Source organism: Psychrobacillus sp. FSL K6-1464 (assembly GCF_038003145.1).
GTDB classification, from domain to species: Bacteria; Bacillota; Bacilli; order Bacillales_A; family Planococcaceae; genus Psychrobacillus; species Psychrobacillus psychrotolerans.
Window position 1 is genome coordinate 2533712 of sequence record NZ_JBBOOP010000001.1, and the last position, 461373, is coordinate 2995084.

The following is a 461373-nucleotide window of genomic DNA, read 5'->3' on the forward strand; positions in this document are numbered from 1 at the left end:
CCATTCGGTCCTAAAAATCCAGTAATTTGTCCTGGAAATAACTCTAGTGACAGATTATCAATAAGTGTTTTTCCTTTAATAATCTTCGTAACATTTTTTAATTCAACAATTGGTTTTGTCACTTCAATTCACCTTCTCTTTCGTTACATATTTCATCCAGCTCACTGCATCCTGATTGGTTTCAAAACGGATTGTTTCTAAATTATCCTGGGCAATTACTTTTCCTTGCTTTAAGACGATTAGTTGATCGAGTATAGGCTCGACTTCATGTAATTCGTGCGTTGATAAAATGATGGATTGCTCCTCCATATTTGTATAGCGAATGAGTCCCTTTATCAATGATTCACGTACAATTGGATCCAACCCAGAAAATGGTTCATCCATTACATAGTAGGCAGTATTTCTACCAAGTGTGGCTGCCATTTTTGCCCTACCACGATTTCCTTTGGACAGCTTTTTCAATTTCACATCTACATCTACTTCTAAAAAATTGGCTACTTCTAATGCCTTATGAATAGAAAAATCCGAAAACTGAGATGCATAGAATGTGAAAAGCTCCTTAGTTGTATAAAAGCTATAAAACAAATCCATATCAGGTAAATACGCTATGTCAGCTGCATGTCTCCTAGATAAGGACTCATTGTAAAGAGAAATAGTTCCTTTTCTTGGTCTTTGTATACCAGCAATTATTTTCAGCAGAGTAGATTTCCCACTGCCATTCTCCCCAGCTATACCTATTATCTGCCCGATTGGAAAAGAAAGTGATATATCCTTTAGTACTTCCTGTCTTTGGTAGTTATACGAGACATGTTGAAGTTGAATCATTTACTCTCTTCCTTTCTTTGCAAAATTTGAATGATTTCTTCTTTTGAAAAACCAAACGCTGCAATAGACTGAATAAATTGAGTGACCAATTCAACTTTCATATCCTCTCGCAAATGCTGAATTCGCCCTTCCTCTGTTGTAATGAAGGTACCTTGACCGCGCTTAGTATCTGTTAGCCCCATCATCTCAAGCTCCTTATATACACGTTGTACAGTGTTGACATTAACACCAACCTCCAATGAGTATTCTCGAACAGATAGCATTTTGTCACCAGGCTGTAAATTTCCTTTTAAAATATCCCCACAGATTATATCTACGAGTTGGCTATAAATAGGTTTGTCACGAGTGAAATGCTGTGTCATCTCGTTACCACCTTCTCCAACCATTTACAAATGAACCAAAATAACAGAATAAAGATAATCCACATAAAAATTTCTTCTACTATATAAATTGAACCTATATCCAGGGTAAAATCACTTGTAGCAGACTCTGGTAAGTAAGTACCTAAAAATTTTAAAGATACTTCACCTTGCATTAATAACTTATCAATAGAAAGAAAACTAAGTACTTTTGGTAAAAAAATAACAACTAACAAGAAAACCACTAAAGACAGAATTACAGAAAATTTACCAATCCAGTATTTACCTTCTACATACAATGTCCAAAATAATAGCCAAATAATAGTTAAAATAATACCCGCTATTAGCAATACAACTAGCAATAAAATTTGAAGATAAAGCATCTGAGCAAAGCTACCAATTATCATATCGGACAAGAAATAGATGCCAGCTGTCGTAATGAATATATTTCCAATAAAATATATTCCTAGGCTAAACAAAATTTTCGCACCAATCAACGTGTGCATTGAATTTGGATTATGTAACCACGTATCTTTTTTTCCATTGTCCGTATTTAGCGAGTTATTAAACTGGACTAGGAGATTTACAATACTAAAACCAAGCATTATAAACAGCAATCCCATTCTAATTTCCTGTATGCTTGGAACAGATGCTAGATATTTCTCCAATAATATCGGAAGAATGAAAACAACACCCAAACTCATTACAGCTGAACCAAGTAGCCACGACTTGTACAGAGCCCATTCCTTTAATAATAATCCCTTCAATTTTTCATCTCCTTTATTAACAGTATATTAGTGTATTAGTTATATAGTACACTAATACTATATAATGGAATATTCTTATTTTCAAGTGTTTTAATTAAATTGTCAGAAAGAGCACAAAAAAGTTAGTTGCTTATATACAATGAAACCCCGTCATTATAATTGACGGGGTTGTTTTTTCTTTTATTTATCTTCGTTTTCATTTTCAACTAAGAACTTTAATTTAGAAAGTTTGTTATGCCAGAATTGTTCATAGTAGTCCAACCACTGCTTCACTTCCGTCAATGGCTCCAGCTTTAAATGATACACTTTTTCTCTGCCTAACTTTTGACCTGTGACTAGACCGGCTTCCGTTAGAACTTTTAGATGTTTAACAATTGCTGTTCTGCTCATATCATAATTAGAAGTAATTTCAGCAATGGATCTCTCTTTACTTGCTAATAGTCGAAGGACGTCTCTCCTCGTTGGATCAGCAATAGCTTGAAAAACATCTACTTTTTTGAGCAATTCACTCATTAAGATTCAACTACTTGTTTAAATTTATTTTGTACAATTCCATTCCAACCTTGCGCCATTGTATCACGAACATCAGCATTCGACTTTTTAGCTTTCGGTACAATAGAGTCTGCTTCCTTCCATCCACCATGAATCAATGTGAATTCAGTTTGAGAACCAATTTCTTTCAAAAGAAAAGTTATAATCCAACCATCTGTATCCCATTGAAAAGAAAGTTTATGTGGTTCGTCTATTTCAAGTACCTTACAAGGGGATGGCCCAAATGGTGATTGGATAGTAAATTCAAATCCAACTCGAGCTTGAAAATCATTGGACATAAACCAAGCTGAAATTCCTTCCGCAGTGGAGACATAGTTCCATACTTTTTGAATTGGTGCTTCTACTAAAACTGTTTGCGTTATATCAGGTAAATTATTTTTCACTTTTAAATTTCTCCTTTACTACATAAATGTGAAACCCTTAGGTGTCATATTATATATAACCAAAAGGTGTTATGTCAATTCGCACAAAAACTCCCCTCTACAATTTAGTAGAAGAGAGTTTTAGTTTTAAACAATATAGCCTATATCCGTTAACACATTATTAATAAATGACTGAGAGTAAGTAAAGATTTCTTCTCGTTCTGGTTCGTGATAGAGGTCCTGAAAACAATTTTTCCATTCTTTATATTGATATTCAGAAAGTTCCTGCCTCTTCAACCATCTTGCCACAGCATTTGTCTCCGTAATCTTATCTCGTTCACCAGTCATAACGAGAATTGGTTTATTTGGAATAGAGATTTCCGATTGATTTACTGTTTTTAGGAGTATTTGAAGCTCCTTGTACCATTCTGTTGAAATAAAGGTACTATAAGTAGGATCAGATACAAATTGTTGAATTACCTCATAATTTCTCGTTAACTCATTTAATTGAATATCATGATTGATTTTCTGCGGTATGGACAACTTGGCTAGTGTATTGGTCCATTTGGATGGGAGTTTTTGAAGTTGGAGCCATGGAGATGTCAATATTACTCCCGCATATTCAATATCTAGTTTTCGTAAAACTTTAATAAGTAAGGTTGCTCCAAGGCCATGCCCCATTAAAAATATAGGTAGGTCGTATGTAACTGCCACTTGCATCGCTTGTTTAATGTAGTTCTTATATAGTTCGAAGGATTCGTCATGAATATTTTTTGATTTTTTTAATTCTCCATGACCGGGCAAGTCACCCATAACGATATGATAGTTGGAGCTTCTCAACTTTTCGATTAACCAAGCATATCTTCTATGATGTTCATATGCACTATGAACAATAACTATTACGGCTTTAGGCTTTCCTTCTGTTTCCCATTTCCACATATAAACAAACCTCTTTTCTTCCTAGCATTTCCACGGTATATATTTTCATTCAAACTGTATGTCTGTTACCATTAATTATAATCTATTTTCAAAAGGAGCGTATGTTAAATGATTTATCCATATAAAGGGAAAACACCAATTATAGACGACTCTGCTTTTATAGCTGATTATGTCACAATAACAGGTGATGTGACAATCGGTCCAGAGACTACAATTTGGTTTAATACGGTAATTAGAGGGGATGTTGCTCCTACTATTATTGGAGGTAAAGTTAGTATACAAGATTTAAGTTGTCTGCATCAAAGTCCAAATAATCCACTCATCATAGAAGACGAAGTAACTATTGGACATCAAGTCACTTTACATAGTTGCACAATACGTAAAGGTGCACTAATAGGGATGGGATCCATTATTTTAGATGGAGCTGAAATTGGAGAGGGTGCATTCATCGGAGCAGGTAGTCTAGTACCTCCTGGCAAGAAGATACCTCCCAATTCTTTGGCACTAGGAAGCCCTGCAAAAGTCGTTCGTGAGCTAAACGATGAAGATAAGGCCGATGTCCAAAGAATTATCCGAGAATATGTAGAAAAAGGACAATACTATAAATCCCTTCAAAAATAACATTTGTTATTGATTATTTGTCTTGATTATCGATTAATAACTTTCAACGATCGATTTTATGACTCAATCGATCGATTATCAGCATCCATTGATCGATTCTTATTATATTCCCCATGAAAAAAGGCTTTCCCTTATAGGAAAGCCTTTTTTGTTCATACTATTATAATCCAGCCATTTGTTTTAATTGTGCAGCTTTATCTGTTTTTTCCCATGGCACATCAATGTCTGTACGACCAAAGTGACCATAAGCAGCAGTTTGTTTGTATATTGGACGGCGTAGATCTAGCATTTTAATAATTCCTGCTGGACGAAGGTCGAATAGTTCACGAATATATGAAACTAATTTCACTTCTTCTACTTTTCCAGTACCAAAAGTTTCTACAGCAATGGAAACAGGTTTAGCTACACCAATTGCATAAGCAAGTTGTACTTCACAACGATCAGCAAGACCAGCGGCAACAATATTTTTAGCAACATAGCGTGCAGCGTATGCAGCAGAACGGTCTACTTTTGTTGGATCTTTACCAGAGAATGCTCCCCCACCATGACGAGCGTATCCACCGTAAGTATCTACGATAATTTTACGTCCTGTTAAACCAGCATCTCCTTGTGGTCCACCAATTACAAAGCGTCCAGTTGGATTGATAAAGTATTTTGTATTTTCATCTATTAAATTTGTAGGAACAATCGGATTGATCACTACTTCTTTAATATCTTTTTGAATTTGTTCTAACGTAATTTCCGGATGGTGTTGAGTAGATATAACTATTGTATCGATATGAACCGGATTATTGTTCTCATCATACTCTACAGTTACTTGTGTTTTCCCATCTGGACGAAGATAATCTAAAGTTTCATCTTTACGGACTTGTGCCAATCGATGAGCTAGTTTATGCGCTAAACTAATTGGTAACGGCATAAGCTCTGGAGTTTCATTACAAGCATAACCAAACATTAAGCCTTGGTCTCCTGCTCCAATTGCATCTATATCAGAATCGCTCATAGATCCTTCTCTTGCTTCTAACGCTTGATCTACACCCTGCGCAATGTCAGGTGATTGTTCATCAATAGAAGTTAGCACAGCAGAAGTTTCTGAGTCAAAACCATACTTCGCACGTGTATAACCAATTTCTTTAATAGTAGAACGAACTACTTTTGGAATATCTACATAAGTAGATGTAGTAATTTCTCCAGCAACTAATACTAACCCTGTTGTTACACTCGTTTCACAAGCTACACGAGCATTTGGGTCTTCTGCTAGAATTGCATCTAGAATTGCATCAGAGATTTGATCACAAATTTTATCTGGATGTCCCTCTGTCACTGATTCTGACGTAAATAATCGACGTTGTGTCATAGATTGTTCCTCCTATATCCCGCGAGATTTCTCTCAAGAATTGATACGGTACTCATTCCCATGTCAAGCCATTCAAAATGTTTCATGCATTTTCTTCACATAATAGTACATGTAAGTTAAATGCATTGAAGTTAACTTGAAGCCGTTTCGGACTTGGCACACAAGGATAAAGGGCGATGTTCAATAAAAAAACCTCTCACTCACGTAAATATACATGAGGAAAGGTATTAGTATCATAAGCACCTTTCACTCTTATCAATCAAGGAATTTCACCTTGTCTCAGGTTTGGCACCTTTGTAATAATGAAAATACTACAGGTTGCCGGGTTTCATAGGGCCTGACCCCTCCACCAGCTCGGGATAAGAGTATCCGTTCAATTTATCATCATACGTAAGTATGTATAAGATGTCAACTATTTTTGTTTGTATTTTATACACAAAAGAAAAAATTAAAAGTGAATAGTATAGACTAATGAACCTAATGTGTTATACTAATTCACATATCTAGAAAACTTCCTCTTTTGAAGAGGAAATATAAAAAAAGGATGGTATATTCAAAATGAATTCAATCGAAACAGTGAGTGAACTGAAAGCATTGTTAGCAGGAAATAACGTTAGCAGCCAATTGTCAGTGCCACAACTTGTGGAAAAAGCTACAACAAGAGGAGAAGCAGTACTAACTTCTACTGGTGCAGTTAAAGCTGAAACAGGAAAATATACTGGCCGTTCTCCCCAAGATAAGTATATAGTAGATGAAGCTATTTCTAAAGACAAAATCGATTGGGGCTCAGTAAACCAACCAATTTCTTCTGACATTTTCGATGCATTATATAAAAAAATGATTAACTTCTTAAACAAACAAGATGAAATATTCGAGTTTAAAGGATATGCAGGAGCAGACAAAGAATCACGTTTAGGTATTCAAATTATTAACGAATACGCTTGGCATAACCTTTTCGCTCATCAGCTATTCATACGACCAACACAAGAAGAACTTGCTACTCATACGACTGATTTCACTATTCTATCTGCTCCTAACTTTAAAGCAGATCCAGCGGTAGACGGTACTCACTCAGAGACTTTTATCATCGTATCTATGGAAAAACGCACAGTGCTAATCGGTGGAACTGAGTATGCTGGCGAGATGAAGAAATCTATTTTCTCTATTATGAACTACTTACTACCAGAACAGGACATTTTACCAATGCACTGCTCTGCAAACGTTGGGGATGATGGAGACGTTACATTATTCTTCGGATTATCAGGAACAGGGAAAACTACCCTTTCAGCAGATGCTGGTCGCAAATTAATCGGAGACGATGAGCACGGTTGGTCGGATAACGGTGTGTTCAATATCGAAGGTGGCTGTTACGCAAAATGTATCGACCTAACTCGTGAAAATGAACCACAAATTTGGGACGCGATCTCATTCGGCACGGTCCTAGAAAACGTAGTAGTAGATGCAGAAACTCGCGTAGCTAACTATGCAGATAACTCATTAACCGAAAATACACGTGCTGCATACCCAATTCAATATATCGATAATATTGTAGACCCTTCTGTAGCAGGTCACCCAAATACAATTATTTTCTTAACCGCGGACGCTTTTGGCGTATTGCCTCCGATTAGTAAACTAACGAAAGAACAAGCAATGTACCATTTCTTAAGTGGCTTTACTTCTAAACTTGCTGGAACTGAACGTGGAGTTACATCGCCACAACCGGTATTCTCGACTTGCTTCGGTTCTCCTTTCTTACCATTACATGCAACAGTGTATGCAGAAATGCTAGGCAAGAAGATTGACGAGCACGGTGCACAAGTGTTCTTAGTAAACACTGGTTGGACTGGCGGAGAATACGGTGTTGGTAACCGTATGAAGCTTTCATACACACGTACAATGGTTCGTGCTGCTATTGATGGCAAATTAAACAATACTGATACGGAAACAGATACAGTATTCGGATTAGCTATTCCTAAAGTAGTAGAAGGCGTACCTTCTGAAGTCCTTATCCCTCGTAATGCATGGGCAGACAAAGCAGCATATGACCAAAAAGCCGCTGATTTAGCTCAGTCTTTCCGTGATAACTTTAAAAAGTTTGGTACAGTTTCTGAAGATATTTCTGTTAAAGGTGGACCATTAGCTTAATAGAGTAAACATAAAAGAGCCAAATTCTTATGAATTTGGCTCTTTTTTTATATTTGTGCTTTTATTTACTAGAAAGAATAATAAGTATATTTTATTGCAAAGGATGGTTAAGTCAAATTAGCATTATTCTAGTCACCATTAGTCTCATGATATTCACTATCCGTTATTTTAGGAAATATTTCTACAAACTTTTCGGCTTCCTCTTCATTAACTTTATATAGAATAATTTCAGAACCATAATGACCTATTTCCATCTGTTCAACCCCATCTTCTTGAAAGAACATTGTATACCACTTTAAACCACCTTTTGGATCAACAGAATAATTTCTAAAATAGAGTCTATTTTCATCCGTTAGATTAATAGTAATCACTTTCATCAATCCTTCTGTCTGAACGGAAACAGCTCGAGAGTTTAACTCTTCTAACACTTCTAGTTCTTCCAACCAACAATGAATCACTACTTCTTGGAACTCGTTTGTATATTGATCCCACAAATCCTCCCAAAAACTCGTATCTATGGGAAACGAAGATTTCCCCTCTACACTCATTGCCTCAGTTGTTACTACAACATTACCCACTATAAAACCCCTCTCTGATTTTTCATCCAATGACATGCATCTTTTACTACACGTCTATTTATTTTGCTCGGAAAAAAATGTGTGAATTCTGGATAGTACCAGGTTTCAACTGGTATACTATTCCCTACTAATGCATGCTCTAAAACCTTTGCATGCTCAAAAGAGACATTTTTATCTTGTTCACCGTGAATTATAAGCGTGGATGTCTTCATTTCCTTTATAAGAGGTAATACATCTCGCTCTTCGTATCCCACTGGATATTTGCTTGGAGTACCACCAATGACTCGTTTCATCATCTTTCTCATATCTAATCTTTCTTCATATGTTAGATATATATCGGACACACCCGCCCACGTAACTAAAGAGGTAATATCATTACGTAGAATAGCAATCCATAATGCCATGATTCCACCACGAGAAAATGCAAATAGGTGAATCCGTTCTGCAAGGCAATATTGCTTAAGTATATCTACTCCGTAGATAGCATCCCAACGATCTTCTCCAGCGAATTCATCTTTTCCTTCACCACCACGATTGCCGCGATAATATGGCGCAAATACGATAAAACCTTCAGAAGCAATTTGTGCGATTCGGGCGGGTCGAACCATACCAATACTTTGCATACCACCACGACAATATAAAATACCTTCATAGTCTCCTACTTCTTTTGGTGACGCTAGCATCCCTTTGACACATAGTCCACAGGACCAATATGTAATTTCTCTTAATACAATATGAGGATTGGGCGATGGATAAACTCGAACTTTTTCAATCGTTCCATTTGCTTTCAATTTCTTTCACCTTCTTTAAAATGGCTTTCATTCCATCATCTTTCATATGGAAGCTCAAATAATTACTTTGTGTAAGTTCTTCTGAAGATAACCAAAAGGCTCCTTCTGTTTCAAAGTTTGTCTTCTCTTTATTAATATACCCAACTTCCGCTACATAAACAGTTTTACAAAAAGGGATATTATCTATTACCATATATTCTGCAAGCCATGCTAACTCCACTATATCCACATTTGTTTCTTCTTTTGTTTCTCTAATTGCTGCTTCAACTAAAGTCTCTCCCTGCTCTAACTTACCACCAGGAAACTCTAAACCCCTTTTAGGATGCTTCGTCACCAACCATTTGCCTTTATATTTTGCTACGACTAGTACATGTTCAGATGGGATTGCAAAGCTACCTTGCTCAAAAGATAACAATACATCATAACCATTTAAATCTTGGAAAGAAATCATATCCTGACTCCCTTTGTTTTCTTTCAATTTTAGCATATGTATATAAAAAACTTAGCCCATGGAGGGCTAAGTCTAAAAGTAACTATTATTTTGGGGGTCCCATTTTATAATCTTCATTTCCTTCTTCTCTATTTTGTGCAATATTCTGCTTGGATTTGTCTTGAGGGGATAGGTTGAGTAAGGAACTAACATTTCGATAAGTTACTGGATTTTCATTACCTTTTCTATTTAAATTTTTACTCATAATTGAATCTCCTTTCGTCTTTGAAAATAAGGTAGCTGTTCGATAAATTGTTTAGAGTCATCTGAAGTGAATTCATGAATCCATGCATACACTTTCTTAAGTCTTCTATCATATTGATCATTTTCCCCATCCACATGATATGGCTTTACTAATTGTGGTTCATGAGCCCGTAGAAAGTTTCTGCTTTGCACTGACTTCAGCTGATAGAAAAGCTTTTCAAATACTTTTATTTCATTTCTGGTAGCTGTTACTTCATATTCCCACTGAGATTCTTCAGGATAAGCATATACTTGCTGACTTTTAACGGAGATATACACTTTGTACAAGGTCATTTTCACACATCCTTTTATAGAAGTTTGTGCAAAAATCAAAAAAACATGCACCACTAGGGCACATGTTTTTTAAGCAAGAGGATATACTTTTTAATCATCATCTGTCTAGGCTACAGCGCCTAGCCCCTCGAGTCGTTTCAGATTGTCAGATAAAGGCAAAAAACGCCTTTACTGTCATTCCTCCAACGCTTTTCGAGGCTAACATAGGCGCTTTCGCTTTTCTTATTAAGCTTGAATATCTACAACGGTTCCTTTATGAGGATGTGTTGCAGCTGATTGAGACATGCCTTCCAACATTCCTATTGCTGCTACAGTTTCCATGTTCATAGCATTTCGCAAAACACTCATTTGCACGGTCTGTTGCAATTGTAGTAAGTTAGATGACATTATGGAGTTTATATCCAAAGAAATCCCTCCCTAACAAGCTTTATATCGGTAAATTCAAATTATTATTAAATAAATATTATTTTTTAGCAGTGTTAGCGTTAGTATCTCCTAAAAATGCATTTAACATCCACTGATGTTTTTCAGTTTTTTGGTAAATTGCATTTAATACATCTTCTGTCATATCATCTTCATCTTTGGCTGCTTCTTCCATCCCTTTTTTAAGAGATTTCATAATTTTATCAAAATCATCTACAACCGTTTGTACCATATCGTCAGCCGACTCTTTACTCGAAGCTTCTTTTACTTCTGAAAGCTCCAAATGTTCTTTTAAAGTTGCTGTAGGTTTACCACCAAGTGTTAATAAACGTTCAGCAATTTCATCCATATTAAGTGTAGCTTCGTTATATAATTCTTCAAATTTAGCATGTAAAGTAAAAAATGACGGACCCTTTACATACCAATGAAAATTATGTAATTTAGTGTACATAACTGACCATGTTGCTACTTGTTTGTTTAGTTCTTTGTTTAATGCTGCTGACATAAAATTGTCACTCTCCCTTTAATAATAGTTGCTTTCTCTTTTAATATACCTCTAACTCTCATACAATAAACATAACGATAAGTTTAATTGGAGTGAATAAAAATGGTATTTTGGATATTAGGTGCTGCAATATTATTAAGTATTTTTGGCTTTACCTTTTTGTACAAATTAGCTATGAATGAGAAACCTTCGAAAATTGATCCTCAACCAAAGGATGCTGATTAATACATGAAGCATATTATAATATCTATTTTTCGTTTTTATCAAAAGTTTATTTCCCCACTGTCTCCACCTAGTTGTCGCTTTTATCCAACCTGCTCTCATTATGGAGTTGAAGCACTTCAAAAACACGGAGCAATTAAAGGGAGTATTTTAACTGTAAAGAGAATATCGAAGTGCCATCCTTTTCATGAAGGTGGCATTGATCCCGTTCATGATGAATGGCCTTTGAAGAAAAAATAAACAAAGGCTATTTTTTCTTGCATTTTTTCCGAAAGTCCTGTAATCTAATGAAGTTATCATTTTTCAAAACGTAATCATTACTATTTAGGGAGTGAATTTATTGAAACGAATTTTAATATGGAGTAGTCTTTGTCTTGTATTATTCCTTGCAGCTTGTGGAAAAAGTGAAGAGAAAGCTCAAAATACGGATGAGAAAGTTCAAATATATACAACCGTATACCCATTACAATACTTTGCTGAACGTATCGGTGGAGAATCTGTACATGTCTCTTCTATCTACCCTGCTGGCGCAAATGAACATACTTTTGAGCCAACACAAAAAGATATGATGGCACTTGCAGATGCTGATTTGTTTTTTTACATAGGACTTGGCTTAGAGGGTTTTGTAGAAAATGCTAAAAAGACATTGGCAGATGAAGAAGTGAATATGATAGCCACTGTGGATGCAATTTCAGACGAGCAATTAGAGGAAGCCGCTCACGAAGAGGAAGAAGCGACTTCAACGGATTCTCACGATCATGAACACGAAAGTGAATCATCAGAAGATCACAGCCATGAGGGACATGATCACGGGGATATCGACCCGCATGTTTGGATGTCACCTAAAATCAGTCAAAGTCTTGCGCTTTCTATTAAAGACTCTTTAGTAGAGATCTCACCTGGCCAACAAGAGACTTTTGAAAAAAATTATGATGAATTAGTTAGTGATCTTCAACAACTAGATGCAGACTTTGAAGAAATGGCGCATAATGCACCTAACAAAACATTTTTTGTTTCTCACTCAGCATTTGGTTATATTGCTAACACATACGGGTTAGAACAACTGGCAGTAGCTGGACTAAATTCACAAGATGAACCTTCTCAAAAAGAACTGACTAAATTAATCGATTTGGCAGAAGAAAAAAATATTGAATATATTTTATTTGAGCAAAATGTATCTTCTAAATTGACTGAAGTGATTCAAAAAGAAATTGGTGCAGAAAGCTTGGTTTTGCATAATTTAGGTGTGCTATCGAAAGAAGATATCCAAAACAAAGAAACTTATTTTACATTGATGAACAAAAACCTCGAGACATTAAGAACGGTTTTGAAATAAAATTGTAAAGCTTCAAAATTCATAATAAAAATCGGGCAAAGACGGCTAACTCTTTACGTTCAAACCTGTCCCTATCGTTTTCAAAGGACTATGGACAGATATTACTAATAATGATTACCGAATTAACTTTTTAGGGATGCTGGTTGTTTGTGACGAACGTCACAAACAACCAGCATCCCTTTTTTGGGTAATCTTATGGCATTTGTCTGTCCGTCGCCTTCCTTCAACTCTCAGAAACAGGCTGGATAATTAGAGATAAGATAATTTCCTATTGATAGAGCAAAGATGATGACAGTCTAAGTACGCGACATCATGTCGCAACGACTGCCTGACCCGCATCGTGCGGGCCCGATGATAGAATTTCGTGAGCTATTTCACTTCTTTATAGGGCAAACACTTACTACTTGCTTTGTTTCCACAAGTATAAAAGAAATATACTTTCTTCTTTGTTCCAGACAGAATAGTTTTCCTAATTTAGCAGACGCTTTTATCTCAATAATAACTTTGACTACCTCTTAACATCTAAGCGTAAGCTATGCTTAATCTTAGAGTGGAGTACTACTCACTATATAGATTGTAGTGAAAGCTGGCACCTCCAGCGGGGAAAGCGTCCACCAGAAACGGAAATCAGTAGCATTATTTATTCATTCATTGATATCCCAACAAAATGATACAATCTATTCTTTATACTTTCTTATCTTTTAAAGCTATTCATATCAAATTTAATAACTCTCTTCTCACTAACTTATTTGCCCCGTTACGAGGTAATTCTTCTATAAAGTAATATTCTTTTGGCAATTTATAAGAGGCAATCTGTGTCTTCATGAAAGCCGCTAACTCTTCAATAGAAACTAATTCTTTTACTACAACAAAAGCTATTGGAATTTGTCCCCATTTATCATCTTGTCGACCTGTAACTCCTGCTTCAACAACTGCTGGGTGTTTAACTAATGCTTGCTCTAACTCTGCAGGATAAATATTCTCCCCGCCCGAAATGATTAGATCTGAGCGACGATCTACAACAAACAAATAACCTTCCTCATCTAAATAACCTATATCTCCAGTATGTAACCAACCATTCAATAATGGTTTCTTAGACTCGGCTGCTCCAATATATCCTTTCGTCACATGTGGCCCTTTAATACATATTTCTCCCATTTTTTCTTCCCCATCTATCCGAACATCTGCAAAGAAAAGAGGTTTCCCAGAAGATCCAAGCTTACGGATAGCATCCTCACTTGATAAGGTTGTGGTCTGAGAAGCTGTTTCTGTCATACCATACGTTTGTAATACTGGTATATTCCGTTCGATTGCCCTCTCTAAATAAGACAAAGGAACGGGACCGCCACCAACTAAAATCGATTGAAACGAATCAGGGAAATACTGATTTCGATTTTCTAAAACGGATACGATCCGTTGAAGCATCACCGCTACTAATGACATTCTTGTGGCAGCACCCTCTAATATTTCATCAACAACTTTTTCCGGATCAAATTTAGTATGAAGGCTAACAGTCATTCCATATAATACAGAACGCATTAGAATAGAAAATCCACTTATATGAAACAAGGGTACTACACATAGCCAGCAATCATCGGGATGAATACCTAGATGTAGTGCGGAACCAGTTGCGTTCATCACATGATTTTCTAATGATTGACGTACTCCTTTAGGGCTTCCCGTGGTTCCAGAAGTATACATAATAGAAATAGTACGACTTTTTGGCCAATCTCTTTCCATAGCATATACTTTTCTTTTGTTGTTATGAATATCATGAAAAGAAAATCTTTGGTTATAATTTATTTCTCTTTCATAGTTATCTACAAGTAAAATATTTGGCTTACTATCATGAAGCTGATAGTTTAGCTCTACTTCACTTAAACGTTCGTTTAACATAACTAATTCACAACCAAGTTGAAGACAACCATGTATGGCAATTACTAGCTCTGCATTGGAGCTTGATAAAATAGCAATCCTCATACCGGGCTGAATTCCTTTAGCGTGTAATTTCTCTGCAAATTCATTGGCTTCGTTATAAAGTTGTTGAAATGTCCATGCCTCTTCGCCAAACCGTAAAGCAGTGCGTTCCGGAGTCAAATAGGCACGTTTTAATAGTAAATTAGGAAACATGTTAAACTCCTTTCTTTAAACTATATACTTAATATACCTCGATATTCTATGTAAAAAAACCAGACAAAAAGAAGCCCGGTACTTTAAAAACAAAACTTAGATATGTGTTGATTTCCGCTCCGAGCGGACGCTTTCCGTGGGCACGGCTTCAGCCGCTTCCCTCGCTTTCACTCAGTCCAAGATCTTCAGCTCGTGCTATTCCCACTGGAGTCGCCGCTCTGCGCTTCAATCAAAGAAAATCCATTTTCATCTTTCCTAATAAAATAGTATCCCTTAGCAAGCGGACGATTTTATCCATCTCTTCACTTGGACAACTCTTATCATCTAAGCGAAAGACTATGGTCAATATTATCGTGGAGTACTACTCACTTAATTGATTTTAGTGAAATCTAGCCGGGATAAGCGAGAAAGTTGAGACCCCGCAGGGAAGAAGCGGAGAGCCTGACTGAGAAGGCTCGACCTCGCCCGCGGAAAGCGACCACATATAACGGAAATCAGTAGTATTACTCTTTCTTAATAGTTCTGTAAAACCATTGTTTATGCTGTATTTTTATATACTTGCTTATCTAGTAAAAAAGCTATCCCATAAAGGATAGCTTTTTTGTACTCGTCATTCACTAATCACGGAAAACGTGGGAATTGACCAAAATCTGGTTTACGTTTTTCTTTAAATGCATCTCGACCTTCTTTGGCTTCATCCGTTGTATAGTAAAGCAGTGTTGCGTCACCTGCTAATTGTTGAAGCCCTGCTAAACCATCCGTATCTGCATTCATCGCAGCTTTTAAGAAGCGAAGTGCTGTTGGACTCATTTCTAGCATTTCTGAACACCACTGAACAGTTTCATCCTCTAACTGTTCATATGGAACTACTGTATTGACTAAGCCCATATCAAGAGCTTGCTGTGCATCGTATTGACGACATAAATACCAAATTTCACGCGCTTTTTTATGTCCAATAATACGTGCCAAATAGCCAGAACCATAACCAGCATCAAATGATCCAACTTTAGGACCAGTTTGTCCAAATCTAGCATTGTCCGCTGCAATTGTTAAATCACAAACAACATGTAGAACATGTCCGCCACCAATTGCATAACCAGCTACCATTGCGACAACCGGTTTAGGTATTACACGGATTAGGCGTTGTAAGTCTAGTACGTTTAAGCGTGGAATCTCGTCTTCTCCAACGTATCCACCATGTCCACGTACTTTTTGGTCTCCGCCTGAACAGAATGCATGCTCACCTTCACCTGTTAAAATAATGACACCTACATTTTTATCGTCACGAGCACGAGAAAATGCGTCAATCATTTCCATTACTGTTTTAGGGCGAAATGCATTACGCACCTCAGGACGGTTAATAGTTACTTTAGCAATTCCGTTAAAAAACTCATACTTAATATCTTCATATGTATGTAATGTTGTCCATTCACGAGTCATCTTACATCCTCCTTTAAAATAATATCCTTTACTATTGTAGCAAACAATTCAGGATTTTCCACATGAATTGCATGGCCTACATTCCTAACTTCTGTATGGGCAGCGTTTGGAAAGTAGTTTTTCATCTTTTTCGCTAGATTACTAAATTTTTCATCTAACTCGCCTGTTATAAAAAATGTAGGTGTAACAACCTCATCAAGCTTTTCCCAATAAGAAGGTTGCACTCCAGTGCCAAATCCACGTAAACTATTTGCCAAACCAATTTCAGTCCCTGCTAGTCGCTCTTGTCGTATAAGCTGCTGTTTCTCCAAGGATAACTTTCTTTGGGATTGAAACAAAGGTATTCTTTCCCAAAAATCTACAAAAGATACAAGCCCTTCTTCCAATATTCGATTAGCAAGCTGCTCATCGGATTGTTTTCTATTGGTGCGTTCTTCTATTCCTATAAGTCCGGGAGAACTACTTTCTAAAATTAGTCTTTTTACAGAGTACTGACTTGCATAGGCTAGAGCTAACCTACCACCCATTGAATAACCAACAAGCGTAAAATTATTCCACTGAAGCTGTTGAAATAATGCATGCAAATCTTTTATCTGCTCCTCTGCTGAATAACGACCTGAATCCATAGGTTTAGAAGTCCCCCCATGTCCTATAAGATCAATTGCAAGGAGATCAAATGTACTGGGTAGATGTGAAATTACTTCATCCCAACTATGTGTAGACCCCGTAAATCCATGCAAAAAAACAATTTTTTCATTTGCACCCTTATTATATCTGTTGATATGAATATCAATTCCTCGGATATTGACTCTTATACTTTCCAAACCGAATCCAGCTCCTTCGAAATCGCAGCCCATAATTTTCGATGTGTCTCTGTATTTACTTGTCTATTCGTGAATACTTCGATAATACGAATATCCTTCGTCTTTTCTTCGGCTAAAGCTTCTTTAAAATCTTCCTTCGAGTGAACTGCATTGTACTGAGCATTATACATAGTGGCTATATTGGAAAACTCTAAACCTGTCGGAGTACCAAATAAATGCTCAAAATAATTGGTTTCTGTAGATTGAGGGAGATAAGAGAAAATTCCTCCGCCGTCATTATTCATAACAATAATCGTCATATCAGAATGGTGGAACCGACTAACTATCAAACCATTCAGATCATGTAAAAACGCTAAATCTCCAATCAATAAATAACCAGGACGATTTAGTGCTGCTTGAACTCCAAGTGCGGAAGAAACTACCCCGTCTATTCCATTCGTTCCTCTGTTTGCGTAGAGTTGAATATCCTTTTGGGTTTTATTGAAAAAGGTATCAAGGTCTCGTATTGGCATACTACTACTAGCAAATAAATATGACTTATCTGGTAGTGCTTCAAACAACAAACCTGCTAATGCACCTTCATCTGTTTCATGTTCCATATAGCTGTTCACATGAGCAGTCGCTATATTATTTGCTTGAGTCCAGCAATCCGTGTATGTAGAAGAAGACTTTGTATCTGTTTTTAGCCATAGTGATTCAGCATCCACTTGTACATGATGCGTAGCAATATGAAGTGAATCACGGAAAAGTGGACTTTCGTCGACAACCATAAATACCGTAGGCTTACACTCTTTTAAATAAAGCATAAGTGGTTTAGAAACTGGTTGTGCTCCAAAACGAATTACGACATTTGGAACAGCCATCTCTTGAAAGGACTTGTTTTTCAGAATGGCATCGTATTGATCAATACATAAATCCATGCAATCCGCAGGTATAGATGTGCGTAAATTCGATAACGGATCAACTAGAACTGGCCATTGTACCATTTTTGCAAATTCCCAAAAACCATCAGTAGTTTGAAGAGAATCTCCTACGATAAATATTCCTCTTACTTCATTTTGAAGCAAATCTTTATACCACACTAAAAATTCTTCACTTGGTGCTAACTTTCCAATCTCGGGTACATGTATGTTCATTGTTGGTAATGGCTGTTCCATATCAAGTAATAACGGCTCACGGAATGGTACGTTAATATGAACAGGTCCCATCGGAGCAGTTTTGGAAGTAGACACTGCACGCTGAATATGACGCTCTACAAACGCTAAATTTGCTTCTGATTCTGGTAGAGGAAAGTCTACTGCCCATTTAACATGCTTTCCATATAGATGAAGCTGGTCTATTGCTTGAGGTGCTCCCACTTCTCTAAGTTCATGTGGACGATCAGCTGTAACAACTAATAGCGGTACACGAGCATAATACGCTTCTACAATAGCCGGAAAAAAGTTTGCAGCAGCGGTTCCAGAAGTACATAAAAGCACAACTGGAGTTTTCTTAGCTTTCGCAATGCCAAGAGCAAAGTAACCGGCGGAACGTTCATCTATTTGTCTATAAAATTGAAAACCCTCACTTTTGGCAAATGCATATGCCAGAGGAGTTGACCTTGAACCAGGACACATCACTATGTCCTGAACACCTGCCTGTCTAATTGTTTCTACAAAGTGATTTACATAAGATGTTAAATACTCGATGTTAGTCATTCATATTTCCTCCAAGTGTTCGAAGCATTGGACGGAACTTCACTCGTGTTTCTTCAAATTCCTCTATGGAGGATGATTCGGCAACGATTCCGCCACCTGCATATAAATAGGCGTGTTCATTTTCTACTAAAGCAGAACGTATTCCAACAGCGAACTCCCCGTCTCCTTCAGCGTTTATCCAGCCAATTGGAGCAGCATAATACCCACGATTCATCTGTTCCGATTCGCGAATAATCTTAATCGCATCCTGGCGTGGCTCCCCACCTAGTGCTGGAGTAGGATGTAAAGCCTGTACTAGCTCAAAAAGCGATGAATTCTTTTTCAGACTTCCTTCAATCGGAGAATATAAATGTTGAATATCTCTAATTTTCATAAGCTTTGGTCTAGTGGGTACTTTGACGTCTTCACAATATTGCATGAATACTTTTTTAATCATTTCCACTACATATTTATGCTCACCTAAATTTTTGGGATCTGATAATAATGCCTCTCCAAGCTCCTTATCCTCAAGAGAATGCTTTCCTCTTCTCGTAGAACCGGCAAGTCCAGCAGATTGGGCTTTGTCATTTTCTACTTTAACAAGTCGCTCTGGTGTTGCACCAAAAAAGATTTTCTCTCCATTTTCTAATCCAAATAGATAACTTTCAGGTTGCTCCATGGAAGCATTATATATTGCTGTTGCTGGTGAGAAAGTATCAGCAAATGTCAGTTTAAGTGATCTAGCTATAACTACTTTTTGGACTTCATCTTTTCGAATTCTCTTCGTTACATCCTCTACAGCATGTAAATACTCGTTCTTCAAGCGGTCTTCTCGTTTGATCAAGGACGGTTTTTCATGTACCCTTAACTCTTTTACTTGAGCAGTGTGTATTAACGCATCTCTTTCTATACGTAACAGTTCAAACGTTTCCGTACTCTTTGCTTCGTCCGTAATATAGTGAATGTTCACGAATGCCTGATCATGTTGGATAACTAGCTGAAACGTAGACACGACAAAGAATGCAGAAGGAAATGTATCCCATTCCGAAGAAATCTTGTTTTTTGGATCGAAAGCAAAGCCGCCAAATAGGATAGGAGATACATCCGCTTTTTCCTTTAATGATGACTGGCAAAGTTCCTTCCATTTTGTATCAATATCCTTATATCTATTATCTTCTAAGTTATTTGTAATAGTATGAGCATGTCCCAATCCAACTAAGGTCAATGTCTTCTCTTTGTTTTGCCAAAAATAACGTTTCCCTTTATATAATTCATCCCCTGCTTCAAAAAAAGCTTGTGCAGATAATCTCGATACTTCTATTGTTTCCGTATAAAAACGGTATTTTGTATTAATGGTACCGGTGGTTTTCGGCATAAATATGACCTCCGTTTAGTAACTACTCTTTTATCTAGGTTAACTAATTTACTCTACCTTTAATCATACATCTTTCTACACATTTCAGCACACATTTAGCTATAAATTTATGTTAAAATTGATATTGGATTCTTTTAAAGGAGAGAAAAAATATGTCACACGAATTTCAAGCTGACAAGGGCTGGCGCGTATGGTGGAAACTGACAAGACCACATACCCTAACTGCCTCATTTGCACCAGTTTTTCTTGGTACAATGATTGCCCTATACGAGGCAAATATTGATTGGCTATTGTTTATTGCTATGTTATTAGCTTGTCTACTGATACAAGCTGCTACAAATATGTTTAATGAGTATTATGATTTTGTACGAGGTCTCGATAGCGAGGAATCGGTCGGTATTGGTGGGGCAATTGTTAGGAATGGTGTAAAACCCAAAACGGTAATGCAACTAGCTCTATTGCTATATGTAATAGCTGCTATATTAGGTATCTATATTTGTTATGAAAGCTCTTGGCTATTATTAATAGTCGGTGCAATTTCTATGGCAGTGGGATATTTCTATACTGGGGGACCTTACCCTATTTCTAGTACTCCCTTTGGTGAGCTTTTCAGTGGGTTATTTATGGGGATGCTTATTGTTTTAATTGCAGTTTATATTCAAGTTGGTTCAGTGCCTTTATTCGCTGTATTGTTATCTGTACCAAGTGCTCTGCTAGTAGCAGCAATCATGCTATCTAATAATATTCGCGATTTAGTAGAAGACACAATAGGCGGACGAAAAACGATGGCTATATTAGTTGGTCGGAAAACAGCAATTACAATTCTAGCTTCCTATTTTGTTTTGTCTTACCTATGGATTATAGGTTTAGTAGTTTTACAAATAATCACTCCATGGAGTTTATTAGTTTTATTGAGTTTGAAAAAACCTATACATGCCATAAAATTATTTAAACAAACAGAAAATCCAGTTCAGGTTGCGCCTGCTATGAAAGACACCGCACTTACGAATACGATTTTTGTATTCCTTTTAGGATTAGGTCTATTGATTGGCTATTATTTATAAGGATAAAATAAAAACAGATGAGCAGATTATTTAGCTGCTCATCTGTTTTTATTATCCCGTGCAAATTTTATATTCTTTCAGTGCTACAAAATCTAGATAATGTGAACATATTTCTGTATCGAAAGTTAGTCTCTATAAAGGCATGGTGTCTTTTGAAGAAAGTATTACCAGGAATACATCGTATAGCTTCCATAACTTTTATTGTTTTAAACAGTTCTTACGCTTTCCGTGTATAAACCACTCTCTATTTTCACAGAAGATCAATACTCTAACCAATCAAACATTTAAGCCTGCGCAGGATCTTTTTTAGTAATATCTTTTTCTAGTACAATAAAAAAAGGTAACCAATGATTGGTTACCTTTTTTTGAGTATGACCCCTACGGGATTCGAACCCGTGTTACCGCCGTGAAAGGGCGGTGTCTTAACCGCTTGACCAAGGGGCCTATATATGGCGGAGAAGGAGGGATTTGAACCCTCGCACCGGTTGCCCGATCTACACCCTTAGCAGGGGCGCCTCTTCAGCCACTTGAGTACTTCCCCATATATGGCTCCGAAGGTAGGACTCGAACCTACGACCGATCGATTAACAGTCGATTGCTCTACCACTGAGCTACTTCGGAATAATGGTGGGCCTAAATGGACTCGAACCATCGACCTCACGCTTATCAGGCGTGCGCTCTAACCAGCTGAGCTATAGGCCCATTATTTTGGAGCGGGTGAAGAGAATCGAACTCTCATCATCAGCTTGGAAGGCTGAGGTTTTACCACTAAACTACACCCGCATTAAATGGTGGCTCAGGACGGAATCGAACCGCCGACACAAGGATTTTCAGTCCTTTGCTCTACCGACTGAGCTACTGAGCCTCTTCAATCTTAAAATAAAAGCTAATTGTTTAGGCTATATTTACAATTGATATGTATTAATATTATTAAATAAATGGCGGTCCCGACCGGGATCGAACCGGCGATCTCCTGCGTGACAGGCAGGCATGTTAACCGCTACACCACGGGACCATTTGGTTGCGGGGACAGGATTTGAACCTGCGACCTTCGGGTTATGAGCCCGACGAGCTACCACTGCTCCACCCCGCGACAATAAAATACTTAAGGATTATTATTACTTCCACAAACAATAAGATAAAAATGGAGGAGGAAGAGGGATTCGAACCCCCGCGCGGTATGACCCGCCTGTCGGTTTTCAAGACCGATCCCTTCAGCCGAACTTGGGTATTCCTCCAAGACATTGTTGGTGGACCTTGCAGGACTCGAACCTGCGACCGGACGGTTATGAGCCGTCTGCTCTAACCAACTGAGCTAAAGGTCCTTAAGATGGCGGCAGAGGGAGTCGAACCCACGACCTTTCGGGTATGAACCGAGTGCTCTAGCCAACTGAGCTACACCGCCATGATTTTCAAACTAATTTATAAATGGTGGAGCCTAGCGGGATCGAACCGCTGACCTCCTGCGTGCAAGGCAGGCGCTCTCCCAGCTGAGCTAAGGCCCCATAAATAATAACTGGTCGGGAAGACAGGATTCGAACCTGCGACCCCTTGGTCCCAAACCAAGTGCTCTACCAAGCTGAGCTACTTCCCGTTATATGGTGCGCTCGGCAGGACTCGAACCTGCAACCTCTTGATTCGTAGTCAAGTGCTCTATCCAATTGAGCTACGAGCGCAATGTTTCAAAAAAGTGGTGCCGAGGACCGGAATCGAACCGGTACGGTAGTCACCTACCGCAGGATTTTAAGTCCTGTGCGTCTGCCAGTTCCGCCACCCCGGCACTTTAGTGAATCTTTGGAGCGGAAGACGAGGTTCGAACTCGCGACCCCCACCTTGGCAAGGTGGTGTTCTACCACTGAACTACTTCCGCTCGGTTATTAAATTAAATGGTGCGGGTGAAGGGAGTCGAACCCCCACGCCTTGCGGCGCTAGATCCTAAGTCTAGTGCGTCTGCCAGTTCCGCCACACCCGCATACATAATTCACTGAAAAAGTGATGAGCCATGTAGGATTCGAACCTACGACCCTCTGATTAAAAGTCAGATGCTCTACCAACTGAGCTAATGGCTCGGAAAATGGTGCCGGAGAAAGGACTTGAACCCTCAACCTACTGATTACAAGTCAGTTGCTCTACCAGTTGAGCTACTCCGGCAGGAGTAAATATATGGTGGAGGATGACGGGCTCGAACCGCCGACCCTCTGCTTGTAAGGCAGATGCTCTCCCAGCTGAGCTAATCCTCCTGGGTAAGTTATGTATTTATTGCAAGCCCAGCGACGTCCTACTCTCACAGGGGGAAACCCCCAACTACCATCGGCGCTGAAGAGCTTAACTTCCGTGTTCGGTATGGGAACGGGTGTGACCTCTTCGCCATCATCACTAGACTTGAATAATTATTGAAAGACAAGTTTTATTATACCAACTCTGTAGAATATTACAAGAGTTATTTTAAAAAAATTTTATTCTTTCAAAACTGGATAAACGACATTGTTACGTTAAACAAATTTGGTTAAGTCCTCGATCGATTAGTATTCGTCAGCTGCACGTGTCGCCACGCTTCCACCCCGAACCTATCTACCTCATCGTCTTTGAGGGATCTTACTTACTTGCGTAATGGGAAATCTCATCTTGAGGGGGGCTTCGTGCTTAGATGCTTTCAGCACTTATCCCGTCCACACATAGCTACCCAGCGATGCTCTTGGCAGAACAACTGGTACACCAGCGGTGTGTCCATCCCGGTCCTCTCGTACTAAGGACAGCTCCTCTCAAATTTCCTACGCCCACGACGGATAGGGACCGAACTGTCTCACGACGTTCTGAACCCAGCTCGCGTACCGCTTTAATGGGCGAACAGCCCAACCCTTGGGACCGACTACAGCCCCAGGATGCGATGAGCCGACATCGAGGTGCCAAACCTCCCCGTCGATGTGGACTCTTGGGGGAGATAAGCCTGTTATCCCCGGGGTAGCTTTTATCCGTTGAGCGATGGCCCTTCCATGCGGAACCACCGGATCACTAAGCCCGTCTTTCGACCCTGCTCGACTTGTAGGTCTCGCAGTCAAGCTCCCTTCTGCCTTTACACTCTTCGAATGATTTCCAACCATTCTGAGGGAACCTTTGGGCGCCTCCGTTACACTTTAGGAGGCGACCGCCCCAGTCAAACTACCCGCCTGACACTGTCTCCTACCCGGGTTACGGGTATGGGTTAGAATTTCAATACAACCAGGGCAGTATCCCACCGACGCCTCCTCCGAAGCTGGCGCTCCGGGCTCTAAGGCTCCTGCCTATCCTGTACAAGTTGCACCAAAATTCAATATCAAGCTATAGTAAAGCTCCACGGGGTCTTTCCGTCCTGTCGCGGGTAACCTGCATCTTCACAGGTACTATAATTTCACCGAGTCTCTCGTTGAGACAGTGCCCAGATCGTTACGCCTTTCGTGCGGGTCGGAACTTACCCGACAAGGAATTTCGCTACCTTAGGACCGTTATAGTTACGGCCGCCGTTTACTGGGGCTTCAATTCGCACCTTCGCTTGCGCTAAGCACTCCTCTTAACCTTCCAGCACCGGGCAGGCGTCAGCCCATATACTTCACCTTACGGTTTTGCATAGACCTGTGTTTTTGCTAAACAGTCGCCTGGGCCTATTCACTGCGGCTCTTCTAGGCTATGAACCCAAAAGAGCACCCCTTCTCCCGAAGTTACGGGGTCATTTTGCCGAGTTCCTTAACGAGAGTTCTCTCGCTCACCTTAGGATTCTCTCCTCGACTACCTGTGTCGGTTTGCGGTACGGGCACCTTTCACCTCGCTAGAGGCTTTTCTTGGCAGTGTGAAATCAGGAACTCTAGACATACGTCCTCGCCATCACAGCTCAATGTTAAAGAATGCGGATTTGCCTACATTCACACCTTACTGCTTGGACATGCATAACCAACAGCATGCTTACCCTATCCTTCTGCGTCCCCCCATTACTCAAACGGTGGTTTGGTGGTACAGGAATATCAACCTGTTATCCATCGCCTACGCCTATCGGCCTCGGCTTAGGTCCCGACTAACCCTGAGCGGACGAGCCTTCCTCAGGAAACCTTAGTCATACGGTGGACGGGATTCTCACCCGTCTTTCGCTACTCATACCGGCATTCTCACTTCTAAGCGCTCCACCAGTCCTTCCGGTCTGACTTCAACGCCCTTAGAACGCTCTCCTACCACTGATACCAAAGGTATCAATCCACAGCTTCGGTGATTTGTTTAGCCCCGATACATTTTCGGCGCAGCGTCACTCGACCAGTGAGCTATTACGCACTCTTTAAATGATGGCTGCTTCTAAGCCAACATCCTGGTTGTCTAAGCAACGCCACATCCTTTTCCACTTAACAAATACTTTGGGACCTTAGCTGGTGGTCTGGGCTGTTTCCCTCTTGACTACGGATCTTATCACTCGCAGTCTGACTCCCAAACATAAATCATTGGCATTCGGAGTTTGTCTGAATTCGGTAACCCGGGATGGGCCCCTAGTCCAAACAGTGCTCTACCTCCAAGATTCTAACGTTTGAGGCTAGCCCTAAAGCTATTTCGGAGAGAACCAGCTATCTCCAGGTTCGATTGGAATTTCTCCGCTACCCACACCTCATCCCCGCACTTTTCAACGTGCGTGGGTTCGGACCTCCAGTAAGTGTTACCTTACCTTCATCCTGGACATGGGTAGATCACCTGGTTTCGGGTCTACGACCACATACTCATTCGCCCTATTCAGACTCGCTTTCGCTGCGGCTCCGTCTTCTCGACTTAACCTTGCATGGGATCGTAACTCGCCGGTTCATTCTACAAAAGGCACGCTATCACCCATTAACGGGCTCTAACTACTTGTAGGCACACGGTTTCAGGATCTATTTCACTCCCCTTCCGGGGTGCTTTTCACCTTTCCCTCACGGTACTGGTTCACTATCGGTCACTAGGTAGTATTTAGCCTTGGGAGATGGTCCTCCCAGATTCCGACGGAATTTCACGTGTTCCGCCGTACTCAGGATACACTCAAGAGAGAATGAATTTTAGACTACGGGGCTTTTACCCTATCCTGCGGACCTTTCCAGATCGCTTCGTCTAACTCATTCCTTTGTAACTCTATGTAGAGTGTCCTACAACCCCAAAAGGCAAGCCTTTTGGTTTGGGCTATTCCCGTTTCGCTCGCCGCTACTCAGGGAATCGAATTTTCTTTCTCTTCCTCCAGGTACTTAGATGTTTCAGTTCCCTGGGTGTGTCTCAGATGCGCTATGTATTCACGCAAATGTACTGCTCCATTACGAACAGTGGGTTTCCCCATTCGGAAATCTCCGGATCAAAGCTCACTTACAGCTCCCCGAAGCATATCGGTGTTAGTGCCGTCCTTCGTCGACTCCTAGTGCCAAGGCATTCACCGTGCGCCCTTATTAACTTAACCTAAAAGTTAAAAAGTCTTACACGTTGTGATTACGTAAATAATCACAACAGAATTTCTTGTTGTTTATTGTTTCAATGTCGTTTTATCCAGTTTTCAAAGAACAAGCGTTGAATCTTCATATAAAATGAACATTCAAAACTGAACTGCAAAACGTTAAGATACGAATAAAGATTCGTATTCCGATATTATCCTTAGAAAGGAGGTGATCCAGCCGCACCTTCCGATACGGCTACCTTGTTACGACTTCACCCCAATCATCTGTCCCACCTTCGGCGGCTGGCTCCCGTAAGGGTTACCCCACCGACTTCGGGTGTTACAAACTCTCGTGGTGTGACGGGCGGTGTGTACAAGGCCCGGGAACGTATTCACCGTGGCATGCTGATCCACGATTACTAGCGATTCCGGCTTCATGTAGGCGAGTTGCAGCCTACAATCCGAACTGAGAACGGTTTTATGGGATTTGCTCACCCTCGCGGGGTTGCGACCCTCTGTACCGTCCATTGTAGCACGTGTGTAGCCCAGGTCATAAGGGGCATGATGATTTGACGTCATCCCCACCTTCCTCCGGTTTATCACCGGCAGTCACCTTAGAGTGCCCAACTGAATGCTGGCAACTAAGATCAAGGGTTGCGCTCGTTGCGGGACTTAACCCAACATCTCACGACACGAGCTGACGACAACCATGCACCACCTGTCACCGCTGTCCCCGAAGGGAAAAGCCTATCTCTAGGCCGGTCAGCGGGATGTCAAGACCTGGTAAGGTTCTTCGCGTTGCTTCGAATTAAACCACATGCTCCACCGCTTGTGCGGGCCCCCGTCAATTCCTTTGAGTTTCAGTCTTGCGACCGTACTCCCCAGGCGGAGTGCTTAATGCGTTAGCTGCAGCACTAAGGGGCGGAAACCCCCTAACACTTAGCACTCATCGTTTACGGCGTGGACTACCAGGGTATCTAATCCTGTTTGCTCCCCACGCTTTCGCGCCTCAGCGTCAGTTACAGACCAGAAAGCCGCCTTCGCCACTGGTGTTCCTCCAAATCTCTACGCATTTCACCGCTACACTTGGAATTCCGCTTTCCTCTTCTGTACTCAAGTCCCCCAGTTTCCAATGACCTTCCACGGTTGAGCCGTGGGATTTCACATCAGACTTAAAGGACCGCCTGCGCGCGCTTTACGCCCAATAATTCCGGACAACGCTTGCCACCTACGTATTACCGCGGCTGCTGGCACGTAGTTAGCCGTGGCTTTCTAATGAGGTACCGTCAAGGTACGAGCAGTTACTCTCGTACTTGTTCTTCCCTCACAACAGAGTTTTACGATCCGAAAACCTTCTTCACTCACGCGGCATTGCTCCATCAGACTTTCGTCCATTGTGGAAGATTCCCTACTGCTGCCTCCCGTAGGAGTCTGGGCCGTGTCTCAGTCCCAGTGTGGCCGATCACCCTCTCAGGTCGGCTACGCATCGTCGCCTTGGTGAGCCGTTACCTCACCAACTAGCTAATGCGCCGCGGGCCCATCCTGTAGTGACAGCCGAAACCGTCTTTTAACATCTCCCCATGTGAGGAAATGGATTATTCGGTATTAGCCCCGGTTTCCCGGAGTTATCCCAATCTACAGGGCAGGTTGCCCACGTGTTACTCACCCGTCCGCCGCTAAATCAGAAGAAGCAAGCTTCTTCGTCATTCGCTCGACTTGCATGTATTAGGCATGCCGCCAGCGTTCGTCCTGAGCCAGGATCAAACTCTCCATAATAGTTCACTTCCAGTATGCAGAGCACATTGAAAGCGAACAAATTAGAACTAGTTTAAAAGCTCATTTTGTTTTGCTGGCATCATCATTAAATGATGTCCAAAATTGTTTCGCTATCATCCTAACAAGTTAGTTGAAAGCTATGTTTCTTAACGTTTTGCATGTTCAGTTTTCAATGTTCATGTTGTTCGCGTCGTTTTGACGACTTTATTAGTATAACTTATTTCAGATTTGATGTCAAACACTTTTTTAAAACTTTTTTAAGTTGTTTGTATCTCGTTCCGAAGGACAAGTATTAATATACATCGTCTAGAAAGAAAAAGCAACCCTTTATGTGAAAAAAACTTTAATATCTATTAAACTCTTGAATTGTCGCGCTCTTACAATCACTTAATAAGTTCTTCCAGGATAACTCATGAGAAATCTAGCCTTCTTATTTCGTTCATAAAAGACTTCCAAACCTATATAGCAAATCCAATCAGCGTGATTTCAAATATTAGTTTGACTAATAGAGATCACTCTAAAGCAATAATGAAATAAGTTAGAAATTGATACATACGTCAGAACTTTATTTTAACATCTTCTATACTTATAATAGGAGATAACAAGAAATCTCCCAATCTACTACTATGCTTTTAGTTTCAAGTGCATCCACCTTAAGTACAAATTATAACTCTACAGATCTCCATATTTAATGTCCTTCTTAGATTAAATCGATTTGTAAAATATCTTCAAGCCCCATAAAGAATAAAGGAGGAGTTATTGATGGAATGGGTAAACTACTTGGATGATTATACTGAAATTACATTTAAATTAATCTTTGCTGCATTATTAAGTTTAATAATAGGTATAGAAAGGGAACTAAAAAAGAAACCTATTGGATTAAAGACAAGTATAGTGATTGCAACATTCAGTTGTCTCCTTACTTATATATCAATAGAAGCAGCTTACACCGCCATTCCGAATGATGCTATAAATATTACAATGGATCCTTTGCGTTTGGCAGCACAAATAGTAAGCGGTATAGGTTTTCTCGGTGCAGGAGTTATACTCCGTAAAGGAAATGATACTATAACTGGTTTAACAACCGCAGCTATGATTTGGGGAGCTGGCGGAATAGGTATAGCTGTAGGTGCTGGATTTTATATGGAATCCGCTCTCAGTGTAATTATTGTAATAATAGGAATTGAGTTAATCCCTCCCCTTCTCACAAAAGTAGGTCCAAAACGGCTGAGATCCAAGGAGCTATCTCTAACAGTTGTGGTAAGAAATCCAGAAAGCATTCCCAAAGTATATGACTATTTACAAGGAAGCGGTGTTTATATAGAAAGTATTCGCATTAAAGACGTCACTTTAGACAATAATACAATTAAACATGAAATGAATATGAGGTTATCAATAATCACTAAGAAAAATACTGCAGAATTTTACGCTACCATTAAAAAACAAAAATTTATCGAATCGGTAGATGTAGAATCTATTTAAAAAGGAGTAATCATATGGGAGAATTATTTAGGTTGTTAAAAGGTGGTAATAAGCCTTCATTATTAGCAGCAGTTGTAAATACAATTATTGCAATTTTAAAAGGTGGTGCGTTTTTCTTTACAGGAAATGTAGCTATGTTTGCAGAGATGATGCACTCCATTGGCGATGCAGCAAACCAATTCTTTGTTTATATCGGGTCATCCTTATCTAAGAAAGCCCCTACGCCAAGATTTCCAAATGGTTTTGGACGCTTAGTAAACCTCGTTTGCTTAGGCGCTGTAATTATTGTCGGAATTTTATCTTATGAAACAATTATAGAAGGTTGGCACCATATTCAACACCCTACTGAATCTACAGGTGTTGCCATTACCCTAAGCGTACTTGCTATTGCCATAATTTTGGAATTTGCCGTCTTATATAAAGCAGGAAAAGAGATTTTGCATGAAGTCGGGATTAAAGGAACCGCCTTTTCTCCATTAACAACAAGCTTTACTCACTTAAAGAGAGCTAAACCTGCAACAAAGCTTGTTTTTATGGAGGACTTAGTAGCAACAGCAGGAGGAATATTAGCGTTTGTGGCAGTTTTAATTTCCCACTTTACTGGTTTTTTACAAGCAGAAGGTATAGCTTCTATTATGATCGGTATTATGATGTTCTATGTAGTAGGGAAAGTATTCTTAGATAACGCTCGAGGCGCACTAGGGGAAACAGATGAACAAATGCTCACTCATATTGCTCATATTGTATCTGAGAACCCGCATGTAAAGGATATTCAAAAGCTTGAAGTTATAAAAGAAGGTGAATATCTCCATGTGGAAATAATTATTGAGATAGATCCTCAATATTCTTTCGCCGAGGTGGACGATATTCAGGATAAAATAAAAGAACTTATTTTAAATCAACAAGGAGTAACAGATATTACAATCTCCTTTGATGAAGATGACGGAATCAGAACGTGGACTGAACATCGAGATCAACGTACCGTGTTAAAAACACGTGATTAGTGTTATCGAAAACAATATTAATAAGAAAACCACATGACGAATTTGCCATGTGGTTTTCTTATTTCTTACTATTATAGACAAGCTGTTAAAATTGTTTTTGTATCTTCTGCATTTAACTTATGGAAATTACCATATTCTCCATAAACCATTGCTTTTTCTACCATCAAATCGATCTTGCTTTCATCTATATTGTAATCACCTAATGTAGAAGGTGCTTTCAATGACTTCCAAAACGCTTCTAAGCGATCAATTCCTTCATACGCTACTTCTTCTACTGATTTACCTTCAGAATTCACGTTAAAGACATTAATTGCAAGCTTAGCAAAACGCTGAGGATTTACTTTTACATTATGACGCATCCATCTAGGGAAAACGATAGCTAATCCTCCACCGTGTGGAATGTCATAAACTGCTGAAATGGCATGTTCTAAATTATGACTTGCCCAGTCCCCGTTGTACCCCATTTGTAGGAAGCCATTTAACCCTAATGTACCTGCAAATAGAATAGTTTCACGGTGCTGATAGTTTGTAAGGTCTTCTATGAGTTTTGGTCCTACTTCTATTACTGTACGAAGAGTACCTTCTATCATTTCATCTTGAACTGGTGTATTTGTCGCATTGTTATAATATTGTTCGAACATATGAGACATCATATCCACTATTCCATAAACCGTTTGATCAAGAGGAACAGTGAACGTGTTTACTGGATCCAAAATAGAGAATTTAGGATAAACTAAAGGACTTCCCCATCCATACTTCTCTAGAGTTTCTTCATTAGTAATAACAGATCCAGAATTCATCTCTGAACCGGTTGCTGCAAGAGTTAAAATAGTTCCAAAAGGTAAAGCTTCTTGTGGAACCGCTTTACGTGAAACAAAGTCCCAAGCATCACCGTCGTATTTAGCTGCAACTGCGATAAGTTTCGTACAATCAATTACGGAACCTCCACCAACTGCTAGCAAAACATCAATGCCTTCTTTTTTACAGATCTCTGCTCCCTTTCTAGCTGTGGATAGTCTAGGGTTTGGTTCCACCCCTGCAAGTTCAAAAACTTCCATTCCTGTTTCTTTTAATTCAGTCATAACGCTATCATATAAACCATTTTTCTTGATACTACCCCCGCCGTAAACAACAAGGACTTTCTTTCCGTATAATGATAATTCCCCTTTTAACTTTGATAGTTGATCTTTACCAAATATCAATTTTACAGGGTTATAAAATGAAAATGCATTCATTTGACATCCTCCTCTTTCCATACTTTCTTAATAATAAAAAAACCGCTTGTAAAAAACAAGCGGTTCACCTTACTAGTACTTCAATTAAATTATACCCACCCACGGAAACGTGACGCTTCCGCAGTTTTACGTACACCTACCATGTAAGCAGCTAAACGCATATCGATATTACGAGTGGATGCCACTTCATAGATATTTGCGAATGCATCTACCATTTTCTTCACTAGTTTCTCATCTACTTCTTCTTCAGTCCAGTAATAACCTTGGTTATTTTGAACCCATTCAAAGTAAGAAACTGTTACACCACCAGCACTTGCTAAAACATCAGGAACTAATAGAATTCCTCTATCATAAAGAATTTTTGTACCTTCTGTTGTAGTTGGTCCATTGGCAGCCTCTACTACGATCTTCGCTTTAATATTATGAGCGTTTTCAGCAGTAATTTGGTTCTCAATAGCAGCTGGAACTAAAATATCACAATCTAATTCTAATAACTCTTGGTTAGAAATCGTATTTTCAAATAGAGTTGTTACAGTACCAAAGCTATCACGACGATCCAATAGATAGTCAATATCTAAACCATTAGGATCATGTAAAGCTCCGTAAGCATCGGAAATAGCAATAACTTTTGCACCTTGATCACTCAAAAACTTAGCTAAGAAGCTTCCTGCATTACCAAAACCTTGAATAACAACGCGCGCTCCTTGCATATCAATATCACGTTTTTTTGCAGCTTCATTGATAATAATAGTAACACCTTGAGCAGTCGCACGGTCGCGTCCTTGTGAACCACCAAGTACAAGTGGTTTACCAGTGATAAAGCCTGGTGAATTGAATTGGTCCATACGACTATATTCATCCATCATCCATGCCATGATTTGAGCATTTGTAAATACGTCTGGAGCAGGAATATCTTTTGTCGGTCCAACGATTTGTCCTACCGCACGTACATATCCACGGCTTAGACGTTCAATTTCTCCCATTGACATTTCGCGCGGATCACAAATAACTCCACCTTTACCTCCACCATAAGGAAGGTCCACAATACCAGCTTTTAATGTCATCCACATAGATAAAGCTTTCATTTCATCAGGTGTTACACCTGGATGAAAACGTACTCCACCTTTTGTAGGTCCAACAGCATCATTATGCTGTGAACGGTATCCAGTGAATACCTTTACTGTATTGTCATCCATGCGTACTGGAATTCGAACTTCTAGCATCCTTAGTGGTTCTTTCAAAAGGTCATACATTGCTTCGTCATAACCAAGTTTGTTCAGAGCCTCTTTAATTACAGCCTGAGTTGATGTAAACAGGTTTAAATTTTCAGCCATTTTATATTTTCGCCTCTTTAATATTTAATAATTTCTTCGGAACCATTGTAACATAGAATTGTTGATATTTGTCTAAAAATTATTATTTATTGAATACTTTCTGGATTCTTTCAATTGCCCAATCTAACTCTTCTTTTGAAATGATTAGAGGTGGAGCAAAACGAATTACTGTATCATGTGTTTCCTTACATAATAAGCCTAATTCTTTAAGCTCTTCACAGAATGGGCGTGCGTCTTCTGTTAATTCCATTCCAATAAACAAACCACGACCGCGTACTTCTTTAATAGAAGAATGTTTAATTTCTTTCAATGCATCCATAAAGTAATTACCTAGTTCTAGGGAGCGATCCGCTAATTTTTCATCTATCAACACGTCTAACGCTGCGATTGAAACCGCACATGCCATTGGGTTACCACCAAATGTAGACCCATGAGATCCCGGATTAAATACACTTAGAATTTCTTTGTTTGCAACGATACATGAGATTGGGAAAACTCCACCACCTAATGCTTTTCCTAGTATATACATATCTGGATCTATATCTTCCCATTCAGATGCGAACATTTTACCAGTACGGCAAAGACCAGCTTGGATTTCATCCGCGATAAATAAAACATTATTCTCGCGACATAATTCAAGCGCTGCCTTCATGAATCCAGCAGGTGGAATGATAATTCCAGCTTCCCCTTGAATTGGTTCAATTATAAATGCTGCCGTGTTAGGAGTAATTACAGCTTTCAACGCTTCTAAATCACCATAAGGTATTAACTTAATACCTGGAAGCATTGGGCCAAATCCTCTTTTGTATTCAGGATCAGATGAAAGTGAAACCGCTCCCATAGTACGACCGTGGAAGTTTCCATTACAAGCAATTACCTCTGCTTGGTCAGCTGCTACACCTTTTACATCATATGCCCATCTACGAGCTGCTTTAAATGCTGTTTCAACTGCTTCTGCTCCAGTATTCATTGGTAAGACCATGTCTTTACCTGTTAACTCACTAACTTTTTCATACCATGGACCTAATTGGTCATTGTGGAAAGCACGAGAAGTTAGAGTTACACGATCCGCTTGATCTTTTAACGCTTGAATAATCTTCGGATGACGATGCCCTTGGTTTACTGCCGAATAAGCAGAAAGCATATCCATATATTTGTTACCTTCAGGATCTTTTACCCAAACACCCTCTGCTTCAGATACTACTATTGGAAGTGGGTTATAGTTGTTTGCACCAAATTTATTCGTTTGTTCAATCATTTGCGATGAAATAGTCATGCTTTCATTACCCCTTTTTTTAAAATGAAGGCAGACTTCAAACAAAGTCTGCCTTGGAAATTTTAAAGCATTTCAGATGTTGTTTTCGCTTGCATATGAAGTTGGACATAATCTGGTCCACCAGCTTTTGAATCTGTACCAGACATGTTAAATCCACCAAATGGTTGGTAACCAACAATAGCACCTGTACATCCACGGTTGAAGTATAGGTTCCCTACATGGAACTCTTCACGCGCTTTTTCTTGATTCAAACGATTATTTGTAATTACAGCACCTGTTAAACCGTACTCTGTATTGTTTGCAATTTCTAATGCCTCATCGAAATCTTTAGCTTTAGAAATACCAACAACTGGTCCAAAGATCTCTTCTTGCATAATACGTGCAGTTGGAGATAGGTCAGCAATGACAGTTGGTTGGATAAAGAATCCTTTAGAATCATCTCCTGTACCACCAGTAACCAAACGACCTTCTTCTTTACCAATTTCGATATAACTCATAATTTTTTTGAATGAAGCACCATCGATAACTGGACCAACAAAGTGCTCATCACCGTCAGGAATACCAACCGTTAAAGCGTTTGTTAATTCTTCTACTCTGTTCAACACTGTGTCGTAAACGTCTTCTACGATTACTGCACGTGAACATGCAGAACATTTTTGACCACTGAAACCGAATGCAGACTTCACAATAGACTGAGCTGCTAATTCTAAATCAGCCTCTTTATCCACTACGATTGTGTCTTTCCCACCCATTTCAAGAATAGAACGTTTAATCCAAATTTGCCCTGGAGCTAATTTAGAAGATTTTTCTACTATTCCTAATCCAACATCACGAGAACCTGTGAAGCTGATTAGACGAGTACGTGGATGTTCTACCATGAAATCACCAATTTCAGCACCAGAACCTGGGATGAAGTTTACTACTCCAGGAAGCATACCCGCTTCTTCTAATACTTCTACAAATTTATAAGAAACGACTGGAGTTGTGGAAGCTGGTTTTAATAGTACAGTATTACCTGCTACCATTGCCGCAACAGTAGTACCAGCCATGATTGCAAATGGGAAGTTCCAAGGTGAGATTACAACCGCAACACCTAGTGGAATATAGTTATATTGGTTATATTCACCTGGACGACTTTCAACTGGTGCACCATTTTTTAAACGTAACATTTCACGTCCGTAGTATTCTAAGAAGTCAATTCCTTCGGCAACTTCTACATCAGCTTCAACCCAAGTTTTACCCGCTTCTCTTGATAATAGAGCAGAGAACTCAAATTTACGACGACGAATGATAGCTGCTGCTTTGAAAAGAACGTCTGCACGTATTTCAGGCTTAACTTTTTTCCAAGTTTGGAATGTTTCATCAGCAATATCCATAGCCTTAGAAGCAATTTCTTGTGTAGCTTTAGAAACAGCACCAACTAATTCTTCTTTTTTTGCTGGATTATAAGATTTAATTTTTGCTTCTGTAGTAATACGTTCTCCACCAACGATTAATGGGAAATCATTTCCTAGGTATGCATCAACTACTTTGTATCCTTCTTGCATCGCTTTTTTATTTTCTTCCTTTGAAAAATCCGTGAATGGTTCGTGTTTGTAAGGTATCAATTTAATATCCTCCTTCGATTTGGGTGCAAAAAAAATTTGCAGTTCTAATTAGTTTACATATATAATAATGCAAAAGATTGTTGCGTAATTCAAGTAAAAAATTCTAAAATGTGAAATATTTTTTTGAGGTGAGCCTTTTGGACGAACAAATAAAAGATTTTCTACCGTTTTATAAATTTGCTACCGAACAGGTAGCAGTTGGTATTCATGCCATTGACTTAACAGGCAAAACCATTATTTACAATGAAAAAATGAAAGAGATTGAAGGGCTAAATTTAACTGATGTTGTAGACCGTTCCATCTTCGAACTTTTCCAATTTGAACAACAAGAAAGTACATTGTTAAAAGTTTTGCATAGTGGCGAACCAGTATTACGAGCTAAACAGACATACTGGAATCGTAATGGCCAAGAAATAACCACTATTAATGATACATACCCTATATGTCTTGAGGAAAAACTTATAGGAGCAGTGGAGTTTTCTCGCGATATCACTGCTCTAGAGAGACTAATTTATCAGCCTTTAAAAAGGTACAATGAATCGATTACCCTTTCTAGCATTACAGCAGTTTCATCAGAAATGCAAGATATATTAGAACGTTCTATAAAGGCGGCACATGTACGAATGCCTGTCCTTTTAGTTGGAGAAGCTGGAACGGGCAAGGAATTGATCGCTGAAGGAATTCACAACCAACTCTCCCCAGTAAACAAACAGTTTATCTCTCTATACTGTCATAGTTCAGATAGTTTTTTAATAAAAAAATTTCAAAAAGAGCTTTCTGATATGTCACACTGTACAATATTTTGTGAAAGAATTGATTTATTATCCCTCGAATTACAAAATGAACTTTTGCAAATTCTATCTGCAAATGAAGCAGGACAAAACCTTTATATAGCAAGTATTGGCGAGGACCCAGTAGATCTTATTTCTTCGAATAAGTTAAGCAAGGAACTATATTATTATTTTGCCCAGGTAACAATCAGTATTCCACCTTTGCGCAAACGTACAGAAGATATCCTTCCTTTTATGTATGATTATTTTAATCGCTATTTAAACCGTTATGGCTCCACTATAAAGGATATTGAAGAAGAAGTTGTTCAAGCTTTTTTAAAGTATGAATGGCCGGGTAATCTGAAGGAATTGGAACTGCTCCTAGATGAAATAAGTTCAATGGTAACTACTGAACAAGTGTTGAAATTTGATATGTTACCTTTACACTTTAAATTAAAGGTCCAGGATTTTAATGTGACTTCAGGAAAAGCAGAGGATTTTGTGATAACTTCGGATAAAGAATTAGTTCCTCTAGATGAATATTTACGATCCGCAGAAATGTATTACTTACAAAAGGCTTTAGATAAATTTGATGGTAATATAACTAAAGCTGCGGAAGCATTAGGCATGAGCCGTCAAAACTTACAATATCGAATACGGAAGATGAAGCGATAAGAGATTCTGCTTATAAAAAAAACAAGAATGAGTTCATATTGTTGAACAACATTCTTGCTTTTTTTATACACGAGGATAATCTCTGCGAGAGCTAACCCTTTTTATAGTGCTGATTTTTTGATCCAGTCCGCTAATTTTTCCTTTAACGAATTAAACCCTTCTTCATCATGTTCATCTATACGATCTTGAAGTGATTTGCGAGGTCTCTCGTCACGTTTTGGTAGCGTCGGTTTTTCCTGGAGTTCTCTCATGGACAAGCTTATTTTACCAGCCTCATCGTCAATCTCTAGAATTTTCACCTCTACGCCTTGCCCTACAGTTAAAAATTCTTCCACTTCTTTTACATACCCGTATGTTATTTCAGAAATATGCACTAGACCCTGTGTTTGCTCATCTAAGCTTACAAAGGCTCCGTATGGTTGAATCCCTGTAACTTTACCTGTGACAACATCTCCTACCTTATAATTTTGAGTCATGGTCCGTTCCTACTTTCTTATATACGTTATAGTCATGTTAAATTATAACATAGTAGGAAGTATGACGGCAAAAGTCACTGTGTAGGCATAAACGGTGGTCTCCAACCATTTTCAGTTTGGATTAGTTGAAAGCCAAGAACGTTCTCCTGTTCGTCGGGGTATTTCGTTAATGTAACAACTCCCTCCCCATTCAAATTTTTTTCAAATTCCATTTCTTTAAATTCCAGTCTAATATCTTCTATATGTTGATGTTCTGCGTTCATGTATTCATCTTTGGGTATCTGAAGGTGCCCTTCATCCTTAATATATAACTCATACTGTGTTTCGAAATCCTTTAGCTGAGCTGAATAATAGTACAAGCCTACAATTTCTACAGGGGTTGCCCCTTTTAAAACTGTTTGATCATATGTTCGTACAAAGGATTTATATAAATCATGAACGCGCTGAAGTAGTTTATCATCCACTGGTTCTACTTTACTTATTAAGTAATCTTCTTCCCCTTGAATTCTCCATATATCATCATTTTCCAGACGGAGAAGTATATCGTAGCTGACTTGACTTCCTTTTTCCTGTCCAATATAGGTTTTCAAATTATTATTGTCCGGGATTAAATATTCTTTGTTAAAGTATAGATTTTTTGCACTATCTCCAATGATATTTTGAAAAGTTGGATTCTCTAAAAATTCTTCTTTTTTATATTCATTTTTAAAATCACTAGTCATCAATTCCCACATCATTTCATGGTTATCTTGCCCATCCGCATAATGATACAAGAGCGTGATATCCATAGGTCCAGTTCCATGTAATACTAGTGGATTAAAGTTCTCATTGAACTTTTTATACAATTCATGAATTCCATACATTGTATAAGGAGTCTCTAAGCTATTCTCCACTCCGTCAGGCAGTATAGAAATCCAGTCTAATTTGTTCGTTTCTAGTTTGTTATCCAAGGCTAAGAGATAATAATCTCTTAGCTGCTCTATGTCCAACAGTTTATAGGTCTCATTGTATGTCCAATCACTTGATTTCATTGAAGCAACGATAGGCTTCATCATTGTAGCTAATGGTGACACACCCGGAATATTTACTAGTGACTCCCATGCCATCTGGGTTTCAATATTAATTTTATTGTCATCATTTAATATTTCACCAATGTCTGATGGAAAAATAATTTTTTCTGCTAACTCAAAGTAATAATTTTCCCAGCGAGAATGTATTGCCGAACCTTCACTTGAATTTAGTAATGTAAATTCTATGCTAGCTAAATAATATCCTAATTGAGATAGTTCTTGTTCCTCTAACAAAGTGGCTATCCCGTGACCTGGAATTAACTCATACATTCCTAAATAGCGCGCCTCATTTTCATCTAAAATGGAGAAAAGGTCTCTTGTGAATAAGGCCCAATCAGGTATAATTCGAAATTCCGTTCCTTCCAAATTTACACCTAGTTTCAGTCCTTCTTTAGGCAAGACTTCAATCATGCTTTGTATTTCTTTTGAGAGATTATATCGATTGGCAATGAGTACATGCTCACTTAGTCTTCCCTCATGTTTGGCAACTTTAAGAGCATCTTCATTATCTCGTAGAATTTGTTCATAGTAGAAAATTAAATTCTCCGTTTTAGTAACAAAATCATCTACAAAATAGGCACTTTCTTTACTATTTATTTTACCTCTTTTTTTAGCCACTTCTATCATTTCAGAAGGGAGATTTAATCCTTCAATAGCCAAATCATATGCCTCTTGAATAGAAATATCATCATTTTTCCCTTCTAAAGTCCCAGGGGCAATTTGTGAGGAAAAAATATTATCAGCGTACTGAACAAAACCTAATGTAGTAAATTCAGCTTCATTCATCTGAAGAATTTTTTGACGTTTTAATCGTTCGTCTTTATAACGGCTTTTAAATTTTTCTATATCTTCATCGCTGTAGTTTTCATCACTAGTTGTTGTATTATCTGAGTCGGTTAGATATGTTGATCCTAAAAGTCCAATCACTAACACACTTGCTACGCTCACCGCCCATACGGTAATTCGTTGCCGCTTTGATCCTCTGATTTTCTTTTCTATCGGAGGAACATTATTCTCATTTTCTATTTTTGTTAAAATTTCACCGGGATCAATAGATGAAGGCAATCGATCATAGGATGATTTTAAAAGATTTAAGCGTTCTTCTAATTGTTTATCGTCCATGCTTGACTCCTCCATTCACTTGTATAGCAGATTTTAATAATGCTTTTGCTCGCATTAACCGTATTTTTATCGTAGATAAGGGTACATTTAATACTTCTGCAATTTGTTCATATGATAATTCATGAAAGTAAAACATAATAATAGGATGACGATATTTTTCATCCAGTGCTTGGATAGCATTATGGAGATGCCGGTCTTCCTCAAACACTAAAACTCGTTCCTCCGCTGATTTCGTTGTATAATTTAATCCGACTTCTACGTGCAATTTCTGTTCCTTTTCCTTTTCTTTTGTTTCTTTTCTGTAGTAATCCCTTGCAGTATTTAAGGTGATTTTATATAACCACGTCGTAAACCGATCACGCTGAAATTGATGTAAGAACCTATATAGCTTCACAAATACCTCTTGAGTAACATCTGGAATGTCATGAACTTGAACACCACACTGAAATGCAAATTTTTCAACGGTTCTATGATGTATATGTATGAGTTCTGTATATGCGGTTTTGTCCCCTCTTTGCGCTCTTTCTATTAACTCGACCTCTAACATATTCCTCCCTCTCTCTCTAGTGCTCTAATGATGATACGAAAGATTATTGCAGTTTGTTTCGTAAAATAAATTAACATTTTCTCTAAATCCTCATGTACAATAAAACAGTCCTATTAAAGGAGGAATTTTCGTGACAAATCGGGATCATTTTGGATCTAAAATAGGATTTATATTAGCGGCAGCCGGAAGTGCAATTGGACTAGGTGCTATTTGGAAATTTCCTTATATGGCAGGGACAAACGGGGGTAGTGTGTTTGTTATCTTGTTTATCTTATGTACTTTACTAATAGGTCTTCCTATCTTGCTTGCTGAATTTGTAATTGGGAGAAAAGGTCAAGCAGATGCTGTCACAGGCTTCAAAAAACTTGCTCCGGGCAAACCTTGGTTTCTAATCGGGTGGGCAGGTTTTGCCTTTTCATTTATCATATTATCATTCTATAGTGTTGTTGGTGGGTGGATTTTATCTTATTTGTTCCGCGCCATTACATTTAGCTTAAATGGTAGTAGTGAATCATTCTTTAATGATTTGTTCGATACCGTGATTTCAAATCCATGGGAGGTATTAATTGCTCAGGCAACTTTTATCCTGTTAACAATTTGGATTGTATCTGGGGGTATTAAGGGAGGAATTGAGAAAGCTAGTAAATGGATGATGCCCATCTTGCTAATTTTCTTTGTAGTACTAGCTATTCGATCCCTCACACTAGACGGTGCTATCGAAGGGATTAGGTTTTTATTTGTACCGGATTGGTCCTACTTTACATGGGAGACTGCATTACTCGCATTAGGCCAAGCGTTCTTCTCTTTAAGTGTTGGTATTTCTGGAATGATTACTTATGCATCTTATTTACCGAAGGAGACTAATATTAGCTCATCTGCACTTAGCGTCTCTCTTTTGAACATCGGTATATCCATTATGGCAGGTCTTGTTATTTTCCCAGCAGTCTTTGCATTAGGCTTCTCACCGGACGCAGGACCAGGGTTAGCGTTCATCATTATTCCAGCAGTATTTGATCAAATCATTTTCGGTCAATTTTTCTTAATTTTATTCTTTGTTCTCCTATTGTTTGCAACACTTACTTCTTCCATCAGTATGTTAGAAATAGTTGTATCAATTGGCATTAAGTCAAAATATGATAGAAGGAAACGGGCTGCTTGGAGTTATGGCTTCCTCATTTTCTTATTAGGTATTCCAAGTGCCTTATCTTTTGGTATATTAGCAAATGTTCGCATCTTAGGTATGTCGATTTTCGACTTCGCCGACTTCTTAACGAGTAGTATCGGATTACCGCTGGGAGCATTGTTTATATCATTATTTGCTGGTTTCCATTTTTCTAAGTCCACACTAATCCAAGAACTTAGATTGAATGATTTTCTACTGAATTCTTGGCATATTATTGTGCGTTTTGCAGCTCCAATCGCTATACTTGTGGTATTCGTCCAAGGTGCTATGAAATTATTAATGTAAAAATTGTACTTTTTCTGACATTAATATCAAAAGTTTTAAGAGGAATTATGTTATAATATAATCATTAAGATAGGGGTGGGTTTAACATGAAAAAAGGTTTACATGAGCAATTACGTCAACTTAGAGAAGAGCGTAATATTACGCTAGAAACTCTTGCATTAAAAACAAGAATTGGTACTGGTAAGCTAGAAGCCTACGAATCAGGCGTTGAACAACCATCAGTTCAAACAATTCTAAGATTGTCCAATGCACTTGAAGTTCCAGCTTCTAACTTATTAGACGGTATTAAAGAAGCTTAATCAATAAAAAAAGCTTTCGGTTTAATAAAACCGAAAGCTTTTTGTTTTTAAATAATACATTTCATTTCATACTTTAAAGCGATTAGCTTATAAGATATCTCTACGCATTTTTCTAATGGAATCCATTCTTCAAAAGAATGTTCATAAATTTCTTGAATTCGTTTCGCTAAATCAGATGGATGGTCAATATTTTGTAAATAGGCGACAACATCTGCCGTTTCTGTTTCATATGCATTCTCTCCAATGTGGAAAGGATCCCATTTTTGTAATGTCCATACCGCTCTTCTATTCATTTCAATTGTGTCCATTTAGTTTCACCTTACTAGTTTTATTAGATAGGGTTATAATAACATAATAAATATAAATTGAAAGGGGAAATCACTTTGTCCATTTTTTCTACTGTTTTTAATCGTCGAAATACATATTCTGCAAAATGGGATATGTTAGAGCAAGTATATTCTATCAATAACGCTTCGGAAGTACTCCCTATGTGGGTTGCGGATATGGATTTCGCCATCCCTTCTGTTATCATTGAGGCATTACAAACACGTATGGAGCACCCAGTATTTGGTTACTCAATGGCACCTGAAGAAACAAAATCATCGCTTACTAAATGGGTTGCAGATAAGCATCAAGTAACTATACAAAATGAGTGGATTATGTTTCGCCAAGGAGTTATACCAGGAATAGCGGAAGTAATCGAAGCCTTCACAGAAGTTGGCGATAAGGTGCTTATTCATACTCCAGTCTATCCACCATTTACGACCATTCCTACAAATTTAGGGAGAGAAGTGGTTACAAGTCAGTTAATAGAAATGGATAATTCCTATGAGATGGACTGGCATTCATTTGAAAACTGTTTAAAGAATGATGTAAAAGCTTTTATATTATGTAATCCACATAATCCAGGTGGAAAAGTTTGGAGCAAAGGCGACTTAACGAAAATGGCTGCACTTTGTCAGCAATATAATGTATTAGTATTATCTGATGAAATTCATTCGGATCTCATTTTTGAACCAAATAAGCACACTCCATTACTTAATGTAGCGGAAGATCCAAATAATATTATTACTTTTTTTGCTCCAACTAAAACGTTTAATCTTGCAGGTATTCAAGCTGCTGCTATGGTGGTTCCTGATGAACAAAAACGTAAAGTATTAGAGAACCTTGCAATGAGTCGTGGATATATGGGCTTAAATATATTTTCACTTACTGCCCTTCAAACTGCATACGAACAAGGTGGTCCATGGTTGGAAGAACTATTAGAGGTATTAACTGTAAACATGGATTACGTGATAGAACATCTTTCCAAATTAGAGGGCATTAAAGTTTCTAAGCCTGAAGGCACCTATTTGGTTTGGATTGATTACCGTGGGACAGGCCTTTCTGAAAAAGAAATGATGGATCGTCTATTAACTGTTGGTAAGCTTGCTCTAGAACCAGGATCCAAGTATGGAAAAGCGGGAGAGGGATTCTTGCGAATGAATCTAGCTTGTCCCCTATCCACCGTTCAAGATGGCGTCGAACGTTTTAAAAAATCACTTGAATAGAAGTATTTTAAAGCACAATTTTTTCATAGTACTAAAAGACTTTTATGAATTAAAAACAAGGCACTTTCTGTCCATTTTGGTCAGCAAGTGCCTTATTTCATTTTCTATTTCCTACCCTTAGTCATCTAATATCTTCACTTTTCGCTTGAAATTCACAGTGCATAATTGTGGTACCCTGAAGTGAAGTTCTATGCGAAAATTGACTAAGCTTATTGTCTTTCGGCACGACGTTATCGTAAATCACATGTATGGACTTAGTTAAGAGTTTCTTTGTTTGAAATCATGGGACACACCATCTGAGTATACAGGAAGAGAAAAATTCTTTAGATAGAAGAAAAATTTCTTCCTAATAAGCAGATGATACTAGTTGATTTGCGTGGAAGGTAGCGACTTCAACTGGAATGCAAATCAACGACTCCCCAATTTAAAATAGCGAGCAAGAGAACATAAAATGTTCCCTTACTCGCTATAAAATACCTTTTAGGACTTTTTCAGAGCCCTCTGTAAATGGAGGGTCTCTTTGTATATGCACCTATAGTAATTGTCATACTATTTTAGAGACTATTTGTGAAGTTCATCTTTTTTTGCTTGCATAATTTTTTCTTCTAAAACTCTTGCTTTCTCAGCGTCTTTTCTAGATTTTTTCAATAACCATCTAAAAACAATTACACAAAGCGCTACTAAAACAACTAATTCGATTACAACAGGTATATATTCCGATTTATCTTCTGGGAAATACAAAAAAGCTAGATGTAAAAACGAAAACATATAGACACTCCTCTAATTATTTCTGCGTGATTTCGATTGAATCTATTGTGATATCGACTAGTGGCTTGTCCTGAGCGCCTTTCTTAACTGCTGCCATTTGGTCCACTATTTCCATACCTTCAATGACCTGACCAAATACAGTGTGTTTTTGGTCAAGATGCGGAGTTCCGCCCATTTCTTCGTAAGCTTCAGCTATTTCCTTTGGCCATCCACCATCGATCATTTGCTTAGCTGTTGCAGGTGGTTCAGAAGCTTGAACGATGAAAAATTGACTACCATTTGTATTTGGTCCTGCATTTGCCATCGAAAGAGCTCCCCTTAGGTTGAAGAGATTCATCGAAAACTCATCTTCAAATTCTGCTCCGTAAATACTTTCTCCCCCCATGCCAGTACCAGTTGGATCTCCACCTTGGATCATGAAATCTTGAATAACACGGTGGAATATTAAGCCATCATAATAACCGTTTTCTGCATGTGTTAAGAAATTCTCCACTGTTTTTGGAGCTAGTTCCGGGAATAATTTAATCTTAATCGATCCCATTGATGTATTCATAGTTACTAATGCTTCATTTGAAGCAACCTCTTTAGATAGTTGTGGATACATGATTATCTCTCCTTCTTGTTGGGTATCAGAATTAATAGTAGAATCTTCTTTTTTTAACTCTACTTTCGATGCTTTGGAATCATCTGTTCCACAAGCACTTAAAAAGCAAATAGTTGTTGCTATCCCTATAATTAATAATAGTTTTTTCATGAATCATTCACCCCAAATTAGTTTACCATAACAATACACCAAAATTCAGTGACAAAGTATCTAACTTTCTTCGACACACTAAATGTTCTATACTAGTAATAGTACAAGCTAAGAAAACAATAGAGGGAAGGGATTTCAGTGAGCGTACAAAAGCGCAATTTTACGATCATGTGGTTTTCAATCTTTCTAGTTTCTGCCACGATGACAATGATTATGCCGTTCTTATCCTTATATATAAATACAATGGGTGATTTCTCGGAAGCGTATGTACAAAAATGGTCGGGACTCGTATTCGGCGCTACATTTGTTTCTGCATTTTTAATGTCACCTATCTGGGGAAGAATAGCTGATAAATATGGCTATAAACCAATCTTAATCATTAATGGATTTGGGATTGCAATTAGTGTTTTGTTAATGGGGTTTGTTAATTCTGTAGAAGCCTTCTTTGTCCTACGTTTGTTTATGGGGATTGTCACTGGATTCATCCCTACCTCTTTAGCCTTTATAAGCTCTCAAACTCCAAAGAAAATTGCCGGAAAAACAATGGGTACTTTACAGATGGGTAGTGTTTCTGGTACATTATTCGGTCCCATTATTGGTGGGTTACTAGCAGATACATTCGGTTTTCAATATACATTTATGATTACTGCAACAGCTGTCTCTATTGCGGCTTTAATCGTTCTTTTTGGAATACATGAAATTCGCAAAGAGAAAAAAGAAGGAGATCATGAATATTCCAGAAAAACTGTTATCTCCAGTATATTTCACCACCGTCTCGTGTTAAATGTTCTAATGATAACTTCCTTAATACAAATTGGACTTTTTAGTATTCAACCACTTTTATCTTTATATGTTTCTCAATTAACGAACTCGAAAGAAGTTGCCCTTCTTGCAGGTATTACCTTTAGTGCTACCGGAGTAGGAAGTCTACTGTTTGCTAGAACTTGGGGAAAACTAGGAGATTCTATTGGATATGAAAAGATATTATCCTTTCTTCTAATTATAGCCTTTGTTTTTATCGTGCCTCAGGCATTCGTCACCGAATTATGGCAACTGATAATACTGCGTTTCTTGTTCGGTATTGCATCTGGTGGATTAATACCAATTACTACCGCTTTAATACGAAGAGAAGCCCCTATCGAGGTTCAAGGTGAACTAATGGGATATAATACAAGTTTCCGTTTTTTAGGTAATATAATTGGACCAATGTTTGGAGGATTTATCAGTGGTTACATCGGTATTTCATCAGTCTTTTTTGTTACTGGTGCGTTGTTCTTAATAGCATTCGTTATTATATACTACGCTAGAAAAAAACCTCGAATAGATTTTGAGGATGTGTTAATAGAGGAAGAAATGCATGCAAAATTAACTTAAAGATAGCACACTTTCCATATCGAAAGTGTGCTATTCTTTTTATTAGAAAAGAGAATATATGCTTTGACATATTATCTGTCCAGATCCAGCGCCTTACCCATCGAGTCGTTACAAAATGTTTTTATTTTACGACGCCCTTCTCGCAGAAGAACCACGATGTCGTAAATTTAAATTGACATACTCCATGGGAGACATGGGTGTTTGCGCTTTAGTTATTAGATTATTAGAATTGGAGTGCAAGTTTATGCGACAAGCATTTGGATATATTATTGTTCTTCTTTGCTTTCCTCTCATTTGGATTTTATACTCGTTTATCCATAGCGAAATTTTAACTGCATCAGAGTTTAAAGAAAGTTTAAAAGAGGCAATTCCACTGAATACACCCGTTATTACATCTCCTATAGTACTGTTGGATAAAGATAAGGAAATTTTCTCGGAAGATTATGTTGAGTGGCGAGATCCCCTGCCATTAGAATCTATTCCTCTCTTCGTACAAGAGGTGCTTATACAAAGTGAGGATGCAGAGTTTTATAATCATATTGGCTTTAATTTCAGTGCGATTTTCCGTGCAGTTTTTGCCAATGCCGCCGCAAATGCCAGCGACCAGGGGGCAAGTACGATTACTCAGCAATTAGTGAGGCTACGTTACTTATCTACAGAAAAAACGTATGAACGAAAAGTTACGGAACTCGTCTATGCCTATGAGATGGAAAAACAAACAGAAAAAGATGAGATACTAGAGAATTATTTAAACGAAATATACTTTAGTAACCAAGTGTATGGAATTGGGGCAGCTGCAACCTACTACTTTGGTAAACCGTTAAATGAATTAACGGAAGCACAACAAGTATTCATAACCGCTATACCTAACAACCCGTCTCTATATAATCCTTTAGAAAACTTCGAAGCTACAAAAAAACGACAAGAGTTGTTGATAGAGGTATTAGTGAAAAACAACAAAATTTCTGCAGAGCATGGAAATAGCTTAAAAAACGAGCCTATTGTTCTTCAGACTAAGACAAAAAAACAATTGTATCCAGTTTATAGCACCTATGTGTTAGACGAGCTAAAGTCCCTGATCAGTAGTAACGAGGGGTTTCAACAGAAAATTGATTCTGCCTCCAATGAGCAGCAGGCGGTGTTTCTTAAAAACGAATTACAAACTCGCGTAAACGAAGTAATCTCGCAAGGACTAATCGTGCATACCGCATTAGATCCTCATAAGCAAAAAGAAGATGTAACATATATCGATAAACTCTTAGACAGAACAAATGATTTACAAGCAGCTTCTATCGTTATTAATAATGAGACAAGAGAAATAGTCAGTATGTTCGGCGGCAAAGATTATAAAAAGTTTGATTTCAATCGGGCCAATCAAGCAGTACGACAACCCGGTTCAGCTTTAAAACCTTTACTCGTATATGGTCCTGTTTTTGAAACGACTTCATTAACTTCAAACAATGAGATTAGTGGGGGGAAACTATGTATTATGAGTTATTGTCCGCAAAATTATGGTGGGGCCATATACGGCAATGTATCGCTAAAACAAGCATTTCGATTTAGTCACAATACTCCCGCTGTGCGTCTATTACAAACTGTAGGGATTGAAGAGGCATTTGCGAAATTAGAGCAATTTCAATTTAATCACTTAGTTCCGGGAGATCATACCTACCCTGCTGCTCTAGGGGGGTTAACGAATGGGGTTACAGTCCTGGAGATGGCTGATGCTTACACAGGCTTTATCAATGGAATGTATAAACCGGCTCACGCTATTCAAAAAGTAACGAACAAGAATGGCGATTCTCTATATGAATGGCAAGAAGAAAAGATCGAAGTCTGGTCTCCTACAACTGTGCATACAATGAGAGATCTACTAGCAGACGTGGTCGCTAATGGGACCGGCAAGGGCATAAGTGTGCAGTCCTCTTATATTGGGGCTAAAACAGGAACAACCAATGATTTTTATGATTACTGGATTACAGGGCTTACAGATACTTATACAGCTGCAGTGTGGATTGGTTATGATATGCCGAAAAATATGAAACCGATAGAATCGAAAAAGATTCACCATAAAATTTTTAATCAAATAATGAATTGAGAAAGTCTGTTTCTATCGTTTTCGAACGGCTCTGAATAGTTACTATGCTAATTGATTATTACCGAGTCATATTTAAGGGATGCTAGTTTGTTGTGACGTCCTTCACAACCTACCAGCATCCCTTTTTCTCGTTTTATAATTGTGTCCGTCTTCTTTGTACCACTCGGAGACACGTTAGCATGGATTACTAGAGAAAGGATACCTTCCTATTTAGTAAGTAGCTCTCTCTCGAAGATGAAATTTCGTTCGCTATTTTGCTTCTTTATATAATAATTTTTTCTAATCTCTACATACCTCAAAAAGCAGTATCTACAATTTTTCGAATGACGGACTCTACATCCTCCTGCTTTTTAATAACAAATAAATGCTCGGCTTCATCTCCAGCAGGAGCTAGTATATCGCCTTCTTTTGTTTCTGCTTGTTGGCGAAGAAGTACTTCATCAAAAGTGGCAGCCACTCTTAAAATCGATGTACTACGCTCACTTTTTGTAATTCTCTCTTTTAAAACATGATCAGGTATTTCAAAGTTTACGAGGATACAAGTAAACCCTTTGTTTTGATAATAATTGATTAGTTTCAAACGACCATTCCGATTGCGATTTGAGTTACAAAGAATCATATGACAATTTGTCTCATGAACAGCTTGATGAACAATAGCTTGTGTAATTGCATATTTTATCGTATTACTACCCTGCTTGGGCAATAAGGATTGGTAATGCTCATGAAGAAACTCCGCATGATTATCTTGATCTATCACAACTGAGTTGAGAAGCTCTTTTTCTAAAGCTTTGGCAAATGTAGTTTTGCCACTATGCGTTTTTCCAACTGTCATAATTACTAACCTTTTCATTAGACAACTCCATCGTCATATTTTAGAAATAGAATTAGATAGAAGGAAGGTATACTCGCCATTCCTTCCATGCTTCAAGGTAGGCAACCAAATCTTGAGGATGCACTTTTTTACAAATACCAATACGTGTATACAACTGAAATAGAACCTCTTCCAAAAGTTCCACCTTAGTAATGCGCTGTTCTTGATGCAACAATGAAAACGAAGAATATAAGGTTTCTAGATTTAAATCGTCAGGAGAGGAACAAAATGCATATGTAAAATCATAAATCTTAGGACCAATTAATGGTGATGGGTCGATAATTCCATTTAATTTGTGGCTGTTAAATACGAAATTATGCACACCTGCATCTCCGTGAAGATAATATTTCTCTTGTTGGTATTCATAAGTATTTAGTTTATTTACTAAAAGCCTTACTCTCCTGTGTTCTTCGTTCGAAAATAAATCCCCGATATTAGCTTTAGCATATTCCAAGCTTTCCAGATTAAAGTCAGCCCATAAGCTTCTATTTATACCTGTTACTCTCCCACGGCTAAAATTCTCCTCTGCTTTTTCATAATGATTTATCAATTCTCCAACTATAATCTTCATCCATTCTGATTTAGATCCGCGATTTATATGAGTGTCTCCTGAAATATACGAGTAAACAATAAACTCATTAAATTCATCCGTGTAAAGTACATTTGGCAATAACTTAATGTTTTTATAAGTTTCAAGAAATCCATTAGTCGCGGCAACAACTTTAGGTTCATCTTTTTTTAACACATATAACGGCTTCTTTTCAGAAGATAATCTATATATTTTTCCATCAGTTGTGCCACTTTTTATCTCTGTCCATTCTATAACCTGTTCTTGAATGATGTGTTTGTTCTTTAGAGTGTTTATGATTTTGTCTATAGTTTCCATATCTCTACCCCACTAAGTCATAATTCATTTTAGCCTTATACTGCTTACTCCTTTAAATGTCCGTTCTATAGTATATCTAGTAAATCCTAAAGAAACGGTAGGCTGGCAATTATCCCATTGTATAGTTTGATAATTATATATATGACCAGAGCCATAAATAGACTCCAGATAATAATTTCAAACATAACTAAACCAAGTGTACCGATAAGACTCATTGAACCACTCAATTTATATACTACATACACAAAATATATAAAAGTAGTTAACAAGAATATAATAAGTAGTAACTGAATCGATTGAAATCCTACTAGAGAAATTATTGCCCCTATAAAAAAGATTACAAAGCCACCACGAGCCTGCGCCATTGTTTTTCCTTCATAATCCTTCGAGAAAAATAACATACCTATTTCATGAATGGTTTCAGCAATAAGTTTTAATGCCGAAAAAACCATAAAATAGATTAATGCCAAAATAATCAGTAGAAAAAGTTTTAGTTCTATATCAGAAAGAAATTCTCTCATCCCACTGTACACTCCGATTACCTTAAAAAGGTCTATAACTTTATTCATCGAGAATGTTGCAAAGGACAAACTGAATAATACTATTGTAATTAATGGTAAAAAGCCAAACACATAAGGGTTTTTCATAAGTACTCCTTTAATTGATAAATGCTATTTTTGCGTAGATTATTGAAACAAGTGAATACTTTATGACATTTCCAAAACGTAGTTCTACTTATTTAACTAATCCTAATTATCATATCGAATGAAATAGACTATACGCAATAGTCCATGCAAATAATAATTTTTTACGTTATAATTTGAGGTGCATATAAATACATACTTATCTGAAAGGAGGATTCCCCTTGTCCCTTATTTTTGCTATTTTCTTACCTATAATAGTGGCCTTCGTGATTCCTTTTCTGTTCAAGAAAGTTTCTAATATTCATACCGGCTGGTTTGTACTACTTGTTCCACTTGGATTGGTTGCCTTTTATGGCACCTATATCCCTGACATCATGGCCGGTAATACTTACATGGAGGAGTTTGCATGGATTCCATCCTTGGATATTTCCTTAGTTTCATATCTGGACGGGTTAAGTTTACTATTTTCTTTACTAATTACTGGAATCGGTATGTTAGTCGTTCTCTATTCTATTTTTTACTTGGATAAAGAAAAAGAGAAACTAGGAAACTTCTACGTTTATCTATTGCTATTCATGAGTGCAATGTTAGGCGTTGTCCAATCGGATCATCTCATTAGTTTATATTTCTTCTGGGAGTTAACCTCTATTTCGTCTTTCTTACTCATTGGATATTGGTATACAAAGGATCGCTCTCGCTTTGGCGCTTTAAAATCGATGATGATTACTGTATTCGGTGGGTTGATGATGCTTGGAGGCTTCGTAATACTAGGTATAATGGGAGACACGTTCTCTATTCGTGAACTAATCGACCAAGCTTCTACACTTGTCAATCATGATTTATTTGTTTGGGCACTTGTCCTAGTACTAATTGGAGCTTTTACAAAGTCAGCTCAGTTTCCTTTTTACATATGGTTACCGGATGCGATGGAAGCCCCAACTCCGGTAAGTGCCTACTTACATTCGGCTACAATGGTTAAAGCAGGCTTATATTTAGTTGCCAGGTTCACTCCAATATTCGCTTTATCTGAAGTTTGGGTTTGGCTTGTGACTGGAGTAGGATTGTTAACATTATTCTGGGGTTCTATCTTTGCTGTGAAACAAACAGATTTAAAGGCTATACTTGCTTTCTCTACAGTAAGCCAACTCGGCCTGATCATGTCCTTACTTGGAATTGGGTCAATCTCCTATCATGTTACAGGAGACTTAGTAACCACCTTTACATTCGCTTCTTTTGCAGCAATATTCCACTTAATGAATCATGCTACATTTAAAGGTAGCTTGTTCATGATTGCAGGTATTGTTGATCATGAGACAGGTACACGAGATATTCGTAAACTTGGCGGCCTAATGAGCTTGATGCCTATTAGTTTTACAATCGCTATGATCGGTAGTTTCTCCATGGCTGGTATTCCATTATTTAATGGTTTCTTAAGTAAAGAAATGTTTTTAGATGCTACGCTTTCCTTGCAGCAATTTAATGTACACTCTTTAGATTCCTGGTGGATTTTGTTTCCAGTAATTGCTTGGGTTGCTAGTGTTTTCACCTTTGTGTACAGTTTATATTTCGTATTCCATACATTCCGTGGAAAATATAAACCTGAACTATTGCCGAAAAAAGCACATGAAGCTCCTATAGGAATGCTAGTGTCTCCTGCAATTTTAGCAATACTTGTAATAGTAATATTCTTTGTTCCCAACTTTTTTGGTAATACGTTTATAAAACCTGCAGTAGCTGCCATTCAGCCGCTTGCATATCAAGTACCAGCAGATGTTGGATTTAAGATTAAAGCATGGCATGGTTTTGAATCTACAGCATTGTATATGACATTAGGCATCTTTTTAATAGGGTTCCTCTTATATAAAACAATTGCTAAATGGGTTCCACTATACGAAAATATGCCTGCTAAGATTTCACTGAATAGATTTTATGATGGCCTGATGAATCTCTCAGACAAAGGTGCAAACCGATTATCTTCTAGTTATATGACTGGATCTATTCGTTCCTATTTAATCTACATGTTTGCAGCATTGATAATTCTGTCAGCTTTTACAATGTGGATAAAAGATGCATTTGTTATGGACCTCACTAATCTAGCTCCAATTCAATTTTTTGAGGTATTAATTTCAGTTGTGTTAATCATCAGTACAATCACTATTTTAGTTACCAAATCTAGACTCACTGCTATCATTGCTCTTGGTGCTGTTGGATATACTGTAGCGTTATTTTATATCATTTTTAAAGCTCCAGATTTAGCATTAACACAGTTAGTCATTGAAACTGTATCGGTTGCACTTTTCTTAGGTGCCTTCTATCATCTTCCGAAATTGAACAAGTATGAAAAAGGGAAAGAAGATCGTCGTTTCCGATTGAATAACTTTCTAATTGCTTTAGGTGTTGGTGTCATGGTGACGTTGATTGCTATAGCTTCACACTCTCAAAAGCTTGTTGTCTCCATCTCTGAGTATTATAAGGAAACTGTTTACTCGGAAGCAGGTGGAGGTAATATCGTAAACGTTATTTTAGTCGATTATCGTGGCTTTGATACATTATTTGAAATTAGTGTACTTACTATTGCTTCACTTGGAATTATAGGAATGATTACTGTTCGCCTAGCAAAAAAGAAAGGAGATAGAAAAGTTGAAAACAAATGATTTAATAATCCAGACTACTACGAAATTAGTATTTTTCATCATCTTTCTATTTTCCATTCATATCTTTTTTGCAGGTCACTATACACCTGGGGGAGGATTTGTAGGTGGATTAGTCATGTCTAGTGGAATCGTTTTACTGATGTTAGCCTTTGATTTGAAAACTGTACAAGACATGCTACCGATTAATTACACCTTAATTACTGCTATAGGATTATTAATAGCCCTATTTACTGCAGCAGGATCCATTTTCTTTAATGTTCCTTTCTTCACTCATGTCTATGATTACTTTAACTTACCATTACTTGGTGAAACCTCTATTCATACAGCTATGTTTTTTGATACAGGCGTATACTTAGTAGTGGTAGGCGTTACGATGAACATCATTCAAATGATAGGAGGAGATGAATAATGGAGATCCTCATGTCCATTTTAATCGGCTTTCTATTTATGGCTGCCGTCTATTTAATACTTTCTAGAAGCTTGTTACGTATAATAATTGGCACAGGTTTACTAAGTCACGGAACTCATTTACTGTTGCTGACTATGGGTGGATTAGGTGGGAAATCTGCTCCAGTATTAGCAGATGGCATCACTGATTATGCCGATCCTTTGCCACAGGCGCTTATCTTAACCGCGATTGTGATTAGCTTTGGAGTGACTGCGTTTTCTCTCGTTTTAGCTTATCGTGCATATAAAGTTGTTGGTACCGACAATATGGATTTGATGAAAGGAAATGAAGACAATGATTAACTTATTATTATTTCCTATCCTAATTCCTTTCCTGTTTGCTGCTGTTCTATTACTATTCCCGAAAAAGGTGAAAGCGCAACGAATTGTAACGATGATTGGTTTGCTATTTGCTTTAGCTTCTTCCTTTGTCTTACTTTACAAAGTAAAAGTAGATGGTGTACAAGCACTTACTTTAGGCAGTTGGGCACCACCATTCGGAATTACAATGGTCTCGGATATGTTCTCTGCAATGTTGGTTACATCTTCTCTACTTATTGCGTTCTTTGTAGTGTGGTATAGCTTTAGCTCTATAGGAGAGGCACGAGAAAAGGCTTTCTACTACCCTGCCATACTATTCATGCTCACAGGTGTAAACGGTGCATTTACTACAGGCGATATTTTCAATATGTTTGTATTCTTTGAAGTGTTGTTAATGTCCTCATATGTTCTAATTGTATTAGGAGGAGAAAAGGTTCAATTAAAAGAATCTATCAAATACATAATCGTAAATATTGTATCTTCCTCATTGTTTGTTATTACTGTAGGTTATTTGTATTCCGTAGTCGGCACACTGAATATGGCAGACATCTCTGTGAAGCTTGCAGAAATAGGTCCATCAGGAATTGTGACAGTGATAGCTGTATTATTCCTCATCGTATTTGGGATTAAAGGTGGTATATTCCCATTATTTTTCTGGCTACCAGGATCATATGCAGCGCCACCTATCCCAGTGATTGCACTGTTCGGTGCATTGCTCACAAAAGTAGGAGTATACGCAATTATGCGAACTTATACTCTGTTTTTCACCACCGATGTTGGGTATACACATACTTTGTTAATGATACTGTCCATCCTTACTATTGTTGTAGGTTGCATTGGGGCATTAGCCTATTTCGATGTCAAACAGATTATTATATACAATATCGTGATAGCAGTAGGTGTTATATTGTTTGGAGCCTCCGTGATGAATGAAAGTGGAATGATGGGATCTGTGTTTTATTTAATCCATGATATTCTCATAAAAGGCGCTCTGTTCTTATTAATAGGAATTATTATTAAGATAACTGGAACGTCAGATTTACGGAAAATGGGAGGACTTATGAAGCGTTACCCGATGTTAGGCTGGGTTTACTTAGTTGTTGCATTTGGACTGGCTGGTATCCCCCCTCTCAGTGGTTTTATAGGGAAACTTTTAATCGTACAAGGTGGTTTTGAAGGAGATCTATTATGGCAAAGTATTTTCATACTAGCTTCCAGTCTTATAGTTCTACTTTCAGTTATTCGTATTTTCATTTACGCATTCTGGGGGGAAGAAAAAGGAGAACATCTTATTAGTGATAAAAAGTACCGTCATTTATTAGCTCCTGCTATAACATTAGCTACTATTACTGTTCTATATGGTGTTGGTGCAGAATACTTGGTACCATTTATGGGAGATGCCACAAATGTGCTCCTTGATCCTTCTCTATATATTGACGCTGTATTTGAAGGGGTGAAATAATATGGCTTTTCAAATTTTATTGAATGTATTAATAGCACTTACTTGGATGTTCCTATCCGTGTCATTTAAGCCTACGACATTTATAGTCGGTTATATATTAGGATTGCTAATGCTGTTCATGCTTCGTAAATCCTTTAGCTCTCGATTTTATATGGATCGTCTGTGGGCTGTTGTGAAGTTAAGCAGCCTTTTCCTAAAGGAACTTGTCATGTCCAATTTCTCTGTTTTAAAGTTAATCATCCAACCAACTATGCCTATTCGTCCGGCGATCTTTGCAATGCCGACAGTACTCGAACAGGATTGGGAGATTACCCTTTTGTCTAGTTTGATCACATTAACACCAGGCACCGTAGTTATCGACATTTCAGATGACAATAAAACACTATACATCCACTCGCTAGACTTTGAAGATATTGATGAAGCTATAGATTCAATTCGAAATACGTTTGAAAAAGCCATTTTGGAGGTGAGCAGATCATGATAACCTTTCTCTGGGTAATAGTAGTGTTAATCAGTTTGTCTATCCTAGCCTTTGTTTATCGTCTAGTAAAAGGTCCGTCTACACCTGACCGTGTTATTGCGTTAGATGCAATAGGAGTAGGACTTATAACGCTGATCGGGCTTATATCCATACTCTTTGATACTGTCTTTTTCTTAGAAGTTATATTATTACTAGCTGTTCTATCCTTTATAGGAACAGTGGCATTTTCTAAATTCACGGAGAAGGGAGAAATCATTCAACGTGACCGTAATAGCTAATATACTTATCATTGCTACAATTTCCTTTGGAACCATCTTCATCTTAGTAACTGCAATTGGTTTAATACGTCTACCCGATGCATTCTCCAGAGCTCATGCCGCGTCAAAAAGCGCCACTTTAGGGGTTATGAGTATTCTGCTAGGGGTCTTCCTTCATTTTTGGCTAATCGAAGGTCATTTCAATTCTAGAATATTATTAGGGATTGCCTTTCTCTTCATCACCGGACCAGTAGGAGGTCATATGATGGGTCGTGCAGCTTATCTATCAGGTGTAAAACTTTCCGATCAAACAGTCAGAGATGATCTAGCTGATGTGATTAAAAAGAAAAGAGAAAAGCTTCAATAAGAGCTGTTTAATATTGAATCTAACGAGCATGTTTTGAAAAAATTCAAAACATGCTTTTTTTTATGAATTAATAGTTTGAAATCGCGCTCTCTCGTGCTTTATTCGTAATATTTATCATAAAGAAATATAAATTTCCTAGAAATTATTATTTTAGCAAACTTTTTTACCTGATCACCCGTCTAAATAGTAGTATATTAATTTATAATGTGAAGTTGAAAAATAATAAAGGAGAATACCACCTATGAACAAATTCCCTAACAAAAAACGGCGCCTTTGGATTGAGGTTGCTTGTATTGGTTTAATTGCACTTCTGAGCATGTGCTTTATCCTACTCAGTTCCTCAACAAAGGGCAATGCAAACCAAACTAGCAGCAATGGAAAAAATACAAAAATAACAAAAGAAGATTCTACTAAAGAATCAGCTTTTCCTGGAATACTTATTAAAACGGAGGTGTCAAATGACGAGTATTCGCCTTATTCAATACAATACCCACATAGCAAAGTAGAAGCATTCAATGTACATATCAAAAAATACATAGATGAACAACTTGACACTTATTTAAGCACCATGCAAGAAAATAAACGGATCGGTAGTAAGATCCCTGGTGAATTGAACATCGCATTTGAAATATTTCCACATACCTCAGGCTCTTTTTCATTTGTTATGATTACCGGAATGTATACTGGAGGAGCAAATGGATATACAGAATTTAATACGGTTAATTTTCACCCCGAATCAGAAAAAATTATAGGGATAAATGATCTATTTGGAGATGATGAATCTAATCTGGTAAAGCTTTCATCACTTGTACGAGATAATATTAAGAAAGACCCCAGCCTGAAAGATCAGGTGCAAGAAGAGGAAATGTTGCTAGCTACCGAACCTAGGTGGGGTAACTTTGAACAGTTTGCAATAATAGACGATACACTTGTTATCTATTTTGATGAGTATGAGATTGCTAGTGGGGTGGCAGGTGCACCGATTATCGCTGTCCCCCTTTCCGAGTTAACCGAACAACTGCTTGCACCTTATAAGCTTGATAATTCAGTGGATAGATTGCCGAAACCTCCTGTAGAAGATAGTTCTGTGGATGTTCAAGTGGAAGAAAACAGTAAAGATGAGACTTCAACTCAAGTTGACCTACAAATTGATGATACTAAAACGAAGCGAGTTGCTTTAACTTTTGATGATGGACCAGATCCAAAAGTTACACCTAGTATTCTTACAACTTTAGAAAAGTATGATGCAAAAGCGACATTCTTTATGCTTGGGAGCAGAGTAGAATTTTACCCGGAGATTGCAAGCGATGTGTTGAAAGCCGGACATGAGCTTGGCAATCACACATGGACTCATGCAAAATTGACTAATATGACCACTGATGCAATCTTGGAAGAGGTTTCCAAAACAAATAACATCATCGAACAATCCACTGGACAGGAACCTACTGTTTTTCGTCCTCCCTACGGTGCTTTTAATGATGATCTGGTGAACATTTTGAACTTACCAGTTGTATTATGGGACGTAGATACACTTGATTGGAAACACCGTGATGCCTCTCAGTTATTAGTATCTGTGAAGAGCAGTGTTCATGATGGAAGCACCATTTTAATGCATGATATACATTTATCCACTGCTCAAGGACTAGAAGATGTACTTGTATATTTGATCAGCGAAGGATATACATTTGTAACTGTATCGGAACTTGAATGATTGATAGAATGAATTACTGGAAAATTAGTATTTGCTTTTTAAATAGGACTTGGTCATGAATAAATTCAAACGAACCTTTCCTCTCCTTTTTCGGTCCCCATTCGACATATCCCCCCTTCATTGGGAGAAATAATCGATTCTAGATCTCTTATTTTTACTAAAGCTCAATCTACACTATAAATAAAATAAAGCTTCTGTACCCAAGGATTAACCGAGGATACAGAAGCTTTTTTACCAGTATTAATTTTATTAGTAATAACCACCATAAAAAGGATATGGTGAATATGGATAGTAATTAGGATAAGGATAATATGGATATGGTTGCCTATATCCACCAACACCTCCGTATAATGCAGAACCTACAAAACTTCCGAGTAAGCCCCCTACAAACGGGCCCCCAAAGCCTCCGAAGCCTCCTATGCCTCCAAATCCTGGACCTCTGTAACCACCAAAGCCGGGTCCTCTATAACCTCCGCGCAATCTTACCATGTTACTCCTCCTTTCCCCTCAGTGTATGCCACTAGGGAAAGCGAGGCTGTGTGTTTGCCCTACGCCCTACTCTTCTTCTGCCATTCTTTCTACTAATGTTGCTAGTGTACGTACCATTACCCCCGTACCACCTTTTGGTCCAAAGTCATGAGCTGATTTTGTATCAGATGTACCCGCAATATCCAAATGAATCCACGGAGTTTCCTCCACAAATTCCCCAACAAATCCACCACCGAATATCATATGGCCATCTCCACCAGGTGAATTATTTAGATCTGCTACATCACTTTTACGAATACGTTTTTTATCGTTTTCAGTTAGAGGCAGTCTCCAAACGAATTCTCCTGTTTCTAATGAAGATTCCATGAATGTCTCGAAGAACTCTTCATTGTTCGTTAATGCACCGGTTTTATCGTATCCTAATGCTGTTATAACGCCACCAGTTAATGTCGCAACATCTACAATATAGTTCGCACCTTGTTGCTTAGCATATGTAACAGCATCTGCTAGAACTAAACGACCTTCTGCATCTGTATTTAAAATTTCAATCGTTTTACCACTCATGGATGTAATAACATCATCTGGTTTGAAGGCATTGCCTGAAATCATATTGTCTGTAGAAGCAATAATAGCAATAACATTTTTGTTTGGACGAAGCTCACCAATGATTTGCATTGCACCTAAAACAGCCGCAGCTCCTCCCATATCTCCTTTCATCCCAACGATGCCAGTTTTCGTTTTAATAGAGTATCCACCTGTATCAAAAGTGATACCTTTCCCTACTAATCCTACAACATCTGTCCAGTCGTCTGTCGCTTGATATTTTAATGCGATAAGTCTCGGTTCTTCAACTGATCCTTGGTTTACAGCAAGAAGTGCGCCCATTCCAAGCTCCTCAATTTCTTTCTTGCCCAGTATTTCAGTTTCGAATCCGTATGTTTCGCCCAATTCTCTTGCATATTCACCCAACTGAGTAGAAGTCAGCACATTACCAGGCGTGTTCACAAGAATTCTTGCTTCATTTACCGCATCTGCATAAATAGTTCCCACTTCAAAATACGAGACGATCTCTTCATCCTCTTCGTCCATCAAAAGTTCAATAGATGGCAGATAGTAGTCCGGAACATTAGAAGATGTTTTATACCCTTCATATGTAAATGAACCCATGCCAATACCTTCAGCTGCTAAATAAGCTACATCTGCTACAGTTATAGCATCCGTTGTAAATGAAGGAAGCCAGATTCCTAGTGATTCAGGTTTACTAACTAGTAATTCTTTCCCAACAAGGCCAAATGCTTCGCGAAGTCGTTCTTGTGTTAATTGTTTACGATCACCTATACCTACAAACAGTACTCTTTTTACGGATTCATGGTTAGAAACAGGAATTTTAACGATTTTCTTTAAATCGGTGGAGATATCCCCACTTTTTACCCAATCTCCAATATGCTCGCCAAAGCTCTTTAAGAAAGTATCCCATTTCGATGTGTTTTCTACATGCTTTGAAACTGCCACTACAAGAGTTTCAGATTGTACTTCTTCAAACAATACTTCATTTGTATGGATGATCATTATTTTTCCCCCTACTATTTTCGGATATAATCTTATTATATAGGAACCTTACTTATTTTTCGACTAGTAGGAGTGTGTTATACTATCAATAATATAAGTTCAAATTGAAAGGCGGTGTCTACTTTGGCAATCCTCCAAAACACTCCACTACTAGCTGCACTTTTTTCTATTTTCTTTGCACAATTCGTCAAAATTCCGATTCACTTTTTAATGACGAGAAAATTAGATTGGTCGTTATTCACTTCTACTGGTGGGATGCCTAGTTCTCACTCAGCTGCTGTTACATCTTTATGTACGGCAATAGCTTTTGAAACAGGACTCGATTCAACATTATTTGCAGTTGCTACGGTATTTGCAGTAATTGTTATGTTCGATGCAACGGGTGTCCGTTTTCAAGCAGGTCAACAAGCAATTATGATCAATCAAATGCGTCTTGACTTTCAACTATTCGTTGAACAAACCAAAGAATGGTCACATAAAAAAAATGATGAAAAGTTAGAAGAGCTTAAAACGTTACTTGGTCATAAACCAATTGAAGTTTTTATGGGTGCCATAACTGGAATACTAATTTCCGTAATCATTTATAACTTTCTACTATAGGAAAAACCAAACAAAGAAAAGGATGGCTCCATTATGGAGACATCCTTTTCTATTAAAACATCTGATATCCATTTTTTCTTAAAAACTTTATGACAAAGCCTGCTGCAATAGTACCAACGAGTCCGCCAGCTAATATTATAATATCAGCCGCGTGAAGAGAAACAATTTTTTCCCCTAGAGCAGAGAAAGCTGATCCTGGTTTTGTAAAGTAATCAAAAAATCTAACTTCATCGATGATTAATACCACAACAATTGGATAAAGAATGGCCATGAACCATGTCATACGAAGTAACATATTCAATAAGAAAGCGATCCCAAAAAACATGACAAAAAATATAACAACTGAAAGTATCATTTGAACTAACATAAACTCCATATTATATAACCTCCGTAACATCTGTAAATAGTTTACCTTAACGGAGGTTAGTATTCAATGAACATATTTGTTTTCACTTTTTTGTCATACTTTCTTCACTTTCTTCCAGATCCATTACAGCAATTACAAGTCTCAGATCCACCTAAGCGAAGTTGGAAATATCCCTCCCCTTTGCAATATGGGCAATGCGTATTCTTTGTCTCTTTTTTTATCAATGTAATCGACTCCTCTCTATATTTCTTAATATTCAGATAATATATCACATACAAAATAATTTGTAAAGGAGTAATATAATTAGGAACAAAATGCAGTTTTCTACTTAGTGAATTGCTCAAACAAGCTCCAACACTAGAGGAACCCTTAATAAAATACTTTTTTTCTATTTATGGATGATTAAAAAAGAAGCTCCCACTAAATTTAAGTGGGAGCTTCTATAGTTAACGGAAATTATAAGCTGAATTTACCTTTTTTCACTACTAGTGGAAGTCCACCGATCATGTAAAGGGCACGATTATCGATTACTTTTTTCATAATTGATGCTTTTGTACCTGTCAGTTTTCTTCCCATTACATCCCCAATTGCGTCATGCTCTCCAAGAGAACATACAGCTCCTTTTAGGTTGGGTACAAATTCTTCTGTTGCCGTACCATTAATAAGAGCTACAATATTCTTAGCAACAGTTACTGCTTGTTGCATCGCAATTTGAGCAGTTGGTGGATATGGGCGATTAATAGCTTCATTAATTAGTAAAGCACAGTCACCAACGATGAATACGTCTGGGAACCCAGGAGCTCTCATATCTTTTTCAACTTTAACGCGCGCACGCATATTTTCAATACCTGATGTTTCGATTAAGCGACTTCCACGAACTCCCGCAGCCCATACAACTGTACCAGCTTTGATAAATTCGAATTCTTCTTCGCCTTTTTTAATTTTTACGCCTTCTGGAGTTGCTTCAACTACTGGAGTTCCAATAGAGAATTCAATTCCTTTAGACTCTAATTGTCTTACTGCATATTCAACTAGCTCTGGATCAAATCCTGGTAAAACCATTGGAGCAGCTTCTACGCAAACTACACGTACTTTTTCTTTCGGTACATCATATTCTTTACAAAGTTTTGGAATACGATTTCCTAATTCACCTAAAAATTCAATACCTGAGAACCCTGCTCCACCTACTACGATAGTTAAGCGAGTATCATCATGTACTTCCTCAGTAGACCAAGTAGCAAATTGATATTCAATATGATCACGAATTTGACGAGCAGCATTTACGTTAGCAATTGAAAGTGCATATTTATCTAAGCCAGGAATACCAAATGTTTCTCCTTCAAAGCCTAAACCAATAACTAAGTAGTCATATGTATACTCACCAGCACTCGTTGTAACTTTCTTAGTATTAACGTCAATAGCATCAACTGTAGCTTTTACAAAGTTAACTTTACTAGATTGGATTACGCTTTTCACATCATAGCGAACTTGATCGGGACTTAATGTACCAGCAGAAGCTTCATGTAACCAAGTGGATTCATAATGATAATCATTTTTATTGATCAATGTAATATCTGCTTCATTTGCACCTACTAATTTTTGAAGGTTTACTACTGTAGATAGTCCACCGTATCCTGCACCTAATACTAGAATTGTTGGTCTTTTCACGAAGATCGCAACCACCTTTTTATATTTTTTAAGAAAAGTTATTACACAAAAATAACTTCTAAACGCTTCATCTTTGTCTATTTTCCGACAAAAACTCTTACTTCCTATATTAGACCTTTTCTCACATGATTTCAATACATTGTTATTTAATTGTAAAGGTCTGAAAATACTGAGATTGAGGCTCCTATCTTTCCAAAAAGCGCCTTAGGCTAAAGCTGAAAAATCTACTACAAAAAAAGAACATTTCCTTCTACAGAAAATGTTCTTTCCTCTATTAGCAGCTTTCCGGAGTTCCTTCTTTTTTAGCTGTTCTAAATGACGTTCCACAACCACAAGAAGCAATGGCATTAGGGTTTTCTATCGTAAAACCGCCCCCCATTAATGATTCTTTATAGTCAATGGTTGTTCCAGTTAGGATAGAAGCATCTTCTGTCGACACTACTATATCTATTCCATGCTGATGAAGTTCTATATCTTCTTGCTGTTTTTCTTTTTCAAATCCCATTCCGTAAGTAAGACCGCTGCATCCACCACCATTAACTGAAACACGAAGAGCAGAGCCTTCTTCTCCATTATGTGTCATCATTTCTTTTACACGGTAAGCTGCCGCTTCAGATAAAATAACTATTTGTGACATCTGAATCACCTTCCTTTTCTTATTTATATCATATCAATGTTATTACTATGTAGACAAGGAAAACCACTTGAATATTTACTTAGCTTTCATCACACACATTAGGTATAATGGAACTATATAACGTCACGTGAAAAGAGGACTAAAGATGGAACTTACACCCTATTATCAAAAAGACATTGAATGTTTACATTGTAAACAAAAATTCAAAACAACAAAGGTCCGCTCCAAATTTATCAAAGTTGAATCACACCATACAGATTTTCAACCAATATATGAAAATAAAGAAATAAATCCTTTGCTATATAACATATTCGTATGTGAACATTGTGGATTTTCATTTACAGATGACTTCACAAAGTATTTTGCACCAGGAGTGAAAGAAATAATCCAAGAACAAATTTCCAGTAAATGGGCACCTCGAACATACGGTAATGAAAGGTCGATTGAAGAGGGAATTATGACCTATAAACTCGGAATTCTATCCGGCACTCTTAAGAAAGAAAAATTTGTAAATATGGCCGGTTTAGCGTTACGTACTGCATGGTTATACCGTTTACAAGACAAACAACAAGAGGAAATCCGGTTCTTAGAAATGGCACGTAATCGGTATGCCGAGTCCTATTCAAACGATGACTACAATGGCACACAAATGTCTGAGTCCCGTATGCTCTACTTAATAGCGGAACTATCGAGAAAAATCGGTGATATTGAATATGCTACGCGATATTTTTCTAAAGTAATTGAAAAACAAAATAGTTCTCTAGAACCGACTATTGTTGAAATGGCAAAAGATCGTTGGCAGGAAATTCGTGTGCAAAAAGAAAAAGAAGCCATAGGTTAGGCTCCTTTTTCTACTTTAAAATAAAATCTATTTTGCAGGAACTCTTTCTACAAGAGATTCTCTGCAAAGACTCCAGTGCCATACCTGTCGAGGCAGACATAGGTGCTTGCTTATAATTATTATTAGAATACTTGTTCTACTTCTACTACTCCCGGAACTTCTTCTAGAAGTGCACGTTCAATACCAGCTTTAAGTGTAATCGTTGAACTTGGGCAGCTGCCACAAGCTCCTAGAAGACGTAGTTTTACAATACCATCTTCAATGTCTACAAGCTCACAGTCTCCTCCATCTCGAAGTAAAAATGGACGCAATTTATCTAAAACCTCTTGAACTTGTTCATTCATTGTATCAGTCATTTCTATCGACTCCTTTCGCTATAATCATTATAATGTGAAGGAAGGAAAAAATCCAATAAAGAATTCCAAGGAGGTCATTATTATGACGTTTCAATCTATACATATAGAAATTTATGGGGCTGATGTTGTTTGCGCAAGTTGTGTAAACGCACCATCTTCTAAGGATACATACGAATGGTTACAAGCTGCAATCGACCGCAAATTTCCAAATCACAAAGTTATTTTCAACTATATCGATATTGAAAAGCCAATTGAGAATGAAAAACAACAGAGTATCGCCGACCGAATTGCGGAAGATGAATTCTTTTATCCACTTGTCATGATTAATGATGAGATGATTGGAGAAGGGTATATCCAATTAAAACCAATCTATGCTGCCCTTGAAAAATATGGCTACACAGATTGATCAAAAAAAAGCTTCCAAGTGCTCTCTAAGGAGCCTTCGAAGCTTTTTCTATTACCCATTATGACGTTTATACATCCACAGCAGACCAGACTTCATCAAACGTGCAATACGTCCAGTGACTGAGATATCCGCTAAATAGGCAAATCCTTGTTTTTTCCCAAGAGAGCCCATGAATCCTTTAAGCTTAATTTCTGGCATCTTTTCAGGAAGTGGTGCATCTTTCCAACGCGCTTGAAGCACTTTAACAATTTGCTCAGCTTGCTCTTCTGCTAACTGGGCACTTGGTGCTAATGGCAGTGATGCTGCGTCACCAACAACATATACATTTGGATAGCTTGGTAAGTCATGATACTGTGTTAATATAACACGACCGGTTTTATCTTTTTCACCAGGTAATGCTCTTACCGGTGCTGCGGGTTGTATACCTGCAGTCCATACAACTACATCTACAGGAATTACTTCTTCGTGATTGTATAATTTGTTTGGCTCTACTTTTGTAATATTTGAATTACTAACTACATCTACATTGTTATTATCAAACCACTTTTGTACATAATTACTTAATCGTTCTGGAAAATCTCTCAAAACACGTGGACTGCGGTCAAATAATTTAATCGATAAATCTGGGCGACTTTCACGAAGTTCACTCGCAAGTTCTATTCCACTAAGTCCCGCTCCAACAATACCTACAACAGAACCAGATGGTAGACCACCAATTTTATTGTACGTATCTCTTGAACTACCAATCGTTTGAATGCTATAAGTAAATTCATCAGCACCAGGTACATTATGGTATTTATCCTCACAACCTAGTCCAATTACTAATTCATCATAAGAAACTGCTTGTCCATCAGCTAATAACACTTGCTTGCTATCTACATCTATTTCTAAAATTTCTCCGTATGTTACCTTTAATTTTTCGTTTTCTGGGAAAGCTACTCTAATGCCACTATCTGGAGATGTTCCAGCAGCTAGTGCATAAAATTCTGTTTTTAAACTATGAAACGGTGTTCTGTCTATTAAAGTAATTTCTACATCATCAGGAATATTATTTGGCAATAAGCGAAGTAATATTCGCATATTTCCATATCCCCCACCTAACAATACTAATTTTCGCATAATATTCTCCCTTAAATTTAATGTCATCTCAAATTATAATAGATTGTGATACATTTCACAATAGAACTTCTTAATTGACGTTTTCTTTAAAAAAGAGTAGCATGACCATGTAGTGAGGTGAACAGCTGTGAATCCTATGGTTGAATTTTGTATAAGCAACCTTGCAAACGGGTCCCAAGAAGCATTTGAAATATTAGAACAAGACTCCAATTTAGACGTTTTAGAGTATGGTTGCCTGAGTTATTGCTCCCTCTGTTCTGAAACTTTATTTGCTATTGTGAATGGTGAAGTTGTAGAAGCAAATACCCCAAGCGAACTTGTCGCAAACATATATCAATTTATAGAGGACAACCCTCTATTTTAAAAGACTGTACTTTGAGCACAGTCTTTTTATTTTGTCCATTCGCTTAAAGATTCTAGAAAATAGGTAGGTTGCTCTGCCTGAAGCTTAACTTCTGCAGTAGAATTTACCCCACTGTTCACATGTACTGTGTCAATCCCCATATGAATTCCGGTCAAGATGTCTGTTTGATAATTATCGCCAATCATGACCATCTCTTCTTTACTAAATCCATATTTTTTTTGTATAAACTCTAACATAAAAGGTTGAGGTTTCCCCATATAGAGTGGTTCTACTCCAGTAGAATGTTCCACTAACTTTGTAAAGGCTCCATTTCCAGGTAAAAATCCAATTTCAGAAGGAAAAGCATGATCACTATTAGTAGAAAGAAATGTAGCGCCCGCTCTTACGGAAAGACAGGCAGTTGCCAGCTTCTCATAATTAATGTGACGATCAATTCCAAGTACGACAACATCTGCCATACCAGTTGTAATCGAAATATCTCGTGATTTAAGTGCATCTTCCAAGCCAAGTTCACCAATCATAAATACTTCTTTACCTGGCATAAAAACATTAATATAATTTGCAGCTGCAATAGACGATGAAATAATATGTTCCGTATCTACTTGAATATCCATTATGGCCAGCTTTTCCTGTAGTTGTTGTTGAGTCATAGAAGAATTATTCGTCACAAAAAATGGTTGGTTACCATTGCTTTGTAAATAATGAATGAATTTCACAGCTTCAGGAATTGGTGTTTTACCTTTATAGACAGTGCCATCTAAATCGATAAAGTATGCTTTATAATTTAACATTAGAATCCTCAGGTAAAAAGGCAGAAACTGGCCCTAATTCATTTACTAAATAAGTTTCTACAGCTTTCGGGAATGCCTTTAAGAATGGTAAATTATTCGTCAGAACTTCCTCTAATTTTTTGTGGTCCACCGCATAAAATTGGCGAACAAGCACTTTTCTAAACTCAATTACTTCTTTTAATGGTCCATCCATCTCAGCAGAAATAACTTTCTCATCCGTTAAAATATCGATAATATCATCGTATCCACCAGGATCACGCATGATAAACCCATCGATCATTGAATTGCCTACGTCGATAATAGATTCAATAATATTATGACCAATTCGCTCAAACGCTAAGTTAGATAATTCATCTACTTGCCAATCTTGTTTTGTTTCAATAAGGTTCAACAATTGGTTCATATGAGCCAATGTTAAAGCAATTTTTTTTCTATCTACAAAATACATGGAAAGGCCTCCTAATTGTTGTTCAGTTGATATATACTCCTATTCTATAGTACCATAATTCTAAGGTAGGAAGGAGTGTCACATAGTGGAGCGATTTTATTTGTACGATGATGTAGAGGATACTAAAACGAGATTTGTTGGCTTTACAGGAGAATCCCAAAGATATGATTTAGCTATTTCTCAAAGCTCTCGCTTTTTTGGAAAAGTACTTGTAATGGATATACAATATGGACGAGCTGCCATTATCGGAGCTGATGATGTGGAAGAACCAGGCTATCTCGAACATGTATTTAATAGATCAGAAGAAGAAGCAGTAGAATTACGAGATTATCTTCGAGAATTATTGAGTTAATATAATATATAAATAGCTAGTTGTGGTTTCATATCACGACTAGCTTTTTTATTACAGTAGAGTTAGAAATAATATCAGTTTACACAAATAGTTAATCCTTAAACCAGACTAGTGTAGAGAATTTTTGAGGGATAGCCCATATCTGGTTGCAAAAGAAAAAACCTAGAGCAGATCATAGTTGATCTTGCTCTAGATTTTCATTTACTTCTATTATAGCTTCGTCAGGAACAATTTTTGGAGCAACCCCTATTTTTTTTACAACAAAGTAGGCGCATCCAAAATTACAATATTCATATAAATAATCTTTCATCGTTCCTATTTTCGTATCAAATGTAGCTTTATGACTACGATCCTCAAAAAAACCTTTAAGACGCAACTGACCGTAACCCCAGTCACCCATAATATAATCGTATTTAGTTAAAATTTCACTATAACGATCTAAAAACGCTTCTTCTTTAAACGCCTCGCGATAATCCTCTATAATTTCATATGTAAAGCCTTCTGCAATTATCATTCAATCACCATCCATTAACTATTTGGAGTAGCTAGAAGTTGTTCACCTTGCAGTTGTCTTTGCTTAGCCGCAGCGTTTACCTGTTCATCTGCATGGTAGCTACTTCTAACTAGTGGACCAGCTTCACAATGGGAGAATCCTTTGCTCATCGCAATTTTTCGTAATTCTCCAAATTCTGCTGGGGAGTAATATTTTAGTACCGGTAAATGTTTTTTCGAAGGTTGCAAGTATTGACCAATCGTCATGATATCTACATTGTTCGCACGAAGGTCGTCCATTACTTCCAGAATCTCTTCATGAGTTTCCCCTAAACCTAACATTAGTGATGATTTCGTTGGAATACTCGGTTGCATTTCTTTTGCACGACGCAATAATTCGAGTGAACGATCGTATTTAGCTCTCGCTCTAACTCTTGGAGTGAGTCGACGAACCGTTTCAATATTGTGATTTAGAATATCCGGTTTTGCATCCATAATATTACGGATATTTTGTTCAATACCGCCCATATCAGAAGGTAAAACTTCTATTGATGTAAAAGGATTTTTCCGTCGAATCGCACGAATGGTTTCAGCAAAAACTTCAGATCCACCATCTTTTAAATCATCTCGAGCAACTGCTGTTACGACAGCATGTTTTAAATTCATAACTACAACCGAATCTGCAACTCTTTCTGGTTCTGCCAAATCTAACTCATTAGGTAAGCCAGTTTTTACAGCACAAAAACGGCAAGCACGTGTGCAAATAGCTCCTAAAATCATAAATGTAGCTGTTCTACGTGAACCCCAGCACTCATGTATATTTGGACATTTTGCTTCCTCACATACTGTATTTAAATTATTTTCACGCATCAGCTTTTTAAGACCCTTGTATTCATCATTCGTATTTAACTTAATTTTTAGCCATTCTGGTTTTCTTTGGTACTCTGTTTTCGTTGGTTTACACGATGTCATTTCATCCCGACCCCATTCTAAATAAACTAACTACACTGTTGTCAATGTAACATATTATTTAATTGCAAACAACCATACAAATACCAAAGACAACCAATTTTAAAACAACTAAGCTACCCTCTTACTCTTAAAATTCCAAATCGTGAAAAATAGGATAAGGATGACCACTACTGTTATAAAGCCAAACATAACAGAACCTGTAAGACCTAATACTAAATAGCCAATTGCAGCAATGACTGCACTAATAATGGCATATGGTAACTGAGTCATTACGTGATCGATTACATTAACTCCTGCACCAGTCGCTGACATAATTGTAGTGTCTGAAATAGGCGAACAATGGTCTCCAAAAACAGCTCCCGCTAAAACGGCCGCTAAAACAGGGAGTAATAACTCTGGCTCTACTACCATGATGATACTTGCACCAATTGGTAATAGTATCCCAAATGATCCCCACGAAGATCCAGTTGCGAAAGCCATAAAAGCTGTTAAAACAAACAGTAAGACTGGAATAACCCCTGCCGGAATATTATTATCTGTAACGAGATGAGCTAAATACTCACCAGTTCCTAAAGCTGTTATTAAAAATGAAAGGGACCAAGCAAATATTAAAATGCAAATAGCAGGTAACATTGAATTTATACCAGAAATAATTCCTTTCCCCAGTAAGCCCAAATTAGCATCTTTGTTTTTCTTGAATTGACGCGTATACAATAGTACAGCTAAAATACTCGATACCATCCCACCTATAAATAGAGAGAGCGGAACATCTGTATTTTCAAAAATAACAAATATGTCCATTACTTTTCCTGAAGCCTGATAGCCTGTCCAAAACATTGCAAAAAGAGTTACTACTATTAATGATACAATCGGAAGGATTAGATCCTTTACTTTACCAAAATTATTTTCCGGGAAATTACCTTGTAAATCACCTGGATTTGATTTATTTGGATCAAAAAGGACACCAGTTTCTCTTGCAAGTGTTTCATGTTTTTTCATCTCACCTAAATCATTGTCTGTCCATGCTGTAAAAAATACCATTGCAAGCGCAGCAATGACATAGAAATTCATCGGTGCCATTAACATAAACGCTTGCAGTGGAGTGTAGTCTGTTACGGCATGAGTAGCAAAGATAACACCTAGCTGACTTATTAGAAATGCACCCCAGCTAGAAACGGGAGAAACTACACAAACAGGTGCAGATGTAGAATCGATAAAATAAGCTAGCTTTGCACGAGAAACACGATGAGTGTCAGTAATTGGACGAGCAATCTGTCCTACAGCAAGTGCATTAAAATAATCGTCTACGAAAATAATAATACCTAAAAAAGCTGTAAGGAGTTTAGATCCGCGATTTGTTTTAATACGTTTAACTGCCCATGCAGCAAATGCAGTACTTCCTCCTGACAGACTAACAATCGCAGTAACCACCCCAAGCAACAATATAAACAATAATATATAAATATTATACATATTCAATCCATTATCCCAAAATGACGTGATAAAGGAATCCCAAAGAATGATCAATGAATCAATCGGCGAAAAGCTTTCTACTAACAAAGCCGCTGAAACAATCCCGACTCCTAGTGATAGTAAAACTCTTTTCGTAACAAGTACCATTACAATCGCTAGTAATGGGGGTAAAATTGAAAAAATCGTATTTTCCATCATAATTTCCTCCTAATAATGAAATGCATAAGCGCCTATGTAAGCCCCGACTAGCGTTGGAAGCCTGACTGTAAAGGCGTACTTTGCCTTAACCGTCAGACTGAAACGACTCGAGGGGCTAGGCGCTGAAGCTAGACAGTATGAAATGCGTATGCGCCTACTCCAATGTAGGCAGTCTAAATTCGCGACATCCTATCGCAACGACTGCATGATCTACATCTTATATACCCCAAGACTCGATGAGTTATGAGCTGACGACACTAATGAAGATGAATGAACAAGTGCATTATGCCTTAGAATATAAAAAAGCCAACCTAATATAAATATAGGTTGGCTTTTAGATAAAATTTCAAGCGAAAATTTTATACTTTGTAGCTCTCCATTTATACATATGTATAAATGACAGTGTTATTTTTGTTCAAAATAACCCCAACTAGATTTGACTTGACGGTCAACATCTAATTTCGGCATAACTTCCTTTCGTTTACAATCACAGTTGTCATTCTCCTGTAAACTACTCTTTTGTTATGCGGCCTCTACCTATTCTTATTCATTTCCACTAGTATAGCAGTAAAAACAATATTCTTAAGGATTTTTATTTTTCAGGTAATGGCAATGGTACTTCAATTGATGGAGCAGCGTCCCCGTCTCCTCCTGTGTAAATGTAAGGAACCTGGCCTTGCACGATTCCCATTGCCACAGGTATACTCTGTTCCACCGTACTCATCTTACTTGCCAGAGGAACTATTATTTGTACATTTACCGTAATGTGGATATTAACCTCCACATAAGCATTGTTTATTCCAAACTTAGTAATAGAAGGAACTACATTCGATTGAACATTTCCGATAACGTGAAAGCGTATAGGAATTTTAGGGCCTAAGTTACCTATGATGGGGATATTCGTCGCTTGCCCAATCGGAACGAAGAATACAACTCCCCCCTGATCCTCCATCGTTTGTTTATCGTACTCGATGTCATCTAAATACGGTAGGCTAGAAAAGTTCCCCTGCTCAGCCTGCTCCAAATGAGACTGAACTAACTGATTTGTATCAGATAGTATACGATTTATAATTTCTGTATTAAATCGAGTTGTTACCATTGTAGTACTGTCTGATGGCACCTCTTCGATTATGTCATTTACATCGAGCGTATTTGAAATTCTTGAGTTAATTGCTTTATTTATTACCATGGATGCTATTTTTGTTGTTTGTACTTCTGCATATTCCAAATAGGTAGCTGTCAATTGTTTATTAATATAATAGATGAGGCCTCCCACTGACAACATAAAACAAACTAAAAAAATGGCTAATTTCCGCTGATTAGTAAAGAAAGTCAATCGTTTTTTCTTCTTTCTATAGAACAAAAACAATCCCCCTAATTACTACTTATGTAAGAAAGAGGATTTTCATGACTCATATTCACTTTTTTCAAGCTGTCCATACCATTTCACAATATCTCGAATCATTTCTGGCATAAAATACTGTTTGGGAGCAAATTTTAAAGACGGATAAAAGTAACCAAATGTAAACATATCTAAAGTTGCCAATGTATATACTTTTTCTAGTTCAATAGGAGATTCATTTACTAGAACTATACCACTTTCTAACTCTATTAGCTGTTCATATAATATGACCCCAAGGTATTTACCTCTGAACCCTAACCCTTTTACTTCAAGCGTTGGCCATTTTTCATTTTTCCCTGTTCGGATAACTTCTAGTAGTTCTGCACCGGTTAATGTAATAACACAAGGATTTATCGGATGAGGCAAACATTGATGTAGATCTCTTGCAGTAATCGGCCCCTGTTGAAGATCCTTTAAGAATATCCCCGCTGGAAACATGGCACAATCCGCTTTTGTAAAAGCTAGAAGTGCTTTTCCGAAAAAGCGGGATAGATCCGATTCCTTAAACCAATCCTTCTTCAATAAAAAAGAATTATAAAAAGCAATATTAGACATCTCCGCTATTCCTTCATTTTCCCAAGCAGTCTGTAAATCGTTTGAATATAGTGGAACTGGTAGTGCTTCCGTAGGAAATAAAACTGCCTTCTTCGATTGGATAACTTTTGCTACATGATCAAATTCCAACGTGACAAGTCCGACATTCATACCGAATTTACCGGTAGCAGCTTGCAACGTGTTCCCAATTACTTTACCTTTTTCAAACGTGTGATGTGTATGTGAACCCAATATCACATCAATTTGTGGTATTTCCAAAGATAGTATTTCATCAAGTGATTTCCCTAAATGTGACATACAAATAAGAACATCTACTTGCGGACGAAGTGTATTACATACCTCTTTCAGTCGGGTAATCGGCTCTTGAATTTGCCATCCCAATTTTTCATAGTAAATACCATAGTCAGCAGTTGCCGCAACAATGCCAATCCGTATACCAGTTGGTGTTACATGTATTTTGTGGGGTAATACCCAAGAAGGAATATTTCCTCCTAACTCCGTGAAATTGGAGACAATCACTTCAAAATTAGCATCTATGTACAACGTTTCTAATTCTTCATGACTTAGGGTAATGCCTTCGTTATTTCCTATCGTTACATAATCATACTTGGCATCATTTAGAAGATGCACATTTCCCTTTCCAAGTGTACCCTCTGTATATATATTCGAACGATCTAGATGATCTCCAATATCTAATGTTAAATAGGAAGCCTTGTCACCAAGGTTCTTCCGAGTATCTGAGAGAAATTGCTGAATAGCGGGCCAGTTTTCTAGATGACTATGCAAATCATTTGTGTGGAATATATAAATCGTCTCTCTCATTCTTTGCCCACCCTATCCATTACATATTTTACGTTAAAATAGTCCTTCTATAATCGATCGTATACCTAATAATAAAAGTACAATTCGTAAAGCCAAAACTAGTGTATCTGAGTTCAACTTTTTATTTAACTTTGCTCCTATCTTAGCTCCGATATAGGCAGCAGGTATAACCGGAATCGTATACAACCACGGTACATTTCCTAATGAAATATGTGTGACAGAGTTCACTAAAGACGACAGAAAAACCATGAACATAGACGTACCCACAGCCACATGAGGCGGAAACAGGAATAGTAATATCATCGCTGGTACGAGTATAGATCCTCCACCAATACCAAATAGACCCGATGCGAATCCAACACCAAAAGTTAATAATAATGCGAACCAAATTGGATATCCATATACAAATGTTTTATCGCCATCATTAAAGGTTTTCTTTTTCCCATTTTCTACAAACCATCGAACAGGACTTAAACGATCTCTTACCAACAATAAAGTAGATAAAATAACAAGTAAGATACCAAAGTATAAATTAAAAGAAGGTAAGTCCAGTCCTTTGTTTACAAATGCTCCGAGTATAGTACCAGGAATACTACCAATGAAAAAAATAAATCCACTTTTAAAGTCGACCGTTTTGGTTTTCATATAGGATAGCGTAGAAGAAAGTCCTGTGAATATCATCATAACCACAGAAAGACCAACAACACTTTGCGGAGTAATATTTGGTATTAAACTAAGAGAAGCTCCAAAAAACAAAATAGCCGGTACTAAAATAACGCCTCCACCGAGGCCAACCAATGCTCCTACAATTCCAGAGAAAAGTCCACTAATTGCTAGTATAATCCATTCCATTTAAAAATCTCCTTCAAAAAAATCTAATTGTTTTGGAGCAAGTCCTTCAAAATCTATTCCTAACATACTTTGAAATGTTTTGGCATTACTGGCTGCATGACCTCCAGAGTTATTATTAAACAACACAACAACCTCTTTTGCCTGCTTCTCTAAATACTCACAAATACCTTTAATAGAAGAAAGCTCTTCTTTATTATAATCGTATAGGTATCTTACTTCTCTCCACTTCACATTATTGCCCGGATTAACCCACCCATAAGTATTTCTACCATGTAACCTTACGAGTACCTTGTTCGTAGTTGCAATTGGAACTAAAGGAATACTACCATCCCCAGCCTGCGGTTCATCACAAACACTATGATGAAGTCCATTCTCTTTTAAAAAATGAAGCGTAGAATCTTTATATTCAGAAGAATACCAAGATTGGTGACGAAACTCAATAACCACTTCAAAGTCCTTTAGTTCTTCTCTCACTTTACGTATATATTGTACATTTTCTTTTGTGCATTGGAACCAAGGAGGAAATTGTGCAAGTATCATTGATAGCTTTCCCGAATTTTTAAATGGCATAACCGATTGTCGATATAATGCAAACATTTCTTCGATCGAATCAAAAGGGAAATCACCACGTAAATGACCCGTAATACCTTGATAAGCTTTTACAACAAATTGAAAATTATCTGGCGTTTCTTTAATCCACTTTAAGCTATTTTTTATTGGTTGAATTGCATAGAATGCTGCATCTAATTCCACCACTGGAAAATGTGCACTGTAATCTTGTAACCTTTCTCTTGCCGAGGATACATACAAGTCAGGGTGATCCCCCCATCCTGTTAGGCCAATTTGAATCATTTACAACACCTCACTATTATTACTATAATAGCATAATCACTCAGTTGGGTGTATTCAGCTGTATGCACTCCACGTATTAGCGTATTAACCCACAAAGGATGAAAAGATGGATAATAATTTTTTATTTAGCTAAAATATATAAGTGTCGTCGTTACATATAGCCCATTACGCTTTTTTGAAGCAAAGGGAGGAAATAACATGATGAAAGTAGATGTATGTATAGTCGGTGCAGGTCCTGGTGGTGCCCTTCTAGCGTATTTATTGGCAAAGAAAAATATATCTGTTGTATTAATAGAGCGAACAAATCAAATCGGAAAAACGTTTCGTGGAGAACATTTAAATGAAGAAGGCGAAGCGATTCTAAAAAAATATAACTTATTTGACGAAATAGAAAAGCTCGGGCTTTTACGAATGAAAAAACTTGAATATTGGCAGCATGGGGAAGTATTTAAAACTATTTTACCTCATCCCGAGATCGGACATCTTGGTATTCATGTTCCTCAAGCACATTTACTACAAGTATTGATAGACGCTGCAAAGAAATATACAAACTTCCATTTAATGCTGAATACAAAAGTTGATGAACTTTTACAAGATGAACATGGCTCCTACACTGGAGTAAAAGCATCCGAAAATGGAGAAGAAATTATTATTGAAAGTGAATTGGTTATTGGTGCAGATGGTCGTTATTCGACCGTACGTAAGAAAGCTGATCTGGATGTAACTATTCGAAAACACGGATATGATTTACTCTGGGCTAGAATACCAGCACCTGTAAATTGGGAACCGTCTATTCGAATGACTTTAATTGGAGGGAAGCAAATTTCCCTATTTACACAGGCAAAGGGTTATATACAAATTGGTTGGAATATCGAAGAGGGTTCTTTTGCAACACTTAGAAAACAGCCTTTTACTCCATTTATCGAGCAACTCATAATGGCTTTTCCAGAACTTGAACAAACCGTTCGAGAAAACATTCAATCTTGGAAGGATTTTGTTCTATTAGATGTGTATAGTAGCTCTAGTGAGACTTGGGGGAAAAAAGGGTTGGCTTTAATCGGAGATGCAGTTCACACGATGACTCCTACTGGAGCATTTGGGTTAAACAGTGCTCTAAAAGATGCGGATTACTTCTCTTCTTTAATCGACAAAAATACAATTCTTAATACTGCTGATTGTGCTTCAGTAAGGAAAAAAGAAGTTGCTAAAATTCAAGCTATCCAAATAGAGACAGAACAATCTTTTGCTTCTCAGTTTGTTGTGATGGTTTAAAAAGAGACAGAACCAGTCAAATTACTTTGACTGGTTTTTGCATACTATTATTTAAACGTAACTTTTCTATGCGCAACTGGAGTATCCTTAAATGCCTGCAATAGTCCATCTTTCTCAATCTGTTCTTTCCATACTTCTTTATACGTAAGCTTTACATTTAGTTCGCTCTTCAAGGGGGAGAAGGATAAAGTAACGACTTCATCGCTTTCCCAGCTAGCTATAATTGGCTCCTGCGTGACGAATAGGAATAATTGTGGAAATCCATTTTTAAAAAATGGATGCAATTTATCGTTGTCTCCTGGCTCGTGTAAACAAATAAACAAAGATAGAAAATCTGAAAACTTCAGCAGATCTAAATGGTACATTAACGTTTCTTTCTTTTTCTCATTGCCGACAATTCCTAATTCATCATAAAGTCGATCCTGTCTTTGCTTTTCTATATCCCAAAATCTTTGAACTGCAGTTTCATCAGCATCTTGGACAAAAGAGGAGTAATGTAAACTACACAATAAACAAGCATACTTACTCATTTCCTCTACTTCATCTAATCCTTTTCCATAAAAAGAAATCTTAAGATCTGTAGGATAATCTATAAACGAGAAAGGCTGTTCTAATTGATCATTCCATACTGGGGACTTATCCGGATCTATCCAACCACGGTCATGCTCTTGAATGGCGAGAACGACTTCCTGCACATCTTTAGAATCGTAATAAAAATCATCTTTACAATGTTCTGCTATTTGCTTGGAAACTTGTGCATGATCATCTTGAGTAACCATGACATAGCTTTTTTCTCTTTCAAATACAATCATTGTCGATACCTCTCTTTACAAAATACTTCTACTACTTTCTGAGTACCACTTAATAGTTATAACCAAACCTAACAGTTTTTAGCAATTTGCCTATTTAGAGTATAAAAAAATGCAGCAAGGTGAAGTACACCCTGCTGCATTTATATAATTGGATTAACCGATAGAGCCTTCCATCTCGAACTTGATAAGACGGTTCATTTCTACAGCATATTCCATTGGAAGTTCTTTTGTAAATGGTTCGATGAAGCCCATTACGATCATTTCAGTTGCTTCTTCTTCACTAAGTCCACGACTCATCAAGTAGAATAATTGTTCTTCAGATACTTTTGAAACTTTTGCTTCATGCTCTAAAGAAATATTATCATTCAAGATTTCGTTGTAAGGAATTGTATCAGAAGTAGACTGATTATCCATGATTAATGTATCACATTCGATATTCGCACGTGCACCAGTAGCTTTACGGCCAAAATGAACGATACCACGGTATGTTACTTTACCACCTTGTTTAGAAATTGATTTCGAAACAATAGTAGAAGAAGTATTTGGAGCTAAATGCATCATTTTCGCACCAGCATCTTGGTGTTGACCTTTACCAGCAATTGCGATAGAAAGAGTCATACCACGAGCGCCTTCACCTTTTAAGATAACGGCTGGATATTTCATCGTTAGTTTAGATCCAATATTTCCGTCAATCCATTCCATCGTTGCATTTGCATCACAAACTGCACGTTTTGTAACTAAGTTATAAACGTTGTTTGCCCAGTTTTGGATTGTTGTATAACGGCAATAAGCATCTTTTTTAATAATGATCTCAACAACTGCACTATGAAGTGAATTTGTTGTGTAAACAGGAGCTGTACATCCTTCTACATAATGTACAGAAGCACCTTCGTCTACAATAATTAGCGTACGTTCGAATTGACCCATGTTTTCAGAGTTAATACGGAAGTATGCTTGTAATGGTGTTTCCACTTTAATGCCTGGTGGTACATAGATAAATGATCCACCCGACCATACTGCAGAGTTAAGTGCAGAGAACTTATTATCGGAAGAAGGAATTACTGTACCCCAATGCTTTTTGAAAATATCTTCATTTTCACGAAGTGCAGAATCAGTATCCTTAAATATTATACCCAAGTCTTGAAGCTCTTGCTTCATGTTATGATATACAACTTCTGATTCGTATTGTGCAGAAACACCTGCAAGGTATTTTTGTTCTGCTTCAGGAATACCTAATTTATCAAAAGTAGCTTTGATTTCTTCTGGTACTTCATCCCATGAAGTTTCTGTTTGTTCAGAGGGCTTCACGTAATACGTAATTTCATCGAAGTTTAATGACCCTAAATCTCCACCCCATTGAGGCATTGGTTTTGAGTAAAAAATTTCTAACGCTTTTAAGCGATAATCTAACATCCATTGTGGTTCTGATTTCATACGTGATATTTCTTCTACGATTTCTTTCGTTAATCCACGTTTAGAACGGAAAATGGATACGTCTTTATCGTGGAAACCATATTTGTAATCACCAATTTCAGGCATTTTTTTAGCCATCGTATTTCCTCCGTTCGTCTGTTATTCTTTTTCTTCTGAAACGCCTTTTTCCATTGCCTTCCAAGCTAAAGTTGCACACTTGATACGTGCTGGAAACTGAGAAACACCACTTAATGATTCTATATCTTCAAGATCTAAAGAGTCATCATAATCTTTCCCAAGCATCATTTCAGAAAAAGTACTAGAAAGTTGTAAAGCTTCCTCTACAGACTTTCCTTTAACTGCTTGTGTCATCATAGAAGCAGATGCCATAGAAATCGAGCATCCTTCTCCATCAAATTTCGCATTTTGAATTTTACCATCTTCCACTTGAAGTGTTAAATGGATGCGATCTCCACAAGTAGGGTTATTCATATCAATTGTCAAAGCGCCATCCTCGATACTACCTTTGTTACGAGGATTTTTATAATGATCCATAATGACACGGCGATAAAGTTGATCTAAATTAGAAGACATCGTTAAAATACTCCTTTGCTGAAAGCAATCCAGTAACTAGACGATCTAAATCCTCTTCTGAATTGTATATATAGAAACTAGCACGAGCAGTTGCCACACATTGCAACCATTTCATCAATGGTTGTGCACAGTGATGTCCTGCACGAACTGCAATTCCACTCATATCTAAAACTGTTGCAACATCATGTGGATGTACATCATCTAAATTGAATGTAACAATTCCTGCACGTTTCGCAGGATCGACAGGTCCATAAATGGTTAACCCTTCAATTGTAGACATTCTTTCCATGGCGTAAGCAGCTAACTCATGTTCATGTTTTTCAATTTCATCTAAGCCAATTTCCTCTAAGAAATCAATTGCAGCTCCAAGACCAATGGCACCAGCAATTATTGGTGTTCCCCCTTCGAATTTCCAAGGAAGTTCTTTCCACGTAGAATCATACAAACCTACGAAGTCGATCATTTCCCCACCAAATTCGACTGGTTCCATTTTATCCAATAAAGCTTCTTTTCCGTATAGTACCCCTATTCCAGTAGGCCCACACATTTTGTGTCCAGAGAATGCAAGGAAGTCACAATCAAGTGCTTGAACATCTAATTTTAGATGTGGTGCAGCTTGAGCACCATCAACTACCATTACAGCTCCATGTTCATGTGCAATTTGTGTAATTTCTTTAATCGGATTCATGGTTCCTAAGACGTTCGATACATAAACGATTGACACAATTTTAGTTCGGTTAGTAATAGTTTCTCTAACCTTCTCTAAAGAAAGTGTACCATCAGCTTCTAAATCAATATATTTTAATACGGCACCTGTTCTCTTAGCTAGTTGCTGCCAAGGAATAATATTGGAATGGTGCTCCATATGCGTAATAACAATTTCATCGCCCTCTTTTAGGTTAGCTTGGCCGTAGCTCTGTGCCACCATATTGATAGCGGTTGTTGTACCACGAGTAAAAATAACTTCTTTAGTAGACTTAGCATTAATAAATTTTCGAACCTTTTCACGTGCTCCTTCGTAACTATCCGTCGCTCGGTTACCCAGCGTATGAACACCACGATGCACATTTGCGTTTTCAAATTCATAATACTTTTTGATCGCGTCTATTACTTGAATTGGTTTTTGAGAAGTAGCCCCATTGTCTAAATAGACTAATGGATGACCGTTAATCTCTTGGTTTAAAATCGGAAAATAGCTTCGAATCTCTTTAGTATTGAGCATTAGCGAACTTTCCTTTCAATAACCTCCGTCAGTTGCTTCTTCACGCCTTCTATCGGTAATTCGTTTACGACAGGAGCAAGGAATCCATGAATTACTAGACGCTCTGCTTCATGTTGAGAAATACCACGGCTCATTAAATAGTACAACTGAAGTGGATCTACTCGGCCAACTGATGCTGCGTGACCTGCTGTTACATCATCTTCATCGATTAAAAGAATAGGGTTTGCATCTCCACGTGCTTTTTCGCTAAGCATTAATACACGAGATTCTTGCTCTGCGTTAGATTTAGTAGCACCGTACTCAATTTTACCAATACCATTGAATATAGATGATGCTTCGTCTTTCATAACGCCGTGCTTAAGAATTTGACCTTCCGTATGTTTGCCCCAGTGGATTACTTTTGTTGTAAAGTTTTGCTTTTGTTTCCCGCGACCTACAACAACCATTTTCACATGACCTTCTGAATTATCTCCAACTAAATGTGTTGTATTTTCAGAAATAGTATCACCATTATTCATCATACCAAGTGCCCACTCAAGAACTGCATCACGACTTGTTACACCACGACGATTAACGTATGTTGTAAATCCTTCTGCTAGAACATCAACTGTTCCAAATGTAACTCTTGAATTGTCTTTGGCAATGACTTCCGTCACGATATTAGCTAATCCTTCTGCATGATCCACAGTAGATAAGTAGTTCTCTACATATGTTACAGAACTATTTTCATCAGCTACTAGTAAAGTGTGATTGAAAAGAGAAGCTGTTTTATCATCATGTAAGTAAATAACTTGAATTGGTTCTTCGATTACTACATTTTTAGGTACGTATAAGAATACACCACCGTTTAATAATGCAGCATGAAGTGCAGTTAGTTTATGTTCTGTTACTTTGACACCATCGGTCATGAAGTATTGTTGAACAAGTGCTGAATGCTCACGAATTGCAGTGTATATATCTGTTAAAATAACACCTTTTGCTTTTAGCTCTTCTGATAATGAAAGAAAAGCAGGTGTATTATTATGTTGAATGTAAATGTTTTGTTGCTCTGCATTTACGACAGCCTTCACTTCTTCAGGTAATTCTGCTAAAGATGTAAATTTGCTGCTCTCTACAGTATGAACTGGAAATTCAGTGAAATTCCAATTAGTAATTTTTGTTTTATCTGGTGTTGGCATCGGAAGTGTTTCAAGTTGACCAAATGCTTTTAGACGAAGTTCTGTCATCCAGCTTGGTTCTTGCTTACCTTCTGAAAAGGAGCGGATATCTTGCTCGGTTAATGCCAATTTTGTTTCAACCGTCATGCTTATTCGACTCCTTTCTTATGCTTCTTGTCCAACTGTTTCGTCTTCAATTCCTAATTCTTCTTTAATCCATTCATAGCCTTCTGCTTCTAGTCTTTGAGCAAGCTCAGGTCCACCAGATTTAACTACGCGACCTTGCATCATTACATGAACATGATCAGGTGTGATGTAGTTAAGAAGACGTTGATAGTGAGTGATTACTAAGCTTCCGAATCCTTCTCCGCGCATTTGGTTGATCCCTTTAGAAACAACTTTTAAAGCATCGATATCAAGACCAGAGTCAATTTCATCTAAAATAGCGAATTTTGGTTGTAACATCATTAATTGAAGAATTTCGTTACGTTTTTTCTCTCCGCCTGAGAATCCTTCATTTAAATAACGTTGTGCCATATCTAAATCCATTTCTAAAAATTCCATTTTGCTATCAAGCTCACGGATGAATTTCATTAGTGAGATTTCATCGCCTTCTTCGCGGCGTGAATTGATTGCTGAACCTAAGAAATCTGCATTTGTTACTCCAGTAATTTCACTTGGATATTGCATTGCTAGGAATAGACCTGCTTGCGCACGTTCGTCTACTTCCATTGCTAATACATCTTCGCCGTCCAATTCAATTGAACCAGATGTAACTTCATATTTTGGATGACCCATAATAGCAGAAGCTAAAGTAGATTTACCTGTACCATTGGGCCCCATTACTGCGTGAATTTCGTTCGTATTAATTGTTAAATTAACACCTTTTAAAATTTCTTTACCGTCTATTGCAACGTGTAAATCTTTAATAGCTAAAGTCGACATTTAATAACCTCCATTAAGTAAATACGAATGTATAATCATTCTAATTTATTATCATTCTAATCTTAACCCAAACGAAGGTACCTTGCAAATCTTTTGAAGCATATTCTATTTAATATTGTAGAATATACAGATTTACTGTTTTCTATTGACTTTTCACTAAACTATTAGGTAAATAGTAATCTTCCTTTATTTTCATTAAGAACTTTCTAATTGAGAATGGATTTCACTATGAAGCTAGTGTAAACAAAAAAGAATCCACGGAGAAATTCTCCATGGATTCTTGTATATTATCCCCTAAATGCTTGGGCATCAAGTTTAGCCGCTAATTGCATACATTTTTCATGATCCTGCTGTCGCTTGTTTTCGACCTGCAATCGTAATTCCTGACTTTGTCTCAATTCATCGTATCCAAAACCATGTACTCCTCTAAATGCGTGGTCCATCTGTTCTGTATAAGGTAAATCTTCCGAACTGATAATGAATCATCCTCTCTATTTTTGAGTTCATGATTTATATACCCAACTAATTCGGACTTAAACATTTATTTATAAAAAAACTTAATTTGTCTTAGAAAACTTATCTACGATAATCGCAAGTGCTCCGTCACCAGTTACATTTGTCGCTGTTCCAAAGCTATCCTGTGCAATATAAAGAGCAATCATTAAGCCTATCATAGCCCCGTTGAAGCCGAGCATTGTTTCCAGTAAACCTAATGCTGCCATAACGGCTCCACCTGGAACTCCAGGAGCTGCGATCATTGTTACACCAAGCATGAATATAAATGGTATAAACGTAGATAACAGAATATCTTGCCCATTTATTAGCAATACGCCAATGGAACATGAGACAAGCGTAATCGTACTCCCTGATAAGTGAATAGTTGCAAAAAGAGGAATCGTAAAGTTTGTTACTTTATCGGAAGCACCCGTTTTCTGCGCCTGTTTTAACGTCACCGGAATAGTTGCCGCTGAAGACTGTGTACCTAAAGCTGTAAAGTAGGCTGGTGACATTGTTTTTAACAGCTTCAAAGGATTTTTTCCAGTTACAGTACCGGCAGCAGTATATTGTAATAGAAGCATTACAATATGCAGTGCGATAATCATGACAAACACAACTCCGAAAACAGATAATACTTTTGCCACTTGACCACCGTAAGCCATATTCATAAAAATCCCAAAAATATGTATCGGCAACAACGGAATAATAACAAACGAAATTACCTTTTCAATAATCTCACTAAACTCTTCAAATGCATTTTGTAACGTGTTTCCTTTTAATTTAGAAATTCCAATTCCCATAATAAAGGAGAAAACCAATGCAGTCATAATATCCATCATTGGAGGGATGGGCATTTCAAATAACCCACCTATTAAAAACTCCTCTGGATTTTCTAACTTCACGCTCTCTTTCCCACCAATAAGCTTCGGCAGTAAATTGGAAGCGATAAAGAATGCAATAAAACCTGCTACTAGAGTAGATAAATAAGCAATACCCGTAGAAATCCCTAGTAATCTACCAGAACCTTTTCCGAGTTTAGCTATCCCCGGAACGATAAAACCAATAATGATGAAAGGAACAATAAATCCTAAAAATGAACTAAAAATACTATTAAAAGTAGCCATAATCTCCACTACTATTTTAGGGACAACTAATCCCAATAAAACACCAGCTACTATCGCTACCACTATTCGTGGCAATAACCCAAACCTTTTCATGAAGTGTCCTCCTCAAATGTACAAATGTGTTATTTACAACTTTCATACACTTTAGCACACTCATTTATTAAAGTGAATAGGATGAGTAATATACGTAATATTCTATTAATATAACCTTTGTTTATAGTACGTAGCAGAGCTTTTTCCACATTTCAATATGCCAGAGTTTGAAAGTATTCTTTTTGCCTCATTTCTATTGTTTAGCAAAAGAAAATCTCTGCATTCTTTATTAATGCTCGTTTCTTTGCAAAGTGAAAAATAATTAGAAATTGCTTTATAATGTGCATAGGAATTGGTCTTGCAACATTTAGGGCAATACCACGTACATATTATTTTTTGCATCCCAATAAAACTACAACTTTCACATTTTACTCCTAGTTTTAAATCTTCAAATGGAATAGAGAAATGATTGATAAGAGGAGTAGTAGAAGGGGATGGGCACTTTAGGAGAATTCCTTTTATTTGCTCCATGTCACCCTCACTTAGGGTTGAATTAATTGTGGAAAAATTTCGTAGATAAGACGGTATTTCATTCTTATAAATCACTGTAACGGCATTGGTAGATTTTCTAATCTAGCTCGGGCGCATGGCTTTGCGACTCGAGCCGATACAGCATCTTCTCGGGCGTTCGCCGGATTCTCGAGCGGATACCTCTCTAGTTCGGGCGCATGGCTCTAGTGCTCGGACCGATACGACTACTTCTCGGGCGTTTGCCAAATCCTCGTGTGCAAATGGCAACCACAAAAAAACAGACATCCCAGGATGCCTGTTTTCTCTACAATACTATTATTTTACCGGTACTACTGATCCGCCCCACTCGCTTAGGATGAAGTCTTGGATTTCTTTAGATTTTAATGCTTCTACTAAAGCTTTAATCTCTTTATTGTCTTCATCACCAGAGTTTACTGCGATGATATTTACGTATGGAGATTCATCTGATTCTTCAATAGCGATTGAGTCTTCTAATGGATTAAGGTCAGCGTCAATTGCATAGTTAGAGTTGATCAGTACTGCGTCGCCTTCTTCATTTTCATATAACTGAACCATTAAAGCAGATTCATAGTTAGCATCAAATTCAAGGTTTTTCTCATTTTCCACAATATCTTTTACTTCCGCTTTTGTTTTATCAATGCCGTCTGCTAATTTAATAAGGCCTTTCGCTTCTAACATTGCAAGGATACGTCCATGATCTGCAACAGAGTTACTCATTAAAATAGTTGCCCCCTCTGGAAGCTCTTCAATAGAACCGTATTTTTTAGAGTATAAACCGATTGGCTCGATGTGAATACCGCCTGCGTTGGCGAAGTCATATCCAAAATCAGCTTTTTGCGATTCAAAGTAAGGAATGTGTTGGAAAAAGTTTGCGTCCAAGTCTCCTGAATCTAAATCTTTGTTTGGTAATACATAATCTTGATATGATTCTACAACAAGTTCAATTCCTTGTTCTTCTAGAATTGGTTTAACTTCTTCTAATATAACTGCATGAGGTACGTTAGATGCACCTACTACTAGTTGACTACTTTTTTCATCTCCACATGCTGCAAGGGTTAATGCACTTACTGATAGTAATGCTCCAGCTAAAAATTTCTTCATTCAATATCTCTCCCTTTTTATCCTATTATTTCTATGTGATCGAGTACTCTCGTTAACACCTATTATCGTTTGTCTATCTTCGTAGTAATTACATCGCCTATCCACTGGATGATAAATACCATAATTAATATTAATACCGTGGCAACAAGTGTTACGTCTGTCCTACCTCTTTGGAAACCATCTAAAAAGGCTAATGTTCCTAGTCCACCAGCTCCGATAATACCAGCCATCGCTGTATATCCAACTAGTGAAATCGCTGTAACCGTTATGCCTGATACTAAAGCAGGCATAGATTCTGGCATTAATACTTTCCATATAATAGTAGAAGTTTTAGCACCCATCGATTTTGCAGCTTCTAGCACACCTTTATCAATTTCTCGAAGAGCTATTAACACCATACGGGCGTAGAATGGAGCAGCTCCGATTACTAAAGCCGGGAAGGCCGCATTTGGACCACGCATTGTTCCGACCAAAAACTTCGTTAAAGGTATTAGCAAAATGATCAAAATAATAAATGGAATGGAGCGGAATATATTGACGAAAGCTCCTGTTAACCAGTTTGCTAATTTGTTCGCCCACGCTTGATGAGGGCTAGTTAAGAAAAGTAGAAGACCAAGAACTAGTCCAATAATAGCTGTTAAAATTGTTGATACTGCAGTCATATATAATGTTTCAACTGTGGCTTCCCACATTTTTGGCCAATCAACATTAGGAAACAAATTATTAATCATTGTTGATCACCTCTGTATTTACTTTTTGTTCGTGTATATATCGAATTGCATCATCTATTAGTAGTGCTTCTCCTTCTAACTGAAGGATGAGCGTACCAAATGCACCAGTTTGTGTATGCGAAATATTTCCTTGAACAATATTTACTTCCAAATCAAACTGTTTGATAAGTCTAGACAGTATTGGTTGTACTGTCTGCTCCCCAACAAATACGAGCTTAATCAGCTTGCCATTTGGGTAAAGTTCTTTTAATTGCTGTATTGTTTGCAACGCCTTGTTGGAATCACTGACCTGCGAAACAAAACGCTTCGTAATCGTTTGTTGCGGATTTTGAAATACATCTAGCACATTTCCTTCTTCTACTACATGACCTTTTTCCATAACTGCAACGCGACCACATATCTTCTGAATAACCTGCATCTCATGGGTTATTAATACAATTGTCAGACCTAGTTTCGCATTGATACTAACTAATAAATCTAAAATAGAATCTGTAGTTTCTGGATCTAATGCAGAAGTTGCTTCATCACAAAGAAGTACTTCTGGACGGTTGGCTAATGCGCGTGCAATTCCAACACGTTGCTTTTGTCCACCTGATAGTTGAGAAGGATAATAATGCCCTCGCCCTTCCAGACCAACCAAATCAATAAGTTCTTTAACTCTTTGAGAACGTTGAGCTGGTGGTATACCGGCGATCTCCAATGGGAAAGCAATATTCTCTTCAACCGTTCTTGACCATAACAAATTAAAATGTTGAAAAATCATACTTACCTTTTGTCTTACTTGGCGAAGCTTCACTTCATTTATCTTTGTAATGTCTTCATTATTTACGATGATTTCACCTGAAGTTGGCTTTTCTAATCCATTTAATAAGCGAATGAGTGTACTTTTACCAGCACCACTATAACCAATAATGCCAAAGATCTCACCCTTTTTTATGTCAAGATTCACCTCTTCCACTGCAACAATCGTACCTTGTTTCGTACTAAATTTTTTGGAAATATTTTTTAAACTAATCATGGGAACCTTGCCCCCTTTCTTTAAACTATTCTATACCTATCTATTATTAACAGGTTGTTGAAATTTACTTTGTATTAAAACCTTATTCTTCCCATTTTCAACTAAAAAAACCCTCCTGCAAAAGAGCAGAAGGGTTTAAAGTTATCCAATTTAATAACATTTATCCATTCTCTCATTTCCCAAAGCATTTGCTTTGCGTGACTTGGCACCATTTCATTTACATGACGGTTGCCGGGCTTCAAAGGGCACTTCCCTCCACCTCTCTTAATAAGAGTAAAACTATTAATTTGTCGGTATATCGAATGTTATCATACGACAACTTGGTCGTCAATACTTTTTATCGCATCCAAGATAAATGGAACTGACTGAAAGGCATATATTTTTTTATATACCGTTCCACCTTTAGCGATTAGCAGACATGGCACACTTTCAATTTGATAATCCATAGCAAAATCTCCAAGATAGTTAATATTTGCTTGACCAATTAAAAAAGGCTTTATCTCTTTTATAACTTGCATCATTTTACTAGCAACTTGGCAGGTTCCACACATGGGTGTATAAATATAAAATATGGTAAGCTGCCCACTGTTCTTATGGCTGTTCCATTGTTCTAAGGTCCATTCATTCATATTACATCATCCTAAAGTAAATATTGTCTTTTCACTTTTATATTAACACTTTTTAATATAGAAGCCAAAACTTTGAATGGTGTGGTCGCTACTTCGCAGAACATCGGATTGGTATATAGATGAATCGCTTCAGGGTATTCTTTTCTCACGACAGAGCGAATTTGCTCACCAGACTTATCTGCATCCAGAAACGCATAAATAGGAATGCCTTCATAAGGACTTAAAATTTCTTCTAGCCTGACATTCGATATCGTTCCATTGGTGCAAATAATTTCTGTTGATTCATCCAGCAGTTTTAAAAGCTTTAATTTATCAGATCTACCCTCAACAAGAATTATCTTTTCACTAAAGACAATAGCCATTCAGCCTCTCTCCCAACTATGCCCTTTCCAATATTATATGAAAAAAACGCCGATATTAAGCGGCGTTTTCGAAATTATTCTGAAATTAATTCTTCGTATTTTTCTGGAGAAAGTAAACCATCCACTTCAGCTGCATCAGATGGTTCAATAACAATCATCCATGCATTTTCATAAGGGGACTCGTTAACATACTCAGGGCTATCTTCTAGTTCTGTATTTACCTCTACTACTTTACCGCTAATTGGTGCATACAGTTCAGAAACAGTTTTAACCGATTCAACACTTCCAAAAGGATCTCCTGCTTTAATCTCATCTCCAACTTGTGGAAGTTCAACAAAAACGATATCTCCAAGTTCAGATTGTGCAAATTCAGTAATACCGATACGGACATTGCCGCCTTCAGTTTTTACCCATTCATGCTCTGCTGAGTATTTTAAATCTTTAGGTGCGTTCATATATATACCCCTCTCCATTAATAATACATTCATCTACTATATTCACATATTTTAATAGTAAAAACAAGTGACTTTAAGAAGTCTTCCATACATCCTCAAACTGTTGCTCCTTGAAGCCTAGCGTTAATTTATTCCCGTCAAAAACAATTGGTCGTTTAATAAGCATTCCATCCGAAGCAAGTAAGGATAATTGTTCGTCTTCTGACATTGTTGGAAGCTTGTCTTTTAGTCCAAGCTCGCGATATTTCATACCGGAAGTATTAAAGAATTTTTTTAGTTCTAGTTCACTTACCTCAAACATTTTTTGAAGAGTTTCTTTCTTTGGGGGACTTTCAGCTATATGATTGTCTATGTATTCTATTCCGTTATCTTTTAACCATTTACTTGCTTTTCTGCACGTTGTACATTTTGGATAGCCATAATATTGAATAGACATGTTGTACCACCTTTTTCTCTTAATCATACATAAAAGTGGAAAGGATAGGCAATTATTTTGAATAAATAAATATATGATTCAGCCTCCAATCAAGAAAAACCGAGCAAAATGCGCCCGGCCCTTTAAAAATAAGAATATAGAAATGCCCATAATTTCCGCTTCAAGCGGACGCTTTCCGTGGGCCAGGCTTCAGCCGCTTCCCTCGCGCTGCTCAGTCCAGGGTCTTCAGCTCGTGCTGTGCCCACTGGAGTCACCGCTCTGCGCTCCAAACAACTAGATCCGCTTTAAATGTTCGGATAATTGATTATAAAACCTAAAACCACCTAAAAATAATAATTTCTTCTTAAAATAAGTAAGGCTGAAAGGGAATCGTATCAAAGAAAATCCACTTTCTACTTCCTTATTAAAATAATGTTCCTAACTAAGCAGAAGGTTTTATCCCTATATTAACTTTGACTACTCTTAGTATCTAAGCGAGAAGCTATGCAATATTTTAAAGTTTAGTACTACTAACTTAATTGATTGAAGTGAAAGGTGGCGACTTCTGCGGGATGAGCGAGACAGATGAGATATCACAGCGACGCGTGTGCTGTGGTGATAGCTCATCGCTCACCCCGCGAACCGCGTCCACCTGAAACACAAATCAGTATTAGTAATTATTCATTCTTTCACCCTTAAAACACAGTGTTCACGGTACAATTTTATATACTCCTAATCTTCAAAAAAGCCGATTCATAAGGAATCGGCTTTTTCATGAATTGATTAAAGAACGTATTTTTCTGCTTCGATCAGTTTAACCGATGCTTCACGTTTTTTCTCAATTACGTTGTATGGAGTGTAGCGAGTCAATTTGCGTAAAGCAGAAATCATCATACGTTGGTTATCTCCATCTACAGCTGCAATAAGAGTTTCTTTTGCCGCTTGTTCGATTTCGATAAACGCTTCTTGTGTAAAGATTTGTGTATAAAGAAGTTTTTGCGCTGCTTTTTCTTCTCCATCACGACCGATAGCTTTTTCTGTACGAAGGACTGCGGATTCCATAGCAAATAGGTTATTAGCGATATTTGCAATGTTCACTAGTACTTCTTGCTCTGCCTCTAGTTTTGTACCAAAACGTTGAGCAGCAAGCCCAGCTACTAAAATACCAATTTTCTTCGCATTAGCTACTAATACTTTTTCTTGTGCAAGTGCTTCTGTTCCAACCTCTTCAGGCATCATCATTAATAGCTCTTCTTGTAAGCCCGCAGCTTTTTGAAGAAGTGGCAATTCACCCTTCATTGCTTTTTTCAGGAATGTTCCTGGAACGATTAAGCGGTTGATTTCGTTAGTTCCTTCGAAGATGCGGTTAATACGAGAGTCACGGTAAAGGCGCTCTACTTCATACTCTTGCATGAAGCCATATCCACCATGTAATTGAACAGCTTCGTCAACAATGTAATCTAGAACCTCAGATCCTACTACTTTGTTAATAGAACATTCAATTGCATATTCAGCGATAGAAGCAGCAATTGCTTTTCCGTCTTTTTGCTCTTCTGGGCTTAACTGACTCATACGCTCTTCAAAGTATCCTACAGTACGGTAGATTAAGCTTTCTGTCGCATATAATTTTGAAGCCATTGTAGCTAGTTTGTTCTTCGTTAAATTAAAGGAAGAGATTGGTGTTTTAAATTGTTGACGTTGGTTTGTATAAGCGATTGCTAACTCTAATGCACGTTTAGATCCACCAATTGTACCTACCCCTAATTTATAACGACCAATATTTAATATGTTGAAAGCGATAACGTGACCACGTCCGATTTCACCTAAAAGATTATCAACAGGTACTTGAGCATCTTGTAAGATTAATGTACGAGTTGAAGATGATTTAATACCCATTTTCTTCTCTTCTGCTCCTACAGACACGCCTGGGAATGTTTTTTCTACGATAAATGCAGAGAATTTGTCTCCATCCACTTTAGCGTAAACAACGAATACATCTGCAAATCCAGCATTAGTAATCCATTGTTTTTCCCCATTTAATACATAATGTGTACCTTCAGCATTTAACTTCGCCGTAGTTTTTGCGCCTAGTGCATCAGATCCTGAACCTGGTTCTGTAAGTGCATAAGCAAATATCTTCTCACCTGATGCAGATGACGGAAGGTATTTTTGTTTTTGTTCTTCATTACCAAATAGAACGATTGGCAATGTACCAATCCCAACATGTGCTCCGTGAGTAATGGAATATCCACCGGCTACAGACATTTTTTCTGAAATTAGTGCAGAAGAAATTTTGTCTAAGCCAATTCCACCATATTCTTCTGGAATATCAGCTGCAAGTAAACCTAGGTCACCCGCTTCTTTTAATAAACGAACAGAGTGTTCAAATTCATGATGCTCCAAGTTTTCTACCACTGGAAGTACTGAGTTTTTAACATACTCCTCTGTCGTTTTCGCAATCATCTTTTGCTCGTCGTTAAAATCCTCTGGTGTAAAAATACGACTAGCGTCCAAATCTTCTACTAAAAACGCTCCGCCTTTGATTGCCTCTTTTAATTCGTTCATATATATTCCTCCTATTTGTTTAAAAGATTCTTATAGTAATTCGAAAACTCCAGCAGCTCCCATACCGCCACCAATACACATTGTAACAACTCCGAATTGCTTCCCTTGACGTCTTAACTCACTCATCATTTTCAATGTTAAGATTGTTCCCGTCGCTCCAAGTGGATGACCAAGTGCAATTGCTCCACCATTTACATTCACCTTATCCATATCTAAGCCTAAATGACGAACAACTTGAATTGATTGAGAAGCAAATGCTTCGTTGATTTCCCAAAGATCGATGTCCTCAATGGATAAACCAGCAAGTTTTAATGCTTTTGGTACTGCTACAATCGGTCCAATCCCCATTACTTCAGGAGGTACTCCACCAACTGCAAAAGAACGGAATTTTGCAAGCGGTTTTAATCCTTGTGCTTCAGCAACTTCACGGTCCATGATTAGAACAGCGCCTGCTCCATCAGAAGTTTGTGAAGCATTTCCTGCCGTTACGGATCCACGAACATTGAATGCAGGACGTAATTTTGCAAGTGTTTCCAGTGAAGTTCCAACACGTACGCCTTCGTCCATTTCGAACATGAATTTTTTCTTTTGTGCTTTATTGTTTTCGTCTACAAAATGCTTGATAACTTCAACAGGTACAATATCATCATTGAACTTTCCTGCAGCAATTGCAGCTGCTGCTAGTTCATGTGATCTTACTGCAAATGCATCTTGGTCCTCACGACTAATACCATATTTCGTGGCCACTTGTTCTGCTGTGTGACCCATTCCCATATAGTATTGCGGAGCTGTTTGTGCTAGATGTGCGTTCGGGCGGATGGTATTACCCATCATTGGAACCATACTCATAGACTCTACGCCACCAGCGATAATCGCCTCCGCGTGACCTAACATAATACGCTCTGCACCATATGCAATGGACTGTAAACCAGATGAACAGAAACGATTCACTGTAATTGCTGGAGTTGTATCCGGTAGTCCTGCTAATGCTCCGATATTACGAGCAACGTTCATCCCTTGCTCTGCTTCTGGCATTGCACAACCTAATATAAAATCATCTATCGGGCCATCGTATCCACCCGCTCTTAGTAATGTTTCTTTAACTACTAGCGCTCCAAAATCATCTGGACGAACCGTCGCTAAAGAACCTTTTTTCGCTTTACCTACTGGTGTTCTTGCCCCAGCTACTAATACTGCTTCACGCATGAGCTCTCCTCCTTTACCTTTATACAACTCTAGTTGCGTAGTGGTTTACCCTTCACTAGCATGTGTTGCATTCTTGCTTGAGATTTTGGATCTGCAACTAAACTTAAGAAAGCTTCTCGCTCTAAGTTAAGTAAATATTGCTCATCTACAAATGTACCGTATGGAACTTCTCCACCTGCAACAACATATGCAAGCTTTTTCGCAATCTTAAGATCATGCTCACTGATAAACCCTGATAGGAACATTCCTTCAGCACCTAAAACTAGTGCCGCAAATCCTGGAGATCCTGATACAGGAACTTTTTCACGAATCGGTGCTTTATATCCTGCTTCTGCAAGAGATAATACTGCTTGCTTCGCATCATAAATTAAGTGGTCTGGGTTAACACTAATTCCATCTGCAAAATTCAAGAAGTTGTTTTCACGAGCTTCTTCAGCTGATGTAGAAACTTTTGCCATTGCAATCGTTTCAAATACTTTGCTTGCCACCGATAGATAATCTATCTCGACACCGTTTGGAAGTCCTTTTAAGTGCTTAATATAAAGCTCTTTGTTACCTCCACCACCAGGGATAAGGCCAACTCCAGCTTCTACTAAGCCCATATAAGTCTCAGAAGATGCTTGGATATGAGCAGCCGGTAAGCATGTTTCTGCTCCCCCACCTAAAGTCATTCCAAATGGAGCTACTACAACTGGTTTAGCCGAGTATTTAATCTTCATCATTGCATTTTGGAATTGACGAACAACAAAATCTAATTCGAAGATATTATCGTCCTGTGCTTCCATTAAAATCATTCCAAGATTCGCTCCAACACTGAAGTTTTTCCCTTGGTTACCTATAACAAGGCCTTTGAAATTCTTCTCAACTTCCTCCACCGCAAAGCTAATCATTTGAAGGATATCTAGACCAATCGAGTTCGATTTAGAATGGAACTCAAGCAAAGCAACTCCATCTCCTAAATCTATTAAACTAGCACCCGAATTAGATTTAATCACACCATGTTTTTTCTTATATCTTTTTAGGTCAATTACTTTATCACTTACGGCAACTAGTGAATAATCAGTTCCGTTGAAATAGTATTGATCTCCATTTTCTTCCTTATAGAAGGATTCGAAACCTTTATCAAGTAAAGACTGAACGAATACCGGAATTTCAAGTCCTTCAGCAGACATTTTTTCAACGGATTCCTTTACTCCGATGGCATCCCATATTTCAAATGGACCTTGCTGCCAGCCGAAGCCCCACTTCATGCCTTGGTCAATTGCAACGATATCATCTGCTATTTCACCGTGTAATTTAGCCGAATAGATTAATGTAGGACTTAAAATGCTCCAAAGTAATTCACCAGTTCTATCTTTTGCATAAGTTAATGTTTTCACTTTTGCAGCAAGACCTTTTTGTTGCTTAGCCATTTCCATTGAAGGCGTTTTCAATTTCTTCATAGTTTCATATTCAAGCGTTTCAGGATTTAGTTCTTTAATTTCTTTTCCTTCTTTTAAGAAGAACCCTTGCCCCGTTTTAGCTCCAAGCCATTTGTTTTCCAACATCTTTTGCATAAATGTAGGTACTTCAAATACTTTTTGTTCCTCACCCGTTGTTTGGTCAAATACGTTTTTCGCAACATGTGCAAATGTATCTAAACCAACTACGTCTAATGTACGGAATGTCGCAGACTTAGGACGACCAATTAGTGGTCCTGTCACAGAATCTACCTCTCCAACTGAATATCCTCTAGTTTGCATTTCACGAAGTGTTACAAGCAAACCATAAGTACCAATACGGTTGGCAATGAAGTTCGGTGTATCCTTTGCAAGTACTACGCCTTTTCCTAATACGTCTTCGCCAAACTGCTTCATGAAATCTACAACTTCAGGAGCTGTTGTATTAGCTGGAATAACTTCTAAAAGTTTCAAATAACGAGGAGGATTAAAGAAATGTGTTCCTAAGAAATGCTTTCCAAAATCTTCTGAACGACCCTCCACCATAGCATTAATACTAATACCTGATGTATTTGAACTAATGATTGTGCCTGACTTACGAATTGCATCTATTCTTTCATATAAACTCTTTTTAATTTCTAAGTTTTCAACTACTACTTCAATAATCCAGTCGACGTCTTTTAGTTTTTCAAGATCGTCCTCTAAGTTGCCTGCCGTTATTAACTGTAAGTTTTTCTTAGCACTTAGTGGTGCAGGTTTTTGCTTCAACAACTTTTGAATAGCTGTTCCTGCGAATTTATTTCTTACTGCTGGATGCTCTATAGTTAGTCCCTTTGCTTCCTCATCTTTGCTTACCTCTTTTGGTACGATATCTAATAGTAATGTAGGAATACCGATATTCGCTAAGTGAGCAGCAATTCCTGACCCCATAACTCCTGAACCTAATACAGCGGCCTTTTTAATTTGATATGTCATATGCAAAGCCTCCCCTTCATCTTGAATGAACGCTCATTCATTTTATTCACAAAAAAAATAGAAGCAATCTCTATGTCTATTAGTTTAGACCAAAATTTAAATTTTCGCAATAATAAAATGAATAAATAATTCTTTTTTCTTTCTCCAACATAAGAAACAGTGTACACTGTAAACAAAGTCATAGGAGGTAAATAAACATGCAAAAAATTACAACTACTGAACAATTCAATGAGATCATTTCTGGTGATAAAGAGGTATTAGTAAAATTTGAAGCTGGCTGGTGTCCTGATTGCCGTCGTATGGAAATGTTCATCGATCCAATCGTTGAAAAATACAACCAATACAATTGGTACGAAGTAAATCGTGATGAACTTCCAGAAGTAGCTGAAAAATATGAAGTAATGGGAATTCCAAGCCTTCTTATTTACCAAAATGGCGAGAAAAAAGCACATCTTCATAGCGCAAATGCAAAATCCCCTGAGCAGGTTACAGAATTTTTAGATGCACAAAGTAAGTAAGATAGTATCTATAGTAAAATACATCTAACCTTTATACTCGACGAGCTTTCTGCAAGAGCACGGTAACAGAATCATAGCTACCAAGAAGTATATGGATAGAAAGGTTGTTTCTATTAGAAGCAGCCTTTTCTTTTAGACGAAAGAACAGAAAATAATAGAGGTGCTTACTTATATGTCTCACGAACAAGAAATAATGGAACTGAAAGAAAAAATCACTTACTACGAAAAAATTATTAAAACAATCTCTACACCTATTATTCCATCAATCGTTCCTAAGACGATTTTAATCCCTATCGCTGGCTATATGTTTAGAGAACGCTTTGAAAATATTCAAACTAAAACGCTTCAATATATTGGAGAACACAAGGAAATTGAACAAGCAGTATTTGATTTTACTGGTGTAAATGTAGAAGATGTGGAAGCCTTTGACTATAACGAACTTGCACTGGCTATTTCTAGTTTGAATAGTTCACTTCGTTTAATGGGTATTCGGCCTATTTATGTTGGATTTAATCCGCGTTTTATCCGTGAAATTGTGCATGCTAGTATCCAAGTAGATATTGAGACGTATAAAAGTTTCCGTGAAGCATTGAAAAAACTGTTAGGTGAATCCAATAATACGATTAACATAAAAAAATAAAATCAGGAGAATTGCTAATTGTATAGCAATTCTCCTTTTGTTTTACTTTAAAAAGCCGTAAAACAAATTGGCCCTTTTTTGGGTTTAAACCATTCATCTAGTTTTTTAGGGTCTATCTGATGTAACTTAGCTTCTCCAATATCATAAAGAGATTCTATCGTTACGCAACCCATCCACCACGAACTTAAATCATGAATTCCAATAGTAATGTTGGCGTCTATGTGATCTTCTGCTTTCTGAATTCCCCACTGACCACTACTATAAGATAATTCATATAAGCCATGTTGCTCAGGAATAAATGTATCCTCAATTGCCAATATAACTTTTGTCTTGTCTTGAGGTTCTCCTAATCCATGAAAATTAGTACCATTAACAAATGACTCTATACTTGTAATTCGATACATAATACCAGAACCAGTCGTAGCCACCTCATGATATACACTTGGAATTACATGATTGGAATCATTTGATGGATTAGAAAGACTATATACAAATGATTGATCATTCGTGCGGAAAATAACTCGATCTACTTGATCCTGTTGTGAACTTACCCATGAAGCTAGTTGCTTATAGGCATTTGGATTACTCCATATCCATTCATGAATAATCATATGTTGATGTAGAAAATGACTATCTTTTACTGGTTCCAACGTGAAACCTAGAGCCCCGACTAAACGGTTTTCCTCCTCTACACCAACATAATATGTTTTTCTCGCTTTAATATACTCTCTTTCCTTCCAAGTTCTTTTCAACATACCATGGTTGTTTTGTGCGTATTCATTGTAGAGAGTTACAATCGCCTCTTCATCCGAAGCTGTTAAAAATTTCACTCGGCCTTTATTGCCATCAGCTAACATTTCTCCCGGTTTAAATTTAAATTCATATCGTAGTGGGCCATAACCATAACCCATTTTCCGATAAAAACTTGGATTAAAAGGATAAAGTGATACAAGAGCGACCTTTTCCTGTCTTGCATAGTTATGAAAATAAGATAGAAGTTGATAAGCTACTTTTTCTTTTTTATGTAATAAATGCACTGCGACCATACCAATACCAAATATGCGTTGAAACTTTCCATTTATATTGCACTCAAAATCATTCACACGAAAAATCCCTAGAAGGTCATCTTGTTCATCAAAACAACCAAAGAATTGAATTCCATTAGCTTCCCTTTGTTCTGTTTCCAATCGCTCTATTAATTCTTTTTTCTTTTCATCCGTTTGAATTAGCATTCCAGGATAAGCTAATGAAGCTATATCGGCAGCCTTTTTTAAATCCTTGCTTTGCAGTAACCTAATCATTCTATTTCCTCCAGTATTATCGATTGTGTTAAATTGTATTATAGAATAGACGAACAATTTAGAGAATAATAATTTGCTTCAGATATAAAAAAAGAGTTTTCCCATGAAAAAGGAAAACTCTATTAGGAGGTCGAACATGAAGATACAATTACCGGTTCAAGGTTACTCCCAATATGATACTACAATTCAAGCTAACTACCGCGCTTCTGCGTGTGGTCCAGTCACTGCTTACGTGTTATTAAATTATTTGTTCCCAAATACTAGTTACCATCAGCCAAATGATTTGTATGAAAAATTGGGAGGTACACGTATTGGGCTATTTACCTATCGATTTATACGAAATATGCGTAAGTTGCTCGGACCGAATTGGATAGTAGACAAATGTACGTTACGAGATGCACTGGTCGAACTAAAAAGTGGCAGAGTAGTTGCCTTAAAATTTGATAAGTACTTTTCACTAAAGTGGAATAAAAAATTTACGTTTTCCTATCACTGGGTTCCACTTATTGGCTATGAAATAGTTGATAGTGAAGTAGTATTAATAATCCACGACAATGGAGGTAGAAATCGTCCAAGTCAAATTAGAAGAGTTCGCTATTCAGATAATGCACCGATTTTGACATTTGTCCAAATTGCTCCGATAGGAAAATAACTATTTTTGAAGCTGTCTTGCCAAAATAGTATAACCATGCTCATATAAGAAATCGTGTTTCGCTGAAGGGATTTCTTTTAATACTAAATGTTCTAACTCCGCTCCAATCGGGACATCTCTTCGAATGGTAGCTAACTCTTTAGAAAGCTTTAGCATTTCCAAATCCGTTTCAATTTTAGTTCGTTGACCAGCTTTCAAAAGCGGTAAAGCCTCTAAGACCTTATCAACTGTTCCATAGGTTTGAACAAGTTGTAAAGCTGTTTTCGGACCAATTCCCTTTACGCCCGCATAGCCATCACTAGAATCTCCCATAAATGCCTTCACATCAGGGAAAAGCAATGGAGAAATGCCGTATTCTTCATAGAAGCGAGATTCATTATACATATCATAAATAGAAAAACCTTTTTTCGTGAACGCAATTTCTGTAGATGGCTCCAGTAATTGAAGCAGATCCTTATCTCCACTCACTATCGTAAACCTTGCGTCATCCTTCCATTTATGTGTAATTGAAGCAATGGTATCATCCGCTTCCATTCCAGCTATTCCAAAGTTCATCCATCCTAAATGCTCAGACAACTCCTGAGCCATATCAAACTGTGGAATAAGCTCTTCAGCTGGCTTTGGACGGTTTGCTTTATAACCGTCGTATAACTCATTCCTAAATGTAAGCATCCCTTTGTCCCAACAAACAGCCATATGAGTAGGTTGCATCAAATTTTGTGCTGCTAATACATGCCGAGCAAAACCTTGCACCGCATTTGTCGGAATTCCTTTATCATTTTTGAAATAATTACCAGACATTGCTGTGGCAAAAAACGATCTAAATAATAATGCCATTCCATCTATTACTAATACATGTGGTTTTTCCTGAGTCATTTCAAACACCCTTTTTTTGAAGTTTACTTATTATAACATGGGGAGGTTCATTCTATTAAACAATGGGTATATACTAGGAAACTAATAGAATGGAGTATGAAAGATGAAAATACATAATGGATCTCTTTATTGGCCTACTACTACAACACCATTTACACCAAAAACTACTTATGAAAAACTAGACATATATGATGTAGTCATAGTTGGTTCTGGAATGTCAGGTGCACTTACAGCACTTGCTTTAGCTGAAAGTGGTCTCAAAATAGCGATACTAGATAAACGTGAAATGGCTACAGGCAGTTCTAGTGCAAATACTGGCCTGTTACAGTACTCCAATGATATTATGCTACACGAACTAATTGGACAAATCGGAGAAAAAGATGCTGTTCGTTTTTACCAACTTTGTTATGAGGCAATGGATGATCTTGAACGTGTTGCGAAAAAACTTCCAAACGAAGTAGACTTCATACGCAGACCAAGCATATGCTATGCGAGCGATGAAAACGATGTAGAAAAGATAAAAGCTGAATATGACACATTAACAAAATACGGGTTCCCTTGTGACTACTGGGGAAGAAATGAAATGGCCGAAAAAATGCCTTTTACCAAACATGGTGCCTTAGTTACTCATGGGGATGCAGAGATTAACCCACTTAAGTTTGTGCATGGAGTTCTTACAAGAATTGAGGAACTGGGTGGACATTTATTCCCTTATACGGAGGTAATGGACGTATTTGAGGACAATGATTATTTAGATATCCGAACATCTAATAACTCCTTTAAAGCTAAACAAATCATCTATACAACTGGCTATGAAACTCCCCCAGTTGGCAAGAGAATTGGAGCAGATATTAACCGCTCTTTTGCCTTCGTTAGTAACCCAATCTCGAAATTGAATGATTGGTATGAACAAGCGTTAATTTGGGAAACTCAGCGACCTTATTTATATATTCGCTCAACAGTTGATGGAAGATTAATAGTTGGGGGATTGGATGAGGATAAACCAGAGGCACCAGACTCCGAGGAAGTCATTCAACAACGAGCAGAAAATTTGTTACAACAAGCAAGAGAGCTCTTCCCTGACTATGATATTCAAATAGAATACGCATATGCAGCAAGCTTTGGAGAATCTATTGATAATATTCCATTTATAGGGGAACACCCAACGAAGTCCAATCACTATTATCTACTTGGATATGGTGGAAATGGTACTGTCTATAGCATGCTAGGCTCTTATATTTTAAGAGATTTAATATTAGGAAATAGAAACGAAGATGCCGATCTATTTCATCTTGAGCGGAGATATGGTGTGAGATAAATGCTTGAAAGATAATCTGGTAGTATATTATTTGACAGGGCTAAAGAAAGATTTCCACTAGACGTGTCGTTTCCCTAGAACTGGGATAGATGAATACGATAGAATTTTTTTAATATGTAGACCAGTAATAAAAAACAATTAGCAAACTTTGTAGAGGATCATTCCTTATGGATGATCCTCTATTCTTCTTGATTGTCTGTCCATTTAGGAATTTCATTATAAAATCACAATAAAAGGGAAATAGTAACTTTTCATTACTATTTTTGAGGTAATAATTTTTAAAACGTCCGTAACATCTCGCATGTGCATACTTTGAAAGTTATATTTGTTCTTTAGATAGTCAACATGTTTCAAGATTTCTTCTAAAAATTGAAGGTTTTCCTTTGTATCTCTACCAAAATTATGCGGATGCCACCATAAATGATAGAGTTCGTTTTTCTTTGCGGCCCTAGTTAATCCCTTTTTAATTCGACGGAGGCGAAGTTGTTCTAACATGGAAAATCTGCTATTATAAGGCCTTAAAAAGCGACTAGAAGGAATATTGACAATAGGATCTGTCTCTAAATTCTTTAAACAATATGTGTGATTGCCAGATATATCTACATACGCATCTATTAGACGACACAATCGTTTTAGCCATGAATTTTTTTTACTTGTATGAGCTTTATACATCCAATTTTTTTCGTTTCCTCGGTATGCTTTTACTCCAAGTTCTTCACATAAATGTAAATACTGTCGGTTTACTTGGTTCCTTGGAAAAACCAAAGATGCTATTTTCCCCAAGGAAGAAACAGCCTTCAAATCCTTTTCGAAATGCTCCTCATTTTGTCCATTTTCTAAGCAATAAAAATGAGAAAAGGTATGTGTTCCAATCTCTTGATTGGATGTTTCTCGTATCATTTCGATTAGCGAAAGTCCGAAATGATAAGGGTCGACCATTTCATTCGCCCCTACCTTCGATAGATTTATTAGTGGGCTTAATGCAGTATTTTCATAAGGTATATCCATCGTGTTAAAATATGATAAAAGTTCCTGCTTATCCTTGCAATATAACATTCCAACAATAGCCCAGGTCGCATGAATATCATATTTTAAAAACAATTGAAGTATTTGAGGAATAGCTACACGAGCTCCAAGAATATTGTTGCCGTATTCTTCTATTGTATAAACATCGTGTACTCCCCAATTAAGCTCAAAGTCCAATGATATAATAAGAGCACCCAACTACTCATCCTTTCCTCAGTTTAATCGTTCTCCCCCAAAGAACTAATTTCCCTAAAAGTGAAGTTGTTTCGTAGCCTGAATAAACTTCAGAAATTTCCCCGCCAAACTCCATTTTAAAGTTACGTATGTTTTCATTTGTCGTAAGTCCTCCCATGTCATAAATCAAATTCTTTCTACCCTTAAAATACAAAATGTTTTGCCAAGTTAAATAGCGGCTAGCTATACTTAACATTCTTTTATCAATTGAGTCATTCTTTAATCTAAAGTGAGATGCAGAGTACAAAGAAAGTGCAGTCTCCTTATCTGTAATATAAACTTGATAGCCAAGGATTTCATTACTAAACCCATTTACTATTCTGGTAATTAGCAAGTTGTTAGATTCGGTTAATAATTCCATTGTTTTTACGTGAAATGCACCACATTTATACGTATTCGTATTTACCGCAAATTCATTGTAAAAGCTTTGAAATTCTCTTATATTAGCTATAGTTGGTTGGTCTATTATTTCTATTTGAAAATCAAACTTTGTTGCCTGTCGAATTTGTTTTCTATTTGTACGATGAAGTTCTTTTAATAATTGTTCTTCGCTTTTAGTTAAATCAATAAGTAGCGTAGTTTGTTTTATCAACTGGTTAACTGGTCGATAAGCATGAGAAAATCCAATAAGGTGCGCAGATGGTAGTGGTGCTTCTCCAGTTTTTAAAAAGTAGCAATTTACTAATGTCAAATTTAATATTTTTCGCTTTACTAGAATTATCGTGGCACCTACTTTTCTGTTAAAATTCTTCTCTACTAGTTTTTGACTTTCCAAGAATTCTAGTAAAAGTTACTTTATCGGTCCAATGAAACCCAAGTTGGGTTAGTAAGTTAACACTTTTTTTATCCTTTGTATTAACACTTACAAATATATCTTTCCCTTTATAACGATTATTCACAAACCCCAAAACTTGTTGAATATTTTCATTTTTCCAATCTCGTATAAAAATGCTTCTTTTTTTCAGATTAAGGACTACATCAACATCATCTAATCGAATAACATTTTCATTTACCCAAAATGCTTTTAATATATCCTCTGAATAGAAACCAGCATATCCATTATAAATTTTCTGTAAAATATCTTTACGTTCATGTTCGGAGGCGAGCGCTAAATTTGAAGAGAGTTCTGTAAAGCAAGTCTCTTCATCCCCTATCACTTCAACATTTGAATTTTTCCCAATTACATAAGATTTCTTGTCATAGATAAAGGGAAATAACCTTTCCTTAATAACTCTTAACCTATAAACGAAACTTCCTTTTTGACGTAGAAAGTATCTAATTTTCCCTATCGTATTTCTTCGAAACAACACAACAGCTCTGTATCTTTTCACTTTAGAAATAAGTATATTCTTGATCCATAGTATATTTCTGATAGTCTTTGCCCGAACAGTATTTGTTGAAAATATAGATTTTCTTGTATAATCTACATCCGTATTCCATTCCATCTTATAAGGTTCATACCCAATGCTCATATCCAATTTTTTAAAACCGTCGGATATTAATTGACTAACTTTATCTTTTATCAATAATCTACCTGGCCCATAACAATCGAAATCGGAATCATGCCCTAATACATATCCTAAATAACGAGTGCGACATGTAAATCCATACGTAAAGGCAACCTTTTCATCCTGTACTTGAAGTGTCGTTAAACGGACTGAAAAATTCCCTTTGGGTAACTCAACTAAAGCCTTGAAGAACTCTCGCTTACTTTCTGAAGAAAAACCGCTTGTGTCATTTTTCTTCTCCCACCTTCGCTTATGCAACCGAACTATCTCATCCATATCATTAGACTCCAATAGTTGTAAGGAAACTTCACCTAAGCTCCTTAACCTTTTCCCTCGTCGATCCATCCCATGCAGCTTTTTCCGTGGTCTGATATATTCATCATAATCCATTTTCTCAAGATTTATAAATGGCGTTACGATAGAAAAATGGCGTTCCTTTATACTCCGAGCATTTAAATATTGTGATAATAAATAGGGAGTATTTGTGCTCTCTAATAATCCATGGAGATAAAATACGATGTTTTTTTTTCTACTTATCAACTCATCCAATGCAAACATAATGGCTCGGTTTGCATCAGTTTTCCTAACTATAATATCCATGTAGTTCGCTACACCAAGGGCTAAAAAGTGACACATATAGCCAAACCATTTTCTTTTAAATTGAAAAGGAAAAAAGGCAATAATTCGGTCATGTTCCTGTACAGCTAAGATTTCTACTTCTTCTTTTAACCCTAAAATTTTCCACCAATTATAAACAAATTCATATTCTATAAAAGGGTTAGTATTTTCATTATCTTCAGTTATCTTATTCCAGTCCTGTTCGTAAACTTCCAAATGTGTATAAGATTTTATACTTATAAGCTTCAAATAATCCTCCCTTCGTTTACAATCTATTGACCATATTATAAGACTGAATAATTTCTTCTAATCCCTCCTCCAATGAGTAAAATGGTTCCCACTGAAGAATCTTTTTTGCTTTTTCGTTTGACAGCACACTTCGTTTAATCTCCGCAGCATCCAACTCTTTTACAATTGGTTCTATTTCTATATTAGTAATGTGAGAGATTAACTTAGATACTTCGTTAATTGTTCTTTCTATCCCTGAACTAATATGAAAAACACCGGTTTCATTACTTAACAGCGCAGTAAGACAAGCAGCGGCTACATCCTTAACATAAATGAAATCCCTTGTTTGACTTCCATTATGAATAATCGGCGCTTTTTTTTTATAAATACGATTAAGAAAGCTCGAGATGACGCCACTGTCCTGATCATGTCCATAAACATTCGAAAACCTTAAAATACAGCTTTTAAGGCCGAACATTTTTTCATACAAGCGCACGTAATTCTCAGCAGAAACTTTTGATAATCCATAAAAGGAAAGTGGAGATAATTTAGCGTCCTCCTCTACGGGAAGAGCACTCGGATTTCCATAAACAGCGGCTGAGGAAGCTAAGATACATTTTTTTACGTTAAATTGATTGGCATATTTAAGTGTATTGATTGTACCTAAAACATTCGCTTGGCAATCTGCTATTGGGTTCTCCATAGAAGATAGGACTGAGGTTTGTGCTGCAAGATGAATAACATAATCTGGCTGTTCTAGCTGGAAAATGCGCTCAGTCTCAGAAGTTGTAATATCAACTTCATAGAATGTTGCATTTCTAGGTACTCTGCTTTTTTTACCATTCGAAAGATTATCTAAAGCAACGACTGAAAATTGATGATTTAACAGCTCCTGGACTACAAAAGAACCTATGAAACCTGCTGCTCCCGTTACTAGTACCTTCAATCTTTTTCCTCCAATTTTATTAGGTTTTTATACGTTAAGTAGGTTTGACTATACATGCGTTCAAAGGTAAAACTGACTTCATATATTTCGCGACTTTTTTTACCCATACTTTTTCGCAGAGAAGGATTTTCGATTAAAGTGGTAAGTAACTCGGGCAAATTATGCTCAATTAAAAATCCGTTTTCAGAATTCCTCACAGCCTCTTTCACTCCCCCTACATTAGAAGCGATAATTGGCAGTCCATGCGCCATTGCTTCTAATATGGATAGAGGCAAACCCTCCCATGATGAAGTAAGTACAAAAATATCCGCATCCATCAATAGCTCGGATACGTTAGAATGATTACCTAAAAACGTTACTTTATTCCCAAAATTATGCTCCTGAACATATTGAGTTGCCTGCTCCTTTTGCCTACCTTCACCAGCAAAAATCATATACCAATTTAACTCTCTTATTTGGGAAAGTGCATGTAAAAGCTCCAATTGTTTTTTAGGTATGTCAAAACGAGCAACCATTAATATTTTTACCATATCATTACGTACTAGTTGAACATTACGTTGGCTTTGGTCCATTACACCATTGTGAATCGTTATTAATTTGGAAGAGCTTAACACCTGGTGCTGCAACGCTAGAATTCTGTCATAATCACAAACAGTAATTACTTTTTTTGATATTTTACCTATGCACTTTTCTACTCTGCGATAGAAAGCCTGTTTTTTTTTCGCCACACCATCTGTGAAAGACCATCCATGTGCTGTGAATACGAAAGGAATTCGAAGCGTCCAACAGGCGATTCTTCCAAGAATCCCAGCTTTAGAGGAATGAATAGCTACAATATCAGGATCCAATTGTTTTAAGGTTTTTCTAATTTCAAAAAAAGCGAGCAAATCCTTGACTAAATTCATATTTCTTATTAAATGCTTCAGTGGAATGTATTCAATCTCTTTTACATAAAGTTCATCAGCTAGTGGTTTTTCGATTCCATAAAGGATTGAAACTCGATTACCATCAACTACCAGTCTTTTCGAAAGGTCAAGAACATGTACTTGAGCTCCCCCTACCTCATACATATGTGTAATCAGTTGAACAATTTTCATTAGAACTCCTCATTTCATTTACATAGAAGAAGAACAAGGATTATCAAATAGTAGTCACAAATGTCAATTAAAACAGGACTTATTTTTTATTTACTACCACATTCATCCAGGCTGTATTTTGTAAATACCATTGAATTGTTTTTTCTAGACCATTATTAAAATTATAGGAAGGTGACCAACTTAATTCCGTAGTTATTTTTGCATTATCAATTGCATATCTGCGGTCATGTCCTAGTCGATCCTCTACAAAACTGAGTAGGTTCTCACTTATATTTAAGTAATTTAATATTTTTTTTGCGACAACGATATTTTCCCACTCATTATTTCCACCAATGTTATATACATCTCCAATTCTTCCGTTATGGAAAACTGAATCAATTGCAGTACAATGGTCTTCCACGTGTAACCAATCTCTTCCCTGTTTTCCATCTCCATAGACTGGTATTGGCAGATTATTTAAAGCTTGTGAGATAATCATTGGGATTAACTTCTCAGGAAATTGATACGGACCATAATTATTTGAGCATCTAGTAATAACAGTAGGTAATTTGTACGTTTCATAATAAGCTCTTACCATTAAATCTGCAGATGCTTTGGAGGCAGAGTATGGACTATTCGGTGAGAGATTTGTTTTTTCAGTAAAACATCCTTCTTTACCTAAAGCACCGTAAACTTCATCCGTAGAAATTTGGATAAATTTAACGTCGTCTTTGTATTCAGTGCAATATTTATCTGATTTACGGACCTTCCAATAATGTTTGGCTGTATCTAATAATGCCTGTGTACCAAACACATTTGTTTTCAAGAAAATTTCTGGTTCATCAATACTTTTGTCAACATGAGATTCAGCTGCGAAGTGAATAACAGCTTGAATCTCATATTGATGAAACAGTTTAGTTAGTAGATCACGATCACAAATATCTCCTTTTACGAAGTTATATCTTTCCTTGTGCTCGATATCCTTTAAATTTTGCAGATTACCAGCATACGTTAATAAATCAAGATTAACTATTGTGTAATTATATTTTGATAGCATATATTTTATAAAATTTGATCCGATGAATCCTGCGCCACCTGTAACTAAGATATTCATCCTAATCTCCTTTATGCTCTATTAGAATTTGCAACATCTACTAAATACCTTCCGTAGTTTGTCTTCATTAAGGGTTCCGCGAGCTTTAGTAATTGTTCTTTCGATATATAGTTTCTGCGAAAGGCTATTTCCTCAATACATGAAACATATAATCCCTGCCGGTTTTGGATAGCTTCTACAAAATTAGATGCCTCTAAAAGAGACTCATGGGTTCCAGTATCTAACCAAGCTAATCCTCTTCCCATTATTTTTACCTTCAATTCTCCCAATTGAAGGTACTCATTAATAATAGAAGTTATTTCTATTTCTCCTCGTGAAGAAGGTTTAACCTCTTTAGCGATTTTTGTTACTTGATTATCAAAAAAATAGAGACCTGGTATCGCATAAAAGGATTTTGGATTCTCTGGTTTTTCTTCTATTGAAATGGCATTTTCTTCTTCATCTACCTCTACTACTCCATAAGCTCTAGGGTCTCTCACATAACACCCGAAAATGAGGGCACCTTTAGATAAGTTAGTTGCCGCTTCCTGTACTTTATGCCCAAAATTAGAGCCATAAAAAATATTGTCACCGAGCACTAAAGCAACCGAAGAGTCGCCTATAAATTTCTCACCAATAATAAAGGCATCTGCAAGACCGGTTGGATTTTCTTGTACGGCATATGTCAAATCCACTCCTATTTTAGTACCATCTTCCAATAATTCTTGAAATCCCTCTATATCCCTTGGTGTAGAAATAATTAAAATGTCTCGAATTCCCGCAAGCATTAATACGGATAGAGGATAATAAATCATTGGTTTATCGTAAACTGGTAACATTTGCTTAGAAATAGCTTTTGTTAGGGGATATAAACGAGTACCAGATCCACCAGCTAAAATAATCCCTTTCATATTGAATCACGAATCACTTTACAAATTTTCTCTACTGATTCCAGTTGCAGTTCACCGTAATATGGCAGAGCTAATACTTGTGTAACAGTCTTATTTGCAATCGGAAGATTTTCTTTACAGGCGGATTCTAAATGTTGGTACCATTCAAAGTCGCTACATAAAGGAAAGAAATACTTTCGTGTAAATACGTTGTACTCTTTTAGTTTCTCGTGTAGCCAATCTCTTGATTTACCATATAACTCTTCATCTATTTGAATGACAAAATACTGATAACTGCTGCATTCATCTTCTAATTTCGTCAACACGTTAATACCGGGTACATCTTTCAAGCACGATTCATATGCTCTTTTTATTTTGTGCCTCTTCTTGCGTTCGGTTTCCACAAGCTTTAATACTTCAAGTCCAATTACCGCCTGAATTTCGTTTAACTTTGCATTTAGACCTGAAAGAACAACCTCCTCAGGATTTGCTATTCCAAAATTTTTTAGGAGGCTCAGTCTTCCAACTAAACTATTGTCTCTAAAAGTCAATGCTCCGCCTTCGACAGTATTAAAGAGTTTTGTTGCATGGAAACTGAACATCGTCATATCACCATAATTGCCAATAGGTATATTATTTAGTTTTGTCCCAAATGTATGAGCACCATCATAAATTACCTTTAAATTATATTTATTTGCGATTAATTGAATTTGTTCTACATCACATGGATTTCCAAATGTGTGAACACCAAGAATTGCAGTAGTTTTTTCCGTAATGAGGGGTTCGATTTTTGCAGCGTCTAGGGTGAGTGTTGCGGGATCTATATCACAAAAAATAGGAGTTAAATTATTCCAATCTAGTGCTTGAACTGTTGCGGGAAAAGTAAATGGAGTTGTAATAACTTCTCCAGTTAGGTTTAAAGCTCTTAAACCTAAAAGTAATGCAGATGTTCCATTATTAAATAGGGATAAATTTTCTACTTGTAAATATTGTTTTAGTTCTTCTTTCAAATAGTCTTCCTGTGGACCACTATTTGTAAGCCATTTACTCTCCCAAACTTCTTTTAGTTTATCGTATACAGCATTTAGATCTGGAAGTAATGGTCTTGTAATGTAAATAGGTTCTTTAAACTTACTTTCTATAATCGAGAGCCTCCTAAGATTTTTTCATAACACTAACAGCTTCATCACCAATAATTTGAATATCCTTATAGCCAATCACGCCAATTTTAGCTTTCAATATAGCTGGATCTACTTTTTCTTTTTTTAGCCATGAAACAATTGCTTTCGGGAGATTTACACCTGCGTAATGACTAAATGGATAGCCCCCACCGAAACGTGCATTCATTTCCAAAATATAAGAAACTCCATCTACTACGAAAGCATCAACATCTAAGTTTCCAATATGTTTAGTTAAAGCTGCTAGACTTTTCCCCACAAGCTCTAAAGCTTCATCTTTTAACGTTTCTGCAATATCTGTTTCTCCAGATCTCATCGAACATTTTTTCTTAACGATTGTATTCATGTATTTTCCATTCAAATCATTAATTATGTCTAATCCGTATTCCTGTCCACTTAGTTTTTCTTGTATAATTACCGAAAGTTGATTGTCCAGATTTGATTCATATGACAGATAAGAATCACGAATATCTGTTTTAGCCTTTTCAAATAATACTTCTAGTTCATTCAAATTATCAGCCTCAAAAATAGAAATTGAACCCATGCCCCATCTAGGTTTAACTATCAGTGGAAACTTCATATTGCCTTGTTCAATTGCATTTAGTGCATCTGAAATTTCCAAGAAAGTTTTCGGAGTTTGAAAGTCATAGGATATAAGAAATTTATACGTTTCCCATTTATCATTGCATATATTAATTATCTCTTTACTAGAAACAATTACATTAACACCAATTTCGTTGAACTCTTTTATACTGTTTGTAAGTATTTGAAGATCAATATCGAATAGAGGAATGATTGCTTCAATGTGATTTACCTGACAATAGGTTTTTAAAAAAGGAATATAATTTTCATCATAAATAAGTGGTGTTATGACAGATTTGTCTCCATACATCATTGCGGTTGAATTTAAACTATTCGCTACATGTACCTCGCCTTCATCTCCTAAAGCCTCTTTAAAATAGTTAACCAAATAGCCTCTTCTACCAGCGGATGTTAACAGCAAATTCATATATCTTCCCCAATCTATGTTTTTCTCTTAAGTAATATTGAAATTATTAATTCATATATAATTTCTAATTCCTTTACCTTCAAAAGCTTGGATAGTCCAACGTATACAAGAATACCAATCATTATTTGACATAGTAATAAAAAGAAATGATTTTCAGTCAAAAATGGAGCAATTGCATAAACGGTAGTCCCCATAAATAATGAAATCCCAAAGGATGGAATAATATCCTTCAGCTGCTCCCAGCTCGAATAAGAGATCTCTCTTGCTGAATAATACATATTAATAAGTAATGAAAGATAAGAATTTATAACTGCAGCGCAGATTAATCCAATGATCCCTAGCTTAAATATGAAAGAAAGTACAATAAGTATGGTGAGAAGGCCTTTTTTAATAATTTCTAATCGTAAAAACAAATCAGATCTACCTTTGACTTGTAAAATATTTAAGTTTAAAGCGTGTAGTGGATATAACATTCCTGCAAAACACAACAATTGAAAATATATGACTGAAGGCATCCACTTTTCTCCAAAAAGAATTAGGAAGATTGGATTCCCTATTGCTGCCAAGCCAGTTAACAATGGAAAGTTAATAAATGCAGAAATTTTGATTATTTTCTTGAATCCTTGCTCAATTCGCTTTTCATCCTCATGAATACTACTCAGCACTGGATATGTTACTCGTTGTACTGTCGAAGCTAAGGATTGCGATGCAAGATCCCTCACTTTTACCGCATTTGTATAATATCCAAGTTGTGTAATAGAAAAAGATTTACCTATTATTATAAAATAGAGATTGTTATAGAAAGTGTCTATGAGACCAGAAAGAAGTAATTTTGAACCAAAACTAAAAAAACGTTTAAAGGATTGGTAATTAAAAATAAAACTTGGTAGCCATCTATTATAAATAATGAGCAACAAGGTCTGAATTAGCTGAACAGCAATCATATTAACTACCAGACTCCAAACTCCAAATCCTAACACTGCTACAATGATTGTAAGTGTTCCTGAAATTACGGATGATATGACACTAATTTTTGTTATTGTACGAAAGTCGATTTTCTTCATAAGCATAACTCTTTGAATAATTGCGAAAGCATTAATGATAATGACAATAGAAAGCACTCGAATGATTTCTATTAATTGTGGTTCCTCAAAAAAAACACTAATTCCTTTAGAGCTGATAAAGAGTATTCCATATAAAATAATGGAGATTCCTAGATTAAAAAAGAACACAGTTGAATAGTCTTCCTGAGTTGTCTGCTGATCCCTTATAAGGGCCTGGGTAAATCCACTGTCCACAATAGAGTTAGAAATTGCGATAAATACTAAAATCATTCCAAACACACCAAAATGCTCCGGCACTAATAACCTAGCTAAAACAATTTGGATAATAAACTGAATCCCGTAATTTGCCATCAATTCGGTAAAGCTCCAAACAATCGCTCGTGTCGTCTTATTCGTTAAAGAGGCTGTACCCTTCATAGGATGTCCTCAAGCATTTGGTTTTTTTATATATTTAGTAGTTTTTAAGCTGGATAATTTCATAAACAACTGCGGATAATTACAACGTAGAAAGACTTTAAAATGTACACTTATTTTGTACACAAAAGAATAGTTACGTATATTTTTATTATTCATCCTTTTCTTTTGGATGATTAATAATTCATATTCTAAGCCTTCCTGAACCTTTGCTATTTCATTGTTAAACCTATATCTCGAGTATTGATTAAACCCGTTTAACAGGTCAATAATTCCGCTATTTATTTGAATAAGCTTTTCTCTATTATTACTACTAAGAATCATGCGGTTTGTCCAAGATCCCTCAACTCCACTTCGATATGCGCACATGCTTTTATCCATGTAATATGCATAACCATGACTTGCAAGTAGCATTTGCATTGGATAATCACCTATTGGTGCTGATTCATAAAAGGGAGGTGGATTTTCCATTAGGTTTTTAGGATAAAATAACGATGGTGTTGGACAAAACCCTCCACCTCCAATAATAATATCCTCCAATGGGCTAACTTGATCCGTTACATAAGGTCTAATGAATCTATCAGTTCTTTTATTTGGTGCCTGAATAATTTCAGCAGAATGAAAGCACAAAGTACAATCTGGATGCTTCTCCATATAGTCTACTTGCCGCTGCAATTTAAATGGATCTGTCCAATAGTCATCCCCCTCGCATTCAGCAATATATTTCCCTTTACTATTTTGAATAAGTCGTTGCGAATTTTTCCTTGCACCCACATTAGTTGGAGATGTTATTATTCTAATTTTATCAGGATGCAAATTTGCATAGTGTTCTACTACTATTCTAGTATTATCAGTGCTACAATCATCCCCAATAAGTATCTCATATTTAAAATTTGTTATTTGATTTACAAAGCTTTCAATGGCTTCTGCTATATATTGTTCCTGATTATAAGTAGTACAGTTTACGCTTACTAAAATGCTCAATCTACCACTCGTTTCTCCCCTAAATTGTCTTCCAAACATAAACACCTAAATACGGTCTCCAAAAACTGGAACTACTATCTAATGAAAAAATATATATGATTTAAAAGCAATTCCTATTAAAATACTAAATAATAAATATAAAGGCAGAATAATAATGTATTTCTTGTTTATTTCTATTACCATTACCAAAAAAGTAACTAGAAAAAAGTGCCAAACATATAATGCTACCCTATCCGAGAATGCAATAAAACCTAGGAAGTGAAATACTATGGAAGCAATTAAAGTAAGCTTAAGATAATAATTAATAATTTCATTTTTAAATTCAAATATATACTTATTACCAATGAAAAGGATAACAATTAAGAAAAGATTAAATAAAAAAAAGTCCAATCTCATGCCACTATTGCCATAACTCTGAAAAGCAGTTGCACCTGCATAATAATCTATTTTGTCTAACTTCGTTAAGATAGGAAGTAACTTTAATTGAGATTTAGTTAAGAACAAAATTGAACTTATAAACCAGATAACAATGTAAAAAATAAATCCATACTTTTTTATATTTATTAAAATCAAAACAATTGTGAATGGAAGTAGAGTAATATGAAAAGTACTTGAAATGAGAAGCAACAAACTTCCTCTTATTTTTTTATGTTGAAAGATATAAATAGATCCCAGCATAAAAAATCCAAAAGCTATTCCTGTTCTAATTATATTTCCATATAAGCCATCAAATAATGGAGAAAAAATAAAAGCAAACATTGCGAACAAATAGTTCTCAAAAAATATTTTTCTATAACATAATACAATTAATAGAATTGATAATATAAATACCAAAAATAGAAATATGGAGTAGCTATTTGTGTATTGTGAAATAATCCATTGGAATGTTGTATAACCTTTTTCCATAGGGGTTACTTCCAATGCGTTTAATAAAGTATGATTTTTATAATTATAGAAAAAGACAGTATAATTATAAGTATCAGTAAAGTCTTCTAATGGTCTCCAGCCAAAAATAATTCCTAAAGTTATTATTAATGGCCAAGTAATAATTGTTCTAGTAAATTTATTGTTAATGTAATTAACATTAGTGAAAATGGATAACAATAAAATTATTATAATAAGAAAAATAATTAATATTTTCATATAATTTTAATTGTTGGTTTCATAACTCTTCCAACTTCCTTATAGATTTCTATAAAATAAAGTTAGTGAAAATTAGTAATATGATTTGAATTTATTGTAGTTTCCAATCTAGGGAATTCTTACATTGTTTTTCACTGTCTACTTCAGCCATAATACTGATAATAATAATGATCTTTTCCAATTTTATAATTGTTAAGAATAGTTCCTAATATGTTTGCTTTGGAAGCCTGGAGTACTTCTTTTGCTTTAATAGCATTACCTTTTTCTGTAGAACCTGAGCTAATAACTAGAATAGTACCATCACATTTGTCTGTGAGGACTTGTGCATCTGAAACGGACAATATTGGTGGAGCATCAAATATGATGATATCGTATTTCTCTTTTACTTCTTTTATTAATATGTCCATAGATGGTAATGCTAGAAGCTCTGCAGGGTTAGAGGGTATTGGTCCACTTGTGATGAGATCTAATCCATTTACACTCGTATCTTTTACTACTTGTTCCAGATTCCAATGACTTGTTAGTAAATTAGTTAGTCCTGGAGTAATTGTTTTAAGAAATGTGTAATGCATCGTCGGCTTTCTCAAGTCCGCATCGATGAGGAGTACTTTTTTTCCTTCTTGCGCAAATACAATGGCAACATTCGCTGCTATTGTGGACTTTCCTTCCCCTATAGATGAAGAAGTAAATAGAAGAGTTTTAATTTCTCTGTTTGGCATGGAAAATTTGATGTTTGTTCGAACTGTACGAAATTGTTCAGAAATAATAGATTGGGGATTTGAGCTTGTCACAAGTTTTCGAGCTATCGGTTTAACTTTCTTCCTTCTCTTAAACAAGGTTTTTTGCCCTCTTTCTATGGAGTGACTTAGGTTCTTTTGTTTTCTTTAGGTATTTATTTGAAATAGGACTGATAAGACCTAATATTGGTAGACCTAGTAACTCTCCAATATCCTGCTCATTTTTTATTGAAGTATCTAAATACTCCATTAGAAAGGTTATTCCAATTCCAATCATTAAGCCTATGACTGCGGCTATCCCTACACTAAGTATTAGATTTGGCTTTATAGGTAGCGTATCCTTAGTGAATACTGCAGGTGATAGAATACTAACGTTATCGACATTCATTAAAGCTATAATTTCTTCTTGAAAAACTTTAGCTGTCATATTTGCAATATCGACGGCCTCTTGTAAATCAGGATCTTCTACTCTAACGTTTACAATCTGTGAATTTTGTTCACTAGACACTATTATTTGTTGATTAAGTAACTCTGGCGTTGTTTTTAGATTCAAGTTATCAATAACTTTGGAAAGAATAACTGGGCTTTTAATAATGACATTATAAGTGTTGATTAATTGAAGATTTGTATTAATATCCTGACTACTAAATTGATTTTGATCGAATTCCTTCTGATTAATTAGAATTTGAGTCGATGCTTGAAATATTGGGGTGAGGTAATAGTAACTAACAGTACCAGCAATCGTCATAGATAAAACTAATATAGTAATAATAAGTGCAAAACGTTTCTTTATAATTTTGAATACTTCTTGTAAGTTAATTGCTTCTTGCACTATAATGATCCCTCCTTATACCTGTCCATTTAAATTACATCCAATTTGAAGTTATATATAATAATATTTTTTAAAACTAATAGGTAGTAAAGGCTGAATCTCCGTACCATATACGATATGATTTGCGTTTTCACAATAATAACTAGCATGACTTTCGGAGAACTCTCTTTTGACATATTCCAATGCCTCTTTTAATAAGAACGGTCTTTTTAAATAATGGTGAGCATCCGATGAAATAAAGTGCACTAAATTATGTTTGATAAGCTCTTTCGTATACTTTCTTAAACTTCTACCATTATGACCGAGTAAACTAGACGCTGTAATTTGAACAAGAGCTCCTTTACATATGTATTCGTAAAGTAACTGTTTGTTTTTTCGAAGAACTCTATTTCTTTCTGGGTGTACAATGATCGGGATGTATCCTCTTAGCTGTATTTTGTAGATAACATCTAGAGTATCAGCTGGTATATAAGCATTTGGAAATTCAATCAATAAATACCTACCACTATTTGCGAGCGTGAGAAGATCTTTTTCAAGTTCCATCAGTACATTTGTTGATAAATGAATCTCTTGCCCTGGTAGAATTTTCAATTTTATATTTCTTTGTATCAGCTCTCTATATAAACCTGCAACTGCCGCTTTAACTTCTAAGGTAGAATTACGATATTTTCTATCTAAATGATGAGGGGTTGCGATAACATGCGTAATGCCATTAGCAACAGCATTTTCTGCAAGTAATAGAGCTTCTTCGATAGTCCTAGGGCCATCATCCAAACCTGGTAAAATGTGATTATGAATGTCTACTAGCAAACCCCTATCCCTCCCTATATTTATTCACCAAGCTCCTTTTCCCGTAACTACTATAAAAATTGTTTGTATTATAATCTTCAGGTCAAGCAACAGAGAGCAATGCTTGACATAAAATAAATCATGTTTTACCTTTTCTCCATGTGTGATTGCGGAACGACCATTCACCTGCGCATAACCTGTGATACCTGGTTTTACCAATAAGCGTTTCTTTTGGGTAGGAGAATAATGATTAGTAATTTCAATGATTTCTGGCCTAGGACCTATTAAACTCATATCACCTTTTAAGACATTCCAAAGCTGTGGAATTTCATCTAAACTATATTTCCTATAAAATTTCCCCGGCTTTGTAATTATTAAGGTTGGTGGTGTTGTAAAAGCAAAGTTTTGTGGCACTTCATCTTTCCATTCATATTGATGAGAGCTAGACTCAATATCCTCTGTATACATTGTTCGAAATTTCCAAATTATAAAGGATTGATTATGTAATCCTGCCCTAGTTTGCTTGTAAAAAACAGGACTACCTGTGAATATAAATAGAATAATAGTCAAACATATAATAGCTGGAAATAATAAAACGAGTAGCAATGAACTAGCTAACACATCAAATATCCGTTTACCAAATCGTCGATAAAAAACCGGCGTATCCTGTTCAGAAAATGTATGATCCAAACTTTCCAGGGGCTGTTCTCCTTTTAACAATATTTTACTAAGTACTTAGCAAAGTATATTCAATATACCTATTAAAAAAGAACTAACTTTCATATTCTTGGACAAGTTATTCTAACCGTATTTTCAATAAATAAGGTAGAACATATTGTTTATCAGACTATATAGACCAAGAATGGTTCAGAAATTTATTTCGGAAACTTTTATTTTATGAAAAAGTATCGACAGCGAAGGATTATTAGATTTAGTGGGAATTTAAACAGGGTAGTTGGAATTCGCGCAGTTCAGTTGAAAAAAGATATTATTCCCATAAAAAAAGCACGACAGGCTATTTCTCCTGTCGTGCATTTATATTCTTGCAAAATGATCGTATACATCTTGTAATGTATCGCAGCCTAGCATTTTAACTTTTTTCAGATAGAGGCTCCAAAGCTTGGCGGTCATTTTTGCATCTTCTAATGCGTGGTGCCTTCCTATTACTGGAATGGCATTATGTTTACACAAATCTTCTAAAGAACTTAATTGAATATGGGGTTCTACAATTTTATAAAGAAAAGACGTATCCACTATTCTTTGCTTAAAGGGTGTGTGGAATACTCTATTACTGGTGTTTTGCAGAAAACTTCTTTCGTGATTCGCATGATGTGCTACAAGTGTACAGTCTTTTGCAAACTTCAGGAATTCAATTAGTACATCCCCAACATATCTGGCTTCCTTTAATTTTTCGTTTGTAAGCCCTGTTAAATTAACTACCTCCGGAGAGATTTCTTTACCAGTGTTTATAAGCGAGTAATAAACAGCATCTTCTTGAATGAAAGAACCACACATTTTTATGGCACCAATGGAGATAATCTCATCGCCTTGTTCGGGTTTAAAGCCAGACGTTTCAATGTCGAATACGACAACATCCAGCTCATCTAACGGAACTTTTAGGGTATCTTCTTTCTTCTTTTCTTTTTGCAGATTTCTTAGAAAGGCCATTTGTTGCGCGTTCTGAACATCCCCTATACCGACATTTGACCGTTTTCCTTGTATACCTCTTAGTATTTGCATGAATGGTTCAAATGCCATTGTGGCCACCCTTTTTCATCATCACAATTACTTCGCGATGTAATTTAATACCACCTTTAATAATCCGTTTAATATCTTTCTGTTCGTTCTTGTTCAGTTCTTCAATGTGTAAATAGTGTGTATCCGAATAGCTATCTACTTGAGATAAGGTCAGACGATAGGTTAATAAATCCACAAAATTCCTATCACTATATTTTAGTAAGCTCCTATATTTTTGCATCTTAATTAGTTTATTCATGCGAGCTAAAGTGGAAGTTTCCATTACCCCTTCTTTTATTGATAAAAGTCGAATGGCATTTACATATGGTAAGAATCCCGAGTATTTTAAGTTTACACATCCGTGATATAATCCATGCCTTTCCACTAATAGCTGGCCAACTGGACCAATTACATTTTTAACATGTTCTACGTTAGCAGAAAATCGACTTAGTAAAATAGGATGTTGTAGTTGGTATTCATAAATGAATGACTTTAATTGATGCAAGAATTCCCCCTTGCCATGCAGTACCCTAGCATCATAAAAAATTTGAAGGTAACGAATAGTTTCCCAACTTTCATCTTTCACCCATTCTTGGAGCTGTACACGCCAATTATCAAATGACTTGCACCACATAGGATTGGAGCTCATCACTTTACCTTCACAGTATGGATAACCTACTTCATAGAGACCTTTCGAAATTTCTGCTCCAAACACCTGAAAATACAAATCACTTTCAGCATTAGACTTTTCATAAATAACCCCATGATCCTGATCACTGATTAACCCTTGTTCTAACCGTCCTCCACTACCAGTTATAAACCAAGAAAAATCACATGGAGCTGAACCAATTTCCATTTTCTTAGATGCTACTTCCAATACTTTGAGCATCACCCGATCATGAAAATCATTGAGAGAAACGATGTCATCTAGGAAGTTTGTAATATTTAGTTCCTTCCATTTTCGAATAGATTCATACGTTTCCACAAGTTCACGCCCTTTTATATAAAAAGCCCCTAAATAATAGAGGCTTTTTCAATTTAATTTAGTGATTTAGATTCTTCTAAAATCATTTGTTCTGGATAACCATAGTTGCCATGTTCGCTCATATCTAGGCCCATTAGTTCCTCTTCTTCTGTTACACGAATACCACCCATGACTTTTTTCATTATAAAGAGAATAGCATAGGAAACTACGAATGCAAATAACCCACAAGACACCACACCCATAAGCTGAACTCCTAATTGATCGAAACCACCGCCGTAAAATAATCCAGGTTTACCAACAGAGGCAAGCTCTGGTGTTGCAAAGAAACCAGTAGATAATGTGCCCCATACCCCAGCAGCCCCATGAACAGATAATGCGTAAATTGGATCATCCACTTTTCGCTTCTCAAAAAATCTAGCGCTATAGAATACTAATACTCCTGCTATTAAACCAATGACTACAGACGCCCAAACATCTACGAATGCACAAGAAGCTGTAATAGCGACCAATCCTGCTAAAGCACCGTTTAAAATTGTAGGAATATCTGATTTACCTAGTACTACCCATGATATTAATGTGGCAGCCACCGCGCCTGCTCCTGCAGCCAGTGTTGTATTTAATGCAACATATCCAAAGAATGCAGCATCTACAGAAATAGTACTCCCGGCATTAAATCCAAACCAACCAACCCAAAGTATTAGTACTCCTAGTGCTGTATAAACTTGGTTATGTCCTGCAAGATTGTTTGCCGAGCCGTCTTTGTTGAACTTCCCAATTCTCGGTTTTAGAATCATTGTTGCTGCAAGGGCAGCCATCGCACCAGTTAAATGAACTACAGTGGAGCCGGCAAAATCCTGTTTACCATGTTCAGCCAACCATCCTCCACCCCATACCCAGTGAGCAATTACAGGATAAACGATTATTCCAAAAAGAATGGTGAAAATTACATATGCGGATAATTTTGCACGTTCTGCAAATCCACCTAATGCAATCGTTACCGCGATACCAGCAAATGCTAACTGGAAAACAAAGAATACTGTTGTGGCAAGACCAGCTCCTTCTATAATTTCTCCACTATAGAAAAAGTCTGTCATACCTACGAAGAAGTTCGCATCGCCTCCAAAGATAAATCCGTAACCTACTGCCCAGAACACCATTGATGCTAAACCAAATGTAAATATTGTTTTACCTGCAACGTGACCAGCATTTTTCATTCTCGTCGAACCAGCTTCCAATAATATGAATCCACCAATCATAAATATAACTAAAATTGCAGCAATCATGGTCCATACGCTGTTCATCAAATACATTACATCTTCCATTTTCATCTCTCCTTTTCTAATGTCAACTTAACTATCTTATGATGTGAGAAAAGCTAACATAACTTATAATATTCATTTTATTCGTTTTTGATTAGATGTCAACACAATTTTCTGAATATATTTTATTTTCTACTTATCATCACTTTAAAACCTTTGAAATGCCTGCTTTTCTTCTCAAATATTTCTATTCAAATAAAAAAACTGTCATCACTGTTTTTAACAGTGATGACAGTTTACCTATCATATACCTATTTTTTGTTACATTTATTCGCCGTCACTATCTTCTTCTTCTTTCCCTCGAGAAGGTAGTATACCTAGTTTCACAGCCAACTTTGGAAGATTCATTGCGATGAACATTAAAATAACTGTTATGATCGCTAAATCATATGCACCATAACCAATAGTTAATCCTACACAAGCAGTAATCCAAAGGTTAGCCGCAGTAGTTAGACCCCGCTTTACATTATCCTTATCTACCCATATGACACCTGCTCCAAGAAACCCAATACCACTAATTACTTGTGCGGCTAAACGCATCGGATCCATATATGCTCCTTGGTTTAGAGAAGACAACGCCATTGCTAGAGTGGATCCTAGGCAAACTAGAATATGCGTCCGGATTCCTGCTGGTTTATTTTTTATCGCTCTCTCTAAGCCTATAAAGAAGCCTATAAAAGTGGCTACACCCAAACGAATATATAGGTCATAATGCGAATTGAACAAAGTAGTAATAAACTCCATAATGCAAATCCTCCTAATAATACTGTTCCGATAACATTCTATAAAACTTTCTAAAATCCTTTAAACGTAATATTATCACATATTGATTAAGTAATTGAAACAATTCATCCAGTTGATCAAATACTGAATGTGGAAATGCAACAACTATTAAAAGATCAGCATCAAAAAAGAAGCGAACACTAAGTAGCTTAGCGCTCACCTCTCTATTTAGATTACAATGTAAATTCACCGTTCTGAATCGTTTCACCGAACCAGTGGTAACTATCTTTTTTGGTTCTTTCTAAAGTTTCATAATTCACATGCACAATGCCAAAGCGCATACTATACCCTAAAGCCCATTCAAAGTTATCCATTAGCGACCAATATAAGAATCCTTTTACATTTACACCAGAATCCATACTTCGCTTCAATGCCGTTAAATGAGTCTTTAAGTAGTCAATTCGTTTATGATCGGCGACTTCCCCGTTTTCAGGCTCATCATTGTAACATGCGCCATTTTCGGTAATATATATCGGAACATTGCCGTAAAGGTCTTTAATTTTGACCAGAACTTTATAAAAACCTTCCGGATAGATAAACCAGTCTATATCTGTTTTGTCATATCCCATATCTATATTTTCTAAATCAAATAACCCTTCATTCTCTTTATAACGTCCTACATTACCCGTGTAATAATTTATCCCTAGAAAATCGATTGGTTGTGAAATAATTTCGAGATCGCCATCTAAAATGGTAGGAGTAGCTCCTTTTTCTTTAAACCAATCCACCATGAAGGAAGGATAGCTCCCTTTAAATACAGGATCAAAAAACCACTCTAAATTCCAAGCGTTACCTCGATTGCACGCTTCAATATCTTGTTGTTTCGTGCTATATGGTTCAAACCAAGTAACATTTGGAGCATAACCAATTTCACCTTCTATATTGCTGTCTCTAAATTGTTTTACCGCACGGCCATGAGCAACCAATAAATGATGCGCTATATCCGTCGCTAGTTGGAGGTTCTGATTCCCTGGTGCATGCTCTCCAATATAGTTCGACAGGAACGAGGAACACCACGGTTCGTTAACCGTAATCCATTTTTTTATCTTGCCATCAAATTCCTTAAACATGAAATCGGCATATTGAACGAAAGCTTCGATTGTTTCGCGGTTATCCCAACCACCCTTGTCCTGTAAGGCTTGCGGTAGATCCCAATGATACAAAGTACACATTGGTTCAATGCCTTTTTCTAACAACGAGTCTACTAATTTATGATAATAGTCGACTCCTTTTTGGTTAACTTCTCCCGTACCATTAGGGAAAATCCTTGGCCAAGCAACAGAAAAGCGATACACATCTGCTCCCAAATCATGTATTAGCTTTACGTCCTCTTCATACCGGTGGTAGCTATCGCACGCTACGTCTCCGGTGTCTCCATTATGTACCTTCCCCGGAGTTTTAGAAAAGGTATCCCATATCGATACCCCTCTACCATCTTCGTTTGTTGCACCTTCAATTTGATAAGAAGCCGTTGCCGCTCCCCATTTAAAGTCTTTTGGAAACTGTATAATTGCCATTTATTGCCCACCCTTCATTTATCGTTTTTTCGTTACTTCTTCTACGGTACCCGAAGAATTCCTGATTACTAGTTCTGGATCTACGAGTGACGGCCTTAAACCTGTTACTCCATTTATCAAATCGTTTAACTTTATCGCTGCCAATCTACCAATTTTCTGTTTATCCTGCTTAATAGTAGTAAGAGCAGGCTCCATATAACGACAAGCCTCTACATCATCACAACCTAGCACTTGAATATCCTGAGGAATTCGAAGTCCATAATCTTTAATCGCTCTCATTGCACCTAGAGCCATCATATCGGATGCGGCAATAATTGCTTTTGGCAAAGATTCACCTTGAAGTATTATTTCCATTGCTTCGTATCCACTAGATTCAAAAAAGTTACCGTGTTTAATCCATTGTGGTTGCGCTGTCATCCCAAATTGACTCATTGTCTGTAAAAATCCTTCTAATCGCTGATTCGATATATCAGAGCTGTCCTTCCCTGCAATATAACCAACATCTCTAATAGAGTTCAAATATAAGTATTCCACTGCAAGCTGTGATACTTTAAAGTTATCTGTCATGACGTAACTAGAATTTTCCCCAGTCAACTCAAGGTCTATCCCTAGACAAGGTATATCACTTTTATCTAACTCTGAAACGGCTTCCTCTACTTCTTCCCCTGCAATTATCAAACAGCCATCTAAACGATAATGCCGAGACCTTGCAAGATAATCTACACTGTCCTTATCGAACATTTCATTGGAAAAAATGATAATATCATAGCCCATCGCACCAAGTGTTTTTTGAAAAGATGAAATTACCTCATTGAAAAAAGGATGGTTAAACTCTACATTTATCTTCCCTGCATAGATCAGTCCGATTAGGCTGGATTTTTTCGTTGCAAGTGATCGAGCAGAAAAAGTAGGTTGATAGCCAGTTTTATCAATAACCTCTAATACTTTACGCTTTGTTAGTTCACTTACACCATCGTAGTTGTTAATCACTTTAGAGACGGTCCCCCTAGAGACACCCGACATCTGAGCAATATCACGTATAGTTAAAGTCGTCATTTTACATCCCTCATATTCCATGTGCTGACCGCAATTATTTAACCGATCCCTCGGCAATACTAGATATAAATAGTTTATTGAATAACAAGAACACTATTAGAAGTGGTATTGTAGCCCAAAATACGCCAGATAACAACATACCGAAATCTACTTTAAATTGAGTGTTTAATGATGCTAAAGCAACTTGAATTGTATAGGATTCAGGGTCTCGAAGCACCGTAAACTGCCATAAGAACTCTCCCCAAACCGAGGTGAACACAATAATTCCTAGTGTTGCAAAAGCAGGTAAAATGATAGGTAATACAATACTACGGTATATTCTGAAAATCGAACAACCATCTAATCTTGCTGCTTCGATCAATTCATCTGGTACCGATTCGCTGACATATTGTCTCATTAGAAATATCCCTAATGGATTTAGGAAAAATAATACCATCGCTGCAAATAAATTATCCAATAATCCTGCTTTGGCCACTAACAAATACTGTGGTATTAATCCAAGTTGCGGCGGAATGATGATAGTGAACAATATAGCGAAGAATAGAATATTTTTCCCTGGAAATTTCAGTTTAGAAAATGCAAAACCAGCTAGTGAACTTATCAGTAACACGACAATCGTTACCGTAAGACAAACGATTAATGTATTGAACATCGACTGGAAAAATGGAATCATATCTAATACTTTTTGGAAATTTTCCTTTAACTGATCACCTGGAACCATTGCTGGAGGTATCGAATTATATGCAGAGCTATGTCTCGTTGACATAACAAACATCCAGTAAAAAGGGAATAACGAAAAGAGCGATATTACCGTTAAAAACAAGTACATTCCTATACGCCCAATGCCCCACTTTTTAGTACCAACATCACCTTTCATCTATGTTTCCCTCCTATCCCTTCCAAGCCTTTTTGTCAGTAACATATTAATTGCAGATGCAACTACGATGAATAACAATAGAACAATAGCAGCTGCAGATGCTGTCCCGAAGGAAGATAACTTAAAGGCATCTCGATATAAATACATAACAACTGTCATTGCTTCATCCCTTGAAAATGCGGTGTTACCTAAAAACACTGTTGGCTCCGTAAACAATTGCATCGCTCCAACTGTCGAAAAGAAGACAGTCAATATTATAAATGGTTTTAATAACGGAATCGTAATATATCGAAGTTGTTGGAAGATGCTAGCGCCGTCTATTTTTGATGCTTCATACAACTCATTTGGAATACTTTGCATCCCTGCTAAGTAAATAATGGTGTTGTATCCAAGCCAACGCCAAAAAACCATCGTAGAGATCGCAATTTTCGCACCCCATTCAGAGGTCTTCCAGCTCACTGGATCAAAACCAAATAATCCAATAATATAATTCACTAACGCTGTTTCATTATTACTAAAAAACACACTAAATACTAAAGCAACCGCTACCATAGAAGTGATATATGGCATGAATATTGTGACCCGGAAAAAGGCTTTAAATCGTAAATAAGATAGGTTCAATAAAAATGCTAGTATCAATCCAATTACGAGCTGAGGAGCAGTACCCATCAGTCCAAGGATGACGGTATTATAAACAGATTTCCAAAATAGCGGGTCACTTAGTATTACTTGAAAGTTATTTAACCCGACAAACTCCATTTCCCCCATACCGTTCCATTTCTGAAAAGCGAGGATTAAACTAAAAATTGCCGGATAAAGACCAATTATCGCAAATATGATAAAGAATGGGGATATATATAAATACCCTGAAAGCATCTCTTTCATATCTTGGGATGAAAAACCTTTCCTTCGTTTTTTTTGCTGTTTTTCATCTAAAGAAACCATACACTCGTCCCCCTACCTACATACAGAGTATATCCGGCGGTTATACCCGCCGAATATGTTAAACCTTTTCTGAACTTAGCGATCTAGTTTAGTTTTAATACGTTCAATCGCTTCCGTCCATTCTTTCTCCGGATCAGCACCAGCCTGTGAGTTAACTAAAGCAGCAAGGATTTCATCGTGAACGCTTGTATAATCCTTACCTTTATATACTTTTCCAATCTTTTGTGCAGATTGAGCAAATACTGTTTGTGTGGACTGTCCACCAAAATACTCATCGCTCGCTTCTTTAAATTCAGCCATATCATATACAGCAGGAGCAGAAGGGAAAAGACCATTGTTCTTGAATGATTTCAATTGATTTTCAGGTGAAACTAGCCATTTTACAAATTCATATGCTTCTTCTGCATGCTTTGTTTCTTTAGGAATTGAAATGTAAGAACCACCCCAGTTTCCACTGTATTCCGTCGGTAATGTAGCAATACTAAATTTTCCAGCAGCATCAGGCGCATTTGATTCCATCCACCCTTTGAACCAAGCAGCTCCTAATTCAACAGCAAAGTCGCCATTATTCACACCATTTGCCCATTCAGCGGACCACATTGCATAATTTCCAACTAAACCAAGCTCATTCATATCGATCGCTAAGTCATATGCTTCTTTAACGCCGTTGCCGCTTTCATCTATCATTAAATTTCCTTCTGCGTCAAAATAACTTTCCTCTAACGCATCTAGTTGCGCACGGTACATCATTTCCATACTAGCAACCATTGGTTTACCAGTTTTTTCTTTAATTTTTATAGCAGCATCCTTAAAATCTTTTGGAGTTGCGATTAAAGCAGAAACTTCTTCTGGATCTGTAGGTAATCCTGCTTCTTCAAATATATCTAATCTGTAGTAAAGGCCTTTTGGACCAATATCCGTTGGAAGACCCATTAAGAACTCTCCATTATCATTTTCAGCAATTTCCCATTTCCAGTCCAAATACTCTCCTTTAATATCCTTCGCACCCATATCGTATAAATTCACAAAACGATCTTGCGCATCACGGAAACGATCCAATTGGTCAAGCTCAAGTGCTGCTATATCTGGTGCCCCACTACCAGCAGATAGAGCTGTAAATAAGTTATTATGATGATCAGCAGTTTCTGATGTTTTTATTTTAATTTTGATATTTTCATTTTGTTTTTCATATTCTTTTACAAGTTCTTCATAACCAGTAGCACCGAACATCCAAAAGTTAAGCGTAACTTGTTCCTTGCCATCTGCTTTTTTACCTGAATCATCAGTTGATGAATCGGAACATGCTGCAACGAATAACACAAACAATATGGATAATGAAGCGATTAGTAGTTTTTTTAGTTTCATTATGATTTCCCCCTGAATTTTAATAGTTTACTAGTATTCATACAATAAAACCCCTTTACTCCAAACCGCCCTCCCATCTTATAATTAATCCCATCAAGCTCGCATCTTCGGTGTCATTACAATCATCTTATTTATAGAAACCGGTTTCCATAAAGGTTAAAAAAATAGGAAATAAACCAAATTTCTATATATAAAAGCGCTTTCAATTTCCATTATAATCTAATTTTAAATAAAATCAATTAGTTTTTTGAAAATTCTTATAAACCGGTTTCCATATTATTTATTCTATGTATGGAAGTTTTCAAACATACCTTCTTTTTATCCTTTCTTTAAAGTAACCTACTTAGGTTTTACTACACCTCAAGCCCTAGACTAATTTCTATCCAAAGTTCAATGCAGAATCCTACCCTCTTTTATACAATTAACTGGTAACCAAACCAGTCTTAGGAAGGAGCGCACCTGGTAAATCAGTATAAATTGTCTTAAAGCCTTAGATTTTAGCATTTTTCTATTTTGATTCACAGGCAATTAACCTAGGAGGAAACTTTACTATGTCATTATTTACAAAATGGGCTTTCGGGAACAAAGCGGCAGTGGCAGTACTAACTGTATTAATACTAGTTATAGGGGTTGTAAGTTATTTTAGACTGCCTATGGAATTTCTACCAACAGCGGATAATCCTCAAGTAACTATTATTTCCATGAGCCAAGGGATTGATTCTAAAACGATGGAGTCTGAGGTGACCCTCCCAATTGAGAGATCAGTTACAGGATTAAATGGTAAAACGTCAGTCTTTTCAACAACAGGCGATGGATTTTCAAAAGTAGATCTGTTTTTCGAGGCAGGATATGATATGAAGCAGGCAAAGTTAGATGTTCAAGATGCTTTAAATGGGATATCCTTGCCTCCCTATATATCTAAGCCAATTATTTCACAGCTTAACACTTCGATGATTCCAATTGTTAATATTGCCGTTACTTTTGAAGAGGGTTTAACTGAAGAAAATAAGGAGTTTGCACGAAACAAACTACAGTCCATGTACCAAGAGATAAAAGGGGTCTCTAACGTAGATGTATATGGGATAACCAATTCCGTCATTTCTGTTGTCATTGATGATGAAAAACTATCCGAAAATCAAATTCCACTTCAGTCCATTGTAGGGATTATTCAAGGTCAAAATATTTCTGTCACAATCGGCGAAAAAATAATAGACGGTAAAACAAGCAATATTAAAGTAATCGGAGATCTTACAAGTCTAGATGAATTAAAAGCTCTTCCGATTACACCTGAAATAGCTTTGGGAGATATCTCTACTATTGAGGAAACGAATGATTCAAACTTCGTTAGTCGATTTAACGGGATGGATAGCTTAGATATTAGTATTACAAAAGATAGTCAATCCAACGCGGTTACGATTAGCAAGGAGATTGAAAAAGTAACAAAAGAAATAAATGAAAAGTTTGAGCAACAGGAATCTGTCATTTATATTTCTTCCTCCGACTTGGTAGAGAATTCTGTTCACACGATGATAAAAGAGGTACTTCTTGGTGCACTTTTTGCAACGATTATAATCATGCTCTTTTTACGAAATATACGCTCTACATTTATTACAATCGTATCGATTCCATTGTCTCTTTGCTTTACATTATTCTTACTATCATGGTCCGGTGTAACATTAAACATCTTAACTCTAGGTGGCGTCGCTGTTGCAGTGGGTCGACTTGTAGATGATAGTATTGTAGTCATTGAAAATATTTTCCGCAAAATGCAATCCGAAAAATTCTCTATACAAATGATTATTGATGCAACTAAGCAAGTAGGAGTCGCAATAACTGCTTCCACATTAACAACAGTAGCGGTTTTCCTGCCAATGAGTTTGTTAAATGGTGGACTTCAAGAATTCCTTTTACCATTTGCTTTAACCGTAACCTATTCATTACTCGCCTCTTTAATCGTTGCATTGACAGTTGTCCCTCTGATGAGTGCGGGATTATTGAAGAACGCTAAGATTCCTGAGCATAAGCCCGCAGTTCGTTTCCCTAAATTGGTTACTTGGTCTTTAAACCATAAATGGATCGTGTTTTCGGTTTCTCTCCTTCTCTTCGTTGGGTCTATTGGAGCTTACTTCGCCATTCCTAAAGGGGCTGTGGATAGTTCTTCCGCTGACTATGTAATTGTCACACTGGCTTACCCAATTGATACACCAATGGAAACAGTGAAGGAAAAAACCTTTGAACTGGAATCCTCTATTCTTGCAATGGAAGAGGTTCAACACATATTTACTCAAATTGGTTCTCCTCCTGAAGCAGCTCATTATGGGTGGGTCGGTTCTTCCACAGAAGCAACTTTCAGCATCTTTCTAGAGGATAAAAAGAACACCGACTTTCTAGTGAAAGAAATGGAAATTCAAAAAAAACAATATTCAGATGCAAAGTTTGAAGTAAGCACTGCTTCATTTATGATGGGTGGAGCTAGTCCAAATATAACAATTGATATTATCGGAGAAAGTATAATTGAATTAGAGAAGGTAGCAACCGAAATTATAGAGAAGGTAGATAGATTAGAGGGTGTAGAGGAAGTTACGACTAACCAAGATGAAAAGAAAACTGTTCACTCCCTAATAGTTGATCCTTCTAAAGGCAATACAGAACAAATTGCATCCCAGTTAGCAGTACTATTAAACAAAACACCGATAGGAACAGTTAGTATAAATGACAAGCAAAAATCTGTAATTCTGGAACCTCTTCTGGATACCGTAACACCCGATGAGCTAAAAGATATTCCTGTCATGACCCATGAAGGAATAGCCCCAGTCTCTTCCGTTGCGACTTTACAAAGTGAGGAACGCTCTACCAACCAGATTCATAAAGACGGGGATGCATACCTTCGAGTAACCGCATCTGTTGATCCTTCCAAGCTTTCCGAAATTGCAACAGCAGTTAACTTAGCAATATTCGGGGACCAAGACAATACAGGTATGGATATCCCTGAAAATGTTGAGGTATTAATAGGTGGTTCAAGTAGTCAACAAGCGGAAGATTTTACAGATTTATTCCTAATCATGCTTGTTTCCATTGGGATTGTGTTCCTAATAATGGTCATTACTTTCAAGTCTATCAAAGCTCCTATTGCCATTCTTTGCTCACTACCTTTAGCTGCAATAGGCGCTATTTTAGGAATTCTTATCAGTCGTATTTCCTTAGATATTACTGCCCTTCTTGGTGCATTAATGCTTATAGGTATCGTTGTAACCAATGCGATCGTACTGTTAGATCGCGTGAAACAAAACGAGCAGAAAATGATTATACGAGATGCGCTTGTAGAGGCAGCCGCTACGAGAATGAGACCGATCTTCATGACAGCCATTGCAACCATTTGTGCAATGCTTCCTCTATTGCTGAAAAAAGCTGAAACAGGAAGCCTAGTATCACAAAGTCTTGCTATTGTTGTTATTGGTGGGTTGGCTATGGCTACCCTGCTTACATTAATAGTAATACCATGTATATATGAATTATTATATTTTAGAAAGTCTAGAAAACAACGCGTTAAACAGATTTCCAATGAGGACACCTCTGTAGAATAAAGTTATTATAACGAAAATAAACAGATCATAGCACCAGCTATGATCTGTTTATTTGTTAATTATAAAATCCTCATTACCTTATCGCGAAGGTCTAGCTTCTTGACAATTAGAGCATTTTTTTTGATTACTAGCTTTAAACTTTGTAAATGTTTTTTCAAAGTTCGTTCCACATGAACATTTGAATAGTAGTTTTTGTGAGTAACCTACGTATTCTTTTGAAAGTAATGTACTTTCTGAATTTTTACTAACATAATTTCTTATTTCATCTATCGTCCATTTTTTATTCATATTGACACCTCCGATTGCGATATTATTTAAGTATAAGAAGAAGCATCGTCAACCTTCTGTTCAACAAGATTCATGAATCCTAAATCTACCTCAATGAGTTATTATACCATCACTTATAGGCTCCTTGTACAACATTTCAGTAAAATGTTGTTTTTAATATACTTATGTGCTATACTAATCTTCTAGTAAGAAATAAGTTTGACATCGATACTATCGATTATTATTTTAGTCGACATTAATGGGTGCCAAACCCGCAGGAGTTCTTTAGGAACAAAGAATTCTTTAGAAAAAAAGCATTATCTCCTTGGAGGTAGTGCTTTTTTTATTGCCTAGATTAATGTAATTCTTTTGAAGGAATTATAATCTTTTTTCCTAAAGGGAATTAAACATTAAAATCATTTATTTCGAATGGAAAAACAATACTTCCCATTTACAATGATTAATACTAAACTCATTACAATAATAGAGAATAGTTGAGATTGATCTGTCGAAATGGAATAGAAAGTAGAAAGCACAATACCAATGAGTAGACCAACATTCAGTAAATTATAGGATTTATAAAACCCAATTAACATGACATGTTTTTCACCTTCATCCGAAATTTCTAACAGTTTTTCTGCATACTTGGAATCAGATAAATTGGGGATATTTCGTTCTGGGTATACTAATTGGATTAAGTTGGTCATGAATATTGTGAACAAATAACTTAGAATCATTGTAGCGATGGCAATGATTGTTAAAACTATACTTTGTAATGTAATTACTGTTGTACACAAGACCAACACGGAGAGTACAATACTAGACTGCACTAGAAATGAGTAATCTGCAAATTTTTTATAGATCAATAAATCTACTTCATCTTCTTCATCCCCTTTAGCATCCGTGTTATACAGTTTTTTTACTTCCCAATATAATTTTAAGCTAACACCTAACAATATAATAATGATACCGATTAAAGTTATCACTATAACTTCGGCATACTCCATAAGATCTATAGTGAAATTATTGAGCATAAGTATAGCGACAACAAACCCTATTACTGCACAAAGCAGTACTTGTATCACTGTTTTCATTATAATTCATCCTCCTCGATTAGAAATATACTTTCCACCGGTTCATTGAACACACGTGCAAGTCGAGCAGCAATTAGTAAAGATGGTATTAGTTCTTCTCGTTCTATTAAACTAATTGTTTGTCTGGAAACTTTAGTAAGCTTTGCAAGTTGTGTTTGGTTCAACCCATCACGTGCCCTTAGTTCCCTCATTCGAGTTTTCATAAGGAATCCCCTTTCTTCATAATAGCGTAACAAAAACACGTCATAATGACAAGTATATTAGTCAAATTGACTAATAATTAATACAAAAAATCTCCTAATCATAATTGCTTAGGAGGTTTTTTGCTCATTCTTTATAAGACTAATTTCTTTGAAAACGTGAAATTTTTATTTATAAGATAAAACTTACAATAATCGCTGTTAATACACTTACTAATGTTGCGCCGTATAACAGTTTCAAGCCCATACGTGCTACAACATTCCCTTGTTTTTCATGAAGACCTTTTACAGCACCAGAAATAATCCCAATAGAAGAGAAGTTTGCAAACGAAACAAGGAACACGGAAATAATTCCGATTGATCGTTCACTTAGATTTGATGCTAAATCATTTAATGAAAGCATCGCTACAAATTCGTTTGTAACTAGTTTGGTAGCCATAATACCACCAGCTGTTACTGACTCTGAAACAGGAATACCCATTAAAATTGCAAATGGAGCAAAGATATATCCAATAATTTCTTGGAATGAAATTCCTAATACCATATCAAATAAGGTATTTACTCCTGCCATAAGTGCAACGAATCCGATTAACATCGCCGCTACTACGATTGCAACCTTAAATCCATCCATAATATATTCGCCCAACATTTCAAAGAAGCTCTGTTTTTCTTCTTGAACAACGAGGATATCTTCTTCTTCAGTGACCTTGTATGGATTAATAATAGAAGCAATGATGAATCCACCAAATAGATTAACCACGATAGCCGTCACGACATATCTCGGTTCCACCATTGTCATATAAGCCCCAACAATAGACATCGATACGGTAGACATCGCTGATGCACATAGTGTATACAGACGTTGAGACGATAATTGTCCAAGCTGCTTTTTCACCGTGATAAATACTTCCGATTGGCCAACAATAGCAGATGCTACCCCATTGTATGACTCTAATTTACCCATGCCGTTTACTTTACTTATTCCCCAGCCCAACCACTTCATAATGAAAGGAAGAACTTTAATATACTGTAGAATACCAATTAGCATTGATATGAATACGATTGGAAGTAAAACATTTAAGAAGAAAGGAGCTTGTCCTTCATTCGCAATGCCACCAAATACAAAGCTGATTCCTTCATTCGCAAAATCTAGCAATTTTGTAAATACGGCTGCAATCCCCTCAATAACAATTAATCCAAACTTAGTATTCAGTAATATAAAAGACAAAACTAATTGCAAAATAAGCATCTGGATAATTGGTCTGATTTTAATTCCTTTACGATTGCTACTTGCAACCCAAGCAAGTCCCAGAACAACAATTAAGCCCACGATTGAGATTATATAATTCATTGTATGCCTCCACAAAGATGTATTCTTATAAGGTTGAACGTCTGACAACCTTCTCACTTACTTATTAAGTATACCTTCATTATTCCTGATGTCCAAATACAATGTTTGCAAGTAGAGAAAGTAAAAGTATATTTTATGTAAGCGTTCACTATTTTGTAACACTATATACGCTATCATTAGAATTCACCTCTCAAAAAATTATTTATATCGCCTTGAAAAAAGGCGTAGAATAACAATTTCAAGCTTTTTTTATTTTTTACAAAAATACAACAAAAAAAGTTTAAGATACCTATTTATAGGGTATTTTTTCTTATAAACTAAAAAAAGTTTAGGTGAATAGAAGGGTATTAAAACCAATTTAAGAGAAACTAAGAAAAAAGGAGATGTTAACTGCAGGGAAATAAAACATTATTAATTTATATCATCTTCATTTTTCTAGAAATGCTATTTTAAAAAATCAGTTCTGCTTTCTTTTCGGCATCATATTATGGTTAATAATGGTATTTAAAATTTTATACTAAATTATACATACACGAGGAGTGTAACAATGAAAAAATTAACTGGATTTATCATTATTATGGTTTTAGCTCTATTTTTAACAGCATGTGGAAGTGAGTCTACTAGAACATTTGAATTAGAACAAAATGGTGTTATTACCACGATGGTATACACAACTAAAGGCGATAAAGTTACTAAACAATCGACCGAAAACATTATCCAATATGATTTAGCGGGTATTCCTTCCAAAGAAGAAGCACAAGAGCTTTTTGCTCCACTTGTAGAACAATTTCAAGACATTGATGGAATAACACATAAACTAGAATATGAGGATACGAAAGCTATTGAAACGTTAACTATAGATTATGAGGTTGCAGAATACGATGACATAAAGAGCTTACCGGGGATGGAGTTTACCGAAGATCCTAAAGATAAAGGCGTGAGTATGAAAAAGTCTCTTGAAATATTAGAAAGTCAAGGATTTAAAGAAGTAAAATAAATGTATTAGTATTAAAAAGCCACGATTTCCGAATCATCTCGGTAATCGTGGCTTTTTAGATTTAATTATATCATTTTAAGAATTCACACTAACTACTTTAGTTTTACCTTCTCTGCGCTCTTTCGCATGCTGAGCCGTAGCTGTGAACAGTACGTCAGATGAAGAATTCAAAGCAGTTTCGCAGGAATCTTGTACAACACCAATGATAAACCCAACCCCAACTACTTGCATAGCAATATCATTAGGAATGCCAAATAAATTACATGCTAATGGGATAAGTAGCAATGATCCCCCTGCAACACCTGATGCACCTGCTGCAGAGACAGCTGCAACGACAACAAGCATAAGAGAAGTCACAAAATCTACTTCAAAACCTAATGTATTTACAGTTGCTAGAGTTAGAACAGCAATCGTCACTGCTGCGCCAGCCATGTTAATAGTAGCACCTAGAGGAATTGATACTGCATAAGTATCCTCATCTAAGCCAAGTTTTTCACATAGTTTCATATTTACTGGAATATTTGCTGCAGAACTACGTGTAAAGAACGCCGTAATACCACTTTCTCTTAAAACCATTAGAACAATTGGATAAGGATTTTTTCTCGTATAGATATACACAATTATTGGATTCACTACAAGTGCGATAAACACCATACACCCAACTAATATTAATAGTAATCTACCATAATCAGCTAAAGCCGAAAGACCACTTGTTACAATTGCATCAAATACAAGCCCCATAATACCAAGTGGTGCTAAATTGATCACCCATTGTACTATTTTAGTGATAGCATCCGAAAAATTACCTAACATATCTTTTGTATGTTGATTTGCATTTTTTAGTGCAAAGCCAAGAACAATCGCCCACATTAATATCCCTAAATAGTTAGCATTTACTACTGCATCAATTGGATTAGCAACTAGGTTAAATAGTAAGGTCTCAATAACTTCAGCAATACCTTCAGGGGGAGTTAGTTCTTCTACTCCTGTTGTAAGCGTTAGTGTAACTGGGAATAGAAAACTTGCTACTACAGCCACTGCTCCGGCAAGTAATGTACCAATAGCATAAAGGCCAAGAATTGATTTCATATTCGTCTTTTTACCACTCTTATGTACAGCAATTGCGTGCATTACTATAAATAATACTAATATCGGCGCAACTGCTTTTAATGCTCCGACAAACAAAGAGCCAAAAATAGAAATCCAACTTGCGCCAGTTGGAACGGCTAAAGCTAAGATAACACCGACAATAATACCGATAACAATCCTTTTTACTAAACTCATTTGATTCCATTTAGCTAATAAATTCTTCATCATACTATCCCCCATAGTTTTCTCCCTTTAGAAAGAAATACAAAATTCAATTTCCCCATTAAAATAATATGTACTTATTTTAACTTTAAGTAGACTGATATTTTATTTTAGCACAAATTTTTAGAATCTTGCATTGTTATTTTTTGTTACAACTTTTTGAGCTTCTTTTGTAAACCAGGTATTTTTAAACCAATAAAAAATGACGGGAGTGTTTAGGCTCCCATCAAAATTTTAGTTATATATTATTTCTTAAAATTATTTGCGTTTTGTTGTGCTTTACTGTTAGCTTGAGCATTTTGTTGTTTCACTTCTTGCACATTTGTTTGACGCTCTTTTGATACGCCAAATTCTGATCCAAATTCGCTAGACATGTTTTGAGATCCAGCTTGTCCTGCTTTTTGATTTGCTTGAGCATTTTGTTGTTTCACTTCTTGCACATTTGTTTGACGCTCTTTTGATACGCCAAATTCCGATCCAAATTCGCTAGACATGTTTTGAGATCCAGCTTGTCCTGCTTTTTGATTTGCTTGAGCATTTTGTTGTCTCACTTCTTGGGCATTTGTTTGACGTTCTTTTGATACGCCAAATTCTGATCCAAATTCAAACTTATTTTGTGAAGCACCTTGTCCATTTTGTTGTGCTTTTTGATTTGCTTGAGCATTTTGCTTTCTAACTTCTTCTGCATTTGTTTGAGCTGCATTCGGAACGTTATTGTTATTGTTGTTTGCCATTGTTCTTCACCTCCAAAAATTATGATTGCCATAACGGAGGTAATTATTATTAGCAAATATTGGATATGCTATTTTACATTAACAATACATTCTCTTTCATGTTCCGGTAATAATATGTAACAATGTATAAAAAATTTCCCTTCACGGAAGGATTGGTTAAGCTTTTATACCTAAAGAGGAATATCCATTTTCCATGATCTTCTGCACATTGCTTAGTTCATTTGCAAACAAAGTAAATGCCTCCTCATCATGTTGATCGAGTGATTCATTCACTTTAAAATTCAAATGCATCATTTTTAACTCTAAATCCATAAGGGAGCAAATTCTGCCTTCCTTACTAAGCTCTTCCATATCATCCACTTGAATAAGAAATTGAAACTCTCCATTGACAGTCACTAAAAAATGCCACCCAAGAGAATCATCGTACTTTTGCTCATCTATTATCGTCCATACATCACTTGGATGGAACTCAATTATATGTTTATGCTTTTGTCCTGGACAGCAACAGCTTACTTCATGCTGAAACATTTCTAGTATTATAAAATTTTCATTCATAAGATGTTCCTCCCTCGTTATTGGTTTGCACTGAAAGACCTTGTTCATACAATACGGTTCTTTGTATTATCTTAAAGCGGAAATTAAATGATAATGAGAATCACTTTCATTTACTATTGTATAGGATGATTATTGACCTCGTCAATTCATTTAATAGATAACCTTTAAAATTGATGAATCATTAAGAAAACAAAAAAGACCAGAAGTTAGTTCTTCTGGTCTTCTCACTTATATTTAAATTACATCATTTCGAAAATGAGGATGAACAAAACATCGTCATAAGGACTGTTCACTCGTAAATTTAACTTTTTACATGGTAGCGGCCTTTAGGTATAACTAAAGGTGTATCGGAAATTGGATCTTGGATCACAACACAATTCAAGTCAAAAATAGATTTTACTAAGTCACTTGTTATGATGTCCGAAGGTTTTCCTTCTGCGACAAGCTCACCTTTATGGAGCGCAAAGATATAATCTGCATAACGAGCAGATAAGTTGATATCATGCAGCACCATAACGATGGTAGTCCCATACTTTTCATTAAGGCTCGTTAGTAAATCTAAAATTTCTACCTGATAGGTGATATCTAGAAATGTTGTTGGTTCATCTAATAGTAAAATATCCGTTTGCTGTGCAAGAGCCATGGCTATCCATACTCGCTGCCTTTGACCACCGGATAGCTCGTCAATATCAAGATTAGCAAACTCCGTAATGTTCATAAAATCCATTGCTTCCTCAACTGCCTCATAGTCCTTCTTAGACCATCCACTAAACAAGGATTGATGTGGAAATCTTCCTCTTCCAACTAAATCGGCAACTGTAATTCCTTCCGGTACAACAGGTGATTGTGGAAGAATACCTAAAATCCGTGCTAATTGCTTAGGTGGGTATTTGTTTATCGCTTTTCCGTCAAGCGTTACATCACCTTCTGATGGCTTTATGAGCTTTGCTATCGTTTTAAGAAGTGTAGATTTTCCACAACCATTTGCGCCAATAATTACACTTATTTTATTTTTAGGTATTTCAAGGTCAATTCCTTGAATAATTGTTTTATTGTCATAGCCGGAAAACAATTTATCGGCTCGAAAACTGTGTGTGTTCCCCATTACAATTCTCCTTTTCGGTTCATACGGATTAGTAAATATATTAAGTATGGTGCCCCTAGTAATCCTGTGATAACACCTACAGGAAATCTATACTCAAATGCAAATTGTCCAATAAGATCGGCAATTAGAACAAGATTGACCCCTACTAACCCTGCTGGAAGAATATTAGATGAGCTAACACCAACTAGTCGATTTGCGATTGGCCCTGCTAAAAATGATACAAAAGCAATTGGTCCCGTTGTTGCTGTAGCAATTGCAATCATAAAGACAGAACTGACTATTAGAATAATCCGTAGTCTATCGGTTGAAACACCTAGGGAAGAAGCCATTTGCTCACCAAGCTCTAAAATGCCTAATTGCTTCCCAAATATAATAATTATTGGCGTGAAAAGTAATACAACGATTATTAATGGAGGCAACTCACTCATCTTGGAGCCATTCAAACTGCCTCCAAGCCATCTGATTGCTCCAGCTATATCTTGTTGAGCACTCTTCAGGAGTAAAAAAGAAATGACAGCATCTAACATAGCTTGAATCGCAATACCGATAATGATTATGCGACCGATGGAAAATGTTCCCCCGCGAGCTAATAAATACATAACAATTACCGTTGCTAAACCACCAATGACGGCTGCAATAGATATAGTCGAGTTGCTCGTATGCAATACAGTTATACAAAATACTGCTGCTACACTTGAGCCCGATGTAATCCCCAAAATATTTGGATTTGCTAATGGATTTCGCAGCATCGTTTGGAAGACATAGCCTCCAACACCAAAAGCAAATCCTGCAAATACCCCTGCGAGCATTCGTGGAAGTCGAATTGTATTCACCGCAAAATTGGCTCCAGAAATCTCTTCGCCCAATAGGGTCCGCACAACAATATGTACTGGATAAATTGTATTGCCGAGCAGCAACATAGCAGAACTAAGTACTACAGCTAAAATGACGAGGAGCGTCGTAACAAAAAGCCATCGCAGTCTTCTCTGACGCATCCCTTGCATAATAAAATTAACTTCAACAGATTGATTTTTCATAATGACCGCACTTTCGATTTCTTAGCTAATATGATAAGTATAGGTGCACCAATAAACGCAGTTAGAATACCAACTTCAAGCTCTCCTGGACTAGCAATCAGTCGGCCAACAACATCTGAAAACGTCAAAATGATGGCCCCTGCTAATGCCGACATCGGTATTAAAAAGCGTAAATCTGGTCCAATAACAAAACGCATAGCGTGTGTTGCCAACAGACCGATAAATCCAATTGGACCTGCTAAAGCAGTAGCAGCTCCACACAAAACAACTCCGGCAATGATGGCAAAAGCACGTAATATACCAGGGCGTACTCCTAAACTAGTCGCAACATCATCCCCTAAGGCTAATGCATTTAAAGCAGGTGCGGAAATAAACGCTATTAAAAGCCCAACGATAAGAAACGGGAGGAAAATCTTGATAGAATCCCAATTTCCTGATCCAACGCTTCCCACCTGCCAAAATCTAAACTGATCCTGAGCATAAGCGCTTGGAATAATAATTGCGGTGACAAGCGAAGAAAGAGCTGCACTAGTTGCAGCTCCTGCTAGGAGTAACTTAATAGGCGTAGCACCACCACGCCCCATGGAACCAATTCCAAACACGAAAACTGCTGTAATGCTCGCTCCGATTAAAGCTAACCAAATATATTCCCCTGCTGTTGTGATGTTAAAAAGTGTAATACCTATTACAACAAATAACGTGGCACCTGTGTTCACCCCTAAAATACTAGGGTCTGCTAATGGATTACGTGTTACGGCTTGCATCAACACACCTGCAATTCCTAAAGCAACACCACAGCACAAACTAAAGACCGTGCGGGAAATTCGTTTGCGCACTACGTTGGCTCCATAAGAATCTTGGTTTGTATAAAATAAGCCGTCCATCAGCTCTTGATAACTTACAACTCTTGCCCCTAACATAAGCGAGGAGACGATGCTAACAATCAACAAGATGATTGCAATCACCAAAATGAGCGTAAAATGCTTTGGCAAATGTAAATCTAATTGCTTCTTTTTGGAATCAGTGGTGCTATTCATTGATCTTGTCTATAGCTCCTCCGATTAGTTCTAAATACTCGTCAATCGTATACGCGATTGAAAGTGGGTTTGGAGTTCCTGCCGCTACTAATGGTGTATCACTTGTGATAAATGCTACAGAACCTCTTTCAACAGCCGGAATTTTACCAAGTAAAGGATCTGCTTTGATAGTATTGTATAATTCCTCATCACCATATCCTACAATAATATCTGCATCAAACAACGCTTCTACATTTTCCGTACTTAAGTTTAATGAATAACTTTTTGGATCTGTGATTAATGAGGAAATACTTTCAGGAGCCGTTAGCCCTAATTCTTCTAAAAATGCTACACGTGAATCCACTGGTGTATAAATGTGTAATTGCGATAAATCCTGCGCAGAGAAATTCACCCAAACAACTTTTTTACCTTCGATTTGTGGATAAGCGCTTAATTTTTCAGCGATTAAATTTTCCGTATCTTTAATCAGTTGTTCGCCTTCTTCTTTCATCCCCATACCTGCCGCATTCAATTCAACCTGCTCGCGCCATGTAGTAGTCCATGCTGATGTTGGATATGCTACAACTGGTGCAATTTGTGTTAATGTTTCATATTCTTCTTCTGTAATACCTGAGTATGCAGCAAGGATAACGTCTGGATTTGCATCTGAAATCGCTTCAAAATCTAACCCATCTGTATCTTGAAACACGTTTGGATCTGTAGCTCCAAGTTCATCTAATTTTTCTTTTGTCCATGGTAGTAAACCACTATCATCTTGAACGCCAAAGTTTGCTGCTGAAAAACCAACTGGCACAACACCTAGGGCTAAAGAGATATCATGGTTTGCCCATTGTATAGTTACAATACGCTCGGGTTTGCTTTCAAGTACTGCCTCTCCTAAAGCGTGTTTAATTGTCATTGGGTATTCTGTTTCTGCTGCTGTTTCATTTGAAGTATCTGAATCCTTTTTATCTACTTCTTTAGTTGTTGAATCATCTGAACATCCTACTAATACTAAAACTGCAAAAAAAGCCATTGCAAGCATTAGTAATAAAGATTTTTTGTTTTGCATATGTAACCCTTCCTCTTCTATAAAATTATCAACTCTTATTAAAAAGTATAATTTCTATTAATACGTAAATATAATTATATGCAATGAAATAAGACTGATTATCATTCTCATTTAAATTTAATGTTATTTTAACCTCCTGTCAATATATATTTTTAGATAATTTTTAATAATAAATATCTCCAGATGCTTTTTAAGCTTTAACAATATTATCTTTATGAAATGTATTTCCCCTTAAATAACGTTCCATCAAAAAAACCTCCAAATATAATAATTTGAAGGTTTAAAACGTGGGGTCTTAGATGCTATTTTTAACTGGAATAACGCACACTTTTTTTTAATTTTCCTTGTTCTTCACATAAAAGTAAGCAGTAATCCATGTAGGACAAAGAAAAAAAGCATCCTGATAGATGGATGCCTGTAGCTAGTGTCTCTTCGTGAATGTTCCTTACTTATGTGAGCGTTACTACAAATAACCACATTTCTGTTATTTCGTATTTGCTTTTCTAAATCCTTGTACGATATCTAGAATGCTTAAAAATAACCAAAGTACAATTAAAATGATGATAAATAAGTTTTTAAGCTCAAATGATAACTGCCACAAATCCTCTAAATACATATAGAATTCTTCATTTATAAGTTGATCATTACTAATAACGATGATAAATACTATGGTAGAAACTATATTTCTTACCGTATTCATAATTGCCAATTTAGATGTCCATTGACGAAGGATGAGTTTATAAAATACAAAAGCAATTTCTATTATTAACGCAACTATTACAATTAGCCAATACGAATGTAACACTTCCTGATTAAATGTAGGGGTGATTAACTCTATTTTGCCTTGTACTTTTTCATAAACACCTAGTAAGTGACCAGCATTAAAGTAAACTGAAATAAAAATAGCAATCCACAACAGGTGACCAAATATATCTCCAGTGGAAATTTTCTTCTCTTTCGAAATAAGCGATATGCTTTTTAAATCATCAGGTGTCCATTCTGTCCAACCCGGTGTGAGTGGTGATTTGCTTTTTGAAGTATCCTTGCGTTCCAAAATGGCAAAAACGAGCGTAATCCAAAAGAATGTCTCCATTGCTGCACTGAACATACCCCAAATACCATGACCTAGGATCAAAATGATTACGTTAATAATTCCGTTAACAATGTCTTCTTCCCCACTATAAGAAATGACATTTTCCACAACAATAACTAAAAATGCGAGTATCGCCACGATTGGTATCACGATTTTCAGTAGAGTCATGTACGTATCAAAGTATCTAGGACCTATTAAATACATCGGTCGATCCGAGTATTCACTAGCAAGTGATGCTGGGTTTCCTAGATTTCCTAGAACCTCTTTTACTTCTTTCTCTTCGTATTTTTCTGGGAGCATATCTTCAATAGTTGACCTTAATTCAAGTGCAATGTCATCACGACTTTTTTCAGGAAGTCTGCGTGTCACTTCCTGTATATATATATCAATCAGGTTCATTTTCAACATCTCCTTGTAATAAGTTTTGAAGTTCCTTCGTAGATTTTTCCCATTCGGCTTTTAACTGCTCCAAAATTTCAATTCCATATTCGCTTAATACATAATACTTTCTCGGTCTACTTTCCGTTGTATCCCAGCTGCTCTCGACTAATTCCTGTTTTTCTAAGCGCCGTAGCAAAGGATATAAAGTGCTTTGCTCAATAGAAACACTCGACTTTTCTAGTAATTGCACCAAAGAGTATCCATATTGAGGTGTTCTTAGCTGGCTCAATACAGCAAGTGTCAATGTTCCTCTACGTAACTCAGTTATTAATGAACTTAACAATTTTTCCATGTTTCACCTCACTACTGTATACTATGTGTCGTACACTATCTTATACTGGGTATCATACACTATTATATAATTTATAGCAATACACTAACTCAACTAACGAAAAAATGCCCGTGAAGTTTATAAACTTCACGGGCATTTTCATCATCAGTTGGCAATACATCTTCATGTGTTTAACTTAACCTAGGGTGTGCGCTGTCCCTGGTTAATCATTAATAAGTAATTCATTTGCTATTAGTCTATAGGAGTTTCTTCTCGCTTCAGCAGAATATGTAATGGTACTTAGCATAATTTCATCTGCTTTATAGGAAGCTTGCAAATCGATTAATTTCTCTTTTACTTCCTGTGGATTACCGATGATTATATTCTTTTTCATATTATCAAGCGTAACTTTTTCTCGGTCGTCCCATTTATATTGCTGTGCCTCTTCAATAGATGGAATTCCTTTGTGTCCTTCCCCTTTAGCTTTCTGCAATTCCCATATAAGCGAACTTAACAATAACTCAATCGCTTTTTCAGTTGTTTCTGCACAAATAACAGAAACAGTTATCATCACTTGCGCTGTTTGTCCTTGTTTCCGAGGAGTAAAAGCTTCTAGATATTCCTGAATAATGGACGGTCCATCATTGTCACTCATAAATTGCCCAAATGTATAGGCCATCCCATTTTCTGCAGCGAGCAAAGCACTTTTTTTACTAGTCCCTAGAAGCCATGGAACTGGTGCTACTAACGGAATGGGAGACGCAGAAATTTTCGAGTACTCGTGGTCAGCAGGAAAATCATCATCTAGGAAATGCAGTAAATCCTTCACTAAACTAGGCATCTTATAAACATTTTGCAAATAATTATCCGATAAAGCATTGGTTGCTTCAGCTGATCCTCCCGGTGCACGCCCTATACCTACATCGATACGATTAGGAAATAATGTAGCAAGTGTATTATAAACTTCTGCCACTTTGAACGGTTTATAATGAGGCAATAACACAGCTCCCGAGCCGATTCGAATTGTACTAGTATTTGCTCCAATATAACTTAAAATCACTTCTGGAACCGAACTTGCTAAGCCAGGTAAATCATGATGTTCCGTAACCCAATAGCGAGTATACCCTAACGCCTCTCCAACTTGTGCTAACTTCAACGAATCCTTTAAAGCCTCTTGAGCTGTTTGATTGGATGAAATCGGCGATTGATCCAGAATACTTAACTTCATCTTTAAGCCCCCTTCTTATATCTCCGTCTCCAGCAAAGTCAATTTATATTCGCCCACTTGCCCTTGCTCATATAAGTTAGTAATGGAAGTTGAGTAATTCCTAATACTTCCCCGGAAAAATAATACTGCGTCTGGAACAGTAACTTCAAAAGTACCCTTATACAGTAAAGTCGCAATATCATGATAATCTTCACTTGTTACGTCAAACACTATTGAAATTTGGTGTAAACCATTTATTGTTTCTTGTTCATAATGATTTACTTTTATTAACCTATTATCTAATATTATTTCCTTTACCATTCTATCTTCTGATCTTTCGCTCATGTCCGTTACCTCCGAATGTAAGTATTGGATTTAGTGTACCATCTTCGAAGGGATTTTTAATGGTCAACGATTCGTATGGTCAATGCTTATTATAGGTTGATTTTCACTTAGTACATCAATAAGATAATCGGAGGCTATGTACAAGTGATGTTCCAGCTGAGAATCTTCCGATGTTGGTAAAGAAAGGTCAATATTCTTATACCAAGATTTGAAACTCGAATTTTCTATTTTGTAAAAGGTGGGATCATATGGGAACTTTTGCAATCCCGCGGAATCCCTTTCTTCTCGTAATTTACCAATAAGGAATTCAATATCACCTCGAGTCCATTCCTTAAGAATACGGAAATGACGAATGGCATAAAAACTAAAATCATTTTGCTTGTAGATGAATTTGAATTTCTCTTCACTATTGAACGCTGTAAAGATTAGCACAAAGTCTTCTCCGTCATATTGCAAAGAGACTAAGTTCATTTGTACTTTAAAACGATCAAATGGATTTTCCTTCAGTGGTTCCCAAATGATTAATTTGCCAGTCTCCAATTTATATTTCCTCCTCACATATAATTTATCTTACGTTCAGGCAGACCAAATAGGTGTTCACTATTACTGTTAGAATATGTTAATAGGATAGAGAACCCTTAGTTAGACTGTATATAATTTAAGCACCTTTTCCCTGCAAATAGATCAGGTAACAGGTGCTTTTTATTCGAAAAATTCTTTATGTAAATTACAGTGAATCGGTATCAGCCTTCACTGCAATTATCTTTAATTCCTTGCCATACTCTAGAGATACAGTTTTTCTAGCTTGAATAGAAGTTCTTGCTGTCACTGGTATCGATTGCATTTTGCCATTTACTTCAGCCTCCACAATAAAACACTTTGCACCGCATTTCATGGGTATCCCTCCTCTTAAATACATTATCACAAAATAGTTAAAGGTCACCGATGAAATGATTAACCAACTAATGACTATATTTATTCCAGAAAGGAGCATAAGTAAATTCCTTTGGCTATGTTAAAGGTAAAGGTTGATTTAAAAATGCATAAAAAATGAGCTGGAAAATGTATTGAACTGCCCCCTGTCAAATAGACAGTGGAAATAAATAAAAGACACTAGGCGGCTTTAGCTCTGTATTCTAAGGGACTAAGGCCGTTTAATCTTTTTTGAAATCTTTCCGTATTATAAAATTGAATATACTCATCAATAGCTTTCTTCAACTCTTCAAACGTACTGTACTTGTTTAAATGATACTTCTCACATTTCAGTGTTCCCCAAAATCCTTCCATTGGTCCATTATCAATGCACCGTCCTACTCTTGACATACTCTGTACTATTTCTGCTTTCTCTATTTTCCTTTTAAATGTAGAGGAAGTATATTGATATCCTCGGTCACTGTGAAGCAGTGGAGTTGCTCCTGCGCTAACTTCCAAAGCTAAATCAAGGGTTTTAAACACCAATGAATTATTATTGGAAGTACCTAGTAGATAGCTCACAATAGATCCATCATATAAATCCAAAATCGCACTCAAATAAGCTTTCTGTGAGACTCCGTATTTCATTTCGGTCACATCAGTCAGCCATTTTTCATTTGGCTTCTCGGAGTTGAAATTCCTGTCCAACACGTTTTCAGCCACGTGCCGTGGTGTACTTGATTTATACTTCTTGCGCTTACATCGAATAACCGCCTGGATTCCGACAATCTTCATCAGTCGGTAAACACGCTTATGGTTAATAGACTTCGATAAGGTACGTCTCAGATTCATCGTTATGCGGCGATAACCATATATACCATCCACCTTATTATGTAGAAGTAATATCTCCTTAAGAATTTCCTCATTCAACTTCTCACTTTCCGAAGGGACGCGATCAAGCCACTTATAGTAGCCAGAACGTTGAATTTTCGAGATCTCACATAAAAGAACAATGGAAAATTTCTCTTTCTCATGAAGTTCTTGAATGGCTATATATTTATCGGTCAATCGAACTTGGCTTAAGGACGTCTCTTTCAACGCCTCCTTTCTAGTTCCTCTAACTTTTTTAAAAATGCAACTTCTGCACGAAGACGCTCATTTTCCTTCACTAACTTCTTCATATCACGTTGGTACTTCTCATCGGGAGTTAATTCTAGCTCTGCCTTAGTCCGGCCGCGCCTGTCTTTAAGTCCGTCTTCTCCTTCTTTCTCAAACTTCTTTACCCATTGATACACCTGTTGATAGGAAACGTTGAACTGTTCCGACGCCTGATGATAATTTTTTCCATTCTGAAAACAGTACATAACTATTTCCAAACGTTCTTCAAGTGCAGTAGACCGACCTTTAATCATAGAGTTATTCATCCTTTTCATCTCTTTTAAACCTCTATGATCATTATAAATCTTTATCCACCTTCGTAACACTGAGCCACTGGAAATTTTGTACTTGCGTACAATCTCGGTTTGAGAATAGTTCCCGGAAAGACAGTCAAGCACCGCAGCCAGTTTCACTTCTTTAGAATACCTTTTCCATCCATTAGGATTATTAAGCCCGTCCATTCCATATGTTTGGAACTGGTAAATCCATTCTTTAATTGTTTCGTCAGAAACATTGTATTGACGACAGAAGTCTATACTTGAAGTTTTTCTATTCTCATAAGATACAATTACCTCATACTTTTGTTGTGCAGTAAAAGCACTTTTACCCATAAAAAAACCCCCAATAAGGGAAACAGATTTTTTATTATTTCATCTGTCTACCTTATTGGGAGCATATCACCATTTCAGAGCAGATTGTACAATCACTGGAACAAGCTAATAATCGTGTTGTATCTATAAAAGATGGCTCGGAAGGTCTCTCAAAAATAAGTAATGTATTGTTAGAAAAGTCCAATCGTGCTTCGGAAGAAGTGAATAATACGGATGAAGTACTAAATTTCATTAAGAGAGTCGCTGATCAAACAAATCTTTTGGGGTTAAATGCTGCTATTGAAGCAGCAAGGGCTGGTGATAAAGGTCTTGGCTTCACAGTAGTTGCTAATGAAATAAGAAAACTTTCTTTAGAAACAGTTTCTTCCACAGAAAAAATAAGACAAACATTAACTAACATCCAAAAGTCTGTGAATGAGATTACAGCTTCCATACAAGAGGTTGTTATTGTTGGACGAGACCAGGTATCCTCTACTGAAGAAATCTCTAACATCATTACCAAAATTCACTCGATGAGTAAAGAGTTAAACAAGTATGCTTCCGAATTATAAAAATAAAGAACGTATTTAAATAGAACCTCCTGACATTAATCGTTTTGATTTAGTCAGGAGGTTCTTATTTTATAATCCAACAACTGATAATAGTTTGTGTGACTGTTGTTTTTAAACACTTTCCAATGAATGCTTCCTCGCCTTCGACTTTTGTTCTTTTTATATCAACCTCTTCTGGTAAAAACAACAAAGAAATTTCCAACTATTTCATCCCAAAAATACTGTAAAAAATCCAAATCGTCTTTACTAAATAGTCTTTGAATTAAGACTTCTACCATTATTCCACCAAAAGATTGTGCATCTCTTATTCCCATAAATTTTTTTCAATCTGGTCGAATAAACTTACCAACAAGGATTTATTTGGATTACCATTTGGGAAATGAATCCATTAAAATCTGTAAATTTGCTTTTAGTCTGATACTTTGGTCTAACGCAATTATGTCTAAAAAGCCTTCCCACGAATTTGTCATATTTTCACCCATCTCCACTTCTCTTATTCAACTAAACTGCTGCTTTAGTTCAATAAGAAAAAGGCTTTACCCCTTCTTGAAGTAAAGCACCCGTTTGTTGAGTAACATTTCTTATTTAAGTATTTTGCTTAATCACTTCTTCTACGTAAGTAAGGAGATCATTGTATGGCGAGTTCCCTTTCAAAAATTGCGATACCACATTCAAAGGTAATATCACCATATCCCTCTTTTTAGAATAAAGAACACTCTGTGTTTTGCTATCACTTAACTCTTCATCAAGACTGGGAGAGTAATTAAGTACAGAATCAGACTCATACCAGTAAAAGTCTTGATTAATATAATTTTTGATAACCTCACCAATATACGCACCTATTCGAACCACAAAATTATCAAAATGCTTATTTAATAGTTCAGTACCAAAATCCGTATTTATTAATCTTTTTGCATACATATCAATATAACGAATGCTCTCAATAGTGAAGTCTAAATTTCTTTTAGTTAGGTTCTCTTTATCCCAGGAATCATCTGATACATCCCGATACATTAATTTTGCAATGCCTTTTAAATCATCTTTTTTTAATTTTGCTATATTTAAAAAACTAAACATAAGATGCGATTTCTCCTTTATCAATTGTCTACGAGTATAGCTATAATAATTATATCTCTTATTCCGCTAACCTGCTGCTTTAGTTCAATAAGAAAAAAGGCTTTACTCCTTCTTGAAGTAAAGCACTCGTTAGTGGAATGAGAAACAAAAGCCGCCAACCAATAGTTAGCTTCAGTTCTTGTTTAAAAGTTCCTCGGTAAGCTCCGACACTTAAAATACTTGACGTAATTCAATCTGACCTTCCCCATGTCCTTGCGGGTCCGGCATCCGCATGGCCCACTCGATGGCTTCTTCTCTCGACTTCACATCAATCAGAATGAACCCGGCAATCAATTCTTTCGTTTCCTTAAATGGGCCATCCGTAACCACCGGCTTTTCCCCTGGAAACGCAAGGCGAATCCCATTTGAACTTGGATGAAGTCCTTTAGCCATAACCCGTACGCCAGCCTTAACTAAATCCTCATTGTACTGATCCATAGCTTCCATGAGATCGGGGCTCGGGAGGTTTCCGGCTTCCGAATTCTTCGAGGCTTTGACAATCAACATAAACAGCATAAAAAATTTCCTCCTTCTTTTTTAGAGGTGAAAATTGACCTCTTTGTACATACAACGAATCTGCATCTTCAAAATCGACAATATTTTGCTTCCATATCTCACCTATTTATTTTCGTGTTAAATACAAAAAATCCTTTTTCTTCTTCTACTAACCTGCCGTTTTAGATGAACAAGCACTTTACTAAAGCAACCGTTAGTTTAACTATAAGGATTTTCAATTTATTAGATTGGACATTAATTTTTTACATTGCTGATTTTAAGTATTCAACGGAGTGTCTTTTGCCACATAATAAATCCATCTTCATCAAGAGCTTGTATTTTTACGGTATTTTCATCTAATCCCGATGATTTTTTATAAATACTATACCAACCATACATATTTTCATTTATCTTAAAAATGTTGGCTTCATAAACTTCTCCATTAAATGATACATGCACATCTTTAATCTCGTTATTGGTAATAATACCACCCAAAAAGTGATTAGTTATTCCATTATCATCGAACGAATTCCCCATTCCAATATAATCCCACGTAATTCCATCATCTGGCTCTAAGGTAGGGATGGTTAATAAAATCTCATACCACGGTTCCTTTGATGAAACATAAAGATGATTTCCATGTACATCTATATAAACGATAACGTACTTTGTCTCTTCAATTTCTTTATAAAGTATTTCTGTTTCTGGGTCTGAGAAATAATCCTTCGCTAAATTGGAATCAAAGATATATTTCTTTGATTCAAACAAAGAGTCTTCTAACCCTTTAATATCTTGTTTCAAATGTTCGTTCTCTTTTTCTAAATCAGTTACATCATCCTGATTAGTTGGAGTCACATCCTTATTATCAACAGGGTCTATAAAAGATAAAACTGCAATAACGAGTGCAATTATTGTAAGTCCAAAAAATATTTCGTTTCTTTTTTTCACTTCTTTTCCTCCAATAAAATCCCGTTTTTCTACATCCTAAGTAACTAAAGACCCTCCACTAAAGTACTTTCTTGTTCAACTAAACTGCTTCGTTAGTTGATTAAGAAAAAAGGCTTTACTCCTTATTGAAGTAAAGCACCCGTTAGTTGAAGAAGAATATTTATTTAATTCTTTAGTAATGAATAGACATAAGTATCATTTGCTACACCATTTTGATACATATATTTCTTCAAAACTCCCTCTTTTTGAAAGCCAATTTTAGTTAATAATTTATTAGATGCATCATTGTCAATAAATACCACGGCACCTATTCTAGTTAGATCCATAACATCAAAACCATATGAAAGAACTTTAGATACTGCTTCAAAAGTGTATCCTTTTCTCCAATGCTCTGGATGAATTTCGTAACCTATTTCTGCTCTTTTATGTTTAGGTAACCAAGCATTAAAGCCAATTGTTCCAATAATACCTTTTGTTCCTATTCTTTCAATTCCCCAACGTATGCCTCTCTTTTCAATGTAGCTTTTCGAAAAGAAATCAACGAATTTCTCTGCTTGTTCTATATTATCTAATGTTTCTTGTCCATAATAACGTGTTACATTGTCGTTAGAAAAACAAGCAAAAATACCTTCTGCATCTTCTTTGGTTAATTCTCTTAATATTAGTCGTTCTGTCTCTAATATTGGAAACATTCAATCTCTCCCAACTCATTAATTCAATGATTAACTATTCGTTTTAAACTGTAAAAATACCTTTTCAAATTCAATTCACTTTTCAACTAACCTGCGGCGTTAGATTAATGAGGATAAGTTCCTTGGAGAATACTTGTTTTAAAGTATTCTCCCAAACAAGCCCTCAATTTAGGTTTCAAAAAAAAATTATTTATCTTTCTCTATATACTCTTTAATCTTTCGTTCTTCCCACTCTGTTCCAAATTTCCCGAAGGAAAGAGTTGTCGAACCATGTATAGCAACACCTATTCCCCAGCCTACAAGTGGATATAAAAACCATAAATTACTTGGGTCAGAGATTATATTTATTAAAAAAAGCATAACGTTAACTAGTACATAGACCGTTAAATGAATATAAAACGATTTTAAATTCTCTACCCTTTTTTTAGCTCGTAAATAGTTCTCGTCTCTCTCCATCTTAAAACACTCCCCCATTACTTTTTTCTATAACTTACTTAAAGTTACCATAAATACAAAATATTAAAATGCTCTTTTAAAACTTTTATCTTGTTGAACTAACCTGCCGCGTTAGTTTAAGTGTAACACTTCACAAACTACGAAAAACCAACCCGCATCTTTAACATAGCCATTCCTTTTAATTAACGTATTAAAAAATGGTGCCTGAAGTTTCCTTCAAGCACCATCTTTTCTAAATATTATTTTGCTACTTTAATTGTTCCTTTTTCGGTTCCAAAGAAGCCAGTTGAAACTTGAACCATCAATTCAGGGTTGTTTATTACTTCATCCGTTACATCAAATGCAACAACACCATTAGCTGATAGATCAGGGTTAACTTGTTCTAGGAAGAAGTTAGTATCTTCATTAGCATAGATTGAAGCACTTCCATCAGCATCATATGTTTTTTCACCTGATAATAGTTTGAAGAATGATGTATCAGTTGTGATTGCTTCATTGCCCACGTTCTTAACAGTTACATCTAATAATAGATACGTTCCTTGTGCATTTGTTCCATATTCCCCACCTACATTTTTAGCAGTTGAAGTTGAATTAACTGTAAACTCTACATCTCCAACCTTTACAACTTCACCAATGCCGAACACTTTTTCTTCAGCTTTTTCTTTAGCAGGTGTAGCCTTTTCTGTTGAACCGGTAGCTGCTGATTCATTTTTTGGTGTTTCTTCCCCACCCAAGTTAGCAATAATTATTACCACGATTATCGCAAGAATCCAAAACCATACTTTTTTATAGAAAGGTTTTTTCAGTAATGCTTTCGCATCCTTCTTTGCTTGTTTCATTTCTTGTTTATTCATACCTGCTGCCATTCTGTTTCCTCCATAAAGTAAATTAATAAGTTTCATTTTTAATTGAAACACTATTGTTATATTATCATAACTTTTTCGTAATAAATGATGTAATAAATTCCAATATTGATTAATGATATCTCTAAAAATATTTATAATTTTTGTATATTTGCGATATATAAAAATAGTATGATAAAATATATTGAAATTAATTCCAGAAAGGAGCATAAGTTAATTCCTTTTAATTCAAATATTTTAAGGAATAGTTAACCGTTAGCATTATATTCTCACATAATAACTTACTAGCTTTGAAAATTTAATAGTCTAAGAGGAGATTTGCACTTGATAACGGACAACAAAGAGCAAACTATATTCGATCACGTTGGCAACAAAATAATGACAGATAGAGAGATTGACATAGTCACTCGTTTAGAGGAACCACTAATAGTGCTATTGGGTAATGTGTTAAGTAATGAAGAGTGCGAGGAACTAATCAGGTTGTCTAAGGACAAATTGAACCGTTCCAAAATTGGAGCGTCACGCGAAGTAAATGAACTGAGAACAAGTAGTAGTATGTTTTTCGAAGAAAGTGAAAATGAAATTGTCGCGAGAGTTGAAAAAAGAGTCTCCTCTATCATGAACATACCTATAGAACACGGAGAAGGCCTTCAAATACTCCAATATACACCCGGTCAAGAGTATAGAGCTCATAATGATTTCTTTTCATCCACTAGTAAAGCAGCAAACAATAATAGAATCAGTACACTTGTTATGTACTTAAATGATGTAGAAGAAGGTGGAGAAACTTACTTCCCTAAACTAAACTTTTCAGTAACACCCAAAAAAGGGATGGCCGTTTACTTCGAGTATTTTTATAATGATCAAAATATAAACGATTTAACTTTACATGGTGGAGCACCAGTTATAACAGGTGAGAAGTGGGTCGCAACCCAATGGATGAGAAAACAAAAAGTAAGATGAAATAGTGTTTCTTTAAATGAATAGCAGTTAAGGATTATTATTCCGACTATTTAAGCAAACTATTAAACAGTCTGAATAGTTATTCTTGTTGGAAATACCGTTCTAATTTAATAGTAACTATGATTTGATAGAAAAACCTTCTAATTCATCCTTTGAATTAGAAGGTTTTTAGCTGCCATAAAAATGCTAGACAAAAATTGATAAAATTTACGTTAAAGAAAAAGGGATTATTGCTCCTTACTCGAATGGTTACATAGGTGATAAAAAGGAGGAAGTTTGAAATGATGAAAATAATTAAAGGTAAGTTTGATACTGCAAAAGTATTTACAGAAAATATTGATGACATGACAATGGAACAGATTAAATCATTCTTAGATCAACAATTTGTAACAGGTGCCAATGTTCGCATTATGCCAGACTGCCATGCAGGAAAAGGGGCAGTTATTGGTACTACCATGAAAATAAAAAACAAAGTCGTTCCTAATCCTTTTAGCAAAGATATATGTAAATCACAACATTCATGTTTGTTTGAATTAACATGAATATTTCTACACAAGGACATGCTTTTAAAAAGTTACAGTTTCTACTCACGCTAAAATAACGCAAAAAAGAGGTCCTCTAACATCTCATAGAGTAATCCTCTTCCAACATCTATTATTTACTTTCATAAAATTCTTCTGGAATTCCTTGAATTAATGGTGATGCTTCACCAGAATAGAAAATACGTAAATCGTGGAGAGACCTCGTGCAGCCTACATATAATAATTTGGCATCATACTTTGAATCTTTATAGTGACTTGCATCCACATCGATAAGTAGCACTGCATCAAATTCCAATCCTTTAGCTAAATACACAGGAACTACTGAAATACCACCAGCGTATTTACTTTGATTTGCTTCAATGACGTTCGCATTAATCCCTGCAGTTAGTAACTTTTCATGTATCGAACGGCATTCAGCGTCTGTTCTACCTATTATCGCAATCGTCTTGAGATTTCCTTTTCCTAAATCTTGTAATACCTTCACGATTTCGTGAATTTGATCATCCGTAGCAATCACTTTCACTTTCTCACCACTACGAAAAACTGGTGTTGCAAGACCTACTGGAACTTCAGCATGCTTTATAACCTCATTTGCAAATTCGATAATTTCCTTTGTCGAACGATAGCTTCTCGTCAGTTCATAATAACCCGTTTCTTGAAACAATTCTTTAAAGTCATTCCAGTCCTCAATACCTTGATAATTATAAATTGCCTGAGACAAATCGCCCAAAATGGTAAAAGAATTTCCCAGTGTAATCTCTTTTAAAAGATAAATTTGAAATGGTGAAAAGTCTTGTGCTTCATCGATGACAACATGATGAAATTTTTGTTTGCCCTCTATTCCTATTAATTGGTGATGAATATAGAGGAGTGGTGCTAAATCTTCTACATTTACTTCTTTCTTTTGGCAATTCTTTTCTGTTTCTCGTACAAGCCCTTCTGGCAGTAGTTCTACAATTTCTTTTCGTTTCATCAAGGATGTATAAAACGATAAAGCGCTTATTTTCGGCCAGAACTTCATATATGCATTTAATCTTATATTAGCCTCTTTTTTCAATAGCTTTTTCTCATTAGTTCCTTCGACCTTTTTAAGTTCTATCTCTATCCAACGCTTGATTCGTGCAACTAATCGTTCCCTGCGCTTTGTTAATGGATAATGCTTATATTCAACCAATAACCACTTCTTAATTTCCTCTACTGTTATCTCAGCTTGATCCCAAAGTTCGAGATTCGTTGTTGGTACTAGATTTTCTTCAAATTGAATGAGACTTGTTTCAATAAATGACTTAAACTTGATTGACCCCTTCAATTTATCGAGCATCACTTTATTATTGTCACGATTAATTGAAAAAGCTTCATTCAACTTTTCTTCTGGTTGTTTTAATTTCACCGCATTATCTAAGAGTCGTAACGCCCACTCTGGAAAAGTAGTTTGTTTAATATTACCTACTCCCAGTTCAGGAAGCACACCAGAAATATAGTCTAAAAACAAACTGTTTGGTGCGAAAATGATCATTCTATCTGCTTGTAGCTGTTCACGATATTCATAGATTAAAAAAGCAAGGCGATGTAAAGCGACAGTTGTTTTTCCGCTCCCTGCAACCCCTTGGATCAATAACGGTATATTTTTCTCAGCTCGGATAATTTCATTTTGCTCAGATTGTATCGTTGAAACGATATCTTTTAATTTATTATCTTTATTTTCACCTAATCGGTATAAGAGAAATTCGTCTGTCAGGGATACATCTTCACTACCTTTTACATACGTATCCACCACACGCTCTAGTTCTCTTTTACGAATGGCTATGTTTCTTTTTAAATAGACTTCTCCTTCTACCAATCCATCAGGCGATTGATAAAAAGCCAGTTCTTCTCCACCATTGAAGGAATAAAACATACTCGCAACTGGTGCACGCCAATCAATCACTATTGGTTTCTTGGCTGCCTCATCCGAAACACCAACTTTCCCAATGTATAATGGATTTGGCTCTAAATGGCCATCCTCCCTAAAATCTAACCGACCAAAGTATGGCTCCTGTACACCAATTCGTAAGTTTTGCCGATTTAACTCCCTCATACTTTCAAGAACTTGCTCGGTATAGTTATCTCCATGATAAACTGGAATACTTTCTAGCTTGTGTATTCGGTCATCTAGTGTAGATAAAACTTCTTGCAAACTCTTTAATTCCTCTTCATATATAGTGTCCATTATGATACTCCCCCCTAAACTTTCTAAAATTTCAGTCGAGTTATAATTGTATAAAATATGTATATAAAAAGTCAATTGTTCCCTATGTTAGAAACAAACGTGGAATTTACAAAGTTTACGTTTGATTGATACTCAGTGAAGCTAGGTGAAAGCCACTACACTGAAGAAAAACCCCTAGAGTCCCGAATGACTTCTCCACAGGATATTTCTCTTCATTATTAGTTAATTTTTGATGTATAGTATTTATCCGCTAATTCTTCCTTCATCTTCTCTAAGTTCTTTTCAACAGCCTCTTCACTCGTTTTCCACTGTCATCCTTCTCCTTTTTATTTCATATAATATGGAAAAGGAGGTTTTTTAATGTTACCAGCTATACTATTACAGCTTGCTTACCTATTTATTTTCATATGGTCAGTAGCAATGCTAGTGCAAGACTTTCAAGGAACACATAAGAATTGGTTAACCGTATTGTTACACATCTCTGTTGCAATCGTATCACTAAACTACTTACTGGTTTCTCTTGGCATAAGTATCTAACCATTAAATAAGCCATGCTTACCTACGTGTAAGCATGGCTCATTTTTTTGAGGTGATGGGTCATGGAATACTCTTACTAAAATTCTGTATATTTTTTATTACTCCCGAATGACTTCTCCACAGGATATTTCTCATCATTTTTAGTTAATTTTTTATGTACTGCGCTCACAACATCAATATTAGTTTCATTAGCAAACAAAAGTGCATAAGTTATTATATCTGCTAACTCTTCCTTCATTTTCTCTAAGTTCTTTTCAACAGCCTCTTCACTCGTTTTCCACTGAAAAAGTTCCAATAGCTCACTAGCCTCAAGTGATAATGATAATGCTAAATCTTTAGGGTTATGGAATTGATGCCAGTTGCGTTCGTCTCTGAATTGCAGAATTTTTTCGCTTAGTTGCTCAAGTTCACTCATGTGTTTCACCTGCTTTTTGATATTCTAATAATTTGTTTCGTAATGCATCATCACTTGTATAAATGTATAGTCCTTTGATTCCACGCTTCATTAGAATATTGATGGAGTTAAGAACGATTTTTTCTTTTGCTTCATTTACATTGGCAATGCCTTCTGTACCTGTATAAGCACCTTTATCCATATACTTACTTGTATCAATGACAATTTCATCTTTAGCTGTATCATACTTAACAGATGGCCCGAGCACCACACCAACGTAATTTAAATCGAAACCTTGAATTGTATAAATAGACCCAGCCTCGTTTACCGTTTCTGGTTTTTCAGCCCAGGTATATTTCGTACTTGTAGTATTCCAAGGCATCTTGTACTCACCATTTGACTCGTTCACATAATAGGTACCACCATCTTTTTTATGTAAGTAATCAAATGTTGAAACCACTCGACTTAGCCCAAATTCATTGTTTTGCACCTTAATTTTTTCATGCATATCTTCCATTGTCTCAAACACTTTGAATTCATAGTTCTTGTCCTGAGGTATTGGCAATAATTGCTTATTTTTGAATGCATTAATCCAGTTGATAACATCATCATTGGCTTGCATACGGAACTGATTTGTTAATTGATACTCTTCATGATAAGTGCTTTTCCTTTTTAATTGCTCTAGGGCTGCTGCCCCCCATAAGCTTTTCAATTTCAGAACCTGACCTTGGTCGTAAATAATGACAACTACTTTTGCTAATTTTAAAAGCTCCTCCAAATGATTATTTCCATGGAAGTTATTATACGTATCTGGCTTGGTAAGTAATAAATGAGATTCGTCTACGAAAATGATATCCGCCTTTTTATTCTGTTTTTGAAGTGTATTGATTAATGGTGTTGGTTTCGCAAAGTTCTTCCCTTTTAAATGCTTCACCTGTTTCGCAATGCCTTTATACGTCTTAAACATCTCTTCATGATTTACAGCTAAATAATTTTCTGTTTGAGAAAGAGGTGAAGAAGCTTCTTCTGCCCGCTCTTGAATCGTATTAAAAATAGAGCTTAAAACAACGCTTTTACCTACTCCAGCTTCCCCCTCAATCACTAATAAGCTCCCATATTCTTCTGAGCTTACTTTTACTTGTTTCTCACAAAATTCGAGAACTTTTTCTTTTAATTCGATTTGTTCTATAGATAATTCCTTGAATGGAGACAATTTAAAAATATCTTTATTTTCGATTGTATGTAGCTCATGATTAACTAGCTTTTGGTCATATAACTTTTGCCAAATTTCTATAAATAATTGCTGATCGTAGTAAGGTTTGTTGTAGTAGTTATGAGTAAAATCGCTAGCCGTTTTACTTTTGTTTTGTAACGTATACTTTTCATCACCAAGGAAGTAATTAATAAGCTTCGTTTCCAAATGAAACGTTGCCGAACGATTAAACTTTTCGTGCTTAATCAGATTAATTTGATCTATATTTTTCCGTGCTTTTAAGTGTGCTTTCATACGATTTTTGAAATACACTGTCTCGCCTATATAAGCTTCCTTGTTACCATTTAGCACATAAATAACGGGGTAATTTAAGTATTGTTCTGTGTTGTTTATTTTGCTAATGCTTTCTTGTTTGAAAGGCCATGATATTACTTCTATTGCTGACAACGTTCCCCCTGCTTTCTACGTGTTTATTCAGATAATAGAATAAACACTTCAATAAGTCTTCTTTGTAATATTATATCAAGTCGTTAGAACTACTCAACATTGTAGTTACTCAAGCTTTTTCAACATATAGTGTTTTTGACTATATTCAAATGAAATTCAATGCAAAAAAATCTGTTACTAATGGATTTTGACTTAATCGATTTCCTACGAAACCGCAAGTATGGAGATATTGAGATTTGAACACAATCCAGAAAAAAATATATTCGAATTTAGTAAACAACTACCATATAATCCCATAAAGCGATTGCGTTATTTCGAGATGACTTTCTGACACGGAAGGGGATATGAATATGATGGATATTATTATTGATATGCTTGAAGAGGAAAATAAGAAATGTAGTGAATCACTCGAGAGGCACATCGAAAGTAAGGATAAAGTTGATTTTAAACAGTACCTCAAATATCATCATAGAGCAGGAGTTCTCATCGAATTAGCGGAACGGTGTTTGGAATCTTTAGAGAATCAATAGATAAATGGTTAAGCGGGACAACTCCTCATGCCCAAACTCCGTTACTTTGGTTGAATAGATTCATGATAAGGTCAATGTACCTTTAGAATAACCCAATCACTAAAACGGTTGGACCAGTTTTCCTTTGTCTATTTTTTTAAAAGCTATATAATGATAAAAGATGTATTTTAGTTAGTATTCACTTAAAGATTTTGTATTAGTAGGTTTAAGAGAAAGCTTAAAGTATAGAAGGCGGGCAGAAATTAATGAAAAAAGTTGGATTTGATTCGGAGAAATATTTGCAAGAACAATCTGCCTACATCTTAGAACGGGTGCAGCAGTATGATAAACTTTACTTGGAATTTGGTGGAAAATTGATAGGTGACAAACATGCCAAGCGTGTCTTGCCTGGATTTGATGAAGATGCGAAGATCAAATTATTGAATACACTGAAAGAAAATGCGGAAATCATCATCTGTGTGTACGCTGGAGACATCGAGCGGAACAAAGTCCGTGAAGATTACGGTATCACTTATGACCAAGATGTCTTGCGCTTAATCGATGAATATCGGGCATATGGCATTTCTGTCAACAGTGTGTTGCTCACTCGTTATCAAGGACAGCCAACTGCCAAAGTATTTATGAGCAAGCTTGAGAGAAGCGGAATTAGCGTCTACACCCACAGTGAAATCAAAGGTTATCCCACAAATGTGGACGCGGTCATTGGCGAGGAGGGATTTGCGATGAATCCCTATATTAAAACGACAAAGCCAATCGTGGTAGTAACGGCACCTGGGCCGGCCAGCGGTAAGCTTGCAACCTGCCTTAACCAAATGTACCACGAGAATAAACTGGGAAATAAAGTCGGCTATGCCAAGTTTGAAACTTTCCCCGTTTGGAACTTGCCATTAAAGCACCCGGTAAACATCGCTTATGAAGCGGCTACCGTCGATTTGAAAGACGTGAATATGATTGACAATTATCACTATGAAGCATACGGGACAGTAGCGATCAATTACAATCGTGATATGGAGACGTTTCCTGTCATCAAACGGATTATTGAAAGGATTACTGGTAAAGAGTCTGTTTACCGCTCACCAACCGATATGGGTGTTAATCGTCTGAAATCGGGTATCACCGACGATATGGTCGTGCAGGAAGCTGCCAGGCAGGAAATCATTCGGCGAAGTTTCAGCGTAGAGAACGACTATAAAAAAGGGCTTGCCGATGAAGATAGTGTACGCCATATGCAAGTGATTTTGGAAGAGACTGACTTAAAGAAAGAGGATCGGGTATCTGTATTGCCGGCCCGTAATTATGCGAAAGCAATCCAAGAGAGAATTGACAGCACGAATCTGCAAGCCGTAATTGCGATAGAATTACCAAATGGCGCGATGATTACCGGTCGAACGACAACTTTGATGGATGCTTCGGCAGCCGCGATTCTGAATGGGTTGAAGAAATTGGCCAATATTGCAGATGAAATTGATTTGTTGTCGCCGATGATTTTGCAGACGATTCAACGGTTAAAAACCGATGATTTGAACAGTCGAGTCCCGACACTAAGCGCCAATGAAGTGCTGATTGCACTGGCAATCAGTGCGGTCACCAACCCTACTTCTGAGTTGGCTTATAAGCAGATGCCAAATTTAAAAGACACACAAGCTCATTCTACGGTTATAATGAATAGAGAAAATGAACAGACCTTTAAAAAGCTTGGAATCGACATTACCAATGATCCGGTATATCCGACTGAAAACCTGTATTACAATTAGGTTTTGGTAAATGCCAGCCTTTTTCTTGTTATATGAAAGGCTAGGCAAATGTTTTTTTGTTTATAGAGTTAACTAAAAAGGTGTAGTCTTCTCCTTATGAGAAGACTACACCTTTTTGGATTAATGGATTAAAAATGTCAAAATCCTATCATATCAAGGGTTTTGACATCTATTGTAATCCAATGATTTCTAAAAATGGAGACGGCGGGAGTCTGCTAAATATCTTGCTGCTTCTTGAATATTTGTTGCTTCAAATAAATGCTCATCATTTTTGATAATAGTTATTGGACATGCCATTTAATGTCCTCCTTTTATGTAGTTACTCTAAAACGCACCTCGATTAAATAAAGGCTGATTGTAGTAAATTATAACATTTCTAAGTGACGATAAGGATGGTTATCGATACTTAGAAATGTCCAGATTTAATACTAATATAATTATTTGCGATGGAGATACAAAAATCGTTTACATTATTCTAAATATCCTTTTTCTTTATAATATTTTTCAGCACCTGGATGAAGTGGAGCTATAGGATTTAAGAAAGCCTTTTTGGGATCATATACAAAAAGAGAAGCATGAACATTTATTAATTTCTCAGTATTTTCATTAATAGTTTTTGTTATTTTATACACTGTATCTTCATCTAATTTACTATTAACGGTTAAAACGTTCCCCATAGAAACAGTTTGGATTTCATCGCTCCCATTTGTGACATCTTGGTAAGTTCCAGCGGGTATAGTATTACTATCTAATCCAAATTGTGATAAATAAGAAATTAATTCCTTAGACATAGGAAGTATCTTTATTTCTTTACTTACGGAGGCTTCAGTAATAGCAGAAGCCGGTAATGATAATTGAGAAAAAATGGAGTCAATGTTACCATTTCTTAATGCATCCGTTTGCTCTTGGTAACTCCCATGAATAACTTTTCCTCCCGCAGCTTTAATTTCATTATAATCTGTCTTATAATATTCTAAAACTTTGTTAAATACCCATTCATCAGAGTTATTTACTGGTGTTGTCGCTATACTAACATTTTTCAAGTCTTCAAAAATCTCGTCAATAGAGTTAAATGAAGAGCTTGCATCAATTGCAAAGTGGAAATGATTTGTTCCGAATCCATTACCAATTATTGAAATATCATTAAATTTCTGTTCAAATGGTTCTGTTCCTTCCAGCCCCGCTTTAATAAAGGGGGGTTGCATCCAGGCTAACTGAGCCTCATTTTTTGAAATAAAGGGCATGTTCTGTAGAGACCCTCCTGGAATAGTACTAATATTGATTCCATTTTCTTCTTTAATAAGAGAACTTATACCCCCAGCCATTGTATACCAACCTCCTCCTTGGGCACCTGATGCCCATGTCAAGGTTTGTTTATCACTTGATTCGACTTTTTCATTATTACATGCTGACAAAACTACCACCATTACAAAAAGTAATAAAATTGATAAATTTTTCTTCATATAGATTCCCCCTATCATATTAAACTTCAAGTAAATCGATTCCTTTTACCCCTAGATTTGATTCTCTTTTACTCTTCGTGTAATTAAATATAAAAATAGTAATTAGCATTATAATACTTATTATATTTATATAGATATTTGGTATGATACATGCCAATGCAATTAAAGCAATTAATACTCTCGTAATCATAGAAAGTTTCACAAAAAATATCCCAATTATACTGGAGGCTAATGCAATAACACTTAAACAAGAAATGAGGAATACCCAAGCACTTTCCCATAATGTAGACCCTTCAGCTAATAACAATGCTGGGTTATACACGAAAATAAATGGTACTAAAAACCCTGCAAATGCATATTTCACAGAATATAAAGCTGTTTTCATCGGTGGGGAGTTAGCGACATTGGCCGCAGAAAATGCCGTGACACCAACCGGGGGGGTAATATCTGCTAAAATTGCAAAATAAAAAATAAACAAATGAACTGTCGTCAGTTCAATTCCGAAACCTGTGAGAACTGTAGCTGAAACAGTTGCTGTGATTACATATGCCGCTGTTGTAGGTATACCAGCACCCAATAAAATTGTAGTAATCATTACTAAAATAAGTGCTAACCACATATATCCCATAGAGAATTGTGTTATTATTCCTCCAAGAGTCAGGGCTAATCCAGACTGATTTATTACAGTCACAATGATGCTTGCACCCGCTAAAGCCGAAATAATAACTGTTCCCATCTGAACGGCATATATAAAACTTTCCACTAGTTTTTTAAAATTCAGTCTATTAACCTTTGTCACTGCCCAAAGAATCAACATAGATAATAAACCGTAAGCTGCACTGTTTGATGGTGAAGATCCATTAAATAGAAAATAAATCAATATTGCAAAGGGAATTATATAGGGTAATTGTATTAATACAGATTTAAATGTAGTTGCCTTTTCTTTTGAAGGCTTTAAATTCATGGAAACAGCTTCAAAATGAACCATAGCAAGAACGCCTATGTAATAAATTATAGCTGCTAGTACCGCCATTTTTATGATTTCAGTATAAGGAGTAGCTGTCATTTCAGCCATTATGAATGCACCTGCCCCCATTACCGGCGGAAGCATCGGACCACCCGCGCTTGAAACAGCTTCGATTGCCCCAGCTTTAACTGATGGATAGCCTATTTTCTTCATTAAAGGAATAGAAAAACTACCGGTTGCATAAATATCAGAAACTGAACTTCCACTTATACTTCCAAACAAAGCGCTAGAAAATACTGTAATTTTGGCAGGTCCTCCTCTGTAACGACCAGCAATTAAAACAGATACATCCATAAAGAAATTACCAACACCTGAATAAACCATAATTGCTGCAAAAATAATAAAAATAAAGATAATGTTACTAGAAATCCCGGTTAAGAATCCATATATTCCATCATGGGAAGACAGGTACATTATTTCTACGATACGTTCCAATCCTAAAGAACGTGTTGTAAAAGCACCTGGTAAATAGGGTCCAATAAATAAGTAACTAAACAAGATACTTACAACAATGGCGAAGGATAAAGAGACAGCTCTTCTACAAGCCTCTAATACAAGTACAATTAAGAACATTCCTAGTACAAATTCCATCGTAGTTAATTCTGTAACTTGTTCAATTCTCTTCGAAATTCTTTCATTGTTAAAAATCAAATACAGACTTGGAAATAAGGCTATTATTGATAATCCCCAGTCTATTATACTAGGATTGGAACTAGGATTTTTCTTCTTAGCTGGAAACACTAAAAATACTAGGGGCAGGAGTAACAGAACATGTATAGATCGTTGGAGCCTAGGTTCCAACGTGCCAAAAACAGCAGTATAAACGTGAAAAAAAACAGTAACCAATGCCCATATACCGATTAAGATGATTATTTTCCCTCGGAACTCTCGCATAAAGGACCTCCCGTTTTGTTTTTTTACTTTTCATTCAATCTAAACTGAATTTATCAAACTATAGAGACGGTAGGTCAACGACCTACCGAATATCATACTATGACTAATTATTGTAATTGTATTAAGAACTCGAAACACTTAGCTTAGTTGAAACTTGTTCTAAATCCGTAAGAATCTTTAAAGTAATTGCTCCCGCAGATTTTAAAATTTCTTGTTTCTTAGCAGCTGTTTCACTTTCGTTACTGATAATTGCCCCTGCATGTCCCATTCTTTTGTCTTCGGGTGCGTACATTCCAGCGATGTAAGAAAATACAGGTTTTGTCATTTGTCTAATAACAGAGGCTGAAGAAATTTCATCATTTCCTCCAATTTCCCCTACATAAATTACAGCCCTTGTATCAGGATCATTTTCAAACATTCTCAATACATCTGCATGTTGCACACCTACTATTGGGTCCCCACCTAAACAAGCTACTGTACTAGTTCCTAACCCATTTTCTTTTAACATTTCAATAACCTCATATGTTAAAGTACCACTTCTAGATACAATCCCTATATTGCCAGGTTTTAAAATAGAATCATGGATATCGCTAATATTTGCTATTCCAGTTGATACAACACCTGCAGAATTGGGTCCAAAGATCATTGTTCCATGAAGCTTAGCGTATTGAATAAACTCCATACTATCATGCACCGGAACACCCTCAGAATAAATAACAATAACTTTTATGCCAGCATCTATAGCCTCTAAAACTGCTTGTTTTACTAGTTTTGGTTGCACAATTATAAGCGATGTATCCGCATTGGTAAGGTTTACTGCTTTCTGCACACTATTAAAAACTGGAACACCTAGTATATCCTGTCCTTCTTTACCCGGTGTTACGCCTGCCACTAGGGGAGTAAAATAAAGTAGCATACGCTCAGCAAACGATTTACCAACTTTTCCTGTAATTCCTTGAATTATTACTTTTGAATCAGAATTTATAATTATCGCCATTTAATCACCCAACCTTCATGTTTAGTAGATTCTTAGCATCAGTTAACGATTTTGTAACCTGTATATTGCTAAATCTCTCTAATTTTTGGTAAGCGCTTTCATAATCATTTCCATTCATTCGTATAATCACTTCTGCTGATAGATCTCCTAGTTCTTCAGCTATAGCTGTAGCCAAGACGTTACAACTAGCTACTTGGAAATAAAAATTGAAAAAATAACGCTCTGGCTTAAGTTTTTTTATCTCACTTAATAAAAATCTTGCTCCAACTTCGTCATGAATAACATGCCCACCCAAATCTACTAACGCAAGAATTTCATGACCGCTCTCACTCAGCAAATCAAAAGTTGCCATTCCTAATCCAGCACCACTAGTAATTACTGCAGTATTCCCCTCCAATAAGACTCCTACAGTATTTAATTCTAGACACTTTCCTTCGAAGTCATTAACTTTTCTCTCTAATAATTGAACATCTTGTACATTATCTACACTATCCAAGACAATTTTTGCATCACCAGCTATAAAATCACCTGTAGCCGTTAAAAATAATGGATTAATTTCAACTAAACTGGCTTCTCTTTCTCTAAATATATTCCAAATGTTAATTAAAAGATTAGACATTTTTGAATGGTCTAACCCAATAAATAATGATGCTTGTTTTAGCATGTAAGGCTGTAATCCTATTAAAGGATTAATCGGAATGAGGATTATATCTTCAGGATTTACTCCTTCGATATCTATGCCGCCAAATCTACTTATTAAAAGTACAGGTACTTTGCGATTTCTATCAATTGAAAGGGAAACATAAATTTCACTTTCATAATTTACCTGTGCTTCTAAATATATTTCTGTAACACTTTCCCCTTGAAATTCCATTAACCTTAATTTATTGATAGTAGTTTCATATTCGGATTGATTGTTAATTTTAACAATTCCACCCTGTTTTCCTCTACCCCCAGAAAGAACTTGTACCTTCGCTATTAATGGATATTGAATATCTTTAGGCAATTCCTTACTTAAATAACCTTTAGGAATTGATATTCCATATTTACTCATAAGTTGTTTACCTTCATATTCAAATAACTTCATATTTAAGACTCCTGCTTAACTTTTCTTTTTTCGAAAAATTCCAACATTTTCGCTTGTGGTTCACCTGAACTATAACCAATTGTATGCGCTTCTACAGCATAGTTCATACAGGAATTAAACTCATGTTCGCTTAGCTGATTAAATCTACGTTTATTAATTGAAACAGCCGTAGGTGGCATCTCTGCTAGTTCTCTCGCTAAAGTTTTACTTGCGTTAGTTAAATCATCCGCTGGTACAATTCTAGTAACTAAACCATAGCGTTCTGCTTCCTTTGCATCCAGTAATCGGCCAGTTAATATTAAATCAATAGTTCTTGATTTACCCATAACTTCCCAAAACATTGTGCTTCCAATGACACAAGGTAGTCCAACATTTATCTCAGTCATTCCATATTTAGCTGTATCTGAGGTAATCCGAATATCAGCTAATAAGGCTAATTGAAGTCCAGAGCCAGTAGCATATCCATTTACGGCTGCAATAATAGGTTTTTTCACTTTTCTAATAACTCTATACAAATAATCAAATTCATTAATCCAGTTTTCTGCCTCTTCTTTATTTAACTCTTGACTCTCTGCTAAGTCTTGACCAGAACAGAAAGACTTGTTCCCAGCGCCAGTAATAATGATCACTTTCACATCATCTTGTAAGTCAGCTTTTTGAAATGCTTCTGCAATTTCCACCTTAGTATTGGTACTTAAAGAATTGTAAGTACTTTCTCTATTAATAGTAATTGTGAAAATTCCTTCCTCAAGATCGCATAGAATGTTATCATACATAATTTCATTCTCCCCTTTTTTATGATATTATAAGTTCTAGTAACTTATTATACTTATAATAACAAGTTGAATATTGAAAAGTCAATGTTTTTAGAAAATTTAGAATAGTGGAGTGATTTAATGCGTAATATATCCGCCCATCAAAGGATATACGAATCAATTATTGAGGATATCAGTTTGAATAAGTATGAACACGGTGATGTTCTACCTTCGGAAAATGACATGATAGAGTTATTCAAAGTAAGTCGTACACCCATTAGACAAGCTCTAAAGAAACTAGAGAACGATGGATATATATACAAAGTGCAAGGAAAAGGCTCTATAGTAGCGGAACGAAAACCCCAAGAAGATTGGATTAACATGAGTGGTTTTAGAGAGAGTTATAATTTAGAGTGGGGTAAAATATCCGCTCAAACTATTGGATTACAAATAAAACAGGAAAATGAGTATTCTTCTCTTTTTAATTCATCTTCGAATAATGTTATTTTCTTACAAAGGATAAGATACTTGGATGATAAACCTATTTTCTATATGGAGCATTATATCAGTATAGATATACCATATAGTATTTTTGAAAATAATCTTCATTTTAGCTCAATTCAGCAACTGTTAGTAGAACAGGCAAATATACGCTTGGTAAAAGCTGAAGACACTCTTGAGGCAGTTATTGCAGACGAATATTTGAGTATGCACCTACAAATTGAAGCTGGTACACCTTTATTAAAAGGATCTAGAATATCTCAGAGTGAATCCCAACGAATTTTTAATGTAGATATTTTTTATACCCTTACAGATAAGTGGAAATACAAATCAACTTTCACTTATAGCTAAAATATTGATTAAATCTTTAACCAATATAAAACATTATATTTATAAACACAGCTTTGCCGGCTATCGGTCATTTGGTTCTTGTCTTCAAGGAAAATGTGCTTCATGAGAACGCTCTAATCATTAGAACGTTCTTCTTTCATTATTTACATATTATTATTCTTTAGTTGGTCTAATAAGCTACTTACTTTAACTTTGTTTCGTTTCCTCTTTTAAATGGACACTTTCATAGTTGTCCTCCATTTTTTGAATCTCTACTATATCCCCTTGTTTAATAGAGCTACCTATCAGGCTATTAGGAATTTTTAATTGCTCCGATCATACTCACAAGGTAAAATACTCTAAAGAAGTCATCGTAACGTTCATAAAACTATAAAATCAATTAATGAAAGTTCATATTTTCTTACACAGTTTTACGAACTCTTTTGGTAGAATAACAGAAAAAAATCATCCGAAAAAATGATGTACTTTATATTCATTCACTTAATCGATTTAGCCGAAATAAAGCAGAGATTTTGAATTAGTGGAATGATATAACAAAAACAGCCAGGCAGATATTATATCAATACAAATATAGCTTAGGAAAATTTATTGCGAATCTTTTTTTACTGTATGATGATTAGTGTGAATATTTTGTTCTAATTATTTATACGCAACGTCAGTTTAAAAACAAATAGAAAAATCTTGTTAAACTATTTAACAAGATTGATTCCGAAATTCATTTTTTAAAATTTTCTTCATTCAGATGAAGCAACTTCCATATTAGCCATCGCTGAAACTAAGCAACCCTGACGTGAGTGGAAATTAGTACGGTTGTATATATGCAATATAAAAGCAATATAAAAAGGTATTTGTATTCAAGTGTGGAATTGAATTAATAATGATTTACCCCTTCATTCTAACTAGAGATTCGGACGTGTTATCTGGCACGTCTTTATCTTCCAAATAAAACGCAAGAAATAATTTTAGTAAGAAGGAAGAAAAAATAAAGGAAAGGAATACCGCTTATTGAATAGATAAGTATGGCTCACTTGAAACATAGTTGGAGCAGATAAGGAGAGTGATTTTTATGTTAAGAAGTATTAGTTTTTTAAATTTAGTTCAAGTATCAGTTGTGGAATAAAATAGAAAATTTAAAGTTATTACAGAAGAAGGTGTTGTAAGAGAAGAGGAAATCTACTACAACAAAGAAGAACTTCTTTTAAGATTAGATAATATCAAATCTTTCTACACTGATTGCTATAACGATGCAGTTGAAATTTTTAGGGACGAAGGAAATGGTACGAGTATTTTATCGGTAACTTTGCCTCAAGTGAAGGGAACAGAGGGGGAGAGTTCTTCACACCTTCTTCTATTGTTAAACTTCTTGTTGCGATGATGGAACCAATTGAGGGAACAGTGTTTGATCCTGCATGTGGTTCCGGTGGAATGTTTATTCAATCAGAATCATATTCAGACAGAGGAAATGCGCTATCATTTTATGGCCAAGAAAATGTAGAAATGACTTTACGTTTAGGGAAAATGAATGTGTTATTACATGGTATCAATGCAGAGATTCGCTTGGGTGATTCTTTATTAAACGATCAGTATCCAGATTTAAAGGCTGATTATGTTATTGCTAATCCACCATTTAACGTCGATACGTGGGGAGCAGAAAGAATATCCAAAGACGACCCACGTCTAATTGGTCCAGTTACTAATGCAAATGCTAATTATATGTGGATGCAGCACTTTCTCTATCACTTAAAAGAAGACATATATAGTTAAAGGTAAGAATCCCCTCAGATTCTTACCTTTTTTAAAGAAATTCTATTTGTTAAGAGTAAAATATTTTTTCAATTTTAATGTTCACGCAATTGTTCAATTTCTTCTGTTGCATATCTTCATACACCATTCTAATCTGAATTAACATTGAATCAAGAAGAGTAAAAACTTTTTCATCGTTATCTCGTCTATTTGGAACAACAAACCTGATAAAAGCCTTTTGTTCTTCTAAAATATAATCTGATATGTCAGTTAATGAAACAATTGAATTAATTGTTCCAATAAATATTTGTGAAAATACTGCATTGTAAATATCATATCCGAATGTAGCAAGATTTAGATATCCTCCGACTTTAAAGCCAAAAATTTTCCCATGTTTGTTTTCATATAGTGTAATATCTAAACCGTCTGTAGATTTAAGATTTTTTAATTGCTCTAAAAGTTTTTGTCCTTTGCGTTGAACTGCAACATAAGGATTTATGTTACCTATAATGACCATGAAAAGAAAGTCTATTTCCATATGCGAATCCTTCAACATATTACTTAATAACTTCCTATCGTCATTTGAAGGTGTTGGTGTATCTTCTGGATGTGTATGCCACTCACCAAGGTATATCCTTTCCCCGTTAGATTCTTCCCATGCAATTTCAATAATTTTTTGCGCTTTTCGAACATTCCTAACAAAGTAGTAGCGACCAGATTTATCTTCTTTTGAAGGTTCCGAAATCCTATCAACTATTATCAAATCTTTATATACTTTACCTAGTAGAACTCCTCCAGATTCATGCTGACTCTTCTTCATTTGCTTATAAGATTCAAGCGATTTAACAACACCATAAGTAAAAACAACATGTTTTTCACCAAATTTATAAATCATTAACATCAACACTTTCATGGTTAATTTCTATATCATTTAGCCTGAACGAGAAATCAGAGGCACCTACCCATTTCGGAGCCAATAGTCGTTTATTCTTCTTTTGTTCTGTTAAGTTTCCTAGCCAAGTAAAGAGCTTACTACTTTTTTCTTCGTTATTTAACTGTTGTTGAATAAACATCATGACTTCAATTATAAATTTTTTTAATTCTAGTACTCCATAGGGTACATATGATGTATTGCACCCGAGTTCCTTTTTTGAATATAAGTTTCCATCCTTTAATATCTGGTACTTATATATTCCATTATTAAATAACATTTTCAATGCAGTTTTATTTTCTGGTTCATTCCATACTGCATGTCCACCGGCTAAATAAGGTTCTACCCATACATTTAAAATTGGTTTATTAATCAAATTATTCATTTGTAATTCATTTAATCTTATTTCAGTCGGAGTATGACCTGTTGCTACAATTATTACATCATATGAATTTAATGCTTTAGGATACCTCTTTAAAAATGATAAGATGTTATCGTTAGATACATGAATTTGGCTTGTAGGGTAATGTCTTCGTAGTTTATCTCTAACTGCTACTGGCTTCTTTTGCCCCACTTGGTCAGCACCACACAGATGCCTATTAATGTTCTCAAAACTTAAATAATCAGAATCAATTAATAACAGATTTTGTACCCCGATATCAAACAGACCTTGTGCTATATGACTACCAACAGCCCCACAACCTACTATTGCTACGTTTAATCCAATGTTGTTTACTTTCCCATCTCCGCCCCTGCTCTTTAAGCGAGTTGCCCTTACGTCTTGAACCGAGTATTTAGTTATCTCCATCTTCGGGAATTCTTTGACTAATTCAAGCCATCCATGTTGGCTATTCGTCCTGAAACCATCAATTCCTGTCCGTGTACTTTTCCTACCTTTATAATTCGACACAATCTTTTTGAAAGGTTTTATATGTTCCCAAACACCCCATGAATAACCTTCGTCAGCGTGGACCGAAAACAAAACTTTTGATGGTCTTTTAGAGTTTGATAGATAAACAAAAAAATCATTTATATTACTAGATTTATTCTTTTTTATTAAATGAAATATGTTTATATTATATTTTGGAAATGGAAACTGCATAGGCTCTTTTAGAGGAACGTATAAAACCTCGACAATCTCTTCCTCATTAAAAGAGCCTCCTAAATTTTGAATCCATTTAATAGCCTCACTCTTTTGGTCAGCGAAAATACCTTGTTCTACCCAATTCTGATACTTAAACGGAACTAAATATACATTTTTAAGAGTTACAGAAGGTTGTACGATGGATAAGTAAGATCCTACACTATCTTCTGCCCAGTACGTTTCAAATTCATCTGTATAATCATTTACATTATGTTTTAATACTCCACTTAAGATTATTTCTCTAGACTTTTCAATTGATGCTTCTAATACACCTATCGGGTTATCAGGATTGGGAGTTGCTACTACTTCGTCGTAAATACAAAGCGTTTTATATTTATTTAGGTGTGGCAAAGGATATAACTTTTTAAAACTTTGATCGTCTAACTTAACTTGCGGAAATGAATCAGGAAAATTAAAAGGAAGACTTAGTAATAAATTAATATTTTGATCTTCTATTATTAATTTTATTTGTAAAGTTACAGGATACAAATATGGATTTTCCACTTCTAAGATACTAGCATCATAATTGGATTGGAGATATTCAATTGCCTCGTTTCTTTGACGAGAATATATCTCTGCTAAATTATGAGGATCGGCCATGGTTTCCTATCACTGCTGGTTCTGATGTTTGTAAAGCATATCCTTTATTCAATCTATTTTCCGATTCAGGTGGTGTATACTCTGGAAATCTATCTCCAAATATCTTAATCCAAGTATCTGCCGCCTTACTTTTATCTTCTTTTTCAAGTGCCTTTTGACCATTTGTAATTAACGATGATAGTTTGGTTAAAAAATTATTCTTAGCAGTTTCTGACCAATCTTCAAGCAATTCCTCTTCTGGAAATACGGGTCTTTTTAAAGAAAAGTCATTATTTAAAGAATCGTATATCTCTTTAGCAACTGCTATAAATGCAGAATCGTCATCTTCTTCATAACCTTCGACAAAATGATTTACTGCAAGTATAGTAAAAATCATTCCACTTGGGAATTTATCACCATTTTTTTTATTATCTTTCCACGCTTTAAAGTACCTAACTAAACGCTTTAACTGATCACCCTTCTCCGCAACTTCTTCATTAAACCAATTAGTTAGTTTTTTAGGATCACTATCTACCCAACCTTTTGACTTATGAGCAAGTTTAGGATGATCAGCATCTTTCCCCTTAATATAGATAGGTAAGTCAATATGGTAATCATCTTTATAAATTACTCTGACGCATGTATTTTTATCGAGAGGCGGTGTAGAAGTTTTATTTTCTACTGCCTTTACAATCCAATTATGAACTGTACTTGTGGAAGGCCAGTTCTCCTCTTCTTTACCTTCTAAATGTATTAAATATACTCCATCGTCTATATCATATTCGCCTTCAATAGGTTTGATAATTGTGTTCATCATATAGGACCCTTGTCCCCAGAACTTAGGTTTGGAAACTTTTAATGTCTCATCGAAGTACTTTTGAATGTCTTTTCTAATAGAATTTCTTGAAGTACGTAGCGATGCTTTTTTACTGGATTTTAACCTAATTTCATCATCAAACTTTAAAAACAAATCATTACATTGAACCAAATCTTTCACTCCCTATTTTCATTTTGGATTGCTAAAGAACTTTTGGATGTCAGGACTATCAATCCACTTTACACTTGCTTCTTTCCCCTTACTAACTAAAATATCAATAGACTTACTGCTGGCATTATCTAATTCAATTAACTTACTTTCCCCTTTTGAGATAGGTTCACTTTCAATCCTAATGTAATGCCCTTTGAGTGATTGATTTAAATATTTGATATGAAAATGTGTAGAGACAGACTGCAAATCCATCATTAGTGAAATTAAATTCTTATTCCATAATATTAATGACCTATGTAGAACTTTTAATTTTTTTTTGTAAGCAAAGTTTTCATGCAAAGTTGAGATCGATAGAAGGGTAAATGACTTATATTCGCTATCTTTATGATTTATATAGAATCGATACGCTTCTTGAATTCCATGTAAGGCCGGGTTATTTGCGTATAGTCCCCCATCAGCAAATTGATGCTCAGGATTTGGCATCGTAGATATACTTTGTATAGGGAAATATGTTGGGGCAGCAGTAGTAGACAATGCAACTTCTACTAAAGAATGTCTATTGTCAAGTGTTAAATCTGGGTGATGGTCATTCTTGATTATGCGCGGTAGTCCTGTAGTAATATTTGATACTGGTATTAAGACATTTGTTTCACATTCAGATAAAGTCATATTCCCAAATACCTTTTTCAGAGCATCCTTTAATTGAGTATCACTATATTTTGAACTTAGTACTGCCTGCTTAATAAATCCCCACAGACGTTGCCTTGAGGATTTATATGGAAAAATTTTATGACCTTCGCTAATATAGAAATTCACTATATCCTTAGCAGGAATTCCTGCTGCTATACCTAATGCGATTATGCCACCAGTTGAAGTACCACAAATCAAATCAAAATGATTGCTTAGTTTTCCATATTTTTCTTCAAACTCGGCCAATATTACCGCTGAATATAACCCCTTAATTCCCCCTCCATCAATAGAAAGTATTTTATAATCTTTATCTTTCTCCATATTTTTCACCATTTTCTTCAAATTACTATTTCGTTGAATATAAGTATATAATACCATTAAAATAGTAAAAATGTTCTAAAAAAATAATTATTATATAGCACAATTTTAGTGTTTCTTAATTATTAGTTTAATCAATATGTATTAAAAAAGAGGATAGAAAATAATTTCTATCCTCTTCCTTTATTATTTATTTTCAACCTAGCCGTTTAACTATATTACTTGCAATAGTACTTTTATCGAAAACACTTACTGCATTCATAGTGACTATAAAAATGGCTAATTGTTTCATCAAACAACAGAAAAGTAAAACAAGGACTGAATTTATTCTTCAGTCCTCGTTTCATTATTAATATTTTTAACTCCTACCCGTTGGATAAAAGTTACTGTTCTTACCGCAAGTACATTTGTTTTGTACTTGGGTATTGTGTATGGAGACGGCGGGATTTGAACCCGCGTCCAGAAACTCTAACACTTAAGCTTCTACGCGTGTATCTTGCCTATTTAGGTTTCGCGTAGCACTATGCCGACAAGCGGGCGTTGTGTACGCTAACTTGGAAATCTCTTGCAGACAGCTCAAGTTGCACTGGCTACCGTATCCCACTAAAGTTGAGCTTTACCTAGCCACATGGGCGATGGGTAGATAAAGCAGATCCGAGCTTACGCTGCGAATGCTAAGTTGTTGTTTGTTTTGCCTGTTGTTATAAGTTCCGTTTTTACGGAGCCGAGCCTCCGACGCGCAACTCAAGCTCAGACTATCCCTGTCGAATCCATAACGTCCCCGTTTATGGAATAATGTAAGCTTTGTTACATACCTAACTATACATCAAATATAGTCAAAATTCAAGAGAGACATTCTACCAGTTATGGTTATCCTCTTATCTATTGCTCTCTTTAAATGCTCTATCCATATCACGTTTTGCTTCTTTTTTCTTCAACACATCGCGTTTATCATAATCTTTTTTCCCTTTTCCGACGCCTATTAATACTTTAGCGAAGCCATTTTTCATATACATCTTCAAAGGAACGATGGAATAACCATCTCTTTTTGTATCACCGATTAACTCACTTATTTGTTTCTTGTGCAGCAATAGCTTTCTTGCGCGCAATGGATCATGGTTAAATCGGTTCCCTTGCTCATATGGACTGATATGCATATTCGAAATCCATGCTTCGTTATTCCGAATACGTACGAAGGAGTCTTTCAACTGTACTTTAGCATTACGTATAGATTTAATCTCAGTTCCTTGCAATACAATTCCAGCTTCAATCGTTTCTTCAATATAATAATCATGATTTGCTTTTTTGTTCTGTGCAAGAATCCTGTCTTCATTCTTTTTAGCCATTTCATTCACCCCTCAAAACTCAAAAACTGAGAGAGAGCGATTTAGTGATCGCTCTCTTATTTTTTCTTTGGACGTTTACGACGTTGTGATTTTTTCGCAACAGACTCGTAAAACTTCTGTTTCTGTTTTGGTCCTTTTGCTGGTCCTGGTTGCGATTTTTCTCGACTGCCTGACCCACTACTTGCTCTTTTAGAGGCATTTATAACTTTTGGTGCTTCTCTTCTTGTACGTTGGAATGCTTTTTTCATCCCTACAATTTCGAAGTCAATCGAAGCTTCTTCTGGTTTTACAGCAGATACTCGAACCGTTACCTCATCACCTATGCGGAACTGCTTACCACCACGTTCTCCAATCATCGCCAATTGACGATCGTCAAAACGATAATAATCATCCGTCATATTCGTAACATGTACTAGGCCTTCAATTGTATTAGGAAGTTCGATAAACAGACCAAAGTTTGTTACAGAACTAACAATACCTTCAAATTCTTCGCCAATCTTGTCAGCCATAAACTGAGCTTTTTTAAGTGCATCCGTATCACGCTCTGCATCTACAGCGCGACGTTCCCGTTTAGACGTATGCTCTGCAATATCGTCCATGATAGCTCCCCAATGATTTACGGTAGCTTGGGACACATCTTCATTTACCAAATATGTGCGTATCAAACGATGTACGATTAGATCCGGATAACGACGAATTGGTGATGTGAAGTGCGTATAAAAATCGGTTGATAAACCAAAATGTCCTAGACATTCAGAATAGTATTTTGCTTGTTGTAATGAACGTAGTAGCATTGTAGAAATAACCGGTTCTTCAGGCATTCCTTCAATGTTTTCAATAATTTCTTGTAACGCTTTTGGATGAATTTCGTTCCCAGTACCTTTAACGACAATCCCAAAATTCGTTAAGAAATTAAAGAATCGTTCTAGTTTTTCAGGCTTTGGATCTTCATGAATACGATAGATAAACGGTACGTCCATCCATTTAAAATGCTCGGCAACTGTTTCATTGGCAGCAAGCATGAACTCTTCAATCAGACGCTCTGCTACAGTACGTTCTCTTATAGCGATATCTGTTGGCCAGCCATCTTCATCTACAAGAATTTTCGCTTCTGGGAAATCGAAGTCAATTGCTCCGCGTCTTTCACGTTTCGTACGAAGAACTTCCGCAAGCTCTCCCATTAGTTCAAACATAGGAACTAAGTCTTTATAGCGTTCCATTAATGCTTCGTCTTTTTCTTCAAGAATTTTGTATACATCTGCATACGTCATTCTTTCCGTAGTGCGAATAACACTTTGGAAAATTTCATGTGAAGTTACCATTCCTGAACCGTCGATAATCATTTCACAGGATAATGTTAAACGATCTACTTGAGGATTTAACGAACAAATTCCGTTCGATAGACGATGCGGAATCATTGGAATAACGCGGTCTGCTAAATAGACACTTGTCCCACGGTCATAGGCTTCACGGTCTAATGGTGATCCATCCGTTACATAATGGCTTACGTCAGCGATATGAACGCCAAGTTTATATGTACCATCCGAATTTTTCGTCACGGTTACCGCATCATCTAAGTCTTTAGCATCTGCTCCGTCAATTGTAACGATTACTTCGTCACGAAGATCACGGCGATTCTCTAAATCTTTTTCGTCAATTTGGTCTGGAACAGCTTCTGCTTGGTTAATCACTTCTTCTGGGAAGTCAATCGTAATACCATGTTTATAAATAATAGAAAGTATATCGACACCTGGATCATTTTTATGCCCTAAAATTTGTGTTACCATCCCGGTAGCGGACTTTCTTTCATTTGGCCATTCGGTAATTTCTACGACTACTTTATGCCCTTCAATAGCGCCTAATGTATCGCCTTTAGCGATAAACACATCCATCGGGACCTTTTTATCGTCTGGAATAACAAATCCAAAGCCTTTATTGTCCTGGAATGTTCCGACAACCTGCGTCATGCCGCGTTGGGTTATTTTAATAATCGCACCTTCTTGGCGATCTCCAGATGAATCTTTGGAAACTCGTACAAGTACTTTGTCTCCGTTGACTGCTCCATTTACTTCTGTAGGTGGTATGAAAATATCATCATTTCCGCTCTCTTCTGGAGTAACGAAACCGAATCCTTTTGCATGCCCAATGAATTTCCCAGCTATTAGATTCATACGTGTAGGAATTCCATATCTATTCGATCTAGAGCGAACGACTGCACCTTGTTCCTCCATTTGAACAAGTGTTTTTACTAATTCTTTAAAATCATCTGCATCTACCAGATTAAAATGCTCTTCCAACTCTTTTGTTGTTAATGGTTTATATTCTTCTGTGTTCATAAGTTCAAGTAATTGTTCTTTCATATTTTCCATCAAACATCCCTCCTTTTTCAGCGTGTGCACTTTTGGACTGTTTTACACATTCCAATCAAGCGACTCTAAAAAGTTTAATATATCTTCGTGTAATTGTTCCTTTTCCGAGCCAAGTGTAATTACATGTCCTGAATTCTCATACCAATTTAGTTTTTTCTCAAACGATTCTGCCTGTTCATATATATAATCTGCAGAGGTAATATCGATTACCTTATCTTTTTTCCCTTGAGTTACGAGTAACGGAGCATACACATGATCCACATGCTCACGGACATTGTAAACAAACTCTCTTAGCTCAGCCAATGTCTCCATTGGTGTTTGTCGTATAGCCTCTACTTCTTCTTCTATTTGCAGTTCGGATTTTCCTTCATACTTTTTATATTCTTTTGCGTATTTTAATACACCTTCAAACATAATATCAGTTGTTCTCATCGTCATTGGGGAGCACATCGTAACAATACCTTTTACAGGTACTGTATACCCTAACTTCAGGGAGAATACTCCTCCTAGAGATAACCCAGCAACAGCAATTTCTTCATAACCTTCTGATTTTAGTCGGTCATATCCTTGCATGACATCCTTCCACCAATCCTGTGGTCCAGTTTCCAGTAACTCTTCTGGTGGAACGCCATGCCCTTTGTAATGAGGAGCTAAGGATGTATACCCGTTTTTTTCTAAAAACCGTCCAAGCATACGAACATCTGAGGAATTCCCTGTAAAACCATGAAGTAGCAATACTGCACGTTTTCCAGCTTCAAAGAAAAATGGCTTAGGAGTTGAAATTCGCATATGTAAAACCTCCATCAATATTAAGCTATATACATTATTCGCCAATACTAATTATTTCATTAATTAATGTAATATGCCCGAATAATGCCTTATATTTCATATGTAATGTAATTAATACTTAATTTAAGAATAAAACATAAATATTAAGTGGAACTCGTTGATTGAAGCATAAGGCGGCGACTCCAGCGGGAATAGTGATATGAACCCCAAAAGTTGTACTCTTATTATGCCGCTTTTTCATAGTTTAAGCGATACTCAATGGGGCTCATCCCATTGAGTTTTTGTTTGATGCGTAGTGTATTGTAATATTCAATATAGGTTTCTATTTCTTGCGTCGCTTCTTCTAAAGAGCGAAATGAATTTCGATAGATACATTCATTTTTTAAAATACCAAAAAAACCTTCCATTAAGGCATTATCTAAACAGTTTCCTTTGCGTGACATACTTTGTGACATGTTATAAGGTTTTATCAACTGTTGAAAACGCGGGATTTGATACAGCCAGCCTTGATCCGAATGGATCAATACTTGATCTTGAAGAGATAAATTTGCCCGTTTGATCGCATTTCCAAAAGAATCTTGTATTAGTCCAAAGTTCGGGTTTTGTGTAATAGAATAACCGACAATCTCCCGGTTAAACACATCTAAAAAGGCGGATAAATAAAGTTTATTGCCGGCTACTTTAAATTCTGTTACATCTGTTAGCCATACTTGATTTGGTTTTTCTGTCTCGAAATGACGATTGATTTTATTATTCGCAATCTGACCAACCTCGCCACGGTACGAACGATATTTCTTTGCCTTTTGAACACCATGTAAACCAAGGTCATTCATTAAGCGGCGTACCGTTTTATGATTAATAAAAAATCCTTCTTTGCGTAAGGCTAAAACAATTCGGCGATACCCGTACAACTCTTTGTGTTGGTAGAATATACGTTCAATCGCTTCTTTTATCGTTGCGTATTTATCTGCCTTCTCTAAGTTCTTCTTATGATAATAGTAAGTTGCTTTTTTTACTTCAGAAACATGTAATAAAATTTGTAGAGGAAATTCATGCCTTAATTCATCAATCACTCTTACTTTCTCTTTGGTTGGGACTTCTTTTTTTCTTGAACTAAGGCATCTAACTTTTTTAAATAAGCATTCTCTGCTCTTAAGTATTCAAGCTCTTCTTGTAATTTTCCGATGTCTGTCATACCTTGTTTCGGCTGCTTTTTCTTCATATCACGACGCTCCCTTTTCAAATAATAGAGCGTCCATTCCTCTTCTGACATGTATTGATGCATCCACTTCCAGATGGTTGCACGACTGGGAATGTTAAAACGACCAGCTACTTTTGAATAAGGTTCAGCTGTCTCTATCATATGTTGTATTACGTGTATTTTAAAAGATTCCTCATAACCTTTACAAGCAGGAGCCATTAATCCTTCCATTCCATGAAATCGATAGATTTCTATCCAACTACTAATAACCATCTTATCGACACCCAGGTCGCGTGCGATTTTTCTTAATGACATTCCTTTCTCAAAAAAGGCATCAATTACTTCTGCTTTTTTTATGTTCATAACGTGCACCCCCAAGTTAGTTTTAAGTCCAACATTTTGGGTGCACATCATAGCGCGAGCTGAAAGCCCCGCAGGAACGTACACAAGGGACAAAGGCTAAGTACGCCACATCGTGTGGCAACGCCTTCGTGATCTACATCCTGTAGACCCGAGGAGATTGAAGCCGTGCCCGCGGAAAGCGTCCGCCTGAAGCGGAAATCAACACTGTTCAAAGATTATTAATACCTGCTTTAAAATTAAATTGATATATGTATGAATAATTGTATATCAAATATGCCTCTTCATATTTGGGCCAAGATTTTTATCGAGCCTGCTCGATAAATCCTTAAAAAATCTGTGGCATCCGCCGGAGGCTTTAACTTCATTTATCAAGGGTTTATGAACCCTTGATAAATGAAGTTAAAAGAAAACGCCTAACCAATCAGAAGTCGGTCAGGCGGTTCGCATCTGTTTTATTATCAAAAAGGCTTAGGTGTATAATACACTCGCCAGAAAAAATCATCCTATCAATAGATTAGGATTAAAATTTAGTTACGGCAATAGTCAATATGAAAAATAGAACTGCAAGTACAATCGTTACTCTATGTAAGACTAAGTCCATACCGCGAGCTTTCTGTTTTCCAAAAAGTTGTTCAGCTCCACCAGAGATGGCTCCTGAGAGACCAGCACTTTTCCCTGATTGTAACAATACAACAACGATCAATGCGATCGCAACGATGACTAGTAAAGTCATTAATAATGCGTGCATTTATTCCACCTCCTGATAAGAACGTTCACAACATATCTAATTTTACCAAAAAACACGAACATTGACAACCTATCGGAAAAATATTTAGTTAAAAAAATCTGACTCCTCTGTGTATTAGCTTAAAATTTGTTTACTCGCACTCGCATAGAATTTACTAGCATTCCTCCATCAGGCTAAAGAGCTTGGATTTAGTAGGTTAAGAAACTCATAAAAAAAGAAGAGATTAATAATTAATAGAGGTTATAAAAAGGACCTACATAAGGCTTCCCTTCTTGTTGCCCGACTTTACTAAGTGAAATATTCAATCCTTCTTTAACCATAATGCGATTTGCAAAGTAATAGCATCCTGAAGAACGGATGGATTATAACCGGTTATTTCACATATTTTGTTTAAACGATAGGTCAAGGTATGTCTATGAATCTCTAATGTCTCTGCACATATTGCTAGCTGTTGGTTGCAGTTGAAATACTCTTGTAATGTATGAAGTAGTTTATCATTTAATCCTTTTAACATACGATTCGTAAAGTGCTGCGCTTCAGATGACTCTCTTTTTTTGAATAAAGAATAGAGTTCTACGTCTTCAAAATACGCAATAACGTTTTTCGGGTTGCCGTATTGTAAAGCTACCTTCGCAGTTTCATAGGCGTAGTGAATACTATCCAGTGTCTCTACTACTTGTCCGACCCCTAGTCGAAGAGGTTTATACTTTTTCAACTTAGGACTGAGCATCGTTAATTTCTTTTTCATTTCTTTTTCTTCCATTTCGGAAATAAGGATAAAATGTTCGTGCAGCTGATAGTGTCCTAGGATAATTGAGTCGTTTTGAAAAAAATATTCCAGGTCTTGCAAAATAGTTTGATAGGACGCTGATTCTGGATTCAGTTCAATTGCCCATGCGTAAAAAGGAGGTTTCAGTGAAAAACCTAACTTTGTCATTCTTTCGAACATAACCTTTTGTATGCCTTGGTTATTCATAAGCTCCAGAAAAATCATCTCTTGCATTTTTCGTTTCCACTCTCGTTCCGATACAATTAGCGCTTGATGCACCATCATTTCTGTTGTGAGTTGTACAAGTGTTGCAATTTCTTCTATTTGTTCAGGATCTCCTGTAATGCCTATAACCCCTACCAAATCATTTTGATAGAATATAGGTAAATTTATTCCCGGCTTTGTCTTTGGATATAAATGTTTGTTCTGTTCCGTAATCCATAAGGGCTTTTTCGTTTGAGCAACTATTAAAGCTCCTTCATGAATACTTTCGATACGCAATAGGTCACCTGAAGCTAAGATCATGCCGTTTGTTTCCATAACGTTAATATTACGTTGAAGTCGCAACATTGTTTGGTCAACAATTTGTTCAGCAAGCTGTTTTGTAATCATAGTAGAACCTCCACGAAGTATAAAAATGTGCTGTTATAATACAGTGAAATTTATACATTAAGTATAACGTATTTCTTTTAAACTATCATTATAATTCTATGTAAGCGCTTTATTGATTGGAGGTATTATAGTGAAAATCGTTGTCAGTCCTGATTCTTTTAAAGGATCACTAACCGCAACAGAGGCTGGGCAGGTAATAGTTAGAAGTATAAAGGAATTCGATTCAACAATTGAAACTGTACTACTACCTGTTGCAGATGGAGGGGAAGGAACTTTAGATCCACTTATCTCTGCAACAGAAGGAAAACTAGTTTTCCTGGAGGTAAATGATCCAATAGGTCGTCCTATTCGAGTAGAGTATGGAATTCTTGGAGACGGCGAAACATGCGTCATTGAGATGGCTAAAGCCTCAGGGTTAACTCTTCTATTAGACCATGAAAGAAATCCGCTTATCGCATCTACTTTTGGGACAGGTGAGTTAATCCGACATGCATTAGACGAAGGATATCGAAAATTTGTTATTGGTATTGGAGGCAGTGCTACGAATGATGGTGGCACTGGAATGCTGCGTGCGCTAGGGATGAAATTTCTTAATGAAGTTGGAGAAGAAATTTCTCAGGGTTCCGAGTCACTGCAGTCCCTTCATGAAATTGATGCAACTGAATTCGACTTACGTATAGCAGATGCTCATTTCGTTATTGCATGCGATGTAGATAATCCTTTCATAGGGCCAAATGGGGCTACAGCTATTTTCGGACCTCAAAAAGGCGTTACACCTGAACAAGTTGAATCGCTCGATAAAAGTTTAGCAAATTTAGCAAATAAGATAGAGAGTTTAACAGGAATAGCCCTTCATGATCGTCCAGGAGCAGGGGCAGCAGGCGGACTTGGAGGTGCCTTTTTAGCATTTTTTCCAGTCACATTAAAACCAGGTATTGAAGTTGTCTTGGAAGCTGTTAATTTTCATCAACAAATTGAGAACGCAGACTTTATTATTACAGGCGAGGGGAAATCAGATCTTCAAACCCTTTCTGGAAAGGCGCCAATTGGCATTGCGAGTGTGGCGAAAGCAAAGAATATCCCAGTCGTTTTAATCTCCGGGTTTATAGCGCCGGATAGTATCTTGCCATTATCTACTCACTTCGATTTATTAGTGAGCGTTACAGATGATTCTGTTTCGCAACAGGAGTCGATTGAAAAAGCGGAACATTATTTAGGGATTCGAACAAAAGAGACTATGTTTAAGTTATTACAAAAATAAAAAGGGGTGTATCATGTGTTACTTTTAGTCATATTAATTGGAGTCATCTTAGTTGTAGTCTTAACGGCGGTGTTCAAGCTTCACCCATTTTTAGCATTACTGATTAGTGCCTTTTTTGTAGGTATTGCTTCAGGGATGCCATTACTAACAGTAGTCGAAAATGTAAATACTGGTTTCGGTGGACTGATGACGAGTATCGGTATTGTCATTGTTGCTGGTACAATTATAGGCGTTATTTTAGAAAAATCCGGTGCTGCTTATCGTATGGCAGAAGTTGTACTTCGAGTTTTAGGGGAAAAGCGTCCACAACTTGCCATGTCAATTATCGGATATATCGTGTCAATTCCTGTATTTTGTGATTCTGGATTTATTATTCTATCGAGTTTGATGAAGTCTTTAGCGAAGCGTTCCAAAGTGAAAGTTGCTTCAATGGCTGTCGCATTATCCACTGGGTTATATGCGACACATACATTAGTTCCACCAACTCCAGGGCCAATAGCAGCAGCTGGAAATATCGGGGCTTCAGACTATCTAGGAACAATCATTTTAGTTGGTCTATTAGTAGCAATTCCTGCAGTTATAGTAGGTTATATTTGGGCGGTAAAAGTAGGGACAAAAATTGATGTAGAAGCGGATCAGGAAGAGGCACTTGACTATGATGAAATTATCAAATCATTTGGTAAAATGCCATCTACCTTCAAATCATTTCTTCCAATCGTTTTACCTATAGCGCTAATCGGTATTGGTTCAGTGGCGGCTTTAACAGGTAGCGAATCAGGCTTTACACATTTCTTGCAATTCTTAGGCGCACCAACTGTCGCGTTAATATTGGGGGTATTTTCAGCCTTCTTATTGTTACCTGAAATTAGTGAAAAAACATTGTCTGGATGGATTGGTGATGCGTTAAAAGAAGCAGCTCCAATTCTACTAATCACAGGTGCTGGTGGATCATTCGGTACAGTCATCAAGAATTCTGGTGTTGCCGATATTTTACAAAAGATGGATTTAGGTGCTCTATCAACAGGAGCATTATTCCTATTAGTACCGTTTTTAATAGCAGCGGCACTTAAAACGGCGCAAGGGTCTTCTACAGCGGCACTTGTTATAACATCTTCGCTCATAGCTCCAATGCTGCCTACATTAGGTATTGAAGGAGCGATGCCATTAGCATTAGTGGTTATGGCTATAGGAGCAGGTGCAATGACAGTCAGCCATGTAAATGACAGCTATTTCTGGGTAGTTACACAATTTAGTGGAATGAAAGTAACAGATGCATACAAGGCACAAACAATGGCTACCTTACTTCAAGGTGTTACAACAATTGTTGTCGCTATGCTCCTTTGGTTGATATTTGTATAAGTAATAAAACACCACTTCTTCCTTTTTATAAGGAATAAGTGGTGTTTCTTATTTATCTATTTAAACGTAGTAAGTCCTCGCGAAACTTTAGGTTTTGATATCCCTGGCTTTTATAGAACGTTGAATTTTTACTTTCTATTTAAGAAAAACCGGGTCTAACCCCGTGGACAGTTTTCTCTCTCTATTAACTTTGACTACTCTTATCATCTGAGCGAGAGAGAATGGTCCATCTTCTCGTGGAGTACTACTCACTTAATTGATTGGAGTGAAAGGTGGCGACTCTAGTGGGAAGAGTGAGACAGATGAGATATCACAGCGACGCGTAAGCGACGGTGATAGCTCATCGCTCACCCCACAGAAAGCGTCCACCTGAAACGAAAATCAGTAGCATATTTTGCAGTAAAAAAAGCAGTTAGCAACTTTCGCTAACTGCTTTTTTACATTATTTTTTTAAGTTATAGAATGTTTCTCTGCCTAAGTATTGCGCAGTTTCATATAATTGATCTTCAATACGAAGTAATTGGTTGTATTTTGCTACACGGTCTGAACGAGATGGTGCACCAGTTTTGATTTGGCCAGCGTTTGTTGCAACTGCGATATCTGCAATTGTAACATCCTCTGATTCACCAGAACGGTGAGAGATTACTGCTGTATATCCAGCACGTTTAGCCATTTCAATAGCATCAAATGTTTCTGTCAGTGTACCGATTTGGTTTACTTTCACAAGAATAGAGTTACCTACACCTTGTTCAATTCCTTGCGCTAATTTTTTCGTGTTTGTTACGAAAAGATCATCGCCAACTAATTGTATTTTTTTACCTAAACGTTCTGTTAATAATTTGTGACCAGCCCAGTCATTTTCATCTAAGCCGTCTTCGATGGAGATGATTGGGTATTTTTCGCAAAGCTCTTCATACCAAGCAACCATTTCTTCTGAAGTTTTTACAACGCCTTCACCAGATAAGTGGTATTTGCCATCTTCTTTGTTGAATAACTCAGAAGCTGCAACGTCCATTGCAAGAAGTACTTCTTCACCTGGTTTATAACCAGCTTTTTCAATTGCCGTCATAATGGTAGAAAGAGCTTCTTCGTTGGATTTTAAGTTAGGTGCAAATCCACCCTCGTCTCCAACTGCTGTGTTTAATCCAGCTTCTTTTAATACTGATTTTAAGCTATGGAAAATTTCAGCACCCATACGTAATGCGTGGCGGAATGATTCTGCGCCTACTGGCATTACCATAAATTCTTGGATATCAACGTTATTATCCGCATGCTCTCCACCATTTACAATATTCATCATCGGCACTGGTAGTTGCTTCGCATTGAATCCACCTAAGTATTGATAAAGTGGAATGTCTAGATAATCTGCAGCTGCATGTGCAACAGCAATTGATACGCCAAGGATAGCGTTTGCGCCTAAGTTCCCTTTATTTTCAGTTCCGTCTAATTCGATCATTGCATGGTCAATTTCTACTTGATCCAATACGGAGAAGTTTTCTTCTAGTTCAGCTGCAATAATGTTGTTCACATTTTCAACTGCTTTTAAAACACCTTTGCCTTGGTATCTTGACTTGTCACCATCACGAAGTTCTACTGCTTCATATTCACCAGTAGATGCACCAGACGGAACGATTGCGCGTCCAAATCCACCGCTTTCTGTAAATACTTCTACTTCTACTGTTGGGTTTCCGCGTGAATCTAATACTTCACGTGCTTGAATTTGTGTAATAATTGGCATTTTTAACTCTCCGTTTCGATTAGTGTTTTACCTGTCATTTCAGGCGGTGTTTCTATCCCTAATAAGTGTAACATGGTTGGAGCCAAATCGGCTAAAATTCCGTCACTTCTTAGTGTTGCATTCTTCTCTGTAACAACCACCGGTACCGGATTGGTTGTATGGGCTGTCATCGGTTGCCCTTCCACCGTTGTTACTTCATCTGAATTACCATGGTCGGCAGTGATAATTGCATGACCGCCTTTAGCTAAAATTGCATCGACCACTTTACCTAAACAATCGTCTACTGCTTCTATAGCTTTAATCGTCGGCTCTAGCATTCCACTATGTCCAACCATATCAGGGTTAGCAAAATTTAAAATAATCGCATCAAATTTATCATGTGCAATTGCATCCAATAGAGCATCTGTAACTTCATAGGCGCTCATCTCGGGCTGCAAATCATATGTAGCAACCTTTGGCGAGTTAATCAGGATACGTTCTTCACCTGGGAAAGTTGCTTCTCTCCCTCCACTCATGAAGAATGTTACATGCGGATACTTCTCTGTCTCTGCAATACGTAATTGGGTTTTGCCATGCTTCGCAAGAACTTCCCCTACTGTGTTGTAAAGATCTGCTTTTTCGAAAACCACATCTGCCACAACATCATCACTATAATGAGTAAATGTAACAAATTTTAAATTCGTTGGATGCTTGTCGCTTAAAGGAATACTATCAAATGATGGTGTGTTAAGAGCCATCGATAATTGAATAGCACGGTCAGGACGGAAGTTAAAGAAAATAACGGCATCGTTTGTATCAATCGTTACAGCAGGCTTTGCATCTTCTTCGATAATGAAAGGAACAACAAATTCATCCACAATATCTTCTTCATAGGATGCTAAAATACCAGCTGTCGCTGATTCTGCTGTTCTTCCTAAACCGTCAACAATAGCTTTATATGCCAGTAAAACTCTTTCCCATCTACGATCGCGATCCATCGCATAGTATCTACCACTAATAGAGGCAAACTTCCCTATGCCGATTTCCTTCATTTTCTCTTCTGTTTCCGTTACATAACCAATGGCTGTACGAGGACCTACATCGCGTCCATCTAAAAAGCCATGGACAAAAACGTCTTCTAATCCTTGTTCTTTAGCTAGCTTCAATAATGCAAATAAATGCGTATAGTGACTATGAACGCCACCATCCGAAAGTAATCCCATTAAGTGTAATTTTCCACCTGTTTGCTTTACATGGTCAATGGCAGCTAAAAGTTTAGGCTCCAAGAAAAATTCCTCTTCACGAATTGATTTGTGAATACGAGTTAGATTTTGGTATACAACTCTCCCAGCACCAATATTTAAATGACCAACTTCCGAGTTACCCATCTGGCCTTCTGGTAAGCCAACTGCTTCTCCAGACGCTGTTAAGGTTGCATTCGGAAAATTTTTCCAATATCGATCAAAATTTGGTTTGTTGGCTTGAGCGACTGCATTGCCAAAGGTTTCATGACGCAAGCCGAAACCATCTAGAATGATTAATGCTACTGGACTTTTAGGCATTTGCACCGGCCTCCAACAGTTTTACAAAAGAATCTACTTGTAAGCTTGCTCCTCCTACAAGTGCACCGTCAATATGCTCTTTAGATAAAAGCTCTACAATATTTTCAGGTTTCACACTACCACCGTACTGAATACGAACACTATTCGCCACTTCTTCCCCGTAGCCATCTAGTATCGTTTCACGAATTGCTTGGCAGACATCATTTGCATCGTCAGCAGTAGCTGTTTTCCCAGTACCAATCGCCCAAATAGGTTCATATGCAATAATAGACTGGATTAGTTGTCCCTCTGTTAACCCTTCAATTGCTGCCATTACTTGGTTAGATACGATCGTTTCTGTTTCGTTCTGCTCACGTTGCTCTAAAGTTTCGCCTACACAAATGATTGGTGTCAGGTTATTTTCAAAAGCAGCTTTTGCTTTTTTATTCACCGATTCATCTGTCTCATTGAAATATTGACGACGTTCCGAGTGACCGAGTACTACATATTCTACTCCTAGGTCTTGTAGCTGATGACCACTAACTTCACCAGTATAAGCGCCCTCTTTTTCCTCGTGCATTGTTTGTGCTCCGATAGAAACGAAAGAACCCTTTGTCGCTTCAACAAGCTGATCTAAAAATAGCGGTGGAGCGCAGATTACTGCATCAACTTTTGTGCCATCCACTTGTTGTTCTTTTAACTGAAGTGCAAATTCCTTTGCCTCCGCAAGTGTTTTATACATCTTCCAATTCCCTGCTATTACTGGTTTACGCATATGACATCTCCTCCATTACTTATCGTTTAAAGCAGAAACTCCCGGTAAATCCTTACCTTCCATAAACTCCAAGGAAGCTCCGCCACCAGTGGAAATATGGTCCATCTTCTCGCCAACATTAAATTTTTCTACAGCTGCTGCTGAATCGCCGCCTCCGATGATTGTATAACCAGCTGTTTCAGCCATTGCATTTGCTACTGCTTTTGTACCTTCTGCAAATGCATCCATTTCGAATACACCCATCGGTCCATTCCAAATAACGAGCTTACTATTTTTAATAACATCCGCATATAATTCTCTTGTTTTTGGTCCAATATCTAATCCCATCCAGTCGGATGGAATTGCATCAATGTCCACTACTTTAGTGTTTGCATCTTTCGAGAATTCATCTGCAACTACTACGTCTACTGGCAAATGGAAGGAAACACCTTTTTCTTTTGCTTTTTCTAGGAAGCCTCTCGCAAGCTCCATTTTATCTTCTTCCAGTAAAGAAGTTCCAATTTCATGGCCTTGTGCTTTCGTAAATGTATACGATAAGCCTCCACCTATTAGGATATTATCTACTTTGTCCAATAAATGATCGATAACGCCAATTTTATCTTTTACTTTTGCTCCACCAATGATGGCAGTAAATGGACGCTCAGGCTCCGCTAAAGCTTTGCCTAATACATCTAACTCTTTTTGCATTAAAAGACCTGACACAGCTGGTAGTAGTTTTGCAATACCTTCCGTTGTAGCATGTGCACGATGAGCAGCACCAAAAGCATCATTGACAAAAATCTCTGCAAGCTTGGCAAAAGATTTAGCTAGCTCTGCATCGTTCTTTTCTTCACCTGCATGGAAACGAACATTTTCTAATAGAACAACATCTCCGTCATTCATTTCTAAAACTGTTTTCTCTACCGATTCGCCGATAGATTCTTCTAATTTGTTCACTGGCTTATCCAAAAGTTTTGCTAAATGTTCTCCAACTTTGGTTAAACGTAAATCTTCCTTCACTTCACCTTTAGGTCGTCCCATATGGCTTGCTAGAATTACTTTCGCACCCTGTTCGATTAAATAATTGATCGTTGGTAATGCTGCACGAATTCTAGTATCATCCGTGATAATCCCATCTTCCATTGGTACGTTGAAGTCTACACGACAAAATACACGTTTTCCTTGTAAAGCTACATCGCTCATTGTTTGTTTTACCTTCATGAGATAAGCCTCCTTCTATGTTATGAAAAGCACAGGCGCTGATAAAAGCACCTCATTCATCTATTATGTTAAAAAAAGGAGCTAGGGGTAATCCCTGGCTCCTTTACCCTCTTTCATTATAGAGGTTATTTTATCGATTCGCCACGTAAAATCACATTCATATTATGTGTATTTCCTTGTCAAAACGAAAATCTTATAGTCCTTTTTTAGCCATAAGTAATGCAAGGTCGATACAACGTGCAGAATATCCTGATTCGTTGTCATACCAAGCTAATACTTTTACTAAGTTATCTCCAAGTACCATTGTAGAAAGACCATCTACTGTAGAGGAAGCTGTATTTCCGTTATAGTCTCTTGAAACTAAAGGAAGCTCGTTATAATCCATAATTCCTTTTAAATCACTTTCAGAAGCTGATTTAAGCGCTGCATTTAACTCTTCTGCTGTAACATTTTTATCTAATTCTGCAACAAAGTCTACGATTGAAACGTTTGGTGTTGGTACACGAACTGCCATACCATCTAATTTCCCTTTCAACTCAGGAAGTACTTTAGCTACTGCTGCTGCTGCTCCTGTTGTTGTAGGAATCATTGATTCTGCTGCTGCACGAGCACGACGGTAATCGCTATGCGGTAAGTCTAAAATGCGTTGATCGTTTGTATAAGAATGTATTGTTGTCATCATTCCACGTTTGATACCAAATTGATCTTGTAATACTTTTGCAATTGGTGATAAACAGTTAGTAGTACAAGATGCATTTGAAATAACATGATCAGTAGCTGGATTGTATTGATCAGCATTTACACCCATAACGAATGTAGGCATATCATCTTTAGCTGGTTGTGATAAAATTACTTTTTTAGCTCCAGCTTCAATATGCTTGCTAGCTTTTTCAGTTGTGCTGAAAATACCAGTACACTCAATTACGATATCTACTTGTTCTTCTTTCCAAGGTAGTGCTGAAGGATCTTTTTCTGCGAACACGCGAATGTTTTTGCCATTTACTACAAGGTAATCTCCTTCAGAAGATACGTCTGCATTGAAAATACCGTGAACTGAATCATATTTCAATAAATGAGCAAGCATTGCAGCATCCGTTAAGTCATTGATTGCTACTACTTCTAAGTCTTTTTGTTCTAAAGCTTCTCTGAATACTTTACGTCCGATACGTCCAAAACCATTAATCGCTAATTTTACTGTCATTTTAAATTCCTCCTAGTTGTTTTGTTCCATTATTCTCATCATTTCTTGTGCTGCACCTTCATCGGTTACTAGAACCGTTTGAGCTGGTGCTTGTTTAAAATATGAAAGTAGAGCATTTGCTTTTTTAGTTCCTCCAGCTACTGCTAGAAGATGCTCCATATTTTCTAATTGCTTAAGTTGAACGCCAATCGTGCGAATTCTGTGTACTGCTTCTCCTTGGCTATTAAAGTAATAACCAAAAGCCTCACTCACCGCGCCAATTTCTTCCAAGCGTTGTATTTCCTCTAAACTTGAATTTCTTCGGCGGGCCATCTCAAGTGCATCCCCAATACCATGAATAATGATGTTCGTGCGTTCATATAAATCCACCATTTCTTTTATAAATGGCTCTTTTTTCATCGTAGAGTATGCTTCCTCACTCAAGCTATCTGGCATATATAATGTTCGGTATGAACCATTCATTTTATTTGCAAATAGGGAAGCAATTGTATTGGCTTGGAGCCTAACATCCTTACCAACTCCACCTCTTGCGGCTATAAATAATAGTCGCTTCCACTTGTCCGTTTGATGAACATAATTTGAAATGGAAGCAATCGTTGTACCACCAGTAACAGCAATGATGAACTCATCCGATAGAATACTTTCCAAATATTTAGCTGCTTCTTGTGACTGAAGCAAAGCAGTATTTGTATTAGTATCTACATTTCCCGGAACAATTATCACTTCTTTTATATTTAAATAACTTGCAAGCGATTTTTCGAGTTGTAATCTACCTGACCATTCTCGAACAACTTCTTTCAGCTCTATCAATAAATCATTTCCGCTAGAAGTTATACTAGCGCCATCTCTTGATATTTCTATGAATCCTTTATTGCGCAAAAAGTCCAATTCTTTTCTAGTTTCTCGTTCAGACAATCCTAGAATGTCACCGATCACTCTACGACCATAACCAGGAGACAATTGTATCGTTTGAAGTATTTGATATCTTTTTTGTAGCAAGATGCTCATCTCAGGCATTAACTTTAACTGAGCCTGTAATAATGAATCCATTTTTCACATCCCAACCACATGTGACGTTTTTGTCCCACAGTTACTATTTTTGTCCCATGCACTTAAAAAAATTTAATTTCTAAATTAAGCTTACAATACTATATTCCCAATAGCAAGAATTTGAAACCTATTTCTACACAAATTTATCCAGAAATTTTTCAAAAACATCTTATAGCTGCTTTCAAGCACTTCTACTACTACTTTATATTGCGATTGAGTATTCATAGGTTGCGATTACGGATACTATATTGCGATTTAGAAGTTGGTTGTTGCGATTATGCCTCGCTATGTTGTGATTCAGAAGTTGGTTGTTGCGATTGCCTAGAAAATTATCTAAGCAACGCTTCCAATATAGTTGCGTAATCTACTTGTCCATATTGAATTATTTTATCTTCCAACTCGATCACCGGAATCATCAGCATATATTTTTCATGCAGTGTATCATCTTCTTCAATATTTACTTCTTTTATGTCAAAAGCTACGTCTTCTCTTACTAACTTCAACATAAGCCTAGCATCATCACATAAATGACAGCCTGGTCTTGTGTAAAAATGTACAATCATCTATATCATCCCTTTTAATAATCATTTCATTCATTTTATTATAATCTTTTTAATAAATAAAATCGCTCATAACAGTTTAAAGGAAAAATAATAGCGATACTTTTAAACTCACCGTTCGTCTATAGCTATAAGGGAGGTCAGAGGATGGAAATAGAACAGCTATATAAAGAATACAGCGACAAGGTTTATAGCTTTATATACTTTCTTGTTCGCCACAAGGAATGTGCGGAAGATCTCACCCAAGAGACATTTTATAAAGCATATAAAGGACTCGGCACCTTTAACCAAGAAGCTTCCACTTCTACTTGGCTACTAAAGATTGCGCGTAATGTTACTTACGACTATTTTCGAAGGAAAAGGGTCGTACAATTTTTCTCCTTCGAGAAAGAACATGATATAGAAAATAAGGAATTATCGCCCGAATGTAGTTATGAAAAAAAAGAACAGCTTGCTAGAATGTATAACTCCCTGTATACCCTAAAAAAAGACTACCAAGAAGTCTTACTCTTACGCAAAATACAAGAGTGTTCCATTCAAGAGACCGCTTATATACTTGGTTGGACAGAAGCTAAAGTAAAGATGAAAATGACACGAGCACTTGAGGCACTGAAAAAGGAATTTCATCAGGAAGGAGGTCACCCAAATGGATCCATCAAAAGAATTCGATAAGCTGTTGGCAGAAATGAAACATGTAGAGCGGTCAGAAGAAGCAAAAAGAAATACCTGGTTAGCATTAAAAGCAAAAGTGGAAACAAAAAGAAAACGCCCTATTATTCCCGCTTTTATTTCATTGGCTATAATCGCAATCGCTTCTTTTCTAATTTTCACTTATATAAACCCCTACGAAACAGAGCAATCATCTCAAGCTATCGATAACGAAAAAATTATACGAGCGGTGTTAGAGAGAGAATATAATGGACCAGATATGGAGCTTGCTCGCTTACAAGAAGAATGGTTGGACCTCCAAAGTGTAACGGAAACGAAGAACCAAGAAGAGTACGACCAACTTCTACAATCAAAGAAATACACAGATTTAATGGATTATTATTCAACTATTTATGGTGAATATTTTACTGAGAACATGTTAAAAAATGCAATTGCGTCGAATTTGATTTTCAAATATAACTATAGTCTTATAGAGAATAGCATCGAAGTGCATTTAGAAAATGTCAAAGTAGTACAGGAAAAAGAGCATCCAAATATCTATCGTCCCATTATCGAAGTCTCCCTAACTAATGACGAAGGTCAGCAAGTTTTCCATACATTGAGAGAAGAATTTATCTTTTCTACATCTGAGCCCGGAAAAATAGGGAGTTATAATGGCGTGAGGGATGGTGGAGGCATCGAACTTCAAGAGAAAATTGAAAACTTCCCTGCATATGTGGAAGATAATCAGGATGTTAGAACACCTCTTATTGATATTTCCTTCGATACGCTTTGCTTTAATACTCGTAAGAATGTCCAAGGTGAGAAAGTAGAATTTGAATCGGGTTGTACTTCGGACAACAATAAGATAAATAATATTATGGAAAACTTTGATGACCTTCCTATAAAGGCGGCAACTGAACAAGAAAGTACGGAGAGGTCGGCAGCTCTTCCTCAAATCGATATTTATCAAATTTTCTTAACAAATGCTGCAGATAAAGGAAATACGTTGTATACAATTACCATATTCGATGATGGAGTGCTAATGTTCGCAACAGGTGCTGACTTTGGAAACCTTGGCGATATCACTATAGAATCTCATGTTGAGATGTATGAAAAAGTCAGGCTGATGTTAGGAGAATTCGCTGAAAATGAATAAATAAAAAAACCAACAATTTGTTGGTTTTTTCTAGTTTATATCTTATTTAAGAAATTTGCTTTAATATTTACCACTTACGACCTGCTCCTCCACCACCTGAGCTACCGCCGCCAAAACCTCCAAAGCCACCACCGGAACTTCTACCGCCTCCACCGAAGCCTCCGAAGCTTCTACCGCTAATACCTCGTCTTCTACCAGAACCGGAACTACCTCCGCCTCCAGACATTAAACTAACAATTATATATATGACAATCACACCTACAATAATTGTTCTAATCGTGGATCCACCGCCATCTGTAGAGCCTACAAGAGGAGAAGGACCTTTGGGACTTGTTAACTCGCCGTCCCAACCGTATTCAGTAGCTACCTGATTATATAATAGCTGATAAGTCGAAAGAATAGCACCTGGTACATCCCCACTCTCTAAGTAAGGAAAGGTGTAATCATCTAAAATTCTACCAATCTTACCATCCGGTAAAGCTCCCTCTAAACCGTAGCCGACCCCAATGTATACATCACGGCCTTCTACTTTATCAGGATCCATTTCCAAGATAAAAAGTACACCATTATCCTTCTCTTCATCCCCTATACCATAGCCTCGCATTACATCTACAGCATATGTCGCTACATCCTGACCTTCTAAAGACTCTACTGTCATTACAACGATTTGCGAACCAGTAGCATTTTCTAGGTTTTGTCCAAGCCTTTCAATTTCTTGTTCTTGCTCTTCTGTTAGAACGTCATAGAAGTCTTGCACATATAATTCACCTGGTAAAGGCTTCGGATAATTAGATTCTGCAAAAGTTAATAATGGAAAGAGGAATGTAAGGAGAAGTGCAAATGTGATAGCATATGCACTTTTCTTCATCACTCTCCATCTCCTTCAAAATCGACTACGGGCGCTTCTTCCGCTCCCTCAGCTGATTTAAAGTATTCTTTCTCATCGAAGCCAAACATAGACGCTACGATACTTCCAGGCATCCGTTTTACTTTTTTATTGTAATCCGAAACAACTGTATTATAATCTTGTCTTGCTACAGAAAGTCTGTTTTCTGTACCTGAAAGTTCATCCATTAATTGTCTAAAGTTTGCATCAGCCTTTAGTTCTGGGTAATTCTCCACAACAACTAATAATCGGCTCAAAGCACCTGATAATTCATCATTTGCCTCAGCTTGTTCCTCAGGTGAACCCGCTCCTGCCAATCTTGATCGTGCATCTGCGATATTTCCAAGCACTTCTTCTTCATGTGCTGCAAAACCTTTAACGGTACTAACTAAGTTCGGTATTAAATCCATTCTACGTTGCAGTTGGTTTTCAACTTGCGCATACGCATTATTTACGTTTTCTTCTTTGTCTACAAATCCGTTATAACTTCCCATAAATATCCCTGCGATTATCGCAATAATTACAACGACTATAATAATGGGCACTAATAATTTTTTCAACTCGCTCACCTCTTCAATAATTATAGTATTATTGTACCTTTAATTCGAAAATACAAAACCTATTATCATTTACGGACCAAATATATATAAGTTTCATCTTATCCTTATATAGAAGTAACTAGATGGGATGACTTTTCCGTTTCGCCAGTAAACATATTTTAGATATAAATCAGCTTAGCTAACCATTTTCATACTATATTTACATATTTTTAGTACTTCATTGTTTAGGTAATTTATTCAGTGGTAATGATTAATAAATGAAATCTTTCTTTTCATTCAAAAAAACGAGGTGATTGGATGAGTAATTCACTACCGCAAAATGCCGTTAATACATTAGAACAACTTCAAGGTAAATTTCCTGGTTATCGACGTGCCCATGCAAAAGGCGAATTTTATGAAGCCACTTTTATTCCAAACGGAAATGCGATTCCATATACGACGGCACCCCATCTTCAACAAGAACCAGTAGCTGCTACCGTTCGTTTTTCCAATAGTCCACCAGACCCCTCTGCAGCAGATTTTTTATCTCCAGCTAAAGGAATGGCTATCCATTTCCATCAGCCAGATGGTTCTATTAGTCATCAAGTGTGTACAACAGTTCCAATGTTCGTCACAAAAGACCCTAAAACCTTTATAGATATGCTGAAAATTTTAGGCTCTCATAAAACGGGTATTCACTCCGTAGATTTAGGTTTAGGAGTGGCTAAGCTTCTGACAACCTTTCCAGAGCATAAGAATACATTGCTCACTCTTAAGGAACAGCTAAAGCAACCTCCGATTAGCTATGCGGCTTTAAACTACTACCCTATTCATGCATTCTATTTAGTTAATGCTGAAGGTAAAAGACAATCTATAAAATACGAATGGCATCCTTTAAAAGATGAAAAATCCCCTTCTATCTTGGACAACATTCATTTGTCTAAGAATTATTTACACGAGGACTTAGAGAAGCGAGTCGAAAAAGGCTCTGTCGGATTTGAGCTCTATATTCGAATAGGGGAAGATACAGATCCTACCGATGACCCTACCGATAAATGGCCATCTGATAGGCAAAAGATATTAGTAGGGCGTTTAACAATAAATAAAAAAGTACTCCCTACTGAAAGTCTATTGTTTGACCCTACAATAGTGGGAGAAGGTATCGACCTTTCCGAAGATCCGATTCTTCATTTTAGACATGATGCTTATGCAGTTTCCTTTGGTAGAAGAAATAAAGAGGACGAAAAAACACCCTAAACAATACAAACCCAAGTATTTTTAAACTAATAAAAACCCTCCGTTTATATAGAAAATAAACGGAGGATTGAAATATCTTATGTATAACTATGTTGAAATAATATGCCCTCGGCGAGGATCGAACTCACATTACAAGCTTCGGAGGCTTGTGTGTTATCCATTACACTACAAGGGCAAGCGACTTATCTATTATACAAATAGAAGGCATATAATTCAAGCAAACATTTCAAAGCTTAACATTTGACCTTCCTTGACCATTATGTGTATGATAAAGTTACAACTGAGGGAACTTTTCTCAGTAACTAAATAATTTAACCCACCTTTGAAGGAGGAAATCAGGATGAATTTAATTCCTACTGTTATTGAACAAACTAATCGTGGAGAGCGTGCATATGACATCTACTCTCGATTATTAAAAGACCGTATCATTATGCTTGGAAGTGCTATTGATGACAACGTTTCAAACTCAATCGTTGCACAATTATTATTCCTAGAAGCAGAAGATCCAGAAAAAGATATCTCTATCTACATCAATAGCCCAGGCGGAAGTATTACAGCTGGTATGGCAATTTATGATACAATGCAGTTCATCAAACCTGATGTACAAACAATTTGTATCGGTATGGCTGCTTCTATGGGAGCATTCCTACTTACTGCTGGAACAAAAGGGAAACGTTATGCGCTTCCTAACGCAGAAGTAATGATTCACCAACCACTTGGTGGAGCACAAGGGCAAGCAACTGAAATCGAAATTGCTGCAAAACGCATTTTACATTTACGCGATAAGTTGAACAAAATTATTTCTGAACGTACTGGTCAACCAATCGAAGTCATTGCAAAAGACACAGATCGTGATAACTTCATGACTGCAGAACGTGCTAAAGAATATGGCTTAATCGATCATATTATCGATCGTAGCGAAATGAAAAAAGCATAAACTATCCACTAAAATCCTAAAGGAATTTATTCCTTTGGGATTTTTTTAAAGAGAATTTTCTCACTTCAATAAAAAATCAACTTCTCTTATCAGCTCATGATTATTTTTTATGCTATATCCTCTACTACTTTTGTGAGGAAATACAATTACATTTTCCTCAACAAATATATAAATATGGTCATTCGGATTTGATGTTGACACTATCCTATATTCTGCCTTAAGCGGATCAAACGATTTCTCCATTATTGATAGTTTCTGCCCTTTTAGTAATGCTTTCATTGCTTGCTGCTTTTCTAATGATGTATTGGTTCTTGTAAAATTCGTCTTATTTATTTCCTCTATCCTTAAAATAGTATTACTACTAAAAAACTCATCAGTTAATGCATTTTCTATTAGGGTACTTTTGGATAATTGAATACTTGCTAAAACGATTAAGCATAAAAAGAATCCTAAGATGAAATTCTTTTTCATACAGTCACCACCTATCTTATTCACTAAGATATCGTTAAATAGTTATGGAGCAACTACTTTCCTAACTTCTTGAGTTTTATAATGCCTTATTTTCCTCAAAAAAAATAGCCCTTTCGTCTAAATGACTAATGAGGCCGTTCGTTTTTATGATTCACTCGAGATGAAGTTAGCTAAAGCTTCTACTGCTTCCTCTGCATCGGAACCGTCTGCACTTAAGCCTACTTTTGTTCCTTTGCTGATCGCTAAACTCATAATTCCCATAATACTTTTTGCATTCACTTTTTTAGTATCTTTTTCTAAATAGACATCTGCAATATAACGATTTGCTTCTTGTACAAAAAGTGCAGCCTGCCTTGCTTGAAGTCCTGAAGATAATTTTACTTCCACCTGCTGTTCTGCCATAGTCTACTCCCCATTTCTTAAATTGTCTCTCCATTACGAAGCGCATTTGCTATTTCATCTATTTTTCGCAATCGGTGATTAACACCTGATTTACTCACATCGCCTGAGGAAACCATCTCACCTAGTTCTTTAAGTGTAACATCTTGATACTCTACACGTAACCTAGCTATTTCACGAAGTTTTTCAGGTAACCGATCTAATCCGATAGAATTTTCGATAAAACGTATATTGTCCACTTGGCGAATGGCTGCACTAATTGTTTTATTCAGATTGGCCGTTTCGCAATTTACTAGTCGGTTAACACTATTTCGCATATCTCGAATTATTCGAACGTCTTCAAATTTTAGTAATGCTCTATGAGCTCCTGCAATACTTAAAAAATCAGATATCTTTTCTGCTTCTTTTAAATAGGCGACAAACCCTTTTTTTCGTTCAATTGTTTTCGCATTTAGTTCATATCCGTTCATCAAATCTACTAGTGCATCACTATGTGTTTTATAGGAAGAATAAATCTCTAAATGATAAGAAGAAGTTTCCGGATTATTTACTGATCCTCCTGCTAAAAAGGCACCTCTAAGATAAGCACGCTTACAGCAATTTTTTGAGACAAGATCTTTGGAGATAGAATATTCAAATTGAAAGCCGTCTTTTAGAATTTGAAGATCTTCTAGCAGACTTTTTGCCCCATCTCTAATACGACAAATATAAATATTATTCTTTTTCAACCTCATTTTTTTTCGAACGAGCAATTCTACTTGATATGGATATAACGATTTTATCAACGTATATAGTCTTCTAGCAATAGCTGCATTTTCTGTTTGTACATCTAAGCTTAACATTTTGTTGCTAAAAGAGAGAGATCCATTCATGCGTATAAGCGCTGATAGCTCTGCCCGTGCACAGCAAGGTTCTGATTCTTCCTGGGTCATCTCTTTTTTTGTTTCAGAAGCAAACGACATTTCCGTTTCCCCCTTTCTCCTGGACGGGTTAAGTTTTTAAACCGTCTGCGTATTCTACAAGCCATTTCGCCACTTCGGTTGCATCATGACGAACTGCACCGCCATGAACGACTGAAATGTCTTTTTTTACTATATCTATATTCAACTTTTTTAATTGGTCAATATCTATTTTAACAGGAGATGCTTGCTCTTGTTTATACATATACTGAACATTTTCGGGAATTTCTTCCTTACTTATCAATACAGCATCTAAGAAATTCTCTCCGACATGTTCGATCAGGGCATTTACATGATCATATGCAGAATAATTCCCTGTCTCCCCTGCCTGTGTCATTAAATTACATATATAGACTTTCTTTGCGTTCGATTCCCTAATTGCTTGTTGAATATCTTGCACTAATAGATTAGGCAAAATACTAGTATATAGACTTCCTGGACCAATAACAATAACATCTGCCTGACGAATGACATTAATCGTTTCTGGCAGCGGTTTCACGTCCGTAGGAGTAATAAATACTTTTTCAATTTTTTTGCCATACTTAGGGATTTTAGATTCTCCCGCAACGGTTGTTTGATCTTCAAACAATGCATGTAAAGTTACTATTTGATTGGCTGCAGGTAGAACTTTTCCACGAATATTTAGCACTCGACTCATTTCCGTTATGGCATGCGCAAAATCCCCTGTTATAGAGGTTAGCGCAGCTAACATTAAATTGCCTAGTGAATGACCTTTTAACTCCTCTGACTGAGAAAATCTATACTGAAACATTTCTTCTACTAAAGGCTCCACATCGGAAAGGGCTGCTAACACATTTCGAACATCCCCTGGAGGCGGTATATCATATTCATCACGTAGTCGCCCAGAGCTACCACCGTCATCGGCGACCGTTACAATTGCTGTAATATCCAGTGGAAATTTCTTTAAGCCACGAAGTAATGTAGACAGACCCGTACCTCCACCAAGTATCACCAATTTTTTACGATGTTTTGTAGATCTCATTCCTTCAATCCTTTCTAATAACAACATCGCGGTGCGTTACAAGGGTTTTGTCGTCTGCTTTCAATGACTTCCCAAAGTATTCGGCTAGCGTAACAGAGCGATGTTGCCCTCCGGTGCATCCAAAAGCAATAACTAGTTGGGTTTTACCTTCTCTTTTATATTGAGGAATCATGAATTGGAACAGATCTGTTAACTTTTCGATTAAGGTTTTAGTATCGATCCACTTTAATACGTAACTAGACACCTCTTCGTCAAGCCCAGATTTTAAGCGTAGCTCTTCTATATAGTAGGGATTAGGTAAAAAGCGTACATCAAACACTAAGTCAGCATCTATCGGAATACCATGCTTGAATCCAAAAGACATGACGTTCACAGTGAACACTTGACTGCTTTTGGAGGAAAACTCTTCTTGTATTTTCTCTCTTAGTTCCCGTGGTTTCATCTTAGAAGTGTTGTAAATGTATTGTGCTCTTCCCTTTAAATCAGAAAGTAATTGTCGTTCTTTTTTAATACCTTCTAAGGGTAATCCGGAGTTAGCGAGTGGATGCGATCGACGTGTTTCCTTGTATCGTCTAACTAGTACTTCATCTCCGGCATCCAAAAATAGTAATTTCGGTGTCACCTTTGTTGCCTCTTCTAATTCATTAACAGAATCTGCTAATGAATTGAACATATCTCCACCACGTAAATCCATTACCACTGCGATATTCCGTGGTTGTTTGTTGGACTCTATCATAAGTTTGATAAACGTACTTAATAGTTCTGGTGGTAAGTTATCAATACAATAATAGCCAAGGTCTTCAAAACTTTGGATAGCTACAGTCTTTCCAGCACCTGACATTCCTGTAATAATGACAACTTCTGTTTCGTGCTTTTGAAGACTATCCATTGTTTATTCTCCCTCCGTTGACTGCTGAATTGTTTCCTTTATTAAGGCAAAATTAGGTGTATATACAAAAGTTCCATATTGCATACCTTTTTCTTGCGCAGCAAATAATAGATTTGTTCGATCACCTTCGGCCATAGGAAGATGGTGTAAGCTTTCGACTGAATGCCATTCTAATATACCCTCGGTTGTTACTTCATAAGGTATACCTTCTATATCTCTAGCGACAAAGGTAAATAACATCCATTCATCTACACGCTTACCTTCTTCTTCGATAACCATTGTGTAAATTCCTTTTAAGTGTGGCTGTATAGGAACAGTATTAGTTTCTTCTGTAAATTCTCTTACGGCTGAAACTAGAATAGATTCTCCTATTTCCATCTTACCACCTGGTGCCACATACCAATTTCTTCTTGGTTTTTTTAATAGTAGTACTTTATCATCTTTACATACGAGCAGGTTTGCTATTCTTTGCACAAATCTTCACTCCACATCTATCATGTGTTAATAAACTATATTATACATTAATTTTCATAAAAAGAGGCTGCTTCACGATTAATATCGCGAAACAGCCCGTCAAATGTTTCTATATAAAAAGGGGGGTCAATTTATATTCTTTACTATACACTTTGTATATTTCAAGACGTTTACAATCAGATTAAAATAAAGTTAAATTAAGCGTTTGAGATTGTTTTGTCTTTCAATTTTTCAATATAGTGTTGCGCAGCTTGTGCAGCAATACTTCCGTCGCCTGTTGCAGTAACGATTTGACGAAGCATTTTCTCACGAACATCTCCTGCGCCGAATATCCCAGGTACAGTTGTTTCCATTTTTTCGTTTGTCACAATATACCCATTGTCATTTAAAATGCCTAAGTTTCCAAAAGGTTTTGTTAATGGAAGCATCCCTACATATACAAATACACCGTCTGTTTCAAATTCTTTTTCCGTACCGTCCACAGTAGACACTAATGTAACACTTGCTACTTTACCATCTTTGCCATGAATTTCTTTTAAAGTTGTGTTCCAGATAAAATCAATTTTCTCGTTTGCAAATGCGCGATCTTGAAGAATTTTTTGTGCACGCAACGTATCACGACGATGCACAATAGTTACTTTGTTTGCAAATTTCGTTAGGAACGCACCTTCTTCAACAGCAGAGTCTCCTCCACCTACAACTACAAGGTTTTTCTGTTTAAAGAAAGCTCCATCACAAACTGCACAATAACTAACTCCGCGGCCACCAAGCTCAGTTTCGCCCGGAATTCCCATTTTTTTATATTCCGCACCAGAAGAAATAATGACTGCTAATGCTTTATATTCTTTTCCACTTACTTTAACTGTTTTGTAAGCTTCTCCATCAACAATTTCTGACACATCGCCGTATGCATATTCCGCACCAAATTTTTTCGCATGATCAAACATTTTAGTGGAAAGCTCAGGTCCTAAGATCATTTCAAATCCAGGATAGTTTTCAACTTCTTCTGTGTTTGCCATTTGTCCACCTGGAATCCCACGTTCAATCATTAAAGTGGAAAGGTTTGCGCGTGAAGTATATACCGCGGCTGTCATTCCTGCTGGTCCAGCACCAATTATTATTACATCATAAATTTTATCTACAGTCATCTTCTATTCCTCCTACATACATTGCTACTATCCTCAATCTATAGGATTTTTTCATACGCTTCAACTATTTTGCCTACGCATCAAAAAGAGGCAAAAATGGCATTAGTTCGTTAATATATTTAGTCAATGTATTGGTCGTAATACCATATTGCTCGGCATAATATTTTTTCGTTACATTTTTAGAACGAGACGATTCAAACATATATTCCGTTGCTGCTGCTAATGCACTTGGATTTTTGAAGCTATAGCCTTTTTCTAGTGCACGTTCCACTAGTACAAACCACATTTGAAATAGAAATGTGTCTTCATGTTCCAACGGCTTATATTTATCATACAATAAATCGGTCGCTGCAATAGCCCGTAGGAAAGCTTTCTCCGCAGGAGATTTTTCATCAAAATCATGCCCCAATGAATTGGCAAGGAATAGTTTTTCCATCGTAGTTAGATTGTCTACAACAATCCATTTAGGATGTGAAATAATTTCTTGACGATGCTTGGATTTCCCTAACAAATAAAACCCATATATACGTTCACTCACATGCTTATGCTCGATCTTCTCTAAAATGTATTCCTTTTGAATTTTAGAAGCCGCATCATCTGATTCACTTTTCTGAGGTAACCAAGGTTCAAATCCAGCTTTTTCGGGATCAAGTTTTAATAACGACTTCCAAGCACTTTTAGCAATCTCTTCATGACCAGAGAAATAAGCAGAATGAGACAACCAGAAATAGAATCCTGGATCCCCTTCAAAACCTTTTCGCTGTAAGCTTCTCAGCCATTTAAAGGCTTGATCATATTTGCCTATTAACGCAAATGTTGCACCTAACTTATAGCGATGTTCAACAAAGTAAGGGTTTATCTTCGCTAATAACTCTACGATTCCTTCCAGATCTTCTACATTTTTTTCATAGTAATGAATCACTGCTAAATTACATAGCGCGTGGATATTACCTCTATTTTCATGTAGGACATCATGTAGTAAAGCTTTCGCTTGTTCCTCTTCGCCAATATAAAAATAAGCAAGCGCCAAATTATTAAATGCCGCCCAAAAATCTGGATGATCCACCACGATAGATTCTAATAGCTCTACCGCCTCAGCAAACTTCCCTTGTTCCATCAAACGTCTCGATTTTTCTTGTAAAAATAACGCTTCACCTGATGGTGCATCTACTTGAAGTGAAACTATATCTTCCTGCTCAGTGAAGTCAACAATTTCCATTGCTTCTTCCGTATACTCCCCTTGTATATCCATTTCCAAATACATCTGAGCAAATTTATTGGCCTCTACAAAATTCCCGAGATGGGCATTTACTTCCGCTAAAAAGAAAACTATTTCAGACTCATTACCATCAATAGCATGGGCACTTCTCAAAAGCTCATGAGCTAGTTCAAAATTATCTATCTCCATTTGTAATATCGCATATTGTAGCAATATCATGGGATCATTAGGACTAAGTTCTGCTGCCCGTTTTAAATATTTATGTGCTTTTTCATATTGGTCTTTTTGTAGTTCATCTAATGCTTTTTTATAGTAGTATTCACCCGTAGGTAAAAACGATATGATATTTTCTCTAAGTATTTTTTTACTTTTTTTATTCAATATAATCCTCCGAAAAATAATAAGGAACGTTAAAAACGTCCCTTATTAGTATATTCTTCAGTATATCACATATATTTATTTTTTATCTGCTTTGGCTTCATGTCTCTTCTGTAATACTTGCAGTAAGTCATAGAAACTGACTTGTTGGTTTTGTAAAAGAACTAGTAAATGATATAGAAGATCTGCTGCTTCCCACTTCAGTTCTTCTCCATCATTATTTTTGGAAGCAATAATAACTTCAGATGCCTCTTCCCCAACTTTTTTACAAATTTTATCTACACCCTTTTCAAATAAGTACGTCGTATACGCACCTTCTGGCATGGACTGTTGTCTTTCTTCGATAACATTAATAAGAGAGGAGATTGCATTAAAGCCTACCGTATCATCCATTTTCTCTACTGTCTTATGGAAGCATGTATCTTCTCCAGTATGACAAGCAGGTCCCGCTGGCAGTACTTCTACTACTAATGCATCCGAGTCACAGTCTGTCTTAATAGAAACTACTTTTTGCATATTTCCCGAAGTTTCGCCCTTATGCCAAAGTTCCTGTCTGCTACGGCTAAAAAACCATACTTCTCCGGTTTCTACCGTTTTTGCATAAGCTTCCTCATTCATATACGCAAGAGTTAATACTTCTCTTGTCATCGCGTGTTGCACAATTACAGGTATTAAACCTTTTTCATCAAATGTTAAATTAGTCATGATAGTTCTACTCCTCTTTCATTCGATATTACCGAATGGTTATTTACTTATTTAATCGATTCTTGAAGTGCTTCAGAAAGCGTAAACCGCTCATTGTACAATGCTTTACCTGTAATTACACCAGCAACTGTAGTCGTTTGCGCTAATTTTGCTACGGCTGCAATATCTTCTAACGAACTAATCCCACCCGATACAATAATAGATAATCCCGTTTCTTCAGCAAGTTCTTTGTTTGCCTGTAAGTTTGGTCCTTGAAGCGTTCCATCTGTTGCAATATCCGTAAAGATAACGTGTTTGGCACCTTTAGAAGCAAAAAACTGACCGACCTCAACGGCAGATTGCGTAGAGGTTTCTAGCCACCCGTGTGTAGCTACCATGCCATCTTTTGCATCTAGTCCAATGACAATTCGGTCACCGCCGAATTCTTCCAATAACTCTACTACTAAGTCCGGTTGTGAAATAGCAAGACTTCCTATAATTACCCGATTTACACCGTTATTCAAATAAAATAAAACGTCCTCTTTCGTACGAATGCCTCCACCAATTTGTACACTAACTGGTAACTCTTTTGCAATGCGTATAACTACGTCGGCATGAATTTTTTCGCCATCTTTTGCCCCATCTAAATCCACTAGATGAATCCATGTAGCACCTTCATCTGCAAACTTCTTAGCCATATCGAATGGAGAATCTCCATAAACGGTTTCTTGCTCATAATCTCCCTGATACAAGCGGACACATTTTCCACCTTTCATATCAATTGCAGGGTAAACTTGAATCGACGTCATATTATTCTCTCCTTCTTATGTAAGTAGACCTTTTGTAGAAGGAACACCCTTCACTCGATCGTCTTTTGTAATAGCATCATCAATAGCTCGAGCCAATGCTTTGAAAATTGCTTCAATCATATGATGTGTATTTGCACCATAATGAACGATTACATGTACATTCATACGTGCCTCCAAGGCAAATTTCCAGAGAAATTCATGAACAAGCTCTGTATCAAAATTCCCTACTTTTTCAGTTGGAAACTGTGCACGAAACTCTAAATGTGGACGATTCGAAATATCAATGACTACTTGTGCTAAAGCATCATCCATTGGTACAAAGGCATTACCATAGCGTTTAATACCTATTTTGTCTCCTAATGCTTCTTTTACCGCTTGTCCTAGAACAATACCGATGTCTTCTGTCGTATGGTGATCATCAATATATGTATCTCCCTTAGCTTTAATAGATGCATCAAATAAGCCATGCTTAGTAAATAAATCTAGCATGTGGTCCATAAATGGTACACCTGTATCTATGTCCGCTTTTCCTTCACCATCTAAATCTATTTCAACCCACACTTTTGTTTCGTTCGTCATTCTTTCTATTTTTGCCGTTCTTTTGTTTGTCATTGCGAATCCCCCTTATCCCAACTTCTTGACTCTACAGACCTAGCATGCCCTTCTAATTGCTCTAGTCTCGCTAAGCGAGCAATTTTAGGATATTGCTCCTGCCACATTTCTTTCGAATAGTAGACGACACTTGTTTTCTTCACAAAATCATCTACACATAATCCACTTGAAAATCTTGCCGTGCTATTTGTCGGAAGTACATGATTGGTACCCGCAAAATAATCACCTACTGGCTCACTACTGAATCTCCCGATGAAAATAGCTCCAGCATGCTTAATTTTTTTACTTAGTTCCTCTGGTTGCTTTGTAATAATTTCCAAATGCTCTGGTGCAAGTTCATTAACCGCATCTAACGCTTGTTCTAATGATTCTGCAATATAGATATATCCGAAGTTTTCAATAGAAGCACGAGCAATTTCTTCTCTCGGAAGAAGCTTTAATTGTCTTTCTACTTCTGAGGAAACTTGTTCTGCCAGAGTTTCACTTGTAGTAATTAAAACTGAGCTTGCAAATCGGTCATGCTCTGCTTGCGCCAAAAGATCTGCTGCTACCTCGTCTGCATAGGCAGTTTCATCTGCAATTATCGTTATTTCACTTGGACCAGCTATCATATCGATTGCAACTCTACCAAACACTTCTCGTTTAGCAAGTGCTACAAAGCTATTTCCTGGTCCCGTAATCTTATCTACCGCTCTTATCGACTCAGTACCGTAGGCCAAAGCCGCTATAGCTTGAGCACCGCCAACTTTATATATTTCGGTAATGCCAGCTATACGAGCTGCTACTAATACTGAATCAGGTAGTTTTCCATTACTCGATGGTGGTGATACAATAACTACCCTTCCTACTCCTGCTACTAATGCAGGTATTGCGTTCATTAGTACCGAGGAAGGATAAGCAGCTGTTCCACCTGGTACATATAAACCTACCGCATCTAATGGTGAAATTTTGTATTGAATATAAGAATTGTTAGCTAATGGGAAGTCTATTTGTTTGCGAACCTGCTCTGTATGAAATGCGCGAATATTAGCAGCTGCCTCTTCCAAATCGCCTATCAGTTGTCTATCAAAATTAGCATACGCTTCGTCCATCTCTTCTTTGGTTACTTTGAGTGATGTGAGTTTTGCGCCATCCCATTTTTCTGTGTAACGAAAAAGTGCTAGATCACCATTTTTTCGTACATCCGTAATTACCTCACGAACTGTCGTTAAATGATCGGCATTTGCTTGTTCCACCGAACGCAATAATGAAATTGTATTTGTAAGCTTTTCTATTCTCATAGGATTCCCTACCTTTTGTTCAATTCATTTTTTAGTTGTGCAATAAAAGCATTAATCCGTTCACTTTTTACTCTGTAGCTTACTGGATTAACGATCAACCGTGAGGAAATGGGTACAATTTTTTCATATTCTACTAAGCCATTTTCCTTAAGAGTCTGTCCAGTGGAAACAATGTCGACAATGCGATCTGCAAGACCGATCATTGGAGCCAGCTCAATCGATCCATTCAACTCTATGATTTCGACTTGCTCTCCTTTTTCCTTATAGAAGTTTGTTGCGATTCTAGGATACTTTGTAGCAACACGTGGAGCAATATCGTTCATCGTTGTGTTCGGAAGACCTGCAGTAGCAATATAACAATTACTAATTTGTAAATCTAACAGTTCATGGACATCACGATGCTGCTCTAGCAAAACATCCTTGCCCGCAATACCGATATCCGCTACACCATGTTCAACGTATACAGGTACATCCATCGGTTTTGCCAATATGAATTGAATGCGCTCGTCAGGAGCCTCTACGATTAACTTTCTAGAATCATCAATCTCGGCCGGTAAGTTAAATCCTGCTTGGACAAATAGTTTATATGCTTCTTCAAAAATACGCCCTTTTGGCATTGCAATTGTTAATTCATTCTTCACGGAAAGAACCACCTTCGGACACGATAATGACTTCATCGAAAATTTGTTTAAACGCTTCAATATCACTTACACTCTCCGCGTATTGCAGTGTCACATATTCGGATGCATTTCTTCTAGCTTCCGCTAACACATTCGCTTTAGAAAAAGAGCCTTTATCAAATAGAAGAAGTGTGCGCTTTTCTTTCATTAGTTGCTTCGGTAAAACTTCCAATAATCGATCTACTCGGATACCAAATCCAGTAGCTCCTACTTTTTCGTTGAACTGTTTAAATAACTCATCATATCGACCACCATTTCCAATAGAGAAGCCACTTCCTGCCGCATGAATCTCAAACAGTATGCCTGTGTAATAGCTCATATGACTTGCCAAATAGAAATCGAAAGATACAACCGAAAAGTCATTCAATTGGAATTCTAATAGAGCTTGAAGTTCTTCCACTTGATCAATCAAATATTGTTGATCGTCATTAAGGAATTGACGGAAATCAGAAAATACATTGGAATCGATTGTAAATTCTATTATTTTACTTAGTCTATCTTTTTGTTCTTCTAGTAAGTTCATGCTTTCTAACATTTGTGAGAAACCTACTAAATTCTTCTCAACTAATAGTTGTCTTAGCAATTCAACTTCTTCATTATTATTCGTGTTGTTTGTCAAGAATGCCGTTAGAATTTCAGCGTGACCGATTGTAATTCGGAAGCCTTCTACACCTAAATCCTTCAACAGTTCTATTGCTGTATAAATTATTTCACTATCAGCATAAGGACTAAAATCCCCAATCAGTTCGAGTCCTAGCTGCTCAAACTCTGCTGGTCTTCCGCCTTCTCGCTGTTGTGCTCGAAATACATCCGCATAGTATGCTAAGCGTAATGGATTTTTTTCCTTCAATAACTTAGAAGCTGCTATTCTAGCAATCGGCGTCGTCATATCGGGACGTAAAACTAGCATCTCGCCTTGGTTGTCTACTAGTTTAAATAATGATGATTCATCAATAGCGGAAGCCTTTCCTATTGTTTCGAAATACTCCACGGAAGGCGTTTTTATAAAGTCGTACCCTTTTCTTCGTATAAAGTCTCTTGCTGTTAATCGTATGTATTCTTTTTGTTCGTTTACTTCTGGAAACGAATCTCTCATTCCAAGAGGTTTTTCAAACATTTGAATTTTGCTCACATTACCACTCCTAAAAATACTTTAGTACACTAGAGAACTAACAAGATGAATTAATAAAATTTTATACTATTTTAACCATTTCGTCAACTTGTTGGTATTCCCTCTTTTTGAGTGAGATATTTTTAGTGGAGAGAATTTATCAGTGTTAATAAGGAGCGAGATTGTTTAGTTGGAATTTTGGTTCTGGTAGTTGGAATTTTGAAGGGGGTAGTTGGAATTTTTTCATGTTTAGTTGGAATTTTGAGCCCTTTAGTTGGAATAGTAAATTTTCACCACACAAAAAAGGCTATCCATTATAGGATAGCCTTTTCATTAGTTTTTACTTCGTTCTATCATTTGTTCCTTCGTATAAATAATACGCATTGGGTTTCCTCCAACAAAGCATCCTTCTGGGACATCAGCATTGACGAGAGTTGCCGCAGAAACAATTGCGTCATCTCCAATTGTAATGCCAGGTAAAATGGTCGTATTTGCACCAATCAATACTCGATTACCAATTATGACATCACCGATACGATATTCATCGATCAAATATTCATGTGCTAGAATTGTCGTATTGTAGCCGATAATGGAATTGTCGCCTACTTTAATACGCTCTGGGAACATGACATCCACCATCACCATTAAAGCAAAAGAAGTTTCCTTTCCTACCTCCATTTTCAAAAAGGTCCGATAGAAAAAGTTCTTCCAACTTAAAAATGGAGAATATCTAGCCGCCTGTATAAAGATAAAATTTTTCATCACTTTCCAAAATGGAACAGTGTCATATACATGCCATAGAGAGTTTGCACCTTTTACAGGATAACGCTCGGTCCTTCTCATATATGCTGTCCTTTTACTATATCAAGTAGGTCACTCATTTGATGAAGCATATAAGTAGGATTATAAGTAGCTAAGTGTGCTTCTCCTTTGATGGACCAAGCTACAGCTGCTGTATCAACATCAGCTCTTTGCCCTCCTACAATATCATGAAAGTTGTCGCCAATCATCAGTGCGTCTTCTTTATTAGCTCCAATTCTTTGAAGTGCTATTTGGATAGGCTCAGGGTCTGGCTTTGTATGCGTAACATCCTCGAAACCAACAATCGTATCAAACAATGTTTCACACTCCATTAATTGGAGGCCTCGATCAATCATTTCTCTTCTTTTAGTAGAAACAATTGCCATTTTATAGCCATCCTGCTTTAGTTGTCGTAAAGTATCTACGACACCTTCAAACGGTACTACCATCTGGTCATGTCTTTCTAGGTTCCATTTACGATAAGAAGCAGTTAAAGTCTCCGTTAATGTTGGATCTATTCCATCAAATGTTTCATATAATGGTGGACCTAAAAACGGTAGCACATGCTCCCGACTATATTTCCCCGGAAATGTTTCTCCTAATACGTGTAAAAAAGATTCAATAATTAGTTCGTTCGTATCTAATAATGTGCCGTCTAAATCAAAAAGTAGTGCTTTATAGTTTCTCACGGGACTACCACTTCCTTATGTTTACTTTGCTCCGCTTTCCTCCAAACATAAGCTACTACAATTGTTAATACGAAAGCGGTTATTAATCTTATTAATAATAATGGCCATATCGGAATTCCTAATGGCATAAAGATCAATGTATCCTCGACCACTGCGTGACATGCCACTAAGAATATAAAGACCAATGTTGCATCCTTTTTACTAACTCCATCCTCTTGCACTGCTTGAATCATTACACCTGCCCCATAAGCAAGCCCAATCGTCAGGCCTGCTACAAGTGTAAGAGAAGCATTTGGTTGTACGCCAATAACTTTTGTAAAGGGAGCTAGCTTTTCTGAGAACTTTTGCAAGTAATTTCGGTCTTTCAAAAATTGGATGATAACCATTAATGGTATAACGATTAGCGCTAATTGTATAACACCGAACGTTGCCTTCTGTAAGCCAAGCAAAATAATTTCTCCCCATCCATCAGGAACTTGCTGACTTACTTTTAGCGCACCATATTTTGCTACCTCTCCGCCTCCTTGCCACACAAGATTAATAATGACAGCAGAAAGGATTGCCAAACCAAATCGTACAACCAAAACAACCCATAATTTCACTCCAACGCGAAGGGCAACTCCAGTTTCAATGAAAATATTATGAGAAAAGGAAAGCATTGTCGCTAATATGAAAACTTCTTTTACAGTTAACTCCAAAGATAGTATACCTGCGATCCCGGCATATAAATTTAATGCGTTTCCTAGCACTAAAGGAATTGCAGCTTCTCCCCGAAGTCCCAATAACCCCATAAACGGCGAGATGAAATCAATAATCCAAGGAAGAACAGGAGTATATTGTAAAATCACTACAATTAATGTAATCGGGAAGATTACTTTACTTAATGTCCATGTTGTTTTAAGACCAGCTAACAGTCCGTTTTTCAACGTCCCCATCTTATCCCAGCTTTCTTACTTATCCTGATAATGAACAACAGGTTTGACTGTCATTCTTCTATATATAAATACAATTAGAGCAACTACAATGGTCACTATTGAAACGACCTGTGCAGTTCGCAACTCCCCTATTAAATAGAGACTGTCCGTACGCATTCCTTCGATGAAGAATCGGCCAATAGAATACCACACGGCATAAAACAGCACCATTTCCCCTCGACGTAAATTTACTTTTCGAAGCAATATTAATATGATCACGCCTACAAAGTTCCAGATGGATTCATATAAAAAAGTTGGGTGATAATATTTTCCATCTATATACATTTGTTCAATAATCCAATTGGGAAGCATTAAATTTTCTAAGAAAGTTCTCGTTACTTCTCCACCATGAGCTTCTTGATTGATGAAATTTCCCCACCGACCAATAGTCTGACCGATTAAAATACTCGGTGCTACTATATCTGCAACCTTCCAAAAAGAAGAGCCGCGTTTTTTGGTGAAAATATAGGCCGTGATAAACGATCCTATCAACGCCCCATGAATGGCAATTCCACCATTCCATATTTCAATAATTTTGCCAGGGTTTTGACCATAGAAATCCCATTTAAAAATAACATAGTAAATTCGCGCACTAAGAATAGCAATGGGAACCGCCCAAATAAGTAAATCGGTTAAATAATCCGGATGAAATCCTCGTTTAACCATTTCTTTTTGTGCCACGAAAAATGCTAATACGATACCTAGAGCAATGATTACTCCATACCAACGTACTGATAACGGTCCTAGCGAAAAAGCGACTGGGTCAATTATTTGTAACAAACTCATATGTATCTCCCTTCAAGCATCATTTAATAATCCACTTCTGTATTTTGTTCTATAACATCATTTAAACGTTTAGCGAAATCTTCCGCAGCATTTACACCCATTTTTTTCAATCGATGATTCATGGCTGCCACTTCAATTATAACTGCTATATTTCGACCAGGGCGAACTGGAACAGTTAACTTCGTAATTGCTGTATTAATAATTTCCATTTTCTCTTCTTCTAGACCTAGGCGATCATATGTCTTTTTCTCATCCCAGATTTCTAATTCGATTACAAGCGTTATACGTTTATAACTCCGAATTGCACTTGCTCCGAATAAGGTCATTATGTCGATAATACCTAATCCGCGGATTTCTAAAAGATGCTCGATTAACTGCGGCGCACTTCCAACTAGAGTGTCCTCGCCCTCTTGTCTAATCTCTACACAATCATCCGCTACTAAACGGTGACCCCTTTTCACTAACTCTAACGCCGTTTCACTTTTTCCGACTCCACTTTTCCCGGTGATTAGCACACCAACCCCATAAATATCTACAAGTACCCCATGTACTGCAGTTGAAGGCGCTAACCTACTTTCTAAAAAGTTTGTAAGCATACTAGAAAATCTTGTAGTAGGCAAACTTGTCGTTAATACAGGAACCGAACTTTCATTGGATGCAGCGATTAACTCCTTCGGTACATCCATTCCGTGTGAGACAATTATGACCGGTGTATCTTGTGCACAAAGTCTTCTCATTCGTTCACTTTTTTCTTTTGGCTGTAGCAAAGCAAAAAAAGAAATCTCTGTCTTTCCTAAAAGCTGTATACGATTTGAAGGATAATGTGTAAAGTAACCTGCAATTTCAATTCCTGGTCTGGAAATATCACTCATGGAAATGTGACGTCCAATACCTTCTTCCCCACTTATTAATGTGAGATTCAAATGCTCTTTTATATCTTTCGTCGTCACATGTGACATACCCCTTAACTCCCTTCGTCCTACATTTGCAAACCTAGTACTTATTTTATCATGATTGTCTACTTAAATTGTATCCATTTATCTTTTCTTCTTCTATTTAAGAGAGGAAGGGAGGTTTTTCCGATGAAAATTATGTTGGATGCTGGCCACGGACCTAATACTGCGGGGAAACGTACACTAGATGGAAAAATGAAAGAATTTGAATTTAATGAGGCTGTTGCACAGTTTGTTAAACAGGAACTGACTGCTATCGGACTAATAGTTATTAATGGTCATGACAGAGGGAGGGATGTTCCTTTAAACGAAAGAACAGCGTTAGCAAATAAAATGGGAGTGGATGCATTTATTTCTATCCATGCGAATGCATTCGGGACAACATGGAATAATACGAGTGGAATTGAAACCTTCACCTATACGAAGCCTTCCAAACAGTCCACTATTCTCGCATCGCTTATCCAAAACTCTTTATGTTCGATTACAGGAAGATTAAACAGAGGAGTGAAAAAAGCAGACTTTGCGGTTGTTCGAGATACAAGAATGCCTGCAGTACTAGTGGAATGCGGATTCATGACGAATAAAAATGAAGCAATCTTACTTCAATCCACGAATTACAGAATGCACTGTGCAAAAGCCATCACCTATGCAATTCTATGTTGGATTCAACAGAAACGTTAAACTTGAAAAGATATACTGTAAAAAATACGTCCATACATAGGTATGGCGTTGTTTTCCGCTCTGGTCGGACGCTTTCCGTGGGCACGGCTTCAATCTCCTCGTCACTACGAAATCACGTGCTCGTGCTGTTCCCACTGGAGTCACCGACCTGCGCTCCAATCAACAATATCCACTTGAGGTAAACGAATAACTGACTACAATAGTAGGTATTTATTCATAAGTTTATATGGAAATAATTAATGTTGAAATGAACTCTAGTACAAAGAGCGTTAAGTGAAGACTCCGCAGGAACGTACCAATGGAACAAAGGATAAGTACGCCACATCGTGTAGCAACTCCCGCGGTAAACGTACATCTAAAACAGAAATCCGTAATATTATTTTATTATCTTTGCACATAAAAAAATGGAGGGGGATATTATCCCCCTCCATTTTTTCTTATTCTCCTTCTACTGTATAACGGACAACAACAGATCCTGTTTTTGCATCACCGTATACTCGTAAAGGTACAGCTTCGGAATCGACTATTTTCGTAAATCCAACCTTTTTGTTTAACAGCTGCTCAGATTGATTTAAGTGCGTAACATCAGCCAATTGAACATCTATCTTACCAATTTGGGAAGTAGCTTCGCCTTTAATCGAAACATCTTTTGGAATATACAGTTCGACCGTTCCAGCTACTGCCGTTCCTTCTATTTTACGTGCTGCTTTATCTTTTGTTGTTAAAATAACATGTCCACTTACCGATGAGCCCTCAATTTCTTTAAGCTTGCCATCTACGTAAATACGACCATTCATCGTCTCTACTTCAATTGTTTCTCCTACAACCCTTTGAACTTGAACCGACCCATTAACCGTTTCTATATCAGCTCTTTCAAACTTCAAGTCCTCTAATTCTACTTTTCCGTTTGTAGTCTTCACTTTAAATGAATTCGCTTCTAAATTCTTAGCTAAGAACTCACCATTAAACAATCGAGCAGAAATATAGTTATACTCTTTAGTCGGTACATATAACGTTACTTGAACAGAAGTGGTTTTCATATCACTATACAGACGTAATTTGTTTCCTTCTGTTGTAAATATAAACTCCTCACGGAAACGTGCCTTTGCTTCCTCTTCAGATGAATTCTTAAAGGATTTAACTTTGACACTAGCATGCGCATGCTTTTCTTCCGACGGAAGTACTTCCACTTTACCATTCGCAATATTAATAGAGATATCTGTGAAATCTACATCCGCTTGGACGAATTCTTCTTCAAATACAACCGGTTCTCCAAATGGCATTTCAAAATCTTTCATTTTGTCGACGGTACCTTGCATAAACTGCATAAATCTTTCACCCATCACGGTAAAATCACGCTTCAAGTCCTCGACGAAATCCGTATTATTATTCGATGACTTTTTATATTCTTTTTCCTCAGGGACAAACGGTGTAACAGGTGCTGTTTGTTTTCCAAGCTCTTCTAGTAATGCCAATGCTTCTTGTGCAGTAATCGTGCCATTTTCAACCATATCTAAAATACGTTTTCGTTCTTCTTGCATAGTGAAAGGCCTCCTCATGAATTTATACTATAAATCATTTTTACTTACATTACTTTATACGAATGAAAAATCAAAAAGTTTCATCATGTAGTGGATACTGGACTTTTTTTCTTTTTAGTTGCTTTCGCTACAACATCATCCATCCGTTGTCGATCTCTTTCTAAAACGGTTTTCAAGTACTTCCCTGTATAGGAATCTTTTGATGCAGCAATTTTTTCAGGTGAACCTACCGCAATGATGGTACCACCCTTTTCTCCACCTTCAGGTCCTAAATCAATCATATAATCTGCTGTTTTAATGACATCTAAATTATGCTCAATTACTAGCACGCTATCACCGTTATCTACTAAACGTTGAAGTACGATTAATAATCTTGCGATATCATCTACATGCAGACCCGTAGTTGGCTCATCTAAAATATAAAATGACTTCCCGTTAGAGCGCTTGTGTAATTCAGAAGCCAGTTTAACCCGCTGTGCCTCTCCACCAGAAAGTGTTGTAGCAGGTTGTCCTAATTCCATATACCCTAATCCTACATCTACGATCGTTTTTATCTTCCGACTTATTTTTGGATGGTTCTCAAAAAAGGCATAGCCATCCTCTGCAGTCATTTTTAAAATATCCGCTATATTTTTACCTTTGTAATGTACTTCTAATGTTTCACGATTATATCTTTTACCATGACAGACTTCGCATGGCACATAGACATCTGGCAAGAAATGCATTTCAATTTTGAGTATTCCATCTCCGCGACATGCCTCACAGCGGCCACCTTTTACATTGAAGCTAAATCTTCCTTTTTTATACCCTCTTACTTTTGCTTCATTTGTTGTGGCAAAAAGGTCTCGTATATCATCAAACACGCCCGTATAGGTAGCGGGATTAGATCTTGGGGTACGACCTATTGGCGATTGGTCAATCTCAATTACTTTTTCTAACATTTCTATACCCTCAACACCTTTACTAATACCAGGTTTTACTCGAGAGCGATTTAACTTTTGTGCTAATGATTTATATAATATTTCGTTGACTAATGTACTTTTACCAGATCCTGAAACTCCTGTAACAGCGGTAAATACGCCTAACGGAATATCTACACTGACATTTTTTAAGTTGTTTTCAGAAGCGCCTTTTATTTTGATAAAGCGACCGTCTGGTTTTCTTCTTTCAGCTGGAAGTGGAATGAACTTTTTCCCGCTTAAATATTGTCCTGTTAGTGACTTTTTGTTTTTCATCACTTGTTCAGGAGTTCCTGCAGCGATTATCTCTCCACCATGCACTCCTGCACCAGGTCCCACATCTATCAAATAGTCAGCAGCCATCATTGTATCTTCATCATGCTCTACTACAATTAAGGTATTTCCTATATCTCGCATGTTTTTTAGCGTCTCAATTAATCGATCGTTATCCCGTTGATGTAAACCAATAGAAGGTTCATCTAAAATATATAACACACCTGTCAGTCTTGATCCGATTTGAGTAGCTAAACGAATACGTTGCGCTTCTCCTCCGGATAAAGTTCCTGATGCACGGTTTAACGTTAAATAATCTAGTCCCACATTTTCTAAAAACCCTAATCGTTCGTGGATTTCTCTCAACACAAGACGAGCAATTTGCATATCTTTTTCTGATAAGGACAACTCCGCGAAAAATTTATTTGCTTCTTCAATGGAGAACCTTGTAATTTCACCGATATGAAGAGAATTTATTTTTACAGCAAGCGTTTCCTCTTTTAAGCGGTATCCTTTACATGCTGGGCAATCGTGTTGCTCCATATATTTCTCCATTTGCTCACGAATATAATCCGATGATGTATCTTTGAATCTGCGTTCAATATTAGCAAGGACACCTTCAAATGACATTTCACTATCACGAACTTGGCCAAATTCATTTTCATAGCGAAAACGAATTTTATCGTCCCCTGATCCATACAAAATTTTGTTCCATTGATCGATTGGTAATTTTTCAACTGGAACATTCATTTTTATTTTGTAATGCTTACAAACGGCTTCTAATAGCTTCGGGTAATACTGAGAGCTTGTTGGTTGCCATGCGACAATCGCTCCATCTGCTAAGGAAATACTTTTATCTGGAACGACTAATTCCGCATCTACTTCTAACTTAGTACCAAGTCCGTCACACTGCCCACAAGCTCCAAAGGGACTGTTGAACGAAAACATACGAGGCTCTAATTCCCCAATAGAAAAACCACATATTGGACAGGCATGATGTTCACTAAATAGAACTTCTTCGTGCTCCATAACATCTATTAAAACTCTACCATCTGCAAGTCTTAGTGCAGACTCTAGGGAATCACTAAGTCTTGGGGCAACTCCTTCTTTCATGATAATTCGGTCGATAACCACTTCAATATTATGTTTTTTATTTTTGTCTAGATTGATATCATCATCTAAATCGATTAACTCCCCATCGATACGTACTCGAACGAAGCCTTCTTTTTTCATCTCTTCCAAAAGTTTGACATGCGTTCCTTTACGACCTGAAACGATGGGTGCTAACACCTGCATCTTTGTTTTTTCCGGGTATTCACTTAAGCGATCGACCATTTGTTCAATCGTTTGTGATGAAATTTCAATACCATGATTGGGACATATCGGTTTTCCAACTCGCGCATACAATAGTCGCATATAATCATAAATTTCCGTCACCGTTGCTACAGTGGAACGTGGATTTTTACTCGTTGTTTTTTGATCGATGGAAATAGCTGGTGATAAACCCTCAATAACATCAACATCTGGCTTTTCCATTTGTCCTAAAAATTGTCGTGCATACGCAGACAATGACTCTACATAGCGTCTTTGACCTTCCGCGTAGATAGTATCAAAAGCTAAAGAAGACTTACCAGAGCCAGAAAGTCCAGTCATGACTACTAGCTTGTCTCTTGGTATTTTCAAGCTAACATTTTTTAAATTATTTGCACGTGCACCTTGAATAACGATTTCTTGATTTTTCAATACATATCACCCTTCCAGCTTCAGTTCCAAAATAGCATCCCGTAACTCTGCAGCTCGTTCAAAATTAAGTGCTTTAGCTGCATCTTTCATTTCTTTCTCTAATTTGTTTAGAAGTGTTGCTTTTTCTTCTTTCGATAGTGGTTTTCCACTCATTAATCGTTGAGCATATGTTTCTTCCTCTTCCGCAACTTTTGTTGCACGGATAACATCGTTTATTTTCTTTTTAATTGTTATTGGTGTAATACCATGTTTTTCGTTATACTCCATTTGAATTGTCCGGCGACGTTGCGTTTCATCAATCGCTTTTCGCATGGAATCCGTCATTTTGTCCGCATACATAATTACTTCCCCATTTGAGTTACGGGCGGCACGACCAATTGTTTGTATTAAAGAACGTTCAGAACGTAAAAATCCTTCTTTATCCGCATCTAATATAGCTACTAAAGAAACTTCCGGTATATCTATACCTTCTCGTAATAAGTTAATCCCTATTATTACATCGTACGTACCTAGACGGAGCTGTCGAATAATTTCTGTGCGTTCTAGAGTTTTTACTTCCGAATGTAAGTACTGAACCTTAATTCCTATTTCTTTTAAGTAATCGGTTAAATCCTCTGACATTTTTTTAGTTAGCGTGGTGATTATTACTCGCTCATTTTTGGCAGATCTCTCATGAATTTCATTGATCAAATCATCTATTTGCCCTTCAATAGGCTTGACAGTTATGACAGGATCTAAAAGTCCAGTTGGTCGGATAATTTGCTCTACCATTTCTGGTGTATGCTCCAACTCATAAGGACCTGGTGTTGCCGAAACAAATATAGCTTGGTTTATATGTTTTTCATATTCATTAAAAGTTAAAGGTCTGTTGTCTAGTGCAGATGGCAATCGAAAACCGTAATTTACAAGCACAGATTTTCTAGCTTGGTCACCATTATACATTCCTCTTACTTGAGGTAATGAAACGTGACTTTCATCTACTACGAGTAAAAAGTCTTTTGGAAAATAATCTAGTAATGTATATGGAACTGCTCCAGCCTCTCTTAAAGTTAAATGGCGGGAGTAGTTTTCTATGCCTGAACAAAAGCCCATTTCTTCCATCATTTCTAAATCATATCTTGTACGCTGCTCTAATCGTTGTGCTTCTAACAGCTTATCCTCGCTGCGTAAGTAAGCCAGCTGTTCTTCCAATTCTTTTTCAATATTAGCTATCGCTAGCTTCATCTTTTCTTCCCGAGTAACGAAATGGGATGCAGGAAAGATAGCAACATGATCTCGTTCTCCTAAAATTTCTCCCGTAAGTGCGTTAACTTCACGAATCCGATCAATCTCATCTCCGAAAAATTCTACACGAAGACATCTTTCATCACGTGAAGCGGGGAAAATTTCTACTACATCACCGCGAACACGAAACTTTCCACGTACGAAGTTTAAATCGTTTCGTTCATATTGAATGTCGACGAGTTTACGTAATAACTGATTGCGTTCAATTTCCATTCCCGTTCTTAGCGATACGACCATTTCATTATATTCTTCTGGATTCCCTAATCCGTAAATACAGGATACAGACGCAATAATAATAACGTCTTTTCTTTCGAATAATGAAGAGGTTGCAGAATGTCGAAGCTTATCTATTTCCTCATTGACACTGGAGTCTTTTTCTATAAATGTATCGGTTGAAGGAACATACGCTTCTGGTTGAAAATAATCATAGTAACTTACAAAGTACTCAACCGCATTGTTAGGAAAAAACTCTTTAAATTCGTTATATAATTGACCTGCTAATGTTTTGTTATGTGCCATCACTAGCGTTGGTTTGTTTATCTGTTGGATAACATTTGAAATAGTATATGTTTTACCAGTACCTGTCGCACCTAGTAAGGTTTGATATCTTTTTCCTTCTTTAACACCCGCAACTAGTTCTTTTATCGCTTCGATTTGATCTCCCGCTGGCTCATACGGAGCTTGTAATTCGAATATTTGTTCCATACATAAGCCTCCCATTTTTTGAATAATTTCAGTTTAACATACTCTTTTTTTGTTTCCTAATAAAACGAACATACGTTTTTTATCTATCACAAAAGCCACTGTTTTCAGTGGCTTCAGACTGTGACAAACTCAATTTTAGGTATATAGAGTTTAATATTAAACTCGGCAAGGCCCACCACTTCGCTTTCCGTGGGCTTGGCTTCAGCCTCCTCGTCACTACGAAAACATATGCTCCTGCGGTTACTCGTCGCAAAGACATTGGTCAAACAAAGTTCGAGCAATGTCTTTCCTGCGGGGTCTTCAGCTCAAGCTATTCCCACTGGAGTCTTCGTGGTGGACCTTCCCTTATAAACAGTTCCAATAGAGTATTCAATATCTTACTTTTAATAGGACAAATAAACATCCTTCGGAACATTTATTACTATTCCTAACCGTTTATAAAAATGCTTTTGTTAATTCCATTATTATCTTTTAGATGCTTCTTGCGCTAAATATAAGCCTACTTTGTTGTTCTGCCTCCAGATAGCATCCCACTTCGATAAAGGCACAGGAATATCTCCTACATACGGAGAAATTTCTAATGTGATACCTGGCATTTTCGTTTGTTGGATAAACCAATCAGCAGATGCCCCTGAACCCTGCAAATATTGAGGAGGCATTACTTTGTAGCCAGTGAGCTTTGATAATGTTTTTGCCAATGCTTGATCTCGCTTGGATTCTGCATGCTTTTGATAGTTAAACCAGTACATAATTTGACCTGAAGAATGGTACGAAATATACGTTTTAAATTTATGTTTTTTGACGAAATCTAGAAATGCTTGTGACTCTGGTTCACTAAAAGCACTAGGTCCTTTATATGCCATATATGCAGGTTTCTTATGACCGCCGGTAATCTTATCCCAACCAGACGCAAAGTTATCATTTAAATCTACTCCACGAATATTGGATTTCCACCGATTAAAATTAGTACTTCCATTTATCTTTGTAGCAAGTGCCCCATTTTTTAAAGATTTTGGTCCAGATTGAACAAGTTTTACACCATCAGGATTCATCATGGGGATAAACCAAATAGCAGTTTGATCCAATGTCTCACGAACATTATATCCACCATAAACAGATTTGTTTTTGTAATGAATGCTATATGTGTCAATCATTTCAACTACAACGTTTGTCGTCATATGCTCTCGAGCATGTAAAGAACCATCTAGTAGAACTTCCTTTTTGCCGTTTCCTATTTTCATCGCATACATAGGGGTACCTTCTACAGATTTACCTATTTGCTCGAGCTTTGTAAACTCTGGATATAATGTTGCAACTACTTGAAGTAAATAAGTCATTTCTTCATAAGTTAAAACTTTTTTCGGTTGCAATAAATCCATATGGACAAAATCATTCATATTTATCCTTGCCTCTTGTCCAAGAAAATAAATAACACCTTTACTCTTTTCTAATGCTATTAAATCCACTGATTGATTTGCGGAAAGAGTTGCTATTTGGATTAATTGTTTATTGTAAATAGGTACCTCATCACGATTATATAATTTCATTGGATATTTCGCTTTTTTGCTAGTATCTATTATAGGTTCCGTCGTCGTAGGAATCGTACCTGCCAGTGGAATATAGTATACTTCTTTACCCACTTCTACTAAATGATAGACAGAAGCAGTTTTAGTACGAGTTAAAACAGCTTCCTTTAACAGAGTTCCTTTTTGCACTAGATTTCCTTTTGTCATAATATAGTATGGGATTTGATCCTCCACTACTTTAAAACTCATTCGCTCTTGTTCAAACAAAGTGCTTGCTTGACTACTATGGATAAATCCTTGTACTCCATTAAAATCAATTTTATAATATCCTTCCTGTAAACCTGTTGTTTCGTACACATCAGCTTTTGTACCATCTAATAATATAGAAGAATCAATGGAGGCATCCGTTAGTACTTGATAGGTATCAAGGGTTTTAATATCCCATCTGTCTTCTGCTTGGACAATAGTTGGTAGAATTAATAGTAAAAATAATGCTGTCAGCAAACAACGTTTCATTTATTGCATCCTCCTTCTTTAACACTTATAGTGGTAAATCTTTCAACTTCTCTTAGCTTAACGCACTATTTTGTCAAAAGAAATAGAATTTTGCGATATAAAAAAACCACTTCAATAGAAGTGGTTTTTTACGTTAGATTTGATTACTTAGGACTGTTTAGTTGATGAAGTGCAGTTGTATAATCCATAAATGCTGCCATGTCTTTCTGATCCAATGCCTCATCTATTAATGTTAAGAGACGTTTACTACTTTGTTCCCGGTGGATTATGTTCAAAAACATATCAAGATATATTTCGTTTAACAAATTTTCAGCAGAGCTTTCCTTCCCTGCCTGGCCCATTGCTTTCAAGAAATCTGCATATGAATATTGTTTGTCCATCTCCATCACCCCGATGTCTTTTTTCTATTATATAAAAGCAACGAGCTACTTGCAATCATTTTTAGAAAATTAAGATTACATAGTTAATATGTAATATTCCGAAATTTCGGTATATATACTTGCTTTACTTCCAATATTAACTATAATTGAGGTATATAATACAAAGGGGTGGATTTTTATGTCGAATAAAGCAGAAGAAAAATCTTATTTTATTTCATTTGAAACCGCTGTACTTCAACCTTTTATAGTGAATAATATGATATTTACGAAAGTAACTAACTTTTCAGGTGAATCCCATATTATAGGTAAAAAGCCTTTTGATATTGTTCGTCACTCTTGTTCTTTTTATGGCTCTTCGTTTCAGCATACAGTACGATTATCGAGAGATGCGATTGGAAATTATTTAAAGTTACCAATTCTTATAGCGCATGACTTCGGAAATCCATGTATTTTCTTACCAATACTCTCGCCAAAATCTGATTTAAATGTGTGGTTCTCTTTGAAGGCAATAGCAGGATTTTATCCGTCTGAGGAAGGTTGTGTCGTTGTTTTAACAAATGGCCAAAAAATAATTGTTCCTTCTTCTCCACAAACAATAAGTAGACAGGTCGGATTTGCTAATATACTAAATATGCATTTACTGAAACGGATGAGCTATTTAATAAACACTGGTTACACCACGCAAACTCCACGAATTCAAAAAGACACACAGTACTAACGAAGTTTTTCTACTACTGCCAAATATATAGATAGTAGTTCTTCAACTCTATTGCGGAGACGAACATTTAAGTAACGACGATGTTCTTCATAGCCACCATGAAAAAATACATACTCTGTGAACATATCATCTCCTTCTCCCCGAAGAACTTTCATACTGTGACGCTTCATGTACATATGCGTCTGTTTTAACTCTTTTTGTACTTGCTTTCCTGCTTCTTCTACTAAAACGATATACGGACGCTTCAATTTAAATGGAGCATTTTCAAAAATAGTCCGATCTTTTTCTAAAATAGTCAAGACCATTGGAAGATAAATCATGTTTTCAAGATATGGAATTGCCTCTTCCGGTATTAATGGCATAACTACTCCTCCTTCTCCTTTTAGGAACGTACGTTCTTATTTTTAATTGTACTACTTTTATCGGAAAAAGCAACAAACGAGTTATTGGTATATAAATGAAACATTAGAAAAAACAATCACTAAAAAGAACAACTGCCATCTCTAAAATGGCAGTTGTTCTTAAGCTACTATATCCATAGCCCACCTACGGGCTTCTAAATAATATTTGTTTAATGTAATATGATCAATACCCATAGCTCCAGCACCTGCGATCATAGCATTCCATCTAACTTCGTCGCATGCTACGGCAAGTTCTAAATAAGGAGTCATATCGGTACTTTTTCCTGCTAGCGTCTCTATTACCTCATCTGTGAGAGGCAGTTCTTGAAGCAAAAGAGTCATCTTTTGATGCAATAATGTATCTATTAAAGAAAACATTCCTACAAGAAAGTATTCAGAAGAGTTTCGTAATGAATGATTTTTGGCTAACAGCTCACAAAACTTCGCACGGAATAAGGATGCTTCAATTAGAGCCATGCCATCGCCATTTGAATTTACGGTCGACTCTCTTAACATTAATACATATAACCAATGATTCAATTCTTCTAAGCCCAACATCACTACAGCTTGTTTAATGGAACGAATCTTAGATTTTTTTCTGGAGGTTGGCGAGTTAATAATTTTCAAAACTTTAAAGGAGAGCGACACATCACGCTCTATTTCCTCTGCTATTTGTTCAATAGAAGAAACTGGGTCACTAAGTAAGCTAATAATACGAAAATACTGTGCCATATTAGCTGGTACGTCTGTTCCTTTAATAATTTCAGGTTTAGCAAAAAAGTACCCTTGGAATAACCCGTATCCAGCTTCTTTTGCCTGATAAAATTCTTCACGCGTTTCTACTTTTTCAGCTAACAGAACAATATGAGGATAATTGTTCTTCACAATTTTTTCAATTACTTGTCTTTCAGAAGGTTTACTCAACATGAAATCTACTTTTATAAAATTAACTAAACTAAATAATTCATCATATAAGTTTATATTTTCATGTAATATAAAATCATCTAATGCAATTAAAAATCCGAGTTTTTTAATATATTTAAGCTTTTCAATTAAAGACGGCGTAATCGAAATATCCTCTAGAACTTCCACAACAACACGTTTAGGTGGAATCTTGTCAAATACTGTATTATCTAATAAGTTTTCTGTAAAGTTAATAAAGCATAATTTTTCTCCAACAAGGTTGTTTATACCAATCGTCAAAAATGAATGAGTTAATACCTCTAAAGTCGCAAAATCTCCGTCTGTAATAGGAAATACATTCGTACCACTATTACGATACAATAATTCAAAGGCAAAAATATGCTCATTTTTTGTAAAGATTGGTTGTCTTGCCACAAAAACATCCATACAAACTCCTCAAATCCTAAATATTCAATATGTCTATTGTAGCAAATATTTCCAAGGAAATCGATGTATTTTCTAATTATTACCTGTGGATGACAGAAAACTTGGAACATGATATGTTTGGTAATGGGGAAGAACATCGAAAGGGGAGAAATAATAATGGAATCTATTCGTTATACACAACAGGGGAATATAGCATATGTCACGCTAAACAGACCAGACGCATTAAATGCATTTAACTATGAAATGCTACGTAAACTCGGAGATATTACAGAATCTATACGTATTAACCCTGATATTCGTGTTGTTATTTTCACGGGTGCAGGAGAAAAATCATTTAGTGTTGGTGCAGACTTAAAGGAAAGAAAAACATTAACTGATCAACAAGTTAAACGGAATATATATAAAATTGGCGAAGTATTTACAGCGATTGAAAACCTTCCTCAACCCACTATAGCTATGCTAAATGGCTATGCTTTTGGTGGCGGAACAGAATTGGCGCTTGCCTGTGATTTTAGAATTGCTTCAGAAGATATTCTACTTGGCTTGACGGAGACAAGCTTAGCAATAATCCCAGGAGCTGGTGGCACTCAACGTCTGCCAAGACTTATAGGAGAATCTAAAGCATTAGAATTGATATTAACTGCTAGAAGACTAAAAGCAGATGAAGCGATGTCCTATGGATTAGTAACAAAGGTAACAACTCGAGAAGCTCTCCAAGAAGAAACAGAGGCATTTGCAAAACTAATGCTTGCAAATGGACCTATTGCTTTGCAGCAAGCTAAATTCGCTGTAAAACACGGGATGAATGTTGATCTACAAACTGGCTTAAGTATTGAAAGAAAAGCATATGAAATTACAATACCTACAGAAGATCGATTAGAAGCATTACAAGCCTTCGGAGAAAAAAGAAAGCCGATTTTTAAGGGGAAATAAGTTTCCGCATCAATAAATGCTTATAAAAAAAGGATAGATAATCTGCTTGAAGGTGCAGTTATCTATCCTTTCTTAGTTATTTATTTTTCTCATTCTCTTTTGAAGCTGCTTCATTTATATCCGTGAATTCTGGTTCCTCCCCGAATTCAGTTCCATATTGAAGGTTTCGAGAACTTTGTCTGCTTGTTCCGAACTCTTCTTCCTCAGACGTTCTAAATAAAAGTGGAATACAGATTAAGCCGCTTATTCCTACTAATGCATAGATCACTCTAGAAAAAGCTGCAGTCTGACCTCCAAAAATAGAAGCAACTAAATCGAATTCGAAAAAGCCGATCAATCCCCAGTTAATTGCACCAATTATAACGAGGGCTAAAGCAAGCCGATGTATAAATCCCACTGATTAACTCCTCCTTCATTAGTTCTATGAATGATAGCGACGATATGGGATAACATATCGAAAACAACTAAGATTCGTTCTTATCTTTTACCAGAAATAACGATTCATACATGAAGAGAAATTGAAATATTAAAATATGTGAAAGTGTTCACTTAAACTAAACTGCAGAAAAGTTGAAGAAAGGAGATGTTTGTAATTAGAGGAAATCCAATAAAATTTAATATACGAAATTTGAGTTATGTAATAAGGTCAGCAAAAGAGGAGGATGCGAAAACTTTATCTCAAGTGAGGTTGCAGATAGATGGCGAAACAGAAAATATGGATAGAGAAATGGGCGAAGCATACATAGATGAAGCTAGTTTTAAACAACTAATCATTGAAGACACCAAAAGTCCTTATAATCTATTTTTAGTTTGCAAAGCAAACGGTAAGATTGTTGGCTTTTCAAGGTGTGAAGGAAGTCAGTTGAAAAGAATGTCTCATAAAGTTGCATTTGGCGTTTGTGTACTCAAGGATTTCTGGGGATACGGCATTGGTACAAACTTGTTAAATGAAACAATTAAGTTCGCTGATACAAACGAAATTAAGAAAATTACTTTGAACGTACTGGAAACTAATCAAAAAGCCATCATGCTTTATAAAAAATATGGTTTTGAAGAAGAAGGGGTATTGAAGAAGGATAAGCTACTATCAGATGGGAATTATTATAATACCATAATCATGGGAAGATTTAATGAGTAAAGACAGACGCTTTTAACAACCAACGCATCCTTAGTGGAACAATAATAAGCACCTCTTAATGCAGCAGGAACCCGAGTATGATGCATCTCTCATGTATGCATACGTCTTCCATACAGTGTGGTCGCTGGAGTCAAAATAATACTATCTTGTGAATCGATTGTAAAACTACATACCTTCACAAAAAGCTCCAGCGAGATTCTATACCACAAACTGTAAAATCAGCCGACTGTTTTCATTTTATCCTTTTTCAAAAATCCCATTTTTGTTTCGGAAATTAGAATAGCTAACAAAATAAGAAATGCTCCAATAATCATTCTTCCTGTCATGATTTCACTCAAAATGATAATGGAAAAGACCATGCCCCAAAACGATTCAGTAGCTAATATAATGGCTGCCTTTGTTTCTGTAATATATTTTTGAGCCACTGTTTGCATGAGAAAAGCAATCGTTGTAGAAAAAATTCCTAAGTATAACAGATTCAGCACACCTTCAGATTCGACGGAAAAACTCGTTTCTCCTCTAAATAGTATGACGATACAACCAATAACTGCTGCAGTAACCATTTGGACAATCGTAAGCACAACAGGATCTTCCGTCTTAACAAACTTAGCCGTGTAAAAAATATGAAAAGCAAATCCTACCGCACAACCTAAGGTCAATACATCTCCCACATTGATGTCCGAAGATAATTTTAAAGATAGGACAGCAATACCAACAACAGCGAGAATAGCACCAGTTAGTTCGTACATATCTATTTTTCTTTTATATAAAAGAAATCCTATAAATGGAACGATAACAACATTTACGGCTGTTAAAAAAGCGTTTTTGGATGGTGTTGTAAATTGGAGTCCCACTGTTTGAAGAGCAAAAGCAATATATAAAAATAGCCCTAATAGCGCTCCTTTAATAAGCGTACTTTTGTTTAGCTTATTAAACTTTTTGAAAAATATAAGACTTAATATAACCGCTCCGATTAAAAACCTGCCAGCTAAAATCTGATACGGCGTATAATGTTCCAAAGCTACTGCACTTGCTACAAATCCACTACCCCAAATAATAGCGGTAAGTACTAATAATAATTCTCCCATATATTTAAACATTATTCCCACCAACCTTATTATACTAAAACTAGTATAGCGTAAATATTCACAAAAAAAGCGCCTTCTTCTACAATATTTTCATTGTAGTGAAAGTCGCTTTATAACTAGGAAATACTCTCTTGTAGACTTTGTTTTACTTGTTGACTTGTCTCTTTCTTTTGAATTAAACGGACAAAAATATTATTAGCAAGAAGAGCCAGAATGATAAAACCTACTCCTATAATTTCAAAGGAAGAGATATGGTTACCTTGAACACTTGAAATAACAAGTGTCGTAACAGGAACAAAGTTAATAAACAACAAAGCATTTAAAGGCGAAAGAATACTAACACCAATATTCCATCCAACTAAAGCAATAACTCCAGGAAAGACAATCATAAATAGCAAATGTGGACTAACTGTTTGAATAGTACCAAATGTCGGCACAGAGACGTATCCTACCATCGTTGCTATTGCTACAATTACAACTGCAGAAATCGTACCTAGTAAACAGCTTAATGTCGAATAACGAAGCACAGACCAGCCTCTAAACTTGTCTCCACCCATTGTATAAATAACCCAGCCAATAACCGCGATGAAAATCAATATAGATGGAATTATATTATTGGTAGCAGTCAAAAAGGAAGTGATATCACCTTTAGTAATAACAAGTATTGCTCCCACAAAAGAAACCACCACACATAGAATTGTAAATGAATAAGGACGGCGTCTATAAAATAGCCAAACGATTATAATTGAAATCATTGGCATTAACGATTCCATAATAGAAGCAACCATAACACCTGGTTCTCCTAGTAAGTCTTCACCCCAGAAAATAAGTAAGTTATAGACAGTAAAAGCCATTGTCCCAAAAAACCATAATAACCTTCCCTTTCCCTCCAATCGAAACGCCTTTGGTCCTTCCTTCCATAGTAAAAGTAAAACTAAAATTATGGAGACTGCTCCGTAGCGGAAAATAGTAAAGTAAAATGGATCAATATAAGTAAAAGCATGATGTGCTACCGGAAACATTGCTCCCCATGACACACTTGCGATAAAACATAATAAGGCACCTAAAAAAATATTATTTTTCATAAAATTTAATCTCCTTCTCGTATTCCCTTATCTATTAAACGTCATGATTACCTATCATGTAAAATGATTATTTTTGATGTTATGTATCATTTATTGTGATATCATGTAATTTTACAAAGGAGAGAATGCAAGGTGGAGTTAAAAGACTTAGAAATATTTCAACTTGTTGCTCAAAAAGGAACAGTTACAGCAGTCGCAAAAGAACTGAGTTATGTTCAGTCCAACATTACAGCACGTATTAAAAAATTAGAAGTAGAGCTAAATACACCATTATTTAACCGCCATAATAGAGGGATGAATTTAACACCTGAAGGAAAAAAGCTATTAGTATATTGCGAGCAAATTTTATCATTAACCAACGAAATGAAAAAGGTAGTGCAAAATAAAGAACACCCATCGGGAAAATTAGAAATTGGAACAGTCGAAACTGTTATAAAACTACCAACTATTTTATCTGCATTTACTAAAAAGTATAAAGAGGTAGACCTTTCTCTCTTCTCAGGTGTCACAGAAAAACTGCAGGAGGAAGTATTGAATCATCGATTAGACGGAGCTTTTGTTACAGAAACTACTCCCCATCCAGAGCTTGTCTCCCATGATGTTTTTCAAGAAGAACTAGTATTAATATCAAATATAAATACTACAACTCTAGAACAACTGAAAAATGAACCCTTTTTATGTTTTAGCAAAGGCTGTGGATACAGAGCTAGATTAGAAGCTTGGTATAAAGATGAAAATATAGTTCCTAAAAAAGTAATGGAGTTTGGAACGTTAGAAACGATTTTAAGCAGTGTTGTCGCTGGCTTAGGCATCACTTTTATCCCAAGGTCAGCAGTGTCCCATTTAGAGGCCCGTGGACTGATCCACTGTCATTTATTGCCTACGAAATACAGTGAAATTAAAACCGTATTTATCAGACGTTCCAATACGTATTTAACAACTACAGTTGAAAGATTTATTGAAACTATTGATTTGAGTAATGGTGAATCCTCTGAGCTGATACAATATTAGATAAAAATGAATTACTTCCCCAAAAAGCGTCATCTCTTGAAAGTCAGAGATGACGCTTTTTGTATAGGAAAGTATTCCAGTTTATATAGCAAAATCAGAGCCTGCTATAATTTCATCAGATGACTTAAGCAGCAATTCCTTCATAACAAAAGGCCCACGTTTTTTATTGTACGTATACAGAATTTGATAGCCAATATGATAGCCAATCCACTTCGGAAACGGCGTCTTAGTTTGACCAAATAAGTAAAGCTGGTGATTTTTAATACCCTTTATGTGCAAGCCAGGTACAAAATGCCTTTCCCACACTTCTTTCGCCTCTTCCAAACGATACATATTCGTCCAAGGAGCTATCCACTTTTTTCCGTACAACTGTTTTACCGCAAACTCGCCTAGCCCCTCAATGATCACTGAATCTGCTAAGGAAATGGCTGCAGGAGGAAAACTTAAAAATTTTAATCTACATACATGATTATACTCATGGGCTACTAATGCTTTAATCTCTTCTTTGTTAAGCTCAGGAGAGACGAAAAGAAAAAGTACATTTCGATAAGCGATCCCGTTTTTACGGGGAAAATCCTTTCTCCACTGTGCACTTTCTTTTTTTATCGGATAAATATAAATAGAAACCTTGGGACCTCCCCATAATTCTCGCAAATATTTATATTCTTGTTTCACGATATCCCAAACATGATTGAGTTCTAATTTTCGCACGGTTTTCTTTAAAGACTTCCATTCAGTCGGTTCAAATAAACCGTTTTTTAAAAGTTCGTATTGTATGACCTCCGAATTTACCTCTGGGAAAAACTTCATAACTGAATCGCATATAATCTCTCGCTGTAAAGTCTCAACCCCTCTCCCATGCTGTTCTTCGCATTTTTCAGCAAATGTAAAGAGTAAATTTCTCGTTTCTTTGACCGACATGAACCCTCTCCTTTTTGTCTTATAGCATATGTTTTTAATTTATTTTAGTTACCGTGTATAGACAAGTGTCTCTAGCAAGTCCACTGGACCAACATAAACTAACAGAACATACTTGTATGTAGTTTTAGGGAGAGGAGGACTATAGATGAATCAAAATGATATGTATAATCTCTGTTGTAGCTATCAGGGAAAACGAGTAAGAATTGTAGATAACCAAGGGCGAGTACATCGTGGAGAGGTTACAAGAGTTAATAGAAATATGGTATGGCTTCGTCCTGATGAAAATCTTGGTGGTTACGGACTAGGATTTTTCGGCTTTGGAGGATACGGATCGGACTTTGGCTACGGTATTGCACTAGGTGCGATTACAGGCATCGTACTAGCTTCCGCATTTTTCTGGTAATAATGAAGAGAGGTTACAGCCTCTCTTTCTTAAATATATTGAAATTCCAACTAAACCGTTCAAAATTCCAACTAAAGTGTCTATTATTCCAACTAAACCTGTTCATATTCCAACTAAATGATATATAGCAACAAAAAAGCACACCCCCTCTGTCAAAGGGATATGCTTAATCCGACATTATGCGAGTGCTTGTGTTAAATCCTCTAATAAGTCTTCCACATCTTCAATTCCTACTGAAATTCGGACAAGCCCATCTGTAATACCAAGCTCAGCGCGACGCTCACTTGGGATGGATGCATGAGTCATTCGCGCAGGAACTGAGATTAAACTCTCCACCGCACCTAAACTCTCTGCAAGTGTAAAGTAGCGAAGTTTCGCTAAAAGCTCATCTGCTTTCTCCCCACTTCCAACATCGAAGGAAATCATTCCGCCAAATCCTGTAGACTGTTTCTTCATCAAGTTATGTCCTGGATGAGTAGCTAGACCAGGATAAAAAACGTTAGAAACAGCTTCATGATTATTTAAGAACTCTGCAATTCGTTGAGCATTTACATTATGCTCTTCCATTCGAATACCCAGTGTTTTAATACCACGCATAAGCAACCAAGAATCCTGCGGCCCAAGAACTGCTCCTACAGAGTTTTGAACAAAGTGTAAGTCGGTTGCTAGCTGATCCGAGTTTACCACAACAAGACCTGCCACAACATCACTATGTCCACCCAAATATTTAGTCGCACTATGCACGACAATATCCGCACCAAGTGATATCGGTTGTTGGAAATATGGCGTCATGAACGTATTATCTACAATTGTTAGTAATCCTTTTTCTTTCGCAAACTTGGAAATTGCTTCAATATCGGTAATTTTCAACAATGGATTTGTAGGGGTTTCTAAGAAAATTGCTTTTGTATTTTCATGGATAGCCGCTTCAACATTCGATAAGTCTCCAGTATCTACGAATGTCGCTTCAATGCCAAAGCGATTCAATACTTTAGAAATTACACGGAAAGTTCCACCGTATACATCATCCGTTAAAATAACATGGTCACCTTTACTAAAAAGCATCATAACAGAGCTTGTTGCTGCCATTCCAGATGCGAAAGCAAACCCTGCAACTCCGCCTTCTAGCTCGCTGATTAATACTTCCAAAGCATGACGTGTAGGATTACCAGTACGTGAATATTCATAGCCTTTGAATTTTCCTACTGCCTCTTGTTTATACGTACTTACTTGATAAATAGGCGTCGATACTGCTCCAGTTGCCTCGTCCCCAACAATTCCTGCATGTATTAACTTCGTTTTAGCGCGCATCCTTATTCCTCCTTGAAAAGTTCATAAACGTTCTGGCTTAAATATCGTTCGCTCGAATCTGGGAAAATCGTTACAATATGACTTCCCTCTTTCGCTATCTCTGCTTCCTTCAATGCAGCTTGAAAAGCAGCTCCAGATGAGCTTCCGACTAGTAAGCCTTCTTTTTTTGAAAGTGCTCGTAATTGTTGAAATGCATCCTCATCTGTAACAGTATGGATTGCATTAAAATAGGAAGTATCCATGAAGTCCGGTAGAAACTCCATACCGATACCTTCTGTCACATGAGAACCAGATTCACCACCATTTAATATGGATCCGACCGGTTCTACAATAACTGTTTTAATCGATTCTTTTTGTTTTTTCAAATAGATTGAAGTACCCATAAATGTTCCACCTGATCCTGCACCTGCAACAAAGACGTCAATTTCACCATCTAAATCTCGCCATAATTCAGGTCCGATTGTCTTTGTATACGTAGCTGGATTTGCAGGGTTAGAAAATTGAGAAGGAGAGAAAGCATTTGGTGTTGTAGCCACTAGTTCTACAGCTTTTTTAATCGCTCCCTGCATGCCTAAAGCTGTATCTGTGTTTACTATCTCCGCCCCTAATGCACGCATTAATGTTTGCTTTTCAACACTAAATTTTTGTGGAACAACAAAAATAACTTTATATCCTTTACCAATTGCAGCTAAAGCAACTCCTATACCAGTATTACCTGCAGTAGGTTCAATAATGGTACCGCCTGGTAGAAGTTTCCCAGACCTCTCAGCATCTTCAATCAAAGACAAGCCTAGTCGATCCTTTACACTGCCACCAGGATTAAAATATTCAAGCTTTGCGAAAATACGGCAATTATTAGGAATAGGAATATGTTTTATCTCTACTACGGGTGTGTTGCCTATTAAATCTTGTACACTACTAAAAATGTTCATTATGCTTCCTCTTTATAAATTTGACGCCATTCATCTTTTTTAGCTAGCATGTCAGAAGCTATTTCTTTCGCACCTTCCAAACTATGACTTGCAGCCCAACCACATTGGACTTCATTGCAAGCTGGAACCTCTGTTGCTTGTAAAACATCTTGTAATGTTTTTTCTAAGATTTCCAGAATTTCCTCAAAGTTATCATGATTGATAACAGATAGGTAGAAACCAGTTTGGCAGCCCATAGGACTTAAATCGACTACTTGATCAGTATGATTGCGAATATTTTCTGCCATTAAATGCTCTAAAGAGTGTAGACCTGGCATTTCCATATGCTCTTTATTTGGCTGTTTAAAACGGATGTCGTATTTTAATATTACATCGCCACTGTTCCCTACTTTTGTACCTGCAAGGCGTACAAATGGTGCCGCTACTTTTGTGTGATCTAAGTTAAAGCTTTCTACATTCATTTTTTTCATCGTTATCGCTCCTTATTTTTTGGTTGCATCCATTAACCAAACATAATCATTCATTTTCACGAATTCTACTTGAAAACCTGCTTCTGTGAACAATTCTTTTAGTTTAGGAATCGTTGTATAATATTCTCGTTCCAGATCTTCTACTACATTTAAAAATCCACGATTTCTTTCCTTAGCAATTTGTGCTTGTTTGGCTTCCTCTGTAAGAAAAACAGTATCTGCAAAAACGACCTTTCCATTTTTCGAAAGTAGGTTAGCATATTTTTTCAGTGCTATTCCTTTTTCATCATCCGTTAAGTGATGAAACACATAAGTGCTTACAAATGCATCTATATTTTCATTTTGTACATTAAATTCAAGTAAATCTCCATCAACTAAGTTAATAGAAGGAAAACGTTTAGCGGTTACTTCAAGCATCTTAGTATTAGGTTCGATACCAATAACTGAAAAACCTGCTTCTAATAACTTGGCAGTTAAATTCCCAGTTCCTGTTCCAAATTCAATAATAGTACCAGAAACACGGTTAGCTACCTCACTTAAAATAGTTTCATAGCCTTCGAATACATCTCGATACTCCGGATCTTTACCCGAAACGGAAGCATCATAAGAGTCTGCCCAACCATCAAAAATATCGACAAATTCTCTGCCCATTTTTTAACCCCTTTTTGAATCATATTATTCCTACTTGCATACTTTGTTTTAGGCTTAACAATATTAGTTATATCATATTCCAACAAATTGTCAAACAAAAAAAGAGCTCTCTTTGGAAGAGAAACTCTTTTAAATTACAATGGGAAAAATATTGGAATTGCAATCATCATAATGATGAACATAATTATTTGTAAAGGTATTCCTGCCTTGATAAAGTCAAAAAATTTATATCCTCCTGCTGTCATTACTAATGCATTAGTAGGAGACGCTACAGGAGTCGCAAAAGCCATACTTGAAGATACAGCTATAGCGATTAAAAATGTATACGGATTTGCATCTAAACTAATGGCTGCAGTCATTGCTATTGGGGCAAACAAAACGGCAGTCGCAGTATTACTAATAAATTGACCAAATACCATCGTCACAAAGTAAATACCAGCTAACACTCCCATTGCACCGAACCCACCAAGAAGATTAACTATCCCTTCGGAAAGAATTACCATACCACCTGTTTTTTCAAGGGCAGTTGCCATTGGAAGCATGGCGGCGATTAAAATAATACTTTCCCAGTTCATCTTGCCATACGCATCATCCATATTACGAAGACACCCAGTCATGACCATTAAAGTAGCGGCTAAAAGAACAGAAATGACTGCAGGAAACACTTCCAAAACCATTAACCCAATCATCAATAGCATAATTGCTCCAGCAATTGGCGCTTTCCCACTAGCAGCAGCCATACTTGCATGCTCTTTAGGCTGTCCAATAATCACAACATCTTTTACAGCTCTAGACAAAAGCTCAATCTCTTCCCAAGCACCTTGGACCAACAACGCATCCCCGAATCGCAATCGTACATCCGCCATTTCGGTTAATACATATTCTCCTTTGCGATTAATGCCTAGTATATTTAAGTTATATTTTTCTCGGAAACTAATGCTTCCAACCGTTTCGTTTATCAAATTGGAATGTGGAGTTAATAGTACCTCTGCTATACCCAATTGTTTAGAAACGAGTTCCTCTGCATTCGTTTCTTCATCAACCTCTAAGTGAAAATCTCTCACAAATTGCAAAGTATTTTCTAGTGGACCTTGAACATATAAAATATCCTTGCCTTCAATCACACTCATAGGACCAGCCATTTCCTGATAACGGATAGGTAGGATATTCATGCCTTCCATCGACTTACGGTCAATTTTCAAAATAGCAAGATGATATTTTGCAGGAAGCTTTAACTCCGCGAGTTGTTTTCCAATAATCGAAGAATCCTCTACCACTCGAATACGATGCAAGTTACCACCTAACTCATAATCTGCTGCCAGTTGCTGTGGAGATAATTTATGCCCTTCTCCGGCATTATTTTTTCTTTTATCATTCGGCAACACATATTTTCGAGCAACAAGAAAATATAAGATACCAGTAGTGATTCCAATAATTCCAAGTGGGGTAATTTCAAAAAAACCTAGTTTTTCAAATCCATTATCTACAAGGACCTGGCTGACAATCAGATTGGCCGGTGTGGCAATGAGTGTCATCAGCCCTGACAAGCTACTAATATAAGATAGGGGGATTAAATACTTAGACGGGCTGCTATTAATACTGATGGCAATGCTAATTACAATCGGTAGCATTAAAGCAACTACCCCCGTATTACTCATAAAGGAGCCAACACTGCCTGTAATAATAAGTAATAAAACGAATAATTTCCTCTCGCTTTTCCCCGACCATTTCAACAATAAATTCCCGGCAGACTGTGCCAGACCTGTCCGAACAATTCCAGCTCCCACAACAAATAACCCTGCAATCATAATAACGACAGAATTAGAAAACCCTACAAGTGCCTCCGTAGGCTCTAACACACCTGAAATAACGAAAGCTAAAAGTGCAAGAATCGCGACAAGGTCTGCACGCACTCGATTGCTTATAAACAAAACGATACTAATCGCTAAAACAACAAATGTAATAGTTAATTGCATAATAGAGCGAATCCTTTCTTACATAATTCTACCCTCATTATATAAGAAGCCCATGTAAAGTTCCTAACCAAAGCTATAAGTGAAAACGTATTCTTTTGGAAAGGTCACAAGATATACAAAAATGATTCAAACCGTTTCTTTTTTGTAAATTGCATTAATAGCGTCCCAATCAAGGGGTCTGGTCATACTAACTTCGCTTTTCTCCGCAGACTTAAAACCGAATTGTTCGTACAGGGTATGAGCATCTCTTGTCGCCAAATGAAAATTAGTGCCTTTCAATTTCGGGTTTTCAGTAATAATTGTCATTAGCCATTTACTAAGTCCCTTCCCTCTATACTCGGGAAGTACGAAAACATCGCCCAACCAAGAATATCTGACAAGATCTGATACAACACGAGCAAAGCCTATTTGTTTTGGATTACCTTTAGTTGGATCTCCTTCATAAATCCCATAGCAAAGAATAGAATTCTCAATCGATGCTTCAACTAATTCTCTTGAAGTACCTTCTAACCAATAGGATTCTTGACTAAGAAATTTATAGATAACATCCTTATCCAATAAATTTTTATCCGTACTTATATAAAATTCTTCTTTACTAATAAATTCAATTTCTTCTTTATACATAAATCTATCTCCTCTCTACTATGTATTACTCATTTAATATAAGTAGTTCCAATTATATAATATTTAAGTTATGTTAAATAGAGAATATTCAACTTATTATTTTAACTTCATCGTCATATCTTTATTAATTTTATTCTCTCATTACGATTTATTGAAAGGAATGATTCTCCCTATGAAAGGTTTAAATAGGTTACAAAAAGGCGACAAAATTGGAATTTATTCACCTTCAGCACCGATTACGCATTCTTCTCCCCAACGCTTCGAAAGAGCTAGAACTTTTTTAGAAGCAAAGGGATTTGAAATTATAGAGGGAAATTTAACTGGGAAACAAGACTTTTACCGCTCTGGAAATATTCAAGAACGTGCTCAGGAGTTAAACGAGCTTATTCGTAATCCTGAGATCCGCTGTATTATGTCTACCATTGGTGGGACAAACTCTAACGCTATTTTGCCATATATTGATTATGAAGCTTTTAAAAGAAACCCTAAGATCATGATTGGCTACTCCGATGCTACCGCAATTTTACTCGCAATTTATGCTCAAACTGGAATACCAACATTTTATGGCCCAGCATTAGTGCCGTCATTTGGAGAGTTTGAACCCTACGTAAATTATACATATGATTATTTCAAGGATATTTTAATAAACGAGCAACAAATTCCTTTCAATATTCCACTCCCCCCTTATTGGACAGATGAGCCACTCAATTGGGAATTTAAAACCTGTGACAAACAACTAAGACCGAATGAATGGACTTGCGTAAATGAGGGAACCGCTGAAGGTAGATTAATAGGTGGGAATTTGAATGCTATGTATGGTATTTGGGGAAGCCCGTTTATGCCTTTAATAAAAGATGGAGATATTTTGTTAATAGAAGACACGATGAAATCTGCAGCTGTTGTGGAAAAAAACTTCAACCTATTAAAGTTAAATGGTGTATTTGATAGAGTTTCCGGAATTATATTAGGAAAACATGAATTATTTGATGATCAAGGAACCGGGAGAATGCCGGCTGATATTTTAGTAGAAATTATGGGAGTTCCAACAATTCCAATTCTTGCTGACTTCGACTGCTGCCATACCCACCCGATGTTAACAATGCCTATTGGACGACGAATTAAAATGAATTCTGGTGAAAGAGAGATTGCACTAATGGAGCAATGGATAAATTGATAAGGAACTTAGAAGCAGTTTTTATAGATCGTGATGGGACAATTGGTGGCACAGGTCATTTTATACATCCAAATGACTTTGTTCCTTATGAGTTTAGTAGAACAGCGATTCAGTTACTACAATCCCAAGGAATTAAAATATTTGGATTCACCAACCAACATCGAGTGAGTCGAGGAGAGGCATCCATAGTGGAATTTCAAAAAGAATTTCTGTCCTATGGTTTTGATGATGGGTTCATTTGTCCACATAGCCTTCTCGATTCCTGTGTATGTCGTAAGCCAAAGCCTGGCATGTTACTTGAGGCTGCTAGCAAATACAATCTCAATCTTAAAAATTGTGTAGTTATTGGGGATGTCGGTGGTACAGACATGCTAGCTGCTCAAGCTGTTGGAGCGCTGAAAATATTAGTGCTTACTGGTTGGGGAAAAGGCTCGTTATCACAGTATCGAGTCGAATGGAAAGACATAGAACCGGATTATACTGCCGAGAATTTACTGGAAGCAGTCAAATGGATATTAGATCAATAGAAAATGCTGCCTGGAGCAAACCCTTGCAGCATTTTGTCATTCTTAAGTCATTTGATTAATATACTTCTCCAAAATTGGCTCTAAGTATTCCTCTTTTAAAGAAAGATCATTTTGTATAAAGGAATGCACACTTTCTTTATCTAACGCGACTAAGAGGAACTCAGCAAATTCTGGTTGTTCACCTTTTCCTATTATACTCATATTGTGTTTTTCTAATATAACTTGTAATTCATTCGATGTAAAAGTCACATTCAGCTCGAAAACAACAGCCCAAAAATCATTTAATCCTCCGTGCTTAACAAACATTGGTCTAAAAGATTTTGTATAGGAGGGGTTAATAGATAAACCCATTTCTTCAATCAATTCTTTTTCGATACTTTTCTCCAAATTAAATAACTCACCTTTTAAATCCGACTCGTCTAAACCTCCACCTGTAAATTGTAAACGACCTGGTGTGGAAGTATGTTTGTTCATTTTCCCAAATGCAATGTAATTGTCTTTGGTAATAACAGCCACACAAGTAAAAATAACTTTGCATGGAAATACTTTTTCTTCATGACGAATCGTATATAAATAATGCTTGTAGTCTGTTTTTGCTACAGTAATTTGAAGTTCCTCTGAATTTCTACAAATTTTTTGAATGGTAAAGACTTCTCCATTACGAAAATGTGGATTTATCTTTAATTGTTCATTCCAGAAGTGTTCATGTTTTTCCCTCATTTGTTCTGGTAATTCGTATGGCGTTGAATCATATTTAACTGTAACTATAGACGGCGTTTCTTCAATCACTATTGGCTCCATTCACTATCTCCAATCTTTCAATTTTAGGTACTTATGCATCCCAATGCTTCTTCAGCTGCTTTAATTGCAAAAATGGAGTCATTCAAGCTCTTCCCATTCTTCTCTTAATAACCCCATTCGTATTGAGTCATAATATACACCGTTAAAGAATCGACATTTTCGAAGTCTTGCTTCCATTGTCATTCCTAACTTTTCACCGACTTTAATCATCCGTTCATTGCCTGACCAGGTTGTATAGCCAACACGAACAAGTGGTAGTTCTTTAAATAAATGATTAATCCACATTCGGAGGGCCTCTGTACCTATTCCCCCACTCCAAAACTGGGGTTCATAAATGACAATCCCCATTTCTAGCCAAAGGGATTCTTCATGCTCCCAGTAGTAACAGAGCGAGCCGACTAATTCCCCATCTACATAAATCCCCCACATATCTTCTTGGTTGGCTAATTGATCTTTCTTTTCTAAAAATTGTTCTAAAGTTGAAGGAATATGGGGATAATAAGGTGCATCCCATTTTTTCCATTCGGGAGCACTTTCCTTTGCACTTAATTCCCACAGTCGAACAAGCTCTTTTTCGATAATAGGACGAATCGATACAACTTTCATCTTTTAACTCCAATCTATCATGCTTTGTATTCATAATTTTATCACAATATCAGTATGATAGACTGTTCCCAATACGTATATTATTGTGATAGAGTTTTATCTTGCAGAGTAATAAATTTATAAGGAGTGACATAGCTTGGGTGGAAATCAGCAGTTACAGCGAGGATTAGAACAGCGACATATCACCTTGATGTCATTAGGAGCAGCAATCGGAGTTGGTCTATTTTTAGGTTCAGCTACAGCCATACAGCTGGCAGGACCTGCTATTCTGATTTCCTATATTGTCGGAGGAATAGCCATTTTCATTATTATGCGTGCACTGGGTGAAATGGCCGTACATAATCCAGTTTCAGGTTCCTTTAGTCGGTATGCAAAGGATTATCTTGGCCCTCTTGCAGGATACATAACTGGATGGAATTATTGGTTTTTATGGGTAGTTACTTGTATGGCAGAGATTACTGCTGTAGGAGTATATATGAAAATGTGGTATCCAGACACAGCCCCTTGGATTTGGGCATTAGCGGCATTAGTTATTATGACATTGGTTAACTTAATTGCTGTAAAAGCTTATGGGGAATTTGAGTTTTGGTTTGCACTTATTAAAATTATTGCCATATTAGCGATGATTTTTGTTGGGCTAGGTGTCATTCTCTTTGGTCTTGGTAATGGCGGAGTTGCTGTCGGCATAAGTAATTTATGGTCGAACGGCGGATTTGCGCCAAATGGAGTTACTGGCATATTTATGTCCTTACAGATGGTCATGTTTGCTTATTTGGGTGTCGAAATGATTGGTGTAACTGCAGGGGAAGCCAAAAACCCTAAAACGGTTATTCCAAAAGCAATCGATACGGTGTTTTGGCGTATTTTGCTTTTCTATGTCGGGGCATTATTTGTAATCATGTCTATTTATCCATGGAATGAAATAGGAGCCAATGGAAGTCCTTTCGTTTTAATGTTCGAGAAAATTGGAATTGGTCCAGCAGCAGGTATTATAAACTTTGTTGTGCTTACAGCAGCATTATCTAGTTGTAATAGTGGTATTTTCAGCACAGGACGTATGTTATTTAATTTGGCTGAGCAGAAACAAGCTCCTAATTCATTCGCTAGCATTAGTAGAACGGGAGTACCTTCCAAGGCTATTATCTTTTCTGCCTTCTTGTTATTAGTCGGCGTTGTATTAAACTACTTAGTTCCTGAAAAAGTATTCATTTGGGTAACGAGTATTTCGACTTTCGGAGCCGTATGGACATGGGGAATTATATTATTATCCCAATTGAAATTCCGCAAAACACTTACAAAAGGGGAAGTATCAAGGCTTTCCTATAAAGCTTTGTTCTACCCAGTAGGTTCTTATTTAGCATTAGCTTTCTTAGTATTGGTTCTTGGCCTCATGGCTTATTTCCCCGATACACGTATTGCCCTAATCGTAGGTCCTATATGGATAATAGGGTTAGTCTTTGTCTATTACAAAAAAGGATTTCACAAAAGATAATAAGTTTCCGATTCAACAAAACCCCTTCATTTCAAAATCGAAATGAAGGGGTTTTCTCTATTTTCAAAGATACTTTGCAAACCAGCTTGTGATTTGGTCTAGCCGTGTTTGTCTTAGATTTGGGAACCCTACTCGAGATAAATTATGATCAGATTGCGGGAAACGAACGAAACTTGTCTCTTTCCCCATAGCTTTTAGCGTAATATATAGCTGTTGTCCTTGTTCGATAGGACAGCGATAGTCATTTTCACTATGCAAGATCAATAAAGGTGTCTCTACATTAGCTGCATATTTAAGCGGAGAAGCATCCCATAGTTTATCGATATCTGTCATATCAGTGCCAATTTGCCATGGTGTGAAATAGTATCCAATATCAGAAACTCCATAAAAACTAATCCAATTAGAAATCGAACGCTGCGTAACAGCTGCTTTAAAACGATTTGTATGACCGACGATCCAGTTAGTCATAAATCCACCATAGCTCCCACCAGTTACACCTAAACGTTTTTCATCAACCCAGTCGTTTTCCTTCAACACATAGTCTACTCCAGCCATGATATCTTCATAGTCGCCACCACCGTAGTCCCCACGAACAGCGTCGACGAAATGTTGACTATATGAGTGACTTCCACGTGGATTTACATATAATACTCCATACCCTTGGGCTGCTAATAGTTGAAGCTCATGGAAAAACGTATTTGCATACATCGTATGAGGTCCACCGTGAATTTCCACAACAAGGGGATACTTCTGTCCTTCTTGATAGCCTGCTGGCTTCATAAGCCAACCATGTACATCCCAATCGTTAAGACCCTTATACACAATGGCTTCTGGTTCGACAAGCTCTACCTCGTTTATCAACTCTTCGTTAAAGTTAGTGATTGTAATTCTTTCACCAGTCGCCAAATTTAGTTTAAATAATTCCCCGGGAAATATTGTATTACTTATTGTCGCCAGAGCATAAGTTCCATTTCTAGCGATATCGTATCCATATACATGCTCGTTTTCTGGAGAAGCCGGGTAAATTTCACCTTCCAAAGATGCAAAATACAGACGTACGTCTCCCATTGTGGATAACTGGAAATATAGGTGATTCTGGTTAGTCCAAACAACATCAGGTGCATTTGCTCCTTGTTGAATATCCGCCCCTGCATAGTCACCTACTGGCGCGTCTATCCCTTCTGTTAGTATTTGGAGTTTTCCAGTACTCACTTCATATACATATACTTCTGCATGCGTTGCATTTTTAAATGTGTGAAGCATTCCACCAAAAGCGATATATTGGTCATCCGATGAAAATGTAGCTCCTCCAAAGTGTCCGTCTTCTTCAATGATTACTGATTCCTTCTTCGTTTCTATATCGATTAATAACATAGGTTCATGGAATGAAAAATCTTGATTTTCATCACGATTAACACCCATTACTAGTTTTTTTCCATCATGAGAAATTGCTTGTAGACTATGATTAAATGTACCTTCGGTGAAGGCTTTAATTTCCCCTGATGCTATAACGATAGACCCTATTTGTCGGTAAGTATCTTTTGGTAATAATCCTACACCATCATTATGGTACTTCATATTATCTACCACGTAAGCTTCTGGTAGTTTGTCTTCCTTCTCTTCAGCTTCGTCTGTCCAACTTCTCCCATCTTTTAGAGATGCAGAGAACCAAATCTTTTTACTACAAGGAGACCATATAAAGCTCGAAACACCTTTTTCAAATTTCGTCAGCTGTTTTGCTTCTCCACCTTTAGCCGACATTATGTAAATTTGGTTTTTATCGTCACGATTCGATATAAATGCTAATTGTTTACCATCTGCAGACCATTTCGGATAGGATACTTTTTCTTTTGCATGAGTCCATTGTGTTACCTCATTCGTTTCGATCTTCACATGATATAAGTAAGCATAGTACTTGTTATCCTTTTTGTGCATTTCCGTACGGATGAAAACTGCCTCATTCCCGTCCGGTGAAATTACTGGATTGGTGATTGATTGTATTTTAAATAAATCAGTAGCTTCTAATTTTCGTTTTGCCATTATTAATATCTCCCTCTATTTAAATTTCTCTCCCTATTTATTTCGACAACCGAAATCTTTTTCCTTCTATTTTCTATGAAAAGTTTATATAAAAAAAAGCTCCTCATAGATACATGAGGAGCTTGAACAAATTTATCTCTTAAACTGTTTGTGGTTTTAAAGAACGACGTAATATTTTACCCGTTGTGTTCTTCGGAAGTTCCTCTAAGAATTCAATCTTCTTCGGCACTTTATATTTTGCTAGTTTTTCTAAACAATATGCTTCCAGTTGTTGCGCTGTTAATGTAGGATCTTTTTTTACAACAAATGCAAGCACTTCTTCTCCAAAGTTTGGATCAGGGATTCCGACAACCGCTGCCTCAACGATACCTGGATGTGCAAACAAAACTTCCTCCACTTCACGAGGATAGACATTATACCCACCTACGATAATCATATCCTTTTTGCGATCTACGATAAAGAAATAACCTTCCTCATCTTGTCTAGCCAGATCCCCAGTATATAACCACCCATCGCGAATGGCACTTTCTGTTTCTTCCGGCATTTTGTAGTAACCTTTCATCACGTTAGGTCCACGAACGATTAACTCTCCTACCTCACCTACTGAAACTTCTTCCCCAAGCTCATTGACGATTTTGTTCTCCACATTTATGATATTTGTTCCGATTGAACCAGGCTTGCGATCACGGTCAATTGGGTTAAAGCATGTAACTGGTGATGCCTCTGACAATCCATACCCTTCAGATATACGAACATTGAACTTGTCCTCAAAGTTATGCAACAGGGCTACAGGTAAAGAAGATCCTCCTGATATTGCTAAACGTATACTGGAAAAATCTTCTGCATTTCCTTCAGGGAATTGATACAAGAAATTATACATTGTTGGAACACCTGCAAATACAGTAGCTTGTTGCTCTTTTGCAATTTGAAACACTTCTTGCGGGCTAAATCTTGGAATTAATAGTAGCGTTGCACCCATTAATAATGGAGCATTCACAACAACTGTTAAAGCGAACACATGAAATACAGGTAACGTTGTAATTACGCGATCCTCTGTATTAATCTTTAAGTATTCTGCAACATCTCGAGCATTGGAGTAAATATTGTTATATGTTAACATTGCACCCTTTGGATGACCAGTTGTTCCGGAAGTATATAAGATTACTGCTATATCATCTGGATCAGTTTCCACAGCAGACGTACCCATAGCAGCTGAAGAAATCATTACTGAAAACGGTTTCACTTTTGTCTTCAAGTTTTCAGGTAAAGCAGCTAGTTTTTGAACCGTGTCTGGTTGTGTTTCACAAATAATATAATTTTCAACCGAAGTGAAAACCCCTGCAGCTTTCTCTACTAATGGTAATAATGCATCAAGAGCAATAATTACTTTAGCGTCGCTGTTTTTTACAATATAACTGATTTCATCTGGCGAATAAATTGGGTTTATCGGAACAGCGGTAGCACCTATTCGCATAGTGGCATATAAAGAAATTAAAAAGTGTGGTGAGTTACCTAGTAAAAAACCTATATTATCCCCTTTTTCCACACCAATTGACTTTAAAGCCCCTGCAAATAACTCCACTGATTGTTCAAATGCTGCGTATGTAGTATCTTTCCCCATAAAGTTATAAGCAATCTTCTCTGGATGCTCACTGGCAATCTGTTGAACACGTGAAACTAAACTCATATTCTCGTCCCCCATCTTTTTGAATGAATGACCATTCATTATCCCATATTCATTATATAAGAAAAGTTTTGACAATTCAACAAAAACTAGAACTTCGAACTCTAGAGGCTATTTGAAACTCGTGAAAAGGAAGGCTACTTTTGTAGAAGAAGGTATAATTAAGAACATGCAGAATATATAGCTTACAAGGAGGCATGAAAGGAGTAATTTATTTGAAATCTAATATTTCTCTCGTTGCATTTTTAACTTCATTATTCTTAATAACTGGTTGTACGCCTAGTAATTCCTTAAAAACAAATGAAACAAAAAAGGAAGATGTAATCAGTAAAGTGGATGAGAAAGTATTAAAGATGGTGGACTCGGAAGAACAGTTTTCTTATTTAACTGACTTGTCGGAAGAAGAATTAAAGTCCTATAAACAATTTACGGAAGAATATGATACAAAATACTTAAAAGGTTTTTCACCAGAAAATATTTTACTTTTATATATTCATTCAGCAGTTATTGATGATATCGAAGCTATCTATGCGTTGGCTTATATGGAAGGTGAGTCATTGGAATTCGACAATTTTAAAGATAAATATTACACGCACCTTAACATATCCAACATGGAAATAGCCTTAGATTTCAGATATTATGATTCAATCCAGGTAAAACAAGAAGAGAGTAATGGCTTATTAGTCGAATTATTGGTTACCTATGGCAGGTTCACAGCTACAACCTTAATGGAATTAAAAAAAGAAAATGATATATGGAAAGTTGTTCTACCTAACTTATTTAATAAGTGAGCTATGTTTATCTTTTCCAAATTAGTATAAAATGAGAGAAAAATAAAATGGTCTTAAAAGGGCATATATGGGAGCGAATATTGTGAAAGGAACTCAATTGCTCTCTATTATAGTGGGGCAAATAGTTTAATCACCGGTACTTATACTATTGCCATGTTTGTTATAACATCCACTGCACTTGTAAAAATAGTTACAAAACCAAGCGAATCCTGATCACCGAATCTGAATAAATAGCTAAATATAATAGAGGTCCATTTTCTTATAAAGTTAAATACTGCGTAGGCAATGTATTGCTCAGTTCAATGGACTGGGTTTTTTATTTTGGCTATGTTAAAGGTAAAGGATGATTTAAAAATACTACAAATAAAACGGAGCTGTGAATTGTATCTCCAAGCTCCGTTTACTTTGATGTCCATTTTTTTACTAAAGCACGACGTTAGTTGAATAAGAGTTATTTCTTCTTTCTTGTTTTTCCGTCTGGGCCTACGTGTCAGGAATCTAATCTTCTCTAATCTTTTTTTATGACAGGAGATTTAATTTTATTTAGATTATTCTTTTTTTAGTCAATACGAGCTGAATGTTGGATTTGCAACAATTCGATAAAACTGTTGGTTTGTTTAGTTAATAAATCGTTTTATACTAATTCACACAACAGTTGTTGTAAATCTTAAAGAAATAGAGGGAATAATTATGACTAAGGTATTATTTATTACAGCAAATCCAAATGATGAAAATCATTCGTTTAGTATGGCAGCAGGAAAGGCATTTATTGAAACATATAAAGAAACAAACCCAATGGATGAAATTGTAACCGTGGATTTATTTAAGGACGATATTCCAAATTTAGATGCAGATGTTTTCAGTGGGTGGGGAAAACTTCGTGCAGGACAGCCATTGGATGCTCTTTCAACTGAGGAATTAGCAAAAGTTAGTCGCCTAAACGAAGTTCTCGATCAATTTATTTCAGCGGATAAAATGATATTCGTAACGCCGATGTGGAATTTCTCATTTCCAGCAGTTGTGAAAGCATACATTGATGCTGTAGCTGTACCTGGTAAGACGTTTAGATATACGGAAACTGGTGCTGTAGGCTTACTTCATGGTAAAAAAGTGTTTCACATTCAAGCTCGTGGAGATTTTTATTCAGTAGGTCATTTAGCAGATGAAGAGCTAGGCGATAGATACTTAAAACATATCATGAACTTCATGGGTATTACTGAATACGAAGGTCTATTTATTGAAGGTCAAGCTAAAATGCCAACAAAAGCAGAGGAAATTAAAGCAGAAGGCATCGAGCGAGCAAAGCAATTAGCACAAAAATTCTAATCGTTTATTATCTTTATATTGCAATTCGTGGTCCATTTTGTATGGACCACGAATTGCTTATTTTTTTCTGAAAATTTTTCTGTTATAATCGAGTCATTCATTTAATCCAACAAGTGTTAAAAAATAATTTTGTTTTGAGGAGGTAGGTACGAATGAAAAAACTAGATCCACGGGTTCAACGGACAAGACAAAATATCATGAATAGTTTTATGAGACTGATTAAACAAAAAGATTTTAGTGATATTTCCATTGCTGATATTACACAAGAAGCAGAGATTAACCGTTCAACATTTTACTATCATTTTATGGATAAATACGATTTAATCGATGTGATTCAAAGAGAAGTTCTTACGAAAGAAATTTTTAAAGAAGTAGCATTACAAGAAGTCATCGATGAACAAACGATTATTATGTCCCTACAAGCTATTATGGGTTCTCAAACAAATTTAGCCCTACATTGTCAACGAGCAGTTAAAGAATTTAAACCGAAAATGGACTATGAAATTAAACAACGATTGACGGAAAATCTGCACGCTTTATTAGATAAAGAGCATGGTGTGAAGGAAGAACATTATTTTCTTGCTACATTTTGGAGTTGGGGCATTTATGGGGTTGCAATGGCATGTGTAGAGGGGAAAGAAACTTTGCATACTGCGGTAAACCGTTTGACAAATATCATTTTAGGCTAGTATATAGAACCATTATAAAACCCCATGTATCAATTATCATCCTTAGTAGGTAAAAGATACAGGGGTTTTCTTATCTGTTAGTCAACTTTCCAAGTAAACGAGCATTATTGTTTTTCATCTTCTTGTTCTCATTATCCAATATAGCTATTCTTCTTAAGGATTCCATTAATTTATCTTTCGAACTTTCACTGAACATCTGTTTTTGTGTGATAACCTTAAATTTTGGTTCTGTTAATTCTTCTACTAATTCCTCACTTGATGTTAAACAAAGAAGAAAAAGAATGTAAAACAACAGTGTTCACATACCTTCATACATGTTCTTTTTCTTGGCTATATCCAAATTTATTGCATTTCTTATTTCACTAAAGCACCCTTTAGCTTAATAAGAAGTGTTCAACTAAAATCATAAGTACCTCCAGGTAATGTGAATAAATAAAACCCGTTATCTCCACTTAATGTCCATCCTTCAAAATAAGTACTGTCGTGAAACAACTCAAGATAAATGTTGCCTTCAAATTCCACAACTAAATCAGATATATTTTCAAAATGTAAGATATTCACTATTTTCTTTTCCATAAGAATCCCCTTAACATTTTTATGCGAGAATTTGTCGGAGGATTGGATACAGTCTGTATAACCAATCATAATCTCATTAGAAACTAGTAATCTCCAAGGGCATTCAATGATTAAACCAGCCGTATCAAAAGTCATCCCTAAAGGTACGTTCTTTTCTGTGTTGACCTCAGTAACCTTCTGACCAATAAAATATTTAAAATCTATATTACTTAGTTTTTTATACATGCACATTCCTACCTTTATCGAAATTCACCTATTTATAGTGTAATGCAATCCACCTTGTTTAAATACTTTCTTATTAAACTAAAGCACCTCGTTAGTTGAATAAGAAATTTTCATCTTTTTACCAATTAAATATCAAGTCTTACCATATTAGTTCTATTATCGTTGAAATTATAAAATATGATATTAATCCTAATAAAAATATTTTTATAGTTCCTTTGTTAATATATTTTTTCATCTTAACTACTCCCTTCCCCCATACAGCCTATGCAGTTGAAGAAGTCTTATTGAAGTAATGCACCCGTTAGTAAAAACATCAAGAAAAATATTTTGTATAATCAATGAAGCGAATGAGAAATTCCTTCAGATTAGCATGCATTTCTTTTAAATCTCCATATATATTTTTCTCAGCTAAATAATACCCATCTGATAAAAAATGAATTTCCATCTCAATCCCCTCACAACTATCTGGTAAATATTTGATTAACTTGTCCATTTTTTGAATTACGAAAGCCATATCTTCTGGAGTATTTAGATATTGATTTAATAATCCAAGTACTATCTTGGGAGGCAGGTCGTTATCAAAATCTCCTCTGATTTCCATTAAACTTAAAGTAATATCCTCTAACTTTTTCTTAGCCGACAATGACAATTCAATAATTTCATAAGGTGGGGTATCGTATTGTTCAATTACATTGTCAGCCCATTTCATAATATCTTCGATTGTTTGAAGTCCTATTGAAACACCTATTCTATATACCTCTGCACTTAATTTGATATCCATCAGTAAACCCCTTTTCAGATAATTCCTTGTTTAACTAAACTGCCGCGTTAGCCATCCATGCAGCAAAAAACGCTGCACCACAGAGGATGAAAATTGTTTCAGAAGGGTATAGATAAGTATGGCTGGCGAAGAAGGTCGATGAACTTTGGTGCCTTAGAGCCCTTCCGTTAGTCTGACTCCAACGACCACGGTGCATCACAGACTGTCGCACTCTATACGAGTAGCACTCATGGGAGATTAATCCTACTCTGGTTACTGCACCAGCCTTGCCTTTATTCTAAGAAGAACGGAGTTGGTTCCTGATTTACTCTTTAACTCCATATAAACATTCTGAAGGCTCAGCCTTTTTTTAAAAAAGCTTTTTCTGAGTCTCTTTTGATATGCAATTTTTATAGATTTCAAGCATTTTTTAATTTTCATGGGAGTTCAAAAAAGCTACCCATACAGGCAGCCGCTTGTTTAACTAAAGCACCCGTTAGTTGAAGAACATCATACATTAATTTTCTGTTTCTTTTTCGTCTCTCTCTTTTATATATCTTTCGTACGCCTCTTTCACCCTGTCATTGCTATTGGCTGGTACTATTTTTTTATGGATTTCATTAATTAAAATAAATGACCTGAAAATAACTCCGACAATAATCGCACATAAGATATAGATTCCAATAGGACCGAGGATAACCAAGATACCTAAAAGACCAGCTAATAGAATGGATAACAATAACTTCACAAAACTCCCCCTTAATCTGCCTACCTGTATTCCACAAAGAGCCATCTAGCAGCTCAACGATCTTTAACTAAAGCACCCGTTAGTTGAATAAGAACCTAATTACCAATCTGGTCCATCGTTAATATCACCCACTTTAAGTGTGAATACATTAGCATCTAGATTATTCTTTTCAACTGTCTCAAAGAAAATTGATTTTACCTTTTCTTGTTCGGATTCAGTAGCGTCTTTATTGTTTAAGACATATTTCACATGTACATCATCCACAGAATATGTCATAACCAAAGTCTGAAATTCATAACCTTTTTTCAATAATTCATCATCTACTTGTTTAAGTATTCCTCTATCTCCGTAGAGGGAATTTTCAATCTCAGCCGTTTTTTCTGCTTGTTCCTCAGGACTTAATATAGGTGGTACTTCAGATGTATCTCCTTTTGACGAGGCATTATTGATAAATAGAAAGGTTATAACAAATAAAAATACAATAGTCCCAATTAAAGTAATTTTACTCTTTTTCAGTTAGTACACTTCCTTTTTAACTTAAGTATATGCCTGTATAAGAGTTCGAAAAACACTTAATACGAGTTATTGACCTTAACTGTGTCTTTATTTGAATACGAAAAAAAGCTTTACTCCTTCTTGAAGTAAAGCACCCGTTAGTGAAAAGTACAACTCTGCAAAAAATCTTCTATTTTACACAGTCCCAATTGTTTTATTATCATTTGTTATACAGGCAAAATTGAGAATTAGTATATAGAACGGATAAACTATCAATCCTCCTATTGCTAAAAGACCAGTAACAGGATTGGGGGTATCTCCACCATTAGTTATTGGAAATAAAGATGCGATGACATAAATTAGAAGAACAAAATAGGGTACCCAAAGAATCACTGTGAAAAAGTTCGCCTTTCGTCCACGCAACCACTTTTTTGTTAAGAAAAGGATTAGTATTGTACCACCTATAATTTCAATAATAAGCGTTATGCCCGTCAGAATATTTACCGTACCAATTTTCCAATTTGTCAGTCTGCTAATTCTATACACATTTAACATAAGTTCAAGAGGAACAAATACCATAAGAGCGTACAGAATACTAACAACATTTAACTTTAAGAAATATTTCATATAATAAGCCCCCAATAATAATTAGCTCTTATTGAAACAAACTGCGGCTTTAATTCAAGAAGAAAAAATGCTTTACTCCTTCTTGAAGTATAGCACCCGTTAATAGAAAATAGATATTTTATTTACCTTATCGATTTTTGATACAAATCAAAAATTGGAAGCGTAATATTATCCCATTTAGTTTTATCATCAATTGACACCCAGGAAACATCAATTATATCTTCGTTATCCTCATTACTTTTATCTACAAACATTTTTCCGCCAACAATTTCAACTAAATAGGTAAATTTCGTTGATTCTGTATAAAGAAGTTCTTTGATTTTAACCTCATAACCAGTTTCTTCTTTTATTTCTCTTATGCAAGCATCTTCTGAAGATTCTCCTTTATGAATTCCACCACCTGGAAAATTCCATACAATTTCCCCACGTTGAACATGTTGTTGAACCATTAACACCATATTATCTTTTAAAACAAACCCTTGAGAAATCATAAAAACCTCCAATGCTTACTTTAGTTTAATAAGAAAAGTGAGATGTATTATCAGCCCTACATTTCACTAAAGCACCCGTTAGCTTAAGTACATTTCTTCACAATATTTTAGTTAAGTTCACAAAGACTTATCACTTTGGCTTAAGTCCCTTAGTTATTCACTTCCCATTTGAATTTTCCATTATTTTGCTTCAGTTGTTGTTTCACCAATTCTAATTCAGAGAAACTTAAGTTTGTTTTTTCTACAATCTCTTCGTTTGATTTACCTTCTTTTAAAAGTTCTCTTGCTTTCTCGTAACTTGATACCTCAAATTCAAAATAACCACGTAAGAGTTTGAGCTGCTCTCTTACGTCCTTTAATTCCACATAGCTTGTTGGTATCATGTGAACAAGTTCTTCATCCGTTTTTCCTAATTGAATCAGGCTTCTTGTGATTCGATACCTTTCATTTACAGTTCCTGTACCATAACCCAGACTATACCCGTCATCCCAAGCGGTATCATAGCATTCTTTACAATGAAGGCATTTGTCTTGGTCTTTCTTAACAAAACCTGTAAGAATGATTAAAGAAATTAATGTTAAAAGAAAAAATGCTTGTTTCATAAAGCCACACCTTTTTATCTTAGTATGACCTGTTCTTCGTTCAGTAATGAGTCAAATACGCATTATTCGTTTTTCTTCTTAAACTAACCTGCTGCGTTAGTTTAAGTACATTCTTTCACAAACTTTTAGATGCAGGTAAAATCCATAATGCTTTACTAAAAATCAATCTTTACCTTTAACATAGCCTTTATTTTTATATACAAATGGCACCGCACTAGCGATGCCATTTAATATACATTTTTATTTACATTACACTTCTTGCGATATTAACACCAATGGATAACCTTTCAACCTTCCTTTTTACTGAATATGAGCAATGTATCTCCAACGGATCAAAAAGAAATAAGAGACTTGAATAATCGTGAACGCTATTAACACGAGTAACATTTCCATCGCTATTGAAACGGCAGCTAGATCAACCCAAAAGGCTTGTAAAAACATAAATGAAAATGTACTATGCACCATAGCCAATCCCCAGGGCAAGAAAAACTGAGGGATTAACTGCCGATTTACGATTTTCACTAGCTCTCTATCCGTAACACCCATTCTCCGAAGTACATCATATTGTTTTTTGTCACGCTCAAGATCTGTATAAAGTTTAAAGTAAACAAAACTGCCAGCTGCAAGCAACAATACCGCTGCTACCAGTAGACCTGTAAATAACAATAAAGAAAACGTTGCCTGGATAAGTGAATAATTTAAACCAGGATTGGAGAAATAGAAGGAGTTGGGATTTGTATTTGAAGTACCCATGGACTGTGTCATAATTCTATCTAAATCTGTCCCAACATCCTTCGTCCGAAGCCACTCAGAAACGTGAAAAGCATAATAGGTTATGTTAGATTCCCTCAAGCCATGCCCATATAAAGGCTCGGTTATCAGCCCATAATCCTCATCACTAATGATTAATGATTTATCTCCAAGAGCAAGTGAAGGGAAAATCACCTGTTTATAGACTCCTTTAATTTGAATTGGCACATTACTTTCTTCTAACACTGTTTGCTCATCTTCTGTTCTTATTTCTTCAGATGCCTCACGCTTATTCGGAATGACCAATGCTTCCCCATTTTGAAGGTCAATCAATGGAATCTTCAATGCAACCGCCAAACTATTCACTTCTGATTCCTTTATAAGATTTACACGGCTACGTAAATTGGAGGAAGTTTGTTTTTTTACGGTGAACTTAACCAACTCGTAGGATAACCCTTCCTTTTGGAGTTCCTGAGATAATTTCATCACATGCTCTTCCTCAAAAGGATTGTCCCAATTACTAGTGTAAAAAATACTAATCGGGTTCATCTCCCGATATTGCGCTGTAAAAGATGTAAACGAAGTCACGACTCCAACCGAAAGAAAGGCTAAAGTCGAAACAAGCGTTACTATAAAAAACATTCGAGCATTTTCTCTAATTTTTATAGAAGCTTCTGCAAAAGCTATTAATCGGAAAGAATGCCAATATAAATTCTTACGCTTTCGTATAACTCCTAAAATATACAAAATACTGTCGGTATAGAACAGATAAGTACCTATAAAAGCCAGTATAATAATGACTACGCTCAGGTAAACCTTAAGTTGAAATAGTGAAAATATTACTAAACTATAAGCCGTTAAAAGTAGCAATAACCCTAAAACTGCTCTACCCTTGCTGTAATTCTCCTGTTCATTTTGCTTACTATATCCTTTCAACAATTGAATAATATTCTTTTTACGAATAAATACTGAACTACCAAACGAAATAATAATATACAAAGATAAAAATACAAGAATAGTTAATGTAAAGGGTTTCCATGACATATATAACGGCAGACTATCTAGTAAAAACATTTCACGAATAACCATAAAGAAAAATTTAGAAAAGGCAAATCCGAAAAAGATACCTACAGATGTGGATACAACGCCTAAAATCATTGTCTCTAAAAAAATCATCCGATTCAGCTGACGCTTGTCCATTCCTAAGTTAAGAAGTACTCCAAATTCATGCGACCGTGCCTGTAAAAAAGCGCTCATCGAGTAAAACAAAAAAAACAAAGTAAATATTATTAGAATTACCTGCGCAATGAACATTCCACCAAATGCAATATTTTGCAAAAATTGATCTTCAATATTAGGGTGAAACATTAACATAGAGTAAACAAAAAATACTAAAACTGAAAAAATACTAGCTAGTAAAAATGCAGCATATACCCGCGCATTACGAATGACATTATGATAAGCGAATTGTTGAAAGGTCATTTACATTTCCACCTAGTAATGATAAGACATTTAAAATACGTTGAAAGAACGTTTGTCTGCGGTCATCTTTATAAATTTCATTAAAATATTCGCCGTCTTTTATAAATAGAACTCGATCACAATAACTCGCAGCAATCGGATCATGTGTCACCATAATGATGGTTGTTTTACTTTTTTTGTTTACATTAGATAGTAGTTCTAATACATCCTTTGCAGCTTTTGAATCTAGATTTCCAGTTGGTTCATCTGCCAGTATGATGGAGGGCTCATGTATTAATGCTCGTCCAATAGCAGTTCTTTGCGCCTGTCCGCCTGAAATTTCAAATGGACGCTTTTCTAAAATAGAGGTTAGGTCAAGCTGTTCCGCAATCTTATTAACTTTCTCTTTCATGACACTTACCGGCTGACCATCTAAAGTTAGAGGTAAGACCATATTCTCTTCCACTGTTAACGCAGGAAGTAAATTAAAATCCTGAAATACAAAGCCAAGCTGTCTTCTACGGAATAGGGATAGATCATTGCTTTTCAACTGCAATGGATCCAGACCGTTAATCATTATATCTCCAGAAGTCGGGCGATCTATTGTTGATATTAGATTTAGTAATGTTGTTTTGCCACTCCCTGAAGGTCCCATAACTGCTAGAAACTCACCCTTTTCAACCTCGAAGCTCAGTTGATTGATCGCTAGATGCGCTACTTTTCCTTCATAAACCTTCGTTATTTCTTCCAGCATCAATATCGACATCGAGCTCACCTCGTTCTGTAGATTCATGTTGTTCAAAAATAATAGATACAGTAGTTCCATCTCCAACAGTGGATGTGATTTGAAGCTCATGTCCTAACCTGTGACAAATTTCTTGAGCCAAATATAATCCCATGCCAGTAGATTCTCCCGTTTTCCTTCCATTTTCTCCAGTGAAGAAGGCTTTCGTTACCCTTTTCATGTCAGAGCCAGGAATACCAATTCCCTCATCTCGCACGGACAAAATTACTTGGTTATGTTCAAAGGTGGTTTCAAAGTATACCTTTTTGTTTTCTTCAAATGTATATTTAATAGCATTTGTTATAAATTGAGCTATTACAAATCGTAACCATTTTGAATCTGAAGTAATCACACATTCTTCTGCAATGGAAATGACTGGGAACACATGACTTCCTATAAACAAACGCTTATTACTCGAAACCACTTCGGTAACAAGTTGCTTTATATCAATTTGTTCAATATGCATATCTTCTTCAAATGTATCTAATCGTGCGTTCATCAGAACTGCTTCGAGACCACGCTTCAGACGATCCATTTCCTCCGAAACACCAACTGCATCAACTTGATCATTCCCTTGCGTCATTAACTCGATAACGGAAATAGGTGTTTTCATCTGATGCACCCAACTATTCATAAATTGGAGATGTCTATTTTGCCTCGCATATAAAAGCTGTACTTCCTTTTGATACAGACGGTAAATATGCTGCAAGTACGTCTCTACTTGTTTGATCTCTGCGGACTGCGACTCTCGTTGTAAGACACCCTCTATTTCAGTAGGTACAGAAAGAATCTTTTTATAAAATGCATACTTTTTTACAAATAAGGTCCCTAAAAAGGTCATTGTCAATATACTCGTAATAACTATAGAATACACTGCAGTATCAACATTTCGGAAGCCATCTAGCCAATACAATAGCATGACAAATAATACTAATAAAACCTGAAACACTAAAAAAACTAAATGCTCCTTTATGAACAATCGAATCATATTATGACTCCTCCGGGCTTAGGATTAATCTATATCCCGCTCCTCTTACCGTCTCAATCGTTGATATAACCTTATAGTCACTTAACTTTTTTCGAACTCTTGTCATATTTACATTTAATGTATTCTCATCCACGAATGACTGGTCATCCCACAGCTCCTCTAGTAGCTGCTCTCTGGTCACAAGCTTCGGATGATTGCGTAACAATAATTCCAATATTGTACACTCTTTCTTTTGAAGCGGAATTTCACCATTGGGCGTATGTAACTCCATACGCTCCATATAAAGTTGAAGCCTGCCAACCTTCACAATTCTTTCTTCCTGCTTTGCAGCATATTCACCATACGTTCGTCTCAAATGACTTCTTATTTTAGCTAAGACGATTTCATAGTGAAAAGGCTTCGTGATAAAATCATCTCCACCATTTTCTAGAGCGAAAATTTGATCCATTTCTCCAGATCTCGCGGAAACAAATATAATCGGACAAGTCGTCAATTGACGCAATTGGCGACACCAATAATAGCCATCATAGGACGGTAAATTTATATCTAGTAAAACAATATGTGGATCAAATGCAGTAAACTCCTCTACTATTTGATCGAAGTTCTCTATAGTATGTACCTCATAATGATATTTCCTTAAAGTATCTGCAAGCAAAGATGCAATTTTTCGATCATCCTCTACTACTAACACACGATGCGTTGTCACAAATATCCTCCTCCACAAAAACAGTTCTTACTTTATCATATCAAAAAAGAGCCCAACATACGTCAGACTCTCTTCCATTTATCAATAAATTAATTGAACAAGCTCTTCTTTTGTAATACCACCGAAGTATTTAGGTACGTCTACGTTTGCTAACGCCGCTTCTATGCCTTCTTTGCTATATGGTTTGCCAGTTAGTAGCTGTTCTACTTCCGCCATATCACCTACACCGAAGAAGTCGCCGAAGATTTTCACTTCTTCCATCATTCCTCTATTTACATCTAAACGCACATCTACTCCACCTACTGGGAAGCGATGTGAATGTTTCATATTAAATTTAGGTGATTTACCGTAATTCCAATCCCATTGCTGGTAACGTTCTTCTGAAAGCTTGTGGATATTTTCCCAGTCCTGCTCTGTTAACTCCCAATACTGGATATTTTCTTCTCCTTCAAAAATAGAAGCAAGAATTTCTAAACGGAACTGTTCGATTGTCATAGGATTATCTAACAGCTCTTTGATGTTTGTTACGCGACTTCGAATAGATTTAATACCTTTAGATTCAATTTTTTCTTTACTTACTTTTAAAGCTGATACAACAGCATCTATATCTGTATCAAACATTAATGTTCCGTGGCTGAACATTCGGCCACGAGTAGAGAATTGTGCATTGCCAGAGATTTTTTTACCTTCTGCCAAAATATCATTTCTTCCAGATAGCTCTGCATTTACACCCATTTTTGCAAGTGCCTCTATAACAGGCAGAGTGAACTTTTTAAAGTTACGGAAGCTTTCTCCATCATCCTTTGTTAAAAAGCTATAATTCAGGTTTCCTAAATCATGGTACACAGCTCCACCACCTGAAAGTCTTCGAACAGGAATAATCCCATTTTTCTCTACAAAATCAGTATTTATTTCTTCCACCGTATTTTGGTTTCTTCCAATAATAATGGAAGGCTGATTTATGTAAAACAGAAGAAAAGAATCCTTTTCTATGTCCATTGTGTTTAATGCATATTCCTCAATTGCTAAGTTAATGCGTGGATCTGTAATTCCTTTATTATCAATAAAATACATGTCCATCTCTCCTTTAACATTATTTTATCAAAATTTCAGACAATATGTTGACAAATTGAACTGTGTTATAATACAATAATAATAATAAAACCAGTTATATAACAGATGGAGGTGGAACAACTATGTTAGAAAACGTAATTGAATTTTTCCGTAACCTACCCGCGAAGAAATGTGCTACCTGTGGTGACACAATTGAAGAACAACATGAATGCTACGGGAACCACTGTGATAAATGTACAAAACTTTAATAATGGAAAGAACTACCCACTAGAAACCTCCCTTTCTAGTGGGATTTTTTGTTCGTAAAAAGGAACACATATGCAAACACCCCAAGAATGAAATCCTCGGGGTGTTGGCTATTAAATATAAAATAATTGCTTACAATTCAAGTTCACAGGATTTTGCTTTATTCAAAAAAACCCACCTCTTTTACGAGATGGGTTAAAAAGTTTAAGCTTCAACTGTTTCTTTAGAGTGGCGTTTTTTGAACATTAGCATGAAGTAACCAAAAGTTAAGGCAAAACATACTATCATAAACCCTAATAATACACTGTTAGTTGACCAGAAATTGCTCATGTTTCCTGTTGAAATGGATGCTTTAAAACTTTGGACTGAATAAGTCATCGGTAAGAATTTATTAAAGATTTGTAACGGCTGAGGTATTAGCTCCAATGGGAACGTACCTGCACTAGTTGTCAATTGAAGTATTAAGATGACAATTGCTACAAAGCGACCTGGGTCACCTAGTACTGTTACAAGTAATTGGACAATAGCCAAGTAGGTAAAGCTTGTAATGATTGTTGATAATATGAATAACCCTACACTTTGCGGCTCCAATTTTAAGGCAAACAAAGCGATAGCTACAACTACTAATGATTGAATTATCCCTACTATTGACAATACTGAGATCTTACTGAAAAACCAAGATGATCCGCTTGTAGGCTTAATAGCAGACTGCACGAATGGAAATACGATCGATATTAGTAATGCTCCAACAAATAATCCTAAAGATAAGAAGTATGGTGTAAATCCGGTACCATAGTTTGGTACTTCATTTACTCCTTCGACTTCCACATCTACTGGAGAAGCAACCATTTCGTAGGTTGACTCATTTGCTGATACCTCTTTAGACTTTTCACTAGCATCCTTTAAGCTGGATTGTAAAGTTCCAGTTCCTTCTGCTAATTGTTCTGTTCCCTCCGTTAATTTAGCGGAGCCAGATGCTAACTCTCCAGATTTCTCTGCCAATGTTCCAGTTCCAGTTTTTAACTGATTTGAGCCAGATGCTAACTCATTCAGACCAGCTACTAAACTAGAGGAGCCATTATATGCTTGTTGAATACCTGTTGTAAAATCGCTCATTTTAGATGCAAGTGTACTAGTACCAGTTGCTAAGCTTGCAGAACCCTCTATTAATGCACTAGAAGAGCCATTTAGTTTGGAAATCCCTTGCTGTGCTTGTGTATAACCGGCACTAAGCTGATTTGCCCCGCTGCTCACTTGAGTAGTACCTTTTTCTAGTGCAGCTGTACCATTAGCTAGCTTTTCAAGACCCGCTGATACTGTAGAACTACCCGTTTCTAACTGTTTCACTGTTTCAACTAGTTTTGCTGCCTGTTCTGCTGGTAATGACTCAGATAACTGAGTTAACTGTTGAGATAGTGCTTGAATCCCAGCAGTTACCTGAGTAGAACCTTCGGATAACTGATTCGTACTGTTATTAATAGTTGCACTGCTAGACTGTAATGTAGCTAAGGAATTTATTAATTCCTTTTCTTTTTCACTTAATAATTGATAGCTATCATTTAGTTTAGCTACGCCGCTTGTATATGTTTGAATTCCACTATTTAGTTGAGCTGCACCAGTAGCTGTTTGATTGACTCCGTCTGCTAATTGCTTTGAACCACCTGAAAGTGTTGATAGTCCACTATTTAACTCGGTTGAACCAGTTGCAGCTTTCTGTATGCCATTTGCAACTGTACTAGTACCATCTTGAAGCTTGATCGTACTGCTGGCCAATTGCTCTAAATAACCTTTTAAGTCAGATGCTCCCGTATTAATCTCTGCAGCACCATCTTTTAATTTACCAGCTCCATCCGAAGCCTCGGCAAATCCATCTCCCAATTTTGTAATAGAATCAAATAATTGCTCCGCATAGGTTTCAGAGACTTGCTTATTCACCTCTGCACGTATTCGGTCCATTGCAGTTTCCCCAATTTGAGAGGATAGGAAGTTATATCCTTCATTTGCTTTGTATGTTATTACCATCTTTTGGGGCTCTTCATCTAACAATGTTGTTGCATGTTGTGAAAAGTTTTCAGGAATCTCGATTAATAAATAATAGTCCTCATTTACTAATCCTTCGTCTGCGTCTTCTTTTGAAACAGAAATAAACTTAAACTGTTCACTTTCCTTTAACTTCTCTGATAGGTCGTCCCCTAACGATAGAGCAGTTTCATTATACGTAGCACCTTCGTCTGCATTTACTACTGCTACAGGTAGATCACTTAAGTTTGCATAGGGATCCCAAAATGCCCATAGGAACATTCCTGCGTACATAACAGGTATAAACAATACCGCTATTATAGAAATGAGTAACTTTCTATTTGTGAAAATATTTTTCCATTCTGATTTAATCATTAATATTCCCTCCTAGTACTGTATGACCAATTCGTTCAGTCGGTCAATTTTCTCCAAAAAATAAGTCTCAAATAATGAGACTATGAAAAATGGTATCTTGAAAAAAGTCTGTTATTTCCTTTTCTGTTAACGGTTTTTCGTGTGTTAGATTCCAGTCGTTAACGAACGCCAAATACCCTTTTAATAGTAAGTATGCAACGAGTTCACTATTTACTTGACGAATTTCTCCTGCATCAATATACTTATCAACCTTCTGTTTAATAAAGGAAACAATTGCTTGCTCAATTTGCGCCCTTACCTGTATTACTGCGGGGGTTCTCCATTCCTGTTCCTCTGCAATAATTTTAGCAAACAGTTGGTGAGTGTCCCGGAATTCTAGCATTTTCATCAAAGCGGCATATGCATTTTCTTGGAAAGAAGCTTCTTCATTAATCACTTTTGTCGCTTCCTGTTTCATCTCCGTAATTACACGAAGTACAATTTCTTGAAAAAGTACTTCTTTATTTTCAAAAAAGGTATATATTGTTCCTTTTCCTACATTTGCAATTTTAGCTATTTGCTCCATCGTTGTAGCTTTAAAGCCAAACAAGGAAAAGGATTTAGTTGCAGCTTCTAATATTTCCTGCCTGCGATCCATTCGCTACACCCCAATCTAAAAAATGACCAGAAAACCGTTTCGGTCATCTAGTCATTATAATACACCCATCTTATTTCATTGGCAAGGTATTTATTCGTGATTCATTTCACTCATTGAATTATCACTATCATCTGGCAATACCTTACTCATATCGGGTTCACCAACAATCAGTTCCTGCTTTGGCATAACATGAAGTCCCCTTGCATTTGTATGAGCAAACATATAATAAACTCCATCATGATCAAATGAATAATTTGCTTCATATACGCCATCTTCTGTTAAATTTCCTTCTATCATATGCCCTTCGTCACGCAAGCCTGATTCCCATACCTCAAATTCAACGCTAGCATCATCCACTGATTTATCCGATTGCGTTACTTTTGCAGATAAGACAACATCATCTACAGAAAGTGTTTCAGCTGTTTGGATGTCTACTATCACTTCTTCCAGTGTGCCTTCATTATTACTTGTTGATGGACTTTCCGATACTTCTTTATCTCCGCAACCTACAAGTGTCATCGTTGCAAATACTAGAACTGCTAATGTCTTTTTCATAAAAACTATTCCTCCCAAATTGGTAATGTTATATAAACCGTTGTTCCTTTTTCTACTTCACTTGTGAATATTAGCTTGCCTTTTTGCATTTCGATAAGTTGAGAAGCAATAGATAGTCCAAGACCAGTTCCCCCATCTATACGACTTCTAGCCTTATTTACACGATAAAACCTTTCGGTAATACGCGTCAAATGCTCCGGTGCTATTCCACACCCTTCATCTTGAATATGAATAGTTGTATCATTCTTTGCTAGTTCATTTCCTATTTTGATGGAGGATGAGACAGGCGAATAGTGAATAGCGTTTTCTAAAATATTGATTAATATTTGTTTGGTCATTTGCTCATTAGCTTTTATAATTGTATCCTCGTCTATTGTAACAGTAAACGATATTTGCTTTTTATCTGCTAATGTTTTGACCAGCTGCAATACCTCCCGTACAATCTCCGATAACACTAATGGCGATATTTGAACTTCCTGATGCTGTTCAGAACGTGCTAATGTTAGCAAATCATTTGTCAGTTTCTGCATTCGATTAGCCTCTTGCACAATAAGTGTATAAACCTCTTTTTTCTTTTCTTCTGTAACAAGATGCTGTTCAAATGCTTCTCCATACCCTTTTATATAACTAATCGGCGTACGTAGTTCATGGGATACAATAGATAAGAAATCTCTTTTTTTCTCATCTTCTTCCTGAATAGACGTAGCCATTTGGTTAAAGGTTTTAGCAAGTTCCCCAATTTCGTCGGTCGATTTCACATCAACTCTTGTGTCGTATTTTCCTACTGCCATTTCATTGGCTGCTACTTTTAGCTTATCTAGCGGCACGAGAACTTTTTGCACTGTCTTTAAACTGATCCATGCCATTAAAAGGAGTAGGAGAGATACTATTATCAATAAAAAAATGACATCCTTCGAAGCCATTTCCGTCATTTTCGTTAATGGTACATAGACATAAATAATTCCTTCTAGCCTATTTTCATCGACTAAAGGATAAATAACGGATACAACTTCTCGGTTAAATCTCTTTTCATAACCTCGTTTAATGACTGCCTCACCTTCAATAAGCTGAGCGCGTTCCTCAGGACCAATTAATGACTCATAGTCTATATCAAAAGGAATACAAGCACTAAGCTCTTTCGGATTTCGTACAGTAAAAACCTCTACGTCCGAAAATCGATTGAAATCTTCTGTTTGTTTGATGAAGTCATTTGTAACTGCTCCACCCTTATACGTACCTCGTAAGTTTTCTGCTATCTCTATCATGGAGGTTTCTGTATCCTCCACATAAAGTTCTTCATATAGAAAATTAGTGAATATCATTAAGAATACAATCGTGATAGTTATGAACAATAAAAGCAACATCCAAATTTTTACGGATAGTTTTTTCATTCTACTACCTCAAACCGATAACCTATTCCCCACACCGTCTCAATATATTTCCCAGCTTGTTCTCCCAGCTTTAAACGAAGTGTTTTAATATGCGTATCAACAGTACGCGTTCCGCCTTCATAATCCATTCCCCAAATTCGTTCTAATAGCTGCTCTCTGGAAAACGCTTTTCCTTCATATTTCATGAATATATGAAGTAATTCATATTCCTTTAACGTCAGTTGGATTTTTTCATTATTTACTGTAATTTGTCTACTCACTACATCATGTTCAATAATTCCTACTTTATGATGTTCATATGAGTTTATACCAACTCTACGAAGTATAGCATTTATACGAGCCATTAATTCGATAGCTGTAAAAGGTTTGATGACATAGTCATCCCCACCAAGCTTTAACCCTTTGACTAAATCTGTTTTAGCATCCAACGCAGTTAAAAAGATAATCGGTATTGGAGAAAATGTTCTTATTTTCTCACAAACCTCAAATCCATTCATGCCAGACATCATCACATCTAGCAGTATTAAGTCTATGTTGGACGTTCGCACTTGTTCAATTGCGTCTTCTCCATTATCCGCGTGGAGGACATGATGACCTGCTTGATATAAATGAAGTTCAACTAGCTTGCGCATTTCTCTTTCATCATCTACGACTAATATAGTAGTCATCATTCAATCTCCCTTACGATTAACTGGAATGGGCCTTTTCCGACCTGCAGTTTTTTGGTAATCTCACCAGACTGGATAAAATATAATTGATGATCATCATAACCAGCAAGCACCATACTATCACCAAAGGAGCTTATCCAAAACGGGTTTGCTCCTGCTTTGATAGAGTTTAAAACCTCACCAGTTTCGGATATTTCATAGACTGAACTACTACCGTGACTTACGGTGAAAACATGTCCATTTTTCGCTCTAGCCATATTAATAGGCATTAATGGAACTTCAATTTCACCTATTAGTTCACCAGTATTTATATTCATTCTTTTAATAGAGCGATTAGGACTACTTCCTGCACCGTGGCCGCCTAACCAAAGTTCGTTGTCCTTTATAAATAGACCATGAGAAGAAGTCGGAATCGCCCACTCATCTACTTCTTCTAACTCCATAGATAGTTTAGAGAGGAATTCATCTTTAAAATTGACGACATAAAGATTATTCCCATCAGAAATCATTGCCATTGGATAATTTCCAGTAGCTTGAGTCTGTATTTTTTCCCCTTTTGTATTATAAAGGGAAACTGTATTATCTATAGCATTGGTAATATAGATTTTTTCTTCATATACATACGCATAAGTAGAGCCTTCACCTACGTCAATAGAAGCTACCTGTTTACCTGTTGATAATTCAATGAGCTCTGCCTTTTCAACGGTGTATCCGTAAACTAGAAGTAGATCATCTGTTGCTAATGCAAAACCCGTGTAGGCCTCTTCTAGCTCCCATGACTCCATTATTTCAGCTTCATTTGATATAAAGTCTATGCTTCCGCCTAATGTATTCAAGCTAGCAACAAAATCCGTATCCGAGGGGATGGCTGGAAAGCTTGCCTCTGAACACCCTCCTATAAAGCAAAGTAATAAGAGTATATATAACTTTTTCACCTATCCACCCCCATTTCTTTCATTATAACGAGAATATGTGAAAAAAGTTTGAAATAGATTTCAATTTTTTGTTCCACCTAAACACCAAAAAAATTACCCTAAACATCATTCAGATGTCTAGGGTAATTTAGGTAACTATTATTTCAAGTGTTTTAAAACGACATCTGCCATTGCATCGATAAATTGAGGTTGTGCATTTGGCATTTCAGGGCGTACATATGTCGCTTGGATATCATCGCATACTACTTTACATTCATAGTCATTATCGTAAAGAACTTCTAAATGCTCTGCAACGAATCCTACTGGCGTGTAAACAAATGTTGTATATCCTTTTTGTTCGTGTAATTCACGAGTTAAATCTTGTACATCTGGTCCAATCCAAGGCTCAGGAGTTTGTCCAGCACTTTGCCAGCCCACTTCGTAGTTTTCCACGCCTGCTGCTTGTGCAATTAAATCTGCTGTTTCTTGCAATTGGTCGGGATATGGATCGCCTAATTCTTTTATTTTTTCTGGTAATGAGTGAGCTGAAACGATTAAACATGCTTTTTCGCGTTGCTCTTCCGTCATTGCTGCGAATGCTTCGCTTACTCTGTCACTCCAGTATTGGACGAATTTTGGTTCATCGTACCAGCTTTCGATTGAAGTAATTTTAAGGTTACCAAGCTTTTCTGCTTCCTCTTTAATACGACCATTATATGATTTAATAGAGAAAGTAGAGAAATGTGGTGCCAATACCATTGATACTGCTTCTGTAATACCATCTTTATGCATTTCTGCAACTGCATCCTCTAAGAAAGGCTCGATATGTTTTAATCCAATATATAACTTGAATTCAATCTCATCTTGCAATTCATTTAAACGGTCACATAATCCTCTTGCTTGGCTTTCAGTGATTTTAGCAAGTGGGGAAATACCTCCAATTGCTTCGTAACGTCCAGTTAAATCAGCCAGTTGCTCATCACTCGGTTTACGACCATGTCTAATATGTGTATAATATCGTTCAATATCTGCTTCTGAGTAAGGAGTTCCGTAAGCCATTACTAGTAATCCCATTGTTTTTTTCATCATCTTCACCTCATAAAAATTTAGTTTGATTTTGCTGCGATTAGTTCTTTACTATAATCATGAACAAAAGAAGTTAAACGTTTAAGTGTTTCCGGTTCTACTTCTGGGAACACACCGTGTCCAAGGTTAAAGATATGCCCAGGCTGAGCCACACCTTGTTCTACGATAATTTTCGCGCGTTTTTCAATTTCATCCCAACTGCCAACTAAATAAGATGGATCTAAATTCCCCATTAAAGGCTTTGTCAGTCCTTTTGCACGGGCTTCTTCAATAGATAAGCGCCAGTCAATACCGACTACATCAACAGGAAGGTCATGCCATTCCTTCGCTAAGTGGCTAGCACCAACACCAAATGTAATAAGCGGAACGCCTGTTTCACGAAGCTCCGTGAAAATACGTGTCATAACCGGTTTGATGAAAATACGGTAATCTGCTACATTCAAAGCCCCTACCCACGAATCGAATACTTGAATAGCCTTCGCACCAGCTTTTACTTGAGCTTTGATGTAGACAATAATCATATCTGCAAGCTTGTCCATTAATGCAAACCAAGCCTGTGGTTCTGAAACCATAAATGCTTTTGTTTTGTTATAGCTTTTTGAAGGCCCTCCTTCAATCATATAACTAGCAAGAGTGAATGGCGCCCCTGCAAATCCGATTAATGGAACATTTAGCTGCTCAGTCGTTAATAATTTAATCGTATCCAATACAAATGGCACATCATCTTCAGGAGATAAATCCCCTAAGTTTGCTACATCTTGAACTGTACGGATTGGATTAGAAATTACAGGGCCAACTCCATTTTTAATCTTTACATCTACGCCTATTCCAACAAGCGGTGTTACTATATCTTTATACAGAATTGCTGCATCGACGTTGTAATTATCTACTGGTAAACGTGTAACATATGCACAAAGTTCAGGTTCGTGTGTAATTTGCTCTAAAGAATATTTTTCTTTTATTTTTCTGTATTCAGGTTGTGATCTTCCCGCTTGCCTCATAAACCAAACTGGCGTGTGTTCAACTTGCTCTCCACGTGCTGCACGAAGAAGTGTATCGTTAAATTTAGTCATTAAAGGTACCTGCCTCTCATTATATAAACGTACTGTTTTTCCTATACGTTACAACTATAGACGTTCTTTTTTCTAAAGTATAGCCAAACAGTGCATTTGTCATAAATTTGTCCGGAATTCTGTATGATACTTGTGTATTATGTTTTTAAAATCATTAATATGGGAACGATATAAGAAAAGAGAGAAAGGGAGTTAATTTCATGAATTTATATATGACATCCGGGACTCCGGAATTTATGCAGTCCATAAAAAAGAAACATCCAAACGAAGAACTCTTCCTATTACACGGAACTGGAAATTCCGTTCTAATCCACGAAACCTCCAATAAATCAGTTTTTCAAGTGCCCAGAAAATATAAAGTGCTAGAATCGGCAGGGAACTTTTCACACAATGGTTACTTCGTTTTACAACATATTCCCATTACAGATGAAGGGAAAACAATTTTCGAGCACAAATACACAAACCTTGGTCCTACTGCGCAAAATGAACCAGGTTTTATCGCTTTAAGAGTGCTAGAACCTATTAAATCCGAAACATATATCATTTTATCGGAATGGACTGGTCCCAGTAGCTATGAAGTATGGGAAAAAACAGTCAACCTAGATTTTAGCATGATTGCAGATAAACAAAATTTGTTTACAAGCGCACCATATATATCTACTTACCAATCCATAGAAGAAGAGGAAGCTTTTTAAAGCTCCCTCTTTTTTTCTTACCATATAAGAAAGTATATAAAAGTACCGCAAGAACATCAGTTTTACAGGACTTTTTAGAATGAGTCTGCTGATTTCCGTTACATGTGGAGAACAAAGGCTAAAGTGCGCCACGTCCTGTGGCAAAGCCTTTGTGACCAACATCCTTTTGGCCTCTGCGGATGAGGAAGAGGCTGAAGCTGTGCCCACGGAAAGCGTTCGCCCGCAGCGGATATCAACTGCATACCCAAGTTTCTGTTTTTAAAGGACTAGCCGACTTTTTGCCTGGTTTTTCTTAAATTATATTTTGCTTACCCGAAGCGTCAGTTCAGAAATAACGATCATCACAATCGGTATGAACATTAACTCCATTATGAACCCTGCTTGTACTAAAATTACGATGAATACGAAAATTGCCTGAATGAGTTGAATTATTCTTATCAGTTTATCAACAGCTTTTTTTCGTGCACCCTCTTTAATAGGAAACAGTAAATCCATTCGGAATTCTTCTCCTGCCGCTAAAGACTGGCGGAGTTGAATGACCGTAGCAAATGAAAGAGCACTAGTAAAGATGATCGCAACGATTGGAAACGGTATGAAAATGGCCCCGATCATAGCGAGCGCTGTAAGACGAACCCATAAATAGAAATAATCATTTGTACGGACAAATGTACGTACAACTAAATATAATTGTGTGTGTTTTTGTTCATAGGGTGCAAGTTTGTAAAGAATATCAAGCCACTTTCTTCTTTTCGTCATCCCCTGAATATGCGGGACATCTGTAAAGTAATTAGCAAAACGATAAAAACGCATCATACGTGATTGCTCTACTTCAATGAAATGATCAAAAGGAAAAGGTACTTCTGCTTTTTTCTTCTTCCAAGCTATTAAATAGAGTATTTGAATAATAACGACCGCAAGTAAAAATAAATAGGTACCACTTAGTAAGAAATATAAACCGGCAAACAATAAAATCATTCGCATGAAATAATCTACCCAGACATTTTTACCGTTGGATGCCCATCGATATTGGAATTCCGTTTGGATACTCCAATACTTCCAAATAAGGATCGCTCCGAAGAAGAATAATATTTCTTGTGATGTGGAACCAGCTATTCTTGTTAGCAGTGGTATCGACACAACCAAAGCTGCTAACGGTACTATAATGGATGAAAAGAAAGTCCATGTAAGCGCGAGTTTTAAATATTCACCTAGTTTTGTTTCTAATGGAAGAAAGTAAACACTATCTGCTTTTTTCATTAACGTAACTGGCGTACTCAAAGCGAGTAAAATACTCACGATGAATGATACAACTAAAAAGGCGGGAAAATCCTTTGGAGCTGTATTCAACCATTCACTATACGTATAACCGGCTGCCCCAATTACGAATACAATGACAATTGCAATATGCCCAGAAATAATATACTTCAAGTATTTTTGCAATTCATTTATATAAAATATAAACCGTTTACTCCATACTTCACGCAAATTATTCATTTTGTTGTTCCTTCGTCATTTCGATGTAAAGATCATCTAATGTTGCATCAGGCATTTGAAATGCCGCCCGTAAATCGTCCATTGTCCCCTGAGCACGAATTTTCCCGTTATGCAAAAGTAGGATACGATCACAGTATTTTTCTGCAGTAGTCAATATATGTGTGGACATTAATATGGATGCCCCTTCATCTTTTCTTGTTTTCATCTGCTCCAGTAATGATTTAATACCTAATGGATCCAGACCTACAAACGGTTCATCGATAATGAACAATGTTGGATTCACTAGGAACGCACACATAATCATTACTTTTTGTCTCATTCCTTTAGAAAAGTGCGCTGGAAACCAGTTCAATCTTTTTTCCATACGGAATTCTTTCAATAATGCTTCTTTTCTTGCCTCAAAAACAGATTCATCTAAATTGTAGGCCATTGCTGTTAGCTGAAGATGTTCCTTTAACGTCAACTCATCATATAACACTGGCGTTTCAGGTATATAGGAAAACGATGTACGATATTGTGCTGGATCCTCTTTCAATGTTTTACCGTTAAGTAGGATTTCACCCTTTAGAGCGTTCATTGTTCCGATAATATGTTTGATGGTAGTACTTTTACCAGCACCATTCAACCCGATTAACCCTACTAGTTCTCCTTTTTCAATCGAAAAGTTTAAATCATGTAACACAGGCTTTCTTGTATAGCCACCTGTCACGTCTTTGACTTCTAATACAGTCATCTTACGCACCTCACTTCTTATACATAGTTTACCAAAAAAAATTCAAAAAATCTTCTATCATTCCACAGCCTGTCCTATTATATGTTAAACTTTTCATAACGATGAATATGGAGGCTATATGATGAGTGAATGTATTTTTTGCAAAATAATTGATGGTTCTATTCCAAGTGCGAAAATCTATGAAGATGAGTATGTGTATGCTTTCATGGATATAATGCCATTAACAAAAGGTCACACACTAATTATTCCTAAAAATCACAAAGAGAACGTGTATGATTTATCCGAAGAAGAAGCTAGTAACTTATTCAAAGTTGTCCCTAAAATTGCGAGTGCTTTGAAAGAAAGTTTCGGTCCAGTGGGCATGAACCTATTAAATAACAATGGAGCACCTGCCGGTCAGAGCGTATTTCATTTCCATTTACACTTTATCCCGCGTTACGATCAAACAGATGGCTTCCGTCCAACTTGGATCACAAAAGAGAAAACATTTACTCCGGAGATCATCCAAAATTTAGCAGGAGAATTATTTGAAAAATTGAAGAAGTAATTCTTGCTATTACTACATCGAGCAAGTAAAATCATATATAAGTTTCTTGCTAACGATCATGAGGATACGTTAGAGGAAATTAACAAACAGAGCATAGAATAGCTGAGGAGAGATGAGAAATGAATACGAAGAATTTAGTTTTGATGGCCCTTTTAGTAGGTGTCGGAGCAGTACTTTACATTATTATCCCAGGAATTAATGGTGGGATGAAACCAGACTTTATGCTGACAATGATGTTTATAGGAATACTATTATTTCCTAACGTAAAAAGCACATTCTTACTTGGTATTTCAACAGGTGTTATTTCTGGACTGTTTTCTACTTTTCCAGGAGGATTTGTTCCAAATATCATTGATAAAGCAGTAACAGCATTTGTTTTCTTAGGTCTTGTATTATTATTAAACAAATTAGCCAATAAGGTTGCAGTCGGTGTAATCCTTACAGGAATTGGCACACTAATATCAGGTACAGTTTTCTTATCAACTGCTATTTTTGTATTCGGAGCAGGTGCAATTTTCCAGGAATTATTTGTTATTGTAGTAATTCCAGCGATTGCTATAAATGCAATAGCATTCTTCATCATCTATCCGATTATAGGTAAATTGATTAAACGTACTAGTTTTGAAACAGCCCTAACCGTATAAATACAAGCTAACTGCTTTCCTTTTCGAAGGAAAGCTTTTTTTCTATAGAAAACTATCTAATTAGTGACATATAAATAAATTTCTAAAGTGGATGCTCCGTCCAGACACAAGTGTCTTGCTGCTGTGCAAATTGCCTATCGTGGAGCTTGCCCTTTTGTTATATAAAATAATATGTTTTAATTATCATAAGGTAAGGAATAATACATATAAGCAAAGGAGTGAATTATTATGAAACTAGCACCATTATTTTACGGGTTAACAACTGGTTTACTAGTTGGGGCTTCTACTGTACTTATGACCACTCCAAAATCAGGTATGGAAGTTCGATCTTCCTTAAAGTCTACCTCTAATGATTTTAGAGACAAGCTTTCGGACATAAAGCTTCAACTAGCAGATGTTAAAAGTTCAATAAACAACTTAACAAATTCTTCAAAAGAAGTAGTACCAAGTACAATTGAAGACCTTAAATCTAGTATTGCCCAATGGAAAAACGAAACTGCACCTCTTCAAGCCCATCTTCAAGCAGAAATTTCGTCTATTCAAGAAGCAATGGCAGATTTAGAAAGTAAGTTACCAAAGAAAAAAGAAGCAACAATATAATATGAAAGGAGGATATATTCCAAAATGGGATATATCCTTTTTTTATAAACGTTTCACTCTAAAAATTACCCAAAATATTATTATAAAAATAATAATATTTATTAAACTTGTATTCACTCACTTACTTTCTTGCTATAATGTTTTTAAGAAATTAAATGCAGAAAGCAGGGGTAACATGGCAGATCAATTTTATACGAAGAAAGAAGCAATGCTTTACAGTCAGCGGATAGCACAACTATCTAAAGCACTTTGGAAAGCAGTAGAAAAAGATTGGCAATCATGGATAAAACCTTATGACTTGAATATTAATGAACATCATATTTTATGGATATCATATCACCTTAAAGGTGCAACTATTTCTGATATAGCAAAATTCGGAGTCATGCATGTCTCCACAGCATTTAATTTTTCTAAGAAATTAGAGGAACGCGGATTACTTTCATTTTCTAAAAGAGAAACAGATAAGCGAAATACGTATGTAGATGTGACCAAAAAAGGACAGGTACTTTTAGAAGAGATGTATGAAAACTACCATGAGACTCCGCATGCTGTACTGGAAGGCTCTCTCCCTATCAAAGAGGTATATGGCAAATTTCCAGATTTCATGGATGTAACCGCTGTTATTCGCAATATTTACGGGGACGATTTCATGGATATCTTCGAAAGATCATTAAAAAATCTCGAGAGTACAATAGTAGCAAAAGACTAATAATACGATGTTAATAATCCCCTATAAATAAAGAGGTTGCTTTTTCTATTAAAAAGGATTATCTTATGTATCTAAATTAAATTTATATATATAGGAGTTGCATACCTTGCACTGCTGGAAAACAATTAATGTGAAAAAACAATATGGCTTAGAAAGATTATTTGTTCTTTCTTCTTTAGTAGTAATTATGGTTTTTTCATTTGCATATGCCTTATTAGGAATTATTAATGATACACATAAATCGGATGATTACTTTTGGATATTTACGATAGCATTTTTGGGTGTTTATCCACTTCATAAAATATTTCATTTTATCCCAATGATTGGACTTAAAGAAAAAATAAAATTTATTGTCTTTAATCAATTTAGATTTATTCCCACTGTACATTTAAGAATAATAGAACCAATTCAAAAAGGTAGATTTCTTTTCATCTTACTAGCTCCATTTATTTTCTTAAATGCTTTACTTGTCATAGGAGCGTTAGCAGTTCCTGTTTTTGCACACTATTTTACTATTTTGTTTGCTTACCATTGTGGAATTTGCTTAATCGATTTAATTTATGTAAAAAACTTAAGTAAATCACCTAAGTGCGCTTTAATCGAGGAAACAGATGCAGGGTACGAAATTTTAATAGCGGAATAAAACTATTAACAATATGTAACACTTGTATATCCTCCTCATTGTTTGTTATGCTTAGTTAGTATATGAAGGGAGTCTAGACATGATTATATTCACATTAGTTCTATTCTCAGCATTTTATTTGCTACAAATTAACCGAATGACATATGCTTTAGTAATGTCAAAAGAAATACCGGAAGAGAAACATCCGAAGATTTTTCGTACGATCAATATCCTGATCACGATTCTTCTTGTTTCCTTTTATGTTGAGCTAGTTTACGCAGTTTAAGAGAAAAAAAGTGGACCCAAATCTTCATAAGATTGGGTCATTTCTTTTTTTCACTCTACAAATACGAGAAACTAAGATCGTTTTTTAGACGATCTCAGTTTCTCCTATTTAATTAGTAGAGAAACGCTGCGCCTACAATGATCAATAGAATAAATAAAACTACGATCAAAGCAAACCCTGAACCACCGTTATATCCGCCGCCACCGTTATATTGTCCGCTCATTTAAAACACCTCCTTTTCCATGTATCCTATGCGGCATTTTAAATGTTCGGTAGGCAAATGTAAGGGAACTATTTTTGTTTTTATTTCGTTTATGTTATAGTAACTACGGCAACACATAGAAGTTAGGAGAGAATATTTCATGAAAAAAACAGTATTAACATTAACACTTGCAGCATCAGTTCTTGCTTTAGGAGCTTGTAGCGGGGACTCAGACAAAAACAGTGAAGTTATTGCTACATCTAAAGTCGGAGATATTACACAGAATGATTTGTATGAAGAGATGAAATCATCTATCGGCGATCAAGCATTCCAATTGCTAATGATTGAAAAGGTACTTGCAGATAAGTACGAAGTGTCTAAGGATGAAGTAAACACTCAGTTAAAAGCTGATAAAGAGCAGTACGGGGAAAGCTTTGAAGCAATGATTGCTCAACAAGGCTATACTGAAGAATCTTACAAAAAATTCTTAGAACTAAACCTATTGCAAGAAAAAGCTTTAATAGAAGATGTTAAAGTAACAGAAGAAGAAATTAAAGCAGAATATGAAAATATTAAAAATGAAATTAATGCTCGTCACGTATTAGTAGCAGACGAAGAAACAGCGAAAAAAGTTAAAGCTGAATTAGAGTCAGGTAAAGACTTTGCAGAAGTTGCAAAAGAATACTCTACGGAAGAAGCAGCTCAAACAAGTGGCGGAGAACTAGGTTGGTTTGGTAAAGGCCAAATGGTTCCAGAATTCGAAAAAGTAGCATTTGGTTTAGAGAAAAATGTAATATCTGAACCAGTTAAATCGGAATTTGGTTACCACGTTATTGAAGTAACTGATACTCGCACAATTGAGAAATCATATGAAGATAAAAAAGCTGAAATTGAAAAACAATTGAAGTTAGAAAAAGCAGACCAATCAAAATTATTACCAAAAGTGGCTAAAATGATGAAAGACGCTAAAATCGAGATTAAAGATGAGGACTTAAAAACATCATTAGATCAATTTTTAGCAGCTGCTGAAGAACAAAAAACACCAACTGAAGATGCAGAAGCTAAAACAGACACAACTGAAGATGCTGAGGCAACTGAAGACGAAAAATAAATAACACAAGTAAAAAGGTTGAACATGACGGAAGTCATGTTCAACCTTTTTTATTTTGCTCTCGTTCTTTTTCAGAATCCTATCATTCATGTACGGAACGAAAAAATGCAACTTAATACATAAAATAATTATCAATATGATCTTTCTTAAAGCACCTGTGTTTAAGAAGATATGTTTAATTTCCCTAATAACATGTGGAAGACGTGAATGAACCAACGCACATAAGCACCCAAAGATTCGAACACGTATTTAAGATTAATAATCTACTTTATTTAAGGTAGATACTAATGCTTCATTTTTCACTTCCAATATATAATCAGTAAAAACATGATCCCTTCCACCATTTTTTTCATACCACTCTTTAATACGTTTAATATGAGCATTGTCAGCTTTTACATTGTTCTCTATTTCTATATAATCGTTATAACTGTCATATTCCCAAATAGCAAATATTTCTGTGGTATTATCATTGTTATCCGACATCCATCGTCCTACCAAACGTGCTCCGTGCTTTAGTTGATTAGGTAAATTAGTATTGTTGAAGTGTTCATTAAACTTCTCTACAAATTCATTTTTTATAATGTAAAATTTTCTCCTATAAAACATATATGTACCTCCTATAACTTAAGTATTCTAGCACCATATTCTGAGGGCTCAGCTTATTTTAATAGTAATTTCTGTTATGCAATTTTATAGATATTGAGCGTATTAAAATCTTCATTGGGTGTGATAAGCTCACCAAATTAGTCATTAAATTTTACCGATAATTGCATAAAGAAAACCTATAAATAATGCACCCAACGAAACAGAAAGTAACGAGATATACTTCATTACCCCTTTTTCTTTCTTAAAGAATGCACAGATGCCAAGCACTATGCCTGTTAGATAGATACCAAAGCCAATGCATATTCCCCACCACCCAAAAATATCAATATTAATGGGTGGGAACGCCATATATGCACCAAAAATTCCAACAATAATTAATATAATGGAAATCTTACTGAACTTTCTTTCCATGTGTTCATCCCCTTCAATTCTATCTATTCTCTATTCCTTTAAGATTTCCCTTGTTCAATTAATCTCTCTATACTTTTTAACCCAAAAGGGTGCTTTACTCCTTTATGAAGAAGTAAAGCACCCTTTATAGAATTAGTGCGTCTGTTAGTTGCAGCTTCACAAACTACGAAAATGATCGGTAATACAAAGCCATAAAAAAACGTAAAGGCTTCGCACCTTTACGCTTTTTTTGTCTATTCAAATGTTGGCTTATAAAATGAACGGTTTTCTAATGGGAATAATCGCTCGGAGAATTCACCAGGGTTTGTTTTGTCTAATGCACGATTAAGCATATTCATCTTCGCATCAATATTATCGATATAATGGAGCATCTCCGCTTCACGAAGTGCAGGACGTTTTGGACTTCCCCACTCTTCTTTACCGTGATGAGACAGTACCATATGCTTAAGAAGCATTACCTCTTCTCCCTCGATTTCCAATTCTTCGGCAGCTTTAGAAATTTCAGTTACCATTATGGTAATATGTCCAAGTAAATTACCTTCCACTGTATATGTTGTTGCTACAGGTCCTGAAAGCTCCACTACTTTTCCAATATCATGTAAGATAATTCCTGCATATAAAAGATCCTTATTTAACGTTGGATACAAATCACATAACGATTTTCCTAATTTAAGCATAGACACAACATGATCTATTAGTCCAGAAGCATAATCATGATGGTTTTTAGTTGCTGCAGGGAACGTCATAAATGATGTCTGATGTTTTTTCATCAGATGTCTCGTAATACGTTGTATTATTGGATTTTTCATTTCAAAGAAGTATTGTAAAAGCTCTTCCATCAATTCTTCTTTTGGTTTTTCTGAAGATGGGACTAAATCATTAATCGAAATGGGTTCTTCCGCTTTTACTGGGCGAATACTTTTTACACGTAACTGGAACTTTCCACGGTAATCTTGGATTTCCCCACCGACACGTACAATTTGACTCGCACCATAAAGCTTTTCATGCTCATCATTTGTATCCCACAGTTTTGCTTCAATATCTCCACTCTTATCTTGCAATATTAGTGACATAAATGGTTTTCCAACGGTTGTTACACCTTTTGTAGATTGTTTTATAAGTAAGTAGTGATCAACTGGTTCGCCTACTCGCAATTGTGTAATGCCTTTCATTTCACAACCCCTACCTTTCTAGGTAATAATGTCGCTACTTGTATGACGGATGCGTCTTCCCATACATATTGCATGTTGTCATGACAAGTAAAATAGAGTAATTGGTGTTCTTTTTGTAGCTCTGCCATTAATTGTACCACTTGTTGAAGTCTGACACGATCGAAATGTACAAATGGATCATCCATGATTATGGGAAATGGTGCTTTTCTTTGCAAGGAAACTGCTAGGGCCAGGCGTAAGGAAATATATGCTTGCTCTTTTGTCGCTTGACTGAGCTCTGCAATTTTAAAGCGTTGTCCAGTGGTTTTAACTGCCTCAAAGTTCCCTTCTGGTGATAAGATCAATTGTACATATGATTGGTTTGTAAGCAATTGAAAGTAATGTTGTGCATTTTCTAATACTTCGGGAAGTCGCTCTTCTTTTAACTGTTTCATCATCTGTTTAATCGATTCAACAACTACTTTTTGAGCCGCCCATTTTTTTACGAGCTCATGTAGTTCTGCTTTTTTCTGTTCTAATAATTGTAATTGTTCACTCTGCTCTTCATCCTCTAATAATCTTTTCGTTTGATAAGACAAAGTTGCTTTTTCATCATTATATTTATGTCTCTGTTGTTGTAGCTGATGTAGTTCTCCCTTACACTTGTCCTCAAATGTAATTTCAAAATCGTTCAAGTTTATATGTTTTCCAGCTAATTGCATGTGGATATGGCGTAATTCCTTTTCAAGCTCCACTTTTTTCTCATAGAGAGAATTTGCCGTATAATAATCGCTTTCTAAATCCACATTTGCCTCCTGATATAATAGGCGGATTTGTTCGGTAAAAGACTCTTGAAGTAAAGCAAGCTCTTTATATTTCTTTTGCAGCTCGGAAATCCTTGTCGCTTTATACTGCTGATCTTCTAACTTTTGCTTTTCAGCTAAATAGAAATCTCGTAATTGGTGGAATAGCATATCTTCTGAGAGATTAAAAGGAACTTTCTCCAATGCTTGTCTATACAATTCCTGTATTCGCAGACCAACTTCATAGAGCTTTGTTTCCATTTGGTCTAGCTGAATTTGCTGTTCTTGAATTAGGCGAAGTCGCTTAAATAGTTCAGGTAATAGACTTGGTGATAATTGTTCACTAATATGATAGCTTGTCAAAAACTCATTTACCTGTTTTGATATATTTGTTTTATTAGTTTCTAACTCATTAATTTTTTGCTTCAAATGTGAAATCGCTTGTTGTAGTGACTGCAGTTCCTTGTTTAATAAATTTGCATATGTTCGAACATCATCCGATTGCTTCCATGTATTCATCATGTAAGTAAATCCTGCATATACAATTCCGCTAATGACAATAGCAGTAAGAGGAACTATCCAATTTGATTGTGCAACACCTATAATAACCCCGATAAGAACAATAGCTGCAATAATACCAAACATTATTTTATTGGTTTGTTGAGCCGAAGAGGTGTTATTAACCTTTTTGGACTCTATCACTCTTTGTTGTAAATGGAGTAAGTCCTGTTCCTTCATTTGAAGTAATCGTTTTTCTTGCTGTATCTCAAGCTCCAAGTTTTTTTCAGTTTGAAGCGTCGTAACCAGTTTGTCCTCTTGCTGTATGGAAACATCTGCGTGGACTATATGCTGTAAGCTTTTTTCCCAGTTTACTCCTACTAGAGCTAACTGCTGCATTTGGCTTTGCAGTGTTTTACTTTGCTCCTCTTCTATTTGTATTCGTTTAGAGCGAAGCTGATGCCATTCTGCCTCTCGATTTAGAAATGATTGTAATCCCTCTATTTGCGATGAAGTTAAGCTAGTTGTATTGATCGTTAAAGAATCTAATTCTTTTTTCACTTGCTCCATCTCTATAGAATTACGATTCAACTTATCTTTCGTCAACTCAAATCTTCGAATACCATCTGAAGGAAAGGTCTGTTCTTTTACTAAGTCGAGCTCCAGATTTAAGTCCATTTCTGTTTCTTTCAATGGTTTCAGTTGCTTCCATTCCATATAGCGTTGTAACTGCTGAGAAATCTCTTTTTCTTGTTGATCTAGTTCCTCAACTATCGTTTCTATTTCGTTCAGACGTTTTATAGCAGGTTCGTATTTTCCTACTTCTTCTAGCTGATGCTTGTAGGCAGTCTCCAGCTCACGTAGTTCTTCTATCTTTTGATTGATTAAAGGTTTTCTGCCAGTGGGCTTAAATAGCTCTCCCATATCTTTTATAAATTGATTTTCGATAATCGCTAATGTATCGATGCCGGTTGTTCCTGAAGATAATAACGTTTTCGTAAGCTCTTCTTCTGTCATCTTCTCGAAGCCCTGTAACTGAAGTAAAGAAAAAGAAAAAATGGCTTCAAAGTCTGAGCGTGAATAAGCTTGGAGAATACTAGACAGCTCCCTTTCGCCTCCACGGGTCCCATCTGGATAATATACTGTAACCTCTCCACTTGCTTTCCCTTTAACTCGCTCAATCGTTACAAGCTGTCCTTGATCATCAATTATTTCGACTTTACCTCCATAAGTAGCACTGCTTTTAGGTTCATAGCGAAGTAACTGTGCATTTCTTTGCGGAAATCCAAATAAAATATGCAGGATGAATTGTTGAATAGTAGTCTTTCCTACCTCATTTTCACCAAAGAACACATTTATACCATCGCTAAGTTTAATCTCTATATTTTCATGCTTTCCAAAGCCATATATTTGAAGCTTTACAAGTTTCAATTGCTACCCCTCCTTGCAATAGCCTCTAAAACTAATGATTCTGCTTCTTTTACGACGTCATCCATAAAAACTTGATCTAAGGGCTGTAAATATCTACTCCCTCTAGAATGCTGATAAAGTTCCTTTAAAGCGAGCTTCCATTCCGAAGTGTCCCATTCATTCAAAGAAGATAATAGCATAGTAGATTCAGGGCTTTTCTCAATGGGAGTTTCTATATACAGTTCTTTGATTATTAAAAAGTTATTTGCTTGCTCGAGACTCTCCTGTATTAATACATGCCACTCCTCTTTATTGCTCGATTTCAATAATTCAATTGTTTCATCTGTCATTCCATTTAACGTAAGTTCCAAGATTGCTTTCCCGTGTATTTCACTGTAATTTCTTAGTGTAGTTTCAATATGGATGATTAATTCATTTGCATGGATTATATCTGCACAATCTATAGAAAATTTGTCATAAATAAAAGCAGATGATGGGACAAATTGAAGGTCAGCTTGAGTGTTTAGTAAAGATACTTCATAGAAGCCTTTTATGCCACTTTCATTGCGGTGCCTACTTTGCGTATTTCCAGGATAAACAATAGGTGGTTCGGAATGGATGATTTGACGCTTGTGTATATGACCAAGCGCCCAATAATGATAGCCTTTCTCTAGCAGATCACTTTTTCGAAATGGTGCATATACATCATGCTCCTTATTGCCTTCTACACTACCATGGAGCATCCCAATATGAATTTCCTCATGATTAGAAATTGGAAAGTGGCTATGCATTGGTTCCTGAATATGACGTTCTTTATAACTAAATCCTGTAATATGGACTTTTTCTTCTCTTATTAAGAGTGTTTTGGTTTCTACCTTTTCGCCAAATACATGAACATTTGCAGGCAATTGAAAACGAACCCAATTCCCACTTAAATGATCATGATTGCCATGACAAATGTAAACAGGAATACTTTCTACATTCAGAGCTTCCATTCCTTGTTGAAATAAATGTTGTGCACGGAGACTCCGATTTTCCCCATCATAAATATCGCCAACTATTAATACAAAGTCCGGTTTACTTTCCACCGCGTAATTAATCATGTTTTGAAACGCTTGAAAAGTACTCTCCCGTATTTCTTTCCACCTTTTTTTAGGAATAGAGGAAATACCTTTAAAAGGGCTGTCCAAATGTAAATCTGCCACATGTAGAAAACGAATTCTTGCCATCAAGTACACCTCATCCCAAAATAGAATATTTGTTCTTATTTTACCATAAGAAAAAGACTGTATACAACTAAATGTATACAGTCTTCTACGATCCTTCTTAGTTATCTTGATTTGCAACAAATGCTCCGATTGTATAGGAAAGCATATGAACGACCCAAAGACCCGTTAATAAGAAAAAGGTCAACCCAGGTCCTTCCATTACTATGACAATCATCCAGACAACTAAGATTGCAATAGTCGTCGCTACCCATGAATAAGATCGTGCTTTTTCATGTATTCTATTGTATCGTTCATCAAACCATCTCTTTTTCTTGCCAATTTTCCGATTGATCATGAAAACTATACCTATTATTACAATTGCTAATGGCAAACCGATTAAAAATGTAAGTAAATCAAATTTTTCATACATCCTTCTCTTCCTCCTCGTAAATGAATAGATCCTCAATCGTACATGTAAATAGTCTGGATAACTTAAAAGCCAAATTAATCGATGGATTGTATTTTCCTTTTTCTAACGATATTATTGTTTGTCTGGATACATCTAGCTTTTCTGATAGTTCATCCTGTGTCATTCCAAATGCCATCCGTTTATCTCGAACGTAGTTTTTCAACTTGCCCCTCCTTTTTTGTAAAGTTAGCTTTACGTAAAGTTTACTTTACTTCGCACTTCATTGTCAAGCTAGCTTTACATTTTATTTTCATAATTTTTTGTGTATAATATATAGTAGAATAATGAAGGGGTGTTTGACTCATGAAACCATACCGATTTACTGCCTTTGAACCAACCGGAGAACTAATTTTAGAGGAAACTTGGGAATATGAAAATGACGAGGAAGCAAAGGAAAAAGGGGAAGCAATTATTGAAGAAAAAGGCTTTTCCAATAAAACACATCGTTTAGTAAATAGTTCTGGGAAACTAGTATTATTTCATGTATAGAACAACAAAAAGGACTTAACCATTATATTGGCTAAGTCCTTTTTTTATTTTTCATATAGATCCGATAGGCTTCAATAGTGCTCATTTGAGTAAGCCCGTAGAATATTCTTCGTTAATGCAAATTTCTAGTAAATTATCATTTCCACCCATCAATATATAGTTTGTTAAAGTCATATCAAGTCTTTTCACGATTTATTTGATTTAAAGTATGATGATCACATGATTTAATATGATCATCTACTATGCCTATTGCTTGTAAAAAGGAATACGTTGTAACAGGTCCCACAAATTTGACGCCTCTCTTTTTTAACTCTTTGCTAACCTGTACCGATAATGGAGATTGAGCAGGGATTTGAATGTCTGTCTCCCAATTATTATTAATTGGTTTAAAATCAACAAAGTGCCATAAAAAATTGGAAAAACTCTTAAATTCTTTTTGTATCCTCACTACTGCTTCTGCATTGGTGCGAATGGATTGAAGCTTTGAAAAATGTTTAATGACATTGTAATTTTCTTTTATAAATTCTAAATCCATGTCACTCAGACTAGCACAATACTCAATGTCAAAATTTTGAAAAGCATCTTTGTAAGCTTTGCGCTTTGCTAAAACAATACTCCACGACAATCCAGCTTGTGCCCCCTCCAACGTCAACATCTCAAAAATATACCGGTCATCCCAACTAGGTCTGCACCATTCTTCATCATGATAAGCTTGCATAAGCTCACTGCTTTGCGGCCATAAACATTGTTCCATTAATAGCTTCACCTCTCTCATCTTGTTAAACTTACTGTACCATTCTTAATAAGATAACTGCATGTCATATTTAAATAGAGTATTGTTCTTGTCCGTAGCATGCCTAAAACAATATCATTCTTTCAGCATTCAATCCGATCAACTTTTTCAGTTGATAGTTTTGTAATTTCCCATACTGAGCAAGTCAAAAGCAGTTAAACGTCAAAAACGGAGAGGTTGATTTAATGAAGACATATTGCACCATAATGCATTCCATATTTCGACCGTAGTTGAAATGTTTAGAAGTTATAATAGACATAAATAACTCAGTATAATATTTAGGGAGATAAAAAAAATGAATACTTTCAAATTTACATTGTTAATACTCTTAACGACATTTTTAATGGGTTCCTCTTTTGCAGTAGGTAAAATAGGTTTGTCTTATTCATCCCCTTTGTTATTAGCAGGATTACGCTTCACACTTGCCGGATTCATAATGGCGGTAAGTGTTATCGTTTTAAAAAGACCGCACCCAGTATCTAAAGGAAACTGGATAAAGATGCTTATTATTGGTACTTTCCAAACTGCCGGTGTTATGGGTTGTATTTTCTTGAGTTTACGAACCATTACAGCTAGTGAATCCTCAATTCTTACATTCACTAACCCGTTACTTGTTGTTGTATTCGGTACCTTGTTTTTAAAAACACGCTATAAATTTTATCAATGGATTGGTGTTCTTATAGGGTTAGTAGGGGTAAGTATTGCAGTAGGTGCGCAAATTGAATTAAAGATTGGCGTTCTTTTTGGCATTCTTTCTGCTGTTTTTTGGGCAATTTCCACATTATTAGTTAAAAAATGGGGGGCACTTTTCAATACGTGGGTTCTATCCGCTTACCAGATGCTTTTTGGTGGATTACTACTTCTACTTGGCAGCTTTATTCTTGAAAAACAAGTCTTCATTTTGAACGGTAATTCATTGTTCATTTTATTATGGTTAAGTATTATGTCTTCTATTGTCCAATTCGCCGTCTGGTATTATCTTTTACAAAAGGGGGATCCAGGAAAAACGAGTGCCTATTTATTTTTGGCACCTTTCTTCGGTGTATTATCTGGTTGGTTACTATTAGGGGAGACGTTATACCCTTCTATCATAGTTGGTGGCTTGTTTATTATTATTGGAATCTATCTTGTAAATAGAACTTTTCAGAAGAAAAATAACCTAGTTAAAAGAACTTTATAAAACGTTCACTTATCTCTAATTTCACAAATCCCAGCAGTTTAATTGTCGCTTCCATCCTCTTTTATTTTTAATAAAGTATGTAATCAAATAAAAAGGAGGATCAGCTAAATGATCCTCCCTGTAAATCTTATCTTCCTTTAAACTCGGGTTTTCTTTTTTCAACAAATGCTTTAATACCCTCTAAATGATCTTCGGTTCTTCGCATTGCGGATTGCGTAACAGCTTCTTTTTCTAGAACAGTTTGCAATTCATTTATCTTCGTTGCGTGTAAGATTTCTTTTGATGCGATCATAGCAGCAATTGGAGATTGGATTAGTTTTTGTGCATAGGATGCTGCAGTTGCAGAACCTAAACCATCGGATGCAACTTCATCCACAAGTCCGATTTTTTGTGCTTCCTTTCCAGAGAAAAGCTGTCCGCTCCACATCAGTTGTTTTGCTTTTGGAATCCCTACTCTTTCCTTTAAGAAGAAATGACCTCCACCGTCTGGAACAAGCCCAATTCCGATAAAATTCATAGCGAGCTTACTGTTTTCCTCTGCTATGATAATATCGCAGCCTAATACCATACTAAAACCTAATCCAGCAGCAGCGCCGTGAACTGATGCAATAGTAATCTGTGGTAACTTATATAAAGCTGAAGCAATTCTTGTAAGATACGTCATCGCCTCGTCAATGTCAAAAGGATTCTCTTTATCTAGCATTGCTTTAATGTCTCCACCAGCAGAAAATGCTCGCCCTTCACCTTTTATAACTAACACTTGAACTGATTTGTCTGTTTGCAGAGATTCTAGACTTTCTGCTAGCTCTCTCATCATTACTCCATTCATCGAGTTCATCGCTTCTGGACGATTCAATGTTAAAGTCGCAATACGACCATCTTTTTCTAACAATATAGTTTTGTACATATACATTCCCCTTTATAAGTGAATAGTCATTCATTCTTGTTAAATTCGCCATTATACTATTAAAGTCCTTCTTAGAAAGGGGAAAACTATTTATAGCTTTTAGTTACTCGCATTCGATGAGGATTTACTAGCCCAACGGAGTATTTATCCATTTCTCCAGTAAATGAAAAAAGGAACCTCTCCATAGTAGGAGAAGTTCCTTTCATTTGTTTTCTTAGATACCTTCATAAAGTTCTTGAACGGGCTTGATCAATACACGGTTTACTTCTTCAATAAGTTGGCTCAAAGCCATTTCAGCTTGAAGCATATGGAAAATCTTTTCGTTTCCTTGTGCGAGCTGAGCCGTTTTTTGTGCATACTCAATCTCTTCTCCAGAGATTTCTTCACCATTCATTTGCTTCTCTTGAAGAGACATTTGAACTTTGCGGAAACTTTGGAATAATACTAGAGCCTGTTCGTCAGCTTTTACAGATTCTACTGCTGTTTGTACGTTGGAAAATTCATCTGTTTGACGTAGTGTTTTTTCAAGTTTGTTAATGTCATCATAAATGTTAATCATGTTGTAAGCTCCTTTAGGGTTAATTAGTAAAGAAAACGATTAGTCCTTGAATAATACCGATAAGTCCACCAAGAACACCACCTAAAATGGTGATCATTTTGAACTCTCTTTTCGATATACCAAGAACAATTTCCTCTAGGCGAGATACTGGGAAAGTATCTACTTGCTCTTTTACCATATCTTCTAATTTCATTTTACGCAAGACTTCTTCTAGCTTTGTTTCTGCTTCATGGAATGCAAATGTCGTCACTTTAGGTATAAGATATGACTCTGTCCATCCAGTTGCTCCAGGGAAGTAATGGAGAAAATTATAGTTTAATCTTTCTTCCACAGCCAATTGTCCTGTTAAGTATACTTTAACGTTTTTAACAATTGGTTCAAAGTCAAAGCCGTCCATCATTTCATTGAGCGGGCGATCTTTTAACTTCTCCCATTCGCTTCGTACTATTTTTTCTAACATATTTTTAGTACCTGGAGCTCTTAGGAATTTTAGTATTTCCGGCTGAACTTTTCCAGCAAGTGATGAAGATTCCCCCATGAACATTTGTATCATATTGCCAAGCGTCCCTTTTGTAGAAAGGAAATCATCAATTAGATTTCTTACCGTCATTCTGCCTTCTTCTGATTCGAAGAAATCTTCACCTTTGAGTAGAATGTACGAAACTATTTCTCCGACTTTAGTGTCCGCTTTTAGTTGCCAATCTATTGGTGCAAGTTGACGTATAGTTTCTTGTTCAAACCTAGTTTTTAATTGACTAAATTGAACGTCCACCTGTTCTTCTATTTTATCATTTACAATAGTCGGAACATTTTCTAGTCCAGCAAGCTTTAACCAATCTGTTATCGTTTTATCCGACTGAAAGATTTTATCGTTTAGTTGCTCGGTTAAAAAATGATTTGCCTTTTGTTTCATTTCTTCGTTAAAATATTTTTTCTTGAAAATATCAGGTGTCAGCAAATGTTGAATTACTGTATTACCTAATTGTTTTGCAAGTTCATCACGTCTCTTAGGGATCAGACCAGGTGTGAAGGGAATACGCCAAGACCCTATATATTTTGCCTCATGAGGTCTGAATAGCATTTTAATAGCAAAGTGATTAGTTACCGCTCCGATTGCTGCTCCGACCACTGCCATAAATGTGATTGTCCATATAAAATTCATCAATTTCACCTTTTTCCTCTAGCTTCTAGATTATTATAGCAGAGGAGAGGCAAACACTAAAAGAATTTACAATAGATGAAGCAAAGTAGTAAGACGAATAGCATGCTCCGTTTCATCGTGCATCGCAACAAATAGAGGAGCATATGCTTGTTGGATTGGTATTTGTAATAGCATTTCCTTATACAGTTCTGCAGCCTCTAATTCATCTCTTATCGCATTTTTTAAACACTCTTTCATGTCTGTACATAAAGTGGGTTCTGGAAAGTTTTGTACAAATGTACCAGTGAGCATATAATAGAGTTGTTGGAACATTTCGTAATGGCTTTTTTCATCCTCATAAATATGTTCGATAAAACCTTGCCAGTATGGATCATCCGTCAATTTATACATAGAACGATAAAAATGATAATCCTGATATTCATTAAGTATTGCTTGCCTTAGCTGATCATTAAACAATTCGATGCTCCTTCACTAATCATTTATATTAGTGTATGCGAACAAATTCACTCACATGAAAGGTTGATATTCTTGCTACAACACTTTAGCTTCAAACCACTCTATGAAAACAAACAACTACCTGGTTGGTCCGTCTCTTTCTTTTATAAACAACAAAGATACGCTGCAGAATATGAACCAGATGGCACGATTAAGTGGCTTGGTGAAACACCTGCTGATGAAGAAACAGTAAAAAAAATGATACATGAGTTAATGCTATTTCACGTGTATGACTGAGGTGTCACTGTGCAAGAAGCACTCATACTTGTTTCTTGCGCAAAGCACGCTTACGCCCAAACAGTAAATAAAAATAAGTAGATGCAATAATATAGAGAATCCCTGTAATTGTAAATGTATAAGCATATCCCCAGTAAAAGCCAAATGTCATAACAAGCCCTGTCGAAATTGCACCAGTACTTGCCCATCCTACATTAAAGACCATTTGATTTACCGAGTTAGCAAGTCCTTTATATTTATCTTGTACTAGTTCCATTGCAATTGCACTTTGGATAGGATTCCCCGCATTCATTAGAGCTTGGCGCATCAAAAATGCAATCGAAGCGATGATTAATGAATTGGTATAACCTGTGATGAACAGAAATGGAATTGATAGTAGCTGAAAAATGACCAATGCCTTAACTTTCCCGACCTTCTTCACAAGTGCTGGTCCAAGTAGCATCGCCACGGCTGCCATCGCTGATCCGAGTGACAAGATAATTCCAATATAAGTGTTCGATGCATCGAATCGGTTCGCAAAGTATAAGTTCAAGTAAGGAATAACTAGACCAGACCCTGTTCCTATTAATAGATTTGCAACTCCAAATAACACAATAACCTTCATATTTTTTCTGAACCCAGTCGGAGCATTTCCTTCTGATTCCTCGGTACTTGCCTCTGTTTGACCTTCAATTTTTTGCGTTGGTTTCAGCTGAAACAATGGAACTATGCCCATCGTAAATATAATCGCTCCAATAATTAGTACATACATAATAGAATCTACTGTGGAGATATTCCCAATTAGATGAAGCGCATCTGCTAATACCCCTCCTCCAAGACTTCCAATAACGCTTGCTATAGTCATCAACGAAAAATGAATACTAAAAAGATGCATTCGTTCTCCAGCAGTGGAGTTTTCAGCAAGAAAAGGAACACCGGATACTTGCACCAATGCCATAAACAATCCAGTAAAGAAAGCTGCATAAACTAAGCTTTGTTCGCCGGTGACCAAACTTCTATAAAATAAAGTACCAGCAGCAAAAATTGCACCAGTAATAATAATTCCTTTCCTACCTAGCCGGTCACTTAGATATCCAGCTGGTATTAACATAATCGCTGAAGCAAGAGATGTCATAGAGATGATTTTACCGTTCAATGTTTCTGGAAACCCGAGTTCCTTTATATATAGATTGTACATAACTAAAAATACACCCATCCCCACTTGAATGAGTACATTGGCAAGCATGAACATTTTTATATTTCTATTGAATAAAGCGATGCTCTTTTTCCAATTTGCAAACCAATAAATCATAAGGTACCTCTTCTTTTTTATTTCGGTACACTAAATATACGATTATCGTTAGAAAATTTCAATATATAATTGCGTGCTTGGCGAATAAATATTTCGCTTGGATTCTGGAGATGTTTGGCGGGCGGATAAGTGCTTTGCACGGTCGCATGGCTTGGTCGCTCGGGCGGATAGCCCAATCAATCGAGCGTTCGGCCGCTTGATGAGCGGATAAACGGGCTGCTCGGGCTCATGGCTCAGTTTCTCTGGCGGATAACCTATTCGCTCGGGTACATTAGCTCAGTTCGTCACGCGGATAACCTATTCAACAAAAAAAAGGGAATATCCCCGCATGTGTTATACATGCTGAGATACTCCTGCTTGTAGTTTATACATTTGTTCATAGCGACCTTGTAGCTCTATTAACTCGTCGTGCGATCCACTTTCTACAATTTCCCCACGGTCTAGTACTAAAATGCGGTCTGCATTCTTAATAGTAGAAAGTCGATGAGCAATGATAAAAGTAGTTCTTCCTTTTTTCAGTACATCCATTGCATGTTGAATAATTTCCTCTGTTTCTGTATCAATATTAGATGTCGCTTCATCCAAGATTAATATAGCAGGATCAAATGCAAGTGCTCTAGCGAAGGAAACAAGCTGTCTTTGACCGGATGACAAGGTGCTACCCTTTTCTATTACAGGCTCATCTATGCCTTTTTCTAAATTCTTTAACACTCGTTCCCCACCAACCGCTTCTAAAGCGGCTATAACCGTTTCTCTAGAAATACGAGGATCACTTAAACTCACATTTGACTCTATCGTACCTGAAAACAAATAAGGGTCCTGCAACACGATGCCCATATGATCTCGAATCGTTTGTCTAGGTACAGTCGTTATATCTATACCATCGATTAGGATTTTACCTTTAGAAGGATCATAGAAACGGAACAATAAATTCATAATGGAACTTTTCCCAGATCCTGTATGACCAACTAATGCTACTGTCTCCCCTTTGTTAGCAACAAAGTTTAAATTTTTCAAGACATATTCATCTGCTTTATAGGCAAATGAAACATTTTTAAACTCTACATTCCCTTCATATCGTTCCATACGTTCGTCTTTTACATCTTCTCCAGTTTCATCTAGTAATTGAAATACTCGATGACCAGCAACCAATGATCTTTCTAACTGAGCAAATTGGTTTACAATCCCAGTTATTGGATTAAATAAACGAGTTGTATAGTCTACAAAAGCATAAAGCATACCTGCTGAAATGATTGTATTTGGTTCCATGGATAAGCTTCCGAAATACCAGATGAACATGACGAACATAATCGTACGAAGTACACTTACTAAGTTAAACGAAGTTGCTGAATCTAATGTAAGTAACTTTTTCTGGTACGTATAGTGTTCATTATTCATCTCTTCAAATTCGCGTTCCATCTGCTTCTCACGTTTAAATGCTTGAATAATGGACATCCCTTGGATGGATTCATTCAGCATTGCATTCAAATCTGCAATTTTCGTACGAACTACGTGATTATATTTAGATGCATACTTTCGATAAGCAATCATCCACACATATACAATAGGAACTACAAAAAGTGCCATGAGAGCCATTTGTACATTTAAGATGAACAAGGCAACATAAACCCCTGCAATCGAAATGATACTAGTCGCAAACTGAGAAAGTACTTGCACATACAAATTACGAATAGCTTCTGTATCATTCGTAACACGCGCAACTACTTTTCCTGCCGGTAAGTTGTCAAAATACTGTATCGGCAAAGTTTGAATATGTTGAAAAACATCATTACGAAGCTTTTGCACAACGCGGTTAGCACCGACCTGTAAGTTGATGAACATAAAATATCTAAAGATCGCTGTGACAATGGCTAAACCAAAGTAGACAGCAAGTAACATTAGTATTGGCTGAAGGTTAATAGCCCCTTCTGTGATATGGTCGTCAATAATTTTTTTTGCAATAAATGGACCAGTTAGATCTGCAAACACTGCAATAGTTAAAAAGATTAGACCAAGGATAATTGGTTTTTTATAAAATAACGCATAATGGTAGAGTCGTTTCCCTGTACTCATGACGACACCCCCTCTAGCTGCTGACGATCAAACTGCTCTTTGTACCAACCATTTTGTTTTAGAAGCTCTTGATGAGTTCCTTCTTCTACAATAAGACCTTCATCTAAAACGATAATATGGTCTGCATGTTGGATACCAGACAATCGATGCGTCGTAATAATTGTTGTCTTTCCACTGCGTTCATTTTGTATATTTTCGATAATTTTGGCTTCTGTCTTTGCATCTACTGCAGAAAGAGAATCATCTAACAGTAGTATTTCTGGATCTTTAATAAGTGCTCGAGCAATGGATACACGTTGTTTTTGTCCACCGGATAATGATACTCCTTTTTCTCCAACTAACGTTTCTAAGCCCATCGGTAAGTTCATTAGATCCTGTTGGAAATGTGCTAGGCGAATTGCTTCCTCTAGTTCATCTTCTGTTGCATCCTCTTTACCAAATAGAATGTTTTGACGAATGGTTCTCGAAAACAAGACATGATCCTGCGGTACATATCCAATCCACTCTAGCACCTGATCTTTCGTTTGTGCGGAAATTGCGGTCTCTCCAATTGTTAGCTGTCCAGCACCAATCGGATATTCCTTTAATAATTGCTTCATAAAGGTAGTTTTCCCAGAACCCGTTTTCCCTACAATCCCAAGTGTCTGACCTTTCTCTAAGTTCACTCGAATATCTTGAAGATTTTTCACTTGGGATAATGGGTATTGGAATCCAACATCGGTAAAACCAATTGACTCCACATTGTCTAACCGAACTGGTGAAGTTGGATCTTTTACATCCTGCTCATAGTCTAATGTTTCTTGCACGCGATCAAGCGAGGCATTTCCGCGTTGCATTACATTGATCAGTTCCCCGATTGCAAACATTGGCCAAATTGCCATACCTAAGTAAACATTAAAGGTGATTAAATTTCCGACTGTCATTTCACCTTTGGATACTAGATAAGCACCATAACCTAGTGCAACTACATAACTGATACCAGTTCCTACCTTCGTAATAGGACCAAAAAGAGCATCAATACGTTCTACAACCATATTTTTCTCATAGACTTCTTCACTCATATCAGCAAAATTCTTCTCATCCGCTCTTTCTTGAACATAAGCGCGTATAACTCTAACTCCAGCAATCGATTCTAGAACACGGTCATTTAGATCACCAAATGCATCTTGAGCTACCATATATTTTTCATGAATAATTTTCCCTAGATATTGCATTATAAAAGCTAAAATAGGTATTGGTAAAATTGCAAAGATAGTAAGCTTCCATGAAATGATAAAGCCCATTGCCAGTATAAGTGCAGCCATGTACATAGTAGAATCGATTAATGTCATAATCCCAAATCCTGCTGTAGTTGCTACTGCGTTCAAATCATTCGTTGCACGAGCCATTAAGTCACCCGTACGATTTTTTTCATAAAATGTAGGAGTCATATTCAAAAACTTCAAATTTAACTTTGACCGTAAAATACGCTCGATTGTAATCGAACCACCAAACAATTGATATTGCCAAACAAAGTTTAATATATAACCTACTATTATTATTCCAATAAAATAGAATACATATTGCATTAACGACTCTCTAGTCATATCTCCCATAGTTATGGAATCGATTGCTTCCCCAACTAACCACGGTGGTAAAACCTCCAGAGCACTAGCAATTATTAGCAAACTAACCGCTACTGTATATCGTTTCCAATGATCCTTAAAAAACCACTTCAATTTAAATAAAACAGAAAACATTATATAACCCCTCTTTTCTTCTTTCTACACATTACTGAAAAACTAGCCACCTTCAAGAGATTCCTTTAATAAAATTTGCTTTGTCCGTTGAATTGTTTCCATACCCAACACTCCTTTTTCTTTTTCACCAAAAATTGGAAGTCAAAAAGACAGAAAAAAGCGCATTACCCATCTAGAGGTAATGCGCTCAATAATAGACAATAGAATACAAAAGTCTATTATTAAATCATTTCCGATCTAATGGAAGGTATGAACAACTTTTTAAGTTAACAACGCTATCTTTTAAACGAATCATTTGTCATACCTCCATTTCCATTTTTTTGTGTATATTAACATTAGCATACCGAAATTTTAATTGTCAATACTTTTTGAATTTTTATAATGAATGAACAATTGCACCTAACACAATACTGATGAGTACTACTTTGAATGGCGCTAACTTATACACCACTAAAAGTGTAAAAGTAATTAACACAATAACAAAATCAAGCGTACTATTTACCGCACTTGTAAAAACAGGATCATAAAGTGCTGCAAGAAGAATTCCAACAACGGCTGCATTCACTCCCTTTAAAGCTGCTTGAATCCCTTTTTTAGAACGAATAATAGACCAAAATGGCAATGTTCCAATGACCAATAAAAAGGAAGGTAAAAACATCGCAAAAACGGCAATCAATGCTCCACCTGTACCAGCAGTTATCTGTCCTAAAAAACCAGCGATTGTGAATAATGGTCCTGGTACTGCTTGTGCTGCTCCGTAACCAGTCAGGAACATATCAGCAGATAGCTCTACCTCTCTTTGTAGCATTGGTAATACAACATGCCCACCACCAAATACAATTGATCCAACGCGGTAATAAGTATCGAATATCGTATAATAGACAGATTGTACAAACGGTTTTAGTAATGGAAGCAAAGTGAGCAATGCGAAAAATAATACCCAGCTAATAATGCCAGTCTTTTTACCAAAACTTAACTTCATTTCAGGTGCTGGTTCTATTGCGTCATTTTTATAATAGAAAAAACCAAAAATACCTGCTATGAGAATAATCGTGATTTGTCCAATTGCGGTAGGAATAAGCAATGTTAATATTGCGCATCCTATGGCGATACTTATTCTTATACGATCTGGTGCTAATGATTTTTGCATACCTATTAACGCATGTGCTACTACAGCAACAGCCACTATTTTTAGTCCTTGAATCCACCCACTATCAAAAGATCCTGAACTCGATATGAATGCAGCAAATAACATTAAAATAATTACAGACGGCATTGTAAAACCTATCCACGAGATTATACCTCCCAATAATCCCCCTCTTAATAATCCAATAGAGATTCCTACTTGGGAGGAGGCCGGTCCAGGTAAAAACTGACATAGCGCAACGATATCAGCATATAACTTGTCATCTAGCCATTTTCTTTTTTCCACATATTCGTCCCGGAAATAACCAATATGAGCAGCTGGTCCTCCAAATGAAGTTAAGCCAAGCTTAGTAGATGCTTTCAGTATGTCGATATATTTATTTTTCATTTTTACCTCCTCTACGGGCATAATCTTTATTATCTAATAATTTTCAGCGTGTAAATGTTAAGATTTTGTAAAAATTATTAATAGAATATCTCTATTTAAAGTAGAAAGATTTGTAATTTCTTTTTTTATATTTTATTATTAAACGTATAAACTATTTTTTAGAAAACAGGAGGTGTACACTTTGTCTTACCCCCCATTTGGGTTAGGGACAAAGTAATTATTTGGACATAGCCATACGATTGGCAGCATTTGCTGTCTTAATCGCATTCACTGCATTTTTCGTTGCGAGTGAGTTTGCAATTGTAAAAGTAAGAACTACAAGAATTGATCAGCTTATAGCTGAAGGAAACACTAAGGCGATAAATGCCAAAAAAGTAGTTTCCAATCTGGATGAATATCTATCTGCATGTCAGCTCGGGATTACCATAACAGCTTTAGGGCTCGGTTGGCTCGGAGAACCGACAATTGAACGGATTTTACATCCGGCATTTACTTATTTTGAGCTCCCAGAGAGTGTTTCCTCTTTACTTTCATTTATTATTGCATTCTCTCTTGTAACTTATATACATGTAGTTGTAGGAGAGTTAACACCAAAGACGTTTGCTATTCAAAGGTCTGAACAAATTACATTAGCGGTAGCAAAACCGCTTATCATTTTCGATAAACTTATGTATCCAGTTATTCACGGTATGAATGGTTCTGCTCGTTTCTTAGCAACCAAAGTATTTGGTTTAAATGCGGTATCAGAGTCAGAAGTAGCCCATTCCGAAGAAGAGCTTCGTATGATTCTTTCCGATAGCTTTAAAGGCGGAGAAATCAACCAAGCTGAATACAAATATGTTAACAAAATCTTTGAATTTGATGATCGTATTGCAAAAGAAATCATGGTTCCACGCACCGAGATTACTTCTATTGATAAAGATTTTACATTAGATGAAGTATTTCAGTTGATCGGTGTGGAACAATATACAAGATATCCAATAACTGACGGTGATAAAGACCATATTATTGGACTTGTAAATATGAAAAACTTGTTAACTGCATATATAAAGGATCCTACGAATGCAACCACACCCGTAAGTGATTATATGCAACCGATTATCCGAGTTATTGAGAATATGCCAATCGCTGATTTATTACTTAAGATTCAACGTGAACGAATTCATATGGCAATCTTAATGGATGAATACGGTGGTACTTCAGGACTTGTAACTATAGAAGATATTATCGAAGAAATCGTAGGAGATATACGTGACGAGTTCGATACTGATGAACTTCCAGAAGTTCAAAAGTTAGAGGAAAATCATTATATTCTCGATGCGAAAATGTTAATAGAAAATGTTAACGACCTACTTGGTATAGATATCGATGAAGAGGATATAGATACTATAGGTGGTTGGTTTATGACTAAAAGCTACGAAACCATTAAAGGTGAAAAGATTCAGGAACAAGGCTATGATTTCATGATTAAAGAAGTTGATGGGCATCATATTCAATATCTAGAGATTATTAAATCTGCACCTCCAGTTGAAGAACTAGAACCTATAGTGGAATAAAAAAATTATTAGATTTCAAAAAACGACTCTCAAATGAGGGTCGTTTTCCTATGTCTATAATTGTTGAAGTGAGGAAACATTGTGGAGCTATATACAAACTTACGTGAAGGGGAAAAAGGTGCTTGGATTAGCATTGGCGTATACTTGCTTTTAAGTACACTAAAGTTAACTGTAGGTATTATCGGTTCATCTGAAGCCTTAAAAGCCGATGGTCTAAATAATTTTACAGACATCATTGCGACCGTTGCCATATTAATCGGATTGCGAATTTCTCAAAAACCACCAGATAAGCATCACCAATATGGACATTTACGGGCAGAAACCATTGCCTCCCTTGTTGCCGCTTTTATTATGGCGTTTATCGGTATCCAGGTTCTCATTCAAGCAGTACAACATCTTGCTAACCCTATCCAAGAGGCACCTTCCCTTTTAACCGCAATTGTAGCCTTGTTTAGTGCCATTATCATGTATATTGTTTATAGATATAATTTAAAACTTGGAAACCGTATAAATAGTGCGGCTCTAAAAGCGGCAGCTTATGATAATCGCTCTGATGCACTTGTTAGTATCGGTGCAACTATTGGTATCGTCGGTTCTATTTTAGGTTTTCCTCTTTTAGATGGTATAACTGCCCTGTTAGTTGGTATCATCATTATCTATACCGCCTATACTATTTTTCATGATGCAGCATATACGCTATCCGACGGTTTTAATGTGGACGAAGCTGAATCCCTCTCTACGATAGTACGACTAGTCGAGGGTGTGGATGAGTTAACCGATTTTAAAGCGAGAATGCATGGAAATTTAATGTTTGTCGATATTACGGTTACAGTGGATCCAAATTTAAACGTGTTGAATAGTCATCGTATAACAGAAGAAATAGAACATCGTATTATGAAGGTCAAACCTTTTTCAGTTATCTTAGTCCACATTGAGCCAAATATGGACATGCTCGATCAGAAGTAGATAGTTTCTGCTGATCGATCGATACGTTAATAAACAAAAAGCACGGAGAATCGCATAGTCATTGCGATTCTCCGTGCTTTTCATCGTCCGCTTGGTTCTGTTAGGCCGTGTTTTACTGCATATAGGGCGGCTTGTGTACGATCTTGAACATATAGCTTCGCGAATATATTGGATATATGTGTTTTGACTGTTTTTTCGGTGACAAACAAGGAGGATGCTATTTCTCTATTACTCTTTCCTTTTGTCAACTCAGATAATACATCCTGCTCTCTAGGTGTTAAAGGATGTTCTTCATGTGGACTTGGTACTACTGGCTCCCACTCTTTTTCTAATTGAGTTGTTGCCTCTGGATGTATCGTATTTTCTCCGCGCATGAGCTTACGAATGGCATCAGCGAGGTCATCCGGTTCTATATCCTTTAACTGATAACCCGCTGCGCCAGCTTTTAAGGCAGGAATTACATGATCTCTATCTGAAAAACTAGTAAGCATTAGTATTTGAATTTCCGGATTAGTAGATTTTATAAGTTTCGTCGCTTCAATTCCGTCCATTACTGGCATCACTAAATCCATTAATATAACATCAGGCTTTAAACTTTTTGTTAGCTCCATCGCTTCTTTTCCGTTAGTAGCCTCCCCTACAATATCCATATCCTTTTGGGTTTTCAGAAAAAACATTAATCCTCTTCTTACTACATGATGATCATCAGCTATTAATACACGTATCATAATTGCCCCCTCCTAATAAGGTAATCGCACTAATATTTCTGTTCCTTGTTCGCAACCTGTCACCCAATCCACTGTCCCACCAACAAAACTAGCTCTATCCTTCATACTCTGTAAACCAATTGAACGTAGCTTATTGGGTTCTTTCATATGAAATCCACAACCCTCGTCTTTCACAACTAACAATACATCTGTAGAAGTAACCGTTAAGTATAGTTCTGCTATGAGCACACCAGAATGCTTCCGAATATTATTCAGTGCTTCCTGAGCAATTCTGAACAGTGTTTCTTCTATAATCGCAGGTAAGTTAACAACGCCCTTTACTTTCACTGTCATTGTAAGCCCCAGAATATCTCCATATCCTTTAAGGCCTTCAATAATTCCTGATTCTAATCCTTTGGGGCGTAGCTGCCAAATGAGTGCGCGCATTTCTGTTAGTGCTTCTTGCGTTAAATATTGAATTTCTTTAAATGTATCTTTAATATCCGGCTGCTCTGTCATTTCAATTCCTCCACGGGCAGTAAGCGTGACGGAGAATAGTAATTGGTTAACGGAGTCATGTAAATCTCGTGCTAATCGGTTTCTCTCCTGTACAAGAGCTACTTGCTGCTCCTGTCTTGTGAGGAGAATCCGCTTAATTGCTGACCCAATTTGAAAAGCCACCGATTCGAGCAACGCAAGCTCGCCGTCTGAAAATCGTATCGTGTTTGGAGTCGCAACATTTAATAGGCCAAAGCTTTCTTGACCTGATTGTAAGGGAACAGTTGCATGATGCGTGATTCCCCCACTGTCCTCATTACTCATTTTTCTTGCATTTACTATTCTTTTGCACTCAATAATATTGGAAGCTTTTTTTAACTCACCCTTTTGAAACCTGGACACACACCAGCAGCTATCCTTTTGCAAATGTCTGCAGTCATCCTGCTTTAATGCGTTCGGTAAATTTTCATGTGCAATTAACTGTTGTTTTCCTTTTTCATCAATAAAGAATATCCATCCAGTTTCAAATAAGGTACCATCTAATAGTTTTTGCAAGGCTCCTTGTAGCATTTTCTCCATTTCCGTTTCTTCATTTAACAATTCCGCTATTTCTTTTAGTAATTCTATGTTCGAGAGTTCATTTGATAACATGTAAACTCCTCCAAGTATGTAATTCAGATAATTCCATAGTATCACTTATTTACTATTCACTGTAGGGTATGCACATCATACTTTTGACCGAAAAAAAAACAGGAAAAGAGATTTCACTTTTCCTGTTTTCTATATTAATCTACTAAGTATTGATTCATCTTCAACGAAAAATCTTCCTTCAAAGACTTTAGTTTTTCTTTACTTTCTATTTCTGTGCCACTAAGTACACCAAAATAATATTTGATCTTAGGCTCGGTTCCACTTGGTCTTACACAAACCCATGAGCCGTCTGCAAGGAAGTACTTAAGGACATTTGATTTTGGTAAGAATAATTCCTCTGTTTCTCGTCCATCAGTAAACATTCGAGTGGAGTGCAAGTAATCCTCTTGGGAGGTAACATTTATCCCTGCTACTTCCGTAATTCTGTTTGTCCGAACCTGCTCTAGTAAGTTTTTAATGGCATTCGCACCACTTACTCCTTTTTTCGTAACAGATTGAAGCCCTTCTAAATAGAAGCCATGTCTTTCATATAACATAGCTAAAACATCGAGTAAGGTCTTTCCTTGTTGCTTATAATAGGCAGCAGCTTCTACTATCGCTAACACGCTTTGCACGGCATCTTTATCACGTGCAAAATCTTTTATCAAGTAACCATAACTTTCCTCATAGCCAAATAGAAACTCAAACTCTTTTGTCTCTTCGTATTTCTTAATCTTTTCACCGATAAATTTGAAGCCTGTTAATACATTTTCTGAACTTACTCCGTAATATTCGGCAATTACACGACCTAGATCCGAAGTAACAATCGTTTTAAATATGCGACCATTAGCTGGGATATTACCCTTCGCTTTACGTTGTGATAATAGATATTCGATTAATATCGCACCTGTTTGATTGCCAGTTAAAAGTTCATACTTAAAATCCGATTTTACGGCAATACCAACGCGGTCCCCGTCTGGATCGACTGCTATTAGAATATCTGCATGATTTCTTTCGCCGTACTGAATTGCGTATTCAAAAGCACTTTTCTCTTCCGGATTTGGTGATTCCACTGTAGGGAAGTCTCCATCTGGCTCCATCTGTTCTTCTACATAGGAAATATGCTTGTAACCAGCTTCGTTTAATATACGTTGGACTGTTTTACCAGAAGCACCGTGTAAGGGAGTGAATACCACCTTCAGATCAGAAGAAGATGCTAATTCTTCGTTTTCTTGCACTGTTTTTAAGGCTTCCAAATAAGCTTCATCCAATTTTTCATCTAATTGAATTATTAATTGTTTATCAGGATTTCGTTGATCGATATGGAGTGCATCTCCTGCATCATTGACATGCTGAATAACAACCTCAGCGTCCTCAATGTTTAGCTGCGCACCATCCTCGCCATATACTTTGTATCCATTATATTCAGGAGGATTATGACTTGCAGTAATAACTATCCCCATAAATGCGTGTAAATGTCTAACCGTAAATGACAGCTGAGGTGTAGTTCTAGGTTCCATATATAAATACGCTTTAATACCATTAGAGGCTAGTGTATTCGCTGCTTCACGCGCAAACTCTGGAGAATATCTTCGACTATCATAAGCGATAACTACTCCACGCTCCATAGCTTCTGCTCCAGCTCCCTTAATATAAGAAGCTAGACCTGTAGTCGCTTTACGAACAGTGTACGTGTTCATACGATTCGTTCCAGCACCAATTTCTCCACGCATTCCACCTGTTCCGAATTCTAGATCACGGTAAAATGCATCCTCTATCCTTTTTTCATCCTTGGCTAGGTGTTGAAGGTTCTCTTTCCAATCGGTTTCTAACTCTGAGAAGTTATTCCATTGGTCAAATAGTTGTCTATAACGCATAGGAAAGTCAACTCCACTTCATTATTTTTTATAATCGATACTGTATACATCATGACGTCTATCTTTTAAATGCTTAACTGTCCCGTCTTGACGTTGACGACGGAGAATTTCTAAATCTACATCCCCTATTAAGACCATCTCAACGTTTGGTTCTGTTTCTCCCACAATACCATCACGTGCAAATTCAAAATCAGAAGGTGCGAAAATGGCAGACTGTGCATATTGAATATCCATATTTTCTGTTTGTGGCAAGTTTCCAACTGTACCTGAAATAACAGTATAGATTTGGTTTTCAATAGCACGTGCTTGTGCACAATAGCGAACTCGTAAGTATCCTTGACGATCCTCGGTACAAAATGGAGCGAAGATAATATTTGCACCCATATCAGTAGCTATGCGGGCAAGTTCTGGAAACTCTATATCATAACAAATTTGAATCGCAATTTTCCCACAATCCGTATCAAATACTTGTACAGAATCGCCTGCACTAATTCCCCACCATTTACGTTCGTTCGGTGTAATATGAATTTTATATTGCTTATCAATTGCACCATCTCGGTGGAATAAATAGGCGATATTATAAATTTCCTCGTTTTCTTCTTCCACGAAGTGAGAACCAGCAATAATATTGATATTATAACGAATCGATAAATCTGAGAATAACTCCATATATTGCGGAGTATATTCTGTCAGTTTACGAACTGCCTGACTTGGCGATGGTTCATTCAGGAAGGACATTAACTGTGTAGTAAAGATTTCCGGGAACACTACAAAATCAGATTGAGCATCGGAAGCTACGTCCACAAAATATTCACATTGGTTAGCAAACTCTTCAAATGAATTTATTTTACGCATCATATATTGCACTGCACAAATTCGTACAGGATAGCTTGTTTTAAAGTGACGTTTAGAAAGTGGAATATAATCGACATTATTCCATTCCATCAGCGTTGCATATTTGGCAGACGCCATATCATCCGGTAGATAATTTGGGTTAATACGCATTAGCGTAAAGCCATTCATCAATTGGAAGGTAAGAACTGGATCATATATTTTGTGGCGAGAAACAGATGTCACATATTCTCTTGGAGACATTTCTTCTGCAAATTTATGATAGTTAGGAATGCGCCCTCCGATTATAATGGACTTTAAATTGAACTGTCTTGCAATATCTTTTCTGCCTTCATATAAACGTTGACCAACCTTCATTCTTCTATATTCAGGATGCACCATTACTTCAATACCATATAAATTATAGCCATCTGGATTGTGGTTCGTAATGTAGCCTGCATCTGTTACATCCGACCAAGAATGACGATCATCATACTCATCAAAATTTATAATAAGACTAGAACAGGAACCAATTACTTTGCCGTCTAGCTCTGCGACCAGTTGGCCTTCTGGGAAAATAGTTAAATGGCTTCGTAAATGGGATACTTCCCATGGGTCCATACCTGGAAAACATTGTCGTTGTATTTCTAAGATCGACTCTATATCGGAAAAAGACGTTTGTCTTATAATCATGCTTTGTTCGAATGGGGATAAATCAAATTCTTCTGTCATTGTATCGGCTCCTCTTTCATCAGTAACTTTCATTATATAGCTATTTGCTCTTCAGATAAAATATTTTACATGTATTTAAAGAAGGATTATACTTTAATTTGAGTTCAAAGTAATTTAAAGGAGTTCCTATGACAAAAAAACTGGAAAATCTATTACTATTAATGTGGACAGTTTCCCTTACTGCAACATTAGGTTCACTCTACTTTTCAGAAGTAAGAGGATACGAACCATGTGATTTATGTTGGTACCAGCGTATACTCATGTATCCACTTGTGCTAATATTAGGGATTGCATATGTTCAAAAAAACCCTAAAATTGCAGTAACAACTTTTGTATTCTCCGTGATTGGTGGATGTATATCTGCTTATCATTATAGCATTCAAAAACTTACTTTCATGCAAGAATCAGCACCCGCATGTGGTAGAGTAGCGTGTACAGGAGAATATATTAACTATGCAGGTTTCATAACAATTCCATTTTTAGCTCTTATTGCATTTATTTTAATTGCAATTACAAGTGTTTTAGTATGGAGGGACATCAAGGAGGAAAAGTAACTTGAAAAAACTACTTATTTTTGGTGGTATTATCGTCGCGGTCTTTGTATTAATCTTTGTGTTAAACTCTCAGAAAAACAAAGATGCATTAGCTAACAATCCATACGATACGGATGATTTACAACAGTCTACTATTGATTTAATCGATGATCCAAACTATCAAAATATTATTTTACCCGCAGAATTAGAAAAAAAGGTTGCTACTGGAGAACCAGTGACAGCTTACTTCTTCAGCCCAGAGTGTGTACATTGTCAAGAAATGACACCACGTCTAACACCACTTGCTGAAAAAAATGAGATTGAGATCGTTAAATACAATGTACTTGAGTATGAAAAGGGTTGGAATGATTACCGGATCGAAGCAACACCAACAATGATTTATTTTGAAGATGGCAAAGAAGTAGAAAGAGTAACAGGCGCCGTTTCTAATGAACAAATTCAAGGATTCTTCGATCAAATCGTTTTAAAATAAACAAAAGGGTCATGTCGAGCAGACAGACCCTTTTTTTAAAGGAGTTAGGAAGATGATTCATACATTAACGTATACCGTACAAGAAGATGGATTAACGATCAATAGTCTATTTCAAGAGAAATGGAAATTAGGCAAGAAGTTAATACATGAGTTACTAATGCAGAAAGCCGTAAGCAACAAGAGCGGAGAACTTCTACAATGGAAGCTTCCAAACAAAAAAGGTGATGTACTAGTTATTAAATGGGAGGGAGAATCTTCAAACTATCTCCTTTCCGATCAGATTCCTTTATATGTAGCATATGAAGATGAGTATTTACTAATCGCTTCTAAACCACGCGGAGTATCGACGCATCCTAACGAAGATGGTCAAAATCACACCTTTATGAACACTGTGACAAATTATTTACACAGTAAAGACCATCATTACGGCGAACATGTACATCGCATCGATGAAGGTACAAAGGGATTAGTAGTTATTGCAAAAAATCCACTTGTCAAAGGAATGCTTGATCGTATGCTAGAAAACAAAACAATTGTTCGAACGTACGAGGCAACTGTCGAAGGTCAAGTGAAAAACCAGCATGGCACCATTCGAGCAGCTATCGGTAATGATCGCCATCATCCGACGCGCAAAAGAGTTTCTCCATCTGGTCAAAATGCAATTACTCATTATGAAGTTGCAGGGAAACATGAACAATTCACGAAAGTACATGCCATTTTAGAAACTGGACGTACCCACCAAATTCGAGTTCACTTAGCTTATCTAGGCCATCCAATTGTTGGAGACGAACTATATGGTGCTAAAAGAACACCTACTAAAATGTATGAGCTTCATGCATTTAAAGTCCAATTTAATCATCCCATAACAGGTGAAGTACTCGTTATAGAAGATAAACGCTAACAGAACTAGATTGATGCTACGGCAGTAAATCAGTGGACGTTCGAGTATGAATTCAAACGTTGCACAAATGAAAATGCAGGTGAGATTTTTATTTCTCATCTGCTTTTTATATGGATTCTACTTTTTCTTTTTCTTCTACTTCTCCTCTATTTTTCTCTAACTTTTTCCACTTTAAATAGTTATAAGAAAAATCCCAAACAATCGTTACAAAACAAAAGATGGAGAACAGGAGAATTAAGGACGATGGCCATTCACTAACTTTGTTTATCATAATTAAACAAAGAATTAAAAAAGGAGCTGTCCAAAGTGTTCGCACCATTTTTCTTCTATGGGTTAGCTCGTGATAACCAAATACAAAACCCTTATCTACTTTTTCCTTGTCTTTGTACAGTTTCGACAAAATAAAATTGAAAAGTATACTTACGAGAGTAATTACAAATAATATGAAGTAAGTGCTAGAAATAATAATCACTCCTTTGCTTTTACGGGTTTTCAGAAAGGAAAGTCTTTGTCAGATAATAAGCATGAGCAGTAAAAAGCTGTGTTTTGATCTTATTTGTTTTTATAAGAGAACCTAACGATTCAAAATCTAACAATTGTACACATATCTCCTCGGTTTCATCTAGTTCTTGATCAAATTGTTTATATGCATCCAACAGGAGGTAGGTTCTAATTTTATTAGTTTGCGTAGCGGGATTAATCATAAATTCACCCAGCAAAATAGGTGTTTGTCGTGAAATGTACCCTGTTTCTTCTTTAACTTCTCTTATAATGCCTTCCTCATCCGTTTCCCCATGTTCTCTTTTACCTGCAGGAATTTCTAAATAGATATCATTTCCGGCATGTCTATATTGCTCTACCAGTAGTATTTTATTTTCCTTAGTTAGTACAACAGCATTCACCCAATCGGAATACTCATTTACAAAATAATCATTAATGACCAGACCATTCGGAAGCTCACATATATCTTTCCTAATATTTCCGTAAGAGCTTTTATGGACATACTCCGTATTTAACGTCTTCCATTGCTTCATAACCCCATACTCTCCCTTACCTCATCATCTCAAAAAATATATATAGATTGTATATTGCTGGAATTAGCAAGCTCACTGCGAGGCAAATAACTGCTCCAAATTTGGATTGTTTAGTTAAACGTGCGTCCTCTTGTTTTAAGTATTGAAAAAAGGTAAGCGTAAAATAAAAGCATAATACTATAAAAACGATAGATAAGATGCCTAGCCAATTTCCTGTTCCCATAAAACCTTCCATTAAATTCTCCTCCTAACACTCACCACTTAAGGATTAAAGCAAATAATATATGTACAGTCCCTAACACTACTTCTCTTATTATCACTTTTTTATTTTCTTTTTGAAGATAACTTTCTATAGCATCTACCAAAAAGTTAATCCCTGCTAATATGAATACTAATCTCACATAAAAAATATCTAAATTATTCCATATGGTCATTATTAGCATTGCAATCATCAAACTTATCAATAGCATCTTTAATATTAGGAACGGCTTACTACTTTTTTTCTTGTAAGTCTTTTCAAAAAATATATTCATTATTGACCTCATCTAATATTTATTCATGTATTATTACTAATACGCTTAAATATGTAATAGGTTTCATTATTTCGTAATATTTTCCAATATAAATAAAACACGATAGTTTCTCTTCCAAATCAGGAGAGATACTATCGTGCAATATTACTTAAATCATCTTATTAAAAACTAAAGTTATCTGGATCTTTACCAGTACGCTCATTTAAGTTAAGTGCATCTATATTTTTCATGTCCTCGAATGATAACTCAAAATCATATACATCCATATTTTCGGCAATTCTAGATGGATTTTCTGACTTAGGAATGACGATCAAATCATGTTGCAGGTGCCATCTTATAATGGTTTGAGCAGTAGACTTACCATATTTGTTACTAATACGTTGTAATGTTGGTTCCTCTAATATTCGTCCTCTTGCAAGTGGAGACCACGAAGTTATCGCGATTTCTTGTTCTGCACAATACTCACGTAGATCAAACTGCGTAAGGCGTGGATGACATTCAATTTGGTTAACCATTGGTTTAACGTTTGCTTTAACAGAAATAGCCTCCAAATGATGCTGATGATGATTGGCAACACCTGTAGCTCGAATTAGCTTTTCATCATATAACCGTTCTATTGCTCGATATGTATCTACAAAAGTTTCTGTAATTGGCCAATGTGTTAAATATAAATCTACGTAATTCATCTCTAAGAGCTTTAAAGACTTTTCAAATGCTCTGAGAGTTTGATCGTAGCCTTGATCTGTATTCCACACCTTTGTAGTAATGAATATATCTTTGCGTGGAACAATTGATGATCTAACTGCTTCGCCCACTTCTTTTTCGTTCGCATATAAACTTGCCGTGTCAATATGACGATAGCCATAATCTAGAGCAGTTGTCATTGCTTGAATTGCAATATCAGGTTCAGTCATTTTATAAACACCTAATCCTAATCTAGGCATCTCAATTCCATTTGATAACTTTTTCGTTGAACGTATATTTAAAGCCATTGTTCTCATCCTTTCTTAGGAGGAAAACGACTGAGTTACTCAGTCGTTTTCTCTTTTCTTCATGGAAGATGTATCTTCGGATTGAGCTGGATCGGACACACGATTATCTTCTTCTAGCTCTTTGTTGTCTCTCATTCTATCCATCTGTTTTCCTAACTGCTTTACTTCTTCCATGTTTGTTGCCATTGAACCGTTCTCTGGACCATTTTTGAATTCGTTCATATCAAAAATCACTCCTTTTCTTTATGTTAGTAGAATATTCGAAAGGTTGCAACATTCAAATGAACGATTTTTGTCAAATTTCGTTTTTTTGAAATATTTCTTTTTCAAACAAATTAGGGTATACTAGGTGCAGAATACTATAGAGGAGGCACTCCATATGAAACTAATCCTTATTCTTGGTGTTAGTATTTCGTTCCTTGTGGCAATTTTCACAGCAGGATACGATGACAAACCAGGTGCATCTGAAAAATAATCTATTGTTAAAACGGACGAGTCATTTATGACCTCGTCCGTTTTTTTAGTGAACCCAATCATGATACCTAGCTCTTCTTAGTGCAAATTTGGATAGTTTTGCTGACGTAATGCCTCGTAAACTAGAATGGCTGCTGTATTCGATAAATTTAACGAACGAATATTATCATTCATAGGAATTCTCAATGCACGATCAGGATGTGCATCGATAAACTCTCTTGGCAACCCTTTTGTTTCACGTCCAAAAATAAAGAAATGATCCTTCTCCGTATCACTAAAATCAAACGTAGTATGTGGCTTAGCCCCAAACTTTGTAATTAAATAGTATTCGCCAGATGGATGTGCTGCAAAAAACTCATCGAGACCATCATAATAAGTAATATCTACATGTTCCCAATAATCTAATCCTGCTCGCTTTAGCATCTTATCATCTGTTGAGAATCCTAAAGGTCGGATTAAATGTAATTTAACATCTGTTCCGGCACAAGTTCTAGCTATATTCCCTGTATTAGCAGGTATTTCTGGTTGATATAAAACAACATTAATACTCAAATATTCCACTTCCTAATTCTCTACTGTATAATATTCTAACCCTTTTCGAATCTCTTCTAAAACTTCATCCACTTGTTCACTTTGTTCAGCCTCTTGAAGGGCTAGCAAGCCTTCTTGTGTATTTATTTTACCTATTGCCCACGCTGCTGTACCACGGATGACTGGTCTAGCATCATGTTGCATTAAATCTATCAGTGCTGGAACAGCTGCCTGCTCTTTAAAATGAGCTAATGCAATTATAGCATTTCGCTGAATTGGATTCTTCCCTCGCCAAGCACCGGACATATGACCATATGTTTCTTTAAATGTGCGATTCGTCATTTTAAGTAAAGGTAGTAGCAAAGGTTTCACTAACTCAGGTTCTGGCTTAAACGATTCTTGGTGAAGATTGGCTTTGCCTTTGTTTTTTGGACAAACTGTTTGGCATGTATCACAACCATATATGCGATTGCCAATTTTTGCTCGAAATTCATCTGGAACCATTGTTTTCGTTTGGGTTATAAAAGCAATACAGCGTTGGGCATTTAGCTGACCACCTTCTATTAAGGCTCCTGTTGGACAAACATCTAAGCATAACCGACAATCACCACATTGGTCCTCCATCTGCTCACTAGACTCAAAAGGAATTGACGTAATCATTTCTCCTAAATAGACATAAGAACCAAACTCAGGAGTAATAATAGCGCAGTTTTTTGCACTCCATCCTATTCCGGCGCGCTCTGCTACGGCACGATCCGAAAGTTCTCCCGTATCTACCATTGAACGCAATTTAGCATCTGGAATATGCGATAAAATATATAATTCTAACAGTGCTAATTTTTCACGTAAAACTGTATGATAATCTATACCCCATGATGCGCGTGCGAAGATTCCTCGTCTTGCACCTTTCACACTTTGAGGGGCATCTTTCATTTTTGAAGGATACGCAATTGCAATAGATATAATACTACTAGCTTCTGCTGACAAGTTTTCAGGATGCACTCTTTTCTCAATATCAGGTTCTTCGAATCCAGAGGCATACCCTAACTCCTGCTGTCGGATTAATCGATTTTTTAATTCATGAAATGGAGAAACAGAAGTAAATCCAATTTTGTCAATTCCAATGGATGCTGCATAATCTATGAGGTTTTCTTGAAACTGAATGATATTCACAAATGTTCTCCTTTCTTATGCTACACTTAAGAAAAATAATTGTAAGGATGGTTGATATGTTAGTAAAATTGGATGATTCAATTACTGAAATAGAGCCCTCATTTAAAATAGGCATTATTCATTATACCAAAATTATTGTTACTTCCTCACCCCAAATGCTTAAAGGACGACTTCAATTATTTCAAGAGCAACTTTTCTTTGAAATGGACGACAAGCCCGTAAATGATTTCGCGGGGATTAAAGAATGGAGAGCTCTCTGGAAAAAGTTCGGAGCAGATCCTAATCGTTATCGCCCTTCAATGGAAGCTATGTATAGAAGGATTGCAAAACAAAATTATATCACACCCATGCATTCTGCTGTAGATTTAAACAACTTCTTCTCTATGCAATATGAAATTCCAATGGGTATATATGATGTGGCGAAAATTCAAGGTGAAACAAACATCACTATTGGAACCGTAAAAACAACTTATGTCGGGTTAAATGGCAGAGATAATACATTAAAAAATATTATAACTCTACAGGATGAGGCAGGGCCATTTGGAAGTCCATTTGTAGACTCTGCGCGAACAGCTGTAACAGAAGATACTACAGAAGCATTACAAATCGTATTTCTACGTCCTTCCTTTAAGGTAGAGGAAAGTAAGAAATTACTTGAATCTATGGCTTCCATGTTTACTCAAATACATGGTGGTGATTTTAAAACAAATATTTTAAATACAAACTTTCATACGAGCAAAGGAGAATTATAATGGTCCTCAATATTTGGTTTAATAGATGGTTTTCAACTGTTTCACACTACATGGAGTTGATACGTCATAATCCCGATCAACAAGAATTTATCATTCATGGAACACATCCTAATTCTGACACTGTATATTTCAATTATTGTGATGTGTTTAGTACAGAGCCAGATATTGAGGGTGAGGATTATATACAGTTTTGCTTAGACTATTGTATACAAAATCAGATTCATATATTTGTTCCACGAAAAGAAAACGTGCTTATATCTCGGCACTTAGAAAAGTTCGAAGACATCGGTGTGTCAGTGTTGGTTTGTCCGGATGGTGATTTAATGGCCATGGTTGATAACAAAGCAGCGATGTATCTATCTTTACAAAACCAAGAAAAGGAAGGTAACTTTATCGTTACTATTCCATCCTATCAAATTGTTAACAATGCGCAGGAATTTAAAGAAGCCTATGAACAATTAAGTAGGGATAATACGAAACTATGCATTAAACCTGTCATTGGAGAAGGAGCAAGCGGATTCCGAATTATTGATAATGATGCAGATACGATTCCTTTTATATTCAATACTGCTTCTTCTCAAAAAATTTCATATGAAACTGCTCTTAGAATCTTACAAACGCAGGAGCATTTCCCGGACTTAATGGTTTTGGAATATTTGGATGGCTATGAGTATAGTATCGACTGTTTAGCTGATGCAGACGGAACACTACTTACCGCAATACCTAGGAAAAAAGGAAATGGACGTATTCGAGAAATTGAATACAACAAAGATTTAATCGAAATCGCAGAGAAAATGGCAATACAATATAAAATTCCTTATGTATTTAATATCCAAGTTAAATACAAAGACGGTATTCCTAAGCTACTAGAGATTAATCCCCGCATGAGTGGTGGATTGCACATCAGCTGTCTAGCAGATATCAATTTCCCCTACTATGCTATTAAATTATTGCTAGGTAATCAGTTGGAGCCTCTTTATCCTAAATTTGGTTTGAAAGCAACACACATAGAACAGCCAGTAATCCTATCTTCAGAAGATTCTTCGGTTTTAGTTTAAGTAGACAAAATGGTGAAATTAGAAAAGGAGTGATTATTGATGGTAAATTTGAACAAGATTGAGCTTAAGAAAAAGGGACAGTCCATTAATCTTACTAAAAACAACAATAATATCGGAGAAATTTTAGTAAATCTCCAATGGGATCAACAAGTTAAAGCAAAATCTACTGGATTCCTTTCTTCCCTACTCGGTGGAAAACCTAAAGGTGTAGACTTAGACCTAGGTTGCTTATATGAATTAAATAACGGCGAAAAAGGCTGCGTACAAGCTTTAGGTAACGCTTTTGGCACACTAAAGCAAGCACCCTATATGGAACTCGATGGTGATGATCGTACTGGTTCCCTATCAGGAGGAGAAAACCTGAGAATTAACGGAAATAAAATAACAGATATAAAAAGAATTTTGGTGTATTCATTTATCTATCAAGGGGTAGCCAATTGGGCAGAAGCAGATGGAGTTGTTACATTAACATATCCGGCTGGCCCAGCTATTGAAGTGAAGCTAGATGAACATCGTAATGGACAAATAATGTGTGCAGTCGCAATGATTGAAAATGTAAATAATGAGACATTTAAAATTGAACGCTTAGTAGAATACTTCAAGGGTCATAAAGAGATGGATCATGCGTATAACTGGGGTATGAATTGGGTAGCAGGATCAAAATAATATGTTTCGTCATCAAAAAAAACAACCACTTAGGGTTGTTTTTTTTAATCACTACTATTTTTTAGTAGGCACGACCGAACCATACAGTATGTTTCGAATCCTTCCCACAGTTAATACATGTTGCTTTTTCAGCTGGTGGGTTGAATGGAATATTACGAGTCGTAAATTTCGTTTCATTCTTCACATTCTCTTCACAAGCATCCTCCCCACACCATCCTGCAAGAATCCATCCAGGAATTGTGCCATTTTCCGTTGAATCCGTAAGATGTTGTTTTAACTGCTCTAGAGAATCTACATTTGTATGGGAATTCTCATCACGGAATGCACGAGCTTTCTCCAGTAAACGTGTTTGCATAGTAGTTAACTCTTCTTCAATACGTTCTACTATAACAGCAATTTCTACTGATTCTTTTTCTGTCAGGTCACGTACTTTGATCAACGCTTGATTGTTCTCTAAATCACGAGGTCCTAATTCAATACGAACCGGTACACCTTTTAGCTCCCATTCATTGAATTTATAACCAGGAGATTGATCTGAATCATCAAGACGAACACGGATACCTTTTGCTTTCAATGCTGCATATAGCTCATCTAGTTTCTCCATAATTGCAGGGTTCTTCTTCCAAGGACCCACAGGAATTAGCACTACTTGAGTTGGTGCAACACGTGGAGGTAATACAAGACCCTGTTCATCACCATGTACCATAATAACTGAACCGATTAAACGAGTAGATGTTCCCCAAGATGTTGTATGCACATGCTGATGCTTGTTTTCTTTGTTTAAGTATTTGATATCAAATGCTTCCGCAAATTTTGTTCCAAGGTAATGAGAAGTCCCAGCTTGAACTGCTTTTCCGTCTTTCATCATAGCTTCGATAGAATAGGTATCTACAGCTCCTGCAAAACGTTCGGAAGGTGTTTTTTGACCATCATATACTGGAATTGCTAAAAGCTCCTCTACAACCTCTTTATAGATGTTAAGCATCTGCATTGTTTCCTGACGTGCCTCTTCCTCGTCTACGTGTGCTGTATGTCCTTCTTGCCATAAAAATTCAGAAGTACGGATAAACGGAAGTGTTTTCTTTTCCCAACGAAAAACGTTAGCCCATTGGTTAATAAGAACTGGCAGATCACGATAACTCTTAATCCAATTCGAATACAAATGACCAATCATTGTTTCTGATGTTGGGCGTAATGCTAAACGCTCTTCTAATTTTTCACCAGCTGCCTCAGTAACCCATGGTAATTCTGGCGCAAACCCTTCAATATGATCCTTTTCTTTTTGGAAAAAAGACTCAGGAATTAGCATTGGGAAATAAGCATTACGGTGACCTGTTTCTTTAAAACGTCTGTTCATCTCATCTTGAATATGCTCCCAAATTTCAAAGCCATCTGGTTTAAAAGCAATACACCCACGAACTGGTGTGTAATCCATTAAATCTGCCTTCTGAATCGTGTCAATATACCATTTAGTAAAATCGTTTTGCTGTTGATTTGTCATTTATATTCCTCCTATTTACATCAATGAAAAAAGCACAAAGTCATCCTCGTAAAAGGACGTCTCTGTGCTGAATAGACGTGGTACCACCTTAGTTTAGCTTTAAAATTTTAAGCCCTCTAAACGTTTGTTAACGAAAACGAGTCGGTTATGTTTACATAACATCTCCGTGATAGGTTTCAATAAGAAGCGGTGGTATAGCTTTCAGCATTGGCTATACTTTCTGTTTCACAATTCTCATTTACTTGGTCACTTCGTAGATTGTATTACTAATAATATACCAAATATCCTACTTTAATACAATGTGAATAAAGCTCTGCTAATAATTTTATGTTTTTTTATAAAAGAGCAAGCCTTGGAACTTGCGATTATCTTAGGCGAACTTGCGATTAAAAAATTCTAATTTGCGATTTGCGGTTAGTATCTTGCGATTCACCCATTTAAACACTTTCGAGTATCTTAACCTATAAAACTTTTTCATGGAGGAATTGGCGTGGGTTACTTTGTAAACGTAGAACAAGGTGTTAATTTATTTGTAGAGGATATTAATCCTAGTGCAAGCAAGACAATTGTATTTTTACATGGTTGGCCTTTAAACCATGAACAATTCGAATATCAGTATGATGTTCTCCCATCAATGGGTTACCGCTGTATAGGTATTGACTGGAGAGGTTTTGGAAAGTCAGATAGACCAATCCATGGTTACAACTTTGACAGACTAGCAGATGACATCCATGCAGTAGTTAAATCACTCCAGTTAACCAACTTTACTCTAGCTGGCCATTCTACAGGAGGAGCAATCGCTATACGATATGCGACTCGTCACAATGCTTACGGATTATCGAGACTGATTCTAATAGACGCCGCTGCTCCAACTGGATTTACACAAGAAACAGCGAACCGACTTCTTACAGAAACATTAAACGACCGACCTAAAATGATGCAAGGTGTAACAGATACTTTTTTCTTTCAATATATTTCTGCCCCATTCTCTAATTGGTTTAATGGATTAGGACTACAGGCAGCTGGATGGTCCACTGCAGCAATTATCAACACTTTAAGAGATGAAAAGCTTGATACTGATCTTCCTAAAATAACAGTTCCTACATTAATCGTTCATGGTGTGCATGACAAGCTTGTGCCATTTAAACAAGCTCAAGAGCTTAACGAAGCCATAAAAAATTCGCATCTCGTTCCATTTCACTATAGCGGACATGGGCTTTTCTGGGAAGAACGAGAAAAATTTAACGAGCTAATCAAACAGTTTGTTGGATAGGTTTTACTTACTATTAGAATTGGTTCACGGGAGGGCTTAATAAGCTATCTTGTGAATCTTTTCAAACTCTACCTTTAAGAGTCTCACTTACTAAAGTACATATATAGTTTAAAAAATTAAATGAAAGTGGATCTTTATCAAACAATAATAAATTTTACATGTTTGCACGAGCAAACTTATATGCAACTAGATTTAACAACTTTGTATCCCCTCCCGAAATGCAAAGTTCAATTACACTTCTAGTTTTATTTCTCATCACCTGTAACAGTAGTATATAATGAACGTTACAAACATATCTAAGGAGTACGAGTTCATGCAAACATTGAAAAAACTTTCCGATCGACTCTTTTACCTGCCTCCATATCAAAAGACAGATCGACCGATATTAGCTGCTATTGTAGGGGACAAACAGACTCTACTGATTGATGCTGGTAATTCTTCTAATCATGCTAAATACTTTAAAGAGCAATTAGCTTCCTATCATCTCACAGGGGATATTCTGGCTCTCACACATTGGCATTGGGATCATGTATTTGGCTTACGTGAAATGGATGTTCCTTCAGTTGCCAATTCCATGACCTATAACAAAGTAAAAGAACTTCAAAAGCTATCATGGGAAGATAAGGAGTTGGATGGACGTGTCGAAGCAGGGATTGAAATTCCTTTTTGTGCAGATGCGATAAAGCTAGAGCTAGGAAGTATGCGAGAAGTTATCATACCAGATCCCACTATCATTTTTGACAAGCAAATCAAACTTAATATAGGTGGGGTTACCTGTATCATTGAACATGTTGGTGGAGATCATTCACCTGATTCGAATCTCATTTATATAGCAGAGGAAAAGACATTATTTCTTGGTGACTGTCTCTATGCAAATATGTACGCAGAAAAGTGGCATTATACCATTGAAAAGATGTATAAGCTTTTGGAGAAAATTGAAGGCTATGACGCAGAAATCTTCTTCCTATCTCATCATCCAGCACCTTTAACAAAGGATGAATTTACTTCCTTTGTATCATTATTAAAGACAAGTGCAGAATTAACAAATAAACATAAAGGAAAAATAGAGGCAATTGTAGAAGAGATGTCCTCTCTTTTTGACCGTGACGTGACGGAAGACGATTTAGAAATAATCGAGTACTTTGTAAATGGTTTTGCGTAACATGTATCGTTGCTAAAGAGAATTGCACTAAATTCCAAAGGAGTACGGAGTTTGCCATGTTGATTCCTAACTATTGTAGGAACACACTAAATGATCAAAAGCTTTGTGTTAGTTCATAAACATATAAAGCCCAAGAGGTGATTTCTCTTGGGCTTATTCTTACTACTATTGAAACCGTGAGTAATTTCTTTTTCTATTTATAGTACAACTATGTTATCTACATTTTCCCAAAAAAAGAACCCTTGAAATATCAAGGGTTCTTTGCTTTTATACCGGTGGCCGGGGTCGAACCGGCACATCCAGAGGATACGGGATTTTGAGTCCCGCGCGTCTGCCAATTCCGCCACACCGGCAAAATAAATACTAGGCAGTTATTAAATCATTTTTAAAAATTGGAGGCGGCAACCGGATTTGAACCGGTGATAAAGGTGTTGCAGACCTGTGCCTTACCACTTGGCTATGCCGCCGTAAAGTAATTGGAGCGGAAGACGAGGTTCGAACTCGCGACCCCCACCTTGGCAAGGTGGTGTTCTACCACTGAACTACTTCCGCAAACTGGGGTACCTGGATTCGAACCAGGGCATGATGGAATCAAAATCCATTGCCTTACCGCTTGGCTATACCCCAATGGGGCGACTGAGGGGAATTGAACCCCCGAATGCCGGAATCACAATCCGGTGCGTTAACCACTTCGCCACAACCGCCACAAATAAAAAAAGAGCTAACTACTAAGGAATATGGGGCGACTGAGGGGAATTGAACCCCCGAATGTCGGAATCACAATCCGATGCGTTAACCACTTCGCCACAACCGCCATTATTCAAAGCTAACTAAAAAAAATTGGCAGGGGCAGTAGGAATCGAACCCACATCAAAGGTTTTGGAGACCTCTATTCTACCGTTAAACTATGCCCCTAAAAACTGGTGGTGGGGGACGGATTCGAACCGCCGAACCCGAAGGAGCGGATTTACAGTCCGCCGCGTTTAGCCACTTCGCTACCCCACCAGTGTATGGTGCCGGAAAAAGGACTTGAACCCTCAACCTACTGATTACAAGTCAGTTGCTCTACCAGTTGAGCTATTCCGGCTTATAAATATGGTGGCTCAGGACGGAATCGAACCGCCGACACAAGGATTTTCAGTCCTTTGCTCTACCGACTGAGCTACTGAGCCAAATTTGATTGTGCTAAGCTGCGAATCTCTTTGTCAGCTTCATTCGTTCAGTTAGTCACGTACTTTAGTACGTTTCTTCCATCACTCAATCGCTTCCTCGACCTTCTTGCTTATCACCAATCTTTTAAAAAATGGCGGTCCCGACCGGGATCGAACCGGCGATCTCCTGCGTGACAGGCAGGCATGTTAACCGCTACACCACGGGACCATTTGGTTGCGGGGACAGGATTTGAACCTGCGACCTTCGGGTTATGAGCCCGACGAGCTACCACTGCTCCACCCCGCGACAATACTATAATTGCTAATTTGTTTCAAAAGAAATGGTGGAGGATGACGGGCTCGAACCGCCGACCCTCTGCTTGTAAGGCAGATGCTCTCCCAGCTGAGCTAATCCTCCTGGGTAAAATTACGATAATCTTCGCATCTCTGCGTCAACTTCATTCGTTCAATTTAATAAATGGTGACCCCTACGGGATTCGAACCCGTGTTACCGCCGTGAAAGGGCGGTGTCTTAACCGCTTGACCAAGGGGCCATACTTTTATGTAGAAAACTAATCTGGCGGAGAGCAAGGGATTTGAACCCTTGAGACAGTTTAACCCGCCTACACGATTTCCAATCGTGCTCCTTCGGCCACTCGGACAGCTCTCCTAAAATGGCTCCGAAGGTAGGACTCGAACCTACGACCAATCGATTAACAGTCGATTGCTCTACCACTGAGCTACTTCGGAATAATACAGCCTAGCAACGTCCTACTCTCACAGGGGGAGACCCCCAACTACCATCGGCGCTGAAGAGCTTAACTTCCGTGTTCGGTATGGGAACGGGTGTGACCTCTTCGCCATCATCACTAGACCTTATTAATTTGAAAGACAATACTTAGTATAACAAAACTAGAAAATAATTCAAGCTTTTTTTTATATTTTTTTTGTACTTTCAAAACTGGATAAACGACATTGTTACGTTAAACAAAATTTGGTTAAGTCCTCGATCGATTAGTATTCGTCAGCTGCACGTGTCGCCACGCTTCCACCCCGAACCTATCTACCTCATCGTCTTTGAGGGATCTTACTTACTTGCGTAATGGGAAATCTCATCTTGAGGGGGGCTTCGTGCTTAGATGCTTTCAGCACTTATCCCGTCCACACATAGCTACCCAGCGATGCTCTTGGCAGAACAACTGGTACACCAGCGGTGTGTCCATCCCGGTCCTCTCGTACTAAGGACAGCTCCTCTCAAATTTCCTACGCCCACGACGGATAGGGACCGAACTGTCTCACGACGTTCTGAACCCAGCTCGCGTACCGCTTTAATGGGCGAACAGCCCAACCCTTGGGACCGACTACAGCCCCAGGATGCGATGAGCCGACATCGAGGTGCCAAACCTCCCCGTCGATGTGGACTCTTGGGGGAGATAAGCCTGTTATCCCCGGGGTAGCTTTTATCCGTTGAGCGATGGCCCTTCCATGCGGAACCACCGGATCACTAAGCCCGTCTTTCGACCCTGCTCGACTTGTAGGTCTCGCAGTCAAGCTCCCTTCTGCCTTTACACTCTTCGAATGATTTCCAACCATTCTGAGGGAACCTTTGGGCGCCTCCGTTACACTTTAGGAGGCGACCGCCCCAGTCAAACTACCCGCCTGACACTGTCTCCTACCCGGGTTACGGGTATGGGTTAGAATTTCAATACAACCAGGGCAGTATCCCACCGACGCCTCCTCCGAAGCTGGCGCTCCGGGCTCTAAGGCTCCTGCCTATCCTGTACAAGTTGCACCAAAATTCAATATCAAGCTATAGTAAAGCTCCACGGGGTCTTTCCGTCCTGTCGCGGGTAACCTGCATCTTCACAGGTACTATAATTTCACCGAGTCTCTCGTTGAGACAGTGCCCAGATCGTTACGCCTTTCGTGCGGGTCGGAACTTACCCGACAAGGAATTTCGCTACCTTAGGACCGTTATAGTTACGGCCGCCGTTTACTGGGGCTTCAATTCGCACCTTCGCTTGCGCTAAGCACTCCTCTTAACCTTCCAGCACCGGGCAGGCGTCAGCCCATATACTTCACCTTACGGTTTTGCATAGACCTGTGTTTTTGCTAAACAGTCGCCTGGGCCTATTCACTGCGGCTCTTCTAGGCTATGAACCCAAAAGAGCACCCCTTCTCCCGAAGTTACGGGGTCATTTTGCCGAGTTCCTTAACGAGAGTTCTCTCGCTCACCTTAGGATTCTCTCCTCGACTACCTGTGTCGGTTTGCGGTACGGGCACCTTTCACCTCGCTAGAGGCTTTTCTTGGCAGTGTGAAATCAGGAACTCTAGACATACGTCCTCGCCATCACAGCTCAATGTTAAAGAATGCGGATTTGCCTACATTCACACCTTACTGCTTGGACATGCATAACCAACAGCATGCTTACCCTATCCTTCTGCGTCCCCCCATTACTCAAACGGTGGTTTGGTGGTACAGGAATATCAACCTGTTATCCATCGCCTACGCCTATCGGCCTCGGCTTAGGTCCCGACTAACCCTGAGCGGACGAGCCTTCCTCAGGAAACCTTAGTCATACGGTGGACGGGATTCTCACCCGTCTTTCGCTACTCATACCGGCATTCTCACTTCTAAGCGCTCCACCAGTCCTTCCGGTCTGACTTCAACGCCCTTAGAACGCTCTCCTACCACTGATACCAAAGGTATCAATCCACAGCTTCGGTGATTTGTTTAGCCCCGATACATTTTCGGCGCAGCGTCACTCGACCAGTGAGCTATTACGCACTCTTTAAATGATGGCTGCTTCTAAGCCAACATCCTGGTTGTCTAAGCAACGCCACATCCTTTTCCACTTAACAAATACTTTGGGACCTTAGCTGGTGGTCTGGGCTGTTTCCCTCTTGACTACGGATCTTATCACTCGCAGTCTGACTCCCAAACATAAATCATTGGCATTCGGAGTTTGTCTGAATTCGGTAACCCGGGATGGGCCCCTAGTCCAAACAGTGCTCTACCTCCAAGATTCTAACGTTTGAGGCTAGCCCTAAAGCTATTTCGGAGAGAACCAGCTATCTCCAGGTTCGATTGGAATTTCTCCGCTACCCACACCTCATCCCCGCACTTTTCAACGTGCGTGGGTTCGGACCTCCAGTAAGTGTTACCTTACCTTCATCCTGGACATGGGTAGATCACCTGGTTTCGGGTCTACGACCACATACTCATTCGCCCTATTCAGACTCGCTTTCGCTGCGGCTCCGTCTTCTCGACTTAACCTTGCATGGGATCGTAACTCGCCGGTTCATTCTACAAAAGGCACGCTATCACCCATTAACGGGCTCTAACTACTTGTAGGCACACGGTTTCAGGATCTATTTCACTCCCCTTCCGGGGTGCTTTTCACCTTTCCCTCACGGTACTGGTTCACTATCGGTCACTAGGTAGTATTTAGCCTTGGGAGATGGTCCTCCCAGATTCCGACGGAATTTCACGTGTTCCGCCGTACTCAGGATACACTCAAGAGAGAATGAATTTTAGACTACGGGGCTTTTACCCTATCCTGCGGACCTTTCCAGATCGCTTCGTCTAACTCATTCCTTTGTAACTCTATGTAGAGTGTCCTACAACCCCAAAAGGCAAGCCTTTTGGTTTGGGCTATTCCCGTTTCGCTCGCCGCTACTCAGGGAATCGAATTTTCTTTCTCTTCCTCCAGGTACTTAGATGTTTCAGTTCCCTGGGTGTGTCTCAGATGCGCTATGTATTCACGCAAATGTACTGCTCCATTACGAACAGTGGGTTTCCCCATTCGGAAATCTCCGGATCAAAGCTCACTTACAGCTCCCCGAAGCATATCGGTGTTAGTGCCGTCCTTCGTCGACTCCTAGTGCCAAGGCATTCACCGTGCGCCCTTATTAACTTAACCTAAAAGTTAAAAAGTCTTACACGTTGTGATTACGTAAATAATCACAACAGAATTTCTTGTTGTTTATTGTTTCAATGTCGTTTTATCCAGTTTTCAAAGAACAAATAATAATCTTTGGTGGAGCCTAGCGGGATCGAACCGCTGACCTCCTGCGTGCAAGGCAGGCGCTCTCCCAGCTGAGCTAAGGCCCCGGGGTTTAAAAAGGGTATGGTGGGCCTAAATGGACTCGAACCATCGACCTCACGCTTATCAGGCGTGCGCTCTAACCAGCTGAGCTATAGGCCCTCTTTGAATTTCCATATAATAAATATGAACATTCAAAACTGAACTGCAAAACGTTAAGATACGAATAAAGATTCGTATTCCGATATTATCCTTAGAAAGGAGGTGATCCAGCCGCACCTTCCGATACGGCTACCTTGTTACGACTTCACCCCAATCATCTGTCCCACCTTCGGCGGCTGGCTCCCGTAAGGGTTACCCCACCGACTTCGGGTGTTACAAACTCTCGTGGTGTGACGGGCGGTGTGTACAAGGCCCGGGAACGTATTCACCGTGGCATGCTGATCCACGATTACTAGCGATTCCGGCTTCATGTAGGCGAGTTGCAGCCTACAATCCGAACTGAGAACGGTTTTATGGGATTTGCTCACCCTCGCGGGGTTGCGACCCTCTGTACCGTCCATTGTAGCACGTGTGTAGCCCAGGTCATAAGGGGCATGATGATTTGACGTCATCCCCACCTTCCTCCGGTTTATCACCGGCAGTCACCTTAGAGTGCCCAACTAAATGCTGGCAACTAAGATCAAGGGTTGCGCTCGTTGCGGGACTTAACCCAACATCTCACGACACGAGCTGACGACAACCATGCACCACCTGTCACCGCTGTCCCCGAAGGGAAAAGCCTATCTCTAGGCCGGTCAGCGGGATGTCAAGACCTGGTAAGGTTCTTCGCGTTGCTTCGAATTAAACCACATGCTCCACCGCTTGTGCGGGCCCCCGTCAATTCCTTTGAGTTTCAGTCTTGCGACCGTACTCCCCAGGCGGAGTGCTTAATGCGTTAGCTGCAGCACTAAGGGGCGGAAACCCCCTAACACTTAGCACTCATCGTTTACGGCGTGGACTACCAGGGTATCTAATCCTGTTTGCTCCCCACGCTTTCGCGCCTCAGCGTCAGTTACAGACCAGAAAGCCGCCTTCGCCACTGGTGTTCCTCCAAATCTCTACGCATTTCACCGCTACACTTGGAATTCCGCTTTCCTCTTCTGTACTCAAGTCCCCCAGTTTCCAATGACCTTCCACGGTTGAGCCGTGGGATTTCACATCAGACTTAAAGGACCGCCTGCGCGCGCTTTACGCCCAATAATTCCGGACAACGCTTGCCACCTACGTATTACCGCGGCTGCTGGCACGTAGTTAGCCGTGGCTTTCTAATGAGGTACCGTCAAGGTACGAGCAGTTACTCTCGTACTTGTTCTTCCCTCACAACAGAGTTTTACGATCCGAAAACCTTCTTCACTCACGCGGCATTGCTCCATCAGACTTTCGTCCATTGTGGAAGATTCCCTACTGCTGCCTCCCGTAGGAGTCTGGGCCGTGTCTCAGTCCCAGTGTGGCCGATCACCCTCTCAGGTCGGCTACGCATCGTCGCCTTGGTGAGCCGTTACCTCACCAACTAGCTAATGCGCCGCGGGCCCATCCTGTAGTGACAGCGAGATGCCGTCTTTTAACATCTCCCCATGTGAGGAAATGGATTATTCGGTATTAGCCCCGGTTTCCCGGAGTTATCCCAATCTACAGGGCAGGTTGCCCACGTGTTACTCACCCGTCCGCCGCTAAATCAGAAGAAGCAAGCTTCTTCGTCATTCGCTCGACTTGCATGTATTAGGCATGCCGCCAGCGTTCGTCCTGAGCCAGGATCAAACTCTCCATAATAGTTCACTTTCAGTATGCAGAGCATATTGAGAGCGAACAAATTAGAACTAGTTTAAAAGCTCATTTTGTTTTGCTGGCATCATCATTAAATGATGTCCAAAATTGTTTTGCTATCATCCTAACTAAGTTAGTTGAAAGCTATGTTTCTTAACGTTTTGCATGTTCAGTTTTCAATGTTCATTTTGTTGTGTCGTTTTTTGCGACTTCTCTAATTTACCATCGTACTCGTTAAGTGTCAAGAAGTTTTTCTAAAAAACTTTTTCACTATTATTTGTTTGAAATAGTTTGTGTTGTTTTTGACGACGCTTATTATAATACCATGCATTTATTTATTATGTCAACAATAAAAACGAACAAATTTCATTGTTCGTTTTTAAATGTTGTTTCTACATCATCACTTTGTAGTATCTATGCATGATCGCGTTGCTTTTGGTTTGCTGTTCTTCAATTGAAATATACCCTTTATCTATTAGAAACTCGATGAAAACCTCTAAATCTACAGAGTAGTTTTTAAGCTCTTCTTGCTCATGAATTTCTTGGATCGTCCAAAACTCTTTTGACCCAAGTACTTCTATAATGTGTTGCGCTCCATCTTTTGATCGGGAATGAATCAAAAAGTCACTCGCTAAAAACAAAAGCTCTAATCTTTTTTCTAATGATTCATCACTAGAGATTAACTCATCGTACAATTTATATATAGAAGGATCTAATGCTTTTACTTGATTCCATACCATCACTTCTGGATGCATACCATTTTCAAAAACAGCTAATCGTGCTAGATGATGTAAAGAATCTACCATATGATTATAGGCATCTAAGAAATTACGTTGTTCAAAAAATAGCTTCCCTTCTAAATACCGTCTCGTTAGTTTGGCAAACTCTATACCCATTCGAGCTTTTCTTCCGTTTATCGGAAATACGTATAGCTCTTGTTTTAAACTTTCTACATATTCATTGCGATCAAATACCACACGACCGTTGATTAACCAATCCACCAGTTTCGGGTTAGTTCCCAACAAGAGCCATTTTCTTAACTGCTTTTCTGTAATTATATGAAGCGCAGTTTTTTTATCCTCATACGTATAATGCTTTGTAAAAACAGGTACCTCAGATTCTTTCGTTAATATTAATAAAATAGAGTCAAACATATCTGTAATAGGACTAAAATCTGCCCGTTTCTCTACTAAAATAACACCAAGTGTATTAGGTTCACTTGCTCTTTCTTGATAAATCGGTCTCAATAACGCTTCCAAAATGAAGCCTCCTTTATTTACTTCTACTATAAATTTTCGACAACTTTTCTATATTTCCTTCTATCAATTCATTCCTAACTTAACTTTATACTAAAATATGATATAGTGTATGTAGAAATTAGGAGGCTGAAAAATGAAACCCTATAAAAACAAAATAAATCGTATACGTTCGTTTGCACTTGGACTTATATTCTTTGGTTTTATCATTATGTACGGTGCAATCTTTTTTAAAGATAACGGTATATTAGTTACCATTTTCGTAACGCTGGGGCTACTATCTATTTTAGCTAGTACAGCAGTCTATGGCTGGATTGGATTATTATCAACAAAAGCAGTGCCTGTTGTATGTCCTAACTGTGGTAAGCATACTAAAGTATTAGGTAGAGTAGATATGTGTATGTATTGTAAAGAACCTTTAACGCTAGATCCTAATCTTGAAGGTCAAGAATTTGATGAAGCATTGAATAAAAAAAGATAATGGACACTTTGCTTTTTTAGCAAAGTGTTTTTTCTATTCTAAGTAGGTAGAAGGTGGAAGTGAAAATGCTATGTTTTCAAATAAAAAACCGAGCGTGTCTTACTACGCTCGGTTTTGCTTATTGAACTTTAGTTGCATGCTCTTTGCATGTTGGACAAACACCGTAAATTTCCATTCGATGATAACTTACATCAAACCCAGTTAAATGAGAAGCTAAATGTTCTACTTCATCTAATCCAGGATAATGAAAATCAACAATTTTACCGCAAGCGTCGCAAATCATATGATAATGATCATTCGTAACAAAATCAAAACGACTAGAAGAATCGCCGTATGTTAACTCTTTAACGAGTCCTGCTTCTCTAAAAACACGTAAATTATTATAAACCGTTGCAACACTCATGCTAGGAAATTTACTTTCTAGTGCTTTATATATATCGTCCGCTGTGGGATGTGACATAGATTGGATAATAAATTCCAGTATCGCATGGCGTTGAGGTGTAATTCGTACACCAGTCGATTTTAATGTATCTAAAGCATCTCTTAAATGTACTTCCGTCATCGCAATGCACCTCTTTTCATATTCATTCTTTAATTATAATTGTTACAATAAGTATAAATAGAAAGGGCATGAACTGTCAAATTTATTACTCGTTAAGGAAAGATATACATAGATTAGTAACCCTTTTCCAAATCAATCTCATTTTCCAGTGGCTTTTGCTCCATCCAAGCATTTAAATTACTTGAGAAAATTTGTAGCGCTCTTATTACATATTGAGAAGAGTGACTGGAGATATGTGGAGAAACGATTACATTATTCATACTCCAAAATGGGTGTTCTGCGGCAAGTGGTTCCTTCTCAAATACATCCAGTACTGCATATGCGATTCTCTCTTCTTCTAATGCACGTAGTAAGTGTTGTTCTTTCACTAAATCACCACGTCCAAAATTCATAAAGATTGCACTCTGCTTCATAGACTGTAAATGCTCGTATGTGAATAATCCCTTTGTTTGCTCCGTACTTGGTAGAATGGAAATAACAATATCCGCTTTCGGTAAAACTTCATTTAGTTTATCGAAGGTAACTATTTCGTCCATAAATGGAGGCAGTTTTCCACTGCTATTACATCCAATTGTGTGCACGCCAAAAGCCTGTAGTATTCTTCCTACTTCCCCGCCTATTGCACCGGGACCTAATATGATTGCAGTTGAACCTAGTAATTCGGTTGGAGACACACGCTTAGACCATTTCCCTTTTCGTTGATTTTCATTGATCAACGGGAGTGACTTCTTAATAGAAAGTATATGGGCTAAGATCGTTTCTGCCATTGGAGTTTTGTGAATTCCACGTACATTGGTAACGACAATGCCTCTCTTTGCAATTTCCAGTAACGGCATTTTTTCTAAGCCAGCAGAAGCCACCATAATCCATTTTAGCTGTTCGGCAGTTTTGAGATGAGGTGCATCTATGTCTTCGCCGTATGTAACTAGAATTGACGCTGACTTTAGCAGTTCTTCATTTAAACCTTTTTGAAATATAAATTCTGCATCTGGGTACTTTTTTACTAATTCATCCTGTTGCTCCGGCTTTGGTAAAAAAGAAAACAATATATTCATATTATTGCCCTTCAGTCACTAATGATTTTAATGTTAGAAGTGCTTCTTCTACGTGTCCGTCGACTTTAACTTTATTCCATTCTTTTACGACCGTTCCAGTAGGATCGATTAAAAAAGTAGAACGTTCGATACCCATATACTCTTTTCCAAAATTCTTTTTCAACTTCCATACTCCATATGCCTCCGATACTTCATGCGTATCATCTACTAATAGCGAAAATGGAAGACCATGCTTGTCTATAAATTTTGTATGAGCCTTTTCATCATCTGCGCTAACTCCAAGAATAACTGCATTTAAATCAGTGAAACTTGTATGAGCGGCTTTAAAATCACATGCTTCCGTTGTACAGCCCGGTGTAGCATCCTTTGGGTAAAAATACAAAACGACATATTTCTTCCCTGCAAAGTCTTTTAATGAAATAATTTCTCCTTTTTCATTTTTCAATGAAAAGTTAGGTGCTACCATGCCTTCTAGTTTTTCCATCATAATCCCTCCTATTATATATATATCGTAACGAAGTTACTCACTTTGTTCAATTTTCTTAGCAATTTTCAATATTATTGTCTACAATTAAGAGGAACTTAAAGAATTAGTATACTAGACAATAATTGAATAGAAACGTTATACTTTCTATCTGTAAACAAACTGAGCGGAGGCTAGGACATTGAAACAAACACAATCAGAAAAAATTCAAATTGAGGCACTAGAACATATAGTAGGTGGTGTAAACAGTCCATCACGATCATATAAAGCAGTAGGTGGAGGAGCACCTATCGTTATGGAAAGAGCAGAAGGTGCTTATTTTTATGACGTGGATGGCAATAAATATATCGACTATTTAGCGGCATACGGACCTATTATTACAGGTCATGCACATCCTCATATTACCGAGGCCATCACAAAAGCGGCACAAACTGGTTTGTTATATGGGACTCCAACAAAACATGAAGTAACCTTTGCAAAAATGTTAAAGGATGCTATTCCCTCAATGGACAAAGTTCGTTTTGTTAACTCAGGAACAGAAGCAGTAATGACAACAATTCGAGTTGCTCGTGCTTATACTGGAAGAACAAAAGTGATGAAATTCGCGGGATGCTATCATGGCCACTTTGATTTAGTACTAGTTGCAGCTGGTTCAGGTCCTGCTACATTAGGTACTCCTGACTCTGCGGGTGTTTCTAAAGAAACAGCGAAAGAAGTAATTACTATTCCATTTAATGATCCAAAAGCTTTTGAGGAAGCTATGGAGAAATGGGGAGACGAATTAGCTTGTATTTTAGTGGAGCCAATCGTAGGAAACTTTGGCATGGTAGAGCCAAATGAAGATTTCCTTCCACTAGTTCATAAATTGGCAAAAGATAAAGGTGCACTAGTTATTTACGACGAAGTAATTACCGCATTCCGTTTCCATTACGGCGCAGCATCTACTATGTTAGAGCAAACACCTGACTTAACAGCATTAGGTAAAATCATCGGTGGAGGTCTTCCAATAGGTGCTTACGGCGGCAGAAAAGAAATTATGGAGCAAGTTGCCCCATTAGGACCAGCATACCAAGCGGGAACTATGGCAGGTAATCCAGCGTCTATGCAAGCGGGTATTGCTTGCTTAGAAGTTTTACAAACTCCCGGGTTATATGATGAACTCGATAGACTAGGTGGACTACTTGAGGTCGGTATTTTAGAAGCAGCCAAGAAAAATAATGTCACCATCACTATTAATCGTATTAAAGGCGCACTTTCCGTTTACTTCACAGATGTGAAAGTAGAGAATTATGAACAAGCAGAAGCAAGTGATGGGGAAATGTTTGCGAAGTTCTTTAAGCTAATGTTAAACCAAGGTATTAACTTGGCACCTTCAAAATACGAAGCTTGGTTTATCACAACTGCGCATACAGAAAGTGATATTCAAGAAACACTTTCTGCAGTTAATAATGCATTTGCTAAACTTCAATAAACAAGTGCGCTGTTTCTTACGAAAGGATTGGATTTAATGAAATTAGGAGCTCGAATATTTAAAACTGGAGTAGCTATTGTATTTTCTTTATTCATAGCTGAATTACTTCAGCTTCCCAATCCTGTATTTGCAGGAATAGCAGCTATTTTCGCCATTCAACCTTCTATATATAGGTCGTATAAAACAGCCACTGAACAAATTCAAGGGAACTTAATCGGAGCCATTGTTGCGGTTATCTTCTCTTTAGTTTTCGGTAAAGATTATGTAATCGTAGGATTTGCTGCAATCATCACCATTACAATTATGCTTAAACTAAAATTAGAGAAAGCCTTAACACTTGCTCTTGTTACGGTAATTGCGATTATGGAAATACAAGGAGATGACTTTCTACTATTTGCAGTATTACGATTTGCTACCATTCTAGTTGGAGTAATATCTGCTTTTATTGTGAATTTAGTATTTTTACCTCCTAAGTTTGAAAAGAAGCTATTCAATGCAATTCACTATACACAGGACGAAATAATTCGTTGGTTACGAATAGCAGTTCGACAAGCATCCGATCATCAATCGACTAAACAAACCATTAGTCAATTAAATGAAAGACTTGTTCGTGTTGATCAAATATACTCATTCTTTAAAGAAGAACGTGGATACACTAAGAAAGCAAACCACACAAAGGGAAGAAAATTAGTCGTCTACCGCGAATTAATTTCGGCTTCCTATAAAAGCTTAGATGTACTAAAAAAGTTGCATCACCATGAGCATGAATTTACTCTTCTTCCCGAACATTTTCTAATGATGATAAAGGAAAGATTGGATACTCTATTAACCTATCATGAACAGCTCCATTTGAAATTCATCGGTAAGTTAAGACCCGAGCATATTGAAGAGAACGATTCCGAGGCATTTTTACAAAGGCAAGAAGTAATGGATATTTTCGTCAAACAAATTACTATTACACAAATGGAAGAGGAGTTTTCTTCATACCATCTGCTACATTTACTATCTGCTATTTTAAGCTATGAGGAACAATTGGAACATGTGGATAAACTCATCACCTCATATCAAAACTTTCATAGCGAAGAGCTGACTGTTGAAATTGAAGAAACTCCTTATTAAAAAAACTGGTTGATCGTGAGTTTTCTCGCGACCAACCAGTTTTTTTTTAGATATTATTAGTTGGATCGTCCGATTGTTGTTTAGCAAATACAACAAATAAAATAGTAACGCCTCGTAAAAGTTCTTCTAAAAAAATGCCACTTAGCGTTAGAATGCTAAGTGGCACGGTTATTAATTTTTCATCTTCGGATCTAGTGCATCTCGGAGTCCATCACCCATCAAGTTAAATCCTACAACTGTTAACATTATTGCTACTCCTGGGAAAATCATCGTCCACGGTGCATTTCTTAAATACATACGGGCATCCGCTAGCATTTTCCCCCATTCAGGAGCAGGCGCTTGAGCTCCCAATCCTAAGAACCCTAGAGCAGCTGCTTCAATAATAGCTGAAGCGATTGCCAGTGTTCCTGCAACAATAACCGGTGCCATAGAATTAGGTAGAATATGAGAAAACAAAATTCGAATGTCCCTCATCCCAATTGCTTTAGCAGATGTTATGTACTCTTCTTCTTTAATACTTAGAACTTTCGAGCGTATTAGGCGACCAAAGTTAGGAATATTAATAATCGCAATAGCAATCAATGCATTTTGTAAAGACGGTCCTAAGACAGAAACTACAGCAATGGCCAATAATATACTTGGAAAAGCTAACATGATATCGAAAATTCTTGAAATAATCATGTCTATCCATTTCCCATAGTAACCTGCAATAATACCTAAAATACTACCAGCTACTACAGAACCAATAACAGAGAAAAACCCTACCATTAAGGAGATTCTAGCTCCATAAATAATTCTAGAGAATATATCACGACCAAAATCATCCGTACCAAACCAATACTTACTAGACGGTGGTTTCAATCGATCTGTTAAAAGCTGATCATTAATACCTTGTGGTGCAAGCCAAGGACCAAAAAATGCTAAAAATAAGAAGAATAAGACAATCCCTGCTCCTACAAGCGCTCCTTTGTTTTTTCGAAAGCTACGCCATGCATCTCGCCAAGGACCGGTCGACGTTTCTTTAGTTACTATTAGTTGATCATTTGTCGCATTCGGAACCATTTCGGACATATCTATTCCTCCTTTTAATCATATTTAATCCTCGGATCTACTAACCCATATAAAATATCTACAAATAAGTTAATCATCACGAATATAAAAGCGACAACCAATATACCCGACTGAATTACTGGATAATCACGGAACGAAATAGCTTCGTAAATATACCTGCCGATTCCTGGCCATCCGAAGATAGTCTCCGTTAAAATAGCGCCTCCAAGTAAAAGCCCAGTTTGAAGTCCAATTACAGTTAATACGGGTATAATTGCATTTTTTAAAGCATGTTTGTAAACTACAAAAAACATTTTCTGCCCTTTAGCTCTAGCAGTGCGAACATAATCCGCTCTCATTACTTCAAGCATACTTGATCTAGTCATACGAGCAATTATCGCCATCGGAATTGTTGCTAACGCAATACCAGGTAATATTAAATGTTTCAGTACAGTACCTAGTTGATCGAATCTTCCCTGTATAATTGTATCTATTACATACAAGCTCGTGATGGAGTTAATGGGATCTCGAACCTCTTCTCGACCAGTCGTTGGAAGCCATTGTAATTCAATACCAAAAATCCACTGTTCCATCAATCCTAACCAAAAAATTGGCATGGATACTCCGATTAAAGCTAAGACCATTGCCATATAATCAAACCAAGAGTTTTGGAACCAAGCCGATATAATACCTGCATTAACTCCAATTATTACTGCAATAATAATGGCAAAGAAAGCTAGCTCCATTGTTGCAGCCAAGTATGGCCAAATCTCTTTAGCAACTGGTTGAACCGTTCGCATAGATTCGCCCAAATCACCTTTTAGGAGACCAGCTAAATAGTCAAAGTATTGTGTATACCAAGGCTGGTTCAAGCCTAGTTTAATCTCCAATGCTTCTATCGCTTCTTTAGATGCTAATTGTCCTAATATTACTTGTGCGGGATTACCAGGAATTGCTCGTATGATCATGAAAACAACAAATGTCATACCAAGTAATACAGGTATCAATTGTAATAATCGTTTACCGATATAGTGAAGCATTTTCTTCACCTCTCTAATTTAAATTAAGAAAAGCACAAACGCCTATGTAATTGGAAGTCAGTATATGATTATGATCGTCGTGTCACAACTACTGACCCTCATCATACGCCCCTGATATCTTGAAGCGACTCGAGGGACTAGACGTAGGAGCTAAACAAATGCTGAATAAATACAATTTCTAATTTAATGAATAAAGGGGAGAAATCACGAAGACCTCCCCCCTTAAGCTTATTACTTAAAGTCGACCTTGTTTAATCTATCAGAACCAGTTGGATGTGGGAAGAAATTAGTAATTTCAGCATCTCCAGCTAGTAATGGTGTTGAGTGAGCAAGTGGAACCCACGGAGCATCCTCAAAGATTAATTCTTGTGCTTGTTTATAAAGTTCATTACGTTTGTCTTCGTCTACTTCTGTTTGTGCTTCGATTAAGATTTTATGTGTCTCATCGTTTTTGTAGTAGCTATAGTTGTTACTTCCGATATTATCTTCGTCAAGTAAAACATAGATAAAGTTGTCCGCATCTCCATTATCACCAGTCCAACCTAATAAGAATGCATCTGCTTCACCATTTTTAGCTTTTTCTAAATAAGTAGCCCATTCATAAGATACGATATTAGCAGTAATACCAACATCAGCTAAGTTCTTTTGAATAGCTTCAGCAACTTTTGCACCATCTGGCATATAAGGACGTGGTACAGGCATTGCCCATAGTTCCATTTCAAAACCGTCAGCCATACCAGCATCTGCTAATAATTGCTTCGCTTTTTCTGGATCGTACTCATAACCCGGAATATCTTCATTGTATCCACTAATAGAAGATGGCATAGGGTTTTTCGCTACCTCTGCACGACCTTCAAAGAAAGCGTCCACAATAGCTTGTTTATCAATTGCATAGTTTACAGCTTGACGAACTTTTGGGTTATCGAATGGAGGACGAGTATTTGTTAACCCAAGGTACCCAACATTCATAGATGGACGTTCGAATAGTTGGAGAGCTGCCTCTGACTCAACTGTAGCTCCGTCCGAAGGATTTACACCATCAGCTAAATCAATTTCTCCAGTTAAAAGAGAGTTTAAACGAGCAGAGTTATCAGGAATTGCACGGAAAACAACACGATCTAATTTCGGCTCTTCTGAATTCCAATACTCTTCATACTTTTCAATAGTGATAGAATCATTACGTTTCCACTCTACAAATTTGAATGGTCCAGTACCGACTGGGCTATCTCCATATTTATCTCCTGCTGCTTCAAATGCAGTTGGACTTGCAATAGCGAATGGACTCATTGCAATATTTTTCAAGAAAGGTGCTTGTGCACGCGTAAGTTTGAATATTACCGTGTAATCTCCCTCAGCAGTAACTGATTCAATTACATGACCTTCATCACCAGCATATCCACCGAACATAGACCCATAATATGGGAATAGATCTTCAGAACCGCTAGCCCAACGTTCAAAGTTTTTAACAACTGCTTCTGCATTAAAATCAGTTCCATCATGGAATTTTACACCTTCACGAAGTGTGAATGTATACGAAAGTCCGTCTTCTGATGGCTCCCACTTTGTAGCTAATCCTTCATTAATTGTTGTATCTTGCTCACCAAAGTTTAATAAAGTTTCTTGCACGTTTTGTGTAACTTTGAATGATTCACCATCCGTTACAGCAGCTGGATCTAGTGAAACAGAATCTCCTCCACGACCAAAGATTAATACTTTATCTTCCGCAGTTTCTGTAGTTCCCTTGTCATTATCTTTTTTTGTATCGCCGTCTGATGAATCGTCAGATGAACACGCAGCAAGTACCATAGTAAGTGCAACGAACATCAGCAGCAAAAATGACCATATCTTCGTTTTTCCCATTTGGACCCCTCCAATTATTTATTTATTATCAATGCTGCAATTGCTCATTATATAAATGGCATGCAACAAAATGACCTGTTTTAGCTTCTTGTAATTGTGGAACATCCTTCACACAAATATCCATCTTAAAAGGACATCTTGTATGGAAGGTACACCCAGAAGGTGGATTTGAGGGACTTGGAATGTCTCCTTCTAAAATAATTTGTTCCCGTTTAAACTCCGGATCTGGAACTGGAACTGCAGAAAGTAAAGCTTTTGTATAAGGATGTAAAGGTTCAGCATACATGGATTCACTTGTAGCGAGTTCTACCATTCTTCCTAAATACATTACCCCTACACGATCACTGATATGGCGAACAACTCCCAAATCATGAGCAATAAAGATATAAGTTAACTTGAGCTCCTTCTGTAAATCTTGCATGAGATTCAAGACTTGTGCCTGTATCGAAACGTCGAGTGCCGACACTGGCTCATCCGCTATTATCAACTTCGGATTAGTCATCAATGCTCTTGCTATTCCTATACGTTGCCTTTGTCCTCCACTAAATTGATGTGGATAACGTTTGGCATGATAGCTACTTAAACCGACAATTTCTAGAAAGTCATGTACTTTCTTTTTTCTACTCTTTGGGTCTCCAATATTATGGACAATTAAAGGCTCCATTAGAATCTTTTCAATTGTATGACGTGGATTTAAAGAAGCATAAGGATCTTGGAATACCATTTGTATTTCACGTCTAGCTTTTCTCATCTCATCATTTGAAATACTCGTTAGATCTTTTCCGTTAAACGTCACTTTTCCTTCAGTAGGCTCTAGTAATCTCATAAGCATCCTGCCTGTAGTAGATTTACCACAACCAGATTCACCCACTATTCCTAGAGTTTCTCCTTCATTTACAAAGAAAGAAATATCATCTACAGCTTTCACATTACCTGTATGTTTTCCTAACATCCCAGTACGTATTGGAAAATACTTTTTCAATCCTTCAACTTTTAACAGCGGCTCTGTCATCTTCCAAAACCTCCTTTTCATCGTATAAGAAGCATCTTGTTTTATGACCTTCCGCTGTTTCATATAGAGGAGGATTTTCTTCCGTACATCTTCCTTCTACAAATTCACAGCGAGCTGCAAATCTGCAACCTTGTTTGATGGATCCAGGCTTTGGAACACTCCCAGGAATAGAGTAGAGGCGCTGTTTTTTATATCGCATATCTGGAACAGAAGCAATTAAACCTTTTGTATATGGATGCTGTGGGTTATTAAAGATTGTATCCACGGTGCCCTCTTCTACTACTTTTCCTGCATACATCACTACAACTCGTTCACAAGTTTCAGCTACTACGCCTAGATCATGCGTTATTAATATTACCGCCGTATTCAGCCGTTCATTTAACTCGCGCATTAACTTTAATATTTGGGCTTGAATAGTTACATCTAAAGCTGTTGTCGGTTCATCAGCTATCAAGAGCTTGGGATCACAAACTAATGCCATAGCTATCATTACACGCTGTCTCATTCCACCGGAGAGCTGATGTGGATAGTCATTCATAAGTTCTTCTGCTCTCGGAAGTCCAACTAGTTTTAGCATTTCTATCGCTCTTGCTTTCGCTTTCTTTTTGTTCCAGTCTTTCTTATGTAAGGTTATTGCCTCTAGTAATTGATTTCCAATTGTAAATAAAGGATTTAATGATGTCATTGGCTCTTGGAAAATCATTGCCACATCGTTGCCGCGGACTTTGCGCATTTCTTTCTCAGAAAACTTTGTTAAGTCTTTGCCCTCAAACAATATTTGACCACTCGTAATTTTCCCTGGTGGACTTGGAACTAGTCCCATGATGGAAAGAGAAGTAACACTTTTTCCACATCCTGATTCTCCAACAATACCAAGAATCTCGCCTTCTCTTACATGAAAATCAATATGATCTACGGATGGAATAACACCATCATCTGTGAAAAAGGACGTTTGAAGATCTTTCACTTCCAAAATTGTTTGTCGTTCACTCATGATGTTCCCTCTTTTCACAAATATTCGAATCTTCTAACTAAAGTACTATAAATGATATTTTACACAAAAAATTCTGTTATGCAACACTTTTCTGAAAAGTCATACGACTATCCTCCCTTCCTAAATATAAAAAAACATCTTATAAGCGGAATAAACACTTATAAGATGTTTGAGTAATTATTCTGTATCAAGTTGTTGAATTTGAAATAGATTGTAATAAGTATTTTTTTGTTTCATCAATTGCGCATGTGAACCGTTCTCAATCACTTTACCATTTTCAATAACGATTATATTATCGGCATGCGTAATAGTAGATAGACGGTGTGCTACGATTATGGTCGTACGATTGGAAGCTAGCTTCTCTAAAGAATCCTGTATTAAAGATTCACTCTCTAAGTCTAATGCTGAAGTTGCTTCATCTAGAACTAAAATAGATGGATTTTTCAAAAATACTCTGGCGATCGCAACACGCTGCTTTTGACCTCCTGAAAGTTTCACGCCACGCTCTCCGACTTTTGTTTCATATCCTTCAGGAAGCTCCATGATAAAGTCATGTGCGTTTGCTGCTATAGCCGCTTCCATTACTTCTTCATCTGTAGCACCAGGTTTCCCCATTAATATATTGGACTTGACTGAATCACTAAAAAGAATATTATCTTGTAGCACTATACCAATTTGCTTTCTTAAGGATTCAATGGTGACATCACGAACATCCTTACCGTCAATTAGTATTTGTCCCTTAGTAACATCATAAAATCTAGGAATTAAGCTAATAATAGTCGATTTACCACCGCCACTCATACCTACAAAAGCTACTGTTTCTCCTGCATTAACACGGAAATCGATATCCTCTAAAATCATATGTCCATCTTTTTCATACTGGAATGATACGTTAGAAAATGTCACTTCTCCGCTAGAGGTCCCTAAAGTAGAAGCACCTTTTTTATCGACAATATCATACTCTTCATCCATTAGCTCAAATACACGATCCATCGAAGCGAATGATTGCGTTAATGTTGTGGATGAATTGACTAAACGTCTTAACGGGCTGTATAAGCGCTCCACATAAGCAATAAATGCAGCCATTGTCCCTACAGAAAGTCTTCCATGAATAGCTTCATAACCCGCATAAGCAATAACAAGTAAAGGAGCAATATCTGTAATCGTATTAACTACTGCAAATGCTTTTGCGTTCCATACTGTTTGTTTTACTGCTGCATCTAAAAATTCTCCATTTGTCTCATTAAATAATTTTTGTTCATGTTTTTCTAGTGTAAAGGTTTTAATAATACTCATTCCTTGTACACGCTCATGTAAGTAACTTTGAACACCAGCTAATGCTTGAGAACGCTCTTTTGTTAAATCCCGTAATCTTCCGAAGAAGTATTTAACGCTGAATGCATAGAACGGAAATGCTAATAATGTAACTAAAGTAAGCTTTACATTCATCGTTAACATGATGCCGATAGCGATTAAAATAGTCGCTAGGTCCAACCAGACGTTCATCAATCCAATCATGACAAAGTTTTTCGTCTGCTCCACATCATTGATAACTCGAGAAATAACCTCGCCAGCACGCGTGTTGGAGTAGTACTTTAAGCTAAGCTTTTGTAAATGGATATACATTTTCTTACGTATATCAAACAAGATTTTATTACTCACTAATTGCGCTAAGTATTGTCTATAATACTCTATTGGTGGTCGAACGATTAAGAATACTAATGCAGTCCCGCCAAGCCAATATATTAATTGAGTCATTTTTTCATCATTGGTTAATGCTTCTGCTCCGATAATATCATCAATTACAATCTTGATAAGAATCGGAATAAATAATGGGATAGCAAATTTTATAACCCCTATGACGATTGTCAAGAAAATTTGAAAGTTATACGGTTTTACAAATTCCATATATCTTTTCATCGAATTCATATAAAAACTCCCTTCTACCATGAGAAAAACCTGTTGCATATTTCAACAGGTTTCTCTAACTACTCATTCAACTGTTTTTGAAAATGATAACGACTTGTCCAAGCCTCAATAAAATCTGGTGCAAACGGACCTTTTCTTTGTTTGATCCAGGAAATGAGCTTCTCGACATTTCGATTTAAAATACCATCAATTTCTTCTGGATACTTCATTTCTTTTTTATGTTGCTCATATTCGTCTTCATCCAGAATTGTGTAGGTCATATCAGGAAATACCTTCACATCTAAATCATAATCAATGTACTTTAGCATTCCATTGTTATAGACAAATGGAGAACTCATGTTGATGTAATAGTATACACCATCTTCTCGTAGCATACAAATAATGTTAAACCAATATTCTGCATGAAAGTAACAAATAGAAGGTTCTCTAGTAATCCAAGTTCTACCATCGGATTCAATTACAAGTGTTCGTTCATTTGCTCCAATTACAATATTTTTGGTTCCTTTTAAAACCATCGTTTCTTGCCAGACCCGGTGGATTCGACCATTATGCTTGTAGCTGTGAATTTGAATAGTTTCTCCTTCATTTGGAATCGCCATGATTTAGCCACCTTTTCATCAAGCGTAAATTTAGAATTTTTATACTTATTTTCTTATTATAGCAATTCAATGTAAAAAACTATAGTAAAAAAATCAGCGAGGGTTATTTACCCTCGCTGATTTTTGGTGAATCCATGTTATTTAGTTCGGTTAGAAGAACGATTTGCTTGTGGGCCGCTAGCTTGTTGTTTTTTCAACTCTGCTTGACGATTTTGTTCTTTAACTTTTTGAATATCAGTTTCAGAAGCAAACTCTTGGTTTTGGTTCTGCTGTTTTCTGTTATTCTTCATGGATTGTTCACCTCCGTACATTCCTATCATGTGCAGATGGCATAATTTTATTCATTCTTTGAGTCAATTTCATATAGAGTACTAGCAATAAAGGAAATTTCTACACGGATGTGCGCTGCCGCACGCTACGCATGAGCCTTTAAGGATGAGTTACTCCGTTCCTTCACCCTTTTAAAGTCTCATTCTTCGCGCTCATGCGGCTTGGAAGGCGCACATCCAACCGACCACTGTGTATGAAGTATATAGCTACTATAAATAGATAGTCATTTATGAATCTAGCTTACATTTGCATCTTCGCCTTCAAGTTTAGATAGACAGTCTTCATTATACCAATATAAGAAGTTTTACTCAGATGTGGCCGTCGCACGCTACGCATTTATGTCTTCCTAGCTGAAAGATTATTGGTAGTGTAAGACACTACATTTTTAACGATCTGCCGCCATCGACAATAATTGTTTGGCCTCTAATCATGGAAGCGTCATCAGAGAGCAAGAACATAGCTGTTTTGACCATGTCATCTATTTCTACCATCCGTCCTGCTGGTGTATTTACTCTTGCATCGTCTAATAATTCATCTCGATTTGGAAAATGCTTGAGTGCGTCTGTGTCGAGCGCACCACCAGATACAGTATTTACTACAATTCCTTTAGGTGCAAGCTCCACTGCTAAATACCTTGTGAGTGATTCTATTGCGGCTTTTGAAACTCCGACTGTTGTGTAGTTTTCTAAATAACGGATAGACCCTAAAGAACTGATCCCCAAAATTTTCCCACCGTCTGGCATTAACTTAGCCGCTTCTTGGGCACCAAATAACATTCCTTTGGCGTTAATATTCATTGTCCAGTCCCAATGTGATTCCTCTAATTCCATAATAGGTCTTAAAACACCGGAAGCAGCATTGCTAACAAAAATGTCTAAACGACCAAACTCTTCTTTAATAGTGTGGAACATATCACGAAGCTTTTCCACATCTCCTACATTCGCCTTTACTAAAAGTGCTTTTCTTCCTAGGTTTTCAATTTCCTTCACTGTCTCAAGAGCAGCGGTTTTACTTCGAGCATAGTTTACGACGATATCATATCCGTTTTTGGCAAGTTCGATAGCTATAGCTTTCCCTAAACCTCTGCTACTACCTGTAACTAAAGCTACTTTATTTGTTGTCATTTTTAAATCTCCCTCTCTTTCCATGCATTCCAAATTTTCAACATCGGGACGGGCATCGGTTGTAGATTTATTTCTTCTATTGTAAGCCACTTACAACGATTAGGAAGCTCTTTTTCCTGCTTCAAGATTGCTTCAAAACTCTCCATTTCCCATACTAGGTGCGAAAACACATGTTTAAACTCATTGATTAACGGACCTTTTTCAATCTCTATTCCGTAATCATGTTCGACAATCTCTTCTACTGTATGATTAGGCGTTGGTAACTCTACCATTGGGAATTGCCACATATTCGCTAGTAAGCCTTTAGAAGCTCGTTTTTCAAGTAATACATGTCCATTTTTATTCTGTATAACTACTGTTTTCACTTTATGGGTCTTTGATTTCTTTTGAATTGTTTTTATAGGCAACTCATCTTGCACACCTTCAAAAAATGCAGAGCAATTTTCTCTTAATGGACACAAAAGACATTTTGGTTTAGTTGGGGTACAAATTACTGCACCTAGTTCCATAAGACCTTGGTTAAAGGCAGAGGGATTTTCACGATCTATCAAATCCATTACTGCCTCTTCAAATATTTTCTTTGTTTTTGGCTTCGCAATGTCTTCTTTTATCAATAAGACTCTAGAAAGTACACGCATAACATTGCCATCTACAGCATGTTCTGGCACTCCGTATGCAATACTTAAAATAGCACCAGCAGTATATGGACCAATACCCTTCAACTTGGAAATTTCTTTTCGATTGGAAGGTACAACGCTATTATAATGTTCAACTACTTCTTTAACACCACTCTGTAAGTTTCTGGCACGAGAATAATAACCTAATCCTTCCCACTCTTTTAGTAGTTCTCCTTCTTCTGCATCAGCTAATGATTGTGGTGAAGGATATTTTGCGATAAATCTTTCATAATAAGGAATAACCGTATCCACTTTTGTTTGTTGTAGCATTACTTCGGAAACCCAAATTTTATATGGGTCTGTTGTTTTCCTCCACGGCAAGTCACGTTTTTCTTCTAAAAACCATGAAACTAGGGATTCTCTAACATTTTTTTTGTATAATTCGTTCACTGTAAAATCCTTCCTTGCGATTATTGACATTAAATTTGGGTATATGAATAGTAGCGGCTTTGTTTTTTAACTAATCTATTTTAAGATGTAGTAAGCTGTAATCCTAAAGGAGCTGGTTGTATGGACACAGGTACACATGTTGTTATGGGTGTTGCACTAGGCGGTCTCTCACTTATTGACCCCGTTGTTGCAGGGAGCACACTTACAACGACTGCAGTTATAGCAGGTACAATTATAGGCTCTCAAGCCCCTGATATAGATACTGTTCTAAAATTACGCAATAATGCAGTTTATATTCGACATCATCGTGGAATTACTCACTCAATTCCAGCCGTTATTTTATGGCCTATTTTAATAGCAGGTGTGTTATGGCTTATTTTCCCTGAAGCCAATTTACTGCATTTATGGTTATGGACTTTTCTTGCTGTATTTGTACATGTTTTTGTAGATATCTTCAATTCTTATGGAACTCAAGCTTTAAGGCCATTTTCAAAGAAATGGGTCGCCCTGGGAGTTATTAATACATTTGATCCAATTATTTTTGGTATTCATGTGGTTGGTATACTTTTATGGATGTTAAGCTTAAATCCTGTACCAACTTTTCTTACTATGTACGCTATTATTTTCCTGTACTATATTTTACGATTCGCCGTACAGCATGCAGTGAAAAATTCTGTTAAGCATACTATTCCCGATGCAGATGAAATTATTGTTGCACCTACGATGAAATTTTTTCAATGGAGAGTAGCTGCAAATTCCAAAACACATCATTATGTAGGAAGAGCATACGGCAGATCTATCACTATTTATGATAAGTTCGAACGTAATCCGCTGCCCGAATCTGATTTAGTAAAAGCTGCTTTGAAAGACCAAAATATGAGTGCATTTACTTCGTTTTCTCCTATTTACCGCTGGGAGATTACGGAATTTGAGCATATATATGAAGTAAGACTAATTGACTTACGATATCGCAGTAATGACTTTTATCCATTCGTAGCCGTGGCACATTTAAATGAAGATCTAGAAATAGTCAATTCCTACACAGGTTGGATATTCAGTGAGGATAAGCTACGTAAAAAGCTAGATTTTATCCCACATAACTAATAAAGAAAAAACGCTAGGATACATTTCCTAGCGTTTTTAATTGCTAAAATCGTCGGTCTCCAATAAATGTTTATACTTCTCGTTCGTATTTGCAAATTCATGTAGCTGTGCACCGTAGCCATCTATCCATTTTCTAATGACCATTTCTGTGACAGCAACCCCTTTATAATCATATCCAGCTTTGGCATACGAGGATTCAAAGTCTGACCATAGTAACTCTATCCAAGCTCTTGCCTTTGCAGCAGATAGCTTATCATTTTTTTCTAGAAGTGCGAAAGTTAATTCATCTATTTTTGTTTGCATATTATTTTCTTTCCTCCAGTGATTCTAGCATTGAGATTGGCAAGGCTTCTTCATATTTTTCTCCACCTAATCTGTAACCCCATGCAAATCTTCCTTTTAAGTATTCTACCTGAAAAAACACACCAGGATCTCCAATAATTCGGTACATCTCACCTGGTTTAATAGTAGCAGGATCTATTAGAAAAGCTTGGGCCATCAATGCTTTTCTTTCGTAAACGGCATATTCATTTACTATTCCTAGTTGCTCGGCTTTTCGTGATTTCTCTTTTAAATTTGCAATTTCCGTTCTAAGCTCTGGTACAGTCATATCACCATATTTTTTTTCACTCATCTTGCTCTTCCAACTCCTTCTTTTCTATATATAGATCAATTTGTTCTGCAGGAAAACCTTTTTGATATAACGCTGTCTTTATACGTCTTCGTAAATCGTTTCCTTTATATTTAGCCGAATGTTTTCGCCAAATTTTGTCTCCCTGCGTAGCAATTATATCGATCCATTCTTCTTCATTTTTTTCTAATTCGAATGTTGAAAGTGCTTGGGTAATTATACTAAAATTATAACCTTTTCTTTGAAGTGTATCTTGGACTTTTTGTTTTATCTGCCTTGGTGTTTTATCCTGATTTTGATTGATAATCTTTTCTGCCAAAGTTCTCGCTATATCTACTTGCTCTTCTTCTGAATAATTGCCCAATACTTTCTCTTGAAGATCTTTATCAATTCCTTTTTTCTTCAGTTCCTGACGTATTGCAGTCGGTCCTTTTTTGCTATTTTTCTTTTGTGTTTCTACTAAGGCTTTCGTAAAGCTTTCATCATTAAGAAAGCCATACTCATATAATTTTCGAATTGCTTCTAATATAACAGCTTCACCATACTCATTTTGCAATAGTTTTTGTTTTACTTCGTACTCACTTCTCATACGGTAACTTAAAAAGTTAATGGCTTTGTTAAACGCCTTTCTTACTTCATCGTCAAAAACAATTTCATCTAGTGTAAATTCTTCGATGACTTTGCCCTTAGATAATTGGTACTTGATCAGAACTGCTTCATCCAAACTAAATGCATACTTTTCATCCAAATATAAATTATACCGTTCATTATTATTCTTTTGTCGTCCAATTCTCGTAATAACCGGCATTTTCACTCTCTCCATTCGCCTTTCTTCAATTATAGCGTATAAGTTGGTTGGTGATAAATGATTGAACTGTTATGATAAAACTAAGAAGGAGGTTGAAGATAAATGAAAATTGCAATTACTGGAGGAACTGGATTTGTAGGAAGCGAACTGACAGAGTTACTGTTGCAAAAAGGCCATGATGTATATATACTATCTCGTTCTAAACAGGGAACGGAACATGGCATAACATATGTACAGTGGCTATCTGAAAATGCCCACCCTGAAAAACAGTTAGAAGGCATCGATGCTTTTGTAAATCTGGCTGGTGAGTCCATTAATAATGGGCCATGGACAGAAGTACAAAAACAAAAAATCTATGACAGTCGGATGCAAACAACGGATGAACTGCTCCGGATATTAAAAGCGCTTGCTGTAAAACCTAAAGTACTAGTAAATGCAAGTGCGATTGGCATTTATCCAGCCTCGACTAGTACAAGATATACAGAAAAATCGAAAGAAGTTGGTACTGACTTTCTAGCTCGAACAGTTCGAGATTGGGAGCTGAAAGCTAAAAGTGCAGAAGAGCTTCAGATACGTGTTGCTTATGGTAGATTCGGAATTATTTTAGGTAAATCTGAAGGTGCACTTCCATTGATGGCATTACCATACAAGCTTTTTGTTGGTGGACCTATTGGAACAGGTGATAATTGGATGTCATGGGTACATGTTAAAGATGTTGCAAGTGCCTTATTATTTGCAATAGAACAACCCATTAATGGTCCATTTAATATTACTGCGCCCCATGCAAAAAAGATGAACGATTTTGGAAAAACCTTAGCAACTGTATTGAAAAGGCCACATTATTTTCCCGTTCCATCTTTTGCTTTAAAGTTTGCTTTAGGTGAAAAAAGTCAGCTTGTCATAGAAGGCCAACATGTTATACCACAGGTTCTACTGGATGAAGGTTATACATTCCATTTTCCTAATTTAGAAAGTGCTTTACGCGCTATTTATAAATGAATAACTAACTCTTATTGGCGCAACCTACTTAAAAAAGAAAGGTTGCGTTTTTATGTGGAAATCTCACCTAGTAGGAATTATTATTGCAACAATCATTTTAAGTATTGGATTTATGAATAAACCTTTTTCTGCCCAAGCTGATAAGGAAATACATTGGGGCTTAAAAAAAGCTACAAATGAACAACAAGCAGAAGCAGGTGGAGAAATGGATGCCTTGCTCAAAAAACATGGTTCCATATATAAGGGATCTGCAGATGAAAAAATTCTATATTTTACATTCGATAACGGCTATGAAAACGGCTATACCGAAAGTATTTTAGATACTTTGAAAGCTGAAAACATTCAAGCTACATTCTTTTTAACTGGGCACTATTTAGAAAGTGCAACTCCTTTAGTAAAAAGAATGATTGCAGAGGGACACCAGATTGGCAACCATTCATATGGACACCCGAACTTAGCAAGGCTCTCTAAGGAAGGTGTCAAAAAAGAACTGCAAAAATTTGATAAACGTTTAAGTGAACTAACTTCATTAACCCGAACAACCGTCACTCGGCCACCGGAAGGCATTTTTAACGAACAAGTACTAGAGGCTGCCAATGAAATAGGACATCAGCATATCTTTTGGTCTGTAGCTTTTATTGATTGGCATAAGGATCAGAAAAAAGGCGGTAAATATGCTTATGATGAGCTAATGTCCCAAATCCACCCTGGTGCAATCATCTTAATGCACACAGTATCTCCTGATAATGCAGAGGGCTTACCAATGTTCATCAAGGATGCTAGAAAAATGGGCTATACATTTGGAACACTAGATGATCTAGTCATGAATAATCTGGATATTCCGCTTACTTTGCTTCCTGAATAAACTCCTTTATAATAGAAGGAAGATTATAAAGGACGTGAAGGTATGAGTGAAAAATCAGTTATAGAAGTAGGACAAGAATTCCCCCTGACGATTAAACGACTTGGTATCAATGGAGAAGGCGTTGGATTCTTTAAACGTAATGTTGTTTTTGTTAAAGGTGCACTTCCAGGAGAAGTAATTACTGCGAAAGTGACAGTAGCAAATCCTAAGTATGCCGAAGCAGAAGTTAAAACATTAAGAGAACCGTCTCCGCATCGTGTTACTCCACCTTGCCCAGTATATGAATCTTGTGGGGGATGTCAGTTACAGCACATGACTTATGAAAGTCAGCTGCTTGTAAAAAGAGATTTAGTTATACAGGCTTTAGAACGATATGTGAAAGACTTAGCCCCATCAATTGATGTAAGACCAACGATTGGCATGGAAAACCCATGGCACTATCGCAACAAAAGCCAATTCCAAGTGAGAGAATTAGGCGATAAAGTTATTGCTGGATTATACGCGGAAGAATCCAATATGTTAATCGATATTAACGAATGTTCCGTTCAACACCCGGCTACTACCCATATTACAAATGAAATAAAAAGATTCCTGGAAGAAATGAAAATTTCTATCTATGATGGAAGAAATTCTAAAGGAGTCGTACGTACAATTGTCGTTCGTACGGGTATGAAAACTGGACAAATTCAAGTTACCCTTGTGACAACTCAAAAGAAAATGCATCAAAAAGAAGAACTAGTTCAAAAAATAAGAGCAATTGATCCTAATATAGTGTCCATTAGTCAGAATATCAATGCAGAAGATACTTCGCTAATATTTGGTGATACGACGATTAACTTACATGGGAAAGAAACGATTCATGAAAAGCTTGGAGAATTAGCTTTCGATTTATCTGCTCGTGCATTCTTCCAGTTAAATCCGGAACAAACAGTGCATTTGTACAATGAGATCGAAAAAGCTGCGGCTCTTACAGGAGAAGAAACAATCGTAGATGCTTATTGTGGTGTCGGCACCATCGGACTATGGCTTGCAAAAAATGCCAAAGAGGTTCGTGGTATGGATATTATTCAAGAATCTGTTCAAGATGCTAAAAAGAATGCCAAGCGAAATGGCTTCAAAAATACGCAATATGTACATGGTACAGCACAACATTGGTTACAAAAGTGGAAAAATGAAGGATTCGTTCCAGATGTATTAACAGTAGATCCACCACGCGCAGGTTTAGATGATGAATTGTTAAAAACGATCTTGGATATTAAACCAAAACGTTTTGTTTACACATCATGTAACCCATCGACACTTGCGAAGGATTTAGCTGCTCTTAAAGAAATTTACAATATAGAATACATCCAGCCTGTTGATATGTTTGCTCAAACTGCACATGTTGAAGCAGTAACATTATTAATACTAAAATAATAAAAAATCCCGAGAATTATTTCTCGGGATTTTTATTTTTTCTACCAGATTTTAATGATTACTACTTTTCTCACTCCCCACCCTCATCATATCTTCGTGAGTTTTAATTTGGAGATCATAGGGAAAGATTAAATTGAACATACTTTTAAAGGAGGAGATTTTTTTGAAAGCTGTCACATATCAAGGTGCCAAAGATGTCCAAGTAAAAGAAGTTCCAGATGCCAAATTAGAAAAACAGGATGATATCCTCGTACGTATTACCACTACAGCAATTTGTGGATCAGATCTTCATATTTATAGAGGTGCCATGCCTACTCGAAAGGACTATGTCATCGGGCATGAACCAATGGGAATAGTGGAAGAGGTTGGACCAGCAGTAACGAAAGTTAAAAAAGGAGATAGAGTAGTTATTCCATTTAACGTATCATGTGGCGAATGTTTTTATTGTCAAAATGAGATGGAAAGCCAATGCGATAACTCTAATGATAATCCAGCCTTGGACACAGGGGGTTACTTTGGTTTTACCGAACGTTATGGTAATTTCCCTGGGGGTCAGGCAGAATACTTACGTGTACCATATGGAAACTATCTGCCGTTTTTAATACCGGAATCTTGTGAACTAGAAGATGAATCTTTGTTATTTCTTTCAGATGTTCTTCCAACTGCCTATTGGAGTGTTGAAAACTCTGGCATGAAAGAAGGAGACACCGTTGCCGTTTTAGGAGCAGGTCCTATCGGTCTGATGGTACAGAAGTTTGCTTGGATGAAAGGTGCAAAGAGAGTAATTGCAGTGGATCATTTAGATTATCGTTTAAAACATTCTATAAAGATGAATAATGTTGAAGTGTATAATTTTGAACAATACGATGATATGGGTTCACATATTAAAGAAATTACTAACGGTGGAGTAGACGTAGTGATTGACTGTGTAGGTATGGACGGTAAAATGTCGATGGTTGAAAAAGTGGAACAAAAGCTAAAACTCCAGGGTGGAACATTAAGTGCTCTAGATATCGGAATAAACGCAGTAAGAAAGTTTGGGACAATTCAATTAACAGGCGTTTACGGGTCATTGTATAATATGTTCCCACTAGGTAATATTTTCGAACGAAATGTAACCCTAAAAATGGGACAAGCCCCAGTTGTACATTATATGCCTACCTTATTTGATAAAATTACGAACGGTGAATTCGATCCGAAAGAAATTATTACACATAGTATGCCATTAGACAAAGCTAGCGATGCTTACAAAACTTTCCATGATCATGAAGAAGAAAGTATTAAATTCGTGTTAAAACCTTAATTATATATAATACATTGGACAGACATTCAACTTGTCTGTCCTTTTCTCATGACATAAGATTCCATTCCGATTCAAGGCAATCTTCAATACTTTTTTGCAAAGGATATAATTTTGGTCTTTTTTGAACTTCAATCAAAAAGCTTTTTAAGAATGACTTGCAGTTTGCATATAAATACCAATACTCTTCTTCCTTCACTAACATTTTCTGTTTATGTAATTCATCTGGTATTTGCTGTAACAATGATTGTATTTCTTTTATTTCTAGGCCTCGTTCGAGCATCTCCAGTATTGGAACTAATATTCTTTCCTCCTCTTCGTGAATGTAAACAGTAGTGGAAACAAGGACTTTATCCCACAGTACATTTAAGATTTCTCCAAAGTACTTTACGTCCACTTTTTTACTTTTTATCAATTCATCCAAAGTATCTGCGACATGCGCTACACTGTGAGCCCACCCTTTATATGGAATATATCCTCTTAAGTCTTTTTCAAGATTAATATAATCTACTATTTTATTTTTTACTTGCAAAATTACATCTTGGCTAAGAAAGTCATCTTCGTTGTCTTTTGATAGTATAAGTGCTATTAAAAGAGTAGTAAAAGACCTTGTGAATACAGTATCTGTGTCTTTCTCTCCAATACCTTTCAATAACAAATCCTTTAGTGCCACTTCTAATAGTTCCTTCAACAGATCCTGATCTAGCAAATTCTTTTTTATTATTAAATGATAAAACCAGCTATATATTAATTGGTCCCTCAACTCGCCATCTGAAGAACCAATATGTTCAATCATCGATTTGATAATAATGACTGTTTCCTCGGCTTCCCAAATTCTTTCCCCACTTTTAAGCTCCGATAATATCTCTTTAAGTTCCATTGCTTCCATTTGAAAATATCATTTCCTTCCATACTTCATTAAACAATATCTATTTTTCATTTTAGTTGATCTTCAAACTATTAATTTCTTAATTACTTCATTTACAAAAAGGAATCTATCTATATAGACAAAAAGAGCCCCTATAAAAATAACGATATAAATAGCTGATATTATAAGGGCTGGCTTAATACTCCCTTGTTCCAGTAAGTTAACAAGATTAATAAAGAACATGGAGAATACTATAATACCCGCAAGCCAAAGTGCCTTCAGAAAATTTACCTCATAATCTATCAGCGCAACTTTTAAGGTGGATTCCTCTGTTTTGATAACCTTGAGTTGCTCCGAGTGAAGCATACCTTTCTTAGTTATAGTAAAAGATTGCTCATCACTATAATCTATTTGATGTGCTGCTGGATATAAATCCAAGGTGTATGTGACAAGCACAAAAGCTATGAGAAGCAAGTATAGAAGTAAATTTATATACTTTTTTTCTGCATTCAGCGTTATCATCGATTCCACTCCTTTTTTTGAAGTAGTGTATTTATTGATTATACGTAAAGTAAGCAGAAAAGTTACACAATTACGGTTATGGTAAAGATACATACATCATTGTTGTGAAGGTTATCACTTAAACTAAAGGGGCTACAACAACTGGCATCATATTGATGGAGTAGCTTCTTATCACATGTCACTCCAATCAAATAGTACCTGATGCTCATTCGCATCAAGTACTAAAAAATTATGAATGAACCGTTTTCCGCTTCATTCGCCATAAGAAATAAAGAACGGGTAAAATTAGGAATGCAGATGCCGAAATGCCTCCTGCAATTGTTGTGTATAATGCTAACAATCCTACTAATGGGCCCCCAACAATTTGTCCGAAAGCATCAAGTTGCCCAAACATGGAAAGTGTTGTTGCTCTACCTTTCGATTCAATTTGTTCATTTGTAATGATGCTCATTAATGGATAGTTTACGTTTCTCAGTGCACTTGTCACCCAGTACATCACCACAGCTATCCAGAAATGACCTGTCCATGCGAAAATTAGCATCGTTCCTGTCAACACTGCATTTATAAGCAATAGCACATCCGCGTAGCGACCTTTCACGTTTTTCTCAACAAAACGTAGTACGACAATATTAAGTAAAAATGCAATCGCATAAAAAGCACCAAACCAGTAGATGGACTCATCTTCCGACAAATTATAGTCAGTAATGAAATGGGCTCCATATAAACGGTCGAATCCTTCACTCGCAAGTCCCCATAATAATGTAACTACCGCTATGCTAACTAGCATAGTATTCCCACGAATCTGTGATAGTCCAGCTTTGATAGTGGTAACCATATGAGTGACACCCGAGACACCTTTTTCACGTGTTACTTTGACAAACTTGGTTTCGGGTAGCTTGATGAATGCCCAGAATGAAAGGGCAATCAGCATGACACCTGCAAATATAATCGCCGTTTGCACCGACCAAACAGCCGCAATTGCCACACTGGCCAAAATTGCTACGAAACGTGCAAAAGAAGAAAATTGGGAACCACGAAGGAACGTGGTGTCTAAGTCTTCGCCGTCTAACTCATCCGCAATCCATGCTTGTTCAGCTCCACTTATGAAAGTCCAGCCTATTCCCCACATCGCAGAAGCGAAAGCAATCGCCCAAAATTCTGGCGTACTACCTTCAAGGACATGTGCCAAACCAATAATAACTGTGCCCAGTGCTAGTGAACGCTTTCGTCCGTAGTGATCTGCATACAAGCCAGTTGGCATTTCAAACAAGAGAACGGAAACTTCCATAATTGTGCCGATTAAAACCAGTTGCAATGCATTTAAGTCTGCTTGCGTTACATAATAAATAGCATTTAATGTAAATACGATTTGGATAAAAAACGATCTAGAACTTGTGATTGTGTAATAAAAATTTTGTATGCTCACTATAATTCCTCCGATTTAGTTGATTCTGGATTGAATCAAATCGGAGATCATATTATTAAACCAACATGCCCTCCAATTTGAATGAAGAAGTCAGTGTTATTCTTTGCATATGAATCTCTCCCTTTACTATAATTAACTCAGACTAACCTATTATTCAGAATATTGTCAAGAGTTGTTTATATAATGTTATTTTCAGAGATGGGACGTAGGAAATGAACTTAAGGGGAAGATTTTCATGGAAATAAAAGAAGTAGATAGCAAAGTGATAGTAGATGACTTTGAATTTTATGGTCAAATTGAACAAGAAAAGTATTGTTCTACATGCAAGTTTAATTTAGTTTATTATGATAATTTTGATACGTATTTTTGTCCTAAATGTAATAGTTGGATAGAATCTAAATGTAGTGACCCTAGTTGCAAATATTGCCCTAATAGACCAGAAAAGCCTTTATCTTTAAAATAGCCAAAAGAAAAAGCACTAAGGTTGTTCTTAAAAAAGAACAACCTTAGTGCTTCGCTATTACAGATTAAATTGGTTAATTGCTTTTTGAAGCTGATGGGCTGATTGTTGTAGAGTTTGAATCGTTTTGTCTAAGTTTTCAACGGTATCCACTTGATAATCTGCCGAAACAGCAACAGTTTTCGTTTGTTCTACTGACTCATTTACAATAGCGGTAACTTGCTCCATGGATGCAAGTACTTCTTCGGAGCTTGCAGACATTTGTTCTGTTACAGCTGAAACATCTTGTACTTCTTCATTTACACGGACAACAGATTCCAGTACCTTATTCAAGTCGTTTCCGATCTCTTCGACGGCTAATGATCCACTTTGTACATCTTTTGCGCTTCTAGCCATTTCTTCTAGTGCTAGAACAGTTACTGTTTGGAATCCTTGAATATGATCACGTATTTCTTCCGCAGAGTTTCTCGACATTTCTGCTAGTTTTCTAACCTCATCTGCAACTACAGCAAAGCCCTTCCCTGCTTCACCTGCCCGAGCCGCTTCAATAGCTGCATTCAATGCTAGTAGATTCGTCTGATCAGCAATACCTGTAATCACTGTAACCATCTCTTCAATGGATTGATATTTTTCTCCTAGATCTTTCACATGTTTTTCAGTTGCCAGTACAGAAGTCTCGACGTTTTTAATCTGGTGAACTACTGTCATAGAATTTGCTGCACTTGAGGTAACAAGTTCTGTCATATCACTAGATGATGTGGCCACTGAGGTAGAAGAATCTGCAATTCTCTGGATGCCAATAGTCATCTCTTCCATAGCAGTTAGAGCTTCATCATTATTTGTTTTCTGTATTTCAGATCCAGAAGCTATTTTATAAATACTCTCTGATATTTCATCATTTGAGGATCTAACTGACTTCATTACTTCCTCTAATTCATCAGATACTTTTAATAGCGAACCCGCTGTTCCATTCATATTTGTTAAAATAGAGGATAATTGAACAATGGATTTTCGGAATGATTTAGCAAAATCGGATATTTCATTATTTTGTTTTAATGACACCGTTTTTAATACTTCCTCAGCCCCTCGAAGGTCTCCATTTGCAAACTTAATAGAAGCATCTTGCATATTTGTTAGTGGCTTCAAGGCAGTTCGAACATAACGATAGAGTATTAAAGTGATGACTGTACCTAACAGAATAACCATTATCAAAGAAAAAGGAACAGATTCTTTTAAGCTTTTTTGTTGAATTAATTGGACATTCGCTGCAGAAATGTCAACTCCTACAACCCCAATTATTTCTCCTGCTTCATTTTTCAAAGGAGCATACGATGATAGGTATTCCCCGTATTCTTCATCCTCAATTAAGTCTGTGTAGCTTCCACTTCCAGTTAATGCACCTTCTACAGCTTCATAATTTGTTCCTTCACTTATATCGCCTGGTAAATAAGCGCTATCATCATCTTTTCCTGCAGCATCGACAATGATGGTGGCTGTTTCTCCTTCTTTAGGAATATCCGTAATATACGCATATAATATGCCATTTTGTATTAGTAAATTATTTAACTCTTCTCTTAACTCCCAGTACTTTTCATTTTGTTCAGGGTTCTTTTTAAATTCTTCATAGGCTGGAACATCTACTAACGTAGCGATATTTTGCGCAATATGTATACCATTTTCCCCTAATGAATCTTTTACAGTTTTGTTCGTGTTGTAAACAAGGACAGTGGTAAATAATGCTACGAGTAATAGTATCCCTACGACAATATAGAGTGTAATTTTACTTCCTAACTTAGATGATTTTTGCTTCATAACAATCGACCTTTCTTCTGTGGATTGGAGATGAGTATAAGAAATGATAATGAACCTAACAATAGAGCTATAAGTATTAAGAAACTTAGGCCATCAAATAGTTGTATGAAAAGCCCACCTAAAAATGGTCCCGACAAGCTTCCTAAACTAAAGAAAATTCCACAGAGTAAATTGCCAGTTGGTAGTAATTCTTTTGGTGTTAAATCGGTCATATACGAAATACCAAGGGAAAACGTTGAACCTACAAATGTACCTGCTATAAAAAACATACTTCCTATAATTAGAACGGAAGTTTCGAACATACTAGCTATACCAAATGTTAAAGAGCCCATGGCCAATGCTACGATCAACACTTTTCTTCGACCGATACGATCACTTAATACCCCTAATGGCAGCTGAGATACAACACCTCCGATAGAAAATGCTGCTAATATATAAGAAAGATCTGTAACGTCTAGAGCATTACGTAGTGCATACACAGGATAGATTGCGTTCAGTGAAGACTCCAAAAAACCATAGCTAAACGGTGGTATAAATGCTATCCATGCAACTGCAAATGCTGCTCCAAAGCGTTTCCAGGTCCCAGCTATTAAGGCACTATCGGAAAAAACTTCAGGCTTCTCATTCTTAATGAAGAATACAAGAACCCACGCACTTAAACAAAGGATACTCGAAACAATGAACGGTAAACCTTCAAAGATCTCCACTAATTGGACAAATAAAGGTCCAACCGCAAAACCTATGCCAAATGATAATCCGTAAATAGCAATATTTCTACCTAATCGATGCTGTGGTGAAAAGCTAGTAATCCAAGTTTGTGTCGAAAAATGAAGAGCATGATCACCAATTCCGATCAATAGCCGCAACACAAACCAAAAGGCTACACTTTTCCACAAAGGAAAAAGCATTAAGGACACAATAACAAGAAGTCCACCTACAATTATTATCGGTTTGTATCCGAATTTTCGTAGAGGTGGTTCCATAAAAGGAGAGATTAACAACGTACCTATGTATAATCCAGTTGCACTTAATCCATTTAAAGTAGCACTAACACCATCTTGTTCAAAAATTACAGAAATTAAAGGAAGCAACATCCCTTGCGAAAAACCAGATATTGAAACAATAGCAACCAATATTCTAAAACGTCTTTTTTCTTCTAATGTAAATTCATGCATATTAATACCTCTTTTTATCCAAACTAATTTCATAATAGCTTTAGTTTAGCAGAGAATAAGAATGGGTAATATATAAATTTACACAACAAAAGGCTCAGCCGATATCTCTGTAAGATAATGGACTGAGCCTTTACATATAACTATTATTTACTTGTATATTCATAACTGCATTTTCGGCCTGTCTGCCGGTGAAATGTCTATACACCCTCTTTCAACTGATTAGAATGGTCGACTGTTCACTACGGCCTCCCTTCTATGTATCTTATTGATACTTTATCATATAAACAGAATATTGTAAACATTGTAAATATAAAAATCATTAAATTAACTCTTTAGACCTATCTTTTCTTTACAATTTCCTATATCCTATACTAAAGTGAGGTGTTATTCTGTGGGTAAACAAATTTCAAATCCAGAACAACAAGTATCTTATTTAAAAGATCGACTTCAAATGTTTCTAGAAGTTTTGGACACAATCGAACCTGAAACAACTGAACTTGAAGATATAGACCGCCTGATTCAAATGATGGACGACCTTGAGTTAAAAGTTGAACAGTTTAAAAACACAAAAGAATAATTAAGAAGTTCGGAATGAAATCATTCCGAACTTTTTTTTCGTGGATGGATGGTTGTAGTTCTCGAGCGCATAGCCTTGGTTCACGGGCACATACCTACTTTGCTCGGTCGGATAAGCTGTTCTCTTGGGCGCTCGGGCGTTTCGTGGGCGGATAGCCGTGGTTCTCGGGTGCATAGCTACTTCGCTCGGGCGGATAAGCTGTTCTCTTGGGCGCTAGAGCATTTCGTGGGCGGATAGCCTTGGTCTCGGGCGCATACCTACTTCCCTCGGGCGGATAAGCTGTTTCCTTGGGCGCTCGGGTGTTTTGTGGGCGGATAGCCTTGGTTCTCGGGCGCATACCTACTTCGCTCGGACGGACAAGCTGTTCTCTTGGGCGCTCGGGTGTTTTGTGGGCGGTTAGCCGTGGATCTCGGGCGTATAGCTCCTTCTCTCAGGCGGATGACCACTCACTTGGACACTCGGGTGATTCCCGACGGATACACCTCTCTCCTAAGCCTCTACTAGTGTGAAAGCATTTTCCCCTGAAAGCCACTGTCCCCGCAATTACGCCATTCCATGTATTTATTCAGCTACTCTTTTTTTCATCTCCATAAAATAGTATACTTGTAATGTTTGTTACCTATTTACATATAAAAGGAGCGTTCACCTCATGCAATTGGAGCAATTAGAGAAAAGTATTTATGATTTAATTACCGAAACTTCTACAAATTTACCTAAGGATGTTCGACGTGCGATAAAAAAGGCAAAAGCTGCTGAAAATGCTGGTACTCGAGCTGCGATGAGTTTAGATACGATCACAAACAATATTCAAATGGCAGATGATAATGTTTCTCCTATTTGCCAAGATACGGGTTTACCAACTTTCAAGATTAAAACACCTATTGGCGTGAACCAATTAGAAATTAAAGCAGCGATTAAGCGTGCAATAGCTACAGCTACTAAAGATGCAAAGCTTCGTCCAAATGCTGTTGACTCTTTAACTGGTGCTAACAGTGGGGATAACTTAGGTGATGGTCTTCCTGTCGTTAAGTTTGAGCAATGGGAAAACGACTACATTGAGATGAAGCTTATTTTAAAAGGTGGCGGCTGTGAAAACAAAAATATTCAATATAGCCTGCCTACTGAGTTAGAAGGATTAGGTCGTGCTGGTCGTGACTTAGACGGAATTCGCAAATGTATTTTACATTCTGTCTATCAAGCACAAGGACAAGGCTGTTCAGCTGGCTTTATCGGAGTAGGAATCGGTGGGGATCGATCTTCTGGATATGATTTAGCAAAAGAACAATTATTCCGTCATGTAGAAGATACAAACCCAAATCCTGACCTAGCAAAATTAGAGCAATATATAGTTGAAAAAGCTAACACACTAGGCATTGGTACAATGGGCTTCGGTGGAGAAGCTACATTACTTGGCTGTAAAATTGGAGTAATGCACCGTATTCCTGCAAGTTTCTATGTGTCTGTTGCTTATAATTGTTGGGCTTACCGTCGTATGGCGATTAATATAAACTCCACTACAGGTGAAATTATCGAATGGCACTACCAAGATGGAGAGAAAATTGAGTTCAAAGACCAATCGTCCGAAGAAGCTCCTCAAAAAGTAGTAGAATTACAAGCTCCTATTACAGAGGAACAAATTCGTGCACTTCAGGTCGGAGATGTTGTTTCAATCAGTGGTCGTATGTATACTGGCCGTGACGCAATACATCACCACTTGATGAGCCATGATGCACCAGTTGACTTAAATGGGCAAATTATTTATCACTGTGGTCCTGTCATGCAAAAAGATGATGCAGGTGACTGGCATGTACGTGCTGCAGGTCCAACTACATCTATCCGTGAAGAACCTTACCAAGGCGATATTATGAAGAAATTTGGCATTCGTGCAGTAATCGGTAAAGGTGGAATGGGTCCCAAAACACTTGCTGCTCTTTCTGAACATGGTGGAGTTTACTTAAATGCAATCGGCGGAGCTGCTCAGTATTATGCAGATTGTATCAAAGGCGTAGAAGGTGTGGACTTGATGGAATTCGGCATTCCTGAAGCTATGTGGCATCTTCGTGTCGAAAAATTCACAGCTGTAGTAACAATGGATTCCCATGGTAACAGCTTACATGCTGATGTAGAAAAATCTTCACTTGAAAAACTATCAGCTTATAAAGAAAAAGTATTCAGTTAATGTAAACAGTTGACTTATAAAAACCTCTAGATTATAATAATTATAAATTAGTAATGAATACAAAATGGATTTCCTATTGGAAGTCCATTTTCTTCATTTATAAGGACTATTAATATTGAAAATCATTATCAAGGAGGTTTTTATATGACAACAATAACTAAGAGTAAATCTACCCCATTATTTCTTGAAACCTTAAAGTCTCATATTGAATTGATCGCAGCTCTTTTCTCTGGGATACTAATCCTCATAGCTTGGCTGTTAGGAAACACCGAGCAAGAAACTGCATCAATTATTTTCTACTTACTTGCATTTATAATAGGTGGATATGCAAAAGCCAAAGAAGGTTTAATAGAAACATTTAAAGAAAAAGAACTAAATGTAGAATTACTGATGATACTTGCAGCAATAGGCTCATCCATCATTGGTTATTGGACGGAAGGTGCTATTCTAATATTTATATTCGCTGTAAGTGGTGCCCTTGAAACGTACACGATGAATAAAAGCAAAAAGGAAATTTCCTCTCTTATGGAGCTCCAACCCGATGAAGCGTTGCGTTTAAATAATGATGGCACTAGCTCTCGTGTTGCAGTAAGTGAACTTTTAGTAGGCAATCACTTAATTGTAAAGCCAGGTGAACGAATTCCTGCAGATGGTAAAATACTAAGCGGAACTACTGTGGTTGACGAGTCTGCTATAAGTGGCGAGTCAATCCCTGTAACTAAACAATTAAATGATGAACTTTTCGCAGGAACTGTTAATATGAGCGGTGCTATTACGATGGAAATGACGAAGGATAACAAGGACTCGCTATTCCAAAAAATTATTAATCTTGTGCAAACAGCTCAAGATGAAAAATCTCCTGCTCAACAGTTTATCGAACGCTTTGAAAGTACGTATGTGAAAGTGGTTCTAATTTCAGTAGCATTTATGCTGTTCCTTCCCCACTACCTACTTGAATGGGACTGGAACACCACATTCTATCGCGCAATGGTTTTATTGGTAGTGGCATCTCCTTGTGCTCTGGTCGCTTCAATCATGCCAGCCACTTTAGCAGCAATTTCGAACGGTGCTAAAATGGGGATATTATTTAAAGGTGGAGTACATTTAGAAAACATCAGTGAGATGAAAGCAATCGCATTAGACAAAACTGGTACATTAACAACCGGGAAACCCGTTGTAACAGATTATTTAGTTAGACCAGATTTAGATAGAATAGCTACTTTAACAAAACTTGCAACTATTGAAGGTCAATCCAATCATCCACTAGCTCAGGCACTTACAGCCTTTGCAAAATCTGAAGGTGTAGGAAATTTACCCCTTATTCCTATTGAAGACAAACCTGGATTTGGAATACAAGCTACTATCGATGGAGAGACAATACTAGTTGGAAAACCGGACTTTGTTGATAGGAAAGATGCCTTTGCCTTTCAAAATGGTATCGCTATTACACTTGCTGAAGAAGGAAAAACAGTTATCTTTATGCGAGATGAAAAAGGAATAGCTGCAGTCGCTGCATTAAAAGATACGGTCCGTGAAGAAGCAAAGGCTGCGATTAAACAACTTCAATCCCTTGGTATTAAAACGGTAATGCTTACAGGGGACAATGAAAAGACTGCAAGTGTCATCGCAAAAGAGGCTGGTATTGACCAATATATTGCAGAGTGTTTACCAGAAACTAAAGTGAAGCATATGAAAGAATTACTACAGCAACATAAGTTTGTTGGGATGGTTGGAGATGGTATAAATGATGCTCCAGCACTTGCAACAGCAACTACTGGATTTGCCATGGGAGAAGGTACAGATGTGGCACTAGAAACCGCTGACATTATACTAATGAAAAATGATTTATCTAAAATTGCGTACGCAGTGAAGATGTCACGTAAAATGCGACGTATCGTTAAGCAAAATATCGTATTTTCCGTAACGGTAATCGCCCTACTCATTGTCTCTAATTTCCTTCAAGTAGTAGATCTTCCATTAGGAGTTATTGGTCATGAAGGCAGTACCATATTAGTTATATTAAATGGATTACGTATGTTGAATCGAAATATATAGGAGAACTTAAAAAGAAACAGAAGACCACGTTTATACGTGTCCTTCTGTTTCTTTTTTTCTTAATGCTATTTTACGTTCCTGCATAACTGCATTTATTTGACCGCCAACCAACAAAATATTCCCTGATATATATAACCATAACATTAATACGATGATTCCCCCGATACTTCCATAGGTGGACGAATAGTTAGAGAAATTACTAACATAGAAAGAGAATCCTAATGATACTAGAAGCCAACCAATGGCTGCAAAAGCAGCTCCTGGTAATACACTTCTTAAGAATAGTTTTGTATTCGGGACAATCCAATATAATGCGATTAAAACGATAAACATGATTAATGGACTAATCGTCCACCTTAAATTATTCCAAAGCGTTACAAAACTTTCTTCAAACCCAAAGTATGAGAAGAGAATTGTTCCGATTTGCTGACCAAAGACTGGTAATACGAGTGCTACTACAAACAACATAATCATTAATAACGTAAACACGATAGATAATAGTCGAACAATTATAAAGGGTCTTGTTTCTTCCAATCTATATGAAAGATTTAACGACTTAACTATTGCATTCACTCCATTAGAAGCAGACCATATCGTACCAATGATCCCGATGGATAATAGCCCACCATTTCTATTTGTAAGAACTTCAGATAACGTATCACTAATAAGGATATATACTTCCTGTGGCGCGATGTTCTCTAATAGACGGAAGACTTGCGCCTCGTCTATATTTAAGTACGGCAACAAAGTAACTATGAAAATTAGTAAGGGAAATAAAGATAATAGAAAGAAGTAGGCTAACTGAGCTGCTAATCCAGCAATATCTGTTTTTTGAATATGTTGTATTAAATGCTTTATGTATCCCGACCATGTTGTAAGATCATGGTGCACGTCTTGCTTTTCCTTCTTCTTTATATTAAGAAATTTTAACTTCTCGTACCAACTACTATTTGAGGATGAAGGGTTCGCATGTTCTTCAGTCTTATGAAATTCTTTCACTTCATCCTCTCCTTTCGTTATGGCCATTACTTTTTTGGTTCAAAAATACTTTTTTCTTCTTGTTCAGGAACTACGATTGATTTGTATTCTTCTTTTGATTGGGAAAATGCATCTTTTGTATCTGTAAATAAAGTTTTAACCTGAGGCGTTATTTCTTTAGCCTCGTTCACTTTTTCTGTTAAATACATAGCATCCGATGAAAATTGATCATAGACAGACTTCCACTTTGTTATTTGCTGTTCAATATTGTTTTTTAACTCTTCTCTATTTTTGCTGTAATACTTAATTTCATTTCGTACGTATCTTGTTTTGTTCATAACTGAATCTCTAGTTTTTCTATCTAGTAGGGTGATTGCTCCCCCCACAACTGCTCCATATAAAATGCCTTTTACAAATTTATTTTCACTCATCCGAATTACCTCCAAGTTTAACTATATAGATGATTTAATTATACCCTCAGTAAAAAAGAATCAAACAATAATTTTATATATTTAAAAAATATCCTTGACTAGAACTCATAATTTTACGAATATTGTAACAAGGATAAATAATTTGAAAGGATGATAGAGTTCATTTTAAAAAACTTGGAGGTTCTTGTCGATGGAAAAATTAAATGAGTTTTTAGGTTCCGTTTCAACTTTTTTATGGGGTATCCCACTTCTTGTATTAATAGTAGGTACAGGTATTTATTTGACAGTGCGTTTAGGAATTTTACAATTACGCTTGTTACCTGCTGCTTTAAAGCAAGTTTTCTCCAAAAACCATGATAAGTCAGCAGAAGGAGATATTTCACAGTTTCAAGCTCTTACGACTGCACTGGCTGCAACAGTGGGAACTGGTAATATTGTTGGAGTTGCCACTGCTATAGTTCTAGGTGGACCAGGAGCAGTATTTTGGATGTGGGTTTCCGCATTCTTCGGGATGGCAACAAAATATGGAGAGGCCGTACTAGCAGTTAAGTATCGAGTAAAAGATGCGAATGGCGAAATGGCCGGCGGACCTATGTACTATTTAGAGCATGGCTTAAAACAAAAGTGGCTAGCTGTTTTATTCGCAATTTTTGGAGCAATTGCGGCATTCGGTATTGGTAACGGTACACAATCGAATTCCGTTGCTGGAGTAGTTAATGCTACATTTGGTATTGATAATTGGATAACAGGAATTGTACTAACTGTATTTGCTGCTTTAGTTATTTTAGGTGGTATTAAATCTATCGGTAAGGTTACGGCAATTTTTGTTCCTGTAATGGCTATATTCTATGTAGCTGCTGGATTAATAGTCATGGTTATGAATGTTACTGCAATACCTGAAGCTTTTGCTACGATTTTCAAAATGGCGTTCTCTGGTGAAGCCGCTGCAGGCGGAGCAATCGGTGCCGCTATTCGTTACGGGATAGCTCGTGGAGTTTTCTCCAATGAGGCTGGTTTAGGGTCTGCTCCTATTGCGGCTGCTGCTGCAAAAACAGATCTTGCAGGTAGACAAGGACTTATCTCCATGACACAGGTGTTCTTTGATACATTTATCATTTGTTCGATTACTGGTATTACAATTGTTATGTCAGGTATATATACGGATAAAAGCTTAGCTGCAAATGAAATTACAACCGGAGCATTCGGCCACTTCTTAGGTGACCTCGGACCAATCGTAGTGGCAATTGGATTGATATTCTTTGCTTCTTCTACCATTATCGGATGGGCGTATTATGGCGAGAAATGTTTCCAATATTTATTTAAAAATCCTTCTCTTCTAATTGTATATCGTATTGCTTTTGTTTTGATGGTATTTGTTGGGTCAGTTATTTCTCTAGATTTAATCTGGACGTTCTCTGATATTACCAATGCATTAATGGCAATTCCTAACTTAATAGGTCTTCTAGGACTGTCTGGAGTAATTATTTATGAAACGAAGAAAATCCAGGAGAAATTAAAAGAAGAAAAAGAGGCATCAAAATCTATTTAGTGTTTGACATTGTAGGCGTAGCGTGAAATGATAATTCTAATGTATGAAAGGCAGGTTACTAAGAATGGATCTATCACAACCCTCAGCGGAAAATGTAACGTATATGATTGAAACAATTAAAGAGAAGCTTCGTATGGTCAATGTAGACGCAATGAGAGCAGAAGACTTTAATGCAACACAATATGAAGATCTTGTTTACTTATATGAAATGGTAAAAAAACGAGATACTTTTAGTCCAAGTGAAATGCAAGCAATCGCATCTGAACTAGGAAACTTACGTAAATAATCATATGATAATGGTTGACCATGAATTCGTTCATGGTCAACTTTTTTATTTTATTCCATTTAAGAGATCAAGGAAGAATTAAGGCCTATTACCACTAGATAGCCATTTACTTGCTCTTGATGGAGATTTACTTTCGGAAAGAATAATTTATCCATTTATATTTCAAATGTTTCCCATAAGAAAAACCGAGCAAAATACGCCCGGTCCTTTAAAAACAAATACGGAGTTTGCCATTTATTTCTGCTCCGAGCGACGCTTTCCGTGGGCTCGCCTTTGTTCTCTGCATGTAACGTAAATCAGTAGTATTATTCATTCTTAAATACTCTGCAAATCAAGTGTTCATACTGTATTTTTATATACTTTCTTATTTTGTAAAAAAGGGCTATCTATTGTCTTCTTCCGACAATAGATAGCCCTTATGATTATAGGTTATTTAACTCAACTGCAATTTTAGATCCAACTCGAGCATTATTATAAACTAGTTCGATGTTAGCCTCTAAAGATTTACCTTCTGTTAGCTCTTTTACTTTACCTAGCATGAATGGAGTTACGTCTTTTCCTTTGATGCCATTTGCTTCAGCTTCCTGTAAAGCAGTTTGGATAATCGAGTTAATATAAGAGTCTTCTAAAGAATGTTCTGTTGGGATAGGGTTTGCAATTACTGCTCCTCCATCTAACTTAAGATCCCATTTAGCTTTTAACATTTCTGCTACTTCTTTTTCGCTGTTTAAACGGAAATCCGCATTGAATTCACTTGTCGTTGTATAAAATGCTGGGAATGAGTCAGTTTTGTAGCCTACAACTGGAACACCTTTTGTTTCTAAGTACTCTAGAGTTAAACCGATATCTAGAATAGATTTTGCTCCTGCACAAACTACTGCAACGTTTGTATTTGCTAGTTCTTCTAAATCAGCCGAGATATCCATCGTCGTTTCTGCGCCTCTATGCACCCCGCCAATTCCACCTGTAACAAATAGCTTAATGCCGGCCATTTCTGCACAAATCATTGTCGTTGCTACTGTAGTTGCACCAATTTCTTTTGAAGATACAACGTATGCAAGATCTCGTCTAGAAGTTTTTCGTGCATTTTTGCTAGTTCCTAGTGTTTCTAATTCTTCATCAGATAAACCGATTTTAATCTTCCCGTCCATGATAGCAATAGTCGCTGGAACGGCACCATTGTCACGTACAATTTGTTCTACTTTTCTAGCTGTTTCTACATTCTGAGGGTATGGCATACCGTGTGAGATAATCGTCGACTCTAGGGCTACTATAGCCTTTCCATCTTGCATACCTTTTGCTACTTCTTCTGAATAAGTGATATATTGTTTCATTTTATAAATTCCTCCATCTCATTAGTTAAATTATTTCTGGAAAGTTCTGTTCTTACCGTTTCGCTTGAACGAATTGTATTACTGGCATTTAACATACCTGTTTGTATTGCAGTTGAAATAACATCACCATTTAACCATGCATATAAAGTTGCGGATACAAATGCATCTCCTGCTCCTGTTACATCAATTACATTCTCCACTAGTATTGCTGGAAAATGCGACGTTTCCATATCACTACCTGCATACATGATGCCCTGGCTCCCCCAAGTTATAGCTACATGAGAAATACCTTTTTGCACAAATAGTCTTGTGGCTTTTTCCCAAGATTCCTTATCGTTAATGCTCACACCTAAATACGTTTCTGCCTCATCTTTATTGGTGATTAACCACTCAATCCCCTCTAAGGATTCAGGCATTCTATCCATTTTCGGGGAAGATACAGGTATTAAAGCAAGCGGTATATTATGTCCAATAGAGACACTTCGGATATATTCTATTACTTCTTTCGAACAGTTCATGTCTATAATGATTAGCTGTGCATTGGTCAAATGAGCTTCGTGTTTCTTTAAATAATCCACAGTTAACTGTTCATAAATATCCATATTAGCTAAAGCAAGGAGCATTTCTCCATTCGAATCTAACACTGCGGAATATGTTCCAGTTGTGTAATTTGGTAACTTTTCGACTGAAAATAAATTCATCCAATGACTAGAGGCTTTTTCAATCGCTTCGTATTCCATATCGGTTCCTACAACAGACAACAAGCGTACAGATTGTCCTAGTCTACCTAAGTTTTCTGCAATATTCCTTGCAACCCCTCCTACACTTTGTATGCTGGATGTAGGATTGGATGTACCCATTTGGAGTTTATTATTCAATGTATATTTTCTATCTACATTTGCTCCGCCTATGCAAATAATTTCTTTATTCTCAGGTAATATATACGCTCTTCCTGTAATATTCCCATTTTTGATTAATTGGGAGATTATATTCGCAACGGCAGGTCGAGACATTTTTAATTCATTTGCTATTTCCATTTGAGAAGCATACGGGTTTTCTCGCAAGTACTTTAAAATACTTGTTTCTTTTGAATTCATTTACTTTCCACCTCCTCACCTTTTTAAACTTTTGTTTTAATTATAAACTTTTGTTTTAAGAAGTCAAATAAAAACTGACAACCATTAATATAGTTGTCAGTTTCAGACTGTAGACAAACCCAAACTCAATTCTAGGTGTATAGAGTAGAATATTAAACTCGGCAAGGTCCACCACTTCGCTTTCCGTGGGCTTGGCTTCAGCCTCCTCGTCACTATGTTCCTGCGGGGGCTTCAGCTCAAGCTATTCCCACTGGAGTCTTCGTGGTGGCCCTTGCCTTATAAACAGTTCCAATAGAGTAATCGATATCTTACTTTTAATAAGATGAATAACCATCCTTAGGAACATTTTTTACTATTCATAACCGTTTATAAAAATACCTCTGTGTCCAAACTCAAACTGACAACCATTAATATAGTTGTCAGTTTCTCTAAATTACTCAGGTTTATCGTTTAATGTACCATCTTCTAAAACACGTGGTTGAATGAGTACTTCAACTCTTCTATTTTTTGCTCTATTTGCTGGAGTATCATTTGCAGCTACAGGTTTAAATTCACCGTAACCCTTCGCACTAAAATATAGAGGATCTATTGTATTGTTACCTGCTAATATTTTTAGGAAGTTTACTGAACGCATTACACTCAGCTCCCAGTTAGAAGAATACTCACTACTAGAGATCGGAATATTGTCTGTATGACCAGTAATAACTACATTTCTTGGTGGATCAAACACTAATAAATCAGAAATATCTTCTGCAATTTGACGATATTCCCCTTTTACTTCGGCTTCCCCAGTATCAAATAAGATACTATCTCTTATAGTTACAAGTAATCCTTCATCCGTAAGTTTCGTAATAAATTGTTTTTCAAGTGCATTTACTGCTATATATTCATCGACACTATCTTGAATTTCGGACAGTGCTTGCTGATCTTCCAAATAAGCCGTACTCTCTCCGTCTTCTCCCTTGCCTGAATCGTTAGGAGTATCAGGCATTTCCACCGGAGACGGTTGTTCAAAAATACCAGTCCCACCATTAAGAACTTGATTAAACGCTTGAGACATTTGTTCCAGTTTTTGCTGATCTACTGAACTAGTAGCAAATAACACGATAAATAATGCTAATAATAAGGTTAAAACATCCGAGTATGGAAGAAGCCATGCTTCACTTACTTCCTCTTCATGCTTATGTTTTTTATGCTTCTTTGCCAAGGCCAGCCTCCCCGCTTTCATCTAAAACTTTTTTACGCTCAGACATAGATAAGTAGGAAGCTAGTTTTTGTTCAATAACTCGCGGAGCATCTCCTTCTAATACAGAAAGTATCCCTTCTAGCATCATTGTCTTTTGTCTAACTTCTTGTTTCGATTTACGTTTTAATTTATTTGCAAATGGATGCCATAAAACATATCCAGTGAAAATACCTAAAAGAGTTGCGACAAAGGCTGCAGAAATAGCATGAGCTAGTTTATCAATATCACTCATATCACTTAAAGCAGCTATTAAACCTACTACTGCTCCAAGTACACCAAGCGTTGGAGCATATGTACCAGCTTGAGTAAAAATTTGAGCTCCACCAGAATGTCTTTCCTCTAGTGCGTCAATTTCCTCTGTTAACACATCTCGAATATAGTCTGCATTTTGTCCATCTATTGCTAATGTAAGGCCATTTTTTAAAAATGGATCTTCTACATCTGTTGTTTTACTTTCAAGGGCTAATAATCCTTCTCGTCTTGCTAAATCTGCCCAACTGGAAAACATTTTAATAACTTCAACATCTGGTACTAGTTTTGTTTCTTTAAATATAACGCCAAAAATCTTAGGTATTCTTTTTAATTCGTTCATTGGGAATCCAATAACTATTGTTGCAATCGTACCGAAAATGATGATTAAGATTGCTGCAGGATTTAATAATGCACCTACGGTAACACCTTTCATAATCATCCCAACAAATAACGATACAAATCCTATTATTAAACCAAAAACTGTAGACTTATCCATTCAACTTCCCCCACATTCTATTTCTCTACTTTATTTCGGCTATTATCATATATTATTAATAAAATTTACCCGAATGTTTAATTAAATTTCTTAATTATGAACAAATTTTTACTAATAGACAAATTTGAATATTGATAATACATGTTCAATACTGATACTATGGAGATAATAATAGAAAGGAAGTATCTAAATGACATCTTTCAACACAAAACTAGAAAATTACGCTTCTCTTGTTGTAGAAGTAGGAGTTAACATTCAGCCTGGTCAAAATTTATTTATTGCCGCTTCAACGGATAGTGTGCAACTTGTTCGATTAATTACTAAAAAAGCATACATAGCCGGAGCTAAACAAGTATTCGTAGATTTAACAGACGATGAGATTACTCGTCTTCGATATGAACTGGCACCCGAGGATTCGTTTGATTTCTTCCCATCTTGGAAAGCACAAGAAAAAGAACTATTAGCTGATGGTGGTGCAGCATTTATAAGTGTTGTCAGCCAAAGTCCCGACCTATTAAAAGGCATGGATTCTTCTAAAATTTCAGCATTCCAAAAAGCTGCTGGTCAAGCTCTGAGCAAGTATCGTCAATATGTGCAATCCGATAAAATAAGTTGGTCAGTAATTGCATCTCCATCTACAGCTTGGGCTAAAAAGGTATTCCCTGAGCTATCAGAAGAGGAACAAGTACCCGCATTATGGGAAGCAATCTTCCAAGCGGTTCGTGCGGATGTTGCTAACCCAACGCAAGCATGGATTGACCACGATAACCTTTTACACACGAAAGTAGATTATCTAAACGAAAAAAATTATCAAAAGCTTCATTATACTGCTCCAGGTACGGACTTAACTATTGAATTACCAAAGGGTCATTTATGGTGTGGAGCTGGCAGCACAAACGAAAAAGGATTTTCTTTCATGGCTAACATGCCTACGGAAGAAGTATTCTCTGTCCCAATGAAAACAGGCGTTAATGGTTATGTAGCAAGTACGAAGCCATTAAGCTATGGTGGAAATATTATTGATAATTTCACTATTACTTTTGAAAATGGTCGTATTGTTAAAGTGGTGGCAGAACAAGGTCAAGAAGTTCTGGAGAACTTAGTGGCAACGGACGAAGGGTCTCATTATTTAGGCGAAGTCGCACTTGTACCACATGACTCACCGATATCTAATTCAAATCTATTATTTTACAACACTCTTTTTGATGAAAATGCATCTAACCATCTAGCAATCGGAAGTGCATATGCTTTCTGTTTAGAAGGTGGTAAAAAAATGAGTCGTGAAGAACTAGCAGAAAATGGATTAAACGAAAGTATTACACATGTTGATTTCATGATTGGTTCAGATAAAATGGATATTGACGGTATAAAAGAAGATGGGACTACAGAGCCAATATTCCGTAATGGGAACTGGGCATTTTAATTGTTAACTATAATTCAATATTTTACTAGTTACTATTCTTTCGAATTTGGGTTATAATCAAATAAACAAGACTAGTGAGGTGTTTAATAATGGCTTTATTCATATCTACAGTACTTGGATTTTCTGTAGTAATGGGAATCGTTGGTTATGCGATTTTACATTTCTTCGGAAAAGGCATGAATTCAAAAGATTCTACTACGATAGATCCAAAACCTTTTCAATAATACCAAAAACAACCGTCGAGTAAGCTGACGGTTGTTTTTTTATATGTTATGTTATCTCTTTTTGTTCTCAAATTAGCTACAAAACTATTACAAAGAGATGACAAACCAATACTATTCGTTTATTTTTGTGTCCCTCTCTATTTCTATTGACCTAAAATCTGATGAAATATATGTAAAATACCATAATGTGACAAATGGCAAACCTCTGTTTATCTATTATACTTATTTAGTACGATTGGAATAGGAGGAAGACAAATGTTTTCAAACTCACATATTGGAATAGATTTAGGCACAGCAAATACATTAGTTTATACAAAAAGCAAAGGCTTGTTAATAGATGAACCTACTATAGTAGCAGTAAATACTAAAACTCGTGAAATTGTAGCTTTTGGTGAAGAGGCAAAAAAAATGGTTGGCAAGACTCCCACTTCTATTGAGGTAATACGTCCTCTAAAAGATGGCGTAATTGCCGATTTTGATATTACAACTCAATTATTAAAACTTATTATGCAAAAAGCAGGAAAAAAACTTGGCACTTCTTTGAGAAAACCAACTGTTGTTGTATGTACTCCATCTGGTGCAACCTCTGTTGAACGAAGAGCTATACAAGATGCCGTAAGACAAAGTGGAGCAAAGGAAGTTCAGTTAATGGAAGAACCTGTTGCAGCTGCAATCGGTGCTGGTCTGCCTGTAGATGAACCAGTGGCAAGTATGATTGTGGATATTGGTGGAGGTACTACGGAAGTGGGTATTATTTCTTTCGGTGGTGTTGTCGCATCTAATACAGTAAAGGCTGCTGGAGATCGTATGGATGAAGCGATTATTCACTTTGTCCGAAAAGAATATAATGTAATAATTGGCGAACCTACCGCTGAGCTTATTAAGATGACTATTGGACATGCTTTAGTTCCCCATGCAGTAGAACAAATGCAAGTTACCGGGAGAGATGTAGTGAGTGGATTACCAAAGACCATTTATCTATCGTCTACTCAAGTTCAAGGAGTTTTAACAGAATCACTGGAAACAATTTTAGAAGCAATTCGCGCTACGTTGGAAACTTGCCCGCCTGAACTTGCTGGAGATATCGTCGATCACGGGGTAATACTAACTGGTGGTGGAGCACTACTAAAAGGTATTTCCGAATGGTTAACTCAGGTCATTGAAGTTCCAGTTCACCTCGCACCGGAGCCATTACAATCTGTTGCTATTGGGACAGGGAAATCCTATATTGTCTCAGACCGAAAACAAAAACTAGCGAAATAAAATAAAGTTCACTTAATGGTTTCTAGACCTTAAAATATAAAAATACCTAATGAAAAAGCAAAATACTGTTCATTCAGATGAACAACATTTTGCTTTTTTGTATACTATTAAATTGAATAGGAAGTACTAAGTATTAAATAAAGCAATTATCTTTCATTTCCTATAAAATATAATTATAACCTAAAGGAGGAATACGATGCCAAGCTTACAAGAAATTCTAACTTACAATGATCATTTTGTAGAAAGTAAACTTTACGAACCTTTTTTAACTACAAAGTTTCCAAACAAACGAATTGTTATTTTAACTTGTATGGATACAAGACTCACAGAAATGCTTCCAAAATCCATGAATTTTAAAAATGGCGATGTCAAAATCGTTAAAAGTGCTGGCGCAATTATCAACCATCCATTTGGTGGAATCATGCGTAGTCTTATGGTAGCTGTTTATGAGCTTCAGGCCGATGAGATATATGTAATTGGTCATCATGATTGTGGAATGAGTGCTATACAAACCGATAAAATGATTGATAAAATGATTACACGTGGGGTAGATCCTCGTGTATTAGATACGCTTAAAAATTCTGGCGTGGACTTAGAAAAATGGTTGGAAGGTTTTTCTAACGTAGAAAGTAGTGTCTTACATAGTGTTGAAATGATTCGTAATCACCCGCTTATGCTTCCGGAAATCCCTGTTCATGGTCTAATTATAGATCCAGAAACCGGGCGTCTAGATTTAGTGACTGATGGGAATATCGACAAGAAATAAACTATTTCCCGGGAAATCGACAGGGAGACTTACAAAATAATGAATTCTAAAGAAAACCCACCTATTCATGAAAAATGAATAAGTGGGTTTTAAGTTTGTTAAATATCTTCTTCTGTTAAGGATGCATAGATAAAATGATCCTGCCATTTACCATTGATATAAAGTAGTTTTCGTAGTAATCCCTCTTGGTTGAAGCCATTTTTCTCTAATACTTTAATAGAACCAGGGTTATTTGGAGATACATATGCTTCAATACGATTTAGTTGGACATGCTCAAATCCGAATATTTTCACAAGGTGAACCGCTTCAGAAGCAATCCCTTTTCCAATATTGGATTCGTCCATAGAATATCCGATAAGCCCACTAGAAAAAGGCATTCTTTTAATACTGTATAAGGATACACTACCAATCATTTTGTCTGACTGATGTTCAAAAATCCCGAAGCTATACTCTCTTTTTTCCTTTGAGAGCATAAGAGATTCCCGAATTTTCTCCCGTTGGACAGAAGTAGTATAATAATCATCCCGATGCAGCGGTTCATAAACAGACCAATACATCTTATTGCGATAAGTCAGATCCGCTAGAGCTGGTGCATCTTTCGTATTTAATGTTCGTAAATAACATGTATCTCCTTCTAGATAAATCAAACACCTTCACCCTTTTGCGTTAGTCAATTGAATAAACTCTTTAACATCTTGGATACATAGATCAATTCCTTTTATCCAAAATGCTTCTTGAGTAATGTCTTCATTTAAATGTTTCATCGCTAAGTCTTCTACCGACATTACTGCCGTATCTTGCAATAATGCAATGTACTTCTCTTCAAAGTTCGCACCCTCACTTATAGCTTTAGCATAGATACTTAAAGAGAATAAGTAACCAAATGTATATGGGAAGTTATAGAATGGTACTCCCGTTATATAGAAATGCAGTTTAGATGCCCAGAAATGAGGATGTGTTGTATCTAATGCATCCCCGTATGCTTCCTGTTGAGCTGCAACCATTAAATCATTCAAACGAGCAGCAGATACTATTCCATTTTTACGTTCCTCATAAAATCTAGTTTCAAATAAGAACCTAGCATGGATATTCATAAAAAATGCTACACTACGTTGAATTTTGTCTTCTAGTAAAGCAATTTTTTCGTCATCAGTTGTTGCTTCCTTTACAGCAGCATCGGCAACTATCATTTCAGCAAATGTGGATGCAGTTTCCGCAACACCCATGGCATATTGACGGTTCATCCAATGTACTGGTCTTAAAGCATATGAATGGAAGGCATGACCCAATTCATGAGCTAACGTAGAAACATTGGACATAGACCCACTATACGTCATGAAAATGCGTGATTCCTCTGATACAGGCATTCCTGTACAAAATCCTCCTGGACGCTTGTTTGGACGATCCTCTGCTTCAATCCAACCTTTTTCAAACGCATTTCTTGAAAATGACTCTAACTTTGGTCCAAATTCTTTAAAATGTTTTAATATAAACTCAGCACCTTGTTGATAATCCATTTTCTCTGTAGAAGTACTCACGGGTGCTTCTAAGTCGTACCAATGCATTTGTTTTTCGCCTAGCATTGCCGATTTTTTGTTTAAGTATTCTACGAATGGAGCTTTATTTTTAGAGATAGCTCCCCACATTGCATCTAGTGTTTGTTCACTCATACGATTAATATGAAGAGGCTCTTCTAAAACAGAATTCCATCCTCTTTTTTCATAAACTGCAAGGCGGAAGCCAGCAATATGATTCAATGTTTTTGCAAAGAACTCCTCTTTATCTGTCCAAGCAGCTTCAAGTGCTTCAAATGATTCTTTTCGAATCGTTGCATCTTCATGGGAGCTCAGATTATTAACCTGTCCAACTGACATTTCTTTTACTTCTCCATCTATTGTAAGTTTAATACGAATATCACCTACAAGTAAATCATAAAGTTGTCCCCATGAATGATAGCCATCTACCTCAAGTTTAGTAATTATGTCTTCCTCTTTTTCAGAAAGCATTCTTTTTGCTTCTTCTCTCCATTCATTCAACACAAATGCAAATGAAGAAAGCTCAGGTGTTTGAAGTAGATCTTCCCATACAGATTCCTCTGTTTTACTTAGCACTTGTTGAATTGTGAGCATTTGAGAAGAGAATCTAGCATAAAGTGACCCTATCTCACCTTCTAATAATGCTGCCTGCTTATCAGTTGTATCCTGTGCCATAAAGCAACCTATTACTGCTCCAGCTTCAGATAAATTTGTTGCGATATCTTTTAATTGTTCTATTGTTTGCTCAATAACGGAGACATCTGCTATAGATGTCGGTGAGTTAAAGTCTTGGAGTTTTGCGTCAAAACTGCTTAGCTTTCCTTTTACTTCATCCAAATGGCTTCTTAAAGATGGAGAGCTACTGCCCCCTTCAAAAAAGCGATCAAGATCCCATACAACCGAATAAGTTTGTTCAATCATCTAAATATTCCTCCTATATTGACAATTATATTAGATTTCTAGTATATCATGTTTTCCTCATACAGATTGTCCCAATTTCGTCACATAACATTCATAATTCTAATTTGTTGTTGGTATATATCAAAGGTATACTTATTAAATAGAAGGAGGCAGCTGAATGTTTAAAATAATCCTTTTAATATTATTTTTTATATCTACTGTAATCGTTAAATTACTATCTATTCTACTTCCCATAAATGGTCAAACCAGTGGCGAGATTTTCAATAGACTTCCCGTCTTTTTTACTCCAGCAAATTATGTGTTTTACATATGGATTGTTATTTTCATCTCATTAGCTTGGTGGATTTGGAATATGATGAAAGATTACAAGTCTTCTCATCCTATCCCTACTAGACGCGTTCTATTATACGGGGCATCATCTGTGTTATATATTTTGAATATATTCAGTTGGCATTACGAACTATTTGGTTATGCTTTTGGTATTCTCACTGTCTTACTAAGCTGCTTGTTTAAATTATATTTAACCTATCCTTTAGATGATATAAATCGAAAAAATCGGTTACCAATTTCCTTCCTTTTAGGATGGACATTTATCAGTTTCTTCATAAATCTATCTTATCTCCTCACGTTTTATGAATTCGGTGGATTTGGTATGACAAAATCACTTTGGGGTGTTATCTTCTTAACCATTGCGACAGCGATAGCTCTTCACTTCCGCTATCATTATTTTGATCGTCTTATGTCAGTTGTGTTTATCTGGACTTTCGTCGGGGTAGCAATCCAACACAACTTTAGTCAACTGCTCCTGACCTCAGCTTCTCTTTTCCTAAGCTGCGTCTTGGTCGTTGGGATAATTTTCCTTAAGAAAGGTTCCAGAACCCCTTAAGGTTTGGACAGACATTTTACAATATTAGAGGCTGTTTGTGGTAGTTGTCACAAACAGCCTCTCTTTTTTCGTTAAACATATTTATCTGTCTGTCTCCTACAACTTCAAGAAATAGTTAATGTATTTTTAAATAACTAGATCTAAATTTTTTCTAAGCGAGGAGGCTGAGGCAACGCCCATGGAAACCGCCCATCAGCCGAAAAATTACTATGAGCACTGACTTCGTAGTAGGTCATACTCATAAATTAAAAAACGCCTTCGAAAGAGTAAACTCTTGAAGGCGTTTTGTTTTAATCTAATTTAGTTAATAAAATTGGTGCACCTTTTGTGACAACAATTGTATGCTCAATCTGTGCTACTAAGGATTTATCAGGAGTGATAAATGTCCAACCATCACCTGATTCAACAATATGCTCTGCCTTCGCAGAAATAAATGGCTCAACTGCTAAAACCATTCCTTCTTTTAATATTGTTGGATCCCATGCATCATAATAATTCAATACATGTTGAGGAGCTTCATGAAGTGATTTCCCAATACCATGTCCAGTTAGGTTCATAATAACATGCAAGCCATTATCTTTGGCTTCTCTAGCTACTGCTTTACCAATTTGGTTCAATCGTGAACCTGCTTTAACTTTTAGCATTGCACGCTCAAATGCACTCTCAGCTACAGCACACAACTTCTCTTTCTCTTCATATCCTTCGCCTACGACAAAAGAAATTCCTGTGTCTGCAAAATAACCATCAAGTGATCCTGAAACGTCTATATTCACGATATCACCATCTTTTATAACACGAGCGCCTGGCATTCCATGAGCTACTTCCTCATTAACACTAATACAAGTATATCCCGGAAAATCGTATTCTCCCATTGGTCCAGAAATCGCGCCATGCTCTTTAAATAGCTTTCCGCCGATTTCATCTAACTCTTTCGTAGTCACACCAGGTTTAGTAGCAGCCTTCATTACATCTCGAATTTCTGCAACAATACGCCCTATTTTTTTTAATGCTACTAACTCTTCGTCAGTTTGTACAATCATCTTAACAAGATCCCTTCTTCACTAAATGTATTCTAATCATACCATATTTAGTGAAGATTCGGCAGTGTGAGGCGCGGAGCTTTAACAAATAATATGGAACAAATGAAAGCTGCTACTAAAAATACAGGAATCATATAAGTAGAATTATAGATCAACGAATACAAAATAACATTTTGCTCACCAGCAAATTCACCAAAGAATAGAATACCTGAAGTTACGTGTGCTAAATAACGAAGAAAAGCTGCGATGAACGTTCCCAAGACAACTGCTCTAACCATTTTCATTTTATCCTTTTGTTCAAATGCATGTAAAAACGCAGGTCTCAGAAAACCAGCAAAACCAGCTACCATAAATGCGATGAAATAATCTATTGCTACTTGTGCTATCACTATTTCAAATGATAAGGGAGCTGCGTAAAAACGGCCTGTAACGACTTGTAATACACCTATTAAAAATCCAGTTGTTAAACCTGCTACAATACCACGACGAAAAGCCATTAAAATAACAGGTACTAAAACGAATGTAACTGATCCACCTTGCGGCATTCCAAAGCCGATCATATCTAAAACATATCCTAAAGCTGCAAAAATAGCGATTTCCATTAATATTAATACTCGATTATTCTTCATGACAATCCCCTTTTTTTGACCACAAAAAAAACGACCCCCGGGATAGACCCAGACATCGCGCGATTGTCAGTTTCCATCCACATCCCTACGCAAGTATTAACTTACAGGTTCGAAGGGTACTATCTCAGCCGTATCAACGGCGCCCCTTGTGGTTTGAATTATTTAGTTCGAGTTCATTGTAGCTGAATAGATAAAGTATTGCAACCTTCTTTTGTTCTTTTGTTATACTTGTAAAAACTATACGCGTAAGGGGATGTTTACATGATTACATTATTAAAAGATTTAATACGTATCAAAAGTGACACATTGGAAGGCGCAAATAATGCTTTGTTATTTTGTGAGAATTGGCTAGAGGAACGAGGTATTACTACTACGATCTTAAAGCATGAGGAAAAACTGATGCTTGTGGCAGTAATAGGAGACGGTGATAAATGTATGATTTGGAATGGTCACGTAGATGTTGTTCCAGGAGAAACTTCACAATTTCAGCCTTATATTGAGGGAGATTATTTATATGGTCGTGGAACAGCTGATATGAAAGCGGGAGTTGCAGCGATGATGCAAGCCTTTTATGAGCTATCTAAACAACCTGAAAATCTTGCTCAAAAAATCCAACTACATATCGTAACCGATGAGGAAACAGACGGAGAGACATCCAAATTTTTGGTCGATCAAGGATATATCGGTGACTTTGTTATATGCGGAGAACCTACCCATCTACAAATTGGCTTACAGGCAAAAGGAATTATCCAGTTTGATGTAATACTTAAGGGCAAATCTAGTCATGGCAGTCGTCCTTGGGAAGGAATAAATGCAATTGAACAAGCGTTTCTTTTTGACCAACAGCTTCGCAAACTTTCTTTTTTAACAGCAAGCAATGAGTTCTATGATTATCCTTCCTTAAACTTGGCAAAAATACAAGCAGGAGAACGATATAACGTAGTGCCCGATGAGTGCATAGTAAGTTATGATCTTCGTTACGTACCCGGACAAGATATGCATAGTATTCTTTTAGACCTCCAAACGTTGACGGAAGAATTTCCCAATAGTGAAATACAAGTGCACACTACCGCTCCTGCAGTAACAACTGAAGCTATTAACCCATATATCGAACGTATTGCTCAGGTCACTTCACAGTTTATAGGAAAACCTGCTGTGTTATTTGGGCAGCATGGAGCAGCTGATGCTCGCTTTTATGCAGAAACTGGAGCAGGCGCTATTGAGTTTGGACCAAGTGGTGGGGATTGGCATGGTGAAAAAGAATATGTATCTATTTCCTCTACGGAAACTTATAAAAACATCTTAGTCTCCTTAGGTAAAAGTGAGAAAAATATCATAATTTCGTAGGATATATTAGAAAGAATAGAGGTGATATAAACTGGATAATCCAAGAATTTTATCAGCACTTTCCTATTTTAGTGTTTTGTTTGCCCCCTTTTTATTGCCCATCATCGTTTATTTTGTCTCACAGGATTCTGAGGTTAAATATCATGCAAAAAAATCCTTAATCTCTCATATCATACCTGTTGTTTTATTAGTAATTTTGTTCATTAGTATCTTTTCAAGTTTTATGCCTTTTACAACTGGATATAATGAACAGCCTACCCTTTGGATGGCAGTGGGACCTTTAATACTAATCGGTATATATATGCTTGTGTATGTTATAGTAATGGTTTGGAATATTGTTCAAGGCATTAAAGTATTAAGATAACGTTTATTTATAGGCTCTTAAGGGTACATAATTATTAATAACGAAAGCCAAGGAGCGATTATGATGAAAGTAAAAAACTTAGTTAAAACAGCAATTAAATTTGCACCAATTGTTTATCCCATTATCCGCAAAGTGTTAAAATCTAAAAAAACTACTCGCTAAAAAACTGTCCTCCTAAATAAGGGGACAGTTTTTTTAGTATAGGAGGTGCTTTTGCGCAGCACTCATCAGTAAACTTGCAACTTTCTACCCCTATTTAAGCAACTTCCCCCAAGCGTCAATACAGCTAAGCATTTGGAAAGGTAAGCAACATGCTATATTAGTGGCTTCAATTCTGTTAATGAGTAGTAGTTGTCCATTCCCTCTGCCTTAGCTACAGGAGATTTTCCTTCTTCTTTACTAGCATTCAGAATTTGTTCAAACGATAGTGGATTCGGTGCTGGCAACTCACTTTGGGTCACAAATATTCCCTTGTTGTACTGTGAAAAAAATGCATTTGCCATAATACGATAACCTTCCATCGTTGGATGGACATCTGCAGGATTTGGTAATAATGTCGTTGCATTAACTCCAAATGTCTCTTCTACTGACACATAAGTTGCTCCATTTGCCTCTGATTGTTTTTTTAATATAAGCTGCAAACGGTCTAACTCTTTTTTAATACCACTCTTTTGCGACTCTCTGACATGAGGATAAGCAAAATAATAACCCATGACATAAATTTTTGCTTTTGGTGTTAGTACTTGCACTTCTTTAATAATCTGCGCTATATTTTTTCGCGTATTATTTAAAGCAAAATCAGCTGAAATTTGTTGATATGCTACAGAACCACTCGTTGAATTCACTTGTACCATTTGTAGCAAATCATTTGCTCCTGCGGATATCGTAACTAACGTAGCCTTCTTCAGCAACTCTTTCGCTTCATCTGTCTGAATACTCTCAAGAACATCTGCTGTTGTATATCCTGGAAATGCTAATGCTTTTGAATAGAAAGCCAGCTGTCCTGTTGTAGTTAGTTTCTGAGCGATTAAGTCTGTATAACCAGTATCGATGGCACGATTTGGTGTTTGACCGGCTGCCAAAGAATCGCCAAGTGCTATATAGACTTCAGTTCCCTTTGCATCTACTGTGATAGAGCCAAATGAGATAAACAGAATGATTAAAGTACCAAGCATTTTTTTCAAACTACTCACTCCTTAAAAAGCCCATGCTCCTTTTTTGAATATAGGCTCCATTGATCCATCTGCTAATTCTCCCATAATATCCATGTCGCCACTACCAATCATAAAGTCTTCATGCACAATGGAGGTGTTAATACCCATAGCTTCTAATTCACTATGAGTTAAGCCACGAGCACCTTCCACACAGGTAGGGTATGCTTCTCCAATTGCAAAATGGTTGGAGGCATTTTCATCAAATAAGGTGTTAAAGAATAATACATTCGAAGCGGAAATAGGTGATTCATGTGGCACTAAAGCAATCTCGCCTAAATACTTTGCTCCCTCATCTGTTCCAATTAACTCTTGCAATAGTTTCTCACCAGTTGCAGCTTTAATAGAAGTAATCTTCCCATTTTCAAAAGTCAAAGTAAAATCATCTATTACATTTCCTTGATAAACAAATGGCTTTGTATTTTTCACGTAGCCATTTACACCTGTTTTAAGTGGTGCAGTATATACTTCTTCTGTTGGCATATTTGCTATAAATGGTGTGTTTTGACCATTTTTACTAGCTCCGGACATCCAAATATGTTCTTTTGGAAGTTCCACTTGAATATCTGTTCCTTCTGCTTTATAGTGTAGCTTTTTGAAATGCTTATTATTTAGTAGTGCCGCTCTACTTTCCAAGTTATCAATATGTTCTTTCCACTGTTGAACTGCTGTGCCTTCGCCGATGCGCACAACTTGGAATATTAACTCCCAAAGGGCTTGCATTTGTTCTTCAGGCTTCAGATCAGGGAAAACTTTGGCAGCCCATTTCTCTGAAGGCATTGCAACGATGGACCATGTAATTACATCATTCATCACAGCTTTTCGATAATTTTCTAACGCTTTCCCACTTGCCTTTTGAAAGCTTGAAATACGGTCAATCGAAACACCTTCTAGTAGATCTGGGTTATCCGCGTCAATCCATAATAATGCGCCTTTATTTTCGATTAACTCGTCGCGCTGCATAGCAGCCCACTTAGGAAATTCATGGAACGCTTCATCTGGAGCAAAATCATAAAATGCGCGTGCATTTACTTCATCTGTATAGTTGACATCTACTCTTTTTGCGCCAGCTTCATAAGCTTTTTTCACTATTAATCGTGTAAATTCAATTGTATCTGTCGTCGTATTTATAAGAAGTGGTTGGTTCGGCTGTATATTCAGGCCAACCTTCACTACTAATTCTGCATACTCTTCAAGCTTTTGTTGAAAATCCATCTTTATTTCCCCTTTTGACTAATAGTTTTAGATGTCCCCTCGATTAACTCTCCGCGATACCATACTTTTTGAATTGGCTTTTTAGGAAGCTCTTTTGTCCACTTTTTAAAAGTCTTTTCATCGGAATAAGTTAATAATGTCATTACCTCTCCATCAGCACCCGCACGACCTGTGCGTCCTGAACGATGTAAGTATTGTTCCACTGAATGTGGTACATCTACATGGATTACATGAGTAAGTCCAGATATATCTAATCCTCTTGCTGCCACATCTGTAGCAATTAGTAAACTTACTTTACCGCTTTTAAAATCATCTAATGCTTTCTTCCGTTCATCCTTTTTCATTTCAGAATGTAGGGATACAATCGGCGCATCTCTATAAGAAAGTTTTGCATCCTTCATTAATAGCTGATCTAAACTATTTACAAAAGCAAGGCCTCGCATACCTTTCAAGTAAGATATTCTACGCAGTAATTCAGTTTTATCACGAGGTTCTGTCTTCACGAAACTATGGATAACTTCCCCTTGCGAAGGAATATCTTCTGCTGCTACTTGAATACGCACAGGATTCTTCATCATACGTTCCGCAACTAGTTCTATTTCTTCTGTGATTGTTGCAGAAGTTACTATTAGTTGGCTTTCGACAGTTGCATCAACTAAACTTTTTACAGTTGTGCGATGTTCTCTGCTCAGAAGTTGGTCTCCTTCATCTAGGACAACGATGTTTATTTCATGCATTTTTAGTTTTTTCGTTTTTACTAGTTCTTGCAATCTACCAGGGGTTCCAACAACAATTGTCGGTTTCTTTTTAAGTACATCAATTTGTCTGTGAATATTTGCTCCACCAATTAATTGTGCAACTGAAATGTCTGTACCTTTCACCCATTCACGAAAAACCTCTACAATTTGCATTCCAAGTTCTTGAGAAGGAATGATTACCATTGCCTGAATATGTTTTTTGGTAGGGTCAACCATCTGCAAGATTGGAAGTACATAAGCAAGCGTTTTTCCCGTTCCTGTTGGAGATTCTGCAACAATATCAGAGCCATCCAGCATATGTGGGATTAATTGAGATTGTATAGGCATTGGTGATGCAAAATTTGCATCCTGCCATTTGTTTTGTAATGTTTCATTTAAGTTAGTTATAAAAGTCAAATTTGTTTCCACCTTATCCGTATTTAAGTCAAGTGTACCATATTTTTTATATCGACTATTATTTATAGATTATAGAGATTTAGATAAAAAAAAGTGCCTGTTAAAAAGGCACTTATTTACTTTCCTCTTCAGTTGTATATTCCTTCATTAATTCATAAAAATTCAACTCATATAATTGTCTTCCATCAATTTTATATACACCTTTATTTACAAATTCTTCAATAATTCCATCACGTTTTTGTTCTGTTTGTGATTCTTTTATCATCATCATGTTAATGTCTCCTTGCAAATTTTATTCCATTGTATTTTACCCATCCTAAGGTTTAATAAACTTGTCTTTTCATTCTTTTGAAAGCACCCGTAAATGATGGGAAAGCTTTACGAACAAAGTAATAGCATACATAGCCTAGAAATGTCCCAAGTGTATTCAGCCACAAATCATCCACGTCACTACTCCTACTTTGTGGAATCTGCATAATTTCAATAAATAAGGAGATACATAATCCCACAAATACAGGTAATATAAAAAGTTCCATCCTTTTAAATAGTAAAGGTAGAAGAAATCCAATTGGCATAAATAGAATGATATTACCAAGGAAGTTTATATAAAATGGTTGCCAAAAACCTAGGTATACAACTGACTTGTAGGTTTCTTCCACAACACGGAATAACTCCAAATTTACACCAGTAGTATAGGCAGGTACGTCCCCTACTTTAGGTATTATTGTTTGAGAAAAAAGACCAACAAGTACTGAGAAAAACACTAATATTCCAATCTCATGTAAAGTCTCTTTAAGCTTAAATCCTCTCTTCTTCCAACGAAATAGTCGCCAAATGACGATCAATGGAAAGGCAATCCCTATAAAAAATAACATATCATCTAAATAATTTATGATTACATACATCTACTCACCTTCAAATAACTCTTCTAAAAATTTTTCCCTATGATCTAAAAAATACTTTGTAATTTGATAATGCGCTGTCAGTTCATAATCGATTTCCTCAATTTGTCCTTCATCAAAACTTAGGATCGTCGCTTCAGGATATCCTAATAATATTGGAGAGTGTGTTGCAATGATAAACTGGCAATTCTGTTCTTTGATCAAATCATGCATGATACGTAAAAATGCCAATTGTCTCTGCGGTGATAATGCTGCCTCTGGTTCGTCTAACAGATAAATAGCCCTACCATTAAATCGATTTTTAAATAACGACAAAAATGACTCACCATGAGATTGCTCATGAAGGGATTTTCCACCATAACTGTCTAACACACCAAGGCCAGGATTTTCTCTTTCCAGTTCATCCAGATGTGAAGCAAACTGATAATAGGATTCTGCACGTAAAAAGAAACCACTAGTTACTTTGGGCATCCAAGAAAGTCTTAGATATTTCCCCAATGCACTTTCTGCAGCATCTACATCATAAAGGTTATTTCGACTTCCTCCAGCAGTATTAAACTCACATTTATCTGCAATTCCTTCTAATAATGTCGATTTCCCAGTCCCGTTCTCTCCCACAAAGAAAGTGACAGGAGAAGTTAACTCTAATTCATTAAAGTTACTAATTGCAGGAATGGTGAATGGATACTGCCTTTCCATTTGCGGCTCTTTGAAAAGGGTCACTCTATTTAAAAACATATGATTCCTCTCCCACTCATATCATAAATTATTACTTCTGAAGAAAGGTTGTTTGCCTTGGATCTACCTATTCGTATAGAAACGAAATATATTAAGAAAAGTTCGCCAAAAATTAACGTGTATTATCCTATAGTAACTAATCTACCCAATCCTGCCGTTGAAAAAAAGATTAATGCAGATATTATTCATGAACTAAACAAGCTTTTAATCGAACAAGGATTTTACAGTGAACATTTAGTTGAAATGGTCGGTACCTATGAGATTAAAACGAATGAACGCGGCGTTCTCAGCTTAAGTTTAACTGTCTATTCGTTTACAGGTGGTGCCCATGGTCTAACAATTACGAAATCACTCACCTTTGATGTCAAGACTGGGAAGCAGTATGGACTAAGTGAATTGTTTAAGCCAGACAGCAATTATGTAAAAGTCCTCTCTGACATGATTGAAAAGAAAATTGTCGAGTGGGATGTACCTCTATTAGAGGATTTTACACAAATACGAAGTGATCAAGATTTTTATATAGCGGATCATTCACTTGTCATTTATTTTCAAGTGTATGAATGGACTCCGTATGTATACGGCTTCCCCTATTTTCCAATTACCATTAAAGATATAGAAAATCTTATTCGTGAAGGTGGTATTCTTGAAAAAATGATTCCATTCTAGTGACACACTCTCTTTAGTACGGTAAAGTATTATATAAATACGTACTGGGGGTTTATGGGAATGAAAAAAGCAATTTTCTTTGACTTAGATGATACTTTACTATGGGACAATAAAAGTGTGTCCACTGCGTTTCACAAAACATGCGTATATGCAGCCACTCAGGTTAATGTGGATCCATTTGCTCTAGAACAAGCCGTACGTTCAGAGGCAAGCACATTGTACGATACATATGAAACACGTGCTTACACTAAAATGATCGGCATTAATCCTTTTGAAGGGCTATGGGGAACTTTTGACGATCCTTCTGAAGACTTTCAAAAGATGAAAGCTATCATACCCGAATATCAGCGTTTAGCTTGGACGAAGGGATTAGAGCAGTTAGGGATTAATAATGAAGAATTAGGCAGAGAGCTGGCGGAGTATTTCCCACGAATGCGAAAAGAAAGCCCCTTTGTATATGAAGAAACCTATGAAGTATTAGACCAACTAAAAGAAAAGTATTCATTATTATTAATGACAAACGGTTCACCAAGTCTTCAAAACACTAAATTAGAAATCACACCGGAGATTGCTCCATATTTTGATCATATCCTTATCTCTGGATCCTTCGGTAAAGGAAAGCCTGATCCATCCATTTTTGAACATGCCTTAGAGATGGTAGGATTATCGGCAGAAGAAGTATTGATGGTCGGTGATAACTTAATGACCGACATATTGGGCTCTTCTAAGGTTGGCATTCAATCTGTGTGGATTAACCGCGAGGAAAAACCGGCCAGTGAAGAAGTAAAACCTACATATACAATTGAAAACTTGCGAGAGCTTTTAACATTGCTCTCTTTATAAAAACGGACAAAAAACACTCGGTACTTTAAGGTAAAGACCTGTTTCTATCGCTTTCGAAGCGCTTTGGACAGACTTGTTGCTATACTTTAAGCTAATTTTTGAAGGGTGGTCGTGACTAACGTCACGACCACCACTTCTTTTTCCGGTAATCTTATGGCATTCCTTTCTCAAAAAAGGCATCAATTACTTCTGCTTTTTTTATGTTCATAACGTGCAGCCCCAAGTTAGTTTTAAGTCCAACATTTTGGGTGCACATCAAGTGAGAAAGTTGAGACCCCGCAGGAGCGTAGCAAACGAGGAGGCTCGACCTCGCCCGCGGAGGACAACAGGAGGTTGGTCACAAAGGCATTGCCACAGGACGTGGCGCACTTAGCCTTTGTTCTCCACCTGAAACGGAAATCAGTAGTATCATTGTATAGATCTTATTCTTCATAATACCTAGATAGATGAACTCACTGCACTAAATTTTATACTCTTCTTCTATTAAGAAAAGGTGGATCCTCGACATTTAATTGTCGTGAATCCACCTTTTTATTTTATAGATCAATCGGTGTTGCTTCAAAGATATCTTCTAATGCCTTAAGCTGCTCAACACCTGACTCTTCCACATGCTTATCAATTGAAATCATCATAATCGCATCTCCACCTACTTCAGAACGACCCACTTGCATCGCTGCGATATTGATACCTTCCGAAGCAAGCAGTGTTCCTACGCGACCAATAGCACCCGGTTGGTCTTTATGACGGATGAATAATAAGTAACCAGATGGAACTACATCTACGATAAAGTCATCTACACGTACGATACGGCCACCTAGACCATTTAATAATGTGCCTGCTACTTTTCTTGTTCCAGTCGCTGTTTTCATTTCAACCGTTATTAAACTTGTAAAACCTTTGGACTTGGAAGTTTTTAATTCGTTTACTGTAATGCCCAAACGGTCTGCAAGGAATTTCGCATTTACATCATTTACTGATTCCCCTAATTTGCTTTTCAGTAGACCTTTTATAGCATTACGTGATAATGGACGAGTGTCTAGATTTGCCAATTCCCCAGAATAAGTAATATTGACCTCCTCAGGTACTCCATCCGCAAGATCGCTTAGGAATGAACCTAATTGCTCCGCTAGATTAAAGAATGGCTCAATTTTAGCTAGGACATCCTTTGGTACAGAAGAAAGGTTAACAGGATTCTTTACTGTCCCATTTTGTAAAAAGCTCACAACGTCATAAGACACATCAATTGCTACAATCTCTTGTGCTTCTATCGTACTAGCACCTAAATGGGGTGTTGCAATAACCTGTGGAAGTGTTAATAATTTATGCTCCACAAAAGGTTCTTCCTCAAATACATCCAGTGCAGCACCTGCAACTTTACCTGACATGATAGCATCATATAATGCATCTTCGTCGATAATTCCACCTCGAGCACAGTTAATAATTTGAACCCCGTCTTTCATTTTTTCAAAAGCTTCTTTATTTATTAAGTGACGAGTTTCTTTCAATAGAGGCGTATGTACTGTTATAAAGTCTGCCGCTTTGATCACCTCTTCTACTGTACCAAACTGAACTCCTAGTTTCTCCGCTTTTTCAGCTGTTAAAAATGGATCATAGGCAATAACATTCATACGTTGCCCTTTTGCACGGAAAGCAACCTCCTGCCCAATTCTTCCGAAGCCTAGAACACCTAATGTTTTGTTCTTCACTTCTACGCCGATAAAAGTTTTGCGATCCCACTTTTTATTTTTCAAGGAATGGAAGGCTTGTGGGATATTGCGCGCAAGCGACATAAGCATAGCAATAGAATGTTCTGCAGCTGAGTTCGTATTTCCATCAGGAGCATTAACAACGATGATCCCACGCTCTGTTGCAGCAGTTAAGTCGATGTTATCCACCCCAACTCCTGCACGACCAATAATTTTCAAATTAGTTCCTTTTTCAATAATTTCTCGAGTAACCTGTGTTTGGCTACGAACTAACAATGCATCAAACCCACCAATTTTTTCGCCAAGTTGTTCTGGAGTTAATGAAGTATCAACAACGATATTAAATCCTTCTGCATTTCTTAACGGGAAAATACCATCTTCGCTTAGTGGATCACTGATTAAGATATTAAATGTCATATGAATCTTCTCCTTTTATTACTATATTTTTGTACGATTATTTAGCATCAAATGAAATACCAGTACTCCTCCTTATTTTAAAAACATAAAAAAGCCCTCCACTCCCTACAAACATGTAAGGGGCGAAGAGCTTATACACTCACGCGGTACCACCCAAATTTTACTGCAATCATCTCGCAGATTCTCAATTAGTATGCTTAACGCGCATTTCACGGATGAACCTAAATCCTCTGTTTTCAGTCCACCAATTCTAGAGTGCTACTCTACAAACAAAATCACTGATTTACACCAACCATCAGCTCTCTGAAGATCTCAAATTGTAAAGTCTATCTCCGTCAAAATTGTTTACGCTTTATTGAATTAAACTCATCATACTCACCAGTAGACTAATTGTCAATATAGTCAAAATACTTGAAAACGCTATCATTTTTATTTGTGTCAAAAAAACATCGATATAATGCCGTTTAACAATCCAAAAAAATATTTAAAATATTTTTAATTCGTGTTCTAATGATATAATCATTAAAAATATAATTAATATATGTAATTTAAATGTAAAGACGAACTTTTTTTATTTTAATTCAATTAAAGTTCGTATATATAAAAATATATTTTTAAAAAAGCTATAAAGTTATTGACCTTAAAGATTTTAATTTGTACACTGTATAAAACCATTTGTTTTTCCTGTGAGTACAATAACATTAAATTATAAGGATTTGATTAGATGAAAGTAAGTAAATTTGGTGGAACATCTGTTGCAAGTGCAATCCAAATTAAAAAAGTAGCTGCAATAGTTAAAGCAGATCCATCTCGAAAATTCATTGTTGTATCTGCACCAGGTAAACGCTACGATACCGATAAAAAAGTAACGGACTTACTAATTGAATTGGCAATCGCTGCTATACATAAAGAAGAAGTAGAAGAAAAACTATTCAAAGTCTTGGATCGCTATAAAGAAATCGCACAAGGCCTAGAACTAGATGATACAATTTGTAACGTTATTGAAGAGGACCTACGTTCACGTATTAACAAAGACCAAAGTATTCTTGAATTATTTGTAGACAATATTAAAGCAAGTGGAGAAGATAATAATGCAAAACTAATTTCCGCTTATTTCACTAGCATTGGTCTCGATTCTCAATATATTAACCCGAGGACTGCAGGGTTGCTTGTAAATGATCTTCCTGAACGAGCACAAGCGTTACCACAGGCATATGACAATCTATATGCACTAAACCACCTTTCTGGCGTTGTTGTATTCCCCGGCTTTTTTGGGTTTACACCTAATGGCACTCTGCGCACATTCGATCGTGGTGGATCTGATATCACCGGTTCTATCCTTGCAGCAGCAGTGAAAGCCGATTTATACGAAAACTTTACGGATGTCGATTCTGTGTTTTGCGCTAATCCTAAAGTAGTGAACCATCCTGCTGAAATTGAAGAAATCACATACCGTGAAATGCGAGAGCTTTCCTACGCTGGCTTCTCTGTTTTTCATGATGAAGCATTAATGCCTGTATTTAAAAGTGGCATTCCAGTATGTATTAAAAATACAAATAACCCATCAGCTCCTGGAACGAAAATAGTAGCTAAACGTAAAAACAACAAGCGCCCAGTAACTGGAATTTCCGCTGATAACGGTTTTTCTATTTTATATGTAAGTAAGTATTTGATGAACCGAGAAATCGGATTTGGTCGTAAGCTGCTTCAAATTTTAGAAGAAGAGCATATTTCTTATGAACACACACCATCTGGATTAGACGATATTTCTGTTATTGTACGTAGTCATCAACTTGACCCAGAGAAAGAAGCACGTATTATGAGTCGAGTATTGAACGAACTTAAAGCAGATGATGTCCACTTCCGCCATCATTTTTCCATGATTGTAATTGTAGGAGAAGGTATGAACAATAGTACAGGACTGGCAGCACGTGCTGCATCCGCTATTGCAAATACTGGAGCAAATATTGAAATGATTAACCAAGGATCTTCTGAGGTCAGTCTGTCATTTGGTGTTCAAGAAAGTAGTGAGAACAAAATTCTGCGTGCATTATACAATGAATTTTTCTCAGCAGTAACAGTTGGTTATTGAATAGCGGATAAAAATGACATGGGTCCTTTTAGATTAAAACCTCTTCGAAGGACACTTTGAATAGACGTTTTGCTATATAGTTACTGAGTAAATTTTTAGGGATGCTAGTTAATTGTGATATCCACCACAATTAACTAGCATCCCTTTTTACCGGTATATATAACTTAATACACTTATTAAAATGATATTAACTGGTTTAAACCATTCGTTTTCATATAGTGAATGAGGGTCATCTGCTCATTTACCTTCCATTCATCACCAGTCTTCACATAGCCCATTTTCTCATATAAGTAACAATTTCTTTGTTCTTGCTTAATTGTATCTAGTTCCCACTTTATCGCATGTGGATACATGCCCTCAATACGGCTCATGACTTCTTGGGCTATACCTTTCCCTTGAAATTCCTCGAGAATATTAATCATGTGTAATCTCATCACCCCTGGCGACTTCGGATATACATGAACACTCCCTACCAACAATTCATCTTTTAAGATTTTAAAATAGTCCCCTGTCTGTAACCGTTCATTAAACCTTTCAAACGTCTGGAAAACAGGACTAGTATCATGGTCTTGGTATTTTTCATAGATAGGTTGAAACACTTTTTTTTGTAATGTAAATAGTTCAGAAGCGTCTGATAAACTAGCTTTCCTTAGAGAAATAGAAGACTTACTTATTTCAAAAAGCGCTTCTAAAAGATGATAGGGGATAAAATCTCCACTTTTAACCAGTTCATATATTTCATCGATTGATGCCCATTTAGCATCCGCTACCTCTTCGTATTGTAAATTTAATAGATCCGCCTCTATTTCTTGTTTGACTAGCCAATGGTCATCAAAACCACGAGAAAACTTTACAGTGAATATCAGCTCTGCGTGTTCCATTTGCAACTCAATGCCTAATTCTTCTTTCGTTTCACGAATAGCACCCATTTCACTAGTTTCTCCTACAAGAACAGCCCCTGCTGCAGCACAATCCCACATACTTGGCCACCCTTTTTTCCACGGCTGACGCTGTTGAATAAGAAATTGACCTTTTTCATTCATGATCCATACATGAACTACTTGATGAAAGTCACCCTCCATCATCTCATTTCCTCTTATCCAAATCTTTCCCGTACTCTCTCTGAACTCATTCATAATATCCCAACGTTCCATTTCTACACCCTCTTTACACCTTATTCGTTACAAATAGTATATCATTCAAGCATCTTAGTTTTAATCATGTTTGACAATTATTTTCATGTGTGAGATAATACCTTAGTTAACATTTGGTACGACATAGTTTTTCGATATTGGCATTCTGCTATATGTGTTTTTGATAATACTTATTCACACTGGAGCGGCTATAGGGTCGCAAGGACGTAAAAGAAGGTAGGGTTTACGTTGCTTAGGTTAGAAGGCAACCAGTGGAACAATTTACCGCGGCATTGAAAGGTTTCTTTCATGGAAATTATTCCCCGAGCTTTTCGGGATGAAAATTTTAAAATTCAAAAGTTATGTTATACCTATACAAAATCAAGGGGTGTTCTCATTATGAGAGCGCCCCTTGTCCAATTTATCCAGCTATTTCTTTTTTTCGTTTGTTGTATTCTTTGAACATCAGCAAATAGATGAATCCACTCAGTAAAGCTAAAGCTGCAAGTATCGCGAATGTCCACGTAAACCCAATCCAAGCTACTAGCGGAAATACTAAGGGTGCAATTGTTCTACCAATAGTATAGCGGAGACTTGCCGCCGCAAAATATTGTCCCCTCATATCGTCAGGAGCTAATTTGGACACAAAGCTTTCCTGTAATCCAACTGTTGCTAATTCTCCTAAAGTAAAGATTGCCATCGCTATTAAGAAAACCCAGAAGTTCGCTGTCATCGGGAATATAATCATTGCCACTGCGTATAAAAACGAAGATAGAAAAAACACCCACTTCTCCGGATATTTTGTCATCCACCTTGTAACAATTACCGTAAACAGTACTACTAATAATCCGTTTTCGGAAAGAAGAATACCAAACGAGCCTTCTCCTGTTACAGACCATTCCCTATTAAAAAGAGTACCAAGCACTTGCTTGTCGATAACCTCTTTCATATAAACTGGTATCAGCATATCCAATTGCATATAGGTTTGTCCTAGTAAAATACCTGCTATAACGAATAAGAAGAAAACCTTATCCTTTACGATTAATCCGTAAGTTTTAACCTGAGTAACAATCACCTGAGTCCAATTATTCGACCCGCTCGCCATCTTAGCCTTCATATCGTCGGGCAAAGTTTCTTCCGTTAAAAATCTAATTGCCAAACCAACGATACAGAAAATAATTCCCGAAACTAATAAAAGTATAAAACGGTGATTAAAGAATAATACCGCCCCAACTATTGGACCAATTACTACCGAAATATTTATAGATGTATAGAACACCGAAAATACAGTGCTTCGGTCTTTTTCCGGCACAACATCCGCGACAATAGCTTGACTTGCAGGATGATATAACGACCCTGCCATCCCCGCAATCGTAAAGGCTACAAAGCTTAGCATCGGTGAATCTAACCAGGGGGAGTTCGCAAACGCAAATAATATGAATGCCACCCCTTCTGCTATTGCTGAGAAAAACAGCATTGTCCGGCGACCAAATCTATCCGCACAATAGCCCCCTACCAAATTAGCTCCTACTGAAAAAACTTGCGATGCAACTAGTAAAACCCCTGCCATACTCGTGCCAAATTCATCAGCAAAATAAATAGCTAAAAAGGGAAATACCATCCAAAAGCTTAAATTACTAAAAAACTCCCCAAACAAACGGACCTGTAAACTACGATCCCAATCTCTTATTCTCATTCTATATCCCCACAACTCATAGTTTAGATTAGACTATACTACCACATTACTTCGCTTTTCGAAATAGTTATTTTAAAAGAGCTAAACCACGATTAACTATTTCTGAAAAAGCCCATTGAACAGCTAATATAGCCCTTAAATTTTCTCATATAGCCCTTATGTTTCAGTAATGGGCTCAAAGACCAATATAGCCCTTAATGTTTCGCAAATAGCCCATAAAAAAGCCTTACCACATCCCACAATGTAGTAAGGTTCTTATTTCTATCCCCTATAAACACTTTCACATGTCCCAGCTGCTGGTTCATAAAAACAATGTTGTTTAAATTGACCTGTAAAAGGTTGATCGTACCATGTTGGCGGACATGGACCATAGGGATTAAAATACCAAAGAGCAAATTTTGCTGGATGGTCTCTCCAATAATCCAAAGTCTGTTTTGCTAATTTTTTTTCAACAGATCTTGCTCTTTCATAAAACAAATTACCCTTTTGAACAGCTTCAAAAGAATAATTTCCTCCTTGTATCTGAAAAATAACATCTTCGATTGTTCTTACATCTCTAAAGTCTAAACAATCTGCGATAGCACGATTAACAATTACATTTCCAACATATAACATTCCTTGCTGTCCTTCTGCTTCGGCTTCTGCTCTCATCATCCTTGCCATTAAATCCACGTCTTTACTTCGGTAAGCTATTCTTGGCATTTTTTTCACCCCACAGTATAGTATGAAAAAAACCCATTATTGGTGTCTTTCTATGCTTGTCTATTACTTTAAATAAAAAGAAGATCCATCAATAATCTCGACATCTTCTCTCTTACCAATCACATCCATTAAGTAAAATAAGGCTTCATCCTTCTTTTTCGCCTCAATCATACAATCAATTTGAGGAACTGTTCCTTTGATGACATTTAAAAAACGGAAAAACATATCCACATCCACATAATCGGAATGATGACGGAATGCCGTCTCACTTTTAGGACTTGAGATATGCATTTTGATGGGTAGGGGCGAGTCATCCCATGTTGCAACTACGCGATTCCAATTATCTTCCCAATTATTATTACGATGATGCACAAGATGGTGGTGAAAATCAAATACAAGTGGAACTCCTAACTTTTCGCACAAATAAAGAGTGTCGTCGAATGTAAAAGAAGTATCATCATTCTCCAGAATAATCATCTTCTGAATGGGGTTCGGAACGTCATTCCAAGTTTCCACAAAACGCTCCAGTGATTTTTCTGTATCCTTATAATTACCACCAACATGAAGCACACAGCGATGAGTAGGATCTATTTGCATTTCCTTTAATATCGAATAATGCATTTCTAAAGTCTTTAATGAATTATTAAACACTTCTGGTTTAGAGGAATTCAAGATTACAAAATGGTCTGCATGAAAATCAATTCTCATATTGTGTTTATTTGTAAACTCGCCTATCACTTGTAGCTTATCTTTTACCGAAGGTATCATATAATTCCAATCAGGAAGTTCTTCATGGTTGGCTAAAGGAATGAGTCGAGAAGATAAGCGATAAAAATGAATTTCACTAAAACGATTATGCTTAAGAATTCTATGTGTATTTTCTAAATTAGCTAGGGCAATTTGTTCTAGTTTGTAGATTGCTGCTTCCCGATCCCTATACTTTTGAAATTGGGTAAACGTCATTGTTTTAGATGGGGAAGCATTTTTTAGTTCCATGCTCATCGCAACATACCCGAGACGTACAATTGTCATTTTTATCACCTCCCCCCTTAGTATGGAGAAAATAACTAGGAAGTAGACTATTTCCAAGAAAATAAAAACTACGAAGGATTATCTCCCTCGCAGTCTCTCAAAAGTTATGAAATTTTCTTTCTTGGAATCATGTTAAACACAATATTTAAAACAATTGCAGTTATACTCCCTGCCACAATCCCATTGCTCGTCAAGATTTTCATGCTCGTTGGTAATTCCGCAAATAATTCAGGAACGACTGTTACTCCAAGTCCTATACCAATAGAACATGCAATAATCATTGAATTATCTTCTGTATCAGATACGACTTTACTTAACATTTTAATCCCTTGTGCCACAATCATCCCGAACATAGCAATCATCGCTCCACCTAACACAGACGCGGGAATGATTGTTGTTAGTGCAGCAATCTTTGGGATGAAACCAAGTACAATTAGCATTACCCCAGTTATATAAATAACCGTTTTCGTTTTCACCCCAGAGATTTGCATTAGCCCAACGTTTTGAGAAAACGTAGTATAAGGGAATGAGTTGAAAATACCACCTAATACTACAGCGATCCCTTCCGCACGATAACCTTTAGTTAAATCCTCTTTTTCTATCTTTTTACCAAGCATATCCCCTAAAGCAAAGTACACACCTGTCGATTCAACTAACGATACGATGGCTACTAACGTCATTGTAATAATAGGAGAGATTTCAAAAGTAGGTGTACCAAAGTAAAAAGGTTGAATCATATGGAAAAAATCTGAATCTCGCACTGGAGAAAAGTCTACTTTTCCCATAAATGCCGCTGCAATCGTTCCGCCTACAATACCTATTAATATAGAGATAGCTTTTATAAAGCCTGAAGAGAATCGGTATAACAATACGATAAATAGTAGAGTTCCAAAGGCTAATAGAATATTCGGCAAGGAACCAAAATCAGCTGCTCCTTGACCACCGCCCATATTATTAATCGCAACGGGTATTAACGTAATCCCAATAATCGTTACTACAGAGCCTGTTACAACTGGTGGGAAAAACTTCACAAGCTTCCCAAAAAAGCCACTTATTAATATAACGACTACCCCAGAAACAATAATTGCTCCATAAATAGCGGAAACCCCATAATCCCCACCTATAGCAATCATTGGTCCAACTGCTGTAAACGTACATCCTAAGACTACAGGAAGTCCGATTCCAAAAAAGCGATTACTCATAACCTGTAAGATAGTTGCCACACCACACATTAATATATCAATTGCTACTAAATATGTAAGCTGTTCTGTTGTAAGACCTATTGCTCCTCCAACTATTAAGGGTACAATTACCGCTCCTGCGTACATTGCAAGGACATGCTGAATTCCGAGCGCAGTATTTTTTAAGGCGCTATTCATCTTACAGTTTCCTCCTCAAAAAACTCAACTTTACCATTTGCCAATGATTTAATATTAGCTAGTGAATCTACTCGGATACCTTTGTCACGAATTAGCTTTCCTCCTGGCTGAAAGCCTTTTTCTATTACTATTCCAACACCTGCAGTATTTGCTTCTGCTTGATCTAAAATTTCTAAAAGCCCTAATGCCGCTTGTCCATTCGCTAAGAAGTCATCAATGATCAATACCGTGTCTTCCTTGCTTATAAAATCTTTTGAAACAGAAATATCATTTGTTTCCCCTTTAGTAAATGAGTGCACCTTAGAAGTAAATAAGTTGTCTGATAGAGTAAGTGATTTACGTTTTCTCGCGAATACTACAGGCACACCTAGTGTAAGTCCAGCAAACATAGAAGGAGCAATACCAGAAGATTCAATCGTTAGTATTTTAGTAATTCCAGCATCTTTATAACGTGCAGCAAATTCATTTCCTATTGATTGCATTAGCACAGGATCTATTTGATGATTTAAAAAAGTATCCACCTTTAATACATTTCCTGATAATACTTTACCATTTTTAATAATTTCCTCTTGTAATAATTTCATAATTAAACATTCCCTCTCTATTTTTAATTTGGACAAACAAAAAGCCCGAATGATATTGCAACCACTCAATTATGGAGTGGAGCAATGTCATTCGAGCTAAAAAAGTCGAATAGAAATAAAATAGACTATGACAAAAATGCCATAAACTAAGTACTTCATCGCCACCCATAGTCAGCTTGTTTACGGTAAGCTGGTAGAAACTTGCAGGCCATATCCCTGCTATTATACGAGTTCTTATTATTTGAATATTTCTCATTATAGCATGCTTATCCCCATTTTCAATTGCCCTTCAAAATGTTCAATGATTCATAAAATTCAGTCGGGATATCAAAAAAACACCCACGTTTTATGAAATCGTAGATGTTCAGGAGTGTTCAGTTTTCAATGACTTAAAACCTTGTATAAATGTTGATGGATTTTCTTGAATTTGGAAAGGAAAAACGCCTTGGTTTGTATGAAGGTATAATAGGCCGCCTCCAAACGAGAATGGTTTATGAGATACATCGTATACATGTTGTAACATAAACTGATGACGATCAGATATGAACCCATCTACTGTTAACTGAAGTTCGAACTTCTTTTCAATCTGCTTCATTTGATAATAAAAATCTATTTGTCGTTCTATCTCAATATAGCTTATAAGATATTTACTCATCTGTTGCACCTCCTATACCTCACCTATTTTAGCATGATTGAGGTAAGAATATACATTTTACAACTTTAAATCAGCTTCACAAATTCTGCTGCTTGGCTTTCTAATTTGATTGCTGCTGATGAAATATCCTTGAACTCTTCCAAAGCAGAACGTATTTCTTTCTGACTTTTTTCGATACTTGTCTGGGAATTGCTATTACTAGTCGTTACTTTTTCCACTTGCTTCGCAATTCCTTCAATATTTTCACGTACTTCGACGATAGAATTCTCCACTCTGCCAGCTAATTTACGCACCTCCTGGGCCACTACATTAAACCCACGTCCGTGCTCTCCTGCCCTCGCTGCTTCTATTGCAGCGTTTAATGCAAGTAAATTCGTTTGAGCAGCTATCTCTCGAATGGTTTGTACAATTCCTCGAATCGAATCTGCTTGTCCTTGGAGGCTCTGCAAAGAAGCAGTATTTTCTTTGGAGCCAGTTGCAATTTCATCTATTCGCTGCAGCAGTTCCTCACTTCTATTAGTGCCAACTTCTGCACGCGTACTCAATTCCATGGACATTTCTTTCAGTTCTTCTGTCACGCTTAACAATATTTCATGGCGTTTTGTTACATTCGTTGCAACTTTAGTTACCCCTAAAACCTTTCCAGTAGATCCGATTATTGGCATATAAGTAGCTTCTAGCATAACACTATTACCCAGTTTACTTTTACGCTCTACTTTATCCTGAAGCGTATTTCCAGACATCAAATCTTTCCAAAGTTTTTCGTATTCTGGACTTTTTGTAAATGTGGGAAAACATAGCTCTTTATGCTGTTTTCCCATTAGTTCGCTAACGGAGTAGCCAATCTCTTTTGCAAAATTTTCATTTACATACGCAACACGACGGTCTAAATCAAATCGGATAATAGCTAAATTCTTTTCTAAAGCCTCTACCACGGTCATATCATTTACTTCTTCTGTTTGTGAATAATTCACAATCCCCAACCCCCATATTAATCTTTACATTGGTGCATAATCAGTTAGATCTAAAATAGTCTCTTCTCCTAAGATTAATCTAGCTAACTCAGAGCCAACAAACGGCCCTGCGGTTAAACCAGATGCCCCTAACCCATTGGAGAAGTAAATGGACTTATAACCAGGCATTTTTCCAATTACCGGAAGAAATTCTGGCGTGTATGGTCTAAATCCTACTCGAACTTCTGAAATTTCCGCACTTCTTAATGAACTAGCGATACTAACAGCACTTTCTATAAGCTCATTCTTACCAGCCTCCGTCACGCTAGTATCATAACCGGTATTTTCTTCATACGTAGATCCAGCCACAACCTTACCATTATCAAATGTTAATAAATACTGATTCGTTGGGGGTAATACCACCGGCCATTCTCCAGTTTCCAACTCATTCACTTGGAAATGCATGATTTGGGCTTTTTGAAAACTAACTTTCATATCAACACCAAGCTCCTGTGGTAACTCATTGCCCCATGCACCTGCAGTTAACACGATTGCATCTGCCTCCATTGAGTGACCATTCACTAGCAAAACACCATCCGAAAATGTAGCATCACCGTTAATCACTACTGCTCCAAGCTTTTTAGCTGCATTTATTAATGCATCACGCATTGCACTACCATCCACTCGTGCAGCTCCTTCCACGTACAAGGAAGTGAAGTCTTCTGAAATTAGAGGAAATCGTACTTTCGTTTCTTCTGGTGATAATATTTTCAATTCACCTATTTCTGGCGCATCAATTCTTTTTTCTAGAGCACGTTCTAACATTTTCTGTAGTTTTTTCGGATCGTTTTGAAGTGCAATAGCACCTACCCGCTTATAACCTGTGGATGATTCACCGAGAGATTCTAATTCTTCTACAAGTTGTTTATAGTAGCTTGCTCCATTTTTTACTAATGCGTACCACTTTTTATTTCTTCGTTGAGAAATCCAAGGGCAAATTATCCCAGCAGCGGCTGCCGATGCCTGCCCTTTATCGTGACGATCGATAAGGGTGACTTTCACATCTCGCTTAGCAAGATGATAAGCGGTCGATGCTCCTAGAATTCCTCCTCCGACAATAATATAAGATGACATCAATTACTCCACTCCACTATCTAAAATGGAAAACGTCCTATTTTCACAATTAATCTCTGCCATTGCGCCATATGGTAGTACAAATTTAGGTTCTGTGTGACCGAAGTTTAAATTATATAAAACTGGTAAATTTTCTAAAGAAAGTTCTTTCATGATTACTCGAATGGACTCCTTATATTCTTCATAGTACTTCTCATTTTGAGGCTTACCAAAAATTATCCCCTTTGCTTGCTGAAGGATTCCCTGAGTGCCATAATTACGTAACCAATATTCTATATTACCAGGTGTTGGTAACTCCTCAGACGTTTCAAAAAATAATATACTGTCTTTCCAATATTCTTTTGCTGGCCAAAGTGATGTACCTTTAGCAAATTCTAATACTTCGATACATCCTCCGATTAATCTACCTTGTGCTATTCCAGAACCTTGTAATAATTCATAGCCTTTATTTGTATTCATTTTCCGTTCTTTATCTTTGTTTTCGATAATCCATTCCAATCTTTCACTTGTCCACTCAGTTGCAGGTTTTACCTCACCTATTGCACTTGCTGTAAACAATGCCTTCTTCAATGCTTCTACCGTATATTCATGCATCTCTACATTTTCCGCGAAATCCGTCAATATAGCTGGTCCGTAAAAGGAGGATATCCCTGCTTTGTGACAAAATAGATGCGTGACAGTAGAGTCCGAATAGCCGATAAAAACCTTAGGATTATCTCGAATTACATCGAAATCAATATAAGGTAATAGTCGAATACTTTCACTGCCCCCAATATTAGAAAAGATACCTTTAATAGTAGGATCCTTGAATGCATTCATTAAATCTTCTGCACGTGCTTGTGGGTTTTCATATAAATAGTCTCCACCCTTTAAACTATTTGGCATCGCCACCACTTCCAAGCCAAACACATTACGCAATCTATCTATTCCTTGTTCATACCTCCATCGAAGATCAGGTTCACCAGCGCCACCCCACGACAAACTAATAGTCGCCACCTTGTCTCCCGATTTTAGCATTTTTGGTTTTTTCAGCATGATTAATCCCCCTTTTTAATTCATTATAAAGGAATCTATCCTTCATGAATGACTAATATGAAAATTTTTGGGTATAAAAACAATATACATATAATCTGCAATAGAGAAGGATGTGGGCAACATGAAATGGAAAGGTAGAGCCGGTAGTTCCAACGTAGAAGACCGCAGAGGAAAAGGTGGCGGTAAGGCCATTGCCGGAGTAGGCGGAGGAATCGGACTAATCATTGTAATTATCATTACGTTACTTGGTGGAAACCCAGATGATCTGATTGGTAATCTTGGAACAGCAGACCAGTCGAGCAGTGTACCCTATGAGGAATCAGAACAAGAAAAAGAGCTATCTGAATTCGTTTCCGTTGTTCTAGCTGATACGGAAAAGGTATGGGCAGAAATATTTAAAGAAAACGGTATGGAATACGTGGAGCCGACTTTAGTGTTATATACGGATAGTGTCAATTCTGCATGTGGTGCAGCTGGAGCATCCGTCGGACCTTTTTACTGTCCTGGTGACCAGAAATTATATATCGACTTAAGCTTCTATCAGGAATTACAAACGAAGTTCAATGCCCCAGGAGATTTTGCCATGGCTTATGTAATTGCACATGAAGTTGGCCACCATGTGCAAACTTTACTCGGGACAACCGAACAAGTAATGCCTCTACAGCAGAAGCTAAGTGAAGAAGAATTCAATAAATACCTTGTCCGCTTTGAGCTTCAAGCTGATTATTTCTCTGGAGTATGGGCGAAGCATGCACAAGGAATGGGCTATTTAGAAGAAGGGGATTTAGATGAGGCACTGACCGCTGCAAGTGCTGTTGGTGATGACACACTCCAAAAACAAGCAATGGGCTATGTCGTTCCCGAAAGTTTCACACATGGTACATCTGAACAACGTAAGAGTTGGTTTTACAAAGGGTATGAAAACGGCACAATCCAGGGTGGAGACACGTTTAATAGCAAAACTCCATAACATATTCCCTTGCTTATCCCTATGCTATAATGGGATAAATAAGAAGATTGTGACAAAGGAGTTACATTGAAAATGAAGATACCTTTTACAAAAATGCATGGCTGCGGAAATGATTATATTTATATTAATTGTTTTGAGCATACTATAGATGATCCTAGTACACTAAGCCAGCAAATATCAGATCGCCATTTTGGTATTGGTGGAGATGGGATTGTATTAATATGCCCTTCCGATGAAGCTGATGCTAAGATGCGCATGTTCAATATAGATGGCAGTGAAGGTAAAATGTGCGGAAATGCTATTCGTTGTGTTGCCAAATACGTGTATGACAATAATATCGTTGCAAAAGAAGTGTTAAAGATTGAGACACTTAGTGGGATTAAAACGATAGAACTTTTTATGGAAAATGGCAAAATGACTACTGCTAAAGTGGATATGGGCAAAGCTATTTTAGAACCAGCTTTTATACCAGTTCAATCGAAAGAAGAAAATCCATTAATAAACTTCCCCTTGCAAGTGGAGGACATATCCTACCACATAACAACCATATCTATGGGGAACCCTCATTGTGTTGTATTCGTGGAAGACCCGATGTTAGTAGACTTACCAGTTATTGGACCAAAATTTGAACATCATTCATTTTTTCCGGAGAGTGTAAATACAGAATTTATCGTAGTTAAGGACCGTATCACCCTCCATATGCGCGTATGGGAACGTGGCAGTGGAGAAACACTTGCGTGTGGAACCGGCGCTTGCGCGGCAGTTGTAGCGGCAGTCTTAAATGGATACTGTGATAAAGATTCCAATATTACTGTAAAACTTTTAGGTGGGGATTTAGTAATCCGTTACACCGATGAAGGAGTATTCATGACGGGACCTGCAGTAAGTGTGTTTGATGGAGAGATTCTAGTGTAACTATAATGGATGGAATAAAGGCTTCGCTAGTGAAAAACTAGTGAGGCCTTTTCGTTGTGAAGTGAGTTTATGGCCTATGTTTGTGAGTTTATAGACTGTTTTTTGTTTTTATGGGCTCTTGATACCGTTTTAAGGGCTTTATTGCGAAGTTTATGGGCTATCTTCTATCTTATTGGTATAAATCACCAGTCTATTTAATAGACTATAATCTAGTGATATATATCTGTAATATTATTTATAATTGTCATGATAATGCCAAATTGTCGTAATATTCTCGTAATAATGTATTGGTAAGATATGCTTAGACTAAATAGCAAGGGGTAGAGTATTTGAGAAGAATTCTTGGGACACTCATCATCACAATTCTACTATTGGTTAGCGGGTCAAGCATAAGCCTAGCCGCATCTTCAACTTATACGGTTCAAAAAGGAGATACTTTGTTTAAAATTGCTAAAACACACAAAGTGTCTGTATCCACCTTAAAATCTTTGAATAATTTAAAATCCGATACGATTAAGCTCAATCAAAAATTAAAAACTTCAGCAAAAACGGCAACTGCAGCAAAGAAAAAGAAAAACCCGTCTAGATCTACAGATGATAATGTAGTAAAGGAGATTGTAGTTTCTGCAAGTGCATTCACAGCAAACTGTAACGGTTGCTCTGGTGTTACTAGCACAGGTATTAACCTCAAACGTAATCCCGATGTAAAAGTTATCGCAGTTGATCCAAAAGTAATTCCATTAGGAACTAAGGTTTATGTGGAAGGTTATGGATATGCAGTAGCTGGTGATATAGGAAGTGCGATCAAAGGAAATAAAATTGACGTGTTTTTTTCCTCCAAAAGCGAAGCCTATAAATGGGGACGTAAAAATGTAAATGTTAAAATCTTAGAATAAAATATACAACCAACTTTCAACTAGAAAGTTGGTTTTTTGATGTAACAAATATTATTGCACTGCATATTTCTTCATAGTACGATTGCGCATGTGGAACAAAATTTGTCTTTCCAACTATTTCACGAATCGGGCTTGTTGTTCCATCGTCTTCTACTCTGAATCCAATGATTTCTAGTTCCTCTACTTCACCCTTCCATAAGCTTACAAATTGAGAAATCTCGACTCGCACAATCCCAGATACTTCCTCTGCCTGTAACGTAAATTGGTCCCATTCCAGTGAACAATCATATATAAATACATGTGCTAGCTCATTATCTATTAAATCAGCCGTTGTAACTGAATACTTCAGCACACCCAGTGAATACAATTCCTCAAAAACGACATCGATTCCAAGTTCCTCTTTTACCTCGCGTATTCCATCAAAGACAGTTTCACTTTCCAACAAATGACCTGCGGCAGTAATATCCAATAAGCCTGGATAATCCTTCTTTAAGTTACTGCGTAATTGTAAGTAAACATATTGTTTTCCTTCATGGTTACCAATGAACCAACATTGAAATGTTTCATGCCATAAACCGAGTCGATGGATTTCCTCTCGGGACTTCACTCCTATTGGGTTATGCTTATCATCAAATACCTTTAGTAACTCCTGCTCCATCTGAATCCCTCATCATTTATTTATTTTCAATCAGCTTTAAGAAATTAGTCAATTTATCCAACAAAATTGAACAAGATTTTTATATGCAACTATTGAATCCATTCCATTACAAATAGTTTTTGTTCTTTCACATTTGAAATTACAAGGATATAGCTATTATCTTCCTCTAGTTTATAAAAGTATTTATCATTATTATCGTAAGTCACGGGATTCTCTTGAAATAACACATTCAGGTTCTGCTTATCCTTATTGATACTAACCACATCTTTTTGAAATGTTTTAAGGTGTCTTGAAACAGTATCAAAGGATTCTTCGTTAATAGGAATCCAACCATCTTTCTCCTTTAATTTCTTTTCAATAGACCTATACTTAAGGACATGAAAGGTTTCCCCCTCATTTGGAAACCCATTCCTTGTATGAAATACTGTTTCTATCTTACTTGTTATAGGTGCCGCAAATCCCCAATTCAATTTCCATTCAATAGATTTGGAAATATAGTTCCAGTTAACTATTACAGACCCTACTAATAAAAGTGGAATGGCAATCCACATTATTATTTTCTTTTGCATAAAAAAATTCCTTTAGACCGGAGTGAAAATAGCATTTATACAATCTCTCCCCAAATTCATTATTCATTCCTAAAATCATAGGTATCATCAATAGCAATTTCTATACCATTAACATCAATTGTTCCATTATTTATCCATCGAACTTCTTTAACACTTGGCATCTCATGAAAAATGTTCTTTCGCAAACCCGTATTAAAATCTTCTAATACCCCCACATAGGTTACGTCATTATGGAATAGTAGCCCACCGTTAAAATAAACAGTTATACTTTTCTCCCCATCTGGTGAAATATAAATTCCTTCTTGGTTTTTCTCATTCACTTGAATACTACTTAACGTTGGGTTTAATACACGATTCAAAAATAAGATGCTAAACAACATAATGATTGAAAATAGCAATAATACAATCTTTGTTAGCTTAGTCATTTTAATCATCGCCTTCCTAAAATCATTAATATTAATGATTCTATACAAATATTTCACCTACTTTGAGGACGTAATTCACACTTCATAAGTTTGAATTTCCTAGTTCTGCAGATGTGAGTGTTTTATTTTAGGTAAAATTGTTATTATTTCCATTAAGTCATCTATTACCAGATCAGCATGCGCGAGCTCATCTTCTTGTGCAAAATCGAAATTACATCCAATTGCAATTAAACCATTATCCTTAGCCGCATTTATATCAGAAAGACGGTCTCCGATTACTGCTGCTTTTTTTATATCATATTTCTTTAAAATTGCTTTAACTAAATCTCCTTTATCTAGCGACTGTATTTGTTGAATACTAAAAGTTTCAGTAACCCAATTATCTAAATTATAATAATTTACTATTGCTTTTAAGTACTCTGTTAACCCATTACTCGCTATGTAAATGGAACAATTATTCTCTTTTAAATAACTGAAAACTTCTTTTACATTAGGATATAAAGCCCCTTTTCCACTTCTTATGTTTTTAACTAACATTTCCAGAAAGTAGGCATCAGTCTGTTCTCTGTCTACCTTGGAGTGATTGGTTAACAAAGCTTCCCATACTTTTGGTAAGGGTACGCCCATAATTTCACGATATTTATCAATAGGGGTTACTGTATCCCATTTATTTAATGACCGTAAATGATTAAATGTATCATCTAGAGATATTTCTAAAATTTTATCTGTTTGAAATAGAGTTCCATCCATATCAAAAATCAGTGATTGTACCATTATTTCCTTCCTTCCTTCTTTCCATAATAGAATAGCTACCAAATTGATACAGAATGACTATTAAATTCCTGTTGAACTAAACTTCGCCGGTAGTTCAACAAGAAAAGGCTTTACTCTTCTTGAAATAAAGCAACCAATAGCTCAATTAGTTAGTGTCAAGTAATAGTACTTTGTATTTTGTAATAAACTAATTAAATCAAATGATGCTTGGAAGGCAATATATATTGCAATACCAGCAAATATAGATATAATAATTCCGCTATCTTTAAGTATTTTTCTGTCTTTCTTAAAGAGGATAACCGTTGTGATAATAACGATTAAAAAGTATGATAACGATGTAATTAGTTTTACTAATACTAATTTACTATCATTTACAGCATACATAAAATTTATTAAATCTTTTTTATTGGCATCACTCTCTTTAATAATAGATATATCTCCTTTGTATCCAATCTTCCAAGAAAATTTATTGTTTTGTTCTTTTGTTACGGTGTACTCATAACCAAAAGCTTTTCCTTCACCAATAACCCCTAAATATTCCTGTGTGTCCTCTTCAGCTTGAGAACAAGCAGATAAGATTAAGGTGAAGCTAAATAAAATTAGCAGTATACATTTTTTCAATTGAATTCCTCCGTCTGTTAGCCAATTCATTACAGCCTTGTTCTGGTAAAGCACGGCGGTATTTCAATAAGAGCCTAAAAATTCTGTTTGAAGTTCTGTCTCTATAACCTTAGTTTCGAAGGAAACACTATACGCCTTAGCGTTAGGCCGAGAGCTTACTATTTTACTAATTCCTTGTTCCATGTAATGAATAGCAACCCCATCATCTGTCGCAATGCCTGATTTTATTTTTTTTGATTCCATAAGTTTGTGGTATGCAGCTCTTCTTTCTATTTCTCCATCGTAATGCGGACAATTACTCCCGTTTAAAAAACCCAAACATTTTATTGGTTCAAGTCCATCCCCATACGAGTCAGTAATCCCTTCTTCAAACCAACAAATGGAACCTGCACTTAACCCTGCCAAAATAACGCCTTGATTCCACGCTTTTCTTAAAATGTCGTCTAAACTCCATTCTTTCCACAAAGCTAAAAGGTTTTTAGTATTTCCTCCACCAACATAAAGTATGTCTTTCTCTAAAATAAAACTCTCCAGATCCCTTGTTGGAGGTGCAAATAATGATAAATGGGATGGTTTACAATCTTGTTGGTTAAAAAAGTTATAATACCTTGATATATAACTTTCAGAATCCCCACTTGCAGTAGGGAAAAAGCAAATTCGCGGATTAACTTTCTTTGCTTGTGCCAATATATACAAATCTAACAAGGGATTTTCTGGTTCCATCGAAAAGCCACCACCACCAAGAGCAATTATTTGTCTCATCCACATGCTCCTTTCAGAAAAAAGTAATAGTAATTAGTTCTACAAATAATAGATAATCCCTTCTTCAATACCGGCACCTAAAGTACAAAAAGGCTATATTAAGGGCTCGGATTGATTTTAATGAAGGAATGGGTTTCCCGTTCTGATACCTATGTTAATATAAATGTTAGATTGTGAAAGCGTTCACTTAAACTAACGCAGCAGTTTAGTTGAATAAGAAAATTAGGGTTAAATAATCTTAAGTGCAAAATTCTCTATAAATTGGAACCTCTATTAGTGTCAACCGTATTAAAGTAAATAAGCAGGTAGTTGAAAAGCAATAACAATAATAAAATTATTTCAAGCATAATTAAGTAAATTAATAATGGGGGTTAACATGAGGCATTTAAACGAAAAGTTCAACCAGATAACTGATTATATCAATGAAATTTTAAATGACCATCAGGGAGTTGGGTTGAGCGTCACAATTGTAAAAGACTCAGACATTATTTACTCTAGAGGTTTTGGATACTCACAGATTCAGCCTTTAAGCCAACCAATTGATGGAGATACATTAATGAGCATTCAAAGTATTTCAAAGAATTTTATGGCACTTTCAATAATGCAACTTGTTGAAAAGAACCTGATTTCATTGGATGATACAGTTGTTAAATATTTGCCATACTTCAGAACCAAAAATAAACAACAAAGTGATACAATCACGATACGGCATCTCTTATCTCATACGGCTGGTTTTCCGTCTAATTTAGGGATTGCAAATATGATAGCTCCGAATGTAAGAGAAATTTTTTCTGAAACACCTACTGAGTTTCAAGAAGCATTAGACTATTACAATCTAACAGATGATGAGATTAGAAGTGTACAAAGCAGAGAAGATGTAACGAAATGGTTCCAAAAAGTTGAATTGGAGTATCCAGTGGGAGAGGGATGGAATTATTGTACAGATTCGTATGTGATATTGGCAGATTTGTTCGAAAAAGTGACAGGTTCCAATTGGGAAAACTATCTTAGAAATGAAACCCTTACTCCCTTAAATATGGAACGGACAACTAGCGATTCAGATGCAGTTGAAGGAGATTTAAATAGTGCAAGATATTACTTGGGCGAAAATAAAATAGAAACACCTTTTCCAAAAAATTCAATTTCAGCTCCAATTGGTTATTTGTATTCATCGGCAAATGATTTAGGAAAATATTTAGCATTTCACTTAAATAAAGAGCCGAATATTTTACGTACAGATTTAATCGAGGAAATGCAGAATCCTATTCATCCTGTCAGTGAGGAATGGCGGTTCGGAAGTGAAGTCAGAAGCTACGGACTTGCATGGTTTACTGACGTGTATAGAGGGTTCAAAGTTGTAGAACATGGAGGCGGTCAAATGGCTGTAAGGTCTCTGATGACAATGGTTCCTGAACTTAACTTGGGGGTGGTTGTCTTACTCAATTTTGACGGGACCGCTCATCATGATATTTGTGACAAGGTTATAGACGTATTCATTGATTCCTAACATAAGAATGTAAAAATTTATACTCGACTGAATACAAATAATGACCGTTTTCTTTCGATTAAACCAGCTAAGAAAAGCTGATTCTTATTCCACTAACGGGTGCTTTACTTCAAGAAGGAGTAGAGCCTTTTTTCTTAGCGAACTAAAGTGGCAGGTTAGTGAAACAATTTTAAAGTTAATTTGTAAATGTATTTTATTTAAAAGGAGGTAATACATATGAAATTAGAAATTGAAGTTAAAGCATTTGGAGCAATTGAAGTTCAAGGCACAGAAGACGCTTTTAAAGGTGTTGAACTAATGGGTATACATAAACTTTCTAAAGATACAACACTAGGTGAATTAGAAGTTCTATTATCTACGTTATTTGAAGAAGTCGAAACTGGTTATAAAAACCCTGAGCAATGTGTCGGTAAAATTACGATTCGTGCAAAAAAAGAAAATGGTGAAATTGTATATTTAGGTTAGATTGTTTGTTTAACTAACGGGTGCTTTACTTCTAGAAGGAGTTTTTTCTTATTGAACTAAAGCCGCAGTTTAGTTGAAAAAACACTGAAAAGAAAGGGGCTTTAAAAATGAAGTATTTATTATATGAATTGCATTTAGCTCAAAATATGGATGGCACGAATGATGAGGAATTGGATAAATTAGATAATCAATGGATGGAAAATGCAAAAAAATACAAAGAGGTATTTAATACATTATCTGATAGATTGCCTCAAGATATTTTTAATCGTTTTAACTCTTGGGGGTTTCACGATTATAGACTTATAAAAATGGAAATTGAACATAAAAGTCTCCTTCACTCAAACATTCACTTCACTGTTTCCAGTGACGATGTTTGGATATTGAGTTTTGAAAATGTCTCTTTCTTTCAATTTCAACACTTGAATTATGATAATGATAAACCTATTTACAATCGTGAAATAGATGACTGGTTGTATGAAGAATTATTACCAATTAACGAATCAACATTATCATGTGAAGTCGTTTTTTCATCAGGAGGAAATATACTGTTACACTTCCCAGATAAATCGGTTTCGATGAAAAAGTTGAAATAGCTACTACACTCTTGTTCAACTCCCATGAAAATTAAAATCTTCGATTTAGAGAAAAAGGCAATACGAAATCTGACGCAGCTCAATAATTTTTTAAAAAAGTGCGGCGCCTAAATGTGAATTAAATTGTGGGTCGGACTAGGAGGCATTTGGTTCAGTGATTGTCACGTTGTAACCTAAGTTTTCAAGTCTTCGAACAGAATATCGTACAATCGATTGTTCTTTTTGTTTGTCAAAGTAATCTTCCCCTAAGTCTACGTACATTTCTTTGCGAGTTAGGAGATAATAGCTGATTCTTAAAATGGCATGAGCCACTGATATCCCTGCACGCTTTTTACCCTTTCTTGATGCAGTACGCCTATACAAGGCTCCCAAGTAGGTCTTGGATCCTCTAACAGAATGAGCTGCTTCAATTAACGCCGATTTCAAGTACTTGTTTCCTTTTTTCATGTTGGTTGATTTCCTCTTGCCCGCACTTTCATTATGTCCAGGTACTAATCCTGCCCAGGAACATAAGTGCGCTGAACTGGGAAATTGCTTCTCCACATCTGTACCGACTTCGGCTAAGATTTGTTCAGCCATTCGAGTGGCGATGCCAGGAATGGAATCCAATCGTTCTATATCTTTTTGATGGGAGGATAACCTAGTAGCCACCTCTTCGTTTAATAGCTCAATCCGCTCAGTTAGAAATTCTATATGGACCAGAATGGTTTTTAACATGAGACGTTGATGTGGATTGATATACCCTCGAAGAGCTAGTTCTAGTTCACTCTTTTTCTTCTTCATTGATCGGCGGGCAAAGCTAGCTAATTTCTCAGGATCATTTTCGCCATCGGCGATAGCACGAAGCATATCAAGCGATGAAACACCCATGATGTCGGAGACAACGGAACCGAGTTTGATATTCGCTCCTTCTAAAACCTTTTGAATCCGATTATGTTGTCTCGCACGCTCTTCAATAATACTTCGACGGTATCGAACTAACTCTCGCAATTCCCGCTGATTTCGGTCTGGAATAAAACTTGCTTTAAGTAGACCATGACGAAGAAGTTTGGCAATCCATTCGGCATCCTTTACATCGGTCTTACGACCTGGTACTGCTTTCATATGTTGAGCGTTCACTACTAAAAACTCAATGCTCTCGGCTTCTAGCAAGTTAACAATAGGCTTCCAAAATACACCTGTACTTTCCATTGCTACGTGAGTACAACCATGCTCCTTAATCCAGTCAATTAACTGTAATAGAAATACAGTTTTAGTGGAAAACGTTTGAATCTCCTTTCCTTTTGGCGTAATAATACAAGCAGTAATGGAATCCTTATGGACATCCATCCCACAAGCACGTTCAATGATTACTTCCATTGTAATCATCCTTTCTACGGCAAATAGTATTGGAGGCTGGTGCAATAACCAGAGTAGGATTAATCTCCCATGAGTGCTTCCCGTAAGGGAGCGACAGTCTGTGATGCACCGTGGTCGTTGGAGTCAGACTAACGGATGGGCTCTATGGCACCATAGTTCATCGACCTTCCTCTCCCAGCCGTAGTATCCTATACCCAGGTTTTCACATTTTCATTCTCTGTGGTGTAGCGCTGATTTTGCGCTACATGGATGGCTAACGGGTGCTTTAGCAGAACAAGAGGCTGCCTTTAGAGGTGGCTTTTTCTTATTGAACTAAAGCAGCATTTAGTTGAATAAGCCAAATGGACTCTTACTTATTATAAATGTTTAATGGGAAATTTATATAAAATTGGAACATCTATTTGTTTCGAACGTATTAAAGTAAAGTTGCAGTTTAGTTGAACAATGATAAACAACTACAAAGGAGTGAGAATATGACTTATGCATCTGCATACATAGGATTGTTTTTAATGCCTATCCTTTGCATTATATTTTGTTTGAATTTGGTTTCTATATTGAAAAAGGTAAAACACGAAGAAAAAACTACGGTTCATACTGTTTGGCTTACAATATCATTTACGCTTATTATGTGGAGCATCGCATGGCTAGTAGCAGGCACTTATTAAGCTAACGGGTGCTTTACTTCAAGAAGGAGTAAAGCCTTTTTTCTTATTGAACTAAATGGGTAGCTAAGTTGAAGAAGGAGTTCTGAAGACGACTGGTGAAATAACCAATGAGTATATTCAGGAGAAGAGTATTTTGATTGGGGTGAGTTATATAATTATTAGAAAGATTGTTTCTGCGGTAATGGCTTGTTTGTTGGTTATGTTCATCTATTTCCTCGTAGAACAAACTGGTTTTGTAATCATAATAGGTATGTATCTATTTCCGATTCTTTTGATTTATGGGGTACCAGCATCTATTCTCTCTGATTTCGTTACAAAAAAACTAAGAGGATTTCTTAGAAGAAGTTTTGCGTTATTAATGCACTTATTCCTAGCCGCTTTGTTTATTATGATTCCAATCTTATTTTCAGAATGGGAAAGGGAATTGTTACTTTCTGACATCAGTAGTTTATTTTATAACTTTTATTTTATTACCTCTCTTCTTTCTTCATTTCTGTTCTACTGTTTTGATGAGTTTCTTAGGTCTAAAAGAGCTAAAGCTCTGTGTGAAAAGATTGGTGATATGAGAATTTAGGGGAGTTGTATTATCTTGTTCAACTAACAGGTGCTTTACTTCAAGAAGGAGTAAAGCCTTTTTTTCTTATTGAACTAAAGTACGCAGTTTAGTTTAATAAGAAAGTATATATGGCAGGCTCTTTGTAGGAGTAGCTGTAGTTTGAAACCAATAGAAAATTCAATCGTATATTATATTAAATTTTGATATTTTGAGGGAGATGTGGAGATGGGGGATATAATTTTAGGATTTATTTTAATTATTCCATTGTATGGGGTATTAATTTGGAGTTATTTCTACCCAAAAGAAAGTTTATTATGGGGAAAACGGTGGATGTACAAAGAAGAACCCGAAATATCGGATGGTGCAATTCGTTATATAAAATTTGCATCCTTAATCAGCGTTATAGGAATGACGTTAGTTTTTATTATTTTAATACTTACACAAAATTAGAAGGCGGTTTCTCAACAGAGAACATAGTCTTGTCTTTATTCAACTAACGGGTGCTTTACTTCAAGAAGGAGAAATAGAGATAGAAAACTGGGGGGAGAAAAATTGGAAGAAAACGATAGAGGCACTTTATATTTTAATATGTCCATTGGTACTCTAGGACTTCTCATTATTGTAGTAGGATTATATAAATATGTTGAAACCGTCGGTGGGGATTCTTCATATGCATTGTTAGGTTTTCCTTTAACAATGATTTACTTAAATTATCTTGAAGGGAAAGCTGGTATAAGTAAAAAAGTATTATGGATTAAATCTATCATAGCGATTTCCTTACTGTTTATAATTTACATCTTCTTATTCAACTAACGGGTGCTTTACTTCAAGAAGGAGTAAAGCCTTTTTTCCTTATTGAACTTAACGCCGCAGTTTCGTTGAAGAGTAATTTACCTAACTGTGGAAAGGAGTAATGGATATTTAATATGGATACTGATTCTCTTATTCCGTTTATAATTATTTGGGGATTACCTGCTTTTATGGTTGTTAGAAGTTATTTTAAAATGAATACTGATGATAAAAAATCAGCAATCAATGGTTTTAGGTCATGCCGTTCTATTTTAACAATTGGGTTTATTGTAATGGGTACTTTCTTTGCACATTTAGGGTCTTTATTCGCCATTAGGATAATGGAGTAAATTGGAATTGTTTTATTTGCTTTCGGAGGATTCTTATCAGCAATAAAGCTGTGGAATAAGGATAAAATCAAAAGTGTGATTATATTGGTTTTAATAGCTTTTCCTTTGTGGTACTTATTGAACTAAAAGGGCGGGGAGACGAAAAATAATATGATAGAGTTATGTACATGTGATGTAACATATGATTTAAGGGTAGAAGCAGACATCGGTGCTGATGCTATATGGTGCAATAAATGTCTATGTAACTTTGAAATTACATATGTTCCGATTTCAAATAAATTAAGGTCAGAATTAGCAGAATGGATATCGAAATATGGTGAGTGGATTGATTGGGCTAATGATGGAATAGTTCCTAATGGTATTGAACTTGAAGAGGTACATAATAAACAAGGATTAAAGCTAACAGAAAAAGTAAAGAAGGAACTTGAAGGAAAATATAAAGTTTCTTTTAAGCCTTCTACATTCGCAAAAAGACATGAAAATAAGAAACTGTACTAACGGGTGCTTTACTTCAAGAAGGAGTAAAGCTTTTTTCTTATTGAATTAACGAAGCGGGTTAGTTGAAGAAGAAAATCCTTTAAAAAGATTGTAGGTTTCAAGAGTTCGAATATACTGTAAATAAAGGAGAGATAAATATGATTTGGTTAATAGTTCTTATTATTCTTTTTGTTATTATCACCTTTGCTTTATTAGTTGACAGAAGAAATAATAAAATTAGTAACAATAATCAGAATCCGATTAATTCAAATGCAAAACCAGGAGAAAGTTCCAACATCTATTTGATGGGAGATAATAGACATAAAAGTGGAGAATAACTCGCAAAATTTACCGTGTTTGTGAAGTAATGTACCTTAACTTTAGTTAAACAAGGCCATCTTAAGGGGGGAAATAGTGACTAAAAGGCAATTTAAATCGTGGTTCTCATTTATGTTTGTAATAATAATCGTGCTAATTGCAAAAAGTTTATGGAAGAACGAAGAGGTTTATTGGGGCGAAATTGTTACTGTAATTATAGCTGGTCTTATAGGAGGAATAATAGGGATAGCTGGGATATTAATAATAAAGATTTTTAAGAAGTTATTGGAAAAACAGGGACTTTAGCAGAACAGAAATATTAGGAGCTAGTCGTAAGTGTTATACAACTAACAGGTGCTTTAGTAAAAAAGGACAGCAATATAAAATGTGCTTGAGAAACATATCCCAACTCATTTTTGAGTACATTTTAAATCACCCTTTATCTTTTAACATAACCTGCAAAAAAAGAGTTGCCGAAGCAACTCTTTGATCTTAAACTACAGCAAGTCAATTATAATATTGTCAAACTCCAGTCAGCTTCTTTCTTTTAGCTGTTCCAGTAATCGACGAACCTTTTCCTTCTGATTAGTTGTTTCTTCCACAAGAGGTTCGATTTCATACTTATCTTCTATTGATGAAATGTTCACTATGTCCCCTTGTTTTAGTTTAACTTTTATATCAGAACAGAGAATTTGAAGGATTTCTGTTTCATTTGGAGTTTTTAAAAAAACTGCATAATCTCCTTCAAAACGATCGAGCGTATATTTATTCGAATTCACTCACAATCTCTCCTTTGTTATTTAATAATATAGCTGCATCCCCATCATTTCTCCACATTTGCGTAGTAGTCCATTTCAAATAGCCAGCGCCCTCTTTTGCTTTGGGTCCACTTGTGACGTATATTGTTTTCCCTGCTTGCAAGCTAATGTTCGGAAAATTAAATGTTTGATTACCAGCTACGGAAACTAAATGCCATTCTTCTAAATTAACAGCTGACTCACCGGAGTTGGTAATTCCTACTATTTCGCCTCTAAGGTCTTTACTAGAAATATTAATACCTATGGCTTCCGTATTAGCAATTTCAGTTGGCCCAACATTACCATTTGTTATTACGTTATAATCTACTCCATCTGTTTCCACTACTATATTACCAACTATTGCTGTGGCATATAATTGTGAACTTATCCGCTCCAGTCTTGACTTCACCTCTGCATTTGGATGACCATAGGAATTATCTTTTCCATAACTTAAAATGGTAACCTCTGGATTTACTGCTTCTATAAAATCTTGCGAGCTACTAGTGTCCGAACCATGATGTCCTGCTTTCAAAACGGTTGCTTTAACATTCGTCTCTTCTAGTATGTCTTTCTCTACCCTGATATCTGCATCTCCCATCAATAAAAAGGAAGTTTCTCCGTAAGATAATTTTAATACTATAGATGCTTCATTATTATCAGCTGATTCGTCTCCCATATGTATGACAGAGATATCTAACTCCTCATCTAGAGGAATTGTATCGCCAGTTTTTGGCACGATGAATGGTATATTTTTGTCTAATATAAGCTGTAACATTTCCTCATACGTTTGAGATGTATGTGTTTTTCCAGAGTCCACGAAATTTTTTATAGATATAGAATTCAACACGGAATGTAGGCCTCCGATATGATCGGCATCTGGATGGGTTGCCACAACATAATCGAGCTTCTCAACCCCGTGTTTTCGTAGATAATTTACTACATCTTTTCCAGCATCTTTTGTCCCCCCATCTACTAACAAATTTTTTCCGTTTGGCGATTGTACTAATATTGAATCCCCTTGCCCTACATTTATAAAATGAACCTTCATTTTGTCTCCAGGTTCCACTGGCACTTGTGATGCTTGTATTGTTTTATCTGGTTGCTGATTTAATGTACAGCCACTAAGCAAAATGGCTATACATAGACTTACTAAAAATGTGATCTTTCTCATATAAAACCTTCCTTTTCGTACTTTGCATGATTCTACCATAGGACACTAAGATTCATATATTAAAGATTTCCTTGACAGTTGATAGCTATTCGCATAGAATAACTGTTTGTGAAAACTAACGTGGTTCGAGAACCTCCCACGGAAAAAAACTAAGGAGAAATGAATAATGAAAACAAAGACTATAGCAGTAACTGGTGTTATTGCCGCTCTTTATGTCGCGGTATCTCTACTAGTGGCTCCTTTTGCATTTGGTGCAGTACAGTTTCGTATTGCGGAGATGTTCAATCACTTAATCGTATTTAATAAAAAATACTTTTTTGGTATTGTATTAGGAGTATTTATAACAAATATGTTCTCTCCAATGGCCGCTTATGACCTAACATTTGGAGTAGCACATTCCATCATTACGTTATCGCTAACGATTTTGGCGACTAAATATGTAAAAGGAAACATAGCACGCATGGTTATTAATACAGTGCTCTTTACATTTACCATGTGTATTATCGCATTTGAACTAATGCTTGCGCTAGATTTCCCATTCTTCTATACATGGTTAACCGTTGCAGCTGGTGAGTTCACCGTATTAGCTGTCGGTATTCCGATTATTATCGCTTTAGATAAACGATTGAATTTTAAGACGCTAATCTAAATAACTTCACCCGATTCTAGAAAACTAGAACCGGGTGTTTTTTATTTTTCTATTAATCCTTTTTCCACTAAAAAGTCGTGTGCTACATCTTCGGGTTTATCTCCATCAATGTCAACTCTCGCATTCATCTTCAACATATCCTCTTCGGATATTTTACCCGCTAACTCGTTTAGCACGTCCTCAAGCTCTGGAAACTTTTCTAAAGCATCCATACGTACGACAGGAGCTGCATCATATTTAGGGAAAAATCCTAAATCATCCGTTGTCGTTTGCAAGTCAAATCGTTCGATACGTCCATCAGTCGTAAAGGCAGGTATAACATCGACGTCTCCGTTTTTCAATGCTTCATACATAACATTAGGATCTAGACTTTGCGTTTCAGAAAATACAAATGGATATGTATTTATTAAATCATCAAAGCCGTCTCCTTTTCTTTCATAAAATGCATGAGGGGCCCCAAATACCATACCACCAGTTTTAGAAGCTTCTACCAATTCAGAGTAAGTTTCTGCATTGTACTCATTATCTTTTGTATAAGCTAGTGTATACGTATTTTCAAATCCAAGTGGACTTAACCAAGTAGCCTCAAACTTTTCCTCATAGCCTTTCCTTACTTTTTCTAATACACTATCTGAGCTTTCTCCTACTTCAGATTCTTCTTTTAAAACATCCTTTAAACCTGTGCCAGTGTACTCAACATAAAGATCAATATCACCTTTTTCCAAAGCGGGAGTCATAATTGCCACTTCTCCTAGACCTTCCTTATATTCCACATCAATATCTGTTTTTTCCTCAATATATTGGCCTAAAATTTGTGGGAGTATAAATTGTTCCGTCCACGGCTTCCCACTAATTACTAATGCTTCATCTGAATTCGAACAAGCACTTAAAAGCATCACTCCTGCAATTCCTACTAATCCTATTATCTTTTTCATCTCTTCATCCTCCAGTTTTCATTCCTTTTGGTGTAGCTTTTTTCTCAATCCATTTCAATAGCAGATCAAACAGAATTGCTAGTAATGCAACTGGTAATGCCCCTGCTAATACGAGCGAATTATTGTATGATTGCAATCCACGGTAAATTACGTCTCCCAACCCACCTGCTCCAACAAATGTTGCCAAGGTAGCAATACCTACAGTTAGAACTGTAGCCGTTCGAATACCCGCCATTATAAATGGCAAAGCAAGCGGAAATTCAATTTGCCAGAGCAACTGACCTTTCGTCATACCCATTCCTCTTCCAGCTTCAATCATAGATTCGTCGATATTTGAAATCCCGGTATATGTATTACGTAAAATAGGTAAAAGTGCATAAATTATTAAGGCTATTAAAGCTGTTTTAGCACCAATTCCTATTAATGGAACGAGGAAGCCAAAAAGCGCTAAGCTAGGTATTGTCTGAAAGATCGCGGTGATTCCTATAACTGGCTCTGCTATTCTACGATACCTTGCAACTAATATACCTAAAGGTAAGGCAATGGCAATACCAACGGCTAAAGCTACAAATGATAAGTAAATATGCTGCATAAACGCCTCTTGTATTAAATCTGAACGACTTTGAACCGTCTCTATAAAGGTACTCACTTATACCACCTCTTCCTTCGCTAATATTGCACGAAGTAGGATAGATTGATTTACAAAGCCCAGCACCTTGTTGTTACCCTTCACTAGAAGGCCATGTGTAGTTCCGTTTTCTAGTAAAGCAATAGCCTCTTCTATTAACATAGCTGCATCGACTTCTATATACGGAGCTTCCCATTCGCCGTCAAAAAAGGAGGAAAAGTCCTTTAGTTCCCTTTTTCCAACAGATTTTTTCCGATTAATTCTTTCGATTCCGATATAGTTTTTCACAAAATCATTGATAGGGTTTTCTATTAACTCTGTAGGTGTCCCAATCTGCTCAATCATGCCATCTTTCATGACTATAACCATATCTGCAATTTTCAGTGCTTCATCAATATCATGTGTAACAAAGACAATTGTTTTCTTTATCTTTTCTTGTAAATACTTTATCTCATTTTGCAATTGTTCCCGGCTAATCGGATCCAGCGCACTAAATGGTTCATCCATTAATATAATATCTGGATTCGCAGCTAGTGCACGCACAACACCAATTCGTTGTTGCTGACCACCACTTAACTCAAGTGGGTATTTTCGTAAAAACTGTTCGGGTTTAAGTCCTACCATATTCATTAATTCGTAAATACGGGTTGCCGTTTTTTCCTTTGGCCAGCCCTTCAAGTTTGGGACTAGTGCAGCATTTTTTTCAATAGTCATATGAGGAAATAAGCCAATGCGCTGAATTACATATCCAATTGTTTTCCTTAGTTCAACAGGATCGATAGCAGAAATTGCCTTGTCGCCTACGTAAATTTCTCCAGTCGTAGGAGTTTCTAAACGATTAATAAGTTTTAGAAGGGTTGTTTTACCACAACCACTCGGTCCTATGATGACCACTAATTGCTCCTTTGGAATTGTTAAAGAGACCCCTTGCAAAGCTTTCGTTCCGTCTGGAAACACCTTCGTAATATTCTCGAAACGAATCAAATTGTATGCCCCCTTACCTATACTATATTTACTAACCTCTATGTATACCCTGAAAAGTTTAAGATAAAGCATTCGATTGCTCTATTTATGACTTTTATTTGAAATCTGTTTTAATGAATCTACTACATAGTTCAGATAGCTTTATAAGAAAGTTTTTACTCACTGTTAAACTGAATTTACTTGGCTCATCGCTCGTTTACTAACTAAGCGGATACTATTCCTAGAAGCATTTTTTTACTCTCAACTATTAATGCAGCCATATAAAAAAACCGCCTCCCTTTTAGGAAACGGTTTACTCCTATTTTTATTCTTTTACAAATTCGATTGTGCTTCGAACTGTATCGATTGGACGAACTAGTCCTTCAATTTGTTCGCGCTGTGGTTCTAGGAATGGAGGTAATGACAATTTTTCCCCAAGTGTTTCATATGATTCGTCCCCCATAAATCCTGGACCATCTGTGGCAAATTCAAACAGAATGCCGTTTGCAACTCTTGAATACAAGGATTGGAAAAAGAATCGATCAACAAATCCAGATGTTTTGAAGCCAAAGCTTTCCATCCGTTGTGTCCATTCATCTAATACTGCTCGATCTTCCACTCGGAAGGCTGCATGATGAACAGTTCCGAAACCTTGACGGCCTGGAGGAAGTATGACATTTTTTTCTACTATAACCTGTGCACCATTACCACCCTCACCTACTTCAAATAAGTGGAATGACCCGTTTTGTCCAATCTCTTTAAATAATAATACCTTTTCAAGTACTTCTTTCATGTAGTCAAATTCAGCAATGCGTATAGTAATCGGTCCTAGACCAGTTATAGCAAATTCTAGTGGGATGGGACCTTTTTGCCATGGTGTGCCTGCTGCTACACCATTATTGTTTTCATCTGATACTAGTTGATATTGTTGGTCGTCAAAATCTACAAATGATAACACCTGAGTTCCGAATTGCTCTTGTATGCCAGTATGTTTTACATTTAGGCGGTCAAAACGTTTTACCCAGTAATCTAACGCAGCATCAGTAGGCACGCGGAAGCCAGTACGATATATTTCGTTCGTACCGTGTGTCCCTTTTGGTATGTTTGGAAAATCGAAGAACGTCATATCCGTTCCTGCCCCACCAACATCGTCAGCAAAAAACAAATGATATGTTTGAATATCATCTTGGTTGACTGTTTTCTTAACGAGTCTCATGCCTAATACATAAGTGAAAAATCTATAGTTTTCTTCTGCACTACTTGTAATAGCAGTAACATGGTGTATTCCTTTTAAGTGATTCATCTATATTCCTCCAATAATTTATCTTTAATTTAAGTATCTCTAATTCAAAGTAATTTTATCATGGATATTAAAACCTGTCAATAATGCTATCCTTCCACAGATTTATAAAATAAAACCTCTCATAGAGTTAATTTTTCTTCCAATAAAAAAACTGTCCCATAGTGGAGACAGTTTTAGCTTGTTCATCAAACTTCTATATGTGTTCCAATGCTTTTTTCTTTGGCTTTTATATAGGCGCCCTTAGCTACAGCCAAATCAAAATAGGCCGCTCCTACAGATTTGAATATAGTAATTTCATCATCCTCTTCTCGACCATTTACTTGTCGTGCAACAAGCTGCCCTATTTCTCCGTGAACATCATTAAATGACCACTCCCCAATACTCTCAGCATGTATCAGTTCACCAGCTTCATCCTTCACTCCTGCTAAATCATCCACAACTACTTTAGAAGCACGTTTTATAGTTGTTACATCTAGCTCCAACATATGTGGTAAATAAGAACCTACACCATTAATATGTGTGCCTGGTTGTAAGTCATTCCCATTAAATACAGGTTCGACTGAACGAGTTGCACAGCAAATGATATGCGCCTGACGAACTGCTACAGATACGTCTTCTGCTATTTCATAAGGAACTTCTATACCAAAATCTTTTAACTGCTCTCCAAATTGCTGTGCTTTTTTTGCAGTACGATTAAATAATATAATTCGATCGATATCTCGAACTGCAAGTACGCCTAAAGTTTGTTCAAAAGCCATGGCCCCAGTACCAATAACCGTCAATACCTTTGCATTTTTTCTAGCTAAATAATTGGTAGCAATAGCACTTAGGGCTCCCGTTCGTAATCGAGTTAAGTAAGAAGCGTTCAACATTGCCACATGCTCCCCATTTTTGGCGTCCGATAATAGAACAACTCCTTGTGTCGTTGGTTTTCCATTAGTTGGATTGTTTGGATAGATAGTTACTACTTTAACAGCAGTTACTTCCTCTACTAAATCCGCACTCGGCATGTAAAGGGCTGATGCCTCATGTTGTGGAAATTCGATTACAGTCCGATGCGGGTTTGAAATTTTCTCAGCTACTTTCGCCTTCAACACTTCTTCTACATCTTTTATTGCTTCATTCATATTATATGTACGCATAATTTGTTGTTCATTCACTATTAACATTATGTGACCCTCCAATGATGAAAAACTCGTCTTTTCACTCACGTGCAAAGACGAGTTTTGTTATTAGACTTTGCTTAATTCTTTTTCAACTTTAATACTTTTGCTACCTGGTTTTATTAACGGACTTTCCTCATCTAAGTTTTCCTGACTGCGGTCTTTTACTGCCCAAATAGCAATTAAAGAGATTACTGCCGTGAACATGATATATACTGCAACTGGCACATAAGAACCGTTAAACTGTAACATCAGGCTCGCCGCTACCAATGGGGCAGTTCCCCCAGCTAAAGCCGCTCCAATTTGGTACCCTAATGTAACTCCAGTATAACGAACCTTCGCGTTAAATATTTCAGAGAACATAGTACCAAGTACCGCTGTAATTGGAGCCCAAATAATACCTAGACCGATTACAGTTGCCACAACTAGTAAAACAACTGATTGTTGTTGTAGCATCCAGAAATATGGGAAAGCAAATAATAGCATCCCAATTGTACCAGCTACATACACTTTTTTACGACCGATTCTATCGGATAAGCTACCCATAATAGGAATCAATATAGTTGTAATAATCGTCGCTACCATTACGGTGTTCAAAGTCGTCGTTCTAGAAAAACCTAGTTCCGTAGTTGCATAGGAAACAACAAATGTTCCAAATATATAAAATGGTGCCGTTTCTACTACCTTCGCACCAATTGCTATTAATACTTCACGCCAGTGATACCTTAATGTATCTACAATTGGTAATTTAGGAATATCTCCAGTTTCTTGTACTTTTTTAAATGAAGGCGTTTCGTCAATTCCCTTACGAATCCACAATCCGAAAATTACTAGTAAAGCACTTAATAAGAATGGTATACGCCAACCCCAAGTCATGAAGGACTCTTCCGGTAGTAGAGTCATTATAGATAAGGCAACTGTACCCATTACCATCCCAATCGTTACACCCATTTGGGGTATGGATCCGTAAAGACCTCTTTTTTCTTTTGGCGCGTATTCAACCGCTAATAATAGGGCTCCTCCCCATTCTCCACCAATACCTAGCCCTTGGACTAAACGTAAAGTGATTAACAAAATTGGTGCCCAAATTCCAATCGCCTGATAGGTTGGAAGTAACCCCATTCCAAAAGTAGCGACGCCCATCAGTGATAGTGTAACTACTAGAGTTTTTTTACGCCCAATTCTATCTCCAATATGACTGAAGATAATCCCCCCGAATGGGCGAATGAAGAATGATAGAGCAAATGATGCATAAGCAAGTATTAGTCCAACTGATGGATCTTCTGTAACAAAAAATATTTGATTAAATACAAGTGCTGCAACTGTACCATACAAGAAATAATCGAACCATTCAATCGAGCTTCCTACTAAACTTGCAATCCAGACTTTCCTCATTTTCTTTGGATCCATCGCACATTTCCCCTTTAATAATTGAAGTGACACTTTAATTCTCCCGTTTTTAACATTCTAAATAGTTTTAAATTTTCTGTCAACATTATTTTTAATATAATAATTGGAAGAATATCAAAAGGGTAAGGTATGATGTATATATACATCATAGTTAAGGAGAATAATAGATGTCTTCTCATTCAATTGGTAAGATTTTAAAGGAATTACGAAAAGAACGAAAACTAACCTTAAAGGATTTAGCAGAACAAACCAATGTCTCCATCAGTTTCCTATCTCAGGTGGAGCGAGGAAAATCGAGCGTTACACTCGAATCCCTAAAAAAAATAGCAGACGCATTAACAGTGAATCCAACCGTATTTTTCCCAGATAGCACACACGCAGAAGAACTAGAAGAAATAAGACAGCAATTCTATTACAAGGATTTATCCTGTGATATGAAAGAAGCATCCTATGCCCCTATACTAGTAACTCTCCAGCCAGGTGAAAATGAAGGAAATGCCTTTTCTCACGGAGGTCATGAATTTTTATTTGTTCTAGAAGGCACATTAACTGTTGTCGTAAATGAGTCAAAAAGGGAATTACAGGAACAACAATCCATAATGTTCGATGCGAATATGCCTCATTACTGGTATAACTATTCAGACAAGACTATCCGATTTTTGGTAGTTTCTTCTAAATAATAGACAACAGAAAAGAGCCCATATCATAATATGATTGGTCTCTTTTTTCATTGATATTTAATGGAATATCATCTAGGTGTGTCCACTTTCCTAAGAAACCATGCTACATGACTTCTTTAAGGTGGTTTGTACTCTAAGTTATAAGGGAAAAGAACTAGAAAAGAGAGTTAGTAGGGGGAAGAAAGATGGTTAGAAAGAAGAAGCCATGGAGTAAACGAAAAAGAATAGTGGTCGGTTCTCTATGTGCGTTTGCGGTAGTTTATATAGCAGTCATGCTGTGGCATACATATAAACCCTTACCAGAGGGAGTTTCTTTTAAAGGGGACATACATAATACAGATTCAGTTGAGATGATTACTGATTTAACCTATGCACAGGACCAAAAAGGAACTGGCATGGTACACGAAAATCATATATTTGAAGAAGTTTATAACATGATTGAGGAAGCAGAAGATTTTGTCGTAGTGGATTTTTTCTTGGTTGATGGCTATTACGATGAAAAGGAAGACTTCCCTAAGATTGCAGATACATTGTCTTCAACATTAGCCCAAAAAAAGATAGACCATCCAGATATGCCTATCGTTTTTATCACCGATCCTCTAAACAAGGGCTACGGGTCCTTTGAAAGTAAGTGGTTTAAGAAAATGCGAGAAGCTGGTGTAGAAATAGTTTATACCGATTTAGATCCTTTGCGCGATTCTACCCCCGTCTATTCGGGTATTTATCGTACCTTTTTCCAGTGGTTTGACTTTGAAGGCGAGGGCTGGATTGCGAATGCGATGGCAAGTGAAGCCCCTAAGATGACAGTTGCTTCCTATTTGACTTTGCTTAATGTGAAAGCAAACCATCGGAAGGCAGTAGTTACGGAAAAAGAAGCAATGGTAACGTCTTCTAACCCGCATGATGCGAGTGGGTTTCATGGTAATATCGCCCTGAAAGTTACCGGTCCCATCTTAAATGATATTTTAAAATCAGAAGAAGCCGTTTCCTTGTTTTCCGGTGGTCCTAAACTGCCTCGTGTAGATACAAAAGAATCCAACGGACAATATCAGGTGCAGTATTTAACAGAGAAAAAGATTCTAGATGCTTTACTCGAAGACTTAGCAGCAACCAAAAAAGGCGATAAAATTTGGCTCGGGATGTTTTTTGTTGCTAAGCGAGATATCGTAAATGCACTAATAGATGCCGCAAATCGAGGTGTAGAAGTTAATATGATTCTCGATCCAAACGAAAATTCATTTGGTCAGGAAAAATCTGGACTTCCAAATCGTCCGGTAGTACAGGAAATGGTTGAAGATACAAAAGGTAAACTGAATATACGATGGTATAATACGGTGATTGGTCAATACCATACAAAAGCAATTTGGATTCAATCGGCCGAGCATACGATTATTTCTAGTGGTTCTTCTAATTACACGGAAAGAACGCTAGATGATTATAATCTTGAAAATAATTTAAAAGTAGTAGCACCAAATGATAGTGAATTAGTAATTCAAATGGAGGCTTATTTTGAACGACTTTGGAATAACGAAGACGCTATGTACACAGTAGAACTGGAAGAGTTCCAAGACGGATTTACTTGGTGGCAAAGATGGATTTATACATTGCAAAAGTTTACGAAAGTAACTACCTATTAACAAGATGATTTCTACCAAATATCAACATAATAAAAACGCTGAGTTGATTCAGCGTTTTTTATTATTCCATTATTCACTTCGCTTAACTATAGTATCACCACGACTTATTTTAAGTCACTACAATATGTTTTATATGCAAAGGCAGCTCAACTATCTTCTCTCTCAAAAACTGTGGATACAGATTAATAAGTTTAAGTTCATTCAGCGTTTTCCAATAATATGTATGTGTTTTTCCTTCTTCATCTACTACAAATTCATTATTATTTAGGAGTTTTTCATCTTCTAACTCCAGCAAATAAAAGAAGCAAATTTCATGAAATTGTTCATTAAGTGTTTCCTCTTTGAAAAAATTTTCATTTACCCAAAGCATTCGCTTTACTGTGACTTCCACGCCTAGCTCTTCTTTTATTTCACGCTTGACTGCATCTTCGCTTTTTTCGTTCATTTTAATACGTCCACCTGGGACATAATAGTATGGCTGACCTTGGTCTTGCATGATTAGCAGCTTGTTATCATGCACTATCAATCCCCCCACACGATAATTAAATCTACCTTCTGCCGTTTTAAAAGATATATCCATAATATCCCCTCTATTCTGGTTGAACGTTTTGTCCAAACTAATATTTCTACACTACTCGGTATTAGATTAATAAAATAAAACCTTTGAAATTAACAGCAACATAATAATTGATGAAATCGATTTGATCCAAATAATCTTTTTACTAATGCCTGCTCTACTTTCCAAGTAATTTATATAAGAAAATGTAAGAATAAATCCAAAGAAAGGTAATAGGTAACTAGAACTAAATTCAACACTTTCATAATATTTTATGATAGTTACTATTAAAAGAACCAGACCTAATGCACCTGCATAAGCATAAAAATACAAAGCGAACTTATTGGTCTCTTCCAAATTATCACCTCCGATAAATAACCTCTGATTATTTTTTTATAACTTTAATAATCATAGTAGTAGGGAATCTTTTTGCTTTATATAATGAATAATATCTATCAGATACTTCTTCCTCAGTCGACTCATAATTAACAGATACATCACTTTCTATTACAGAGTCAATCGTAAATCCTACTTTAATCAATTCGTTAATATATGTACTTAGCTTTCTATTAGGAATTACCATTGGAGCATCTTCACCTTTAAAGTTCAGATATGTTGTAAAACCTTCCTCCTGGTATGAACCATTTAAACTAAATTGTCCATTCTCACTTGTAATATGAGCGTATAACGGATGATCCCAACTGAATACAAAGCTTCCTCCTTGCTTCAAATAGGAATAAATTAATCTAAACGTAGTGGTTAAATCAGTAGTCCACCCAATAGCATAAATGGAATAAACACAGTCAAAATACAATTTTGGTAATCCAATTTCAACTTCCATCGGGGAACAGAATAAATGTGTGTCTAAACCATCGAGTGTTTCCTCAGCAGCCTTAATTTGTTTCTCAGATAGGTCGACTCCCCATAGTTCTCTAGCACCCCTGTCCGCCATATATAATAATGAGTGTCCACTTCCGCAACCAATATCTAACACTTTCTTATTTTCCATTTCTTCCAGTAATCCTAACTCTTCTTCAGTTTGAGCAAATGGGCCATAACTAGGTAAAGCATCTATACCATGAAAATGGTGAGCTACCATATCCCAACTTTTCTTGTTCTGTTTTATGATTTCAGTAGTCATTTTTTAGCTCCATCTCTAAATTAATACACAGCTTATTTTTTTATATAGATAAATTAACGAATAGAATATTTATGAGGAATGCACTGCAATCCCGTAACCATCTTCACCATGCCAGACTATCCGCTTATCCTTAAAACCTGCTCTCAAAACTGAAAGTAGTAATCTATTTCGCATTCCATATGAGTATTCTTTTACCCACTCTATTGCGTTGATATACTTTTTATTCATTGAATAAAAGATTACCATTTTCCACTCTAAGATTGAAACATAAATATTCACTTTCGATAGCTAATATTATCTGAAAATATAAGTCACTAGTTCTTCAAACTCTTCTTGTGATAATTTTTCATCAATTGAATATTGAACCGATATTCCACTATATACTCCGAATGAAAGTTCATAGAAAAATAGCACTCCTTTAGCGAACACATGGATAAGTCATTTTAAGGAACTTAAAACGACCTCCATTTGTAGTCTGCATAAATGTCTCTACTTCCTTAAACCCAGCCTTTTTATATACTTTTATAGCTCGTTGATTAAAAACGGCTACTGATAATGTAATATGAGCAGGATTATACGTAACTTGAGCAAAATCTAGTCCTACTCTTAGAAATTCCATTCCTCTTCCATTTCCAGTTAGATTTGGTTTCAGCCCTAAACCTATATCAATCGTTCCTTTATCTACTCTAGTAAAACAAAAGTAACCAATAATATCTTGACCATTCATGACAGCAAATGTAGACTCCTTACGTTGATTTGGATCTAAGAATTCAACAAGGTCCTCTTCATCTGCATCCATATCATAAAAAGAGTATTCATCATTATAATGCCAATTACTAGCTATATCTTCAGCTTGTGCTTGTGTCATTTTCTTTAATATATACAAAATTTCAATCCCTTCTATAATGCTTTCTACTCTTAAATTCTCCCGTATAGCAATAAATTCCTCTTTTATAAATAATATTTCTCAAGCGAAGGAGTGCCCACATAGCCCATAAAATAGCAAAATAGCTCATAATCGATAAAAACTATCCTAGAACAAAAAAAAACACCTGGATTACTGCTTATTTACAGTAATCCAAGTGTTTTCGATCATTAAGGCATATACTTTTCTTCGACTCTCACTACTTCATCATCTTTCACCGTTACATTATAAGGACCTTTAACACCTAATAAATAAGTGATAAATTCCTTTTCATCAACCGCTCTTGGCTCCAATGGATTTTCTTGATTTACTAAAAACAGTTCTGCATCATCAGCTAGTTTTATGCTTACTTCTTCCATGTTTTCGTTATAAATTGCAAATCCATTAACAGCAAATGACGAAGGTAGATCTTTCTCTACATCTAATCCCAATTCCTTAATCCTATCCGTATCCGATTCATCAATCCATTCAACCTCATCCAAAGTGAGAAGCTTTGTAGAAAGCTCATAATTCATAATATTAACGAGTTTTTCACCTGCAGACATTGATTCTTTTGGTGTTGCTTCTTTTGGTGTTTCCTTTTCTGCGCATGCGCTCAATACAATCACGGTTAACATGACTAGAATAGCCATGCTCGTCTTTTTTAATAACTTCATGCTGTAAATTCTCCCCTTTATATATAGGACACTTTTACCACAAAAAAAGTTTCAGTCCATTTAAACAATTAAGCGAACGATGTAGAAGGAATTGGTCACTGCTAGACAATTCGTTGTACTATTTTCATTAAATATTTTAGTAACTTCCTCTAAATCTTCTTCCTTTAACTTGTCATAAACTGAAGCCTGCTGACCAAAGCAGCGTAATTTTAATACATCTAAAGGTGAATGAAGATATTCTGTACTTACTATATAGTCAATTTTAGAAGTGGTGTACTTATTATTCGCTAATTGTAATTTTATTTTATCTAAGAAAGGTGTACCCAAGGATTGTTCAAATAACTTTGGGAATATTTGAGGCAGTTCTTTGCCGAAGTCGTCTCCAGGATGAAGTCCCAGAATGATTCCTCCCTTTTGAACTATTTCAGCAAGGGAGGAATATGCCGAGGTAGGTCCCTTTCGTATGTAAGCACATTCAAACTCCTCTTTTTCGAAAGGCATTCCATGTTTTGTATTTCCAGCTAGGAAAGATAGATTCGACTTCTCATTTACATTCGCGATTTCCAAGAAGTTTTCGGTAACATCAAAACCTACAATCTGCCTTGCAAATGAACTACAATACTTAGTAAACTCGCCATGCCCACAACCAACATCCAAAACCTTTTTGTTTTTGATCAACCTCGTCACTTCTTCATCAAAAACAGACTCTCCATTTGGTATGGTTATTGTAGAATTCCAATTGTACTTATAAACACGTTGCAATGCTGACAGTTGTTCATACCACTCTATGGAATGTGGTGTTACCCAGTCTGATAAGGTGGTCGGATTATTTAACATATACACTCTCTCCTTGCTTACTCCGGTTCCTAAACAAAAGCCATAGACAGCAAAATACACCAAACGCTACAAATTCCAGTGATAATACATACCACGGATAAGGGCCTAGAAAATCCAATAAACTCCCACCCTTTGGCTTTTCCTGTAAAAACATATAATTGCCATCTACTATAAAATTTATAGCGAATAAGAAAGGTAGCAATATATTCAAAATAACCATCGTCTGGATAAGCCCTTTAAAAGTTGGTCGGTAACCTCTCACCCATGTGAAATAAAGGGCAGTTAAAATAATTCCAAAATGTGTATAGAAGAAATGGAAGAACCGGAAGTGAGGAAAATTTATATCTAATACCGGTGTGGCAACTGCCTGAATAGCTCCTCCAATTCCAGCAAAAAATACAAACGGATAGAACTTCTTGTTACCAGTCCAAAGTAAAACCATTGTAACGATTAAACTAATGCTGCATAGCTCAAGGGGCAATGAGTTTCCCCAATCCCACCTTCCTGTTTGAACAAGCCACATATAATAACAACCATCCATAATGAATAAAGTCAGAGCGAAAAAACGTTCCCTTAATTGGATTTTCTGTTGTTGATGAGACCACTTGTTTCTAGTGAAAAATAACAGCAAGATTAATATAAATAAAGTAATAGCGGAAGTTAAATGTACTCCAGAAAACATTTTAAAGGCATATTCCAATCTTTTCCCTCCCTATCTACTCTATTAATATTCGGCTTAGTCTTTTGAATTTCCTCTATAAAAACTACTCGTGTAATTCCCCGAGCAGCCTTCATCATTTGAATTTTATTTTGACGTTATTATATCCAGTCGATTTTGCTTGATAGAGCTCCTCTTCTGCTATTACAAGCATTTCTGCCATATCTTTAAATTGGCTCACTACACCATGTACGCCACCCACACTACTAGTAATGTGAAAAGAATGCTGCTCACAACAAAAGTTTAAGTTTAGGTTTTCAATAGCCTCACTCATATTATTCATCAAGGGACCTAATGTATCTCGACTAATATCCATAAAAGTACAAACAAATTTTTCTTCACTAAGACGTCCTATTTCTCCCTGTCGTCCATTCAAAAATACTTTCATACAGTCCTCTATTTGTTGTAAACAATGTTCTCCTTCTTTTCGACCATGAAAATCAATATAACGTTTGAAATGATCAATTTCCAAAATACAAAAGGCAAATTGGTAATCTTCTATTCCTTCTCTAGTTAAATCATTTATGGACTTTAACAATTGTAGACGATTAGACAGCTGTCCCACTTCATCGTCTGATATAGAAATGAATTTACTAGCTTTCAATAGCTTATATCACTCCTTTTGACTCTCTTTTACTTTCACTCATTTTAAACAAAAACACCTAGCTCTTAAAACAGACTATGCTGCAAAGAACCAGGTACCCCATTTTAGTTTTATCTAATTACGGAAACTTTATATCTAACTACTTTAACTGTTTTTCAGTAATATCACCAAGAAGTGGAAGCTTGTAGTATTTCCCATTGTAAGCCTGGTACATTAAGAAAACTACCAGTACAAGGACAAGCAAAGGCAACCAGATACTCAGCATCCAACCGATTATTGGGATAAAAGGCAAGACCATACTTATTATAATAAGAGCTACTGCTAAAACTACAGACTGCAATGCATGAAAACGAATGAAGCGATTTTCCTTCTCTACGAATAGAAAGATAAGTCCGACGATGAAAAAATAACAAAGCATACCAGCAATATTTTCATCTAAACCAATTGCATTATTTTTATTTACCCCTATTTCTGTTTCCTTTTGTTTAGGAGAAGCAGCTTCTTCTTTACTGTTATTTTCCTGTTCGTTCATACATATCACCTCCTTGTTTTGATCAAGAGTTAAAACGATGAAGTCTATAATATGTTTGGTGATTTATAAATACCACATTTATGAAAGAACTGGCTCCATCCTTTCATCATATGAAAATGTTCATTATTCAGCTACATAATCGAAACAACGAAAAAAAAAGATCCTCTTATTTAACATAAAGAGAATCTTTTTCCTTAGCTATACTTTAATTCGAAATGCTTTTACAATAATCCCGTCATTTGCTGGTTCAAAATCATATTGTGGTAAGCGTTCAAAGCCTAGGTGCGTATATAATGTTATGGCATTTTCCATAAAATCTGCAGTATGCAGTCCCATCTCTGTAAAACCTTTTTCTTTTGTGCGCTTCATACATTCATGGATAAGTGCTGTTGCTACACCCTTACCTCTAGCTTGTCGAGAGATAGCTAGCATACGTAACTCTGGATAATTGAGCACTTCGTCCAGTAAACCTTCATAAATTTGTTTATCAGGCGCAAACAAAGCAACACTTCCTGCAATTTCACCATCAATTTCTGCCACGATTCGTTCAATACCAGGTTTGGAATCTGCATCCGATAGAATAGATTGTTGAAGTGCATTCCAGTGGGCCTCCGGTATTTTAGGTGCATGCTCTTCATATGCATGTAATCTCATTTCACGTATATGAACTAACTCTTCTTCTTTCGCATTACGAATAATCATTTTTTTCATCTCCTTATTGAATAAGAAATTTTTCTTCCTTACCACTTAAAGCCTCACGGTCATGCTTTGAGTTGAAAATAGACGTATCCGGACCTTTTGGTAATATATTATTTGGTCCTTTTTGATCGTCACTAGCAATATGGTTTGATAAATGATAATGTATTTTAATCGCTTCAAAATCTGTTGTATCACCAAATCCAGGTGTTTGGTATAAATCACGTAAGTAACCCCATAAATTCGGAAAATCAACAATGCGGTTTCGATTTGTTTTGAAAGCCGCATAGTACGCAACATCGAAGCGTACAAGTGTCGCATATAGGCGAACATCTGAGTCTGTAATATAATCCCCAAACAAGAAACGTTGCGTAGAAAGACGATTTTCTAGTTCGTCCAAACGGGCAAATAACACGTCGTATGCTTCATCATATGCTTCCTGGGAACGAGCAAAGCCACATTTATACACTCCATTATTCACTTCATGGAAAATGATATCGCTTAATGCATCAATCTCTTCTCGTAAATGCTCTGGATATAACTCAGGTGCATTTTCTTTGTGGAACGGCTTCCAAGCTGTCTCTAAATGATTGGTTAATCGGAAATAGTCATTATTCACAGCTTTTTTTTCTGCTATATCCACAATGACCGGAACAGTGGGTCTGCCTTCATATGTCGCATCTGCTTGTAAATATACTTCACTTATATATTTAATACCTAAAACGGAGTCAACGCCATTCTTATCTAAGGAAAACTCCCAATCTACCCGATCAATATTCGGACGCATTGGACTTGCAGTTCCTAAGCTAATAACATCTTCTAACCCAAGTACACTTCTCACAATGACAGAGCGATGTGCCCATGGACAAACAGCTGCCCAAAGTAGACGATACTTTCCTGCTTCTACTGGAAGTTCCCCAGCTTCACTTCCAAAAGTTGTTGAGAAACGATTTTTTTGACGAATAAATTTACCCTTTTCATCCACTTCAGTTGGACCTTGCTTCTTAGTCTCTTCCATGTCTCATCATCCTTTTCTATTAAACATAGTATTTCACTTGGTTTAGTTAAGTGTATGGATTTATTATCTTGAAGTCAAGGTAATAAATTTTAAAATAGATACCATTGTATCCAAACGGATTATTTAATTCTCAAAGTCTCATCTGTGTTATGAACATCCTAGCATCATAGCATTCTAGCTATGATGGCTGTTTTGGAAAAACAGCTTTTTTTGCTTTTATCGACTACTAGTGGACAATCCATGAATGGGTCGGATAGTTTATACAATACCAAATTTCAGGAATAGACTATAAGAAAGAAAACAATGATAAGGAGGTCATATATTTGGCATATAGAAGAAATGGAAATCCCCGTTTTTGTGTGTTCCCTGGTTATAATTGGTGTGGACCCGGTTGTAGTGGACCTGGTGCTCCTATAAATGATGTGGATGCGGCTTGTAAAGCACACGATGAATGCTATAGAAGAGGAAATAATCGATGTGAATGTGATCGTGAGTTTCTCCGTCGGCTACAGCCTAAAGTAAATAATCACACACCAAAGGGAAGACATGCCCGAACGCTCTATAATTATATGAAATTGCAAACAGCTTTTACTTGTAGAAACTCTAGATACTAAAAAACTAAATCCAAATACTGTAAAATATATTTCATCCTAAAATCGTTACTTAGCAATACGTTTGTTTAGAAAGGATAAGTTTGTTATCATTTCTACAGGTAGTTATTGAAGGAGCGCTTATAGATGAATAAAGAACAAGTAGAACAGTTTCAACAGATGAAAAAGAAAATGACTCGCATGATGCTGTTGTATAAGTTTGCATTGAGTGAGCTTGAAACAAAAATTGAAATTCTTCGAGAAGAATTTTTAATGATCCATGATTATAATCCAATTGAACATACGAATTCCAGATTGAAATCTCCAGAAGGTATATTAAAAAAACTTAATCGCAAGGGTAAAAATATTTCAGTAGAAAGTATCCGTGAAAATGTGAAAGACATTGCAGGAATGCGTATTACTTGCTCTTTCATCTCTGATATATATCGAGTTTTTGGTATGTTGGAAAAACAAAGTGATATAAAGGTATTAGAAGTAAAAGATTATATTAAAAACCCAAAAAGTAATGGCTATAAAAGTTTACATGTTTTATTGGAAACACCTGTTTTTATGTCCGATGGTAAAGAAATTGTAACCGTTGAAGTGCAGATACGAACTATTGCGATGGATTTTTGGGCAAGCCTTGAACATAAAATCTTTTATAAATATGATCAGTCAGTACCGGAACAGTTATTAATCGAGTTAAAAGAAGCAGCCGATTCAGCATTTGCATTAGATCAGAAAATGGAACGACTGCATAATGAAGTAAAAGTAATCAAAAAAGAAAACAAAGTAACCGAAGTAGATGAATTGACTAAGTTAATAAGTAATTCAAACCAACAAATAACAATCCCCCCAGCTTTCTTAGAAATGTTGGAGAAAAGTAAGTAATCCGATAATTGATAGCCATTGCTAAGAAATAAGAGTAAAAATAATTAATAAGAGTTGCAATGACTATTTGTCGTTGCAGCTTTTTGCGTTAATCGGACATCTCTCTAGACTAACTATCCATATCCCCTGCTCCTTTTTTCATAAACTAAACAGATATATAAAATAAAGAAGGAGGAGTTATTAAATTGAGCAAATCAAATGAGAACTTTTCAAATTCTCATCATCACAATAAAAGACCTAATATTCTTTTTATCATTGTAGATGAAGAGAGATTTCCGACTGTTTATGAAACTGAAGCAATAAAAGAGTGGCGAGTGAAAAATTTAAAAACGCAAGAGCTGTTACGCAAAAATGGAATGACATTTTCAAATCATTATATTGGGAGTACCGCTTGTTCACCAAGTAGAGCAACGCTTTTTACTGGCCAGTATCCCTCACTTCATGGAGTGACGCAAACGACTGGTGTTGCAAAAGGTGCATTTGATCCCGATGTATTTTGGTTAGATCATAGCACAGTACCTACTTTAGGAGAATACTTTCGCACAGCGGGATATCAAACGTACTGGAAAGGCAAATGGCATCTATCGGATGAGGATATTCTAATACCTGGTACGCATGACGCATTACCGAGCTACAATACAAAAACTGGTGTACCTAACACTGCGCAAGAGCAAATTTATGAAAAAGCCAATAGATTAAGTGATTATGGCTTTGATGGTTGGATAGGTCCTGAACCTCATGGATCAAATCCGCGAAATTCTGCATCTTCGGCAGGTGTCGGAGTAAGTGGAAGAGATGAAGTTTACGCTAAGGAGCTAGTAGATTTAATACATTCACTCGAAAAAAATGCAAAATCACCTAACGATCAACCTTGGTTAATCGTATCCTCATTCGTGAACCCACATGATATTACCCTGCTTGGTCTATTCACACGATTCAATCCCTCCTATAATTTTGAGATTGATCCGACTCTTCCTTTCGTTCCACCAGCACCTACAGCAAATGAAAACCTACTTACCAAACCTTCTGTTCAGTTAAGTTATCGTGATATTTACCAACAAGCCCTTCAGCCCACATTCGATTCGCTACTTTATAGACAACTCTACTATTCTCTACAAAAGAAGGTAGATGATGAAATGTACAAAGTATTTCAAGCCCTTCAATCATCCATCTTTTATGAAGACACAATAATAATTTTCACAGCAGATCATGGAAGCTTAGTAGGAGCACATGGTGGACTATTTCAAAAGTGGCATAATGCTTATGAAGAATCCTTACATGTTCCTTTAATAATTCATAGCCCAAAATTTTCAGTCCCTAGAGAAACGGACATAATCACAAGCCATCTAGACATTATCCCTACACTTTTAGGTCTTGCCAATATTAATGCAGTCGATGCTCAAAAAGAACTTAGGAAAAGCCATAGCGAGGTGCACCCATTGGTTGGACGAGATTTCTCCCCGTTAATAAATGGAAAAACCAATTTCCCTCGGGCAAACGAGCCTATATATTTTATGACGGACGATGAAGTGACAAAAGGATTAAATCAGTTTACTGTAACCGGAAAACCATATGAATCAGTTATTCAGCCAAACCATCTAGAAACCATTATTTTGAAATTGCCTACTGGCAAAGAAAAAACCGATGAGGTCTGGAAGCTTACCCGTTATTTTGACAATCCACAGTTTTGGAGCAATCCCGGTGTAGAAGATAAAGTGACAAGTCAGGAGGATTCCACTCCAGTTACAGATACGAAGGAAGTAGCTATTTGTATAACTACCACGAAACAAACTCCAGTCGACGATGAATATGAATTATATAATGTCACTAGAGATCCAACGGAAGAATGTAATCTTGCATTTCATTTGAATGAAACTCCCGAATCCAAACTAATTCAAAAAGTATTAATAAGTATTCTCCAAGAACAATCCAAGCAAAAAAGATTATCTCCGACAAGTGGCACGGTTCCAGGTATGCCAACTTGTGAGAGCTAGGGAGATCTCATTAAATCACTTATACTTAGTATAAAAAGGTGCCGCCTAAGTCATTTTCCGTTAATTGGTTCGACACCTTTTATATTATTATTTCTTCCGACAGTTGTTCTCTTATTGCCAAAGTCTCACAGCTACATTGGTATGTTCATAGCGTTTAATAATAATACATACTTTTTGATACCATTCATTACAAAGTGCATTTACTTCTGTGTATTCTTCCGAATCGATTTCAAAGGATTGGTCATCTGCAATAAATGGATATTCTAAAATAGGATTGATCAAATCATCCACCACTATTCTCAAACATAATGCTTCTATAGATTCAACGTCATCCTCATCTTCTTCTTCATCTTCCTCGTCAACATCTTCTTCCATTTCGGCTTGATCATGCAATAGTGTACTGCCTAACAAACCTTTCCGCGGATATAAGTTTATAACCTCTCCCTCTTCTACTAAGCCAACCTCTAATACTTTAGAAAAGGAAATAGGATCTATACTAAAATCTTCTTCTATGGAATCTCTTTGAAGTATATAAAGAAAGTTTCCTACATCATCTATTAACATGACATTTAACAAATTGTTCGAGATCAGAGACTGTGTATGGGGAATTTCTGCAAGTTGTTCCTCTAATCTCCTTCTACTTTCAGCGTTTCTTCTATTTATAAAAAGTTTCCATTCTATAACTCCCCAAAAGAATAAACCCAATGAAATGACCAGATACAATCCAATTGCATTTGTACTTTCTAGTGAAAGTGATAATGCGAAATAAATAAAGAATAATAGAAATATAACTAGTATTTTCAATCTCATTCCACCTTTAGAATTCTGTTATAAGAGATTCTATTCGTGAAACTATGTCCTTATACTTAAGTCTTTGAAATTGTCTACTTCCTATCACCGAAATAGACGAAAATAAATTACCAACTTCAATCATTTAGCATATAATATATTATTTCATTAAAGCGGAGGTGTTTATGCTGATTCATACTGTTCAACAAGGGGAAACACTGAGTCAAATAGCTCGAGACTATCGTACACCCCTATCCAACATCATTAGCGCTAACCCATCTATAAACCCAAATATACTTTATATAGGTCAATCCATTGTGATACCAGGTTTTCCAGATCCTAACTCACTGCCATATCAAATCGAGGTTTCCATAAACAATCGGCAACTACGGTTGTTTAAAGATGGGCTTTTACAAAAAGAGTATCCTATTGCGGTAGGAAGAATGTTATTCAATACACCTGTTGGAGATTTCATCATTATAAACAAAGCACCTAATCCGGGAGGACCTTTCGGCACCATGTGGATGAGTTTATCGAAAGAACATTATGGGATTCACGGTACTAACGATCCTAGTTCGATTGGCAGAGCAGTATCACGTGGTTGTATTCGTATGAACAATAAAGATGTCGAGGAATTAGCACGTATAATTCCGATCGGTACTCCCGTTTCAATAAGGCCATAAGACAAACTGTTTAAAGAGACGCCAGGTCCTCTAAAAAAGAAAACATAGGTAGGTATGCAGTTGATTTCCGCTCCGAGCGGACGCTTTCCATGGGCCCGGCTGACGGTATTATCCCTCTTTTAACTTTGACTAATCTTATCTCTAAGTTAGAGGCTTTGCTTAATCCCAGCAAGCGTCCATCTGAAGCAAGATCAGCAGTGTTATTCTTCAAGTCCCGCAACCTCAGTGTTCACCGGACATTTTTAAGTACTTTATTCAAAATAAAAAGAGATTACCATTAAGTCTTGAAAATAAAAACTTAATGGTAGTCTCTAAAACTATGTCTACTTGTCTCGATTAATAATATAATCCAAAAAGTGCTTCAAAAAAGTTGTATCTCGTGGCACGTCATGTAATGATTCCATCGCAACACAGTAATTTTCCCACATCTCTTTTTTGGCATCATCAATCCCTAATATAGAAACGAAAGTAGAACTGTTATTTTCGGAATCCTTCCCAACGGTTTTCCCTAACAAAGCTGTTTCTCCTTCTACATCAAGAAGGTCATCTTTAATCTGAAATGCAATACCTGCATGGCGTGCAAACTTTTTCAATGCTTCAATTTCTAATTCACTAGTATTGGCAAGGATTGCAGGCATTAGAATAGATGCTTCAAATCCAAGTCCAGTTTTGTAGAAGCACATGTTATTTAATTGGTCCAAAGATAATTGTTCGCCTTTTGAATTTAAGTCCATTGCCTGACCTCTACACATATCGGCCGTCACTTGGGCAGAATACTGGATGAGTTTCAACACAGCTTTCGAATCGAACTGATCCAATGTCGTTTGCTCCCAAATAGCTTTCTGAGTCAAGAAAAGTCCTGTTAACTCTGCGATGGAAACATTATAAACCTCATGGAGGGTTGCCCGACCTCTGCGGAGTGAAGCATTATCTTGAGATGGAAGATCGTCAAAAATGAGAGAAGCTGTATGCATATACTCTAATGATTTTAAAAGTGGTTCTAGCTCTGAGCTTTTTAACCCATATGCATTGACTCCCATAAACCAAGTGACTATTGGTCTTAAACGTTTTCCATCACCTTGTAGACTGTAATTCGCAGCATCTATAATGGAATCAGGCGACTTATCAGGTTTTGGGAGATCTAGAACTTCGTTAATCTGACTTCGTATAGTTTTGGCGTTTTCTATAAATTCTTCCTGTCCCTGTCTATTATTTTTCAAGCTTGTAATCATATGGTCACGCAGCAGCTTATCGAAGAAATCTACATCATCTGCTTTTCGAACCATCTCTTGGATTAGTTTATTGAAAGTAGGGTTTTCAGAAGCAAAAAGGTTCATTATCTCCTTATATTTTCCGGAACCTACCCGCTCCTTAAATCTTTTAAGACCGTTGATAGCTCGGTCTAAAATAACTTCACGCGTCATTTGATCCGAATCATAAACATGATGAATCAAATTAGAGATTACTGTCCAGTACATTTCAAATGGATTTATGAGATCTGGCCGTTTATCGTGATACTTCAAGTAATATGTGTAGGGAGTTACCGCCCCTTCCTCCATATCATCAAACATATCTGCAAAATCATCCGCAAGTTGATTGTAGATTCCGTAAAAAAATGTTCGACTGTCAAAACCTTCATCCTCAGAAGCACCAATTACAGAACGAACAATCAGTCGAGAAGATGCAGATTTTAGAATGACTGGTATATAAAGCTCCTCATTCGTATATTCTGGATAAGCCAAATCATTTTTGCGATCCACTTCTTGAGAGTTGAAAAACACATAAGATTGCTCGAAAAAGTTATTTCTTGTCTCTGGTCGCTGATGTTCCTTAATATATTCAAATGCTTCACTAAGTTCTGAGTGAATATAACCAATCAGTTCGGCATTTTCCCCTTTCCAATCACCTAGTTCGGGAACTATTCCCGTAGTAAGGGTAGTGCGTATCAGATTAGCATATTGTTTTTCTTCGTCTACTGTTAGAATTTTGGCATCTAGAAGATCGTCAATAAACGGATACGTAAGTCCATAGGAAAACCCTAGCCTTATCGCTTTATCAAGCCTATACTTTCGCTCTTCTGGAGAAACATCCCCATTCATTTCTTCTATTTCTTGCATGATTACCCCTGCAATGATTTTAATAAGTTTTCGTTGGGCATGTTCGGCCTCCATCCCTATTGGAATATTAGTAGATACATTTTTTAGCTTATTGATCAGCCAGATGAAAGTCGATTCCACGCCTTCTTTCTGAGCCAGGCGATACAAGGCAGTCATATTGAACATTTCACTATCATTCTCTCGATCTGTTGCTGAAGAGATAAGATGAGTTTTCAAACTTTCCACTACATTTCGGATTCGACTTTCCGTTTCTGGAGAATTCAACGCTTTTCCTAAATCTCTCATAAATATATATGAAATGCTTCGATTCAAATAATTATCTAATTTCCCTGTATAATTTAGCCACTTTATATAACTGTGATATCCACTCGCATTAGCTTTTCCTTTCCCCCTGGAAAACAGAGAAAGTATTGAATGGTGTCGTATATGATTATGTTTCCACAAATGTATATCTTCTGTAAGAACTTTCACATATGTCTTCTGTTGAACCTGCGTATAAAGTGATTGAAAATAATGATTGGCCTTCTCTTCTGCCTGCTTGTAACAAGCATCGGTATTAATGATTAATTCTTCGTTCATATCATTACTCACCTTCACTTCTTATTTATAAATTCCACTCCAATTACTATTATAATTATAACATTCAACGTATTGATGATTTACTTTAAGCTACAGAATTATTCCTCTTTCTATTTCTATGAGTCAAACCGCTGCTTCATAATAGCAAAAACAAAAAAAAGAGAACGAAAATCGTCCCCTTTTTTATCTTCTTTATAAACTGATACGCAGAAATAAATTAATTACTTTCAACTTCACCAGCTGATTCCCATCTATCTATTTCTGCACGAACAATTGGTGCCACTTCTTTGCCAAGTAGTTCAATTGCTTTCATCACGTCTTCATGAGGCATTGATCCAACTGGTACATGCAGCATAAAGCGAGTAATACCCACATTTTTACGTAAGAAAATAATCTTTTCAGCTACTGTCTTCACATCTCCAACGTATAAAGCACCTTCCAAGCTACGTGCATCATCGAATGTAGAACGAGTATACGGACCCCATCCGCGCTCTCTTCCTATAACGTTCATTGCTTGCTGTGTTGGTGGGAAAAATTTTTCTACTGCAATATCCGTAGATTCTGCCACAAACCCGTGAGAGTGCGATGCAACCGTTAACTTCGATAAATCATGTCCTGCTTGAGTCGCGGCTTTCTTATACAGTTTCACGAGTGGCTCAAACTGGAGTGGGCTACCTCCGATAATTGCCAACACTAGTGGCAATCCAAGGAATCCAGCTCGAGCAACAGATTGCGGTGTTCCACCGCTCGCAATCCAAACGGGAAGTGGGTCTTGTACGGGACGTGGATAAACCCCACGATTCTGAATCGCAGCTCGATGCTTACCACTCCATGAAACCATTTCAGACTCACGTATTTTTAAGAGTAAATCTAACTTTTCTTCATACAATTCATCATAATCCTTTAAATCATATCCAAAGAGTGGGAAAGATTCGATAAAGGAACCACGCCCTGCCATAATCTCTGCTCGACCATTGGAAATAGCGTCTAATGTAGAAAATTCCTCAAATACTCGCACTGGATCATCCGATGAAAGTACTGTTACAGCACTAGTAAGTCTTATACTCTTCGTCCTTGACGCAGCTGCAGCCAGAAGAACAGCGGGCGCGGAAGCCGCATAATCCTTGCGATGATGTTCTCCTACACCGAATACATCTAGCCCAACTTCATCTGCTAATACTATTTCTTCCACAACCTCACGAATACGCTCCGCATGGCTAATGACTTTTCCAGTTTTTACATCTGGAGTGGTTTCCACAAACGTTGTTATACCAATTTCCACTAATATTCCCCCAATCATTATTGCGTTCAATTGTTTATATAAGGATGCTTTCGGCCTTAATGATACCTTATTATCCTATTTATATTCAATTTATCAGTTTCATTGGAGAAAGAGGTTTTTGGAAAGATATTCTGTTTCACGGGTAAAAATAACTCGAGAACGAGTATGTTAGAACCATCCGCTAGTATTCAGTAGAGTGAACGCCAGTAAAACTCAGTAACCACTGTCTTCATGCGTCCTCTCTCTTCTTCACTTCACTCATTAAATAGTCGACAAACAGATCATCCCTTACTAAAGCTGCCTCATAGTTTCTCTTTAAGAAACGCTCGCCATCTTCAAAGCTTGTAAAGGTTTCTTCTAATTCGATTTTATTTTTTTCGAGAATCCAATCTTGATCATTTTTAGAATATAAGATGAACGTGTCATTATTCCTATTTTTATAAAACGAACCGAAAGCCGATTGTTTCAAATTATACTGATTTCTTTTTGCATCTTCTGGTATTGAGGACAGATGGAAAGTGTCCAAAACAAATAACTTATATGCTTCCTCCGTTAAAGTACATCCTGATGCTTTTTGATGTCCTCCGCCGCCGAACTGTCCAGCAACTTCAGAAACATCGACATGATCATAAATTGTACGAAGAGAAATTCTTTTTCCTCCCATGATTACAATTGCGATGTAATCGAGATGTGGAAACTCTTTGCCAAGTTCATTACCTAACTCCGAATGATACGTTTCTGCATAGACCACCCCAGCAATATGGTCTCCCACTTTTGCCTGTACAATCTCTCTTTTCTTGCGACGAATATAGCGATCAATCTTCTCAGATTCCATTTTCAATATTTTCTTTTCAAATTCATCAAAATCAAAATGGTCACTCGTACGAAGTCGTTCCATTATTTTTTCTTCAAATTCTTCCATAGATATTAAATAGAACAATGAGTTTAGGGAATGTGCCTGATGATTCCCGTTCTTTTCCCATTCCCATGTATCATACTGTCTAACTAATTCTACAAATTCTGTTACTGCAGCAGTTGGTTCCAATAATTTGTTGGATACAAGATACTCATATAATAAGGATGTGGCAGAAGTTAATTTGCCTTCCTGATCTTCCACTAATATATATCCCCATTCATAATCATTAAAGTGCAACGCTGATTTATGATGATCGATTAGTTGTACCTTCCCATTTGCATTGTAAAAATCATTTAATCTTTTTTCATTATCCCCGTTCGGCGTCAAATCCGTTACGAATAAAAATGTATCAGGTTCATCATTTTCTAAAAAATATTCAATCTCCCGATTAAGAGATGAAATCGAATTATAGCGCACCTTTACATTCTCACCAAATGCTAGCTTTGCTAAAATACCACATCCGACACCATCTAAATCATTATGGGACAATAATTTATACATTCTCTTCACCTCTTATATAGTATGGTTTTTACATACGAAACTTATTAATAAACTAATTTAAAAGTTATTTGGGTCAATTTCAAATTACTTATATCAATATAAAATTGGACTCCGTTGATTGTAGCGCAAGGTGGCGACTCCAGTGACGAGGAGTGAAGCCATATCCGCGGAAAGCGTGCACCTGGAGTGAAGATCAACTTTGACGGATTTTACTACTTAATATTTATTTTACAGGTAAACTGTTGCAATAGTATTAAAAGTCATGTATTATTTTAATAATTAAATATTCTCTTATTTCAATTATATTTGAAGTAAGGATAGAGGCGCAAAAACCATTAGTACACAATTAGAGGATAATGAGATCCTAGGACATTTGTGGAAAGGGGAATTTGCCGAAGTCGATAGAATCTCATTTTTCTTGAAGCTGGTTCAGCTGTTGAATAAACACTGAATTGTCATATAGGAGACTATATGGAGGGCTATCTTACGCACAGAAATATTACTCTATTTCTACTGCAACAACGAGCCCTCGTTGTTGCTTTTTCGCGTTTACTTAACTTGACTACCAAACAAATCTCAAGTTAAGCCTCCGGTGGATGTCACAGACTTTGGGGTTAATTGCGCTAGCGCAATTCAAAATCTGGACGCAATTACACCGAAGTGTAATTGATGAAGCCCTTCTCCCTGAATTTTTAATAATAAATTATAGGATGTGGAGAAGTTATGAATTTCGGACAAATATTAACGGCTATGGTTACTCCTTTTGATCATAATGAGGATATAGATTTTCCAGCTACAAGAAACTTAATAAATTACTTAATCTCCAATGGAACACAAGGTTTGGTTGTGTCTGGAACAACCGGAGAGTCTCCGACGTTAACTGATGAAGAAAAAGTACAGCTGTTTAAATTTACAGTTGAAGTTGTGAATGGTAGAGTGCCAGTTATTGCTGGAACCGGCTCATATAGCACAAAAGCTTCTATCAATTTAACAAAACAGGCTACTGATGCTGGTGTCGATGGTATTATGCTTGTTGTTCCTTATTATAACAAACCATCTCAAGAAGGCTTGTACCAACACTTCCAAACAATTGCTGCAACAACATCATTGCCGATTATGCTATACAATATTCCAGGTCGAAGCGTGGTCAACATGTCATTAGATACTGTCATCCGACTTTCTGAGATTCCGAATATCGTTGCTATCAAAGAAGCGGGCGGCAATTTGGACACTATGTCTGAGATTATTAGTAATACTCGTGAGGACTTTTCGCTGTATAGTGGTGATGACGGTTTAACAATTCCGGTACTATCAATTGGTGGAACGGGTGTTATTTCTGTAGCCTCGCATATTATAGGAAATGAAATGCAAGCAATGATCGCAAAGTTCAATAATGGCCATGTAAGAGAAGCTGCAATGGATCATCGCAGACTATTGCCTGTCATGAAAGCATTATTTGCAGCTCCAAATCCTACACCTGTTAAAACAGCATTGAATTTAAAAGGTGTTCCAGTGGGTGGAGTTCGCCTACCTATGGTTCCTTTAAATGCTGAGGAGCATACTACTTTAAAGGAAGTATTAACTACACTACCAGAAGGCGTAAAGTCTTAAAAAGAGCGAATTCCAACTACTGGAATTCGCTCTTTTACCTTTAATTCGTGGTCATGAAAGATCATATACTCGCGGTCGATGGGTGAATACTCGCTATCGACCAATGCTTACTCGCGGAGAAGAATGGAATACTCGCGCTCCCTCTCTGATTACTCGCGGACTGCCATGATTTACTGCCGCAACAGGATATATTTCCACTTCTAATCATCCTTTCAGGATGTTGAGGAATGAAATGAATTGCACCATTTCTTATGACTAAACTAAAAAGAGCGAATTCCAACTGCTGGAATTCGCTCTTTTTTTAATTTAACTTCTATATTTAACCGCTAAGCCTTTAAGGAATTTGCGCGCAAAATTGTCTCCGCATTCTTTATAATTACGATGACCTGGTTTTCGTAAAATAGCTCCAAGCTCACCTTTTGAAACTACAATACCACCATCATGCAACACATCTAGCATATCTTCTGTTGTTAATTGTAGAGCTACTTTAAGCTTTTTCAACAGCATATTATTCACGTGATCCTTCTGCTGTACAACTGGCTCCGTATCTGCTGGCTGTTCCGGTTTTGGATCCTGCTTGCCTCTTTTATGTGTGATTAATCCATTCAAAAACGATTCTAACATTTTATTATTACACTTGATGTGGTTTTCATCCTCTACTACTTCTTCCTCTTCACTTTCCTCTTTTGCTTTGGTAAGAATTTTGAGAACTTCCTCTTTAGTTACTTCCACACCACCAAGTTTAAATACCTCTACCATATCCTTATTCTTTATATCAAGGGCATATCTCAATCTGATTAATATATCATTATTCTCCATTTATAAACCTCCCAATGTCCGCATAAGTAGATATCATACGGAACTAATCATTACTAGAATAGCACAATGTGAGCTAGTATAAAAAAAACTGGAAGAGAAATTTTTCATTTTCTCCACCAGTTTGATTTCATTTGCCTATGAATTGAAATCATATATTTGACCTTTTATCAAATAAGCTGTGCTTTCAGCGATATTCGTAATATGGTCTGCTGTTCTCTCTAAAAAGCGATTAACAAATAATAATTGTACAAGCTGACTTGTTTCTTCTGGATGTTCACTTAGATAAGCAGTAAGTTTTTTATATGTCTCTCTACTATATTGATCTACATTGTCCTCTAAATCTCCCACTTCTTTAGCAAGCAGGATATTTTCCTCTAAGAATGATTGTAATGCTTTTCGAAGCATTTCGATCGATATATCTTTCATCTTTTCTAGATGGGTAATATCTAGTAAAGATTCAGGATTGCCAATTTTAATCGTTGCTTTTGCTATATTTACAGCAAAATCTGCGACCCGTTCAATTTCAGATGAAATTTTAAGGACACCAATTATTTCACGTAAATCTCTGGAAACAGGTGATTCTTTTGCTATCATCCATATGGAGAACTGATTTACTTCTATTTCAAGATTATCAATCGCTGTATCTCCTTCAATTACTTTTAGAGCAATCTCCACATCCTGTGTTTTTAACGCCTTAAAAGATTTTTCTAGAGCGACAACTGAGAGTTCACCCATTTCGATAATCTTACTCTTTAGTTCTTCTAAATTATTTTCAAAGTTTACACGAATACCCATTGGTAACCTCCTATTATCCAAATCGACCTGTAACATAGTCTTCTGTTCTCTGATCCTGCGGGGTGGAGAAAATATTATCTGTATCATCGTATTCTACTACTTCTCCATTTAAGAAAAATGCGGTTTTATCGGAGATTCGAGCAGCCTGTTGCATGTTATGTGTCACAATAACAATTGTATAATCTTCTTTCATATTGGTGATTAGTTCTTCTATTTTTAGAGTAGAAATCGGGTCTAATGCGGAAGTAGGCTCGTCCATTAAAATAATATCAGGTTTCATCGCTATTGCACGAGCAATACATACACGTTGTTGCTGACCGCCTGACAATCCTAGGGCCGATGTTTTAAGACGATCTTTTACTTCATCCCAAATTGCTGCACTACGTAAACTTTCTTCTACAATTATATTTAATTCTTTTTTGTTTTTAATACCTTGCATTTTTGGTCCGTAAGCCACGTTGTCATAAATACTCATAGGAAATAGATTTGGTTTTTGAAATACCATTCCTACCTTCGTTCTGAGTTTGATAACATCATTAGATTTATAAATATCTTCATGATCAATGACAATTTCTCCTGTAATTTTCACACCATCGATTAAATCATTCATACGATTTAGTGTGCGTAAAAAAGTAGATTTCCCACAGCCAGATGGACCGATTAAAGCTGTAACCTCTTTTTCCTGAATAGCAAGATCGACTCCGAATAATGCTTGTTTCTCGCCATAAAATAAATTTAAATCTCTTACATTGATTATAGTTGCTTCTTTACTTTGCTCCATATGCTAAAATACCTTCCCTACGTAATTTATTTGGTCATTAACTCTGCATGTTCAATTACTGTGGACTTAACATACTCTTATTTATTTGTAGCTCTGTTAAATTTTTTCGAAATATATGTTGCCGAAAGATTAATTGCTAATATAATTACGATTAAAACTATACCTACAGCTGCAGCAAGTTCAATATCTCCAGATTCTTGAGTAACTAGATACGAATGTACAGTTAAGGTTCTAGCAGATGATAGAATGCTGTCTGGCATAGCTGCCACGGTTCCAGCAGTTAAGAAGATAGCAGCTGACTCACCAACAATTCTTCCGACCGAAAGGATAATACCAGATAGTATACCTGGCATTGAGCTTGGTAAAATTACTTTATACAGTGTTTGTAATTTTGTTGTCCCAAGCGCTAGTGAACCTTCTCGGTACGAACCTGGAACTGTTTTTAATGCTTCTTCAGTTGTCCGTATAATTACAGGTAATACAATAATCGTTAGAGTTAATGAAGCTGCTAATATCGACATACCTAATTTTAATGTTGTAACAAAGAACACTGCTCCAAACAAACCGTAAATAATAGATGGTATTCCTGTTAAACTTTCCGTTGCAAATCGTATTAGTCTTACTAATCGGCCTTGTTTTGCATATTCCTGTAGATAAACGGCTGCCAATATTCCAATAGGTGTTGCGATGACTAACGAGATAAGGACTGTGTATATAGTCGTTACGATCATTGGCCAAATACCACCATCTCCATCTGGAGAATAATCACCAAAGATAAAGTCGAAGCTGATCAAACCAATTCCCTTATAAAAGATAAAACCTACAATCATAACAAGAACGGCAACTGATAAGAAAGCTGATAACCACAAAAGTCCTCGGAGTAAGTTATCTTTAAATTGTCTCATCTTAGTTGCCTCCTTTAGAACTTATTTTTGCTAAAACGAAATTTAGTATTAAGATAAACGAGAATAAAACAATTCCCGTAGCAAATAACATTTCTTGATGAGTACCGAATGCATAACCCATTTCTAAAGCAATATTTGTCGTTAATGGACGCACACTATCTGTTAAGCTAGTTGGCACGATTAAGCTGTTCCCAGCTACTAAGATAACTGCCATTGTTTCTCCAATTGCACGACCAAGACCTAATACAATGGCAGTCATAATACCAGATTTTGCTGCTGGTACAATAACTTTAAAAATTGTCCCAATTTGCGATACCCCGAGAGCTAGTGATCCTTCACGATATGTTTGCGGCACTGCACGAATGGCAGTTTCAGCAACCGTTACAATGGTTGGTAACATCATGATTGCTAGCACTAGAATAACTGCGATTAGGCTTTGCCCTTTTACTAAACCGAAAGTATTTTGTAAAAATGGAACAATGATAGCAAGTCCAAACACACCATATAACACTGATGGAATACCTGCTAGCAATTGCACTGCTGGTGAAATAATCTTTGCTAATCGTTCTGAGGCAATTTCAGCTAAGAAAATAGCGGTAAATAGACCAATAGGAACTCCAATGATTAACGCTCCAATTGTCGCAAAAATAGATGCAACAATCATTGGGAATATACCGAATTTATCTTCACTCGGTACCCAATCACTACCAAATATAAAATCTATAAAGCTATAGCCCTCCGCTACAAAAGGATGGGCACCTTTATAAAATACAAATCCAATGATTAACAATAAAGTGATTACGGAGAGAAGTGCACAAATTAAGAATAGTCTTTGCGACACCTTCTCTAACATATACTTTCTCTTGTTTGCTTTGCCGATTTCGACGGTCTGCTTGTTAGTTGTTGGGATAGACACTCTTATTCCTCCAAAAGTAAGTCAAAAGTTTATGTTGTTGTCTTCCTAATTCATCTATATCTACTTTATAGGGATAGCTCCTGCTTCTGCTGCAATGAGTTGTCCTTCTTCACTTAGTATAAAATCTATAAATTGCTGTCCTGCCTCAGTTAATTGTCCTTCTTTATAGACAAACAAGAATGGCCTAGACAAGCTGTATTTTTTTTGTAAAACATTTTCTGCTGTAGCTTCTACACCATTAATGTCAATTGTTGAAATGTTCTCATCAATATACTCAAAAGAGATAAAACCAACTGCATGTTTATTGTTCGCAACTGTTGTTTTAATATTTCCATTACCGCTTGCAATGATCGAGTTTCTGATTAACTCTCCAGAGCTATATTCTACTATTTCTTGAAAGGCATCCCGTGAACCTGATCCGTCCTCGCGAGAAACTACTACAATTTCTAAGTCATCTCCACCAAGTTCACTCCAGTTTGTTACTTCCCCAGTAAAAATCTGTTTAACCTGCTCCATCGTTAAATCTTTTACTTTATTACTTGGATGAGTTACTACTACAATTCCATCATAAGCAATAATTACTTCATTCAACCCACTTGCAACTTCTTCTTCTTTTAAATCACGCGAAGACATTCCTATCTCCGACACCCCACTAATAGCATTTGTAATTCCCGCTGAGGAACCAATTTGATTTATCTCGATATTCGTGTTGTCTTTCTCTGTATATTTTGCTGCTAATTTTTCAGCTAGCGGTCCTACGGAAGTAGATCCGGAAATAGATACTGTTGCATTATTACCACTTGACTCTGTAGTATCCTTGTTATTGTTTGAACATGCTGTTAATACAGTAAGTATAGACAGCAGTAACAATCCTATTTTCACTTTATTCAAGCTAATCATTTCTTACCTCCAAGAAAATAAGTTATGTCTGTTCTATGACGTATTTTGTCTAATTATAGAATAAAGGCAGAGTGTAAATTTTTAATACTACAATTGTAAAGCTTTTGTAAATTTAATTAAAAACAAGTCAGTCTATTTTAAATATTTATAAAACTCACTTTAGAATTACTTAGGATGAGTCTAAATCAGTACTATATTACTTTCCATTTATTTCAAATTTATTCTATAGAGTACAATAATAAAATTGGAAATTACACTTTTAAATGTTTATACTTTACTTTCACCCATAGATTTTCGTTGCGTTGGGTGATAAATGGCTTATATGCTCTAGGTATGCAGTAACTTTGACATCCTCTTCTCTGGAATATTCATAACCTAATCCTTCAGCTACAAATATAGCTGTGGTACGAAATAGAACTAACATTGCAAATAATGCTCTCCACATATCTTTATAACTTCCATCAGCATAAGTGGAGAGTAGTTCTTGCCAATTCTCTTCGGATAGGTACTTCTCCAAGTACTTACCAAATTTACCTATACTGACGGAGTAAGAGTGTTCAATACCAACCTTCCATTCGAGCATCTTTAACAGCGTCGGTCTCATAATATTATTTAAATGCTCCGCTGCGTAAAGAATTTCACCTCTCCACAAGCCCTTCGCCACATATGTAGATACCCACCAAAACTCGTTACAGCAATCGGAGAAGAATTCGGCAGAAGGACGTTTTACCCAATAATCCTTGTCTGTTGGTGGCAGGAGTTCAGCTAGGTCGTTATCCTTGTCCATTAAAATAATCGTTAACTTATCCTCTTTGTAATATGTATCTTTTTCATCATTCGAAACAAGCGTAAGATCAATACGGTTTCCATCAGTAAACAACATTAGGTAGGAGAACCTACCACCTAAACCTGGCGGAAACATAGACATATTCTCGGGAGTTTGCATAATGATTCGTTCACCGAATACCTCTATCCAATGTGGATCTTCAATGAATGAATTCACATCAGTTACCACGTAAACAATATCAAAATCCTGAAACAAGTCTTTTGGAGCATTGGGATTCGTCCTTGAACCATTTAGCCCTACCGCTCGAATCCTTTCATCATTTGCTGCGTAACCTAAAACTAATTCAAATATTTCATCTGAAGTTCTCATGTTTTTTCTCCTTTAGTAAAAGGTGCCTGTTTCCAAATACAAAATTGTATTAGAAACAGGCACCTTTTTATTTATTGTTGCTCCGCATATTTTTGGAAATTGTTTAAAATTGCCTGCCAACCTTCTTGTTGCATTTCAATTGGATTAGTTGTTTCAGGCTCAAAAACTTCTACCACTTTCGTTTCGTTTTGTTGAGGAATGAATGTAATTTCAACTTTTCTCCCATCCCCTAATGTATAGGAGATGAACTCATGAGAACGCACTTCATCATATAGGCCACCAAAATCAAAGCCAAAGCTTCCATCTTTTGCTTCCATTCTAGAAACAAATTTCCCCCCAGCTCTTAAATCATTTTCAGCATATGGCGTATGCCATTCTTCCGAGGCATTATTCCATTTTGTTATATGAGCAGGTACTGTCCAATATTCCCATACTTGTTCCACAGGTGCATGTATAATTGCTTCTACGGTTATTAATGAGCGATTAGTATCCATTCTTCCAGCTCCCTTTTTTAATACATTCTCTCTAAATTCGCTGAATCTATCCATTATTCCTTCTAAGTTTCCCCTAACTTAATTGGTTTAAAACAACTTAGCAGAGGCTACCATTAGAGGAATTACCTTATATAACACCATTCGCATCTTTTTAAAGTTTTATTGTTAAGTGTTAATGGTTTACACTACACTTTTAGATTTTTTGCTCATAATTTTTTATATTGCCAGATTTCATTTTATAGTTTCTTAAAACCATACCATTTGTTTTAGTCATTCCAAACGTATCATAATAAGGAACCAAGTCATCGTCACAACACAAATCAATCATATAAATGTCATTAAGTTCTTTAAGCATGCGATTTACTAATTCCTTGCCTATACCTCTCTTTTTGTATTCTGGTAAAACCTCCAGAAATGGAATATAGGCGGATAAAACCCCATCACTAATCGCAGTAATAAATCCAACTACTTGATTAGTACTTTCATCAATCGCCACAATTACTTTACTGCTTTTATTTAGCATTATTAAGTGAGTCTTGGGACTGGGGGGATTTGGCCAATCCACGAAAAAACCTTCTAACATATCGGTGGAAATATCACTGGTTGTATTTTTGTATTTCATAAATATCATCTCCTTAATGTTATTAACATATTAGAATAGATGATACTTATCAAAAGTAGAGTAACAATAATATGACCTCCCCGTCTATGTAATACTATTTGTTATAATTATACATATACACAAACAAATATTATAGACTCAACTTCATCAGAAAAACCGATCTACCACGCGGAAAGCGTCGACCTGCAACGGAAATATTCCCGGTTATTTTTATTCCTAAAACAAAAAAGACGTAGCCCCAGCTTTCCGGGTGAAGCAACGTCTTTTATCTCAATTAGTTACCACCGTTTCATAAGCGATTTCTACGATTAATCCTCTACTTCATATACTTCTGTATCCTGGGCTTTCTGATCCTTCTGCAATTGTTCGTTTATGCGTGGGTCTTGTAATCGCATTTTACTCCATTCCGCCTGTCCTACTTTTTTACTTACTTTCTGTATTTCATCTTCAAAAAACAGCATGTCCATTCCTCCCCCTATAAATTAATCAAAGAGGACAATATATAACTTCCCCCTCTCTATAAAATATGCAACCACTTAAGGGACACGGAGGTTATGAGCACAGTTAAATATAATTTAGTTAGATTTTCTTTGTAGCCGAACAGTTTTAATAAAAAACAACTACACTTTTGAGCAGTGTAGTTGTTTTTAAAGTGACATTGACTGACTGTGCCTTGCTAGATACTCTTCCTTCTCTTTATAATCTGGCATAATACTCCCCACACGTCGCCAAAATGATCGATCATGATTCATATGTGTAATATGACATAACTCATGAATTATTACATAATCGATTACTTCAATGGGAGCCATAGCAAGACGAAAATTAAAGGTAATCTTTTTACCTGAACTACAGCTACCCCATTTAACTTTAGATTCTACAATTTCAATAATTTTAGGTTTTACTTTCAGCTGTTTTTGATATATTTTTATACGTTCCTCGGTAATAGCCTTGCATCTAGTCATATAGAATTTCTTCAGATTTCTTTTAAGTAATTCTTCATTTAAATTACTACAATCTATTAATTCATGAAGAAATCTTTCTTCTCCCATGTATAAGAACTTGCCATTAGCATGATACTCTCTTGCCTGAGGTAATTCTCGAGCTTTTCTAATCTCCTCGAGTTTCTCTAGTATCCATGTGCCTTTACTTTCTATTGCTCCATTAATTACTTCTTTACTTGTGTCTTTTGGAGCTTTAACAGTAATGAAACCTGATGAATCTATATGAATAGATAGCTTCTTTCCATTTCCATACTGAACATTAAATTCAATTATCGTATTTTCAACTTTAACTTTCATAACTACCATTAACTTTGTACATTAATTTCCAACCTTTTTTTAATAATATTATTTATTTTATCAATTTTGTATTAGAATTTGGCAACTTATTTTCGTCTTCCAATTCAAAGTATAATTCTAAACCCTTAGAGAGCCTCGGAATCCCCTTGCGGCATAATAGGAATCTGCTCCATTATGGTACGTAAAGACAGTATCATAGCGACTATCACAAAAGATAGCTCCTCCAAGTTTTCTTATATTGTCCGGTGTTTGCACCCAACTTGACGTTTTTAAATCGAAGTTTCCAAGAATCTGCAACTCTCGATACTGTTCCTCTGTTAAAAGTTCAATGCCCATCTCTGTTGCCATATCTATAGCGCTATTCTCTGGTTTATTTTTTTTCCTAGAATCCAATGCCTTACGGTCATAACAAATACTTCTGCGACCTTTAGGGCTTTCTGCTGAACAGTCCATGAAAATATATTCGTTATTCTCGTTATCATAGCCCACTACATCAGGTTCCCCTTCAGTTCTCTCCATTTCATAGAGTGTCCAGAGTTTATCATCATTCGCTTCTAGCTTTGATTGGACACTATTCCATTCCATCCCGTCATGACGGTTCATATTTTTCTCAAAACGGTTCTTCAATATGTCGAGTAATTCCTCACGTTGCTCGTGTGACAACTGCCTATTTTGTTTTGTCATATATATCTCCTCCTAATTTAACTCAAGTCTTATTTAATTTATCTTCACACAGTTTAAACTTCATTTCAAGCTCACGCTAAATGAAGGACACCTCATTTGAAGCAAGGAGATTTAGGTGTTCCCTTTGAAAACTTCATTAAATCCGATACTATATGAGTAGAGTCAAATAGTATTGGAGGAATTAGCATGAAACTTATTGTTTATTTAGCAGGTCAAATTCATGATGATTGGAGAGAAGAAGTTGCACAAAAAGCAAACGCCAAAAATCTTCCTCTCGAATTTGTAGGGCCTCAAACAAACCATGATCGTTCAGACAATATCGGTGAAGAAATTCAAGGAAAACAGCCATCTAACCTTTATAAAGATGATGCTGCATCAGATATTAATAATTTCCGAACACAAGTCTTAATGCAAAAAGCGGATATCGTCATAGCTTTATTCGGGGAGAAATATAAACAATGGAATACTGCAATGGATGCTAGCACGGCTATTGCTATGAACAAGCCGACGATTATTATTAGACCTGAATCATTGACTCACCCACTAAAAGAGCTTTCAAACAAGGCGAATGTAACCGTAGAAACTGTTGATCAAGCGATAGATGTCATCCATTATATTTTTGATTGATATAAATACACATAAAAAACAGTGAGTACGAAATTCTACTCACTGTTTCTAATCATTCTACTGTTTTCTCCGTCTCTTCACTTTGTTCCTCGAATTTATCAAGCAAAGCACGCACTTCATCCGTTGACTTTGTATTCATCAATTGGTTTCTTAACTCCCCAGCTCCAGGGAATCCTTTGACATATATTTTGAAGAAGCGATGCAGTCCTGTGATTGATCGTGGTAATTCTTCTGCATATTGATCTTGTAAATCCAGTTGTAATCTTAGCAGATTCAGGTATTCAGTAGTGGAATGGTCCTTTGGTTCTTTTTCAAAAGCGAATGGATTTTTAAAAATACCTCGTCCAATCATCACTCCATCAATACCGTATTTTTCAGCAAGCTCCAAACCTTTTTTACGGTCAGGAATGTCCCCGTTAATTGTTAGTAGCGTATTTGGTGCTATAGAATCGCGTAATTTTTTTATTTCCGGAATGAGCTCCCAATGGGCATCTGCTTGGCTCATTTCCTTCCTTGTCCGTAGATGAATGGAAAGATTCGCAATGTCTTGTTTCAAAATATGTGTCAGCCAGTCATGCATCTCCTCTAGTTCCGTAAAACCAAGTCTTGTCTTCACACTGACTGGCAGTCCTCCTGCTTTTGCTGCTTGTATAAGTTCCGCTGCAACATCTGGACGAAGGATAAGTCCGCTTCCTTTTCCTCTAGTAGCCACATTCGGTACAGGGCATCCCATATTAATATCAATACCTTTAAATCCTAACTCTGCCATACCAATACTCATTTGACGAAAATACTCAGGATTATCTCCCCATATATGTGCCACCATTGGCTGTTCATCTTCAGTGAAAATTAAGCGACCACGGACACTTTTCATCCCTTCTGGATGACAATAGCTATCTGAGTTTGTAAACTCCGTAAAAAACACGTCTGGTCTACCAGCTTGACTTACAACTTGACGAAAAACAACATCCGTCACATCTTCCATTGGCGCAAGTACAAAAAATGGTCGTGGTAAATCTCGCCAAAAATTATCTATCATACTAAAATTCAAATCCTCTCACTATGGTGTTATCTGTTGGTTAAAATAATAAAGTCATTATTATAGTATAACCTAGCTTATATAATTTTTCTTCTACCATGTTTGATACTAAAAAATCTAAAACCAAACAGACGGTTGAGAAGTGCATTATCGCAATTCTCAACCGTCTGTTATATTTTATCAAAAATTTAATTATTATATTAATTGGATAATGCGATCTTTATATGAGCTAAGTGATGCTCTTCGTGCCAAGCCAGTTTTGCAACTTTTTTCGCCACTGTTATTTCGCCGTTTGTTTGGTGAGTAAATACTCGTTTTAATTGGTCTTCAGTTAAATCCTGCCCTAAAGAAACAATACGCTCATTTATACCTTCTAGCATTTTGATAGAACTTTCTACAGGAAGCATTGTATCTGGTTGTATTGCCCACTTCTCTTCACTAAATCCTGGTACTACTGGATTCTCATCAGTTAAAGCTAGCTTCAAACGTTGGTACATGTTCAACTGTGAATCTGCAATGTGGTGAACAAGCTGACGAACTGTCCATGCACCTTCACGATACGTTTTGTTTAATTCTTCATCACTTAATGTGTCAACCGTTTCTCTAAGTCGCACCGTATACGTTCTAATTTCCTTTAACCATTCTTGAATATTTTCTAATGTTACTTTTTCAGGAACTTGTAATTCTCCAATTGGGTATCTAACATCCACTTTTCAAACCCCTTTTCCCTAATCTTTATTTTTGATATTAACACTTAATATATCAATCGGCTCAGATGTTGTAAAGACTAGTTAACTAAGGACTATCCACAATCTCAGCCAAAGTGAGTGAATCCCCCTGCTTAGATTTCACTCTCTTTTATTACTATACTAAATCCCTCTAAAATTTCTAACATTCCACTCCTGCAATCCCAAAACCACCTGGTCCAGCATGGGTAGAAATCATTGCACCTGCTTGCATCCATGTGATTTTCTCGAAGCCTGCTTCCTTCGCAATTTCATCCATTCCTCTCTTAATACTCTCATCAAGTCCAATAGAGTAGATTAAATACAGCTGCTTTCTATCAATATCGTATTGGTTTAAGTAGTCTCGCATGAGCTTTTCCGCAACTATGCTCATACTTCCACGATATTTTCTAGTTGAAACAAGCTTTCCTTCTACTAATTCGATGCAGGGCTTTATTTTTAATAGTACTCCTCCAATATAAGCAACGTTACTTACCCTTCCACCAGACTTTAGAAAATCTAAACTGCCGGGAAGGAAAGCCAGTCTTGTTTTAGGAACTACAGATTCTATTTTTTCCATTAAGTGAACATGGCTAATGGAAGGTTCTTCCTCAAGCAAAGTTACAGCATACATCACGATTGCAGCTAATCCACCTGTTACATTTAGCGCATCAATTAGAAAAAGATCTTCAAAATCTTCCGCTGCGATTAATGCACTTTGAAAGGAAGCAGATGCTTTGGACGTATATCCAATATGAATAATGATGCTATCAGGAAAATCTTTTCTAATTTTCGTAAACAATTCATGGTACTCATGTATATTCGTTGCTGTTGTAGATGGTATTTTTTTCGTGCGACCATGATAATCAAAAACATCCTCTACCGGTAACTCACCATCTAAGTAATCCTTCCCATCCATGATGACATGCATCGGCACTACTTGGATTTGATGTTTCTCAACCAGGTCTTTAGGTAAATCAGCGCCACTCTCTGTCGAAAAAATAATCCTACTCATTGAACATTCCTTTCAACCAACGCAACCATTCCTGCGTAATTAGTTATTTTATTTATCCTTAATATACACTAGACCGGGATATTATTCATTTTAATAATCAGAAAATTTACATAAGAAATGGAATATCAATACTACCTTGGAGAAAAATCTTATTGATTTACTTGAATGTTACGAAGGTAGACATATAAAGTTATGAATTCTAACTCCAATTAATTCTAATACTTACTCACCAACATTCATGACGAATTAAAGATAGGTGGAATGAAAAAGCAGACGGATTTGAAATGCATTCCTGCCCTTCTAAACCATCCACTTATTTAAAGAAACTTGCATGTTAATTTGCCTCTTACGTTCAATAAATTTTAACCAAAAACACCTATAATCCTTATTGGAACAACGTAAAAATGAACGGACTCTACTATTAGAATCCGCCCAACAGTTCCAACCATTTCATAGGCTTGCTCCATTTTTAGTGAGATCAGGACTTTTTACAACAATGAACGGATTAAACAAAAATTGGCGAGCATGAGCCGGTAAAAAACCGAACTCATACCAGCCAATTAGCTGCATTATTAAATGCTACCTTTTTAGGTATTACTCTTACCGCTTTGTTCCTTTTATACTAACTCCAACCACGAGACGACTTCACATTGTCATGATGCTGAGCGTGGAGTAAAAGTTCAGTTTTCGTCAAGCAGGTTAATCCAAATGTTACCGCCGCTTACAGTAATATAGTAGTTTTGCTCACTACCGTCAGCATTTTCAAAGCGGATGAACGTATTGCCATCATGCTTTGCCGTAAGCACGACATGGTTCCCATCTTTAATCTCGACAACGACAACAGACTCATCCTCCATCGAGTATGCCCAATTTCCATCGTCAAGGAATATATCCTTGGACTTGTCTACTCCAGTGATGCTAACAAACGTAATAAGAACTGCAGCTATGACAGTAAGCGCTGCGATGCGGTGCTTTTTCTTATCTAGCAAAATAAAAACGAAGAAAATGGCCAGCGCAAAGCAGAAAATAGAGCTGAGTAAATGATTCGGGAAATTTGCCATTGCAGTTCTGAAATAACGGACGCTAGCGGCGGAAAGATAACCTGTTGCCACGGATAGAACTAGGACACTGAGCCAGTTTTTCTTTTTGAGTTGGAATGCTATCACAGCACCAGGCAGGGTCAGAAGTGTGATTTTAAACCAGTATTCATAATAATGGAATATCTCCCAACCGTATTCGTAAAACGGAACCTCAATCAAAAAAATAAGAGGCTGGCTGACAAGGAAGAACACGAAACATTTAAGCGAAGCTTCCCACCACTTTTGGCAATTAACAATAATGAAAATGGCAAAAAGAAACCAACAGTCAACATAAATAGCTATGTCCTGAAATGAGGTACCTTTCAAAAAAGACACCTGATTGATAAGTGCAGTATATACGGCTGTAATAATAGCCAAAAGAATAACTCTTGGCCAGGTCATATTAAATTCACCGAAGTATTTTTTAATTTTTTCCATGCTTTCTCCTCTAAGTAAAACCTTATTTGACAGTAATCCCAACAAGCTTGTGTTTTTCCATGATTTATTTAACTAGATAAGTTCTAATTTGTCTAGTTTTTTTCTTTCATTAGGACAACTCGTTAAACGTGGTATTCCACAGCTCTTTCGGGAATTCTTGGTTATCTTATTGCATACGCAACAATCTTTTTCGATTTTAGTCTAGCAATTGGTAGTGCTTATATGCAATATATAGTTATAGATAAGTTAGGAAAATTTTAAATTTCGATTCTATATCTTTTATATTTCAACGTAAACTTAATTTCATTGGATTGTTGGCTTATTTATTTGAATATAATAAGAAACCCAAAATAATTAGGGAGCTGGTATAGTGAGCGAAATAGATAAACGAAACAGATTAAGTGAGGAACCATTTACTTATCAAATAACGAAAAATGGAACGGTAACAATCAATTACAAAGGTAAACAGATTAAAGTTGTAAAGGATAAGGAGGCTGAGCATC

Annotated in this window: 458 protein-coding genes, 39 tRNA genes, 6 rRNA genes, 1 other RNA gene, 2 pseudogenes, 7 riboswitches and 2 other annotated features (2 of these 515 only partly in view); of the genes and pseudogenes, 128 read left to right on the plus strand and 378 right to left on the minus strand. The window is 36.6% G+C overall.

Going from position 1 to position 461373, the window contains the following annotated elements:
- From MKX39_RS12750 to MKX39_RS12780, 7 genes are all read right to left on the minus strand, one after another.
- On the minus strand, nt 1-122 hold the 5' end (the start) of the coding sequence (locus MKX39_RS12750; protein ID WP_340769760.1) for an ABC transporter ATP-binding protein. 784 nt of this gene lie to the left of the window's left edge; the window shows 122 of its 906 coding nt (coding positions 1-122); the start codon lies at nt 120-122; its stop codon lies off the left edge, out of view.
- Between the two features lies 1 nt (nt 123).
- Entirely contained in the window at nt 124-825 is a 702-nt protein-coding gene (locus MKX39_RS12755; protein WP_340769761.1) for an ABC transporter ATP-binding protein, read from the minus strand.
- Nucleotides 822-1187 (minus strand): GntR family transcriptional regulator, encoded by a 366-nt coding sequence (locus MKX39_RS12760; RefSeq protein ID WP_093536796.1) that lies wholly within the window; start codon nt 1185-1187, stop codon nt 822-824. The genes MKX39_RS12755 and MKX39_RS12760 overlap by 4 nt, the downstream gene beginning before the upstream one ends.
- Nucleotides 1184-1951: a hypothetical protein gene (locus MKX39_RS12765; protein ID WP_340769762.1), complete on the minus strand. Its 768-nt coding sequence runs from the start codon at nt 1949-1951 to the stop codon at nt 1184-1186. The genes MKX39_RS12760 and MKX39_RS12765 overlap by 4 nt, the downstream gene beginning before the upstream one ends.
- 180 nt (nt 1952-2131) lie before the next feature.
- Complete coding sequence (locus MKX39_RS12770) at nt 2132-2464, minus strand: ArsR/SmtB family transcription factor (RefSeq protein WP_340769763.1); 333 nt, start codon at nt 2462-2464, stop codon at nt 2132-2134.
- Nucleotides 2464-2886 carry an SRPBCC family protein gene (locus tag MKX39_RS12775; RefSeq protein WP_340769764.1) on the minus strand — a complete coding sequence of 141 codons (423 nt, stop codon included), beginning with the start codon at nt 2884-2886 and terminating at the stop codon, nt 2464-2466. The genes MKX39_RS12770 and MKX39_RS12775 overlap by 1 nt, the downstream gene beginning before the upstream one ends.
- Nucleotides 2887-3012: 126 nt before the next feature.
- On the minus strand, nt 3013-3804 hold the full coding sequence (locus tag MKX39_RS12780; RefSeq protein ID WP_340769765.1) for an alpha/beta hydrolase: 792 nt from the start codon (nt 3802-3804) through the stop codon (nt 3013-3015).
- 108 nt (nt 3805-3912) lie between these two features.
- On the opposite strand from MKX39_RS12780, the gene MKX39_RS12785 reads away from it, so the two are divergent.
- Nucleotides 3913-4425, plus strand: a complete 513-nt coding sequence (locus tag MKX39_RS12785) for a gamma carbonic anhydrase (RefSeq protein ID WP_340769766.1) — start codon at nt 3913-3915, stop codon at nt 4423-4425.
- Nucleotides 4426-4585: 160 nt separating this feature from the next.
- On the opposite strand, the gene metK is transcribed toward MKX39_RS12785, so the two are convergent.
- Nucleotides 4586-5782 (minus strand): methionine adenosyltransferase, encoded by a 1197-nt coding sequence (gene metK / locus MKX39_RS12790; RefSeq protein WP_093536790.1) that lies wholly within the window; start codon nt 5780-5782, stop codon nt 4586-4588.
- 249 nt (nt 5783-6031) lie between these two features.
- Nucleotides 6032-6148: riboswitch (SAM riboswitch) on the minus strand.
- A 192-nt stretch (nt 6149-6340) separates the two neighbouring features.
- Between metK and pckA the strand changes: the two genes are divergently transcribed.
- Nucleotides 6341-7927 (plus strand): phosphoenolpyruvate carboxykinase (ATP), encoded by a 1587-nt coding sequence (gene pckA, locus MKX39_RS12795; RefSeq protein WP_340769767.1) that lies wholly within the window; start codon nt 6341-6343, stop codon nt 7925-7927.
- A 128-nt stretch (nt 7928-8055) separates the two neighbouring features.
- Here pckA and MKX39_RS12800 read toward each other — a convergent pair whose 3' ends face one another.
- The 7 genes from MKX39_RS12800 to MKX39_RS12830 all read right to left on the minus strand — a co-directional run bounded on the left by MKX39_RS12800 (nt 8056) and on the right by MKX39_RS12830 (nt 11251).
- Entirely contained in the window at nt 8056-8505 is a 450-nt protein-coding gene (locus tag MKX39_RS12800) for a hypothetical protein (RefSeq protein WP_245762670.1), read from the minus strand.
- On the minus strand, nt 8505-9296 hold the full coding sequence (locus MKX39_RS12805) for an alpha/beta hydrolase family protein (protein ID WP_340769768.1): 792 nt from the start codon (nt 9294-9296) through the stop codon (nt 8505-8507). Before MKX39_RS12805 ends, MKX39_RS12800 begins: the two co-directional genes overlap by 1 nt.
- Nucleotides 9274-9747 (minus strand): NUDIX domain-containing protein, encoded by a 474-nt coding sequence (locus tag MKX39_RS12810; RefSeq protein ID WP_093536787.1) that lies wholly within the window; start codon nt 9745-9747, stop codon nt 9274-9276. The genes MKX39_RS12805 and MKX39_RS12810 overlap by 23 nt, the downstream gene beginning before the upstream one ends.
- Before the next feature lie 85 nt (nt 9748-9832).
- Nucleotides 9833-9991 (minus strand): hypothetical protein, encoded by a 159-nt coding sequence (locus MKX39_RS12815; protein WP_340763013.1) that lies wholly within the window; start codon nt 9989-9991, stop codon nt 9833-9835.
- On the minus strand, nt 9988-10323 hold the full coding sequence (locus MKX39_RS12820; RefSeq protein WP_340769769.1) for a transposase: 336 nt from the start codon (nt 10321-10323) through the stop codon (nt 9988-9990). Before MKX39_RS12820 ends, MKX39_RS12815 begins: the two co-directional genes overlap by 4 nt.
- Nucleotides 10324-10548: 225 nt before the next feature.
- Entirely contained in the window at nt 10549-10728 is a 180-nt protein-coding gene (locus MKX39_RS12825) for a YjfB family protein (RefSeq protein ID WP_093536785.1), read from the minus strand.
- Between the two features lie 58 nt (nt 10729-10786).
- Nucleotides 10787-11251 carry a Dps family protein gene (locus MKX39_RS12830; protein ID WP_093536784.1) on the minus strand — a complete coding sequence of 155 codons (465 nt, stop codon included), beginning with the start codon at nt 11249-11251 and terminating at the stop codon, nt 10787-10789.
- 102 nt (nt 11252-11353) lie between these two features.
- Between MKX39_RS12830 and MKX39_RS12835 the strand changes: the two genes are divergently transcribed.
- The 3 genes from MKX39_RS12835 to MKX39_RS12845 all read left to right on the plus strand — a co-directional run bounded on the left by MKX39_RS12835 (nt 11354) and on the right by MKX39_RS12845 (nt 12809).
- On the plus strand, nt 11354-11476 hold the full coding sequence (locus tag MKX39_RS12835; protein ID WP_340769770.1) for a hypothetical protein: 123 nt from the start codon (nt 11354-11356) through the stop codon (nt 11474-11476).
- Between the two features lie 3 nt (nt 11477-11479).
- Complete coding sequence (yidD, locus tag MKX39_RS12840) at nt 11480-11713, plus strand: membrane protein insertion efficiency factor YidD (RefSeq protein WP_340769771.1); 234 nt, start codon at nt 11480-11482, stop codon at nt 11711-11713.
- 100 nt (nt 11714-11813) lie between these two features.
- Nucleotides 11814-12809: a metal ABC transporter solute-binding protein, Zn/Mn family gene (locus MKX39_RS12845; protein ID WP_340769772.1), complete on the plus strand. Its 996-nt coding sequence runs from the start codon at nt 11814-11816 to the stop codon at nt 12807-12809.
- A 711-nt stretch (nt 12810-13520) separates the two neighbouring features.
- Here MKX39_RS12845 and MKX39_RS12850 read toward each other — a convergent pair.
- The 5 genes from MKX39_RS12850 to MKX39_RS12870 form a co-directional block, all read right to left on the minus strand.
- Nucleotides 13521-14939, minus strand: a complete 1419-nt coding sequence (locus tag MKX39_RS12850) for an o-succinylbenzoate--CoA ligase (protein WP_340769773.1) — start codon at nt 14937-14939, stop codon at nt 13521-13523.
- Between the two features lie 621 nt (nt 14940-15560).
- On the minus strand, nt 15561-16379 hold the full coding sequence (menB, locus tag MKX39_RS12855) for a 1,4-dihydroxy-2-naphthoyl-CoA synthase (RefSeq protein ID WP_093536780.1): 819 nt from the start codon (nt 16377-16379) through the stop codon (nt 15561-15563).
- Nucleotides 16376-17203: a 2-succinyl-6-hydroxy-2,4-cyclohexadiene-1-carboxylate synthase gene (gene menH, locus MKX39_RS12860; protein WP_340769774.1), complete on the minus strand. Its 828-nt coding sequence runs from the start codon at nt 17201-17203 to the stop codon at nt 16376-16378. Before menH ends, menB begins: the two co-directional genes overlap by 4 nt.
- Nucleotides 17191-18900, minus strand: a complete 1710-nt coding sequence (menD, locus tag MKX39_RS12865) for a 2-succinyl-5-enolpyruvyl-6-hydroxy-3-cyclohexene-1-carboxylic-acid synthase (RefSeq protein WP_340769775.1) — start codon at nt 18898-18900, stop codon at nt 17191-17193. Before menD ends, menH begins: the two co-directional genes overlap by 13 nt.
- On the minus strand, nt 18893-20254 hold the full coding sequence (locus tag MKX39_RS12870) for an isochorismate synthase (protein ID WP_340763023.1): 1362 nt from the start codon (nt 20252-20254) through the stop codon (nt 18893-18895). Before MKX39_RS12870 ends, menD begins: the two co-directional genes overlap by 8 nt.
- Nucleotides 20255-20406: 152 nt before the next feature.
- Between MKX39_RS12870 and MKX39_RS12875 the strand changes: the two genes are divergently transcribed.
- Complete coding sequence (locus MKX39_RS12875) at nt 20407-21318, plus strand: 1,4-dihydroxy-2-naphthoate polyprenyltransferase (protein ID WP_340769776.1); 912 nt, start codon at nt 20407-20409, stop codon at nt 21316-21318.
- Between the two features lie 372 nt (nt 21319-21690).
- On the opposite strand, the gene MKX39_RS12880 is transcribed toward MKX39_RS12875, so the two are convergent.
- The 23 genes from MKX39_RS12880 to MKX39_RS12990 all read right to left on the minus strand — a co-directional run bounded on the left by MKX39_RS12880 (nt 21691) and on the right by MKX39_RS12990 (nt 28498).
- Nucleotides 21691-21762, minus strand: a tRNA-Glu gene (locus MKX39_RS12880).
- A gap of 6 nt (nt 21763-21768) precedes the next feature.
- Nucleotides 21769-21859: transfer RNA gene (locus MKX39_RS12885), tRNA-Ser, on the minus strand.
- A 5-nt stretch (nt 21860-21864) separates the two neighbouring features.
- Nucleotides 21865-21939 (minus strand) — tRNA-Asn (locus MKX39_RS12890).
- Nucleotides 21940-21943: 4 nt separating this feature from the next.
- Nucleotides 21944-22020 (minus strand) — tRNA-Ile (locus MKX39_RS12895).
- Between the two features lie 7 nt (nt 22021-22027).
- Nucleotides 22028-22101 (minus strand) — tRNA-Gly (locus MKX39_RS12900).
- 6 nt (nt 22102-22107) lie between these two features.
- Nucleotides 22108-22183: transfer RNA gene (locus tag MKX39_RS12905), tRNA-Phe, on the minus strand.
- Nucleotides 22184-22257: 74 nt separating this feature from the next.
- Nucleotides 22258-22333: transfer RNA gene (locus MKX39_RS12910), tRNA-Asp, on the minus strand.
- A gap of 3 nt (nt 22334-22336) precedes the next feature.
- Nucleotides 22337-22411, minus strand: a tRNA-Met gene (locus tag MKX39_RS12915).
- Between the two features lie 52 nt (nt 22412-22463).
- Nucleotides 22464-22556, minus strand: a tRNA-Ser gene (locus MKX39_RS12920).
- A gap of 10 nt (nt 22557-22566) precedes the next feature.
- A tRNA-Ile gene (locus tag MKX39_RS12925) sits at nt 22567-22643 on the minus strand.
- Nucleotides 22644-22649: 6 nt separating this feature from the next.
- Nucleotides 22650-22723, minus strand: a tRNA-Met gene (locus MKX39_RS12930).
- 24 nt (nt 22724-22747) lie between these two features.
- Nucleotides 22748-22823 (minus strand) — tRNA-Ala (locus tag MKX39_RS12935).
- A gap of 12 nt (nt 22824-22835) precedes the next feature.
- Nucleotides 22836-22912: transfer RNA gene (locus MKX39_RS12940), tRNA-Pro, on the minus strand.
- Nucleotides 22913-22917: 5 nt separating this feature from the next.
- A tRNA-Arg gene (locus MKX39_RS12945) sits at nt 22918-22994 on the minus strand.
- A 15-nt stretch (nt 22995-23009) separates the two neighbouring features.
- Nucleotides 23010-23098, minus strand: a tRNA-Leu gene (locus tag MKX39_RS12950).
- Between the two features lie 15 nt (nt 23099-23113).
- Nucleotides 23114-23188: transfer RNA gene (locus tag MKX39_RS12955), tRNA-Gly, on the minus strand.
- A gap of 17 nt (nt 23189-23205) precedes the next feature.
- Nucleotides 23206-23290, minus strand: a tRNA-Leu gene (locus MKX39_RS12960).
- A 24-nt stretch (nt 23291-23314) separates the two neighbouring features.
- Nucleotides 23315-23387 (minus strand) — tRNA-Lys (locus MKX39_RS12965).
- 6 nt (nt 23388-23393) lie between these two features.
- Nucleotides 23394-23469 (minus strand) — tRNA-Thr (locus tag MKX39_RS12970).
- A 13-nt stretch (nt 23470-23482) separates the two neighbouring features.
- Nucleotides 23483-23558, minus strand: a tRNA-Val gene (locus MKX39_RS12975).
- 25 nt (nt 23559-23583) lie between these two features.
- A 5S ribosomal RNA gene (rrf, locus tag MKX39_RS12980) occupies nt 23584-23699 on the minus strand.
- A gap of 121 nt (nt 23700-23820) precedes the next feature.
- A 23S ribosomal RNA gene (locus tag MKX39_RS12985) occupies nt 23821-26749 on the minus strand.
- A gap of 195 nt (nt 26750-26944) precedes the next feature.
- Nucleotides 26945-28498 (minus strand): 16S ribosomal RNA (locus tag MKX39_RS12990).
- Together the 16S, 23S and 5S rRNA genes with 20 tRNA genes alongside form the textbook arrangement of a ribosomal RNA operon.
- Before the next feature lie 762 nt (nt 28499-29260).
- On the opposite strand from MKX39_RS12990, the gene MKX39_RS12995 reads away from it, so the two are divergent.
- Both MKX39_RS12995 and MKX39_RS13000 read left to right on the plus strand, forming a co-directional pair.
- Nucleotides 29261-29980 (plus strand): MgtC/SapB family protein, encoded by a 720-nt coding sequence (locus tag MKX39_RS12995; RefSeq protein WP_093537815.1) that lies wholly within the window; start codon nt 29261-29263, stop codon nt 29978-29980.
- A gap of 14 nt (nt 29981-29994) precedes the next feature.
- Nucleotides 29995-30984, plus strand: a complete 990-nt coding sequence (locus MKX39_RS13000; protein ID WP_093537814.1) for a cation diffusion facilitator family transporter — start codon at nt 29995-29997, stop codon at nt 30982-30984.
- Nucleotides 30985-31055: 71 nt separating this feature from the next.
- Here MKX39_RS13000 and MKX39_RS13005 read toward each other — a convergent pair whose 3' ends face one another.
- From MKX39_RS13005 to pruA, 4 genes are all read right to left on the minus strand, one after another.
- On the minus strand, nt 31056-32219 hold the full coding sequence (locus MKX39_RS13005) for an iron-containing alcohol dehydrogenase (RefSeq protein ID WP_340769777.1): 1164 nt from the start codon (nt 32217-32219) through the stop codon (nt 31056-31058).
- 89 nt (nt 32220-32308) lie between these two features.
- Nucleotides 32309-33553 (minus strand): Glu/Leu/Phe/Val family dehydrogenase, encoded by a 1245-nt coding sequence (locus MKX39_RS13010; protein WP_093537812.1) that lies wholly within the window; start codon nt 33551-33553, stop codon nt 32309-32311.
- Between the two features lie 82 nt (nt 33554-33635).
- A complete protein-coding gene (locus tag MKX39_RS13015; RefSeq protein ID WP_340769778.1) occupies nt 33636-34829 on the minus strand; it encodes an ornithine--oxo-acid transaminase in 1194 nt (397 codons plus the stop codon).
- Between the two features lie 62 nt (nt 34830-34891).
- Nucleotides 34892-36436 carry an L-glutamate gamma-semialdehyde dehydrogenase gene (gene pruA / locus MKX39_RS13020; RefSeq protein ID WP_093537810.1) on the minus strand — a complete coding sequence of 515 codons (1545 nt, stop codon included), beginning with the start codon at nt 36434-36436 and terminating at the stop codon, nt 34892-34894.
- Nucleotides 36437-36564: 128 nt separating this feature from the next.
- On the opposite strand from pruA, the gene MKX39_RS13025 reads away from it, so the two are divergent.
- Nucleotides 36565-37881 (plus strand): sigma 54-interacting transcriptional regulator, encoded by a 1317-nt coding sequence (locus MKX39_RS13025; protein ID WP_322788093.1) that lies wholly within the window; start codon nt 36565-36567, stop codon nt 37879-37881.
- Nucleotides 37882-37982: 101 nt separating this feature from the next.
- On the opposite strand, the gene yugI is transcribed toward MKX39_RS13025, so the two are convergent.
- The 3 genes from yugI to MKX39_RS13040 all read right to left on the minus strand — a co-directional run bounded on the left by yugI (nt 37983) and on the right by MKX39_RS13040 (nt 41096).
- Nucleotides 37983-38357, minus strand: a complete 375-nt coding sequence (gene yugI / locus MKX39_RS13030; RefSeq protein WP_340769779.1) for a S1 domain-containing post-transcriptional regulator GSP13 — start codon at nt 38355-38357, stop codon at nt 37983-37985.
- 74 nt (nt 38358-38431) lie between these two features.
- Complete coding sequence (locus tag MKX39_RS13035) at nt 38432-40549, minus strand: hypothetical protein (RefSeq protein WP_340769780.1); 2118 nt, start codon at nt 40547-40549, stop codon at nt 38432-38434.
- Nucleotides 40539-41096 (minus strand): RNA polymerase sigma factor, encoded by a 558-nt coding sequence (locus MKX39_RS13040; RefSeq protein ID WP_340769781.1) that lies wholly within the window; start codon nt 41094-41096, stop codon nt 40539-40541. The genes MKX39_RS13035 and MKX39_RS13040 overlap by 11 nt, the downstream gene beginning before the upstream one ends.
- Before the next feature lie 130 nt (nt 41097-41226).
- Here MKX39_RS13040 and MKX39_RS13045 point away from each other — a divergent pair, with 130 nt between their 5' ends.
- Both MKX39_RS13045 and MKX39_RS13050 read left to right on the plus strand, forming a co-directional pair.
- A complete protein-coding gene (locus MKX39_RS13045; protein ID WP_340769782.1) occupies nt 41227-42564 on the plus strand; it encodes a sodium-dependent transporter in 1338 nt (445 codons plus the stop codon).
- 86 nt (nt 42565-42650) lie between these two features.
- On the plus strand, nt 42651-42863 hold the full coding sequence (locus MKX39_RS13050) for a helix-turn-helix domain-containing protein (RefSeq protein ID WP_093537804.1): 213 nt from the start codon (nt 42651-42653) through the stop codon (nt 42861-42863).
- Between the two features lie 47 nt (nt 42864-42910).
- Here the strand turns inward: MKX39_RS13050 and MKX39_RS13055 are convergent, their stop codons facing one another.
- Entirely contained in the window at nt 42911-43171 is a 261-nt protein-coding gene (locus tag MKX39_RS13055; RefSeq protein ID WP_093537803.1) for a DUF1871 family protein, read from the minus strand.
- 75 nt (nt 43172-43246) lie between these two features.
- Between MKX39_RS13055 and MKX39_RS13060 the strand changes: the two genes are divergently transcribed.
- The gene (locus MKX39_RS13060) at nt 43247-44413 is read left to right on the plus strand and encodes a MalY/PatB family protein (RefSeq protein ID WP_340769783.1); all 1167 of its coding nucleotides are present in this window, start codon (nt 43247-43249) and stop codon (nt 44411-44413) included.
- Nucleotides 44414-44974: 561 nt separating this feature from the next.
- Here the strand turns inward: MKX39_RS13060 and MKX39_RS13065 are convergent.
- Nucleotides 44975-45181, minus strand: coding sequence for a hypothetical protein (locus MKX39_RS13065; protein WP_093537801.1), 207 nt, complete (start codon nt 45179-45181; stop codon nt 44975-44977).
- A 16-nt stretch (nt 45182-45197) separates the two neighbouring features.
- Entirely contained in the window at nt 45198-45935 is a 738-nt protein-coding gene (locus MKX39_RS13070) for a peptidylprolyl isomerase (protein ID WP_445678026.1), read from the minus strand.
- A gap of 138 nt (nt 45936-46073) precedes the next feature.
- Between MKX39_RS13070 and MKX39_RS13075 the strand changes: the two genes are divergently transcribed.
- The gene (locus MKX39_RS13075) at nt 46074-47309 is read left to right on the plus strand and encodes an MFS transporter (RefSeq protein ID WP_093537800.1); all 1236 of its coding nucleotides are present in this window, start codon (nt 46074-46076) and stop codon (nt 47307-47309) included.
- Between the two features lie 244 nt (nt 47310-47553).
- Nucleotides 47554-49407, plus strand: a complete 1854-nt coding sequence (locus MKX39_RS13080) for a transglycosylase domain-containing protein (protein WP_340769784.1) — start codon at nt 47554-47556, stop codon at nt 49405-49407.
- Between the two features lie 295 nt (nt 49408-49702).
- Here the strand turns inward: MKX39_RS13080 and MKX39_RS13085 are convergent, their stop codons facing one another.
- The 3 genes from MKX39_RS13085 to MKX39_RS13095 all read right to left on the minus strand — a co-directional run bounded on the left by MKX39_RS13085 (nt 49703) and on the right by MKX39_RS13095 (nt 51811).
- On the minus strand, nt 49703-50257 hold the full coding sequence (locus MKX39_RS13085; RefSeq protein ID WP_340769785.1) for an AAA family ATPase: 555 nt from the start codon (nt 50255-50257) through the stop codon (nt 49703-49705).
- 34 nt (nt 50258-50291) lie between these two features.
- Nucleotides 50292-51164 carry a hypothetical protein gene (locus MKX39_RS13090; protein ID WP_340769786.1) on the minus strand — a complete coding sequence of 291 codons (873 nt, stop codon included), beginning with the start codon at nt 51162-51164 and terminating at the stop codon, nt 50292-50294.
- Nucleotides 51165-51250: 86 nt separating this feature from the next.
- Nucleotides 51251-51811, minus strand: coding sequence for a DUF5366 family protein (locus tag MKX39_RS13095; protein WP_093537796.1), 561 nt, complete (start codon nt 51809-51811; stop codon nt 51251-51253).
- 218 nt (nt 51812-52029) lie between these two features.
- Between MKX39_RS13095 and MKX39_RS13100 the strand changes: the two genes are divergently transcribed.
- The 8 genes from MKX39_RS13100 (at nt 52030) to MKX39_RS13135 (ending at nt 59508) form a co-directional block, all read left to right on the plus strand.
- Nucleotides 52030-54462: a Na+/H+ antiporter subunit A gene (locus MKX39_RS13100; RefSeq protein WP_340769787.1), complete on the plus strand. Its 2433-nt coding sequence runs from the start codon at nt 52030-52032 to the stop codon at nt 54460-54462.
- On the plus strand, nt 54449-54871 hold the full coding sequence (locus MKX39_RS13105) for a Na(+)/H(+) antiporter subunit B (protein ID WP_093537794.1): 423 nt from the start codon (nt 54449-54451) through the stop codon (nt 54869-54871). The genes MKX39_RS13100 and MKX39_RS13105 overlap by 14 nt, the downstream gene beginning before the upstream one ends.
- Complete coding sequence (locus MKX39_RS13110) at nt 54871-55212, plus strand: Na(+)/H(+) antiporter subunit C (protein ID WP_093537793.1); 342 nt, start codon at nt 54871-54873, stop codon at nt 55210-55212. Before MKX39_RS13105 ends, MKX39_RS13110 begins: the two co-directional genes overlap by 1 nt.
- Nucleotides 55205-56692 carry a Na+/H+ antiporter subunit D gene (locus MKX39_RS13115; protein WP_340769788.1) on the plus strand — a complete coding sequence of 496 codons (1488 nt, stop codon included), beginning with the start codon at nt 55205-55207 and terminating at the stop codon, nt 56690-56692. Before MKX39_RS13110 ends, MKX39_RS13115 begins: the two co-directional genes overlap by 8 nt.
- 1 nt (nt 56693) lies before the next feature.
- A complete protein-coding gene (locus tag MKX39_RS13120; protein ID WP_340763041.1) occupies nt 56694-57173 on the plus strand; it encodes a Na+/H+ antiporter subunit E in 480 nt (159 codons plus the stop codon).
- Nucleotides 57170-57451 carry a Na(+)/H(+) antiporter subunit F1 gene (locus tag MKX39_RS13125; protein ID WP_093537790.1) on the plus strand — a complete coding sequence of 94 codons (282 nt, stop codon included), beginning with the start codon at nt 57170-57172 and terminating at the stop codon, nt 57449-57451. Before MKX39_RS13120 ends, MKX39_RS13125 begins: the two co-directional genes overlap by 4 nt.
- Nucleotides 57435-57797 carry a monovalent cation/H(+) antiporter subunit G gene (mnhG, locus tag MKX39_RS13130; protein WP_093537789.1) on the plus strand — a complete coding sequence of 121 codons (363 nt, stop codon included), beginning with the start codon at nt 57435-57437 and terminating at the stop codon, nt 57795-57797. The genes MKX39_RS13125 and mnhG overlap by 17 nt, the downstream gene beginning before the upstream one ends.
- 241 nt (nt 57798-58038) lie before the next feature.
- A complete protein-coding gene (locus MKX39_RS13135) occupies nt 58039-59508 on the plus strand; it encodes a polysaccharide deacetylase family protein (RefSeq protein WP_340769789.1) in 1470 nt (489 codons plus the stop codon).
- A gap of 249 nt (nt 59509-59757) precedes the next feature.
- On the opposite strand, the gene MKX39_RS13140 is transcribed toward MKX39_RS13135, so the two are convergent.
- Together MKX39_RS13140 and MKX39_RS13145 are read right to left on the minus strand one after the other, a co-directional pair.
- Nucleotides 59758-59997, minus strand: coding sequence for a hypothetical protein (locus MKX39_RS13140; protein WP_340763045.1), 240 nt, complete (start codon nt 59995-59997; stop codon nt 59758-59760).
- A gap of 66 nt (nt 59998-60063) precedes the next feature.
- On the minus strand, nt 60064-61566 hold the full coding sequence (locus tag MKX39_RS13145; protein WP_340769790.1) for a leucyl aminopeptidase: 1503 nt from the start codon (nt 61564-61566) through the stop codon (nt 60064-60066).
- Between the two features lie 123 nt (nt 61567-61689).
- Here MKX39_RS13145 and MKX39_RS13150 point away from each other — a divergent pair, with 123 nt between their 5' ends.
- Nucleotides 61690-62166, plus strand: a complete 477-nt coding sequence (locus tag MKX39_RS13150) for a divergent PAP2 family protein (protein WP_093537785.1) — start codon at nt 61690-61692, stop codon at nt 62164-62166.
- Nucleotides 62167-62218: 52 nt separating this feature from the next.
- Here MKX39_RS13150 and MKX39_RS13155 read toward each other — a convergent pair whose 3' ends face one another.
- From MKX39_RS13155 to MKX39_RS13170, 4 genes are all read right to left on the minus strand, one after another.
- Nucleotides 62219-62542 (minus strand): YuiB family protein, encoded by a 324-nt coding sequence (locus MKX39_RS13155; RefSeq protein WP_093537784.1) that lies wholly within the window; start codon nt 62540-62542, stop codon nt 62219-62221.
- Between the two features lie 95 nt (nt 62543-62637).
- Complete coding sequence (locus MKX39_RS13160) at nt 62638-62805, minus strand: YuiA family protein (RefSeq protein WP_322788090.1); 168 nt, start codon at nt 62803-62805, stop codon at nt 62638-62640.
- A 184-nt stretch (nt 62806-62989) separates the two neighbouring features.
- Entirely contained in the window at nt 62990-64201 is a 1212-nt protein-coding gene (locus tag MKX39_RS13165) for an NAD(P)/FAD-dependent oxidoreductase (protein WP_340769791.1), read from the minus strand.
- Nucleotides 64202-64475: 274 nt separating this feature from the next.
- A complete protein-coding gene (locus MKX39_RS13170; protein ID WP_093537782.1) occupies nt 64476-64838 on the minus strand; it encodes a HesB/IscA family protein in 363 nt (120 codons plus the stop codon).
- A gap of 145 nt (nt 64839-64983) precedes the next feature.
- Here MKX39_RS13170 and MKX39_RS13175 point away from each other — a divergent pair, with 145 nt between their 5' ends.
- Complete coding sequence (locus tag MKX39_RS13175) at nt 64984-65679, plus strand: DUF2225 domain-containing protein (RefSeq protein ID WP_340769792.1); 696 nt, start codon at nt 64984-64986, stop codon at nt 65677-65679.
- A gap of 122 nt (nt 65680-65801) precedes the next feature.
- Here the strand turns inward: MKX39_RS13175 and MKX39_RS13180 are convergent, their stop codons facing one another.
- Nucleotides 65802-66035: a NifU family protein gene (locus MKX39_RS13180; RefSeq protein WP_090567122.1), complete on the minus strand. Its 234-nt coding sequence runs from the start codon at nt 66033-66035 to the stop codon at nt 65802-65804.
- 82 nt (nt 66036-66117) lie between these two features.
- On the opposite strand from MKX39_RS13180, the gene MKX39_RS13185 reads away from it, so the two are divergent.
- Complete coding sequence (locus MKX39_RS13185; RefSeq protein ID WP_340763051.1) at nt 66118-66441, plus strand: YuzD family protein; 324 nt, start codon at nt 66118-66120, stop codon at nt 66439-66441.
- Nucleotides 66442-66492: 51 nt separating this feature from the next.
- Here MKX39_RS13185 and MKX39_RS13190 read toward each other — a convergent pair whose 3' ends face one another.
- A complete protein-coding gene (locus MKX39_RS13190; protein ID WP_093537779.1) occupies nt 66493-67560 on the minus strand; it encodes an NAD(P)/FAD-dependent oxidoreductase in 1068 nt (355 codons plus the stop codon).
- A 127-nt stretch (nt 67561-67687) separates the two neighbouring features.
- Between MKX39_RS13190 and MKX39_RS13195 the strand changes: the two genes are divergently transcribed.
- Nucleotides 67688-67924, plus strand: coding sequence for a YuzB family protein (locus MKX39_RS13195; RefSeq protein WP_093537778.1), 237 nt, complete (start codon nt 67688-67690; stop codon nt 67922-67924).
- A 26-nt stretch (nt 67925-67950) separates the two neighbouring features.
- Here the strand turns inward: MKX39_RS13195 and MKX39_RS13200 are convergent, their stop codons facing one another.
- Nucleotides 67951-68715 (minus strand): TIGR01457 family HAD-type hydrolase, encoded by a 765-nt coding sequence (locus MKX39_RS13200; protein WP_340769793.1) that lies wholly within the window; start codon nt 68713-68715, stop codon nt 67951-67953.
- Entirely contained in the window at nt 68702-69163 is a 462-nt protein-coding gene (locus MKX39_RS13205; protein WP_093537776.1) for a DUF86 domain-containing protein, read from the minus strand. Before MKX39_RS13205 ends, MKX39_RS13200 begins: the two co-directional genes overlap by 14 nt.
- An 85-nt stretch (nt 69164-69248) precedes the next feature.
- Here MKX39_RS13205 and MKX39_RS13210 point away from each other — a divergent pair, with 85 nt between their 5' ends.
- The gene (locus MKX39_RS13210) at nt 69249-69515 is read left to right on the plus strand and encodes a DUF3055 domain-containing protein (RefSeq protein WP_093537775.1); all 267 of its coding nucleotides are present in this window, start codon (nt 69249-69251) and stop codon (nt 69513-69515) included.
- Nucleotides 69516-69687: 172 nt separating this feature from the next.
- Here the strand turns inward: MKX39_RS13210 and MKX39_RS13215 are convergent, their stop codons facing one another.
- From MKX39_RS13215 to MKX39_RS13245, 7 genes are all read right to left on the minus strand, one after another.
- Entirely contained in the window at nt 69688-70029 is a 342-nt protein-coding gene (locus MKX39_RS13215; RefSeq protein WP_340769794.1) for a YutD family protein, read from the minus strand.
- 14 nt (nt 70030-70043) lie between these two features.
- A complete protein-coding gene (lipA, locus tag MKX39_RS13220; RefSeq protein WP_093537773.1) occupies nt 70044-70979 on the minus strand; it encodes a lipoyl synthase in 936 nt (311 codons plus the stop codon).
- Nucleotides 70980-71087: 108 nt separating this feature from the next.
- Nucleotides 71088-72647, minus strand: coding sequence for a Na+/H+ antiporter NhaC family protein (locus MKX39_RS13225; protein ID WP_340763059.1), 1560 nt, complete (start codon nt 72645-72647; stop codon nt 71088-71090).
- A gap of 364 nt (nt 72648-73011) precedes the next feature.
- A riboswitch (Lysine riboswitch) is annotated at nt 73012-73194 on the minus strand.
- Between the two features lie 48 nt (nt 73195-73242).
- Nucleotides 73243-74013, minus strand: coding sequence for a sporulation protein YunB (gene yunB / locus MKX39_RS13230; RefSeq protein WP_093537771.1), 771 nt, complete (start codon nt 74011-74013; stop codon nt 73243-73245).
- Between the two features lie 42 nt (nt 74014-74055).
- Nucleotides 74056-75429: a bifunctional metallophosphatase/5'-nucleotidase gene (locus tag MKX39_RS13235; RefSeq protein ID WP_093537770.1), complete on the minus strand. Its 1374-nt coding sequence runs from the start codon at nt 75427-75429 to the stop codon at nt 74056-74058.
- A 33-nt stretch (nt 75430-75462) separates the two neighbouring features.
- Complete coding sequence (locus MKX39_RS13240; RefSeq protein ID WP_340769796.1) at nt 75463-76281, minus strand: sulfite exporter TauE/SafE family protein; 819 nt, start codon at nt 76279-76281, stop codon at nt 75463-75465.
- Nucleotides 76282-77133: a DUF72 domain-containing protein gene (locus tag MKX39_RS13245; protein WP_340769797.1), complete on the minus strand. Its 852-nt coding sequence runs from the start codon at nt 77131-77133 to the stop codon at nt 76282-76284.
- Between the two features lie 198 nt (nt 77134-77331).
- On the opposite strand from MKX39_RS13245, the gene MKX39_RS13250 reads away from it, so the two are divergent.
- On the plus strand, nt 77332-78405 hold the full coding sequence (locus tag MKX39_RS13250) for an FAD-dependent monooxygenase (protein WP_340769798.1): 1074 nt from the start codon (nt 77332-77334) through the stop codon (nt 78403-78405).
- 47 nt (nt 78406-78452) lie between these two features.
- Here MKX39_RS13250 and MKX39_RS13255 read toward each other — a convergent pair whose 3' ends face one another.
- The 17 genes from MKX39_RS13255 to MKX39_RS13335 all read right to left on the minus strand — a co-directional run bounded on the left by MKX39_RS13255 (nt 78453) and on the right by MKX39_RS13335 (nt 97651).
- Nucleotides 78453-79217: a DUF3891 family protein gene (locus MKX39_RS13255; RefSeq protein ID WP_340769799.1), complete on the minus strand. Its 765-nt coding sequence runs from the start codon at nt 79215-79217 to the stop codon at nt 78453-78455.
- A gap of 153 nt (nt 79218-79370) precedes the next feature.
- Nucleotides 79371-80768 (minus strand): Fe-S cluster assembly protein SufB, encoded by a 1398-nt coding sequence (gene sufB, locus MKX39_RS13260; RefSeq protein ID WP_093537765.1) that lies wholly within the window; start codon nt 80766-80768, stop codon nt 79371-79373.
- Between the two features lie 21 nt (nt 80769-80789).
- Entirely contained in the window at nt 80790-81224 is a 435-nt protein-coding gene (gene sufU / locus MKX39_RS13265; RefSeq protein WP_093537764.1) for a Fe-S cluster assembly sulfur transfer protein SufU, read from the minus strand.
- The gene (locus MKX39_RS13270) at nt 81214-82446 is read right to left on the minus strand and encodes a cysteine desulfurase (protein ID WP_340769800.1); all 1233 of its coding nucleotides are present in this window, start codon (nt 82444-82446) and stop codon (nt 81214-81216) included. Before MKX39_RS13270 ends, sufU begins: the two co-directional genes overlap by 11 nt.
- Complete coding sequence (gene sufD, locus MKX39_RS13275) at nt 82446-83750, minus strand: Fe-S cluster assembly protein SufD (protein ID WP_340769801.1); 1305 nt, start codon at nt 83748-83750, stop codon at nt 82446-82448. Before sufD ends, MKX39_RS13270 begins: the two co-directional genes overlap by 1 nt.
- Before the next feature lie 18 nt (nt 83751-83768).
- Nucleotides 83769-84548 carry a Fe-S cluster assembly ATPase SufC gene (gene sufC / locus MKX39_RS13280; RefSeq protein ID WP_340769802.1) on the minus strand — a complete coding sequence of 260 codons (780 nt, stop codon included), beginning with the start codon at nt 84546-84548 and terminating at the stop codon, nt 83769-83771.
- Between the two features lie 557 nt (nt 84549-85105).
- Nucleotides 85106-86263 carry a dicarboxylate/amino acid:cation symporter gene (locus MKX39_RS13285; RefSeq protein ID WP_340769803.1) on the minus strand — a complete coding sequence of 386 codons (1158 nt, stop codon included), beginning with the start codon at nt 86261-86263 and terminating at the stop codon, nt 85106-85108.
- Nucleotides 86264-87049: 786 nt separating this feature from the next.
- On the minus strand, nt 87050-87856 hold the full coding sequence (locus tag MKX39_RS13290; RefSeq protein WP_093537758.1) for a MetQ/NlpA family ABC transporter substrate-binding protein: 807 nt from the start codon (nt 87854-87856) through the stop codon (nt 87050-87052).
- Between the two features lie 62 nt (nt 87857-87918).
- Complete coding sequence (locus MKX39_RS13295) at nt 87919-88587, minus strand: methionine ABC transporter permease (RefSeq protein ID WP_093537757.1); 669 nt, start codon at nt 88585-88587, stop codon at nt 87919-87921.
- Entirely contained in the window at nt 88580-89605 is a 1026-nt protein-coding gene (locus MKX39_RS13300; protein ID WP_340763069.1) for a methionine ABC transporter ATP-binding protein, read from the minus strand. The genes MKX39_RS13295 and MKX39_RS13300 overlap by 8 nt, the downstream gene beginning before the upstream one ends.
- A gap of 169 nt (nt 89606-89774) precedes the next feature.
- Nucleotides 89775-89879, minus strand: a riboswitch (SAM riboswitch).
- A gap of 34 nt (nt 89880-89913) precedes the next feature.
- The gene (locus MKX39_RS13305; protein ID WP_093537755.1) at nt 89914-90234 is read right to left on the minus strand and encodes a thioredoxin family protein; all 321 of its coding nucleotides are present in this window, start codon (nt 90232-90234) and stop codon (nt 89914-89916) included.
- An 11-nt stretch (nt 90235-90245) separates the two neighbouring features.
- Nucleotides 90246-90596 (minus strand): toprim domain-containing protein, encoded by a 351-nt coding sequence (locus MKX39_RS13310; RefSeq protein ID WP_093537754.1) that lies wholly within the window; start codon nt 90594-90596, stop codon nt 90246-90248.
- Between the two features lie 74 nt (nt 90597-90670).
- A complete protein-coding gene (gcvH, locus tag MKX39_RS13315; RefSeq protein ID WP_093537753.1) occupies nt 90671-91051 on the minus strand; it encodes a glycine cleavage system protein GcvH in 381 nt (126 codons plus the stop codon).
- Between the two features lie 73 nt (nt 91052-91124).
- Nucleotides 91125-91487, minus strand: coding sequence for an arsenate reductase family protein (locus tag MKX39_RS13320; protein WP_340769804.1), 363 nt, complete (start codon nt 91485-91487; stop codon nt 91125-91127).
- Nucleotides 91488-92249: 762 nt separating this feature from the next.
- Nucleotides 92250-94031, minus strand: coding sequence for an acyl-CoA dehydrogenase family protein (locus MKX39_RS13325; RefSeq protein WP_093537751.1), 1782 nt, complete (start codon nt 94029-94031; stop codon nt 92250-92252).
- A gap of 30 nt (nt 94032-94061) precedes the next feature.
- The gene (locus MKX39_RS13330; RefSeq protein ID WP_340769805.1) at nt 94062-95237 is read right to left on the minus strand and encodes an acetyl-CoA C-acetyltransferase; all 1176 of its coding nucleotides are present in this window, start codon (nt 95235-95237) and stop codon (nt 94062-94064) included.
- Between the two features lie 29 nt (nt 95238-95266).
- Nucleotides 95267-97651 (minus strand): 3-hydroxyacyl-CoA dehydrogenase/enoyl-CoA hydratase family protein, encoded by a 2385-nt coding sequence (locus MKX39_RS13335; RefSeq protein WP_340769806.1) that lies wholly within the window; start codon nt 97649-97651, stop codon nt 95267-95269.
- A gap of 197 nt (nt 97652-97848) precedes the next feature.
- Between MKX39_RS13335 and MKX39_RS13340 the strand changes: the two genes are divergently transcribed.
- Together MKX39_RS13340 and MKX39_RS13345 are read left to right on the plus strand one after the other, a co-directional pair.
- The gene (locus tag MKX39_RS13340) at nt 97849-98169 is read left to right on the plus strand and encodes a thioredoxin family protein (protein ID WP_340769807.1); all 321 of its coding nucleotides are present in this window, start codon (nt 97849-97851) and stop codon (nt 98167-98169) included.
- Nucleotides 98170-98341: 172 nt separating this feature from the next.
- Nucleotides 98342-98809 (plus strand): STAS domain-containing protein, encoded by a 468-nt coding sequence (locus MKX39_RS13345; RefSeq protein WP_340769808.1) that lies wholly within the window; start codon nt 98342-98344, stop codon nt 98807-98809.
- Between the two features lie 47 nt (nt 98810-98856).
- Here MKX39_RS13345 and MKX39_RS13350 read toward each other — a convergent pair whose 3' ends face one another.
- A complete protein-coding gene (locus tag MKX39_RS13350) occupies nt 98857-100110 on the minus strand; it encodes a GNAT family N-acetyltransferase (protein WP_340769809.1) in 1254 nt (417 codons plus the stop codon).
- Nucleotides 100111-100246: 136 nt separating this feature from the next.
- On the opposite strand from MKX39_RS13350, the gene MKX39_RS13355 reads away from it, so the two are divergent.
- Complete coding sequence (locus MKX39_RS13355; protein ID WP_340769810.1) at nt 100247-100762, plus strand: hypothetical protein; 516 nt, start codon at nt 100247-100249, stop codon at nt 100760-100762.
- On the opposite strand, the gene MKX39_RS13360 is transcribed toward MKX39_RS13355, so the two are convergent.
- On the minus strand, nt 100763-101638 hold the full coding sequence (locus MKX39_RS13360) for a 5'-3' exonuclease (RefSeq protein ID WP_340769811.1): 876 nt from the start codon (nt 101636-101638) through the stop codon (nt 100763-100765). It lies immediately after the preceding gene.
- A 103-nt stretch (nt 101639-101741) separates the two neighbouring features.
- On the opposite strand from MKX39_RS13360, the gene MKX39_RS13365 reads away from it, so the two are divergent.
- The gene (locus MKX39_RS13365; protein ID WP_340769812.1) at nt 101742-102956 is read left to right on the plus strand and encodes an NAD(P)/FAD-dependent oxidoreductase; all 1215 of its coding nucleotides are present in this window, start codon (nt 101742-101744) and stop codon (nt 102954-102956) included.
- Between the two features lie 216 nt (nt 102957-103172).
- Here MKX39_RS13365 and MKX39_RS13370 read toward each other — a convergent pair whose 3' ends face one another.
- From MKX39_RS13370 to MKX39_RS13490, 25 genes are all read right to left on the minus strand, one after another.
- A complete protein-coding gene (locus MKX39_RS13370; protein ID WP_340769813.1) occupies nt 103173-104180 on the minus strand; it encodes a polysaccharide deacetylase family protein in 1008 nt (335 codons plus the stop codon).
- A 4-nt stretch (nt 104181-104184) separates the two neighbouring features.
- Complete coding sequence (locus tag MKX39_RS13375) at nt 104185-104991, minus strand: hypothetical protein (RefSeq protein ID WP_340771534.1); 807 nt, start codon at nt 104989-104991, stop codon at nt 104185-104187.
- Nucleotides 104957-106591 (minus strand): GNAT family N-acetyltransferase, encoded by a 1635-nt coding sequence (locus MKX39_RS13380; protein WP_340769814.1) that lies wholly within the window; start codon nt 106589-106591, stop codon nt 104957-104959. The genes MKX39_RS13375 and MKX39_RS13380 overlap by 35 nt, the downstream gene beginning before the upstream one ends.
- A gap of 16 nt (nt 106592-106607) precedes the next feature.
- Complete coding sequence (locus MKX39_RS13385; RefSeq protein WP_340769815.1) at nt 106608-107516, minus strand: NAD-dependent epimerase/dehydratase family protein; 909 nt, start codon at nt 107514-107516, stop codon at nt 106608-106610.
- Nucleotides 107513-108613: a glycosyltransferase family 4 protein gene (locus MKX39_RS13390; protein ID WP_340769816.1), complete on the minus strand. Its 1101-nt coding sequence runs from the start codon at nt 108611-108613 to the stop codon at nt 107513-107515. The genes MKX39_RS13385 and MKX39_RS13390 overlap by 4 nt, the downstream gene beginning before the upstream one ends.
- 79 nt (nt 108614-108692) lie before the next feature.
- Nucleotides 108693-109706, minus strand: a complete 1014-nt coding sequence (gene rfbB, locus MKX39_RS13395) for a dTDP-glucose 4,6-dehydratase (RefSeq protein ID WP_340769817.1) — start codon at nt 109704-109706, stop codon at nt 108693-108695.
- A gap of 11 nt (nt 109707-109717) precedes the next feature.
- The gene (gene rfbA, locus MKX39_RS13400) at nt 109718-110596 is read right to left on the minus strand and encodes a glucose-1-phosphate thymidylyltransferase RfbA (RefSeq protein WP_340769818.1); all 879 of its coding nucleotides are present in this window, start codon (nt 110594-110596) and stop codon (nt 109718-109720) included.
- Nucleotides 110593-111720, minus strand: a complete 1128-nt coding sequence (locus tag MKX39_RS13405; protein WP_340771446.1) for a DegT/DnrJ/EryC1/StrS family aminotransferase — start codon at nt 111718-111720, stop codon at nt 110593-110595. Before MKX39_RS13405 ends, rfbA begins: the two co-directional genes overlap by 4 nt.
- Before the next feature lie 10 nt (nt 111721-111730).
- The gene (locus MKX39_RS13410; RefSeq protein ID WP_340769819.1) at nt 111731-112762 is read right to left on the minus strand and encodes an ATP-grasp domain-containing protein; all 1032 of its coding nucleotides are present in this window, start codon (nt 112760-112762) and stop codon (nt 111731-111733) included.
- 14 nt (nt 112763-112776) lie between these two features.
- Nucleotides 112777-114243: a lipopolysaccharide biosynthesis protein gene (locus tag MKX39_RS13415; protein ID WP_340769820.1), complete on the minus strand. Its 1467-nt coding sequence runs from the start codon at nt 114241-114243 to the stop codon at nt 112777-112779.
- A 9-nt stretch (nt 114244-114252) separates the two neighbouring features.
- Nucleotides 114253-115263: a glycosyltransferase gene (locus MKX39_RS13420; protein ID WP_340769821.1), complete on the minus strand. Its 1011-nt coding sequence runs from the start codon at nt 115261-115263 to the stop codon at nt 114253-114255.
- A 39-nt stretch (nt 115264-115302) separates the two neighbouring features.
- A complete protein-coding gene (locus tag MKX39_RS13425) occupies nt 115303-116367 on the minus strand; it encodes an EpsG family protein (protein ID WP_340769822.1) in 1065 nt (354 codons plus the stop codon).
- 143 nt (nt 116368-116510) lie between these two features.
- Nucleotides 116511-117203 carry a CpsD/CapB family tyrosine-protein kinase gene (locus MKX39_RS13430; protein WP_340769823.1) on the minus strand — a complete coding sequence of 231 codons (693 nt, stop codon included), beginning with the start codon at nt 117201-117203 and terminating at the stop codon, nt 116511-116513.
- Complete coding sequence (locus MKX39_RS13435) at nt 117196-117936, minus strand: YveK family protein (RefSeq protein WP_340769824.1); 741 nt, start codon at nt 117934-117936, stop codon at nt 117196-117198. Before MKX39_RS13435 ends, MKX39_RS13430 begins: the two co-directional genes overlap by 8 nt.
- Nucleotides 117937-117987: 51 nt before the next feature.
- A complete protein-coding gene (locus tag MKX39_RS13440) occupies nt 117988-118746 on the minus strand; it encodes a tyrosine-protein phosphatase (protein ID WP_340763105.1) in 759 nt (252 codons plus the stop codon).
- 24 nt (nt 118747-118770) lie between these two features.
- Nucleotides 118771-119445, minus strand: coding sequence for a sugar transferase (locus tag MKX39_RS13445; RefSeq protein WP_340763106.1), 675 nt, complete (start codon nt 119443-119445; stop codon nt 118771-118773).
- 315 nt (nt 119446-119760) lie between these two features.
- Nucleotides 119761-120483 carry an exonuclease domain-containing protein gene (locus MKX39_RS13450; RefSeq protein ID WP_340769825.1) on the minus strand — a complete coding sequence of 241 codons (723 nt, stop codon included), beginning with the start codon at nt 120481-120483 and terminating at the stop codon, nt 119761-119763.
- Nucleotides 120473-121447, minus strand: coding sequence for a DUF294 nucleotidyltransferase-like domain-containing protein (locus tag MKX39_RS13455; RefSeq protein ID WP_340769826.1), 975 nt, complete (start codon nt 121445-121447; stop codon nt 120473-120475). The genes MKX39_RS13450 and MKX39_RS13455 overlap by 11 nt, the downstream gene beginning before the upstream one ends.
- A 53-nt stretch (nt 121448-121500) precedes the next feature.
- On the minus strand, nt 121501-122769 hold the full coding sequence (locus tag MKX39_RS13460; RefSeq protein WP_093537724.1) for an ammonium transporter: 1269 nt from the start codon (nt 122767-122769) through the stop codon (nt 121501-121503).
- Nucleotides 122770-123033: 264 nt separating this feature from the next.
- Nucleotides 123034-123510, minus strand: coding sequence for an MgtC/SapB family protein (locus MKX39_RS13465; protein WP_093537723.1), 477 nt, complete (start codon nt 123508-123510; stop codon nt 123034-123036).
- Nucleotides 123511-123722: 212 nt separating this feature from the next.
- Entirely contained in the window at nt 123723-125066 is a 1344-nt protein-coding gene (locus tag MKX39_RS13470; protein ID WP_340769827.1) for a GH1 family beta-glucosidase, read from the minus strand.
- Between the two features lie 18 nt (nt 125067-125084).
- Nucleotides 125085-126122, minus strand: coding sequence for a LacI family DNA-binding transcriptional regulator (locus MKX39_RS13475; protein WP_340763110.1), 1038 nt, complete (start codon nt 126120-126122; stop codon nt 125085-125087).
- 34 nt (nt 126123-126156) lie between these two features.
- Entirely contained in the window at nt 126157-126999 is an 843-nt protein-coding gene (locus tag MKX39_RS13480) for a carbohydrate ABC transporter permease (RefSeq protein ID WP_093537720.1), read from the minus strand.
- Entirely contained in the window at nt 127000-127944 is a 945-nt protein-coding gene (locus tag MKX39_RS13485; protein ID WP_093537719.1) for a carbohydrate ABC transporter permease, read from the minus strand.
- Nucleotides 127945-128019: 75 nt separating this feature from the next.
- On the minus strand, nt 128020-129309 hold the full coding sequence (locus MKX39_RS13490) for an ABC transporter substrate-binding protein (RefSeq protein WP_340763111.1): 1290 nt from the start codon (nt 129307-129309) through the stop codon (nt 128020-128022).
- 551 nt (nt 129310-129860) lie between these two features.
- On the opposite strand from MKX39_RS13490, the gene MKX39_RS13495 reads away from it, so the two are divergent.
- Entirely contained in the window at nt 129861-132893 is a 3033-nt protein-coding gene (locus MKX39_RS13495) for an efflux RND transporter permease subunit (protein WP_340769828.1), read from the plus strand.
- 78 nt (nt 132894-132971) lie between these two features.
- On the opposite strand, the gene MKX39_RS13500 is transcribed toward MKX39_RS13495, so the two are convergent.
- From MKX39_RS13500 to MKX39_RS13515, 4 genes are all read right to left on the minus strand, one after another.
- Nucleotides 132972-133181 (minus strand): hypothetical protein, encoded by a 210-nt coding sequence (locus MKX39_RS13500; RefSeq protein WP_093537716.1) that lies wholly within the window; start codon nt 133179-133181, stop codon nt 132972-132974.
- Between the two features lie 395 nt (nt 133182-133576).
- A complete protein-coding gene (locus MKX39_RS13505) occupies nt 133577-134254 on the minus strand; it encodes a DUF3169 family protein (RefSeq protein ID WP_340769829.1) in 678 nt (225 codons plus the stop codon).
- Nucleotides 134254-134457, minus strand: a complete 204-nt coding sequence (locus MKX39_RS13510) for a helix-turn-helix transcriptional regulator (RefSeq protein WP_340769830.1) — start codon at nt 134455-134457, stop codon at nt 134254-134256. The genes MKX39_RS13505 and MKX39_RS13510 overlap by 1 nt, the downstream gene beginning before the upstream one ends.
- A 169-nt stretch (nt 134458-134626) precedes the next feature.
- Complete coding sequence (locus MKX39_RS13515; RefSeq protein ID WP_340763116.1) at nt 134627-135805, minus strand: NupC/NupG family nucleoside CNT transporter; 1179 nt, start codon at nt 135803-135805, stop codon at nt 134627-134629.
- Nucleotides 135806-136352: 547 nt separating this feature from the next.
- Here MKX39_RS13515 and MKX39_RS13520 point away from each other — a divergent pair.
- Nucleotides 136353-136802, plus strand: a complete 450-nt coding sequence (locus MKX39_RS13520; RefSeq protein WP_340769831.1) for a YehR family lipoprotein — start codon at nt 136353-136355, stop codon at nt 136800-136802.
- Nucleotides 136803-136877: 75 nt separating this feature from the next.
- Here the strand turns inward: MKX39_RS13520 and sstT are convergent, their stop codons facing one another.
- The 14 genes from sstT to MKX39_RS13590 all read right to left on the minus strand — a co-directional run bounded on the left by sstT (nt 136878) and on the right by MKX39_RS13590 (nt 149670).
- Entirely contained in the window at nt 136878-138116 is a 1239-nt protein-coding gene (sstT, locus tag MKX39_RS13525) for a serine/threonine transporter SstT (RefSeq protein WP_340771448.1), read from the minus strand.
- Nucleotides 138117-138358: 242 nt separating this feature from the next.
- The gene (locus MKX39_RS13530) at nt 138359-138847 is read right to left on the minus strand and encodes a gamma-type small acid-soluble spore protein (RefSeq protein WP_340769832.1); all 489 of its coding nucleotides are present in this window, start codon (nt 138845-138847) and stop codon (nt 138359-138361) included.
- A 156-nt stretch (nt 138848-139003) separates the two neighbouring features.
- A complete protein-coding gene (locus MKX39_RS13535; protein ID WP_340769833.1) occupies nt 139004-139402 on the minus strand; it encodes a hypothetical protein in 399 nt (132 codons plus the stop codon).
- Nucleotides 139403-139703: 301 nt separating this feature from the next.
- Nucleotides 139704-140507: an ABC transporter ATP-binding protein gene (locus MKX39_RS13540; RefSeq protein ID WP_340769834.1), complete on the minus strand. Its 804-nt coding sequence runs from the start codon at nt 140505-140507 to the stop codon at nt 139704-139706.
- The gene (locus MKX39_RS13545; protein WP_340769835.1) at nt 140507-141544 is read right to left on the minus strand and encodes a FecCD family ABC transporter permease; all 1038 of its coding nucleotides are present in this window, start codon (nt 141542-141544) and stop codon (nt 140507-140509) included. The genes MKX39_RS13540 and MKX39_RS13545 overlap by 1 nt, the downstream gene beginning before the upstream one ends.
- Complete coding sequence (locus tag MKX39_RS13550; RefSeq protein WP_093537707.1) at nt 141541-142581, minus strand: FecCD family ABC transporter permease; 1041 nt, start codon at nt 142579-142581, stop codon at nt 141541-141543. Before MKX39_RS13550 ends, MKX39_RS13545 begins: the two co-directional genes overlap by 4 nt.
- On the minus strand, nt 142574-143632 hold the full coding sequence (locus MKX39_RS13555) for an iron-siderophore ABC transporter substrate-binding protein (protein ID WP_340769836.1): 1059 nt from the start codon (nt 143630-143632) through the stop codon (nt 142574-142576). Before MKX39_RS13555 ends, MKX39_RS13550 begins: the two co-directional genes overlap by 8 nt.
- Before the next feature lie 484 nt (nt 143633-144116).
- A complete protein-coding gene (locus tag MKX39_RS13560) occupies nt 144117-145124 on the minus strand; it encodes an HAAS signaling domain-containing protein (RefSeq protein WP_340769837.1) in 1008 nt (335 codons plus the stop codon).
- On the minus strand, nt 145111-145458 hold the full coding sequence (locus MKX39_RS13565; RefSeq protein ID WP_340769838.1) for a PadR family transcriptional regulator: 348 nt from the start codon (nt 145456-145458) through the stop codon (nt 145111-145113). Before MKX39_RS13565 ends, MKX39_RS13560 begins: the two co-directional genes overlap by 14 nt.
- Before the next feature lie 202 nt (nt 145459-145660).
- Nucleotides 145661-146665 carry an LLM class flavin-dependent oxidoreductase gene (locus MKX39_RS13570; RefSeq protein WP_340769839.1) on the minus strand — a complete coding sequence of 335 codons (1005 nt, stop codon included), beginning with the start codon at nt 146663-146665 and terminating at the stop codon, nt 145661-145663.
- A 15-nt stretch (nt 146666-146680) separates the two neighbouring features.
- Nucleotides 146681-146965, minus strand: coding sequence for a DUF3219 family protein (locus MKX39_RS13575; protein ID WP_340771450.1), 285 nt, complete (start codon nt 146963-146965; stop codon nt 146681-146683).
- Between the two features lie 87 nt (nt 146966-147052).
- A complete protein-coding gene (locus tag MKX39_RS13580; protein ID WP_340769840.1) occupies nt 147053-147529 on the minus strand; it encodes a hypothetical protein in 477 nt (158 codons plus the stop codon).
- 187 nt (nt 147530-147716) lie between these two features.
- Nucleotides 147717-147884, minus strand: coding sequence for a hypothetical protein (locus MKX39_RS13585; protein WP_340769841.1), 168 nt, complete (start codon nt 147882-147884; stop codon nt 147717-147719).
- A 218-nt stretch (nt 147885-148102) separates the two neighbouring features.
- Nucleotides 148103-149670, minus strand: a protein-coding gene (locus tag MKX39_RS13590; protein ID WP_340769842.1) for an IS3 family transposase whose coding sequence is annotated in 2 segments (ribosomal slippage) — nt 148103-149031 and nt 149031-149670 — 1569 coding nt in all. Because the reading frame shifts where the segments join, the coding sequence is not laid out codon by codon here.
- Between the two features lie 125 nt (nt 149671-149795).
- Here MKX39_RS13590 and MKX39_RS13595 point away from each other — a divergent pair.
- Nucleotides 149796-150221 carry a methyl-accepting chemotaxis protein gene (locus tag MKX39_RS13595; RefSeq protein ID WP_340771454.1) on the plus strand — a complete coding sequence of 142 codons (426 nt, stop codon included), beginning with the start codon at nt 149796-149798 and terminating at the stop codon, nt 150219-150221.
- A 585-nt stretch (nt 150222-150806) separates the two neighbouring features.
- Here the strand turns inward: MKX39_RS13595 and MKX39_RS13600 are convergent.
- The 6 genes from MKX39_RS13600 to MKX39_RS13625 all read right to left on the minus strand — a co-directional run bounded on the left by MKX39_RS13600 (nt 150807) and on the right by MKX39_RS13625 (nt 154794).
- On the minus strand, nt 150807-151298 hold the full coding sequence (locus tag MKX39_RS13600) for a hypothetical protein (RefSeq protein WP_340769843.1): 492 nt from the start codon (nt 151296-151298) through the stop codon (nt 150807-150809).
- Between the two features lie 210 nt (nt 151299-151508).
- A complete protein-coding gene (locus tag MKX39_RS13605) occupies nt 151509-151853 on the minus strand; it encodes a YciI family protein (protein ID WP_093537611.1) in 345 nt (114 codons plus the stop codon).
- Between the two features lie 264 nt (nt 151854-152117).
- Nucleotides 152118-152780: a hypothetical protein gene (locus MKX39_RS13610; RefSeq protein WP_340769846.1), complete on the minus strand. Its 663-nt coding sequence runs from the start codon at nt 152778-152780 to the stop codon at nt 152118-152120.
- A 164-nt stretch (nt 152781-152944) separates the two neighbouring features.
- Nucleotides 152945-153472, minus strand: coding sequence for a GNAT family N-acetyltransferase (locus MKX39_RS13615; RefSeq protein WP_340769847.1), 528 nt, complete (start codon nt 153470-153472; stop codon nt 152945-152947).
- Between the two features lie 186 nt (nt 153473-153658).
- Nucleotides 153659-153928, minus strand: a complete 270-nt coding sequence (locus MKX39_RS13620) for a 2TM domain-containing protein (RefSeq protein ID WP_340769848.1) — start codon at nt 153926-153928, stop codon at nt 153659-153661.
- A 239-nt stretch (nt 153929-154167) separates the two neighbouring features.
- The gene (locus tag MKX39_RS13625) at nt 154168-154794 is read right to left on the minus strand and encodes a DUF4352 domain-containing protein (protein WP_340769849.1); all 627 of its coding nucleotides are present in this window, start codon (nt 154792-154794) and stop codon (nt 154168-154170) included.
- Between the two features lie 375 nt (nt 154795-155169).
- On the opposite strand from MKX39_RS13625, the gene MKX39_RS13630 reads away from it, so the two are divergent.
- Both MKX39_RS13630 and MKX39_RS13635 read left to right on the plus strand, forming a co-directional pair.
- Nucleotides 155170-155754 (plus strand): 2OG-Fe(II) oxygenase, encoded by a 585-nt coding sequence (locus MKX39_RS13630; protein WP_093537820.1) that lies wholly within the window; start codon nt 155170-155172, stop codon nt 155752-155754.
- A gap of 281 nt (nt 155755-156035) precedes the next feature.
- Nucleotides 156036-156296: an RtcB family protein gene (locus tag MKX39_RS13635; protein WP_340769850.1), complete on the plus strand. Its 261-nt coding sequence runs from the start codon at nt 156036-156038 to the stop codon at nt 156294-156296.
- 112 nt (nt 156297-156408) lie between these two features.
- Here the strand turns inward: MKX39_RS13635 and MKX39_RS13640 are convergent, their stop codons facing one another.
- The gene (locus MKX39_RS13640) at nt 156409-158505 is read right to left on the minus strand and encodes a HelD family protein (RefSeq protein ID WP_340769851.1); all 2097 of its coding nucleotides are present in this window, start codon (nt 158503-158505) and stop codon (nt 156409-156411) included.
- Between the two features lie 360 nt (nt 158506-158865).
- Here MKX39_RS13640 and MKX39_RS13650 point away from each other — a divergent pair, with 360 nt between their 5' ends.
- Nucleotides 158866-159042 (plus strand): hypothetical protein, encoded by a 177-nt coding sequence (locus MKX39_RS13650; RefSeq protein ID WP_175496292.1) that lies wholly within the window; start codon nt 158866-158868, stop codon nt 159040-159042.
- A 76-nt stretch (nt 159043-159118) separates the two neighbouring features.
- Here MKX39_RS13650 and MKX39_RS13655 read toward each other — a convergent pair whose 3' ends face one another.
- Entirely contained in the window at nt 159119-159457 is a 339-nt protein-coding gene (locus MKX39_RS13655) for a nucleotide pyrophosphohydrolase (RefSeq protein ID WP_340763131.1), read from the minus strand.
- The gene (locus MKX39_RS13660) at nt 159450-161096 is read right to left on the minus strand and encodes a DUF2075 domain-containing protein (RefSeq protein ID WP_340769852.1); all 1647 of its coding nucleotides are present in this window, start codon (nt 161094-161096) and stop codon (nt 159450-159452) included. Before MKX39_RS13660 ends, MKX39_RS13655 begins: the two co-directional genes overlap by 8 nt.
- A gap of 350 nt (nt 161097-161446) precedes the next feature.
- Here MKX39_RS13660 and MKX39_RS13665 point away from each other — a divergent pair, with 350 nt between their 5' ends.
- The gene (locus tag MKX39_RS13665; RefSeq protein ID WP_340769854.1) at nt 161447-161626 is read left to right on the plus strand and encodes a hypothetical protein; all 180 of its coding nucleotides are present in this window, start codon (nt 161447-161449) and stop codon (nt 161624-161626) included.
- A gap of 245 nt (nt 161627-161871) precedes the next feature.
- Nucleotides 161872-163380, plus strand: a complete 1509-nt coding sequence (locus MKX39_RS13670) for a DUF1846 domain-containing protein (protein ID WP_340769857.1) — start codon at nt 161872-161874, stop codon at nt 163378-163380.
- A 470-nt stretch (nt 163381-163850) separates the two neighbouring features.
- Here MKX39_RS13670 and MKX39_RS13675 read toward each other — a convergent pair whose 3' ends face one another.
- The 5 genes from MKX39_RS13675 to MKX39_RS13695 form a co-directional block, all read right to left on the minus strand.
- Complete coding sequence (locus MKX39_RS13675; RefSeq protein ID WP_340769858.1) at nt 163851-164843, minus strand: TAXI family TRAP transporter solute-binding subunit; 993 nt, start codon at nt 164841-164843, stop codon at nt 163851-163853.
- A gap of 19 nt (nt 164844-164862) precedes the next feature.
- On the minus strand, nt 164863-166764 hold the full coding sequence (locus tag MKX39_RS13680) for a TRAP transporter permease (RefSeq protein ID WP_340769860.1): 1902 nt from the start codon (nt 166762-166764) through the stop codon (nt 164863-164865).
- Between the two features lie 121 nt (nt 166765-166885).
- Nucleotides 166886-167761: a succinate--CoA ligase subunit alpha gene (gene sucD, locus MKX39_RS13685; RefSeq protein ID WP_340769862.1), complete on the minus strand. Its 876-nt coding sequence runs from the start codon at nt 167759-167761 to the stop codon at nt 166886-166888.
- Between the two features lie 4 nt (nt 167762-167765).
- Entirely contained in the window at nt 167766-168848 is a 1083-nt protein-coding gene (locus MKX39_RS13690; RefSeq protein WP_340769864.1) for an ATP-grasp domain-containing protein, read from the minus strand.
- Nucleotides 168849-168850: 2 nt separating this feature from the next.
- Complete coding sequence (locus tag MKX39_RS13695) at nt 168851-169624, minus strand: enoyl-CoA hydratase/isomerase family protein (protein WP_340769866.1); 774 nt, start codon at nt 169622-169624, stop codon at nt 168851-168853.
- A gap of 120 nt (nt 169625-169744) precedes the next feature.
- On the opposite strand from MKX39_RS13695, the gene MKX39_RS13700 reads away from it, so the two are divergent.
- Nucleotides 169745-170455, plus strand: a complete 711-nt coding sequence (locus MKX39_RS13700; RefSeq protein ID WP_340769868.1) for a GntR family transcriptional regulator — start codon at nt 169745-169747, stop codon at nt 170453-170455.
- A 1278-nt stretch (nt 170456-171733) separates the two neighbouring features.
- Nucleotides 171734-172204, plus strand: a pseudogene (locus MKX39_RS13705) (HsdM family class I SAM-dependent methyltransferase); the annotation flags it as partial.
- Between the two features lie 64 nt (nt 172205-172268).
- Here MKX39_RS13705 and MKX39_RS13710 read toward each other — a convergent pair.
- The 12 genes from MKX39_RS13710 to MKX39_RS13765 form a co-directional block, all read right to left on the minus strand.
- Entirely contained in the window at nt 172269-173093 is an 825-nt protein-coding gene (locus MKX39_RS13710; RefSeq protein ID WP_340769870.1) for a ribosomal-processing cysteine protease Prp, read from the minus strand.
- On the minus strand, nt 173083-174873 hold the full coding sequence (locus MKX39_RS13715) for a ThiF family adenylyltransferase (protein ID WP_340769872.1): 1791 nt from the start codon (nt 174871-174873) through the stop codon (nt 173083-173085). Before MKX39_RS13715 ends, MKX39_RS13710 begins: the two co-directional genes overlap by 11 nt.
- Nucleotides 174857-175840: a CBASS cGAMP synthase gene (locus MKX39_RS13720; RefSeq protein WP_340769874.1), complete on the minus strand. Its 984-nt coding sequence runs from the start codon at nt 175838-175840 to the stop codon at nt 174857-174859. The genes MKX39_RS13715 and MKX39_RS13720 overlap by 17 nt, the downstream gene beginning before the upstream one ends.
- A gap of 18 nt (nt 175841-175858) precedes the next feature.
- Nucleotides 175859-176851 carry a CBASS cGAMP-activated phospholipase gene (locus MKX39_RS13725; RefSeq protein ID WP_340769875.1) on the minus strand — a complete coding sequence of 331 codons (993 nt, stop codon included), beginning with the start codon at nt 176849-176851 and terminating at the stop codon, nt 175859-175861.
- Nucleotides 176852-177277: 426 nt separating this feature from the next.
- Nucleotides 177278-177631, minus strand: a transfer-messenger RNA (tmRNA) gene (gene ssrA, locus MKX39_RS13730).
- Between the two features lie 95 nt (nt 177632-177726).
- Nucleotides 177727-178194, minus strand: a complete 468-nt coding sequence (smpB, locus tag MKX39_RS13735) for an SsrA-binding protein SmpB (protein WP_093537685.1) — start codon at nt 178192-178194, stop codon at nt 177727-177729.
- Between the two features lie 56 nt (nt 178195-178250).
- On the minus strand, nt 178251-180563 hold the full coding sequence (gene rnr, locus MKX39_RS13740; protein WP_340769877.1) for a ribonuclease R: 2313 nt from the start codon (nt 180561-180563) through the stop codon (nt 178251-178253).
- 42 nt (nt 180564-180605) lie between these two features.
- Nucleotides 180606-181352 carry an alpha/beta hydrolase gene (locus MKX39_RS13745; RefSeq protein WP_340769879.1) on the minus strand — a complete coding sequence of 249 codons (747 nt, stop codon included), beginning with the start codon at nt 181350-181352 and terminating at the stop codon, nt 180606-180608.
- 224 nt (nt 181353-181576) lie between these two features.
- On the minus strand, nt 181577-182512 hold the full coding sequence (locus MKX39_RS13750) for an IS3 family transposase (protein ID WP_340771389.1): 936 nt from the start codon (nt 182510-182512) through the stop codon (nt 181577-181579).
- A complete protein-coding gene (locus tag MKX39_RS13755) occupies nt 182428-182916 on the minus strand; it encodes a hypothetical protein (protein WP_340769264.1) in 489 nt (162 codons plus the stop codon). The genes MKX39_RS13750 and MKX39_RS13755 overlap by 85 nt, the downstream gene beginning before the upstream one ends.
- Nucleotides 182917-183436: 520 nt before the next feature.
- Nucleotides 183437-183664: a preprotein translocase subunit SecG gene (gene secG, locus MKX39_RS13760; protein ID WP_090566811.1), complete on the minus strand. Its 228-nt coding sequence runs from the start codon at nt 183662-183664 to the stop codon at nt 183437-183439.
- A 301-nt stretch (nt 183665-183965) separates the two neighbouring features.
- Nucleotides 183966-185045 (minus strand): CdaR family transcriptional regulator, encoded by a 1080-nt coding sequence (locus MKX39_RS13765; protein ID WP_340769880.1) that lies wholly within the window; start codon nt 185043-185045, stop codon nt 183966-183968.
- A gap of 130 nt (nt 185046-185175) precedes the next feature.
- On the opposite strand from MKX39_RS13765, the gene MKX39_RS13770 reads away from it, so the two are divergent.
- Together MKX39_RS13770 and MKX39_RS13775 are read left to right on the plus strand one after the other, a co-directional pair.
- The gene (locus tag MKX39_RS13770; RefSeq protein ID WP_340769882.1) at nt 185176-186306 is read left to right on the plus strand and encodes a glycerate kinase; all 1131 of its coding nucleotides are present in this window, start codon (nt 185176-185178) and stop codon (nt 186304-186306) included.
- A 15-nt stretch (nt 186307-186321) separates the two neighbouring features.
- The gene (locus MKX39_RS13775; RefSeq protein WP_340769883.1) at nt 186322-187665 is read left to right on the plus strand and encodes a GntP family permease; all 1344 of its coding nucleotides are present in this window, start codon (nt 186322-186324) and stop codon (nt 187663-187665) included.
- A gap of 442 nt (nt 187666-188107) precedes the next feature.
- Here MKX39_RS13775 and eno read toward each other — a convergent pair whose 3' ends face one another.
- From eno to MKX39_RS13810, 7 genes are all read right to left on the minus strand, one after another.
- On the minus strand, nt 188108-189403 hold the full coding sequence (eno, locus tag MKX39_RS13780) for a phosphopyruvate hydratase (protein WP_093537679.1): 1296 nt from the start codon (nt 189401-189403) through the stop codon (nt 188108-188110).
- Between the two features lie 2 nt (nt 189404-189405).
- Entirely contained in the window at nt 189406-190944 is a 1539-nt protein-coding gene (gene gpmI, locus MKX39_RS13785) for a 2,3-bisphosphoglycerate-independent phosphoglycerate mutase (RefSeq protein ID WP_340769885.1), read from the minus strand.
- Nucleotides 190937-191698 carry a triose-phosphate isomerase gene (gene tpiA, locus MKX39_RS13790; protein WP_340769887.1) on the minus strand — a complete coding sequence of 254 codons (762 nt, stop codon included), beginning with the start codon at nt 191696-191698 and terminating at the stop codon, nt 190937-190939. The genes gpmI and tpiA overlap by 8 nt, the downstream gene beginning before the upstream one ends.
- Nucleotides 191699-191713: 15 nt before the next feature.
- Nucleotides 191714-192880 carry a phosphoglycerate kinase gene (locus MKX39_RS13795; RefSeq protein ID WP_445678047.1) on the minus strand — a complete coding sequence of 389 codons (1167 nt, stop codon included), beginning with the start codon at nt 192878-192880 and terminating at the stop codon, nt 191714-191716.
- 211 nt (nt 192881-193091) lie between these two features.
- A complete protein-coding gene (gap, locus tag MKX39_RS13800) occupies nt 193092-194099 on the minus strand; it encodes a type I glyceraldehyde-3-phosphate dehydrogenase (protein ID WP_093537675.1) in 1008 nt (335 codons plus the stop codon).
- A 12-nt stretch (nt 194100-194111) separates the two neighbouring features.
- The gene (locus MKX39_RS13805) at nt 194112-195149 is read right to left on the minus strand and encodes a sugar-binding transcriptional regulator (protein ID WP_093537674.1); all 1038 of its coding nucleotides are present in this window, start codon (nt 195147-195149) and stop codon (nt 194112-194114) included.
- 329 nt (nt 195150-195478) lie between these two features.
- Nucleotides 195479-195712, minus strand: a complete 234-nt coding sequence (locus MKX39_RS13810; protein WP_340763193.1) for a glutaredoxin family protein — start codon at nt 195710-195712, stop codon at nt 195479-195481.
- 144 nt (nt 195713-195856) lie between these two features.
- Here MKX39_RS13810 and MKX39_RS13815 point away from each other — a divergent pair, with 144 nt between their 5' ends.
- Both MKX39_RS13815 and MKX39_RS13820 read left to right on the plus strand, forming a co-directional pair.
- Nucleotides 195857-196381: an RNA polymerase sigma factor gene (locus MKX39_RS13815; protein ID WP_093537672.1), complete on the plus strand. Its 525-nt coding sequence runs from the start codon at nt 195857-195859 to the stop codon at nt 196379-196381.
- Entirely contained in the window at nt 196356-197516 is a 1161-nt protein-coding gene (locus MKX39_RS13820) for a hypothetical protein (RefSeq protein ID WP_340769891.1), read from the plus strand. Before MKX39_RS13815 ends, MKX39_RS13820 begins: the two co-directional genes overlap by 26 nt.
- Before the next feature lie 67 nt (nt 197517-197583).
- On the opposite strand, the gene MKX39_RS13825 is transcribed toward MKX39_RS13820, so the two are convergent.
- A complete protein-coding gene (locus MKX39_RS13825) occupies nt 197584-198384 on the minus strand; it encodes a TPM domain-containing protein (protein ID WP_093537670.1) in 801 nt (266 codons plus the stop codon).
- Nucleotides 198384-198962, minus strand: coding sequence for a LemA family protein (locus tag MKX39_RS13830; protein WP_093537669.1), 579 nt, complete (start codon nt 198960-198962; stop codon nt 198384-198386). The genes MKX39_RS13825 and MKX39_RS13830 overlap by 1 nt, the downstream gene beginning before the upstream one ends.
- Before the next feature lie 297 nt (nt 198963-199259).
- Between MKX39_RS13830 and MKX39_RS13835 the strand changes: the two genes are divergently transcribed.
- Nucleotides 199260-200198, plus strand: coding sequence for a catalase (locus tag MKX39_RS13835; RefSeq protein WP_340769892.1), 939 nt, complete (start codon nt 199260-199262; stop codon nt 200196-200198).
- 103 nt (nt 200199-200301) lie between these two features.
- Here the strand turns inward: MKX39_RS13835 and MKX39_RS13840 are convergent.
- Nucleotides 200302-200373, minus strand: a tRNA-Arg gene (locus tag MKX39_RS13840).
- 165 nt (nt 200374-200538) lie between these two features.
- Between MKX39_RS13840 and clpP the strand changes: the two genes are divergently transcribed.
- The gene (gene clpP / locus MKX39_RS13845; protein WP_093537667.1) at nt 200539-201135 is read left to right on the plus strand and encodes an ATP-dependent Clp endopeptidase proteolytic subunit ClpP; all 597 of its coding nucleotides are present in this window, start codon (nt 200539-200541) and stop codon (nt 201133-201135) included.
- 60 nt (nt 201136-201195) lie between these two features.
- On the opposite strand, the gene MKX39_RS13850 is transcribed toward clpP, so the two are convergent.
- The 19 genes from MKX39_RS13850 to hprK form a co-directional block, all read right to left on the minus strand.
- Complete coding sequence (locus tag MKX39_RS13850) at nt 201196-201606, minus strand: hypothetical protein (RefSeq protein WP_340769893.1); 411 nt, start codon at nt 201604-201606, stop codon at nt 201196-201198.
- Between the two features lie 144 nt (nt 201607-201750).
- A complete protein-coding gene (locus tag MKX39_RS13855) occupies nt 201751-202008 on the minus strand; it encodes an HPr family phosphocarrier protein (RefSeq protein ID WP_093537665.1) in 258 nt (85 codons plus the stop codon).
- Nucleotides 202009-202025: 17 nt separating this feature from the next.
- Nucleotides 202026-202967, minus strand: coding sequence for a DNA-binding protein WhiA (whiA, locus tag MKX39_RS13860; protein ID WP_093537664.1), 942 nt, complete (start codon nt 202965-202967; stop codon nt 202026-202028).
- A 28-nt stretch (nt 202968-202995) separates the two neighbouring features.
- Entirely contained in the window at nt 202996-203967 is a 972-nt protein-coding gene (locus MKX39_RS13865; RefSeq protein ID WP_093537663.1) for a gluconeogenesis factor YvcK family protein, read from the minus strand.
- Nucleotides 203968-203971: 4 nt separating this feature from the next.
- The gene (gene rapZ, locus MKX39_RS13870) at nt 203972-204856 is read right to left on the minus strand and encodes an RNase adapter RapZ (RefSeq protein ID WP_093537662.1); all 885 of its coding nucleotides are present in this window, start codon (nt 204854-204856) and stop codon (nt 203972-203974) included.
- A gap of 3 nt (nt 204857-204859) precedes the next feature.
- Nucleotides 204860-205330 carry an NUDIX hydrolase gene (locus MKX39_RS13875; RefSeq protein WP_093537661.1) on the minus strand — a complete coding sequence of 157 codons (471 nt, stop codon included), beginning with the start codon at nt 205328-205330 and terminating at the stop codon, nt 204860-204862.
- 197 nt (nt 205331-205527) lie between these two features.
- Nucleotides 205528-206478: a thioredoxin-disulfide reductase gene (trxB, locus tag MKX39_RS13880; RefSeq protein WP_340769894.1), complete on the minus strand. Its 951-nt coding sequence runs from the start codon at nt 206476-206478 to the stop codon at nt 205528-205530.
- Nucleotides 206479-206551: 73 nt separating this feature from the next.
- Nucleotides 206552-208078 (minus strand): tetratricopeptide repeat protein, encoded by a 1527-nt coding sequence (locus tag MKX39_RS13885; protein ID WP_340769895.1) that lies wholly within the window; start codon nt 208076-208078, stop codon nt 206552-206554.
- Between the two features lie 75 nt (nt 208079-208153).
- Nucleotides 208154-208780, minus strand: coding sequence for a bifunctional phosphoribosyl-AMP cyclohydrolase/phosphoribosyl-ATP diphosphatase HisIE (hisIE, locus tag MKX39_RS13890; RefSeq protein WP_340769896.1), 627 nt, complete (start codon nt 208778-208780; stop codon nt 208154-208156).
- A 47-nt stretch (nt 208781-208827) separates the two neighbouring features.
- The gene (gene hisA, locus MKX39_RS13895) at nt 208828-209568 is read right to left on the minus strand and encodes a 1-(5-phosphoribosyl)-5-[(5-phosphoribosylamino)methylideneamino]imidazole-4-carboxamide isomerase (protein WP_340769897.1); all 741 of its coding nucleotides are present in this window, start codon (nt 209566-209568) and stop codon (nt 208828-208830) included.
- A 15-nt stretch (nt 209569-209583) separates the two neighbouring features.
- Complete coding sequence (hisB, locus tag MKX39_RS13900; RefSeq protein ID WP_340763206.1) at nt 209584-210180, minus strand: imidazoleglycerol-phosphate dehydratase HisB; 597 nt, start codon at nt 210178-210180, stop codon at nt 209584-209586.
- Entirely contained in the window at nt 210177-211460 is a 1284-nt protein-coding gene (gene hisD, locus MKX39_RS13905) for a histidinol dehydrogenase (RefSeq protein ID WP_340769899.1), read from the minus strand. The genes hisB and hisD overlap by 4 nt, the downstream gene beginning before the upstream one ends.
- A gap of 8 nt (nt 211461-211468) precedes the next feature.
- Entirely contained in the window at nt 211469-212077 is a 609-nt protein-coding gene (gene hisG, locus MKX39_RS13910) for an ATP phosphoribosyltransferase (protein WP_245762730.1), read from the minus strand.
- Nucleotides 212078-212090: 13 nt separating this feature from the next.
- Nucleotides 212091-213272, minus strand: coding sequence for an ATP phosphoribosyltransferase regulatory subunit (locus tag MKX39_RS13915; protein ID WP_340769901.1), 1182 nt, complete (start codon nt 213270-213272; stop codon nt 212091-212093).
- 312 nt (nt 213273-213584) lie between these two features.
- Nucleotides 213585-214094, minus strand: coding sequence for an acyltransferase (locus MKX39_RS13920; RefSeq protein ID WP_340763209.1), 510 nt, complete (start codon nt 214092-214094; stop codon nt 213585-213587).
- Nucleotides 214091-214741 carry a pyrophosphatase PpaX gene (ppaX, locus tag MKX39_RS13925; RefSeq protein WP_340769903.1) on the minus strand — a complete coding sequence of 217 codons (651 nt, stop codon included), beginning with the start codon at nt 214739-214741 and terminating at the stop codon, nt 214091-214093. The genes MKX39_RS13920 and ppaX overlap by 4 nt, the downstream gene beginning before the upstream one ends.
- A complete protein-coding gene (locus MKX39_RS13930) occupies nt 214738-215676 on the minus strand; it encodes a nucleoside recognition domain-containing protein (RefSeq protein ID WP_340763211.1) in 939 nt (312 codons plus the stop codon). The genes ppaX and MKX39_RS13930 overlap by 4 nt, the downstream gene beginning before the upstream one ends.
- 15 nt (nt 215677-215691) lie before the next feature.
- Nucleotides 215692-216501, minus strand: coding sequence for a prolipoprotein diacylglyceryl transferase (gene lgt, locus MKX39_RS13935; RefSeq protein WP_340769905.1), 810 nt, complete (start codon nt 216499-216501; stop codon nt 215692-215694).
- Nucleotides 216502-216524: 23 nt separating this feature from the next.
- On the minus strand, nt 216525-217460 hold the full coding sequence (gene hprK, locus MKX39_RS13940; RefSeq protein WP_093537649.1) for an HPr(Ser) kinase/phosphatase: 936 nt from the start codon (nt 217458-217460) through the stop codon (nt 216525-216527).
- Between the two features lie 123 nt (nt 217461-217583).
- Between hprK and MKX39_RS13945 the strand changes: the two genes are divergently transcribed.
- Nucleotides 217584-218135, plus strand: coding sequence for an N-acetylmuramoyl-L-alanine amidase family protein (locus MKX39_RS13945; RefSeq protein ID WP_340769907.1), 552 nt, complete (start codon nt 217584-217586; stop codon nt 218133-218135).
- 437 nt (nt 218136-218572) lie between these two features.
- Here the strand turns inward: MKX39_RS13945 and MKX39_RS13950 are convergent, their stop codons facing one another.
- The 5 genes from MKX39_RS13950 to MKX39_RS13970 form a co-directional block, all read right to left on the minus strand.
- Nucleotides 218573-219676, minus strand: a complete 1104-nt coding sequence (locus MKX39_RS13950) for a DUF4097 family beta strand repeat-containing protein (RefSeq protein ID WP_340763216.1) — start codon at nt 219674-219676, stop codon at nt 218573-218575.
- 83 nt (nt 219677-219759) lie between these two features.
- Nucleotides 219760-222651: an excinuclease ABC subunit UvrA gene (gene uvrA, locus MKX39_RS13955; protein WP_093537646.1), complete on the minus strand. Its 2892-nt coding sequence runs from the start codon at nt 222649-222651 to the stop codon at nt 219760-219762.
- 6 nt (nt 222652-222657) lie between these two features.
- Nucleotides 222658-224640, minus strand: a complete 1983-nt coding sequence (gene uvrB, locus MKX39_RS13960; RefSeq protein WP_093537645.1) for an excinuclease ABC subunit UvrB — start codon at nt 224638-224640, stop codon at nt 222658-222660.
- Between the two features lie 464 nt (nt 224641-225104).
- Complete coding sequence (locus MKX39_RS13965) at nt 225105-226682, minus strand: M14 family zinc carboxypeptidase (protein WP_340769911.1); 1578 nt, start codon at nt 226680-226682, stop codon at nt 225105-225107.
- Nucleotides 226683-226825: 143 nt separating this feature from the next.
- On the minus strand, nt 226826-227062 hold the full coding sequence (locus tag MKX39_RS13970; protein ID WP_093537643.1) for an IDEAL domain-containing protein: 237 nt from the start codon (nt 227060-227062) through the stop codon (nt 226826-226828).
- 178 nt (nt 227063-227240) lie between these two features.
- On the opposite strand from MKX39_RS13970, the gene MKX39_RS13975 reads away from it, so the two are divergent.
- The gene (locus MKX39_RS13975) at nt 227241-227780 is read left to right on the plus strand and encodes a competence protein ComK (RefSeq protein WP_175496285.1); all 540 of its coding nucleotides are present in this window, start codon (nt 227241-227243) and stop codon (nt 227778-227780) included.
- Here the strand turns inward: MKX39_RS13975 and MKX39_RS13980 are convergent.
- A complete protein-coding gene (locus tag MKX39_RS13980; protein ID WP_093537641.1) occupies nt 227777-228142 on the minus strand; it encodes a hypothetical protein in 366 nt (121 codons plus the stop codon). The genes MKX39_RS13975 and MKX39_RS13980 overlap by 4 nt on opposite strands.
- A gap of 159 nt (nt 228143-228301) precedes the next feature.
- Nucleotides 228302-229531, minus strand: a complete 1230-nt coding sequence (locus MKX39_RS13985; RefSeq protein ID WP_340769913.1) for an EAL and HDOD domain-containing protein — start codon at nt 229529-229531, stop codon at nt 228302-228304.
- Nucleotides 229532-229687: 156 nt separating this feature from the next.
- On the opposite strand from MKX39_RS13985, the gene MKX39_RS13990 reads away from it, so the two are divergent.
- Nucleotides 229688-230464: an enoyl-CoA hydratase-related protein gene (locus MKX39_RS13990; protein WP_340769916.1), complete on the plus strand. Its 777-nt coding sequence runs from the start codon at nt 229688-229690 to the stop codon at nt 230462-230464.
- A 76-nt stretch (nt 230465-230540) separates the two neighbouring features.
- On the opposite strand, the gene MKX39_RS13995 is transcribed toward MKX39_RS13990, so the two are convergent.
- Nucleotides 230541-230861, minus strand: coding sequence for a DUF378 domain-containing protein (locus MKX39_RS13995; RefSeq protein ID WP_093537638.1), 321 nt, complete (start codon nt 230859-230861; stop codon nt 230541-230543).
- A gap of 186 nt (nt 230862-231047) precedes the next feature.
- Here MKX39_RS13995 and MKX39_RS14000 point away from each other — a divergent pair, with 186 nt between their 5' ends.
- Nucleotides 231048-231602: a GNAT family N-acetyltransferase gene (locus MKX39_RS14000; protein WP_340769917.1), complete on the plus strand. Its 555-nt coding sequence runs from the start codon at nt 231048-231050 to the stop codon at nt 231600-231602.
- Between the two features lie 218 nt (nt 231603-231820).
- Here the strand turns inward: MKX39_RS14000 and MKX39_RS14005 are convergent, their stop codons facing one another.
- Nucleotides 231821-232702, minus strand: coding sequence for a DMT family transporter (locus tag MKX39_RS14005; protein WP_340769918.1), 882 nt, complete (start codon nt 232700-232702; stop codon nt 231821-231823).
- Between the two features lie 104 nt (nt 232703-232806).
- Nucleotides 232807-233775, minus strand: a complete 969-nt coding sequence (locus MKX39_RS14010; RefSeq protein WP_093537634.1) for a DMT family transporter — start codon at nt 233773-233775, stop codon at nt 232807-232809.
- A 132-nt stretch (nt 233776-233907) separates the two neighbouring features.
- Here MKX39_RS14010 and MKX39_RS14015 point away from each other — a divergent pair, with 132 nt between their 5' ends.
- Nucleotides 233908-234786, plus strand: a complete 879-nt coding sequence (locus MKX39_RS14015) for a LysR family transcriptional regulator (RefSeq protein ID WP_340769921.1) — start codon at nt 233908-233910, stop codon at nt 234784-234786.
- 81 nt (nt 234787-234867) lie between these two features.
- Here the strand turns inward: MKX39_RS14015 and MKX39_RS14020 are convergent, their stop codons facing one another.
- Nucleotides 234868-235707 (minus strand): DUF2268 domain-containing protein, encoded by an 840-nt coding sequence (locus tag MKX39_RS14020; protein ID WP_340769923.1) that lies wholly within the window; start codon nt 235705-235707, stop codon nt 234868-234870.
- 145 nt (nt 235708-235852) lie between these two features.
- On the opposite strand from MKX39_RS14020, the gene MKX39_RS14025 reads away from it, so the two are divergent.
- Nucleotides 235853-236110: a hypothetical protein gene (locus MKX39_RS14025; protein WP_340763229.1), complete on the plus strand. Its 258-nt coding sequence runs from the start codon at nt 235853-235855 to the stop codon at nt 236108-236110.
- 177 nt (nt 236111-236287) lie between these two features.
- Here the strand turns inward: MKX39_RS14025 and MKX39_RS14030 are convergent, their stop codons facing one another.
- The 6 genes from MKX39_RS14030 to MKX39_RS14055 all read right to left on the minus strand — a co-directional run bounded on the left by MKX39_RS14030 (nt 236288) and on the right by MKX39_RS14055 (nt 242074).
- Nucleotides 236288-237421: a bifunctional cystathionine gamma-lyase/homocysteine desulfhydrase gene (locus MKX39_RS14030; protein WP_340769925.1), complete on the minus strand. Its 1134-nt coding sequence runs from the start codon at nt 237419-237421 to the stop codon at nt 236288-236290.
- A gap of 2 nt (nt 237422-237423) precedes the next feature.
- Nucleotides 237424-238353, minus strand: coding sequence for a PLP-dependent cysteine synthase family protein (locus tag MKX39_RS14035; RefSeq protein WP_340769926.1), 930 nt, complete (start codon nt 238351-238353; stop codon nt 237424-237426).
- Nucleotides 238353-238823: an S-ribosylhomocysteine lyase gene (locus tag MKX39_RS14040; protein WP_093537628.1), complete on the minus strand. Its 471-nt coding sequence runs from the start codon at nt 238821-238823 to the stop codon at nt 238353-238355. The genes MKX39_RS14035 and MKX39_RS14040 overlap by 1 nt, the downstream gene beginning before the upstream one ends.
- A 12-nt stretch (nt 238824-238835) precedes the next feature.
- On the minus strand, nt 238836-239474 hold the full coding sequence (locus MKX39_RS14045) for a class I SAM-dependent DNA methyltransferase (RefSeq protein ID WP_340769928.1): 639 nt from the start codon (nt 239472-239474) through the stop codon (nt 238836-238838).
- A gap of 134 nt (nt 239475-239608) precedes the next feature.
- Nucleotides 239609-241450 (minus strand): SLC13 family permease, encoded by a 1842-nt coding sequence (locus tag MKX39_RS14050; protein WP_340769930.1) that lies wholly within the window; start codon nt 241448-241450, stop codon nt 239609-239611.
- Between the two features lie 126 nt (nt 241451-241576).
- Nucleotides 241577-242074, minus strand: coding sequence for a GNAT family N-acetyltransferase (locus MKX39_RS14055; protein WP_340769932.1), 498 nt, complete (start codon nt 242072-242074; stop codon nt 241577-241579).
- Between the two features lie 172 nt (nt 242075-242246).
- Between MKX39_RS14055 and MKX39_RS14060 the strand changes: the two genes are divergently transcribed.
- Together MKX39_RS14060 and MKX39_RS14065 are read left to right on the plus strand one after the other, a co-directional pair.
- On the plus strand, nt 242247-243248 hold the full coding sequence (locus MKX39_RS14060; protein ID WP_340769935.1) for a S66 family peptidase: 1002 nt from the start codon (nt 242247-242249) through the stop codon (nt 243246-243248).
- A complete protein-coding gene (locus MKX39_RS14065; RefSeq protein ID WP_340769937.1) occupies nt 243236-243775 on the plus strand; it encodes an HAD-IIIA family hydrolase in 540 nt (179 codons plus the stop codon). The genes MKX39_RS14060 and MKX39_RS14065 overlap by 13 nt, the downstream gene beginning before the upstream one ends.
- Nucleotides 243776-243817: 42 nt before the next feature.
- On the opposite strand, the gene MKX39_RS14070 is transcribed toward MKX39_RS14065, so the two are convergent.
- Both MKX39_RS14070 and MKX39_RS14075 read right to left on the minus strand, forming a co-directional pair.
- On the minus strand, nt 243818-244576 hold the full coding sequence (locus MKX39_RS14070) for a hypothetical protein (protein ID WP_340769939.1): 759 nt from the start codon (nt 244574-244576) through the stop codon (nt 243818-243820).
- Nucleotides 244577-244654: 78 nt separating this feature from the next.
- Complete coding sequence (locus MKX39_RS14075; RefSeq protein WP_093537622.1) at nt 244655-245182, minus strand: GNAT family N-acetyltransferase; 528 nt, start codon at nt 245180-245182, stop codon at nt 244655-244657.
- Nucleotides 245183-245318: 136 nt separating this feature from the next.
- On the opposite strand from MKX39_RS14075, the gene MKX39_RS14080 reads away from it, so the two are divergent.
- Nucleotides 245319-246674, plus strand: coding sequence for an amino acid permease (locus MKX39_RS14080; RefSeq protein WP_093537621.1), 1356 nt, complete (start codon nt 245319-245321; stop codon nt 246672-246674).
- Between the two features lie 63 nt (nt 246675-246737).
- Here the strand turns inward: MKX39_RS14080 and MKX39_RS14085 are convergent, their stop codons facing one another.
- A complete protein-coding gene (locus MKX39_RS14085; protein ID WP_340769941.1) occupies nt 246738-248714 on the minus strand; it encodes a S9 family peptidase in 1977 nt (658 codons plus the stop codon).
- Nucleotides 248715-248853: 139 nt separating this feature from the next.
- Nucleotides 248854-250401 (minus strand): fatty acid--CoA ligase family protein, encoded by a 1548-nt coding sequence (locus MKX39_RS14090; protein WP_445678027.1) that lies wholly within the window; start codon nt 250399-250401, stop codon nt 248854-248856.
- A 212-nt stretch (nt 250402-250613) separates the two neighbouring features.
- Between MKX39_RS14090 and MKX39_RS14095 the strand changes: the two genes are divergently transcribed.
- The 3 genes from MKX39_RS14095 (at nt 250614) to MKX39_RS14105 (ending at nt 253204) form a co-directional block, all read left to right on the plus strand.
- Nucleotides 250614-251189 carry a hypothetical protein gene (locus tag MKX39_RS14095; RefSeq protein ID WP_340769943.1) on the plus strand — a complete coding sequence of 192 codons (576 nt, stop codon included), beginning with the start codon at nt 250614-250616 and terminating at the stop codon, nt 251187-251189.
- Between the two features lie 690 nt (nt 251190-251879).
- Entirely contained in the window at nt 251880-252515 is a 636-nt protein-coding gene (locus MKX39_RS14100; RefSeq protein WP_093537616.1) for an FMN-dependent NADH-azoreductase, read from the plus strand.
- Between the two features lie 152 nt (nt 252516-252667).
- Entirely contained in the window at nt 252668-253204 is a 537-nt protein-coding gene (locus tag MKX39_RS14105; protein WP_093537615.1) for a TetR/AcrR family transcriptional regulator, read from the plus strand.
- Nucleotides 253205-253274: 70 nt separating this feature from the next.
- On the opposite strand, the gene MKX39_RS14110 is transcribed toward MKX39_RS14105, so the two are convergent.
- The 13 genes from MKX39_RS14110 to MKX39_RS14170 form a co-directional block, all read right to left on the minus strand.
- Nucleotides 253275-253496: a hypothetical protein gene (locus MKX39_RS14110; protein WP_093537614.1), complete on the minus strand. Its 222-nt coding sequence runs from the start codon at nt 253494-253496 to the stop codon at nt 253275-253277.
- 101 nt (nt 253497-253597) lie between these two features.
- Nucleotides 253598-254005: a hypothetical protein gene (locus MKX39_RS14115; protein WP_245762723.1), complete on the minus strand. Its 408-nt coding sequence runs from the start codon at nt 254003-254005 to the stop codon at nt 253598-253600.
- Nucleotides 254006-254318: 313 nt separating this feature from the next.
- Nucleotides 254319-254786 (minus strand): hypothetical protein, encoded by a 468-nt coding sequence (locus MKX39_RS14120; protein ID WP_340769948.1) that lies wholly within the window; start codon nt 254784-254786, stop codon nt 254319-254321.
- Nucleotides 254787-255282: 496 nt separating this feature from the next.
- Nucleotides 255283-255513 (minus strand): ATP-dependent Lon protease, encoded by a 231-nt coding sequence (locus MKX39_RS14125; protein ID WP_340769949.1) that lies wholly within the window; start codon nt 255511-255513, stop codon nt 255283-255285.
- A gap of 99 nt (nt 255514-255612) precedes the next feature.
- The gene (locus MKX39_RS14130) at nt 255613-255762 is read right to left on the minus strand and encodes a hypothetical protein (RefSeq protein WP_340769951.1); all 150 of its coding nucleotides are present in this window, start codon (nt 255760-255762) and stop codon (nt 255613-255615) included.
- A gap of 441 nt (nt 255763-256203) precedes the next feature.
- Complete coding sequence (locus MKX39_RS14135; RefSeq protein ID WP_340769952.1) at nt 256204-256635, minus strand: hypothetical protein; 432 nt, start codon at nt 256633-256635, stop codon at nt 256204-256206.
- Nucleotides 256636-256757: 122 nt separating this feature from the next.
- The gene (locus MKX39_RS14140) at nt 256758-257126 is read right to left on the minus strand and encodes an NUDIX hydrolase (protein WP_340769954.1); all 369 of its coding nucleotides are present in this window, start codon (nt 257124-257126) and stop codon (nt 256758-256760) included.
- A gap of 149 nt (nt 257127-257275) precedes the next feature.
- Nucleotides 257276-257728 (minus strand): hypothetical protein, encoded by a 453-nt coding sequence (locus MKX39_RS14145; protein ID WP_340769956.1) that lies wholly within the window; start codon nt 257726-257728, stop codon nt 257276-257278.
- A 300-nt stretch (nt 257729-258028) separates the two neighbouring features.
- Complete coding sequence (locus tag MKX39_RS14150) at nt 258029-259960, minus strand: ABC transporter permease (RefSeq protein ID WP_340763246.1); 1932 nt, start codon at nt 259958-259960, stop codon at nt 258029-258031.
- Nucleotides 259932-260705, minus strand: coding sequence for an ABC transporter ATP-binding protein (locus MKX39_RS14155; RefSeq protein WP_093538616.1), 774 nt, complete (start codon nt 260703-260705; stop codon nt 259932-259934). Before MKX39_RS14155 ends, MKX39_RS14150 begins: the two co-directional genes overlap by 29 nt.
- Nucleotides 260665-261711, minus strand: coding sequence for a sensor histidine kinase (locus MKX39_RS14160; protein ID WP_340769958.1), 1047 nt, complete (start codon nt 261709-261711; stop codon nt 260665-260667). Before MKX39_RS14160 ends, MKX39_RS14155 begins: the two co-directional genes overlap by 41 nt.
- Nucleotide 261712: 1 nt before the next feature.
- Entirely contained in the window at nt 261713-262417 is a 705-nt protein-coding gene (locus MKX39_RS14165; RefSeq protein ID WP_093538614.1) for a response regulator transcription factor, read from the minus strand.
- An 81-nt stretch (nt 262418-262498) separates the two neighbouring features.
- Nucleotides 262499-263491, minus strand: coding sequence for a lipoate--protein ligase (locus MKX39_RS14170; RefSeq protein ID WP_340769960.1), 993 nt, complete (start codon nt 263489-263491; stop codon nt 262499-262501).
- 122 nt (nt 263492-263613) lie between these two features.
- On the opposite strand from MKX39_RS14170, the gene yhfH reads away from it, so the two are divergent.
- Nucleotides 263614-263739, plus strand: coding sequence for a protein YhfH (gene yhfH / locus MKX39_RS14175; protein WP_093538612.1), 126 nt, complete (start codon nt 263614-263616; stop codon nt 263737-263739).
- Between the two features lie 202 nt (nt 263740-263941).
- On the opposite strand, the gene MKX39_RS14180 is transcribed toward yhfH, so the two are convergent.
- From MKX39_RS14180 to hemE, 8 genes are all read right to left on the minus strand, one after another.
- Nucleotides 263942-266131 carry a YhgE/Pip domain-containing protein gene (locus MKX39_RS14180; protein ID WP_340769964.1) on the minus strand — a complete coding sequence of 730 codons (2190 nt, stop codon included), beginning with the start codon at nt 266129-266131 and terminating at the stop codon, nt 263942-263944.
- Nucleotides 266132-266198: 67 nt separating this feature from the next.
- Nucleotides 266199-266768, minus strand: a complete 570-nt coding sequence (locus MKX39_RS14185; protein ID WP_340769966.1) for a TetR/AcrR family transcriptional regulator — start codon at nt 266766-266768, stop codon at nt 266199-266201.
- Between the two features lie 90 nt (nt 266769-266858).
- Nucleotides 266859-267323, minus strand: a complete 465-nt coding sequence (locus MKX39_RS14190) for a FixH family protein (RefSeq protein ID WP_340769968.1) — start codon at nt 267321-267323, stop codon at nt 266859-266861.
- A 5-nt stretch (nt 267324-267328) separates the two neighbouring features.
- Nucleotides 267329-268714, minus strand: a complete 1386-nt coding sequence (locus MKX39_RS14195) for a sensor histidine kinase (RefSeq protein ID WP_340769970.1) — start codon at nt 268712-268714, stop codon at nt 267329-267331.
- Nucleotides 268711-269382, minus strand: a complete 672-nt coding sequence (locus MKX39_RS14200) for a response regulator transcription factor (protein ID WP_093538608.1) — start codon at nt 269380-269382, stop codon at nt 268711-268713. The genes MKX39_RS14195 and MKX39_RS14200 overlap by 4 nt, the downstream gene beginning before the upstream one ends.
- Nucleotides 269382-270317: a YncE family protein gene (locus tag MKX39_RS14205; RefSeq protein ID WP_340769971.1), complete on the minus strand. Its 936-nt coding sequence runs from the start codon at nt 270315-270317 to the stop codon at nt 269382-269384. Before MKX39_RS14205 ends, MKX39_RS14200 begins: the two co-directional genes overlap by 1 nt.
- Nucleotides 270318-270455: 138 nt before the next feature.
- Nucleotides 270456-271385: a ferrochelatase gene (gene hemH, locus MKX39_RS14210; RefSeq protein ID WP_340769973.1), complete on the minus strand. Its 930-nt coding sequence runs from the start codon at nt 271383-271385 to the stop codon at nt 270456-270458.
- A 17-nt stretch (nt 271386-271402) separates the two neighbouring features.
- Nucleotides 271403-272455: a uroporphyrinogen decarboxylase gene (gene hemE / locus MKX39_RS14215; RefSeq protein WP_093538605.1), complete on the minus strand. Its 1053-nt coding sequence runs from the start codon at nt 272453-272455 to the stop codon at nt 271403-271405.
- A gap of 200 nt (nt 272456-272655) precedes the next feature.
- Between hemE and MKX39_RS14220 the strand changes: the two genes are divergently transcribed.
- The gene (locus MKX39_RS14220; protein WP_093538604.1) at nt 272656-273150 is read left to right on the plus strand and encodes an antibiotic biosynthesis monooxygenase family protein; all 495 of its coding nucleotides are present in this window, start codon (nt 272656-272658) and stop codon (nt 273148-273150) included.
- A 297-nt stretch (nt 273151-273447) separates the two neighbouring features.
- Here MKX39_RS14220 and MKX39_RS14225 read toward each other — a convergent pair whose 3' ends face one another.
- Nucleotides 273448-274644 carry an ABC transporter permease gene (locus MKX39_RS14225; RefSeq protein ID WP_340769975.1) on the minus strand — a complete coding sequence of 399 codons (1197 nt, stop codon included), beginning with the start codon at nt 274642-274644 and terminating at the stop codon, nt 273448-273450.
- On the minus strand, nt 274637-275377 hold the full coding sequence (locus MKX39_RS14230) for an ABC transporter ATP-binding protein (RefSeq protein ID WP_093538602.1): 741 nt from the start codon (nt 275375-275377) through the stop codon (nt 274637-274639). The genes MKX39_RS14225 and MKX39_RS14230 overlap by 8 nt, the downstream gene beginning before the upstream one ends.
- 121 nt (nt 275378-275498) lie before the next feature.
- Between MKX39_RS14230 and MKX39_RS14235 the strand changes: the two genes are divergently transcribed.
- From MKX39_RS14235 to MKX39_RS14260, 6 genes are all read left to right on the plus strand, one after another.
- Complete coding sequence (locus MKX39_RS14235) at nt 275499-275924, plus strand: HIT family protein (protein ID WP_093538601.1); 426 nt, start codon at nt 275499-275501, stop codon at nt 275922-275924.
- 119 nt (nt 275925-276043) lie between these two features.
- On the plus strand, nt 276044-276568 hold the full coding sequence (locus MKX39_RS14240; RefSeq protein ID WP_093538600.1) for a tryptophan transporter: 525 nt from the start codon (nt 276044-276046) through the stop codon (nt 276566-276568).
- 228 nt (nt 276569-276796) lie between these two features.
- Entirely contained in the window at nt 276797-277168 is a 372-nt protein-coding gene (locus tag MKX39_RS14245; protein WP_093538599.1) for a YtxH domain-containing protein, read from the plus strand.
- 175 nt (nt 277169-277343) lie between these two features.
- Nucleotides 277344-277877, plus strand: coding sequence for an HTH-type transcriptional regulator Hpr (locus tag MKX39_RS14250; RefSeq protein WP_093538598.1), 534 nt, complete (start codon nt 277344-277346; stop codon nt 277875-277877).
- A 106-nt stretch (nt 277878-277983) separates the two neighbouring features.
- On the plus strand, nt 277984-278520 hold the full coding sequence (locus tag MKX39_RS14255) for a DUF3267 domain-containing protein (RefSeq protein WP_093538597.1): 537 nt from the start codon (nt 277984-277986) through the stop codon (nt 278518-278520).
- Nucleotides 278521-278599: 79 nt separating this feature from the next.
- Nucleotides 278600-278785, plus strand: coding sequence for a hypothetical protein (locus MKX39_RS14260; RefSeq protein WP_090570160.1), 186 nt, complete (start codon nt 278600-278602; stop codon nt 278783-278785).
- A gap of 112 nt (nt 278786-278897) precedes the next feature.
- Here MKX39_RS14260 and MKX39_RS14265 read toward each other — a convergent pair whose 3' ends face one another.
- Complete coding sequence (locus tag MKX39_RS14265) at nt 278898-279008, minus strand: YjcZ family sporulation protein (RefSeq protein ID WP_090570162.1); 111 nt, start codon at nt 279006-279008, stop codon at nt 278898-278900.
- Between the two features lie 139 nt (nt 279009-279147).
- On the opposite strand from MKX39_RS14265, the gene MKX39_RS14270 reads away from it, so the two are divergent.
- Complete coding sequence (locus MKX39_RS14270) at nt 279148-280098, plus strand: peptidylprolyl isomerase (RefSeq protein ID WP_340769978.1); 951 nt, start codon at nt 279148-279150, stop codon at nt 280096-280098.
- Nucleotides 280099-280353: 255 nt separating this feature from the next.
- Here MKX39_RS14270 and MKX39_RS14275 read toward each other — a convergent pair whose 3' ends face one another.
- The 7 genes from MKX39_RS14275 to MKX39_RS14305 form a co-directional block, all read right to left on the minus strand.
- The gene (locus tag MKX39_RS14275; protein WP_340769980.1) at nt 280354-280704 is read right to left on the minus strand and encodes an NIPSNAP family protein; all 351 of its coding nucleotides are present in this window, start codon (nt 280702-280704) and stop codon (nt 280354-280356) included.
- Between the two features lie 144 nt (nt 280705-280848).
- Nucleotides 280849-281115 (minus strand): hypothetical protein, encoded by a 267-nt coding sequence (locus tag MKX39_RS14280; protein ID WP_340769982.1) that lies wholly within the window; start codon nt 281113-281115, stop codon nt 280849-280851.
- Nucleotides 281116-281348: 233 nt separating this feature from the next.
- Nucleotides 281349-282287 (minus strand): 3'-5' exoribonuclease YhaM, encoded by a 939-nt coding sequence (gene yhaM / locus MKX39_RS14285; protein WP_093538593.1) that lies wholly within the window; start codon nt 282285-282287, stop codon nt 281349-281351.
- A complete protein-coding gene (locus MKX39_RS14290) occupies nt 282284-284998 on the minus strand; it encodes an ATP-binding protein (RefSeq protein WP_340769985.1) in 2715 nt (904 codons plus the stop codon). Before MKX39_RS14290 ends, yhaM begins: the two co-directional genes overlap by 4 nt.
- On the minus strand, nt 284995-286206 hold the full coding sequence (locus MKX39_RS14295) for a metallophosphoesterase family protein (protein ID WP_340769987.1): 1212 nt from the start codon (nt 286204-286206) through the stop codon (nt 284995-284997). Before MKX39_RS14295 ends, MKX39_RS14290 begins: the two co-directional genes overlap by 4 nt.
- Before the next feature lie 97 nt (nt 286207-286303).
- On the minus strand, nt 286304-286615 hold the full coding sequence (locus MKX39_RS14300) for a hypothetical protein (RefSeq protein WP_340763277.1): 312 nt from the start codon (nt 286613-286615) through the stop codon (nt 286304-286306).
- Nucleotides 286608-286817 carry a helix-turn-helix transcriptional regulator gene (locus MKX39_RS14305; RefSeq protein WP_093538589.1) on the minus strand — a complete coding sequence of 70 codons (210 nt, stop codon included), beginning with the start codon at nt 286815-286817 and terminating at the stop codon, nt 286608-286610. The genes MKX39_RS14300 and MKX39_RS14305 overlap by 8 nt, the downstream gene beginning before the upstream one ends.
- Nucleotides 286818-286957: 140 nt before the next feature.
- Between MKX39_RS14305 and MKX39_RS14310 the strand changes: the two genes are divergently transcribed.
- On the plus strand, nt 286958-287143 hold the full coding sequence (locus MKX39_RS14310) for a YhzD family protein (protein ID WP_093538588.1): 186 nt from the start codon (nt 286958-286960) through the stop codon (nt 287141-287143).
- Nucleotides 287144-287318: 175 nt separating this feature from the next.
- Here MKX39_RS14310 and MKX39_RS14315 read toward each other — a convergent pair whose 3' ends face one another.
- On the minus strand, nt 287319-287897 hold the full coding sequence (locus MKX39_RS14315) for a DNA-3-methyladenine glycosylase I (protein WP_340769989.1): 579 nt from the start codon (nt 287895-287897) through the stop codon (nt 287319-287321).
- Between the two features lie 334 nt (nt 287898-288231).
- On the opposite strand from MKX39_RS14315, the gene MKX39_RS14320 reads away from it, so the two are divergent.
- A complete protein-coding gene (locus MKX39_RS14320; RefSeq protein WP_340769990.1) occupies nt 288232-289116 on the plus strand; it encodes a DMT family transporter in 885 nt (294 codons plus the stop codon).
- A 127-nt stretch (nt 289117-289243) separates the two neighbouring features.
- Here MKX39_RS14320 and MKX39_RS14325 read toward each other — a convergent pair whose 3' ends face one another.
- The 4 genes from MKX39_RS14325 to MKX39_RS14340 all read right to left on the minus strand — a co-directional run bounded on the left by MKX39_RS14325 (nt 289244) and on the right by MKX39_RS14340 (nt 292200).
- On the minus strand, nt 289244-290023 hold the full coding sequence (locus MKX39_RS14325) for an enoyl-CoA hydratase (RefSeq protein WP_445678028.1): 780 nt from the start codon (nt 290021-290023) through the stop codon (nt 289244-289246).
- Nucleotides 290024-290237: 214 nt separating this feature from the next.
- Nucleotides 290238-290582, minus strand: a complete 345-nt coding sequence (locus tag MKX39_RS14330; RefSeq protein ID WP_093538584.1) for a YlbF family regulator — start codon at nt 290580-290582, stop codon at nt 290238-290240.
- 19 nt (nt 290583-290601) lie between these two features.
- Nucleotides 290602-291744, minus strand: coding sequence for a DUF445 domain-containing protein (locus tag MKX39_RS14335; protein WP_322788102.1), 1143 nt, complete (start codon nt 291742-291744; stop codon nt 290602-290604).
- Between the two features lie 66 nt (nt 291745-291810).
- Nucleotides 291811-292200, minus strand: coding sequence for a ferritin-like domain-containing protein (locus MKX39_RS14340; protein ID WP_340769995.1), 390 nt, complete (start codon nt 292198-292200; stop codon nt 291811-291813).
- Between the two features lie 72 nt (nt 292201-292272).
- Between MKX39_RS14340 and MKX39_RS14345 the strand changes: the two genes are divergently transcribed.
- Nucleotides 292273-292476 (plus strand): YheE family protein, encoded by a 204-nt coding sequence (locus MKX39_RS14345; RefSeq protein ID WP_090570212.1) that lies wholly within the window; start codon nt 292273-292275, stop codon nt 292474-292476.
- A 22-nt stretch (nt 292477-292498) separates the two neighbouring features.
- Here the strand turns inward: MKX39_RS14345 and MKX39_RS14350 are convergent, their stop codons facing one another.
- From MKX39_RS14350 to chrA, 4 genes are all read right to left on the minus strand, one after another.
- Entirely contained in the window at nt 292499-293767 is a 1269-nt protein-coding gene (locus MKX39_RS14350) for an MFS transporter (protein ID WP_340763284.1), read from the minus strand.
- A gap of 333 nt (nt 293768-294100) precedes the next feature.
- Nucleotides 294101-295840, minus strand: a complete 1740-nt coding sequence (locus MKX39_RS14355; RefSeq protein WP_340769997.1) for an ABC transporter ATP-binding protein — start codon at nt 295838-295840, stop codon at nt 294101-294103.
- Nucleotides 295837-297579: an ABC transporter ATP-binding protein gene (locus MKX39_RS14360; RefSeq protein WP_340769999.1), complete on the minus strand. Its 1743-nt coding sequence runs from the start codon at nt 297577-297579 to the stop codon at nt 295837-295839. The genes MKX39_RS14355 and MKX39_RS14360 overlap by 4 nt, the downstream gene beginning before the upstream one ends.
- A 376-nt stretch (nt 297580-297955) precedes the next feature.
- Nucleotides 297956-299113: a chromate efflux transporter gene (chrA, locus tag MKX39_RS14365; RefSeq protein WP_340770001.1), complete on the minus strand. Its 1158-nt coding sequence runs from the start codon at nt 299111-299113 to the stop codon at nt 297956-297958.
- Nucleotides 299114-299334: 221 nt separating this feature from the next.
- On the opposite strand from chrA, the gene MKX39_RS14370 reads away from it, so the two are divergent.
- Both MKX39_RS14370 and MKX39_RS14375 read left to right on the plus strand, forming a co-directional pair.
- On the plus strand, nt 299335-300669 hold the full coding sequence (locus MKX39_RS14370) for a hemolysin family protein (protein WP_245762770.1): 1335 nt from the start codon (nt 299335-299337) through the stop codon (nt 300667-300669).
- 81 nt (nt 300670-300750) lie between these two features.
- Entirely contained in the window at nt 300751-301635 is an 885-nt protein-coding gene (locus tag MKX39_RS14375; RefSeq protein WP_340770004.1) for a cation diffusion facilitator family transporter, read from the plus strand.
- A gap of 80 nt (nt 301636-301715) precedes the next feature.
- Here the strand turns inward: MKX39_RS14375 and MKX39_RS14380 are convergent, their stop codons facing one another.
- From MKX39_RS14380 to MKX39_RS14395, 4 genes are all read right to left on the minus strand, one after another.
- Nucleotides 301716-302363, minus strand: a complete 648-nt coding sequence (locus MKX39_RS14380; RefSeq protein WP_340770006.1) for a response regulator transcription factor — start codon at nt 302361-302363, stop codon at nt 301716-301718.
- A gap of 12 nt (nt 302364-302375) precedes the next feature.
- A complete protein-coding gene (locus MKX39_RS14385; protein WP_340770008.1) occupies nt 302376-303491 on the minus strand; it encodes a GAF domain-containing sensor histidine kinase in 1116 nt (371 codons plus the stop codon).
- Nucleotides 303492-303625: 134 nt separating this feature from the next.
- On the minus strand, nt 303626-305347 hold the full coding sequence (locus tag MKX39_RS14390) for a phospho-sugar mutase (protein WP_340770009.1): 1722 nt from the start codon (nt 305345-305347) through the stop codon (nt 303626-303628).
- A 21-nt stretch (nt 305348-305368) separates the two neighbouring features.
- Nucleotides 305369-306910 (minus strand): carbon-nitrogen hydrolase family protein, encoded by a 1542-nt coding sequence (locus MKX39_RS14395; RefSeq protein ID WP_093538573.1) that lies wholly within the window; start codon nt 306908-306910, stop codon nt 305369-305371.
- Between the two features lie 128 nt (nt 306911-307038).
- Between MKX39_RS14395 and MKX39_RS14400 the strand changes: the two genes are divergently transcribed.
- The 3 genes from MKX39_RS14400 to MKX39_RS14410 are packed head-to-tail and all read left to right on the plus strand — an operon-like array spanning nt 307039 to nt 308837.
- The gene (locus MKX39_RS14400) at nt 307039-307464 is read left to right on the plus strand and encodes a disulfide oxidoreductase (RefSeq protein WP_340770011.1); all 426 of its coding nucleotides are present in this window, start codon (nt 307039-307041) and stop codon (nt 307462-307464) included.
- Nucleotide 307465: 1 nt separating this feature from the next.
- Nucleotides 307466-307936 (plus strand): thioredoxin family protein, encoded by a 471-nt coding sequence (locus MKX39_RS14405; protein ID WP_340770013.1) that lies wholly within the window; start codon nt 307466-307468, stop codon nt 307934-307936.
- Nucleotides 307937-307988: 52 nt separating this feature from the next.
- Nucleotides 307989-308837: an RluA family pseudouridine synthase gene (locus tag MKX39_RS14410; protein ID WP_340770015.1), complete on the plus strand. Its 849-nt coding sequence runs from the start codon at nt 307989-307991 to the stop codon at nt 308835-308837.
- Between the two features lie 482 nt (nt 308838-309319).
- On the opposite strand, the gene MKX39_RS14415 is transcribed toward MKX39_RS14410, so the two are convergent.
- The 6 genes from MKX39_RS14415 to queG form a co-directional block, all read right to left on the minus strand.
- A complete protein-coding gene (locus MKX39_RS14415; protein ID WP_340770016.1) occupies nt 309320-309871 on the minus strand; it encodes an NUDIX hydrolase in 552 nt (183 codons plus the stop codon).
- A gap of 16 nt (nt 309872-309887) precedes the next feature.
- Nucleotides 309888-310106 (minus strand): hypothetical protein, encoded by a 219-nt coding sequence (locus MKX39_RS14420; RefSeq protein ID WP_093538565.1) that lies wholly within the window; start codon nt 310104-310106, stop codon nt 309888-309890.
- Nucleotides 310107-310565: 459 nt separating this feature from the next.
- A complete protein-coding gene (locus MKX39_RS14425) occupies nt 310566-311396 on the minus strand; it encodes an aldo/keto reductase (RefSeq protein ID WP_340770019.1) in 831 nt (276 codons plus the stop codon).
- 39 nt (nt 311397-311435) lie between these two features.
- A complete protein-coding gene (locus MKX39_RS14430) occupies nt 311436-311618 on the minus strand; it encodes a hypothetical protein (RefSeq protein ID WP_093538562.1) in 183 nt (60 codons plus the stop codon).
- Nucleotides 311619-311948: 330 nt separating this feature from the next.
- Nucleotides 311949-312422, minus strand: coding sequence for a tRNA (uridine(34)/cytosine(34)/5-carboxymethylaminomethyluridine(34)-2'-O)-methyltransferase TrmL (trmL, locus tag MKX39_RS14435; protein WP_093538561.1), 474 nt, complete (start codon nt 312420-312422; stop codon nt 311949-311951).
- Nucleotides 312423-312434: 12 nt separating this feature from the next.
- Nucleotides 312435-313574: a tRNA epoxyqueuosine(34) reductase QueG gene (gene queG, locus MKX39_RS14440; protein WP_340770022.1), complete on the minus strand. Its 1140-nt coding sequence runs from the start codon at nt 313572-313574 to the stop codon at nt 312435-312437.
- 56 nt (nt 313575-313630) lie between these two features.
- Here queG and MKX39_RS14445 point away from each other — a divergent pair, with 56 nt between their 5' ends.
- Genes MKX39_RS14445 through MKX39_RS14455 form a run of 3 tightly spaced genes read left to right on the plus strand, consistent with a single transcriptional unit; the run spans nt 313631 to nt 316050 of the window.
- Nucleotides 313631-314326: a B3/B4 domain-containing protein gene (locus MKX39_RS14445; protein WP_340770024.1), complete on the plus strand. Its 696-nt coding sequence runs from the start codon at nt 313631-313633 to the stop codon at nt 314324-314326.
- Nucleotides 314326-315384 (plus strand): ATP-grasp domain-containing protein, encoded by a 1059-nt coding sequence (locus MKX39_RS14450; RefSeq protein WP_340770026.1) that lies wholly within the window; start codon nt 314326-314328, stop codon nt 315382-315384. The genes MKX39_RS14445 and MKX39_RS14450 overlap by 1 nt, the downstream gene beginning before the upstream one ends.
- A gap of 39 nt (nt 315385-315423) precedes the next feature.
- Nucleotides 315424-316050 (plus strand): TerD family protein, encoded by a 627-nt coding sequence (locus MKX39_RS14455; RefSeq protein WP_093538557.1) that lies wholly within the window; start codon nt 315424-315426, stop codon nt 316048-316050.
- A gap of 61 nt (nt 316051-316111) precedes the next feature.
- On the opposite strand, the gene proS is transcribed toward MKX39_RS14455, so the two are convergent.
- Entirely contained in the window at nt 316112-317551 is a 1440-nt protein-coding gene (proS, locus tag MKX39_RS14460) for a proline--tRNA ligase (protein ID WP_093538556.1), read from the minus strand.
- A 49-nt stretch (nt 317552-317600) separates the two neighbouring features.
- Nucleotides 317601-317815: a binding site (T-box leader), on the minus strand.
- 226 nt (nt 317816-318041) lie between these two features.
- Between proS and MKX39_RS14465 the strand changes: the two genes are divergently transcribed.
- The gene (locus MKX39_RS14465; protein WP_093538555.1) at nt 318042-318824 is read left to right on the plus strand and encodes an alpha/beta fold hydrolase; all 783 of its coding nucleotides are present in this window, start codon (nt 318042-318044) and stop codon (nt 318822-318824) included.
- 313 nt (nt 318825-319137) lie between these two features.
- The gene (locus tag MKX39_RS14470) at nt 319138-319986 is read left to right on the plus strand and encodes an MBL fold metallo-hydrolase (RefSeq protein WP_093538554.1); all 849 of its coding nucleotides are present in this window, start codon (nt 319138-319140) and stop codon (nt 319984-319986) included.
- A 270-nt stretch (nt 319987-320256) separates the two neighbouring features.
- Here MKX39_RS14470 and MKX39_RS14475 read toward each other — a convergent pair.
- The 22 genes from MKX39_RS14475 to MKX39_RS14580 form a co-directional block, all read right to left on the minus strand.
- Nucleotides 320257-320339, minus strand: a tRNA-Leu gene (locus MKX39_RS14475).
- Nucleotides 320340-320379: 40 nt separating this feature from the next.
- Nucleotides 320380-320453: transfer RNA gene (locus MKX39_RS14480), tRNA-Cys, on the minus strand.
- Nucleotides 320454-320463: 10 nt separating this feature from the next.
- Nucleotides 320464-320538 (minus strand) — tRNA-Gly (locus tag MKX39_RS14485).
- A gap of 3 nt (nt 320539-320541) precedes the next feature.
- Nucleotides 320542-320613 (minus strand) — tRNA-Gln (locus MKX39_RS14490).
- A gap of 1 nt (nt 320614) precedes the next feature.
- Nucleotides 320615-320690 (minus strand) — tRNA-His (locus tag MKX39_RS14495).
- Nucleotides 320691-320724: 34 nt separating this feature from the next.
- Nucleotides 320725-320800, minus strand: a tRNA-His gene (locus tag MKX39_RS14500).
- Nucleotides 320801-320827: 27 nt separating this feature from the next.
- Nucleotides 320828-320901: transfer RNA gene (locus MKX39_RS14505), tRNA-Trp, on the minus strand.
- Between the two features lie 6 nt (nt 320902-320907).
- A tRNA-Tyr gene (locus tag MKX39_RS14510) sits at nt 320908-320991 on the minus strand.
- A gap of 6 nt (nt 320992-320997) precedes the next feature.
- Nucleotides 320998-321073 (minus strand) — tRNA-Thr (locus MKX39_RS14515).
- Between the two features lie 9 nt (nt 321074-321082).
- Nucleotides 321083-321158: transfer RNA gene (locus MKX39_RS14520), tRNA-Phe, on the minus strand.
- A gap of 132 nt (nt 321159-321290) precedes the next feature.
- Nucleotides 321291-321366 (minus strand) — tRNA-Asp (locus MKX39_RS14525).
- Nucleotides 321367-321369: 3 nt separating this feature from the next.
- Nucleotides 321370-321444: transfer RNA gene (locus MKX39_RS14530), tRNA-Met, on the minus strand.
- A gap of 35 nt (nt 321445-321479) precedes the next feature.
- Nucleotides 321480-321555: transfer RNA gene (locus MKX39_RS14535), tRNA-Val, on the minus strand.
- A 61-nt stretch (nt 321556-321616) separates the two neighbouring features.
- Nucleotides 321617-321691 (minus strand) — tRNA-Glu (locus MKX39_RS14540).
- Between the two features lie 24 nt (nt 321692-321715).
- Nucleotides 321716-321807 (minus strand) — tRNA-Ser (locus MKX39_RS14545).
- A 5-nt stretch (nt 321808-321812) separates the two neighbouring features.
- Nucleotides 321813-321887: transfer RNA gene (locus tag MKX39_RS14550), tRNA-Asn, on the minus strand.
- Nucleotides 321888-321895: 8 nt separating this feature from the next.
- Nucleotides 321896-322011, minus strand: a 5S ribosomal RNA gene (rrf, locus tag MKX39_RS14555).
- Between the two features lie 120 nt (nt 322012-322131).
- Nucleotides 322132-325060, minus strand: a 23S ribosomal RNA gene (locus MKX39_RS14560).
- A gap of 115 nt (nt 325061-325175) precedes the next feature.
- Nucleotides 325176-325251: transfer RNA gene (locus MKX39_RS14565), tRNA-Ala, on the minus strand.
- Nucleotides 325252-325268: 17 nt separating this feature from the next.
- Nucleotides 325269-325345, minus strand: a tRNA-Ile gene (locus MKX39_RS14570).
- A 95-nt stretch (nt 325346-325440) separates the two neighbouring features.
- Nucleotides 325441-326995, minus strand: a 16S ribosomal RNA gene (locus tag MKX39_RS14575).
- A 386-nt stretch (nt 326996-327381) separates the two neighbouring features.
- A complete protein-coding gene (locus MKX39_RS14580) occupies nt 327382-328248 on the minus strand; it encodes a nucleotidyltransferase-like protein (RefSeq protein ID WP_093538187.1) in 867 nt (288 codons plus the stop codon).
- 133 nt (nt 328249-328381) lie between these two features.
- Between MKX39_RS14580 and MKX39_RS14585 the strand changes: the two genes are divergently transcribed.
- The gene (locus MKX39_RS14585) at nt 328382-328726 is read left to right on the plus strand and encodes a YgzB family protein (RefSeq protein WP_093538186.1); all 345 of its coding nucleotides are present in this window, start codon (nt 328382-328384) and stop codon (nt 328724-328726) included.
- Nucleotides 328727-328844: 118 nt separating this feature from the next.
- On the opposite strand, the gene perR is transcribed toward MKX39_RS14585, so the two are convergent.
- The 3 genes from perR to bcp all read right to left on the minus strand — a co-directional run bounded on the left by perR (nt 328845) and on the right by bcp (nt 330827).
- Nucleotides 328845-329288 (minus strand): peroxide-responsive transcriptional repressor PerR, encoded by a 444-nt coding sequence (gene perR, locus MKX39_RS14590; RefSeq protein WP_139185114.1) that lies wholly within the window; start codon nt 329286-329288, stop codon nt 328845-328847.
- A gap of 113 nt (nt 329289-329401) precedes the next feature.
- Nucleotides 329402-330343, minus strand: coding sequence for a D-2-hydroxyacid dehydrogenase (locus MKX39_RS14595; protein ID WP_340770028.1), 942 nt, complete (start codon nt 330341-330343; stop codon nt 329402-329404).
- Between the two features lies 1 nt (nt 330344).
- Nucleotides 330345-330827 carry a thioredoxin-dependent thiol peroxidase gene (gene bcp, locus MKX39_RS14600; RefSeq protein ID WP_340764539.1) on the minus strand — a complete coding sequence of 161 codons (483 nt, stop codon included), beginning with the start codon at nt 330825-330827 and terminating at the stop codon, nt 330345-330347.
- A gap of 181 nt (nt 330828-331008) precedes the next feature.
- Between bcp and MKX39_RS14605 the strand changes: the two genes are divergently transcribed.
- Together MKX39_RS14605 and MKX39_RS14610 are read left to right on the plus strand one after the other, a co-directional pair.
- On the plus strand, nt 331009-332298 hold the full coding sequence (locus tag MKX39_RS14605; RefSeq protein WP_093538183.1) for a glutamate-1-semialdehyde 2,1-aminomutase: 1290 nt from the start codon (nt 331009-331011) through the stop codon (nt 332296-332298).
- Nucleotides 332299-332334: 36 nt separating this feature from the next.
- Nucleotides 332335-333417: an FUSC family protein gene (locus MKX39_RS14610; protein ID WP_093538182.1), complete on the plus strand. Its 1083-nt coding sequence runs from the start codon at nt 332335-332337 to the stop codon at nt 333415-333417.
- Between the two features lie 171 nt (nt 333418-333588).
- On the opposite strand, the gene nikC is transcribed toward MKX39_RS14610, so the two are convergent.
- The 10 genes from nikC to mutY form a co-directional block, all read right to left on the minus strand.
- Nucleotides 333589-334479, minus strand: a complete 891-nt coding sequence (gene nikC / locus MKX39_RS14615) for a nickel transporter permease (RefSeq protein ID WP_245762752.1) — start codon at nt 334477-334479, stop codon at nt 333589-333591.
- A 23-nt stretch (nt 334480-334502) separates the two neighbouring features.
- Nucleotides 334503-335507, minus strand: a complete 1005-nt coding sequence (locus MKX39_RS14620) for an ABC transporter permease (RefSeq protein WP_093538180.1) — start codon at nt 335505-335507, stop codon at nt 334503-334505.
- Between the two features lie 231 nt (nt 335508-335738).
- Nucleotides 335739-337367 carry an ABC transporter substrate-binding protein gene (locus tag MKX39_RS14625; RefSeq protein WP_093538179.1) on the minus strand — a complete coding sequence of 543 codons (1629 nt, stop codon included), beginning with the start codon at nt 337365-337367 and terminating at the stop codon, nt 335739-335741.
- 28 nt (nt 337368-337395) lie between these two features.
- Entirely contained in the window at nt 337396-338379 is a 984-nt protein-coding gene (locus tag MKX39_RS14630; RefSeq protein ID WP_340770031.1) for an ABC transporter ATP-binding protein, read from the minus strand.
- Nucleotides 338354-339373, minus strand: coding sequence for an ABC transporter ATP-binding protein (locus tag MKX39_RS14635; RefSeq protein WP_340770032.1), 1020 nt, complete (start codon nt 339371-339373; stop codon nt 338354-338356). The genes MKX39_RS14630 and MKX39_RS14635 overlap by 26 nt, the downstream gene beginning before the upstream one ends.
- A gap of 177 nt (nt 339374-339550) precedes the next feature.
- On the minus strand, nt 339551-341302 hold the full coding sequence (locus tag MKX39_RS14640) for an ABC transporter ATP-binding protein (protein ID WP_340770034.1): 1752 nt from the start codon (nt 341300-341302) through the stop codon (nt 339551-339553).
- Nucleotides 341303-341361: 59 nt separating this feature from the next.
- Nucleotides 341362-341901 carry a nucleoside tri-diphosphate phosphatase gene (gene ntdP, locus MKX39_RS14645; RefSeq protein ID WP_093538175.1) on the minus strand — a complete coding sequence of 180 codons (540 nt, stop codon included), beginning with the start codon at nt 341899-341901 and terminating at the stop codon, nt 341362-341364.
- 137 nt (nt 341902-342038) lie between these two features.
- Complete coding sequence (locus MKX39_RS14650; protein ID WP_245762747.1) at nt 342039-342191, minus strand: gamma-type small acid-soluble spore protein; 153 nt, start codon at nt 342189-342191, stop codon at nt 342039-342041.
- 417 nt (nt 342192-342608) lie between these two features.
- Entirely contained in the window at nt 342609-343355 is a 747-nt protein-coding gene (gene fabL / locus MKX39_RS14655) for an enoyl-[acyl-carrier-protein] reductase FabL (protein ID WP_093538173.1), read from the minus strand.
- Between the two features lie 2 nt (nt 343356-343357).
- Nucleotides 343358-344422: an A/G-specific adenine glycosylase gene (gene mutY, locus MKX39_RS14660; protein WP_340770036.1), complete on the minus strand. Its 1065-nt coding sequence runs from the start codon at nt 344420-344422 to the stop codon at nt 343358-343360.
- 120 nt (nt 344423-344542) lie between these two features.
- On the opposite strand from mutY, the gene MKX39_RS14665 reads away from it, so the two are divergent.
- A complete protein-coding gene (locus tag MKX39_RS14665) occupies nt 344543-345526 on the plus strand; it encodes a metal-dependent hydrolase (RefSeq protein WP_093538171.1) in 984 nt (327 codons plus the stop codon).
- Nucleotides 345527-345562: 36 nt separating this feature from the next.
- Here MKX39_RS14665 and MKX39_RS14670 read toward each other — a convergent pair whose 3' ends face one another.
- The 3 genes from MKX39_RS14670 to recX are packed head-to-tail and all read right to left on the minus strand — an operon-like array spanning nt 345563 to nt 346965.
- A complete protein-coding gene (locus MKX39_RS14670) occupies nt 345563-345829 on the minus strand; it encodes a YfhJ family protein (RefSeq protein WP_340770038.1) in 267 nt (88 codons plus the stop codon).
- Between the two features lies 1 nt (nt 345830).
- Nucleotides 345831-346160, minus strand: coding sequence for a YfhH family protein (locus MKX39_RS14675; RefSeq protein WP_093538169.1), 330 nt, complete (start codon nt 346158-346160; stop codon nt 345831-345833).
- Nucleotides 346153-346965, minus strand: coding sequence for a recombination regulator RecX (recX, locus tag MKX39_RS14680; protein WP_093538168.1), 813 nt, complete (start codon nt 346963-346965; stop codon nt 346153-346155). Before recX ends, MKX39_RS14675 begins: the two co-directional genes overlap by 8 nt.
- Nucleotides 346966-347067: 102 nt before the next feature.
- Here recX and MKX39_RS14685 point away from each other — a divergent pair, with 102 nt between their 5' ends.
- The 4 genes from MKX39_RS14685 (at nt 347068) to MKX39_RS14700 (ending at nt 351548) form a co-directional block, all read left to right on the plus strand.
- The gene (locus MKX39_RS14685) at nt 347068-347964 is read left to right on the plus strand and encodes a TIGR01777 family oxidoreductase (RefSeq protein WP_340770040.1); all 897 of its coding nucleotides are present in this window, start codon (nt 347068-347070) and stop codon (nt 347962-347964) included.
- Nucleotides 347965-348016: 52 nt separating this feature from the next.
- Complete coding sequence (locus MKX39_RS14690; RefSeq protein ID WP_340763328.1) at nt 348017-348829, plus strand: polysaccharide deacetylase family protein; 813 nt, start codon at nt 348017-348019, stop codon at nt 348827-348829.
- A gap of 42 nt (nt 348830-348871) precedes the next feature.
- Nucleotides 348872-350245, plus strand: a complete 1374-nt coding sequence (rlmD, locus tag MKX39_RS14695) for a 23S rRNA (uracil(1939)-C(5))-methyltransferase RlmD (RefSeq protein ID WP_340763329.1) — start codon at nt 348872-348874, stop codon at nt 350243-350245.
- A 163-nt stretch (nt 350246-350408) separates the two neighbouring features.
- Nucleotides 350409-351548, plus strand: coding sequence for a zinc-dependent alcohol dehydrogenase (locus MKX39_RS14700; protein ID WP_093538165.1), 1140 nt, complete (start codon nt 350409-350411; stop codon nt 351546-351548).
- Nucleotides 351549-351594: 46 nt separating this feature from the next.
- On the opposite strand, the gene MKX39_RS14705 is transcribed toward MKX39_RS14700, so the two are convergent.
- The 3 genes from MKX39_RS14705 to MKX39_RS14715 form a co-directional block, all read right to left on the minus strand.
- Nucleotides 351595-352434: a DUF2785 domain-containing protein gene (locus MKX39_RS14705; protein ID WP_340770043.1), complete on the minus strand. Its 840-nt coding sequence runs from the start codon at nt 352432-352434 to the stop codon at nt 351595-351597.
- A 63-nt stretch (nt 352435-352497) separates the two neighbouring features.
- A complete protein-coding gene (locus MKX39_RS14710) occupies nt 352498-352935 on the minus strand; it encodes a hypothetical protein (RefSeq protein WP_340770045.1) in 438 nt (145 codons plus the stop codon).
- Nucleotides 352936-353164: 229 nt separating this feature from the next.
- Nucleotides 353165-354361, minus strand: a complete 1197-nt coding sequence (locus MKX39_RS14715; RefSeq protein ID WP_340770047.1) for an MFS transporter — start codon at nt 354359-354361, stop codon at nt 353165-353167.
- 235 nt (nt 354362-354596) lie between these two features.
- On the opposite strand from MKX39_RS14715, the gene MKX39_RS14720 reads away from it, so the two are divergent.
- A complete protein-coding gene (locus MKX39_RS14720; protein WP_340770049.1) occupies nt 354597-354824 on the plus strand; it encodes a hypothetical protein in 228 nt (75 codons plus the stop codon).
- Between the two features lie 57 nt (nt 354825-354881).
- Here MKX39_RS14720 and MKX39_RS14725 read toward each other — a convergent pair whose 3' ends face one another.
- Both MKX39_RS14725 and MKX39_RS14730 read right to left on the minus strand, forming a co-directional pair.
- Entirely contained in the window at nt 354882-356633 is a 1752-nt protein-coding gene (locus MKX39_RS14725) for a methyl-accepting chemotaxis protein (RefSeq protein ID WP_340770051.1), read from the minus strand.
- Nucleotides 356630-357808: an MFS transporter gene (locus MKX39_RS14730; RefSeq protein WP_340770053.1), complete on the minus strand. Its 1179-nt coding sequence runs from the start codon at nt 357806-357808 to the stop codon at nt 356630-356632. The genes MKX39_RS14725 and MKX39_RS14730 overlap by 4 nt, the downstream gene beginning before the upstream one ends.
- Before the next feature lie 391 nt (nt 357809-358199).
- Between MKX39_RS14730 and MKX39_RS14735 the strand changes: the two genes are divergently transcribed.
- The 3 genes from MKX39_RS14735 to MKX39_RS14745 all read left to right on the plus strand — a co-directional run bounded on the left by MKX39_RS14735 (nt 358200) and on the right by MKX39_RS14745 (nt 362619).
- Nucleotides 358200-358385: an SE1561 family protein gene (locus MKX39_RS14735; RefSeq protein WP_093538158.1), complete on the plus strand. Its 186-nt coding sequence runs from the start codon at nt 358200-358202 to the stop codon at nt 358383-358385.
- Between the two features lie 649 nt (nt 358386-359034).
- The gene (locus MKX39_RS14740) at nt 359035-360564 is read left to right on the plus strand and encodes a fumarate hydratase (RefSeq protein WP_340770055.1); all 1530 of its coding nucleotides are present in this window, start codon (nt 359035-359037) and stop codon (nt 360562-360564) included.
- Nucleotides 360565-360708: 144 nt separating this feature from the next.
- The gene (locus MKX39_RS14745) at nt 360709-362619 is read left to right on the plus strand and encodes a heavy metal translocating P-type ATPase (RefSeq protein ID WP_340770057.1); all 1911 of its coding nucleotides are present in this window, start codon (nt 360709-360711) and stop codon (nt 362617-362619) included.
- A 30-nt stretch (nt 362620-362649) separates the two neighbouring features.
- Here MKX39_RS14745 and MKX39_RS14750 read toward each other — a convergent pair whose 3' ends face one another.
- Nucleotides 362650-363618 (minus strand): YihY/virulence factor BrkB family protein, encoded by a 969-nt coding sequence (locus MKX39_RS14750; protein ID WP_340770059.1) that lies wholly within the window; start codon nt 363616-363618, stop codon nt 362650-362652.
- Between the two features lie 26 nt (nt 363619-363644).
- Nucleotides 363645-364028, minus strand: coding sequence for a hypothetical protein (locus MKX39_RS14755; RefSeq protein WP_093538154.1), 384 nt, complete (start codon nt 364026-364028; stop codon nt 363645-363647).
- Nucleotides 364029-364218: 190 nt separating this feature from the next.
- Here MKX39_RS14755 and MKX39_RS14760 point away from each other — a divergent pair, with 190 nt between their 5' ends.
- Both MKX39_RS14760 and MKX39_RS14765 read left to right on the plus strand, forming a co-directional pair.
- On the plus strand, nt 364219-365577 hold the full coding sequence (locus tag MKX39_RS14760; protein WP_340770061.1) for an alanine/glycine:cation symporter family protein: 1359 nt from the start codon (nt 364219-364221) through the stop codon (nt 365575-365577).
- Between the two features lie 64 nt (nt 365578-365641).
- The gene (locus MKX39_RS14765; RefSeq protein WP_093538152.1) at nt 365642-365863 is read left to right on the plus strand and encodes a DUF1128 domain-containing protein; all 222 of its coding nucleotides are present in this window, start codon (nt 365642-365644) and stop codon (nt 365861-365863) included.
- Between the two features lie 422 nt (nt 365864-366285).
- Here the strand turns inward: MKX39_RS14765 and MKX39_RS14770 are convergent, their stop codons facing one another.
- From MKX39_RS14770 to motA, 4 genes are all read right to left on the minus strand, one after another.
- Entirely contained in the window at nt 366286-367197 is a 912-nt protein-coding gene (locus tag MKX39_RS14770; RefSeq protein ID WP_340770064.1) for a pseudouridine-5'-phosphate glycosidase, read from the minus strand.
- Nucleotides 367194-368294, minus strand: a complete 1101-nt coding sequence (locus tag MKX39_RS14775) for a carbohydrate kinase (RefSeq protein WP_340770066.1) — start codon at nt 368292-368294, stop codon at nt 367194-367196. The genes MKX39_RS14770 and MKX39_RS14775 overlap by 4 nt, the downstream gene beginning before the upstream one ends.
- Before the next feature lie 433 nt (nt 368295-368727).
- Nucleotides 368728-369501: a flagellar motor protein MotB gene (gene motB / locus MKX39_RS14780; protein ID WP_093538150.1), complete on the minus strand. Its 774-nt coding sequence runs from the start codon at nt 369499-369501 to the stop codon at nt 368728-368730.
- Complete coding sequence (motA, locus tag MKX39_RS14785) at nt 369485-370288, minus strand: flagellar motor stator protein MotA (RefSeq protein ID WP_093538149.1); 804 nt, start codon at nt 370286-370288, stop codon at nt 369485-369487. The genes motB and motA overlap by 17 nt, the downstream gene beginning before the upstream one ends.
- Before the next feature lie 190 nt (nt 370289-370478).
- Between motA and MKX39_RS14790 the strand changes: the two genes are divergently transcribed.
- The 4 genes from MKX39_RS14790 (at nt 370479) to MKX39_RS14805 (ending at nt 373964) form a co-directional block, all read left to right on the plus strand.
- Nucleotides 370479-371711, plus strand: a complete 1233-nt coding sequence (locus MKX39_RS14790; protein WP_340770070.1) for an aminopeptidase — start codon at nt 370479-370481, stop codon at nt 371709-371711.
- A gap of 89 nt (nt 371712-371800) precedes the next feature.
- A complete protein-coding gene (locus tag MKX39_RS14795; protein WP_281249761.1) occupies nt 371801-371935 on the plus strand; it encodes a hypothetical protein in 135 nt (44 codons plus the stop codon).
- A 255-nt stretch (nt 371936-372190) separates the two neighbouring features.
- A complete protein-coding gene (gene mreBH, locus MKX39_RS14800; RefSeq protein WP_093538147.1) occupies nt 372191-373198 on the plus strand; it encodes a rod-share determining protein MreBH in 1008 nt (335 codons plus the stop codon).
- Between the two features lie 196 nt (nt 373199-373394).
- Nucleotides 373395-373964 carry a beta-class carbonic anhydrase gene (locus MKX39_RS14805; protein ID WP_093538146.1) on the plus strand — a complete coding sequence of 190 codons (570 nt, stop codon included), beginning with the start codon at nt 373395-373397 and terminating at the stop codon, nt 373962-373964.
- Between the two features lie 98 nt (nt 373965-374062).
- On the opposite strand, the gene MKX39_RS14810 is transcribed toward MKX39_RS14805, so the two are convergent.
- Both MKX39_RS14810 and MKX39_RS14815 read right to left on the minus strand, forming a co-directional pair.
- Entirely contained in the window at nt 374063-374611 is a 549-nt protein-coding gene (locus MKX39_RS14810) for a GNAT family N-acetyltransferase (protein ID WP_340770072.1), read from the minus strand.
- 6 nt (nt 374612-374617) lie between these two features.
- Nucleotides 374618-376420 (minus strand): M3 family oligoendopeptidase, encoded by a 1803-nt coding sequence (locus MKX39_RS14815; protein WP_340770074.1) that lies wholly within the window; start codon nt 376418-376420, stop codon nt 374618-374620.
- A gap of 157 nt (nt 376421-376577) precedes the next feature.
- Here MKX39_RS14815 and MKX39_RS14820 point away from each other — a divergent pair, with 157 nt between their 5' ends.
- A complete protein-coding gene (locus MKX39_RS14820; protein WP_340770076.1) occupies nt 376578-377306 on the plus strand; it encodes a tryptophan-rich sensory protein in 729 nt (242 codons plus the stop codon).
- A gap of 290 nt (nt 377307-377596) precedes the next feature.
- Here the strand turns inward: MKX39_RS14820 and map are convergent, their stop codons facing one another.
- Nucleotides 377597-378346 carry a type I methionyl aminopeptidase gene (gene map / locus MKX39_RS14825; RefSeq protein WP_093538142.1) on the minus strand — a complete coding sequence of 250 codons (750 nt, stop codon included), beginning with the start codon at nt 378344-378346 and terminating at the stop codon, nt 377597-377599.
- A gap of 47 nt (nt 378347-378393) precedes the next feature.
- Complete coding sequence (gene thiT, locus MKX39_RS14830; RefSeq protein WP_093538141.1) at nt 378394-378975, minus strand: energy-coupled thiamine transporter ThiT; 582 nt, start codon at nt 378973-378975, stop codon at nt 378394-378396.
- A gap of 65 nt (nt 378976-379040) precedes the next feature.
- A riboswitch (TPP riboswitch) is annotated at nt 379041-379132 on the minus strand.
- A 104-nt stretch (nt 379133-379236) separates the two neighbouring features.
- Here thiT and MKX39_RS14835 point away from each other — a divergent pair.
- Together MKX39_RS14835 and MKX39_RS14840 are read left to right on the plus strand one after the other, a co-directional pair.
- Nucleotides 379237-380322 (plus strand): M20 family metallopeptidase, encoded by a 1086-nt coding sequence (locus tag MKX39_RS14835; protein WP_340770079.1) that lies wholly within the window; start codon nt 379237-379239, stop codon nt 380320-380322.
- Nucleotides 380323-380353: 31 nt separating this feature from the next.
- Entirely contained in the window at nt 380354-380686 is a 333-nt protein-coding gene (locus tag MKX39_RS14840) for a DUF4870 domain-containing protein (RefSeq protein ID WP_093538139.1), read from the plus strand.
- Nucleotides 380687-381000: 314 nt separating this feature from the next.
- On the opposite strand, the gene MKX39_RS14845 is transcribed toward MKX39_RS14840, so the two are convergent.
- The 6 genes from MKX39_RS14845 to MKX39_RS14870 all read right to left on the minus strand — a co-directional run bounded on the left by MKX39_RS14845 (nt 381001) and on the right by MKX39_RS14870 (nt 385906).
- Nucleotides 381001-381861 (minus strand): SGNH/GDSL hydrolase family protein, encoded by an 861-nt coding sequence (locus tag MKX39_RS14845; protein WP_340771460.1) that lies wholly within the window; start codon nt 381859-381861, stop codon nt 381001-381003.
- Nucleotides 381862-381882: 21 nt separating this feature from the next.
- The gene (locus MKX39_RS14850) at nt 381883-383112 is read right to left on the minus strand and encodes an aminopeptidase (protein WP_340763367.1); all 1230 of its coding nucleotides are present in this window, start codon (nt 383110-383112) and stop codon (nt 381883-381885) included.
- 2 nt (nt 383113-383114) lie between these two features.
- Nucleotides 383115-384266: a DEAD/DEAH box helicase gene (locus MKX39_RS14855; protein ID WP_093538137.1), complete on the minus strand. Its 1152-nt coding sequence runs from the start codon at nt 384264-384266 to the stop codon at nt 383115-383117.
- A gap of 112 nt (nt 384267-384378) precedes the next feature.
- A complete protein-coding gene (locus MKX39_RS14860) occupies nt 384379-384537 on the minus strand; it encodes a Fur-regulated basic protein FbpA (RefSeq protein WP_139219931.1) in 159 nt (52 codons plus the stop codon).
- A 52-nt stretch (nt 384538-384589) separates the two neighbouring features.
- Nucleotides 384590-385171, minus strand: a complete 582-nt coding sequence (locus MKX39_RS14865) for a VanZ family protein (RefSeq protein WP_093538136.1) — start codon at nt 385169-385171, stop codon at nt 384590-384592.
- On the minus strand, nt 385172-385906 hold the full coding sequence (locus MKX39_RS14870) for an AAA family ATPase (protein WP_093538135.1): 735 nt from the start codon (nt 385904-385906) through the stop codon (nt 385172-385174). It lies immediately after the preceding gene.
- A 57-nt stretch (nt 385907-385963) separates the two neighbouring features.
- Here MKX39_RS14870 and MKX39_RS14875 point away from each other — a divergent pair, with 57 nt between their 5' ends.
- Both MKX39_RS14875 and MKX39_RS14880 read left to right on the plus strand, forming a co-directional pair.
- Nucleotides 385964-386572 carry a DUF3298 and DUF4163 domain-containing protein gene (locus MKX39_RS14875; protein ID WP_093538134.1) on the plus strand — a complete coding sequence of 203 codons (609 nt, stop codon included), beginning with the start codon at nt 385964-385966 and terminating at the stop codon, nt 386570-386572.
- Nucleotides 386573-386632: 60 nt separating this feature from the next.
- The gene (locus MKX39_RS14880) at nt 386633-387415 is read left to right on the plus strand and encodes an HAD family hydrolase (protein WP_340770084.1); all 783 of its coding nucleotides are present in this window, start codon (nt 386633-386635) and stop codon (nt 387413-387415) included.
- Between the two features lie 536 nt (nt 387416-387951).
- Here the strand turns inward: MKX39_RS14880 and serA are convergent.
- Nucleotides 387952-389538, minus strand: coding sequence for a phosphoglycerate dehydrogenase (gene serA, locus MKX39_RS14885; RefSeq protein ID WP_340770086.1), 1587 nt, complete (start codon nt 389536-389538; stop codon nt 387952-387954).
- 115 nt (nt 389539-389653) lie between these two features.
- Nucleotides 389654-389886: a binding site (T-box leader), on the minus strand.
- Between the two features lie 376 nt (nt 389887-390262).
- Here serA and MKX39_RS14890 point away from each other — a divergent pair.
- The gene (locus tag MKX39_RS14890; RefSeq protein WP_340770088.1) at nt 390263-391630 is read left to right on the plus strand and encodes an aspartate kinase; all 1368 of its coding nucleotides are present in this window, start codon (nt 390263-390265) and stop codon (nt 391628-391630) included.
- Nucleotides 391631-391806: 176 nt separating this feature from the next.
- Here MKX39_RS14890 and MKX39_RS14895 read toward each other — a convergent pair whose 3' ends face one another.
- From MKX39_RS14895 to MKX39_RS14940, 11 genes and pseudogenes are all read right to left on the minus strand, one after another.
- Nucleotides 391807-392784, minus strand: a complete 978-nt coding sequence (locus MKX39_RS14895) for a GNAT family N-acetyltransferase (RefSeq protein WP_340770090.1) — start codon at nt 392782-392784, stop codon at nt 391807-391809.
- A 400-nt stretch (nt 392785-393184) separates the two neighbouring features.
- Nucleotides 393185-394459 (minus strand): MDR family MFS transporter, encoded by a 1275-nt coding sequence (locus tag MKX39_RS14900; protein WP_093538130.1) that lies wholly within the window; start codon nt 394457-394459, stop codon nt 393185-393187.
- A 261-nt stretch (nt 394460-394720) separates the two neighbouring features.
- A complete protein-coding gene (locus MKX39_RS14905) occupies nt 394721-395161 on the minus strand; it encodes a cell wall hydrolase (protein ID WP_340763379.1) in 441 nt (146 codons plus the stop codon).
- Between the two features lie 63 nt (nt 395162-395224).
- Entirely contained in the window at nt 395225-396193 is a 969-nt protein-coding gene (gene uvsE, locus MKX39_RS14910) for a UV DNA damage repair endonuclease UvsE (RefSeq protein WP_340770092.1), read from the minus strand.
- A gap of 104 nt (nt 396194-396297) precedes the next feature.
- Nucleotides 396298-397572 (minus strand): nucleobase:cation symporter-2 family protein, encoded by a 1275-nt coding sequence (locus MKX39_RS14915; RefSeq protein ID WP_340763384.1) that lies wholly within the window; start codon nt 397570-397572, stop codon nt 396298-396300.
- Nucleotides 397569-398156, minus strand: coding sequence for a xanthine phosphoribosyltransferase (locus MKX39_RS14920; protein WP_340770096.1), 588 nt, complete (start codon nt 398154-398156; stop codon nt 397569-397571). The genes MKX39_RS14915 and MKX39_RS14920 overlap by 4 nt, the downstream gene beginning before the upstream one ends.
- A 148-nt stretch (nt 398157-398304) precedes the next feature.
- A riboswitch (purine riboswitch) is annotated at nt 398305-398406 on the minus strand.
- Nucleotides 398407-398520: 114 nt separating this feature from the next.
- The gene (locus MKX39_RS14925) at nt 398521-398811 is read right to left on the minus strand and encodes a hypothetical protein (RefSeq protein ID WP_093538125.1); all 291 of its coding nucleotides are present in this window, start codon (nt 398809-398811) and stop codon (nt 398521-398523) included.
- Between the two features lie 65 nt (nt 398812-398876).
- On the minus strand, nt 398877-399368 hold the full coding sequence (locus tag MKX39_RS22350; protein WP_411747672.1) for a methyl-accepting chemotaxis protein: 492 nt from the start codon (nt 399366-399368) through the stop codon (nt 398877-398879).
- Nucleotides 399369-399413: 45 nt separating this feature from the next.
- Nucleotides 399414-399752, minus strand: a pseudogene (locus tag MKX39_RS22355) (PAS domain S-box protein); the annotation flags it as partial.
- Nucleotides 399753-399809: 57 nt separating this feature from the next.
- Nucleotides 399810-400898, minus strand: a complete 1089-nt coding sequence (locus tag MKX39_RS14935) for an NAD(P)/FAD-dependent oxidoreductase (RefSeq protein ID WP_340770101.1) — start codon at nt 400896-400898, stop codon at nt 399810-399812.
- Between the two features lie 3 nt (nt 400899-400901).
- Nucleotides 400902-401933: a S66 family peptidase gene (locus MKX39_RS14940; RefSeq protein WP_340770104.1), complete on the minus strand. Its 1032-nt coding sequence runs from the start codon at nt 401931-401933 to the stop codon at nt 400902-400904.
- A 121-nt stretch (nt 401934-402054) separates the two neighbouring features.
- On the opposite strand from MKX39_RS14940, the gene ypfJ reads away from it, so the two are divergent.
- From ypfJ to MKX39_RS14955, 3 genes are all read left to right on the plus strand, one after another.
- Nucleotides 402055-402903, plus strand: coding sequence for a KPN_02809 family neutral zinc metallopeptidase (gene ypfJ / locus MKX39_RS14945; protein WP_340763390.1), 849 nt, complete (start codon nt 402055-402057; stop codon nt 402901-402903).
- Nucleotides 402904-402975: 72 nt separating this feature from the next.
- Nucleotides 402976-403818 (plus strand): diaminopimelate epimerase, encoded by an 843-nt coding sequence (gene dapF / locus MKX39_RS14950; protein ID WP_340770106.1) that lies wholly within the window; start codon nt 402976-402978, stop codon nt 403816-403818.
- 329 nt (nt 403819-404147) lie between these two features.
- Nucleotides 404148-404714 carry a 3D domain-containing protein gene (locus tag MKX39_RS14955; RefSeq protein ID WP_340770107.1) on the plus strand — a complete coding sequence of 189 codons (567 nt, stop codon included), beginning with the start codon at nt 404148-404150 and terminating at the stop codon, nt 404712-404714.
- Nucleotides 404715-404730: 16 nt separating this feature from the next.
- On the opposite strand, the gene MKX39_RS14960 is transcribed toward MKX39_RS14955, so the two are convergent.
- The 6 genes from MKX39_RS14960 to MKX39_RS14985 all read right to left on the minus strand — a co-directional run bounded on the left by MKX39_RS14960 (nt 404731) and on the right by MKX39_RS14985 (nt 408523).
- Nucleotides 404731-405372: an NUDIX hydrolase gene (locus tag MKX39_RS14960; RefSeq protein ID WP_340770110.1), complete on the minus strand. Its 642-nt coding sequence runs from the start codon at nt 405370-405372 to the stop codon at nt 404731-404733.
- An 89-nt stretch (nt 405373-405461) separates the two neighbouring features.
- The gene (locus tag MKX39_RS14965) at nt 405462-405941 is read right to left on the minus strand and encodes a hypothetical protein (RefSeq protein ID WP_340770111.1); all 480 of its coding nucleotides are present in this window, start codon (nt 405939-405941) and stop codon (nt 405462-405464) included.
- 59 nt (nt 405942-406000) lie between these two features.
- On the minus strand, nt 406001-406414 hold the full coding sequence (locus MKX39_RS14970; RefSeq protein ID WP_340770113.1) for a DUF5412 family protein: 414 nt from the start codon (nt 406412-406414) through the stop codon (nt 406001-406003).
- Between the two features lie 51 nt (nt 406415-406465).
- Nucleotides 406466-407140, minus strand: coding sequence for an HAD family hydrolase (locus tag MKX39_RS14975; RefSeq protein WP_340770116.1), 675 nt, complete (start codon nt 407138-407140; stop codon nt 406466-406468).
- 141 nt (nt 407141-407281) lie between these two features.
- A complete protein-coding gene (locus tag MKX39_RS14980; RefSeq protein ID WP_340770118.1) occupies nt 407282-407761 on the minus strand; it encodes a hypothetical protein in 480 nt (159 codons plus the stop codon).
- Between the two features lie 63 nt (nt 407762-407824).
- Nucleotides 407825-408523 carry a Type 1 glutamine amidotransferase-like domain-containing protein gene (locus MKX39_RS14985; protein WP_340770122.1) on the minus strand — a complete coding sequence of 233 codons (699 nt, stop codon included), beginning with the start codon at nt 408521-408523 and terminating at the stop codon, nt 407825-407827.
- 376 nt (nt 408524-408899) lie between these two features.
- Between MKX39_RS14985 and MKX39_RS14990 the strand changes: the two genes are divergently transcribed.
- The 3 genes from MKX39_RS14990 to MKX39_RS15000 all read left to right on the plus strand — a co-directional run bounded on the left by MKX39_RS14990 (nt 408900) and on the right by MKX39_RS15000 (nt 411088).
- Complete coding sequence (locus MKX39_RS14990; RefSeq protein WP_340770125.1) at nt 408900-410030, plus strand: serine hydrolase domain-containing protein; 1131 nt, start codon at nt 408900-408902, stop codon at nt 410028-410030.
- A 216-nt stretch (nt 410031-410246) separates the two neighbouring features.
- Entirely contained in the window at nt 410247-410495 is a 249-nt protein-coding gene (locus tag MKX39_RS14995) for a hypothetical protein (protein ID WP_340770127.1), read from the plus strand.
- A 107-nt stretch (nt 410496-410602) separates the two neighbouring features.
- Nucleotides 410603-411088 (plus strand): hypothetical protein, encoded by a 486-nt coding sequence (locus MKX39_RS15000; protein ID WP_340770129.1) that lies wholly within the window; start codon nt 410603-410605, stop codon nt 411086-411088.
- Between the two features lie 135 nt (nt 411089-411223).
- Here MKX39_RS15000 and MKX39_RS15005 read toward each other — a convergent pair whose 3' ends face one another.
- Nucleotides 411224-412447 carry an IS110 family transposase gene (locus tag MKX39_RS15005; RefSeq protein WP_340769332.1) on the minus strand — a complete coding sequence of 408 codons (1224 nt, stop codon included), beginning with the start codon at nt 412445-412447 and terminating at the stop codon, nt 411224-411226.
- Nucleotides 412448-412920: 473 nt separating this feature from the next.
- Here MKX39_RS15005 and MKX39_RS15010 point away from each other — a divergent pair, with 473 nt between their 5' ends.
- The 6 genes from MKX39_RS15010 to MKX39_RS15035 all read left to right on the plus strand — a co-directional run bounded on the left by MKX39_RS15010 (nt 412921) and on the right by MKX39_RS15035 (nt 415908).
- A complete protein-coding gene (locus MKX39_RS15010) occupies nt 412921-413112 on the plus strand; it encodes a hypothetical protein (RefSeq protein ID WP_340770131.1) in 192 nt (63 codons plus the stop codon).
- 781 nt (nt 413113-413893) lie between these two features.
- A complete protein-coding gene (locus MKX39_RS15015) occupies nt 413894-414118 on the plus strand; it encodes a hypothetical protein (protein WP_340770133.1) in 225 nt (74 codons plus the stop codon).
- Between the two features lie 102 nt (nt 414119-414220).
- Nucleotides 414221-414481 carry a hypothetical protein gene (locus MKX39_RS15020; RefSeq protein ID WP_340770134.1) on the plus strand — a complete coding sequence of 87 codons (261 nt, stop codon included), beginning with the start codon at nt 414221-414223 and terminating at the stop codon, nt 414479-414481.
- A 476-nt stretch (nt 414482-414957) separates the two neighbouring features.
- Nucleotides 414958-415305 carry a hypothetical protein gene (locus tag MKX39_RS15025; protein WP_340770137.1) on the plus strand — a complete coding sequence of 116 codons (348 nt, stop codon included), beginning with the start codon at nt 414958-414960 and terminating at the stop codon, nt 415303-415305.
- A 137-nt stretch (nt 415306-415442) separates the two neighbouring features.
- Nucleotides 415443-415622: a hypothetical protein gene (locus MKX39_RS15030; RefSeq protein WP_340763414.1), complete on the plus strand. Its 180-nt coding sequence runs from the start codon at nt 415443-415445 to the stop codon at nt 415620-415622.
- A 76-nt stretch (nt 415623-415698) separates the two neighbouring features.
- A complete protein-coding gene (locus MKX39_RS15035) occupies nt 415699-415908 on the plus strand; it encodes a hypothetical protein (protein WP_340770140.1) in 210 nt (69 codons plus the stop codon).
- Nucleotides 415909-416135: 227 nt separating this feature from the next.
- On the opposite strand, the gene MKX39_RS15040 is transcribed toward MKX39_RS15035, so the two are convergent.
- Complete coding sequence (locus tag MKX39_RS15040; protein ID WP_093538112.1) at nt 416136-416381, minus strand: DUF3006 domain-containing protein; 246 nt, start codon at nt 416379-416381, stop codon at nt 416136-416138.
- A complete protein-coding gene (locus tag MKX39_RS15045) occupies nt 416368-417570 on the minus strand; it encodes an MBL fold metallo-hydrolase (RefSeq protein WP_340770142.1) in 1203 nt (400 codons plus the stop codon). The genes MKX39_RS15040 and MKX39_RS15045 overlap by 14 nt, the downstream gene beginning before the upstream one ends.
- Before the next feature lie 114 nt (nt 417571-417684).
- A riboswitch (PreQ1 riboswitch) is annotated at nt 417685-417729 on the plus strand.
- A gap of 7 nt (nt 417730-417736) precedes the next feature.
- On the opposite strand from MKX39_RS15045, the gene MKX39_RS15050 reads away from it, so the two are divergent.
- On the plus strand, nt 417737-418219 hold the full coding sequence (locus tag MKX39_RS15050; RefSeq protein ID WP_090568286.1) for a QueT transporter family protein: 483 nt from the start codon (nt 417737-417739) through the stop codon (nt 418217-418219).
- A 41-nt stretch (nt 418220-418260) separates the two neighbouring features.
- Here MKX39_RS15050 and MKX39_RS15055 read toward each other — a convergent pair whose 3' ends face one another.
- The 6 genes from MKX39_RS15055 to MKX39_RS15080 form a co-directional block, all read right to left on the minus strand.
- Entirely contained in the window at nt 418261-419154 is an 894-nt protein-coding gene (locus MKX39_RS15055; RefSeq protein ID WP_340763420.1) for a glycine betaine ABC transporter substrate-binding protein, read from the minus strand.
- Nucleotides 419155-419158: 4 nt separating this feature from the next.
- A complete protein-coding gene (locus tag MKX39_RS15060) occupies nt 419159-419746 on the minus strand; it encodes an ABC transporter permease (RefSeq protein ID WP_411747102.1) in 588 nt (195 codons plus the stop codon).
- Between the two features lie 57 nt (nt 419747-419803).
- On the minus strand, nt 419804-420766 hold the full coding sequence (locus MKX39_RS15065; protein ID WP_093538108.1) for an ABC transporter ATP-binding protein: 963 nt from the start codon (nt 420764-420766) through the stop codon (nt 419804-419806).
- Nucleotides 420767-421070: 304 nt separating this feature from the next.
- Nucleotides 421071-422048 carry a ring-cleaving dioxygenase gene (locus MKX39_RS15070; RefSeq protein WP_340770149.1) on the minus strand — a complete coding sequence of 326 codons (978 nt, stop codon included), beginning with the start codon at nt 422046-422048 and terminating at the stop codon, nt 421071-421073.
- 185 nt (nt 422049-422233) lie between these two features.
- Nucleotides 422234-423217: an ornithine cyclodeaminase family protein gene (locus tag MKX39_RS15075; RefSeq protein WP_340770151.1), complete on the minus strand. Its 984-nt coding sequence runs from the start codon at nt 423215-423217 to the stop codon at nt 422234-422236.
- A 63-nt stretch (nt 423218-423280) separates the two neighbouring features.
- Nucleotides 423281-424621: an MFS transporter gene (locus MKX39_RS15080; RefSeq protein ID WP_093538105.1), complete on the minus strand. Its 1341-nt coding sequence runs from the start codon at nt 424619-424621 to the stop codon at nt 423281-423283.
- A gap of 167 nt (nt 424622-424788) precedes the next feature.
- On the opposite strand from MKX39_RS15080, the gene MKX39_RS15085 reads away from it, so the two are divergent.
- A complete protein-coding gene (locus tag MKX39_RS15085; RefSeq protein WP_340770155.1) occupies nt 424789-425301 on the plus strand; it encodes a helix-turn-helix domain-containing protein in 513 nt (170 codons plus the stop codon).
- 185 nt (nt 425302-425486) lie between these two features.
- Nucleotides 425487-426938 (plus strand): phospholipase D family protein, encoded by a 1452-nt coding sequence (locus tag MKX39_RS15090; RefSeq protein ID WP_340770158.1) that lies wholly within the window; start codon nt 425487-425489, stop codon nt 426936-426938.
- Nucleotides 426939-427047: 109 nt separating this feature from the next.
- Here MKX39_RS15090 and MKX39_RS15095 read toward each other — a convergent pair whose 3' ends face one another.
- The 10 genes from MKX39_RS15095 to MKX39_RS15140 form a co-directional block, all read right to left on the minus strand.
- The gene (locus MKX39_RS15095) at nt 427048-427518 is read right to left on the minus strand and encodes an NUDIX hydrolase (protein WP_340770160.1); all 471 of its coding nucleotides are present in this window, start codon (nt 427516-427518) and stop codon (nt 427048-427050) included.
- Nucleotides 427519-427879: 361 nt separating this feature from the next.
- The gene (locus tag MKX39_RS15100; protein ID WP_340770161.1) at nt 427880-428635 is read right to left on the minus strand and encodes a class I SAM-dependent methyltransferase; all 756 of its coding nucleotides are present in this window, start codon (nt 428633-428635) and stop codon (nt 427880-427882) included.
- A gap of 418 nt (nt 428636-429053) precedes the next feature.
- Nucleotides 429054-429524, minus strand: a complete 471-nt coding sequence (locus MKX39_RS15105) for a GNAT family N-acetyltransferase (RefSeq protein WP_340771464.1) — start codon at nt 429522-429524, stop codon at nt 429054-429056.
- Nucleotides 429525-429730: 206 nt separating this feature from the next.
- A complete protein-coding gene (locus MKX39_RS15110; protein ID WP_340770163.1) occupies nt 429731-430216 on the minus strand; it encodes a hypothetical protein in 486 nt (161 codons plus the stop codon).
- A gap of 60 nt (nt 430217-430276) precedes the next feature.
- Nucleotides 430277-431053 (minus strand): methyltransferase domain-containing protein, encoded by a 777-nt coding sequence (locus tag MKX39_RS15115; protein WP_340770164.1) that lies wholly within the window; start codon nt 431051-431053, stop codon nt 430277-430279.
- Nucleotides 431043-431753: a YwaF family protein gene (locus MKX39_RS15120; protein WP_340770166.1), complete on the minus strand. Its 711-nt coding sequence runs from the start codon at nt 431751-431753 to the stop codon at nt 431043-431045. Before MKX39_RS15120 ends, MKX39_RS15115 begins: the two co-directional genes overlap by 11 nt.
- Nucleotides 431754-431847: 94 nt before the next feature.
- The gene (locus tag MKX39_RS15125) at nt 431848-432375 is read right to left on the minus strand and encodes a diguanylate cyclase domain-containing protein (RefSeq protein ID WP_340770167.1); all 528 of its coding nucleotides are present in this window, start codon (nt 432373-432375) and stop codon (nt 431848-431850) included.
- A gap of 139 nt (nt 432376-432514) precedes the next feature.
- Nucleotides 432515-432907 (minus strand): DUF4870 domain-containing protein, encoded by a 393-nt coding sequence (locus MKX39_RS15130; RefSeq protein ID WP_340770170.1) that lies wholly within the window; start codon nt 432905-432907, stop codon nt 432515-432517.
- 198 nt (nt 432908-433105) lie between these two features.
- The gene (locus MKX39_RS15135; protein ID WP_340770171.1) at nt 433106-433609 is read right to left on the minus strand and encodes a GNAT family N-acetyltransferase; all 504 of its coding nucleotides are present in this window, start codon (nt 433607-433609) and stop codon (nt 433106-433108) included.
- A gap of 13 nt (nt 433610-433622) precedes the next feature.
- The gene (locus MKX39_RS15140; protein ID WP_340770173.1) at nt 433623-434621 is read right to left on the minus strand and encodes a glutathione S-transferase family protein; all 999 of its coding nucleotides are present in this window, start codon (nt 434619-434621) and stop codon (nt 433623-433625) included.
- A 359-nt stretch (nt 434622-434980) separates the two neighbouring features.
- Here MKX39_RS15140 and MKX39_RS15145 point away from each other — a divergent pair, with 359 nt between their 5' ends.
- The 3 genes from MKX39_RS15145 to MKX39_RS15155 all read left to right on the plus strand — a co-directional run bounded on the left by MKX39_RS15145 (nt 434981) and on the right by MKX39_RS15155 (nt 438096).
- Entirely contained in the window at nt 434981-435235 is a 255-nt protein-coding gene (locus MKX39_RS15145; RefSeq protein WP_340764545.1) for a phospholipase, read from the plus strand.
- 123 nt (nt 435236-435358) lie between these two features.
- On the plus strand, nt 435359-436102 hold the full coding sequence (locus MKX39_RS15150; protein WP_340763442.1) for a GTP pyrophosphokinase: 744 nt from the start codon (nt 435359-435361) through the stop codon (nt 436100-436102).
- Nucleotides 436103-436287: 185 nt separating this feature from the next.
- Nucleotides 436288-438096 carry a sulfatase-like hydrolase/transferase gene (locus MKX39_RS15155; protein WP_340770175.1) on the plus strand — a complete coding sequence of 603 codons (1809 nt, stop codon included), beginning with the start codon at nt 436288-436290 and terminating at the stop codon, nt 438094-438096.
- Nucleotides 438097-438207: 111 nt separating this feature from the next.
- Here MKX39_RS15155 and MKX39_RS15160 read toward each other — a convergent pair whose 3' ends face one another.
- Nucleotides 438208-438900, minus strand: a complete 693-nt coding sequence (locus MKX39_RS15160; RefSeq protein ID WP_340770177.1) for a hypothetical protein — start codon at nt 438898-438900, stop codon at nt 438208-438210.
- A gap of 173 nt (nt 438901-439073) precedes the next feature.
- Between MKX39_RS15160 and MKX39_RS15165 the strand changes: the two genes are divergently transcribed.
- Entirely contained in the window at nt 439074-439568 is a 495-nt protein-coding gene (locus tag MKX39_RS15165) for a L,D-transpeptidase family protein (RefSeq protein WP_340771468.1), read from the plus strand.
- Nucleotides 439569-439891: 323 nt separating this feature from the next.
- On the opposite strand, the gene MKX39_RS15170 is transcribed toward MKX39_RS15165, so the two are convergent.
- The 3 genes from MKX39_RS15170 to MKX39_RS15180 form a co-directional block, all read right to left on the minus strand.
- Nucleotides 439892-442264, minus strand: a complete 2373-nt coding sequence (locus tag MKX39_RS15170) for a polyprenyl synthetase family protein (RefSeq protein WP_340770179.1) — start codon at nt 442262-442264, stop codon at nt 439892-439894.
- Nucleotides 442265-442481: 217 nt separating this feature from the next.
- The gene (locus MKX39_RS15175) at nt 442482-443546 is read right to left on the minus strand and encodes an LLM class flavin-dependent oxidoreductase (protein WP_340770182.1); all 1065 of its coding nucleotides are present in this window, start codon (nt 443544-443546) and stop codon (nt 442482-442484) included.
- A gap of 229 nt (nt 443547-443775) precedes the next feature.
- Nucleotides 443776-444963: a DHH family phosphoesterase gene (locus MKX39_RS15180; RefSeq protein WP_340770185.1), complete on the minus strand. Its 1188-nt coding sequence runs from the start codon at nt 444961-444963 to the stop codon at nt 443776-443778.
- Between the two features lie 310 nt (nt 444964-445273).
- A riboswitch (Lysine riboswitch) is annotated at nt 445274-445453 on the plus strand.
- A gap of 233 nt (nt 445454-445686) precedes the next feature.
- Between MKX39_RS15180 and dapA the strand changes: the two genes are divergently transcribed.
- On the plus strand, nt 445687-446574 hold the full coding sequence (gene dapA, locus MKX39_RS15185; protein WP_340770187.1) for a 4-hydroxy-tetrahydrodipicolinate synthase: 888 nt from the start codon (nt 445687-445689) through the stop codon (nt 446572-446574).
- Between the two features lie 306 nt (nt 446575-446880).
- Here dapA and MKX39_RS15190 read toward each other — a convergent pair whose 3' ends face one another.
- The 12 genes from MKX39_RS15190 to MKX39_RS15245 all read right to left on the minus strand — a co-directional run bounded on the left by MKX39_RS15190 (nt 446881) and on the right by MKX39_RS15245 (nt 455947).
- Nucleotides 446881-447393, minus strand: coding sequence for a YehS family protein (locus MKX39_RS15190; protein WP_093538087.1), 513 nt, complete (start codon nt 447391-447393; stop codon nt 446881-446883).
- Nucleotides 447394-447528: 135 nt separating this feature from the next.
- On the minus strand, nt 447529-448188 hold the full coding sequence (gene phoU, locus MKX39_RS15195) for a phosphate signaling complex protein PhoU (RefSeq protein WP_340770191.1): 660 nt from the start codon (nt 448186-448188) through the stop codon (nt 447529-447531).
- 13 nt (nt 448189-448201) lie between these two features.
- The gene (gene pstB / locus MKX39_RS15200; protein WP_340770194.1) at nt 448202-448969 is read right to left on the minus strand and encodes a phosphate ABC transporter ATP-binding protein PstB; all 768 of its coding nucleotides are present in this window, start codon (nt 448967-448969) and stop codon (nt 448202-448204) included.
- Nucleotides 448970-449046: 77 nt separating this feature from the next.
- On the minus strand, nt 449047-449874 hold the full coding sequence (gene pstA / locus MKX39_RS15205; RefSeq protein ID WP_093538084.1) for a phosphate ABC transporter permease PstA: 828 nt from the start codon (nt 449872-449874) through the stop codon (nt 449047-449049).
- A gap of 1 nt (nt 449875) precedes the next feature.
- On the minus strand, nt 449876-450790 hold the full coding sequence (pstC, locus tag MKX39_RS15210; protein WP_245762741.1) for a phosphate ABC transporter permease subunit PstC: 915 nt from the start codon (nt 450788-450790) through the stop codon (nt 449876-449878).
- Between the two features lie 60 nt (nt 450791-450850).
- Nucleotides 450851-451690, minus strand: a complete 840-nt coding sequence (locus tag MKX39_RS15215) for a phosphate ABC transporter substrate-binding protein (RefSeq protein ID WP_093538083.1) — start codon at nt 451688-451690, stop codon at nt 450851-450853.
- A gap of 280 nt (nt 451691-451970) precedes the next feature.
- Complete coding sequence (locus MKX39_RS15220) at nt 451971-452846, minus strand: aminoglycoside 6-adenylyltransferase (RefSeq protein ID WP_340770196.1); 876 nt, start codon at nt 452844-452846, stop codon at nt 451971-451973.
- Between the two features lie 71 nt (nt 452847-452917).
- A complete protein-coding gene (locus MKX39_RS15225; RefSeq protein ID WP_340771470.1) occupies nt 452918-453340 on the minus strand; it encodes an SRPBCC family protein in 423 nt (140 codons plus the stop codon).
- A 193-nt stretch (nt 453341-453533) separates the two neighbouring features.
- Complete coding sequence (locus MKX39_RS15230) at nt 453534-453962, minus strand: GNAT family N-acetyltransferase (RefSeq protein WP_340770199.1); 429 nt, start codon at nt 453960-453962, stop codon at nt 453534-453536.
- 308 nt (nt 453963-454270) lie between these two features.
- Nucleotides 454271-454423, minus strand: coding sequence for a hypothetical protein (locus MKX39_RS15235; RefSeq protein ID WP_340763460.1), 153 nt, complete (start codon nt 454421-454423; stop codon nt 454271-454273).
- Between the two features lie 186 nt (nt 454424-454609).
- Complete coding sequence (locus tag MKX39_RS15240) at nt 454610-455263, minus strand: M48 family metallopeptidase (protein WP_340770200.1); 654 nt, start codon at nt 455261-455263, stop codon at nt 454610-454612.
- A 117-nt stretch (nt 455264-455380) separates the two neighbouring features.
- Nucleotides 455381-455947 (minus strand): DUF4256 domain-containing protein, encoded by a 567-nt coding sequence (locus MKX39_RS15245; RefSeq protein ID WP_340770203.1) that lies wholly within the window; start codon nt 455945-455947, stop codon nt 455381-455383.
- 186 nt (nt 455948-456133) lie between these two features.
- Here MKX39_RS15245 and MKX39_RS15250 point away from each other — a divergent pair, with 186 nt between their 5' ends.
- Complete coding sequence (locus MKX39_RS15250) at nt 456134-456574, plus strand: YtoQ family protein (protein ID WP_093538078.1); 441 nt, start codon at nt 456134-456136, stop codon at nt 456572-456574.
- Between the two features lie 52 nt (nt 456575-456626).
- On the opposite strand, the gene MKX39_RS15255 is transcribed toward MKX39_RS15250, so the two are convergent.
- From MKX39_RS15255 to MKX39_RS15270, 4 genes are all read right to left on the minus strand, one after another.
- Nucleotides 456627-457613, minus strand: a complete 987-nt coding sequence (locus tag MKX39_RS15255; protein WP_340763464.1) for a tRNA dihydrouridine synthase — start codon at nt 457611-457613, stop codon at nt 456627-456629.
- A 200-nt stretch (nt 457614-457813) separates the two neighbouring features.
- On the minus strand, nt 457814-458323 hold the full coding sequence (locus tag MKX39_RS15260; protein WP_340770205.1) for a YfiT family bacillithiol transferase: 510 nt from the start codon (nt 458321-458323) through the stop codon (nt 457814-457816).
- Nucleotides 458324-458501: 178 nt separating this feature from the next.
- Nucleotides 458502-459353 (minus strand): DegV family protein, encoded by an 852-nt coding sequence (locus MKX39_RS15265; protein WP_340770207.1) that lies wholly within the window; start codon nt 459351-459353, stop codon nt 458502-458504.
- Nucleotides 459354-460033: 680 nt separating this feature from the next.
- Nucleotides 460034-460870 (minus strand): hypothetical protein, encoded by an 837-nt coding sequence (locus MKX39_RS15270; RefSeq protein WP_340770209.1) that lies wholly within the window; start codon nt 460868-460870, stop codon nt 460034-460036.
- Nucleotides 460871-461240: 370 nt separating this feature from the next.
- Between MKX39_RS15270 and MKX39_RS15275 the strand changes: the two genes are divergently transcribed.
- Nucleotides 461241-461373 carry the 5' portion of a hypothetical protein gene (locus MKX39_RS15275; protein ID WP_340770210.1) on the plus strand. It continues 119 nt past the right edge of the window, so the window shows 133 of its 252 coding nt (coding positions 1-133); it begins with the start codon at nt 461241-461243; its stop codon lies off the right edge, out of view.

Excerpts from the sequence above, each read along its gene's own strand:
- MKX39_RS12875 (WP_340769776.1), top strand. The coding sequence starts at position 20,407 with ATGTCACACGAATTTCAAGCTGACAAGGGCTGGCGCGTATGGTGGAAA.
- MKX39_RS14795 (WP_281249761.1), top strand. The coding sequence starts at position 371,801 with ATGGCTTTATTCATATCTACAGTACTTGGATTTTCTGTAGTAATGGGA.
- MKX39_RS13215 (WP_340769794.1), bottom strand. The coding sequence starts at position 70,029 with ATGATAATTGCAGAAGGCTTTACATATGAAATTATAGAGGATTATCGC.
- rfbA (WP_340769818.1), bottom strand. The coding sequence starts at position 110,596 with ATGAAAGGGATTATTTTAGCTGGTGGATCTGGTACTCGTTTATATCCC.
- phoU (WP_340770191.1), bottom strand. The coding sequence starts at position 448,188 with ATGGGTATTCGTGTAAACTTTGAAAATAATTTAGAAGAACTAAAGAGT.
- MKX39_RS14410 (WP_340770015.1), top strand. The coding sequence starts at position 307,989 with ATGATTCATACATTAACGTATACCGTACAAGAAGATGGATTAACGATC.
- MKX39_RS13425 (WP_340769822.1), bottom strand. The coding sequence starts at position 116,367 with ATGAAAATATTAATTATTTTTCTTATTATAATAATTTTATTGTTATCC.
- MKX39_RS14040 (WP_093537628.1), bottom strand. The coding sequence starts at position 238,823 with ATGAAAAAAATGAATGTAGAAAGCTTTAACTTAGATCACACAAAAGTA.
- MKX39_RS12780 (WP_340769765.1), bottom strand. The coding sequence starts at position 3,804 with ATGTGGAAATGGGAAACAGAAGGAAAGCCTAAAGCCGTAATAGTTATT.
- MKX39_RS12810 (WP_093536787.1), bottom strand. The coding sequence starts at position 9,747 with ATGATTTCTTTCCAAGATTTAAATGGTTATGATGTATTGTTATCTTTT.
- MKX39_RS14860 (WP_139219931.1), bottom strand. The coding sequence starts at position 384,537 with ATGATGATGATAAAAGAATCACAAACAGAACAAAAACGTGATGGAATT.
- MKX39_RS13650 (WP_175496292.1), top strand. The coding sequence starts at position 158,866 with ATGTTACCAGCTATACTATTACAGCTTGCTTACCTATTTATTTTCATA.
- thiT (WP_093538141.1), bottom strand. The coding sequence starts at position 378,975 with ATGAAGAATAATCGAGTATTAATATTAATGGAAATCGCTATTTTTGCA.
- MKX39_RS13480 (WP_093537720.1), bottom strand. The coding sequence starts at position 126,999 with ATGAAAGGTGATGTTGGTACTAAAAAGTGGGGCATTGGGCGTATAGGA.
- MKX39_RS14675 (WP_093538169.1), bottom strand. The coding sequence starts at position 346,160 with ATGAGTGAAAAAAAATATGGTGATATGACTGTACCAGAGCTTAGAACG.
- MKX39_RS14420 (WP_093538565.1), bottom strand. The coding sequence starts at position 310,106 with ATGGAAGGTTTTATGGGAACAGGAAATTGGCTAGGCATCTTATCTATC.
- MKX39_RS14940 (WP_340770104.1), bottom strand. The coding sequence starts at position 401,933 with ATGCTGAAAAAACCAAAAATGCTAAAATCGGGAGACAAGGTGGCGACT.
- MKX39_RS12760 (WP_093536796.1), bottom strand. The coding sequence starts at position 1,187 with ATGACACAGCATTTCACTCGTGACAAACCTATTTATAGCCAACTCGTA.
- MKX39_RS13155 (WP_093537784.1), bottom strand. The coding sequence starts at position 62,542 with ATGGAGTTTATGTTAGTTCAAATGATACTTTCAGTTGTTATATTTTTT.
- MKX39_RS13715 (WP_340769872.1), bottom strand. The coding sequence starts at position 174,873 with ATGGCCGATCCTCATAATTTAGCAGAGATATATTCTCGTCAAAGAAAC.
- MKX39_RS14625 (WP_093538179.1), bottom strand. The coding sequence starts at position 337,367 with ATGGGAAAAACGAAGATATGGTCATTTTTGCTGCTGATGTTCGTTGCA.
- MKX39_RS14265 (WP_090570162.1), bottom strand. The coding sequence starts at position 279,008 with ATGAGCGGACAATATAACGGTGGCGGCGGATATAACGGTGGTTCAGGG.
- MKX39_RS13600 (WP_340769843.1), bottom strand. The coding sequence starts at position 151,298 with ATGTTTAGTTTTTTAAATATAGCAAAATTAAAAAAAGATGATTTAAAA.
- MKX39_RS14895 (WP_340770090.1), bottom strand. The coding sequence starts at position 392,784 with ATGGAACGTTGGGATATTATGAATGAGTTCAGAGAGAGTACGGGAAAG.
- secG (WP_090566811.1), bottom strand. The coding sequence starts at position 183,664 with ATGCACGCATTATTAATGACTTTACTAGTCATCGTTGCGATCGCATTG.
- uvrB (WP_093537645.1), bottom strand. The coding sequence starts at position 224,640 with ATGGAACAAATATTCGAATTACAAGCTCCGTATGAGCCAGCGGGAGAT.
- MKX39_RS14960 (WP_340770110.1), bottom strand. The coding sequence starts at position 405,372 with ATGGAGCAGGAGTTACTAAAGGTATTTGATGATAAGCATAACCCAATA.
- MKX39_RS13640 (WP_340769851.1), bottom strand. The coding sequence starts at position 158,505 with ATGGACACTATATATGAAGAGGAATTAAAGAGTTTGCAAGAAGTTTTA.
- MKX39_RS13185 (WP_340763051.1), top strand. The coding sequence starts at position 66,118 with ATGACGTTTCAATCTATACATATAGAAATTTATGGGGCTGATGTTGTT.
- rlmD (WP_340763329.1), top strand. The coding sequence starts at position 348,872 with ATGAGTGAAAAATCAGTTATAGAAGTAGGACAAGAATTCCCCCTGACG.
- MKX39_RS14005 (WP_340769918.1), bottom strand. The coding sequence starts at position 232,702 with ATGTTTAAATATATGGGAGAATTATTATTAGTACTTACCGCTATTATT.
- MKX39_RS13850 (WP_340769893.1), bottom strand. The coding sequence starts at position 201,606 with ATGAAAAAGAATTTCATCTTAGGATTCTTTTTATGCTTAATCGTTTTA.
- MKX39_RS15030 (WP_340763414.1), top strand. The coding sequence starts at position 415,443 with ATGATTTGGTTAATAGTTCTTATTATTCTTTTTGTTATTATCACCTTT.
- MKX39_RS13115 (WP_340769788.1), top strand. The coding sequence starts at position 55,205 with ATGATTAACTTATTATTATTTCCTATCCTAATTCCTTTCCTGTTTGCT.
- MKX39_RS13765 (WP_340769880.1), bottom strand. The coding sequence starts at position 185,045 with ATGATTACAAAACAGCTTGCTGAACAAATTGTTGACCAAACAATGTTG.
- recX (WP_093538168.1), bottom strand. The coding sequence starts at position 346,965 with ATGCCGGTTATTACGAGAATTGGACGACAAAAGAATAATAATGAACGG.
- MKX39_RS13865 (WP_093537663.1), bottom strand. The coding sequence starts at position 203,967 with ATGAGATCTACAAAACATCGTAAAAAATTGGTGATACTTGGTGGAGGT.
- MKX39_RS14865 (WP_093538136.1), bottom strand. The coding sequence starts at position 385,171 with ATGTATGTAATCATAAATTATTTAGATGATATGTTATTTTTTATAGGG.
- MKX39_RS14650 (WP_245762747.1), bottom strand. The coding sequence starts at position 342,191 with ATGAAGAATAACAGAAAACAGCAGAACCAAAACCAAGAGTTTGCTTCT.
- MKX39_RS14400 (WP_340770011.1), top strand. The coding sequence starts at position 307,039 with ATGACAAAAAAACTGGAAAATCTATTACTATTAATGTGGACAGTTTCC.
- trxB (WP_340769894.1), bottom strand. The coding sequence starts at position 206,478 with ATGACTGTAGATAAAATTTATGATGTAATAATAATTGGTGCTGGACCA.
- MKX39_RS13805 (WP_093537674.1), bottom strand. The coding sequence starts at position 195,149 with ATGGATTCATTATTACAGGCTCAGTTAAAGTTAATGCCTGAGATGAGC.
- MKX39_RS14985 (WP_340770122.1), bottom strand. The coding sequence starts at position 408,523 with ATGAGACAAATAATTGCTCTTGGTGGTGGTGGCTTTTCGATGGAACCA.
- MKX39_RS14120 (WP_340769948.1), bottom strand. The coding sequence starts at position 254,786 with ATGGATATCAAATTAAGTGCAGAGGTATATAGAATAGGTGTTTCAATA.
- MKX39_RS15240 (WP_340770200.1), bottom strand. The coding sequence starts at position 455,263 with ATGAAAGTTAAAGTTGAAAATACGATAATTGAATTTAATGTTCAGTAT.
- MKX39_RS15220 (WP_340770196.1), bottom strand. The coding sequence starts at position 452,846 with ATGAGAACTTCAGATGAAATATTTGAATTAGTTTTAGGTTACGCAGCA.
- tpiA (WP_340769887.1), bottom strand. The coding sequence starts at position 191,698 with ATGCGTAAACCAGTAATAGCAGGGAATTGGAAGATGTATAAAACACTT.
- MKX39_RS13225 (WP_340763059.1), bottom strand. The coding sequence starts at position 72,647 with ATGGAAAATACGATTTTTTCAATTTTACCCCCATTACTAGCGATTGTA.
- MKX39_RS14850 (WP_340763367.1), bottom strand. The coding sequence starts at position 383,112 with ATGGATTTTCAACAAAAGCTTGAAGAGTATGCAGAATTAGTAGTGAAG.
- MKX39_RS22350 (WP_411747672.1), bottom strand. The coding sequence starts at position 399,368 with ATGTCCATGGAATTGAGTACGCGTGCAGAAGTTGGCACTAATAGAAGT.
- MKX39_RS13350 (WP_340769809.1), bottom strand. The coding sequence starts at position 100,110 with ATGATTAGGTTACTGCAAAGCAAGGATTTAAAAAAGGCTGCCGATATA.
- MKX39_RS13170 (WP_093537782.1), bottom strand. The coding sequence starts at position 64,838 with ATGTCACAAATAGTTATTTTATCTGAAGCGGCAGCTTACCGTGTAAAA.
- MKX39_RS13095 (WP_093537796.1), bottom strand. The coding sequence starts at position 51,811 with ATGAAAAACCCTTATGTGTTTGGCTTTTTACCATTAATTACAATAGTA.
- MKX39_RS14450 (WP_340770026.1), top strand. The coding sequence starts at position 314,326 with ATGGTCCTCAATATTTGGTTTAATAGATGGTTTTCAACTGTTTCACAC.
- hisD (WP_340769899.1), bottom strand. The coding sequence starts at position 211,460 with ATGAGAATAGAAAAGCTTACAAATACAATTTCATTATTGCGTTCGGTG.
- MKX39_RS12820 (WP_340769769.1), bottom strand. The coding sequence starts at position 10,323 with ATGACCTTGTACAAAGTGTATATCTCCGTTAAAAGTCAGCAAGTATAT.
- MKX39_RS12785 (WP_340769766.1), top strand. The coding sequence starts at position 3,913 with ATGATTTATCCATATAAAGGGAAAACACCAATTATAGACGACTCTGCT.
- MKX39_RS13295 (WP_093537757.1), bottom strand. The coding sequence starts at position 88,587 with ATGATTAATAATTTGTTTCCTAATGTTGATTGGCCAAAAATGTGGGAA.
- MKX39_RS13815 (WP_093537672.1), top strand. The coding sequence starts at position 195,857 with ATGGAAATAGAACAGCTATATAAAGAATACAGCGACAAGGTTTATAGC.
- MKX39_RS13090 (WP_340769786.1), bottom strand. The coding sequence starts at position 51,164 with ATGGAAACTATAGACAAAATCATAAACACTCTAAAGAACAAACACATC.
- chrA (WP_340770001.1), bottom strand. The coding sequence starts at position 299,113 with ATGAAAAATAAATATATCGACATACTGAAAGCATCTACTAAGCTTGGC.
- MKX39_RS13620 (WP_340769848.1), bottom strand. The coding sequence starts at position 153,928 with ATGGAGAGAGACGAGAACTATTTACGAGCTAAAAAAAGGGTAGAGAAT.
- MKX39_RS13555 (WP_340769836.1), bottom strand. The coding sequence starts at position 143,632 with ATGCAAAACAAAAAATCTTTATTACTAATGCTTGCAATGGCTTTTTTT.
- MKX39_RS14390 (WP_340770009.1), bottom strand. The coding sequence starts at position 305,347 with ATGCGTTATAGACAACTATTTGACCAATGGAATAACTTCTCAGAGTTA.
- MKX39_RS13250 (WP_340769798.1), top strand. The coding sequence starts at position 77,332 with ATGATGAAAGTAGATGTATGTATAGTCGGTGCAGGTCCTGGTGGTGCC.
- MKX39_RS13460 (WP_093537724.1), bottom strand. The coding sequence starts at position 122,769 with ATGGAAGATGTAATGTATTTGATGAACAGCGTATGGACCATGATTGCT.
- MKX39_RS14320 (WP_340769990.1), top strand. The coding sequence starts at position 288,232 with ATGAATACTTTCAAATTTACATTGTTAATACTCTTAACGACATTTTTA.
- MKX39_RS13000 (WP_093537814.1), top strand. The coding sequence starts at position 29,995 with ATGGGAGAATTATTTAGGTTGTTAAAAGGTGGTAATAAGCCTTCATTA.
- MKX39_RS13675 (WP_340769858.1), bottom strand. The coding sequence starts at position 164,843 with ATGAAGAAAAATTTATCAATTTTATTACTTTTTGTAATGGTGGTAGTT.
- dapA (WP_340770187.1), top strand. The coding sequence starts at position 445,687 with ATGAATTTCGGACAAATATTAACGGCTATGGTTACTCCTTTTGATCAT.
- MKX39_RS13475 (WP_340763110.1), bottom strand. The coding sequence starts at position 126,122 with ATGACGACTTTAACTATACGTGATATTGCTCAGATGTCGGGTGTCTCT.
- MKX39_RS13415 (WP_340769820.1), bottom strand. The coding sequence starts at position 114,243 with ATGAAGGGTACAGCCTCTTTAACGAATAAGACGACACGAGCGATTGTT.
- MKX39_RS13490 (WP_340763111.1), bottom strand. The coding sequence starts at position 129,309 with ATGAAACTAAAAAAACTACTAATCGCTTCATTATCCATATTGTTTGTG.
- MKX39_RS15150 (WP_340763442.1), top strand. The coding sequence starts at position 435,359 with ATGAATAAAGAACAAGTAGAACAGTTTCAACAGATGAAAAAGAAAATG.
- MKX39_RS15000 (WP_340770129.1), top strand. The coding sequence starts at position 410,603 with ATGAAGTATTTATTATATGAATTGCATTTAGCTCAAAATATGGATGGC.
- MKX39_RS15180 (WP_340770185.1), bottom strand. The coding sequence starts at position 444,963 with ATGTATAAATTATTGTCCCATAATGATTTAGATGGTGTCGGATGTGGT.
- MKX39_RS15010 (WP_340770131.1), top strand. The coding sequence starts at position 412,921 with ATGACTTATGCATCTGCATACATAGGATTGTTTTTAATGCCTATCCTT.
- MKX39_RS14965 (WP_340770111.1), bottom strand. The coding sequence starts at position 405,941 with ATGCAAAAGAAAATAATAATGTGGATTGCCATTCCACTTTTATTAGTA.
- MKX39_RS13050 (WP_093537804.1), top strand. The coding sequence starts at position 42,651 with ATGAAAAAAGGTTTACATGAGCAATTACGTCAACTTAGAGAAGAGCGT.
- clpP (WP_093537667.1), top strand. The coding sequence starts at position 200,539 with ATGAATTTAATTCCTACTGTTATTGAACAAACTAATCGTGGAGAGCGT.
- MKX39_RS14050 (WP_340769930.1), bottom strand. The coding sequence starts at position 241,450 with ATGCAATTAACTATTACATTTGTTGTTTTAGCGATTAGTATCGTTTTG.
- MKX39_RS14250 (WP_093538598.1), top strand. The coding sequence starts at position 277,344 with ATGGCAGATCAATTTTATACGAAGAAAGAAGCAATGCTTTACAGTCAG.
- MKX39_RS14585 (WP_093538186.1), top strand. The coding sequence starts at position 328,382 with ATGAAACCCTATAAAAACAAAATAAATCGTATACGTTCGTTTGCACTT.
- MKX39_RS12770 (WP_340769763.1), bottom strand. The coding sequence starts at position 2,464 with ATGAGTGAATTGCTCAAAAAAGTAGATGTTTTTCAAGCTATTGCTGAT.
- MKX39_RS13585 (WP_340769841.1), bottom strand. The coding sequence starts at position 147,884 with ATGAAATGCGGTGCAAAGTGTTTTATTGTGGAGGCTGAAGTAAATGGC.
- MKX39_RS14720 (WP_340770049.1), top strand. The coding sequence starts at position 354,597 with ATGGAAATAAAAGAAGTAGATAGCAAAGTGATAGTAGATGACTTTGAA.
- sufU (WP_093537764.1), bottom strand. The coding sequence starts at position 81,224 with ATGTCTTCTAATTTAGATCAACTTTATCGCCGTGTCATTATGGATCAT.
- MKX39_RS13330 (WP_340769805.1), bottom strand. The coding sequence starts at position 95,237 with ATGCGTGAAGCAGTATTAGTAGCTGGGGCAAGAACACCAGTAGGTAAA.
- MKX39_RS14280 (WP_340769982.1), bottom strand. The coding sequence starts at position 281,115 with ATGGAAAGAAAGTTCAGTAAGATTTCCATTATATTAATTATTGTTGGA.
- yhaM (WP_093538593.1), bottom strand. The coding sequence starts at position 282,287 with ATGAAAGGCATTACACAATTGCGAGTAGGCGAACCAGTTGATCACTAC.
- dapF (WP_340770106.1), top strand. The coding sequence starts at position 402,976 with ATGAAGATACCTTTTACAAAAATGCATGGCTGCGGAAATGATTATATT.
- whiA (WP_093537664.1), bottom strand. The coding sequence starts at position 202,967 with ATGTCGTTTGCTTCTGAAACAAAAAAAGAGATGACCCAGGAAGAATCA.
- MKX39_RS13950 (WP_340763216.1), bottom strand. The coding sequence starts at position 219,676 with ATGCAAGAAGAACGAAAACGTATTTTAGATATGGTTGAAAATGGCACG.
- MKX39_RS13570 (WP_340769839.1), bottom strand. The coding sequence starts at position 146,665 with ATGAAGTTAAGTATTCTGGATCAATCGCCGATTTCATCCAATCAAACA.
- MKX39_RS13670 (WP_340769857.1), top strand. The coding sequence starts at position 161,872 with ATGAAAAAAGTTGGATTTGATTCGGAGAAATATTTGCAAGAACAATCT.
- MKX39_RS12995 (WP_093537815.1), top strand. The coding sequence starts at position 29,261 with ATGGAATGGGTAAACTACTTGGATGATTATACTGAAATTACATTTAAA.
- hemE (WP_093538605.1), bottom strand. The coding sequence starts at position 272,455 with ATGACTAAATTTAACGATACACTTCTTCGTGCAGCACGTGGAGAGCAA.
- MKX39_RS14245 (WP_093538599.1), top strand. The coding sequence starts at position 276,797 with ATGAAACTAGCACCATTATTTTACGGGTTAACAACTGGTTTACTAGTT.
- lgt (WP_340769905.1), bottom strand. The coding sequence starts at position 216,501 with ATGAGTTTGTTACAAATAATTGACCCAGTCGCTTTTTCGCTAGGACCG.
- MKX39_RS13505 (WP_340769829.1), bottom strand. The coding sequence starts at position 134,254 with ATGAAAACAGTGATACAAGTACTGCTTTGTGCAGTAATAGGGTTTGTT.
- MKX39_RS14225 (WP_340769975.1), bottom strand. The coding sequence starts at position 274,644 with ATGAATAATTTGCGTGAAGTATGGAGTAAACGGTTTATATTTTATATA.
- MKX39_RS14140 (WP_340769954.1), bottom strand. The coding sequence starts at position 257,126 with ATGATTTCTCAAGGGTTTGTTTTAAAAGATAATATGGTGTTAATGGTT.
- MKX39_RS14275 (WP_340769980.1), bottom strand. The coding sequence starts at position 280,704 with ATGTTTTATAGGAGAAAATTTTACATTATAAAAAATGAATTTGTAGAG.
- MKX39_RS15255 (WP_340763464.1), bottom strand. The coding sequence starts at position 457,613 with ATGATAGATAATTTTTGGCGAGATTTACCACGACCATTTTTTGTACTT.
- MKX39_RS13110 (WP_093537793.1), top strand. The coding sequence starts at position 54,871 with ATGGAGATCCTCATGTCCATTTTAATCGGCTTTCTATTTATGGCTGCC.
- MKX39_RS14380 (WP_340770006.1), bottom strand. The coding sequence starts at position 302,363 with ATGATACGTGTATTAATAGCTGATGATCATCATGTAGTAAGAAGAGGA.
- MKX39_RS14835 (WP_340770079.1), top strand. The coding sequence starts at position 379,237 with ATGATTACATTATTAAAAGATTTAATACGTATCAAAAGTGACACATTG.
- MKX39_RS13855 (WP_093537665.1), bottom strand. The coding sequence starts at position 202,008 with ATGGCAGAACAGCAGGTGGAAGTAAAATTATCTTCAGGACTTCAAGCA.
- MKX39_RS14455 (WP_093538557.1), top strand. The coding sequence starts at position 315,424 with ATGGTAAATTTGAACAAGATTGAGCTTAAGAAAAAGGGACAGTCCATT.
- MKX39_RS13365 (WP_340769812.1), top strand. The coding sequence starts at position 101,742 with ATGAAAATACATAATGGATCTCTTTATTGGCCTACTACTACAACACCA.
- MKX39_RS15070 (WP_340770149.1), bottom strand. The coding sequence starts at position 422,048 with ATGAATCACTTAAAAGGAATACACCATGTTACTGCTATTACAAGTAGT.
- ypfJ (WP_340763390.1), top strand. The coding sequence starts at position 402,055 with ATGAAATGGAAAGGTAGAGCCGGTAGTTCCAACGTAGAAGACCGCAGA.
- MKX39_RS14060 (WP_340769935.1), top strand. The coding sequence starts at position 242,247 with ATGAAAGGTTTAAATAGGTTACAAAAAGGCGACAAAATTGGAATTTAT.
- MKX39_RS13945 (WP_340769907.1), top strand. The coding sequence starts at position 217,584 with ATGAAAATTATGTTGGATGCTGGCCACGGACCTAATACTGCGGGGAAA.
- MKX39_RS13015 (WP_340769778.1), bottom strand. The coding sequence starts at position 34,829 with ATGACTATTTCATCGCAAATGATTGAACAAACGAATAAATTTGGTGCA.
- MKX39_RS13500 (WP_093537716.1), bottom strand. The coding sequence starts at position 133,181 with ATGAATAAAAAATGGACGATAGATGAAATAAGAAATTATGTTAGTAAA.
- gap (WP_093537675.1), bottom strand. The coding sequence starts at position 194,099 with ATGACAGTAAAATTAGCGATTAATGGTTTTGGACGTATCGGACGTAAA.
- hprK (WP_093537649.1), bottom strand. The coding sequence starts at position 217,460 with ATGTCACATGTGACGACGAAAGATATAAAAGAGCATTTGAATCTCACA.
- MKX39_RS15095 (WP_340770160.1), bottom strand. The coding sequence starts at position 427,518 with ATGGATATATCTTTTAAAACGGCAGAAGGTAGATTTAATTATCGTGTG.
- yidD (WP_340769771.1), top strand. The coding sequence starts at position 11,480 with ATGAAGCATATTATAATATCTATTTTTCGTTTTTATCAAAAGTTTATT.
- MKX39_RS14635 (WP_340770032.1), bottom strand. The coding sequence starts at position 339,373 with ATGAGTGAACGACAAACAATTTTGGAAGTGAAAGATCTTCAAACGTCC.
- MKX39_RS14445 (WP_340770024.1), top strand. The coding sequence starts at position 313,631 with ATGTTAGTAAAATTGGATGATTCAATTACTGAAATAGAGCCCTCATTT.
- MKX39_RS14415 (WP_340770016.1), bottom strand. The coding sequence starts at position 309,871 with ATGAAGCAATGGAAGACGTTAAATACGGAGTATGTCCATAAAAGCTCT.
- MKX39_RS14775 (WP_340770066.1), bottom strand. The coding sequence starts at position 368,294 with ATGAATTCAAAAGAAACAAGTATTTTAAAGTACTTGCGAGAAAACCCG.
- MKX39_RS13325 (WP_093537751.1), bottom strand. The coding sequence starts at position 94,031 with ATGAACGAATTAAAAGAGGCAATCAAAGGCGGAGCGTTTTTAGTAGAA.
- MKX39_RS13920 (WP_340763209.1), bottom strand. The coding sequence starts at position 214,094 with ATGAGAAGGACCGAGCGTTATCCTGTAAAAGGTGCAAACTCTCTATGG.
- MKX39_RS13615 (WP_340769847.1), bottom strand. The coding sequence starts at position 153,472 with ATGTTTCCAATATTAGAGACAGAACGACTAATATTAAGAGAATTAACC.
- MKX39_RS13040 (WP_340769781.1), bottom strand. The coding sequence starts at position 41,096 with ATGTTAGAGGTCGAGTTAATAGAAAGAGCGCAAAGAGGGGACAAAACC.
- pstA (WP_093538084.1), bottom strand. The coding sequence starts at position 449,874 with ATGAGACAATTTAAAGATAACTTACTCCGAGGACTTTTGTGGTTATCA.
- MKX39_RS13290 (WP_093537758.1), bottom strand. The coding sequence starts at position 87,856 with ATGAAGAAATTTTTAGCTGGAGCATTACTATCAGTAAGTGCATTAACC.
- MKX39_RS15270 (WP_340770209.1), bottom strand. The coding sequence starts at position 460,870 with ATGGAAAAAATTAAAAAATACTTCGGTGAATTTAATATGACCTGGCCA.
- MKX39_RS13175 (WP_340769792.1), top strand. The coding sequence starts at position 64,984 with ATGGAACTTACACCCTATTATCAAAAAGACATTGAATGTTTACATTGT.
- MKX39_RS15090 (WP_340770158.1), top strand. The coding sequence starts at position 425,487 with ATGGTTAGAAAGAAGAAGCCATGGAGTAAACGAAAAAGAATAGTGGTC.
- MKX39_RS15045 (WP_340770142.1), bottom strand. The coding sequence starts at position 417,570 with ATGAGAAAGATCACATTTTTAGTAAGTCTATGTATAGCCATTTTGCTT.
- MKX39_RS14935 (WP_340770101.1), bottom strand. The coding sequence starts at position 400,898 with ATGTCATCTTATATTATTGTCGGAGGAGGAATTCTAGGAGCATCGACC.
- MKX39_RS13825 (WP_093537670.1), bottom strand. The coding sequence starts at position 198,384 with ATGAAGAAAAGTGCATATGCTATCACATTTGCACTTCTCCTTACATTC.
- pckA (WP_340769767.1), top strand. The coding sequence starts at position 6,341 with ATGAATTCAATCGAAACAGTGAGTGAACTGAAAGCATTGTTAGCAGGA.
- MKX39_RS14075 (WP_093537622.1), bottom strand. The coding sequence starts at position 245,182 with ATGAAAGTTGTATCGATTCGTCCTATTATCGAAAAAGAGCTTGTTCGA.
- MKX39_RS14740 (WP_340770055.1), top strand. The coding sequence starts at position 359,035 with ATGCAATTGGAGCAATTAGAGAAAAGTATTTATGATTTAATTACCGAA.
- MKX39_RS13235 (WP_093537770.1), bottom strand. The coding sequence starts at position 75,429 with ATGAGAGAGACGATTTATATATTCCACACAAATGATTTGCATAGTCAT.
- hisB (WP_340763206.1), bottom strand. The coding sequence starts at position 210,180 with ATGACAAACAAAAGAACGGCAAAAATAGAAAGAATGACGAACGAAACA.
- MKX39_RS13305 (WP_093537755.1), bottom strand. The coding sequence starts at position 90,234 with ATGAATGAATGGACCTTAGAACAATGGAACAGCCATAAGAACAGTGGG.
- MKX39_RS13055 (WP_093537803.1), bottom strand. The coding sequence starts at position 43,171 with ATGGACACAATTGAAATGAATAGAAGAGCGGTATGGACATTACAAAAA.
- MKX39_RS15115 (WP_340770164.1), bottom strand. The coding sequence starts at position 431,053 with ATGTTAAATAATCCGACCACCTTATCAGACTGGGTAACACCACATTCC.
- MKX39_RS14805 (WP_093538146.1), top strand. The coding sequence starts at position 373,395 with ATGCCAAGCTTACAAGAAATTCTAACTTACAATGATCATTTTGTAGAA.
- MKX39_RS15250 (WP_093538078.1), top strand. The coding sequence starts at position 456,134 with ATGAAACTTATTGTTTATTTAGCAGGTCAAATTCATGATGATTGGAGA.
- MKX39_RS13820 (WP_340769891.1), top strand. The coding sequence starts at position 196,356 with ATGGATCCATCAAAAGAATTCGATAAGCTGTTGGCAGAAATGAAACAT.
- MKX39_RS13360 (WP_340769811.1), bottom strand. The coding sequence starts at position 101,638 with ATGACTCAGGAAAAACCACATGTATTAGTAATAGATGGAATGGCATTA.
- MKX39_RS13970 (WP_093537643.1), bottom strand. The coding sequence starts at position 227,062 with ATGGACAAACAATATTCATATGCAGATTTCTTGAAAGCAATGGGCCAG.
- MKX39_RS14315 (WP_340769989.1), bottom strand. The coding sequence starts at position 287,897 with ATGGAACAATGTTTATGGCCGCAAAGCAGTGAGCTTATGCAAGCTTAT.
- MKX39_RS15025 (WP_340770137.1), top strand. The coding sequence starts at position 414,958 with ATGATAGAGTTATGTACATGTGATGTAACATATGATTTAAGGGTAGAA.
- yugI (WP_340769779.1), bottom strand. The coding sequence starts at position 38,357 with ATGACTCAAAATTATAAGGTAGGAGATGTTGTCACAGGTAAAGTTACA.
- MKX39_RS14920 (WP_340770096.1), bottom strand. The coding sequence starts at position 398,156 with ATGAAATTATTACAAGAGGAAATTATTAAAAATGGTAAAGTATTATCA.
- MKX39_RS13655 (WP_340763131.1), bottom strand. The coding sequence starts at position 159,457 with ATGAGTGAACTTGAGCAACTAAGCGAAAAAATTCTGCAATTCAGAGAC.
- MKX39_RS13125 (WP_093537790.1), top strand. The coding sequence starts at position 57,170 with ATGATAACCTTTCTCTGGGTAATAGTAGTGTTAATCAGTTTGTCTATC.
- MKX39_RS13035 (WP_340769780.1), bottom strand. The coding sequence starts at position 40,549 with ATGGACGATAAACAATTAGAAGAACGCTTAAATCTTTTAAAATCATCC.
- MKX39_RS13985 (WP_340769913.1), bottom strand. The coding sequence starts at position 229,531 with ATGGATGTTTTTGTGGCAAGACAACCAATCTTTACAAAAAATGAGCAT.
- MKX39_RS15225 (WP_340771470.1), bottom strand. The coding sequence starts at position 453,340 with ATGGATACTAATCGCTCATTAATAACCGTAGAAGCAATTATACATGCA.
- MKX39_RS13575 (WP_340771450.1), bottom strand. The coding sequence starts at position 146,965 with ATGGTAAAGGAAATAATATTAGATAATAGGTTAATAAAAGTAAATCAT.
- MKX39_RS15265 (WP_340770207.1), bottom strand. The coding sequence starts at position 459,353 with ATGAGTAGGATTATTTTTTCGACAGAGAGTGGCGCTGATTTACCTAAA.
- MKX39_RS14000 (WP_340769917.1), top strand. The coding sequence starts at position 231,048 with ATGTTTGTAATTAGAGGAAATCCAATAAAATTTAATATACGAAATTTG.
- MKX39_RS13200 (WP_340769793.1), bottom strand. The coding sequence starts at position 68,715 with ATGTTAAATTATAAAGCATACTTTATCGATTTAGATGGCACTGTCTAT.
- MKX39_RS13835 (WP_340769892.1), top strand. The coding sequence starts at position 199,260 with ATGAGTAATTCACTACCGCAAAATGCCGTTAATACATTAGAACAACTT.
- MKX39_RS15050 (WP_090568286.1), top strand. The coding sequence starts at position 417,737 with ATGAAAACAAAGACTATAGCAGTAACTGGTGTTATTGCCGCTCTTTAT.
- eno (WP_093537679.1), bottom strand. The coding sequence starts at position 189,403 with ATGCCAATTATTACACAAATTCAAGCACGTGAAGTATTAGATTCACGC.
- MKX39_RS13690 (WP_340769864.1), bottom strand. The coding sequence starts at position 168,848 with ATGAAGTTATTTGAATATGAAGGTAAACAACTTATGAGTAAATATGGA.
- MKX39_RS13390 (WP_340769816.1), bottom strand. The coding sequence starts at position 108,613 with ATGAAAATTGTTCAACTGATTACACATATGTATGAGGTAGGGGGAGCT.
- MKX39_RS13520 (WP_340769831.1), top strand. The coding sequence starts at position 136,353 with ATGAAAAAATTAACTGGATTTATCATTATTATGGTTTTAGCTCTATTT.
- MKX39_RS14890 (WP_340770088.1), top strand. The coding sequence starts at position 390,263 with ATGAAAGTAAGTAAATTTGGTGGAACATCTGTTGCAAGTGCAATCCAA.
- sucD (WP_340769862.1), bottom strand. The coding sequence starts at position 167,761 with ATGGCGATAATTATAAATTCTGATTCAAAAGTAATAATTCAAGGAATT.
- MKX39_RS14260 (WP_090570160.1), top strand. The coding sequence starts at position 278,600 with ATGATTATATTCACATTAGTTCTATTCTCAGCATTTTATTTGCTACAA.
- MKX39_RS12815 (WP_340763013.1), bottom strand. The coding sequence starts at position 9,991 with ATGAGTAAAAATTTAAATAGAAAAGGTAATGAAAATCCAGTAACTTAT.
- MKX39_RS14330 (WP_093538584.1), bottom strand. The coding sequence starts at position 290,582 with ATGATTAACATTTATGATGACATTAACAAACTTGAAAAAACACTACGT.
- nikC (WP_245762752.1), bottom strand. The coding sequence starts at position 334,479 with ATGGTTCCGAATGCGACAAATGATCAACTAATAGTAACTAAAGAAACG.
- MKX39_RS14145 (WP_340769956.1), bottom strand. The coding sequence starts at position 257,728 with ATGAAACAAGCATTTTTTCTTTTAACATTAATTTCTTTAATCATTCTT.
- sufC (WP_340769802.1), bottom strand. The coding sequence starts at position 84,548 with ATGTCGACTTTAGCTATTAAAGATTTACACGTTGCAATAGACGGTAAA.
- MKX39_RS14300 (WP_340763277.1), bottom strand. The coding sequence starts at position 286,615 with ATGTATGAAAAATTTGATTTACTTACATTTTTAATCGGTTTGCCATTA.
- MKX39_RS15100 (WP_340770161.1), bottom strand. The coding sequence starts at position 428,635 with ATGACTACTGAAATCATAAAACAGAACAAGAAAAGTTGGGATATGGTA.
- MKX39_RS13545 (WP_340769835.1), bottom strand. The coding sequence starts at position 141,544 with ATGAAAAATCAATCTGTTGAAGTTAATTTTATTATGCAAGGGATGCGT.
- MKX39_RS14630 (WP_340770031.1), bottom strand. The coding sequence starts at position 338,379 with ATGACAGAGCCGCTGTTAAAAGTTGAAGGATTGAAAAAGTATTTTCCA.
- MKX39_RS13495 (WP_340769828.1), top strand. The coding sequence starts at position 129,861 with ATGTCATTATTTACAAAATGGGCTTTCGGGAACAAAGCGGCAGTGGCA.
- MKX39_RS14350 (WP_340763284.1), bottom strand. The coding sequence starts at position 293,767 with ATGATTTATTGGTTTGCAAATTGGAAAAAGAGCATCGCTTTATTCAAT.
- MKX39_RS14240 (WP_093538600.1), top strand. The coding sequence starts at position 276,044 with ATGAATACGAAGAATTTAGTTTTGATGGCCCTTTTAGTAGGTGTCGGA.
- metK (WP_093536790.1), bottom strand. The coding sequence starts at position 5,782 with ATGACACAACGTCGATTATTTACGTCAGAATCAGTGACAGAGGGACAT.
- MKX39_RS15085 (WP_340770155.1), top strand. The coding sequence starts at position 424,789 with ATGTCTTCTCATTCAATTGGTAAGATTTTAAAGGAATTACGAAAAGAA.
- MKX39_RS12755 (WP_340769761.1), bottom strand. The coding sequence starts at position 825 with ATGATTCAACTTCAACATGTCTCGTATAACTACCAAAGACAGGAAGTA.
- MKX39_RS15230 (WP_340770199.1), bottom strand. The coding sequence starts at position 453,962 with ATGAAATACAAAAATACAACCAGTGATATTTCCACCGATATGTTAGAA.
- MKX39_RS13465 (WP_093537723.1), bottom strand. The coding sequence starts at position 123,510 with ATGGAGTTTATTACTACTTTGTTCAATTCGCATTATGACCTATATATT.
- MKX39_RS13010 (WP_093537812.1), bottom strand. The coding sequence starts at position 33,553 with ATGGCTGAAAATTTAAACCTGTTTACATCAACTCAGGCTGTAATTAAA.
- MKX39_RS15005 (WP_340769332.1), bottom strand. The coding sequence starts at position 412,447 with ATGGAAGTAATCATTGAACGTGCTTGTGGGATGGATGTCCATAAGGAT.
- MKX39_RS14770 (WP_340770064.1), bottom strand. The coding sequence starts at position 367,197 with ATGAAACAATATATCACTTATTCAGAAGAAGTAGCAAAAGGTATGCAA.
- MKX39_RS14395 (WP_093538573.1), bottom strand. The coding sequence starts at position 306,910 with ATGACAGAAGAATTTGATTTATCCCCATTCGAACAAAGCATGATTATA.
- MKX39_RS14640 (WP_340770034.1), bottom strand. The coding sequence starts at position 341,302 with ATGAATTCGATGAAAAGATATATGGAATTTGTAAAACCGTATAACTTT.
- MKX39_RS14820 (WP_340770076.1), top strand. The coding sequence starts at position 376,578 with ATGTTTAAAATAATCCTTTTAATATTATTTTTTATATCTACTGTAATC.
- MKX39_RS14105 (WP_093537615.1), top strand. The coding sequence starts at position 252,668 with ATGAAAAAACTAGATCCACGGGTTCAACGGACAAGACAAAATATCATG.
- MKX39_RS14335 (WP_322788102.1), bottom strand. The coding sequence starts at position 291,744 with ATGAATTTTATATGGACAATCACATTTATGGCAGTGGTCGGAGCAGCA.
- MKX39_RS13625 (WP_340769849.1), bottom strand. The coding sequence starts at position 154,794 with ATGGCAGCAGGTATGAATAAACAAGAAATGAAACAAGCAAAGAAGGAT.
- MKX39_RS12830 (WP_093536784.1), bottom strand. The coding sequence starts at position 11,251 with ATGTCAGCAGCATTAAACAAAGAACTAAACAAACAAGTAGCAACATGG.
- gcvH (WP_093537753.1), bottom strand. The coding sequence starts at position 91,051 with ATGAACGCACCTAAAGATTTAAAATACTCAGCAGAGCATGAATGGGTA.
- MKX39_RS13355 (WP_340769810.1), top strand. The coding sequence starts at position 100,247 with ATGAAGATACAATTACCGGTTCAAGGTTACTCCCAATATGATACTACA.
- MKX39_RS14710 (WP_340770045.1), bottom strand. The coding sequence starts at position 352,935 with ATGATAACGCTGAATGCAGAAAAAAAGTATATAAATTTACTTCTATAC.
- MKX39_RS13410 (WP_340769819.1), bottom strand. The coding sequence starts at position 112,762 with ATGAATTTGCTGTTAACATCCGCTGGTAGAAGAGGCTATTTGGTTAAC.
- map (WP_093538142.1), bottom strand. The coding sequence starts at position 378,346 with ATGATTGTACAAACTGACGAAGAGTTAGTAGCATTAAAAAAAATAGGG.
- MKX39_RS14055 (WP_340769932.1), bottom strand. The coding sequence starts at position 242,074 with ATGTATAAAGAAGAAATTGAATTTATTAGTAAAGAAGAATTTTATATA.
- MKX39_RS13745 (WP_340769879.1), bottom strand. The coding sequence starts at position 181,352 with ATGCGAATTTCAACTCCTAAGCCATTTTTCTTTGAAGCTGGAAAACGT.
- yhfH (WP_093538612.1), top strand. The coding sequence starts at position 263,614 with ATGTTAGAAAACGTAATTGAATTTTTCCGTAACCTACCCGCGAAGAAA.
- MKX39_RS15075 (WP_340770151.1), bottom strand. The coding sequence starts at position 423,217 with ATGTTAATAGTGAATGAACAACAAATTATGCGTACATATAATATGAAT.
- MKX39_RS13285 (WP_340769803.1), bottom strand. The coding sequence starts at position 86,263 with ATGAAAAGGTTTGGGTTATTGCCACGAATAGTGGTAGCGATAGTAGCT.
- MKX39_RS13240 (WP_340769796.1), bottom strand. The coding sequence starts at position 76,281 with ATGGAATGGATTATACTAGCAATTAGTGGACTTTTCTCTGGAATTGTA.
- MKX39_RS13665 (WP_340769854.1), top strand. The coding sequence starts at position 161,447 with ATGATGGATATTATTATTGATATGCTTGAAGAGGAAAATAAGAAATGT.
- MKX39_RS14470 (WP_093538554.1), top strand. The coding sequence starts at position 319,138 with ATGCAAACATTGAAAAAACTTTCCGATCGACTCTTTTACCTGCCTCCA.
- menD (WP_340769775.1), bottom strand. The coding sequence starts at position 18,900 with ATGACTAACATCGAGTATTTAACATCTTATGTAAATCACTTTGTAGAA.
- MKX39_RS14870 (WP_093538135.1), bottom strand. The coding sequence starts at position 385,906 with ATGTTTTTAAATAGAGTGACCCTTTTCAAAGAGCCGCAAATGGAAAGG.
- hisIE (WP_340769896.1), bottom strand. The coding sequence starts at position 208,780 with ATGACTAATTTAACATTTGATGAAAAAGGTTTAATACCTGTAATTGTG.
- MKX39_RS13515 (WP_340763116.1), bottom strand. The coding sequence starts at position 135,805 with ATGAATTATATAATCTCAATCGTGGGCTTAATTGTTGTTCTGGGACTT.
- MKX39_RS13205 (WP_093537776.1), bottom strand. The coding sequence starts at position 69,163 with ATGTATTTTGTAGATAGAAAAAAAATTGCTTTAACATTGGCTCATATG.
- MKX39_RS15080 (WP_093538105.1), bottom strand. The coding sequence starts at position 424,621 with ATGGATCCAAAGAAAATGAGGAAAGTCTGGATTGCAAGTTTAGTAGGA.
- MKX39_RS13980 (WP_093537641.1), bottom strand. The coding sequence starts at position 228,142 with ATGCCATTAATACCGGAAGAGGCAATTCCATATCTTGAAAACATGATT.
- MKX39_RS14620 (WP_093538180.1), bottom strand. The coding sequence starts at position 335,507 with ATGCTTCACTATATCGGTAAACGATTATTACAATTGATACCTGTATTA.
- ntdP (WP_093538175.1), bottom strand. The coding sequence starts at position 341,901 with ATGGCGATTCCAAATGAAGGAGAAACTATTCAAATTCACAGCTACAAG.
- MKX39_RS14045 (WP_340769928.1), bottom strand. The coding sequence starts at position 239,474 with ATGGGCAGAGAATTTGTCGATATTTTTGATGGTTGGGCAGACTCTTAT.
- MKX39_RS14705 (WP_340770043.1), bottom strand. The coding sequence starts at position 352,434 with ATGGAAGCAATGGAACTTAAAGAGATATTATCGGAGCTTAAAAGTGGG.
- rnr (WP_340769877.1), bottom strand. The coding sequence starts at position 180,563 with ATGGAAAATATGAAAGAACAATTACTTGAACTTATGAACACAGAAGAA.
- MKX39_RS14195 (WP_340769970.1), bottom strand. The coding sequence starts at position 268,714 with ATGAAAAAACTATCCGTAAAAATTTGGATGTTGCTTTTATTGTTCATA.
- MKX39_RS14915 (WP_340763384.1), bottom strand. The coding sequence starts at position 397,572 with ATGAATAGCGCCTTAAAAAATACTGCGCTCGGAATTCAGCATGTCCTT.
- MKX39_RS13755 (WP_340769264.1), bottom strand. The coding sequence starts at position 182,916 with ATGAACATAAAAAAAGCAGAAGTAATTGATGCCTTTTTTGAGAAAGGA.
- MKX39_RS13630 (WP_093537820.1), top strand. The coding sequence starts at position 155,170 with ATGACAGATAGAGAGATTGACATAGTCACTCGTTTAGAGGAACCACTA.
- MKX39_RS14185 (WP_340769966.1), bottom strand. The coding sequence starts at position 266,768 with ATGGATCGCAGGCAGGAAATATTAGAAGCTGCAACTAAATCCTTTTCC.
- MKX39_RS13420 (WP_340769821.1), bottom strand. The coding sequence starts at position 115,263 with ATGTTTGGAAGACAATTTAGGGGAGAAACGAGTGGTAGATTGAGCATT.
- MKX39_RS13510 (WP_340769830.1), bottom strand. The coding sequence starts at position 134,457 with ATGAAAACTCGAATGAGGGAACTAAGGGCACGTGATGGGTTGAACCAA.
- MKX39_RS13310 (WP_093537754.1), bottom strand. The coding sequence starts at position 90,596 with ATGGCTATTGTCTTTAGTGAAAAGATAATTCTTGTTGAGGGTAGATCT.
- MKX39_RS14690 (WP_340763328.1), top strand. The coding sequence starts at position 348,017 with ATGTGGAAATCTCACCTAGTAGGAATTATTATTGCAACAATCATTTTA.
- MKX39_RS13070 (WP_445678026.1), bottom strand. The coding sequence starts at position 45,935 with ATGAAAAAACTATTATTAATTATAGGGATAGCAACAACTATTTGCTTT.
- MKX39_RS13695 (WP_340769866.1), bottom strand. The coding sequence starts at position 169,624 with ATGTATGATAACATTCTATGCGATCTTGAGGAAGGAATTTTCACAATT.
- MKX39_RS14155 (WP_093538616.1), bottom strand. The coding sequence starts at position 260,705 with ATGTCGATATTGATGCTGGAAGAAATAACGAAGGTTTATGAAGGAAAA.
- MKX39_RS13930 (WP_340763211.1), bottom strand. The coding sequence starts at position 215,676 with ATGGGGACGTTGAAAAACGGACTGTTAGCTGGTCTTAAAACAACATGG.
- MKX39_RS15110 (WP_340770163.1), bottom strand. The coding sequence starts at position 430,216 with ATGAAGTTATTAAAAAAGACGAGCATGGCTATTCTAGTCATGTTAACC.
- MKX39_RS14905 (WP_340763379.1), bottom strand. The coding sequence starts at position 395,161 with ATGCCAAGAATAGCTTACCGAAGTAAAGACGTGGATTTAATGGCAAGG.
- MKX39_RS14035 (WP_340769926.1), bottom strand. The coding sequence starts at position 238,353 with ATGAACATTTTTAGTAGTGTACAAGATTTAATAGGCAACACACCCGTA.
- MKX39_RS13120 (WP_340763041.1), top strand. The coding sequence starts at position 56,694 with ATGGCTTTTCAAATTTTATTGAATGTATTAATAGCACTTACTTGGATG.
- MKX39_RS14180 (WP_340769964.1), bottom strand. The coding sequence starts at position 266,131 with ATGATTAAATCAGAATGGAAAAATATTTTCACAAATAGAAAGTTACTC.
- proS (WP_093538556.1), bottom strand. The coding sequence starts at position 317,551 with ATGACAAATCAACAGCAAAACGATTTTACTAAATGGTATATTGACACG.
- serA (WP_340770086.1), bottom strand. The coding sequence starts at position 389,538 with ATGACATTTAATATCTTAATCAGTGATCCACTAAGCGAAGATGGTATT.
- MKX39_RS14135 (WP_340769952.1), bottom strand. The coding sequence starts at position 256,635 with ATGAAATATTTCTTAAAGTTAAATGTTGTTAGTATTCTGTACGCTCTT.
- sstT (WP_340771448.1), bottom strand. The coding sequence starts at position 138,116 with ATGAAGAATTTATTAGCTAAATGGAATCAAATGAGTTTAGTAAAAAGG.
- MKX39_RS13085 (WP_340769785.1), bottom strand. The coding sequence starts at position 50,257 with ATGAAAAGGTTAGTAATTATGACAGTTGGAAAAACGCATAGTGGCAAA.
- fabL (WP_093538173.1), bottom strand. The coding sequence starts at position 343,355 with ATGACAACAAATAAAGTAGCTTTAGTTACAGGTAGTAGCAGAGGTTTA.
- MKX39_RS14610 (WP_093538182.1), top strand. The coding sequence starts at position 332,335 with ATGAAATTAGGAGCTCGAATATTTAAAACTGGAGTAGCTATTGTATTT.
- menB (WP_093536780.1), bottom strand. The coding sequence starts at position 16,379 with ATGACTCGTGAATGGACAACATTACATACATATGAAGATATTAAGTAT.
- MKX39_RS14665 (WP_093538171.1), top strand. The coding sequence starts at position 344,543 with ATGGACACAGGTACACATGTTGTTATGGGTGTTGCACTAGGCGGTCTC.
- MKX39_RS14100 (WP_093537616.1), top strand. The coding sequence starts at position 251,880 with ATGACTAAGGTATTATTTATTACAGCAAATCCAAATGATGAAAATCAT.
- rfbB (WP_340769817.1), bottom strand. The coding sequence starts at position 109,706 with ATGAATATCTTAGTTACAGGTGGCGCAGGATTCATCGGATCAAATTTT.
- MKX39_RS14430 (WP_093538562.1), bottom strand. The coding sequence starts at position 311,618 with ATGAACGAATTCAAAAATGGTCCAGAGAACGGTTCAATGGCAACAAAC.
- MKX39_RS14355 (WP_340769997.1), bottom strand. The coding sequence starts at position 295,840 with ATGAGTACAGGGAAACGACTCTACCATTATGCGTTATTTTATAAAAAA.
- MKX39_RS14845 (WP_340771460.1), bottom strand. The coding sequence starts at position 381,861 with ATGCTTGGTACTTTAATCATTCTGTTTATCTCATTTGGCTCTATCACA.
- MKX39_RS14200 (WP_093538608.1), bottom strand. The coding sequence starts at position 269,382 with ATGACTACTATATTAGTCGTAGATGATGAAAGAGAAATGCGCAAGCTA.
- MKX39_RS14310 (WP_093538588.1), top strand. The coding sequence starts at position 286,958 with ATGAAACCATACCGATTTACTGCCTTTGAACCAACCGGAGAACTAATT.
- MKX39_RS14880 (WP_340770084.1), top strand. The coding sequence starts at position 386,633 with ATGAAAAAAGCAATTTTCTTTGACTTAGATGATACTTTACTATGGGAC.
- MKX39_RS14765 (WP_093538152.1), top strand. The coding sequence starts at position 365,642 with ATGGATCTATCACAACCCTCAGCGGAAAATGTAACGTATATGATTGAA.
- uvsE (WP_340770092.1), bottom strand. The coding sequence starts at position 396,193 with ATGACAATTGTACGTCTCGGGTATGTTGCGATGAGCATGGAACTAAAA.
- rapZ (WP_093537662.1), bottom strand. The coding sequence starts at position 204,856 with ATGGATAGTCTTCAAAAGCACGAAACAGAAGTTGTCATTATTACAGGA.
- MKX39_RS13540 (WP_340769834.1), bottom strand. The coding sequence starts at position 140,507 with ATGGGGAACACACACAGTTTTCGAGCCGATAAATTGTTTTCCGGCTAT.
- sufD (WP_340769801.1), bottom strand. The coding sequence starts at position 83,750 with ATGACGGTTGAAACAAAATTGGCATTAACCGAGCAAGATATCCGCTCC.
- mreBH (WP_093538147.1), top strand. The coding sequence starts at position 372,191 with ATGTTTTCAAACTCACATATTGGAATAGATTTAGGCACAGCAAATACA.
- MKX39_RS14235 (WP_093538601.1), top strand. The coding sequence starts at position 275,499 with ATGAGTGAATGTATTTTTTGCAAAATAATTGATGGTTCTATTCCAAGT.
- MKX39_RS15130 (WP_340770170.1), bottom strand. The coding sequence starts at position 432,907 with ATGAACGAACAGGAAAATAACAGTAAAGAAGAAGCTGCTTCTCCTAAA.
- MKX39_RS14745 (WP_340770057.1), top strand. The coding sequence starts at position 360,709 with ATGACAACAATAACTAAGAGTAAATCTACCCCATTATTTCTTGAAACC.
- MKX39_RS14070 (WP_340769939.1), bottom strand. The coding sequence starts at position 244,576 with ATGGAGCCAATAGTGATTGAAGAAACGCCGTCTATAGTTACAGTTAAA.
- MKX39_RS13345 (WP_340769808.1), top strand. The coding sequence starts at position 98,342 with ATGTCTCACGAACAAGAAATAATGGAACTGAAAGAAAAAATCACTTAC.
- MKX39_RS13145 (WP_340769790.1), bottom strand. The coding sequence starts at position 61,566 with ATGATCATCCATACAAATGAAGTATTGTTTGAAGAAGTACAATCTGAA.
- MKX39_RS14020 (WP_340769923.1), bottom strand. The coding sequence starts at position 235,707 with ATGTCGGTCAAAGAAACGAGAAATTTACTCTTTACATTTGCTGAAAAA.
- MKX39_RS14685 (WP_340770040.1), top strand. The coding sequence starts at position 347,068 with ATGAAAATTGCAATTACTGGAGGAACTGGATTTGTAGGAAGCGAACTG.
- MKX39_RS14385 (WP_340770008.1), bottom strand. The coding sequence starts at position 303,491 with ATGTTATCAAATGAACTCTCGAACATAGAATTACTAAAAGAAATAGCG.
- MKX39_RS14900 (WP_093538130.1), bottom strand. The coding sequence starts at position 394,459 with ATGAGAATAAGAGATTGGGATCGTAGTTTACAGGTCCGTTTGTTTGGG.
- MKX39_RS13535 (WP_340769833.1), bottom strand. The coding sequence starts at position 139,402 with ATGAATGAAAATTTTATAATACTAGAAATGTTTCAGCATGAAGTAAGC.
- MKX39_RS13795 (WP_445678047.1), bottom strand. The coding sequence starts at position 192,880 with ATGAGCGATGTAGCTTTACAAGGAAAACGTGTATTTTGTCGTGTAGAC.
- hisG (WP_245762730.1), bottom strand. The coding sequence starts at position 212,077 with ATGCCAAAAGGGCGTATTTTTGAAGAAGCATATAAACTATTTGTCCAA.
- MKX39_RS13450 (WP_340769825.1), bottom strand. The coding sequence starts at position 120,483 with ATGGCATTTGAACCATTCATGCAAATACTAAGAGGTATACAAGGAAAA.
- MKX39_RS14010 (WP_093537634.1), bottom strand. The coding sequence starts at position 233,775 with ATGAAAAATAATATTTTTTTAGGTGCCTTATTATGTTTTATCGCAAGT.
- MKX39_RS15215 (WP_093538083.1), bottom strand. The coding sequence starts at position 451,690 with ATGATTAGCTTGAATAAAGTGAAAATAGGATTGTTACTGCTGTCTATA.
- MKX39_RS13530 (WP_340769832.1), bottom strand. The coding sequence starts at position 138,847 with ATGGCAAACAACAATAACAATAACGTTCCGAATGCAGCTCAAACAAAT.
- MKX39_RS13485 (WP_093537719.1), bottom strand. The coding sequence starts at position 127,944 with ATGGTTTCTTTAGATGAAAAACAGCAAAAAAAACGAAGGAAAGGTTTT.
- MKX39_RS14170 (WP_340769960.1), bottom strand. The coding sequence starts at position 263,491 with ATGTATTTTATTGATAATAAAGGAATTACAGATCCACGCATTAACTTA.
- MKX39_RS13965 (WP_340769911.1), bottom strand. The coding sequence starts at position 226,682 with ATGAAACGTTGTTTGCTGACAGCATTATTTTTACTATTAATTCTACCA.
- MKX39_RS14270 (WP_340769978.1), top strand. The coding sequence starts at position 279,148 with ATGAAAAAAACAGTATTAACATTAACACTTGCAGCATCAGTTCTTGCT.
- MKX39_RS13255 (WP_340769799.1), bottom strand. The coding sequence starts at position 79,217 with ATGATTGTATTTGAAAGAGAAAAAAGCTATGTCATGGTTACTCAAGAT.
- MKX39_RS13565 (WP_340769838.1), bottom strand. The coding sequence starts at position 145,458 with ATGGAAAAATTGTTAAGTTCATTAATAACTGAGTTACGTAGAGGAACA.
- MKX39_RS13300 (WP_340763069.1), bottom strand. The coding sequence starts at position 89,605 with ATGATTAGTTTAAAAAATATTTCCAAAAAATTTAGTACGAAACAAGGT.
- MKX39_RS15055 (WP_340763420.1), bottom strand. The coding sequence starts at position 419,154 with ATGAAAAAGATAATAGGATTAGTAGGAATTGCAGGAGTGATGCTTTTA.
- MKX39_RS14220 (WP_093538604.1), top strand. The coding sequence starts at position 272,656 with ATGAATTTATATATGACATCCGGGACTCCGGAATTTATGCAGTCCATA.
- MKX39_RS13190 (WP_093537779.1), bottom strand. The coding sequence starts at position 67,560 with ATGCGAAAATTAGTATTGTTAGGTGGGGGATATGGAAATATGCGAATA.
- MKX39_RS14160 (WP_340769958.1), bottom strand. The coding sequence starts at position 261,711 with ATGATTCGATTGTTCATAAAGGAGCATTTAGTTTTTTTAGTGTTTCAG.
- pstB (WP_340770194.1), bottom strand. The coding sequence starts at position 448,969 with ATGGAGCAAAGTAAAGAAGCAACTATAATCAATGTAAGAGATTTAAAT.
- MKX39_RS13270 (WP_340769800.1), bottom strand. The coding sequence starts at position 82,446 with ATGCTCAATACTAAAGAGATTCGAAGCTATTTTCCGATTTTAAACCAA.
- MKX39_RS13065 (WP_093537801.1), bottom strand. The coding sequence starts at position 45,181 with ATGTTTTCGTTTTTACATCTAGCTTTTTTGTATTTCCCAGAAGATAAA.
- MKX39_RS13700 (WP_340769868.1), top strand. The coding sequence starts at position 169,745 with ATGCGTAATATATCCGCCCATCAAAGGATATACGAATCAATTATTGAG.
- MKX39_RS14925 (WP_093538125.1), bottom strand. The coding sequence starts at position 398,811 with ATGAGTAAATATCTTATAAGCTATATTGAGATAGAACGACAAATAGAT.
- MKX39_RS14595 (WP_340770028.1), bottom strand. The coding sequence starts at position 330,343 with ATGAATATATTGTTTTCTTTTTTACCAAAGCCGGAGCAACAGGATGAA.
- perR (WP_139185114.1), bottom strand. The coding sequence starts at position 329,288 with ATGACGGAAGTACATTTAAGAGATGCTTTAGATACATTAAAATCGACT.
- MKX39_RS14790 (WP_340770070.1), top strand. The coding sequence starts at position 370,479 with ATGACATCTTTCAACACAAAACTAGAAAATTACGCTTCTCTTGTTGTA.
- MKX39_RS13550 (WP_093537707.1), bottom strand. The coding sequence starts at position 142,581 with ATGAATAGCACCACTGATTCCAAAAAGAAGCAATTAGATTTACATTTG.
- MKX39_RS13180 (WP_090567122.1), bottom strand. The coding sequence starts at position 66,035 with ATGACTGATACAATGAATGAACAAGTTCAAGAGGTTTTAGATAAATTG.
- lipA (WP_093537773.1), bottom strand. The coding sequence starts at position 70,979 with ATGACATCGTGTAAACCAACGAAAACAGAGTACCAAAGAAAACCAGAA.
- MKX39_RS13635 (WP_340769850.1), top strand. The coding sequence starts at position 156,036 with ATGATGAAAATAATTAAAGGTAAGTTTGATACTGCAAAAGTATTTACA.
- MKX39_RS15140 (WP_340770173.1), bottom strand. The coding sequence starts at position 434,621 with ATGGAAGAGACTAAGAAGCAAGGTCCAACTGAAGTGGATGAAAAGGGT.
- MKX39_RS12870 (WP_340763023.1), bottom strand. The coding sequence starts at position 20,254 with ATGCCGAAAACCACCGGTACCATTAATACAAAATACCGTTTTTATACG.
- MKX39_RS14815 (WP_340770074.1), bottom strand. The coding sequence starts at position 376,420 with ATGATTGAACAAACTTATTCGGTTGTATGGGATCTTGATCGCTTTTTT.
- MKX39_RS14030 (WP_340769925.1), bottom strand. The coding sequence starts at position 237,421 with ATGCGCGCTAAAACGAAGTTAATACATGCAGGAATTGTTGGGGACGAG.
- MKX39_RS14725 (WP_340770051.1), bottom strand. The coding sequence starts at position 356,633 with ATGAAGCAAAAATCATCTAAGTTAGGAAGTAAAATTACACTCTATATT.
- MKX39_RS13975 (WP_175496285.1), top strand. The coding sequence starts at position 227,241 with ATGTCGAATAAAGCAGAAGAAAAATCTTATTTTATTTCATTTGAAACC.
- bcp (WP_340764539.1), bottom strand. The coding sequence starts at position 330,827 with ATGGAAAAACTAGAAGGCATGGTAGCACCTAACTTTTCATTGAAAAAT.
- MKX39_RS14085 (WP_340769941.1), bottom strand. The coding sequence starts at position 248,714 with ATGGCAAAACGAAAATTAGAAGCTACTGATTTATTTAAAATACAATCA.
- MKX39_RS14115 (WP_245762723.1), bottom strand. The coding sequence starts at position 254,005 with ATGTATAAAAAACTAAGTAATATAGATTTTAAATATTTTATTGGTCAG.
- motA (WP_093538149.1), bottom strand. The coding sequence starts at position 370,288 with ATGGATAAGTCTACAGTTTTTGGTTTAATAATAGGATTTGTATCGTTA.
- MKX39_RS14730 (WP_340770053.1), bottom strand. The coding sequence starts at position 357,808 with ATGCATGAATTTACATTAGAAGAAAAAAGACGTTTTAGAATATTGGTT.
- MKX39_RS14065 (WP_340769937.1), top strand. The coding sequence starts at position 243,236 with ATGGATAAATTGATAAGGAACTTAGAAGCAGTTTTTATAGATCGTGAT.
- MKX39_RS15135 (WP_340770171.1), bottom strand. The coding sequence starts at position 433,609 with ATGATTATTCGTAATGCGAAAGAAGAAGAGTTAGTTCATATACGTGAA.
- MKX39_RS15015 (WP_340770133.1), top strand. The coding sequence starts at position 413,894 with ATGGGGGATATAATTTTAGGATTTATTTTAATTATTCCATTGTATGGG.
- MKX39_RS13245 (WP_340769797.1), bottom strand. The coding sequence starts at position 77,133 with ATGATTCAAATTGGCCTAACAGGATGGGGGGATCACCCTGACTTGTAT.
- MKX39_RS13680 (WP_340769860.1), bottom strand. The coding sequence starts at position 166,764 with ATGCGAGAGTTCCGAGGGAAAATAATCATCTTAATCGGTATATGGGCA.
- MKX39_RS14230 (WP_093538602.1), bottom strand. The coding sequence starts at position 275,377 with ATGACTGTATTAGAAGTCAAAGACGTGACAGGTGGCTATACAAGAAAG.
- MKX39_RS13710 (WP_340769870.1), bottom strand. The coding sequence starts at position 173,093 with ATGATTTATAAATTTGGTGAAAAACATGTTGTTTTTACTTATGGTGTT.
- MKX39_RS13340 (WP_340769807.1), top strand. The coding sequence starts at position 97,849 with ATGCAAAAAATTACAACTACTGAACAATTCAATGAGATCATTTCTGGT.
- MKX39_RS14755 (WP_093538154.1), bottom strand. The coding sequence starts at position 364,028 with ATGAGTGAAAATAAATTTGTAAAAGGCATTTTATATGGAGCAGTTGTG.
- MKX39_RS13990 (WP_340769916.1), top strand. The coding sequence starts at position 229,688 with ATGGAATCTATTCGTTATACACAACAGGGGAATATAGCATATGTCACG.
- MKX39_RS14670 (WP_340770038.1), bottom strand. The coding sequence starts at position 345,829 with ATGCAAACAAAAATAGATGAATTAACTTTCGCACTTCTAGAAAAAAAT.
- MKX39_RS13320 (WP_340769804.1), bottom strand. The coding sequence starts at position 91,487 with ATGTCTATTCAATATTATGGCTATCCAAAATGTACAACGTGCAGAAAA.
- MKX39_RS13140 (WP_340763045.1), bottom strand. The coding sequence starts at position 59,997 with ATGGTAAGATTGCGCGGAGGTTATAGAGGACCCGGCTTTGGTGGTTAC.
- MKX39_RS14995 (WP_340770127.1), top strand. The coding sequence starts at position 410,247 with ATGAAATTAGAAATTGAAGTTAAAGCATTTGGAGCAATTGAAGTTCAA.
- MKX39_RS15245 (WP_340770203.1), bottom strand. The coding sequence starts at position 455,947 with ATGACAAAACAAAATAGGCAGTTGTCACACGAGCAACGTGAGGAATTA.
- MKX39_RS14090 (WP_445678027.1), bottom strand. The coding sequence starts at position 250,401 with ATGAGTTTAGTTTCACGTGTTCAACAGATTGCCAGTGAGCATCCAGAG.
- MKX39_RS13080 (WP_340769784.1), top strand. The coding sequence starts at position 47,554 with ATGCGACAAGCATTTGGATATATTATTGTTCTTCTTTGCTTTCCTCTC.
- MKX39_RS13005 (WP_340769777.1), bottom strand. The coding sequence starts at position 32,219 with ATGAATGCATTTTCATTTTATAACCCTGTAAAATTGATATTTGGTAAA.
- MKX39_RS14295 (WP_340769987.1), bottom strand. The coding sequence starts at position 286,206 with ATGGCAAGAATTCGTTTTCTACATGTGGCAGATTTACATTTGGACAGC.
- MKX39_RS13335 (WP_340769806.1), bottom strand. The coding sequence starts at position 97,651 with ATGACATATCAAATTAAAAAGGCCGCTGTATTAGGTTCAGGAGTTATG.
- smpB (WP_093537685.1), bottom strand. The coding sequence starts at position 178,194 with ATGGCTAAAAAGAATGAAGACAGGATTCTTGCACAGAACAAAAAAGCA.
- MKX39_RS14975 (WP_340770116.1), bottom strand. The coding sequence starts at position 407,140 with ATGGTACAATCACTGATTTTTGATATGGATGGAACTCTATTTCAAACA.
- MKX39_RS12835 (WP_340769770.1), top strand. The coding sequence starts at position 11,354 with ATGGTATTTTGGATATTAGGTGCTGCAATATTATTAAGTATTTTTGGC.
- MKX39_RS14190 (WP_340769968.1), bottom strand. The coding sequence starts at position 267,323 with ATGAAAAAGACATTAGCAGTTCTAGTATTTGCAACGATGACACTTGTA.
- MKX39_RS13135 (WP_340769789.1), top strand. The coding sequence starts at position 58,039 with ATGAACAAATTCCCTAACAAAAAACGGCGCCTTTGGATTGAGGTTGCT.
- MKX39_RS12850 (WP_340769773.1), bottom strand. The coding sequence starts at position 14,939 with ATGTTTCCTAATTTACTATTAAAACGTGCCTATTTGACTCCGGAACGC.
- MKX39_RS14760 (WP_340770061.1), top strand. The coding sequence starts at position 364,219 with ATGGAAAAATTAAATGAGTTTTTAGGTTCCGTTTCAACTTTTTTATGG.
- MKX39_RS15170 (WP_340770179.1), bottom strand. The coding sequence starts at position 442,264 with ATGAACGAAGAATTAATCATTAATACCGATGCTTGTTACAAGCAGGCA.
- MKX39_RS14025 (WP_340763229.1), top strand. The coding sequence starts at position 235,853 with ATGAATCAAAATGATATGTATAATCTCTGTTGTAGCTATCAGGGAAAA.
- MKX39_RS14150 (WP_340763246.1), bottom strand. The coding sequence starts at position 259,960 with ATGACCTTTCAACAATTCGCTTATCATAATGTCATTCGTAATGCGCGG.
- MKX39_RS15235 (WP_340763460.1), bottom strand. The coding sequence starts at position 454,423 with ATGCTGTTTTTTGAAGATGAAATACAGAAAGTAAGTAAAAAAGTAGGA.
- MKX39_RS14425 (WP_340770019.1), bottom strand. The coding sequence starts at position 311,396 with ATGGCTTTAAATATACGTTCAACGAAAAAGTTATCAAATGGAATTGAG.
- MKX39_RS13605 (WP_093537611.1), bottom strand. The coding sequence starts at position 151,853 with ATGCTGTTTATGTTGATTGTCAAAGCCTCGAAGAATTCGGAAGCCGGA.
- MKX39_RS15190 (WP_093538087.1), bottom strand. The coding sequence starts at position 447,393 with ATGGAGAATAATGATATATTAATCAGATTGAGATATGCCCTTGATATA.
- hisA (WP_340769897.1), bottom strand. The coding sequence starts at position 209,568 with ATGACGTCGATTCAAGTTTACCCTGCAATTGATATGAAAGGTGGAAAA.
- MKX39_RS13725 (WP_340769875.1), bottom strand. The coding sequence starts at position 176,851 with ATGGAGAAAGATAAAGATTATAAAATACTTTCTATTGATGGAGGGGGA.
- MKX39_RS13810 (WP_340763193.1), bottom strand. The coding sequence starts at position 195,712 with ATGATTGTACATTTTTACACAAGACCAGGCTGTCATTTATGTGATGAT.
- MKX39_RS13560 (WP_340769837.1), bottom strand. The coding sequence starts at position 145,124 with ATGAACCTGATTGATATATATATACAGGAAGTGACACGCAGACTTCCT.
- MKX39_RS14990 (WP_340770125.1), top strand. The coding sequence starts at position 408,900 with ATGAGGCATTTAAACGAAAAGTTCAACCAGATAACTGATTATATCAAT.
- MKX39_RS14360 (WP_340769999.1), bottom strand. The coding sequence starts at position 297,579 with ATGTTTTCTGTTTTATTTAAATTGAAGTGGTTTTTTAAGGATCATTGG.
- MKX39_RS13470 (WP_340769827.1), bottom strand. The coding sequence starts at position 125,066 with ATGGCAATTATACAGTTTCCAAAAGACTTTAAATGGGGAGCGGCAACG.
- MKX39_RS14325 (WP_445678028.1), bottom strand. The coding sequence starts at position 290,023 with ATGTACAAAACTATATTGTTAGAAAAAGATGGTCGTATTGCGACTTTA.
- MKX39_RS15060 (WP_411747102.1), bottom strand. The coding sequence starts at position 419,746 with ATGCAGCATATTTACTTATCATTTGTAGCTTTAGCCGTTGGTATTGCC.
- gpmI (WP_340769885.1), bottom strand. The coding sequence starts at position 190,944 with ATGCCTAAAAGTCCAGTAGCATTAATCATTCTAGATGGTTTCGGCTTG.
- sufB (WP_093537765.1), bottom strand. The coding sequence starts at position 80,768 with ATGGCTAAAAAAATGCCTGAAATTGGTGATTACAAATATGGTTTCCAC.
- hemH (WP_340769973.1), bottom strand. The coding sequence starts at position 271,385 with ATGATGAAAAAAACAATGGGATTACTAGTAATGGCTTACGGAACTCCT.